This window comes from Stenotrophomonas sp. 22DLJC03, from assembly GCF_056861405.1.
Genome location: NZ_JBSPUG010000001.1, coordinates 339,529 through 788,570 on the forward strand (window position 1 = coordinate 339,529; position 449,042 = coordinate 788,570).

A 449,042-nucleotide genomic window follows, 5' to 3' on the forward strand; every position below is an offset into this window, starting at 1 on the left:
GTCGCGCTGGAAGTACCTGCTGCAGTCGATCTTCGGCCTGGCTGCGGGCCTGTTCCTGTTCTATACGGCCGATGTGCCGGCCGCACTGACCTTCTACATCCCGATGTTCAAGTCGGTGGCGCTGCCGCTGGCCGGCATCGGCTTCGTGACCATCGCCTACTTCTGGATCGTCGGCTTCTCCAATGCGGTGAACCTGACCGACGGCCTGGACGGCCTGGCGATCATGCCGACGGTGCTGGTGGCCTGCGCGCTGGGCGTGTTCGCCTATGCCTCGGGCAACGTGGTGTTCGCCAACTACCTGCAGATCCCGCAGATCCCGGGCGCCGGCGAGCTGGTCATCATCTGTGCGGCCATCGCCGGCGCAGGCCTGGGCTTCCTCTGGTTCAACACCTACCCGGCCATGGTCTTCATGGGCGACATCGGCGCGCTGGCGCTGGGCGCCGTGCTGGGCACGATCGCGGTGATCACCCGCCAGGAGCTGGTGCTGGTGATCATGGGCGGCGTGTTCGTCATCGAAACGCTGTCGGTGATGATCCAGGTCGCCTCGTTCAAGCTGACCGGCAAGCGCGTGTTCCGCATGGCGCCGATCCATCACCACTTCGAACTGAAGGGCTGGCCCGAGCCGCGCGTGATCGTGCGCTTCTGGATCATCTCCGTCGTGCTCGTGCTGATTGGCCTGGCCACGTTGAAGGTGCGCTGAGATGAACGACCTGTCCCGCCAGGCAACACGCCTTGAAGCCATCGAAGGCAGCTACGACAAGTGGCTGCTGGGCGCGATCATCGCGCTCACGGGCATCGGCGTGGTGATGGTGGCGTCCAGCTCGATCGCTTTGATGAGCAGCCCGTTCTACTACCTCAACCGCCACCTGATCTTCCTGGCGGTGGGCATCGTGCTGGCGGTCGTTGCCGCCCGCACCGAGCTGAAGTCCATCGAGCAGTACAACCAGATGCTGCTGCTGGGCTGCTTCGTGCTGCTGCTGGCGGTGTTCGCGCCGGGCCTGGGCAGCACCGTCAACGGTGCGCGCCGCTGGATCAACCTGGGCATCTCCAAGTTCCAGACGGTGGAAGCGGTGAAGGTGCTCTACATCGTCTGGCTGTCCAGCTACCTGGTGCGCTTCCGCGACGAGGTCAACGCGACCTGGCCGGCGATGCTCAAGCCGCTGGGCGTGGCCGGTGCGCTGGTGCTGTTGCTGCTGCTGCAGCCGGACTTCGGTTCGTCCACCCTGCTGCTGGCGATCACCGCCGGCATGCTGGTGCTGGGCGGGGTGAACATGCCGCGCATGTCGATGCCGGTGATCATCGGCCTGGTCGGCATGAGCGCGCTGGCGATCATCGAGCCTTACCGCATGCGCCGCATCACCTCCTTCCTGGACCCGTGGGCCGACCAGCAGGGCGACGGCTACCAGCTGTCCAACGCGCTGATGGCGGTGGGCCGCGGCGAGTGGACCGGCGTTGGCCTGGGCAACTCGGTGCAGAAGCTGTACTACCTGCCGGAAGCACATACCGACTTCATCTTCTCGGTCACCGCTGAGGAGTTCGGCTTCCTCGGCACCTGCGTGATCGTGGCGCTGTACGCGCTGCTGGTCGGCCGCACCTTCTGGCTGGGCATGCGCTGCGTGGAAATGAAGCGCCACTTCTCCGGCTACATCGCCTTCGGCATCGGCCTGTGGATCAGCATGCAGACCTTCGTCTCGATCGGCGTGAACCTGGGCATCCTGCCGACCAAGGGCCTGACCCTGCCGCTGATCTCCTCCGGTGGTTCATCGGTGCTGATGACCTGCGTGGCGATGGGCCTGCTGCTGCGCGTGTCCTATGAACTCAAGCGTGCCGAGCGTCGCCAGGCCGTGCGTATCGGCGGTGGCGACGAGGCCGTGGCCGATGCACCCGTGGACGCGCCGGCCGCACCGGCTGCGGCCAGCGTGCCGATGAGCGCCGAACCGGTGGCCGCCGCTGCCGGGCCGGCCGCCGCACGTGGCACCAGCCGCCTGCAGTCGCGCATCGAACCGACCTTCGGGAGGCTGTCATGAGCGCAGCCACCAACACTGCACGGCCGGTGATGATCCTGGCCGGTGGCACCGGCGGTCACATCTTCCCCGGCCTTGCCGTGGCCCGCGTGCTGCGCGAGCGTGGCGTGCCCGTCACCTGGATGGGCGCCGATGGTGCGATGGAAACCCGTCTGGTGCCGCAGCACGACATTCCGATCGACACCCTGGCCATCACCGGCCTGCGCGGCAAGGGCAAACTGGCCCTGCTTGGTGCACCGTGGCGGTTGATGCGCGCGCTGCGCGCCGCCGGCATGATCATCCGCAAGCGCCAGCCTCGCGCGGTGGTCGCCTTCGGTGGCTTTGCCTCCGGGCCGGGCGGCATGGCCACGCGCCTGCATGGGCTGCCGTTGATCGTGCATGAGCAGAACCGTGCGCCGGGCCTGACCAACCGCATCCTGTCGCGTTATGCGCGCCGCCTGCTGACCGGTTTCCCGGGCACCTTCGCCAAGCGCGAGGAGTTCGTCGGCAACCCGGTGCGTGCCGAAATCGCCGCCATCGCACCGCCGGAACAGCGCTTCGCCGACCGTCATGGCCCGCTGCGCGTGCTGGTGGTCGGTGGCAGCCAGGGCGCGCGGGCACTCAACAACGGCGTGCCGCAGGCGATCGCCGCGCTGGGCGCCGGGGTGCCGCTGCAGGTGCGCCACCAGAGTGGCGAGAAGATGCATGCCGAAGCGGTCGAGGCGTATGCCAAGGCCGGCGTGCAGGCTGACATCACCCCGTTCATTGCCGACATGGCCGAGGCCTTTGCCTGGGCCGACCTGGTGGTGTGCCGCGCGGGCGCTTCGACGCTGGCCGAGCTGTGCGCCGTGGGTGTCGGCAGCGTGCTGGTGCCATTCCCCGCTGCCGTCGACGATCACCAGACCCGCAATGCGGAGTACCTGGTCGAGCGCGGCGCGGCGGTTTTGCTGAAGCAGGACGGAACGCTGGCTGACGGCATTGCCGCACTGCTGCGTGATCTGTCCGAAAATCCCGCCCGCCGCATGCAGATGGCGCAAGCCGCGCGTGCCCTGGCAAAGGTCGATGCCGCCGAGCGCATCGCCGATATCATTCTTGAGGAAGCTGTATGAAGAAGGCATGCCACCGCGCCTGCCCTGCGCGAGGCCGCGCATGATCCGTCGCCTGCACGACACCAACGACCTGGTGCGCGCGTTCCCGCGCGTGCATTTCGTCGGCATCGGCGGCACCGGCATGAGCGGTATCGCCGAAGTGATGCTGACGCTGGGCTATGAGGTGTCCGGTTCGGACAACGCCGACAACGTGGCGACCCGTCGCCTGGCCAGCCTGGGTGCGCGCATCATGCGCGGCCACTCCGCAGCCAACGTGCTGGGCACCGACTGCGTGGTGGTCTCCAGTGCCATCCGCGAAGACAATCCGGAACTGATGGAAGCGCGCAGCCAGCGTATTCCGATCATGCCGCGTGCGGCGATGCTGGCCGAGCTGATGCGCTTCCGCCGCGGCATCGCGGTGGCCGGTACCCACGGCAAGACCACCACCACCAGCCTCACCGCTGCGGTGCTGAGCGAAGGTGGCCTGGACCCGACGTTCGTGATCGGTGGCCAGCTGCTGGCTGCCGGTGCCAACGCCAAGCTGGGCGGTGGACAGTGGCTGGTGGCCGAGGCCGACGAAAGCGATGGCAGCTTCCTGCGCCTGAATCCGCTGATGTCGATCATCACCAACATTGATGCCGACCACCTGGAGAACTACGGCAACGACTTCGCGCGGGTGCAGGCGGCGTTCGCCGAGTTCCTGCAGCGCCTGCCGTTCTACGGCCTGGCGGTGCTGTGCATCGATGATCCCGAAGTGGCTGCGCTGGCCGCCAAGACCCCGCGCCACGTGATGAGCTACGGCATGAGCCCGCAGGCCGACGTACGTGCCGAGAACGTGGTGCAGGAAGGCTCGCGCATGCGCTTCACCCTGCGCCTGCCGCAGGGCACCAGCCAGGAAGTGGTGCTGGCGCTGCCCGGCAAGCACAACGTACTCAACGCGCTGGCCGCCGCTGCGGTGGGCTGGCAGCTGGGCGTTGCGCCGGACGCGATCGCGCGTGCGCTGGAAGGTTTCGCCGGTGTTGGCCGTCGCTTCAACGATCTGGGCGAAGTGACCACCGCCAGCGGCGCCAAGGTCCGCATCATCGACGACTACGGTCATCACCCGAGCGAGCTGGAGGCGGTGTTCGCCGCCGCCCGTGGTGGCTGGGCTGACAAGCGCCTGGTGGTGGCCTTCCAGCCGCACCGCTACAGCCGTACCCGCGACCAGTTCGACAAGTTCGCCGCGGTGCTGTCCAGCGTCGATGCACTGGTGCTGAGCGAGGTCTACCCGGCCGGCGAGGAACCCATTGCCGGTGCCGATTCGCATGCGCTGGCCCGCGCCATCCGTGCGCGTGGCCGCAGCGAGCCGGTGGTGGTGGGCAAGGCCGTCGAGCTGGCCAGCGTGCTGCCCGATGTGCTGCAGGACGGTGATCTGCTGCTGATGATGGGCGCCGGCGACATCGGTGCCGTGGCCACCCACATCGCGGTGGAAGGCTTCAAGGGGGAGGGCGAGGCGTGAGCGCGCTGACCTTCCCGCCGCTGCGAGTGACCGACCCGGCCGTGTTCGGCCGCGTCGCCGTGCTGCTCGGCGGCAGCTCCAGCGAACGCGAGGTGTCGCTGGACTCCGGCCGCAACGTGCTTGAAGCCCTGCAGTCGCGTGGCGTCGATGCGTTCGCGGTGGATGGCATTCCGGCGCTGGCCAAGGCGCTCGCCGCCGGTGGCATCGATCGCGTGTTCAACATCCTGCACGGCCACAACGGTGGCGGTGAGGACGGCATCGTGCAGGGCCTGATGGACGCCTTCGGCGTGCCGTATACCGGCTCGAACGTGCTGGGCTCGGCGCTGAGCATGGACAAGATCCGCACCAAGCAGGTGTGGCTGTCGCTGGGCCTGCCGACCCCGCAGTACCGGAAGGTCGACGCGACCACGGTGCATGCACTGGCCGCCGAACTGGGCCTGCCGGTGGTGGTCAAGCCGGCCAACGAAGGCTCCAGCGTGGGCATCAGCCGGGTCACCGATGACGCCGGCCTGGACGAAGCGGTGGCCCTGGCCGCGCGCTACGACGGCCAGCTGCTGATGGAACAGATGGTGGTGGGCGACGAACTGACCGTGGCCATCCTCGGCGATGTCGCGCTGCCGTCGATCCGCATCGTGCCCAAGGGCCAGTGGTACGACTACAACGCCAAGTACATCGCCGAAGACACCCAGTACCTGTGCCCGGGCCTGGACGGTGATGCCGAAGATGAAATCCGCCGCATTGCGCTGGCTGCATTCCGTGCTGCCGGCTGCCGTGGCTGGGGCCGCGTGGACGTGATGCGCGACCGCGACAGCGGCCGCTTCTTCCTGCTGGAAGTGAACACCGCGCCGGGCATGACCAGCCATTCGCTGGTGCCCAAGGCCGCACGCCAGGCCGGCATCGGTTTCGAGGAACTGGTGTGGCGCGTGCTGGAACAGACTCTGGAGGCATCGCACGCATGAACGCGCTGCTGCGCATCTTCGTCTGGCTGTTGGCCCTGTCGGTGGTTGCACTGCCGGTGGTGGCCGTGGTCAATGGCTGGGTCGGCGCCGAGCGCTGGCCGCTGGCGAAGCTGCGCGTGCACGGTGAGTTCAAGCGGGTGCCGGCCGAGCAGTTGCAGCAGGTGCTGATGCCGTATGCGCGCTCCGGTTTCTTCGCAGTCAAGCTGCAGGACGCGCAGGACGCGCTGGAAAAGCTGCCGTGGGTGGAGAGCGCGCGGGTGCGCAAGCAGTGGCCGGACGTGCTGGAAGTGACCCTGGTCGAGCACAAGCCGTTCGCGCGCTGGGGCAACGACCGCCTGGTTTCCGAGCAGGGCAAGCTGTTCCCGACGCCGAAGAAGCTGGCCGACCTGGCGCTGCCCGAACTGGACGGCCCGGACAGCCAGACCGAAGAAGTGATGAAGCTGTACAGCGACTCGCGTGCATTGTTCGCACCGGCCGGCGTGGACGTGCGCCGGGTGACGATGGATGCGCGCGGCAGCTGGTCGCTGGTGCTCAGCAATGGCACCGAAGTGGTGGTCGGCCGCGATGACGCGCGCTCGCGCATGCAGCGCTTCGTCAAGGTGCTGCCGCAGCTCAACCGTCAGGACGCGCCGATCGAGCGCGCCGACCTCCGTTACACCAATGGTTTCACGCTGAGCTGGGGTACCCCGGCCACGTCGGCGAAAACGCCGGCGACCCCGGCCAGAAGCACGCAGGAAAGAACATGAATCGCAAGGGTGACAAATCGCTGATCGTTGGCCTGGACATCGGCACCTCCAAGGTGGTGGCGCTGGTGGGCGAGTACTCGCCGGGCAATCCGATCGAAGTGATCGGCATCGGCTCGCATGAATCGCGTGGGCTCAAGCGCGGCGTGGTGGTGGACATCGAATCGACCGTGCAGTCGATCCAGCGCGCGGTGGAAGAAGCCGAGCTGATGGCCGGCTGCGAGATCCGCTCGGTGTATGCCTCGATCTCCGGCAACCACGTGCAGTGCAAGAACTCGCCCGGCATCGTGCCGATCCGCGACGGCGAAGTGACCTGGGGCGACCTGGATCGCGTGCTCGATGCGGCCAAGGCGGTGGCGATCCCGGCCGACCAGAAGATCCTGCACGCGATTCCGCGCGAGTACGTGCTGGACGATTCGCAGGAAGGCATCCGCAACCCGGTCGGCATGACCGGTGTGCGCCTGGAAGTGCATGCACACCTGGTGGTGTGCGCGCAGTCGGCCGCGGCCAACATCAGCAAGTGCGTGCAGCGCTGCGGCCTGCAGGTGGACGACCTGGTGCTGTCCTCGCTGGCCTCCAGCGTGGCGGTGCTGACCGCCGACGAGCGCGAGCTGGGCGTGGTGCTGGTCGACATGGGCGCCGGCACCACCGACATCGCGGTGTTCGTGCAGGGTGCGATCTGCCACACCGCCTCGCTGCCGATCGCCGGCGACCACGTCACCAACGACATCGCGCACATGCTGCGCACGCCGACCCCGGAAGCCGAGCAGATCAAGGTGCGCTACGCCTGCGCCCTGGCCCAGCTGGCGACTGCCGAGGAGAGCATCCAGGTACCGTCGGTGGGCGATCGTCCGCCGCGTCGCATGCCGCGCCACTCGCTGGCGCAGGCGGTGCAGGGCCGCTACGAGGAAATCTTCGAGATGGTTCAGGCCGAACTGCGCCGCTCCGGCTTCGAGGAACTGGTGCGCGCGGGCATGGTGCTGACCGGTGGTGCTTCGAAGATGGAGGGCGTGGTGGAGCTGGCCGAGGAAATGCTGCAGATGCCGGTGCGCGTGGGCATCCCGCAGCACGTCACCGGCCTGGGTGAAGTGGTCGGCAACCCGGTACACGCCACCGGCGTGGGCCTGCTGCTGATGGGCAGCCAGATCGAGCACCCGCGCCGGCCGTCGCTGCCGACCGGGCGCGCGGGAAGCATGTTCAAGAAACTCAAGACGTGGTTCCGCGGCGAGTTCTGACGCGGAACCGGTAAACCCCGGCATCGCCCGGGCGCAACACCCGCAGTACCCGCAACACAACGCAGCACCGGCAACACACAACCCACACAGCCGCAACGCCGGCATGCAGCAGGAAGGCAGGACGCCCGAATGCCCATGCCAGCCGAAGCGGATACAACGAGGACACGGACATGGCGCATTTTGAACTGATCGAAAAGATGGCACCCAATGCGGTGATCAAGGTGGTTGGCGTGGGCGGCGGCGGCGGCAATGCCGTGGCGCACATGGTCAACTCGGCGGTGGATGGCGTGGAGTTCATCACCGCCAACACCGACTCGCAGGCCATCAAGAATTGTGGTGCCAAGCTGCAGCTGCAGCTGGGTACCAACGTGACCAAGGGCCTGGGCGCAGGCGCGAACCCGGAAGTCGGCCGCCAGGCTGCTCTGGAAGATCGTGAGCGCATCATGGACGCGCTGCAGGGCGCGGACATGGTGTTCATCACCGCCGGCATGGGCGGCGGCACCGGCACCGGCGCTGCGCCGGTGGTGGCACAGCTGGCCAAGGAAATGGGCATCCTGACCGTGGCCGTGGTCACCAAGCCGTTCCCGTTCGAAGGGCGTCGCCGCATGCAGGTCGCGCTGAAGGGCATCGAAGAACTGAGCCAGCACTGCGACTCGCTGATCACCATCCCGAACGAGAAGCTGATCACCGTGCTGGGTCGCAACGCGACCATGATCCAGGCCTTCCGTGCCGCCAACGACGTGCTGCAGGGCGCCGTGCAGGGCATCGCCGACCTGATCGTGCGTCCGGGCCTGATCAACGTCGACTTCGCCGACGTGCGCACCGTCATGTCCGAAATGGGCCTGGCAATGATGGGTACCGGCACCGCCCGCGGTGATGACCGCGCGCAGGCCGCTGCCGAATCGGCGATCCAGAACCCGCTGCTGGACGACGTGAACCTGGCCGGTGCTAACGGCATCCTGGTCAACATCACCGCTGGCGCCGACTTCACCATGGCCGAGTTCGACGAGATCGGCCGAACCATCGACGGCTTCGCTTCGGAAGATGCAACCGTGGTGGTGGGTACCGTGCTCGACCCGGACATGCAGGACGAAGTGCGCGTGACCGTGGTCGCCACCGGCCTGAACCGCGTCTCGGCCAGCAAGTCCCAGCGTCCGGGCGAGCGTGCGCCGATCAAGCTGGTCCGCAACGCCACCACCGGCCAGCCGGAGTTCGGCGAGTTCGACAATGGCGGCGACGCCGTGTCGAAGGCGGTGGGTGGCATGGGCCTGGGCCTGCGTCGTGCCAGCAGCGATACCGCGGCAGCCTCCGCTCCGTCGGCCCCGGCCGCTTCGGCCCCGGCGGCGGCGGAACTGCCGAACGATTACCTGGACATCCCGGCCTTCCTGCGCCGCCAGGCGGACTAAGCGGCCCGGCCCGGGGCTTGTCCTCCCCGGGTTGCGCCACCATGTCCTGAAAACGCGGGCGCCGGGCCAGGATGGGCCCGGCCGCCCTGCTTCACGCGCGTCCTACCGGCGCGCCGGTGTGTCCTGCCGGCGTTTCAGTCGGGGTAGGGGACCCTGCGTGTTAATCTAATGTGTCACTTCCGGTCCACCCCCATGATCCAGCAACGCACCCTCAAGAACACGATCCGCGCCACCGGCGTTGGCCTGCACAGCGGTGACAAGGTCTACATGACCCTGCGCCCGGCACCGGTCAACCATGGAATCGTGTTCCGCCGTGTGGACCTGGACCCGGTCGTGGAAGTGCCGGCCAAGGCCGAACTGGTCACCGAAGTGACCCTGTGCACCGGCCTGACCTGCAACGACGCCAAGATCCAGACCGTCGAACACCTGATGTCGGCGCTGGCCGGCCTGGGTGTGGACAACATCATCGTCGAACTGTCCTCGGCCGAGCTGCCGATCATGGACGGTTCGGCCGGTCCCTTCGTGTTCCTGTTGCAGTCGGCAGGCATCGTGGAACAGGGTGCGCCCAAGCGCTTCATCCGCGTGCTGAAGACGGTGGAAGTGACCGAAGGCGACAAGGTGGCCCGCTTCACCCCGTACGAGGGCTACAAGCTGGGCTTCACCATCCAGTTCGACCACCCGATGATCCCGGCCAAGCAGTCGCGCCAGGAAATCGAGTTCTCGACGCTGGCCTACACCAAGGAAATCTCCCGCGCGCGCACCTTCGGCTTCATGCGCGACCTGGAGTACATGCGCGAACGCAACCTGGGCCTGGGCGGTTCGATGGACAACGCCATCGTGCTGGACGAGTTCCGCGTGCTCAACGAAGACGGCCTGCGCTACGCCGACGAATTCGTGCGCCACAAGATCCTCGACGCGATCGGCGACCTCTATCTGGCCGGTGGCCAGGTGCTGGGCGCCTACGAGGGCTTCAAGTCCGGCCACGCGCTCAACAACAAGCTGGTGCGGGCGCTGATGGCCGACGCCACCGCCTGGGAATGGGTCAGCTTCGACTCGCCGGCCACCCCGGACCCGGTCGAGTATGCGACGCCGGCTTACGCCTGATCCGCATAGGTTGTTGAATTCAAAGACAAAAACGCCGCCTTCAAGGGCGGCGTTGTCGTTTCAGGCGCCCGCCGCGCATTCAGCGCGCTTGAGGGGCGTCAAGGCTGGTTCGAGGTCACGGTTTTGTGAACCTGTTGGATCGGAAGCCTGAATTTAACGTAGTTTTAACAACAATCTAACGACAGGGCCCCGGATGGCAGCTAGGATGCGACCCGGCCCCCGAAATGTTTCACGCCGTGGTGACACGCGCGACGGGGAGCGGAGCCGGATGCTCCGTTGTCATCAGGACCGTTTCTTCGGCTTTGAAGGAACGTCCTGCAGGCAAGCCAAGGCGTCGCGTAGCCCTTTGTGCGTGGCGGCTGAAACTGCGTGGGGTCCATTCCGGTTGTCGAGCGCTGGGGAGCGCGTGGGAGTGGAGGACGCAGTCTTGATGGTCACCTTGGTGGCCTTCAGCCCGATGGAACGGGCCGCGTCGAGCAACTGGGCTTCGGCAAGCCGCAACTTGGCATGCCAGACCGGGGATTCGACGAGAAAAACGAGGTGTTCCCCGTCCACATTGGCCAGCCGGCAACGGCTGCGCAGAGGTGGCGGCAACTGGGGGCGCAACTGACGGTCCAGCGCGTCGAGCCACAAGGCACGCCGCAGCGGGTTCCCGCTTTTGTCAGCCATCACCGCATCCAGCGCCGGTTTGGGCTTGGAGGCGGGGCGAACGCTGGATTTCGGCTCAGACATGAAAACTCACTGATGGCATTCAAAAAGATCGTAATCAAAACGCGTGAAGGACAGGCCAAATCGTCGCCCATCGCGCGTTTGCGGTTCTATTTCGAGGACCGCCCCCGTGCCCTGCTGGGCAGCGTGCTCGGGGTAGGCTGCATTATCGGCCTTGCTGGCGGCATTGGCGCCAGTGCGCTGAATGATTCCCGGCTGCAGGCCAAGGTCGAGCGCCAGGACGCGGAGCTGGCCAAGGTCCGGCGCGACGCGCAGACCCAGGTCAACGCGCTGGCAGCCCGCCTTGGCGAGCTGCAGGCCCAGGCCACCCGCCTCAACGCCCTCGGCGAACGCCTGACCCAGATGGGCAAGCTGGAAGACGGCGAGTTCGACTTCAACGAGACCCCCGGCCTCGGTGACGGCGATGCTGGTGGCCCGACCACCGACATCCCGGTCAAGGACGTCAACGCCGACTTACAGGTGCTGGAGCAGCGCTTCGCTGCTTCAGGCCGCCAGCTGTCGGTGATGGAATCGCTGATGTTCGACCACCAGCTGCAGCAGAACGCCGTGCCGTCGCGCATGCCGATCCGCAACAGCTACGTGACCTCCGGCTTCGGCACCCGTGCCGACCCGTTCGGCCGCGGTGCGGCCACCCACAAGGGCATGGACTTCCACGCCAGGGTCGGTGACCCGGTGATGGCCGTGGCCGAAGGCGTGGTCAGCTTCTCCGGCGTGAAGGGCGGCTACGGCAACGTCGTCGACGTCGACCACGGCAATGGCTATGTCACCCGCTACGCGCACAATTCGCGCCTGGTGGTGAAGGTCGGCGACCTGGTCCGTGCCGGCCAGGAAGTGGCCAAGGCCGGTTCCACCGGCCGTTCGACCGGTGCCCACGTGCACTTCGAGGTGTGGGAAAACGGCAACGTGGTCAACCCGCGCAAGTTCCTCGGCGACGGCGGCAACACGCCGGTCGGCCGCATCAGCCGCGGCTGAACCCTGGTCTGGGGTCAGAGCCCATTCGCCATGGCGAATGGGATCCGACCCCGATCCCGCACGGGGTCGGATCCCTTCCGCAGCGCGGAAGGGCTCTGACCCCATCGCCGAAGGGTTGAAACCTCAGCCGGCCGTCCCAAGCTACAATGGGTGTTGCCATCGACAGGGCGCCAGGCGCCCTGTTTCGTTTGCGACGGACGGATCCCAAGGGGGAGGCCGGGCGTCGTGTCCATCCAACCCGGTTCCTTCAATGATCAACAGCCTGCTTACCCGCGTATTTGGCAGTCGTAACGAACGACAGCTGCGCCAGCTCAACCGCATCGTCGCCAAGATCAATGCGCTGGAGCCGGAGATCGAGAAGCTTTCCGACGAGCAGCTTCAGGCCAAGACGCCGGAGTTCAAGCAGCGCATCGCCGATGGTGAAGCCCTGGACAAGGTGCTGCCGGAAGCGTTCGCGGTCTGCCGTGAAGCCGGCCGCCGCGTGCTGGGCATGCGCCACTACGACGTGCAGCTGATCGGCGGCATGGTGCTTCACCTGGGCAAGATCGCAGAAATGCGCACCGGTGAAGGCAAGACCCTGGTGGCAACCCTGCCGGTGTACCTCAACGCGCTGGAAGGCAAGGGCGTGCACGTGGTCACCGTGAACGACTACCTGGCCCGCCGCGACGCCGCGCAGATGGGCAAGCTGTACAACTGGCTGGGCCTGAGCGTGGGCGTGGTATACCCGGGCATGCCGCACAGCGACAAGCGCGAAGCCTACGCCTCGGACATCACCTACGGCACCAACAACGAATTCGGTTTCGACTACCTGCGCGACAACATGGCGCTGTCCAAGGCCGACCGCTACCAGCGCGGCCTGCACTACGCCATCGTCGACGAAGTCGACTCCATCCTGATCGACGAAGCGCGTACCCCGCTGATCATCTCCGGCCCGGCCGATGATTCCCCGGAGCTGTACATCCGCGTCAACCGCGTCGTGCCGAACCTGGTCAAGCAGGAAGTGGAAGACGGCGAAGGCGACTTCTGGGTCGACGAAAAAGGCAAGCAGGTGCACCTGTCCGAAGCGGGCATGGAGCACGCCGAGCAGCTGCTGGTCGAAGCCGGCATCCTCAATGCCGAGACCGAAGGCCTGTACGCGCCGCAGAACCTGACGGTGGTCCACCACCTCAACGCCGCGCTGCGCGCGCATGCGATCTACCAGCGTGACGTGGACTACATCGTGCGCGATGGCGAAGTGGTCATCGTCGATGAGTTCACCGGCCGCACCCTGTCCGGCCGTCGCTGGTCCGATGGCCTGCACCAGGCGGTGGAAGCGAAGGAAGGCGTGCCGGTCCAGCGCGAGAACCAGACGCTGGCCAGCATCACCTTCCAGAACCTGTTCCGCATGTACAAGAAGCTGTCCGGCATGACCGGTACGGCCGATACCGAAGCCTTCGAATTCCAGAGCATCTACGGCCTGGAAGTGGTGGTGATCCCGACCAACCGCCCGACCATCCGCAAGGACAGCCCGGACCAGGTGTTCCTCAACCGCAAGGGCAAGTTCAACGCGGTGCTGGCCGACATCGAAGAGTGCGCCAAGCGTGGCCAGCCGGTGCTGGTGGGTACCACCTCGATCGAAACCTCGGAAATGCTGTCCGAGCACCTGCGCAAGGCCGGCGTGAAGCACGAAGTGCTCAACGCCAAGCAGCATGACCGCGAAGCGACCATCGTCGCCAATGCCGGCCGCCCGGCCGCGGTCACCATCGCCACCAACATGGCCGGCCGTGGTACCGACATCGTGCTGGGTGGTTCCCTGGAAGCGGAGATCCATGAGCTGGGCGAGGACGCCACCGATGCGCAGAAGGCCGCGGTCAAGGCCGATTGGCAGCAGCGCCACGAAGCGGTGAAGGCTGCCGGCGGCCTGCACATCGTCGGCACCGAGCGCCACGAATCGCGCCGTATCGACAACCAGCTGCGTGGCCGTTCGGGCCGCCAGGGTGACCCGGGTTCGTCCCGCTTCTACCTGTCGCTGGAAGACAACCTGATGCGCATCTTCGCCTCCGACTGGGTGCAGAAGGCCATGCGCATGATGGGCATGAAGGAAGACGACGTCATCGAGGACCGCCTGGTCAGCCGCCAGATCGAGAAGGCGCAGCGCAAGGTCGAGGCCCACAACTTCGACATCCGCAAGAACCTGCTGGACTTCGACGACGTCAACAACGACCAGCGCAAGGTGATCTACGCCCAGCGCGACGAGCTGCTGGACGCCGAGTCGGTGAAGGACAACGTCGATGGCATCCGCGACGACGTGATCTTCGACATCGTCGCCCGCTTCGTGCCGCCGAACTCGATCGACGAGCAGTGGGACCTGCGTGGCCTGGAAGCGACCCTGGAGTCGGACTTTGGCCTGCAGATGTCGCTGACCGACCTGGTCAAGGAACACGAGGAACTGGACGCCGAGGCGATTGCCGCCAAGGTGCAGGAGCGCGTCAACCAGCACTTCGCCGAGAAGGAAGCCGGCGTGGGCGAAGAGACCATGCGCGCGCTGGAGAAGCACGTGATGCTGACCGTGCTGGACCAGAGCTGGAAGGAGCACCTGGCACGCATGGATTACCTGCGCCAGGGCATCTACCTGCGTGGTTATGCGCAGAAGCAGCCGAAGCAAGAGTACAAGAAGGAAGCCTTCGAGCTGTTCTCGGACATGCTGGAGAACGTCAAGCGCGAAGTGGTGACCCTGCTGTCGCGCGTGCGCATCCGCAGCGACGAGGAAGTACAGGCACTGGAAGCGGCCGAGCGCCAGCAGGTCGAAGCCCGCCTGAGCCAGTCGCAGTTCCAGCACCAGGACGTTGGCAGCTACAGTGCCGACGAGGAAGCCGCGCAGGTGCAGGCCGCCCAGCAGGGCATCGCACAGGCGCAGCGTGACGAGCCGAAGATCGGCCGCAACGATCCATGCCCGTGCGGCAGTGGCAAGAAGTACAAGCACTGCCACGGCCAGCTGAGCTGACCCCTAAGAGCCCCGCGGAAGCGGGGCTTTTCTTTCATGGCGGCTGTTTCGCGCGGCTGATCCGGCCGGATCCGAGATTGCGCGGCCCGCCCTGTTCTGGGCATGCTTCCCCCATGCCTTCCCCCACCCGATCGATCCACGTCGTGGCCGCCGTCATCACCGACGCCCGTGGCCGCGTGCTGCTCAACCGCCGTACCGAGAACCGCGACATGGCCGGCCTGTGGGAATTTCCCGGCGGCAAGCGCGAATCGGGCGAGACCTCCGAACAGGCGCTGGTGCGCGAGCTGCGTGAGGAACTGGGTATCGAGGCGGATGTCGGCGAGTGGCTGATGGACGTGCCACAGCGCTACCCGGACAAGCACCTGACCCTGGAAGTGCGCCATGTACGCAGCTGGAAGGGCACCCCGCGCGGGCGCGAGGGCCAGGCGATCACCTGGGTGGCGCCGGACAAGCTGGGCCGCTACTCGATGCCGCCGGCCGACCTGCCAGTGGTGGCCGCCCTGCGCCAGCCCGACAGCTACCTGATCACCCCGGCGCCGGCCGACGATGACAGTGGCATACAGCACTGGCATGAGCAGCTGCAGCGCGCGGTAGGCGCGGGCCAGCAGCGCATCCAGTTGCGCCTGCCTCCGACGCATCCACAGCGGCAGGCGATGCTGGAACAGGCCCTGCGCACGCATCGGCGCAGCGGCGTGCAGTGGCTGCTCAACCGCGATATCGAACTGGCGCGCGCACTGGGCGTGGGCGTGCACCTGGGCAGCGAACAGCTGCTGGAACTGGAGAAGCGACCGCTGCCAGAGGGACAGCTGGTTGCCGCGTCCTGCCATGACCTGCGGCAGCTGCAGGCTGCGCAGCGGCTGGGCTGTGACTTCGCCGTGCTGGGCCCGGTGCAGGCCACGGCCAGCCATCCCGCTGCCGCACCAATGGGCTGGGATGCCTTCGCCGCATTGCGCGCGCAGGTATCGTTGCCGATCTATGCACTGGGTGGCATGGGCAGCGGCCACATCGCCGAGGCGCGCCGCCATGGCGGGCAGGGCATCGCTGCGATTCGCGGGCTGTGGCCAGCGTAACGCCGTGCACGCGGGGTCAGAGCCCTTTCCGCTGGAAAGGGATCCGACCCCCACCGGATGCAGTAGATCCACGCCATGCGTGGATGAACCCCTCCCGATTACAACGTGATCCAGAAACACCCGTACTGTCGCCGCAATCCCAGCACCGTCGAAGCGCGCGACGCGCTGCCGGGCAGCGTCTGCTCCAGGCGCAGTCCGACCGGATGCCGCGCGGCAGGCGGCTCAGGGTCGGATCCCTGCGCAGCAGGGCTCTGACCCTCCTCCTGCGAGGACGCCAGCGCCTGTGACGGATACACCGGCACCACGTCCACCAACGGCCGCCGCGCCAACGATTCCAACTGGCCGAGGATACGTTGTGCGCCTGCGTCGGAGACTGCGCTCCACAGGTACAGCGAAGACAGCCGGTTCACATCGTTGCTGACGATGCCGGTGCGCAGCGCTTCCACCAGCTCACTCAACCGTCGCGGACAGCGCGCGCCCAGGGTATCGCGCGGCATCGTGTTGCCGGCGGGCGCAGGCGGTGGCAACCGCGACCGCGCGCCCAGGCTGTCGCAGGGCCGGTCGGTGTAGACACTCTGGCCCTGCGCATCGGTGCAGCGGTTCAGGCGCGTGGACTGCGCATGGGCAGCGCTCGTTGCTGACCACAGTGGCAACAGCAGCAGGAAGAAAAGCCGGTTCATCGACGCAGGGTAGCGCCGTTCAAGGCGACGTGGCGTGCTTTCAGCCCTGCAGCAGCTTCAGCACCGAGGTGGTCGGCTTGGCCAGATTCAGGGTGTAGAAGTGCAGGCCGGGCGCGCCGCCTTCGATCAGCCGTTGGCACAGCCGGGCCACCACTTCGGTGCCGAATGCACGCACCGATTCGGCGTCATCGCCATAGGCCTGCATCTTGCGGCTGATCCAGCGCGGAATCTCCGCACCACACTGCTCGGAGAAGCGGCGCAGCTGGCTGAAGTTGGCGATCGGCATGATGCCGGGGGTGATCGGTACCTGCACACCGAGCCGGCGCACTTCATCGACGAAGTGGAAGTAGGCATCCGGGTTGAAGAAATACTGGGTGATCGCCGCATCGGCACCGGCATCGATCTTGGCCTTGAAGTGCTTCAGGTCGGCCAGTGCGTCGGAAGCCTGCGGGTGCGTTTCCGGATAGGCGCCCACTTCGATGTGGAACGCATCGCCGTGCTCGGCACGGATGAAGTCGATCAGTTCGGCGGCATAGCGCATGTCGCCGGGGAAACCCATGCCCGAGGGCAGGTCGCCGCGCAGCGCGACCAGACGCCGGCAACCGATCGCGCGGTACAGCTTGAGCAGCTCGCGGATTTCCTGACGGGTGCCGCCGACGCAGGACAGATGTGGTGCGGCATCGAAGCCATGGTGCTGGTTGAGGTGGCGCACGGTCTCCGAGGTATAGCTCAGGGTCGAGCCACCGGCACCGAAGGTGCACGACACGTACTCGGGGCCGTAGTCCTTCAGCTTGGCGGCGGCGCGGTCCAGCTGGCTGCGCTGTTCGTCGGTCTTGGGCGGATAGAACTCGAAGCTGATGGCGGTCATGGCACGGGCGGCAGCGGCGGGTGCGGACCAGTATATCTCTTCATCAAGATAGATGTTGTCAATTTTATGCGGGTGTACATCGTCCGCGGCCTGCGACCGTTCGCCCCGGCGCCCGGCCGTTGCTCCGGAATCGCAACCGGGGTGCCGCCGCTGCGGCCACGCTGACCTCAGACCCGGCAACACCCACCCGATGAAGGAGCAGACGATGAAGATCTTCCTGGCACTCTGGTACGCACTGAAGGCGCTGGCCCGGCTGGTCATGATCGGCATGGCGATGGCCGTGCTTGGCTCCGGTTCGGCCCATGCGGCCGCCGCCACCGGCACCGGCAAGGTGCAGGTCGAGGTGGTCGGCAAGGGCCGCCCGCTGCTGCTGATCCCCGGCCTCAACAGCAGCGTTGAGGTCTGGCGCGAGACCTGCCTGGCGCTGAAGGATGTGCAGTGCCACCTGGTGCAGCTGCCCGGCTTTGCCGGCGCCGCACCGGCCGATCCGCGCCCGGCCGAATTCCTGCCGGCGATGCGTGGGCAGCTGCTTGCCTACCTGCATGACCAGCACCTGGGCCCGGTGGTGGTGATCGGCCACAGCCTCGGTGGCCTGCTGGGGCTGCAGATGGCGCAGGCCGAGCCGGCGGCGGTCAGCGCACTGGTGGTGGTCGATGCGTTGCCGTTCCTGCCGGCCGCGCGTGACCCGAACGCCACGGCTGACAGCGTGCGGCCGATGGCCGACCAGCTGCGCAAGGGCATGCTCGCCGCCGATGCCGCGCAATGGCAGGCGCAGTTGAAGGCAGGTCTGCCGGGCATGACCCGCGATCCGCAGCACCAGGCGGAGCTGGGCCGCTGGGGCGAGGGCAGCGACCGCCAGACCACGGCCGATGCCATGCATGCGGTGATGACCACCGACCTGCGCGGCAGCATCGCCTCGATCAGCGCACCAACCCTGGTGCTGGGCAGCTGGGCCGGCTACCAGCCGATGGGCGCTACCGAGGACAGTACCCGGGCGGTGTTCCAGGCCCAGTACGCGAAGCTGCACGGCGTGCAGATCGCGATGAGTGCGCGGGGCTTCCACTTCCTGATGTGGGATGATCCGCGCTGGTTGCAGGAGCAGGTGCAGCGTTTCCTCGCCGCACATCCCTGACCGTTGTCCGCCCTCCTGCCACCGCCGAGAGCCCGCATGGACGCCACCACCTCATCCCGTCGTTTCTGGACACTCAACGCGTTGGCGTGGGCCGGCTACGCGATGTACAGCCTGTGGGTCGGGATGCGGATCGGGGGCGGCGTACTGTTCAGCGGCGTGGCCTTGATCAGCGTCAGCATCGCCGTCACGCTCTGGCTGTGCAGCGGTGCATTGCGTTCGGTCGCGCTGCGCCAGCGCTGGTGGGACGGCGGGCTGGGCCTGCTGGTGTTGAAGCTGGCTGCCGGGGTGATGATCGGCGCCAGCGTTGCACAGGCGGTGACGGCTGCACTGCTGCTGCCGTCGCTGGCACTGGACTGGGTGCGGTTGCCCGGAGGGCACGCCGACTACCAGTGGTCCTCGCTGCTGGTGTACTGGATGAACACCGCGCTGTTCCTGCTGATGTGGACCGGCCTGTGGGCCGGCCTGCATGGCCTGCGCCGCGCACGCCACAGTGAGCTGGCCCGCCTGCGTGCCGAAGCCGAGCGCAGTGCGCTGGAGCGCGATGCCCTGCGCGCACGGCTCAATCCGCACTTCATGTTCAACGCGTTGAACAACCTGCGTGCCTTGATCCTGGAAGATCCCGAGCGCGCACGCGACATGGTCACCCGCTTGTCGCGCACGCTGCGCCAGGCGCTGGCGCACAACCGCAGCGAGCAGGTGACACTGGCTGAGGAACTGGCAGTGGTCGACGACTATCTCGCCATCGAGGCGATCCACTTCGAACAGCGCCTGCAGGTGCAGCAGCACATCGATGCCGATGCCACGCAGGCGCAGTTGCCGGCGATGGCGTTGCAGCTGCTGGTGGAGAACGCGATCAAGCACGGCATCGCCAGTCGCCCGGGTGGTGGTGACGTGCAGATCCGTGCCACGCTGGACAATGATGTGCTGCGCCTGCAGGTGGACAACCCATTGGGCGGCGCCAGCGAGCCCACGCATGGCCACGGCGTCGGCCTGGCCTATCTGCGTGCCCAGCTCGGCACGCGTGGTCGTTTCATCCTGCAGCCGGTTGGCGACCGCATGCAGGCCCTGCTGGAGATTCCGCAATGAGTGGCGTGCTGCGCGTGTTGATCGTTGATGATGCACGGCTGGCGCGGCAGGAGCTGCGCACGCTGCTGTCGGCGCTGCCGTGGGTGCAGTGCGTAGGCGAAGCCGACGATGTGCCTGCCGCACGCGAGGCGATCGCCATGCTGGCACCAGACCTGGTGCTGCTGGACGTGCAGATGCCCTCCGGCAGCGGCTTCGATGTGCTGGATGGTCTGGAGACGGTGCCGGCCGTGGTGTTCGTCACCGCCTACGACACCTACGCAGTGCGCGCGTTCCAGGCCAATGCGCTGGACTACCTGGTGAAGCCGGTGGAAGCGCCGCGCTTGCTGGAGGCGCTGCAGCGGGCGCGTGAGCGAGAGGTCGTGGCGGCAGAAGCGCCGGAATCGCGCGGCACGCTGGGCGCGCAGGACCAGGTGTTCGTGCGCGAGGGTGAGCGCTGCTGGTTCGTGGCGGTGTCCGAAATCCGCCGGCTGGTGGTGGATGGCAACTACACGCGGCTGTGGTTCCGCGACCAGAACGCCCTGCTGACCCGCAGCCTGAGTGCGCTGGAAGCACGTCTGCCGCCGGATCTGTTCTTCCGTGCCAACCGCAACACGCTGGTCAATCTGCGGCGCATCCGTGGTGTGACGCCCAGCATCGGCGACGGCTACGACCTGGCATTGGATGACGGCAGCGAGGTGGAGGTGTCGCGGCGGCAGGCGCGTGAACTGCGCGAGCGGATGGGATTGTAGTTGCCGCTACAGCTCGGCACTGACCGGGCTGGTGATGAAGCCCCACAGCAGGCGCGCCATCACCGCCGGTGAACGTGCCTGCGCACGAGCGTAGGCGAGCAGTGCATCCAGCCGCGGGCGGTCGTAGAGGTGCCCGGCCAGAAGCACCGCGTGCACACGACGGGTGTTGGCGGTGTCCTGGAGCGGATTGCCATCGAGCAATACCAGGTCGGCGGCTTTGCCGACTTCGACACTGCCATGCGATGCCTGCAGCTCCAGATGACGCGCCGCATGCAGCGTTGCCGCGCGCAGCACGTCGGCCTGGCTCAGGCCTGCCTGCCGCAGCCAATGCAGTTCATCGTGATAGCGCAAGCCGCCCAGCCCGGTATCGGTGCCGACCAGCACGCTGACGCCGGCACGGTGCGCGGCACCGGTGAGGGCCAGTCCATGCGCGAAGTACGCCTTCAATGCATCTTCGCCGCGCAGGCCAGGATAGCGTTCGGTGGTGGCCGTCAGATCATCGCGCCATGCCCAGCGCGAAAGTGGATCCAGATAGGCCAGGCGTGGATCGTTGATGAAGGCGGGGTCGCGCGCACGCGCATCCTCTTCGCGGGTGACATGGGTGGGTACGAACGCGGCGCCGCTGGCCTGCATCAAGCCGAATGCCTCATTGCACACGGAAGGCTGGTAGCCGCCGACCATGCGTTCGGCCAGTGCGGTCGAGTCTTCGCCATCCAGCGTACCGCCGCGCCACGCGGCGGCGTTGTCGAAGCAATGACGCACGAACAGATGGGCGTGTTCGAAGGCGCGCTGGCCTGCCTGCACCGCGTCTTCCAGAGGCACGGCCCTGGGCAGGTGGCCGACCAGCGGACGGCGCAGCTGCTGCGCCTCGGTGGCCAGCCGCTGGTAGGTATCCGCACGCAGCCGGTTGTAGACCTTCAACGCGTCGACGCCGCGCGCGCTGTACGTGCGCGCACGCTCGGCGGCGGTCTCCGGCGCAAGCGACGGGTCTTCGAAGTAGAAACTGGCGATCTGCACGAAGCGCGGTGCAACCTGCTGCCCGGCAATGGCCTGTGCGGTCCAGCGGCGCTTGTCGGCCACGCAGGCGATCAGCGGATCGGCAGCCTGCGGGCAATCCATCATGTCGCGGGTGCCGGTGATGCCATTGGCCAGCATCAACGGGAACTGCAGCTGCGGCGACAGCTGCAGGGCGTGGGTGTGCATGTCCCAGAAGCCGGGCAGCAGCCAGCGGCCACCGGCATCGAGCACCGGCAAGGTGGTGTCCAGTGGGGCTTCGCCAATGGCGGTGATCGTGCCGTTGCGCACCGTCACCGTGGTGGGTTCACTGACCTGGCCGCGCGCGACGTCCACCACCCGCGCGTTGACGATCACGCGGCTGTTGCCCGGCTCGGGCAACGGCGGTGCCGACAGCGGCCAGAGCAGGGCGGCGGTGAACAGCACTGCCGGCGCCGACACGAGGGCAGCCAGTACTTTCAGTAGGCGCTTCATGGGCCGCACTGCTGGCCGCGAAGCTGCGCATGAACACCACCGTCATTGGCCTGTATGTCCAGATGCAGGCCGTGGTGGTCGCAAAGCCGGCGCATGATCTCCAGTCCCAATCCGCTGCCGCTGCTGTCTGCGCGCTTCTGGAAGGGGCGGGGCGTGGGCCAGCTGCCCAGCGATGGTGCGGAAGCGGTATTGTGGACCTGCAGAACGCCGGCTTCGAACGTGATCAGCACCGTGCCCTGCGGGGTGTGCGCGAAGGCGTTGCCGATCAGGTTGGCCAGCACCACCTGCAGCGCAGCCTCTGGCGCGTGCAGTACTGCGTGGTGAGGCACCGAGAGCTGCACGTCCACCGGCCGCGAGGCCAGCAGCGGCGACTGTTCGACGATCATCCGCTCAAGCAGCGGAACCAGCCTGACCGGCCCGCAACGCGTGCCTGCAGGTTCTTCGCGAGCCAGCGCCAGCAATGCAGTCATGGCTTGCTGCAGCTGCAGCGCCGACAGGCGGATGTGCTGCAGATGCTGTTGCCCGCGTGCGGACAGCCCAGCCTCGCCGAGCAACTGGCTGGCCGCGCTGGAGATGACACTCAACGGAGTCCGCAGCTCGTGGCTGGCATCACGGGTGAAGGCATGCTCGCGTTCGATGAACGCGGCGACCCGTTCCGACAAGCCATCCAGCGCGCGCGCAAGTACTCCGATTTCGTCATTGCCGAAATGAGCGGCCAGGTGTGTGCGCTGTCCAGACGGTGGTTGCAGTGCTTCAACCTCATGGACCAGCGCATACAGGGGGCGTGTGGCGCGGCGCGCCAGCCACAGGCCGAGCAGGATCGCGACCAGGATCATGGCCAGCGCCGTACCGCCCAGCAGCAGCACCACCCTATCGCGGACCGGACGAACCACCAGCTGTTCGCTGACTTCGTACACCAGCCATGCGGGAGGCGCGGACGCGGAGGCCTGCAGGCGCTTGACGTGGTAATGACGGCCCTGCTGGCCGCCGAACTCCGAGCGCCAGGGCTCCTGCGCGAACTCTGCCCGCAGATCGGAGGGGAATGTGGCCGGTGAGCCATGCAGCTGGACCGCTGCATCGGCGGGCAGGCGCCAGTGCCCTGTGCGGGCATGGTAGGCACGCTGCGCCTCCGCTTCGCGGTCCAGCTGGGCGTTGAAGATGCTGTCCTCCACCGCATACATGAAGACCAGCGAATACATTCCGAAGACCGAGGCAATCAGCAGTGCGAAGACGGTGAACGCCACCACCAGGCGCCGGCGCAGACGATGGACCGGGCGTGGCCTCATGGCGATGCTTCCAGACGGAAGCCGACACCATGTACGGTGCGCAGCATCTCGCTGTCGAAGGGCCTGTCCAGTACCTGCCGCAGCAGGTACAGATGCGAACGTAGCGGGTCCGACGGTGGCGCTTCATCACCCCACAAACGCTGCACCAGTTCACTGCGGGTCACCGTGCACGGCCACGCTTCGGCCAGTTCGAGCAGGATGCGCTGGGCCAGCTGTGGCATCTCCAGCGCAACGCCATCACGCCACGCCTGGCCCGTGCGGCGATCGATGCACAGTGGGCCGATCTGCAACCGATGGGGCTGGTTGAGACGATGGCGGCGCGCCAGCGCCAGACAACGCGCCAGCAGTTCGGCATCGTCGAACGGCTTGACCAGGTAATCATCGGCGCCTGCGGAAAAGCCCTGTAGTTTGTCGACCAGTGCGTCGCGTGCAGTCAGCATCAACACAGGCACATGGCGATCGCAGCCATCGCGCAGGCGACGGCACACTGTGGTCCCGTCGATTCCCGGAAGGCCCAGGTCGAGCAGCACGACGTCCGGCGGATTGGCCAGGACCATCCGCAGGCCGAGCTCGCCGTCGGCGGCGAAATCCACCTGGTGGCCCTGTGCCTGCAGCATGTCGACGATGGCCGAGGCCAAGGGCAGGTTGTCTTCGATCAACAGCAGGCGCAGGCGTTCGGCGTCCATGGTCAAGGCTGCATGCGGGCCAGAAGTGCCTTAGCTTCTTCCAGTGCAGGCTGCTTTTCCAGCACGGCCTGCAGTTGCGTGCGGGCGCGCGTGGCGTCGCCCAGGCGCCAGTGCGCTTCGGCCATCGCCACGTCCAGGCGCGGTTCGTCCATGTGTGGACGGGCCAGCTGCATGATTGCCAGCGCATCGGCGATCGCTGCGGGCGTCTGCGCAGCCTGCAGCTGGTAGAAGCCAAGGATGCCGATCAGTTCGACGTGGTAATCCGCAGGGCGCCGCGCCAGCTGCTGGACGGCCTGCGTGTCGCGCTGGTGCAGGTGCCGCTCCACCAGCGCCATGCTGCGCTCGTCGCGCCAGGGTTCGCGGGCCACCGGTACCTGCCCGCTGGCACGCACGAAGGCCTCGGCCAGCGCAGGGGTTGAGTACGGGTTCTGCCCGGTGACGAGGCGCCCATCCACCACCACCTTGGGCATCATCAGGGGCCCTTCCTGCCAGCGAGCCCCGAGTTCACGCATGCGCGGCTCCAGCTGGAAGGCAAATTCCTTCGCCCAGCGCTTGCCGAACAGCAGCTCTTCCTCCTCGCTGAAGCCGGTCATGGAGCGGCCTTCCACCAGCGCGCGGCCATTGCCAAGGCGGACGCCTGCCAGCGCCGCCGGTCCATGGCAGACCGCTGCGACGATGCCGCCTTGTTCCCATATGGCGGCAATCGTGCGTTGCAGCGCGCTGTCGGCCGGCAGATCGAACATGGCGCCCTTGCCGCCGATCACCAGCACGCCGCGGTAGTCGCCTGCCCGCAGTTGCGCCGTTGGCAGGGTACCGGCCAGTGCGCGGACGGCCAGGGGATCAGCCAGGGCCGCAGCGTTGAAGGATTCCGTGGCGTTGTACTTGTCGGCCTCCACGGCACCGCCGCGTGGGCTGGCCACGTCGATCTCGAAACCGTTGCGCCGAAGGATCAGCCAGGCCTGGGTGAACTCGTCCATCTCGAAGCCCGGCCGGGTGCGGCCCTGGTCGCGGCCTTCGCTGCTGACCACCAGCAGCACGCGCGGTGGCTGTGTGGGATCGGCGGTCGAGGCGACCACGGGGCCGTGGAAGATGGCCATTGCGCAGGCCAGCAGCAGGGAAGGGAGGCGGATCATGCTCGGGTTTCCTGGGAATGTGCAGGCACTGTGCCGTGCAGATGTGAAGCAGACTTCAAGCCGCTTGGCCGGTACCCTGAGCACCTGTTCCTGCACTGTGCCGCCATGTCCATCGTCCTCACCGATTTCGCCCGTCCCCGCCTGTTCCCGCGCGTGCCGCGTGGCAACACCATCCAGGACTGCACTGCAGAGCAGTTCCAGGCGCACCTCAATGCGCATGCACCGCTGAAGGTGCTCGACGGCTACGCGCCGTTCTGCAAGTTGTTCGTCTACGAGAACTGGACCAGCACGCGCTGCCTGACGGTGCCGGTCACCGACGCCAACCGTCATCTGCTGCGTAGCGGCTACGAGGCACGCAATCGCGAGGAGCTACCGGTGCTGGTACGCTGGTTCGAGGGCGTGGAGTCGCCGCGTGCGAGCTACCTGGTGGTGATCCTGTACAGCGCCGAGCAGCTGGCGAAGGAAGGTTCACCGATCGAGGCCGACTGGGGCATCGTCGGCTGCATCTACACCGCCGAGCCCGAGGAAGTGCCGATGGCGCCGATCACGATGATGCGCAATGCGCTGGGCGTGGAAGAGGGCGGCTCGGGCGTGCCGCTGGATCGCGAGGCCTACCGGCGTTCCGTCCAGTTCTGGGAGAACAACGCCAACTGGCGTCCCTGATTCGGATCCCCGTATCGCGGGGCGCTGACCCGATCATTCGACCCCATGCGCCCGCGCCATGCCCGGCTGATCTATGATCGGGCCAGACCAACGCACGGAGGGCGGAGCATGGGTACCTGCGCAAGGATGATCCTGATGGTGCTGGCTGGCCTGCTGCCGGCCACCACAGCACTGGCGGCGGCGCCGGTTGCAGAGACGGCCTGTTCGCCCTTGGCGGCGGTTACGGGGCTGCGCGACAGGGGCGTGACCGCGTTGTCGATGCGGCCCGAGGACGGTCGTTGCGTGGTCGAGGTGACCGCTGCCGACGGCAAGGCGCTGCTTCGGCAGCAGCAGATCCTGAATGTACTGGCGCAGCACGCCTGTGCAGCGCCTGCGGAGGTGACAGTGGACGGCGCGCAGATGTCTCTTCAGTTGCGCCTGCCGAAGCATTGCGCGGCGCGCGGCGGCCGGGACCTGTTCGCTGGCGAGGGCATCCCGTGGATGCAGCCACGCGGCGTGTCGCCACGCTACCCACCAGAGGCCATGCAGCAGGGACTTTCCGGACGCAGCCAGCTGAAGGCGCTGATCGATGCGCAAGGAACCGTTGCCGCGGTGATCGTGGAGACCTCCAGCGGCTACGCGCTGCTGGATGAAGCGGCGGTGGAAGAACTGCGCGGCTGGCGTTTCGTCCGCGCCGACGCGAAGAGCACGGTGCCGGAGTTGACCATCGTGCGCGTGCCGATGCGGTACGAATTGGTGGAGTGATAGCGATCCACGCACGGCCCGGAGCTGCGCGCTGCCGCAGTAGCGCCACGCCATGCGTGGCTGCATCCCGTCAGGCGGCCATCCACTCCCACCAAGGGTAGTGGTACTCGCGGTCGATGGCCTGCCAGTGCCGGGCGCACTGTGTGCAGGCAACCGCGTGGCACTCGCCCCAGCCACCTTCGGCTTCGCCCACCGAAAGCAGCCGCATCTGCCCCTGTTCAAGCAGACGACGGGGATCGAAGAACGGGTAGCCGGGATTGAGCGCACACAGGCAACCCTCGCGCGCACGCCAGTAGCGCAACCGTTTCAGCGCGGCTTTCAGGTGCGCCTGATTGCTGATCAGCATGCCACCGAGCGCGATGCCCTGGCAGCGCTGCTCGATCAGGTCCGCGTGCGTGGCCAGTGCTTCCAGCGAGGACGGGCTGAACAGCCGTGCGACCGTGCGTGCGGCGTTGGTGATGCGCGCGCCGTCGCGCGACAACAGGTCCTGCAGCAATACATCGGCCTGTGCGTCCTCAAGGCGGGGCGGTGGTGCGGCGGACCACCGCCAGCGCATCAGCGCGCCTTGCCGATGGCAGCGAAGTGGCCGACGGTCAGGCGCAGCAGATCAGCCGGTGCCAGTTCCACTTCCAGTCCGCGGCGCCCGGCGCTGACATGCAGCGTGGGCAGTGCCTGCGCACTGGCATCCAGGAACGTGCGCAGGCGCTTCTTCTGCCCGAGCGGGCTGATGCCTCCGACCAGGTAGCCGGTCGCGCGCTGTGCGGAATCGGCGGCGGCCATCTCGCACTTCTTGCAGCCGGCCGCTTCGGCCAGCGCCTTCAGGTCCAGCTGGCCGGCCACCGGCACGATCGCCACCAGCAGTTCGTGTGTCTCGGTGCTGGCCAGCAGGGTCTTGAACACCTGGGCCGGGTCGAGGCCGAGCTTGTCGACGGCTTCTCCGCCATACGATTCGGCGTGGGCGTCGTGCACGTAGCTGCGCACGGTGTGGGCGATCTTCTCGCGCTTGAGCAGGTTGATGGCCGGAGTCATGGGCACATCGTAGCGTGGCGTGGAGGCGTTGCCTTGACCGAGGCTCGCCCCTCGGTCCGGTGGACGCGTGGTGCATGGCTCCACGCAAACGCAGAACGGGCGCCCGAAGGCGCCCGTTCTTCCTGCTTCCGTTGCTGGGGTCAGAGCCCTTTACTGCGGAAAGGGATCCGACCCCGGCACGATCAGTAGCGGTAGTGGTCCGGCTTGAACGGGCCTTCCACCGGCACGCCGATGTAGTCGGCCTGTTCCTGGCTCAGGGTGGTCAGCTTCACGCCGATCTTTTCCAGGTGCAGACGCGCCACTTCCTCGTCCAGCTTCTTCGGCAGCAGGTACACCTTGTTCTCGTAGCTGTCCTTGTTGGCCCACAGGTCGATCTGGGCCAGGGTCTGGTTGGCGAACGAGTTGGACATCACGAAGCTCGGGTGGCCGGTGGCGCAGCCCAGGTTGACCAGGCGGCCTTCGGCCAGCAGGAAGATCGCATTGCCGTTCGGGAAGATGTACTTGTCCACCTGCGGCTTGATGTTGACGTGCTGCACGCCCTTGAAGCCCACCAGCGCATCGACCTGGATCTCGTTGTCGAAGTGGCCGATGTTGCAGACGATGGCCTGGTCCTTCATCGCGCTCAGGTGCTCGATGCGGATGATGTCCTTGTTGCCGGTGGTGGTGACGTACAGGTCGGCACGGCCCAGGGTCGATTCGATGGTGTTGACTTCATAGCCTTCCATCGCCGCCTGCAGGGCGCAGATCGGGTCGATCTCGGTGACGATCACGCGCGCGCCGTAGGCACGCAGCGACGCGGCGCAGCCCTTGCCGACGTCACCGTAGCCGCAGACCACGGCCACCTTGCCTGCCAGCATCACGTCCATCGCGCGCTTCAGGCCATCGGCCAGCGACTCGCGGCAGCCGTACAGGTTGTCGAACTTGCTCTTGGTGACCGAGTCGTTGACGTTGATCGCCGGGATCAGCAGGGTGCCGGCCTGGGCCAGCTGGTACAGGCGGTGCACGCCGGTGGTGGTCTCTTCGGAGACGCCCTTCCAGTCCTTGACCACGCGGCCCCAGTAACCCGGGCGCTCCTTGGCAACGCGCTTGAGCAGGTTCTTGATGACCTGCTCTTCGTGCGATGCAGCCGGCTCGTCGACCCAGGTGCTGCCGTTTTCCAGTTCGTAGCCCTTGTGGATCAGCAGGGTGACGTCACCGCCGTCGTCGACCACCAGCTCCGGACCGGTCAGGGTCCCGTCGGCCAGGGTGAAGGTCAGCGCGTCCAGGGTGCAGTCCCAGTACTCTTCCAGCGACTCGCCCTTCCAGGCGAACACCGGGGTGCCGGTAGCAGCGATGGCGGCAGCAGCGTGGTCCTGGGTGGAGAAGATGTTGCACGAGGCCCAGCGCACGTCGGCGCCGATGTCCTTCAGGGTCTCGATCAGCACCGCGGTCTGGATGGTCATGTGCAGCGAACCGGTCACGCGCACGCCCTTCAGCGGCAGGCTGGCGGCGTGCTTGCGGCGGATCGACATCAGGCCCGGCATCTCGTGCTCGGCGATGTCCAGTTCCTTGCGGCCCCAGTCGGCCAGGGTGATGTCGCGGATCTTGTAATCGCCTTCGGTGGAGAAGGTCTTGGCAACAGCATTCATGCAATAGCTCCGGTTGTGGACGAGCGGATGCTCGCTTCTGGCCGGGCGCCGTTGTTGCAGTACCACCTGGCCGAGCCTGGCCGGCCTCAAGGGATCCGGTCGCAGCGCCCCTCGGCAGGGGAGGAGGGCCATTATATCGCGCCTCCGGTGTGACACGCCGATGACCCAACCATCGGCAGGTGGGCCGGCGGGCATGGCCTGTTAAGGTCGTTGTTTTCACGCATCACACAGGTGGAACGATGAGCATGCACCCGCGCCGCAACCGGCGCTTGACCGGCCTGGTCCTGTCGATGGCCTTGCTGGCGGTGGCTCCGCTGGCGCTGGCCGCTGCGCCAAAGGCCGCTCAGGGCCAGACGCAGGCGCAGGGCGCCACCGGCTACGAGCTGCCCTCGGCGGCGCTGCAGGCGGTGGTCGACGCGCCACGCGCACCCTTGCTGTACCTGTCGCCGCGCCGCGATGTGGCCGCGATGATGCAGATGCCGTCGCTGCCGTCGATCCAGGTGGTGGCGCAGCCGGAACTGAAGCTGGCCGGCCTGCGCATCAACCCGCGCACGTTCTCCGACAGCCGCTTCAGCTTCGGCGAGAAGCTGTGGCTGATGAACGTGGCTGACGGCAAGGAACGGCAGATCAGCGGCCTGCCGGCCAAGCTGTCGATCGCCAGCGTGATGTGGTCGCCGGACCAGAAGTGGCTGGCGTTCAACCAGGTCGATGCCGCCAGTGGCGCCAATGAACTGTGGCTGGTGGACGTGGCGGGCGGCAGCGCCCGCCGTCTGGTCGCCGGCCTGAACACGGTGATCGGCAGTGGCTACCAGTGGCTGCCGGACAGCCGCGGGTTGGTGGTGTTCACGCGCCCGGCCAACCTCGGTGCGGCTCCGGCCGCCGATGGCATCCCGACCGGTCCGGCCGTGCAGCAGACCAGCCAGGGTGGCGGCGTGGTGTCGATCCGCACCTACCAGGATCTGCTGAAGAACGAGGCCGACGCGCGCCAGTTCGATTACTACGCGACCACCCAGCCGATGGAAGTCAGCCTGGATGGCAGTACCCGCGCGATCGGCGCGGCCGGCATCTTCATGGGCTTCGCTGTGTCGCCGGATGGCCGCTTCGTGCTGCGCCAGCCGGTGCAGCGCCCGTACTCGTACGTGGTGCCGGTAAGCAGCTTCCCGCGCCGCATTGAAGTGATCGACCGTGCCAGCGGCAAGCTGGTGCACACCGTGGCCGTGCGTCCGCTGGTGGAAGGCCTGCCGACCGGCAACGATGCCGAAGTGACCGGCGTACGCGATATCAGCTGGCGCGGTGATGCCGATGCCACCCTGGTCTGGGCCGAAGCGCAGGATGGTGGCGACCCGAACAAGGACGCCAAGGTGCGCGATGCGGTGCTGATGCAGGCCGCGCCGTTCGACACGCCGCCGGTGACGCTGGCCCAGCTTGGCAGCCGCCTGGCCGGCATCAGCTGGGGCCGCGGTGACCTGGCGCTGCTGACCGAATCGTGGTGGAAGACGCGCAAGACCAAGACCTGGCTGATCGCCCCGGACAATGCCAGCGCCGAGCCGCGCCTGCTGTGGGATCGTGACGCGCAGGACCGTTATTCCGATCCGGGCCGGCCGCTGTTGTCCAGCGACGACCGCGGCCGCTCGCTGCTGCAGACCAGCACCGATGGCAGCAGCCTGTATCTGGCCGGTGCCGGTGCATCGCCGGAAGGCGATCGTCCGTTCGTGGACCGCTTCGATGTCGCCACGGGCAAGGCCTCCCGCCTGTTCCACTCGCAGGCGCCGAGCTACGCGCTGCCGGTGGCGCTGCTGGACAACCAGGCCAGCTCGCTGCTGCTGAGCCGCGAGAGCCCGGACGAGCCGGCCAACTTCTACGTGCAGTCGCTGGCCGACGCTGGTGCTGCGCCGCGTGCGTTGACCCACTTCGCGCATCCGCTGCCGCAGCTGAAGGGCGTGCAGAAGGAACAGATCCGCTACAAGCGCAAGGACGGAGTAGATCTGACCGCGACCCTGCTGCTGCCGCCGGGCTACGACCCGAAGCGCGACGGTCCGCGCCCGCTGCTGATGTGGGCCTACCCGGGTGAGTTCAAGAGTGCGGCCGCGGCCAGCCAGGTCACCGATTCGCCGTACCGCTTCAATGCGGTCAGCTACTGGGGCCCGCAGGCGTTCCTGGCCAAGGGCTATGTGGTGCTGGCCAGCCCGTCGATGCCGATCATCGGCGAGGGCGACAAGGAGCCGAACGACACCTACATCGAACAGCTGGTGGCCAACGCGCAGGCAGCGGTGGATGAAGTAGTGCGTCGTGGCGTGACCGATCGCGATCACATCGCCATTGGCGGTCATTCCTATGGTGCGTTCATGACTGCCAACCTGCTCGCGCACACGCGCTTGTTCAAGGCCGGCATCGCCCGCAGTGGTGCCTACAACCGCACGCTGACGCCGTTCGGTTTCCAGGCCGAGGAGCGCAACTACTGGCAGGCGCAGGATGTCTACCAGAAGATGGCGCCGTTCAATTACGCCGACAAGATCAAGGATCCGATCCTCTTCATCCACGGCGTGGACGATAACAACTCCGGTACGTTCCCGATCCAGAGCGAGCGCATGTTCGCTGCGGTGAAGGGCCTGGGCGGCATCGCGCGCCTGGTGATGCTGCCGAACGAATCGCATGCCTACCGCGCGCGCGAATCGATCATGACCATGCTGGCCGAAAGCGAGCGCTGGCTGGAGCAGACCCTGGGTCCGGTGCAGCAGGGCAAGGCCAAGAAGACGCGCTGACCAGTGCTGGTAGTGCCGGCCAGCGGCCGGCACTACCAGATGAAACCATTTTTGCATCGCAGCACGACGCCCGTTCTGGTTTAGGCTTGGGGTCTGGATCCGTTGACCGAGGCCTGTGCGTCGCCGATGAACGAGTACCGCAGCAGTATCGAGTTTGCTTCCCCCGATCTTCCCCTGCGTGACGACGTACGCCGTCTGGGTGCACTGGTCGGCGACCTGCTGGTCGAGCAGGTGTCGGCCGCCTTCCTCGATGACGTCGAGGACGTGCGTACGCGTGCCATCGCCCGCCGCGAGAACCAGGCACCGCTGTCCGAACTGGCCGAAGGCCTGGCCGGGCGTGCGCCGCAGCAGGCCGAGACCATGGTGCGTGCGTTCAGCACCTACTTCCAGGTGGTCAACATCGCCGAGCGCGTGCATCGCATCCGCCGCCGCCGCGACTACCAGCGCGCCGTCGCAGCCGCACCGCAGCCCGATGGCCTGCAGGATGCCCTGCAGCACCTGAAGGCACAGGGGGTGGGCCTGGACGAGCTGGCGCAGTGGCTGCCGCGCATCGACATCGAACCGGTGTTCACCGCACACCCGACCGAAGCGGTACGCCGCGCGCTGCTGGAAAAAGAGCAGTTGATGGTGGCCAGCCTGGTCGACAACCTCGACGGCCAGCGCACGCCGGGTGAAGCGGCTGCCGATGCCGCTCGCTTCCGCATGGCGCTGACTGCGTCATGGCAGACCACCGATTCCTCACCGGTGCGGCCCACCGTCGATGACGAACGCGAGCACGTCGGCTTCTACCTGGTGCAGGTGCTGTACCGGGTGATTCCGGTGCTGTACGAATCGCTGCAGCAGGCGTTGCGCGATACCTATGGCGAAGAACTGCCGCTGCCGCGACTGCTGCGCTTCGGTACGTGGGTGGGCGGCGACATGGACGGCAATCCCAATGTGGATGCGCACACCATCCGCAATACGCTGGATGCACAGCGCGTTGCCGTGCTGGGCCGTTACCAGAAAGAACTGATGCAGCTGGCCAGCCTGCTCAGCCAATCCACCGAACGGGTGGGGGTGAGCGATGCACTGCAGGCGCGTGTCGCGCATTACCAGCAGTTGCTGCCGCAGGTGCAATCGCGGCCACGCCATGCTGACATGCCGTACCGATTGCTCAACGACCGCATGCGCGCACGCCTGCAGGCCACGCTGGATGATGGCGCAGGCGCTTACGCTGGTCCGGACGAACTGATTGACGACCTGCAGCTGATCCTCGACAGCCTGCGCGCCAATCGTGGCGAACATGCTGGCGGTTTCGCGGTGCAGCGACTGCTGTGGCGGGTGAAGACCTTCGGTTTCCATCTGGCGCGGCTGGATGTGCGCCAGGAATCGAGCGTTCATGCGCGCGTGCTGGCGGCAGTGCTGGGTGGCGACGCTGCGTGGGAGCGCCTGGATGTACTGGGTCGTGCGCGCCTGCTGGCGCCGCATGCCGGTGGCGAGGTGCCTTTGCCGAAGGGCGAGGACGAAGGCAATCAGCGTTTGGATGCAGTGTTCGCCGCATTGGCGGATGCGCGTGCACGCCATGGTGGCGATGCACTGGGCAGCTACATCATCTCGATGGCACACGACCGCAGTGATGTGCTGGCGGTGCTGGCGCTGGCACGCCGTGGTGGTCTGGTCGATGACGCCGGTCACGTGCCGCTGGATATCGCGCCGCTGTTCGAAACCGTGGACGATCTCAAGCGCGGCACCGCGACGCTGCGCGACCTGCTGGCCGACCCGGTGTACCGTGCGCATCTGCGTGCACGCGATGACGTGCAGATGGTCATGCTGGGCTATTCGGACAGCAGCAAGGACGGCGGCATCGCCGCCTCGCGCTGGGGCCTGCAGCGTGCGCAGGTGGAACTGCTTGAGGTGGCGGCCGAGGCCGGCATCCGCCTGACCTTCTTTCATGGCCGCGGCGGCTCGATCAGCCGCGGTGGCGGCAAGACCACGCATGCGGTCGATGCCTCCCCGCGCGGCAGCATCGATGGCCGCCTGCGCGTGACCGAGCAGGGCGAGGTGATCCACCGCAAGTACGGCATCCGTGCATTGGCCCTGCGCTCGCTGGAACAGGCCACGGGTGCCGTGCTGCGGGCCAGCCTGCGCCCGCGTGCAGCGGAGCCGCGCGAGGATGACTGGCGGCCGGTGATGGATGTGGTCGCTGGCTCCAGCAGCGAGGTGTATCGCGCCTTCGTCGGCCAGGCCGGCTTCATGGACTACTTCCGCACGGCGACACCGATCGATGTGATCGAGCGGATGACGCTGGGTTCGCGGCCGTCGCGCCGGCTCGGCCAGGACGCGGCGTTGGGCAATCTGCGCGCGATTCCGTGGGTGTTCGCCTGGAGCCAGGCGCGTGCAGTCATTCCCGGGTGGTATGGCGTGGGCAGCGGCCTGCAGGCGGCAGTCGATGCTGGCCACGAGCAGACGCTGCGCGAGATGGCGCGTGACTGGCCGTTCTTCCGCACCTTCCTCGACGACATCGCGATGGTGCTGTCCAAGGGCGATATCACCATTGCCGAGCAGTTCTCGCGTTTGTCGGGTGAGCTGCACGACGCGTTCTTCCCGCAGGTCGAACGCGAGCTTGAACTGACCCGGCACTGGCTGCTGGCGTTGATGGAGCAGCAGACCCTGTTGGACCACGACGCGCGGCTGGCACTGTCGATCCGCCTGCGCAATCCCTACGTGGACCCGATCAGCGTGCTGCAGGTGGACCTGCTGCAGCGCTGGCGCGAAAGCGGACGCGAGGATGATGACCTGCTGCGTGCGCTGGTGGCCTGCGTGAATGGTGTCTCGCAGGGCGTGCAGAACACGGGTTGATCCGCGCCGGGCATGACCCGGCGCTACCTGCCTCGGTGGGTGCGGGGCTTGCCCCGCACGCCCTCAATCCTCCGGCGACGGCGGATTGGACGCCAGCAGTTCCAGATGGCGCTGCTCCATTTCCTGCCGCAGCTGGCGGCGGATCAGCGCTGCGGCCTGCCGGCGCTTTTCGTCCGAACTGGCCGGCTGCAGCGATGGAACCGGCGTCGGCCGGCCGTCCTCGTCCACCGCCACCATGGTGAAGAAGCAGCTGTTGGCGTGGCGCACGCTGCGCTTGAGGATGTCCTCGGCCACCACCTTGACGCCGATTTCCATCGACGAGGTGCCGGTGAAGTTCACCGATGCCAGGAAAGTGACCAGTTCACCGACCGCGATCGGCTGGCGGAACACCACCTGGTCCACCGACAGGGTGACCACGTAGCGGCCGGCATAGCGGCTGGCGCAGGCATAGGCCACCTGGTCGAGCAGGCGCAGGATCGCTCCACCGTGGACCTTGCCGGAGAAATTGGCCATCTCCGGCGACATCAGCACGGTCATGGACAGCTGGTGGGTTTTCAGTTCGGTCGACATGCGGCGATTGTATCGGGCGTGGGCCGGGCGTGTCCGGTCGCGCCCATGGCACGGGAGACGTCAGCCGGGCTGTACGCGCGCGCGCAGTTCCGCGTTGGGGAACCCGCGGGTCAGGTAGCGCGGCGGGTGGATGTGCCGGGTATCGGCTTCCAGCAGGTGGCCGAATTCGCGCATCGCTACGTGCCATTCCACCATCTGCGTATCGCGTTCTTCCACCACCAGCGCGATGAAGTCAGTCTGCGGCAGGGAAGTCTCCACACCTTCGGACCAGCAGCCTATGGAGATATGGTTGCTGCCGTCGACGATGAAGTTGGCCACGAACACGTCGTGCGCGTGCAGCTCATGCACCTTGTCCAGCTGTTCCTTCTGGGTGGCATACAGCCCTGCGTGCAGCTGCAGGCGTAGTGCGCGCAGTGCCTGCCGCAGTGCTTCGCTGGCCGGGGTGAAGGCCTGCAGCTGGCCTTCCACGTAGTGATGCATGTCCCCGCTGATCACCCGGCCATCGTCCATGGCTTCGCTGGCCTGGGCAATCATTGCCTGCTGTGCCTGTTCGTCACGTTCACCGGCCACCAGCAGCACGTCGCGGGTGGGCAGCATGAACACCGGCGGGCCTGCCAACGGAAGACGGTGCAGCAGTTCGGGCAGCAGCACCCGGCTGCTGTCATAGGCATCGCCCCAGGCAGAGCGGAACAGCCCCGGGGCGATCTCGATGAAGGGTGCATCGTCCAGTGCACGCAGGTTGTCGCGCGCTATCGCCAGTGCCTGCTCCAGGGTGATGCCCCATTCCTCAGGCAGGTCGCGGGTCTGGGTAGCGGTGTGCTCGTCGTAGTCCACGGCCAGCAGTTCCACGCATTCCACGGTAAGCGGGCGGTACTGCAGGGGCACCCGGGCATCAAGGCCCTTATCTTCCATCTCCTGCAGGACGATCTGGTCAAGCAGGTTGCGGTTGCGGATCACCGGGCGCAGCCGGTCGCGGATCTCGGCAAACGGCAGCGGTTCTTCGTTTGCCATGCCCAAGATGCGGGTGAAGCGCTCCAGCACGTCGCGCTGGCGGCCGCGTTCCACATCCAGGTAGGCAGAGTAGGCGTTGTGCAGGTTGAAGAACGAGCCGCTGTCGTAGGCGATGCGGAACTGATCCGCCTGGTATTCCAGCGGCTTGTCGATGCCCAGCAGGCGTGCAGTCTGGATGACCTTCGCGGCAAATGCGTCGGCCGTGGGTTTGTCCTTGAACCAGCGGTCGAGCAGTCGGGAAATCATGCGCCATCTTCCTTGATAGGGGTTGCATGCTCGCGCGGCAGGGGATGCGTTGCAAGATGGCAGGCGGGCACGCGGTTGGCTGTACAGAAAGCAGAAGGGCCGCTTGCGCGGCCCTTCTTCAAGGTCAGCCGACTAACAGTCGGCTCTACCGGTCGGCTTTACTTCAGCTTCGCATCGGCGCGCAGGGCGGCGGCGCGGTCGGTCTTCTCCCAGGAGAAGGCCGTGGCGTTGACGGTCTCGCCTTCGCCGTTGAGGTAGCTGAACTCCTTCGGCTTGCGGCCGAAGTGGCCGTAGGCCGCGGTCTGCTGGTACATCGGGTGCACCAGGTCCAGCATCTTGATGATGCCGTACGGGCGCAGGTCGAAGTGCTTGCGGATCAGCTTCTCGATCTTGTCGTCGCTGATCTTGCCGGTGCCGAAGGTGGTGACCGAGATCGAGGTCGGCTCAGCCACGCCGATGGCGTAGGAGACCTGCACTTCGCAACGGTCGGCCAGGCCGGCGGCAACCACGTTCTTGGCGACGTAGCGGGCCGCGTAGGCAGCCGAACGGTCGACCTTGGACGGGTCCTTGCCGGAGAACGCGCCACCACCGTGACGGGCCCAGCCGCCGTAGGTGTCGACGATGATCTTGCGGCCGGTCAGGCCGCAGTCGCCCACCGGGCCGCCGATCTCGAACTTGCCGGTCGGGTTGATGTGGAACTTGGTGCCCTTGTGCAGCCACTTGGCCGGCAGCACCGGCTTGATGATCTCTTCGCGGACGGCCTCGATGAGGTCCTTCTGCTTGATGCCCGGGGCGTGCTGGGTCGACAGGACCACGGCGTCGATGGCCGAGACCACGCCGTTTTCATAGCGCAGGGTGACCTGGCTCTTGGCGTCCGGACGCAGCCACGACAGCGGCGAGTTCTTCTTCTTGCGGATCTTGGCCTGCTGCTCGACCAGGCGGTGCGACAGGTGGATCGCGGCCGGCATGTAGCTGTCGGTCTCGTTGGTGGCATAGCCGAACATCAGGCCCTGGTCGCCAGCGCCCATTTCTTCGGGCTTCTTGCGGTCCACGCCCTGGGCGATGTGCGGCGACTGCTTGCCGATCAGGTTCAGCACGCCGCAGGTGGCGCCGTCGAAGCCGACGTCGGAGCTGTCATAGCCGATGTCCACGATGACCTTGCGGGTCAGCGCTTCCAGGTCGATCCAGGCGCTGGTGGTGATTTCACCGGCCACGATGGCAACGCCGGTCTTGACCATGGTCTCGCAGGCCACGCGGGCGCGCTGGTCCTGGGTCAGGATCGCGTCCAGCACCGCATCGGAGATCTGGTCGGCAACCTTGTCCGGATGGCCTTCAGAGACCGACTCGGAGGTGAAGAGGTAGCTGGACATCAGGCTTAATATCCTTTGATTCGGATGGAAAGATGGGCGCGAATGATACACGGGGTGCGCCGCCTGTGCATTGTGAACCTGTACCGGTTGCCGGTGGTTAAGCCCATGTAGGCCCGCCGGGCCCGCTGCAGCGGGATTGAGGCCCAGCCTCGACGCCCAGTGTTCCACCAGCGTGACAACGGTGCGGGTCCTGCCTGGCCCCGGCCGCGCAGTCCGCGACCCCGCTCCGGGGCACCCGGCCGTCATCGTTCTGCCCCGAAACCGCCATCTGGCTGCCGCCTGCCGGGCGCAGGCTGTCGGCCAATCCGGCCGCCGGGCACGAGCGAACACGCCATGCAGGAACTCGAACAGCGTCTCCAGCAACGCTTCCCCGATTGGTTCCATGGTCGTCGTGGCCAACTGGCCCGGCCCTTGCTGCGCAGCGTCGGACGCTGGTCGCGCCTGGACCAGATCGAAGCGTTCCTGCAGCGCAGTGCAGGATTGCGCGGATTCGGCTTCGTCGCCGCCGGCCTGGAGTTCATCGATGGCCAGTACCAGGTGGATCCAGCCGCGCTGGCGAAGATTCCCGCCACCGGCCGCCTGCTGATCGTCGCCAACCATCCGTCCGGGGCGCTGGACGCGCTGGCCCTGCTGGACGCGGTCGGCCGCATCCGCCGCGACGTACGGATCGTGGCCAACGACCTTTTAGGTGCGATCGCGCCATTGCAGGACCTGCTGCTGCCGGTGCGCATTCTCGGTGGCAAGGCCCAACGTGGCAGCCTGCATGCGGTCGAAGAAGCGCTGGCCGCCGAGCAGTGCGTGATCGTGTTCCCGGCCGGTGAGGTCTCGCGGTTGTCGCTGCGCGGCATCCGCGATGGCCGCTGGCAGCGCGGTTTTGTCCGCTTCGCCCGCGCTGCCGGTGCGCCGGTGTTGCCGGTGCGGGTGGAAGCGCGCAACTCGGCGCTGTTCTACGGCGCCTCGACCCTGTTCAAGCCGGCCGGTACCGCGCTGCTGGCGCGCGAGATGTTCACCCGTCGTGGGCGCCCGCTGCGGCTGTGCATCGGTGAGCCGATGCAGCTGGGCAAGGGCGGTGACCCGGGCGCGCAGCTGCTCGCGGTGCGTCGCGCGCTTTACGCGCTGGGTCGCAATGGCGCGGCCGCAGATGCCGCTGTCTGCGCAGGTCCCGAGTCGCTGGCCGCGCCGGTGCCGCCCTCGCAGGTCGCCGCGGGTATCGCGGCCGCTACCCAGCTGGGCCAGACCGCCGACGGCAAGCAGATCCTGCTGGCCACCTGCGCGGCCGATTCGCCGCTGCTGCTGGAACTGGGCCGCCTGCGCGAGCTGACCTTCCGCCAGGTCGGCGAGGGCACCGGCCGCAGCCGCGACCTGGACGCCTTCGATCCGCAGTACGAGCACATCGTGATATGGGACGCGGCCGCGCAGCGCATCGCCGGCGCCTACCGCATCATGCGCGGTGCCCATGCGCTGGCCCGGCATGGTCTTTCCGGGCTCTACAGCGCGTCGTTGTTCCGTTATTCCGACGACGCCATCACTCACATCGCCGAGGGCCTGGAACTGGGGCGCAGCTTCGTGGTGCCCGATTACTGGGGCAGCCGCAGCCTGGACTACCTGTGGCAGGGCATCGGTGCCTACCTGCAGTGCCGGCCGGGCATCCGCTACCTGTTCGGCGCAGTGTCGATCAGCGCGGCACTGCCGCGTGATGCGCGCGAGCAGCTGGTGGCGTACTACCAGCGCTATTACAGCGGTAGCGCCGGCCTGGTTGAATCGAACCGGCCGTTCCAGTACTTCGCGGCCCCACCGAGTTTCGGCGAGCTGGATGCCGGCGCCGCATTCGATGTGCTGAAGGCCAACCTGGCCGCACTCGGCACCGGCGTACCGACGCTGTACCGCCAGTACACCGACCTGTGCGAACCCGGCGGCGCCCGCTTCCTTGCCTTCGGTGTCGATCCGGATTTCAGCGATTCGATCGATGGCCTGATCGAAGTGGACCTGTGTGCGATACGGCCCAACAAGCGCAAACGCTACCTGCGCGATGCGGGGATGCCGGCATGAGCACGCTGGCGAACCTGTCGCCACACCGGCGCGCAGTGTTCGTCTCCGACGTGCACCTGGGCTCGCGCCACTGCCACGCCGCCGAGCTGGCCCGGTTCCTCTCGCAGCTGCGCTGCGAACGGCTGTACCTGGTTGGCGACATCATCGACCTGTGGTGGATGGCGCACCGCCGCGCCAACTGGCGGCAGTCGCACAGCGAAGTCATCCAGGCACTGCATGCGCTGCGCCGTGCCGGCACCGAGATCATCTACATTCCCGGCAACCACGACGCTTCGCTGCGCCAGGTGTGTGGGCTGATGCTGCCGGCGATGCAGGTGCGTCGCCGTGCGATCCATGCCACTGCTGACGGCCGCCGGCTGCTGGTCGTGCATGGCGACGACTATGACGGCGTGACCCACTTCGGGGGCCTGCAGGAGAAGTTCGGCGACTGGCTGTACTACCGGATCCTCACCGGCAACCAGGCATTGAACGCGGTGCGGCGCGTGCTGGGCATGCGCTACTGGTCGCTGTCCGAATTCCTGAAAAAGCGTAGTGGTGCAGCCGAGCGCTACATCGAGCGCTTCGTGCAGGCCGGGCTGGACGACGTGCGCCGGCGCGGCCTGGATGGCATCGTCTGTGGCCACATCCACCGCGCCGCGCTGATCGAGCGCGACGGCCTGGTCTACGCAAACGATGGCGATTGGGTGGAGAGCCTGACCGCGCTGGCCGAAGACCACGATGGCGCGCTGCGCCTGCTCGACCACAACGGGCAGACGCTGGCGGAGCTGCCAGGCGCCCGGTTGTCGCAGGCGGCGTAACGCGCGTCTGTCCTCCTGTAGAGCCGAGCCCATGCTCTGCGGACGTGGCGCGACGGGGGGGCGAACCGAAAAACAGTCGAGCATGGCTCGACTCCACATGGGCGCGAGCGGGGCGTATGCTTCCCCGCGCATTGCGATGCGCCCTACGGACTGGCGCCCTTGATCAATGGTGGCGCGGCTCGGCTCTACATACACCGCCCGCAAGCCGCTAGCATCGGCCCATGGATTCCCTGACCCAGATCGTGCTCGGTGGCGCCGTCGCCGCTGTCATCGCTCCGCCCGGCCATCGCCGCGCGGCCCTGCTGGCCGGTGCCGCACTTGGCACCCTGCCGGACCTCGATGCTCTGTGGTTGGGCTTCACTGCCGCAGACCCGGTGGCGAACATGGTGGAGCACCGCAGCTTCAGCCATTCGTTGCTGGTGCTGCCGTGGGTGGCCGCGCTGATCTGGTGGTTGTTCAAGCGCTTCGGCAATGGCCGCGTCGCGCAGTCACCGGTGCGTTGGTTCTGGGCGATCCAGCTGGCGCTGGTCACCCATCCGGTGCTGGATGCGTTCACCGTCTACGGCACCCAACTGTGGTGGCCGTTGCGGCCACACCCGACCATGGGTTCCAGCGTCTTCATCATCGATCTCGGCTACACGGTGTGGCTGCTGCTGGGCTGCGTGCTGGCCTGGTTTGGCCGCGCCCGTCCCTGGGCTGGCAAGGTGCTGGGTGTGGCGCTGCTGATCAGTAGTGGCTACCTGGGTTGGGGCCTGATCGCCAAGGCGCAGGTCGACCGTGCCGCGCAGCAGAGCCTGGCGGCGATGGGGCTGGGCGATGCGCCGCGCTTCTCGGTGCCGATGCCGTTCAACACGCTGCTGTGGCGGGTGGTGGCGATGACGCCGAACGGCTACGTGGTGGGCGACCGCTCGCTGGTGGCCGACCATGGGCCGATGCAGTTCGAAGGGTATTTGTCCAACGTGCAGGCATTGCGCGAAGCGCAGGCCATCCCGGCGGTGCAGCAGCTGCAGTGGTTCAACCGTGGCTTCATGCGTGCGCAGGTGGTGGACGGCCGGTTGGTGCTGAGTGACCTGCGCATGGGCCTGGAGCCGGACTACACCTTCAACTTCGTCGTGGCCGAGCAGGCCGATGGGCAGTGGCGGCCAATCACGCCCGGGCAGGTGCGCTTGGATTACAGCAGTCCCGCCGCGCGCGCTGACGCCGGTCGCCGGTTGGCCGCCATGTGGCAGCGGATCTGGCAGCAGCCGGCAGCACCGCCGGGTACGGTCGACCCTACCGCCGTGCATTGATCAGTAGATCCACGCCACGCGTGGATGGCGCGGACATCGGCGACGGCAGCCGCGCATGGCGTGGCTCCACCGAATCAATACACCGTGGCGCGGCCCTGCACGAACGAGTAGAAGAACACCGCGTTCGGGTCGTTCTGCACCAGCCGGAACTCGCGGCGCATGCCTTCCACGGTTTCCTCGTCCACCGAGCCGGCCTGCAGCAGCTGGTCGGCCGCCGACAGCAGCAGCTGTTCCCAGAACGCGATCATCGTCTTGCGACGGGCCGGTTCGCGGTTGTCCAGGTGGATGGTCTTGATCTCGGTCTGCACATCGCGGAAGCCGCCGGCCAGCAGCAGGTTGCCCAGCTTGGCGCCGACGAACGGGTCGCCGCCGTGGTCGTACTGGAAGTCGTTGAAGGCCATCCAGTAGCGCCAGATGTGCGGTGAGTACGGGTCGAGCAGGAACGAGGCGTTCATCACCTCGGTGATGTACACCGGCGAGCCCGGGGCCAGCACCCGGCGCACTTCGCTCAACACGCGCGCCGGTGACGGCACGTGCTCCAGCACCCAGCACAGGAACGCCGAATCAAAGCTGCGGGCCTCGAACGGCAGTTCGCCGGCATCGGCCTGCTGCAGGGTGTAACGGTCGCTGCACCACGGCGTGCGCGCCAGGTTCTCGCGTGCGGTGGCCAGCTGCGTTTCGCTCAGGTCCACACCGGTCACGTGCAGCTCCGGGAAGCGGCGCAGCAGGATCTCGGTCTGTGCGCCGACGCCGCTGCCGACTTCCAGCAGGCGCCGCGCGCCGCTGTAGTCGATCTGGCCGAAGATGCTCGATTCCAGCAGGCGGGCCTGGGTCATCAGGCGTTGCTGCTCGGTGCCGGAGAATCCGTGCAGGTAGGTCGGGGAGGAGATCGGCGGAGTCATGACGGCGGGCTCTTGTAGCGTCGAGCTGGCTCGACTGTTCGGAAACGCGGGGCGGGCGGCTCAGGCCGCCGAAGACAGCGCCGGTTCCCCAGCGATCAGGCGGTCGAAGTAGTCGGTGGTCAGTGCGATCTGGCTGGCCGGATCCTCGGCACGGTTGACCACCGCACGGAACGCCGCGTTTTCCGGCCGGTCCTTGGCGTACCAGCCCAGGTGCTTGCGTGCGATGCGCACGCCCTGTGGCTCGCCGTAGAACGCGTGCAGTGCGTGCAGATGGCCGAGCAGGATGTCGCGTACTTCGGCCAGCGACGGCGGCGGCAGTTCCTCGCCGGTGGCCAGGTAATGCGCCACCTCGCGGAAGATCCACGGCCGTCCCTGCGCCGAGCGACCGATCATCACTGCATCCACGCCGGTCTGCTTCAACACAAAGGCGGCCTTCTGCGGCGAATCGATATCGCCATTGGCGATGACCGGTATGCGCAGCGCGGCCTTGATCTCGCCGATGGTGGCGTACTCGGCCTGGCCGGTGTAGTGCTGGTCGCGGGTGCGGCCGTGCACGGCCAACGCAGCAATGCCGCTGTCCTCGGCAATGCGCGCGATCAGCGGGCCGTTGCGATGGTCGCAGTCCCAGCCGGTACGGATCTTCAGGGTGACCGGTACGTCCACCGCGTTGACCACAGCTTCAAGGATGCGCGCCACCAGCTGCTCGTCGCGCATCAGCGCCGAACCGGCCCAGGCGTTGCACACCTTCTTGGCCGGGCAGCCCATGTTGATGTCGATGATCTGCGCGCCGTGGTCGACGTTGTAGCGCGCGGCCTCGGCCAGCTGCTGCGGCTCGGTGCCTGCGATCTGCACGCTGATCGGTGCCGGTTCGCCGTCGTGGTCCATGCGGTGGATCGACTTGCGCGTGTTCCAGAAGCGCGGGTCGCTGATGGTCATTTCCGAGGCGGCCAAGCCCGCACCCAGCCGTTTGCACAGCAGGCGGAAGGGCTTGTCGGTGACGCCGGCCATGGGCGCCAGCACGACGTTGGGAGCAATGGAGTACGGGCCGATCTGCATGCGCCCATTGTAGGGCGCGGGCGCCCACGCGAACGTGTCCGGCACGGCCGGGTTCAGGCCGATCCGGACCGTTCTCATGCCGCACGGGTATCAGCAGATGCTTGACGGTTGCTTCCGCCGCCCCCATGGGCAGGCGATGGTAGGCGGCTGGGTGAGGGCCTAGCCCAAAGCCTGCCAGGCCTGCCAGGCCTGGCGGGTGCCCAGGGCGAAGGCCAGGCCCAGCCCCAGGCAGGCCAATGAGCTGGTCACCCAGAAGCGTGAGCCGTTGTACCCCGGCCGGAACAACGCCAGGCCGAAGCCCATCGCTGCACGCAGCAGCAACAATGCAGCGATGCAGGGCAGAACCAGACGGCTGGCCGGCAGCGGCGAATGCCAGCCGGAGGCTGCCAGCGCATACAGCGTCCAGGCCACCAGCACGGCGGTGATGGCGGCGGTCATCAGTGGTGGCCACCAGTGGCCGGCCCGGGCCAGCCGCACCATGCGCGAGCCAGCGCCGAAACGCTGGTACCACGGCGCGCCGAAGGCGATGCAGCCGATGTGCAGCAGTGCTGCGATGGCACTGCCAGCGGCTGCGACCAGCAGCCAGGGGAATCCGTCCATGTCCTGCCCATGCAAGGAAGCTGCGCGGATGGTGGGCGAGGGCCACGGTGCCGGCAATGCGACGGGCGGTCGCAGCAGGGATCAGTGCGGAGGGTCGATCCGCAATCCGGCGCCGAGACGGTCCAATGCCACATCCACGCGCGGCAGCCGTTGCCGGCCCTGCGGCCACAACAGCCGCAACGGCAGGCCACGGCAGTCCAGCGCCGGCAGGATCGACACCAGGCTGCCGCGCGCCAGCGCGTCATCGACCAGCCAGGCGGCCAGCTGGGCAATGCCGAAGCCCGCCTCGACGGCCGCCACCTGTGCTTCGGCACTGCCGACCACCAGCCGTGCGCGGGCCTGCAGCGGTGCGCTGCGCTGCCCGCCATCGGCCACCTGCCACGGGCCGATACTGCCGTCGGCACGGCCGAACAGCACGCCATCGTGGTCGGCCAGCTCCGCCCCGGAGGTCGGCAGGCCGTGCTGCTGCAGGTAGGCCGGTGAGGCGCAGAAGCGCAGGCATTCGTAACCGAGCAGGCGGCTGCCGAGGGTGGCCGGCAACGGTTCCGGGCCGCCGATGCGCACGGCCAGATCGATACCGTCCTCGGCCAGGTCAATGAAGCGGTCGCTGAAGGTCACTTGTGGCCGCAGCCGGGGAAACTCGGCGGCCAGCTGCAGCAGCAGCGGCCAGACTTTCAATCGCCCGAAGGTGGCCGGTGCGTCCACCCGCAGGCGGCCCACCGCGGCATCGGCATGCGCGGCCAGCACCGATTCGGCATCGGCCAGTTCGCCAAGCACGCGCACGCACGTGCGGTAAAAGCCCTCACCGGCCTCGGTCAGGCGCAGGCGGCGGGTGCTGCGTTCGAACAACCGCGCGCCCAGGCGCGCTTCCAGCCGGGCAACGGTCTTGCCGACCGCCGAACTGGTCAGATGCAGCCGCTCCGCGGCGGCGGTGAAGCTGCCAGCGTCGGCGGTGGCGACGAAGGCCTCGATGCCGCGCAGCCGTTCGTTGGGAAGCATGGGTGAATATCTGTCCGGAATGGATGGAAAACATAGCAGTAATCGGAATCAGGGGAGGAAATAGGCTGGGCGGCCCTTGTCCCTGGCGGTCCTGCATGTCTTCCCTCGATTGTTCCGTTGCCACCGGTCACCGTGCTGCCCGTGCCCGCCTGTCCGTTGCACTGTTGGCGGTCTCCGCGTTCGTCATCGTCACCACCGAATTCCTGATCGTCGGCTTGCTGCCGGCGCTGGCGCGCGATCTCGGCCTGGGCATCGCACGCGCCGGGCAGCTGGTCACCTTGTTCGCGTTCACCGTGATGCTGGCCGGACCACCACTGACCGCACTGTTGGCGCATCTCGACCGGCGTCGCCTGTTCGTGGCCATCCTGCTGCTGTTTGCGGCCTCCAACGCGCTCGCGGCGGTGGCCACGCTGCCGTGGTTGCTGGCCCTGGCGCGGGTGCTGCCCGCGTTGGCGCTGCCGGTGTTCTGGGGCACGGCCAGCGAGACTGCCGCGCAGCTGGCGCCGGCGGGGCAGGGGGGGCGTGCGGTGGCACGGGTCTATCTGGGCATCACCGCCGCGATGCTGTTCGGCATCCCGCTGGGTACGCTGGCCGCCGAGGCCATCGGTTGGCGCGGCAGCTTCTGGCTGCTGTCGGCGCTGTCGCTGCTGATGGCGGGCGCACTCGCACTGTGGATGCCGGGCACCGCAGTAGAGCCACGGCGCGCGCTGGGCGAACAGGCGCGCGTGCTGCGGCAGCCGTGGTTGCTGGGCAACGTGCTGCTGTCGGTGCTGGTGTTCACCGCCATGTTCACCGCCTACACCTATCTGGCCGACGTGCTCGAGCGCCTGTTGCAGGTTCCCGCCGCGCAGGTGGGTTGGTGGCTGATGGGCTTCGGTGCGGTCGGGTTGCTTGGCAATGCACTGGGCGGGCGTTGGGTGGATCGTGCACCGCTGGCCGCGACGCTGGCGTTCTGCACGGTGCTGGCGCTGGGCGTGCTGGCCAGCGTCTGGCTGGCCGGGCAGGGAGGGGGGGCGGTCATCGCACTGGCGTTGTGGGGTGTTGCGCATACCGCGCTGTTCCCGCTGTGCCAGGTGCGGGTGATGCGCGCGGCGCCGCAGGCACAGGCGCTGGCCGGCACCTTGAATGTGTCGGCCGCCAATGCCGGTATCGGCCTGGGCGCGTTGCTCGGTGGCGGGGCCATCGAACGCTGGGGCCTGGGCTCGCTGGGCATGGCGGCCGCCGCGGTGGCGCTGCTGGCGATTGCAGCGGGGCAGCTGTTGCGACATGCGGAAGAACCATAAAAAAAGCCCGGGCATCTGCATGCCCGGGCTCGTTCATCCACGCATGACGTGGATCTACTTTGCTTCGGAATCAGCCGGGGTGAAGCGTGGCATCGCCGCAGCGGCGCCTTCCTTCTCGGTCGAACGGCCGGCGAACTGGTTGGCGAAGCGCACGTGGCGGGCGAACGGGGCGTCGGCCACCTGCGCCAGCGACGCGGCCAGCGCACCGTTGAAGGCGTCGCCGGCACCGGTGGTGTCGATTGCCTGCACCTGTTCGGCACCCACGCGATAGTACGGCTGGGTATCGCCGCGCAGGTTCTCGTCGGCATGCGACACGAACACACCCACCGAACCCAGGGTCACCACCACCGTACCGTTGCCGACCAGCTTGCGGCACAGCGCATGCAGGCTGGCGCCATCCAGCGCAGCGACGTCGTTGGCATCCACGCGCTCGCCGACATGACGGCCAAGCAGGGCGGCGAACTCGGTCTCGTTCGGGGTGATCACATCGGCCAGCTTGAGCAGGCCGATGGTGGAGGGGGCATCGGCCGGCGCGGTGTTGAGCACGGTGGTGACACCGGCCTCGCGGGCGCTGGCCAACGCTGCTTCGATGGTCGGCACCGGCGATTCCAGCTGCACCAGCACCACCTTGGCGCCGGTCAGCAGCGCCTGCTGCTGTTGCAGGAAGTCGGTGCTCAGTGCGGCGTTGGCACCCGGGCCGATCACGATGGTGTTGCGGCCGCGGGCATCCACGTAGATACCAGCAGTGCCGGTCGGTTCGCTGCTGGCTTCGGCGATCAGCCCGAAGCCATCCTGTGCGGCCAGCTCGCGGGCGGTGGCGCCACCGGCGTCATCGCCCAGCGCGCACACGAAGTGGGTGTCGGCACCGGCGCGGCAGGCCGCCACGGCCTGGTTGAAGCCCTTGCCACCGGGGCCGGTGCTGTAGCGGCCGGCAATGGTCGCACCCGGTGCCGGCAGCGACTCGCACCGCCACACGTGATCGACATTGAAGGAACCGACGACAACGACACTGCTGCTCATAGGGAATCTTTTCTCAACCAAGGGTTCAACTGAAGTGCGTCAGCACGCCGGCGATGGTCGCCGTCATGAAGGTGGCAATGGTACCGCCCAGCACCGCGCGCAGGCCGAACTTGGCCAGATCGTGGCGACGTTCCGGGGCCAGGCCGCCGATGCCGCCGATCTGGATCGCGATCGAGCTGAAGTTGGCAAAGCCGCACAGCGCGTAGGTGGCGATCAGGCGACCTTCGTCAGACAGGCTCACGCCCGCCACCTGGCCGTTCACGATCTGCGACAGCTCGGTATAGGCGACGAATTCGTTGATCACGACCTTCTGGCCGATCAGCGAACCGACGGTGGTGGCATCGGCCCACGGCGTGCCGATCACCCAGGCGATCGGTGCCAGCACGTAGCCGAAGATGGTCGACAGGTTGGTCGGCTTGCCGATCTGCGCGGCCAGCCCGGTCACTTCACCGATCCAGGTCAGCGGGGCGTTCAGCAGCGCGATCAGTGCGATGAAGGCCAGCAGCATCGCGCCGATGTTCAGCGCCAGCTTCAGGCCGTCACCGGCGCCAGCGGCTGCGGCATCGATGATGTTGCTGGAGGTCTTCTCCACTTCCATCTTCACCGTGCCGCGGGTGAGCGGGGTACCGGTTTCCGGAATCAGCAGCTTGGCCACGACCAGCGTGGCCGGCGCGGCCATGATGCTCGCCGCCAGCAGGTGCTTGGCGTAGAAGGCCTGCTGTACCGGGTCGCCGCCGCCGAGCATGCCCACGTAGGCCGCCAGCACGCCGCCGGCGATGTGGGCCATGCCGCCGATCATCATGGTCAGCAGCTCGGACTGGGTCATCTTGGCGATGTACGGGCGCACCGTCAGCGGCGCCTCGGTCTGGCCGATGAAGACACTGGCGCAGACGCTGGTGGTTTCCGCACCGGACACGCGCATCACCTTGGTGATCGACCAGGCCATCACGCGCACGATGCCCTGCATGACGTTGAGGTGGTACATCACCCCCATCAGCGCCGAGAAGAAGATGATGGTCGGCAGCACCTGGAAGGCGAAGATGAAGCCGTAGTTCTTGACGTCCATCAACGAGCCGAAGATGAACTTCGAACCTTCGTTGACGAAGCTCAGCACCTTCACGAAGCCGTGGCCCAGCGCATCGAACACGTCGCGGCCGCCCGGCACCAGGATCACCAGCGCCGCGAATGCGATCTGCAGGGTGATACCGGTGGCAACCAGCTTCCAGTCAACCGCACGCTTGTTGTTGGAAAACAACCAGGTGATGCCGATCAGCACCGCCAACCCGAACAGGCCGAAGCCGATCCTGCCCAAACCTTCGACCATGTGAGTGACTCCCCTGGGGCGTCGCGAAAAACGGGAAGCCTAGTGCAGGGCAGGGGCCGGGGCAAGGAAAAGCAGCGTGCGCGCGGCCATCGGTACCGATCAGGCCAGCAACGGCAAGGGGTTGCGGCCGGCAGGGGCAGGTAGAATGGCGGTTCGATCCCGGCCCGGATGCGGGCCCGCAGCAGGAGATTCGCATGCAATACCGTCGCCTGGGCTCCACCGGCCTGCCGATTTCCGCCCTGTCCTTCGGCGCCTGGGTGACCTTCGGCGACCAGATCCCGCGCGACGAGGCCCGCAACCTGGTGGCCGCCGCCTGGGATCATGGCGTCAACTTCTTCGACAATGCCGAGGGCTACGCCAACGGTCGCGCCGAACAGGTGATGGGCGATGTGATCACCGACCTGCGCCTGCCGCGCGATGGCTTCTGTGTCTCCAGCAAGGTGTTCTTCGGCAGCGCCAAAGACCCGCGACCAACCCAGCGCGGGCTGTCGCGCAAGCACGTGACCGACGCCTGCCACGCCGCGCTCAAGCGCCTGCGGGTGGATTACCTCGACCTCTATTACTGCCACCGCCCGGATCCAGACGCACCGATCGCCGAGACCGTGCACGCCATGGACACCCTGGTGCGGCAAGGCAAGATCCTTTACTGGGGTACCTCGGAGTGGTCGGCGGCGCAGATCCAGCAGGCGCTGGACATCGCCGAGGCGCACAACCTGCAGGGCCCGTCGATGGAGCAGCCGCAGTACAACCTGCTGCACCGCGAGCGTGTCGAGGTCGAGTACGCGCCGCTGTATGCCGGCGCCGGCCTGGGCACCACGATCTTCTCGCCGTTGGCGTCAGGCCTGTTGAGCGGCAAGTACGACCAGGGCATCCCGGCCGATGCACGGCTGGGCCGCGAGGGCATGGAATGGCTGCAGGACCTGGTGCTGGGTGCTGACGCCGAGGCTCGCCTGGCACAGGTGCGCCGTTTCAGCGAGGTCGCACGCGCGCTTGGCCATGCCCCGGCGACGCTGGCGATTGCCTGGTGCCTGCGCAACCCGAACGTCTCCAGCGTGATCCTGGGCGCCAGCCGGGTCAGCCAGCTGCTGCAGAACCTGCAGGCGCTGGACGTACTGGAGCAGGTCGATGCCGCCGGCTGGGCCCAGCTCGAAGCCGTCTTCGGCTGACCGGCAGCAGCGCCATGTAGAGTCGAGCCGTGCTCGACTCTGCGCGCAGCGCGGGTTTCACCTGGCAGGACTCGAAGAGCAGTCGAGCACGGCTCGACTCTACAAAAGCCGCCCGCCCTATCTTTCAATTGATGATTCCTATCGAATTTCCGGATTCGATCATTAATCTCATCAATGAAATTGAGAATGGTTGTTGATTGTCAATTGAGAATCATTATCATTTAACTCGTCCCTCGCACGAGTCCAGATGCTCATGAATGCTCAACCTGTACTGCTGCGCCCCGAAACGCTGACCCTCCGCGATCGTCCGGTCCGCGTCGTTCCGCCGGAAGAGGTCATCGACAGCGAAGCCCTGCTCAAGGGCCGTCGTGAAATCCTGATCCAGCACGGCGACCGCTTCTATCGCCTGCGCCACACCAGCAACGACAAGCTGATCCTGACCAAGTAATCGCGGCCTGGTCGCCCGCCTCCCTCCCTCCTGCCGGCAGCGCCGACAGGGTGGGCGACCCGTCCGCTCCCGCTCTCTCCCCCTCGGTCTACCGCGTGCACCTTCCGGGTGTGCCGGTAACCGGGGGTTCCCTTGCCTGACCGAATGAACCCGATGACCCGCCATACCGCTCTGAGTCTCGCCGTCTGGATGGCCTTGCCGCTGTCCGCCCACGCTGCTGCTGCCGCCGCGCCCGATGCGCGCGAATTTGACCGGGTGCAGGTCACCGCTACCCGAACCGAACGGGCCGTGAGCGACGTTGCGGCCACCGTCGACGTCATCGACCGCGAGCAGATGGACCGGCACCTGGTACAGGACATCAAGGATCTGGTGCGTTACGAGCCCGGCCTGTCGGTCACCCGCAGCGCCACCCGCTTCGGCCTGGATGGTTTCCGCATCCGTGGCCTGGATGGCAACCGCGTGCGCATCCAGACCGACGGCATCGTCATGCCGACCCGGTTCGACATCGGTTCGTTCGCCAGTTCCAACCGCAACTACACCGACCTGGACACGCTCAAGCGCGTGGAGATCGTGCGTGGCCCGGCCAGTTCGCTGTACGGCTCCGATGCACTGGGCGGCGTGGTCGCGTTCGTCACCAAGGACCCGGCCGACTACCTCAAGGACGGCAAGGACAGCTACTTTGGACTGAAGTTCGGCTACGACGGCGAGTGGAAGGGCCTGCTTGGCGGTGCCACCGCTGCCTTCGGTGGCGAGCACTGGAGCGGCCTGGTCAATGTGAACCATCACCAGGGCCAGGAGACGGACAACAAGGGTACGGTGCGCAGCGACGATCGCACGCGCACTGCGGCCAACCCGCAGGACCGCGACGGCCGCAGCCTGCTCAGCAAGCTGGTCTATGCGCCCAGCGAGGACCAGCGCTTCCGCCTGACGGTGGAAGGCAACGAAGACACCACCGACACCAACGTGCTGTCGTCGGTGGGTGTCAGTTCGGCCACCGGCATGAAGGGGCATGACACGCAGAAGCGCACCCGCGTCTCCTTCGCCCACGAGATGGATGCTCTGGACCAGCCGTTCGCCGACAGCCTGCATTGGCAGGTGTATGCGCAGAACAGCGAAACCCGGCAGCAGACCGACGAGACGCGCACCGACGGCAGCCGCCGCCACCGCGTGTTCTCCTTCGACCAGCATGCCTATGGCCTGCAGGCGCAGTTCAACAAGGCCTTCAGCACCGGCACGATCGAACATGCGTTGACCTACGGCTTCGAGGGCACGCGTACCGAGATCCGCCAGAAGCGCGACGGCTACCAGGTCAACCGCGCTGGTGTGGTCAGCAATGCCATCGTCCCCGATGTGTTCCCGGTGCGGGACTTCCCGATCAGCAAGACCACCGAGCTGGGCCTGTATGCACAGGACGAAATGCGCCTGGCCGACGGCAGGCTGTCGCTGGTGCCGGGCGTGCGCGTTGACCGTTACGAGCTGAAGCCGGAGGTGGACGGCATCTTTGCCGAAGACAATCCGACCACGGCGGTTGCGCAACTGAAGAAGACCAGCGTGTCGCCGAAGCTGGGCATGGTCTGGCGCTTCACTGACCAGTGGTCGCTGTTCGCCGGCTATGCACGCGGCTTCCGGTCGCCGCCGTACAACGACGTCAACATCGGCCTGACCAACGTCGCCTTCGGATACACCGCCATCGCCAACCCGGACCTGAAGCCGGAAACCAGCGACGGCTACGAGCTGGGCCTGCGCTTCATCGCACCGGCCGCGTACGTCAGCGTCAGTGGCTACTACAACGACTACAAGGACTTCATCGAGTCCAACGTCAACACCGGCCGCAACGCACAGGGCCTGATGGTGTTCCAGTCGCAGAACATCGCCGACGCGCGCATCTACGGTGCGGAAATGAAGGCCGGCATCGAATTCGGTGAACTCAGCCCGGCGCTGAAGGGTTGGGCGCTGCGCAGCGCACTGGCGTGGTCGCGTGGCGACAACAAGACCGACGACGAACCGCTGGCCTCGGTCGATCCGCTGCGTGGCACGCTGGGCCTGATGTACGACACCGACACCTGGGGTGTCGAGCTGGCCGGCACCTTCGTGCAGCGCAAGAAGCATCTGCCGCCGCCGGCCGCGCAGACCAACCCGAATGCACCGGCGCCGTTCGTCTACCAGCCGGCTGGCTACGGCGTACTGGACCTGATGGCGCACTGGAACTTCGCACCGGGTGCCACCTTCAATGTCGGCGTGTTCAACCTGGCCGACAAGCGCTACATCGAATGGTCGTCGATCACCCCGAGCCTGATCACCGATCGCACGCTGAGCGATCGCTTCAGCAGCCCGGGCCGTACCTTCTCCGCCAGCCTTGCCGTTTCCTGGTGACCTCATGAGCCGAGCACTGTCCGCCCGCAGGAATGACTCCATCGCCGTGCCGAACAGCGCGGCCTGGCCGACCCCGGCACAGCTGGCCACGCTCGGCACCGTGTTGTGCCTGTACCACGCCGACGGCAATGAGCTGGGTGGCTGGCGCCAGGCGGTGCGTGTACATGCCTGCCAGGGCGTGGACAGCGAGGGCCTGCGCGAAAGCCTGTGCTTCCTCGATGGCCGCGGCCGCTGCGTGTGGCGCCTGTACCTGCTGCCAGACAGCGACTTCCTGGCCTGGGACCGGCTGGTGGCCGCGCTGCCGCCGGGCCCGGAACACGACAGCGATGCCAGCGTCGGCGAACGCCTGTGGCGGCGCCTGGCCGGCCATCTGGGTGGCCAGCGCTGGCGCCTGTGCGCGCTGCGCCTGCATGCCGCCGACGATGGCCGCACCTTGGCCGCCAGCCTGTCGACCCTGTCTTCGCTGGGCGCTGCCACCGCGCGTCGCATTGCGCGCCTGGAGAGCGCCGAGGGCGAGTTGGCGATCGACGACTGCTGCTGTGCCGATGCCGCACGGCGACCGACCCCGCGGGTTCCCGGCGATCTGCCGCTGATCCGCCTGTGACCCATTGCTGATGGAACGCCTGTCGGCCACGGACGGCCTCTCAACGAATCTGCAACCCCGAAGGAAGACCCGATGAAACTCCAGACAGCCAGCGTCATGCTGCTGCTCGCCGCCAGCGGCGTGGCCAGCGCGCAGCCCTCCGACATCGCCCGCGACCACGACAGCATCCTTGCCATGCAGGGTGAGTACACCGTGGACTTCGCCTTTGACGAGACCGTGCTGCTGAAGCCGGGCTACGAGCGCGCACCGGCGATGCGCAGTGGCGGCAACGAAGTGGTCATCGTGGTCGAAGACACTCCGAAGCGCATCGTGCTGCAGCATTTGCTGCTGGACGAGAAGAGCGGCCACATCACCAAGCACTGGCGCCAGGACTGGGTCTACGAAGCGCCGAAACGCTTCGAATTCAGTGCCGACCAGACCTGGCAGGTGCGCAGCATTTCGACGGCGGTGAACCAGGGGGCCTGGACCCAGTGCGTCTACGAAGTGAGTGACGCGCCGCGCTACTGCGGCACCGGCAAGTGGACCTACACCAACAACGTGCCGAGCTGGAGCAGCGACCTGAGCTGGCGTCCGCTGCCGCGCCGTGAGTACACCAAGCGCAGCGATTACAACGCGCTGGCCGTGATCAACCGCCACACGCTGACCCCGAACGGCTGGACCCACGAGCAGTTCAACACCAAGGTGCAGCGCAACGCCGACGGCAGCCAGGTGGAGATCGCACGCGAGTTTGGCTTCAACGACTACGTGAAGACCACCGAGGTCGATTTCACCCCCGCGCGCAACTATTGGAAGGCAACTGCCGGTTACTGGGCCAAGGTGCGCCAGCGCTGGGACGGCTTCCTCGGCCAGGCGCCGGGCGTGCACCTGAAGACCAAGATCGACGGCATGGCGATGATCATCCCGATGTTCACCCAGGCCGAAGAGATCCAGGCCGGCAAGAAGGTGAAGGACAAGCAGATCGACGAAGTGTTCGCCAAGTACGTGGAAAAGGCACCGAAGGAAGGCTGATTGCTGTCTCGCTGGTGGGTGCCGGGCGTGCCTGGCACCGCATCCACCCACGGCGTGGATCTACTGAGCGTACCTTCGCTTTGGTATAGGTACCGAGCTTGCTCGGCACGCTCTCGGCGTTGATCGCAAGCGCCATGCGTGGGTGCGATGCACTCAGGACGCCGGCCCACCCAGCGTGGTCAGGTCCAGCCCGGCGTCCTGGAAAGCCCGCAGGGTGGCCTGCAGGCTCGCCTCGTCATCGCGGGTGCGGACACCCATGACAGCTTCGTGGCAACGCACTCGATCCGTGCTGCAGGCGCTCCGGTCCGGCAGCAGCAGCGCGGTCTGTGCGACGAGGATTGCCATGTGCGCCACTTCCTTTCTCGGCTTCGGTTGGCCCCGGTAGAACCGGTCGAACTCAGCACGCAGGTCGGCCACCACGTCGGCATCGCTGCGCGTGCGTGACACGCTGGCCGGAACCAGATAGGTCGGATGGCCCTCGTGGAAGGCTTGCGCCTCGTCGGCCAGCACCGTTTCCAGCACGAAGGCCTGCACCGCGTCCGGGGCATAGCCTTCCGCCGCGCGGGCGCCTGCAGGCAGCATCGCACCGAGCAGCGGGGAACTGGCCAGAAGGATGCGCAGACAGAGGCCGTATTTCATCTTCATTCCTTGAACCTCGGGAGCGGGGGAGCAACGTTCAGCGCTTCCGGACGATCTGATCGAGTGGGGCGCGCAGCATACCGCCCGCCCCACCCGTGCGTGTCGCAACCGCATCACGCCTCGCGCAATGCCAATGCCGGTGGCGTGTGCAGGATCCGCCGGGTGCCCAACCAGCCGGCCAGCAGGCTCAGCGCGATGCCGAGCAGGCCACCCAGCAGCAGGCCCGGCCACGGCGGCAGCAGTGGCAGCTCGAACACCTTCTGCGAGACCGCCACGCCGATGGCAGCAGCTGCGCCCACCGCCAGCAACGCCGCCAGCGTGCCCAGCGCACCGAACTCCACCAGCACCGCGCCGCGCAACTGGCGCCGGGTCGCGCCCAGCGTGCGCAGCACCGCGCTGTCGTAGCGACGCTCGCCGGCCGTGGCCTGTAGTGCGGCCAGCAGCACCAGCACGCCCGCCAGCAGGCTGAACACCATCACCAGCTGCACCGCCTGTGCCACCCGCTCCATCACATCGCGCACCTGCGAGATCACCGCATCCACGTCCAGCAGGGACAGGTTCGGCTGCGCGCGGACCAGCTCGCCCAGTCCGGCTGCCTTGCCGGCCGGCAGATGGAACGCCGACAGCAGGTTGTGCGGCGTGTCGCCCACCGCATTCGGGTTCAGCAGCACGAAGAAGTTCGGGCGGAAGGTGTTCCAGTCCGCCTTTCGCACGCTGGTGACAGTGAACTCGCGTTCCTGCTCGCCCACCGCAATGGTGATGCGGTCACCGGGGTACACGCCGTAGCGCTTGGCCCAGCCGATCTCCACGGATGCCTCGGCAGCGGTGCTGTCCGGCTTCCAGAACGTGCCGTTGACCAGCGTATTTGCCGGCGGGAACGTGCTGCGCCAGCTGAAGTTCAACGGCCGGTTTTCATCGTCGTCGTCGCGCTGGCCTTCGGCCTGTGCCGGTTGCCCCTCCTGCGCGGGCGAGCGGTCCACGCGCAGCGGCGGTTTGCCGTTGATTGCAATCAGGCGGCCGGTGGCCATCGGTTCGATGCTGGCGTCGTGGGCGCCCAGTCCACGCAGCGCGGCCAACACACTGTCGCGCTGCTCGGGCTGGATGTTGATCAGGAAGTAGTTCGGCGTATCCGCCGGTAGCCGCTCGCGCCACTGCTGCAGCAGACCGGGGCCGGTCACCGCCAGCAGCAACAGCGCGCACAGCGACAGCGACAGCCCCACCAGCTGCATCACCGCCAGCATCCGGCGCCGGGTCAGGGCGGCCAGGCCCAGTCGCCAGTTGCCATGCAGGCGGTGCTGCAGGCCGCGCAGCAGCTGCAGCAGCACGAAGCCGAGCACGCCGGCCGCCACCGCCAGCGCGGCCAACCCGCCCAGCACCCACAGCGCCAGCTTGAGATCACCGGTGACCTGCACCGCCAGCAGCAGACTGGCGGCCAAGGCAGCCACGTAGGCCAGCAGCGAGGCCGGTGGCAGGGCGGCGAAGGAACGGTTGAGCACGCGCATCGGCGGCACCCCACGCAGGCGCAGAAGCGGCGGCAGGCCGAAGCCGAACAGCAGCAACAGGCCGATGCCGGCGCCGGTCAGGGCAGGCATCGCTTCCGGCAGCGGCAGGCGTTGTGGCACCAGGCTGCCCAGCACCTGCACAAGGCCTTCCTGCGCAGCCATGCCGAGAGCGATGCCGAGTGCGCAGGCCGGAACCGCCAGCATCAGCAGCTGCAGTGCCAGGCCGAACAGGATGTCGCGCTGGCGGGCACCCAGGCAGCGCAGGATCGCCACCTGGTCGATGCGGCGCAGGGCGAAGCGGTTGGCGGCCAGTGCCGTGGCCACGCCGGCCAGCAGCACCGCCAGCAGTGCGCTCAGGCCGAGGAAGCGCCCGGCCAGGTCGAAGGCCTGGCGCACACCACGCTGGGTGTCGTCCACGCTCAGCAGGCGCAGGCCCTTGACCTGCGGCAGCAACCACTGGCGCAGCGCAGCAATCTGGTCGGCCGGCCCGGCGAACATCAGCCGGTAGTTGATGCGGCTGCCCGGACCGAGCAGGCCGGTGCCTTCCACATCGGCGCGGTTGACCAGCAGGGTGGGGGAAAGCGTAAGCAGGTCGCCGCCGGTATCCGGTTCGGCCTCGATGATGCCGGCGATGCGCAGCGTGCCAGCGCCGAATTCAAGGTCGTCACCGGCTTTCAGTCCCAGGCCCTGCAGCAGGCGCGGGTCGGCATAGGCCTGGCCTTTGGCCGGCATGCCGGCGTTGTCGATCAGGGCGCCCCCGGGCGAGACCCGCACCCGCAGCGTGCCGCGCAGCGGATAGCCGGCTTCCACGGCCTTGATGCTGGCCATCTGGCTGGCCTCGCCATGGAACAGCACGCTGCCGAAGCTGGCGATGCGGGTATGCGCCAGACTGCGTCGCTGCGCTTCTTCGGCGAAGGCTGCCGGTGGGTCGTCGCGCCCGGCGATGCCGAGGTCACCGCCGAGCATCTCGGCTGCGCTGCCGGTCAGCGCCAGGTTGACCCGGTTCACCAGCGTGCCCACCGCCGTCATCACCGCCACGCCCAGCACCAACGCGGCGAATACGGTCAGCAGATCGCCGGCCAGTGCCTCGCGACGCAGCGCGCGCCATGCATGCCGCAGCAGGTTCATGCGTCGGCCCCGTGCTCGACCGGCAGCAGGCGGCCGTTGTCGATGCGCTGGATGTACTGGCAGCGCTGCGCCAGGCGCAGGTCGTGGGTGACCAGCACAAGCGTCGTGCCGCTGCCGGCGTTGAGTTCGAACAGCAGGTCGCTGATGTGCTGGCCGGTAGCCTGGTCCAGCGAACCGGTGGGTTCATCGGCGAACAGGATGCGCGGGCGGGTGACGAAAGCCCGGGCCAGCGCCACGCGTTGCTGCTCGCCACCGGACAACTGGCGCGGGTAGTGGCGTGCGCGATGGCCCAGGCCGACCTGCGCCAGTACCTCCTCGACGCGTGCGCGGTCCTCGCGCCCGGCCAGCTCCAGCGGCAGCGCGACGTTCTCGGCGGCGGTCAGCGCCGGCAGCAGGTGGAAGCTCTGGAACACGAAGCCGATCTCGCGTGCGCGCAGCTGGGCGCGGGCTTCCTCGTCCAGCGCCGCCAGATCCTGGCCGGCCAGCGCGATGCTGCCGCGGCTGGGCAGGTCAAGGCCGGCCAGCAGGCCGAGCAGGGTGGTCTTGCCGGAACCGGACGCGCCGACGATGGCCACGCTGGTGCCTTCATGGACGGTCAGGGTGATGTTGTCCAGTATGTGGACTTCACCCTCCGGGCCCTGCACGGATTTGCCGACCTGGTCGACGGCGATGGCGACGGGCGCGCTGCGGGGGGACAGGCTGTCGATGAGGAGACTCCAATGTGCAAGACGGGATGGAGCCGGCGAGCCGGCGCGATGATGGTGCTGTTGCTGGGGTTCCTGCTGCTGTCTGGGCTGGCCTCTGCCAAAGGTCCGGCCGGCACGGTGCTGGTGCTCGGCGACAGCCTCAGTGCTGCCCACAATATCCCCGCCGACGCCGGCTGGGTCAGCCTGCTGCAGCAGCGGGTCAGGCAGCAGTCGAAAACACCGGCGCGCATCGTCAATGCCAGCATGAGCGGTGAGACCACCGCCGGCGCGCTGACCCGCCTGCCGGGCCTGCTGGCCAAGGAAAAGCCCACCGTGGTGGTGATTGCCCTCGGCGGCAATGACGCACTGCGCGGGCTGACCCCGGCGCAGGTGCAGGGCAACCTGGAAAAGATGGTGCAGGCCAGCCAGAAGGCTGGTGCCAAGGTGCTACTGCTGGGCATCGATGTGCCGCCCAACTATGGGGCGGGTTATCGCCAGCGGCTGGCGGCGGCCTACAAGGCACTGGCCACGCAGTACAAGGTGCCGCTGCTGCCGTTCCTGCTGGAAGGCGTGGCACTGCAGCCCGGGCTGATGCAGGCTGATGGCCTGCACCCGACCGCGCAGGCGCAGCCGAAGGTGCTGGACAACGTCTGGCCCTTGCTGCGGCCCCTGCTCTGAACGATTTACATCCCTCTTGACGGAACTTCACATCGCGTCCACCGTCGATCCGGCATGTTTCACAAAGCTGAAGTTAGAGGGAATCACATGCGTCAGACGAAGGAGACCTCCGGCTTGGTGCTGGTGGTCGAAGACAACCGCAACATCTCCGAGATGATCGGGGAATACCTGGAAGGTCGCGGCTTCGAAGTCGACTATGCACAGGACGGCCTGGATGGCTACCGCCTTGCGGCGGAGAACAGCTATGACGTCGTGGTGCTCGACTTGATGTTGCCGCGCCTGGATGGCATCGAAGTGTGCCGTCGCCTGCGCAACGATGCGCGCAAGTCCACCCCGGTGCTGATGCTCACGGCACGCGACACGCTGGATGACAAGCTCACCGGCCTCGGTTTCGGCGCCGATGACTATCTGACCAAGCCGTTCGCGATCCAGGAGCTGGAAGCACGCCTGCGCGCGCTGATCCGTCGCGAACGCCGCCAGGTCGGTTCGGAAGTGCTCAAGGTCGCCGACCTGGTGCTCGATCCGGTCAGCATGCGCGCCACCCGTGCCGGCACCGAGCTGCAGCTGTCGCCAATCGGCCTGCGCCTGCTGACCATCCTGATGCGCGAATCGCCGCGCGTGGTCACCCGCCAGGAGATCGAACGCGAGATCTGGGGCAACGGGCTGCCGGATTCGGACACCCTGCGCAGCCATCTGTACAACCTGCGCAAGATCATCGACAAGCCGTTCGACCGTCCGTTGCTGCACACTGTACAGAGCGCCGGTTACCGCATTGCCGATATCGCCCAGCCGATGGCCTGAGCAGGGCCATCGCCGGTGCAGCAGCAAGCCCGGCCGGGCAACGGCCACGCACCAGGGCAGGGCATGACCGGCAGGCAGTACCGCCGGTCAGCGCCCATGCACGACTACGGCGCGGTGCGCTGCCTATAATCGCAGCGCTCCGACCGGGACCCCGCAATGCCGCACGGCCTGCCGCGCAAGATCCGTATCGCTTTCATCCTGCAGGCAGTGCTGGCCAGCCTGGGCATCCTGCTCGGTGCCTGGCTGGTATCGCTGGTGATCAAGCACAGCCTGGTCGGCGCGGCCCTGCGCGAGGAAGCGGCGTACTTCTGGACCCTGCACGAGGCCTCGCCGGTGCAGCCGCCGCCCAACACCCAGAACATCCGCGGCTACCTGCTGGAAAGCGGGCAGTCGGCGTTGTCGTTGCCGGCCAACCTGCGCAATCTGGAGCCGGGCTTCCACGAACTGCGCAAGGATGACCAGCTGGTACTGGTCGATGTACGTCCGGCCGGTCGCCTGTACCTGGTGTTCCTGCGTTCGCGCGCGGAGATGCTGGCGTTCTGGTTCGGCATCGTGCCGGTGCTGCTGACCCTGCTGGCGGTTTATGGCGCCAGCTGGGTGACCTATCGCGCCTCCAAGCGGCTGGTGTCGCCGGTGAACTGGCTGGCGCGCCGCGTCTCGCGCTGGGACCCGGGCCATCCCGAGGCGGCCGACCTCGAGCCGAACAAGCTGCCGGCGGACATGCAGGGTGAGACCCGGCAGCTGGCTGCCGCACTGCATTCACTGGCCAACCGGGTCAGCGCGCACGTGGCCCGTGAGCGCAACTTCACCCGCGATGCCAGCCATGAGCTGCGCACACCGCTGACCGTGATCCGGGTGGCCAGCGACATGGCGCTGGGCGATGACAGCCTGGAGCCGCGCCTGCGCCGCAGCCTGCAGCGTATCCAGCGCGCCGGGCGTGACATGGAGGCGGTGATCGATGCGTTCCTGATCCTGGCCCGCGAGGCCGATGTCGAGCCGCAGATCGAGCTGTTCGACGTCAACGACATCGTCCGCTACGAGGTGGACAACGCCAACGAGCTGCTGGGTACGCGCTCGGTATCGGTGCACCTGCACAGCGATGGCCCGGTGCAGCTGCATGCGCCGCCGCGGGTGCTGCAGGTGGTGGTCAGCAACCTGGTGCGCAACGCCTGCAGCTACACCGATGAGGGGCGCATCGACGTGCATGTGCACAACGACCGCGTGGTGGTGCGCGATACCGGCATCGGCATGTCCGCCGAGGCGCTGTCGCGCGCGTTCGAGCCGTTCTACCGCGCCGAGCCGAGCCGTCCGCAGGGCACCGGCCTGGGCCTGTCGATCGTGCGCCGGCTGTGCGACCGCTTCGGCTGGAAGGTCAGCCTGGCCAGTGAGCCTGGCAAGGGCACCGAAGCCACGGTGATTTTCCGCTGAGGCGGCACCAGCTGCCTCGGTAGATGCCGACCTTGGTCGGCGCTTTCACTGGGATGCAGGTGGACGCATTCATGCCAATCAAGGTTGGCAACTACCGGAGCACGCGCATTGTCGCCGTAGATGCCGACCTTGGTCGGCGAACGCACGCCTCAGTCGCACTTCACCTTCGGCGCCAGCGCCTTGGTCCAGATCGCATAGCCGGCTGGGGTCATATGCAGCATGTCCTCGCGGAACAGCGCCGCGTCCGGCTGTCCATCGGCGCCGAGCATCGGCGAGTAGACGTCGGTGAAGCCGGTATTGGGCAGCCTGGCCAGGGCGACCTTGATCAGCGTGTTGGCTTCGTTGATCGCCGGCAGCAGGTGCGCACGCGACGGGCTCGGTTTGATCGACAGGTACTCCACCTTCGTCTTCGGCAGGTCGCGGTGCACGCGCTGCACGAAGGCGACCACATCGTCGCGCACCTGCACCGCGCTGCGGCCGCTGTTGAGGTCGTTGTCGCCGGCGTAGAAGAACACCTTGCATGGCGCATACGGCACTACGATCTGGCCGGCATACCAGGTGCTGTCGCGCACTTCCGAACCGCCGAAGCCACGGTTGAACACCGGCTGGCCGGGGAAGTCGGTGGCCAGGCTGTCCCACATGCGGATGGAGGAGCTGCCGATGAATTCGATGCCGCCGCGCGGCGGCGGGTTGGTCTGGTCGGCGCTGGCGAAGTGGGCCATGTCGCCGGCCCAGGCCACGTTGGAGACCTGCTCGGGCACGCGCGGCGGCTTGGTCGGGCTCAGCGCCTGGGCCAGGGGGGCGGCGGTCAGCAGGCCCAGCATCAGCAGGCAGGTACGGCGACGGGACATCAGGCGCTCCAGCAGGGAAGGGGACATCCATCATAGGAGCTGGGGCGGGCCCGGGCTTGCCCTTGGCAGGCCATTGGCCAAGCGCTGCCCGGGATGCGGCCGGCGGCCTTGTGGCAAAATGGCGGCCATCTGCCTATCCCTGTGCACCCATGATTCCCTGCCGTGCGTCTGAGCGGTCGCTGCGCCGCGCCCCTGTTGCTGGATGTCTCACCCGTGGCTGATCAATTCGGCCACATGCCCCGCGGCCCGCGCCGCATCTTCCAGGCCGCCCGTTGGTCCTGGCAGGGCCTGCGCGCTGCCTGGCTGCACGAGTCCTCGTTCCGGCTGGAGGTCTACCTGCTGGTGCTGCTGACCCCGCTCGCGGTCTGGCTGGGCCAGACGCCGGTCGAACGCGCGCTGCTGATCGGCTCGATGCTGCTGGTGCTGGCGATGGAGCTGGCCAATTCGGCCATCGAGGCGGTGATCGAGCGCTACGGCAGCGAGATCCATGAGCTGGCCGGCCGGGCCAAGGACATGGGCTCGGCGGCGGTGTTCATGCTGATGATGAACGTGCTGCTGTGCTGGGGCCTGGTACTGGTGCCGCGCCTGTTCCCGGCCAGCGCCGGCTGATCCTTCTTCCTCCCCCTTGTTGAAGACTTCCCATGTCCCTTGAGTTTCTCGCCGATCCGAACGTCTGGTTGACCTTGTTCACGCTGAGCGCGCTGGAAATCGTGCTCGGTATCGACAACCTGGTATTCATTTCCATCGCGGTCAGCAAGCTGCCCGAGCACCGCCGCCCGTTCGCGCGCCGGCTCGGCATCGCCGTGGCCTGCATCACCCGTATCGGCCTGCTGGTGTCGCTGGCGTACCTGGCGCACATGCAGGCGAACCTGTTCACCGTGGCCGGCATGGGCATTTCCATCCGCGACCTGGTGCTGATCGTCGGTGGCCTGTTCCTGATCATCAAGGGCTGGATGGAGATCAAGGAAATGATCACCGGTGGCGAGGATGAGGACCCGAGCACGACCAAGACCTCGGCCGTATTCGGCTACGTGATCGCGCAGATCGCGATCATCGACATCGTGTTCTCGCTGGACTCGGTGATCACTGCCGTCGGCATCGCCGACCACGTGCCGGTGATGGTCGCCGCGATCCTGCTGTCGGTGGCGGTGATGTTGCTGGCGGCCAACCCGCTGGGCCGCTTCATCGATGCCAATCCGACCGTGAAGATGCTGGCCCTGGCCTTCATCCTGCTGATCGGTGCGGTGCTGATCCTGGATGGCCTGGACGTGCACGTGCCCAAGCCCTACATCTACGCCGCGATGGGCTTCTCGGTGCTGGTGGAGTGGCTGAACCTGCTGATGCGCCGCCGCGCGCGCGAACACCACGTGCCGGGTGCCGGCGACTGGTAAGCAGATCACAGGCAAGCGTGTCACCCAGAACCCCCGGCCAGCGCCGGGGGTTCTGCGTTGCGAGGCCCACCGCGCTCGCCGGGCATGGCCCGGCGGGGAGGTTCCCGCCAGCTGTGAATTGAGATCAACAGTGTTTTCCCGGGGCGAGGCTTAATCCGGGCCGACAAAGCGCGCAGGCTACGCGCTCTTTTCCAGGACCTGCCCCACGCAGGATGACCTCATGAACTCCAGAGCCGCTCTGCTGGCCCTCGCCGTCGGCGCCTTCGCCATCGGCACCACTGAATTCGCGCCGATGGGCCTGCTGCCTGTCATTGCCGACGGCGTAGGCGTGAACATTCCCACCGCCGGCATGCTGATCACGGCCTATGCCGTGGGCGTCATGCTGGGCGCGCCGGTGATGACCCTGCTGATGGGACGCTTCGGCAAGCGCACTGCGCTGATGCTGCTGATGTCGATCTTCGTGGTCGGCAACCTGCTATCGGCACTGGCCCCGAACTACGGCCTGCTGTTGTTGTCGCGCCTGGTCACCAGCCTCAATCACGGTGCCTTCTTCGGCATCGGTGCGGTGGTCGCCGCGAGCCTGGTACCGAAGGAAAAGCAGGCGGCCGCCGTGGCGACCATGTTCATGGGCCTGACCATCGCCAACATCGGTGGCGTGCCGCTGGCAACCTGGGTGGGCCAGCAGTTGGGCTGGCGCCTGTCCTTCGCCGGTACTGCGGTGCTGGGCCTGGTGGCGATCACCGCGCTGGGCCTGGCCCTGCCGGCATCCGCGCCTGATGCGCGTCCGGACGTGCGCCGCGAGATGAAGGCGATCCTGCAGCCGCAGGTGCTGCTGGCCATGGCCACCACAGTGCTAGGCGCCGGCGCGATGTTCACCCTCTACACCTACGTGGCGCCGGTGCTGACCGAGCTGACCGGTGCCTCCAACGCCTTCATCGCGATGTCGCTGGCCCTGATCGGCATTGGATTCACTTTCGGCAACGGCATCGGCGGGCGCATGGCCGACTGGTCGCTGGATGGCGCCACCCGCATCCTGCTCGCGGTACTGGCCGTGTTGATGTTCGTGCTGCCGCTGGCCTTCATGAATCACGCCACGGCGGCGCTGGGCGTGCTGCTGTTCGGTGCCGCGACCTTCGCGATCGTGCCGCCGCTGCAGATCCGGGTGATGCAGGCCGCCAGCGAGGCGCCGGGCCTGGCGTCGTCGATCAACGTCGGTGCGTTCAACCTCGGCAATGCACTGGGCGCGGCGCTGGGTGGTGCGGTGATCAGCCTGGGGCTGGGGTACGCGGCGATTCCGGTGGCCGGTGGCCTGCTGGCAGCGTCGGCGCTGCTGCTGGCGTGGCTGGGGCGTGCGCGCGCCCCGGTGGCTGAGGCCTGTTGAACGGTGTGGGGTTCCGGCAGGGCTTGCAGCCCTGCACCCGCAGAATCCAGAGCAACAGCAACAGCCCGCATTCCGTGGGTTGGCGGGGTGGGTCAGCTTGCGGGGGACGCTGCAAGTACGTCCCTGTAAGCTCGGTCGCGCCATCCATGGCGCTCACGCCCCCGCAAGCTGACCCACCCCGCCTTCGACAGGTTCCTGCGATCTGTTGGAACCTGCTGCTGATGGTGGGTGCCGACCGTTGGTCGGCACGAATGCCTGGAGCATGGGCTTTCGCTTTTGCTCTTTTTTGATCTTCCCGCGGTGCGCAGGAAACCGTCCGTGGCCGGGAGGGTGAGTGGGCTGGGGGCGTAAGCGCCATGGATGGCGCGCCCGAGCCTACAAGGACGTATTCACGGCGTCCCCCAGCCCACTCACCCTCCCGGCCCACCCCGATATCCAGCAGACATGACCACCGCGGAGGGGGCGGCGCCCGATGGCCGATCTTTCACCCCATCCGTGGCATGCTCGGCGCTCAGTCCACCCGGAACCTCCGCCATGCGCCTGTTCACCCGCGTCCTGCCCTTGATGCTGCTGGCCTCCCTGCTCTCCGGCTGTGGCTACAACGCCATCCAGCAGAAGGATGAAGCGGTCAAGGCCAGCTGGTCCGAAGTGCTCAACCAGTACAAGCGCCGCGCCGACCTGGTACCCAACCTGGTGCAGACCGTGAAAGGCTTTGCCAGCCAGGAAGAGCGCGTGCTGACCGAAGTCACCAACGCCCGCTCGCGGGTCGGCCAGATCAACGTCAACGCCGACGACGAAGCCTCGCTCAAGCAGTTCCAGCAGGCCCAGGGCGAACTCGGCAGTGCGTTGTCGCGGCTACTGGTGGTCACCGAGAACTACCCGGTGCTCAAGTCCGACCAGAACTTCCGCGATCTGCAGGCGCAGCTGGAAGGTACCGAGAACCGTATCACCGTTGCCCGCGGTCGCTACATCCAGCAGGTGCAGGACTACAACACCTACATCCGCTCGTTCCCGCAGGTGATCACCGCCAAGATCTTCGGCTACAAGACCAAGCCGAACTTCACCGTGGACAACGAAGCGCAGATCTCCAACGCGCCGGCGGTGGATTTCGGCAGCGCGCCGCAGCAGCAGCCGGCTCCGCAGCCGGGCCACTGACCCATGCGCCTGGCCACTGCGCTGCTGGCCCTGCTGCTGTGGCTGCCGTTGGCGTCGCAGGCCCAGCAGCTGGCACCGATTCCGGCGCTGGACTCGCCGGTGGTCGATACCACCGGAACGCTGGATGCCGCGCAGAAGCAGGCGCTGGTGCAGCAGGCGCTGGACCTGCAGCAGCGCAAGGGCAGCCAGCTGCAGGTGCTGGTGGTGCCTACCACCCAGCCGGAGGACATCGCGCAGTACACCACGCGGGTCTTCGACCAGTGGCAGATCGGCCGCAAGGGCGTGGATGACGGCGTGCTGCTGGTGGTGGCCAAGGACGACCGGCGCGTACGCATCGAACCGGGCTACGGCCTGGAGGGTGCCATTCCCGATGCCATCGCCAACCGGGTCATCCAGGAATACCTGGTGCCGCGCTTCCGAGCGGGCGACTACGCCGGTGGCATCACCGATGCCACCGCGGTACTGGTGAAGATCGTCGATGGCGAGGCACTGCCCACGCCGGTCAGCGGCCAGCGGGCCCGCGAGCCCGACGGTGGCGGCGATACCTGGTTCCTGGCCCTGTTCATCGGTGTATTCGCTGGCAGCATCCTGCGCGGCGTGTTCTCGCGCGTGCCGCGCCCGCTGCGTGGCCTGCTGGGCGGTGCTGGTGCCGCACTGGCGGCGTTCCTGTTCACCTCCACCCTGCTGGCCAGTGGCCTGGCGGGCATCGTCGGCCTGATCGTCGCCATGCTGTCCGGCCATCCCGGGCGCTTTGCCGGTGGTGGAGGATGGGGTGGTGGCAGCTGGGGCGGCGGAGGCGGATTCGGCGGGGGCGGTGGATTCGGTGGTGGCGGCTGGGGCGGTGGTGGTGGCCGTTCCGGCGGCGGCGGTGCTTCGGGAGGCTGGTGATGATCCAACGTCTGTGTCGCCACGTGTTTTCGCCGTCGGTGCGGCGTGCGTTCCCGCCGGCCACGCTGCAGGCGATCACCGAGGCCATCGCCGCCGGTGAGCAGCGCCATGGTGGCCAGGTGATGTTCGCGGTCGAAGCCGACCTGCCGTGGGTCGCGTTGTGGCACAAAGTGACCCCGCGCCAGGCCGCCGAACACGCCTTCGCCCGCCTGCGTACCTGGGACACAGCCTACAACAACGGCGTGCTGATCTACCTGCTGCTGGCCGATCACGCGATCGAGATCGTCGCCGACCGCGGCCTGCACGGCCGGGTCAGCCCGGCGCAGTGGCAGCGGGTCTGCACCCATCTGCGCGAGGGCCTGCGCGGGTCCAATCCCGTGGAAGCGCTGCAGGATGCGATCGACGAGGTCTCCAGCCTGCTGGAAGGGCACTTTCCAGCCTCGACGCGGTCGAACGATGACGCGTTGCCGAACTCGCCACAGATCCTTGGTTGAGCCGGGGCGGCACTGGCCCGAGAATAGACGTTCAACCGCAAGGCACCTTCCATGATCTATTTCCACGACATCGACCCCATCGCCCTCTCGCTGGGACCGATCAAGGTGCACTGGTACGGCATCATGTACCTGCTCGGCTTCACCGCAGCCTGGCTGCTGGGCCGCAAGCGCATCGCCGACGGACGCCTGCCGGGCGTCGATGCCAATGGTTTCTCCGACCTGCTGTTCTACGCCATGCTGGGCGTGGTGCTGGGCGGACGCGTCGGCTACATGCTGTTCTACGCGTTGGGTGATTTCCTGCACAACCCGCTGCTGCTGTTCAAGGTGTGGGACGGCGGGATGAGCTTCCACGGTGGCCTGCTGGGCGTGATCGCCGCCTGCTGGTGGTGGTCGCGCAAGCACCGCCTGCACTTCTTCGACACCATGGATTTCATGGCGCCACTGGTGCCGCTGGGCCTGGGCTTTGGCCGCATCGGCAACTTCATCGGCGCCGAGCTGTGGGGCAAGTACACCGACGGCAGCTGGGGCGTGGTGTTCCCGTCCGGCCTGCCGGCCCCGTTGAACCAGCTCGACCACGCCACCCTGCAGTCGCAGTTCGCCAGCGGTGCGCTCAACCAGTTCGCGCGCCATCCCTCGCAGCTGTATGAAGCGCTGCTGGAAGGGCTGGTGATGTTCGCGGTGTTGTGGACGGTGTCGGCCAAGCCGCGCCATCGCTATCTCATTGGCGGCCTGTTCGCGCTGCTGTATGGCATCTTCCGCTTCGCCGTCGAGTTCGTGCGCATGCCCGACAACGGCGTCTACGTGGCCTTCGGCTGGCTGACCAAGGGCCAGATCCTGTGCGTGCCGCTGATCGCCTTCGGCCTGGTGCTGCTGGTGATGTCGCGCCGTGCGCCGGTGCTGCAGCCGCAGCCGCTGGTGACGGCAGAGGGCAAGGCATGAAGGCCTACCTGGACCTGCTCTCGCACGTGCTCGAACACGGCGCGGAGAAGAGCGACCGCACCGGTACCGGCACCCGCAGCGTGTTCGGCTGGCAGATGCGCTTCAACCTCAACGACGGCTTCCCGCTGGTCACCACCAAGAAGCTGCACCTGCGCTCGATCATCCACGAGCTGCTGTGGTTCCTGAAGGGCGATACCAACATCGGTTACCTCAAGGACAACCAGGTGCGCATCTGGGACGAGTGGGCCGACGAGAACGGCGACCTCGGCCCGGTGTACGGCAAGCAGTGGCGCAGCTGGGCCACGGCCGACGGCGGCCAGATCGACCAGATGCAGTGGCTGGTGGACGAGATCAAGCGCAATCCGGATTCGCGGCGGCTGGTGGTCAGTGCCTGGAACGTGGGCGAGCTCTCGCAGATGGCGTTGATGCCGTGCCACAACCTGTTCCAGTTCTACGTGGTGGACGGCAAGCTCAGCTGCCAGCTGTACCAGCGCAGCGGCGACATCTTCCTCGGTGTGCCGTTCAACATCGCCAGCTACGCGCTGCTGACCCACATGGTGGCGCAGGCCACCGGCCTGGGCGTGGGCGACTTTGTGCACACGCTGGGCGATGCGCACCTGTATTCGAACCACTTCGAGCAGGCCCGCGAGCAGCTGTCGCGTGAACCGCGCGCGCTGCCGACGCTGTGGTTGAACCCGGAGGTGACCGATCTGTTCGGCTTCCAGTTCGACGACATCCGCATCGACGGCTACGATCCGCATCCGGCGATCAAGGCGCCGGTGGCGGTATGAGCGCGCGCATGCTTTCCCGCTGCCTGTTGGCGCTGTGCGTTGCGCTCCCTCTGGGCATGGCCCAGGCCGCAGCGGCGGATACACTGTCGCTGGCCAGGCAGGTCAATGAGCAGATCGTGCACAAGCATATGCGCGAGGAAGTGCAGGCGTTCGCCGGAGCATTCAACGGCAGCACGATGCTGCCTCAGGATGTGCCGGCAGGGTGCCGGGCGCAGATGCGTGAGGCGGTAACCGGCATGTACGCGGCGATGACCGAGCACCTGAAGGCGGGTGTCGAGGATCCGGCCTATCAGCGTGAGCTTGAACAGCGCCTGGCCACCGTCTACTCCAGCGACCAGCTGAAGGCGTTCCTCGCGCGTGGTGCCGGCACCGACAATGCGGCGTTGTCGGCGGAGATCCTGTCGGGGCCGGGCCTGAAGGAGATCGAGGAAGCGCAGAAGCAGAAGATCATCAGCGGCCTGGATGAGCAGTCCACGTCGAGTCCGGCGCTGGCTGCAGCATTGCGGGCCGCCAGTGCCGCGAACGCTGCCTGCGAACGCCTGCAGATCGACGCCAGCTGAGGAGATCGCACTGATGAAGCTGTCGATGATCGTGGCGCTGGACCGCAACCGTGGCATCGGCCAGGGCAATGCCATGCCCTGGCATCTGCCGGATGATTTCAAGCACTTCAAGGCGCTCACCCTGGGCAAGCCGATCCTGATGGGGCGCAAGACCGCCGAATCGATCGGCCGTGTGCTGCCGGGGCGGACCAACCTGGTGCTGACCCGCAGCAGCCAGGTGCCGTTCGAGGGCATGCGCGCGGTGGCGTCGCTGGACGAGGCGAAGGCGATTGCCGAAGGCGAGGGCGCCAGCGAACTGTGCATCATCGGTGGCGGCGAGATCTTCCGTCAGCTGCTGGGCCAGGCCAGCGACCTGTACCTGACCTGGGTCGATGCCGAAGTGCCTGCCGATACCCACTTCCCCGAGGTGGACGCGCGTGACTGGCGGGAAGTGAGCAGCGAGCCGCACGCGGCCGACGAACGCCACGCCTACGCGTTCCGCTTCGTGCACTACGTGCGCCGTTGACCGCCGCGCATCTGTAGAGCCGAGCCATGCTCGGCTGCTGTTGCCAGACACATCCCGTAGCCGAGCATGGCTCGGCTCTACAGGATTGCCTACGGCATCCGGTAATGCCCGATGATCGTGTGTTGGAACAGCAGGTTCTCTTCCCGCGTGCCGCGCGCGATGTTGTGCAGCACCAGCGGCGTGCCATCGGCCAAGCGCCGGTCGGAGACGATGCCCACATGCAGCAGGCCGTTGCCGCTGAGCTTCCAGGCGACGATGTCGCCGGCTGCGTAGTCGGCGGCGGCGGTGCTGATCGGCTGCTGCCAGCGCTGCCGCTCGAACCAGCGCATCAGGTTCGGTACGCGACGATGATCGATGTTGCGGTCCGGCCGTGACAGGCCCCAGATCGATGGGTAGGCGCTGAAGTTGCCGCGCATGTCTTCGTGCACGCGGGCCTGGAGGTCCAGGCCCTGGCTGCGCAGAGCGCGCACCACCACGTCGGTGCAGACGCCGCGATCCAGCGGGACGTCGCCGCCGGGATAGGCCAGCACCTGGTAAGCAGGGTCGTAGCGGGTGGTGACGCCGACCTGCGCGCGTGCCGCATCCACCAGTGGCGGTGAAGCGGCCTGCGGTTGCGTCGGTGCGCGTTCAGCGCCGCCCGCAGCGGTGGAAGCAGGCGGCGAGCCGGGCTGGCAGCCGCTGGCCAGAGCCAGCGTCAGCAGCAGCACCGTCCATGGTGCGCAGCCAGGTCGTGTCATGCCTGCGGTGGTGCGCCGTTGTTGTTGCCACCACCGCCGTTGCCGCTACCGCCAGCGCCGCCACGACGGCGACGGCGACGCGGACCACGGTTGCCCGGGTTGGCAGCGGGCGTGTTGCCGCCGCCCTGTTCCTTGCCCTGCGCCGCAGCGGCGGGCCGCTCGTGCGCTGGTCGCGCCGGCGGACGTGCATGCGGCACCGGTGCCGGCACATCGCGGCCCGGTACCTGCACCACGCGCAGTTCTTCGGTGTCGAGCTGGATCGCGGTGAGCTTGCCGCCCCACACCGCACCGGTATCGATGGCGTGCACGCCCTGGGTGATGGTCAGGCCGAGCGCCGACCAGTGGCCACAGACAATCTTGAGGTCGCGCTCGACCCGGCCCGGCACTTCGAACCAGGGGTACAGCCCCTGTTCCTGCGTGCCCGGCGTGCCCTTGTCCTCGATGCCGATGCGCCCACGCGGGGTGCAGTAGCGCATGCGGGTGAGCACGTTGATGATCGCGCGCGAGCGGTCGTAGCCGGACAGGTTCGGTGCCCAGCTCGGCTTGTCGCCATACATGTTGCGGAACAGCTTGCGGTAGCCGGCGCCGTGCAGCTGCACTTCGACTTCAGCGGCATGCCGCTCGGCCATCTGCGTGGTCCACTTCGGCGCCAGGCCGGCATGCACCATCATCCAGCCCAGCTCGCGGTCCACGTGCACCAGCTTCTGCAGGCGCAGCCAGTCCAGCAGTTCGTCGCGGTCCTCGGCCTGCACGATGCGCAGCAGGTCCGGATTGACCTTGCGCTGTTCCTCTTCGGTGCGCGCACCGACGGCCAGCAGCGATAGATCATGGTTGCCCAGCACCACCACGCTGTGCTCGCGCAGCGAGTGCACCAGCCGCAGCGTTTCCAGCGACTGGCCGCCGCGGTTGACCAGGTCGCCACAGAACCACAGGGTGTCCTGCGCGGGGTCGAAGCGGATCTTCTCCAGCAATCGCTGGGTGACGTCATAGCAGCCCTGCAGGTCGCCGATCGCCCACACACTCATCGTTCGGCCTCCGTGTCAGTGCAGGGTGCGCGGGATGGCCAGCACGAAAGGTGCGACCGCCGCAGCGAATTCGGTGCCATCGTCGGCAACCATGTCGTAGTGCCCCTGCATGGTCCCGTGATCGGTCCCCAGCATGACACCGGAGGTGTAACGGAAGTCTTCACCGGGGCGGAGGCGTGGCTGCTCGCCGATCACGCCATCGCCATCGACGTGCTCGACGCGGCCGTTGGCATCGGTGATGCGCCAATGGCGTGCGATCAGGCGCGCGGCGACCTGCCCCTGGTTGTGGATGCGGATCGTATAGGCGAACGCATAGCGGCCGTCTTCCGGCGCGGATTGATCGTCGAGGAAGCGCGGTGCGACTTCGACGGAGATGGCGTAAACGTCAGCGTCTTCCATACCGGCAGTGTAATCAGGAGGCATTGGCCAAAGCGATGAATTCGGCCACGTCCAGCTGTTCGGCACGGGCATCGGGACGCACGCCGGCGGCAATGAACTGCTCGGCGGACACCACGTTGTTCAGGGCATTGCGCAGGGTCTTGCGGCGCTGCCCGAAGGCGGCCTTGACCACTTCGGCGAAACGCTTGTGATCGCGGATGTTGATCGTGGCCGGGTCACGAGGCACCAGCCGCACCACGGCCGAATCGACCTTCGGCGGCGGCCGGAACGCGCCCGGCGGCACCACGAACAGCGAGGTCACCTCGCAGTACGCCTGCAGCATCACGCTGAGACGGCCGAACACCTTGCTGCCGGGGCCGGCGGCCATGCGGTCGACCACTTCCTTCTGCAGCATGAAGTGCATGTCGCGGATCACTGCGGCATGTTCCAGCGCATGGAACAGGATCGGCGAGGAGATGTTGTAGGGCAGGTTGCCGACCAGGCGGATCGGCTGGCCGTCGGCCAGTTCGGTGAAGTCCACACGCAGCACATCGCGGTGGACGATGGTTAGCTCGCCCAGCGGCTCGGCGGCCGCGGTCAGCGGCGCGATCAGGTCGCGGTCGAACTCGATCACCGTCAGCTTCGGGTGGACGCGCAGCAGCGGCAGGGTGATCGCACCCTGACCCGGGCCGATCTCGACCAGGCGGTCACCGTCTTTCGGGTTGACTGCCATCACGATCTTGTCGATGTAGTGGCGGTCGGCCAGGAAATGCTGGCCAAGCTGCTTCTTGGCCGGTGCGGTGAACACCGGGCCGGAGGGGGAATGCGGGGAATTCATGCGCTCAGTGTACGTTGCCGCGCAAGCTGCGCACACAGCGTCGTTGCCGCCTGCAGGCTGGAGGGATCGGCGATGCCGCGGCCGGCAAGATCCAGCGCGGTGCCATGGTCCACGGCCACGCGCGGGTAGGGCAGGCCCAGGGTCAGGTTCACCGCCTGCTCGAAGCCGGAGTACTTCAGCACCGGCAGGCCCTGGTCGTGGTACATCGCCAGCACGGTGTCGAAGCCGGCCAGCTTGGCGGGCAGGAAGGCGGTGTCGGCCGGCAGTGGCCCGACCAGGTCCATGCCCTCGGCGCGCAGGCGCTGCAGCAGGGGGATGACCAGGTCCAGCTCCTCGCGGCCCAGATGGCCGTCTTCGCCGGCGTGCGGGTTCAGACCGAGTACGGCGATGCGTGGCGCGGCCAGGCCAAACTCGCGGCGCAGCGCGGCATGCACGATGCGCAGGGTGCGTTCCAGGCCGGGCGCGGTGATCGCATCGGCCACGTCGCGCAGCGGCAGGTGGGTGGTGACCAGCGCCACGCGGACGATGTGGTTGGCCAGCATCATCACCACCTTTACCCCAGCCTGGTCGGCCAGCAGTTCGGTAGTGCCGCTGTAGGCGATGCCGCCCTCGTTGATGACCGCCTTGTGCACCGGGCCGGTGACCACGCCATGCAGCTCGCCGGACAGGCAGGCCTGGCCGGCACCGAGCAGGGCGCTGATGACCGCGCCGGCATTGGCCGGATCGGCCTGGCCGAAATGGCTGGTTACGGCATTGGGGACGGTGCGCAGGCGCAGATCGCCGGGGACGCGTGCTTCGGCGTCTTCGGGCAGCAGCTGCAGCGGCAGATTCAGCGCGGCAGCGGCCGCGCGCAGGGTGTCCGGGTCGGCGAAGGCCAGCAGCCGACAATCTTCACGCGGCTGCTGGACAAGGCGGACGCACAGCTCCGGGCCGATCCCGGCGGGCTCGCCCGGTACCAGAGCGAGCTCGGGGCGCATCGGTCAGGACTGCGGCGGGGTCGCGGTATTTTCCGCGCGGTCGCCGCTGCGGAAGCTGACGTAGGCTTCGCCACGCAGTTCCTGCAGGAAGCGGTTGTACTCGTCTTCCAGCTTGCGGCGGCCGATGGTCTCGCGGACCTGGGCACGCTGGTTGTCGGTGGTCACGTCGGTCTGGCGGGTGGCCACGCGCTGCACGATGTGCCAGCCCGCATCGGTGCGGAACGGCTGGCTGATGCCGCCATCCTGCACGCCTTCCACCTGCTGGCCGAAAGCCGGGCCGAACGCATCGGCCGGGAACCAGCCCAGATCACCGCCCTGGCCCTTGGTGTTGTTGTCCTCGGAGGACTCCCTGGCCACGGTCTCGAACTCGGCGCCACCGGCAATGCGGGCGCGCAGGGTATCGATCTTGGCCTTGGCAGCGGCGTCGGTCTGGTGATCGTCCACGCGCACCAGGATGTGGCGGCCGTGGTACTCGGTGACCGTATGTTCACCCGCACCGGCGGCGCTGGCATCGCGCACTTCCACCAGCTTCAGCAGCTGGAAGCCGCTGGGGCCACGGATCGGGCCGACCACTTCACCGGCCTTCATCTTTGACATCGTCTGTGCGAATGCGGCCGGGATTTCATCCAGGCTGCGCCAGCCCAGGTCGCCGCCTTCCAGCGCGTTGGGGCTGTCCGAATAGCGCACCGCAGCCGCATTGAAGTCCAGCTCGCCCTTGTCCAGCAGGGCCTTCACGCCGTCGGCCTTCTTCTGGCCAGTGGCGATCTGGTCGGCGTTGGCACCGTCGGGCACCGCGATCAGGATGTGCGCCAGGTGGTACTGGTTGCCGACCGTGGCCTGCTGCTTCAGCGCGGCATCGACTTCACCCTCGCTGACGCTGATGCGGCTCTGCGCGAAGCTCTGGCGCAGGCGCTGCACGGTGATCTCATCACGCACCGAGGCGCGGAAATCGGCGAAATCAATGCCGTCCTGGGCCAGGCGCTGGCGCAGCGCGTCCAGGTTCGAGCCGTTCTGCTGGGCGATGGCATTCATCGCCTGGTTCAGCTCCTGGTCGCTGACCCGGATGCCGCTGCCCTGGGCGCGGGCCACCTGCAGCTTGACCAGCACCAGGCGCTCAAGCACCTGGCGGCTGAGCACGTCTTCCGGCGGCAGCTGGGCCTCACGGCCGACGTACTGCGCCTTGATGTTGGCGATCGCACGCTGGAGTTCGCTCTGCAGGATCACGTCTTCATCGACGACGGCGGCGATGCGGTCAAGCGGCTGCGCCTCCTGGGCAAGCACCTGCAGGGGGGCGGACACGCTGGACACCGCCAGCAGCGAGGCGAGAAGAACGGGGAAGCGCTTGGTCATGGGATCAGATTCGGATCGTAGTCATCGCGGGTCACTCCGGTGTTGCTGGGCGGCACGAGATAGAGGTCGTCGCGGTTATAGCCGAGGATAGCACGGCGCAGAGTGCGGTCCGTGTCCTGGCCGATGGAGCTCAAGCCCTTGAGCACGAACTCGAGCTGGATGGAGTTGTTCATGTCGCCTTCGCGGTTGCGCACGTAGCGACGGGCCACCGCGCGCACGGCCAGGCAGCAGCTGTCCCACTGCACGCCGGCGATGATTTCCAGCGGTTCCTTGTCCTGCAGCGAGTAGTAATAGCGGCCGACCAGGCTCCACCGCGCATTCAGCGGGTACAGGAACGACAGGTCGGCCTGCTCCAGCAGGGTCCGGTCATGCTTGTTGGCGGTCGCCGGGGCGCCCGCATTGATGCGATAGCGGTAGCTCAGGTTGACCACGCCGTCGTTGGGCATCAGGTAGCGGGCGCGGACGCTGGCCAGGTCCTCGCGCTTGTACTTCGGGTCCCACTGGTAGGTGGCACCCAGCGTCCAGCGGTCGTTGATCATGTAGTTGCCGTCGGCGATCCAGGCCGACTTGCCCTTCTCCACCGGCGCCCCGCCCGGCGTGGTGCTGACCCGCGATTCATCGAAGTACTGGATCTGGCCGATCGCGGCCGAGAAGCGTTCCTTGCCGGTGGTCTGGTCGATGAAGCGGGTGCCCAGCGCCAGGGTCAGCTGGTTGGCATCGTTCTGGCGGTCGGCGCCGGTATAGCGCGAGTCGCGGAACAGCTGGCCCCAGCTGAAGGTGAAGTCGCGGGTATCGAAGATCGGCAGCTCGTCCTGGTTGCGGTAGGGCGTGCGCAGGTAGAACAGGCGCGGCTCCAGGGTCTGCAGGAAAGACTTGCCACCGATCGATGTCTCGCGATCGAAGAACAGGCCGGCGTCGATGCTGCCGATCGGCAGGCTGCGGCTGGGCGAGGTGTTGCCGCGCAGCTGCTCGGGCGTGGCGGTGTTCGGGTCGATGCCCTGCGAGCTCAGCACGGTACGACGGACACTGTCGGCAAGGCCGCGATCCAGCTCATAACCGGTGTAGCGGTAGGCCAGGGTCGGGGTCACGTACCAGGCTGCGCCGCTGATCGGGAATGACACGTAGGGCTTCACGTCCAGGCGCGAACCACCGTACATGCGCTGGACCTGACCTGTGCGGGTGTACTGCAGGTCGGTGCCGGCACTGGTGTCGTACTTGAAGTTGATGTCGTCGTGGGTGAAGCGCACGGCTTCGGTGTAGATGCCGGTCTCCAGCCACGACAGCACCGGCTTGTTCCAGTTGAAGAACAGGCGCGGTTGGCGGTTGTACGGCAGGGCGCTTTCGTTGAGCGTGTAGTCGGTCAGCTGCCAGCGGTCGGCCATGATGCCGGCCGTCCAGTTCTGGCCGGTGCCGTACAGGCCGATGGTGCTCTGCAGGTTGGAGGCGGTCACGCCCACCAGGCGATTGGCGAAGTCCTCGACATAGCGCTCGTCGCTGACCCAGGCCAGGTTGGCGCGGGCCTGCCAGTGGCTGTTCACGTTGTGGTAGCCGTCGAACATCACCCGGCCGCGGTCGCGGTCGCGGAGCTTGTCGTTGGGCATGTAGCTGGTCAGCACCTCGCCACGGCCGCCGTTGTAGAGGTAGCGGAACTCGTTGTCGAGCAGCAGGCCGCGCCGGCTCATGTAGCGCGGGGTCAGGGTGTCGTCGTAGTTCGGCGCCAGATTGAAGTAGATCGGCTGCGCGTAGTCGACACCGTTGCGGCCGGACATGCCCAGCTGCGGGAACAGCAGGCCGGTCTTGCGGCGGTCATCGATCGGGAACTTGAAGTAGGGCGCCCACAGCACCGGCACCTTGCCGATGCGCAGTACGGCGTTGCGGGCCGTGCCGAAGCCTTCGTCGTTGTCCACCTCGATCTGCGGCGCCGACAGCTTCCACACCGGCTGCGACGGGTCGCAGGTGGTGTAGGTCGAGCGGTGCATCTGGCCGACCGCGCCCTGCAGGTCGACCGATTCGGCATCGCCGTTGCCCCGGCGCGACACCAGCTGGTACTTGATGTCGGAGATCTTGTGGGTGTCGCTTTCCTGGTTGCCTTCGGCGCGCTTGGCGACCATCCGGATCGACCCGTCCTGGTAGCGGACATTGCCGTCGGCGATGTAGTTGCCGGTCTCGGTGTCGAAGCTGAGCTTGTCGGTACCGACGAACTGGTCACCCCGGCGCAGCGCCACGTTGCCCTCGTACTGCGGCACGGTGGTGGTGCCCAGCAGCTGGTCGCCTTCGATGTCGGTCGGCTGGTTCTCGCGGGCGGCCGCGGCGGCAGCCTTGTCCTGGGCGGGGACCGGAGTGGGGGCGTCGGTGAACGCGGGAATGACGTCGGTGGCCGGGCACAGGCCCCAGTTGAGCGGCTTATCATCGGCCATCGCCGGCAGGCTGATGGCGATGCTCAGAGGCAGGGGAAGCAGGCGGAGGGCTCGGCGCACGCGGTTCGGATTCGGGCGAAAACGGACGGTAGCTTGCCCCATCCCTTGCATAGGGGCAATGAAGGGCGCGGGAGGCTGCCGGTTCGGGTTCATCCGGCGGAGGCACCCGCAGAGGGGGTGATCATGGCCTGGACATGGGCGACGCTGCACTCCGCCAGGGCCTGCAGGTCGTAGCCTCCCTCCAGCATCGAGACCACCCGGCCGGCGGCGTGACGGCGTGCCAGCGCATGCAGTTCACGGGTGATCCAGGCGAAATCGTCGGTCTCCAGCATCAGGTCCGCCTGCGGATCACGCAGGTGGGCATCGAAGCCCGCCGAGATCAGCAGCAGCTGTGGGCGGAAGTCGTCGATGGCTGGCAGCATCTCGTCGGCCCAGACGTTGCGGAAGCGGAAGCCGCCACTGCCCGGCGGCAGCAGGATGTTCATCAGGTTGCCCGCGCCGCGGTCGCGGCGCAGGCCCGAGTTGGGGAACAGCCCGGCCTGGTGGGTACTGTAGTAAGAAACGCGGGCGTCGTGCTGGAAGATGTCCTGGGTGCCGTTGCCGTGGTGCACGTCGAAATCGACCACCGCGATCCGCTCCAGGCCATGGCGGTCGCGGGCATAGGCGGCGGCGATGGCGATGTTGTTCAGCAGGCAGAAGCCCATCGCCGTGCTGCTGGTGGCGTGGTGGCCCGGCGGGCGTACCGCGCAGAAGGCCAGCGGGTCCTCGCCCAGCATCACCGCATCGACCGCGGCCACGCCGGCACCGGCGGCGTGCACGGCGGCGCTGGCCGAACCCGGCGAGGTCCAGGTGTCCATATCCAGCTGGCGCAGCGGCGCGGTCTGCGGCTGCAGCACGAAGTCGAGCAGGGCGCTGTCGTGGACCCGGGTCAGTTCACCGAACTTGGCTGGCGGCGCCTCGCGCCAGTCCAGCTGGCCGGGGAAGGCAGCGTGGAGTGCGTCCAGTACATGCTGCAGGCGTTGCGGGCATTCGGGATGGCCGGGGCCGGGGTCATGCAGCAGGCAGGACGGATGGGTATAGACCAGCATCGTGCCGACTCAGCGCTGGCGCTGCTGTGGTTGCCACAGCGCTTCGCCGTGGCCATCGGCACGGGCCAGCACCCGGGCCAGCACGAACAGCAGGTCCGACAACCGGTTGAGGTACTGCAGCGCCTCGCTGCGCACAGCCTCGTGGCGGGCCAGGGTGACCGTCTCGCGCTCGGCGCGGCGGACGATGGTGCGCGCCAGGTGGCAGCGTGCAGCGGCCTCGCCGCCGGCCGGCAGGATGAACTCCTTCAGCATTGGCAGGCCGGCGTTGTAGTGGTCCAGCTGCTGCTCCAGCGCGGAGACATCGGCGGCGTGGATCGCAGCATGGCCGGGGATGCACAGCTCGGCGCCGAGGTCGAAAAGCTGGTGTTGCAGATGCACGACCAGCGCGCGCACGTCCTCGGGCAACGGGGCGGCCAGCAGCAGGCCGAGCGCGGCATTGGCCTCGTCGACGGTACCGTAGGAGGTGACCCGGGCATCATCCTTGGCCACGCGCTGGCCGTCACCGAGGCCGGTGCTGCCGTCGTCGCCGGTGCGGGTGTAGATGCGCGAGAGGCGATGACCCATGGTGCGGCTCAGTGGCGGATGTCGCGGCGGGCCTGCTGGAGCTTCAACATCTGCTCCACGGCCAGCTGCAGGGCAGCGGCCAGCGCCACATAGATCGCCGTGGTGCGCAGGTAGGGCCCGAACCACTGCGCGTAGTTCTGTGCCCAGCCGGCCAGGGTCGGCTCGGCCACGTTGCGGCTGCTCCAGTAGAAGCCGCCCTGCGCCAGCAGGTGGCAGACCGCCACCGAGGCGACCAGCAGCAGCGCCCCCTTGGCCAGCACCGACCAGCGCGCGCTCTGGTAGTTGCGGCCCAGCAGCATCCCGCCAGCCCACAGCGAGAAGTACGCTGGCAGCAGCAGCCAGTAGCCCGGCGACACGCAGTAGTGCTGCCAGAAGTCCAGGCCGCTGCTGCGGATCACGATCCAGTCGACCAGCACCGCGAACAGCATCAGCAGCGGGAACGCCCAGCGCGTCCAGCGCGCCAGATAGAAGCCGCCGATGAAGAACACGGCCCAGGAGGCATCGGGAATCGCCGCGAAGTGGTTGACGCGGGTCGCCGCCAGCAGCAGTACGAGTACTGACAGGACGAAGGCGCGGTTGGCGGTGTCGGACATGGCAGCGGGCCCGGAGCGGATTCAGGTTTCATTCTAGCCCGCCGCGCGGGTTGGCGCAGGCGGGATGCATTGGGCTTGCAGTGGGGGTGAGCGCGTATCATGAGCCCATGAGTGAACGACATGACGTGCTGATCGTCGGTGGCGGGCTGGTCGGCGCCAGCCTGGCCATTGCCCTGGACCGCCTGGGCCGCGACGTGGGCCTGCTCGAGGCCAGCCCGGCAGGTGAGCTGCCGGCGGTGTTCGACCAGCGCAACCTCAGTTTCGCCGCCGCCACCGTCAATGCGCTGACCGCGCTGGGGGTGATGCAGAAGCTGTCGATGGCCCCCGGCCCTATCCGCCGCATCCATGTCAGCCGTGCGGGCGACTTCGGACGGGTACAGCTCGAAGCGGCCGATTACGACAGGCCGTGGTTTGGCCAGGTAGTAGTCGCGCGGGATTTCGGCCAGGCGCTGGAAGCGCGGCTTCTGGAACTTCCGCGCCTGCGCCGTTACCGGCCGATGCGGTTCCTGGGGCTGGGCGACGTGGTCGACGGCTACCGCCAGGTGCGGGTGGCTGACGAGGCCGGCGAGCGCGTGCTGCTGGCACGTCTGGTGGTGGGGGCCGATGGCACCACCAGCGGCGTGCGTGGCGCGCTGGGCATCGAGGTCGACCGCCATGATTTCCAGCAGACCCTGTTCGTGGCCCGCGTGCGCAGCCAGCGCGCGCCGGACGGCACCGCCTGGGAGCGGTTCACCGATAGCGGTCCGACTGCCCTGCTGCCGCGTGGCGATCGTCACTTCGGCACCGTGCACGGCGTAGCGCGCGATCAGGCCGATGCAGTAATGGCGCTGGACGATGCCGCCTGGCTGCAACGCCTGCAGAGCACGATCGGCTGGCGTGCCGGCCGCCTGCTCGAGTCCGGCCCGCGCAGCGCCTATCCGCTCATCCAGGTGCTGGCGCGCGCGCTGGCCGGTGAGCGTACGGTGTTGCTCGGCAATGCCGCGCAGACCATCCATCCGTTGGGTGCACAGGGCTTCAACCTGGGCCTGCGCGATGCGCTGACCCTGGCCGAACTGCTGGAGGATGCGCATGAGGATGCCGGCAGTGATGCATTGCTGCAGGCCTATGTCGCGCGCCGCGAGGAAGACCGCCGGCAGACGGTGGCGTTCTCCGGTGGCCTGGCGCGCCTGACCAGCAACCCGGCACCGTTGATGCGGCCGCTGCGCAGCCTCGGCTTGGTGGCCGCACAACGCGCGTCGGTGCAGTCGATGCTGGTCGGTGGCGCGATGGGCTTCCGTGGCGACGTGCCGCGCCTATGCCGCGGAGAAGCTGCATGAGCCGGCGCATGCGTCTTGATGTGGCCATCGTTGGTGGTGGCGTGGTCGGTGCCGCGTGTGCGTTGGCGCTGGCCGATGCCGGCCTGTCGGTTGCGCTGGTGGAAGGCCGTGAACCGGCACCGTGGCAGGCCGCCCAGCCGGACCTGCGCGTGTTCGCCTTCGCCGCTGACAACGTACAACTGTTGAACCGCCTGGGCGTGTGGCCGGTGATCGCCCTGGCCCGCGCCTGGCCTTACCGGCGCATGCAGGTGTGGGACGCCGCCGGCGGTGAGGATCTGTTGTTCGACGCCGACCGCTTCGGTCGTCGCGAGCTGGGCTACATCGTCGAGAACGGCTTGTTGCAGGACCGCCTGTGGGCGGCACTGCCAGCGGCGGGCGTGCAGCTGCATTGCCCGGCACGGGTGGAAGCGCTGGAACAGGATGATGACGGTGTTCGCCTGCGCCTGGACGACGGTCGCCGCCTGGAAGCAGCGCTGGCAGTGGCGGCCGATGGCGCCGAGTCGACCCTGCGCCAACTGGCCGGGATCGAGGTGGAGCGGCATGACTACCACCAGCGTGGCGTGGTGGCCTATGTGGACAGCGAACTGCCGAACCAGGCCACCGCATGGCAGCGCTTCCTGCCGACCGGGCCGCTGGCGCTGCTGCCGGTGGCCGAGCGTCGCAGTTCGATTGTCTGGACTCTGCCCGAGGATGAAGCAGCGCGCGTGCTGGCGCTGGACGAGGACGCCTTCGACCGCGAACTGACGCGTGCGTTCGCCGCGCGCCTGGGCGAACTGCGGCTGGCATCAGCGCGTGCGGCGTTCCCGCTGCGTCGGCAGCTGGCCCGTCACTACGTGGCCGGCCGCGTGCTGGCATTGGGTGATGCCGCGCACGTGGTGCATCCGCTGGCCGGGCAGGGCGTGAACCTGGGCCTGCGCGATGTTGCCGCTCTGCAGCAGTGGCTGGCGCCGTCGGCCGAACGTCGCGGACAGCCGCGGCTGTCGCCGCAGCGCCTGCAGCGCTGGGCACGGGAACGGCGCAGTGACAACCAGATCGCCGCCTACAGTTTCGATGCGATCAATCGGCTGTTCTCCAACGACGAGATGCACCTGACCCTGGCCCGCGGCCGCGCGCTGGGCTGCGTCGGCAAGTGGCCGCCGCTGGTGCAGGCGTTCTGGAAGCGCGCCGCCGGGGTCTGACCGGAATACAGGCCGCTCTGGCAGGTGCCAACGCCGCTCTGGTAGGTGCCAACCTTGGTTGGCACAAGGCTGGAAACAGCCTCGCCTCATCTGGGTCCAGGATGCCTGATGGATGTGCCAACCAAGGTTGGCACCTACCAGAAGCGGGCTCCGCTACCGCCGTTGATCCAGTAGCTCCACGCCATGCGTGGATGAAGATCGCGCCGGTGAATCAATCAACCAGCCAACCGGCCAGATCGGCACGGTCCAGCTTGCCGCGACGCTTCACGTCCAACGCATTGAACTCATCGGCCAGCGCCGGATTCGCCTGCGCTTCTTCGCGGCTGATGAAACCATCGCTGTTCACATCCAGCGCAGCGAAGTGGATGCGGTACTGGCCGACCACGCTGCTGGGTTCCAGCGAGCGCACGGTCACCTGTGCCTCGCCGGCCGGCCGTGCAATCTCGACGCTGCCGCTGACCCGGCCGGCATCCAGCGGTTGCTGGCGGATCGCTCCGCCGGTCCGACCCAGCGGCTGGCTCTGCGCCGGCATGGGCGGCAACTGCTGTGCAATGGCCGGCGCCGTTGCAAGCAGCGCGATCAGTATCGGAATCGAGCGGTATCGCATGATTGCCATTCCTCGGTAGCGCCGGGCCACGCCCGGCGGGCGCGATGGCCTCACCGCAGCGGCGAGGCCAACACCGTGATCTCCTCACGGTCGTGATACAGCTGCTTGGCACGCACCACCAATGGCTTGCCGGCCTGCTCCTGGAACAGATCCAAACACAAGCGGGTTTCGTCCCAGCGCTTCTTCATCGGCAGCTTCAGATTGAAGATCGCGTGCCTGCACCATCCTTCGCGGAACCAGGTAGCCATGCGTTCGGCCACGCGGCGCGGCTGCTCGACCATGTCGCAGACCATCCAGTCCAGCGGCTGTTCCGGGTGCCAGTGGAAGCCGTCGGCGCGCAGGTGCTCGACCAGGCCGGTGTCCAGCACGTGCTGGCGCAGCGGGCCGTTGTCGATGCTCAGCACGTGCATGTGCTGGCGGGTCAGCACCCAGGTCCAGCCGCCCGGCGCGGCGCCCAGGTCAGCCGCGCGCATGCCGGGCTTGGCCAGTGCCTCGCGTTCTTCCGGGGTCAGCAGGGTCAGCAGCGCTTCGTCCAGCTTCAACGCCGAACGCGACGGCGCTTCGGGCAGCAGCTTCAGGCGCGGGATGCCCAATGCCCACGGTGCGCTGTCGGCCGGGTCGGCCACGCAGACGAAGGCATGGGTGCCGTCGACAAATACCACATGCAGGCGCGGCAGGCGATTGTTTGGCTTGTCAGTGAGCTTGCCGGCCTTGCGCAGCGCCGGGCGCAACGCATTGCCGAAGGCGCGGGCCAGCCCGGACAGCGGCTTGCCGGCGTCCGAATCGGGGTGCTCCACCCACAGGTCGCCGAAGCGCGGCGCATCGGCCAGCACCTCCAGCATCGGGGTGATGCGATCAGCCGGGTCCAGCTGCGGCAGTTCGGCCAGCACCACCAGCTTCTGCCGCGCGAAGATCAGTTCGCGCCAGCGCAGCCGTGGTGCCAGCGCGGCAGCTTCGTCGCACATGAACAACACGTAGCCGTCATTGCGCTGGGTGCGCGCATAACCGGCGAAACCGGCTTCACCGGCGCGGAACTGCAGCTCGCCGGCCAGCTCGGGCTCGAAGCCCTGCCGGCACAGGCACAGCAGGCCGATGCCGGTTTCAGTAACGGGCGCCATCGCTTTCCCCATAGGCACGCAGCACACTGCGTGCGGCGTCGCGGTTCAGGCCCTGCACCACTTCGATGCCGCGCTTGTTGAGTTCGCCGACCCAGTCGGCCGGCAGCGGGCCTTCATCGAATGGGGTCAGTTCTTCGACGTCGGCCGAGTTGGCACCGATCAGCAGGCGGTCGATGCCGGCCCACACGGTGGCGCCGTAGCACTGGCAGCACGGTTGCGAACTGGTGGCCAGGGTGACCGGCGACAGCACCGCGTTCAGGCGCGGGGTCTGCAGGCGCTGCTGGGCCAGCATGTAGGCCATGTTCTCGGCATGCGCCAGCGAGGTCGAGTGCGGCATGACCCGGTTCACGCCGGCGGCGATGACCTTGTCTTCAGGGCCGAACACCACGGCGCCGAACGGGCCGCCACTGGCGTGCTCGACGTTCAACCGCGACAGCTCGATCGCCAGCGCGACCTTGGCCTCATCGCCCGGATATCGACGATCCAGGTCGATCTGGTCGTGGATCCAGGCGGGAAGGGTCAGGTGGACTTGCGCGTACAGCATCGCGGGGGTGCCTCGTAATGGGATGGAAGAAGGTGCGGTTGCTTGGGAAACCGGCGCGCAGTGTAGCTGCACCGGCCTGTATCGGGTGTGGCGGTGGGTCAGCCCGGCGAGCCGGTGCGGATCACCACGTACTGCTTGCGGAACTCCAGTCCGGCCTGCGGCCAGCTGGCGGCGTAGGTGCGCAGCAGGGGCAGAGCGGCGCCGAAGTCGTGGCCGTTGACCCGGCAATCGGCCTCGCACAGGCCGTCGGCATCGCGTGAGGCGAACAGGCGGATGGCGAGGAACTGGCGCGCCTTCAGCAGCGCGTCGAAGGCGTCCATGCTGCGGGTGAACAGGCAGCAGGGGCAGGAGCCGTGGTCGTCCTCGCTGCAGGTGGATGCATCCACCTCCTGCGCGCGGTAGTGCGCCAGCGGCCCCAGTACGACAGTGCGTTGGTGCTCTTCGCCGTCGTCGCTGGCCGGATAGGTCAGGCCCATCATCGGCAGGCCCTGCGCGTCTTCGGCGCCGATCGCGGTCTGCAGCGTCGCCAGGTCCACCCGCACCCAGGTCTGGAAGCCGGACAGCAGCGATGCCTGCTCATCGGCACCGTTGGCGTGCTGGTACTCGAACAGGCCGTCGGCGAACAGCACCGGATGCTGGCTCTCGATGACGGTGGAGGTCTGCCAGCCGCCGTTGTCGCGCTCCTGCGCGGCCATCGCATGCGGGGTCAGGCGCAGGCCGCTGTCCAGCAGCAGCGCGCCACCGTCGGCGCGGCTGGCGATGCCGGCGCCCTGCAGCACCTGCTGCAGCAGCGGGAGGAGATCAGTGGAGGTCGTGGTCATGTCAGGCCTGTGGATGGATGGGGCGGAACATCCAGGCAGGGCCTGGAACTAGCGCTCGAGCGCGTCGAGTTCGGCGCGATATCGCTGCGCATCGGGCTGCTGCTGCGGGTCGTTGCCGTGGTCGCGCAGCCAGGCTTCCAGTTCGCGGCGATAGTCCGCGCGGAAATCGGCGTTGCCCGGGCTGAAATGCAGCTTGCGTGCCGCCACTTCCACCCGCTCGCGCGCGCTGGCCCGGGCCTGGGCGATGCCGTGCGGTGATTCGTTGGTGAGGATGACGAAGTTGCGCGGGAAGCCCGCCGTGTACTTCACCACGAATGGCTGGTCGGGTGCCGGGATGCGGATCGCGTTCTCCAGCGGCCACAGCGAGGCGGTGTTGGTGTGGAACACCACTTCCACATCGCGGCCCTCGGCCGTGCGCAGCACCGCTTCGTAACGCCAGATGTACTGCTCGTTGAGCGTAGAGCTGGTTTCCTCGGCCTTGACGATCACCGCTTCACCGCGCTCGCCCACCACGTTGAGGAAGGCGGCGTTGAGGAAGTGGCCGAGGAAGATGTTGAGCATCGCCAGCGGGAACACCACGATGGCGTAGCCCGGAAAGCGCCGCCACCACGAGACCAGCCCGGCCAGCACCATCGCTGCAAAGAACGTCAGCAGCGGATGCTGCGAAATGAACCAGAGCAGGGCGGACAGGGCGGTGATCATCGTCAGGGTCGTGCGGGCGCCGTGCTGGCGCCCGCTCGGGTCCTCAGGCCGACCAGGTGTCGCGCAGGGTCACGCTGCGGTTGAACACCGGCTTGGCTTCGGTGTGGTCGCGGCGGTCGGCGACGAAGTAGCCGGTGCGTTCGAACTGGAACGACTGCTCCGGCGCGGCGCTGGCTGCGGCCGGCTCGACATAGCCGGTGACAGTGCGGCGCGATTCCGGATTGAGGTAGTCGCGATAGGTCTTGCCTTCCGATTCGTCGTCCGGGTTCGGCACCGAGAACAGGCGGTCGTACAGGCGGATCTCGGCCGGCACGCCATGCACGGCGCTGACCCAATGGATGGTTCCCTTGACCTTGCGGTTGGCGCCTTCCATGCCCGGACGCGATTCCGGATCCAGCCAGCCGCGCAGCTCGGTGATGGTGCCGTCGGTATCCTTGATCACTTCGTCGCAGCGGATGATGCCGGCGCCGCGCAGGCGCACTTCGCCACCCGGCACCAGGCGCTTCCAGCCCTTCGGCGGCACTTCGGCGAAGTCCTCACGGTCGATCCACACCTCGCGTGCGAACGGCACTTCGCGGCTGCCGAAGCTCTCGTCCTTCGGGTGGTTGCTGAAGGTCAGCTGCTCTTCATGGCCTTCCGGCAGGTTGGTCAGTACCAGCTTGACCGGATCGACCACCGCCATGCGACGCGGTGCGGCGCTGTCCAGGTCTTCGCGCAGCGCGCCTTCCAGCACGCTGAAGTCGATCAGCGAATTCTGCTTGCTGATGCCCACGCGCTCGGCGAACAGGCGCATCGCGGCCGGGGTATAGCCACGGCGACGCAGGCCCTGCAGGGTCGGCATGCGCGGGTCTTCCCAGCCGTCCACCAGCTGTTCGGTGACCAGCGCCATAAGCTTGCGCTTGCTCATCACCGTGTAGTTGATGTTCAGGCGCGAGAACTCGATCTGGCGCGGCTTGGCCGCTTCGCGCGGCAGGCCGGCGTCGACCAGCGGCTGGGTCAGCGCGTCGTCATGGGCGAAATCGACGTTGTCCACGCACCAGTCGTACAGCGGGCGGTGGTCTTCGAATTCCAGCGTGCACAGCGAGTGGGTGATGCCCTCGATCGAATCGCCCAGCGCGTGCGCGAAGTCGTACATCGGGTAGATCGGCCACACGTTGCCGGTGTTCTGGTGCTCGACGTGCTTGATGCGGTAGAGGGCCGGATCGCGCAGGTTGATGTTCCCGCTGGCCATGTCGATCTTCGCGCGCACGGTGCGCGCGCCATCGGGGAACTCGCCGGCACGCATGCGACGGAACAGATCGAGGTTTTCCTCGACGCTGCGGTCGCGCCACGGCGACGGGCGGCCCGGCTCGGTCAGGGTGCCGCGGTAGGCGCGCACTTCCTCGGCCGACAGGTCGCAGACATAGGCCTTGCCGTCGGCGATCAGCTTCTCGGCGGCCAGGTAATAGGTCTGGAAGTAGTCCGAGGCGTGGCGCAGCTCGTTCCACTCGAAGCCCAGCCAGCGCACGTCGTCCTGGATCGCGGCCACGTATTCCGGATCTTCCTTGGCCGGGTTGGTGTCGTCGAAGCGCAGGTTGCAGACGCCGCTGAACTCGCCGGCGATGCCGAAGTTCAGGCAGATCGACTTGGCATGGCCGATGTGCAGGTAGCCGTTGGGCTCTGGCGGGAAGCGGGTCTTGATCGCCTGGTGCTTTCCGCTGGCCAGGTCCTCGCGCACGATCTGGCGGATGAAATCGCGCTTTTCGTGGCTGTCGGCGGGGGTCTCGGGGCTGGCGGGGGTGTGCTCGGACATGAGTCGGCGAAGAGAAAGGCAGAAAGACCAACAGTTTAGCGCGTAAGGGGCGGGGCTGCCCGGTGGCGATCGGGGTTGCCGGCCAGCGGCCGGCGAAATGTGGATCGACGTACAGATGGGTAGTGCCGGCCGCTGGCCGGCAGAACGGTCATGCGCCGTCACCACCACCATTCAGCCCCCGGGCGTATGCTGGAATCCTGTCCCACGGAGCCGCCGCATGCACATCGTGTACAAGGCCGACAACCTGTTCGACGCCCACCTGGTCAAGCACGCGCTGGAGGATGCCGGCATCCCGGCCTTTGTGTTCGGCGAGTCGTTGCTGGGCGGCATGGGCGAGCTGCCGTTGTTCGGCGTGCTGCGGGTGGGCATCCCTGATGCGGCACGGCCGCAGGCCGAGGACATCGTGGCCGCGCTGGACTTGGGCCACGCCCCGGACGACCCCATTTCAGATGCAGACGACATTGCCGGCCTTCCGGCGTAGGAGCGCATCATGTTGGGAATCGGACAGGGCATCCTTGGCATCGGCGCCTTCAAGCAGCGCCTGCCGCGCGCGGAAGAGGCGCTGCCGGGCCGAGAGCAGCCGTTGCCGCTGCACAGCAACCAGCACTTCGTGAACAGCCATCCGCTGAAGGACCGTTTTGCCGGCCTGCAGCAGATCCGTTTCGCGCTGGGCTGCTTCTGGGGCGCCGAGCGCAAGTTCTGGACCGAACCGGGCGTGTACAGCACCTCCGTGGGCTATGCCGGTGGCATCACCCCGAACCCGACCTACGAAGAGGTCTGCTCGGGCCTGACCGGGCATACCGAAGTGGTGCAGGTGGTGTTCGACCCGGCGGTGGTGAGCCTGGAACGGTTGCTGCAGCTGTTCTGGGAAAGCCACGACCCGACCCAGGGCATGCGCCAGGGCAACGACACCGGTACCCAGTACCGCTCGGCGATCCACGCCACCGACGAGGCCCAGTACGCCGCCGCGCTGGCCAGCCGCGAGGCTTACCAGGCCCAGCTGGATGCGGCCGGCTACGGCCCGATTACCACCGAGATCGTGTACCCGGCGCCGGAGTACTACTACGCCGAGGACTATCACCAGCAGTACCTGGCCAAGAACCCGAACGGCTACTGCGGCATCGGCGGCACCGGCGTGAGCTGCCCGATCGGGTTGGATGTGGAGGCGCCGCGCTGACGCGCGGTGGTCCGCCTGCGGCGGGCAGAAGCCAAAGCCAAAGCCAAAGCGGTTCTGGGTTTCTGTGGGTTGGGCGGGGCGGTGTGGGTTGGCAGGACACGCCGTGAACCCCCTCCGGGGTCCGGCCCAGCCGCTGGCGGCTGGGCGTTCGGGCGCTTGCGAAGCAGTGCTTCGCAAGCAAAGCGCCCTCACCCCTGGGGGCTCGATGGCGCCTTGCTCGTGTGCGCTGTCCTGCGCACACGGCAAGACCGGGGTTGGGCGTCCTGCCCAACCCGCCCGAGGCAGGCCTCGGGCCCATGGCGCCAACGGTCCTGCCAACCCACACCGCCCCGCCCCCGACCGTTTCCCGGTGACGGTGGGCAAGAGCATTGGTTTACTGACGAACTGATGGAAAACAAAAAGGACGCGGCGTTCGCCGCGTCCTTTTTGTTTGTTTGCTTGTGAGCACGCGCAGCGCGCGACCCGCTGTTGCTTTTCTTTTCTTTCTTCCGTGGCGGGCGGCCACAGGAAACTGTCAGAGGGCGGGCGGGTTGGGTTCGCGGGAGTGTCCGCCGCATGGATGCGGCGGCCAAGCCTCCAGGGACGGATTCACGGCGTCTCCCGCGAACCCAACCCGCCCGGCCAAGCGCGGCTTTTGCTCATAGCCCCCCGCCACGAGGGGCTCAGCCGTTGGCTGGAATCACAGTTCCGAGCGAATGCGCTCGCGCAGCGCCTGCAGATCCTTGGCAAACGCATCGATACCCGTCGCCAGCTTCTCGGTCGCCATCGGATCGGCGGCCAGGTCGGCTGCGAACTTTGCCGCGTCGATCGGCGTCACCTGCACCGCTTCAGCGGCACCGGCCACCAGCTTGCGCGGCAGCTCGCCGTGGTCGGCGTCCAGCTTCTCCAGCAGGTCCGGCGAAATCGTCAGGCGGTCGCAGCCGGCCAGCGCTTCGATCTGCGCAGTCGAACGGAACGAGGCGCCCATCACCACCGTCGGCGAACCGCGGCGCTTGAATTCGGCGTAGACGCCGCGCACGAACACGACGCCCGGATCTTCATCGATGCTGGCCGGGGTCTGGCCGTTGGCCACGTACCAGTCCAGGATGCGGCCCACGAACGGCGAGATCAGGAACGCGCCGGCTTCGCTGCAGGCCAGCGCCTGGGTCGGGTTGAAGATCAGCGTCAGGTTGCAGTCGATGCCTTCGGCCTGCAGGATGCGCGCGGCTTCCACGCCTTCCCAGGTCGCGGCGATCTTGATCAGAATCTTCTCGCGCGGCACGCCTGCATCGGCGTACATCTGGATGAACTGGCGGGCCTTGGCCACGGTGGCAGCGGTGTCGTGGGCCTGGTCGGCGTCCACTTCGGTGGACACGCGGCCCGGCACCAGTGTGCTCAGCAGCGCGCCGACGCCGATGGTCAGGCGGTCGGCCACGGCATGCACCACGGCTTCGCGGTCGCCACCCTGCTGGCGGCCCCAGGCCAGTTCGCGTTCGATCAGCTCGGCGTACACCGGCAGGTCCAGCGCCTTCTTCACCAGGGTCGGGTTGGTGGTGCAGTCCACCGGCTGCAGGCGCTTGATTGCCTCGTAGTCACCGGTATCGGCAACGACCACGGACAGTTCGCGCAGCTGGGACAGTTTGGACGGGGTACTCATTACGGCTCCTGGTGCAGGGGGATCGAATCGCGCGCGGTGCGCAGCGGTAATCAGGGGCGGTCGTTGTGGACCGCAGTCACGCGCAGGCGCAGCTTGCGGCCGCCGGGCGCATTCCAGTCGATGCTCTGGCCGATGGCCAGACCAAGCAGGGCACTGCCGACCGGGGCCAGCACGGAAACCTTGCCTTCATCGACGTTGGCTTCGCGGGGGAAGACCAGGGTCAGGACGTGCTTCTCGCCCGACACTTCATCTTCGCACTCCACGCGCGAATGCATCATGACGATGCCTTCGGGAATCTGGTCCGGTGCCAGCACGGTGGCACGGTTGAGTTCTTCGGCAAGCGCGAGCGCGGCAGGCGTCTGGCTCAGCGCAGGGGATTCGAGCATGGCGTCCAGGCGGTCCATGTCGAAGGTAGAAACGGTGATCGACGGCGGCAGGCCGCTGGCGGTGTTCATGATGAAGCTCCTTGGTTGAAAGCCATGCAAAAGGCGGCACCTGCTGGCGCCGCCTGTCTGTATTGTGGGGACAAATGCGACCGGAATCGACTCCCACCGATTCCGGGCCGGTGCTGCGGGGGATCAGCCGTTCAGCGCGGGGCCGGGCAAGGCGGTCGCGTCGCTGGTGGCATTCAACGCATCAAGGGTGAACAGCGCCTGTGGCAGGCGCTTGAACTGGTCGGCCAGCTCCATCAGGAAGTCGTTCATGGCCGAGCTGCGGCGCCAGATCATGGCGATGCGGCGGCTGGGGCGGCCTTCGCCGGTGAAGTCGAGCAGGCGGATGTTGTTCGAGCGCGGCACCGGCGGCTGCACCGACAGGCTCGGCAGCAGGGTGATGCCGACGTCGGCAGCGACCATCTGCCGCAGCGTTTCCAGGCTGGTGGCGCGGAACTCGGACTTCTCGTTGGCACCGAACAGGCGGCAGACTTCCAGTGCCTGGTCGCGCAGGCAATGCCCGTCTTCCAGCAGCAGCAGCTTCTGCGTGGCAAGTTCCTGCACGTCCAGATGTTCGCGGCGGGCCAGCGGGTGGCGCCCGGAAACAGCCAGCAGGAACGGTTCCTCGAACAGGAACTCGGCATGCAGCTGGTCGTCGATCACCGGCAGTGCCAGCAGCGCAGCGTCGAGCTTGCCTTCGCGCAGGCGGTCCAGCAGCACATCGCTCTTTTCCTCGACCAACAGCAGTTCCAGCTCCGGGAAGCGATCGCGGATGCGCGGAATCACATGCGGCAGCAGGTACGGACCGAGGGTCGGGAAGATCCCCAGGCGCACCGTACCGGCTTCCGGATCGCGGCTGCGACGTGCGGCTTCCTTCAGTTGTTCCACCTCGGACACGATCACGCGTGCCCGTGCCGCCGCTTCCTGGCCGGCCGGGGTCAGCATCACCTTGCGCGGTGCGCGTTCCACCAGCGGCAGGCCCAGCTCTTCTTCCAGCTTGCGGATCTGCGTGGACAGCGTCGGCTGGCTGACGAAGCAGGAGGCGGCAGCCCGGCCGAAATGCTTGTGGTCGGCCAGGGCTACCAGGTACTTCAGATCACGTAGGTTCATCCTTACACCCCAGGGGTAACGGACCGGCTGACGGCATGGTTACCCGACAGGCAGACAATGTTCCCGGTGATCTGGGAACGATGGATCAGGCAGCTTCAGCAACAGCACCACTGCTGCTGCTCACCGACGAGCGGATCAGGTGGTCGAACGCACTCAATGCGGCGGTCGAACCGGCACCCATGGCAATGATGATCTGCTTGTAGGGTACCGTCGTGCAATCGCCAGCGGCGAACACGCCCGGCAGATTGGTCTGGCCGCGATCATCGATGACCACCTCGCCACGCGGCGACAGCGCCACCACATCCTTCAGCCACTCGGTGTTGGGCAGCAGGCCGATCTGCACGAAGATGCCTTCCAGCTCGACGCGGTGGGCGTCGCCGCCGACGCGGTCCTTGTAGACCAGGCCGGTGACGCGGCTGCCGTCGCCCAGCACTTCGGTGGTCTGTGCGCTGGTCAGCACGGTGACATTGGCCAGGCTGCGCAGCTTCTTCTGCAGCACTTCATCGGCGCGCAGGCTGGAATCGAATTCCAGCAGGGTTACATGCGACACGATGCCAGCCAGATCGATGGCTGCCTCCACGCCGGAGTTGCCGCCGCCGATCACCGCCACGCGCTTGCCCTTGAACAACGGGCCATCGCAGTGCGGGCAGTAGGCCACGCCCTTGTTGCGGTACTGGTCTTCGCCCGGCACGTTCATCTGGCGCCAGCGTGCGCCGGTGGACAGGATCACCGAACGCGACTTCAGCACCGCGCCGTTTTCCAGCTGCACCTGCACCAGGCCGTCTTCACCGGCCGGCACCAGCGCGCTGGCGCGCTGCAGGTTCATGATGTCCACCTCGTACTCGCGCACGTGCTGTTCCAGCGCCGTGGCCAGCTTCGGGCCTTCGGTCTCCTTCACCGAAATGAAGTTCTCGATCGCCATGGTGTCCAGCACCTGGCCACCGAAACGCTCGGCGGCGATGCCGGTACGGATGCCCTTGCGCGCGGCGTAGATCGCCGCTGCGGCGCCGGCCGGGCCACCGCCCACCACCAGAACGTCGAAGGCGTCCTTGGCGGCGATCTTCTCGGCATCGCGCTTGCCGGCGTTGGTGTCCAGCTTGGCCACGATCTGCTCCAGGGTCATGCGGCCCTGGTCGAACACTTCACCGTTGAGGTACACGGTCGGCACCGACATGATCTCGCGCTTCTCGACTTCGTCCTGGAACAGGGCGCCGTCAATGGCTACGTGCTGGATGCGCGGGTTGAGCACCGCGGCCAGGTTCAACGCCTGCACCACGTCCGGGCAGTTCTGGCAGGACAGCGAGAAGTAGGTTTCGAACCTGTAGTCGCCTTCCAGATTCTGCACCTGCTCGATCAACTCGGCGGTGGCCTTGGACGGATGGCCGCCGACCTGCAGCAGTGCCAGCACCAGCGAGGTGAACTCGTGGCCCATCGGCAGGCCGGCGAAGGTCAGGTGGATGTCCTGGCCCGGGGTGCCGAGGTCGAAGGACGGCACGCGGCCCTGGCCATCGCGCAGCACCTGCAGCGAAATCTTGTCCGACAGGCTGTCCAGGGTCTGCAGCAGTTCCAGCATTTCCTGCGACTTGGCGCCGTCATCGGCGTGCGCGGTGATCTGGATCGGGCGGGTCACGCGCTCCAGATAGGTCTTCAGCTGCGACTGCAGGTTGGCGTCCAACATCGGGTCATCTCCTGGCTTCAGGCAAACAGGGGGCGTGGCACCGCTGTAGAAGGTAGCGGACCAGCAGGGGGTAGGGGTGAACCCAAGACAGCGACCGTGGAAGGGGCTGGCTGGCCAAGGCGGGCGAGCGTTGGCTGTCTTGGGTTCACCCCCACGCCGGCGGGGGGACCGGCACGGGGATGAAAGGCGCGCCGTGGCGTGGGGCCACGGCAGGCCGGTACTGCTTTAGATCTTGCCGACCAGGTCCAGCGACGGGGTCAGGGTCTTCTCGCCTTCCTTCCACTTTGCCGGGCACACCTGGTTCGGGTTGGCGGCGGTGAACTGGGCAGCCTTCAGCTTGCGCAGGGTCTCGGAGACGTCACGGGCGATCTCGTTGGAGTGGATCTCCAGGGTCTTGATCACGCCTTCCGGGTTGATGATGAAGGTGCCGCGCAGGGCCAGGCCTTCTTCCGGAATGTGCACGCCGAAGGCGTTGGTCAGCTGGTGGGTCGGATCGCCGACCAGCGGGAACTGGGCCTTGCCGACAGCCGGCGAGGTTTCGTGCCACACCTTGTGCGAGAAGTGGGTGTCGGTGGTGACGATGTAGACCTCGGCGCCGGCCTTCTTGAACTCGGCGTAATGGTCAGCGGCGTCTTCGATCTCGGTCGGGCAGTTGAAGGTGAAGGCGGCCGGCATGAAGATCAGGACCGACCACTGGCCCTTCAGGGTGCTGTCGGAAACCTTGATGAACTCGCCATTCAGGTAAGCATTGGCTTCGAACGGCTGGATCTGGGTGTTGATCAGGGACATCGTTTTTCCTCTGGGTGAAGGGGAGTGGGTGAATCGACAGGACCTAGGTTACCGGCTCGCTATCGATAAGAACAATCCATTGATTGCATCTATTTGATAGGTGCAGTCTATCAAAAGGCCATGAGCTGACACTGAACCTTGCCACCCTCATCCTGCAACTGCCTGTGTGACAAGAGAAATCTTCCCAAGGCATGGAAAGGGGCCGATAGCCCCTCCTTATTCCCTCCGGCGGAACCTGAACGGATCGCAGGTTTTTGTAGCGTCGAGCCACGCTCGGCTGGGTCTACCGCGAACAGCAGCCGAGCATGGGCTCGGCTCTACAATTGCGGAATGCCTTTCCAACCCGAACCCTCCCTGCGCCAGGTCGTGGCCGAGGCCAGTGCCCGCCTCGGCGGCGTAGAGGCCCGCCACGAGGCCGAACTGCTGCTGCTGCACGTGCTGGACCGCCCACGCAGCTGGCTGTTCGCGCATGCCACCGATCCGCTGGCCACCGCCGATCAGGCTGCCTTCGAAGCGTTGCTGGCACGCCGCGTGGCCGGCGAGCCGGTGGCCTATCTGACCGGTCGCCGCGGTTTCTGGACGTTGGATCTGGAAGTCGACCCGGCCACCCTGATTCCGCGACCGGAGACCGAACTGCTGGTCGAGCTGGCGCTGGAGCGCCTGCCGCCGGAACGCACGCTGCAGCTGGCCGACCTCGGTACCGGCAGCGGTGCCATCGCTCTGGCCCTGGCCAGCGAGCGGCCACAGGCCCAGGTGCTGGCCACCGATGCCAGCCCGGGTGCACTGGCTGTGGCTGCGCGCAATGCGGCCCGCCATGAGCTGCGCAACGTCCGCTTCGCCGAGGGCGGGTACGACTGGTATGCGCCGCTGCAGGGCGCGCGCTTCGACCTGATCGCCAGCAATCCCCCGTATATCGCCAGCGATGATCCGCACCTGGAACAGGGCGACCTGCGTTTTGAACCGGCCACCGCACTGTCTTCCGGCGTGGATGGCCTGGACGACATCCGCCGCATCGTCGATGGTGGCCAGGCCCACCTGCTGCCCGGCGGCTGGCTGCTGATCGAGCACGGTTGGGACCAGGGCGCCGCGATCCGCGCGCTGTTCGAGGCGGCGGGTTTCACCGATGTGCAGACCGTGCAGGACCTGGAGCAGCGCGACCGGATCACCCTGGGCCAGCGTCCGGCCTAGAATGGAGGTTCTCCTGCCCCGGCAGGGCATCACCCTGGAGCTGCAAGCATGCGTACGCTGTACCCCGCCATCACCCCCTACGACGTCGGCACCCTGAAGGTCGACGACCGCCACACGCTGTACTTCGAACAGTGCGGCAACCCGGACGGCAAGCCGGTGGTGATGCTGCACGGTGGCCCGGGCGGTGGTTGCAGCGACAAAATGCGCCAGTTCCACGACCCGTCCAAGTACCGCATCATCCTGTTCGACCAGCGCGGCGCCGGTCGTTCCATCCCGCACGCCGACCTGGTGGACAACACCACCTGGGACCTCGTCGCCGATATCGAGAAGCTGCGCGAGCATCTGAAGGTCGATCGCTGGCAGGTGTTCGGCGGCAGCTGGGGCTCGACCCTGGCGCTGGCCTACGCCGAAACCCATCCGCAGCGAGTGACCGAACTGGTCCTGCGCGGCATCTTCATGCTGCGTCGCTGGGAGCTGGAATGGTTCTACCAGGAAGGCGCCAACCGCCTGTTCCCGGATGCGTGGGAGCACTACCTGAAGCCGATCCCGTCGGTGGAACGTCATGACCTGATCTCGGCCTTCCACCGCCGCCTGACCAGTGAAGACGAAACCACCCGCCTGGAAGCGGCAAAGGCGTGGGCGGTGTGGGAAGGCGCGACCAGCTTCCTGCATGTGGACGACGACTTCATCAACAGCCACGAAGACCCGCATTTCGCGCTGGCCTTCGCACGCATCGAGAACCACTACTTCGTCAACGGTGGCTTCTTCGAAGTGGAAGACCAGCTGCTGCGCGACGCGCACCGCATCGCCGACATCCCGGGCGTGATCGTGCATGGCCGCTACGACGTGGTCTGCCCGCTGGCCAACGCCTGGGACCTCACCAAGGTCTGGCCGAAGGCGAAGCTGGAAATCACCCCGGCGTCGGGTCACTCGGCGTTCGAAGCCGAGAACGTGGACGCGCTGGTGCGCGCGACGGACAGCTTCGCCTGATTGCAGGTAGTGCCGGCCGCTGGCCGGCAACGCCTTACCGGTAGCGCCGGGCCATGCCCGGCGGCATTCCATTCCGCCGCCGCAATGCGGCTCGCCGGGCATGGCCCGGCGCTGCCAACGCTCATCCACGCAAGGCGTGGATCTACCAATCCCCGGCCAGCAACGCGTCGGCCAGCACCTGCAGTTTCGGTGAATGCTGCCGCGAAGGCGGATAGATCAACGACAGCGCGCGGCTGCGGCCTTCAAACGGCTGCAGCACGCGCTGCAGGCGGCCATCGGCCAACGCGTCGGCCACCGCGAAATCCATCACCTGCACGATGCCGATGCCCGCAATCGCTGCCTCCACCAACGGGTCGCCGCAGTCAAACACCATCCGCGTCGGCGGCGTGACCTCGCGCAGCTGCCCGTCCTGCAGGAACTGCCAGTCCACCAGCCGGCCGCTGCGCAGGTTGCGCACCGCCAGGCAGGCGTGATCCTGTAGCGCCGCCACATCGACCGGCGCGCCGCAGCGGGTCAGGTAACCCGGGCTTGCCACCGTCACCCAGCGCAGTGGCTTCAACGGACGCGCCACCATGCGCTGATCAGCGATGGTGCCGGTGCGCAGGGCGGCGTCGAAGCCTTCCTCCACCAGATCCACCAGGCGGTCGCTGAGCACCGCTTCCACCTGCAGGTGCGGATGCTGCTGCAGCAACGGCCCAAGCAAAGGCACCAGCACCCTGCGCCCGAACATCGACGGCGCGCTGATCTTCAGCGTGCCTGAGGGCGTGCACGGACGGTCGGCCAACTGCCGCTCGGCATCGTCGAGGCCGGCCAGCAGCGGCGACACCTGTTCGACGAATTGGCGGCCGTCCGGAGTCAGTGCCACGTTGCGGGTGTTCCGCTGCAGCAGCTTCACTCCCAGGCTGGCCTCCAGCCGCCCGATCGCGCGCGACAGGCCGGATTGGCTCAGGCCGAGCTGGCCGGCGGCCACGGTGAAGCTGCGGGCTTCGGCCACCTGCACCAACATGCGCACTGCGTTGAGGTCCATCGAGGCTGCATTCATGCTGAAAATCATGACAGATATGGTCGCTTAGGGGTTTATTGATTGGGCTGCATCAATGAGACTGCGTTCCCCCACCGTGCCAGACCGCCGATGCCTCCCCTCAAATACCCGCGCTGGGCGCTGACCCTGCTCGCCACCGCCCAGCTGATCATCGCCCTGGATGCCACCATCATTTTCGTCGCCCTGCATGACATGGGGCGCGCGCTGCAGATCAATGCGCAGCAGCTGCAATGGGTGGTCAGTGCCTACACCGTGGCCTTCGGTGGCAGCCTGCTGCTGGGCGGGCGCGCCGCCGACCTGATTGGCCGCCGTCGCTTCTACCGGCTGGGCATGCTGCTGTTCGCGCTGGCCTCGCTGCTCGGCGCGCTGGCGCCGAATGCCACGCTGTTGATCATCGCGCGCGCCGCGCAAGGCGTCGGGGCGGCGCTGCTGTTCCCGGCCACGCTGGCGCTGATCAACACGCTGTACGCCGAAGGCCCGGTGCGCAATCGTGCGCTGGCGATCTGGAGCATGGCCAGCGCAGTTGGTCTGGCGCTGGGCACGCTGCTTGGTGGCGTGCTGACCCAGGCGTTCGGCTGGCCGGCAGTGCTGGCGGTGATCGTGCCGCTGGCCACCGCCTGCGCGCTTGCTGCCGGTGCGTGGCTGCCGGCCGACGGCCCGCGCGTGCACGGCCGTTCCTTCGACCTGGCCGGTTGCCTCACCGTCACCGCCGGCGGCAGCCTGCTGGTTACCACCTTGGTGCAGGGCCCGGAATGGGGCTGGGCTGCGCCGGCCACGCTCATCTGCCTGCTGCTGTCAGCCGTACTGTTGACGGTGTTCGTGCAGATCGAAAAGCGCAGCCGTGACCCGCTGATGCAGTTCGCGCTGCTGCGCTTGCCCGGCCTGCGCGCGGCGCTCGGTCTGACCTTCGCCTTCATGAGCAGCTATGGCGTGCAGTACTACTTCCTGGCGCTCTACTTCCAGGATGGTTATGGCTGGAGCCCGCTGCAGGCCGGCATGGCCTTCCTGCTGCCGACATTGGTGTGCACCTTCGGCATCCGCATTGCCGAACGCATGCTGCGGCGCCGTTCGCCACGGCAGGTGCTGGCCTGGGGCTTCGCCGCCGGTGCCATCGGCATCACCGCGGTGGCGCTGGCGATGCCGCATGGCGCCAGCTACTGGCCGCTGCTGCCGGGCATCGTGGTGCTCAGCGTGGGCCAGGGCATGAGCTGGACGGCGATGTGGATCGTGGCCGGGCACGGCGTGCCGGGGCCGCAGCAGGGTGTGGCGTCCGGCATGGCCGCCACCGCACAGCAGATCGGCGGCGCGTTGGGACTGGCGGTACTGGTGATGGTGGCCAACGCCGCGCGCGGCACGCAGGCGGCAACCAGTCCTGATGCGCTGCAGGGCATGGTCAATGCACAGTACGGCGCCGCGCTGTTCGCCGCGTTCGGCGTGGTCATCGCGCTGGGCCTGCGCCCGGCAACAGTAGTGGTGCCGGCCGCTGGCCGGCAAACACAATGATCCAACTACCCTGAGGTTGCCGGCCAGCGGCCGGCACTACCAACCCCGGATGGATCCACGCGCGTTCAACCCAATGCCAGCAACTGCGGCTGCAACGCGCTGAAGATCCGCGCCAGCCGCTGCGCCCACGCCAGCTGCCCGGCGGCATCGGCGATCAGATCCTGGCGGATTTCCAGTTCCACATGCACCAGACCGCGGCCCTCGCCATGCACAGGTACCGCGTAGTCGCTGGTGCTGCTGACCGAATACGGTTCGTTGTCACCCACCACCAGATCGCCTTCCTCGCGCAGTGCCTGCAGCAAGGCATGGGCAAAACGCGTGTCCTGGTGGTACAGCACGCCGGCATGCCACGGTCGCTGTGCGCCGTTCATCGCCGGGGTGAAGCTGTGCATCATGACCAGCAGGGTGGGGCGACCGGCATCGCGGCGTGCGTCCAGTTCCGCGTCGATGCGTGCGTGGTACGGCGCGTGGACAGCATCAATGCGCTGCTGCCGCTGCGCCGCCGACAGCCCGGCGTTGCCCGGTACCACGGTGTGGTCGCTCACTTCCGGAATCAGCGTCGGCGAGGCCAGCGGGCGGTTGCAGTCGATCAGCAGCCGCGAATAGATCTGTTCGATTGCCCAGGCATCCAGCCGTTCGGCCAGTGCGCGGGTGGTGCCGGCAATGCCGATGTCCCAGCCGATGTGGCGATCCAGTTCGACCTGCGGCAAGCCCAGGCCGGCGAGGGCGCGCGGCACCTGCTGGCCGGCGTGGTCGGCCAGCAGCAGGTACGGCGAAGCGCCCTGCGGCCGGTGGATCGTGTAGATCGCAGGATCACCGGCACCCAGCAGCGCCGGTAGTGAGTGCAGGTCGGCGTCAGCCACGTGGGCGCCCGTCCAGGTGATGCTCGATCATCCACAGGCCGGCCCAGAGCTTGGCGTCCAGCTCGTAGCCTTCGCCCATCTTCTGCACCAGCCACGCCGCCGCCTGTGCACGCGGGATCTCGTGCACGGTGATGTCCTCGCTGTCATCGCCTCCACCTTCGCCGATCCGGCGCAGGCCGGTGGCACGGACGAAGGCGATCTTCTCGCTGCTGGCGCCGGAGGACGTCGGGCCGATCATCAGCACTTCGGCGTGATCGGCGGTCCAGCCGGTTTCTTCTTCCAGTTCGCGTACGGCCGAGACCTCGATCGATTCGCCGGCATCGACGTCGCCGACCAGGCCGGCCGGCATCTCGATGGTGGGCGCCTGCAGCGGCACGCGGAACTGTTCGACGAACAGCACCTTGTCCTCCGGGGTAACGGCGATGATGATCGCCGCCAGGCCACCGGCGTGGGTGCGTTCGCTGTATTCCCAGGTGCCACGCACGACCATGCGCTGGTACTTGCCTTCGTAAACAACGCGCGGTGCTTCGGTGTTTCTCTGGCTCATGCGGGCTCGCTGGAAGTGGGGAAAGGGTCGGACATGCCGGCTGTGGTGGCAGCGCCGGGATCGTTCACGCCTGCGGCGTTGAACAGGCGGCGGCGGGTCAGCGGGCCGAAGCGCAGCGCCTGGCACAGGCCGCCCAGCAGTTCCGGGTCGGCTGACTGCCGCAGCAGGCCGGGCTGGCAGCCTTTCAGCGGCGCGTCCAGGGCAATGGTGGTCAGCTGCCGCCAGAGCTGGGCGTGCTCGCGCTGTTCGCGCAGGCGCACGGCCATCTGGGCGGCGCCGCGCAGGCGCAGGAAGGGCACTTCGTCCAGGCGTTCGTACAACGCGTCCAGGCTGCCGAAATGGGCCAGCAGTACCGCCGCCGACTTGGTGCCCACGCCGCTGATGCCGGGAATGTTGTCCACCGCATCGCCGCACAGCGCGAGGTAATCGGCGATCTGGTGCGCATGCACGCCGTGCCGCGCCTTCACCCCGGCTACGTTCCAGCGCTGGTTGCGTGCGTAATCCCACTGCTCATCGTGGTCCAGCAGCAGCTGCGACAGGTCCTTGTCGGCGGAGATGATCAGGCCACGATGGCTGTGCCGGTGCTGGTGCAGCGCGCTGCCGATCAGGTCGTCGGCTTCGTAATCGTGGTGTGCCAGCACCACCAGGCCCAGCGCCGCGCACAGGGCCTTGCAGTGCACGAACTGGCGCTTCAGCGCTTCCGGCGCCGGGTCGCGGTTGGCCTTGTAGGCCGCATACAGGCGATGGCGGAAGCCACTGTCCAGCGCCTCGTCGAAGGCGATGGCGATGTGCCGGGGGCGTTCGCGCTCGAGCAGGTCCAGCAGGAAGCGGGCGAAGCCGTGCACGGCGTTGGTCGGCCAGCCCTGGCTGTCCTGGAACTCGTCCGGCAGCGAATGCCAGGCGCGGAACACATAGATGCTGGCATCGACCAGATAAAGCGGCGGCGGCACCGGCGGAACACTTACGGCGCTCACTGCCCGGTCCAGTCCTGCAGCAGGGCGGCGGCGTCGGGGCGCTCGCGCTCGGGCACTTCGGCCTTCGGCGTGCCGATGTGGATGAAGCCGGCGATGCCCTCGCCCTCGGCCAAGCCCAGATGGGCATGCACGGCTGGATCGAAGGCCATCCATGCGGTCAGCCATTGCGCACCGAAGCCCAGCGCCTGCGCGGCCTGCAGCAGGGCGAAGCAGACGCAGCCGGCGGTCATCAGCTGTTCCTGCTCGGGCACCTTCGGGTCCGGGCGCGGGCTGGTCACCACCACGATCACCAACGGCGCATGGCTGAAACGCTGGCGGTCTTTCTCGAACACGGCGTCGCCCGCGTGCGGGTCGCGCTGGCGGCTGCGCTCTGCCAGGAAGTCGCCCAGAGTGTGACGTGCATCGCCAGCGATCTTCAGGAAGCGGAACGGCACGCGCTTGCCGTGGTCAGGCACACGCACCGCGGAGACCAGCATCCGCTGCAGAGTAGCCGGGTCCGGTCCAGGCTCGCCCAGTTGCCGCGAGGGCACTGAGCGGCGGGCATCCAGGGCGAGCAGGGCGGCGGGGTCGGGCATGGAGTCTGAACCGGTCATCACGGGTGTTTGATTATAGTCGGGGTGGTCAAAGACGCCGTTTGTGTCGCGTCCGGACCTTGAATATCAAACTGTGATGAACGTCATGCCACTGGCGGGAAAAGGACGGCCGCTTCCCCTCGCCTCGCAGGCCTTGCACGGCTTACGATATCTATCTTGCCGGGCCGCCGGTCATGAGGTTTGAAGTGAGGACTGTTTCACTGTCCGTGATGGGCTGGCCGGCCTACCATCGACGTACCGGTACATGGGGTGTACCGGTCGTCGCGATGTCCATGCTGTCTGTCGAACCAGAGAAGGTGGGGAGCCTTCCCGAATGATGAGCGCGCCCACACCGATGGGATCGCCGGGCCGTGACCCGGCACAGCTCCAGCGTGCCCGGGAGGTGGTCCTGCCTGCCCTGTGCCAGGCCTTCGGGGCCGCACTGGCGCGTTTCGACGATGCCCTGTTCGACCGTGCCGGCAATGCCGGCTCGTCGCAGCTGTTGTTCCTTGATGCGATGCGCGAACTGCGCCGCCGCCGCGAGGACATTGCTGCCGCCTTCGCCAGCCACCTGCAGCTGGCCTGGGATGCGTTGGCCAACGGTGAGCCGCTGTCGGCCGAGGCGACCCTGTCGGGTCCGGCCGAGGACAGCCTCAGCCTGCTGGATGAACACGTACTGGAATCGCGGCTGGCGGTGCGCAACTTCGCCACCGTGCTGCTGCGCGACTTCAAGCCGGTGCTGGCGCGGCTGGATCGCCGCCTGGGCCGGCTGATCGGTGGACCCGAACTGGATGCCGACCACAACCCGATCAGCCCCGAGCACCTGGGCGTGGCCATCCACGAAGCCTTTGCCGGCTGCGAGCTGGCCCCGGAAGTGCATCTGGTGCTGATCAAGCTGTGCGAGCGCGACCTGCGCGCGCCGGTGGGCCGCATCTACGAGAAGCTGGACGAACAACTGGCTGCTGCCGGGGTGATGTCGCAGATGGGGGCGCAGCAGCGTCCGTTGTCAGCCGCGCCCGAGCCGCGCGTGCCTTCAGGCCTGGACGATCTGGTCGAGCAGCGTCAGGGCGTGGGCTTCGATGCTGAATCCGGCGATGACGAACAGGCCGCACCGGCGTGGGCGCAGCGCTTCGCCGCACGCTGGTCCGAGCGCCGCGGCCACATGCAGCAGCATCTGGCTGGCGAAGACGGCGGAACCGGCGAGGCCTACGTGGGCCAGCAGGGCATGCTGCTGGAAGCGCTGCACGAACTGCTGCAGCAGACCCGCCATGTGCGCGAGGATGCAACGTCGGCCGCACAGGTTGCAGTTGGCCAGCATCGCCCGTTGAGCCAGCGCGAGATGATGTCGGTGTTGTCGCTGCTGCAGGCCACGCCCAGCGCGACCCTGCGCGCAGCCATCGGTGAGGACGGCGAATCGCTGGCGCAGCGGCTGAAGAGCGAAGTCCTGTCCAGCGCCACCCGGCTTGGCGTCGACCCCGGCCAGAGCCGGCTGGATCCGCAGGACGAAGATGCGATCGACCTGGTCGGCATGTTGTTCGACGTGATGCTGGACGAACGCGAGCTGGAGGGCCGCTCGCGCGAACTGATCGGCCGTCTGGTGGTGCCCTTCGTCAAGGTCGCCATGCTTGATCGCCGCATGTTCGTGCAGAAGACCCACCCGGCGCGCAAGCTGCTCAACTCGCTGGCCGAGGCCTGCGAAGGCAACACCGGCGAGAGCCAGGCAGAGCGCATGCTGATGGCCAAGGTCGAGGAAATCATCGAGCGCCTGGTGGCCGAGTTCAACGAGAACCTGGCCATCTTCCTGACCCTGGAAGAAGAGTTCCGCGAATTCCTCGTGCAGCATCGCCGCCGCGTGGAAATTGCCGAGCGTCGCGCCGCCGAAACGCAGCGTGGCCAGGAAAAGCTGGAAATGGCTCGCAGCCGTGCCGGCGCCGAACTGGACCGCCGCATCGGCGATGCTTCCCTGCCGCCGGCCATTGCCGAGTTTCTGCGCCAGCCGTGGCAGCACCACCTGACCCTGGCGCTGCTGCGCGAGGGCGAAGAAGGCGCGTCGGTGGCCGAGGCATTGAGCCTCGGCGACGGCCTCCTGGAGGAAGTGGCCGAGGCACGCCGGCAGATTGTCGGCAAGCCGTGGCTGCAGGCCTGGCAGCCGGTGCTGGCCAAGGTGTTTGCCAGCGTCGGCGTGCACGGCGATGCGGCTACCGGGGCGATCGACGCCTTGCATGACACGTTGAAGGGCATCGCCGAGTCGCGCCCGGAACTGCAGCGCGCGCTGCCGGAGCTGCCGCAGGTCGCATTGCCGGCGCCGCCGGTGGCCGAGTCGCCCGCAGTGGAGTTGAGCGGCCAGATCGACGCCGATGACTTCGACAATGCCGACGCCGATCGCTTCCGTCGCATGGAGATCGGTAACTGGCTGGACTTCGTCGACAAGGACGGCAAGGTCCAGGCCGGCAAGCTGTCCTGGGTCAGCCCGATTTCCTCGCGCCTGTTGTTCGTCAACCGCCGTGGCGTGCGCTTCTGCGTGGCTTCGCCGGAGGAACTGGCGGTGATGGTGCGGTTGGGCCGCCTGCGTGCCCACGTTGACGACGGCGCCTTCGACAGCGCCATGCAGGGCGTGATCGATCGGCTGGACCCGGGCAACGCCACCCTGCACTGAGCAGTGACGGCCTGCTAGGATCGGGAAAACACACCGATCAGCGGGGACCTGCATGGCCGTGGCGTTGCTGGGGATCAAGGAGTCCGCGCCGGGTGAACGGCGCGTAGCACTGACGCCGGAAACCGCGCGCAAGCTCGGCGCGCTGGGCGTCAGCGTCTGGTACGAAGCCGGTGCCGGCCTCGCTGCCGGTTTCACCGATGCTGCCTATGACGATGCCGGCGCGCGGGTCTTCGACGCCAGCCGTTGGGGCGAGATCGACATCCTGCTGTGCGTGCAGGCGCCGCCGGCGGCGGTGCTGGAGCAGCTCAAACCCGCCGCCAGCGTGGTCGGACTGCTGACCCCGGCCAGTGATCCGGCGCTTGCAGCATTGGCCGCTGACGACCGCCTGCACCTGTTCCCCCTGCAGCAGCTGCCACGCACCACCCGCGCGCAGGCGATGGACGTACTCAGTTCGCAGGCCGGCATGGCCGGTTACAAGGCCGCGCTGATCGCGGCCGAGCGCGCACCGCGCTTCTTCCCGATGCTGACCACGGCAGCCGGAACCGTGCGTCCGGCCAAGGTTCTGGTAATCGGTGCCGGCGTGGCCGGCCTGCAGGCCATCGCCACCGCGCGCCGGTTGGGTGCGCAGGTGGAAGGTTTCGACGTGCGTCCGGAAACCCGCGAGCAGATACAGTCGCTGGGGGCGCGTTTCCTCGACCTGGGCGTCAGCGCGGCAGGCGAAGGCGGTTACGCGCGTGCGCTGACCGATGAAGAGCGCGCCGAACAGCAGCGCCGGCTGGCCGACCATCTGCGTAGCGTGGATGTGGTGATCTGCACCGCAGCGGTACCGGGGCGACCGGCGCCGACGATCGTGACTGCCGCAATGGTGGAAGGCATGGCCACCGGCAGCGTGATCGTTGATCTGGCCGCCGAAAGTGGCGGCAACTGCGCGCTGACCCGGCCGGGTGAGTGCATCGAGCACCAGGGCGTGACCATCGATGGCCCGCTGGGGCTGGCCAGTCGCGGCGCGACCCAGGCCAGCGAGATGTACGCGCGCAACCTGCTGAATTTCGTCGCGTTGTTCGTGCGTGAGGGGCAGCTGGCGTTCGACTGGGACGACGAGCTGCTGGCGAAGACGCGCTGGCAGGCGTGACCCGGTAGCGCCGGGCCATGCCCGGCGAGCGCAGCGGAAGGCACTGGATCCGCCGGGCATGGCCCGGCGCTACCGTGTTACCGCGGCTTCGCCGGCGGCGGATTTTCCCGCACCCAGTCCTTGCGCTGTTCCGGCGTCATCTGTGACCAGCGCTCGCGCAGGGCGTCGCGCTGCGCCGGTGGCAAATCACGCATCTGGCCGAACAGGGCACGCGCCTGCTCGCGCTGCTCCGGGCTCATGTGTTCAAAGCGGCGTAGCCCACGGCGGGCCTTGTCGCGTTCCTCCGGACTCATCGATTGCCAACGCTGGCCATGCGAGAGCATGCGTTGGCGCTGGCCAGCGTCGGCGCTGTTCCAGCGGTCGCGCAGCGGCGCCAGCAGGGATTCGCGCTGGGCGTCGCTCAGTTGTTCCCATGCCGGCAGCGGTGCGGTCGGCACGGGACGCGGGGCAGGGGCGGGTGCGGCGCTCTGCGCCAGCGCCGGGACGGCCGGCAACAGCGACAGGGCCAGCAAGAGTGGCAGGGTATGCAGTCGGGACATGGGTTCACTCCATCGCCAGGTCGTTGTCGCCCAGCCACAGGTACAGATCAGGATTCTCGTCGTACAGCGCGCTGTTGTCTTCCACTGCCGCCAGCACCGGTGCTGGCGCAGGGCCCGTCAGCGTGCCATGGCCAGTGAACTGCAGGCCGATACCCAGTGCCACCACCAGCGAACAGGCGCTGGCCAGCCACCAGCGCCAGCGCCCGCGATGGGCCGCGCCGGCGCCATGGCGGGCCTGGCGCAGCCGTGCCAGCGTCGCCGGCGACAACGCCTGCAGCGACTGCGCGTGCAGGCTGCGCAGGGTGTCATCGGAAGGCAGGGGGCGGTTCACGGGTGGGTCTCCAGGTAGTCCTGCAGCGCTTGCCGGGCGCGTGCCAGATGGGTTTTTACCGCGCCTTCGCTGCAGCCCATGGCGCGGGCGGTGGTGGCCCCGTCCAGGTCCTGCAGCACGCGCAGGGTGAAGGCCTCGCGCTGGCGGGCGGGCAGGGTGCGCAGTGCCTGCACCAGCTGCTGGTACTGCTGGTGTTGCTCATGCGCCTGCGACGGGTCGGGGCCGGGGTCGGCCCAGTCGATCTCGCCGCCGTCGGCGTCCTGGTTGTCACGCCAGAACGGCAGGCGGAAGCGGCGCCGGCGCTGCAGGTCGATCACCCGCCGGCGCAGGATGCTCCAGAACAGCGGTGCCCATTCGGCGGCCGGCTTGTCGGCGTAGTCCAGCATGCGCAGCAGGGCATCCTGCACCGCGTCCAGCGCATCCTCGCGCTGGCGCAGGCCGGCCTCGGCGAAGCGGAACGCACGCGGGCCGACGCTGGCCAGGAACGCCTCCAGCGATGCCGGCAGGGCATCGGTCTCGGCGCTCGGGGGGAGGGGGCTGCTCACCAGCACAGGGTACGGTTCCTCGCTCGGGGTCACCATTGGCAACGCGTGAGCGCGGCTTTGGTTGACGCCGTGCGCGCGCCGGGTTCAGCCCATGGTTATGATGGGGCGACGAAGACAGAGCGGGAGCGTTGCCAGTGAGTGACGGGTTCGTAGCGCTGTACATCTTCATGCTGGCGGCCATTGCCGGCCACGTGATCATTTCGCGGGTGCCGGTGATCCTGCATACCCCGCTGATGTCGGGGTCCAACTTCATCCACGGCATCGTGCTGATCGGCGCGATGGTGGTGCTGGGTCACGCGCAGACGCCGCTGGAAAAGGCACTGGGCTTCCTGGCCGTGGTGCTCGGTGCCGGCAATGCCGCCGGTGGCTACGTGGTCACCGCACGCATGCTGGAAATGTTCAAGCCGAGTGCGCCCAAGCGCGACAAGGACGAACCGAAGGAGCCGCAGGCTTGAACATCAGCACCATCGAACTGCTCGATTGGCTGGTCAAGGCCAGCTACCTGGTCGCCGCCACGCTGTTCCTGCTCGGCCTTCAACGCATGGCCTCGCCGCTGACTGCACGCAGCGGCATCCGCTGGGCCGGGCTGGGCATGCTGCTGGCCACCGTGACCACCTTCTTCCTGCCCGAGCTGCACAACGTGCCGCTGATCCTGGTGGCGCTGCTGCTGGGCGCCGGCCTGGCGTGGTGGTCGGCCGGCAAGGTCGCCATCACCGACATGCCGCAGATGGTGGCCCTGTACAACGGCATGGGCGGCGGCTCGGCCGCGGCCATCGGTGCAGTGGAACTGTTGCGCTACGCCTTCCTCGCCAACCGCGATACCAGCCACTGGAGCGCACAGGCGCTGGCCGACCTCGCTGCCCGCCAACCCTCGGGCATGGTGCTGCTGCTGGCGGTGGTCGGCGCGGCCATCGGTGCGGTGTCGCTGTCCGGCTCGGTGATTGCCTGGGCCAAGCTCGACGGTCGCCTCGACAAGCGCGTGACCTGGCCCGGGCAGCAGGTGATGAACCTGGTGGTGGCACTGGCGGTGGTGGTGCTGGCGATCATCGCGGCCAGCACGCTCAACACCTGGGCGATCGTCGCCTTCTTCGTGCTGGCGCTGGCGCTGGGCGTGCTGATGACGCTGCCGATCGGTGGTGCCGACATGCCGGTGGTGATCTCGCTGTACAACGCGTTCACCGGCCTGGCGGTGTCGTTCGAAGGCTATGTGCTGGGCAACGAGGCGTTGATCATCGCCGGCATGATGGTCGGCGCGGCGGGCATCCTGCTGACCCGGCTGATGGCCAAGGCGATGAACCGGCCGATCCGCAACGTGCTGTTCTCCAACTTCGGCGGCGCTGCGGCGGGCGAGGCGCAGGCGATTTCCGGTTCGCAGAAGCCGATCGAAGCAGCTGACGTGGCGGCGATGATGGCCTTCGCCGAACGCGTGGTGATCGTGCCCGGCTACGGCATGGCCGTCGCCCAGGCCCAGCACAAGATCTGGGAGCTGGCACAGCGGCTGATCGCACGCGGGGTGAAGGTGAAGTTCGCGATCCACCCGGTGGCCGGACGCATGCCGGGGCACATGAACGTGCTGCTGGCCGAGGCCGGCGTGCCCTACGACCTGATCGCCGACATGGATGACATCAACCCGGAATTCGCCAACACCGACGTGGTGCTGGTGATCGGCGCCAACGATGTGGTCAATCCGGTCGCGCGTACCGACCCGGCCAGCCCCATTTACGGCATGCCGGTGCTGGATGTGGTCAACGCCCGCAACGTGGTGGTGATCAAGCGCGGCAAGGGCACTGGCTTTGCAGGCATTGAGAATGCGCTGTTCTACGCTGACAACACCCGCATGCTGTACGGCGATGGTGCAGAAGCCGCGGCCTCGCTGGTCAGTGAGCTGAAGGGGCTCGACGGGGGGCATTGAGGGAACGGGGTCGGATCCCTTTCCGCAGGAAAGGGCTCTGACCCCACATCCAACATCCGCCATCCACGCATGGTGTGGATCTACGCGCTCAGCGTGCCAGCCAGGCGCCCACAGCCACACCCAGGGCCAGCCACAGCCATTCCATCGCGCCATTGGCGAGGGTGATCAGCGTCCAGGCCAGGTGCGGACCCATCCGCGTGGTCGCATCCCACAGGTCCAGCCCGATCGAGCCACCCATCCAGGCGCTGGCGATGGTCCAGTTGGCCACCGCAGCCACCAGCAACGTGCCCAGCACCACCAGGGTGATGCGCAACCGGCCCGGCCCCAGCGTGCCCATGCGTAGCATGAACACCAGCTCCAGTGCGGTCACCACGGCCATCCAGCCGACCTGCCGGCCGGTCATCAGGGCCAGCACCATCCAGGCAAGGGGAGCAACAAGCAGGCCCAGCAGCAGCATGAGGGGCCAGAGCCAGGTCACGGTCCTGGCACGCGCGGCATTGGAGGACATCGAAGCTCCCTGAAAGTCATCCACAGGATACTGTGGTTTGCCGCAGTGCACCGGCGAGGGTAGGGCGGCTGGGCTAGAATGCCGTCTTGCGTGGCCTTGGCCACGGCCCCATATCGGTCCCCATGTATTCCCGTAGCAGCGAACCTGTCCACTTCGAACGCGATTGCGAGGCCGTGATGGTCCCGCAGGGCGACACCGTGACCCTGCCTGCCGGCAGCTATGGGTACATCACCCAAGCGCTGGGCGGCAGCTATTCGGTGTTCGTGGAAGGCAACCTGTTCCGTATCGCCGGCAAGGACGGTGACGCCATCGGCAAGGAGGCGCCGGCACCGCTGGAGCTGCCGGCCGATGCGACCGACGAGCAGGTGGAGCAGTTGGTGTGGCAGCAGCTGCGCACCTGTTTCGATCCGGAAATTCCGGTGAACATCGTCGAACTGGGCCTGGTCTACGAGGTCGAGATCAAGCACCTGGACGAAGGACAGCGCGAGATCGACGTAAAGATGACGTTGACCGCGCCGGCCTGCGGCATGGGCGACATCCTGGTCGACGACGTACGCAGCAAGCTTGAAATGATCCCGACGGTGGCCGAGGCCGACGTCGAGCTGGTGTTCGACCCGCCGTGGAACCAGCACATGATGTCCGAGGCTGCCCGGCTCGAGACCGGCATGCTTTGACCCACGGCCCGCAGTGACGCGGGCCCGGTACTACCCGCAACCAGAACAGGAAATCTCCGGTGTCCCAGTCCATTCCCAGCTTCGCCGTCACCCGTTCGGACCACCCGCGCAGCGCTGAAGAGCGCGCCCAGATCCTGGAGAAGCCGGGCTTCGGCCTGCACTTCACCGACCACATGGTGGAAGTGCGTTGGGACAAGGACACTGGCTGGCACAACGCCAACGTGCGTGCCTACGGTCCGCTGCAGCTGGACCCGGCCGCCGCGGTGCTGCATTACGGCCAGGAAATCTTCGAAGGCATCAAGGCCTACCGCCATGCCGACGGTTCGATCTGGACCTTCCGCCCGGATGCCAACGGCCGCCGCCTGCAGCGTTCGGCGCAGCGCCTGGCGCTGCCGGAACTGCCGGTGGAGATCTTCGTTGAATCGCTGAAGCAGCTGATCGCCGTCGACAGCGCCTGGGTGCCGTCGGCCGATGAGTCGAGCCTGTACTTCCGTCCGTTCATGATCGGCGACGAGGCCTTCCTCGGCGTGCGCGGCGCGCACAAGGCCGGCTACTACGTGATCGCCAGCCCGGCCGGCCCGTACTTCGCCAAGGGCGTGGCGCCCGTGTCGATCTGGCTGTCCACCGAGTACGCACGTGCGGCCAAGGGCGGCACCGGTGCCGCCAAGTGCGGTGGCAACTACGCCGCCTCGCTGCTGCCGCAGCAGAAGGCGCAGGCGCAGGGCTGCTCGCAGGTGCTGTTCCTCGACCCGGTCGAGGGCAAGTACCTGGAAGAACTGGGTGGCATGAACGTGTTCCTGGTCTACAAGGATGGCACCCTGGTCACCCCACAGCTGTCCGGCAGCATCCTCGAAGGCATCACCCGCGAGAGCATCCTGCAGCTGGCCCGCGACCGCGGCATGAAGGTCGAAGAGCGCAAGGTCAGCATCGACGAGTGGAAGCAGGGCGTGGCCTCCGGCGACATCGCTGAGGTGTTCGCCTGCGGTACCGCCGCAGTGGTCACCCCGATCGGCCAGCTCAAGGGCGAAGGCTTCTCGGTGGGCGACATCAATGCACCGGCTGGCGAAGTGACCATGTCGCTGCGCAAGGAACTGACCGACATCCAGTACGGCCGCCTGCCGGACCGCCACAACTGGCTGGTCAAGCTGGGCTGATCGCCCGCGTTGAACCTGTAGCGCCGGGCCATGCCCGGCGGCTCTTCTTGAAAGCCCGTCCCAGTGACGGGCTTTCTGCGTTGTGGCCCGCCCGTCGACCGCAGCAGACGGGCGCTTGACGCAAATAAGTTTGCGATGCAAACTTAATTCAAGCGACCCCGATGGAGCGTGTCATGCAGCAGCCGTCCGTCATTGATCCTTCCTCGCGCCTGCAGGCGTTGACCCGTGAATACTCGCGTTACTCGCGCAGTGCCGGTGGCCTGTCGGCGATCGCGGGCGGTGTTGCCTGTCTGGCATCCTTCCTTGCGGGCGCGCTGTTGCCGACCACCCTGACGCTGCGCGTCGTGCTGATCGCCGTACCGGTGCTGTGGATCGTCGGCAAGCAGTGGCTGGCGCGTCGCTACTACCAGCGTCTGGGCCAGGTCGAGGAGCAGGTGACGCCGGCCGAGCGCAACTTCCAGCGCTTCTTCATCGCCTTCACCGCCTTGGTGAGCGTGCTGGTGATCGGCAGCGTGCTGACCCGGCTGGCGCCGATGGGCGAACGCCCCTGGGACCTGCGCGCGATTGGCTACCTGGTCGTGGTGGCACTGTTGCCCTGGGTGGTGTGGCGCTGGCTGCGTACGCCGCTGGAGTTCATTGTGGGGGTATTCCTGCTTTGCCAGGCCGCGCTGGCCTTCACCGGGCAGGCGTATGGCTTCGGCGCGAGCACCGTCGTGTTCCCGCTGGCATCCATCGCACTGATCGTGGCCGGCTGGCGTGACCACCAGCGCTTCCAGCGGCTGCAGGTGGAGATGCGCGCGTTCATGGCGGCGCGGACGAACGTCGAATGACCCAGCTGCCTGATTCCCGAGCGCTGCTCCAGCTCGATCGCTTGATCCATGAGCCAGCACGCCTGCTGATCCTGTCGATCCTGGCAGGTGCCGAATCCGCCGAGTTCGGATTTGTCGAGCATCTCAGCGGGTTGAGCAAGGGCAACCTCTCCAGCCATCTGAGCAAGCTTGAAGCGGCAGGGTTGGTCGCCATCGACAAGTCGTTCCGCGGCAAGCGCCCACTGACCACCCTGCAGTTGACGCCGATGGGCCGCACTGCCCTGGCCCAGTACCGCACGCAGCTGGCGGCGATCGTTGCCGGCATTCCCGATCCGGATCGAAAGGACTCCTGACATGACATTGCTCCCGCGCCTGTTTGCGGTTCTGGTTGTTTCCTTTTCTGCCCTCACAGCCGTGGCCGCGGCCGCAGATCCGCGCCAACAGGGAGCTGCGCTGACCACGCAGTTCTACGAAGGGCACATCGACGCCCTGTGGGAACGGATGACGCCGCAGATGCGGGCGGGGCTGCAGTCTCCGCAGAACCTGGTGACGCTGCGCGAGCAGGTGCTGGCGGGTTGGGGCGCAGAAACCGAGCTGGTCAGTGAGAAGGTCGAGAAGGTTGATGGATTCGACACCTATCTGCGGCAGGCGCGCTTCGCCAGGAGCCCGGCCATCATCCAGGTGCTGTGGGCCATCGATGCCGACGGGCGGATCGGCGGCTTCTACATCCGCCCGCTCCAGACCACGCCGCCACAGGCCGCGGCGAGCGGGTTCCTCGACTACCAGACCCGCACACGGCTGCAGCTGCCGTTCGAGGATGAGTACTTCGTATTCTGGGGCGGGCGTAGCGTCGAACAGAACTACCATGCGGCCCATGCCGGTCAGCGCTTCGCGCTGGATCTGCTGGTGGTCCGCGATGGCCGCTCGCGCCGTGGCGATGGCCTGCGCAACGATGACTACTACTGCTTCGGTCGCCCGATCCTTGCGCCGGCTGACGGTACGGTGGTGGACGTGATCGAGGGTGTGGCCGACAACGTGCCGGGTCAGATGAATGCCGCCCAGCTCACCGGCAACCGCGTCATTCTCGATCACGGCAACGAGGAGTACTCGGTGCTGGCGCACCTTCGCCAGGGCAGCGTGCGCGTCGCGCAGGGGCAGGTTGTCCGCAGCGGCGCGCACCTCGGTGACTGTGGCAACAGCGGCAATTCCTCCGAACCGCACCTGCACTACCAGCTGCAGGCCGGGCCGGTGTTCGGTGTCGGCGAAGCGTTGCCGGCACAGTTCTCCGATTACATCGCCGATGGCCAGCCGGTTGCACGCGGCGAGCCGGTCAAAGGGCAGCGCATCCGGCCAGCGGACGTTCCGCGGGCGAAGTAGTCAGCGCGTCCGACCAGGGCCGGCCGGGGCACCGCCTGGATGCTGCGCGGTCGTTGCGGGGGGGGCGTGGACGCCGATGTCGGCAAAGTCATCACAGGACACGTGATGACCCAGTCAGGTGCGTGCAGGGCACGAGAAAGTTCCTTCACCTTCACAAACCCTCGACCCGAAAAGTCTCAGAACGAACATTTCATCTTGCTGAAAAGACGCTGAAAATCTTGTGGTGTCCGGTTTTGGTCATTAGCGTCATCTGCACGGCGGATCGTTAGGGGGATCCGCTGACTCGCCGGACTTCGAACCTCGCCAATGCAAGCCAGCCCATGGTTCGGGCCGGTGCTTCTGCCGATTCCGGCATTCACACCACAAGAAAGGGAAATACGATGTCCCAGGTAACGCAACCGCGTGTGCGTCGAGTGTGGGTGGTCCTTGGTGCGTCCGTTCTGTCATCGCTGCTGCTGGCCACGCCTGCGCTGGCCGGTGACGTCCAGCTCAGCGGCCTGCAGTCCGCGCAGACCCACCAGCGTTTCATCGTGAAGTACCGCGACGGCAGTGCCCCGGTGGCCAATACCACCGCACTGGCCTCTTCACTGAAGAGTGCCGCCGCCGGCCTGGCCAGCAGCCAGGGCCGCGCGCTGGGCCTGCAGCAGGTCCGCAAGTTGGCCGTCGGCCCGACCCTGGTCAAGACCGATCGTCCGCTCGACCAGGCCGAATCCGAGCAGCTGATGCGCAAGCTGGCCGCCGACCCGAACGTGGAATACGTCGAAGTCGACCAGATCATGCGCGCCACGCTGACCCCGAACGACACCCGCTTCAGCGAGCAATGGGGCTTCGGCACCTCCAATGCCGGCATCAACATCCGGCCGGCCTGGGACAAGGCCACCGGCACCGGCGTCGTAGTCGCGGTGATCGATACCGGCATCACCAACCATGCCGATCTCAACGCCAACATCCTGCCCGGCTATGACTTCATCAGCGACGCCGCGATGGCGCGCGACGGCAACGGCCGCGACAACAACCCGAACGATGAAGGTGACTGGTACGGCGACAACGAGTGCCAGGCCGGCTATCCGGGTTCCAACTCCAGCTGGCACGGTACCCACGTCGCCGGCACGGTGGCGGCGGTGACCAACAACAGCACCGGCGTGGCCGGTACCGCGTTCAACGCCAAGGTCGTGCCGGTGCGTGTGCTCGGCAAGTGCGGCGGCTACACCTCCGACATCGCCGACGCGATTGTGTGGGCTTCCGGCGGCAGCGTCAGCGGCGTGCCGGCCAATGCCAATCCGGCCGAAGTGATCAACCTCTCGCTCGGCGGTGGCGGCAGCTGCTCGACCACCTACCAGAACGCAATCAATGGCGCTGTCGGCCGTGGCACCACCGTGGTGGTCGCAGCCGGCAACAGCAACACCAACGTGTCCTCGTCGGTGCCGGCCAACTGCCCGAACGTGATCGCGGTGGCAGCCACCACCTCGGCCGGTGCGCGTGCCAGCTTCTCCAATTATGGCAACGGCATCGACATCTCGGCACCGGGCCAGGGCATCCTGTCCACCCTCAACAGCGGCACCACCACCCCGGGCAGCGCCAGCTACGCTTCGTACAACGGCACCTCGATGGCGGCACCGCACGTTGCCGGCGTGGTCGCACTGATGCAGTCCGTTGCCCCGAGCCCGCTGAGCCCGGCGCAGGTGGAGAGCATCATCAAGAGCACTGCACGTCCGCTGCCGGGCGCCTGCTCGGGTGGTTGCGGCGCCGGCATCATCGACGCCGACGCGGCCGTGGCTGCGGCGATCAACGGCGGTGGCCCGAACCCGGGCGGCAACGTGCTGCAGAACAACGTCCCGGTCACCGGCCTGGGCGCTGCCAGTGGCGCTTCATTGAGCTACACGGTCAACGTTCCGGCTGGCAGCACCCAGCTGCGCGTGGCGATCAGTGGCGGCAGCGGTGATGCCGACCTGTACGTGCGCCAGGGCAGTGCCCCGACCGATACCGCGTATACCTGCCGTCCGTACCTGAGCGGCAACAGCGAAACCTGCACCATCAACAGTCCGGCCGCCGGCACCTGGTATGTGCGGGTGAAGGCCTACAGCACCTTCTCGGGCCTGACCCTCAACGCCCAGTACTGAGCCCAAGCCCCTCTCCATGGGCACGCCCCGGCTCCGGCCGGGGCGTTTTCTCTTTGGGTAGGTGCCGACCCTGGTCGGCACGCTGTTCCTCAAACCGATTCGAAGCGGTTCGCGGCCACGTTCTTGCGCACGTGCTGCGGATCGAAGATCCGGCCGTTCATCGCGATGTACACGCCGGTCGGCAGCGACTGCACTGCACCGATCGCACAGCCGATGTTGAACTCGGCATCCGACCCGCGGAAACGTGCCGGGCTCAGCGCACCGGTCATCACGATGGTCTTCTCCGGAATCGTCGCCAGCACCTGGCCGGTCTGCACCATCGAATCGGTGCCGTGGGTCACCAGCACGTGGCGGGTCGGCTGCGCGGCGATGGTGGCGCGGATCAGCTCGCGGTCCTCATCGTTGATGTGCAGCGAATCCTTGCGCAGGATCGGAATCACGTTGAAGCGGAACGTCACGCCCAGCTCGCGCAGGATCATGCCGATCTGGGGGTCGCCGATCTGGTAGTCCGACTTGTCGTCGAAGTAGATCTTGTCGATCGTGCCACCGGTGGTGACGACCAGGAGCTCTTCCATCATGTGCATGCGCGAAACCAGGACAGGTACAGCGGCGCGGGGCCAGGAACACAGATGATACGGCCCGGCGGCCGCAGCGTCAGCGTCGCTTGCCGAAGCGGGCGCGCAGCCCGGGCAGGCTGGCGCTGAAGATCACCAGCAGCGCCAGCGCGATCTCGATCAGCGCCAGCCAGCGCGTCTGCGGGTGGCTCCAGGCGCTCATCACGCCATGGCTGAACCAGCCCAGCGCCAGCACCGAGGCCCAGAAGCCAGCCTTGCGCCAGCCCAGGCGCAGCGCCACGGCCAGTGCCAGCGGCGGTGCGGTGAACACCAGCTGGGTGGCCAGCCAGTGCTTGTCATTGATGAACCAGCCGGCGAACAGCGCCGCCAGCCCCATCAGGGCCAGCAGCAGGACCGTGCGCGGCGGGCGATTCATCGGGCCAACCGCTGTGCGATGTCAGCCACGCGGCGTCCCAGCGCGCGGGCCAGAACGGCCTCGTCGTCGGTCGGCTGCGGGTCATCGGCCGCGCCGGCCACATGGCTGGCGCCATAGGGCGTGCCACCACTGGTGGTATGGCTCAACGCCGGCTCGGTGAACGGGATGCCGACGATCACGCAGCCGTGGTGCAGCAGCGGCACCTGCATCGACAGCAGGGTCGATTCCTGGCCACCATGCATCGAGGCGGTGGAGGTGAACACGCCGGCCGGCTTGCCGGACAGAGTGCCGTTGACCCATTCGGCGCCCAGCCCATCCAGGAAGTGCTTCACCGGCGCGGCCATGTTGCCGAAGCGGGTCGGGCTGCCCAGCAGCAGGCCCTGGCATTCGACCAGGTCCTGAACGCTAACGTAGGGCGCGCCATCGTCGGGTACCGGCGGCTGCGCGGTCTGGGTGACGGCGGCCACCGGCGGCACCGTGCGCAGCCGCGCTGCCATGCCCGGAACCTCGCCGATGCCCCGCGCGATCTGGCGCGCCAGCCGTGCCACTGAACCGCCCCGGCTGTAGTACAGCACCAGAATCTCGCCCATCGTGACCGCTTCTCCTCGTCGTGTGGCCACCAGTATGGCTATCCTGCGACCATTCCGCATCGGGTACCCTTTCGCCGATGGAACCTTTGGATACGCTCAACCTGTGGATGGAGCGCGCGCGGGATCGCGCACGCGCCATCAGCTTCGGCCGCTTCCTGTGGCATCGCTTCCTCGACGACCGCCTGTTCCAGGCAGCGGCGGCGCTGGCCTACACCACGGTGTTCGCGCTGGTGCCGCTGGCGATCGTGGTGTTCGGCGTGCTCTCGGCCTTCCCCGTCTTCGACCGCTGGAGCGACCAGCTCAGCGATTACGTCTTCTCCAACTTCGTGCCCAACGCCGCGCGCGCCGCCGAGGGCTACCTGCGGCAGTTCTCGGCCAGTGCCGGCCAGCTCACCGCCGCCGGCTTCATCGCGCTGGTGGTGTCGCTGCTGATCACCCTCAACAGCGTTGAGGAGACCTTCAACCAGATCTGGCGCGTGGGCTCGACCCGGCCCAAGCTGACCCGCTTCCTGGTCTACTGGACCGTACTGACCTTGGGCGCGATGCTCGCCGCCGCCTCGCTGGCAGTGTCGGCGCGGGTCTTTGCGATGCCATTGTTCGGGACCCAGGAGGGCCGCTGGCTGGCCGACCTGGCGCTGCGGCTGGCGCCGATCCTGATCGAATTCGTCTGCATCACGCTGATGTTCCGGGTGGTGCCGCACCACACGGTGAAATGGCGGCATGCGGTGCCCGGTGCGATCCTCGCCGCAGTCATCCTGGAACTGGTGAAGTGGGGCATTGGTGCTTACCTGGGCAGCTTCCAGTCGTACCAGAAGCTCTATGGCACGGTGGCCTTCGTACCGATCCTGCTGCTGTGGATCTATCTGTGCTGGGTGGCGGTGCTGCTGGGCGCGTCGTTGTCCTCGTCGATGGCAGCGTTCCGGTACCAGCCGGTCGAGCTGCGCCTGCCGCAGGGCTACGAGTTCTACGGCCTGCTGCGCCTGCTGGGACGCTTCCACCATGCACGCGCGAAGGGCAAAGGCCTGGCCGACGACGAGATCCTGCGGTTGGAGCCGATGCTGACCGATTCGCTGCTGCAGGACCTGGCCTGCAACCTGCAGGAAATCGGCCTGCTGCGCCGTGATGAGCGCGGTGAATGGCTGCTCGCGCGCGATCTGGAGCAGGTCAGCCTGTCTGACCTGTACGAATGCACCCAGCTGCGCATTCCAGTGGCCGAGCAGCACCTGCCGTACCGCGACGACACCCTGGGCCGCGCCGCACTGGCGGCCCTGGACGACCTGCGACTGCCCCTGCGCGAGCGCCTCAAGCGCAAGGTCAGCGACATCTACACCGATTCTGGAGACGCACCATGACCCGCAAGACCTCGTTGCCGCTGATGCTCCCGCTGGCCCTGCTGCTGGCGCTGTCGGCCTGCAAGCCTGCGCAGGAGCCGGCCCCGGCCAGCAGCCAGCCGCCGGCACAGGCACCAACGCCGACCACGCCGGCGCCAGTGGATGAGACCCCGGCCGAGCGCATCACCGCCGAGTTCCCGACGTTGAAGATGAAGGCGGTGGACGGCAGTGATTATGATCTGGCCGCGCATCGTGGCAAGTGGGTGGTGGTGAACTTCTGGGCGACCTGGTGTGCACCGTGCCGCAAGGAGATGCCGGAGCTGTCGGCGTTGCATGCGATGCGCAGCAACATCGAAGTGGTTGGTCTGGCCTACGAGGACATCGAGGTGCCGGAGATGCAGTCGTTCCTGACCAAGCATCCGGTGACCTATCCGATCGTGATCGTGGATCCGTTCGATCCGCCGGCGGACTTCGCCACGCCGCGAGGCCTGCCGTTGACGCATCTGCTGGATCCGCAGGGCAAGCTGGCCCACACCTTCCTTGGCCCGGTGACCGCCGCGGACATCGAAAAGCAGATCGCGGCGGCCAAGTAGGTTGCGTATCGGCAGGGCTGCGCCCTGCACTCGCCGAAACATTCAAGCAACGGCAACAGCAACAGCCAAAGCGCGATTTCCGTGTGGTGGCGGGGCGGTGTCGGAGTGCGGGGACGCCGCAAGTACGTCCATGTAGGCTTGTCAGCCGCATCCATGCGGCTGACACCCCGCACTCCGACACCGCCCCGCCTACCCACAGGTAACCCGCTTCTGCTTCGGCTGTTGCTGTTGCCTTGGTTCGTAGCAGGTGCAGGGCCGCAGGCCCTGCCGACCCACCCTAATCTTCGACCGGGAAGTCCTCGATCGGCTTCAGTACATCGTAGTGCTCGCGATGCAGCTTGCCCTTCAGCTTCGGCAGCTCCGGCAACGGTGCATCCACCCGGGTGTCCGGCAACCGGTCGAGCAGGTTGCGTACCAGGGTCAGCCGCCCCAGCCGCTGGTCGTTGAAATCCACCAGCGTCCACGGCGCATCCGCGCGATGGGTGGCACGCAGCATCGCCTCGCGCGCTTCGGTGTACGCGCTGTACTTGCTGCGTGATTTCAGATCCACCGGTGACAGCTTCCAGCCCTTCAGTGGATCGACATGGCGCTCGGCGAAGCGCTTCTCCTGCTGCTCCTGATCCACGCACAGCCAGTACTTGAACAGCAGGATGCCGTCATCCACCAGCAGTTGTTCGAACACCGGCGCCTGGCGCAGGAACTGCTGGTACTCGGCCTCGCTGCAATACCCCATCACTCGTTCGACGCCGGCGCGGTTGTACCAGCTGCGATCCATCAGCACGATCTCGCCGGCCGCCGGAAGATGCGAGGCATAACGCTGGAAGTACCACTGCGTGGCTTCGCGGTCGGTAGGCTTGGGCAGCGCCACCACCCTGCACTGGCGTGGGTTGAGGTGCTGGCTGATGGCCTGGATCGCGCCGCCCTTGCCTGCGGTGTCGCGGCCTTCGAACAGCACCAGCAGGCGCTGCCCGCTGTGCTGCACCCAGCGCGCCATCGCGGTCAGCTCCAGCTGCAGTGGCTGCAGCAGTTCGTCGTATTCCTTGCGCTTGAGCTTGGCCATCGTCACACCCTGCGGGGAGGAAGCCCGAGCGTAGCGCAGGGATCGCTCAGGCGATGTCGAGGCCCTGCCACCCATGCTCGCCGGCCAGCCGCTGCAGCAGCGCTGAAAGGTCGTGGGCAAATCCGGCCATGTCGAACAGGCCGCTGCCTTCGCGTGCCTGTGCCAGTTCTGCGCGCAACGCCGCCAGTGCCGCCGGGTCATTGCCCAGCGTGCTGGCGGTAGTGATGAACGCTGCATCGTCGGCGACATTCATCCGTGCCAGCCCCAGATGGTGGTTGAGGCTGCCGGCCACGCGCGAGGCGAAGGTCTCGCCGGGGCAGGTCAGCACCGGGCAGCCGGCCCATAGTGCGTCCGATGCTGTGGTGTGCGCGTTGTACGGGTTGGTGTCCAGGAACAGATCGGCCAGCTGATAACGTGCAAGGTACTGCGGATGCGGCAGCTTGGCCATGAACACCAGGCGTGCCGGGTCCAGGCCAGCGGCCTGTGCGGTGCTGCGCAGGCGGGCATCGGCCTGACCGGGCCCGGACAGCAGCCACAGCACGCTGCCGGGTACCGTCTGCAGCACGGCGAAGGCGCGGCCCATGCTGCGCGGATTGAGCTTGTAGCTGTTGTTGAAGCAGCAGAACACCACGCCGTGCTCGGGCAGGCCGCAGTCCGCACGCGTCGGCGCGGCTTCCAGCGCACGCGTGTTGTCCGAGGGCTGGAACGCACGCGGCAGGCGCAGCACGCGTTCGCTGTAATGCGGTTCCAGCGATGGTGGTAGCGCGAAGTCATCGCCAATCACCGCATCCATCCACGGCGCACCCGATGTGCCGGGGTAGGCCAGCCAGTTCAGCTGCAGCGGGGCAGGACGCATCGCCAGCACTTCCGGCGTACCGCCGCCGCCCCAACCGCGCAGGTCGAACAACAGGTCGATGCCCTGCGCGCGGATGCGGGTGGCGATGTCGGCATGGCGCAGGCCGGCCACGTCGTGCAGATGCGTCGCCGCCTGCAGGCGCTGGCGGATGCGGCTGCCGTCGTCGCGGTTCAGTGCGAACAGATGCAGTTGCAGCGTCGGGTCAAGGCGCAGTTGCTCCAACAGGGCTACAGTCAGCAGCCCGGTGGGATGGGCGCCAAAACCATTGGAAAGGAAACCGACGCGCAAGGGGCCGTGCCCGCGCGCCTTTACGGCAGGAAGGGGACGCACCCCCGAAGCAACCACCGCAGCACGTGCACGCGCACAGGCCAGCTGTTCGGCGGCGCTGGCGTCCTCGCTGAGGAAGGCGAACGGTTCGACAACACCCTGTCCGGAGGCCAACGCACCGCGCACCTGTGCAGCCAGCGCGTCCACGTCCTGCCAGTCGCACAGGCGGCGCTGCCAGGCCAGCCGCTGGGCGGCGATGTAGGGCTCGGCCGGCATCAGGGTGTGCGCGCGCCGATAGGCGGCCGATGCGCCCTCGGCATCATCGGCATCTTCCAGCGCGTGGCCCAGCCACAGCGCGATGCCTGGATGCTGCGGTGCCAGCGCCGAGGCTTGGCCGAGCAGCGTCGCGGCGTCGGTATGTGCGCCGGCCATCCACGCCACGCGGCCCAATCGCGCCAGCGCTTCGGGATGGTTCGGACGCAGCTGCAACGCACGGCGCGCGGCCTGTTCGCCAGCAGCGATGTCGCCGGCTTCCAGTTCCAGGTCGGCCAGCATCACCCAGGCGACAAAGTCGCCGGGCTGGCGAGCGATCGCCTGTTGCAGTTGTTGCCGCTGCTGCCAGGCCGTCATCGTGCTCAGCTCGCCGACAGCTGGGCCAGGGCGTCGACCTGGTGTTCGTGGCTGAGCCGCTGCAGCAGCGGATCGAGATCGCCGGCGAGGATGTTCGGCAGGTCATACAGGGTCAGGCCTTCCACGCGGTGGTCGGTGATCCGGCCCTGCGGGAAGTTGTAGGTACGGATGCGCTGGCTGCGGTCGCCACTGCCGACCTGCAGGCGCCGCGACTCGGCCTGTGCCGCATCCTGGCGCTGGCGCTCGGCGTCCAGCAGCTGCGCCTTCAGGCGTTTCATCGCCTTGTCGCGGTTGGCGTGTTGGCTGCGTTCGGTCTGGCATTCCACCACCACGCCGGTTGGCACGTGGGTGATGCGGATGGCCGACTCGGTCTTGTTGACGTGCTGGCCACCGGCGCCGGACGAGCGGAACGTATCCACCCTCAAGTCCGCCGGATTGATGACGATGTCATCGACTTCATCGGCCTCGGGAATGATCGCCACGGTCGCCGCCGAGGTGTGGATGCGGCCCTGCGATTCAGTGGCCGGTACACGCTGCACGCGATGCGTGCCCGATTCGAACTTCAGGCGCGAGAACGCGCCACGGCCGACCACGCGCGCCACCACTTCCTTGTAGCCGCCATGTTCGCCGGGGTTGTCCGATTCGATCTCGACCTTCCAGCCCTGGCGTTCGGCATAGCGGGCGTACATGCGGAACAGGTCGCCGGCGAAGATTGCTGCTTCGTCGCCACCGGTACCGGCACGCACTTCCAGGAACAGGTTGCCTTCGTCGCGGGGGTCGCGCGGCACCAGCAGCAGTGCCAGTTCCTGTTCCAGCTCCTGCAGGCGGGCTTGGGCGGCGGCGATCTCCTCGTCGGCCAGTTCGCGCAGGTCGGGGTCGGCACGCATGCCTTCGGCCGCGGCCAGGTCGGCCTTGGCACGGGCTTCATCGGCGAGGGCGGTGGCGATCGGCTCAAGTTGGGCGAATTCGCGCGAAAGGTCGCGGAAACGGGTGTTGTCGGCGACCACATCGGGTTCGGCGAGCAGGCGTTCCAGTTCTTCGCGGCGCTCGGCCAGCGCTTCCAGCTTACGGCGCAGGGTCGGCGTCATCGGGTCTCACGGGTGGGTGGCGGTAACCCGGCGTGGCCGGGAACAGGCGCTCGGCGGCGCGGGTCAGGTCGGCGTCGCCACTCAGCGCGGCCGCGCGCAGCGCAGCGGTCGGCGGATGCAGCAGGCGGTTGGTCAGGCCATGGGCGAGCAGTTCCAGCACTTCGTCAGCCGGCTTGCCGTTGGCCAGCTGCTGGCGCGCGCGCTCCAGCAGTTCGGTGCGGGTTGCCTCGCCGAACGCGCGCAGCTGCCGCAATGGCGCCTGGTGGGCGCTGGCCTGCTGGGTCTCGACGAAGCGCGACACCTGCAGATCGATGATCGCCTCGGCCTCGGCGGCGGCCTCGCGGCGGCCACGGCGGTTGTCTTCCACCGCCCGCTCGAGATCGTCCACGGTGTACAGGAAGGCATCGTTGAGCGTGGCGACCTCGGCTTCGATGTCGCGCGGCACGGCCAGGTCGAACAGCAGCATCGGCTTGTGCCGGCGCGTGCGCAGCGCCTTGGCCACCATCTCGCGATGGATCACCGGCTCGCGTGCGGCAGTGGCCGAGAACACCACGTCGGCCTCGCTCAGGTGGCGGTCCAGTTCGGTCAGCGGCAGGGCCACACCGCCGTGGCGGCTGGCCAGCTCCTGCGCATGGGCGAGGGTACGGTTGGCGATCAGCAGCCGCCGCACCTTGCCTTCACTCAGGTGGCGTGCAGCCAGCTCGATGGTCTCGCCGGCGCCGACCAGCAGCACGGTGGAATCGTCCAGGCGCGCGAACGCGTTCTGCGCCAGTCGCACTGCGGCCGATGCCACAGATACGGGGTTGGCGCCCACCTGGGTGTCGGTGCGTGCGCGCTTGGCCACCGAGAAGGTCTGCTGGAACAACCGATCCAGGCGCTGGCCAAGAAGGCCATGATCGCGCGCGGTAGACCAGGCATCCTTCACCTGTCCGAGGATCTGCGGTTCGCCCAGTACCATCGAGTCCAGCCCGGTGGCGACCCGGAACAGGTGGCGTACCGCTTCGGCATCGGCATGTTGGTACAGGTAGCCCTGCAGGTCGCCGGCCTGGGTGTGCAGCCATTGGTCCAGCGCCTGTGCCGAGTCGGCCACCGCGTACAGCTCGGTGCGGTTGCAGGTAGACAGCAGCACCGCCTCGGCGATCTGCGGGGTATCGCGCAGCGAACCGAGCGCGCGCGGCAACGCCTCACCGGCGAAGGCCGCGCGTTCGCGCAGTTCCACCGGTGCGGTCTGGTGATTCAGTCCGAGCACCCACAGGGTCATTGTTCAGTTGCTTGCGATAAGCTGCTGGCCATTGGACGACATTTTAAGGCCCCGATGCCGACGATGCCCGCATTGATTCGCATCCCCAGTGTTCTGCTGCTGTCCCTGGCCTGCGGCCAGGCCCTGGCTGCGGTGCCGGCCAAAGCCCCCGTGCGGGCCCCGGCCACTGAGGAACTGGCGCTGGAACCGGTGATGGCCGGTGAATTCGCGCTGCAGGCCGGCAAGCTGGCCGATGCTGCGCGCTGGTACCTGCGGGCCGCCCAGCAGACCGACGGCGACGCCGGCCTGGCCGAGCGCGCGACCCGTATTTCCATGCTTGCCAACGATGATGCCAGCGCGGCCAAGGGCCTGGCCCTGTGGCAACAGCGGGCGCCGCGCTCGCTGACCATGCGCAGCGCCGCCGGCGCGCTGGCCATGCGCCAGGGCGACGTGAAGGCGGCCCGCAGCGAACTGCAGGCGCTGCTGGCCGACCCTGACGAGCGTGGCTGGAAGTTCGCCCTGGCGGCCTTGATCGGTGGCGGCCGCGACCCGGCGGTGCCGGCGCAGGTGCTGGGCGAGCTGGTCGACGCCAACGCCATTCCGTCGAAGATCGAGGCCTGGCAGGAGTTCGGTCGTCTCGCCCTGCGCATGGACAAGCCCGAGCTGGCGCGGCGCATGATCGATGAAGTGGTCAAGCGCTTCCCCGAGGAGCCGCGCGTGGCGCTGCTGCGCGCCAGCCAGCTGCAGCAGGCTGGCGAGACCGGCAAGGCGCTGTCGCTGCTGCAGGACGTCGAACCGAAAACCCGCCAGGACCCGGAACTGCGTAACGCGGTGGCCATCGCCTACGACAGCCTTGGCCAGCCGTCGGCCGCCGAGCGTGTGCTGGCGTTCGGGCCGCAGGACGTGCAGACCTGGGGCATGCGCGCTTCGCTGCTGGCCAAGCAGGGCGACAAAGCCGCGCTGTCCAACCTGTACAACGAACTGTCGCGGCAGGCGGCCAAGCCGGACCCGGCGCAGCGCCTGCTGCTGGGCAAGATCGCCGAGTACCTGAAGCGTTATCCCGAGGCGGTGCAGTGGTACCACAGCGTGCCCGGTGGCGATGAGCTGAGCGAAGCGCGCCTGCGCGCGGCCAACGCCCAGGCCCTGGCCGGGCGCCTGCCGCTGGCGCTGGATGAAGTGCATGCGATCCAGTCAGATGCGGTGGTCGACGACGACGTGCGCCGCGACGCCTACCTGCTGGAAGCCGAGCTGCGCCAGCGCGCCGACGACAGTGCCGGTGAACTGGATGCGCTGGCCCGCGGTCTGGCAGCGTACCCGGATGACAACGGCCTGCTGTACGCCCGTGCGCTCACCTGGGAGCGCCGTGACGATATCCCGCGTGCCGAGGCCGACCTGCGCAAGATCCTGGTGACCGACCCGGAAAACGTGCCGGCCCTCAACGCGCTCGGCTACACCCTGGCCGACCGTACCGGTCGCCTGCAGGAAGCGTTGGAGCTGATCGACCGCGCCCGCGTCGCCGAGCCGGACAACGCGGCCATCGTCGACAGCTACGGCTGGGTGCTGTATCGCCTGGGCCGCAAGGAAGAGGCGCTGGTGCAGCTGCGCCGTGCCTGGACCCTGGCCAAGGACCCGGAGATCGCTTCCCATGTCGGCGAAGTGCTGTGGGTGCTGGGCAAGCACGATGAGGCCCGCCATTTCTTCGAAGAGGCGGCCAAGCTCGACCCTGAAAACCGCGCGCTGCTGCGCGCCCGCGAGAAATTCAATCCATGAGTGTTTCCCTGATCCGGCCGCTGCTGTTGGCGGTCGCGACCGTGGCGGTCACCGCCTGCACCACCGTGGGCACGCAGAAGACCCCCGCGCCTGCCGTAGTCGAGACGGTGTCGGCTGAAGCTGCGCAGGCCGAGACCGTGCGCGTGGCCGCCCTGCATGCGCAGCCGGACTGGGCCTTCCAGGGCCGGGTCGCGGTCAGCAAGGGCAAGGATGGCGGCAGTGGCCGCATCGACTGGAAGCAGGACGGCCGCCGCTATGTGGTCGAATTGAGTGCGCCGGTGACCCGGCAGAGCTGGAAGCTGACCGGCGATACCCATTCCGAGGCCGGCCGCCTGGAAGGGCTGGCCGGTGGCACCCGTGACGGTGAGGACGCCCAGCAGCTGCTGCTCGAGGCGACCGGCTGGGACATTCCGGTCAACCAGCTGCCGGAGTGGATCCGTGGCCTGGTGGCCGGCGATGCTGCCGGTCCGGAGAAGGTCGAGCGCGACGGTGAAGGCCGGCCGCGCCGCATGCAGCAGATGGGCTGGCAGGTGCAGTACCTGGAATGGTACCCCGCCGAGGCCGGGCGCCCGGCGCTGCCGCGCCGGATCGAGGCCAGCAATGGCGATGCCAAGGTGCGCCTGCTGGTGGACCAGTGGGGGCAGGGCGCGCCATGAGCGGGGCAGTCGACGACGCGGGCTGGTCCTGGTGGCCGGCCCCGGCCAAGCTGAACCTGTTCCTGCACATCATCGGCCGTCGTGCCGACGGTTACCACGAGCTGCAGACCGTGTTCCGCCTGCTGGACTGGGGGGATCGCATTGGCCTGCGCCTGCGTGAAGACGGCCAGGTTCGCCGTGAAGGCGAAGGCCTGGCCGGCGTTTCCGAGGCCGATGATCTGGCAGTACGTGCCGCACGCCTGCTTAAAGATGTGGCGAATGTCGCGCAAGGTGCGGACATAATCGTTGAAAAACATGTTTCTGCAGGTGGTGGTTTTGGCGGCGGTTCGTCCGATGCCGCCACCGTGCTGGTGGTACTGAACCGGCTCTGGCAGGCCGGTCTGGACGAAGACGCGCTGGCCGCGCTGGGGCTGCGCCTGGGTGCCGACGTGCCGGTATTCGTGCGTGGCCACAATGCCTGGGCCGAAGGGGTCGGTGAGCGCTTGCAGCCGATCACGCTGGCGCCGGCCTGGTATGTCATCGCCGAACCTGGGGTTCATGTCCCCACCCCGGCGCTGTTTGCTGATCCGGATTTGACGCGCGACTGCCCACAGGCGAAAATAGACGACTTCGCTTCCGGCGCTCTGGTCGGGAACGTGTTCGAGCCGGTGCTGCGCCGCCGCGAGCCTGCCGTAGAGGCGGTGCTTGCCGCGTTGAGCGGTATCGGCAGGGCACGTTTGACCGGGTCCGGAAGTGGTTGTTTCGTCGAGTTCGATTCGCAGGCTGCCGCAGAGCAGGGGCGAGCGGAGTTGCCGAAGGAGTTGCGGGCAAGGGTGGCCGCGGGCGTTGCACGTTCGCCACTGCTGGATGCACTCGAGCAACACTGATTCATCAATGCAGGGGCGTCGCCAAGAGGCCCAAGGCACCAGGTTTTGATCCTGGCATTCGGAGGTTCGAATCCTCCCGCCCCTGCCAATGCGGCTGTGTCCGCGCCATCCAGCGCATCGACCGCGCGGGACGTGGAAACAACCGCGGTGTTGTAAGCAGCAGGGGCCGAAGCGGTCCTTGCCGCTACCGGATCCCCGCCACTCGTCCCCGCCCGAGACAATCATGATGCAAGAGTCCCCGAACCTGCTGGTCTTTTCCGGCAACGCCAACAAACGTCTGGCGCAGAACATCTGCAAGGAACTGGGAGTACGCCCGGGCAAGGCGCTGGTCTCGCACTTCTCCGATGGTGAAGTGCAGGTGGAAATCGAAGAGAACGTCCGCAAGCAGGACGTGTTCGTGATCCAGCCGACCTGTGCGCCGAGCGCGGAAAACCTGATGGAACTGCTGGTGCTGATCGACGCGCTGAAGCGCGCATCGGTGGCCAGCGTGACCGCCGTGGTGCCGTACTTCGGCTACTCGCGCCAGGATCGCCGCATGCGTTCCTCGCGCGTGCCGATCACCGCCAAGCTGGCCGCAAAGATGTTCAGCACCGCTGGCGCTGACCGCGTGCTGACCGTTGACCTGCACGCCGACCAGATCCAGGGCTTCTTCGATATCCCGGTGGACAACGTGTATGCGTCCCCGCTGCTGCTGGCCGACATCTGGCGCGCCTACGGCACCGAGAACCTGATCGTGGTGTCGCCGGACGTGGGTGGCGTGGTCCGCGCCCGTGCGGTGGCCAAGCGCCTGGATGACGCCGACCTGGCGATCATCGACAAGCGCCGCCCGCGCGCCAACGTCTCCACCGTGATGAACATCATCGGTGACGTCGAAGGCAAGACCTGCGTGATGGTCGATGACATCGTCGATACCGCCGGCACCCTGTGCGCCGCTGCCGCTGCCCTGAAGGCGCGCGGTGCGCTCAAGGTCGCCGCCTACTGCACCCACGCGGTGCTGTCGGGCCCGGCGGTGGACAACATCACCAATTCCCAGCTCGACGAGCTGGTGGTGACCGACACCATCCCGCTGAAGGACGCAGCGCGGGTGTGCAGCAAGATCCGCCAGCTGAGCGTGGCGGAAATGCTGGCCGAGACGATGCGCCGCATCGCCTTCGGTGAGTCGGTCAGCTCGCTGTACGTCGACTGATTTTTCGTCCCCGCCGGCAACGGCAGGGACACACCGGGCGCTTCTGGTCGCGGAAGCGCCTTCAACCGCCGAGCCGCAAGGCAAGGCAACAACCTGAGTAGTCGAAAATGTCGAAGACCCATGAAATCAAGGTCACCAAGCGTGAACTGCAGCGTAAGGGTGCGAGCCGCCGCCTGCGTCACGCTGGTGTGATCCCGGCGATCGTGTACGGCGGCAACGCCGAGCCGGTCGCCATCAGCCTGGACCACAACGAAATCTGGCTGGCCCAGCAGAACGAGTGGTTCTATGCCTCGATCCTGGACCTGAACCTGGACGGCCAGGTGCAGAAGGTGCTGCTGCGTGACATGCAGCGCCATCCGTACAAGCAGCTGATCATGCACCTGGACTTCCTGCGCGTGAACGAGAACGAGAAGCTGACCGCTTCGGTTCCGCTGCACTTCATCAACGAAGACACCTCGCCGGCTGGCAAGGCTGCCGACGTCGTGGTCGCCCACGAACTGAAGGAAGTGACCATCAGCTGCCTGCCGAAGGACCTGCCGGAGTCGATTGAAGTCGACCTGGCCGACCTGAACGCTGGCGACGTGGTGTACCTGTCCAACATCAAGCTGCCGAAGGGCGTGGAAATCCCGGCGCTGGCGCTGGGCAAGGACCACGACGACGCCATCGTCACTGCCAAGCACGGCAAGCAGGATGCTGCCGACGCTGAAGAAGCAGCGGCCGAGTAATACCCCGCGGCGCCTGTCCTTCGGGGCAGGCGCCGTATCTGGATGGAACGATGGCAGGATTGCGACTGATCGTCGGTCTGGGCAACCCCGGATCGGAGCACGCCCGGACCCGGCACAATGCCGGGTTTCATTTCGTTGAGGCCCTGGCGGAAAAAGCCGGTGCACGATGGAATGTGGACAGCAAGCTGTTCGGTGAGACCGCCAAGGTCGAGATCGCCGGGCAGACGGTGTGGCTGCTCAAGCCTGCCACCTTCATGAACCTCAGTGGCAAGTCGGTCACCGCCGCACAGCGGTTCTGGAAGATCGAGCCGGAAGAAACCCTGCTGGCACACGACGAACTGGATCTGGCGCCCGGCGTGGCGCGGTTGAAGTTCGACGGCGGCCACGGCGGCCAGAACGGCCTGCGCGACACCATCCGCCTGCTCGGCCACGGCAAGTTCCACCGCCTGCGCGTGGGCATCGGCCATCCCGGCCACAAGGACCGCGTGGTGGGCTGGGTGCTGGGACGCCCTTCCAAGGACGATGAAGTGCTGATTTCGCGCGCCATCGACGATGCGATCGATGTGATGCCGCTGGCGGTGCAGGGCGATTTCAGCGAAGCGATGAAGCGGCTGCACACCCCGAAATAGCGCTTCTTGTAGGTGCCAACCTTGGTTGGCACACGTTTCCCCGGTAGTCGCCAACCTTGGTTGGCGGATGTTCCACACCGAGATGGATTGGCCAAGCAGCGCGCGCGCTGTTTCACCAATCACTTTCACCCCAGAGAGCTGTCACCCATGGGTATCAAATGCGGCATCGTCGGCCTGCCCAACGTCGGCAAGTCGACCCTGTTCAATGCGCTGACCAAGGCGGGTATCGCCGCGGCGAACTTCCCGTTCTGCACCATCGAGCCGAACGTCGGCATCGTGCCGGTGCCGGATCCGCGCCTGAACGAGCTGGCAGCGATCATCAACCCGCAGAAGGTCATCCCGACCGCGGTCGAGTTCGTCGACATCGCCGGCCTGGTGGCCGGTGCCGCCAGCGGTGAAGGCCTGGGCAACAAGTTCCTGGCGCACATCCGCGAAGTCGATGCGATCACCCACGTGGTGCGCTGCTTCGAGAACGCCGACGTCATCCACGTCAACAACAAGGTCGACCCGATCTCGGACATCGAAACCATCGATACCGAACTGGCGCTGGCCGACCTGGACAGCGTCGAGAAGGCGCTGAACCGTGCCGAGCGCGCGGCCAAGGGCGGTGACAAGGACGCAGCGGCGCGCAAGCCGGTGCTGGCAAAGCTGCAGGCGGCACTGTCCGATGGCAAGTCCGGCCGTTCGGTCGGCCTGGACGAGGAAGAGAAGGCGCTGGTGCGCGACCTGTTCCTGCTGACCCTGAAGCCGGTGATGTACATCGCCAACGTGCTGGAAGACGGCTTCGAGAACAACCCGCACCTGGAAGCCGTGCGCGCGCACGCTGCCGCCGAAGGCGCGCAGGTGGTGCCGGTGTCGGCCGCGATCGAAGAGGAGCTGTCCCAGCTCGACGACGAAGACCGCGATACCTTCCTGGCCGATCTGGGCCTGAGCGAGCCGGGCCTGAACCGCGTGATCAACGCGGCCTACAGCCTGCTCGGCCTGCAGACCTACTTCACCGCAGGCGTGAAGGAAGTCCGCGCGTGGACCGTGCGCAAGGGCGCCACCGCCCCGCAGGCCGCGGCGGTCATCCACACCGACTTCGAGAAGGGCTTCATCCGCGCCGAGACCATCGCGTATGACGACTTCATCAAGTACAAGGGCGAAGCCGGCGCCAAGGAAGCCGGTCGCCTGCGCCTGGAAGGCAAGGAATACCGTGTGCAGGAAGGCGACATCCTGCACTTCCGCTTCAACGTCTGATCCAGCGGCATCGGATCGACCCCGGACGCCCCGCCTTGTGCGGGGCGTTCGCGTTTCTGGTGATGGACAAAAAAGCACCAGGCTGCGAGACGCTTGCGGTGCGACGTTTGCCGGCACTTGTCCACAGCAAACTCCCATCGCTTTCCACGCCGGATGTGGAAAACCGTGGGGTCGGATCCCTTTCCACGGGAAAGGGCTCCGACCCCGATCAGTGCAGTCGGACCGTGGACAAAATTTCACCAGGCTTCGAAACGCCTGCACTGCAATGCTCGCGCCCACTTGTCCACACCAAGTTCCCATCGCTCTCCACGTCCGGTGTGGAAAACAATCGAAGGGCATGGACAAAAAATCACCACGCCCGGAAACGCCTGCGCCGCAATGCTCGCGCCCACTTGTCCACACCAAGTTCCCATCGCTTTCCACGTGCGGTGTGGAAAACCCGCGTGGCCCGCTCTGGTAGTCGCCCACCTTGGTGGGCGCGTGGCAGATCAGTGCCCACCAAGGTGGGCATCTACCAGAGCCAGGTTCCCAAACAACAAGGCCCGCCAATGGCGGGCCTTGTCGTCCACGTTCTGCAATGCGGCATGCCTTACAGCGCGCTACCGCCGAACTTGTGGGTGTACTGCAGGTTGATCGTGCGGCCGATGCTGTCGAACCAGGACACGTCGTAGTACGGGTACGCCGTGTACGTGGCGTCCTTCGGCGGCATCTTGTTGAACACGTTGACCACCGACAGCGACAGGCGCGAATGATCATCGAAGCGGTACTGCAGGGAGGCGTTGTAGCGGTAGGTCGCCTTGATGTACGGGCTGTCACCGCTGTCCCACTTGAACACCTGGTCGTAGCTGTCCGAGGTCGGCAGCTTGCCCAGGCGCGAACCGTAGACCGTGGCCGACCATGCAGCCTTCTCCCAGGTCACGCTCAGGCTGGTCTTGGTGCGCGGGATGTCGAAGTTGCTGTTGACCGCGAACTGGTCCTGGATCGGATCACCGGGGTAGCGCTGGAAATCGTGCTTCTTCACCCAGGTGTGGGTGCCGTTGAGGATGAAATCACCGATGCCGGTCTGCAGGCGGTAGCGCAGGCCGACGTCGATGCCGGAGGTGGACTCGCGGGCAACGTTGATCGGGGCGACGCGCACGCCGTACAGGCGGCCATCACTGGTGCGGGTGATGCGGTCGAGCGCGTCCACGCAGGTCGGCGAATTGATGTCGACGCTGCCGAGGCGGCAGTTCGCTTCGCTGGCCAGGATCGTGCGCACGTCCATGTCCTGCACCTGCTTGCGCATGTCGATGTCGAACCAGTCCAGCGACAGGTCCAAGCCGATCGCCGGCGACCAGACCAGGCCCGCACTCCACGAGGTGCTGGTTTCCGGGTCGAGCTGGCGGTTGCCGGTGCGGCTGCGGATCAGGTTGCGCTCGTAGTCGGAACAGTCGGTGGCGCCGTCGGCGCGGCAGCTGTACAGGTCCTCGGCGCTGGTCTCGTCATTGCCCGGGCCGGCGAATACATAGTGCAGGTCCGGAGCGCGGAAGGCGGTACCGTACGAACCACGTACCAGCAGGGTGTCGATCGGGCGCCATTCCAGGCCGCCGCTCCAGGTTGCCTTGCCGATGGTGTTGCCGGAATAGCGGTACTGGTCGTAGCGGCCGGCCACGCTCAGGTTGACCGTTTCGTGCAGCGGCATGCGCAGCTCGGCGGCGGTGGCCCAGCGGTTGCGTGAGCCCTTGCCGTCCGAATCCTTCCAGCTGTAGTAGTAGTACTGGGTGGCCAGCGGATCGGGGTTCAGCGAATACGCCTGCTGGCCCACTTCCACGGTCGCGGCGAAACCGGCATCGCCGCCCGGCAGGCCGAACAGTGCGGAGTTGGTCACGGTGAAGGCAGCCGTCTCGGTGCGCGACTTCGGGGTGTAGGTGGTGCGTGCGGCGATCGAATCGTACTCGGCGCGGGTCAGCGGCCGGTACAGGCGTGACGGGTCGGCGTTGTAGATCGGGAAGCCGTCATCGTCCACGCCCAGCTGCGGGCCCAGGAACAGGTCGTTGGCCTTGGCGGCGATGATCTGCGCCCAGCTGATCCGCGACTGGTACTGCGAGTGGCTTAGCGCCGCTTCGTAATCCCAGTTGCCGGCCAGATTGCCCTTGAAGCCGGTGGTCACGCTGAGGGTCTTTTGCGTGCTGCGTACCATCGCATTGCGCAGGCCGCCCATTTCTTCAGGTGAGAACTGGCGCTGCCAGAACTCGACCTCGCCGGTGGCCTGGTTGTTGAAGTAGCCCGACTCATCGCCAGTGGCATCCATGCGGCCCCACTTGGTGACGTCGCGCATCAGCGACATCGTGTGGTAGCCCAGCTGCACATCGGCGAACCACTGCTGGCCGTTGTCGAAGTCGTAGCTCAGCGAGGCGTAGCCATTGGCGCCGCGGCGCTTGCTGAGGATGGTGCCGTAACCGATCGAGCTGTCGCTGCCGCAGTAGTAACCGTACTTCGGCCGATAGGCACGGTAGGTGCTGCCTTGGTTCTGCCCGGCCAGCGCTTCGCAGGTGGCCGCGCCCGGGTCCAGGTAGTCGTCGTTGTAGTCGGTGCGCAGATATGCGCGGCGGGCGATGCGCGAGCCTTCGGTGGGGCCGTCCTGGGTCGAATCCTGGATGTCGCGCTCGTAGGCCCACAGCGGGGTCTGCGATTGCAGCTCAACGCTGTACACCGCATTGAAGTTGCCGTGGCTGAAGCCGCTGGCGATGCTCACGTCGAACGACTCGCCACCGCCTTCGCTGGTGGTGCCCATGCGCATGTCGACGGTGGTGCCGTCGGCCTTCTTCTTCAGGATGAAGTTGACCACGCCGGCGATTGCATCCGAGCCGTAGATGGCCGAGGCGCTGCCGGTCAGCACTTCGATGCGTTCGATCATCCCCAGCGGGATGTTGGAGACGTCGGTGAAGTTGCTGCGGCCCTTGAACGGCATCGGGAAATCGGCGATGCGGCGGCCGTTGACCAGCACCAGCGTGTGGTTCGGGCCCAGGCCGCGCAGGTCCACCTGCTGGGCGCCCGGCGAGAAGTCGGCGCCACTGGACGACTGCTGGCTCTGCGTCTCGCCGCCGTTCTGGGTCATCGACCGCAGTACGTCGGGCACGGTGGTGAAGCCGCTGGAGCGGATCTGCTCGGCGCTGATCACCGTGATCGGGGCGGGGCCTTCAACCTGGGCGCGCGGAATGCGCGAACCGGTGACCTGCACCGCGTCCAGCTGTTGAACCGAAGAGGAAGCCGGAGCCTGGGCCGCCGCGGAAGCAGCCACGCCCATCAACGCCAGCTGGATCGACCACGCCATCGCCTTTCTACGCATGAGGAATTCTCAGAAATGAAGCCGGCCCGCAGAGGTGGGGCCCTGTCCCCCATTCAGATTTCTGGAATGGGCGCGCGCATTTAACGCCTTTTTTATGTCCTTGACTACTGGGTTCCTATCTGGCAAAGAGTGAAAACGCTTGCAAGTCGATTTTGTTCAGGGAGATCAAGATGCGACGCCTCCACAGAACCCTGCACGGCCCCTTTTCCTGGCTGGCGCTGCTGGTCCTGGCCTGGCCGCTGGCGGCGCCTGCGCAGGACCTGCAGGGCCCCGGTTTCGCCTATTACGAAGTCGGTGATCTGGAAGCCCCCCGGCCTGGTCCGCGCGCGCCAGCGATGATGCTGATGGGGGGCGGCGAGTGGGTGCCCGAGGCCTTCCAGTGGTGGCTGAAGCAGGCCGGCAACGGCCGTGTGCTGATCCTGCGCGCGTCGGGCAGCGATGAGTTGCAGGACCGCCTGTACCGGGACATCGGCGGCACCACCGCCGTGCAGACCCTGGTCTTCGACAATCGCCGTGGCGCCGACGATCCGGCGGTACTGCGCGTGGTCGCCGCGGCCGACGCCATCTTCATTGCCGGCGGCGACCAGTCGCGCTACATCCGCTTCTGGAAAGGCACCGCGCTCAACCGCGCACTCAATGCCCACGTGCGCGCCGGCAAGCCGATTGCCGGCACCAGCGCCGGGCTGGCGATCCTGGGCGGCTATGCCTATGGCGCGTTGGATGGCGGCAGCGTCACCTCCGCCGGTGCGCTGGCCGACCCGAAGGGCAGCGCGGTGACCATGGACAGCGGCTTCCTGCAGATGCCCTATCTGCAGCGCGTGGTCACCGATACCCACTTCGACAAGCGCGACCGCCTCGGCCGCCTGATCGTGTTCGTCGCCCGCGCCGTACAGGACAGTGGCGACCCGGACATCGTCGGCATCGGCGTCGATGAAGACACCGCCCTGTGCGTGGAGCCGGATGGCCAGGCGCAGGTCTACAGCGCTGATGGCGAAGGCAAGGTCTGGGTGGTCAGCCCCGGCCGTGATGCCGATCGCCTGGTCGAAGGCGAGCCGCTGCGCTTCCACGCCGTGCCGGTGACCGTGGTCGCCAGCGGCAGCCGCATGCGCCTGGACGACTTCCAGGCCGAGGCCGGCTATCAGGCGGTGGCCGACATCAGCGACGGCGAGATTGAGTTCACGCTTCGGTAGTGCCGGCCGCTGGCCGGCAACTCACTTCCCTGATACGCCCCTTGCCGGCCAGCGGCCGGCACTACCTTGCAATCCATTCCCTCGTTCTGCTGGAGACGTACCCGATGAAACTGCGCCTGGCGCTGTCCGCACTGTTGTCCCTGCCCATGCTTGCCCAGGCCGCGCCGGCCACCTCACCGCTGCTGGTCATCCACGGTGGCGCCGGTGTCGAGCGCAAGGACCTGTCGCCGGCCGAGGAAAAGGCTGCGCGTGACGCGCTGCGGGCGGCCCTGTTGAAGGGGCATGCGGAGCTGGCCGCCGGCCGTCCGGCGCTGGCAGCGGTCACCGCAGCGATCACCGTGCTGGAGGACGATCCGACCTTCAACGCCGGCAAGGGCGCGGTGTTCACCCACGATGGCCACAACGAGCTGGACGCGGCGGTGATGGATGGCGCGACCCAGGCCGCTGGTGCGGTGGCCGGCGTGCAGCGGGTGCGCAATCCGATCCTGCTGGCACAGACGGTGATGCAGAAGTCCCGGCACGTGATGATGGTCGGGCAGGGCGCCGAGTCCTTCGCGGTGGAGCAGGGCATGACCCTGGTCGATCCCTCGTACTTCCGGACTGACAAGCGCTGGCAGCAGCTACAGCGGGCACTGAAGGAAGAGGCCAGCGGCCAGGCGCATGCCGACCTGGAGACCGCAAAGCACTTTGGTACCGTCGGCGCGGTTGCGCTGGATGCGCAGGGCCATCTCGCCGCCGGCACCTCCACCGGTGGCATGACCAACAAGCGCTACGGCCGTGTCGGCGACTCGCCGATCATTGGTGCCGGTACCTGGGCCGATGCCCGCTGTGCGGTGTCCGGTACCGGTTGGGGCGAGTACTACATCCGTACCGCGGCCGCGCACGAGATCTGCGCGCGCATGCGCTACCAGGGGCAGACGCCGGAGCAGGCCGGCAAGGGCGTGATCAACGAAACGATTCCACAGATGGGTGGCGACGGTGGTGCCATCGTGCTGGCCGCAGACGGGAAAATGGCAGCGCCGTTCAACACCCAGGGCATGTACCGCGGCTGGATCGGGTCGGACGGAATCCCCCATGTCGCAATTTTCGCCAGCGAGTCCCTGGCAGTGCCCGCGCAATAGCCTTGCGTATCAATGGCTTTGCGACGCATGTGAAAAAAAGTGAAAAAAAGCGTTGACAGGTCTCCGCTTCATCTCCAGAATTGCGGGCTCACCACCACACACCGCAACGCTTCGGCGGCACGGAATGGGGTGGTAAGGAGGGATACCCAAGCGGCCAACGGGGGCAGACTGTAAATCTGCTGGCTTACGCCTTCGGTGGTTCGAATCCACCTCCCTCCACCAGTTTCACGTTGTGACATTCCCGGCGCGGGAGTAGTTCAATGGTAGAACCTCAGCCTTCCAAGCTGATGGTGCGGGTTCGATTCCCGTCTCCCGCTCCATTGAATGAACTTTGAATATTATCGAGTTCATGTCATAATGCAAAACTCGGCTCACGTAGCTCAGTCGGTAGAGCACTTCCTTGGTAAGGAAGAGGTCGAAGGTTCGATTCCTTTCGTGAGCACCATCTTAAGCACCACCTCTCAGACGAATTCGAGATAAGCAGCCATGGCCAAGGGTAAGTTCGAGCGCACCAAGCCGCACGTCAATGTCGGCACCATCGGTCACGTCGACCACGGCAAGACCACGCTGACCGCCGCACTGACCAAGATCGGTGCCGAGCGCTTCGGTGGCGAGTTCAAGGACTACTCCTCGATCGACGCCGCGCCGGAAGAAAAGGCTCGTGGTATCACGATCTCGACCGCGCACGTCGAATACGAATCCGAGAAGCGTCACTACGCCCACGTCGATTGCCCGGGCCACGCTGACTACGTCAAGAACATGATCACCGGTGCTGCCCAGATGGACGGCGCGATCCTGGTCTGCTCGGCCGCTGACGGCCCGATGCCGCAGACCCGCGAGCACATCCTGCTGTCGCGTCAGGTCGGCGTGCCGTACATCGTCGTGTTCCTGAACAAGGCCGACATGGTCGACGACGCCGAGCTGCTCGAGCTGGTCGAAATGGAAGTGCGCGAGCTGCTGAGCAAGTACGACTTCCCGGGCGACGACACCCCGATCATCGCGGGTTCGGCCCGTCTGGCGCTGGAAGGCGACCAGAGCGATATCGGCGTGCCGGCCATCCTGAAGCTGGTCGACGCCCTGGACAGCTGGATTCCGGAGCCGGAGCGTGCGATCGACAAGCCGTTCCTGATGCCGGTGGAAGACGTGTTCTCGATCTCGGGCCGCGGCACCGTGGTGACCGGTCGTATCGAGCGCGGCATCATCAAGGTCGGCGACGAAATCGAAATCGTCGGTATCCGTCCGGTGCAGAAGACCACCGTGACCGGCGTTGAAATGTTCCGCAAGCTGCTGGACCAGGGTCAGGCAGGCGACAACGCTGGCCTGCTGCTGCGCGGCACCAAGCGTGACGACGTCGAGCGTGGCCAGGTTCTGGCCAAGCCGGGTTCGATCAAGCCGCACACCAAGTTCGAAGGCGAAGTGTACGTGCTGTCGAAGGATGAGGGCGGCCGTCACACCCCGTTCTTCAACGGCTACCGTCCGCAGTTCTACTTCCGCACCACCGACATCACCGGTGCAGCCCAGCTGCCGGAAGGCGTCGAAATGGTGATGCCGGGTGACAACGTCAAGATGGTCGTCACCCTGATCAACCCGGTGGCAATGGACGAAGGCCTGCGCTTCGCCATCCGCGAAGGCGGCCGTACCGTCGGCGCCGGCGTGGTCTCGAAGATCATCGAGTAAGCCTGCAGTACCGGCGGTTGCATAGCGCCGCCGGTTACGCGAATGGCGGGCCGGGAACCTCGGTCCGCCTTCGCCGTCTAAGGGAAGGCAAGTTTTATCACGTACGCCAGTAGCTCAATTGGCAGAGCAGCGGTCTCCAAAACCGCAGGTTGGGGGTTCGAGTCCCTCCTGGCGTGCCATCTGCCCACCTTATCCAGCGGCCTGGGCCGCTAAAGCAGACACAGCCGGATGAATAGCAAGATCGAACATTCCAAGGACAACTCCGCCAACGGCGGAGATATCGTCAAGTACGTTGCCGCATCACTGCTGGTGCTGGCGGGTCTGTTCGTCTGGTTCTGGTTCTCCGCCGACTCCGGTCGCGCCGCCCAGCTGGGTGCATGGGCGGGTCAGCTGCGTGCGTTGGCGGTTGTGGTCGGTCTGGTTGGCGGTATCGGCGTGTTCATGCTGACCGGCAAGGGGCGTGACACCCGCGAATTCCTCTCCGAATCGCGCTTTGAACTGCGCAAGGTGGTCTGGCCGACGCGCCAGGAAGCCATCCGCATGACCTGGGTCGTGATGGTGGTGGTAACCATTCTCAGTCTGCTGCTGGGTGGGTTCGATTACGTCATTCAGTGGCTGGTTCAGCTGTTCCTGAGCCGCTAAGGAGAAGTGCATGAAGCGTTGGTACGTCGTTCACGCCTATTCGGGCTTCGAGAAGTCGGTGGCGCAGGCCCTGCGCGATCGCATCGTCCGTGACGGCATGGAAGAGCGCTTCGGCGACGTCCTGGTTCCGACCGAAGAAGTGATCGAGATGCGCGCCGGCCAGAAGCGCCGCTCCGAGCGCAAGTTCTTCCCGGGTTACGTGCTGGTCCAGATCGAGACCCACGAAGAGGCGGGCATTCCGCGCATCGACAACGAAAGCTGGCACCTGGTCAAGGAAACCCCGCGCGTCATGGGCTTCATCGGCGGTACCGCCGATCGTCCGCTGCCGATCGCCGATTCCGAGGCCGAAGCCATCCTGAATCGCGTTCAGGAAGGTGTCGAGAAGCCGCGTCCGAAGGTGCTGTTCGAGCCGGGCCAGATGGTCCGTGTCACCGACGGTCCGTTCAACGATTTCAATGGCGTGGTCGAAGAAGTCAATTACGAGAAGAGCCGTCTGCGCGTCTCGGTGCTGATCTTCGGTCGTGCCACTCCGGTCGAGCTCGAGTTCGGCCAGGTCGAAAAGGCCGTCTGATCCGGCTGTAGAGTCGAGCCATGCTCGACTGCGGGGTCTGGATGGCGGTGCAGTCGAGCATGGCTCGACTCTACAGAAGGAACCGGGCCTTGCCCGGTTTCCTTTGTTTATGTGCCGCTTCAGGCATGTGAAGAAAAAACCTGATATAGTGCGCGGCTCCCCGCTGGGAAGCCAGCAGGACGAGGCCGCCGCAAGGTGGCCTTCAGCATGATTTCAAAACGCGATGCCGGGACGCGTGATTCCCGGTCCGATGGGGAGCCTGTTGTCGCAAGGCGCTAGCACCCGGAGAGCATACTCATGGCAAAGAAAGTTGTCGGTTACATCAAGCTGCAGGTGAAGGCCGGTCAGGCCAACCCCTCGCCGCCGGTCGGTCCTGCGCTGGGTCAGCGCGGCCTGAACATCATGGAATTCTGCAAGGCGTTCAACGCTGCCACGCAGAAGCTCGAGCCGGGTCTGCCGGTTCCGGTGATCATCACGGCCTACTCGGACCGTACGTTCACCTTCATCACCAAGAGCACCCCGGCCACCACTCTGCTGAAGAAGGCCGCTGGCATCTCGTCGGGCTCCAAGCGCCCGAACACCGAGAAGGTCGGCAAGGTCACCCGTAAGCAGCTGGAAGAGATCGCCAAGGCGAAGGAACCGGATCTGACTGCCGCCGACCTGGACGCCGCCGTGCGTACCATCGCTGGCTCTGCCCGTTCCATGGGCCTCGTGGTGGAGGGTTAAGAAGATGGCACAGACCAAGCGTGAGAAGGCCATCAAGGCCGCTGTCGTTCCGGGCAAGGCATACGCCTTCGAGGACGCGATCAACATCCTGAAGACCGCCACCAAGGCCAAGTTCGTCGAGTCGATCGACGTGTCCGTGCGCCTGGGCGTCGATGCGAAGAAGTCCGACCAGCAGGTCCGTGGCTCCACCGTGCTGCCGGCTGGTACCGGCAAGTCGGTCCGCGTCGCCGTGTTCGCTCCGGCCGGTGCCAAGGCTGACGAAGCCCTGGCCGCTGGCGCCGAAGCCGTCGGTATGGACGATCTGGCCGAGAAGATGCAGGCCGGCGATCTGAACTACGACGTCGTCATCGCGACCCCGGATGCCATGCGCGTTGTCGGTAAGCTGGGCACCGTGCTGGGCCCGCGCGGCCTGATGCCGAACCCGAAGGTCGGCACCGTTTCCCCGAACCCGGGTGAAGCCGTGAAGAATGCCAAGTCGGGTCAGGTGCGCTACCGCACCGACAAGGCCGGCATCATCCATTGCACCATCGGCAAGGCCGACTTCGCCGAAGACGCGCTGAAGTCGAACCTGACCGCGCTGCTGCTGGACCTGATCAAGGCCAAGCCGGCCACCTCGAAGGGCACCTACCTGCAGAAGGTTTCGGTCAGCTCGACGATGGGCCCGGGCGTCACCGTCGACCAGTCGTCGCTGACCCTGAAGTAATTGTTTCAAGCGGTCACGGTGCCCTGGGTGCCGTGACCGTGACATTTGAAGGCATCGCCGGCAGCACATCGCCGGTGGTAGCCGTCAAAGACCGCAGGCGCGGTCATGGCAATACCGGCGACGGGCACGGAAGCTCGAACTGGCAGGGAGTCGCCGCCGGAGCAGTCATGAGCGCTTAATCGATTCCCCGGAATCACCCTGCGTAGATGGTGCCCTTCTGGAGTTTTTCTGGTTCACGCATGTCTGGGATTTCCCTGATTGCCTCCAGGTCTGGAACGGCCCACCCCCCGGAGCATCATTCCGATGTTCCCGGCGTCCAGGACGGATGCTGCACAGGACCGCACACGGCAGGAGCCGTAAGCGGAGTTCAATAGGAGGAGTGCAATGGCTCTCAATCTGTCCCAGAAGCAAGAAGTAGTCGCCGAGCTGGCAGACATCGCCGCCAAGGCCCACTCCTTGATCGCAGCCGAATACGCTGGCACCACGGTCGCCCAGATGACCGCGATGCGCAAGCAGGCTCGTGAAACCGGTGTTTTCTTGAAGGTTGTCAAGAACACCCTGGCTTCGCGCGCCGTTGAAGGCACCGAGTTCGCAGTCGCCCAGGACCAGATGGTTGGTCCGCTGCTGTACGCGTTCTCGCTTGAGGAGCCCGGCGCAGCCGGTCGCCTGATCAAGGAAGCTGCCAAGGGCAACGACAAGCTGAAGGCTAAGGTCGTCGCCATCGGTGGTGAAGTGTTCCCGGCAAGCCATGTCGACGTGCTGGCCTCGCTGCCGACCCGCGACCAGGCCCTGGCAATGCTGGCCCGCGTCCTGACCGAGCCGGTCACGATGTTCGCCCGCGCCATCAAGGCAATTGGCGACAAGCAGAATGGTGGCGACGTCGCCGCCGACGCTGCTGAGCCGGCCGCCGAGACCGCCTGAGTTTCGACTTACCGTGGTTCCTGACGGAACCTCAATCCAGAAAATCATCCAAAGGTATTAATCATGTCCCTTACCAACGAACAGATCGTCGACGCCATCGCCGAGAAGTCCCTGATGGAAGTGATGGAGCTGGTCAAGGCCATCGAAGAGAAGTTCGGCGTCTCCGCCGCTGCTCCGGTTGCCGTGGCTGCTGCCGCTGGCCCGGCCGCTGCTGTTGAAGAGCAGACCGAGTTCACCGTCACCCTGAAGTCGGCCGGCGACAAGAAGGTCGAAGTCATCAAGGCCGTCCGCGCCATCACCGGCCTGGGCCTGAAGGAAGCGAAGGACCTGGCCGAAGCCGGTGGCGTCCTGAAGGATGCCGCTTCGAAGGACGAAGCCGAGAAGATGAAGAAGGACCTGGAAGCTGCTGGCGCGACTGTCGAAGTCAAGTAAGCACTTCCTTTGCATCGTCATCGATTCACGGCGATGCAGCCAAGGCTGGGGGCGTAAGCCCCCGGCCTTTGGTCGTTGTTGCGGTGCGGGTAGAGTCGACTGTTAGTCGACTGCTGTGAAAAGGGTCGACTAACAGTCGACTCTACCGTTCCAGATGCAGAAAAAAGCCCAACACGGGCTGCAGTCAAACCCCGGCAGGCCAGCGCGGAGCGCGGCAGCAGGGGCGTGGTAGCAGACGAGTTGGCAGTTGGAAGTAGCGGGAGAAGGCGTGCTGGTGCCGGCAATACCAGCGACTTCCAACTGACAATTTCAAGTTCCCTTCGGATCGTGGGCGCACGATCCGCACAACAAGGTGGAAGACCTCATGACGTCCTATTCGTTCACCGAAAAAAAGCGTATCCGCAAGGATTTCGGCAAGCAGCGTTCGATTCTCGAAGTGCCGTTCCTGCTCGCCATCCAGGTGGATTCCTACCGTGAATTCCTGCAGGAAAACGTCGATCCGGCCAAGCGCACGGACCACGGCCTGCACGCTGCGCTGAAGTCGGTCTTCCCGATCGCCAGCTACAGCGGCAATGCTGCCCTGGAATACGTCGGCTACAAGCTGGGCGAACCGGTCTTCGACGAGCGTGAGTGCCGCCAGCGTGGCATGAGCTACGGCGCGCCGCTGCGCGTGACCGTGCGCCTGGTGATCTACGACCGTGAGTCGTCGACCAAGGCCATCAAGTACGTGAAGGAGCAGGAGGTCTATCTGGGCGAAATCCCGCTGATGACCGAAAACGGCACCTTCATCGTCAACGGCACCGAGCGCGTCATCGTCTCGCAGCTGCACCGTTCGCCGGGCGTGTTCTTCGACCACGACCGTGGCAAGACCCACAGCTCGGGCAAGCTGCTGTACAGCGCCCGCATCATTCCTTACCGCGGCTCCTGGCTGGACTTCGAGTTCGACCCGAAGGACGCGCTGTTCACCCGTATCGACCGTCGCCGCAAGCTGCCGGTGTCGATCCTGCTGCGTGCGCTGGGCTACAGCAACGAAGAGATGCTGGCCGAGTTCTTCGAGATCAACACCTTCCACATCAACCCGGATGAAGGCGTCCAGCTGGAGCTGGTGCCGGAGCGCCTGCGCGGCGAAACCCTGGGCTTCGACCTCGCCGACGGCGACAAGGTCATCGTGGAAGCCGGCAAGCGCATCACCGCGCGCCACATCAAGCAGCTGGAAGCCTCGGGCATCGCCGCCCTGGCCGTGCCGGACGACTACATCGTCGGCCGCATCCTGTCGCACGACGTGGTCGATGCTTCGACCGGCGAACTGCTGGCCCAGGCCAACGACGAGATCACCGACGAGCAGCTGCAGGCCTTCCGCAAGGCCGGTGTGGATGCCGTGGGCACCCTGTGGGTGAACGATCTGGATCGTGGCCCGTACCTGTCCAACACCCTGCGCATCGACCCGACCAAGACCCAGCTGGAAGCCCTGGTCGAGATCTACCGCATGATGCGTCCGGGCGAACCGCCGACCAAGGACGCCGCGCAGAACCTGTTCCACAACCTGTTCTTCACCTTCGAGCGCTACGACCTGTCTGCGGTCGGCCGCATGAAGTTCAACCGTCGCGTGGGCCGCAAGGAAACCACCGGCGAAGCCGTGCTGTACGACCGCAAGTACTACGGCGAGCGCAACGACGAAGAGTCCAAGCGCCTGGTTGCCGCCCACGGCGACAGCTCGGACATCCTGGACGTGATCAAGGTCCTGACCGAGATCCGCAACGGTCGCGGCGTGGTCGATGACATCGATCACCTGGGCAACCGTCGCGTTCGTTCGGTCGGTGAAATGGCCGAGAACGTGTTCCGCGTGGGCCTGGTCCGCGTCGAGCGCGCGGTCAAGGAACGCCTGTCGATGGCGGAGTCGGAAGGCCTGACCCCGCAGGAGCTGATCAACGCCAAGCCGGTGGCTGCGGCGATCAAGGAATTCTTCGGCTCCTCGCAGCTGTCGCAGTTCATGGATCAGAACAACCCGCTGTCGGAAGTCACGCACAAGCGTCGCGTCTCGGCCCTGGGGCCGGGCGGTCTGACCCGTGAGCGCGCCGGCTTCGAAGTGCGCGACGTGCACCCGACCCATTACGGCCGCGTCTGCACCATCGAAACGCCGGAAGGCCCGAACATCGGCCTGATCAACTCGCTGGCCGTGTACGCCCGCACCAACCAGTACGGTTTCCTCGAGACCCCGTACCGCAAGGTCGTGGACGGCAAGGTCTATGACGAAGTCGAGTTCCTGTCGGCGATCGAAGAAAACGAGTACGTCATTGCGCAGGCCAACGCGCTGACCAATGCTGACAGCGTGCTGACCGAACAGTTCGTTCCGTGCCGCTTCCAGGGCGAATCGCTGCTGAAGCCGCCGGCGGAAGTCCACTTCATGGACGTCTCGCCGATGCAGACCGTGTCGATCGCGGCCGCGCTGGTTCCGTTCCTGGAGCACGATGACGCCAACCGTGCACTGATGGGCGCCAACATGCAGCGTCAGGCCGTGCCGACCCTGCGTGCGCAGAAGCCGCTGGTCGGTACCGGCATCGAGCGCGCCGTGGCGCGTGACTCCGGTGTGACCGTGAACGCCCGTCGTGGTGGCGAGATCGTGCAGATCGATGCCGCCCGCATCGTGGTCAAGGTGGTCGAGGAAGAAATCGTCGGTGCCACCGACGCCGGCGTCGACATCTACAACCTGGTCAAGTACACCCGTTCGAACCAGAACACCTGCATCAACCAGCGTCCGCTGGTCCAGGTGGGTGACATCATCGCCCGCGGCGATGTGCTGGCCGACGGTCCGTCCACCGATATCGGCGAACTGGCTCTGGGCCAGAACATGCTGATCGCGTTCATGCCGTGGAACGGCTACAACTTCGAAGACTCCATCCTGCTTTCCGAGCGCGTGGTGGAAGAGGATCGCTACACCACGATCCACATCGAAGAGCTGACCTGCGTCGCGCGTGACACCAAGCTGGGGCCGGAGGAAATCTCCGCCGACATCCCGAACGTTTCCGAGCAGGCGCTGAACCGCCTGGACGAAAGCGGCGTGGTGTACATCGGTGCCGAAGTCCGCGCCGGCGACATCATGGTCGGCAAGGTCACCCCGAAGGGCGAAAGCCAGCTGACCCCGGAAGAGAAGCTGCTGCGCGCGATCTTCGGCGAGAAGGCGTCGGACGTGAAGGACAGCTCGCTGCGCGTGCCGCCGGGCATGGACGGCACCGTCATCGACGTGCAGGTCTTCACCCGCGACGGCATCGAGAAGGACAAGCGCGCCCGTCAGATCGAAGAGTCTGAAATCAAGCGCGTCAAGAAGGACTTCGACGACCAGTTCCGCATCCTGGAAGCGGCCATCTACATGCGTCTGCGTTCGCAGATCGTGGGCAAGGTGGTCAACGGTGGCGCCAGCCTGAAGAAGGGCGACGTCATCACCGACGCCTTCCTGGACGGCCTGAAGAAGGCTGACTGGTTCGCCCTTCGCATGAAGGACGAGGACGCCTCGGAAGCCATCGAGCGCGCCCAGAAGCAGATCCAGGCGCACGAGAAGGAATTCGAGCGTCGCTTCGCCGACAAGCGCGGCAAGATCACCGCCGGCGACGACCTCGCCCCGGGCGTGCTGAAGATGGTCAAGGTGTTCCTGGCCGTGAAGCGCCGCATCCAGCCGGGCGACAAGATGGCAGGCCGCCACGGCAACAAGGGTGTGGTGTCCAACGTGGTGCCGGTCGAGGACATGCCGTACATGGCCTCGGGCGAAACCGTGGACATCGTGCTGAACCCGCTGGGCGTGCCGTCGCGTATGAACATCGGCCAGATTCTGGAAGTGCACCTGGGCTGGGCAGCCAAGGGCCTGGGTCGCAAGATCCAGGCGATGATGGAAGCCCAGGCTGCGGTCGCCGACCTGCGCAAGTTCCTGGACGACATCTACAACCACGACGACACCAACGTGGCCAACCGTGTCGACCTGTCGCAGTTCAGCGACGAGGAGCTGCTGCGTCTGGCCCGTAACCTCACCGACGGCGTGCCGATGGCTACCCCGGTGTTCGACGGCGCCACCGAAGCGGAAATCAAGCGCATGCTGGAACTGGCCGACCTGCCGAGCAGTGGCCAGACCCAGCTGTACGACGGCCGCACCGGTGAAGCGTTCGATCGCCACACCACCGTCGGTTACATGCACTACCTGAAGCTGAACCACCTGGTCGACGACAAGATGCACGCGCGTTCGACCGGTCCGTACTCGCTCGTCACCCAGCAGCCGCTGGGCGGCAAGGCGCAGTTCGGCGGCCAGCGCTTCGGTGAAATGGAAGTCTGGGCGCTGGAAGCCTACGGCGCGGCCTACACCCTGCAGGAAATGCTGACGGTGAAGTCCGATGACGTGCAGGGCCGCAACCAGATGTACAAGAACATCGTCGACGGTGAGCACGAGATGGTCGCGGGCATGCCGGAATCCTTCAACGTGCTCGTGAAGGAAATCCGCTCGCTGGCCATCAACATGGAACTGGAAGACAACTGATCCATGCCGGCGCGGCGGTCCGCCGCCGCGCCGCTGGCAGTCAACTGAAAGCCCATCGACACAGCATTCCTCCTTCTGGAGAACACCATGAAAGACCTGCTCAACCTCTTCAACCAGCAGCGCCAGACGCTGGACTTCGACGCGATCAAGATCGCGCTGGCCTCGCCGGACCTGATCCGTTCGTGGTCCTTCGGCGAAGTGAAGAAGCCGGAAACCATCAACTACCGTACCTTCAAGCCGGAACGTGACGGCCTGTTCTGCGCCGCCATCTTCGGCCCGGTGAAGGACTACGAGTGCCTGTGCGGCAAGTACAAGCGCATGAAGCACCGTGGTGTCGTGTGCGAGAAGTGCGGCACCGAAGTGACCCTGGCCAAGGTGCGCCGCGAGCGCATGGGCCACATCGACCTGGCTTCGCCGGTCGCGCACATCTGGTTCCTGAAGTCGCTGCCGTCGCGCATCGGCCTGATGCTGGACATGACCCTGCGCGACATCGAGCGCGTGCTGTACTTCGAAGCGTACGTGGTGACCGAGCCGGGCCTGACCGCCCTGGAGCGCCGCCAGCTGCTGACCGAAGAACAGTACCTCCAGGCCCGCCAGGAGCACGGTGACGACTTCGACGCCGCCATGGGCGCCGAGGCCGTGTACGAGCTGCTGCGCACCATCGACCTGCAGTCGGAAATGACCCGCCTGCGCGAAGAAATCGCCAGCACCGGTTCGGAAACCAAGCTCAAGCGCCTCACCAAGCGCATCAAGCTGATCGAAGCCTTCCTGGAATCGGGCAACCGTCCGGAGTGGATGGTCATGACCGTGCTGCCGGTGCTGCCGCCGGACCTGCGTCCGCTGGTTCCGCTGGATGGCGGCCGCTTCGCGACCTCCGACCTGAACGACCTGTACCGCCGCGTCATCAACCGCAACAACCGCCTGCGCCGCCTGCTCGAACTGAGCGCGCCGGACATCATCGTGCGCAATGAAAAGCGCATGCTGCAGGAATCGGTCGATGCGCTGCTGGACAACGGCCGTCGCGGCCGTGCCATCACCGGCACCAACAAGCGCCCGCTGAAGTCGCTGGCCGACATGATCAAGGGCAAGCAGGGCCGCTTCCGCCAGAACCTGCTCGGCAAGCGCGTCGACTACTCGGGCCGTTCGGTCATCGTGGTCGGTCCGTACCTGCGCCTGCACCAGTGCGGCCTGCCGAAGAAGATGGCGCTCGAACTGTTCAAGCCGTTCGTGTTCGCCAAGCTGCAGCGTCGTGGCCTGGCCACCACCATCAAGGCCGCCAAGAAGCTGGTCGAGCGCGAAGAAGCCGAAGTCTGGGACATCCTGGAAGAGGTCATCCGCGAACATCCGGTGATGCTGAACCGTGCGCCGACCCTGCACCGTCTGGGCATCCAGGCGTTCGAGCCGGTGCTGATCGAAGGCAAGGCCATCCAGCTGCACCCGCTGGTCTGCACCGCGTTCAACGCCGACTTCGACGGTGACCAGATGGCCGTCCACGTGCCGCTCTCGCTGGAAGCCCAGCTGGAAGCGCGTGCGCTGATGATGTCGACCAATAACATCCTGTCGCCGGCCAACGGCGAGCCGATCATCGTGCCGTCGCAGGACGTCGTGCTGGGTCTGTACTACATGACCCGCTCGCTGGAAAACAAGAAGGGCGAGGGCATGGCCTTCGCCAACATCGCCGAAGTCAAGCGCGCCTACGACAACCGCGTGGTGGAACTGCACGCACGCGTCAAGGTCCGCATCACCGAGGTGGTGACCGACGAAGACGGCATCAAGCAGAACAAGACCTCGATCGTGGACACCACGATCGGTCGCGCCCTGCTGGCTGAAATCCTCCCGGAAGGCCTGCCGTTCGCGCTGGCCAACACCGAGCTGACCAAGAAGAACATCAGCCGCCTGATCAACTCCAGCTACCGCCAGCTGGGCTTGAAGGACACGGTCGTGTTCGCCGACAAGCTGATGTACACCGGCTTCGCCTACGCGACCCGCGCCGGCGTCTCGATCGGCATCGACGACATGCTGATCCCGGACGAGAAGAAGGGCATCCTCACCGAGGCCGAAGCCGAAGTGCTGGAAATCCAGGAGCAGTACCAGTCGGGCCTGGTCACCGCTGGCGAGCGCTACAACAAGGTGGTCGACATCTGGTCGCGCACCAACGAGCGCATCGCCAAGGCGATGATGGACACCATCGGTACCGAGAAGGTCGTCAATGCCAAGGGCGAGACCATCGACCAGAAGTCGATGAACTCGCTGTACATCATGGCCGACTCCGGTGCCCGTGGTAGCCAGGCGCAGATTCGTCAGCTGGCCGGTATGCGCGGCCTGATGGCGCGTCCGGATGGCTCGATCATCGAGACGCCCATCAAGGCGAACTTCCGCGAAGGCCTGAACGTGCAGGAGTACTTCAACTCCACCCACGGTGCCCGTAAGGGTCTGGCCGATACCGCGCTGAAGACCGCGAACTCGGGTTACCTGACCCGTCGTCTGGTCGACGTGGCGCAGGACGTGGTAATCACCGAGGTGGATTGCGGTACCACCGAAGGCCTGATCATGACCCCGATCGTGGAAGGCGGCGACGTGGTCGAGCCGTTGAAGGATCGTGTGCTGGGTCGCGTGGTTGCCGAGGACGTGTTCCTGCCGGGCAACGACGAAGATCCCATCGTCACCCGCAACACCCTGCTCGACGAAGCCTGGGTGGCCAAGCTGGAAGATGCCGGCGTGCAGACCATCAAGGTCCGCTCGACCATCTCCTGCGAATCCGCCTTCGGCGTCTGCGGTCGCTGCTACGGCCGCGATCTGGCCCGTGGCCACATCGTCAACATCGGTGAAGCGGTCGGCGTCATCGCCGCACAGTCCATCGGTGAGCCGGGTACCCAGCTGACCATGCGTACGTTCCACATCGGTGGTGCGGCGTCGCGTGCGGCTGCGGTCGACAACATCACCGTCAAGACCACCGGCTCGGTCAAGTTCAGCAACCTCAAGTCGGTCGAGCATGCCAATGGCTCGCTGGTGGCAGTGTCGCGTTCGGGCGAAATCTCGGTGCTCGATGCTCACGGCCGTGAGCGTGAGCGCTACAAGCTGCCGTACGGCTCGATGATCGCCTCCAAGGATGGCGATGCAGTGAAGGCTGGCCAGACCGTGGCCAGCTGGGATCCGCATAACCACCCGATCGTTTCGGAAGTGGCCGGTTTCATCCGCTTCATCGACTTCATCGACGGCGTCACCGTCATCGAGAAGACCGACGAGCTGACTGGCCTGGCCTCGCGCGAGATCACCGATCCGAAGCGCCGCGGCGCCCAGGCCAAGGATCTGCGCCCGATCGTCCGCATCGTCGACGCCAAGGGCAACGACCTGACCATTCCGGGTACCGATCTGCCGGCGCAGTACCTGCTGCCGCCGCGCTCGATCGTCAACCTGCAGGACGGCGCCGCTGTCGGCGTGGGCGACGTGGTTGCCAAGATCCCGCAGGAAGCCTCCAAGACCCGTGACATCACCGGTGGTCTGCCGCGCGTGGCCGATCTGTTCGAAGCGCGCAAGCCGAAGGATCCGGCGGTGCTGGCCGAGCGTTCGGGCATCATCAGCTTCGGCAAGGACACCAAGGGCAAGCAGCGCCTGATCATCAAGGACACCGATGGTTCGGAGCACGAAGAGCTGATTCCGAAGTACCGCCAGGTGATCGTGTTCGAAGGTGAACACGTGACCAAGGGCGAAACCATCGTGGACGGCGAGCCGAGCCCGCAGGACATCCTGCGCCTGCTGGGTGTCGAGCCGCTGGCTGCCTACCTGGTCAAGGAAATCCAGGACGTGTACCGCCTGCAGGGCGTGAAGATCAACGACAAGCACATCGAGGTGATCACCCGCCAGATGCTGCGCAAGGTCGAGATCACCGATCAGGGCAGCAGCAAGTTCCTGAACGGCGAACAGGTCGAACGCCAGCGCGTTATCGAGGAGAATGCACGCCTCGGTGCCCGCAACGAGCTGATCGCCCGCTTCGATCCGGTGCTGCTGGGTATCACCAAGGCCTCGCTGGCTACCGAGTCGTTCATCTCGGCGGCCTCCTTCCAGGAGACCACCCGCGTGCTGACCGAGGCTGCCGTCCGCGGCACCAAGGACAACCTGCGCGGCCTGAAGGAAAACGTGATCGTCGGCCGCCTGATCCCGGCCGGTACCGGTCTGTCGTACCACAGCAACCGCCGCCGCGGCGCTTCGGGTCTGACCGACTCGGAGATGCAGGCCCTGACCGGCACCCCGGCTGCAGTCGAGGCGCCGGCCGTTGAAGCCGAAGCTGAACAGGCGTCTGGCGAAGAATGAGGTATCAGGTCCGGCCGAGAGGCCGGACCACCCCATCGGTTCATCGATGGGATTGGGAAAGGGCAGGGGGGATCGTCCGCGATCCACCCTGCCAACCTGAACGGGGTACATGGAGGCCCCCCAGTAACGTTCCAGGATCAGGAACGGGCTTGACAGGAGGCGTTTGACTGCTTTCCTGGCAGGTTGCTACAATCGTCTGTCTCAGCAGGCCAGAATTTTGGCCTGCTTTAACATTTCCGCATCTCTGGCCGGATTTCCGGCCACCAATCAGAAGAACCTACTGATGGCGACGATCAACCAGCTGGTCCGCAAGCCGCGGCAAGCTACTACGTACAAGAGTGCCTCGCCGGCGCTCGACAAGTGCCCGCAGCGCCGTGGCGTCTGCACCCGCGTTTACACCACCACTCCGAAGAAGCCGAACTCGGCTCTGCGCAAGGTTGCCAAGGTTCGCCTGACCAACCAGGAAGAGGTGATCTCCTACATCGGTGGTGAAGGCCACAACCTGCAGGAGCACTCCGTGGTCCTGATCCGTGGCGGTCGCGTCAAGGATCTGCCGGGTGTGCGTTACCACACCGTTCGTGGCTCGCTCGACGCCGCCGGCGTCGCCAAGCGTCGCCAGGCCCGTTCCAAGTACGGCGCCAAGCGTCCGAAGGCCTAAGGAGAGAGCATATGTCGCGTAAGGGTAATACTCCGCAGCGTTCCGTCCTGCCCGATCCGAAGCACGGAAGCGAAACCATCGCCCGCTTCATCAACATGGTCATGCAGAGCGGCAAGAAGTCCGTCGCCGAAAAGATCGTGTACGGCGCCATGGACGTGATCACCGAGAAGAACAGCAGCGCCAACGCCATTGAACTGGTGCAGAAGGCGCTGGACAACGTTGCTCCGGCGGTCGAAGTGAAGTCGCGTCGCGTCGGCGGCGCCACCTACCAGGTGCCGGTCGAAGTGCGTTCGTCGCGCAAGATGGCCCTGGCCATGCGCTGGCTGATCGACTCCGCGCGCAAGCGTGGTGAGAACACCATGCCGAAGAAGCTGGCTGCTGAACTGATCGACGCCTCGGAAAACCGTGGCGGCGCCATCAAGAAGCGCGAAGAAACCCACCGCATGGCCGAAGCCAACAAGGCATTCGCCCACTACCGCTGGTGAGTTTGACGGCCTTGTAAAACAGGCAGGGCAGCACCATTACGGTGCTGCCTCGCGGTCCCGGAAGGACTGCGCCAATCCGAAGGCCGCCGCAAGGCGGCGTTCGGCCATCCGAAATCCAAGAAATCTGAGAGGCTCCCCGTGGCCCGTTCCACTCCCATCGAGCGTTACCGTAACTTCGGCATCATGGCCCACATCGATGCCGGCAAGACCACCACGTCCGAGCGCATCCTGTTCTACACCGGCAAGAGCCACAAGATCGGTGAAGTGCACGACGGCGCCGCCACCATGGACTGGATGGAGCAGGAGCAGGAGCGTGGCATCACGATCCAGTCCGCTGCGACCACCGCGTTCTGGAAGGGCATGGACAAGTCCCTGCCGGAGCACCGTTTCAACATCATCGACACCCCCGGGCACGTTGACTTCACCATCGAAGTCGAGCGTTCGCTGCGCGTGCTCGACGGTGCGGTGTTCGTGCTGTGTGCCGTCGGTGGCGTGCAGCCGCAGTCGGAAACCGTGTGGCGCCAGGCCAACCGTTACAAGGTGCCGCGCATCGCGTTCGTCAACAAGATGGACCGCACCGGTGCCAACTTCTACAAGGTCCGTGACCAGCTGAAGGCAAAGCTCGGCGCCGTCGCCGTGCCGATGCAGCTGCCGATCGGCGCTGAAGAAGGCTTCAAGGGCGTTGTCGACCTGCTGAAGATGAAGGCCATCCATTGGGATGAAGCCTCGCAGGGCATGAAGTTCGAATACGGCGACATCCCGGCCGACCTGCAGGAAAAGGCTGAAGAAGCCCGTACCTTCATGATCGAAGCCGCGGCTGAAGCCAACGAAGAGCTGATGGAAAAGTACCTGGGCGGCGAAGAGCTGGCCGAGGCTGAAATCATCAACGCGCTGCGTACCCGCACCCTGGCCACCGAGATCGTGCCGATGTACTGCGGCTCGGCGTTCAAGAACAAGGGCGTGCAGGCCATGCTCGACGGCGTGATCCAGCTGCTGCCGTCGCCGGTCGACGTGCCGGACGTGACCGGTACCGACGTGGACGACGAAAACGTCGCCATGAGCCGCAAGTCGGACGACAAGGCTCCGTTCTCGTCGCTGGCCTTCAAGATCATCACCGATCCGTTCGTCGGCGCGCTGACCTTCTTCCGCGTCTACTCGGGCACCCTGAACGGTGGCGACACCGTGCTGAACTCGGTGAAGGGCAAGAAGGAGCGCATCGGCCGCATCCTGCAGATGCATTCGAACAACCGCGAAGAGATCAAGGAAGTTCTGGCCGGTGACATCGCCGCTGCCGTGGGCCTGAAGGACACCACCACCGGTGACACCCTGTGCTCGATCGACCAGCCGATCATCCTGGAGCGCATGACGTTCCCGGAGCCGGTGATCTCGATGGCTGTCGAGCCGAAGACCAAGTCGGACCAGGAAAAGATGGGTCTGGCTCTGGGTCGCCTGGCGCAGGAAGATCCGTCGTTCCGCGTCAAGACCGACGAAGAATCCGGCCAGACCATCATCTCGGGCATGGGCGAGCTGCACCTGGACATCATCGTCGACCGCCTGAAGCGCGAGTTCAACGTTGAAGCCAACGTCGGCGCGCCGCAGGTGGCCTACCGCGAAACCATCACCCTGGCCGACGTCAAGTCGGACTACAAGCACGCCAAGCAGTCCGGTGGTAAGGGTCAGTACGGTCACGTCGTGATCGAGCTGTCGCCGCTGACCGCTGCAGACCGTGCCGATGCCAAGCTGGCCCCGGCGATCAAGGACGACTTCCTGTTCGTCAATGACATCACCGGCGGCGTGATCCCGAAGGAATTCATTCCTTCGATCGAAAAGGGCCTGCGCGAAACCATCACCAGCGGTCCGCTGGCTGGCTTCCCGGTGGTGGATGTCAAGGTCAAGCTGGTGTTCGGCTCGTACCACGACGTCGACTCTTCGGAAATGGCGTTCAAGCTCGCTTCGTCGATGGCCTTCAAGCAGGGCTTCGCCAAGGCCAAGCCGGTTCTGCTGGAGCCGATCATGAAGGTCGAGATCGTGACCCCGGAGGATTACCAGGGTGACGTGATGGGCGACGTCAGCCGTCGTCGCGGCGTGCTGCAGGGTTCCGACACCACCGGTGACGGTTCGGCCAGCATCATCAACGCGATGATCCCGCTGGGTGAAATGTTCGGCTACGCCACTGCGCTGCGTTCGCAGACCCAGGGCCGTGCCACCTTCACCATGGAATTCGATCACTACGAGCCGGCGCCGAACAACATCGCCGAAGCCGTCATGAAGAAGGGCTGAGCCTCGCTCAGCCTCTCCTGAAAACCACTTACAAAATCAAGGTATACAACAATGGCAAAGGGTAAGTTCGAGCGCACCAAGCCGCACGTCAACGTCGGCACCATCGGTCACGTCGATCACGGCAAGACCACGCTGACCGCCGCACTGACCAAGATCGGTGCCGAGCGCTTCGGTGGCGAGTTCAAGGACTACTCCTCGATCGACGCCGCGCCGGAAGAAAAGGCTCGTGGTATCACGATCTCGACCGCGCACGTCGAATACGAATCCGAGAAGCGTCACTACGCCCACGTCGATTGCCCGGGCCACGCTGACTACGTCAAGAACATGATCACCGGTGCTGCCCAGATGGACGGCGCGATCCTGGTCTGCTCGGCCGCTGACGGCCCGATGCCGCAGACCCGCGAGCACATCCTGCTGTCGCGTCAGGTCGGCGTGCCGTACATCGTCGTGTTCCTGAACAAGGCCGACATGGTCGACGACGCCGAGCTGCTCGAGCTGGTCGAAATGGAAGTGCGCGAGCTGCTGAGCAAGTACGACTTCCCGGGCGACGACACCCCGATCATCGCGGGTTCGGCCCGTCTGGCGCTGGAAGGCGACCAGAGCGATATCGGCGTGCCGGCCATCCTGAAGCTGGTCGACGCCCTGGACAGCTGGATTCCGGAGCCGGAGCGTGCGATCGACAAGCCGTTCCTGATGCCGGTGGAAGACGTGTTCTCGATCTCGGGCCGCGGCACCGTGGTGACCGGTCGTATCGAGCGCGGCATCATCAAGGTCGGCGACGAAATCGAAATCGTCGGTATCCGTCCGGTGCAGAAGACCACCGTGACCGGCGTTGAAATGTTCCGCAAGCTGCTGGACCAGGGTCAGGCAGGCGACAACGCTGGCCTGCTGCTGCGCGGCACCAAGCGTGACGACGTCGAGCGTGGCCAGGTTCTGGCCAAGCCGGGTTCGATCAAGCCGCACACCAAGTTCGAAGGCGAAGTGTACGTGCTGTCGAAGGATGAGGGCGGCCGTCACACCCCGTTCTTCAACGGCTACCGTCCGCAGTTCTACTTCCGCACCACCGACATCACCGGTGCAGCCCAGCTGCCGGAAGGCGTCGAAATGGTGATGCCGGGTGACAACGTCAAGATGGTCGTCACCCTGATCAACCCGGTGGCAATGGACGAAGGCCTGCGCTTCGCCATCCGCGAAGGCGGCCGTACCGTCGGCGCCGGCGTGGTCTCGAAGATCATCGAGTAATCTGGTAGTATCTGCGCCCCGATGTTGCCTGGGTAGGGCATCGGGGCGTATCAAAATGGGAAAGCAGGCACAGGATGTGCCTTGTGTTCCCCGGACCAGGAAGGGTCAATGCCATTCAGGCGGCGTCAACAGGAGACTGTTGACAGCTGCCTTGCGTGCCATTATGCTTCTACGTCTGGGCAGACCGGGAAACGGGTCTGCCTACGTTTTTGAGGTCCATGGATTGACCTTGTCGGCCTGCAGGAGTGCGGGCCGTCTGTATTCAGGAATTTCATGGGGCAAAGCAACCCAGAGGCTTTGTCTGTCGCTCTTTTAACGAAGGAACCTACCGCCATGGCGGACCAAAAGATCCGGATCCGGCTGAAAGCGTTCGATCATCGTCTGATCGACCGTTCGGCCAGCGAGATCGTTGAGACGGCCAAGCGGACCGGCGCGCAAGTGCGTGGCCCGATCCCGCTGCCGACCAAGATCGAGCGTTATACCGTTCTCGTCTCCCCGCACGTCGACAAGGACGCGCGTGACCAGTACGAGACCCGCACGCACAAGCGCGTGCTCGATATCGTTGACCCGAATGACAAGACCGTGGACGCGCTGATGAAGCTCGAACTGGCTGCCGGCGTCGACGTTCAGATCAAGCTGACCTGAGGACTACGACCATGACGAAGAAGTATTCGTTGGGCTTCGTGGGCCGCAAGGCTGGCATGAGCCGCGTGTTCACCGAAGATGGTCGTTCCATCCCGGTGACCCTGATCGAAGCAACCCCGAACCGCATCGCGCAGATCAAGACCGTCGAAACCGACGGCTACAGCGCCGTGCAGGTGACCGTCGGCGCGCGTCGCGCTGCCCTGGTCAACAAGCCGGAAGCCGGCCACTTCGCCAAGGCGAAGGTGGAAGCGGGTCGTGGCCTGTGGGAATTCCGCGTTGAAGACGCGCAGCTCGGCGATTTCGCCGTTGGCGGCGAAGTCAAGGCGGACATCTTCGAAGTCGGCCAGATCGTCGACGTCCAGGGTGTCACCAAGGGTAAGGGTTTCCAGGGCACCATCAAGCGCCACAACTTCCGTATGGGCGATGCAACCCACGGTAACTCGCTGTCGCATCGCGCGCCGGGTTCGCTGGGTCAGCGCCAGACCCCGGGTCGCGTTTTCCCGGGCAAGAAGATGTCGGGCCACATGGGCGCGGTGCAGCAGAGCACCCAGAACCTGGAAGTGGTCAAGGTCGACGTGGAGCGCGGTCTGATCGCGGTTCGCGGCGCCGTTCCGGGCGCGGCGGGTGGCGATGTGATCGTCCGTCCGGCGAGCAAGGCATAAGGAGAGATGACGATGGAACTCGTTATCACGGGTAGCAACAACAAGGTCTCGGTCTCCGACGCCGTGTTCGGTCGCGATTTCAGCGAAGATCTGGTCCACCAGGTCGTCGTTGCCTACCGCAACGCCGGTCGCGCCGGCACCAAGGCGCAGAAGACTCGCTCCGAAGTGGCAGGTACCACCAAGAAGTCGAAGAAGCAGAAGGGCGGCGGCGCGCGTCATGGCGCACTGACGGCTCCGATCTTCGTCGGCGGCGGTGTCACCTTCGCGGCAAAGCCGCGCAGCTTCGAGCAGAAGGTCAATCGTAAGCAGTACCGTGCCGCCATGTGCGCGATCCTGTCCGAGCTGAACCGTCAGGGCCGTCTGACCATCGTGGAGTCCTTCGATGTCGAAGTGACCAACACGAAGGGTCTGATCGCCAAGCTGGCCGGCCTGGAAGTGGGCAAGCGCCCGCTGATCGTCACTGAAGAAGCCTCCGAGCACCTGTACCTGTCCGCCCGCAATCTGCCGTACGTGCAGGTGCGTGACGTCCAGGGCCTGGATCCGGTGTCGCTGGTCGGTGCCGACACGGTCGTCATCACCGCTGACGCGGTCAAGAAGGTCGAGGAGTGGCTGGCATGAACAGCAACGAAAAAATCTTCAGCGTGCTGCGTGCCCCGCGTGTCTCCGAAAAGACCGCGCGCCTGCAGGAACTCTCCAACCAGTATGTCTTCGAAGTTTCGAACGAAGCCACCAAGGCCGATGTAAAGGCCGCGGTTGAGCAGCTGTTCGACGTCAAGGTCGAAGCAGTCAACGTGGTCAACGTCAAGGGCAAGAACAAGTCCTTCCGTAACCGTGCTGGCCGCCGCGGCGATTGGCGCAAGGCGTACGTTCGCCTGGCCGACGGCCAGTCGATCGATGTAACGGCCAAGGCCTGAGGTACATCCCATGCCATTGATGAAATTCAAGCCCACTTCCCCCGGCCGCCGTTCGGCCGTGCGCGTGGTCACTCCCGACCTGCACAAGGGTGCTCCGCACGCCGCGCTGGTCGAGTCGCAGAGCCGCTCGGGTGGTCGTAACCACCATGGCCGCATCACCGTGCGTCACGTCGGTGGTGGTGCCAAGCAGCACTACCGCATCATCGACTTCAAGCGCAACAAGCTGGGCATCCCGGCGCGCGTGGAACGCATCGAATACGATCCGAACCGCACCGCCCACATCGCCCTGCTGTGCTACGTCGATGGCGAGCGTCGCTACATCATCGCTCCGAAGGGTCTGAAGGCGGGTGATCAGGTGATCGCCGGTTCGGACGCCCCGATCAAGGCGGGCAACACCCTGCCGCTGCGCAACATCCCGGTGGGTACCACCATCCACTGCATCGAACTGAAGCCCGGCAAGGGCGCTCAGATCGCCCGCGCCGCTGGTGCGGCCGTGCAGCTGGTGGCTCGTGAAGGCATCTACGCCACCCTGCGCCTGCGCTCGGGTGAAATGCGCAAGGTTCCGGTCGAGTGCTGCGCAACCATCGGCGAAGTCGGCAACGACGAGCACAGCCTGGAAAAGCTGGGCAAGGCCGGTGCCAAGCGCTGGCGCGGCGTCCGCCCGACCGTTCGTGGTGCAGCCATGAACCCGGTTGACCACCCGCACGGTGGTGGTGAGGCGAAGGCCGGCCAGGGTAACCCGCATCCGGTCACCCCGTGGGGTGTCCCGACCAAGGGTTACAAGACGCGCCATAACAAGCGCACTCAGCAGTTCATCGTCCGCGATCGTAGGGGCTAATCGACCATGGCACGTTCACTCAAGAAGGGCCCGTTTGTCGATCACCACCTGGTTGCTAAGGTGGCTGCCGCTGCGGGTAGCAAGCGTCCGATCAAGACCTGGTCGCGTCGTTCGATGATCCTGCCTGACATGGTAGGCGTCACCATTGCCGTGCATAACGGCAAGAACCACATCCCGGTTCTCGTCAACGAGAACATGGTCGGCCACAAGCTCGGCGAATTTGCCATCACCCGGACCTTCAAGGGTCACGGTGGTGACAAGAAGTCGGGCAAGTAAGGAGAGATGACAATGGAAGCGAAAGCCATCCTGCGCACTGCGCGCATCTCCCCGCAGAAGGCTCGTCTGGTCGCTGACCAGGTGCGCGGTCTGCCGGCCGAGCGTGCGGTCAACCTGCTGAAGTTCTCGGACAAGAAGGCTGCCCACCTGATCAAGAAGGTGGTGGAGTCGGCTATTGCAAATGCCGAGAACAACCAGGGCGCCGACGTCGACGAGCTGAAGGTTCAGACCATCATGGTTGATGAAGGTCCGACCCTGAAGCGTTTCATGGCGCGGGCGAAAGGCCGCGGTACCCGCATCCTCAAGCGCACCAGCCACATCACTGTGGTTGTGGGCGCCGCCAAGTAAGCGGATAAGGAAAAGACCATGGGTCATAAAGTTCATCCGATTGGTATCCGCCTCGGCATTTCCAAGGACTGGAACTCCAAGTGGTACGCCAACAAGGCCGAGTTCGCTGGTTACCTGGCAGCCGACCTGAAAGTTCGCGAAATGCTGCGCAAGAAGCTGGCTCAGGCTGGCATCAGCAAGATCCTGATCGAGCGTCCGGCCAAGACCGCTCGCGTGACGATCCACACCGCCCGTCCGGGCGTGGTGATCGGCAAGCGCGGTGAGGACATCGAGAAGCTGCGCAAGGAAGTGAGCGAGATGATGGGCGTCCCGGCGCACATCAACGTCACCGAAGTGCGCAAGCCGGAGCTGGACGCACAGCTGGTTGCCGAATCGATCGCGCAGCAGCTGGAGCGTCGCATCATGTTCCGCCGCGCCATGAAGCGCTCGGTGGGCAACGCGATGCGCCTGGGTGCCCTGGGCATCAAGGTCAACGTCGGTGGCCGCCTCAACGGTGCAGAAATCGCCCGTTCGGAGTGGTACCGCGAAGGCCGCGTGCCGCTGCACACCCTGCGTGCCGACATCGACTATGGCTTCGCTGAAGCCAAGACGACCTACGGCATCATCGGCATCAAGGTCTGGATCTACAAGGGCGAAGTCTTCGATTTCTCCCAGGTTGGCCAGGAAAAGCAGGACGACACCCCGTCGCGCAACGATCGTCACGATCGCGGCGACCGTGGTGACCGTCAGCGCCCGGCCCGTGAAGCGAGGTAACGACAATGTTGCAACCCAAGCGAACCAAGTACCGCAAGGTACACAAGGGCCGTAACGAAGGCCTGAGCTGGAGCGCCAACGCTGTCAGCTTCGGCGAATACGGCCTGAAGGCAACCGCCCACGGTCAGCTGACCGCGCGTCAGATCGAAGCGGCCCGCCGCTCGATCAGCCGCTACGTGAAGCGCGGCGGCAAGATGTGGATCCGCGTGTTCCCCGACAAGCCCATCACCAAGAAGCCCATCGAAGTTCGAATGGGTTCGGGTAAGGGCAACGTGGAATACTGGGTGGCCCAGATCCAGCCCGGCCGCATGATCTATGAAATCGAGGGTGTTACCGAAGACGTGGCACGCGAGGCATTCCGCCTGGCCGCCGCCAAGCTCTCGGTCACCACCACTTTCGTGACCCGGACGGTGCGCTGATGGAACTCAAAACTCTCCGTGAAAAGTCGGCTGACGAACTCAAGGCCCACCTGATCGACCTGCGTAAGGAACAGTTCTCTGTCCGTATGCAGCAGGTCACCGGCCAGCTGCCGAAGACACACGACATCCGCCGGGTCCGTCGCGAGATTGCTCGCGTCAAGACCCTGCTCGGCAGCACGAAGTAAGGATGGCCGCTATGAGCGACAATACTGAAAACAAGGCGCTGCGCACGGTCGAAGGCCGTGTCGTCAGCAACAAGATGGACAAGACGGTTACCGTCCTGGTTGAGCGTCAGGTCAAGCACGCGCTGTACGGCAAGTACATCAAGCGCTCGACCAAGCTGCACGCCCACGATGCCGACAACGCCTGCAAGGAAGGCGATGTCGTCCGCGTGACCGAGATTGCTCCGATGTCCAAGACCAAGAACTGGCGCGTGGTGGAAGTCATCACGCGTGCGGCTGAATAAGGAGTCTGAATCATGATCCAGATGCAGAGCTACCTTGACGTCGCGGACAATTCGGGTGCCAAGCAGGTGATGTGCTTCAAGGTGCTGGGTGGTTCCAAGCGCCGTTACGCCGGTATCGGCGACATCATCAAGGTCACCGTGAAGGATGCAATTCCGCGCGGCAAGGTCAAGAAGGGTGAAGTGTATGACGCCGTCGTGGTGCGTACCCGCAAGGGTGTGCGTCGCGCCGATGGCTCGCTGATCCGCTTCGACGGCAACGCTGCCGTTCTGCTGAACAGCAAGCAGGAGCCGATCGGTACCCGTATCTTCGGGCCGGTGACGCGTGAACTTCGTTCGGAGAAGTTCATGAAGATCGTCTCGCTCGCTCCCGAAGTGCTGTGAGCGACAGGAGATAATCATGGCTAACCGTATCAAGAAGGGCGACCAGGTTGTCGTCAACGCCGGCAAGGACAAGGGCAAGCAGGGCGAAATCGTCCGCGTCGACGGCGACCGTGTGGTCGTCGCCAACGTGAACATCGTCAAGCGCCACACCAAGCCGAACCCGCAGGCAGGTGTTGCCGGCGGCGTGGTCGAGCGTGAAGCGTCGATCCATATCTCCAACGTGAATGTGCTGAACCCGGCTTCGGGCAAGGGCGAACGCGTTGGCTTCAAGGTGCTGGAGGATGGACGCAAACTGCGTGTGTTCCGCTCCAGCGGTGAGGCGCTCGACGCCTGAGGAATGTGAAGATGACTTCCCGTCTCGAAAAGTTTTACAAGGAAGAAGTGGTGCCGGCGCTGATGAAGCAGTTCGGCTACACCAATCCGATGGAAGTGCCGAAGCTGGTCAAGGTCACCCTGAACATGGGTGTCGGCGAAGCGGCCACCAACAAGAAGATCCTGGAAAACGCCGTCGGCGACATGACCAAGATTTCCGGCCAGAAGCCGGTTGTCACCAAGTCGCGTATCTCGGTTGCGTCGTTCAAGATCCGTGATGGTTGGCCGATCGGCTGCAAGACCACGCTGCGTCGCCACAAGATGTACGAGTTCCTGGACCGCCTGATCAACATCTCGCTGCCGCGCGTGCGCGACTTCCGTGGTGTTTCCGGTCGTTCCTTCGACGGTCGCGGCAACTTCAACATGGGTGTGAAGGAACAGATCATCTTCCCGGAAATCGACTTCGACGCTGTCGACGCGATCCGCGGCATGGATATCGCCATCACCACCACTGCGAAGACCGACGCGGAAGCGAAGGCGCTGCTGGCAGCGTTCAAGTTCCCGTTCCGTAACTGATCCGTCGAGGAAACCGAAATGGCAAAGACCTCCATGGTCAACCGCGACATCAAGCGGAAGAAGCTGGCTGAAAAGTACGCTGTCAAGCGTGCGGCTCTGAAGAAGATCGTGTCCTCGCAGGACGCGACCTACGAAGAGAAGATCGAGGCCGCCACCAAGCTGTCGAAGCTGCCGCGCGATTCGTCGCCGAGCCGCCACCGCAGCCGTTGCGAACTGTCTGGCCGCCCGCGTGGCGTGTACAGCAAGTTCGGCCTGGGTCGCAACAAGCTGCGCGAAGCCACCATGCGTGGCGACGTTCCGGGCCTGCGCAAGGCCAGCTGGTAATCCCAGCCGGTCCTGCGATCAGGGGCCCCCTCGGGGGCTCCTGAGCCGGGAGGGCAGGGCGTTCAGCTTTCCCTCTGCGAAAAAACCGAAGAGCCCGACGCAAGTCGGGCTCTTTTGGCGTATACTCCCGCGTCTTGCCCTGCGCAAACGGGGATGTAGGGGTGGGCTTCCGGCCCACTGCATGAAGGGACCTGGCCCGTTTCCAGGAGACAACAGATTTTCGCGAAAGCGGATATCGGTGCACTCAAAGGTACTCATATGAGCATGACTGATCCCATCGCCGACCTGCTGGTCCGCATCAAGAATGCGGCCGCGGTTGGCAAGCAGACGGTGAAAGCCCCGTCGTCCAAGATCAAGGTTGCGATCGCCCAGGTCCTGAAGGACGAGGGTTACATCACTGACCTGCGCGTGACCGCGCTCGAGAACAACAAGTCCGAGCTGGAAATCGTGCTGAAGTATTTCGAAGGCAAGCCGGTCATCGCGACCCTGAAGCGCTTCTCGCGTTCGGGCCTGCGCCAGTACCGCGGCAAGAGCGAGCTGCCGAAGGTCATGAACGGCCTGGGTATCTCCATCATTTCCACCTCCAAGGGCATCATGACTGATGCGCAGGCGCGCCAGCTGGGCGTCGGCGGCGAAGTCCTGTGCTTCGTGGCCTAAGGCGAAAGGAGTAGAACTATGTCCCGCGTAGCCAAGAAGCCGATCGACCTGGGTAAGGTTGAACTGAACGTCCAGAACGACAACGTCACCGCCAAGGGCCCGAAGGGCACCCTGTCGCTGGCCAAGCCGGCTGGTATTGCCATCAACGTCGAGAACGGCGTTGCCACCCTGAGCACCGAAAGCGTCGATCTGATCCCGCTGACCGGTACCGTCCGCGCCATCCTGTCCAACATGGTCAAGGGTGTTTCCGAAGGCTTCGAGCGCAAGCTGGAGCTGGTCGGCGTGGGTTACCGTGCCGCCATGCAGGGCAAGGACCTCAGCCTGTCGCTGGGCTTCTCGCACCCGATCGTGTTCGTGGCGCCGGAAGGCATCACCATCACCACCCCGACCCAGACCGAAATCCTGGTGCAGGGCGCTGACAAGCAGGTCGTCGGTGAAGTCGCCGCCAAGATCCGTGCGTTCCGCAAGCCGGAACCGTACAAGGGCAAGGGCGTGAAGTACTCCGACGAAGTCATCATCCGTAAGGAAGCCAAGAAGGCGTAAGTGCGAGTCCCTCGCAAGAGCCCGCACATCCCTGTGCGGACTCCTCAGGGAAAAGCCCATCCTTCAGCTTTCAAGGAATAATCAAAATGAACAAGAACATCGCCCGCCTGCGTCGCGCCAAGTCGACCCGCGCCCACATCCGTGAGCTCGGTGTCGCCCGCCTGTCGGTGCTGCGCACCGGTCAGCACCTGTACGCCCAGGTCTTCACCGCCGACGGCTCCAAGGTGCTGGCTGCTGCCAACACCACCCAGGCCGACATCAAGGACGGCCTGAAGAACGGCAAGAACGCTGATGCTGCTGCCAAGGTTGGCCGTATCGTTGCCGAGCGCGCCAAGGCCGCCGGCGTCGAGAAGGTTGCCTTCGATCGTTCGGGCTACCGCTACCACGGCCGCATCAAGGCCCTGGCAGAAGCCGCCCGCGAAGCCGGCCTGCAGTTCTAAGGGACAAGGGCAGGGGACCTCTGGTCTCCTGCCCGCCTGCTCGCCAGCCTGAGTGAGGCTGGACGGCGCCGCTCTTCTGCAGCGGCCCACCGGGTCAACGCGTCACTCCACAACCATAAGCGGCCTCGAGCCGTACATACCCAAACAACCAAGGAATCAAGATGGCAGAAGAACGTCAGCAGCGGGGTCGCGATCGCGACCGTAACCGCGAAGAGAAAGTCGACGACGGCATGATCGAAAAGCTGGTCGCGGTCAACCGCGTCAGCAAGACCGTCAAGGGTGGCCGCCAGTTCACCTTCACCGCCCTGACTGTTGTCGGCGACGGCGAAGGCAAGGTCGGTTTCGGTTATGGCAAGGCCCGCGAAGTGCCGGTCGCCATCCAGAAGTCGATGGAGCAGGCTCGCAAGAACCTGGTCAGCGTTGACCTGAACAACGGCACCCTGTGGCACACCATCAAGGATGGTCACGGCGCAGCCCGCGTGTTCATGCAGCCGGCTTCCGAAGGTACCGGCGTCATCGCCGGCGGTGCCATGCGCGCCGTGCTGGAAGCGGTTGGCGTGAAGAACGTGCTGGCCAAGGCCACCGGTTCGCGCAACCCGATCAACCTGGTGCGTGCCACCGTGAAGGGCCTGTCTGCTGCGCAGTCGCCGGCTCGCATCGCGGCCAAGCGCGGCAAGAAGGTGGAGGAACTCAACCATGGCTAATGAGTCCAACAAGACTGTGAAGGTGCGCCTGGTGCGTGGCCTGCGTGGTGCTCAGTCGCGTCACCGCCTGTCGGTGCGTGCTCTGGGCCTGAACAAGCTGAACGATGTGCGTGAACTGAAGGACAGCCCGCAGGTTCGCGGCCTGATCAACACCGTTCACTACCTCGTCAAGGTTGAGGAGTAATCGATCATGACTCTGCGTCTCAATGAACTGAGCCCGGCACCGGGCGCCCGCACCGAGCGCACCCGCGTCGGTCGCGGTATCGGCTCGGGCCTGGGCAAGACTGCCGGCCGCGGCCACAAGGGTTCGTTCGCCCGTAAGGGTGGCGGCAAGATCAAGGCTGGCTTCGAAGGCGGCCAGACCCCCATGCAGCGTCGTCTGCCGAAGATCGGCTTCCGTTCGCCGATCGCCAAGGACACCGCTGAAGTGCTGCTGTACGCGCTGGACAAGCTGCCGGCCGGTGAGATCGACTTCGCCGCCCTGCGTGCTGCCAAGCTGGTCCCGAGCACTGCAAAGAAGGCCAAGGTCGTCGTCAAGGGCGAAGTGACCAAGGCGTTCACCCTGAAGGGTATCGCTGCCACGGCTGGTGCCAAGGCCGCGATCGAAGCTGCCGGCGGCAGCGTAACGGAGTAAGAAAATCATGGCGCAAGCTGGCATCGGTAACCTCGCGGGCGGAATGGGCAAGTTCACTGAACTTCGCCAACGTTTGCTGTTCGTCGTCGGGGCTTTGATCGTCTATCGCATCGGCTGCTATGTGCCGGTGCCGGGCGTCAATCCCGATGCCATGCTTGCCATGATGCAACAGCAGGGCGGCGGCATCGTGGACATGTTCAACATGTTCTCGGGCGGCGCCCTGCACCGTTTCAGCATCTTCGCGCTGAACGTGATGCCGTACATCTCGGCATCGATCGTGATGCAGTTGGCCGTGCACATCTTCCCCGCCCTGAAGGCGATGCAGAAGGAAGGTGAGTCCGGTCGCCGCAAGATCACCCAGTATTCGCGCATCGGCGCCGTGCTGCTGGCAGTGGTGCAGGGCGGTTCGATCGCGCTGGCCCTGCAGGGCCAGGTCTCGCCGTCGGGCGCTCCGGTCGTGTACGCACCAGGCATGGGCTTCGTGCTCACCGCCGTGGTCGCGCTGACCGCCGGCACCATGTTCCTGATGTGGGTCGGTGAGCAGGTCACCGAGCGCGGCATCGGCAACGGCGTGTCGCTGATCATCTTCGCCGGTATCGTGGCCGGCCTGCCGGGTGCGGTCATCCACACCTTCGACGCCTACCGCGACGGCAACATCCAGTTCATCCAGCTGCTGCTGATCGCCATCGTCGTGCTCGCCTTCACCTTCTTCGTGGTGTTCGTCGAGCGTGGCCAGCGCCGGATCACGGTGAACTACGCGCGCCGCCAGGGCGGTCGCAACGCGTACATGAACCAGACCTCGTTCCTGCCGCTGAAGCTCAACATGGCCGGCGTCATCCCGGCGATCTTCGCCTCGAGCCTGCTGGCCTTCCCGGCCACCCTGGCGATGTGGTCCGGCCAGGCTGCGAACCAGAGCAGCACCGGCCAGATCCTGCAGAAGGTGGCCAACGCCCTCGGTCCGGGCGAGCCGCTGCACATGATCGTGTTCGCCGCGCTGATCACCGGTTTCGCGTTCTTCTACACCGCGCTGGTGTTCAACTCGCAGGAAACCGCCGACAACCTGAAGAAGTCGGGTGCGCTGATTCCGGGCATCCGTCCGGGCAAGGCCACTGCTGATTACATCGATGGCGTGCTGACCCGCCTGACCGCGGCCGGCTCGGCTTACCTGGTGATCGTCTGCCTGCTGCCGGAACTGATGCGCACGCAGCTGAACGCCTCGTTCTACTTCGGCGGCACGTCGCTGCTGATCGTGGTGGTGGTGGTGATGGACTTCATTGCCCAGGTGCAGGCGCACCTGATGTCGCACCAGTACGAGAGCCTGTTGAAGAAGGCCAACCTGAAGGGCGGCAACCGCGGCGGTTTTGCCCGCGGCTGATTGGCCTGTTATACTTTCGTCTTCCTGACGTGATGGTCCCTCCGCTTCGCGGACTCCGGCCACACAAACGAAGGGCGGCCCCCGCAGCGGTTCCGGGTGGGGGTGTGATGAGGTGGTCCCGCGCTGGAGTAGCGCGGGCGACCCCGGGGGAAACCCCAGGATCAACCCCATCCGGCGCCGGAGCCTGGGCACACTCCCCAGGCCGGGTTCATGAAACCAATGGTTTCACGGGCTTCCATGTAAACCGGAACCTTGTTAGTATCGCTAGTTCACTTTTTTGATCCATCCTGCCGGATTGGCGTGCCCGAGGCGCGCTGTCGGCCATCACTCAGCTGGAGAACCGCGTCATGGCGCGTATTGCAGGCGTCAACCTGCCAGCCCAGAAGCACGTCTGGGTCGGGTTGCAAAGCATTTACGGCATCGGCCGTACCCGTTCGAAGAAGGTCTGCGAAGTCGCAGGCGTTGCTTCGACCACCAAGATCCGCGATCTGTCGGAGCCGGAAATCGAGCGCCTGCGCGCCGAAGTCGGCAAGTACATCGTGGAAGGCGATCTGCGCCGTGAAATCGGCATCGCGATCAAGCGCCTGATGGACCTGGGCTGCTACCGCGGCCTGCGTCACCGTCGCGGCCTGCCGCTGCGTGGCCAGCGCACCCGTACCAACGCCCGCACCCGCAAGGGCCCGCGCAAGGCGATCAGGAAGTAAGGGACCTATAAATGGCTAAGCCCGCTGCTAAAACCAAGAAGAAGATCAAGCGCGTCGTCACCGACGGCGTCGCCCACGTCCACGCTTCGTTCAACAACACCATCGTGACCATCACCGACCGCCAGGGCAATGCTCTGTCGTGGGCGACCTCCGGTGGCGCTGGCTTCCGCGGTTCGCGCAAGTCGACCCCGTTCGCTGCCCAGGTGGCTGCCGAAAAGGCCGGTCGTGCTGCGCTGGACTACGGCGTGAAGTCGCTGGAAGTCCGCATCAAGGGTCCGGGTCCGGGCCGTGAGTCGGCCGTGCGTTCGTTGAACAACGTCGGCTACAAGATCACCAACATCATCGACGTGACGCCCATCCCGCACAACGGGTGCCGTCCGCCGAAGAAGCGTCGCGTCTAAAGGGAGCGATAAGAAATGGCTCGTTATATCGGTCCTACCTGTAAGCTCGCCCGTCGCGAAGGCGCCGACCTGTCCCTGAAGAGCCCGGCGCGTGCGCTGGACTCCAAGTGCAAGCTGGAGCAGAAGCCCGGCCAGCACGGCGCCACTGCCCGCAAGGGCAAGCTGTCCGACTACGCCACCCAGCTGCGTGAAAAGCAGAAGGTCAAGCGTATCTACGGCCTGCTGGAGCGTCAGTTCCGCAACTACTACAAGAAGGCCTCGACCAAGAAGGGCAACACCGGCGAGAACCTCCTGCAGCTGCTGGAAACCCGCCTGGACAACGTCGTCTACCGCATGGGCTTCGCCGTGACCCGTCCGGCTGCCCGTCAGCTGGTGTCGCACCGCGGCGTCACCGTGAATGGCAAGTCGGTCAACCTGGCTTCGTACCAGGTCAAGGCTGGCGACGCCATCGCCCTGTCTGAAAAGGCTGCCAAGCAGCTGCGCGTCCAGGAAGCCCTGACCGTCGCCGCCCAGCATGACCTGAGCCCGTCGTGGGTTGAAGTGGATTCCGGTAAGTTCACCGGCATCTTCAAGGCTGTTCCGGATCGTTCGGATCTGCCTGCGGACATCAACGAAGCGCTGATCGTCGAGCTGTATTCGAAGTAATTCACATTGGAGAGCCCCCGGCGACGGCCGGGGGTTCACTAGGAGAACCCGCAACATGACGGTTACCGCCAACCAGGTTCTGCGTCCTCGCGGTCCGCAGATCGAACGCCTTACCGACACCCGTGCAAAGGTCGTTATCGAACCTTTGGAGCGGGGTTACGGGCATACGCTGGGTAATGCCCTGCGTCGCGTGCTGCTGTCGTCCATCCCGGGCTTCGCCATCACGGAAGTCGAAATCGACGGCGTGTTGCATGAGTACACCACGGTCGAAGGTCTGCAGGAGGACGTGCTCGAAGTCCTGCTGAACCTGAAGGACGTGGCCATCCGTATGCACTCCGGCGACAGCGCCACCCTGTCCCTGTCCAAGCAGGGCCCGGGCGTTGTCACCGCTGCCGATATCAAGGTCGACCACAATGTGGAGATCCTGAACGGCGACCATGTCATCTGCCACCTGACCAAGGACACGGCAGTCAACATGCGTCTGAAGATCGAACGTGGTTTCGGCTACCAGCCGGCTGCCGCGCGTCGTCGTCCGGACGAAGAAACCCGTGCCATCGGCCGTCTGGTCCTGGATGCCTCGTTCTCGCCGGTCCGCCGCGTCGCCTATGCCGTGGAAGCGGCCCGCGTCGAGCAGCGTACCGACCTGGACAAGCTGGTCATCGATATCGAGACCAACGGCACCATCGATGCCGAGGAAGCCGTGCGCACCGCCGCCGACATCCTCAGCGACCAGCTGTCGGTGTTCGGTGACTTCACCCACCGCGACCGCGGTGCGGCGAAGCCGGCCAACAACGGCGTGGATCCGGTGCTGCTGCGCCCGATCGACGATCTGGAGCTGACCGTGCGTTCGGCCAACTGCCTGAAGGCCGAAAGCATCTACTACATCGGCGATCTGATCCAGAAGACCGAAGTGGAGCTGCTGAAGACCCCGAACCTGGGCAAGAAGTCGCTCACCGAAATCAAGGAAGTGCTGGCCCAGCGTGGCCTGTCGCTTGGCATGAAGCTGGAGAACTGGCCGCCGGCCGGCGTCGCCAGCCACGGCATGCTGGGCTGATAACGCCTTTCTGCAAGACCGCATGGCCCCGTCGGCAACGACGGGGCCATTGCACCCAGGCAACACCGCCACGACGAACGAAGGTTCGCGGGCAGGTCGTCCAGGATGGATGGCCAGGACCAACCGCAGTCCGCGCAGCAACGCCATGAAGGCGACAACGATCCGCACAGCCACATCATTAACCAAGGAATATCACCATGCGTCACCAGAAGTCTGGCCGTAAGTTCAGCCGTACCAGCGCCCACCGCGAAGCGATGTTCAAGAACATGGCCGCCTCGCTGTTCAAGCACGAGCTGATCAAGACCACCCTGCCGAAGGCCAAGGAACTGCGCCGCGTTGCCGAGCCGCTGATCACCCTGGCCAAGGTCGACTCCGTCGCCAACCGCCGTCTGGCCTTCGCCCGTCTGCGCGACAACGAAGCCGTGGGCAACCTGTTCACCATCCTGGGCCCGCGCTACGCGAACCGTCCGGGCGGCTACCTGCGCCTGCTGAAGTGCGGCTTCCGCGCCGGCGACAACGCGCCGATGGCCTACGTCGAGCTGGTTGACCGTCCGGTCGTGGCCGAGGCAGTGGCCGAGTAATCGGACCGCTCCAACGCGACACAGCGAAAGCCCGGCCTCTGCCGGGCTTTTGCGTTTCCAGGGGTCGGATCTCTTCCAGGGGGCGGATCCCTTTCCGCAGGAAAGGGCTCTGACCCCATGCCCGTAGCACAGCGGGTCCAGGCCCTTTGCGCTCGCAAAGAGCGTCTGACCCATACCGTTCCGACAGGCGTCACCTGCAGCGGTTCGAATGGCGCGCACTCTCGGTTACGCTTGGCGCCTGATCCGTTTGAGCGTTGACGATGAATCCATTGCGCTGGCCCTTCCGCGCCCAGTTCTTCCTGGGCTTCCTGATCTGCGCGGGCCTGCTTGGCTACGCGATCTTCCTGCAGCTGAAGATGGGGCTGGAGCCGTGTCCGCTGTGCATCTTCCAACGCCTGGCGTTCGCCGCACTCGGCCTGCTGTTCCTGATCGGTGCACTCCACGGGCCGTCCAACCGCGCTGGCCGCGCGACCTATGGCGTGCTGGCTTTCATTGCCGCGGCGGTGGGCGTCGGCATCGCTGCCCGCCACGTCTACGTGCAGATGCTGCCGCCGGAAATGGGCGCCACCTGTGGCCCGCCGCTGAGCTTTCTGAGCGAGACCATGGGGCCGCTGGAAGTGTTCCGCACGGTGCTGACGGGTACCGGCAACTGCGGCAACATCGACTGGACCTTCCTGGGCCTGACCATGCCGATGTGGTCGGGCGTGTGGTTCGTGCTGCTGGCGCTGTGGGCACTGGTGGTGTCGCTGCGCAAGGTCAAGCGCTGAAAGCAGGTTAGTGCCGGCCGCTGGCCGGCACACCGTGGGAATGCCGGCCAGCGGCCGGCACTACCTCAGAAGTCCTGCTGCAGGCTCAGGTAGGCGCCGCGGCGCGGCCCCCACTGTGGTGCGAAGACGCCCACGCCACCGCCATCGCGCAGCTGGTAGCTGCGGTCCAGTGCGTTGATCACCGCCAGCTGCACGTGCAGCGGATGGCCGCTGTCGGCATTGAAGTCATGTCCTGCACTGAGGTTCACCTGCAGGTATGACGGCAGCTCTCCACCGTTGGGGACGCCCTCGACATCCGAACGCAACCCGCTGCCGAACACGTAGTTGGCACCGATCCGGTTGTGGCCGGCGAAGGCGTAGCTGAAGCCGCCTGACGACGTCAGCTTCTGGTCGTGGTCCAGGTGGATCCAGTGGTTGGCCACGTAGGCCAGCGCCTCGGGATCGAGGTTGTACTGACCGGTGATGACGTCGGTGCCGATCGCCTTGCTCAGGGCGGCATTGACGTAGGCGCTGAACGGGCCGTTGCTGTAGTCGGCACTGAACTCCAGGCCACGGATGTGGCCGCGGCGGTAGTTGAATGTCGAATAGATGTACGCGGCGCCGAACTGGCCTTCATCCTGCAGGCGCGAGACGCGGCGGTCGTACGCATCCAGGCCCAGGGTCAGGTGCTCGCCCAGCTGCTGGGAGACGCCGATGTCGTAGTAGTCGCTGCGTTCGGCCAGTGGCGTGCTGTCGCCTGCGCTGGACTGCTGGTTGCTGGTGCCGTCGTACAGGGCGATGTCGCTGCTGGCGATCAGTTCACTGGCCGGTGGCGTGAAGTAGCGCGAGTAGCCGGCGTGCACGGTGGTGCTGCTGCTGGCATTCCAGACCACACCCACGCGTGGGCTGAGCTGGCCCTCGGTGTGGCCAAAGGCCTTGTAGTGGTCGCCACGCAGCCCGTAGTTCACGGTCCAGTCGTCGCCGATCTTCCATTCGTCCTGCACGTACAGCGCCAGCGTGCTGGCGTGGAACGCGCTGCGATCGGGAATCAGCCGTGGCGTGGTGCTGGACTGCTGGCCGTCGGCGCCGACCGGGAACACCCAGCTGTCGTTGCTGGCCCGCGCGTTCTCGTAGTTGCCGTACAGGCCGTAGCGCAGGGTGTGGTTGTCGCCCAGTGGCGTCGAGAAATCGGCCTGCAGGGTGTTGGCACGGTTGCTGCGCTGGACCTGCGAGGCGACGCCACTGAACACCAGGTCGCCGGCCACGTCGGGATTGAAGCCGACATCGCTGTAGCGCTGCCCGGCGGACAGCTGGTAGGCGGTGCTGCCCAACGTGCCTTGCAGCACCAGCATGCCGAAGCGGGTGGTCTCGCGCTGGGTCTCATCCAGCTGGCTGGAGTCGAAGGTGGTGGTGTCCAGGTAGCCGAACTGTGGCGTCTGGCCGGGGTTGACCGGAATCTGGAAACGGTTGTTGGCGAAGCCGGCGAACACGCTCAGACGGGTGTTCTCGTTGACCAGATAAGTGAGGTCGGCGAACGCTTTGCCCTGGTGGGTGTCGTCGTGGAGCGGCCTGCGTGAGTTGGTCGGGTTCTCCAGGCCGACCTCGTTCTGGTCGTAGTTGCCGGTCAGGAACCAGCTCCAGCGCCCCTGTGAGCCCCACCAGGAGGCATTCGGATTGACCTTGCCGAATGAGCCCGCGGTCAGCCCGGCGCTGCCGCCGTTGCCCAGCTCGGCGCCACTGCGGGTAGTGATGTCGACCACCGCAGCAGTACGCTCACCAAACTGCGCCGGCAGCGCGCCGTCCATCAGGCGGATGCTCTTGATGGTGCGCGCATCCAGGGTCTGGCCGAAGCCGGAGATCGATTCGGGCAGCAGTACGCCGTTGATGCGGTACTGCAGGTTGGCGTGGTCGCCGCGCACGTGCACGCCGCCGTAGGAGTCCTGGACCACGCCCGGGGCCTGCAGCAGCACCTGGCTGAGCGGGGCGGAAGCGCCCAGCGGCTGCTTCTGGATGTCCTCGGCGGTGATCTGGTACTGGCTGCTGCCGATGTCCGGTGACAGGGCGTTGCGGGCCTGGTCGAGCTGAGCACTGACGGTGACCGTATCCAGGTCCTTGACCGAGGTTCTGTCGTCATCGGTGGAGGCCGCGAAGGCGGGCAGGCTGGCCAGGGCCAGGGCGAAGGTGATGCCGGTAGCGAGGGGCGAGGGCTTCATGATGGGAAGAGTGATGGCAGGGCGTGGAAGGGGCCGGTCCATGACATGAGAGTGTTACTCCGTAACAAATCATGCGCTTGTCCCGGGCGGCTGACCATGCTCGATCTGGCTGCTCGCGTCGGCCTTTCTCTGCCGTTCAGGCGGCCGCGCCGGACCGGTTGGGCCTTTGCGGCAGCGGCTGGCGATGCGACCATGACGGCCCCCCACCCCGGAAGTCTGCAATGAGCCTGTCCGCCGTTCCGCCCGTCCCCGAACCCGCTGCGACCGCCGCTGGCGCTGCCTGGTCGCCGGAGAGCTGGCGTGGCAAGACCGCGCTGCAGATGCCGACCTATCCCGATCCGGTGGCGCTGGACGCGGCCCTGCACGAGCTGAAGCGGCTGCCGCCGCTGGTGACCTCCTGGGAGATCCTGGCGCTGAAGCAGCAGCTGGCCGACGCCCAGGAGGGCAAGCGCTTCCTGCTGCAGGGCGGGGACTGCGCCGAGAATTTCAGCGACTGCGAGTCGGGAACCATCTCCAACCGGTTGAAGGTGCTGTTGCAGATGAGCCTGGTGCTGGTGCACGGCCTGCGCCAGCCGGTTATCCGCGTCGGCCGCTTTGCCGGCCAGTACGCCAAGCCGCGTTCGGCCGATACCGAAACCCGTGATGGCGTGACCCTGCCCAGCTATCGCGGTGATGTCATCAACGCGCCGGCCTTCACCGAAGCGGCGCGGCTGCCGGATCCGAAGCGGATGCTGCAGGCCCACGCGCACTCGGCGATGACCATGAACTTCGTGCGTGCGCTGATCGACGGCGGTTTCGCCGACCTGCACCACCCCGAGTACTGGAACCTGGAATGGGTGAGCCATTCGCCGCTGGCCGCCGAGTACCAGAAGATGGTGGCGTCAATCGGTGATGCGGTGCACTTCATGGAGACCCTGGCCGGGGCCCGCGTGCACAACCTCAACCGCATCGATTTCTACACCTCGCACGAAGCGTTGCTGCTGCCCTACGAGCAGGCGCTGACCCGCCAGGTGCCGCGCCAGCAGGGCTGGTTGAACCTGAGCACGCACTATCCGTGGATCGGCATGCGCACGGCCGCACTCGATGGCGCGCACGTGGAATACCTGCGTGGCGTGCGCAACCCGATTGCGATCAAGGTGGGCCCGTCGGTAACCCCGGACCAGCTGCTGCGCCTGATCGACGTGCTCAATCCGCATGACGAGCCGGGCCGCCTGAGCTTCATCCATCGCATGGGGGCGTCGCAGATCGCGCAGAAGCTGCCGCCGCTGCTGGATGCGGTCAAGCGCGACGGTCGTCGCGTGCTGTGGGTGTGCGATGCGATGCATGGCAACACCGAGAGCACCGCCAACGGCTTCAAGACGCGGCGCTTCGACAACGTGCGTGGCGAAGTGGAGATGTCGTTCGATCTGCATGCGGCCGCAGGCACGCGCCTGGGCGGCGTGCACCTGGAGCTGACCGGCGAAGACGTGACCGAGTGCACCGGTGGCGCGCGTGAGCTGACCGAGCGTGACCTGGAGCGCGCCTATCGTTCGACGGTGGACCCGCGGTTGAACTACGAGCAGTCGCTGGAGATCGCGATGGCGATCGTGCGCAAGCAGGAGCAGGTGCGGTAAGTGTGTTTCGGCAGGGCTGCGCCCTGCACCTGCCGAATCAACGTCAACATCAAAGTCAACGTCAAAAGCGGGCTATCCGTGGGTTGGCGGGGCGGTGTCGGATTGCGGGGACGCCGCAAGTACGTCCCTGTAGGCTTGGCCGCGGCATCCATGCCGCGGACACCCCGCAATCCGACACCGCCCCGCCTTCGACAGTTGTCCGGTGTCTGAAGGATTCACGCCATGCGTGGATGAATCTCCATCGGAATCGAATATTTCGAATTGAATTTGAAGAGCATCCACGCATGGCGTGGATCTACGTGTCGACCAAGGTCGACACCCACCAACAGCGGCGGGAAATTGTCGAAGGCGGGGTGGGGCCGGTTGCGGGGGTGTAAGCGCCATGGATGGCGCGCCCAAGCCTCCAGGGACGGATTCACGGCGTCCCCCGCAACCGGCCCCACCCTGCCATCCCGCAGTAAACCGGCCTTTGCTTTTGCTGTTGCTGTTGAGGTTGCCGGCCAGCGGCCGGCACTACCGCGGGTGCAGGGCGCAGCCCTGCCGAACACCCCCGCCTACATTCTGCTTACGAACGGCTGACATCGCGCTCATGGTGCATGCGCCACGCTGGCTCCTTGATGCAGACAGCGAGAATGCGCAGTGATATGGCAACACCTGCAGCAGTATCTGTGGCCGATCGGAACCGCTTTGGTGGTCGGTGGCCTGGGCGCTTGGGTCGTACTGGCACTGTACCGCCGCCTGCGCGGGCGTGACCGGCGCCGCGCGCGCATTGGCCGGGTGATCGGACCGCCGCTGGCCCTTGCACTGCCCCTGCTGTTGCTGGTGCCGGCGCTGCAGGCCACGCCATTGCCGGAACACACGCTCGATCAACTGCTGCGCGTGCTGCACATCGCCTTGACTGCCTGCTTCATCTGGTTGCTGGTTCGGGGCGTTGCGGCGGGCGAGCGCGCGATCCTGCGCAGCCATCCCATCGATGTCTCCGACAACCTGGAGGCGCGCCGCATCCAGACCCAGACGCGGGTGCTCAGCCGTGTGCTGATGGGCGGCATCATCGTGCTGGGCGCGTCGCTGGTACTGCTGACGTTCCCGATGGTGCAGAAGATCGGCACCGCGCTGCTGGCATCGGCAGGCCTGATCGGCCTGGTGGCCGGCATCGCGGCCAAGCCGGTGTTCGGCAACCTGATCGCTGGCCTGCAGATTGCGGTGACGCAGCCGATCCGGCTGGATGACGTGGTGATCGTCGAAGGCGAGTGGGGCCGTATCGAGGAGATCGGCAGCAGCTACGTCGTGGTCCGCATCTGGGATGAGCGACGCATGGTGGTGCCGCTGACCTGGTTCATCGAGAACCCGTTCCAGAATTGGACGCGGCGCAGCGCCGATCTGCTCGGCACGGCGTTCCTGTGGCTGGACTACCGCGCCCCGATCGCGGCGATCCGCACCGAGCTGGAGCGCATCTGCCGTGGTGAGGCGCTGTGGGATGGGCGGGTCTGCGTGACCCAGGTGACCGAAACCAGCGAACGGGCAATCCAGGTCCGCCTGCTGGTCAGCGCACGCAGTTCCGGTGATGCCTTCGACCTGCGCTGCCTGGTACGAGAGCGGATGCTGGATTTCCTGGCGCGCGAGCATCCGCAGTCGTTGCCGCAGGTGCGCGCGCGCGTGCAGCACGAAGACGAACTGGACATGCCGCGAGGACCTCGCGCACGCACCGCGGATGTACGGTCGCCGGGTGCGGAAGATGGTGAGGCGGCGATCGTGCCGGAGGAGCCTGCGGATCGGTAGTGCCGGCCGCTGGCCGGCGCCCCGGGATCTGCTGGCCAGCGGCCGGCACTACCACGCCGATCAAGGCTCGCCAGCGTCGATCAGCGCGTCAGTATCGAAGTGCGGCGGCCGTCGTGCGCGGGTGCGCTGTTCGTAGGCATAGGCCATCTCGATCAGCTTCGGTTCGCTCCAGGCGGTACCCATGAACAGCAGGCCGACCGGAAGGCGATCGATCTGCCCCATCGGCACGCTGAGGCTGGGATAGCCGGCTACGGCGGCAACGCTGTAGCTCTCGCCAGGGAAGTCGTCGCCGTCACTGCGGATCGGCCACGCCACGCCCGTGGTCGGTGCCACCAGTGCATCGAGCTGATGGGCGGCGAGGGCGGCATCGATGCCTTCCGGGCCGGCCAGGCGGCGCGCATCGGTCCGCGCGCGGATGTAGGCCGGGTCGGCCAGGCCGGCGGTGGCATCTGCCTCAACCAGCAGTTCCTGGCCGAACAGGCCCAGTTCCTGCTTGCTGTGTGCCTGGTTGAAGGCGATCAGTTCGGCAAGGCTGCGCAGCGGCGCGCGATGGGTGCTGAGGTAGCGCTCCAGGCCGGCCTTGAACTCGTACAGCAGCACGCTGCGTTCGGCCTCGGCCCAGGCGCCCTGGTTGGGCAGTTCCACCGGCACCACCACTGCGCCGGCGCGGCGCAGCTCGGTGGTGGCCTGTTCGATCAGTGGCGGCATGCCGCGGTACTTCAGCAGGGGCGTCTGCAGCAGGCCGATGCGCTTGCCACGCAGGCCCTGCGGGTCCAGGCGCGCGGTGTAGTCGTAGACCGCGCGGCCGGGCATGGTTGCGGTGGCCGGGTCGGCGTCATCGCGACCGGCAATGGCGGTCAGCACGGCGGCGGCATCGGCGACGCTGCGTGTCATCGGCCCGGCGGTGTCCTGGCTGAAGGAAATCGGGATGATGCCGTCGCGGCTGACCAGGCCGACCGTCGGCTTCAGGCCGACCACGCCATTGACCGCAGCCGGGCAGACGATGCTGCCGTCGGTTTCGGTGCCGATCGCCACGCTGGCGAGGTTGGCGGCTACGGCCACTGCGCTGCCGCTGCTGGAGCCGCAGGGCGAATGGCTGAGGCGGTAGGGATTGCGGGTCTGGCCGCCGCGCGCGCTCCAGCCGGACACCGAATCATTGCCGCGGAAATTGGCCCATTCGCTGAGGTTGGTCTTGCCCAGCACCACGGCACCGGCCTCGCGCAGGCGACGTACCAGATAGGCGTCGTCCGGGCGGAAGCCCTGCAGCGCCAGCGAGCCGGCCGTGGTGGCCATCGGCGCGGCGTTGATGTTGTCCTTCAGCACGACTGGGATGCCGTGCAGCGGGCCGCGCAGGCGACCGTCACGACGCTCGCGATCGCGTTCGGCGGCTTCCTTCAGTGCATCCGGGTTGAGTTCGATCACCGCGCGCAGTCGGGGGCCGGCACGGTCCAGCGCGGCGATGCGCTGCAGGTAGGCCTGGGTGAGGGTGGTGCTGTCCAGTTCGCCGGCGGTCATCCGCGCCTGCAGGTCGGCGACATCGGTTTCGGCGTAGGGGAATGGCACGTTGCGGCTGGCAGGTTCGGCGGCGTGGGCGCTGGGCGTGGCTGGGCTGCAGGCAGCGACAAGCAGCGCAGGCAGCGCAGCGAGCAGGCAGATCAGGAGGGGCGGCAAGGACGGGCGCATGGGGCGGCTTGGTCGGCTCCAATCCCCAGTGTAGCCGGAGCTCAGCGGCGGCGCTTGCGCAGGTCGCGGGCCAGCACGTAGACCACGATCAGGTTGATCGCCAGGATCGTCCACGAGGGCCAGCCAGGATGGCGGATGATCGCGAAGATATCGAACGGCAGGTACAGCGAAGCGGTCAGGCAGCCCAGCCAGGAGGCCCAGGCCTTGGCACGCCACAGGCCCCAGGCTTCAACCAGATGCAGCAGGCCGTAACCGATCATCCCCGCCGCGGCCAGGTGCACCGCGTCGGGGCTGATCATGTGCAGCAGCGAGGGCAGGGTGCCATGGTCCGGATCCAGGCTGAAGCGCCGGATCAGGGCCATGATGCCGTGCCGCAGCGGCTGCGGTCCGAGCACTTCCAGCCCGGTTGCGGCCAACAGCGCCAGCATCGCCTTGCTCGCTTCGAGCAAGGCGATGACGTGCAGACCCGGATGCCGGTGTGGATCCGGGTTGTAGCCGCTCTGGTTCACGGGGTGCTGGCTCAGCCGCCGCGCGAAGCCTTCTTGCGGTCGCTTTCGGTCAGGAACTTCTTGCGCAGGCGGATCTCCTTGGGGGTGATCTCGACCAGCTCGTCGTCTTCGATGAAGTCCAGGGCCTGTTCCAGCGAGTACTTGATCGCCGGGGTCAGCTGGATCGCATCGTCCTTGCCCGAAGCGCGCATGTTGGTCAGCGGCTTGGTCTTGATCGCGTTGACGGTCAGGTCGTTGTCCTTGGAGTGGATACCGACCAGCTGGCCTTCATACACGTTGTCGCCTTCAGCGGCGAAGAGCTTGCCGCGCTCCTGCAGCGGGCCCAGCGAGTAGGCCGGCGTGGCGCCCGGCGCATTGGCGATCATCACGCCGTTGATGCGCTTGGCGATCGCGCCCTGCTCCTTCGGACCGTAGTGGTCGAAGACATGGAACAGCAGGCCCGAACCCTGGGTGAGGGTCTTGAACTCGTTCTGGAAACCGATCAGGCCACGGGCCGGGATCTGGTACTCAAGGCGCACACGGCCCTTGCCGTCCGATTCCATGTTCTTCAGCTGGCCCTTGCGGGTGCCCAGCTTTTCCATCACGCCGCCCTGGTGGATTTCTTCGATGTCCACCACCAGCTGCTCGATCGGCTCCATGGCCTGGCCGTCGATCTGCTTGATGATCACTTCCGGGCGCGACACGGCCAGCTCGTAGCCTTCACGACGCATGTTCTCGATCAGCACCGACAGGTGCAGTTCGCCACGGCCGGAGACCAGGAACTTGTCGGCATCTTCCAGCTGTTCAACCTTCAGCGCGACGTTGTGGACCTTTTCACGGTCCAGACGGTCCTTGATCTGGCGGCTGGTCAGGAACTTGCCACCGGACAGGTCCTTGTTACCGGCGAACGGCGAGTTGTTGACCTGGAAGGTCATCGAGATGGTCGGCTCGTCGACGGTCAGTGCCGGCAGCGCTTCCGGGGTGTCCGGGGCGCACAGGGTGTCGGAGATGGTCAGCTCCTGGATGCCCGAGATGGCGACGATGTCACCGGCCTCGGCCGAATCCTGCTCGATGCGCTCCAGGCCCAGGAAGCCCAGCACCTGCAGCACCTTGCCGTTGCGCTTCTTGCCTTCACGGTCGATGACCGCGACCTGCATGTTCTTCTTCAGGGTGCCGCGCTGGATGCGACCGATGCCGATCACGCCCACGAAGTTGTTGTAGTCCAGCTGGCTGATGCGCATCTGGAACGGGCCTTCCGGATCGACTTCCGGCTTCGGCGCGTGCTGCATGATTGCTTCGTACAGCGGGGTCATGTCGCCGTCGCGCACGGTGTCTTCCAGGCCAGCGTAGCCGTTCAGGGCCGAGGCGTAGACGATCGGGAAGTCGAGCTGCTCATTGGTGGCGCCGAGCTTGTCGAACAGGTCGAACACCTGGTCGATCACCCACTCCGGACGCGAGCCCGGGCGGTCGACCTTGTTGACCACGACGATCGGCTTGAAGCCCATCGCGAAGGCCTTCTGGGTGACGAAGCGGGTCTGCGGCATCGGGCCGTCCATCGCGTCGACGAGGATCAGCACGGTGTCGACCATCGACAGCACGCGCTCGACCTCACCGCCGAAGTCGGCGTGTCCGGGGGTGTCGACGATGTTGATCCGGTTCTTGATACCGGTCTTCTTGTCTTCCCAGGTGATGGCCGTGTTCTTGGCCAGGATGGTGATGCCGCGTTCCTTTTCCTGGTCGTTGCTGTCCATCACGCGCTCGGCGAGGACGGTACGCTCGGACAGGGTGCCGGACTGCTTCAGCAGCTGGTCGACCAGGGTGGTCTTGCCATGGTCGACGTGGGCGACGATGGCGATGTTGCGAAGATTTTCGATGGACATACGAAAGGGGGCCAGTCGGCGCCGGATTTGGAAAAAGAAGTCCAACATTATACGTCGAAGTTGACGATTGGCGAAAACCCGGATTTCACATCGGTCATGGTGCCCATTCAGCTGGGTGTCCCCCAAGCTGGGCCGGGGCCTGGGGGCCGTAGGTCTGGCCTCCCCCTTCCGGAGGCTGAAGCAGGGATCTGCGCCCATGGTCGAAGCCGCCGTCGCCATGAGGCGGGTGTAAACTAGGTGGCTAGACGCATTCCCCTTTGCATCAAGGATCTTCATGTCCCTCATCGCCACTTTCGACACCACCCAGGGCCCGATCAAGGTCGAGCTGTTCGCTGACAAGGCGCCGCTGACCGTTGCCAACTTCGTGAACCTGGTCAAGCACGGCTTCTATGACGGCCTGATCTTCCACCGCGTGATCGCCGACTTCATGATCCAGGGCGGTTGCCCGCAGGGTCGTGGCACCGGTGGCCCGGGCTACAAGTTCGAGGACGAGAAGAACGGCGTGAAGCACGAAGTCGGCTCGCTGTCGATGGCCAACGCCGGCCCGAACACCAACGGCAGCCAGTTCTTCATCACCCACATCAAGACCGATTGGCTGGACGGCCGCCACACCGTGTTCGGCAAGGTCCTGGAAGGCCAGGCCATCGTCGATTCGGTCAAGCAGGGTGACGTGATCCATTCGATCACCCTGGAAGGCGATACCGACGCCGTGCTCGCCGCACAGGCCGACCGCGTCGCGGAGTGGAACAAGCTCCTCGCCGCCTGATCCCCCTTCGAAACGGCCACCCATCGGTGGCCGTTTCCCTGTTCCCCGCCGCCCGCCAGGCCTGCTCGGCCACGCCCGCGGCGTTCCATCAAACGCTTGCAAGCAAGAGGAAACCCCCATGAAAGCACCCGTTCGTGTTGCCGTGACCGGCGCCGCCGGCCAGATCGGTTATGCCCTGCTGTTCCGCATCGCCTCCGGCGAAATGCTGGGCAAGGACCAGCCGGTCATCCTGCAGCTGCTGGAACTGCCGGTCGACAAGGCCCAGGCCGCCCTGAAGGGCGTGATGATGGAGCTGGAAGACTGCGCTTTCCCGCTGCTGGCCGGCATGGTCGGTACCGACGACGCCGAAGTGGCCTTCAAGGACGCTGACATCGCCCTGCTGGTTGGCGCGCGTCCGCGCGGCCCGGGCATGGAGCGCAAGGACCTGCTGCTGGAAAACGCCAAGATCTTCACCGCCCAGGGCGCGGCGCTGAACAAGGTCGCCAGCCGTGACGTGAAGGTGCTGGTGGTAGGCAACCCGGCCAACACCAATGCCTACATCGCCATGAAGTCGGCCCCGGACCTGAAGCCGGAAAACTTCACCGCCATGCTGCGCCTGGACCACAACCGCGCCCTGAGCCAGCTGTCGGCCAAGCTGGGCAAGCCGGTCGGTGGCATGGAAAAGCTGGTCGTGTGGGGCAACCACAGCCCGACCATGTACCCGGACTACCGTTTCGCCACCGCCGATGGTGCGTCGATCGCCGATGCGATCAATGACCAGGAATGGAACGCCAACACCTTCATCCCGACCGTGGGCAAGCGCGGCGCGGCGATCATCGAAGCCCGTGGCTCGTCCTCGGCGGCTTCGGCGGCCAACGCAGCCATCGACCACGTGCGTGACTGGGTGCTGGGCAGCAACGGCAAGTGGGTCACCATGGGCGTGCCGTCCGACGGTTCCTACGGTATTCCGGAAGGCGTGATCTTCGGCTTCGCGGTGACCACCGAGAACGGCAAGTACACCCTGGTCAAGGATCTGCCGATCGACGACTTCAGCCAGAAGTACATCGACAAGACCCTGGCCGAGCTGGAAGAAGAGCGCTCCGGCGTCGCCCACCTGCTGGGCTGATGCAGGCGGTACCGGTTTCGGCTGGTACGTCTTTCATCAAGGTAGGCACCGACCGTTGGTCGGTACGCAGAACACGGGGAAGCTTCGGCTTCCCCGTTCTTGTTTGAGGGGCTCGGAAACTGATGATCCATCTGCATTACATCGACGACACGCTGCTGGTGGCCGAGAAGCCGGCCGGCCTGCTGTCCGTGCCCGGTCGCAGCGCCGAGAACCAGGACTGCGTGATCGCACGGCTGCAGGCGCTGTACCCGGACGCGCTGACCGTGCACCGCCTGGACCAGGTGACCTCGGGCCTGCTGCTGCATGCGCGTGGCAAGGACATGCAGGCGGCGTTGTCGATGCAGTTCGAGCAGCGCCAGGTCGGCAAGCGCTACGAAGCGATCGTGCAGGGGGAGCTGGACGCCGAAGCCGGTGAGGTGGATCTGCCGCTGATCGTGGACTGGCCGAACCGGCCGAAGCAGATGGTCGACCACGAGCGCGGCAAGCCGGCGCTGACACGCTGGCGTGTACTTGCCCGTGATGTTGAAGCGCAGCGCACCCGCGTGGAGTTGGAACCGATCACTGGCCGCAGCCATCAGCTGCGCCTGCACATGGCCAGTCTCGGCCATCCCATCGTTGGTGACGTGCTGTATGGCGCCGTGCCGGCGCAGCGCGTGCACCTGCATGCGCGCAGCCTGCGATTCACCCATCCAGTGACGGGCGAGGCGCTCGCGTTCGAGTCCGCGACTCCGTTCTAGGGGGGGGCGGCAGGGCTTGCAGCCCTGCACCTGCAGAATCAACGTCAACGTCAAAAGCGGGCTATCCGTGGGTTGGCGGGACGGTGTCGGAGTGCGGGGACGCCGCAAGTACGTCCCTGTAGGCTTGGCAGCCGCATCCATGCGGCTGACACCCCGCACTCCGACACCGCCCCACCTTCGACAGGTTCCCGCGGCTGTTGGTAACTGCGGCCGTTGTTCCGCGCGGCTGTTGGTAGGTGTCGACCTTGGTCGACACGATTTTTCCCTCAGATATCGAATGAATCATCCACGCATGGCGTGGATCTACCGTGTCGACCAAGGTCGACACCCATCAGGGCAATACGCCGTTCCGACAGATCGCGGCCAACTGTCGAAGGCGGGGTGGGTCCGGTTGCGGGAGTGTCCGCGGCATGGATGCCGCGGCCAAGCCCCCAAGGGTGAGGGTGCTTTGCTTGCGAAGCACTGCTTCGCAAGCGCCCGAACGCACAGCCGCCAGCGGCTGGGCCGGACCGCGGAGCGGGGTTTACGGCGTCTCCCGCAACCGGACCCACCCCGCCTTCCCTCAGGAAACCAGCTTCTGCTGTTGCTTGGGCTTTGGCCTCTGCAGGTGCAGGACTGCAAGCCCTGCAGAACAAAACCCCACCCCCTACCAAGGTAGGGCGGCCCGCGCGGCAGCGCCGGACTATCCTCGAACCCATGACTTTGTCTGGGAGGGCTGCGTCATGAACTACGAGGAAACCTACCGTCGCTCGATCGACGAGCCGGAGGCCTTCTGGGGCGAGGAAGCCAAGCGCATCCATTGGCACAAACAGCCGCAGCAGGTGCTCGACTACAGCAATCCGCCGTTCCGGCGCTGGTTCGTCGGTGGCGAAACCAATCTCTGCTACAACGCCGTCGACCGCCACCTGGCCGACCGCGCCGACCAGCTGGCGCTGGTCGCCATCTCCACCGAGACCAACAGCACCCGCGAGATCACCTATCGCCAGCTGTATCGCGAAGTGAACGACTTCGCCGCCGTGCTCAGGCACCTGGGCGTCGGTCACGGTGACCGCGTGGTGATCTACATGCCGAACATGGCCGAAGCGGTATTTGCCATGCTCGCCTGCGCGCGCATCGGTGCGGTGCACTCGGTGGTGTTCGGCGGCTTCGCCGCGCACAACCTGGCGCTGCGCATCGACGACGCCAAGCCCAAACTGCTGATCGCCGCCGATGCCGGCATGCGCGGCGGCAAGCTGATTCCGTACAAGGCGATGGTCGACGCGGCCTGTGCCGAGGCCAGTAATCCGCCGCCACATGTGTTGATCGTGTCGCGAGGGTTGGACCCGGCAGAACCGCGTGTGGCGGGACGCGATGTGGAGTACGCCACGCTGCGTGCACAGATCGGCGAAACCGATGTGCCGGTACAGTGGCTGGAATCAAGCGAGCCGAGCTACCTGCTGTACACCTCCGGCACCACCGGCAAGCCGAAGGGCGTGCAACGCGATGTCGGCGGCTATGCGGTGGCGATGGCGCAGTCGATGGAGACCGTGTTCGACTGCCGGCCAGGGCAGGTGATGTTCTCCACCTCCGATGTCGGCTGGGCGGTCGGCCATTCCTACAACGTGTACGGCCCGCTGATCGGTGGCTGCACCTCGCTGCTGTACGAAGGGCTGCCGACCAACCCGGATCCGGGCATCTGGTGGGCGCTGTGCGAGCAGTACAACGTGCGCACGATGTTCTCTTCGCCCACCGCCATCCGCGTGCTGAAGAAGCACGACGCGGACTTCATCCATCGCCACGACCTGGGCGCACTGAAGTACCTGTTCCTGGCCGGCGAGCCGCTGGATGAACCGACCGCGCACTGGATCAGCGAGGCGCTTGGCAAGCCGATCATCGACAACTACTGGCAGACCGAAACCGGCTGGCCGGCGCTGACCCTGCTGCCAGGCCTGGAGATGAAGCCGGTCCGGTTCGGTTCGCCGGGCTTCCCCAACCTCGGTTACCGCATGAAGGTGATCGACGAGAACACCGGCGAAGAAGTGGCGCCGGGGCAGAAGGGCGTGCTGGTGATGACCCCTCCATTGCCGCCGGGCTGCATGAGCACGGTGTGGAACGACGACAGCCGCTTCCTGCAGAGCTATTTCAGCCACTTCAAGGAGCTGCTGTACAGCTCACTGGACTGGGCGATCCGCGATAACGATGGCTACACCTTCATCCTCGGCCGCACCGACGATGTGATCAACGTGGCCGGTCACCGGTTGGGTACGCGCGAGATTGAAGAAGCCATCTCCAGCCATCCGCGTGTGGCCGAGGCCGCCGTGATCGGGGTCAAGGATGAGCTGAAGGGGCAGGTGCCGCTGGTGTTCGTCACCCTCAAGCAGGGCCTCGATGGTGAGGATCCGGCGCCGGTGGTGGCCGAGATGATGGCCACGGTGACCGCATCGCTCGGTGCGGTTGCACGCCCGGCGCATGTGCACGTGGTCAACGCGTTGCCCAAGACCCGCTCGGGCAAGCTGCTGCGGCGTTCGCTGCAGGCGCTGGCCGAGCAACGCGACCCGGGCGACCTGTCGACGCTGGATGACCCCGGAGCGCTGGAGGAGATCCGCCGCGCGCTGGGCCGCTGATCCGGTAGTGCCGGGCGCTGGCCGGCAACCTCGGGAATCATGGGATTGCCGGCCAGCGGCCGGCACTACCCTCCGCGTCCAGAACATGCGCTAAGCTCGGCCTGTCATCGACCTGCAACACGCGGCGCGCGCCGGGGAAGGCGCGCCCCGTCCGGGAATGGCACACAGGGGAGCGTGCCCGCAAGGGTGCGCCGGCATTGCGCATCGAGGGAGGGGGAGGCAATGGCATTGCTGCACGCCAAGACGGCTGCTGGCCGTCAGGAAATAGAGGACCGTGGCCGGCGCCTGCCGGCGGCACTGCGTTCGATCCTGCTGATGGTTGACGGCCATCGCGATGACACCGAACTGCGCGGCCTGTTCGAAGGCCTGCGCGCACCACCCGATGCACTGGAGCAGCTGGCCGCACAGGGCCTGATCGAAGTGATCGGCGGAAGTGCCGAGGTGACACCGCTGCGTGGCATCAGCACCGGGCGCGAACAGGATCCGGCGCTGTACCAGCAGCTGTACGACGCGATGAGCGAGGCCGTGCGCCGCCACCTGGGCCTGAAGGGCTACTTCATGCAGTTGAAGATAGAACGCTGCACCGATGCGCTGGCGCTGGAGCGCCTGTGCCCGGAACTGCTGGCGGCGGTGGGCAAGGCGCGCAGCCCGGCGCTGGCCCAGCGCTGGTGGCAGGAAACCCGGGCGGCCGTGGTGAATGACGGTGGCGAGGTCGTGCAGGCCTGAGCCACCGCGTAAAGTGACCGGTTCACTTCCCACAAGGAGTCTCCCGTGCAGGACGACCACGACGACACCGACACCCCAGGCTGGGACGCGATCAACGCCGCGCTTGCGCCGTTGCATGCCGGCCAGGAACCGCGCCATTACGGCACTGCATTGCCCTACACGCTGGGTGGCCAGGATCCCCTCGATGGCATCAGCGTGTACTGGGCGGATGCGCCGGTCCCGCACTGGCACTACATCACCTATGGATTCTCCGAGCTGTACGCCAAGGAGAGCAGCGATGCCGCCAACAGCGGTTATGGCTTCGAACTGACGTTCCGCCTGGCTGCGAGCACCGGCGAGACCACTGGCAGTGAGCCGCCGGTGTGGCCGATGAACCTGCTGCAGAACCTGGCGCGCTATGTGTTCGGCAGCGGCAATGTGTTCGAGGACGGTCACCACCTCAATGCCAATGGTCCGATTGCGCTGGAGACCGACACGCGGTTGTGCCACCTCGCCTTCATCGCCGACCCGCAGCTTCCCGCGCGTGATACCGCCAACGGTCATCTGCAGTTCCTGCAGCTGGTCGGGTTGACCGACGAAGAAATGGAGGCGGTCAAACGCTGGTCGACGCGCGGTGTGCTGCAGGTGCTGCAGCCGGCGATGCCGCTGTGGATCAGCGACCTGCACCGCGGCAACCTGCTGGACGATGCGGGGTTGGCGCAGCAGGTGAGGGCCGGCAGCGAGCGCGAGGGCTCCAGTACCGGCATGTTGTTCATCGAGACACTGGATTGGCGGCAGGAGGCGGGCATCACTACCCTGGTGCTGGGGGCCGGCCAGGTCGCCAGCGTGTGCGAGCTGCTGCCGCTGCGCCTGCGCCATGGCAAATCGCTGGAACTGGTCAGCCGCGAGCGGCAGTGGGAATTCATTCCGGCCGGGCGCAGTGACGTCGGCGACGTGTCCGCCGACAGCGCGCGCTGGGCACTGGACGAGCCGGGACTGCAGGCGCTGGCGGGCGTGCGTGCCGAGCGCGGTATCTACCCGGTGGCGGCGGCGCTGCGCATCGAAGTGGTGCCGACCTACCTGCGCGATGCCAAGGGCGAAGTGATCCGCCAGATCGGCTGATCGGGTCGATGGAGCCGATGGGTCAGAGCCGCCTGCTGCGCAGACGGTTCCGACCCCGCCTCGGGGCCTCTGAGGCCGGATCCGCTCGCCACGCGAACGGCTCTGACCCCTGACCAGGGTCAGGCCAGGCCTTCGGCCTTCAGCACGGCCTGCACGCCGGCATCGGCGTCCATGCGCGCCTTGTAGGCGGCCAGGTTGTCCAGGCCGGACAGGTCGACCTTGGTGCCGGCGGCCCAGCGCAGGGTGATGTAGAAGTACGGATCGGCGAAGCTGCGGAAGCCGGCGAGCCAAGGCTTGTCGGCCAGCTGCTTGTCGGCGGTCTCGAACAGGCCGCGCAGGCGCTTGTGCGCGGCGGCGCGGATCGCATCGAACTGGCTTTCGTCGGCAATGAACTTGCCCGGCGCGAACAGCGGCGAGAACGCCGGATGCACATCGGAGTTGACGAAGGCGAGCCAGCGGGTGGCCTCGGCGCGCTGGCGCGGACTACCGTCGCCGCCGAGGCCGGCCTGCGGGAAGCTGTCAGCGATGTAGCCCATGATTGCCGCGTTCTGCAGCAGCACGAAGTCGCCATCGACCAGCGCGGGTACCGCGCCGGCCGGATTGATCTTGAGGAATTCCGGACCCTTCAGGGTGTCCTTGTTCAGCAGTTCAACCTCGAACGGCTGGCCGGTCCATTGCAGGGCGATGTGGTCGGCGGTGGAACAGGCACCGGGCTTGCTGTACAGCTTCATGGGAACTCCAGGTGATGCGTGCGGGAAGCACCCACTATCCCAGAGCCTGGCGGCGGGCGGCAACGCTGCCGCCAGCACGGATCGTTACGACTGCCGTGGCTTGAGGTTCTGCACCTTATAGAAGGTGTGATCGCCGATGGTGGCCACCTGGTAGGCGTTGCGCCAGTTCGGGCTGGCGATGGCCAGCGCGGCGAAGTGACTGGCACCGGGCACGATCTCGCGGCGCTCGCCGGCCGGCAGCGCCCAGTTGCGCTCGGCGTCGAAGGCCACGTTCATCGCCTCGCTCCAGGCCGCGTCGTTCCCCAGCTGGGTGCCGGGGGAGACGATGGTCGGTGCGAACTGCTTGCGCGCGGTCACCACCTGGCACATCGAGTCACCCCACAGGCCGCTGTCGAGGCGGCGCAGGGCAACCTCGGCCACGGCCTGTTGGCCACGCAGGGTCTGGTCGCGGGCTTCCAGGTACACGGTGGTGCTCAAACACAATGAATCAGCGGCCGGCTGGGGCAACAACTGCGACAGCCAGAGAATCCAGGCCAGTTTCATATAACTCCTTGCTCCGTATGGGCCGCACGCTCCGGTTCCGGCCGCGGGCGCGACAGGAGGCGGGGTACGACTTGGCGTCATGGGGAGGCGGCCATCGGGGCCGCCCCGTGGGCAGCCCCAAAAGAACGATCAGTACCGATCGAGGGGGCCGCGCCGGCTCACCGGAAACTGGCTGGTGAGCGGAAAGATGGCGCAAGGTAGGGGGGGATAGCCGAACGCATCGTGAATCGCCCGGCTTGACATTCAGGTTCGGCAGGGGTGACGGAAATCACATTCCGCCCCCCATTCAGGTTCTCATCAAAGCGCAGCGGCGACCCGGCTGCCCTGGTCGATCGCCCGCTTCGCATCCAGTTCGGCGGCCACATCGGCGCCGCCGATCAACTGTGCGTTGATGCCGGCGGCCTGCAGTTCGGCCTGCAGCGTGCGGTTCGGTTCCTGGCCGGCGCAGATCACCACGTGATCGACCGGCAGCAGTTGTTCGCTGCCTTCAACGCGGATGCGCAGGCCTTCGTCGTCCACGCCCAGGTACTCGACGCCGCCGAGCATGCGTACGCCCTTGGCCTTCAGTGTGGCCCGGTGGATCCAGCCGGTGGTCTTGCCCAACCGCGCGCCGGGCTTGCCCGGGCTGCGCTGCAGCAGCCACAACCGGCGCGGCGACGCCTCGGCCTGCGGCCGCGCCAGCGAGCCGCGGGCCTCGAAGGTGGCGTCCACGCCCCATTCGGCCATCCAGCGCTGCGGGTCCAGCGACGGCGACTCGCCCGAATGGCTGAGGAACTCGCCGACGTCGAAGCCGATGCCGCCGGCGCCGATGATCGCCGCATTGGCGCCGACTTCGACACGGCCCAGCAGCACGTCCAGGTAGTTCACCACCTTGGCGTGGTCGGCACCGGGGAAGTCGACCCTGCGCGGGGTGATTCCCGTGGCCAGCACCACCTCGTCGAAGCCGGCCAGATTGGCGGCATCGGCGCGGGTGCCGAGGCGCAGCTGCACGCCAGTCTCGCCCAGCGTGTGGCGGAAATAGCGCAGGGTCTCGTGGAATTCTTCCTTGCCCGGGATGCGCTTGGCCACGTTGAACTGGCCGCCGATCTCGTCGTTGGCATCGAACAGGGTCACCTGGTGGCCGCGCTGGGCAGCGACGGTGGCGCAGGCCAGGCCGGCCGGGCCGGCGCCGACCACGGCGATCTTCTTCGGCGCGGCAGTGGGGTGGTAGACCAGCTCGGTCTCGTGTGCGGCACGCGGATTGACCAGGCAGCTGGCCAGCTTGTTCTCGAACACATGGTCCAGGCAGGCCTGGTTGCAGGCGATGCAGGTGTTGATCGCCTCGGCACGGCCGGCACGCGCCTTGTTCGGCCACTGCGGGTCGGCCAGCAGCGGCCGCGCCAGCGACACCATGTCGGCGCCGCCGCCGGCCAGGATGCGCTCGGCCACGTCGGGCATGTTGATGCGGTTGGTCGCCACCAGCGGCAGCTTTACGTGCGGCTTGAGCTTGGCGGTAACCCCGGCGAAGGCCGCGCGCGGTACCGAGGTGGCGATGGTCGGAATGCGCGCTTCGTGCCAGCCGATGCCGGAGTTGATGATGGTCGCACCGGCAGCCTCGATGGCCTGCGCCTGCTGCACGATCTCGTCCCAGTTGCTGCCGTCTTCCACCAGGTCGACCAGCGACAGGCGGTAGATGATGATGAAGTCCGGGCCGCAGGCTTCGCGGATGCGGCGCACGATTTCCACTGCGAAGCGCATGCGCTGGCGTGCGTCGCCGCCCCATTGATCAGCGCGCTTGTTGGTACGCGGTGCGATGAACTCGTTGATGAGGTAACCCTCCGAGCCCATCACTTCGACGCCGTCATAGCCGGCCTCGCGGGCCAGCTTCGCGCTGCGTGCGTAGTCGGCGATATGGCGTTCGACACCACCGGCCGACAGCGCGCGCGGGGTGAACGGGTTGATCGGCGCCTTCAGCTTCGACGGCGCCACCGACAGCGGGTGGTAGGCATAGCGGCCGGCATGCAGCAGCTGCAGGCAGATCTTCGCGCCGTGCTGGTGCGCGGCGGCGGTCAGCTGGCGGTGCGGCCGCACTTCCCAGGGCCAGGAGAGCTTGCCGCCGAATGGCTTCAGCCAGCCGACCACGTTCGGGGCGAAGCCACCAGTGACGATCAGGCCGACACCGCCCTCGGCGCGCTCGGCGAAGTAGGCCGCCAGCCGCGGGAAGTCGCGGGCGCGATCTTCCAGGCCGGTGTGCATCGAGCCCATCAATACGCGGTTGCGCAGCTGGGTGAAGCCCAGGTCCAGCGGGGCGAACAGGTGGGGATAGGCGCTTTCGTTGGCTGGCGACATGGTCGATACGCTTGCGTACGGAAGCGCGAAGGGTGCCGCGAAACGGCGGCCGGGGCAAGGGCCGGCCTTTGGGTAGTGCCGGCCGCTGGCCGGCATTCGGGGTAGCTCAGGGGGACTGCGGCTGCCGGCCAGCGGCCGGCACTACCGCGGGACGACCAATCCCGAACCAGCCCAGCGTCACCCCGCACAGCGGGCCGATCAGCAGGGCGAAGGCCAGCGTACCCAGGCCGACATTGCCGCCCAGCCACCAGCCCAGCAGCAGCACGCTGCCCTCGATCAGGCTGCGCACCTTCCAGATCGGCCAGCCAGTGCGGGCGTGCAGGCCGGTCATCAGGCCATCGCGCGGGCCCGGGCCGAGCTTGGCACCGATGTACAGGCCGGTGGCCAGCGCGACCAGCAGCATGCCGGCGCAGAACATCGCGAGCTGCCAGCCGAGGCCGACTGCTGGCGGCAGCAGCCACAGCCCGAACTGGGCCGAGGGACCGATCAGCATTACGTTGAGCACGGTTCCCACGCCCGGCTTCTGCCGCAGCGGCCACCACAGCAGCAGCACCAGTGCGCCGATCACGTTGGTGGCCAGGCCGAAGGACAGCGGCGTCTGCGCGGCGATGCCCTGCGACAGTACATCCCAGGGCGCCACGCCGATGGCGGCGCGGATCATCAGCGAGGCACCGAAGCCGTACAGGAACAGGCCGATGATCAGTTGCAGCAGGCGCAGGGGCAGAGCGGTGGGCATGGCGGTCTCGGGGGGAGGGGAATCTGTTTCCACCGTAATCCCGATTCCGTTGATTCAATAGATACAGATGCAGGCCAATCCACCGCCACAGGCGGGCCGCACAGCCGAGCATGGGCTCGGCTCTACATCAGCATTCGAGCCAAGCCGAGTGTGGACGCGTTCCTACCCGACCGCTCACTCGCCCCAGCCCACCAGTGCCAGCTTGCCGAGCGTGCGTCCGCTGGCCAGGCGCTGATGCGCGATGTCCAGATTCGCCGCATTGATCGTGCCCAGCGTCTCACTGAGCGTGCCACGCAGCTGGCCGGCATCGATCATGCTGGCTGCGCGACTGAGGATGCGGTGCTGCTCGATGCGGTCGGCCGTGGCGAAGCGCGAGCGCGCGAACATGAATTCCCAGTGGATGCCGATGCACTTGGCTTTGTAGGGATCGCCGATACGCAGCGGGCCGCGCGGTTCGACGATGAGGCCGACATGTCCCTGCGGCGCCAGCAGCAGGCCCAGTTCGTCCCAATAGTGATCAGTGTCGGCCAGGTTGAGTGCGACCTGCACCGCATCGATTCCCAGCGCCTGCAGTTGTGGCAGCAGCGGTTGCCGGTGGTCGATCACGTGCTGGGCACCCATTCGCCGGCACCAGTCGATCGAGGCGTCGCGGGATGCGGTGGCGATCACCTCGAAGCCTGCGTGACGGGCCAGCTGGATCGCCATCGAGCCGACGCCACCTGCGCCGCCGATCACCAGCAGGTGCTGGCCGGATTGGCGACGGTCATCCAGCCGCAGGGGCATCCGCTCGAACAGCAGTTCCCATGCGGTGAGGGTGGTCAGTGGCAATGCGGCGGCCTCGGCGAAGTCGAGGGTGGTCGGCTTGCGTGCGACCAGGCGCTCATCCACCAGCTGGTACCGCGCGTTGCAGCCGGGGCGGGTGACATCACCGGCGTAGTAGACCTCGTCACCGGAGGCGAACAGGCTGGCCTCGTCGCCGATCGCCTCGACCACGCCGGCGGCGTCCCAGCCGAGGACGCGGGGGGCATCGAGCGTGGCCGGATCGGTGGCGGCGCGCTGCTTGCTGTCGACGGGGTTGACCGAGACCGCCTCGACCCGCACCAACAGGTCGCGGCCGCCCGGAGGCAGCGGTGGAGGCAGATGAATATCGTGCAGGGCGGGGGCGGATTCACGACTCAGGGCGACGGCTTTCATCTCGGCTCCGGCTGGGTTCGTATCTGCATCATAAGGTTCCTCACCTTTCCGCAAACGCGCTGAATCGCGTGATGCAGTGTGTGGCGAAGAATGTCGCTTTTCGCACTTAAACCCCGTCAAACCCTTGCAGCGTGAGGGTCTTGCGGATTTTCATCATCCTGTATAGGGTTTCAACGTCGGACCGGTGGAGGGTCGGGCACAACACTTCACATGTTACGGGACTGTTAACATGACCTTCACCCGCCTGAGCATAATGTTCGCGGCGGTGGCGTGCTGAATCGGCTGTCGAGCTTCGACGCAGTAGTGCTGGCCCATGCCTCTACCGGTTTCATACCCCCGAAATAGGAGCTGTACTCAATGAACAAGAAGATCCTTACTGCCGCGCTGCTGGGCGGTCTGGCTTTCGCCCAGGCTGCTTCCGCGCAGGAGTTCGATGACCGCTGGTACCTGACCGGTTCGGCCGGCTTCAACTTCCAGGACAGCGACCGTCTGACCAATGACGCTCCGTTCGTGACCCTGGGCCTGGGCAAGTTCATCAGCCCGAACTGGTCGCTGGACGGTGAGCTGAACTATCAGAACCCGAACTTCGATTCGAACAAGGACCTGAACTGGTCGCAGTACGGCGTCTCGCTGGACCTGCGTCGCCACTTCATCAAGGAAGGCCGCGGCTGGAACCCGTACATCGTCGGTGGCCTGGGCTACCAGAAGTCGGAAGAAGAGTACCCGGCGCTGAATGCCAATGGTCCGCGCCAGCGTAAGGACGGCAACGTTGCCGCCAAGCTGGGCGTCGGCCTGCAGACCACCTTCGAGAAGCGCGTTGCTGTCCGCGCCGAAGTGGCCTACCGCGCTGACTTCGACGACCAGAGCGTTGCCGCTCCGAAGGAAGACTGGTTCGGTGACGTGCTGGCTTCGGTCGGCGTCGTGATCCCGCTGGGCCCGGCCCCGGTGGCAGCTGTGCCGGCTCCGGCTCCGGTTGCCCCGAGCTGCGCCGACCTGGATGACGACGGTGACGGCGTCAACAACTGCGACGACAAGTGCCCGAACTCGCAGCCGGGTCAGACCATCGGTCCGGACGGTTGCCCGGTGCCGGTCTCCATCGACCTGAAGGGCGTCAACTTCGACTTCGACAAGTCGAACCTGCGTCCGGACGCCGTGGCGATCCTGAGCGAAGCCACCGAGATCCTGAAGCGTTACCCGGATCTGCGCGTTGAAGTCGCCGGTCACACCGACTCGAAGGGTACCGACGCTTACAACCAGAAGCTGTCGGAGCGTCGTGCTACCGCCGTGTACAACTACCTGACCAAGAACGGCGTTGACGCCGGTCGCCTGGTCGGCCCGATCGGCTACGGCGAGAGCCGTCCGATTGCCCCGAACACCAACCCGGATGGTTCGGACAACCCGGAAGGTCGCGCCAAGAACCGTCGTACCGAGCTGAACGTCCAGAACTAAGTTCTGACGCTCTGCCAGTAGGACACAGCAGGACCCGGCTTCGGCCGGGTCTTGTTGTTTCTGCGGCCTGGACTGTCCGGCCCCCCCGGAGTCGCCCGCTGACGGCCAACCGTTCGTCGGTAATTTTCTTCTAGAACCAATGAGTTGCCGTATTCATTGAAAGTGGCGCTTGAAAGCTGTCGCGGCATTGCTAAACTCGCCGCGTCACTTCCTTTCCTGGATGCCCTTCATGCTGCGCTCTGCATCGGCCGCCGTCCTGGCGCTGGCCCTGGTTCCCGCCGCCCACGCTGCGGTCGATTGCTCGGTCAACACCAGCGCCTCGCCGCTGCCGTTGCCGGCCACGACCATCGCACCGGTGGCTGACGAGCTGTACATCCGTGGCAACCAGCTGGGCATGCCGGCCGGCGTGCTGAGCGGCAACTACGATCCGTCGCAGTCGCTGGACCAGGTGCTGCAGCGTCTGCGCATTGATGGTTGCCAGAACATCGCCAAGGCCATTCCGAGTGCACCAGCGGTGAAGCCGAACGATCCGGCCGCCTACAAGCCGCAGACCGAGTTCGACAATACGCCGTGGCGCTTCGACATGAGCCAGAACGGCAAGCGCATGACCGCCGAGGAGTTCGACGCCTGGATGAAGGCGCGTGGTGTGCGCGTGGTCAAGGCGCGTCCGGCTCCGGCAGCGACCCCGGCAGCCACCCCGGCCGCAGCCGAAGTACCGGCTGAGACCAAGCCGGTCGACAAGAAGTAAGCGACGCGGGGAGCAGAGGCTTGCGCACGCGCCGCCCACCTGCCGCCCCCGCCGCCCGCTCCCACGCCCCGCGTGGGCGTGCGAACCCGAACGCCTCCAGTGGTGTGCGCCATGGCCTGGCGCGCGTGCTGTCCAAGGCCGGCGTGTGCTCGCGCAGCGAGGCCGCGCGCTGGATCGCCGAAGGGCGGGTACGCGTCTCTGGCCGCATCGTCCGTGATCCTGAATTTCCAATTGCCAGCCCGGCACCGCTGATCGAGGTCGACGGCCAGCCGATGGCTGCGCCGCAGCGCCTGTACCTGATGCTCAACAAGCCACGGGGCGTGGTCACTACCGCACAGGACGAGCGTGGACGTGACACGGTCTACCGTTGTTTCGATGGTGCCGGCCTGCCGTGGATCGCACCGGTCGGGCGCCTCGACAAGGCCAGTGAAGGCCTGCTGTTGTTCAGCAATGATCCGCAGTGGGCGGCGCATCTGACCGATCCGGAGACCGGGCCGCAGAAGACCTATCACGTGCAGGTGGACCGCCTGCCCGACCAGGACACCCTGGCCGCGTTGCGCGCCGGTGTCGAAGACGAGGGCGAGTTCCTGGTCGCCCTGGCCGTGCGCGTGCTGCGCAGCGGTGACAAGACCGCGTGGCTGGAGGTGGTCCTCGACGAGGGTCGCAACCGCCATATCCGTCGCCTGTTGGCGGCCTTCGACCTGCAGGTGCTGCGCCTGGTCCGGGTTGCGATCGGAGAGCTCACGCTCGGCGATCTCGGCAAGGGCCGGTGGCGGGTGCTTGAGGTCAGCGACCAGCAGCGGCTGGGGGCCGCTGCAACAGGCTGATCATCGCCTGCGGCCGGCAACTGCCGGTCACCGTTCCAGGCGTAGGGGGCGCCTGGTTGTTGAATTTCCCGAACGGAGCCTGCCCACCATGTACCACCCGACCCTCAACCAAACCCTGCGCTGCGCAGGCCTGCTGCTGCCGATGGTGCTGCTCACGGCCTGTGGCGGCCACAAGAAAGTGGCCAAGGCGGAAACGCCTGCCGAAACCCCGGTGGTGGAAGTGAAGACCCCGGAACTGGACGGTCGCGGCAGCTACCGCTTCCTGATGAGCAACGGCGACAAGAAGATGACTGCCGACGAATTCGATGCCTGGATGAAGGCCAACGGCATCCGCGTTGCCAAGGGCAACGGCCAGGATGCCGCTGCCAAGCCGGTGGTGGTGGCCAGCAAGGACGAGCCGAAGGGCAAGAAGAAAAAGAAATGACGCCTGTGGGTGTCGACCTTGGTCGACACGCCTTGACCGATGGGGTCAGAGCCCTTTCCGCGGGAAAGGGATCCGACCCCGGCCATGATCAACCCTTGATCACGCCCAGCTCGACGCCGATGCGGGTGAACGCATCGATGGCGCGATCCAGGTGGGCACGCGTATGCGCGGCGCTGATCTGGGTACGGATGCGGGCCTGGCCCTTGGGCACCACCGGGAAGAAGAAGCCGATCGCATAGATGCCTTCCTCAAGCAGGCGCTCGGCGAACTTCTGTGCAAGCGGTGCGTCGTACAGCATCACCGGGCTGATCGGGTGCACGCCCGGCTTCACGTCGAATCCGGCGGCGGTCATCTTTTCGCGGAAGTAAGCGGTGTTCTTGGCCAGGGCGCCGCGCAGGTCATCGGCGGCGGCCAGCATCTCGAATGCCTTGATGCCGGCAGCAACCACGTGCGGCGGCAGCGAGTTGGAGAACAGGTAAGGACGCGAGCGCTGGCGCAGCAGTTCGATCACCTCGGCGCTGGCGCAGGTGAAGCCACCCAGCGCACCACCCATGGCCTTGCCCAGGGTGCCGGTGATGATGTCGATCTTCTCCAGCACGCCCTTCACTTCGGCCGAGCCACGGCCGGTGGCGCCGAGGAAGCCAGTGGCGTGGCACTCATCGATGTGCACCAGCGCGTTGTACTTCTTCGCCAGTGCGGTGATCTCGTCCAGCGGGGCGATGAAGCCGTCCATCGAGAACACGCCGTCGGTGGTGATCAGCTTGGTCTTGCAGCCGGCGGCATCCGCAGCCTGCAGCTGCGCTTCCAGGTCGGCCATGTCGCAATTGGCGTAGCGGAAGCGCTTGGCCTTGCACAGACGCACGCCGTCGATGATCGAGGCATGGTTCAGCGCGTCGGAAATGATCGCGTCGTTCTCGCCGAGCAGCGGCTCGAACAGGCCGCCGTTGGCATCGAAGCAGGCCGCGTACAGGATGGTGTCCTGCTTGCCGAAGAACTCGGCGATCTGCTTTTCCAGCTGCTTGTGCAGGTCCTGGGTGCCGCAGATGAAACGTACCGAGGCCATGCCGAAGCCATGGCTGTCCAGTGCGTCCTTGGCCGCCTGGATCAGGTCCGGATGATCGGCCAGGCCCAGGTAGTTGTTGGCGCAGAAGTTCAGCACCGTGCGGCCGTCGTCGAGGGTGATCTCGGCCGACTGCGGGCTGGTGATGATCCGCTCGGACTTGAACAGGCCCTGGGCGCGGATGGCGTCCAGTTCCTCGGCATAGTGGCGGGTCAGGGCGGAGGAGGCGTCGGTCATGGCGTGGGCACGGCTCTGAACGGGGAAACCACTGATTCTACCGGGCATCGCCGCTCGCCAACCGGCCTTGGTGGGGCATCGCCACGGCCGGCACATGTTGCATCGCAATAGCAAACTGGTTAAGAATTCGTGAACCGGAGCTGTCGGGCTCCGGCCGCTACGCCCGCTCCTGCCTTCCACGCCACCGCCCCCACCGGAGACGCTCATGACGCACGCCCGTGCCTGCCTCGCCATTGCCGCTGCCCTGACCCTGGCCGCCCCGTTCGCCGCCAGCGCCCAGGAAAACGAATCGCCGTACAGCTGGAACGTCACCGCTGTTTCCGATTACCTGTTCCGTGGTGTGTCGCAGACCGATGAGGATCCGACCCTGCAGGCTGGCTTCACCTACACCAGCCCGGTCGGCCTGTATGCCGGCGTCTGGGGCTCGGGCGTGGACTTCGGTGCAGGTGATCCGAAGACCGAGGTCGACTACCTGATCGGCTACGGCGTGGATGTCACCGAGCGCGTCAACTTCGACGTGCTGCTGAACCGCTACACCTACCTGAAGTCCAGCCACCAGAACTACAACGAGCTGATCACCACCACCACGCTGGATGACACCTACAAGCTGACGGTGGCCTACACCAACGATGTATGGAACAGCAGCACCGATGGCTGGTACTTCGGCCTGGGTGGCAGCTGGGGCCTGCCGAAGGACTTCACCCTGAATGCCAATGTCGGCCGCAGCACGTTTGAAGACGGCATCGCCAAGGATTACACCGACTGGAATGTCGGCGTTGAGCGCCAGTTCGGGATGGCCAAGGTCGGCCTGGGCTACTACGGCACCGACGGCAACGGCCGCGACAACTCCGGCAAGCTGGCCCACAGCCGCGTGATGCTGAGCGTGGCCATCGGTAAGTAACGCCGCAGGCGTTACGGTAGGTGCCAGGCTTGCCTGGCAAGCTTTACGAAAAAGGCGCCCATCGGGCGCCTTTTTCAATTTCGAGGTGTGCCGAGCAAGCTCGGCACCCACTCATCGCGCGCGGCGAAGGGTCAATTCCAGCTCAAAACAACCTTGCCGGCCTTGCCTTCTTCCATCAGGTCGAAGCCCTTCTGGAAGTCGTCGATCGGCAGCTGGTGGGTCATCACCTTGCCGAGCGGGAAGCCGGACAGCACCAGCTGGGTCATCTTGTACCAGGTCTCGTACATCTTGCGGCCGTAGATGCCCTGCACGGTCAGGCCCTTGAAGATGATCTTGTCCCAGTCGCAACCGGCGCCCTTGGGCATGATGCCGAGCATGGCGATCTTGCCGCCGTGGTACATGCAGTCGAGCATGTCGTTGAACGCACGCGGGTTGCCGCTCATTTCCAGGCCCACGTCGAAGCCCTCCATGTGCAGTTCCTTCATCACGTCCTTCAACGAGGTGTTGGCGACGTTGACCACGCGGGTGGCGCCCATGTCGGCGGCCAGCTTCAGGCGGAAATCGTTGACGTCGGTGACCACCACGTTGCGTGCGCCGATGTGCTTGCAGATGCCTGCGGCGATGATGCCAATCGGGCCAGCGCCAGTGATCAGCACGTCTTCACCGATCACGTTGAACTCCAGCGCGCAGTGCGCGGCGTTGCCGTACGGATCGAAGAACGCGGCCAGCTCGGACGGAATCTGGTCCGGGATCGGCCACAGGTTGCTGGCCGGCATCACCATGTATTCGGCGAACGCGCCGTTGACGTTGACGCCGATGCCGACGGTGTTCGGGCACAGGTGCGGGCGGCCGCCACGGCAGTTGCGGCAATGGCCGCAGACGATGTGGCCTTCGGCCGAGACGCGCTGGCCGATCTCGTAGCCGGTCACGCCCGGGCCGATCTCGGCGATGCGGCCGACGAACTCATGGCCGATGGTCAGGCCCGGCTTGATCGTGCGCTGGCTCCATTCGTCCCACAGGTAGATGTGCAGGTCGGTACCGCAGATCGCGGTCTTTTCCAGCTTGATCAGGACCTGGTTGGGGCCCGGAGTCGGCACCGGAACCTCTTCCATCCAGATGCCCTTGGCTGCTTCGCGCTTGACCAGGGCCTTCATCGTTTGCTGCGCCATCGGGGTGGAACTCATCAGGGGGAAAACGCGGATTATAGAGGCCCGCGCGGAATTCCCATGTTGCGCTGCGGGTGCAGTGGCGGAACGAAAGGCGTGTGCTGGCGGGCGTTTCGAACGTGGCCGCTGTGCTCGCCGGGCCATGCCCGCTAGATGCGCGGGTGCCAACCAAGGTTGGCTGCTACCGGGGCATCGGTGAGCCAGGTCCATGACTTCCGGGGTTCGGGGCGGGGCAGGGCGGCGGGCTACAATCGAAGGTTCCACTACCAGGGGCCGCTCCATGCGCTCGAACCTGCTTGCATTCTCCATCGTCGCCAGCCTCGGGCTGGCCCAGGTCGCCCATGCCGCTGAAGGCATGTGGGTGCCGCAGCAGCTGCCGGAAATCGCCGGCCCGCTGCAGAAGGCCGGCCTGAAGCTGTCCCCGGAACAGCTGTCCAACCTGACCGGCGACCCGATGGGCGCCGTCGTCGCCCTCGGCGGCTGCACCGCCAGCTTCGTCTCGCCGCAGGGCCTGGTGGTCACCAACCACCACTGCGCTTATGGCGCCATCCAGCTGAATTCGACTGCGCAGAAGAACCTGATCAAGGACGGCTTCAACGCGCCGACCCTGAAGGATGAACTGAGCGCCGGCCCGAACGCCCGCGTGTTCGTGCTCGACCAGATTACCGACGTCACCACCCAGGCCAAGGCCGCCATCGCTGCCGCCGGCAACGACCCGCTGGCCCGCAGCCGCGCGTTGGACGCCTTCGACAAGGCACAGGTCGCCGCCTGTGAAGCCGACGCCGGCTTCCGCTGCCGCCTGTACAGTTTCTCCGGTGGCAACACCTACCGCCTGTTCCGCAACATGGAAATCAAGGACGTGCGCCTGGTCTACGCGCCCCCGGGCAGCGTCGGCAAGTTCGGTGGCGACGTCGACAACTGGATGTGGCCGCGCCACACCGGTGATTTCTCGTTCTACCGCGCCTATGTAGGCAAGGATGGCAAGCCGGCCGCCTTCGCCGCCGACAACGTGCCGTACCAGCCCAAGCACTTCCTGAAGTTCGCCGACCAGCCGCTGGGTGCCGACGACTTCGTGATGGTGGCCGGCTACCCGGGCCGCACCAACCGCTACGCACTGGCCGGCGAGTTCAACGAAACCGCCAGCTTCACCTACCCGACCATCGCCAAGCACTACAACGCAGTGCTGAAGATGATCGCCGACGCCGGCAAGGCCGACGCCGACGTCAAGGTGAAGTACGCCGCCACTGCCGCCAGCATGAACAACGTGGCCAAGAACTACCTGGGCCAGCTGGAAGGCTTCAAGCGCATCGACGCCGCGGGCCAGAAGCAGGCTGAAGAAGCCGCCGTGCTGGCCTGGCTGAAGAAGCAGGGTGCTGCCGGCAAGCCGGCCCTGGCCGCACACGCGCAGCTGCTCAAGCATCTGGATACCAGCAAGTCCACCCGCGAACGCGACCTGTTCGTCGGTCAGTTCAATAACACCTCGGCCGTCGGCGCGGCGATCACCCTGTACCGCCTGTCGATCGAGCGCAGCAAGCCGGATGCCGAACGCGAAGCTGGTTACCAGGAACGCGACCTGACCACCATCGAAGGCGGCCTGAAGCAGATGGATCGCCGCTACGTGGCGAAGATGGACCAGCAGCTGCAGACCTACTGGCTCGACCAGTACGTGGCTCTGCCGGCCGCGCAGCGCGACAATGAAGTGCTGAACAAGTGGCTGGCCGGCAGCGATGCTGCTGCGGTCAAGTCGCTGGTGAACAAGCTGGGCGGCACCGAGCTGGGCAGCCTGGACAACCGCCTGAAGTGGTTCAAGGCCGACCGCGCTGCGTTCGAAGCCAGCAACGATCCGGCCATCCAGTACGCCGTTGCGGTCATGCCGGCGCTGCTGAAGCAGGAAGAGCAGAAGAAGATCCGCGAAGGCGAATCGCTGACCGCACGTCCGCTGTACCTGCAGGCGGTGGCCGATTACAAGAAGAGCCAGGGCGAGTTCGTCTATCCGGATGCCAACCTGTCGCTGCGCATCACCTTCGGCAACGTCATGGGGTACGGCAAGGACGGCGTGAAGTACACCCCGTTCACCACCCTGGAAGGCGTGGCGGCGAAGGAAACCGGTGAAGATCCGTTCGATTCGCCGAAGGCGCTGCTCGATGCGGTCAAGGCCAAGCGTTACGGCGGCCTGGAAGACAAGCGCATTGGTTCGGTGCCGGTGAACTTCCTGTCCAACCTGGACATTACCGGCGGCAACTCGGGTTCGCCGGTGCTGGATGCCAACGGCAAGCTGGTGGGCCTGGCCTTCGACGGCAACTGGGAATCGGTCAGCTCCAACTGGGTGTTCGACCCGGTGATGACCCGCATGATCGCCGTGGACAGCCGCTACATGCAGTGGATCATGCAGGAAGTGGCGCCGGCGCCGCAGCTGCTGAAGGAACTGAACCTGGCGAAATGAACCGGTTGCGGTAGTGCCGGCCGCTGGCTGGCAACCTCGACCAGATAGCCGGAGTTTCCGAAACCCCGCGACCTACGTCGCGGGGTTTTTTCATGCCCGGCCCGGCCGGGTCCGCCGAACAGGTATCATCCCTGTTCCGTGGACTTCACAGGATGTGAACGAAACGCGGAAACCTCCTCCCCCCAGGACCCCTTGCACGCATGCGCATCCTGCTTGCCCGCCACGGTGAAACGCCGTGGAACGCCGAAGGCCGCTACCAGGGCCAGATCGATATTCCGCTTTCGCCGATCGGCGAAGCTCAGGCCCAGGCCCTCGGTGCCCGCCTGGCTTCGGTCGACATCACCCGTGCGGTGGCCTCGCCGCTGTCGCGCGCCCAGCGCACCGCGCAGCTGGCGCTGGGCGCCGCGCGTGCCGACATGCTGCTGACCGAGCCGGAGCTGCAGGAAATCGCGCACGGTGAGTGGGAAGGCCTGCTCGCCAGCGAGATCAACGAGAAGGACCCGTCGCGCCTGCAGGCCTGGCGCGAGGAGCCCGATACCGTGCTGATGCCCGGCGGCGAATCGCTGCGCCTGGTGCTGGAACGCAGCTGGCGTGGCCTGGCCCGTGCCACCGAAGGTCTCGGCGAGCACGACACGCTGCTGGTGGTTGCCCATGACGCGGTCAACCGCGTGATCCTGTGCAAGGTGCTGGGCCTGCCGATTTCCCGCCTGTGGACCTTCCGCCAGGCGCCGACCACGCTCAACCTGCTCGAAGGCGCCGATCTGGACAGCCTGGAAGTGGTGCGCCTGAACGACTGCGCCCACCACACGCCGTTCTTCGGCGAAGCCAAGCACCGCGCACTCTGACCCGCCACACCGAACCGCCTGTACCTGCTGGAAGCACTGCCGTGACGAACACCCCGACCACCCTGGCCGATTGGCTGGATTACATTGAACGCCAGCACCCGGCGAGCATCGACATGGGACTGGAGCGCGTGCGCACCGTTGCCACCGCGATGGGCCTGGGTGCACCGGCCGGGCGCACCATCGTGGTCGGTGGCACCAACGGCAAGGGGTCCACCGTGGCCTTCATCGAGTCCATCGCGCGTGCTGCCGGCTGGAAGGTCGGCGCCTACACCTCGCCGCACCTGCTGCGCTACAACGAACGTGTTCGCATCGATGGCCAGGATGTCGACGATGCGGCGCTGGTTGCTGCGTTCAATGCCGTCGAAGCGGCGCGCGGTGACACCACGCTGACCTATTTCGAGTACGGCACGCTCGCTGCGCTGCGGCTGTTCGCCGACGCCGGGCTGGATCTGGCCGTGCTGGAAGTGGGCCTCGGTGGCCGCCTGGACGCGGTCAACATCGTCGACGCCGATGTATCGGTGATCACCACCGTGGACATCGATCACGCCGAATGGCTGGGCGATGACCGCGAAGCCATCGGTACCGAGAAGGCCGGCATCATCCGCGGCTGGAAGCCGGTGATCGTGGGTGAGACCGATCCGCCATCAAGCGTGCTGGCGCGTGCCTACCTGGTGGGTGCCAACGCGATCCGCGGCGGCAGCGACTACTTCTACGAGCCGATCGATGCCCAGCGCTGGCGCTGGCGCGATGTCGGTACCCGTCTGGAGCTGCCGACCCCGGCGCTGGCCGGGCCGATCCAGCTGGCCAATGCCGGTGCTGCGATCGCTGCACTGCGTGCGCTGGACAAGCCGGTGCCGCGCGCCGCGTGGGCCGAAGGCGTGGCCGCCGCCCGCATCGCCGGCCGCCTGCAGGCGTTCGAGCGTGACGGCGTGCAGATCCGCGTGGACGTGGGCCACAACCCGCAGGCCGCCGGCCAGCTGGCGCGCGCGCTGAAGGCCGAGGCGGTACCTGGGCGCACCCTGGCGGTGTACGCCGCGCTGCAGGACAAGGACGCGCTGGGCGTGGTGCAGGCACTGCAGGACGTGGTGGGCGAGTGGACCCTGGCCGGCCTGGACGGCCCGCGTGGGCAGAGCGCGGCGCAGCTGCAGGCGCGCCTGGCCGATACCGCTGCCGCTGCCGCACAGCTGTCCGACAGCGTCGAACAAGCGCTGGCGCAGGTGCTGGCCCAGGCCAAGCGCGGTGACCGGGTGCTGGTGTTCGGCTCGTTCCACACCGCCGCCGCGGCCCTGCAGTGGCTGCAGGACCCGGCCTGATCCACGTTCAGCCAACGCCGACGCCGTCCGGTCCGGCACCCGTATAATCGACCGCAACCCCCGGACAGTTGCCTGCCTCACGTGGATACGCCTCTGAAACAGCGTCTGATTGGTGCCATCGTGCTGGTAGCGCTGGCCGTGATTTTCCTGCCGATGCTGGTCAAGGGGCCGGCCCCGGACAGTGGCGTGGCCAATGTGCCGATCGCCGCGCCGGATGCGCCAGCCGATGGCCAGTTCGAAACCCGCGAACTGCCGCTGGTTGCGCCGGCGGGCGGTGCCACCGGCCTGCAGACCGGCCAGACCAAGCCGCTGCCGGATGCTGCCGCACCGGCCACGCCGCCGACCGTGGACACCTCGCCTGCGGTGGCCGCCGGCAACTACGCGGTCACCTTCGGTGCCTACGGCAGCAAGGCCGACGCCGATGCGGTGATTGCCTACCTGAAGCGTTCGCAGCTGCCGGGCTTCGCTGAGAGCGCCACCATCAACGGCCGCCAGGCATGGCGCGTGCGGGTCGGGCCGTATGCCGACCGTGCCCAGGCCGAGGCGGCCCGGCTGCAGGCGGTGAAGATCCGTGCGGATGTGAAGGCTGAGGTTATTGCTCTGGATGCGGCGACGGGCGGCAACGCCGCAGTTGCCGCCACTCCGGCGCCTGCGCCGGCGAGTGCGAGCACCCCGGCGGCAGCCACCGCACCCTCGGCCAATGGCAATCCGGTGCGCAGCGAAAGCCTGCCGCCGAGCACGCCGACTGCCACCACCACCCCGGTGGCCAAGCCGGAGCCGCCGAAGCCGGCACCGAAGCCGGAAGCCAAGCCTGAGCCCAAGCCGGAAACCGCGGCCAGCAAGCCGACGACGGCGCCGGCCACGCCTGCAGCCCCGGCCGCCAGTGGCGTCGGCTTCGCGGTGCAGCTGGGCGCTTTCGGCCAGGCCAACGATGCCAATGCCCTGCGCGACAAGGTCCGCGCCGCTGGCTTCAGCGCCTTCGTCGAGCAGGTGCGTACCGACAAGGGCACCCTGCATCGTGTCCGCGTCGGACCGGTGGCCAACCGCGCCGACGCCGAACAGCTGAAGGCGCAGGTCGCCGCCAAGGTCGGCGTGGCCGGCATGGTGCGACCGCACCCATGACCCACGCGCAGCCCCGTTGCCAGCGCCGCCGAAGGAGCGGGGCGCCATGATCGACGTGGTGCTGCTGATCGTGATCGCCGCCTCGGCCCTGCTGGGGATGCTGCGCGGCTTCGTCGGCATCGTCATCGGCACCCTGTCGTGGCTGTTGGCCGCGTGGGCCGCCTTCGCCTTCGGCAATGACGCGGCCCACTGGTGGGCCGCACCGGCCGCACCGGGCGGCGAGCACTTCGTCGGTGGCTACCTGGGCGTCGGCATCGGCGTGATGATCGTGGTCGCGGTGATCGGCATGGTCATCAAGGCCATGGTCCATCGCAGCATGCTGACCAGCCTGGACCGCCTGCTGGGCGGCGTGCTGGGCGTTGTCCGTGGCGGCCTGATCGCCGCGATCCTGCTGCTGCTGGGCAGTTTCACTCCGCTGACCGCCGAGCCCTCCTGGCAGCGTTCGGCGGTGCGCCCACTGCTGAACCCCACCGTGGCCTGGATGAACAGCAAGCTGCCGCACTGGGAGGTTCCCGGGGCCGATCTGCTGCCCAAGGCCTTGCCGACCGACGCGCTGTCCCCATCTGCATTGATGGAGTTGGGCAAGAACGCAGGCGCCGGGTTGGGAAAGCCGGGCGCGGCAGGCGATAATGGCATCCTCAATCAGGTAGTGGCAGGCAGCGGATGGCTGCGGCCTGCGAAAGCGGAACAGGGCGATTCCTACGATCCGGCCGAAGTGCGTCCGGACGCCCCAGCACTGCCGGACAGTATCGAGCCGGGCGATCCGGCCAATGTCGACCGCGCGCGCGGCGACCACCGCGGCCAGGTACGGCCACCTTCCTTGTAACTGGGCACAGCCCAGCGGAGACCTCGCACCATGTGTGGCATCGTCGGAATCGTCGGCAACCAGAACGTCGCCGGGCAGTTGTATGACGGCTTGACCGTTCTCCAGCATCGCGGCCAGGATGCGGCGGGCATCGCCACCGTCAATGGCAGCCGCCTGCGGGTGCAGAAGGCCACGGGCCTGGTCCGCGATGTGTTCGATGCACGCACGATGTCCACCCTGGAAGGCAGCGTCGGCATCGCCCATGTGCGTTACCCGACCGCCGGCTCGGAAGGCATGGACGAGGCACAGCCGTTCTATGTGAATTCGCCCTACGGCATCGCGCTGGCCCATAACGGCAACCTGATCAACACCGAGGCGCTGCGCCAGCAGGTGTTCGAGCAGGACCGCCGCAACGTCAACACCGATTCGGACAGCGAAGTGCTGCTGAACGTGTTCGCCTACGAACTGGAGCAGCAGCGCCAGCTCAGCCCGGAAGCCGCGATCCGCGCGGTGGCCGGCGTGCACCGTCGCTGCAAGGGCGGTTATGCGGTGGTCAGCGTGGTGCTGGGCCTGGGCCTGGTCGCCTTCCGCGATCCGCATGGCATCCGCCCGCTGGTGCTGGGCAAGCGCAGCCATGCCGAGGGTGACGAATACATTGTTGCCTCCGAGTCGGCCGCGCTGGACGTGCTGGGCTTCCAGCGCGTGCGCGACGTGCAGCCGGGCGAAGCACTGGTGATCACCGCGCGCGGCGAGTTGTTCTCGGAAATCTGCGCCGAGCCGGCCGAACACACCCCGTGCATCTTCGAGTACGTGTATTTCGCACGCCCCGATTCGATGATCGACAACGTGTCGGTGCACAAGGCGCGCATGCGCATGGGCATCAAGCTGGGCGAGAAGATCCTGCGCCTGCGCCCGGACCACGACATCGACACCATCATCCCGATCCCGGACACCTCGCGCGATGCCGCGCTGGAGATCTCCAACGTGCTCGGGGTGAAGTACCGCGAAGGCTTCATCAAGAACCGCTACATCGGCCGCACCTTCATCATGCCGGGCCAGGGTGAGCGGGTGAAGTCGGTGCGCCGCAAACTCAACCCGATCCACCTGGAGTTCCGCAACCGCGTGGTGCTGCTGGTGGACGACTCGATCGTGCGTGGCACCACCAGCCAGCAGATCGTGCAGATGGCCCGTGATGCGGGCGCACGCAAGGTCTACCTGGCCAGTGCGGCACCGCCGGTGCGTTACCCGAACATCTACGGCATCGACATGCCGGCGGCCGAAGAGCTGGTCGCGCATAACCGTACCGTGGAAGAGATCGAAGCCCACCTGGGCTGTGACTGGCTGATCTACCAGGACCTGGAAGACATGGAAGCGGCAGTGAGCGAGGGCAACCCGGCGCTGCGCAACTTCGATTCGTCCTGCTTCAATGGCCATTACCCGACCGGCATCGAGCCGGGCTACTTCGAGCGCATCCAGCAACTGCGTTCGGATGACGCCAAGCACAAGCGCCGCGCCTGAGGTCCAGGCGTGATTGACGTGCCCGACGTCGGTGGCGATCTGCTGCGTGCCGCGCAGCAGTGCCTGGCGGAAGCCGACGCGCTGCGCAAGGTCGCGCTGACCCAGGCTTATGCGGCCGCGTTCCGTGCCGGCCGCCTGAAGGTGGCGGCCGATGCGCCGCCGCCCGAGCCGATCCGCATGCCGGGCCGGCCGGCGCAGCTGGTACTGGTGCATCCGCGCGAAGTGCCGCGGCGCGGGCTGGGCGGCGTGGAAGGGCGGGCTGCCTTCATCCATGCCATCGCCCACATCGAACTCAACGCGATCGACCTGGCCTGGGATGCGGTGTATCGCTTCCGTGGCCTGCCGTCGGCGTTCCTTGCCGATTGGGTGAGTTGTGCCGACGACGAATCCCGACACTTCATGCTGCTGCGCGAACGCCTGCAGGCACACGGCCATGATTACGCCGATTTCCCCGCGCACAACGGCTTGTGGGAGATGTGCGAAAAGACTGCGCATGACGGCCTGGCACGCATGGCATTGGTGCCGCGGGTACTGGAAGCACGTGGCCTGGACGTGACTCCGGGCATGATCGAGAAACTGCGCAATGTCGGTGACGCTGAAACCGCCGACGTGCTGGAGGTGATCCTGCGTGAGGAAGTGGCGCACGTCGCTGCGGGTTCGCGCTGGTTCCGCTGGTATTGCGACCGTGCCGGTATCGAGCCGCGCGCACGCTTCAAGGAGCTGCTGGTCGAATACGCTGGCGGCTATCTGTATGGCCCCTTCAATCTGGAGGCGCGACTGCTGGCCGGCTTCGATGCCGACGAACTGGCCAACCTGGTCGAGCAGGCCGGCTGAAAAAAGGGACGGAGGGGATCAGGTCGTTTGAGGCACAAACGACCTGATCCCCTCCGTCCCTTTTTTTGCTTCACCCGTTCGGCAACACCACGCGCCTGCCATCCACCGTCGGCCGGTTGATGTAGAACAGGCCGGGCCCTGGCCGGTAGGGCAGTTCGCTCACCCCGGCATCGGCGGCATAGGTCAGTGCGGTATCGCCCAGTGCATCGAAATTCCAGTGCGCCGACTGCATCAGATAGCGCCGCCTCAGCAGCGACTCCTGGGTCGGGGTCAGCGTCTGCCCGGCGACCAGTCGCCGTGCAATCGGCAGCAGCGCGGAGGGGAGCGCCCAGCCTGGAACATCGGCTGCATCGGCACGCCACTGAACGCCGGCATCGCGTGCGTGCTGCTGCATCACCTGCAGCGCAATCAGCTGGTACCGCCAGTCGATGCGCCGGCGCAGCACCACGGCAGCAGTCACGTACAGCACCGGTGACAGCAGGACGCTGCGGCTGCCGGCACGACGCTGCTGCTGCCACTGGTGCCAGACATCGACCCACACTTCCTTCTGGTCCGCGCCCAGCTGCTGCCGCCAGCGCTCGGCATCGGCCTGCGCTTCGGCATAGGCCGTGGTTGCCTGCAGCACCGTCAGGGGCGGTATCTGGTAATCGGCAACGGCCGTGCGACGCAGCTGCTGCCGACGCGGACGACTGAGCAGCTTGGGGCCTTCTTCGATCTGGTTGTAGCCACCGCCGATGTTGGCGTGCACGCCCGGCAGTGCGATTTCGGTGAAGGGAGGGGCCACGCTGGTGAGCGGATAGTGCTGGCGGTGTTCGTCGCGTGCGCTCAACTGCAGCACCTGACCGGCGATGCCGGTACGCAGCGCGAGTCGTGGCTGTTCGTCGGCGCGGCCACCATTGACTGCAACCACGGTGTCGAACAGGCCGATGAAGCGCAGTGCCGGTGTTGCGGCAGCGAAGTCACCGGCACAGGCCAAGCCGGACGACTGCAGCAGTTGCCGCCAGCGTGCGTTGTCCCAGGCCTGCAATTGGTTGGCAAGATCACGTGCAGCGGCGGCACCGCGCGAATAGCCGAACAGGTCGAGCTGCACGCGGCGCAGCGGCTGCTGCCAGCGTGTGGCCAGTTCGCCCAGCGCGGCCGGCAGCAGCACCTGCAGCGCGCGTTGCACTTTCGCCCGCACGCCGCTGGCGCCGATACCGAAGGCCAGGCCGATCAGGTCGTCGTCTGCATCATCGCGGGTGCCGACGCCTTCCACATAGATCGACAGCGATGCAGTCGCCAGCGTATCGCGGCGACTATCCGGGTACAGCTGCTGCAGGCGGGCGATGTTGGTCAGGCCGTTGTCGTAGCTGCTGGTCAGCCGGCTCTGGTAGGTCGAATCGTCATCGGCGCGGAGCTGGGCCGGGCGCGGCTGTGGCAGCTGCGGGCGGCCGCGTTCCAGATTGTGTGCGTTGTTGCGGGTGCCATCGAAGAACAGGCCGATCCGCAGCAAGCCGACATCTTCGTCCGTGTCCTGCGATGGTGCCATGTGCATTCCCCGTCGTGGCTGCGTCACCGTAGCGCGAAAGCGGTGTGTTGGCGAAGTGTAGTGACGCTTTTGACCTGACTGAACGCAGATGCAGTCGATCACACTTCCTGATTTTCATTCCCATCTTCTATTGAATTCACACGACCCGCGCAGGCCAGATGGCCAGACCCGGCAAACCCGGGCGTGCTGCATCAACGCTGTTCACATCATTCAAGGAGCGACGCAATGTTGTCCAGATCGATTGGCAAAGCGGCAGGTGGCCTGGTATTGGGTTTGTCGGTGGCGGCGGCCGCGCACGCCGCACCGTTGTTCGAGCCGGTGACGGTCATCAGCCGGGCATCGGCAAACAGTGAGCCCGCGCTGGGCAAGCTGCTCGCCACCCCGTCCACAGCGACGGTACAGGAAGTGCGTGTCGATGCTGCTGCCACCGCGCAGCCGCAGCTGGAGTTCGAACTGCTCGGCCAGCGCGTACAGGCACTACGCAGCAAGGTCGAGTCGCTGCCCGATGGCGGCAGCATCTGGTATGGGCAGTTCCGCTCGCCCTCCGACCGGCTGACCGCTGCCACTTCGAACGGCCAGGATGATCCTGGCAATTCAGTGATCCTGGTGCGTTCGGGCAACACCATCACCGGTTCAATCCGCAAGGACGGCAAGCTCTACCGGCTGCGTCCGCTGGGTAACCGCCATGTGCTGGTGGAAGTGGACGAGTCGCGCATGCCGGCCGACCATCCGGCCGACTACAACCAGCTGCCGAAGATTCCGATGGGCGACAACGATCGCATCGGCATCGCGCAGGCTTCGTCCGGTACGCCGGCGACCATCCGCGTGCTGGTGGTGGCGACCAATGCCGCCGTCGCAGCCTATGGCGGCAACATGCAGTCGCTGGTGCAACTGGCGGTAGCCGAATCCAACCAGGGCTACGTCAACAGCAACGTGGGCATCACCATGCAGCTGGCCGGCTACGAGACCACCAGCTACACCGAGTCCGGCAACTTCACCACCGACCTGACCCGCTTCCGCAACACCAGCGACGGCTACATGGACAGCATCCATACCAGCCGCAACAACACCGCTGCCGACGTCGGTGTACTGCTGATCAACAACACCAGCTACTGCGGGTTGGCTTCGGGTATCGGTTCCACCGCATCGACCGCGTTTGCCGCGGTGTACTGGGATTGCGCCACGGGCTACTACTCGTTCGCTCATGAAATCGGCCACCTGCAGAGCGCACGGCACGACATCGCCAGTGATCCGAGCACGTCACCGTACGCCTATGGCCACGGCTATCGTTATGAGCCGGCGAGCGGATCGCGCTGGCGCACGATCATGGCCTATGACTGCTCGGCCGGCTGCCCCCGGCTGAACTACTGGTCCAATCCGAACATCAGCTACAACGGTGTGCCGATGGGCATCGCCAGCAGTGCCGACAACCAGCGTGTGCTGGTCAACACCAAGGCCACCATCGCGGCCTTCCGCTGAGTCCAGGCGCCGGCCAAGGTCGGCGTCTACCAGGGCGCGTGCACCTGCTCTGGTAGATGCCAACCTTGGTTGGCACCCTGCGATCCATCATTCGCGGCTGAGCGTGTCCAGGGTCCAGCCATTGGCGTCCACGCGCAGCACCGAACCCTGTTCGTACCAGTCGCCCAGCACGATGCGGGTGCAGGCACGGCCACCGACCTGCAGTGCATGGATGGCCGGGCGATGAGTATGGCCGTGGATCATGGTGTCCACCCCATGGCGCACGAAGGTGGCATCGACTTCGGCCGGGGCCACGTCGGTCACGGTCTCGAACTGCGCACGATCGCCCTGCTTCATTTCCGACTGGCGGGCCTGGCTGGCGTCGCGTGCCTTCTGTGCGAACGCGATGCGCGCGGCCAGCGGCTGTGACAGGAACTGCGCCTGGAATGCGGGGTCGCGCGTCTGTGCGCGGAACTGCTGGTAGGGGATGTCATCGGTGCACAGCAGGTCACCGTGCTGCAGCAGCACCGGGCGGCCGTACAGCTCGATCACGCACGGGTCGGGCAGGATGCGCAGGCCGGCGCGGCGTGCGTAGTCCTCGCCGAGCAGGAAATCGCGGTTGCCACGGATGAAGTATGCGGGCACGCCGCTGTCGGTCAGCACCTTCAACGCATCGGCCACCGCATCGGCGGCGGGCGAGGGGGTGTCGTCGCCGATCCAGGCTTCGAACAGGTCGCCGAGGATGTAAAGCGCATCGGCGGTGGGCGCCTGCTCGCGCAGGAAGCGCAGGAACAGGTCGGTGATCTCCGGACGGCTGGGGTCCAGGTGCAGGTCGGAAATGAACAGCGTGGTCATGCCTGCATTCTAGGGCATCCGCCCGCCGGGGATGCCGCTGCGTTCGCCGGACACGGCCCGGCGCTACCAAGGGGCCGCTGCGCTCGCTGGGCCTGGCGCGGCGTTGCCCGGGAATCGCGTGCTGACCGGTAGCGCCGGGCCATGCCCGGCGGAAAGCACGTCACACCGGCAGCGGCAACCAAGCCAGGCTGGCCGCGGCCAGCAACGCGGCGATGCCGGTGGCAGCGAGGACATCGCTGGGGTAGTGCAGGCCCAGCACCACGCGCGACAGCGCCACACCGACGGTGAACGGCACCAGCAGCGGTGCCAGCCACGGATAGTAGGCCAGTGCGACGATGGTGAACGACACTGCGTGCAGGGTGTGTCCGGAGGGGAAGCTGAATTCGTCCAGCGGTGCCACCCAGGCGCGAATGCGGAGGTCGGCGGCGTACGGGCGCGGGCGCCGGGTCCAGCGCTTGAGGCTCTTGTACAGCAGCAGCGCGGCCAGGCCGGTGGCTGCCATGTGCACCGAGGCGCGCAGGCCATCGAAGCCATCGAGCAGCACCAGCGCGCCCATCAGTACATACCAGAACACGCCATCGCCGAGCCGGCTGATGACCGAGAACAGGCGGCGCACGCGGCGGCGCCGGCAGTAGTGGTTGGCCCGCCGGCACAGCCTTGCTTCGCGGCCGGCCAGCAGTTCAAGCGGCGTGGTGCGCATGGCCGCTCCTCCGCGACTGGGCCAGCTCGGCCAGCAGGGCATCGAACTCGGCCACCACCTGCTGTGGATGCAGGCGTTTCATCGCCTGCGCGGCATTGCTGCCCAGTGCGTGGCGCTGCGCATCATCAGCGGCCAGTTGCACGGCCGCTTCAATGAACTGCTCGTCGTTATCCACCGCTGCGCCGTTCTCGCCGTTGCGCAGGTACTCGCGGGCGGCACCGTAGTCGAAGGCCACGGTTGCCAGGCCGCTGGCCATGCTTTCCAGGGTCACGTTGCCAAAAGTCTCGCTGCGGCTGGGAAACAGAAACAGATCGCCGCTGGCGAAGTGCCGTGCCAGGGCATCGCCGCGCTGGATGCCACAGAAAATGAAGTCGGGGTTTTCATGCGCGAGCTTCTCGCGGGCCGGGCCATCGCCGACCCACACGAAGCGTGCCTTCGGCCGGATCTGCTGCAGCCTGCGGAACGCCTTCACCGCCAGGCCGAGGTTCTTTTCTGCGGCGATACGCCCGACGTAGATCGCTACCAGGCCGTTGCCGTCCACACCCCATTCCTCGCGCAGCGCAGGGTCACGACGGCTCGGATCGAACTGCTGGCTGTCGACTGCGCGCGCCAGCAGGCGCACGCGTTCGAAGCCCTGTTCGCCGAGGAACTGCTGCAGCTCGCGGGTTGGCACCAGGGTCGCATCGGCCTGGTTGTGGAAGCGACGCATCCAGCGCATTGCCGCTGCCTGCAGCCAGGCCACGCCGTAGTCGGGCAGGTATTCGTCAAAGCGGGTGTGGAAGCCACTGGCGACCGGGATGCCGAGGCGGCGCGCGGTGCGCAGTGCCGACCAGCCCAGCGGGCCTTCAGTGGCGACGTACACTGCATCCGGGCGTTGCTGCTGCCAGTGGCGGCCGAGCCGGATCGGTGCGGGCAGGCCGAAGCGCAGGCCGGGGTAGCGCGGCAGCGCTGCACCCGGGACCAGCAGGGTGCCGGGTGCCGAATCCAGCGCTTCGCTGGCCTGGCGTGGCCGGATCAGGTCGATGTCATGCCCCGATGCGCGTAGCCCCTGTTCCAGGCCCTGCACGGTGAGGGCAACGCCATTCACTTCCGGCGGATAGGTCTCGGTGACGATGGCATAGCGCATGGCGGGCCTCCGGGTTTCCGGCATGCTCGGTCCTGGCGATGTAGCCGATATGACCGCTTTGCGACCGCCAGATGACGCAGGCCTGGACGCGCGACGCCACGGCCCCGAAGGGCCGTGGCGTAACAGCTCACGCCGTGTGGTGGATCAGAAGCGCTGCTGGTATTTCATGTAGATGAAACGGCCGATGTCAAAACCACCGTAGTAGGAGAAATTGGAACTCGGCTGGCTGTACATGACCGGGCCCTGGCGGCCGAACACGTTGTTGGCGCCGATTGAAACAGTGGCGTCCCATGGCAGGTTGTAGCGGGCCTGCACGTCGTGGAAGGTGACCGATCCGCGGCGGTTGTAGTCGCGCGTGCCACTGAACCACGGTGCGCGCTGGTTCGGGTGCGAGCACTCGTTCGGATAGTCCGCCAGGCCCAGGCAGCGTTCCTTCACTGCGGAGAAATAGCGCAGGCTCCATGTGAGGCCGAAGTCGCCACGCTCCCAGCCCAATGACGCGTTGGAACGCACGCGGAAGCCGATGCCCCCATTGGTGGCGATGCCATTGCTGGGAATCGGCGGTACATCGACCTCGTTGGTGGTCCGTTCTTCCGCAGCAACCACATAGGTGGTTTTCCAGTCGGCGCTCAGCGTGCCCCAGGACGTTTCGATCTTGTGGCCGACCTCCAGGTCATAGCCTTCGGCCTGGCGGAAGCCGCTGTTGCGGCTGCCATAGTTGAGCTTGTTGACGATGCCCAGCTCCGGATCGCGGGTGAAGCTGCCGCAGCGCTCGGCAATGCCCAGCTCGTAGCAGTCGCGAAGGATGTCGTTGGGGTGGTCGGCGACGATGGTGTTGTCGATGCGGATCTTCCACCAGTCCAGGGCGATGTTCAGCCCTTCGGCGAACGTCGGGCTCCAGACCAGGCCCAGCGTACGGCTGGTCGAGGTCTCGGGCTTCAGGTTGGGATTGGAGCCGTTGGTGAAGGGCAGGGGAGTCTGCCCACTGCTGCCGGTGATCGGTTCATTACCCTGGCCGAGCTGGCGGTAGCTGTCCGCATTGGCAATGTCGGCGGCGCAGCGTGCACGCACTTCCGGACTGCTGGCCGCAGCGCCGTAGACGGTGTCGCAGGGGTCACGGAAGCCGGTGGTGAAGGTCTCCGAGCCACCGCCGTACAGGTTGGAAATGGTCGGTGCGCGGAAGCCCTGGGCCCAGGTGCCGCGGACCAGCAACTGGTCGATCGGCTTCCAGGTGAAGCCGAACTTGCTGTTGAGGGTACCGCCGAAGGTGGTGTAGTCCGAGTAGCGAGTCGCAGCGCTCAGGCTCAGCTCACGTGCACCGGCCAGGTCACGCAGCACCGGCACGCTCAGCTCCAGGTACGCCTCGTCGACACGATAGCCGCCGCCGGTAGGACCTGAGGCCAGGTTGGTGGTGGCGCCGGTCTGTGCCAGTGCATCGGGGATGAAACGTCCATCTTCGCGACGGCTCTCGGCACCGACGGCGAAGCCCAGCTCACCGGCCGGCAACGTGGCGAGGCTGCCGCTGAGGCTGGCGAACAGGTTGCGGGTGGTGGTACGGCCACGGGTGAGTTCTTCCGGGAACAGCCAGTCCTGCAGTTCCGGATTGCCGGTCAGGCCATAGGGATCATCCTGGCCATACGGAACCAGCGGGTTCCAGGGCTTGCAGCCGGCAATCGGCGCCTCCGGCGTACCGCATTCGACCTTGCCGGTTGCCGGGTTGTAGAACGAGGGGCCGGTGGCATCGGCAACGCGCTGCTTGTGCAGGTTGCCGGTGGCGCGCTGGCTCAGTTCACTGCGGTTGTACTGGTAGCCTGCTTCCCAGTCGAATTCGCGACCGCCGAACGCGAAGTTGCCTTCAAATGCTGCAACGCCCTGCCAGGTGGTCAGTTCGCTGGTGCTGACGCGTGGAATCTCCCAGGTGCGGCGGTTCCAGTGCACGTCGCTGGGGCTTTCATAGCCATGGTGGCTGCCGAACGGATTGAACCAGCTGTCGGCGGACATCGGCGTGATGCCGGCGGCAGCGGACTGGAACGGATAGCCCGCGATCTGGCGGGTGGTGGTGCGCCGGTTGTAGGCCAGCTGGGTGTTGAAGCGGACCTGGTCATTGAGATCCATGCGTGCGTCTACGAAGATCGAGTCGCGCTTGATCGGCGTCTGCACGTGCATCTGCTCGTTGCTGTTGCTGACGTCGCCGGTGAACGGCGTGTTGTCGCTGAGATGGAAGCTGTCCGGACCGCCCGGCTGGCTGCCACGGTCGAGCGAATAGCTGCAGCCACGGCTGTTGCTGCAGCCCGGGCCCTTGAAGCCGGTGATGCGGCCCCACTGGCCGACCGTGGTCCAGCCGTCGTCCGGATGGCGATCAGTGTAGGTGTAGGCACTGAAGCCACGGTCCTTTGCCCACACGCCCTTTTCTTCGACATGCTCGGCGGCGACGCTGATCGAGGCGCGGTCATTGGACCAGCCGGCCACCACCTCGTACTGGGTGCGGGCGCCGTCGCCCTCGCTGTACTGGCCGTGGTAGACGCTGGCGGTCACGCCCTCGACGTTGCGGCGGGTGATGATGTTGACCACGCCGGCCATCGCATCGGAACCGTAGATGGCCGAGGCGCCATCCTTGAGGACTTCCATGCGCTCCACGGCAGCGGCAGGAATGCTGGAGATGTCCTGGTAGCCGGAGGTGGTCATGCCCAGGCGCTTGCCATTGACCAGCACCAGGGTGCGCTGCGGGCCGAGGCCGCGCATGTCCACGTAGCTGCCACCAGAGGCCTCGCCCGCGCTGAGCGGGCTGGCACGGCTGAGGGCAGGGCTGCCGGTCGCGGTCAGGTTCTGCAGGATGTCGGCGACGGAATTGAAGCCCTGCCGCTCGATGTCGGCACGGCTGATGGTCAGCACCGGTTGCGCGGTTTCCAGGTCGACCTGGCGGATGCGCGAGCCGGTGATCTCGATGCGATCGAGCGTGGTGGCGTCCGGCGCGTGCTGGGCGAATGCAGGAACGGCGAGCGCAGTGGCTGCGGTCATCGCAAGCGCGCGACGGATCGCCAACCCCAGTTCGGGAGTACGGATGGTCATGGGTCTCTCTCTCTTCTAGGTCTTCGGTGCGCTGCCAAAGCGGACGGCGCAAATACCACCGCAGACGGTGGAGACTCGACGCTAGTGAAGGCCCGATGAGAGAGGTATGGGAAAGGTACGAATCTGCAATCGGCGAGGCTGACGCATCTGCACAAAGTCGATGCGAATCAGGTGGCTGCGCTGTTCGATGACGCGTCACCGCCATTCCGGGATTGCCGCGATGGAGACGCAGCGAAGGAGGCCGAGCCTGTCAAACACGTCAACCTGCGCAGAAACAAAAAAACCGCGGCCCCGAAGGGCCGTGGTCGTGGTGCATTGCCGCGCGATGGATCAGAAGCGCTGCTGGTACTTCATGTAGACGAAGCGACCGATGTCGTAACCGCCGTAGTACGAGAAGGCCGAGTTCGGCTTGCTGTACATGACCGGGCCGTACTTCTCGAACACGTTGTTGGCACCGACCGAGACGGTTGCATCCCACGGCAGCGAGTAGCGGAACTGCACATCGTGGAAGGTGACCGAGCCACGCTCGTTGTAGTTGCGTGCACCCTTGTACCACGGGGCGTAGACGTTCGGATCCGAGCATTCACCCGGGTACGAACGGATGTCCACGCACTGTTCCTTCACGCCGGAGTAGTAGCGCGCGGTCCAGCTCACGCCGAAGTTGCCCAGGTCCCAGCCCAGCACCAGGTTCGAACGGACGCGGAAGTTGCTGCCGATGCCGTTGGAAACAGTCGGCACCACCGTGGTGTCGTTGGTCGAGCGGTAGATGCTCTTGCTGACATAGGTCGTGGCCCAGCCGGCGTTGAACTTGCCGACGCTGGTATCCAGGCGGTAGTTCAGGTCCAGGTCGTAACCTTCGGTCTCCATGAAGCCGGAGTTGCGGCTACCGAAGGTCAGCTTGTTGACGATGCCGGCGGTCGGACCCGTCGAGGTGTCACGGGTAAAGCGGGCGCAGCGGGCAGCAACGCCCTGCTCATAGCAGTCGATCAGGATCTGGGTCGGGGTATCGGACACGATCGTGTTGTCGATACGGATCTTCCACCAGTCCAGCGAGGCGTTGAAGTTCTTGATGAAGCTCGGGCTCCAGACCAGGCCCAGCGTCTTGCTGGTCGAGGTTTCCGGGGTCAGCTTCGGATCCGAGCCGGACACGAACGGCACCGGGGTGGCGTCGGTGGCGGTGGTGACAGCCTGGTTGCCCTGCTTCAGCTGGCGGAAAGTGTCGGCATTGGCGATGTCACGCGCACAGCGGGCACGCACTTCGGCACTGGTCTTGGACGAACCGAACTGGACGTCGCAGGGATCGCTGAACTGGGCGAAGGTTTCCGAACCACCGCCGTACAGGTCGTTGATGGTCGGGGCGCGGAAGCCCTCGGCCCAGGTGCCACGGACCAGCAGCGAATCAAACGGCTTCCACTTGAAGCCGAACTTGCTGTTGAGCGTGTTGCCGAAGGTGTCGTAATCGGAGAAGCGGGTCGCGCCGTTGAAGGTCAGTTCCTTCGCACCCGGCAGGTCGGCCAGCACCGGCACGTTGATTTCCAGGTACGCCTCACTGACCTTGTAGTCGCCACCGGTCGGGCCAGCGGCCAGGTTGGTGGTGGCACCGGTCTGCGCCAGCGGATCCGGGCGGTACTGGCCCGATTCCTTGCGGCTTTCGACACCGAACGCGAAGCCCAGGTCGCCGGCCGGCAGGGTCACGATGGAACCGGCGATGTTGGCGAAGAAGTTCTTGCTGGTGGTCTTGCCGGTGGTGACCTCCGGCGGGAACAGCCACTGCTGCAGAGCCGCATTGCCATCGATGCCGTTCGGATCGATCTTGCCGTACGGCACCAGCGGGTTCCACGGCATGCAGTTGGCGATCGGCGCGCCCGGGCGGCCACATTCGACCTTGCCGGTGGCGGCGTTGTAGTACGACGGGCCTACGCCGGCGGCGACGCGGCCCTTGTGCAGGTTGCCGGTGGCGGTCGATTCCAACTCGTTGCGATTGTACTGGTAGCCCACTTCCCAGTCGAAGAAGCGCTCACCAATCTCGAACGAACCGTCGAACGAAGCTACCGCGCGGTAGGTCTTCAACTCGCTGGTGGTCACGCGCGGCACTTCCCAGGTGCGGCGGTTCCAGGCCACGGCGGTCGGGTTGGCGTAGCCGTGCTGGTTGCCGAACGGGTTGAAGTAGCTGTCAACCGACATCGAGCCAACGCCGGCAGTGCTCGACTGCAGCGGGTAGCCGGCGATCTGGCGGGTTGCCTCGCGCTTGTTGTAGCCCAGCTCGGCGCGGAAGTTGACGTTGTCGGTGATCTTGAAGCGACCGTCGAAGTACACCGAGTCGCGCTTCAGCGGGTAGTTCACGTGCATCTGCTGGTTGGCGTTGCTGACGTCGCCGGTGAACGCAGACGGATCGGTGATGTGGTAGTTGGCCGGGTTGGTCGGGTCGGCGCCGCGGTTGAGCGAGTAGTTGCAGCCGTCCTTTGCGTTGGTGCAGCCCGGGCCGCCCTTCAGGCCGGTGAACTGGCCCCACTGGCTGATGGTGGTCCAGTTGGTCAGGTTCTCGGCATGGCGGTCGGTGATGCCGTACTCGCTGAACCAGCGGTCCTTGGCCCATACCGACTTTTCTTCGGAGTGTTCAGCGGCCAGGGTCAGCGAGATGCGGTCATTGCTCCAGCCGGCCACCACGTCGAAGCGGTCGCGCGCGCCGTCGCCCTGGCTGTACTGGCCGTGGTAGACGTTGGCGGTCACACCGGTGACATTGGAACGGGTGATGATGTTGACCACGCCGGACATGGCATCGGAACCGTAGATGGCCGACGCGCCATCCTTCAGTACTTCGATGCGCTCCACGGCCGAGACCGGGATCGTGGAGATGTCCTGGTAGCCCGAGGTGCTGATGCCCAGGCGCTTGCCGTTGATCAGCACCAGCGTGCGCTGGGTGCCCAGGTTGCGCATGTCGATGTACGAACCACCCGCATTCTCACCGGCGGTCAGCGCGTTGGCGCGGCTGATCGCCGGGCTGCCCATCGCAGTGACGTTCTGCAGGATGTCGGCGACCGAGCTGAAGCCCTGCTGCTCGATGGCCGAACGGGTGATCGCGAACACCGGCTGGGCGGTTTCCACGTCCACCTGGCGGATGCGCGAACCGGTGATCTCGATGCGGTCGAGGTTGGTGGGAGTGGCGCCGCTGCCGTCCTGGGCGAACGCAGGCAGCGAAGCCAGCGCTGCGGTGGTTGCCAGGGCATAGCGGATGGCCTGCCCCAGTGCGGTGGTGCGTGAAGTCATGGCGAGCTCTCTCTCTCAGGTCGTGCAAAAGACGCCAAAGTGGGCGTCGAAGAAGCCGGCGGGTCCAAGGACTGAGCCGGTGACCTGATAGTAGTCTCGTTGGTTAATGATCTGTAAAGACTTCGTATCCAATTATTTCGCGATACGCCGCTTCTTTTCACAAAAAATGAACAAAAGCATCGACTTACGCGAAGCGGGCCTGACGCGCAGTCGTTCGAGGTCGCTGCATCGCAACAAAAAAAGAGGCCAGATTGCGCAAAGTGTGACGGATTCGGCCCCGAGCACGGTCCACATAGACCCGAGGCCAACCCCCCTCGATCAAGCCACGAACGGACGGAACTGGATGCCCAGGCCGGCGATGCCGTCGGTTTCGCCGATCAGGTCGGCGCGCAGCAGCGGGCGCGCATCGATGAATGCCTGCGGCACGATCAGCGACAGCCGGTTGTCGTCGGCGGTCAGCTCCAGCACCGGCATAGGGTCGTCTTCGTGGGCACGGTTGAGCAGCACCGCCAGGCGCAGCAGCGCGGCCAGCCGGCGTGCGGTCAGCAGCAGTCGCTCGGGCAGGGCATCGAAGGCGGTCTTGGTCACGCTGCGACGGTGGCTGCGCACCAGCGCGGCCAGCATCTGCTGTTCCTGCCGCGAGAAGCCGGCGATATCCGAGTTCTCCAGCACGTAGCTGCCATGCACGTGGTAACCGCTGTGGGCGATCATCAGCCCCAGCTCGTGCAGGCGCGCGGCCCAGCCAAGCATGCGCGCATCGTCGGCGTCGAGCTTCCAGCGCTCCTGTACCTGCTCCAGCAGCGACAGCGCGGTGTCCTGCACACGGTCGGCCTGCACCGTGTCGATGCCATAGCGCTGGGTCAGCGCGGTGACCGATTCGTCGCGCAGGTCGTTCTCGCCGGCGCGGCCGACGATGTCGTAGAGGATGCCTTCGCGCATCGCCGCCTTGCTGACCAGCAGCTTCTGCAGGCCCAGCGCCTGGAAGGCAGCCTCCAGCACCAGGATGCCGCCGGCGATGATCGGGCGGCGATCGCTGGACAGGCCCGGGAGCTCGATGTCGTCGATCTTCTTGGCTTTCAGCAGTTCGTCGCGCAGCTGCGGCAGGGCTTCGGCGGTGATCGCGCCCTTGCTCAGCTTCATCGTCGCGCAGATTTCGCTGATTGCCTTGTGCGTACCCGATGAGCCCAATGCTTCCTGCCAGCCCAGGGCGCGGTACTTGCTGGCGAAGGGCTGGAACTCGCGGCCGATCTCGGCCAGCGCATCTTTCCAGCGCTTCTTGCTGAGCTTGCCGCCCGGGAAGAAACGACGGGTGCTGGCGATGCAGCCGGCCTGCAGGCTTTCGCGCTCCAGGGTCTGCATGCCCATGCCGATGATGAACTCGGTGGAGCCGCCGCCGATGTCGATCACCAGCCGGCGCTGGCCGGGCTTGGGTGGCTGCGCGTGGGCCACGCCAAGATAGATCAGGCGCGCCTCTTCTCGGCCGCTGACCACTTCGATCGCATGCCCGAGCGCGGTCTCGGCCGGAACCAGGAACGATTGCGGCGAGCGCAGCTGGCGCACGGTATTGGTGGCCAGCGCGCGTACCTGGTGCGGCGGCACATTGCGGATGCGTTGGCCGAAACGGGCCAGGCACTCCAGCGCGCGCTGCCGCGCGGCGGCGGAAAGTCCACCCTTGCCATCCAGGCCATCGGCCATGCGCACCGTTTCGCGCAGGCGGTCGATCACCCGCAGCTGGCCGAGCGTGTAGCGCGCGATGACCATGTGGAAACTATTGGAGCCAAGGTCGATGGCGGCCAGCAGGTCGCCATCCTGCAATGCGGGCGGAGTCGTGGTGGTATGCGGCATGGACGAATGTTAGCCGAAGGGGCGGTGTGCTCGTCACCGCGCGGCCTTCACATTTTGGAAGAGGAGGGGGCGGCAGGGCTGCGCCCTGCACCTGCCGAATCAACGGCAACGGCGGGCTATCCGTGGGATGGCGGGGTGGGTCCGGTTGCGGGGGGCGCTGCAAGTACGTCGATGTAAGCTCGATCGCCGCTTGCTCGTGTGCGCAGTCCTGCGCACACGGCAAGACCGGGGTTGGGCGTCCTGCCCAACCCGCCCGAGGCATGCCTCGGGCCCATGCGGCTCACGCCCCCGCAACCGGACCCACCCCGCCTTCGACAGTTCTCTGCGATCTGCCGGGACGGCGTTCTGCGCGACTGTTGGTGGGTGTCGACCTTGGTCGACACGGTAGATCCACGCCATGCGTGGATGAATCCAAACGTGCCGACCAAGGTCGGCACCTACCGGGTCAGAGCCCCTGCATCAATGCCATCTGCGCCGAATGCGGGGCTTCGTCGTGGGCCGGGGCGCGCTTGTGGTAGATACCGTCGGCGTCCAGGTCCCAGGCGTTGAGATTGTCATCGAGGTAGTTCTGCAGGACCTCGCGGTACACCCGCTTGGCCAGTCCCGGGTCGAGGATCGGGAAGCAGGTCTCGACGCGACGCAGCAGGTTGCGTTCCAGCCAGTCGGCGCTGGCGCAGTACAGCTCCGGTGCACCGTCGTTGCCGAACCAGTACACGCGGCTGTGCTCCAGGAAGCGGCCGACGATCGAGCGCACGCGGATGTTGTCCGACACGCCCGGCACGCCGGGACGCAGGGTGCAGGCTCCACGGATGATCAGGTCGATCTGCACACCGGCCTGCGAGGCGGCGTACAGCGCCCGCACCACCTGCGGTTCGTTCAGTGCGTTCATCTTGGCGATGATCCGCGCCGGGCGCCCGGCAGCCGCGATGCGCGTTTCGCGTTCGATGCGGCCGAGGATGCCGGTGTGCAGGGTGAAGGGCGACTGCAGCAGGCGCTTGAGTTTCATCTTCGAGGCCAGCCCGGACAGCTGCTGGAACAGCAGGTGCACGTCGTTGCCGATGTCCGCGTCGGCGGTGATCAGGCTGATGTCGGTGTACGCCCGGGCAGTGCCGCTGTGGTAGTTGCCGGTGCCCAGGTGCACGTAGCGGCGCAGCTTGCGGCCCTCGCGGCGCACGATCAGCAGCATCTTGGCGTGCGTCTTGTAGCCGACCACGCCATACACCACCTGCACGCCGGCTTCCTGCAGGCGATCGGCCAGACCGAGGTTGGCTTCTTCATCGAAACGGGCGCGCAGCTCGACCACCACGGTCACGTCCTTGCCGTTGCGTGCGGCCTGGATCAGTGCGTCCACGATCAGCGAATCCTTGCCGGTGCGGTACAGGGTCTGCTTGATCGCCAGCACGTTGGGGTCGATCGCCGCCTGCCGGATCAGGTCAAGCACGGCGGTGAAGGCATCGAACGGGTGGTGCAGCAGCAGGTCCTGGCGGGCCGTGGTCTCGAAGATGCCGTCGCTGTCGCGCAACGTGCGCGGGGTCATCGGCGGGTACTTCAGGTCGGGCTGTGCGATCAGGTCGTACAGCTGGATGATGCGGTTGAGGTTGACCGGGCCGTCAATGCGGTACACCGCGTTCTCGGTCAGGCCGAAATTCTGCAGCAGGGTGCGCACGATCTCGCGCGGCATGTCATGGGCGATCTCCAGCCGCACCGCCGGGCGGTAGCCACGGTCGACCAGCTCATCGCGCAGGGCCAGCGCCAGGTTCTCCACTTCTTCCTCGTCCACCACCAGCTCGGAGTTGCGCGTGACGCGGAACTGGTAGGCGCCCTGGACTTCCAGGCCAGGGAACAGCTCGTCGACGAAGGTGGACAGCACCGAGGACAGGAACACGAAGTTCTGCGGCCCGCCGAGCTTCTCCGGCAGCTGGATGATGCGCGGCAGCGAGCGCGGCGCGCGCACGATGGCGAGGTGGCCGGTGCGGCCGAACGCATCGGTACCCTTCAGCACCACCACGATGTTCAGCGACTTGTTGAGGATCTTCGGGAACGGGTGCACCGGGTCCAGGCCCAGCGGTGACAGCACCGGCATGATCTCGTTGCGGAAGTACGCGCGCAGCCAGCGCTTCTGGCGGTGCGTCCAAGAGTGACGGCCGAGCACGCCGATGCCGGCCTCCATCAATGCCGGGCGCAGTGTCTGGTTCCAGCAGCGGTATTGCTGGTCCACCAGTTCCGCGGCGCGGTCGTGGATGGCGTTGAGGATGGCCTGCGGGCTCATTCCATCCGGCGCCGGTGGCAGGCCGAATTCCTGCGCATGGCGCACCGCGGCGGCGCGGATCTCGAAGAACTCGTCGAGGTTGGTGCAGGAGATGCACATGAAGCGCAGGCGCTCCAGCAGCGGCACCTGCGGGTCCATCGCCTGGGCCAGCACGCGGAAGTTGAAATCCAGCTGAGACAGTTCGCGGTTGATGTACAGCGCCGGGTCGCGCAACGGATCGTTGTCCGGGCTCACGGGGAGGGGGAGGGATCCGAGGCTGCTCATGGCGTCATTCTTCGATGGAGGTCAGGGGGGCGGACTCGCGCGGGCGCACGTGGTCGGCATCGAAATGGCAGGAGAACACCGAGCCCTTGCCGACTTCGCTTTCAATCTCCAGCCGTGCGTGATGCAGGCCGAGGATGTGCTTGACGATGGACAGGCCCAGGCCGGTACCGCCGCTTTCGCGCGAACGGCTGCTGGAGACACGGTAGAAGCGTTCGGTCAGGCGCGGCAGGTGGCTGGCCGGGATGCCATAGCCGGAGTCGCGTACCGCCAGCACCGCGCCATCGCCTTCGCGACGGAACTCGACCGCGATGCGGCCCTCGGCCGGGGTGTAGCGCACGGCATTGGTGACCAGGTTGGAGAACGCGCTGTGCAGTTCCTTGGTCGAGCCCTGCAGGTCGACGCCGGCCAGGTCGTCGATGCTGATCTGGTGGCGGCCCTGGCTGTGCGCTTCGGCCTCGCGGCGCAGCGTCGCCAGCATCGGCTGCATCGCCACGGTCTCCTCCTCGCTGTGCTCCTGCGATTCCAGCCTCGACAGGGTCAACAGGTCTTCCACCAGCTGGGCCATGCGCTGGCTCTGCTTGCGCATTTCTTCCAGCATCGGTCCGGTTCCCGGGAAATCTTCCGGGTCCATCATGTCCAGGTAGCCGTGGACCACGGTGAGCGGCGTGCGCAGCTCATGTGAAACGTTGGCCACGAAATCGCGGCGCACCTGTTCCAGGCGCAGCAGCTTGCTGACGTCGCGGGCGATCAGCAGCCAGTAATCCGACGAATAGGGAATCAGGCGCAGGTTGAGGCGGATTGCCGGATCGACCGGCGAGGGAACATCCAGGATCGGCTCGGCATTGCGGCCGCCGGCCAGCCAGTGCGCCAGCGGCATCGGCTGCAGGCGCTCAACCAGCGCCTCACCCAGGTCGCCGGGATGGTGCAGACCGAGCAGGGCGGTGGCGGCCTCGTTGAACCACTGCACACGCTGGCTGTTGCGATCCAGCACCACCACCGCATCGGGAAGCGCGGCGGCCGCGGCGCGGTAGCTGCGCAGCATGTCCAGCAGGCGGCGCTTGCGCACGCGCATCTCCACCTGGTTGCGGTACAGCAGGCGATCCAGCTCGTTCCAGACGCCGGTGCCTTCCTCGGCGGTGTCCCAGCGCTGGCGCGCGGTCAGCCGGCGCAGCACGGTTCGCAGGCGCCAGTAGTGCCAGGTGAGGGTCGCCAGCGCGCCCAGTGCGATGCACAACCACAGGTGGCCCGTGAACCACCCCACCAGTCCGGAGAACAGCAGTACCGCGGCGACAGTGGCCAGGGTCTTCAACCAGGCAGAGCGGATGTGGCGGGGCATTGCGATCTCGTCGTTGAAGTGCGGCGGTTCACTGGGGTGAACCGAGGGTTATAGCAGAGTTGCCGGCGCCAGCACCCGCGGGTGCGCGGCGCCGGCACGACGAGACTCAGGTGGACGTGGAGAAGCGATAACCAGCGCCGCGCACGGTCTGCACCATGTTCTCGGCGTTGAACGGTTCCAGCGTCTTGCGCAGGCGGCGGATGTGCACGTCGATGGTGCGCTCTTCCACGTACACGCTGCCGCCCCATACATGGTCCAGCAGCTGGGCGCGGGTGTAGACGCGTTCCGGATGGGTCATGAAGAAGTGCAGCAGCCGGTATTCGGTCGGGCCGATCGGCACCGGCTGGTCGTTGGCGAACACGCGGTGGGCGGCGCCGTCGATGCGGATCGGGCCGACCGCGACGCTGCCGTCCTCGTCGTCCTCGCGGGCACGGCGCATGACCGCGCGGATGCGGGCCAGCAGTTCGCGCGCCGAGAATGGTTTGACCACGTAGTCGTCAACGCCGGCTTCGAGGCCACCGACGCGGTCGTTCTCTTCGCCACGGGCAGTCAGCATGATGATCGGCACTTCGCGGGTCAGGGTCTCCTTGCGCCAGCGGCGGGCAAGGTCCAGGCCGCTGGTGCCGGGCAGCATCCAGTCCAGCAGGATCAGGTCCGGAACGCGATCGGCGATCGCGGTCTGGGCCTCGCGGGCGTCGCCGGCGTGGACCGGTTCGTAATCGCCCTTGCGCAGGGCGAAGGCGACCATTTCACGGATCGCGGGCTCGTCGTCGACGATCAGGATGCGTTTCTGCACGAGGACACCGTAGGGCTCGGTTACTGGAGTGGTGCCAGTAGACTACGGTTTGATGACATGTTTGTGACCAACCGGCCGGAACCCGCGCTCAGTGCCATCGGCCGGTCATGCAGGGCTCAGCGGCGGTCCAGATCGGGGTCCTGCACGCCTTGCCGGCGCAGTTCCAGCACGGTGGGGGTGATCGCTTCGATGCGCGCGTCCACCCGGGCCCGCCCCACATAGTCCAGCGCCGGATTGCGCTTGAGCGCCTGCAGCTGCATCAGCGACTGTTCCGGCCGCCCGCTGAGGAACGCTGCCTCGGCATAGGCCTCGCTGGCCCGCACGCTGTCACCGGCCAGTTCGCTGGCGCGGGCGTAACGCTGCTGGAAGACCGGATCGTTACCACTTTGCGACAGCAGAGGCCGCAACATGGCCTGAGCGCGCTGGCCGGCCTCGCGGTTACCCTGTTCGTTCAGGATTTCGGCATAGGTCAGCGCCACCGGGCGGCTGTTGGGGTGCTCGCGCAGCAGCTGCTCGAAGCGGCTGTTGGCCTGGGCGGTCTGCCCGGCGCGCAGTTCGGCCTCACCCAGCGCCAGTGCCAGCCACAGGTTGTCCTGGCGGGTCTGCAGCAGGCCCGCCAGCGTCTGCCGGGCCTGCGTGGCGCCGCTGCGGCCGCCTCGCATCATGGCCAGGGCCTGGCCATAGCGCTGGGCATCGTTGAGGCCGTCCTTCTGGCGTTTGGCCATGTCCGCATACTCGCGCTCCAGCTCAGCGGTGGAATCCGCGCTGAGCACGCGCAGGCGCTCGCGTGCCCAATCGAAGTCGCCGCTGGCGCCACGGCTGAGCTGGCCCATCGGAATGCGCAGCACGCTGCTGGGCAGCAACGGGTTGTTTCCACGCAGCAGCGGTTCGGCCAGGCTTGGATCGGCCGGGTCCACCCGTTCCGTGCGCTCACCGCTGGGGGTACTGGTGGTCAGCAGCACCGTGTCCTTCTTCATCTGGTCGGCGCGGGCCTTGGCTTCGCTGATGCGGGTGATGTTGACCGGGTGCGTGCGCAGGAACTCGGGGACGCTGTAGCCGCCCTCGTTGCCGCGCATTGCTGCGGACATCCTCTCGAAGAAGCCGGCCATCGCATCCACGTCGTAGCCGCTGCGCGCCAGCGTGCGGATGCCGAGGCGGTCGGCCTCGGACTCGTTGGAGCGGGTGTAGTTGATCTGGCGCTGCTGCATCAGGCCCATGCCCGAGCTGATCGCGGCCATGGTCGCGTTGCCCGAGGACGAACTGTTGCTGGCCTGGGCGGCAACCACCGCCGCCAGCATCCCCAGCAGGATCGGGATCTGGTCGCGCTGGGCGCGCTCGACCCCGCGCAGTACGTGCTGCTGGGTGACGTGGGCGATTTCGTGCGACAGCACCGCCGCCACCTCGTCCTCGCGCTCGGCCGTCAGCACCAGGCCGGCATTGACGCCGATATAGCCGCCCAGGGTGGCGAAGGCATTGATCTGCCGGTCCTTCATGACGAAGAAGGTGTAGGGCTGGCGTGGCTGGTCACTGTTGGAGCCGAGCCGGGTGCCCATGGTCTGCAGCCAGTCGTTGACCAGCGGATCGTCCAGCAGGTAGCCGTAGTTGCGCAGCTCGCGCAGCATCATCGCGCCGTACTCGGCCTGGCGCGCCGGGGTCAGCAGCTCGCCGGCCGAGGAGCCGATGTCGGGCAGCTTCTCCTGGGCCTGGGCCAACGGCATGGCCAGGGCCAGGGTGACGGCGGTAGTCAGCAGCAGGGCTCGCAAGCAGAAGGTCCTCGGGCGGGGCGCACCAAGCGTGGCAGGGCAGGGGGCAACCATTCGTTAATCCACAGTGTTGCGGCCGTGGCGTGGAAATTCCAGCGCACCGGTACCATATATGGACCGTCGATCCATCGTGGAGTTTCCCGTGACAGCCCAGACCGCCGGCGGTGCCCCCGCCATCACCATCTATTCCACCGCCGTCTGCCCGTACTGCGTGGCCGCCAAGAACTTCCTGAAGAGCAAGGGACAGCAGTGGACCGAGGTCCGCATCGACCTGGACCCGGTCGAGCGCGAGAAGATGATGGCCAGGACCCGCCGTACCAGCGTGCCGCAGATCTTCGTCGGCGACGTCCACGTGGGCGGCTACGACGACATGATGGCCCTGCACCGTGAAGGCAAGCTCGAGCCGCTGCTGGCCGGGCAGGGCCAGGCATGAGCGCGGCCGACGACGGCAGCAAGGACCGCATCGCCGAGTTCACCGACTTCCGCAAGCGCATGAACGAGCGCATCCTGGGCGAACCGAACCAGGTGGTGCGGCGCTTCTTCGCGCTGGACACGCAGACCTACCAGGCCGGCGCGCTGGATGTGAAGACCAAGGAGCTGCTGGGCCTGGTGGCCTCGATGGTGCTGCGCTGCGACGACTGCATCAGCTACCACGTAGCCCAGTGCAAGGATGCCGGGGTGACCCGCGAAGAGTTCTTCGAGACCTTCTCGGTCGGCCTGGTGGTCGGCGGTTCCATCGTCATCCCGCACTTGCGCCGAGCGGTCGACTTCCTCGACCAGCTCGAAGGCGGTGCTGCCGCCCCCGAAGCGCACGAGCACTGAGCCTGGCGGGGGCCGGGAACCGGGCCCTGTGGCCCTCCCGGTAGTGCCGGCCGCTGGCCGGCATCCCGTTAACCCGACATGGCCGAGGTTGCCGGCCAGCGGCCGGCACTACCGCACCCGCGAGGGGCCTTTCCCGCGATCCAACAACCCAGGAGCCCCTTCTTGTTGGAGGGGCGCGCCGAAGGCGGGGGTAGAGGAGGAACGCGTGGGCAATTCTGCCTGAGCCGGGGAGTGGGACCATGGTCTATTTGGGACCTCGGCCCCGGCTCAGGCATAATTGCGGGTGAAACTTCCTTTGCGCCGGCGTTTCCGGGCACGTCCGGACGGCGTTTTTCCCCCTGTTCGGAACATCGATCAATGACGCAGAAAATTACGGTCATCCGCGGCGACGGCATTGGCCCGGAAATCATGGACGCCACCCTGTACGTGCTCGACCAGCTCAAGACTGGCCTGGAGTACGAAGACGCCGACGCCGGCCTGGTGGCCCTGGAAAAGCACGGCGACCTGATGCCGGCGGTGACCCTGGAATCGATCGCGCGCAACAAGGTCGCGCTGAAGAGCCCGCTGACCACCCCGGTCGGTGGTGGCTTCACCTCGATCAACGTCAGCCTGCGCCGCCACTTCGACCTGTACGCCAACGTGCGTCCGGCCCATACCTTCCCGAACACCAAGTCGCGTTTCGACAACGTCGACCTGATCACCGTTCGTGAGAACACCGAAGGCGCCTACCTGGCTGAAGGCCAGGAAGTGTCGGCCGATGGCGAGACCGCCTTCTCCGGCACCCGCATCACCCGCAAGGGCTCTGAGCGCATCGTGCGCTATGCCTTCGAGCTGGCCCGCAGTGTCGGCCGCAAGAAGGTCACCGCGGTGCACAAGGCCAACATCATCAAGTCGACCTCGGGCCTGTTCCTGAACGTCGCCCGTGAAGTCGCCGCCCAGTACCCGGACATCGAATTCCAGGAAATGATCGTCGACAACTGCTGCATGCAGCTGGTGATGCGTCCGGAACAGTTCGACGTGATCGTCACCACCAACCTGTTCGGCGACATCATCTCCGACCTGTGCGCCGGCCTGGTGGGCGGCCTGGGCCTGGCCCCGGGTGCCAACATCGGCAAGGACGCGGCAATCTTCGAGGCCGTGCACGGCACCGCGCCGGATATCGCCGGCCAGGGCAAGGCCAATCCGTGCGCGCTGCTGCTGGCAGCCGCGCAGATGCTGGACCATATCGGCCAGCCGGAAAACGCCGAGCGCCTGCGCAAGGCCATCGTGGCCACCATGGAAGCCAAGGATTCGCTGACCGGCGACCTCGGCGGCACTGGCAACACGATGGGCTTCGCCAAGGCGATCGCCAGCCGCCTGTAAGCGGTCTGGATGTGCACAGCGGGACGCGGCACGCGACTCCCGATGTGCACCGATACCGATGCATGCAATGCGCGACAGGCCCGTTGAAGCGGGCCTGTCTGCGTTTTCGCTCCTCAACTGCTACGGGCGCAGGAATCCTGCATGTCCTCTACGACCTGGTGGGTCCTCGCCGCCGTTGCGATCTATATGCTCGGTGTGGCTGTGTACTCCGTTTGTTTCTGGCCCGCCTCGCGCGCGCAACGCGCATTGTCCCGCCTGAGCCGCGAGGGAGCGCCGCTGCGCCGGCTCACGCCGAGTGAGGCGCGCTGGATGCAGGTGTTCGCTGTTCCTGCCGATTCCCCGGTGTATTCGCTGCACGGGCCGTACGTGTTGCTCACCTGGGGAAGTATGAGCGGGCCGCAGCAACTGCACACCCTGGCCGGCGTGCCGGTGAAGTTCGCGTCCGGCCAGGAGCAGGCCTTGCGTGCTGGCGACAACAACGCCGAGGTCGTAGTCGGCAGTCAGCATGCTTGGGTGCTGCGCCTGAACGGCACTGCGGTGTAGTCACGTGCTTTTGACCAGTAGCGCACCCTCGCTACGCCTTCTGGCTGGCCCGCAGCACCGGCGGAGAAGTGTTCACTAAGGTGCACAAGACCAACAGCATGACGTTCCAGGGGTTTCTTTCTGTGCAAAAAACGCACAGATCATGTGCGCTTTCCTGGCTGGTCCGTGCATGCCGCGTTCCGCATCCTGTGTCCACTTTCCAGCGCACAGGAGCGCGACGATGAACCTCAATACCTTTGGCCTGGCCAGTCTGATCGGCATGGCGACCCTGTCCCCGCTGGCCGCCGCCGAGCCGGCGCATCCCACCATCCGGCATATGGCGGGCGCACCGGTTGCGACCTCGGTGGATGCGGCCAGGACCGCCGTGCTGGTGATCGACTTCCAGAACGAGTACTTCGATGCCAGTGCCGCCTCGGGCTTTGCCGGTGGCCGCATGGTCATCCCCGATGGCGTGGCGGCGCTGCGCCAGGCGAAGCGGGTGGTCGAATTTGCCGATGCCCAAGGCATCCGCGTGATCCACGTGCAGCATGTGCTGCCGGCCGGCGCGCCGCTGTTCGCGCAGGGCAGCGTCAACGCCGCCTTCCATCGTGATCTGCAGCCGCGCCAGGGCGAGACCGTGGTGCAGAAGGACAACGTCAGCGTGTTCGCCGGTGACTCGGCGGCCGTGCTCGACCAGGTGCTGAAGGATGCCGGCATCGACACCCTGATCGTCACTGGCCTGCAGACCCATGCCTGCGTGGCCGGTGCCGCCCGCGATGCCGCAGCCGCACCGCGTGGTTACCGGGTGATCGTGTCATCCGATGCAACCGCCAGCCGCGACCTGGACCTGGCCGGTGGCCAGCGCATCGGTCATCGCGCGCTGCATGACGCCTCGCTGGCGCAGATCGAAGACACCTTCGGCGATGTCATGAGTACCGACGCGATCCTGGCGCTGCCGGTGCGCAAGGCCGGCGACCGCGCTTGATAAGCTGGTGGGGCCCGCATGCCGTGGGCCCCGACACGTGGAGCCGCCCGCCGATGGATCACTTCGCCGCCCTGCGTGCGCTGCGCGCCATCGTCGACGCAGGCAGCTTCACTGCTGCCGCCGAGCGCCTGGGTACCACCCATTCGGCGATGTCGCGGCAACTGCGGCAGCTGGAAGAACACCTGCAGGTGCGCCTGCTCGATCGCAACAGCCGCCGGCTGTCGCTGACCGAAGCCGGGCGCGATTACTACCGGGAAGCGGCAGCGCTGCTGGATCGGCTGCAGGAAGCGGACGAGCATGCGCGTGCCGGCCAGGCACAGCCCAGTGGCACGCTGCGGATCAGCGTGCCGCAGGTGGTTGCCAGCCAGGAGTTGCCGCACTGGCTGCCCTCATTCCTTCAGCGCTACCCGCAGGTGACGCTGGATCTTTCTGCCGATGACCAGCTGGTCGACGTGGTCGGCGGCGGCTTCGACCTGGCGCTGCGCATCGCGGCTTCGTTGCCGGACAGCCAGTTGGTCGCGCGCGAACTGGCCAGTTGTCCACGCATCCTGGTGGCGGCGCCTGCTTACCTGGCCCGGCACGGCCTGCCACGGCAGGCTGCGGACCTGCGGCAGCACACCCTGCTGGGCTTCAGTCCTACGCCTGCGATGTCGCCATGGCAGTTGCAGGGGCCGCGCGGTGCCAGCGCCAGCATCGAGGCCGGCCAGCGTCTGCGCGTGGATGCCACGCCGGCGCTGTATGCCGCCGCGTTGGCCGGCATGGGCATCAGCCTGTTCACTGCGCTCACCGTGCAGGAAGACCTGCGCGCCGGTCGACTGATCCGCGTGTTGCCAGCGTGGCATGCAGGCCAGCGCCGCTACTTCGCGCTCTATCCGCATGCCAGGGCACTCGCCCCCAAGGTGCGCGCGCTGGTCGAGCACCTCGCCGCGCACTACGCTGCACAGATCGGCGCAGCAGGTTAGCCGCGCGGTCATAGCGAGGGTGGTGATGGAATCGGTGTATCTGCTGGTCGCGCTCGGTGCGATCGTCGCCGGATTCGTGCAGGGGTTGTCCGGTTTCGCTTTCGGCATGGTGGCGATGTCGTTCTGGGCGTGGGGGCTGGAGCCGCGATTGGCGGCCACGCTGTCGGTGTTCGGCGCGCTGGTTGGCCAGTTGGTAGCCGTGTTCACCGTACGACGCGGCTTCAACCTGCGCCTGCTGCTGCCGTTCGTGCTCGGTGGATTGGCTGGTATTCCGCTGGGCGTGATGGTGCTGCCGCAGCTCGATATGAATTGGTTCAAGGCGCTTCTGGGTGGCTTCCTGGCGCTGTGGTGCCCGGTGATGCTGATGGCGCGCTCGTTGCCGCCGATCACCGCCGGAGGCCGTTTCGGGGACGCGATCGCCGGCATGGCCGGTGGCGTGCTCAGCGGCATCGGTGGCTTTGCCGGCCCGGTACCGACGCTGTGGAGCACGCTGCGCGGCTTCGGCAAGGACGAGCAGCGCGCGGTCATTCAGAACTTCAACCTGGCGATGCTGGCGGTGACCATGGCCACCTACGTCGGCAGTGGTCTGGTAGACCGCCAGATGCTGCCCTATTTCGCCATCGTGGCACCGGCCATGCTGGTGCCTACGTTGTTGGGCGCGCGGGTCTACATCGGCATCAGCGAGGCACGCTTCCGGCAAGTCGTGCTGGGCCTGCTGACCGTGTCAGGCATCGCGTTGCTGGCGTCGTCGCTGCCGGTGCTGCTGGCACGCTGAGGGAGGAACGAAAAAGGGCGCCAGGAGAGGCGCCCTTTGTCGTCTATGGCATGTTGCGGCTCAGCGCTGCTGGATCTTCGACAGCAGGCGCAGGAACTCCACATACAGCCAGACCAGGGTCACCATCAGGCCGAATGCGCCATACCACTCCATGTACTTCGGTGCGCGCTGGGCCACCCCGGTTTCGATGAAGTCGAAATCCAGCACCAGGTTCAACGCGGCCACGACCACCACGAACAGGCTGAAGGCGATGCCCAGCAAGCTGGAGTCGTGGATCACCGGCACGTTGATGTTGAAGAAGCCCAGTACGAACGAGGCCAGGTAGAGCAGGGCGATGCCGCCGGTTGCCGCGACCACGCCCATCTTGAAGTTTTCGGTGGCCTTGATCAGGCCGCTGCGGTAAGCGAACAGGAGCGCGAACAGGGTGCCGAAGGTCAGCAATACCGCCTGGAACACGATGCCGGGGAACTTGGCGTTGAACAGCACCGAGATCGCGCCCAGGAACAGGCCTTCGACCAGCGCGTACATCGGTGCGGTGACCGGCGACCATTCCTTCTTGAACACGGTGATCAGCGCCAGCACCAGGCCGCCGATGGCGCCGCCCATGGCATACAGCTTGGCGCCGGCCATGACCTGGCCGTAATCATCGATGGTCTGGTTCCAGGCGAAGGCGGCGGTCAGCACGGTCAACAGCAGCAGGAAGCCGGTCTTGTTGACGGTGCCGTTGAGGGTCATGGCCTGGTCGGGGCTGGTCACCACCGAGCCACTGGCAAGGTCGAGGAAGGTGGACTCGGAAAGAGCCGGGTTGCCGCTGCGCATGCGTGTTCTCCGTGCGAATGAAGGTCAGGACGGCCATCCGGCCGATGGTCGCGAGCATAGCCGATGACTGCTTTCGGCGCTGTGGCAGGCTTCGGGTCTGCACATCCCGCGTTGACAGTTCGCGATGCGCTTGGCGACAATGGCGAGCTCCCCGGGCACGGCCCGAGGGGATTGCAAGATCGGGGTATAGCGCAGTCTGGTAGCGCGCCTGCTTTGGGAGCAGGATGTCGGGGGTTCGAATCCCTCTACCCCGACCAATCCCACGCCATGTCGGATTGGACACCGTTCGGTCTGGGCGCCCGTAGCTCAACTGGATAGAGCACCGGCCTTCTAAGCCGGCGGTTACAGGTTCGATTCCTGTCGGGCGCGCCATTGAAATCAATGAGTTAGCGATTTCCCGTGTCCCTGTCCTGAAAACGCTCCTGAAAACATGACGTGTTATCGCTATGGTGGCGCAAGTTTAGTTTGTGTTCAGGGGGAAGCCAGGGATGGGTCAGAGGCCGACGATTGAGAAGATAGGTAGGGCGGCATTGCGCGCTGACAGCTACAGCCTGGGCGGTATAGTGGTCACCGCCTTCGTCCAGTTGTGGAGGCGTAGTCGGGCGGCAGGCGTTGTCTCTATTTTGCTCGTCATATCGGTGGCCGCCGGGATGGTCATTCAGGCGCTTGAAGCTGAGAAGCGCTATGCCTTAGAGGCGGAGCGAAAGCGCCTTGAGAGCGCAACCTACGCCCGGCAGCTCGACAACCTTCAAGCCGCGCAGACATCTCTGACGCAGCTGATGAACTTCGTTGAGTCGCAAAAGTCCTCCATCAAGGCTACGCAGGACGCGCTAGAAGCAAAGAAAGCGGAGTTGCAGCGCACGGATGATGAGCGTGCCAAACTGCAGAAAATCGCCGAGGCGGATCGCGAAGTCATCATGGGGGTGTTGAGTGTGCAGCAGGAGCAGCTGAAAAGTAGCGTCTGGACTGAGCGCACTTTTGGGTTCGTCGGCGGCATCGTCGCATCGGTGCTCGCGAGCATCTTGATCGCCGTGGGTAAACTCTTTTGGGTAAGATTGAGGGCCGGTAAAGACGTGACCTAGTCGGCACCGGCCTCTGCTACGACAGGGAGCGAGTGGTCGTACACATTCAGCATATCGTCGGTTACGTGGCCGCTTGCTTCCTTCTTGTTGCCTTTGGTGTCAGTTACCCCTCGATGCTTTAGGCCGTGCAGCGCAAAGCGCTCATCCGCTTTGATGATTCCGTCCATCACCGCATTGCGCATCAGACGGCCCCAAGCCGTGTGCCAGCCATGCCCGGTGAGCATTTCTCCGTCTTCGCTGACGAACAGCGGCCGCATCTTCGCCGACAGCGGTGCATTGAACTGATTGATGCCGCGTTTGGCCCAAATGGCAGTACGACGATCCTGCAGAACCTGGATCGCCACTTCAGTCTGCTCACCCTTGCGCACCAGGTTGTCACGACTGCCTTTGCGGCGGTTTGTCTGAAGGACCTCTCCCTCCACGTGGTGATCGGTCAGCGTTCGTACCTCGATACCGCGCAGGCGCGCCTGGTATGCCAACTCCATCGCCGCCCATAGGTAGACTGGTAGCGCCCCTTTCTCGCGCGCGCCGCGTTCGCCGCAGCGACGAGCGTACTGCTGGACCCTGCGAAAAACGTCGCGTTCAGGCATGCGGTGATCGCGCTTCTCCTTTACCTTCTTGATGCCGGCGGCGGGGTTGGTGGTCACATGGTCATGCTCGCGCGCCCAGCCAAAGACGCGGCGCAAGTAGCTGAGCCAGTGGTTCGCCTTGGTCGGGTAGCCGGGAATGGATGCATCACCTGGCTTGGTGCCTGGCCGGCCTTGGGCAATGATGTCGATCAGTCTGCGGATGAACCCCGGCGACAGGCGGTCCACGGTGGCATCACCCAGCTTGCTCCCGTTCTTCAGCGGAAACACCTTGATCGCCTTCGCGTAGTCACGATAGTGCTGCTGTGTGGTAGTGCCGAGCTGGGAGAACGCGAGGCTCTTCGCATGTTGGTCGATGACGTAGGCGACGGTCCCCCTTTGCGCCTCGCCACCGCGAGCTTCTGCGATCGCGTGTAGGTCCGATAGGCGCGCAGCCGGGCCGGCCACGGTCTTGCACTTCGTTCCATGCCCCTCCGGATGCGCGTCGCGCACATACCATCGCCCACGACCGGTCCCGTCCCAGTAGACGCCTTGGGGAACCTTGTCATAGTCGATGTGCGTGGGGAGGTTCGCGGGAACCTTGCGAGGGCGTGCCATGTTTCGTAGCTGTTTCCGCTAAAGCAGGTCGGTGGAATAGGTGTCGCCATTGCTGGCGGGTGCTGACAGGCCGAGCGCCTCGTTCAGCGCCGTCGTGGTTGTCCAGATTCCGCCGCAGGCGTCGTACTGAAATCGGATGTGGCGATCACGCGCCCAGCGCTCGACCGTTGCCAGTCGCGGGCGCTTCCCCGGTTGGCAGAGTTCCTGCAGGTCACGGAATTGGAGAATCTCGCCGATCAAGGCGTGGCTCCTTCGACCGCCCGGAATCGAGACGGCGACCAGTCACAGCTTTCGTCTGCGGGGATGTGGCCGAACATGGCGGTGCAGCGTAGGCAATGCACGCAGTCGCCGCAGGTCTTGCCATCGGGCAGATCCATATCGTCGCCAGTGCGGCCATACGGCATTCGCTCAGCCATGGCGGTCACTGCGCCGTCATGCTCCGGGCGTACACCGGAGCCATGCTCCAGTGCATCCGCTGCCGTGAGACGTTCGCCGGATTCGGCCAAGTGGCGGCCGACATCGACAGCTTTGGGCTGCACTTCACGTGTCCCAGCTGCGGCAGGCGCAACGACCTGCGTGTGGTCGGCCATGATCGAGGCGTGCCCCTGGTCGAGCAGTGCGAGACGAAGCCCCTCCCTAGTAGCGGTGACGGCATCCCGCGAGGCCGCTGACGGGCAGCGGATCAGAGGGCGCGTCTGCTGGCACTTCTCGCACCACGTTGGTTTGTGGACCATATCGATCTTTACCAGCCACCAGCCTGCGCGCGGGTTGTGGAATCGGTTGCTGAAGCGGCTCTTGGGTTCATGCCCGCACAGTGCAACCATGGTTTCCTGCGGCAGCAGATGAATCTTCGTGCCGCCCTTAGCCTTCACGAACCGGAGGCCGTCCGGCGTTTGTGTGACGTGCTCAGCCATTGCCCACCGCCTGGCTGTCGACCTTGGCAAGCTCGCTGTCATACTTTGCCAAGAGCCGTTGCTGCTCCTTCTTGGCGATTGCGATCACGCGGTTGATGGGCTGGATGGCCTTCCTGTCGCGGTCGGGCGAGGACGGGCCTTCGAGCAACTGCACCACGGCAGACCACACGTACAGATGTGCTTCCGCCTTCGCTGCGGCCTTAGCGTGCTTAATCGCATTAGCCACGGCTTACCTCCGCCTGGTGGTCGATCAGGTACATCTCGTGTGCAACGCGGTTGTCAGCAACCTTCGTGCGTTCGTCGCGGTACTTGGCGCAATCCAGCCAAGTGTCCATATCGGCGCGGCTGGGCCTGTATGCCTTGGTAAAGAAGGTGTAGCCACCGCAGCACTGATAGCCATGCCAGCCACCGGCATGCGGTCCAAGGCGGATGGCGAGCGCGGACGAGCCGTCGCCGTATCGAACCAGGTCGCCCTCGCGCGGCCAGTCCTCGGTGGCGGCCGGATCACCCGGTAGCGGAGTGTCGAAGTGCAAGGCGTTCTTTGCCTCCTGCTTGGCGCGTATCTTCGCCATCACCTGTGGCTGGCTGATGCGAGCCAACTCAGCATCGCCAGCACCGTGCATGTCGAGGCCCGCCACCCAGCAGTAGCCGGCCAGTGTGACCATGACGCCGCCGACTTCCTGCGCAGGCTCGCCAACCGGGCGACCGAACACGTAGTCGACCAGGGTGGGCACGCGCGCTCGGTCGTAGCCACGGGACTGCAGTAACTCCAGCACTTCTTCCAGCAGGCGGTCGCCGCGCTCGGTCATGTTGCTGTAGAGCGACGGCAGGAAGCACTGGCCCATCCATTCCGCCACATCGGCCTGGAAGGTCCGACCCAGGTCCACGGCCTGCGCGGGTGCGGCGTAGAGCGGCTTGGTGAACTGCCCATCGCGCGTGAGGCGTGCCGGCAAGTAGGCGCCGCCGTCTCCAGGCACGCGGTCCTTGTGAGCCGCCAGCTGGCCGGGACTGACCCAGATCGCCGGCTCCCCCACCGGCTGGCGGGCGGCGATTAACTCGCGCAGCGTTTCAGCACTCATGACCACCGGGCAAACAAGCGAGTCAGGGAAGTCGTACCCATCACCTTGCCAATGCCAAACCTCGCCATTGCGCAACTGCAGGGGCAGCGCGGCTCGCTCGCGGAGACCCGCCAGCACGTAATCGCTGATCCATGTGTGCCCTTCGTACACCGGCTGGCGGGCGGCGAGGTGCGCAGCGATCCGCCCGTGCAAATCCTCCATCGGTGCATCGCTGCCGATGCAGGCGCCGCAATCCAGCGATTCAAGCTGGCTGCAGACTTCCCGCAGCAGCGCATCCCCCTGACCAACCGGCTGGCGGCCGGCGAGGGAGGCTTCTGCTGCGTGCCGGATCACGGCAAACTGGGGTCGCCAATAGTCGGTCATGCGCCTGTGGTTCTCAGCCCACTCGCACTGCCGGATGATGTTCAGGAGCGCATCCTGACCACCCGTGGAGGGCTGGGCGGAGAGGGCGCGACGGTTCCAGTTGGAAACGAAGTTCTCCTTGAAGCCAAACTCAATGGGGCCGCTGTGCTGGCAGACGGTGCACGCGATACACGAGCCGCCCTCGTTTTCCCCCGACCCGATACCGAAATCGATGCGTTCAGCGGGTGCACCGCAGAACGGGCAGGGCAGTAATCCATCCCTCAACTGCACGCGGCCGCCATGCTTCACGGTCGACAAGGTGGCGGGAGCGGACCCAGCCCGGAGGATATCGTTCGAATGAATGTCAGTCATGGCAGAATCGGCTCCATCATGGGCAGGGGGAAATGGCGATGGCGATATGCCCGCTCGCAGTGGATTGGGGAAATGTGGCCGACTGGGCCGCGGTCGTTGTGGGCGTAGGCGCGGCAGTTGCCACCACTTTCGTCGCGGTGCTCGCGCACCGAACATCGAAGCGAGCGACTGAGATCGCCGAAAAGGCAACGGAGATCGCTGCTCAGCAGCACGGCGAGGCGATCAAGCTTCGCGAGGCCACGGCAGGGATACTCGGACGTTTGATGCTTGTGGAGATGACCGTTCTTCCCGGGCGACTTGCAGCGACCCTTAAAGCTCTTCACGCCGGCATCGAGTGGGAGACTGCCGCCATGGGAATCAAAAGCGGACACGCGCTGGTCACTGCTTTGGATGAGACTGCTCTGAGCTTCGTAACCGTTGCCGAGACCGTTGAAGACCGCATCCACAACTTGCCCAATGCTTTGGGTCCTGACGCTGGGACCCTGATTGGCGCAAGCCGATCGCTCAACGATCTTGCAAAGCGAATGCGAGCAAAAATTCGTGTCACCCAGGATCCCGACGATCTGGGCGGGAAATCCCATGTTCTCTATGCCGGTGCGTTCAGCGAGTTCCGCGGCTTGCGGAAGCAACTCAGCTGGATGCTGAATGCGTCGATTCAGTACGCAGGCGACTTCCAAGATTTTGTCGGCGTAGAGCGGACAGACTACAAGGACCTGCGCGCGCTTGTTGACCCGGAACCGAAATAGGATCTCGAAGCCATCCGCTGCACGCCAATCTTCGCTCACGCCGCCACCCCCAATGCCACCAGGTCGATCTTGTCCATCTTGTCGCGCAGGTAGTGGTGCAAGGTCGCTCGGTTGGCGCGATACGGAGATGGGGTGACCGCCGCCGCCAGCGTCGTCGTACGAGTACGTAAGACAAGCGTTTGTGCAGTCAGCCATGATCAGCTTTCCTGGCTTCCATCACGCCGATCGCCAGCGGCCGCACGAACCATGCACCGAGTCCGTCCTCGGTCTCGCCCAACCACGCGAGACGCCAGTCACCGCCGGGTGCCTCCGGATTCCAGTCGTGCAGCTCCTGCGCGGCGCTGTAGACGCCCGATCCGATGCCTTCCTCGGAGAACTCGCCCTCAACCACGACCAGGTCGAAGCCCTGCGCGAGGAAAAGCGGGCGCAGTGATACCTCGCGGCCGTCAGCCCACATCGGCACGTCGGGATGGCACAGGATCTCGCCGTCGGCGTTGCGCGTTGGCAGGCGACTCGGGTGGTACAGGCCGCGCCACGGGTCAGCGGGATCGACCACAGTGCGGCCCTGATTCCTGACCAGCTCCAACAGCTCGACCGCCTGCGCCAGCCGGGCGCGGGTGGTGTCGCAGAGCGGCGTGTCGCCGTCCTGCATGCTGCTGCGCAGAGTCGAGACATAGGCGGTTACGGCGGCTTCGAACACCCGCAGGTCCTGCAGGCGGGGCAGGCGCTGGTGCAGATCTCGCAACGCGGTTTGGGCCTGTGGGAGGGTGATAGCCATCGCCTGGTTCGGCAGCCACACAGCTTCGACGGCGATCGCGTTGATGGTTTCGAATGCGTCTCGCAGGACGGGGCAGTTCGTGGGGAGAATCGTGAGGTGCGCAGTCATCGGCGGGCCTGCTCGAATTGGGTGTCGGTGTTGACGAACGCGCCAGCGAGCGGCCGTGCTGTGGATGCTTGCTCGGCGCCAGCGGGTCGAAGGGGGAAGGGCGCGGCGTGGCGATAGCGGCGGTTCGGGTCCGAGGCGTACTTGCCGCCTTCGATGCGAATCACCTGGTACTCAGGGAACGCCTCATCCGGCAGCACTTGGCGTGCCTCCCCCATCAGTGCGACAAAGCGTGCCTGCCACTCCACTGGCATCGACTGCAGGGTGCGTCGCGGTACCACGTGGTAGGCCGCGCGGCTGAGGCCGAATGCGTGCCACGCCGGGCCATCGGAATAGCTGCTGCCGGGCCGGCCGGGTTCGGTAACGGTCGCTGCGTTCGAATCGCTGCTCATGGGTACCTCAGTCGATGTCATGGGCAGCCACGCGCTCTGAATAGCTGCCGTGGTTGGCCGCATGACGGCTCATCAGCGGACGGATTGGGGTGTGCCCCAGCACTTCGATGTGTCCGCCCGCTGCGAGGAAGGCGTCGAGGTCGTCGGCCAGCTGCTGGCGGTCGAGTTCCCGGTGTCGGATCGTGGTCGCCGCGTCACTGACGCCTGTAAGTGGACCGGTCGCGTAGGTCGGCTGCACCCGGGCAGGTGCCGCGCGCAGCGGGGCGATCGCATGTTGGGTGTGGCCGGACAAGCGCCAGATCCCGCGCACGCCCGAGCGGTGGCATATGGCTTGGCCGCTGCGCGCCAGCCCCTTCAGCGTGTAGCCGATGGCCTGATGGGTGCTGTTGATGCGGCCGGCGACTTTGATCTGCTCGACCGTCGCGCCTTGCGGGAACATGGCTAGGACCTGGCGCACTTCAGCGGCGCGGCCGGTCTGTTGTGGGCGGGCGCTCATGCGCGGGCCTCCGCGAGTAGTTCGCGCATGGCCCAACCGTGGTGCATCACCTTGGACGAGCTGTCGGCGACAGCGTCAGGGTTCTCGGTCAGGACCAGCGTGTTATCCAACGGATAGGTGCTGTGCCCATCCCAGTCCTCAATCACGGCCTGCAGGCCGAAGTGTTCGCGCAGCTCCTGCGCGTTTGCGTTCTTGCCGCACAGGTGCGGCCCATAGATCACAACAGAACGGCTCATGCCGGGATTCCTCGCGTGCGGCGCGTAGCGCGGTTGATGGGGGAGATCGACCGAACGCGCACGCCCTGGCGGTCGAGCCAGCGGTGCGCTGCCTGTGCGGCAAGTCGGTTGAGGTAAAACGTGACGCCGCCGAGCGAGAGCGAGTGGTGCGATACCCCCACGCTCCGGCTGGCGCTGGCGGCGACCTTCAGGAGCGACTCGCGCGGCGCGGCGGTGTAGAGACCCGCCCACAGCCAGCCTTGGCAGACCATCAGCACCAGCGACTGGCCCTGGTGGCCGGTGGAAAATTGCTGCTCTACGGGCAGGGCACTTGGCACGCTCATGCGCTCAGCGCCTGGTTGCGTGCCGTATCGACCAATGCCCGCGCCTCAACCAGGCCGCGCTCGGTCAGGGTCACGGCGCGCGGGAGGTCGCGATCATCGAAGCGAACGAGGACGCGCTCATGTAGCCAGTTGATCAGCCGGCGCGTGAATACCTTCTCGGGGTGATTGGTCGGCGCGAAGCCGAACGCAGTGCGGCGAAGGGTGAAGTTGGGCGCACCGTAGGCTGCAATCAGGGCAGCCTTTTCCTTCGGCTTAAGTGGGGCTTGCATGGGCTGTCTCCTGGTCAGGCTGCGATGAGAGTGGAAGGCGTTTCGGCCGCGAGTTCGGCCAAGACCTCGCCGCGATGGCGCGCGAGGTGGGAGATCGGGATGCATAGATGCGAAAGGCTGGGATCAGTCCAGCGCAGTTCGGCGAGCGCGGCCTTGTCCATCGGTACCGGACGGGTGGCGAGGCCACACCGATGGCATTCGATGTGCAGCAGCGGCGGACAGGGGGTGCCGAGGCGATGGCCTGTTGGGGCGCCTTCGGTCACGACGATTTGCGGTCGATGACCGGGCCAGCACAGCGGTACTGAGTCGGGGAGCGGGCGAGCGGTCTGGCGCATGATCAGCCCCTCACCGAGGTGCTGAGTGCCCAGCGCGCCTTGGCAGCGTCACGGTCGCTGTGCGCCTGGTGAATCTCAGCGATGCGCAGCGGTACGACAACCGCGGCCACCAGTGCGACAGCTGCCCAAGCGAGGCGGAGGCGCCGGTTCATGCCCGCACCTCGGCCGACATGTCACGCGAGCAGGCTTCCAAGCGGAGGCTGGCGACGCCCATGCGCCGGGAGCGGCGCAGCTGGTTGCGGTTGTGTTCGCCCTTGCTGCGAACCCACAGGGTTCGAGCGGTGCTGTGATCGCGTGCTGCCACAGCCCGCAGGGCCTTCACGGCCAAAAGCGGCAGCAGGCAGGGGCTTGGATCGGCGTAGCGATGAGACATGGCGCGCTCCTGTTCGAAGGAGGGCGCCGGCGGGTCAGTGGCCGAGGGGGCGGCTACGGCCGGTCAGGGGAGGGGCCGGCAGGGTGGCGACCCGCCGGTCGCCCGCCAGCTGCAGAGCTGGCAGGGCGGACTCTACAAAGAAACTTGCGTGATAGTCAACAAGAAAACTTGCGCAAGCCAGCGAAAGCCTCCTAATCCCTGGCTTTGGGCCGACTTCGGCCCAAGCTGAATGGCCCGACGGGTGCTAACCTCCTGGCCTTCTAAGGAGGGAGGGGAGGTGTATGGAAGTGTTTTTCAGCACGCTGGGTGCGCTTGGTGTGTGGCTCGTGGCGCTGGCCGTGCTTGCGTTGGCCGTGATGGGGCTGCTTATGCCCTTGGCCGTGTTCGGTATCAAACCTCTTTTGCGGGTGCTCATTGAGGAGCAGCGCAGGAACAACCGATTGCTCGCGAGGCAGGTGCTGCGGGATCAGGGTATTGAGCCGGCGGACGTGGCAGGAGTCGCCACGTCCAGAGATGATGGTGAGCCGCAGACGCTGCAGGACTTCATTCGCGAGCGTGACGGGCGGAAGCCGTAAGAGCAGCAATCAAGGGCGTGGCAAAACTGCGGCCATGTTCCTGATGAGCCCGGTTTGTTCGAGGGGGAAGCCCTCCATGATGGCTTCCCTGGCTTCTTCCATTTCGCAGAGCAAGGCGCGCAGCTCTGTCGTTGATAGGTCGCTAAGACGCTGTCTCAGGACCAGGTGCTGGTCGACAAGCCAAGCGAGCTGGAATGCGTCGCAGAGCATGCGAATCCGTCGAATGTATGCCAAGGCGGTAGCGTCGCTTGGTTCATTTGCGTGGCAGTGGCGCAGGCATGTTGCGTCGGGCGGCCGTGCTTGCTGCCGAACCTTGTTAGCGAGTGCCTGCGCGAGAGCTTCCAGTGCTGCCGCTTCCTTCATGATCAACCCCCTTTGAAATCTGGCGCTTCCGCAGGTGCGCGGTAAAGTCGACCACGTTGTCCGGCGTGACTGTCTTCTCCTGACGGGCGGTCAAGTAGCTGTGAGCCAAGATGACAATCGAAGCGTCGCTGGCATCCTCGGGATCGAACGGCGATCCAAGAGCGAGACAGGCCAGGCGGACAAGTTGGTACGACGCGGCAAGCGTAGGGGCGTCGAGTTGCACGGTTTGAGACTGCAGGGCTCGGGGTGTTGAGAGCGCACTCAGTGGCTCATCTTTGTTCCAGCCTAGGAACTGCTCGACCGACATGCCGAACGCCCGCGCCAGCTCCACCATGTACCTGGGGCGGCGTGTCGGGGTGTCTAGTAGCTGCTGGATGTGCTGGTACTTCACATTGGGTGCGCCCGCAGCGCGGACACGGGCTGCCAGAGCCTCTACGCCAAGCCCGTGGGCCTCCATCAGGCCCCGTGTGATTTCACCGATCAACATGCAAGCAATCTTGCACTGTTGATTCGCAAGAAAGATTGCGCTAGTTTATCGCAAGAATTCTTGTGAACGGGCACTTCATGACCCCTCTGCAACGGGCTATCGCGATCTGTGGGACCCAGAGTGAGCTGGCGCGGCGTGTGACCGGCAAGCCTGCGACTGGCTACGTCTATCACTGGCGAAAGAACGGTGTCACCGAGGAGGTGGCGATTGCCATCGAGAGGGCGGTGGCCTCGGCGATGGCCGAGAACCAGGATGCCGCGAAGCGAGCCGATGCCCTTGGGGGCAGAGTGACCGCCGACGAGCTGATACCGGACGTGCGATGGGAGCGTGATGCTGCCGGCGGCATCGTCGGCTATTTCAAGAGGGTCACCGGATCGCTGGGGGTAGCCAGTGCCAGCCCGTGACCCAGCGCTAATCGTCTCCATAGCTCGCTACGGCTGGGTGCGCGGCCACCAGCGCTACCGTCTGTTCCGAATCCGGCAGCAGATCCGCAAGAGCGGGGTGATGGTGGTCCTCCTGGCGATGATTGCCGTTCTTGCGCTGGGAGTGCAGAGGCGCCCACAGGATCGCAACAACCCCACCTGCCCCGGTGCGAACGTCAAAGGATCGAATGGCCTGAAAGCGCATGCGCTGAGGGAACGTGATGATCTCTGGCATGGCAGCAATGTTGATCGCCGCACTACCCAGCGCGGAACGATGAAATGCTCGGTACTTCAGGGGGAGCGGCATGACCTGCCTTCGCTCTGATCTTCACTGGCGGGACGCCTTGAACAATGCAGTTTCGTGCGCGCCGGGTGGAGTGCACGACGCGGCTGCCCACATCAGTAAACGCCGTGGCAAGTCCATCACCACGGAGACGTTGCGGAAGAAGCTTCGTGGGATCGAGGGTGAGTCCATCTCGATGGAGATGGCCGAGATCCTCACCGAGTACCTGCAGCGCTTCGTCGGTACCCAGGCGATGGCAACTGACTGGGTGTGCTCGTTGGCTGGGCAGTTTGGCTTGATGGTGGATTACGTGCCAGCGCCGCCCGCAGGCGGTTGGCAGGATGAACTGGCTGCAATCCAGGCAAAGCTCCTGGAGCTGCACAAGTTGACTGGTCAGCTGGCTGGCGCTGGCATCGACGCCTTGGCGGATCGGCGACTGACCGTACCCGAGGCAGATCGCATCCAAGACCTATCCCGCGAGGTACGCACGCTTTGCTTCCGTCTGGAGCGCAACGCATGCCGGGCTGCTGGTTTGCAGGGAGCTGAGGACTGACGTGGCGATTCACCACGCCCCTCGATCTAAGTATCGATGGCGTGGCCGAGCCAGCGCTTCTGCGCGGCAAGCCATGGAGCTTGCAGCACTCGCGTTGACTGATGCAGTGCCAGGTTTGGTAGGCGACGAAGCATTGGCGGAGCGCGAGCGCATCCGCCGGCGACAAGAGAAGCAAGACAACCGGCAGCACTGCCTGCCTTTGGGGAACCCAGATGTACCAAGCAAGCATTGAATCGGCCCCATCCCCCCGGGTGGCTTGTGAAAGGCCGCGTGCTGCCCACTCTATTGAATCCGCCCTGGCATCGAGAACGATTCTCGATACCAGCGATGGGTCCTTCCTGGGCACTTCGGACGCGGGTAATCAGACGCGCATTTCCTGGGTAGATAGCGGGTCGGGAAACTACTGAATGTCTGAGAACTATGGGGATGTGCTGCAGCAGCTGCAGTCAGCCGGCCTGCTGGTGACCGAACTGGACACCACCGGGCGCATGATCCGTTGCCGCGTTGAGGGCTCACGAGAACGCCGCGGCTGGTATGCGCTCCACGAACTGAACACCTCGGCCGGCGAGGTGCTGGTTGTCGGCACCTACGGCGTCTGGCACGGGAACGAAAACGGCGCTACCAAGGTTGATCTGCGCAAGCGCGACAAGACCTTCTCCGATGAGCAGCGCGAAGCGCTGCGCAATCGGCTCGCCGAGGACCGCCGACGTGCGGAGTCTGCTCGGCAAAGCCAAGCCAAGCGGGCGGCAGAGCGGGCGTCGTCCGCATGGGCCAGGGCCAATGCAGTTGGCGAAGCCGACTACCTGGTCAGCAAGGGCGTGCAGGGTTTCGGCCTGCGCTATGGCACTACCGGCGCGGCACTTGTGCCGCTACTGGACGTCAACGGGCAGGTGCATGGCCTGCAGGTACTGCGTAGCGCCAAACTGGCCTCTGCAGGACGCAAGCCTGCGAAAGAGTACTGGCCGGCAGGCATGGTCAAGAAGGGCCACTTCCATCTGATCGGTGGCAGCCCTCAATGGATCCTGCTGGTGGCTGAGGGCTATGCCACCGCCGCGACGTTGCACATGGCGACGGGCTACCCGGTGGCCGTGGCGTTCGACGCCGGCAACATGTTGGCCGTGGCCTCGGCCCTGGCGAAACGCTATCGCAGCATCAAGATGCTGCTGTGCGCCGACGACGACGTGCTGCAGAAATGCCGGCACTGCAAGAGCCGCTTGGTGCTGGCCGACCATCCGCAGTTCTGCCCATCGTGCGCGCAGCCGCATGGCGCGTCGAATGCCGGCCTGCTCGGTGCCGAGGCCGCAGCGCTGGACGTGGGCGGAGTGGTGCTGCACCCGGTCTTTGCCGATGAGCCGGCCAGGCGTGAGCACTTCATCGACAGCGGGCGAAAGGTCAGCGACTTCAACGATCTGCACGCCCAGGAGGGCCTGCATGTCGTACGGGCCCAGGTCGAGGCCCGTCTCACGGAGCTCTCATGGCGGGTGCCTGCAGAAAAACGCGCGCCTTCCATCACCAGCGACGGGGGCGAGGGGAATGATCGACTGTCCCCCATCCATTCGCTGACCGAGCTGCTCGAGCGCTTCGCGCTGGTGTATGGGCAGGGCGGAACGGTGTTCGACCACAAGGAGCACATGCTGGTTGCCCTGGGCGACATGCGCGATGCCTGCGTGCGCAAGGAACTGCACCGGGCATGGATGGAGCACTCGGATCGGTCCATCGTGCGTGTACGGGAAGTCGACTTTGACCCGTCGTGCGAGAAGCCCGGGGTGACCTGCAATCTCTTTGCCGGTTGGCCGACCGTACCGCAGGAGGGTAACTGCGACCGACTGTTGCAGCTGCTCTGGCACATGTGCGGTAACGAGGCCAACCAGAAAGCGCTGTACGACTGGGTGGTCAAGTGGCTTGCGTACCCGCTGCAGCATCCTGGCGCCAAGATGAAATCGACCATCGTCATTCATGGTCCACAGGGCACCGGTAAGAACATGTTCTTCGATGAGTACATGAAGCTCTACGGTGAGTACGGCCGGGTGCTTGACCAGGCCGCTCTGGAAGACAAATTCAACGACTGGGCAAGCCGCAAGCTGTTCCTGCTGGCCGATGAAGTGGTCGCGCGCACCGAGGTGTACCACCTCAAGAACAAGCTCAAGGCGTTGATCACGGGTGACCGAATCCGCATCAACCCGAAGAACATCCAGGCCTACGAGGAAGACAACCACGCCAACCTGGTGTTCCTCTCGAACGAAGCGATGCCGGTCGTGCTGGAAGAGGACGACCGGCGCCACGCGGTGATCTGGACGCCGGAAAAGCTGAGCCTGGAGTTCTACACCGAGGTGCTGGCCGATATCCGCAACGGCGCGACGGCAGCGTTGCACCACTACCTGCTGCAGGTTGACCTGACCGGATTCACCAACGGCACCCATCCGCCAATGACCCATGCGAAGGAGGAACTGATCGGTCTGAGCCAGGACAGCCCGCAGCGCTTCCTGGACGAGCTCTACGGCGATGACATTCCCGGGCTGAAGCCCATGCCGGCGCTGTCGAAAGAGTGGTACGAGGTCTACAAGGCCTGGTGCGCGCGTGAGGGCTTGCCGCGCCCGGCACCGTCACCAAAGTTCATCAACGCACTGGTGCGCAAGCGCCAGATCATCCACCCCGACCGGGCCCGGAAGCGCTACCAGATCGAGCAGACCGTGAACGGGCCACATGGCTTCCTGATGCTCGGAGATTGCACGGTGCCAGACGGGAAGACAGAGGCAGCATGGCTGGGCGACCAGGTCGTGTCTTTCCGCCGCATGTACTCCGACTACAAGGGGCGTGCGTGATCACTGTGCCTATCAATGTGCGGTGTGTGCGGGACGTGCGGGCAAATGTGCGGGCATTTAATTGCCGTGAAGCGCTTGCGGCAGTAGGCGTGTGCGGGACGTGCGGGCATCGGCCTACATGGGCGGGCGCGGGCGCGAACGGGTATCGCACTGCCACGCCGCGATGCGCCTCGCGTGCGTATGTAGGTGGCCGCACATCCCGCACACGCTGCACACGCCTTGTGCCAACTCGATTCAGCGGCTATCGCATCCCGCACAGCCCGCCGCACAGCCCGCACATGCTCACGCGCGCGCGTTTTTCCGCTTTAACGATCTTCGAAGGAAATGGAGTAGGGGGAATCAATGGCTGAGGAAGACGTGACGATCACTGGCAAAGAGCTTGCCTCCCTGATCGGCTGCAGGCCGTCCTACGTGGTCGAGCTGAGGAAGAAGGGCAGGGTGGTGGTGGGTGATGGCGGCAAGGGATTCCTGAAGGCCGCCTCCCTGGAGCTCTACGCTCGTACCGCAGACCCGGTCTATGCCGGGGTAGCCCAGCGCCACGCAGATGAGCGTGGCAGCTCGCTCGTGGGGAGCGGGGTGGTTGCCAATGCCCTTGACGCCGACATCGACGACGATGAAGAGGACGGCGACGAGGACGATTCCAGGCCCTCACGGACCGGCCGACCGCAGACCCCGGATTCCGCGCGCAAAGCAAAGGCGCTGGCCGACAAGGCGGAAACTGACGCGCACATGGCACACATCGCGCTGCAGAAGGAGCTGGGGCTGCTGCTGCCGCGCGCGGACGTGGAGGCATTCCTTGCTGAGCATGCGACGACGTTCCGGGGTGCGATGGAGCGCCTGGCCGACACGCTGGCGCCGCAGCTCGCGGCAACGCTGGATGAGGCCGGTTGCCGGCGGCTGGTCTGGGATGAGGTGAGCCACGCCCTGGAAGAACTCAGCCAGGGCTTTCGCACGCTGGCGGCGAAGGCAGCGGAGGCTGCGGAATGATGCAGGCCATGAACTGTTTGGCGTCGGTGCTGTCGCGCTCACTCCAGCCGCGCCGGCCCATGAGCGTGTCGCAGTGGTGCGATGAGCACATGCGTCTGTCCACGAAGAGCGGCAGCAAGCCCGGGCGATGGGTGACGGCCAGGAACCCGCCGCTGCGGGAGCCGATGGACAATATGTCCGCCCGCAGCCCGGTGCACGACCAGGTCTGCATGTTCCCGATCCAGTTCGGCAAGAGCCAGTTGGCGACTAACGCCATGGCCTACTGGATGGACTATGCGCCGGGCCCGATGATGTATGCGCTGCCGGGTGAGGTGTCCATGAACAAGTGGATCGCCCAGAAGCTCAACCCCATGATCGAGGTGTGCGCGGCGGTTAAGAAGGCGCTGACCAGCACGGCCAGCCGCGACAGCGCCAACCAGCGCACGTTCAAGGACTTCGCTGGCGGCCAGCTGTTCGTGGAGCACATGGGCAGCCCGCAGCGCCTGAAGTCCTCGACGGTGAAGTACCTGCAGGTGGATGAGATCGATGAGGCGCCGCAGCAGCTCTCCACTGGCGACGATCCAGTGAAGATGCTGGACGGCCGCACGTCATCCTTCCCGACCACCTACAAGCGGCAGTACATCAGCACGCCTGGCATCGCCGGACTCAGCCGGATTGCGAAGCTGTACGACAAGAGCGATCAGCGCCGCTATCACGTACCTTGCCCGCACTGCGGCCATTACCAGGCGCTGCAGTGGAGCGGCCTGGTGTGGTCGCCCGACAAGAGCCACGCGTGGTACGCCTGCTGCGAATGTGGCGTCGCGATCGAGGAACACTTCAAGACCGAGATGATCGCCAAGGGCCGATGGGTCGCCGCCAACCCTGACTCTCCCATTCGCGGCTACACCATCAACTGCCTTTACTACCAGTTCGGCCTGGGGCCGCGCTGGTTGGACCTGGTGAAGGAATGGCTGGAGGCGCAGGGCGATCCGGCCTCCCTCAAGACCTTCGTCAATGATCGCCTGGCGGAGACGTGGGAAGACCCGGCAATGCGCGCGGTCAAGCACAACGTAATCAAGGATCGCGCAGAGCCCTATGTGCTTCGAACGGCTCCGCTAGGCGTACTGGCGATCACTGGTGGCGTCGACACGCAGGACAATCGTCTGGCCGTTCACATCGTGGGCTGGGGGCGCGGTATGACCGCGTGGACGCTGGACTACGTGGAATTGCAAGGCGATCCAGCCGAGGAAGCGGTGTGGATTGCGTTGACTGATCTGCTGAACCGCGCCATTGAGCGCGAGGATGGCGCGCTGCTCCGGCCAATGGCAGTGGCCATCGACGCTGGTGGTCACCGCACCGAGGCCGTTAAAAACTATGTCCGTCAGCGGCGCATCACCCGTCCAATGTGCATCTTCGGTGCGGTTCCCAACAACGCACCCGTGCTATCCAAGGGCAAGCTGGCTGACGTCACCTGGAAGGGCAAGACTGACAAGCGCGGCATCACCATCAACCACGTGGGTACCGTTGCTGCCAAGCACTACCTCTACAGCCGTCTATCGGCCGACGCCGAGCGCAAGCCCGAGAATCGCATGGTCCACCTCAGTGACCAGCTACCGGAGGAGTTCTTCCCGGGCTTGGTGTCGGAGGTCTACAACCCTGTCAAGAATCGCTTTGAGAAGAAGGTGACCCGAAACGAGCCCTTGGACACATGGGTGTATGCCTACGCGGCGACCCATCACCCGGAGGTCCGAATCAACCGCTTCACGCGTTCGGATTGGGACCTGTTGGAACAGAGGCTGGCTGGGCCGCCGAGCGCGAACGTTTCACGCGAAACGCCCGCTGCTGCGTCGGAGGACCACGCGCCGACCGATTCCCGTGAAACATCGAGTGTGCCTCGCCGACCACGGCCCGCGCAGCCTCGTGGCATGGGGAGGCAGTGGTGAGCAGGAACACGGTGCGAAACAAGGTGCGAATCAGTGAGCTGACGGAGGAACTCGCAGTCGGTGCGGCGTTGCGCCTGCGCTGTGACAGCGACGATATACGCACCGTTGTGGAGGCCGTGGTGGCCTACCTTGTCGAGGAGTACCCAGCCCAAGATCTGTACATCCCCGCCAGCATGCAAAGTAGCGCCTATCCGGTGGATGAGATCCGGAAAGGGATGAGGGAGCAGGAGTCGGTACGGTCGCTGTGCAAGAGGTTCAGGATCGACAGGCGGACGCTTTACCGCTTGCTCGACGAGCCTTCCGCCAATGAGTAGCGAGTGCGGGTGAGTTCCCCGAGACTCACCCGCACTTGATCTGGAAACTGGCATCCATGATCTCCTGGATGCCTCGCTGATGAGCTGGACCAAAGACGATGTGGAGCGGTTGAAGGCCGCCATCGCCAGCGGCCAATTGTCCGTTCGGCACGGCGACCGTCAGATCACGTATCAGTCCGGCGACGCAATGTTGAAGGCATTGGACCGCATGGAGGCGGAAGTGGCCGCCGACACGGCCGGACGCCGGAAGTCAGCCACGCGCCGCTACCGCTTCACGACGCTGAGGGGCTTCTGACATGGTGGCCTCGTTGCTGGACAGGGTCATCGGTGCAATTTCTCCGCAAGCAGCCCTAAAGCGTCACCGCGCTAGGGCGACGCTGGAAGCGGTACGTGCCTACGAGGGCGCCTCGCGCACTGATGGTTGGCGTGTTCGTAGGGCGGGTGCCAGCGCAAATACCGACCACCTGGCGGACGCCCGCGAGCTGCGCAACCGCGCTCGGGCGCTGGTGCAGAACGTTCCGTACTGCGCGCGGTCCCTCCAGGTGCTGGTCAGCGCAACGATCGGCACTGGCATTACTCCCAAGGCCGAAGGGCCGAACGCTCCTGCGCTGGACACACTGTGGGGCCGCTGGGCCGACGTGGCGGACGCGGATGGAAAGTCGGACATCTACGGCCTCATGGCTACCGCGTATCGCGCGATGGAGCAGGACGGTGAAGTCATGATTCGCCGCCGCACCAGGCGTCAGTCGGACGGTCTCGCGGTCCCGCTGCAGCTTCAGGTGCTGGAGATCGACTGGCTGGACGGGAACAAGAACGGGTCTGCGTCGGGCGGTGGTCAGATCATCAATGGCATCGAGTACGACGCGATTGGTCGGATTCGTGGCTACTGGTTGTTCGGAGCGCATCCCGGTGAGGCCGTGCGCGGTTCTGTACGCCTGAGTAGTTCGTTGGTGCCGGCGTCCGACATTATCCACCTCTATAACCCAGTCCGTCCTGGGCAGGGGCGCGGCATCACGCGATTTGCACCGGTGATCGCGCGAGTGCGCGACCTGATGCTGTACGAAGACGCTGAGCTGGCGCGGAAGAACCTGGAAGCCCGACTTGGCGTGATCGTCAGTGGCGACATCGATTCGATGTCCAACGCGGACGATGACGGCCCTTCGCAGCTCGGCTCAGATCGCGACCAGGTCACCGACCTTGGCCCACTGCCCAGCGGTGGTGTTACCCACATCACCGGTGCCACCGCCTTCCAGACTGTCGAGCCAAAGCCGGCAGGGGGCTACGTCGAGTACTGCAAATTTAACGCGCACATCATTACTGCTGGCGTCGGTGTCCCGTACGAATCGGCCACCGGTGATATGCGTGAGGTGAATTTCTCCAGTGCCCGCATCCGGCAGATGGAGTTTCGCCGTGACTGCGAGCAGATGCAGTGGCTGGTGCTGGTCCCGCAGATGTGCAAGGCGATCTGGCGCTGGTTCGACGAAGCGGCCGCGCTTGGCGGCGGCGTGCGTTCCACGGGAAGCACTGCCGACTGGAGCACGCCTCGCTGGGACTACGTCAACCCCAAGCAAGACATCGAATCGGAAATCGCAGCAATGGGCGCCGGTCTCAACTCGCCCAGCGAAGCTCTGCGTCGGCGTGGCTACGACCCGGATGCGGTCTACGTCGAGATGGGCAAGGACTTCAAGCGGATGAAAGAGACCGGCGCCCTCGGTCTGATGACTTTCCTTCAATCCAGTGGCGCCCGGACCAGCCTGGTCGACGCCTCAAAAACCAACGAGGAATGACCATGCCCCAGCCAATCCAGGCTCCACAGCAGGACGGTACTACGCGCCTCATGCCACCTCAGTTGCGTGAGGCCGAGTTGCAGCCAACCAGCTTCGATAGCGAGGCGCGCACGATCGAACTTCAGTGGACCGCTGGTACCCGTGTGCGCCGCTACGACTGGTGGAACGACACGTACTACTGGGAAGAGCTGGTCGTTGATGATGCGGCCTGCAACATGGAGCGTCTGTCGTCCGGTGCCGCGCCGGTCCTGGATAGCCACAACACGTGGGGTATCGGCTCTCAGATGGGCGTGGTCGATCGCGCCTGGCTCGCCAATGGCGAAGGCCACGCCCTTATTCGCCTTTCTGGTCGCGAGGAGCTGGCCGGCGTCATCGCCGATATCGGTGCTGGAATCATCCGCAACATCTCGGTGGGCTACACCGTGCAGCGCTATGAGATCGAGCGCGCCGTCAACCCAGGCGATCTGCCGATCTACCGCGCAGTGGAGTGGACTCCGAGCGAGATCAGCTTCGTCACTGTCCCGGCCGACCCGGCGGCAGGTACCCGTAGCAATCAACCCGCACAGGGAACCCCCTGTGTCTTCACCCGTAGCGCATCGTCGCAGGAGCACACCATGCCTCAGCCCGCCGCCCGCGCCGCCGAACCGGCGGTCCAGCAGGAACCCATCAACAACGCCCCAGCTCCGGCAGCGCCGGCCGCAGCACTGGCACCGGAAGGTGATACGCGTGCAGCCGACATCGTGGAGCTGGCAACCCGCCACGGCCAGACCGAGCATGCAGCTGGCTGGATTCGCGCTGGTCACTCGGTCGACCACGTGCGTGGCCTGATCTTGACCACGCTGGAGCAGCGCGACGCCGCTGCTGGCGGCAACATCAACCGCATCAGCGTCACCGAGGATGAGCAGGATCTGCAGCGCTCCGCTGTGACGCATGCGCTGCTGCACCGAGCCCAGGTGATCGATCCCGCGACCAAGCGGATCTTCGCGCTCACCGGTGACAATCCGGTACGCGGCCTGACACTCATGGACCTGGCCCGTCGTAGCCTGGAGCGTTGCGGTGTACGCACCGATGGTATGGCAAAGCTGGAACTGGTCGGCCGCGCGTTCACGCAGAGCGGCAGCGATTTCCCAGTGCTGCTCGAAAGCACGATGCACAAGGCACTGCAGGCGGCCTACGCCGTTGCGCCGGACACCTGGTCCCGCTGGTGCGTCACCGGTACGGTCAGCGACTTCCGCGAGCATTCGCGCTACCGCGTGGGCAGCATTGGCAACCTCGACAAGCTGACCGAGGCTGGCGAGTTCAAAAACAAGAAGATTCCCGATGGTGAGAAGGCAACGATCTCCGCCGGCACCAAGGGCAACACCATCAACCTGACCCGCCAGGCGATCATCAACGACGATCTTGGCGCGTTCCTGGGCTTGGCCACCGCCTTCGGTCGTGCCGCAAAGCGCACCATTGAGGCCGACGCGTATGCGTTCCTCGCCAGCAATCCGAAGCTGGATTCCAACAAGACGCTGTTCCACGCCGACCACGGCAACATCCTGGCAGCAGCAGTGCCGAGCGTCACCTCGGTCGACGCAATGCGCGTCCAGCTGGCCGAGCAGAAGGACGTGGGCGGAAATGATGTGTTGGATCTGTCGCCAGCACTCTGGCTTGGTCCGACCAAGTACGGCAGTGCCGCGCGTGTCACCAACAAGGCCGAGTACGACCCGGACGCCGAAGGAAAGCTGCAGCGCCCGAACGCGGTGCAGGGTCTCTTCCGCGACATTGTCGACACCGCGCGCATCAAGGACGACAAGTGGTACCTGTTCGCCGATCCGAACGACTGCCCGGCCATTGAAGTCGCATTCCTCGATGGGATCACCGAGCCCTTCCTGGACTACGAGGAAGGTTTCACCGTCGACGGTGTGCGCTGGAAGGCTCGCCTCGATTTCGGCATCGCCGCCCTTGACTATCGCGGCGTGCAGCGCTGCGGCTGATCCCCAACTGGAGCACTGAGACATGGCACAGAACTTCGTATCCGATGGGGACGTGATCCCTTGGACCAACACCACCGATCAGCCGGTTGCATCGGGCCAGCCAGTTGCCGTCGGGCATCAGCTGGGCGTTGCCCTGGTCAACATCGCAGTCGGTGCGACCGGCAGCGTGGCCCTGGGTGGCGTGTTCACGTTGCCGAAGGTGCAGACGGCGGTCTTCGAACAGGGTGAAAAGCTCGTGTGGAGCGCAAGCGCCAAGGCATTCGACGGAAGCTCTGCGACGGCTGCTGCCGGCGACATCACTGGTGCAGCGTTTGCCTGGGCTGCCGGCTCCGCCGGTCAGGCGACTGCCGAAGTGCGGCTCTCGCCGGGCAACGCCACAAAGGCGTAACCGAACAGGCCGGCACCGCTCAGAAATGCCCAGGTGGCGTGAGCGGTGCCGGTTCTTCCACAGCGACAACGGGGAATCGCATGGGCACCACCAGCACGCCGCGCGGCGTACGCAACAACAATCCTGGCAACATCGACCGCTCCAGCACGCCGTGGCAGGGTGAGGATCGTTCCGTTGCCGCTATCGCCCGCGAGCAGCGCTTCTGCGTGTTCCTGACCCCGCAGGCTGGGTTTCGCGCACTGGCGAAGACCCTGCTCACGTACCAGCGCAAGCACGGCCTGCGCACGGTGAAGGAAATCATCGGGCGCTGGGCGCCTCCGGTGGAGAACGACACTGGCGCGTACGTCCGGCAGGTTGCCGCCGCCGTTGGCGTTGCGCCTTCGGAAGTCATTCGTCTGGACAACGCGGTCACCCTGGGCCGTCTGGCTACCGCTATCGCTAGGCACGAGAACGGCGGTATGTACTGGCGCCCGGAAGTGATCGATGCTGGCGTTGCAGAGGCGCTGCACTGATGGTCGGCGGCGGCATCAGCGACACGGCACCCTGGTGGGCTGCAGGAAGCGTGGTGGCGCTTTGGGTGCTTCGCGAGACGTGGACGGCGTTCCTCTCGCACAGGAAGGAGCGCACCGAGACCGACGCCAACGTGGATCTCATCAAGGGCCTGTCCGATCGCGTCTCCTTCCTCGACCAGAGGGTCACTGCCCAAGACGAGCGCCTGCAAGCCGAAATGCTGCTCCGGCTCAGGGCACAAGAAGAGGCCAGCGCGCTGCGCACGCGTGTACGTCAGCTCGAATCGACGCTGCGTGGCCTTGGTGCTGTCATCCCCCCCGAAGACCCGGTCGTGTCCGCATGATCCGCGCCCTCGTCATCGCCATCCTTCTGCTGCTGGGCGTCATTGTCTGGCAGCGCGGCACGGTGTCCATCGCTCACCGTGCGGCCGACAAGGCCGCGTCGAGCCGTGACGCCATGGAGGGCGAGCGCGACGCCGCCCGCGCTGAGGCCGATGCCGTGAGCGAAGCCTTGAAGGTAGAGCGTGACAGCGCTACCGCCGCGAACACCCTGGCGTCCAAGTATGAAAAGGAAAGGAACGATGCACAGAATGCATCTGATCGCCTCGTCGCTGATCTTCGCGCTGGCAACCAGCGCCTGCACCAGCGTTGGCAAGCATCCGTCGCCACCGCAGAGCTGTCCTCGGCCGCCGCTGCCGCCAGCCAGCCTGATGGTCGAGCCGACGACCGAATCCAAAGTGCGGGCCGAGCTGTTGGCGCCGCCGCCCAGTGCGACGCCCAGGTGAGGGGCTTGCAAGCCTACGCCGTGCTCTGCAGTGGGGGTGCGAAGTGAGTGAAGTGGGCTTCCTGCGTGACATGGATGCAAGTCTTCATGCCGCCTTCGCATTGGCGGGTATGGCCTCAACTGGCACGCTCATCGCAAAGAAGACGGGTGTAGTCAGTCGTGGTGTGCGGATCTACGTCGACCGCGATGTCGAGACGATTGGCGATCTTCGCCAGTTCGTCTCCGGCCGTGTGGAGATCGCTTACCTACGCTCGGATGTTGAGCCAGAACAGGGCGACCACCTGGAGGTGGGAGAGGCTGGTCAAGGTCTGGGCGTCGAAGTTTTCGTCAACGCGAAGAAGCTCAGTGACGACGGCTCCCGCAGCCGATGGCTGGTGGCCCGTGCTTGACGTGCCTGAGCCGTTGTCCTGGCAGTTGGTGGAGTTCCTGCGCGGTCGCGTGAAGCTCATCCGTGCGAGTGAAGGCTTCCGCACCGATATCGGCACGGGTCTGATCATCGTTGACGACAGCGAAGTGGATGAGGGTTCGGAGAGCCCCGCGACGGTGATCTCCGTCAGGCAGTTGTCGCGTAGTGGCGGGGGCAGTGCCCAGGTCACCTCGGATGCTGCGATCACCATCGAGTTCGAAGTCCCACGTTCGGGCAACGTTGCTAACCCGCGGTTACTTGTACACCGAGCGAGGCATGACTTGATCCGCGCGCTCACATTCAACGTGAAAGCCCTGCCACGGGGGATTACGAGCTTCGAAATCCTTGAAACCCAGTTGGCATCCCTGGAAGACGACGCAGGGCATTCCGCCGTTGTCGCTCAGATCACCGCGCGGGCTGGTCTGACCGAAACCTTTGAGCCCGTCCCCAACCCGTAGGAGAAGCACCACCATGGCACAGCCCAAGGTCCGCAAATTCGCAGGCGATCTGCGCTTCTGGGAGCACGGCGCAAACGGCGCCAGGATTCCCGTCATCCCCGAGCCCGCCGACAACTTCGGCAATCAGCCACTGGAACAGTCGTCGCTGACGTTCAGCTACGAGGCCGGCGACTCGGTGGAGATCAAGAGCAAGCGCCGTGATGCGCGCTATCAGCAGATCATCCACAAGGATTCCAACCCCGGCGTCACCAGCGTTTCGATCACCGCGTTGGAAGTGCCGCCAGCCATCCTGGCCCGCATGTTGTACGGCACGTTGGTGGCCACCCAAGTCGCCGCCGGCACCGCCACCGATGTTTCCGTGACCGTGGGTAGTGCGGACACGCCGGTGAAGCTGCCGCACAACTTCCTTCTGGCCGATACCGAGCCGACTTTCAAGAAGGGCGCCGTCGACCTGGTCAAGGGCACCGATTACACCCTCGACCCGGCGCACGGCCTGCTGATTCCGAAGTCCGGCGGCCAGTTGCAAGCTGGCAATACCGTCGTGGCGAACTACAAGTACGACGCATACCTGGAAACCGCCATTAGCGGTGGCACCACGCCGAGCAAATCCTTCCAGATCCTGGGCGACATGCAGGACCGCATCAGCGGCGACGAGGGCCTGCTGACCATCCCGAACGTCGACCTGACCGTGGATGGTGACGTGGACTGGTTCAGTGATGAACCCATCCAGGTGACCCTGACTGGCCCGGTGATCTTCCAGGCCGGCGAGAGCGACCTGTACACCTTCAAGATCGCGGCGCAGGCTGCCGGCTGATCGCCGGGTCGACTCCAACATGAGGAGGGCGCCAGCACGGCGCCCTCCCGATTCGAACCAGGAAGGGTGCCGTGGCGTCCAATCGCAACAACAACCTGCTCAAGTTTTTTGTCAGCGGGCGCCGTGCGAAAGGCCTCCACGGCTTGACCAACCTTGCTGGCGACGTTCTCAACCGCTACGACCTGTCAGTGCAAAGGGCCTTCATCGGCCTGCAGCGACGGGCAGGCCCTGCGACCACGCAAGAGGTGCGAGGGTCCTACAACATCCGCGCAGCCGCGCTGAGGGGGAAGTACCGCGTGGAGACCGGTGAGCGCGGCTACTCGACGGGCAAGCGCGGCAGGGACGACTTCCTTTCGATTTGGGCGAGCACGCGGCAAATATCGCTTCTCGAATTTGGTGGCCGCTGGGCTGGCAGGCGATCAGTCGGCGCAACGGCCAGCATCGGTCTCGGTGAGTCCAGAACTTATGACGGAGCGTTCATCGCCACAATCAAGGGCCGAAGGGCCATTCGAGTGCGAAGTTGGGACCGCGCGACCCAGAAGCGGGCAGGGCGAGGCCCTGTTCGGATTCTTCGGGGCCCAAGCCCTTTCGAGATGCTCTCAGGCGCTGACGGAAACAGCCGGGCTCTCGCAGCGCGCAGCCGCCTGATCGAGCGTTTTCACACCACGTACCTGACTGAACTGCGCCGCCAGTGGCGCGTCAATGGAAAGAGCAATGGCTGATCGGCTGGAAGAAGCAATCAGGGTAGTCATTGAAACCCAGGGTCGCGAGGGTGTGGATGACCTGCGCTCGGCGTTTGGCGAGCTGGGTGATGTCTCGGTCGAGACGGCAGGAAAGACTTCTAAGCTGCTCGATTCCCTGACTGGCTTGACGTCGGCAGCGGCAAAGGCCGACGCCTTCGAGGCGATGCTGGACCAGTTGGGCGAGCTGGAGCGGGAGTTCAATGCCAACCAGCGGGCAGCGCTTGAGCTGAGCCTCAGCATCGGTGAGATGGAGAAGCCGTCGCGTGAGGTGTTGGCGTCACAGCGCGATCTGCGCAAGGAAGGGGAGCGCCTGAAGAAGGCGCTGAACGAGCAGTGGGCTGAAGTTAGCAAGGCAGATTCGGAGTTGGCGGCGCTGGGGGTCAGCACAGCTGACCTGGCCGGCAGCCAACAGCGCCTGCGGTCCGAGGCTGCGCGCACCACTGCAGCGCTGAGCGCGCAGGCAAAAGCAGTCAGCGATGAAGCCACCGCTAACCGCCGTCGCACGCAGCAATTGGCGGAAGGCGACGCCGCGATGCGCAAGCAAGCGGAGACGACCCGCGCAGCGCAGAAGGCACTGGCGGATTACCGTGAGCGTGCAGACGACGCCGCTGCTGGGAGTGCGAACCTGGCCGGGGCAACTGAAGGCGCGGCAGGTTGGCTGGGTAAGCTGAAGGGCCTTGCCGCCGGCGCGATCGCGTTCGTCGGCTTGAACCGGGTGGTTGACGGCATCAAGTCGATCATCAAGGAAGGTAGTGACGCGGAGCAGGAGGTCAACCAGCTCGACGCCGCCATTCAGGCGGCTGGCCGTAGCAGTGAGTTCACAGCTGAGAAGCTGCTGCAGCTTGGTAAGCAACTGCAGACCGGCCTTTTCGATGGTGGGCAGGTCAATAGCGCGATGGTGCGCATGCTGTCCTATACCAACATCGTCGGCGATCAGTTCCCCGCCGCGATGCAGATCACTATTGACCAGGCCCAACGTCTTGGTTTGTCACTGGAGTCGTCGGCGGAGATCGTAGGCAAGGCGCTGCAGACACCGTCGAAGGCGATGGAGAGTCTTAGCAAGCAGGGCTTCACCCTGTCCGACAGCCAGAAGGAGTTGATCAAGAACCTTGAGGCAACCGGGCGCGTCGCAGAGGCGCAAACTATCATCCTCGACCTTCTCACCGAGTCCTATGGTGGCGCAGCGGCGGCAGCCAAGGTCGGAACGATCGCGGGTCTCTGGAAGGAGGCGACCGATCGCTTTAAGGACTGGAAGCAGGAAGTTGCCGATCAAGGGGTGCTGGCATACTTCAAGGATCAGCTGACCACGCTTCTGGCGACTTTGGATCGTCTGGCGAAGGATGGGAGCCTTACCCGCTGGGCCAAGCAGACCTCGCAGGCCATTATTGGGATGGCGGAGGCGGTCAAGGGGGCTACGCGATGGGTGGCTGACCATGCGCGTGTGATTGGCCTCATGGCTGCGGCTTACGCCCAGTTCAAGGTCGTAGGCGCGCTGCTTCAGCTGAACGCGTGGAGGGCGGCGTTGCTTGCGACTACGCGTGCGCAGCTGGCAAACAACGCCGCAGTCGCCGCCGGCAGTTCTGGCATCGGGCGCTTTGGGCTGTTGCTCCGGGGCCTACCGAAGGCGGTTCCGATCGCGGTATCAGTGCTGGGGCTGGAGGCCGCCATTGGTGGCCTTGGCGTGCTCAAGACTGTTGCCCAGGACATCTGGAAGCAGCACGATCCCGCCCTGAAGCGAGCCGGCGAGGCGCAGCGCGCTTACATCAGCCAGGTTCGGGACTCCGCCTTGGAGCTTCGCCGTCAGGCCATCTCGTTCATTGAGTATCGCGACGTGGTGGTTAAGACCGCTGAGGAAGTCGCTCGAATGGGGCAGGCTGAACGCGAAGCCTATGCCCAGCGCCTGGCTGGCCTTGAGCAGTACCTGACCGCGCAGGAGGGATTCCTGCTGATGCAGCAAAAGGCGGGCGTTGCTACGGCCGCTCAGTTGCAGGAACTTGGCCTTGTGACGCAGCAGCTGCTGGCTGTGTCTACAGGGTATGCAGGGCTCTCCAAGGCAGTGAACATCGCTGCGGATGCCATGAAGAGTGGTATCGGGGGTGCGGCACAGCTGGTGGTTGAACAGCTTCAGGGCGTGCAGAGCAGTGCGCGCCTCGCCACCGATTCGATCAGCAAGATGATGGCGGGGCTCAATTTTGCTGATACGGGTAGTTTGGCCGCCGTTGGCACAGCGCTGGGCTATGTGGCATCGCAGGGCGCTGCGGCGGAGCGCAATGTTCGGGATGGACTGCTGGAATCACTGCGGAAGCTCTCCGGTGAGGAGTTGGCGAGATTCCAGGCTGCATCCCAGGCGGCATTTGAGGCGCTGCCTCAAAGTGCTGCCAATGCAGCCGCAGTACTGCAGACGACGTTGCTTGCCGCGATGGAGAAGCTGGGCGTCTCCGCGTCCAGGTTGGGTGTGCAATTCACCGGTGCCGGTCGGGACGCGATCGCCTCGTTCGGTGCCGTAACCGAGAGCGCTGTTGCCACAGGCGTTCAGATCGAAGAGGCGTTCAAGGCAGCCCTCGGGAAGGTCGCCACACTGGACGAGGCGAGGACCTTGGGCGCCCTGCTCGAAGCAGCGGGAAAGCAGGGCAAGATCGGGTTCGACGCGGCGGCGCGTTCTGCAGCGGCACTCAACGCCCGCATTCGCGACATCCAGGCATCGGTGAACCCCCTGGCCGATGAGTTCGCTCGCCTCGGCATCCAGTCGCAAGAATCGTTGAACAACACCCGTGATTCGGCGAAGGCAGCGTTTGAGGCGATCCAACGCGGTGCCTCGCAAGGCAAAGCCAGCATCGAAGACGTGCGCCGGGCCTTCGAAGCGTATGCGAGCACAGCACGTGCAGCAGTGGCCGACAGCGACGATTGGCGTCGAGGACAGGTGGAATCCCAGCTCCAGGTGCAAGGGCAGATCCTGCAGACGGGTCAGCACCTGAAGGACATGGGAGGCAGCGGCCAATCTGCAATGCAACAGGTTCAGGCCGGGGCACAGGCCGGCACGCAGGCGGTAGGGCAGCTGGCTCAAGAGACATCGCAGGCTGGCAATCAGATGGAGAACCTGGGCAACCGAGCGGAGCAGTCGGGGCAGCAGATGGGCAAAGCGGGCCAAGCTGCGCAGAGCATGGCGTTCAGCATCGGAGAGGTTTCCGACGCAGCGCTCAAGGCCATGCGCAACTTGAGCGGGCCGAATCCGCTGCAACAGTTCGCGAACGCCCTGAACAGAGTCACGGCTCAGCGTAAGCAGCTGGCCGATTACAAGAAAGAGCTTCAGGGATTGGCTGAGACCGAGGACGAGTTCGCCTCCTCGGCCAAGAGCCGTCTTGAGTATCAGTATGACTACCTCGGGAAGCAGGAGGTGGCGGAGGTCGCGGCGCTGGAAGCCCAGGTGCAAAGAAAGCGCGCCGAGCAGGACCGTGCGGCCGCCGATGCGATGCAGGAGCGGCGCAGGGCCGCTCAGGCTGAGGCAGATGCTCAGGCGAAGCTCGATGCGGGGCGGATACAGGCAGGCGTCGACAAGGAACAAGTTCTGATCATTGACTGGAAAGTGCCCAGCAAAGAAGTGGTGGCCGGGGCGACCGCCCAAGAGCTCCAGCAGGCCCAGAGGATCGCGAATCTGGTGACGCCGATGGTGCTGACTGCTGTCCAGAAAAGCCGATCGGTTTCGGTTAGGGGGCGGCGCTGATGACCCGCATTCTGCTCGCGGGGATTGAGCTGCCGGCCGATCTCCAGTGGACCGATGAATTCACGGCATGGAGGGTGGGGCAGCAGGTTCGAAACAGCCTCAATGGGGCAATGATCGTGCAGGAGTCGGCACGGCAGGCCGGGCGCCCCATCACGCTGCAGACAACCCGTGACGGCACTGCGTACGTCGGAGTGGTTGCATTGCCCGTCGTCCGCGCACTTCAGGCCAGTGAGAGCGAGGCGCGCTTGTCGCCTCTCGAGCTGGTCATGCCGGCCCATAACGGCGGCGACCGCGCCTTCCAGGTTAGGTGGCGTCGTGTCGATGGCCCAGCTATCGAGGTCGAACCCACTCGCTTCGCCGTTCCCGCCCTGGATTCGGACCTCTTCTCAATCACTCTTCGCCTCATGACGGTGTAACCAATGCCCATTTCCGCAACCGACATCAAGCTCCGCCAGTCGCAGCGCCTCACAGACAATCCGGATGGTGGTGGCCGGATGATCCAGGCAGAGGTTCAAGACGGCACCATGAACAATCTCTTTCCGGACATTGGCGATGAGGAGCGGACGACCGGCCGTGCCACGTTGCGCAAGATGTTCGTGCACGTGGATACCCCGAACGTCGATGTGCTGAAAGACGCTATCGGCGTTCTCATTGAGCCGCCGTCTGACCCGAAGGTGACGGTGAGCATGTTCGCAACGGGCTCTTACAGCGATGTGCGCCTGGATGCCAAGAACAGGGTCGAGAGCTACATCACCCGTGGAACCGAGTCGCGATTCATTCTGATGGGGAACCACTTCATCGGCCAGATGACGCTGCTGGTGTACACGACTGCAGATGCGCCCAGCCCTGACATCAATGACAACCTGTCGCTGTTGACGCCTGCCAGCTCGGGGCATGATGAGGGGGAGCAGTACGTGCGGGTGAAGTCGGTGCTCTCGCGCACGACGCGAACCTTCACGGACGATCAGGGGGCTTTTGAGCGGGATGTTCTTGTCATTGAGCTGGTCAATGCGCTATTGCGGAACTTCTACGGTCAGGAAGTTGTCCGCTACACCGCGAGCAAGCCGGCCACCCGTGTGTACGAGACGAACGTGGTGGATGCCAACAGCTATCACAGCGTGAAGCGCCTTACTGCTGCGGGTAAGCCTGGCGATCTCTCCGTGCTGGTGGATACGCCGTACGTTCCAATCGTTCCCACGTCTACCGCTGAAACCCCGGTGAGCGACGTGCTTGCCGGTCTGGGTATGATGAGTTTCGTCCCTTCCGGCGCAGCAGGAAGCCTGGCGCTCAACTTCGCGTCCAGCTTCCAGGCAGGCGTACCGGTCACCCGCTACCTCGGTACAGGAATGGCCGTCGGCAGCGTCAAGGTAGTCGCCGGGAGTGTGGAGCTGGCCGACGATGGCTCCGGATCGTTGACCTCGGTGGCGGTCACGCCCTGGGGTGGAACGGTTGACTATCAGGCGGGCGTGATCTCCGTCACCCATGCTTCGGGTGCGAGCGCCACCTCCATCAGTGTCACGGCAACCCCGGCCGGTGCGATCCCGATGCAGGGCTTTACCGATGAGATCGCGGTGACGCAGAACAACCAGGGTATGGTGTGGCTGATCCAAGCGACGCCCTTGCCTGCACCTGGTACGGTGATCGTGGATTACCGGGCACTCGGTCGCTGGATTCGGTTGACCGACAATGGTCGGGGGCAACTTGTTGGCAAGCCGGGGCAGGGTAGTGGCACGGTCAATTATTCGACTGGGTCCATCGTTCTCACTGCCGGTGCGTTGCCCGATCTGAAAAGCAGCATCATCGCGGCGTGGGGTACGCCTGTTATCGCTGAATCCCGTGTAGGGGATGCGGCCATCCAGCCGCCTGCATTGCACTTCGTTCTCGGCGAGGGCTCGGCTGTTCCGGGCACCGTAAGCATGACCCTGCGGATCGGTGGTGCAGACGTTGCTGTCACCGACAATGGGGCGGGCGGCATGCTGATTGGTGGTCAGGTGCGCGGGTCGATCGCCTACTCGACGGGTGAGGTATCGCTACGGCCTGGCACACTGCCGGATGCTGACAGTCGCCTGGCAATCACCTACGACTGGGGGCAGCCTCTGCATGCTGCTCCGCAACCGGTACCGGACGCGTCTGGCATCGTTTCCTTCACCCTGCCGCAGGGCCCCGTGCGCGCTGGGTCCATTATTCTCGATTGGCTGGTCAGCGTTACCCGTGACCGGGACGACCTGACCTCTGCGCCTCAGCCGATGCGTGTTATCGCCAAGGACGATGGGAACGGGAACATCGTGGCCGTCTCGGTAGGCGACACAGCATCTGCGACGGTGCTCGGTTCCGTGAATTACAGCACCGGTGCTGTGTCCGTGCAGGCAGGAAAGTTCATGGTGCGCCAGGTTTCCTACCCGCAGTACGAGAACAGGTCCGGGCGGCTCAGAGTCGTAGGGTACGGCCGACTGGACGTGCTTTCACAGTTCTCGGCGGGCACGATCATGTCTGCGGCATGGCTGCTTGCGGGGGACAGTTCGCAGCAGGCGCAGGAATCGTTGCCGCTGCCCGCCATGCAGCTGCAGCTGACGCCAACCATCAGTGATAGCGTTGTGCCAGGCAGCATTCGCTTTGGTTTCCGTGGTAGGACCTACATAGACCGGAGCGGTGGGCTGTACCACAGCATCGACCCGCAGACTGGTGCTGGTGTGTACGCCGGCACTGTGGATTACACGTCGGGGATCGTGAACCTCACTCAGTGGCAGCCAGGTGGCGGCAACACCGTACAGGTGCTTTCGCTGCTTACCCGGATCGCTGACCCGGGCGTTGCGTTCTCTTTCTTCCGCGCGCCGGGCTCACCGCTTCGACCAGGCATGTTCACGCTGCGGGCCAACCGTCTGGACGGCGAGCTGCTGACGGCGACAGCCGACATCAACGGTGATATCGCCAGCGCCGAGATCCGCGGCCATGTGGATTGGGAAAGCGGCGTTGCGAAGGTGAAGTTCGGTCAGTTGGTACCGGTCGCTGGAAATGAAGGCCAACCGTGGTTTGATCCCGGTCAAGTAGAGGGCGACCAGGTCTGGCGCCCGGCGCTCGTGCTTGCCGGCTCTATCTACATGGGGGCGGTGGTCTACCGGTCCATTCCGCTCTCCGAAGTGGTAATCGGCTTGTCGTCGGTCCGCCTGCCGAGCGACGGACGTGTGCCGGCATTCAAGCCGGGTCAAACGGTGTTGATCCATCACACGGCCAAGCACAGCATCACATTGCCGCAGGCGGGCCAGGTCGTGCCTTTCGGCCGCACGCGAATCGCCGGTGTCGAAGTCAGGGATTCCAAGGGGGCTCCGGTCGACAGTGCTTGGTATGTCGTGGATCTCGCCTTGGGTCGGCTGACCTTCACCGACCCGCTAAACCTCTCTGCCTACACCCTGCCCATCGTGATTAGCGAGCGGGTCGAGGACCGCCGGCTGGTGGTGCAGCCTCAGATCACGGGGGAGATCGAGATCAATAGTGGGCTTACGCATGACTTCCCAGCAGGTGAGGCGATGATCAGCGCTGCGCTACGGCTTGGCGAGGCCAACGGATCACTCGATCTGCAGGCCCGGACGGTAAACCTGTTCGACCAGGCGGCATGGACCGGTGTGTGGAGCGACCTTCTCATCGGCAGCGCCGCTCCCGGAACTTTCAACGACACCGACTATCCACTGGTGGTCACCAACGCAGATGCCATTACCGAACGATGGGCCATCCGCTTCAACAGTTCAACGACGTTTGAGGTGATTGGGGAGACGGTCGGCACCATCACGGCAGGGGCGGTCACCGCCGATTGCGCACCTACCAATCCGCGTACTGGGCGTCCCTACTTCACCATTCCGCGAGCAGGTTGGGGCTCCGGGTGGTCTACCAACAATGTGGTTCGCTTCAATACAGTCGGCGGCTTGGCGCCGATCTGGATGGTGCGAACCACGCTCCCAGGTACGCCTGAAAGTGTCGTGGATTCGACTCGCTTCCAGGTCATTGGCAACGTCGCAGGAGTTCAAGCATGAGTCTCGTTCCAACTGTTTATCGAAGCACAGACCCAGGTGCTCCGCTGCTTTCCGGTGTTCCGGGCGCGCTGATCGCGCTCCTCGATGCCGTCCTGGTCGATGGCTATGGCGTCGGCGCGGGAAGAAAGGACGGCCTGGGGTGGAAGAAGGGGTTCGGCGGCGTAAACATTCGCGCATATCAGAACTCGCAGGTGTTTGGCACTGGCTACTTTCTGAGGGTTGATGACACTGCAGCAAGATCGGCGTTGCTGCGTGGGTACTCGTCCATGAGCGACTTGAACACGGGGGAAGATGCGACACCCTCGCCGTCGCTCAAAGCGAGTGGGTCAATGTGGGAGAAGTCCAACGTAGCGAGCGGCGCACTCCGTCATTGGATCGCGATCGGTACGGAGCGGTTCTTCTACCTGTTCGTTGACACGGGCGGTAACTACGGGACGCAAGGGTACGCAGGCACGCATGGTCACTATGCTGGTGACATCACGTCGATGAAGCCGGGAGATAGGCATCACTTCACTGTTTCATACAAGGGGAGCGATTCCGAAGGGAGTAGCTCGGTTGGTTATGGGTTCAAAGCGCGACCATGGAATGATTTCGGAAGTGCCGATACGCAGACATCCGCTTTCGTTGGTCGGTCGATGTCCGGAGTTCCTGGCTCTGTTCGCGCGTACGTCTCGGCGTCAGCTGCCACTACCAGTGGCGTCGCACTGGGTAGTCAATCGAACTACCCCACATATCCGTATGCTGGTAACGGCGGGCTCCTGTACTCGCCCATCGATGTACTTGAGAATAGTATGCAGCCACGCGGTTTCTTGCCGGGCGCTTTTGCTCCGATTCATCGCAGACCTTTCCCTGAGATGACTGTTGTTACCGATGTGGACGGATTGCCGGTTGGTACCCAGCTTCTGGCGAAGTGCGTTACGGTCGACAGTCTCGCGGGTGGCTTCAGCGAAACCTACACCGGCCAGATCCTGATTGATATCACCAACGCGTGGGCTTAATCATGGCTATTGCTTCCGCGCGATACGGCGTCAGGTGGGCACGGGTTAACTGGAACGTGCCCCGTACTGCGGTGCTGCTTGGATGCCGAAGTTCGTCCGGCCAAGCGTGGGCGGGGCCGGGCTATCTCGCCGGTGAGGCTCCGAAGACGAACGACCCAGCTGAGCCGGACGGTAGGCTGCGCATTCTGAACCAGCCTGCTCAGGGCCGGATCATGGTCTTTGAGCGCGGCAGTGGGATCTGCGTGGCTTCTACGATGAGCCGCGCCGACGGAACCTGGAGAGTCGATCGTCTCCATCCGGCATTTCGTTTCACGGTGGTCGGCTTCGATGACCTGGGTCGGCAGAATGCGGCAATCCAGGACTGGATTGCGCCGGCAGAGCGCGAGTAGCGAATGGACCGGCTGGGCAACAGGGTAGTGCTGAACCTGGGCCCGCCCGCTACGGGCGGCGGTGCTCTGGTCGGCCTGAATCTTGGCGTCGATTGGTGGACGGAGGAGCCGCCGGAACCTGAGCGCGCCTACCTTCGGACGAGTTCCTTGCTCTCATGGTCGGTGGCTCGCCCGCGCGCAGCCATGACTCTGGTTGGTTGGGGAGGCGCGGGCATTGCATCGATTGTGGGCTCTTCCGGTTGGCGTGGCGCGCAGCGTCTGGAGGGGAACGCTACTGCCACCGAGTGGGGTCTTACTCCACTGCTGAGTCGTGGAGGCACTCTCCGGTGGCGGACTTCGCAGGGCGTCCTTCGGAGGTCAAATGCCCAGCCGTGGCGGTCCATGGACTCCGAGAGCGTGTCGCTGCTATCCCGATGGGGCATGCCAAGCATCCTCGGTAGGGGCGGCGCTTTGCGCTGGTCTTCGCAGGGGCAGGTGAGCGTATCGACGGGGGCGCGTTGGCTTTCAAGCAATTCAGCGCGAAACCAATGGCAAGGGAGCTGGGGGTGCGGCGATCGTCTGCCCAGGTCTTGTCGGCTGCGCTGGGGGAGTGCAGCCAAGCTTCCATGGATCGTTCGGCCTCCAGTCCCACCCGACCCCGATCCCGAGCCCGGTTGGCCGGCCGGCAACATGGTTGGACTGAATTTGGGCTGCCCGGTGGTTGGTAGCTTCGGGGTTGTTCCACTCAATCTCGGCGTTGTCGCGTGCTACGCGGTGCGCCCGCAACGAAGGACGTATGTCGTGATCAATACCGTGTCATTCGTACGGCTGCCGGACCGTATGCCGATCGAAGTAACAAGAATCACCCTGGAATCGGGCCGGAGCGCGTGGGGCTGGACGTTCGACTTTGAGCTTGCCGATCCGGCACAGCTTGATCTCCTGAAGCCCACGGCGGCGGGCCCGCGCCAGTTCGAGGTTGTGCTCAACGGCCATGCTTGGACTGGGATTGTGGAGAGCTATCAGAAGCAGCGCGAGTTCGCGGATGGGGCGGTGCGTCTGAGTGGTCGCTCGCGCACCGCACTTCTCGCTGCGCCCTACGCGCCAGCTCGGGTGAAGGTCACCGGCGACGATCGCAGCGTGTCGCAGCTGGTGGCGGAGGAGCTCGCCGATACTGGGTTCACAAGCCAGTACGGGACTGTCGACTGGATCGTTCCTGCCGGTGCGTGGTTCTACGACGCGAATACTCCGCTCGACGCCATCAGTGGCCTGGCTGGGGCAAGTGGCGCAGTGGTGCAGTCCGACCCAGCGCAGCCGATGTTGCGGGTCCGGGCCAGCTATCCAGTCAGCCCGTGGCTTTGGCGTGAGTCACCTCCTGACCACGTTGTGCAGGAGGACATCGTCCTTACCGAGAGCCTCCAGATGCGTAGCGCGCCGCTGTACGATGCGGTCGTGGTCACCGGTGAGCTGGCGGGGAAGGGCGTTACCTGCAAAGTGCGCAAGGACGGTGAGGAAGGTCAGCTGTTTGCGCAGCAGGTCAGCAGCCCGCTGATCAATGTTGCTGCTGCCGGCGCTGAGCGCGGTCGAAACATCCTCAGTGATCGCGGTGAGCAGGCCGCCGTCGACCTCACCATGCCGCTGTTTCCCAAGCCGCTTAAGCCAGGCGAGGTCGGCCCTATCATGCCGTTGGACCTGGTGGAGGTCGTTGGCGCTGCGGGGAGATGGCATGGGCAGTGCGAGTCGCTGCGCGTTGATGTTGTGATCGATCAACAAGCAGTGGTGATCGAGCAGACCGTAACCCTTGAAAGGCACTACAGCGATGCGGACTGACCTTTGGGATCAATTCGGCGAACTGGTCAGCAGCAACCCTCGATTGCTGGCGACCGTCACCGCGCACAACAGTGATGGCACCAGCACGCTGACGACGTATGACGGGGTACAGATGCGGGCGTTCGGCCAGCTTCAGCAAACCATCCCATACAACGTCTGGGTTCGAGGTGGTCGCTTGGTTGAAGCGGCGCCCAACCTTCCAGTGATGGAAGTCACCATCTAGCAAGACAGGGCGCTGCCCAGATGCCTGCAAGCATCCAGACAGCGCCGCAACACAGGTGATCTCAGCACCTGGCATTGGCCGTGGCCCCGTCGCCCTCGCGAGAGCGGCGGGATTGTCGGCTTCCTCTATCGCAAATACTGAGAAACCATGCCGAAGCCCATCATTTCCTGGCCGGGCGGCAAGCGCCGTCTGCTGAAGCACCTGTATCCCCACTTCCCGATCCACGATTGCTACGTCGAGGCATTTGCTGGCGGCGCCGCCTCGCTGCTGATGCGGCCGTATCCAGCCCAGATGGAGGTGCTCAACGACATCAACGGCGAGCTGGTGTCACTGTACCGCTGCGTGCGGCATCACCTGGACGAGTTCGTGCGCATGTTCCGCTGGTCCCTGGTATCGCGGCAGATGTTCGAGTGGGCGCAGATGGAGAGGCCGGAGACCTTGACCGACATCCAGCGTGCTGCGCGCTTCTACTACCTGCAGAAGCTTGCCTTTGGAGGAAAGGTGCAGGGCCAATCGTTCGGGGTAGTCACTGCAGGAGGTCCGCGGTTGAACCTCCTGCGCATCGAGGAGGAGCTGAGCGCGGTGCATCTCCGGTTGTCGAACACCGTGATCGAGTGCCTCCCGTGGCAGGAGTGCGTGCGGCGCTATGATCGGGCGGGGACGCTGTTCTACCTCGATCCTCCGTACTGGGAAACCGAGGGTTACGGCGTCGAGTTCCCCTTTGCGGAGTACGAAGCCATGGCCGAACTGATGCGCACCTCGGCTGGGCGCTTTGTGGTATCGATCAATGATCACCCCCAGATCCGAGAGGTGTTCGCCGGCTTCGACCTGGTGCCGCTGCAGCTCGACTACACCATCGGCGGCGGGCAAGGGAGAGGGAAGAAGTTCGGGGAGCTGATCATCAAGAGCTGGGACGACAGCCAGGCCACCCTGCTGTAGACATCATGCGACCTGCTGGAGCAGGTCTTCGCGATTGTTTCGTGGTGTGTTGACCGCGCGGCTGACCCTATACGCCTCCATGGACGGAGGCGAGCTTGCCAGCAGCATCGCCATGGCGTCCTCGGGGCTGGCGGCCATCCACTCATCGATCTGGCCGGCCTGCAGCCAGACCGGCATGCGGTCGTGTATGTCGGCGGAGACGCCGCTGCTGTCGCCGGTGATGATTGTGAAGGTTCCCAGGTTGCCGTCGGGCAGCAGCGGGCTGCTGTCCTCCCACAGGCCGGCTGCCATCAGTGGCTCGGCCGCGTGGATGAACCACGGGTCCTTTTTCCCGTCTTCGGGGCTCACCGACCACTCGTAGTAGCCGGCCATGGGGATGACGCACCGGCGCTTCTTGAACGCCGACCGGAAGGCGGGCTTGGTGGTCACGGTCTCGATGCGGGCGTTGATGGTTGAGCCCTGCAGACCCTTGGCCTTGGCCCAGAATGGCAGCAGCCCCCACGCCATTCGGGTGACCTGCCGGCCTTCGCCTCGGTCCAGGACCACCGATGCGCGCTGCGTCGGCGCCAGGTTGTAGCTGGGCTGGATCTCGGCCAGGCCGGGGGCAAGGTCAGCCAGCCCGGGCTGGCCGAAGTCGACAACCGGGAGCTGGACAAATCGGCCGCACATGGCCGGAGCGTAGCGCGGCCGGCCGTGCCCAAGGCGTGTAGGGACAGTCCGACCATAGAAGCCGCTGTTGCCCGATGGTGGCGGCTTGGCCCGGAAGGCATTCTGGCCTTGCCGGACCCGGGGCCACGGGCAGCCCAACTCGGGGGCGCATGAGCAGCGCTACGCTGGCACCTTGGCCGAACGGTTCAGGCAAGTCGCCAGGAGTTTCGCAGGATCTGCGACAGCCGGTCGTATGCTTCCGGCCATGCGTCCCTTCCACGGCTACCAAGGCTTCCGCACCGCGCCCATTCCCTCTGGCTGGGTCCAGACGGGTGAGCGCTGGGCGCTTTGGTACAACGGCCGGGAGACGGCCAGTGTCACTCCTGATGGCGGCCCTGGGGTGCGTCTGTGGATGGAGGGTCAGAAGTTCTGGGACGTGAAGGAAGTGCGAGCCGCCAACGTCCGGCAGGCAAAACGCTATGGCGAGCGATGGTGCGCCGCCAGGCTCTACCCCGATCTGCCCCTTCGTGAGGCCGTCGCCCGGCTGACTGATAGCACCCCGATCCAGCTGCCGCCTCCATTGCCCAGCCTGCCGCCGACCCGCGAGCAGCAGCAACAGGCCAGACGCCTGGCTGAGGCCGGGACGAAGGAGGTTGAGCGCATCAAGGAAGCGCTGGAGCCGCGTAAACCGCCAGTGGAGACAAAACCCCGTCCGAGGGACGCACGCAAGGCGTGGGTGAGGGCAGGGCTCCGCGATCTGCGCGGTTGGTGACCGCAGCAGGTTCCCGAATACACGGAGCTTACCCGTTGCGGGACTAGGGGCTTGTCCGCTGGCCTCCTGAATTGAACTCAATCTAAGCTATTGACTACAATGCACAGTCCGCCAGCCTTCTAAGCCGGCGGTTACAGGTTCGATTCCTGTCGGGCGCGCCATTGAAATCAATGACTTACTGAATTCAGCTCCGTTTTGACTCGGCGTCTCCGTGAGTGTGGCGGCTTGGTCGTAGCGGAACGAGCAACGAAAAAGGCCAGCGCACTGCGCTGGCCTTTTTTCTTTGTGTCGCGGTGCGGTGGGTTACATCTGTTCCAGCTCGCCTACCCGTACCTTGCCGCCGCCGCCGCCGCAGTTGCCGTAGCAGCCGCCGCCGATCGGGCCGCTGCCACCACCGCCGCCGCCACCACCGCCACCGCCGCCGCCGCCGCCACCCTGGGAGTTGGGCGGAAGAACGGTCGAGATGACTTCACCGGAATCGAATTTCCCGTTTCGCCAGGTGTAGTTGACGCAGGAAATGCCGTTACAGACGGTCAGGACGTCGCCTGACTGGACTCGGGTCTGGGCTGTCCACACGGTTGTCCGCCCGTCGTTGAGCTTTGCAACCTCTTGGGAAAGCTGCTGGTTGGTCACCGGGTCCGGATAGGGAGTTGCCAGCGTGCACCCGGCGGTGCAGTTGATGACGCCAGGAAGCTTTTTCGCTTGAACACTCCCTGCCGCCATGAACAGCAGGACGCCTGCAACGGCGGGGATGGAGCTTCTACCAAGCGAAGGGATAATCCCAATCAGTCTAGCTTTCACAATATGTCCTTATCGTGGGATGCAACAGTTCTTGAAGATCTCGTTGGATGACAGGCGGGCTGTTTCTTTCTGTTGGCTGCTCAGGTTTTTCTCACGGGTTGCAATGTCATTGGTTGTGGCGAATCGCGGGTCCAGTCTGTTGAGGACGCGGGTGTAAGCCAGGGCGGCGACAGGATCTGCAGGAACGATGCCGCCGTAGGTGTAGGCCATTGCCATGTCGCTGATGACGTTGACGTTCCCCTGTGCTTCCAGCTCGCGCAGATACCCGGTGGCTGTCTCCTTCCATGCCTCAAGCTTCGCCGGGTCACGGATGGCGTCATCAAGCGAACCGATGGCCTTCTCTGGAGAGAGTGAGTAGGCGCGCATTGCTTCCTGCGAGCCCATGGCGGCGGCTTTCGAGAGCCAATCGGCGTGATAGATGTCCTGATCCAGAGCGAGCGACTCGCACTCCTTGAGGATTCGCTCGGATCTTTCCAGGAACCAGTTGCCTGCCCCGACGCTGGCAGCTGAATCGGCCAGGTTGTCAGCGCGATCGGAGATGAAGGTCTGGCATTGCTCGACGGTCCGATAGATTTCGTAGGTCGCCGTGGCATCTCCAGATTCGGAGCGCTGCATCAGTTGCTTGACGTGGGCGAGCGCGTCACCAGGAGGGCGGAATTCATTTCCCCTGACGATTTCGTAGGCTTTTGGTCCCACTGCCTTGTACGAGCCCCGAGGAATCTTGTTCTCGCTTTCAAGCGTCTGTGCGGCCGTTGCACGTGATGCAGGAAGCTGCTTTCCATGAGCAGGCGTGCCTTGCTGGCTTCCGCTGCTGTCGGATTCCTGCGGTGTGGTGCCAGCCGTCTCCTGCTGCCGATAGCTGGACACTGCAACGGCTGCCACTGCCAGTGCCGCTGCCAGCGTGACGAATCCGATTAGCCGCTTTTTCATTTACTGATCTCACCTTCGTTGCAGGAACCGGCATGGTTGCAAACGCGAGCGCCGCGTTCCATGTCAGCAGCTAACGTTGCATGAACAGATCTCCCCCATTCCCATTCCGGATTTGTTCACGATTCATTCACTTTTTATTCACTCGGCGAAAGCGGGCGAGACGGGCAGGCGCGAGTCAGGCGAAGCGGGTGGCTGGGCTGCTTCCAGGCGTTGTTCGACGCGATCAATGCGTAGGACCTCAACATCGAGGACCGCGATGGCACGCGGCATCTGGTCATTTCCAGGCGCATGCGGCTTGTTGGCGGTTTGATGTCGCCGATGGGTCGCGGTGCGTCATCTTCTCTGTCGAAGATCAACACCCGAGCAATGAGGCGCGTCGTCGGTCACTTGCCGCATTTCCCGGCAATGCGGAATCGTTCAACGCGATGCTCCAAATGGGCAGCCGCCCTCTGATCCACCGTCCACCAGGTGTGGTGTGGTGACTGCCGACGCAGCAGTGGCAACGTTGGGTTGAACAAGGGGTGGGGGAGAACGGCAAGCCTTGGCCCTGCCCCTGCACATCAATGTGAAGAAGTGCTTGCAATTCCCTCGCGGCTCCCGGAAAATGCCGGACTCGCTTCGGGGGACGGACTTCTGGTTCCACCCGGTCGCAACGCATCAAGTCCAGGTGTCAGTGGTATCGATGCAGGGACGAAAGTTTCAGTGGTGGCTGTAGCTCAGTTGGTTAGAGTACCGGATTGTGATTCCGGTGGTCGGGGGTTCGAATCCCCTCAGCCACCCCACTGATTCAACCGCATCGGCGCAGCCGACACGGTATTGCAATAAACAGAAGGCACGCTACAATGTGCGTCTGAGTTTCGCGGGCCGTTAGCTCAGTTGGTAGAGCAGTTGACTCTTAATCAATAGGTCCAAGGTTCGAATCCTTGACGGCCCACCAAGACAGAAGCCACCTGGCATGCCAGGTGGCTTTTTTCTTATAAGTGTGACCCCTTCGATTCGATGGCGGACACGCTGCGGAGTCCCGCCTGGTGCGGGTCTTCTGCGGGAGCGGGATCGTAGTGCTGCTTTCAACGCTGTTGAAAAAAGTGCTTGCGCCCACCGAGCGGATCGGGTCATAATTCGCGCCCCGATTTCGGGCTGTTAGCTCAGTTGGTAGAGCAGTTGACTCTTAATCAATAGGTCCAAGGTTCGAATCCTTGACAGCCCACCAGACAAAAGCCACTTGGTCCGCCAAGTGGCTTTTTTCTTGCCTGCGCTCTGGCGATCAGCTGTAGTCGCACATCCACGCATGACGTGAATCCACCAGGGATGCCTGAAACCGGGTTGCATGCGTCATCAGTGTTTTCAATGCTGTGCTCTGCATCTCACCGGGCGCGCGCTGGATCACTCCCAATGGATGTTCCGCGCAAAGCGCATGTTGGAGAGCACGTCGATGTTGCGAGTGAACCGAAGCACGAAGCTGGTTGGAGCGGGCCTGTTGGTGATGGCATTGTCGGCCTGCGGCAGAAGCGAAACGCCGGAGCAGGATCCCTCCCGCACGGTCGAGCGGCCGGCCGGTACCGATTCGATTCCCACGCAGCAGGCCGGAACTGGCATGCATGCCGGTGAAACGGGTGCGACGCCGGCCGATCCGGCGGCGGCCGATGTGGAGATTCGCCATTCGACCGATGGGCAGGGCGTCGAGGTACACAAAGTGGACAAGGCGGGCGCGGAGCTGGTCGCGCCGGTGAAGTAACCTGCCGGGCCCGGAATGGCTCCGGTCTTCCGGGCCCTCTGGCTGTCGCACGGCCTGCCTTGCGCGCTTGGATTGCGGGACGGGCGCACATTCATCTTTGTCATGCCTTTCGCTTTCCAGCCCCGCCTGCGACAATGAATCCCTGTGCCGGCCACGCGAAAGTGGCGGAATTGGTAGACGCCCTGGATTTAGGTTCCAGTGTCGCAAGGCGTGGGGGTTCGAGTCCCCCCTTTCGCACCAGTGCCGGCCTGTCCCCGCCCTGATTGGGCCATCTGCGCCCCTTGACCGGCACGCGCTGGCAGTGCAGGCCAAATTGGGCGAAACTAAAGGGCTGCGGCAAGCAGGCGCGTCCCAGACGTCGTGTCCTTACAACCGTTTCATCCCAATCATCGAGCCGGGGGCCTGGGCCACCGGTGGCAGGAGTCAACATGCAAGCTTCGATCGAATCCACCGGCAACCTGGAACGCCGCCTGAGCTTCTCGCTGCCGGAAGACCGTCTGCAGAGCCACATCGTCGGCCGCCTGGGCGAAATCGCCCGTACAACCCGCATCAAGGGTTTCCGTCCGGGCAAGGTGCCGGCCAAGGTGATCGAGCAGCGCTTCGGCGCGCAGGTCCGTGGCGAGGCGCTGGATGGCCTGCTGCGCGAGACCTTCGACGCGGCCGTGCGCGAGCACGACCTGCGCATCGTCGGCAGCCCGCGCATCGACAAGGGTGACGAAGGTGAATTCTCCTTCGTCGCCACCGTGGAAGTGGTGCCGGACTTTGGCGACATCGACGTCAGCAAGCTGACCGTCGTGCGCCACAGCGCCGAGATCACCGATGCCGACATCGACCAGATGATCGAGAACCTGCAGAACCAGCGTCGCACCTGGGCCCCGGTCAGCCGTGGCGCGCAGGACGGTGACCTGGTGGCGGTGGAAACCTGGTCGCAGGCCGGCGAAGAGCGCCTGCCGGCCGAGGGCACCGAGAAGGGTTCGATCGTGCTCGGCCAGGGCATGATGTTCGAAACCATCGAAAAGGGCCTGGTCGGCCTGGCCAAGGGTGAAGAAAAGACGCTGGACGTCGAGTTCCCGGCGGACTGGCGCGTGCCGGTGCTGGCTGGCAAAACCGTGCAGGTCACCGTCAAGGTCACCGAAGTGTCCGAGCCGGTCGTGCCGGCGGTCGACGAAGCCTTCATCAAGAGCTTCGGCGTGAAGGGCGGCGACGTCGAGCAGTTCCGCAGCGACATCCGCGCCAACCTGGAGCGCGAGCTGAAGGGCGCCCTGATGAACCGCCTGCGCCGTGAAGTGGGCGAGCAGTTGATCGCCGCCTATGCCTCGGTGGAGATGCCGCCGCGCCTGGTCGAGAACGAAGCCCGCGCCATGCTGGCCCAGCAGGTCGAGCAGATCCGCCGCAATGGCCAGAACGTCGGTGAGATCCCGGCCGATGCCCATGAAGGCTTCAAGGATGCTGCCGCCAAGCGCGTGCTGGTCGGTCTGCTGGTCGGTGAAGTGGCCCGCGTCAACGATCTGCGCCTGGAAGCCAAGCGCCTGAACGAAACGATGCGCCTGATCGCTTCGACCTATGAAGAGCCGGAACAGGTCATTGAGATGTACCGCAACGACCCCCAGCTGATGTCTGGCCTGCAGAACCGCGTGATGGAAGAGCAGGTGATCGACTGGATCGCCGAGCGTGCCCAGCACACTGAAGAAAAGCTGTCGTTCCAGGACGCGATCCGCCAGTAAGCCGGGGCGGGTCACCGGATGCCCCGCGCCTGTCCCGGCGCGGGGTTGTTTTCCCCCAAGATAGGTACCTCACGTAATGGACAACCGAACCAAAGCCCTGAACCTGGTTCCGATGGTGGTCGAGCAGACCAGCCGCGGCGAGCGTGCCTACGACATCTATTCGCGCCTGTTGAAGGAGCGCCTGATCTTCCTGGTGGGCCCGATCGACGATCACATGGCCAACGTGGTGGTGGCGCAGTTGCTGTTCCTGGAATCGGAAAACCCGGAAAAGGACATCAACATCTACATCAACTCGCCGGGTGGCGTGGTCACCGCCGGTATGGCGATCTACGACACCATGCAGTACATCAAGCCGAATGTGAGCACCACCTGCATCGGCCAGGCCGCCTCGATGGGCGCCCTGCTGCTGGCCGCGGGCGAAGCCGGCAAGCGCTATGCGCTGCCGAACTCGCGCGTGATGATCCACCAGCCGCTGGGTGGCTACCAGGGCCAGGCCACCGACATCGACATCCACGCGCGTGAGATCCTGACCCTGCGTTCGCGCCTGAACGAAGTGCTGGCCAAGCACACCGGCCAGTCGCTGGAGACGATCGCCCGCGACACCGAGCGCGACAACTTCAAGAGCGCGTTCGAGGCACAGGCCTATGGTCTGGTCGACCAGGTTCTGGAGCGTCGTCCGGATGAGTCGATCCAGGCCGGCTGAGCCATCATCACGGGGCCCTGGAGGTCCCGTTCCTGCAGGGTCGGGCGGGACTGGTGTCCCTCCGGCCCTGTGCTATTCTCGAATCGAACCCCCGTTCAGCGGGTGGGGTAACTGGGTAAGCGAAGCATGAGCGAAGACCGCCAAGGTCGTTCCACGGACACCGGCAAGATCCTCTACTGCTCTTTCTGCGGCAAGAGCCAGCATGAAGTGCGCAAGCTGATTGCGGGTCCGAGCGTGTTCATCTGCGATGAATGCGTGGAGCTGTGCAACGACATCATCCGTGAGGAACTTGAGGAAAAGGCGCAGTCGGCGCGCAGCTCGCTGCCCAAGCCGCGCGAGATCCTCGAGGTCCTCGACCAGTACGTGATCGGCCAGAACCGTGCCAAGCGTACCCTGGCCGTGGCTGTGTACAACCACTACAAGCGCATCGAAAGCCGGCAGAAGAACGACGAGGTCGAACTGGCCAAGTCAAACATCCTGCTGGTCGGCCCGACCGGTTCGGGCAAGACGCTGCTGGCCGAGACCCTGGCCCGCCTGCTCAACGTGCCGTTCACCATGGCCGACGCCACCACGCTGACCGAAGCCGGTTACGTGGGCGAGGACGTGGAGAACATCATCCAGAAGCTGCTGCAGAAGTGCGACTACGACGTCGAGAAGGCACAGCAGGGCATCGTCTACATCGATGAAATCGACAAGATCTCGCGCAAGAGCGAGAACCCGTCGATCACCCGCGATGTGTCCGGCGAAGGCGTGCAGCAGGCCCTGTTGAAGCTGATCGAAGGCACCGTGGCCAGCGTTCCGCCGCAGGGCGGCCGCAAGCACCCGCAGCAGGAATTCCTGCAGGTGGACACCAAGAACATCCTGTTCATCTGCGGCGGCGCGTTCGCCGGGCTGGACAAGGTGATCCAGGCCCGTTCCACCGACGTCGGCAGCATCGGCTTCGGCGCCAAGGTGAAGAGCGCCGAGCGCAAGCAGGAAGTGGGCAAGGTGCTGGCTGAAGTCGAGCCGGAAGACCTGATCAAGTTCGGCCTGATCCCCGAGTTCGTCGGCCGCCTGCCGGTGGTGGCGACCCTGGAGGAGCTGGACGAGCCGGCCCTGATCAAGATCCTGACCGAGCCGAAGAACGCCATCACCAAGCAGTTCAAGAAGCTGTTCGAGATGGAGAACGTCGAGCTGGAGTTCCGTCCGGACGCGTTGTCGGCCATTGCCAGGAAGGCGCTCAAGCGCAAGACCGGCGCCCGTGGCCTGCGCACCATCGTCGAATCGGTCCTGCTGGACACCATGTACGACCTGCCATCGCAGGAAAACGTCAGCAAGGTGGTGGTGGACGAGTCGGTGATCGAGCACAAGTCCGAGCCGTACCTGATCTACCAGACCCCGGCGGCCCCCGAACAGAAGGCCGCAGGCGCCGAGTGATCCTTTCAAGTTTTTGATTTGAAAGGATTTTAAACGAACGCCTTGCATCTGAAAGCCGATGGCCCCATAACGGGGCCATCGGCTTTTTTTGTCTCCGGAAGATGCCCTCCCGGAGGCGGTTTTCCCCTTCCCTGGAGCCCCCATGGCCCGTTCCCCAAGTGAAACCCTCGACCTGCCGGTCCTGCCGCTGCGCGACGTAGTGGTGTTCCCGCACATGGTCATCCCGCTGTTCGTCGGCCGTGACAAGTCCATGCACGCGCTCGAACAGGCAATGGAAGCGGACAAGCGCATCCTGCTGCTGGCGCAGAAGTCGGCCGAGACCGATGACCCGCATGCGGCCGACCTCTACCAGGTCGGTACGCTGGCGCAGGTGCTGCAGCTGCTGAAGCTGCCCGACGGCACCATCAAGGTGCTGGTCGAAGGCCTGTCGCGCGTGCAGGTGACCCACGTCGACGAGCGCAACGGCTCGCTGCATGGCCAGGCCGTGGAGATCGACGCCACCGACGAACGCGAAGCACGCGAGGTCGAGGCGATCGCCCGCTCGCTGATGTCGTTGTTCGAGCAGTACGTGAAGACCAACCGCAAGCTGCCGCCGGAGTTGCTGCAGACCCTGTCCGGCATCGATGAGCCGGCGCGTCTGGCCGACACCATTGCCGCGCACATCAGCGTGCGCCTGTCCGACAAGCAGCGCCTGCTGGAAACGCTGGCGGTGGGCGACCGCCTGGAGATGCTGGTCGGCCTGGTCGACGGCGAGATCGACGTGCAGCAGATGGAAAAGCGCATCCGCGGCCGCGTGAAGTCGCAGATGGAGAAGAGCCAGCGCGAGTACTACCTCAACGAACAGATGAAGGCCATCCAGAAGGAACTGGGTGACCTCGACGACGCACCGGGCGAGCTGGAAGAGCTGGCCCGCAAGATCGCCGAAGCCGGCATGCCGAAGGCTGTTGAGGCCAAGGCGCGCAACGAACTGAACAAGCTCAAGCAGATGTCGCCGATGTCCGCCGAAGCGGCGGTGGTGCGCAACTACCTTGAGTGGTTGCTGGGCGTGCCGTGGAAGAAGCGCAGCAAGGTGCGCAAGGACCTGAAGGCCGCGCAGGACACCCTGGACGCCGATCACTACGGCCTGGAGAAGGTCAAGGAACGCATCCTTGAGTACCTGGCAGTGCAGTCGCGGGTGAAGCAGATGAAGGGGCCGATCCTGTGCCTGGTTGGTCCGCCGGGCGTGGGCAAGACCTCGCTGGGCCAGTCCATCGCCAAGGCCACCAACCGCAAGTTCGTGCGCATGTCGCTGGGCGGCGTACGCGACGAGGCTGAGATCCGTGGCCATCGCCGAACCTACGTCGGTTCGATGCCGGGCCGCATCGTGCAGAACCTCAACAAGGTGGGCAGCAAGAACCCGCTGTTCGTGCTGGATGAGATCGACAAGATGTCGATGGACTTCCGTGGCGATCCGTCGTCAGCGCTGCTGGAAGTGCTCGATCCGGAGCAGAACAACGCCTTCAACGACCACTACCTGGAAGTGGACCTGGACCTGTCCGAAGTGATGTTCGTGGCCACCTCGAACTCACTCAACATTCCGGGCCCGCTGCTGGACCGCATGGAAGTGATCCGCATCCCCGGCTACACCGAGGATGAGAAGCTCAACATCGCCACCCGTTACCTGTCGCCCAAGCAGATCAAGGCCAACGGCCTGAAGCCGGAAGAGCTGGAAATCGGCGCCGATGCCATTCAGGACATCGTGCGTTACTACACGCGCGAATCGGGCGTGCGCAACCTGGAGCGCGAGATCGCCAAGATCTGCCGCAAGGTGGTGAAGGAGATCGCGCTGGCCGGCCCGCAGCCGGTGAAGGCGAAGAAGGGTGCGAAGAAGTCCAAGGCGCTGGTCAGCGTGACCGGCAAGAACCTGGACAAGTACCTGGGCGTGCGTCGCTTCGACTTCGGTCGCGCCGAGGAAGAGAACGAGATCGGCCTGGTTACCGGCCTGGCCTGGACCGAGGTGGGCGGCGATCTGCTGCAGATCGAATCGACGCTGGTGCCGGGCAAGGGCCAGCTGATCCTGACCGGTCAGCTTGGCAACGTGATGAAGGAGTCGGCATCGGCGGCGCTGTCGGTGGTGCGTTCGCGCGCCGTCGGCTTCGGCATCGACAGCGACTTCCTGCAGAAGCACGACGTGCACGTGCACGTGCCCGATGGCGCCACGCCGAAGGACGGCCCCAGCGCCGGTGCAGCGATGGTCACCTCGCTGGTGTCGATGCTGACCAAGGTGCCGGTGCGTGCCGATGTGGCGATGACCGGCGAGATCACCCTGCGTGGTCGCGTCACTGCCATCGGTGGCCTGAAGGAGAAGCTGCTGGCCGCACTGCGTGGCGGTATCCGCACCGTCATCATCCCCGAAGAGAACCGCAAGGACCTGGCCGACATCCCGGCCAGCGTCACCCGCGATCTGCAGATCGTGCCGGTGAAGTACATCGAAGAAGTCCTGGACCTGGCGCTGGAGCGTCCGCTGGCACCGAAGAAGGCGCGCAAGAGTGCGCAACGCGTCACGGTGCGCAGCAAGGCCAAACCGAGTGGAAGCGCGCGCGTCAAGCATTGACGCGCGCTGTCCAATGGCTTGAAACCCGCGTCGTTGCTGGCTTTCCAGCTTGCGTGGGGGTAGGGCCACTGGTATAAAAGCAGCACTCGCGAATGAGTGATCGCTGTCGGCGATGACTGAATCAGCGAACCGTTTCCACATGGCGGCCGCATGCAGAAGGCGTGCGGTTGCTTCCCTGTCGAATCTGCGGAACCCACCGCCAAAGGAGTTGTAAAGAATGAACAAGACCGAATTGATCGATGCCGTTGCTGAAGCTGCCGACCTGACCAAGGCCGAGTCCAGCCGCGCTGTCGATGCCGTCGTTGCTGCCGTCACCAAGGCGCTGAAGGACGGCGATGCGGTCACCCTGGTTGGCTTCGGTACCTTCCAGGTCCGCGACCGTGCTGCCCGCACCGGCCGCAACCCGAAGACCGGCGACACCATCAAGATCGCTGCTTCGAAGAATCCGTCGTTCAAGGCTGGTAAGGCCCTGAAGGATGCTGTAAACTAAGCGGCTCGCTGGGGTGCTTAGCTCAGCGGTAGAGCGTCTCCTTTACACGGAGAGGGTCGGGGGTTCGAAACCCTCAGCACCCACCACAGCACCGCGGTAAAAGTTTGAGTGTGGAGCGGTAGTTCAGCTGGTTAGAATGCTGGCCTGTCACGCCGGAGGTCGCGGGTTCGAGTCCCGTCCGCTCCGCCATTGCAGAATTCTTAAGTCCCCGTGAAAAAACTTTGAAAAAAGTGTTCATCGGGCTGGGTTTCCAGGGTGTCTTCGGATATACTGGGCGCCTGCAAAGTTCAAGCGCGGAGCGGTAGTTCAGCTGGTTAGAATGCTGGCCTGTCACGCCGGAGGTCGCGGGTTCGAGTCCCGTCCGCTCCGCCAACTTTAAAAGCCCTCGGCGCAAGCCGGGGGCTTTTTCTTTGTGTTGTTCGCGCGGTCGGACGCGAGGCATGCATCTGCCAGTGGCGGGTTGCTGCGAGGATGCGGCGCAGGCCGCGCCGGGGCTGCTTTTGGTCCCTGCGACGAAGCGGGTTACACTGCCGGGCTCGCCAATCAGGCCTTGTGATTCCTCACCATGCTGCAGAAACTCCGCGACAAGACCTCAGGCTGGATCGTCACTGTGATCCTGGGGCTGCTGATGATTCCGTTCCTGTTCGTGATCGACAACAGCTATCTCGGTGGCGTTGGCGCACAGAACGTGGCCAAGGTTTCCGCGCCTCCGACCTGGTGGCGTTCGGCCCCGTCGTGGTGGCCGGTGCGCATGCTGTGGCAGCACCATGAGATCAGTGCGCAGGATTTCCGCACCCGCTTCGAACAGGAGCGCATGCGTGAGCGCCAGCAGCAGGGCGAGAACTTCGACCCGCGCGCGTTCGAGAGCACTGAAAGCAAGATGGCCGTGCTCGATCAGTTGATCGATGAGCAGGTCGTGCGCCTGGTCGGTGAGCAGGCCGGTGTTGTGATCGGCGATGGCGCGGTGCGTGAGTACATCACCACCATTCCGGCCTTCCTCGATTCGAACGGCAAGTTCAACGAGAACAACTACCGCCTGGCCCTGGCCGGCGGCAATCCGCCGCGTACCCCCACCCAGTTCCAGGAACTGGTGCGTGAGAGCCTGCAGCAGTCGGTGATTCCTTCCGGCCTGCAGAACTCCGGCTTCGTTACCCAGGCCGAAACCGAGCGCCTGCTGAAGCTGCTGGGTGAAACCCGCGACGTCGAGCTGGCTGCGCTGCCGGAAGTGCCGGCCGATACCGCGCCGGTCACCGACGCGCAGATCAAGCAGTGGTACGACAGCCATGGCAAGGATTTCCGCCAGGCCGAGAGCGTGTCGCTGGAGTACGTCGAGATCAACGGTGGCAACCTGCCGGCGCCGACCGCGGCCGACGAAGCCACCCTGCGCAAGCGCTATGAAGACGAGAAGGCGAAGTTCACCTCGCCGGAACAGCGCCAGGCCTCGCACATCCTGCTGACCGGTGACGGTGCCGAAGCCAAGGCGAACAAGATCGCTGCCGAGGCCAAGGCTGCCGGCGCCGACTTCGCCGCGTTGGCCAAGGCCAACTCGGAAGATCCGGGTTCGAAGGACCAGGGCGGTGACCTGGGCTGGGTCGAGCGTGGCGCAATGGTCAAGCCGTTCGAAGACGCCCTGTTCGCCGCCAAGGCGGGTGACGTGATCGGCCCGGTGAAGACCGACTTCGGTTACCACGTCATCAAGGTCGCCGCCGTGCGCGGTGGCGAAGGCAAGTCGTTCGAGGAAGTGCGTGACACGCTCGCCGCAGAGCAGCTGAAGGCCGACGGCGAGCGCGGCTTCAACGAGCTGGCCGGTCGCCTGGTCGACGCCATCAACAAGAGCCCGAGCGATCTGGCCGCTGCGGCCAAGGAAGTGAACCTGCCGCTGCAGACCCTGGGCCCGATCACCCGTGCTACCGCCAGCGGTATTGCCACCGATCCGGCCGTGCTGCGTGCCGCCTTCTCCGACGTGCTGGTGCAGGACGGCACCGCCAGCGACCCGATCGCCCTGGGTGGCGCCACCAACCACAGCGTGGTCATCCGCGTGGCTGCGCACACCCCGGAACAAGCGATGCCGCTGGACAAGGCCCGCGAGCAGGTAATCGCCGCGATCCGCGCCGACCGCCAGCGCCAGGCCAGCGACAAGGCGGCCGACGCCGTGCTGGCCAAGCTGAAGGCCGGCGCCACCCTGCAGTCGCTGTCCGCCAGCGAGAAGCTGCAGCTGAGCCCGATGCCGGGCCTGCCGCGCAGCCAGCCGGTGCCGACCCCGGAAATCAATCGCGCGATCTTCAGCGCACCGGTCCCGGCCGAAGGCAAGCCGAGCTACGGCAAGGTTGACGTCAACGGCCACGCGCTGCTGTTCGCAGTGAACAAGGTCAATCCGGGCGACATCAAGGAAGTGACCGCCGAGCAGCAGAAGCAGCTGAAGGACCAGCTGAGCCAGATCGACGGCATGGCCGCAGCCAAGGCCTACATCGAGGCGATGCGCAAGAAGTTCGTGATCCAGACCACCGAAGCGAACCTGTAAGCCTCATCGGTTTGCAGGAACGAGAAAGGCCCGGCATTGCCGGGCCTTTTTTTGTAGGTGTGGGTGCGTAGAGTCGAGCAAGCTCGACTCTACGAGAAGCATGTCGAAGCAGCCGCACCGCGCAAGAAAAAGCCGAGCGTGGGCTCGGCTCTACAGGGAGTGCTTGGCTGGCGCGTCAGTCTTCGACGCGCAGTACCGCGCCCGGCTTCAGCACGCTGCTGCCGCTCAGGCCGTTCAGCGACAGCAGGGCCTTCACCGGCATGCCGTAGCGGCGGGCGATGGTCCAGGCAGACTCGCCATTTCGCACGGTGTGGCGACGGCTGCGCGGACGGTCGGCGATGGCCGCGACGGTCTTGGCCACCTGGGGCGTTGGCGCGGCTGCGGCGACCGGAACGGCGCTGGCGACCAGCGCGGTGGCAGCCTCTGCCACTGTCGCATTGGTGGCCGAGACCGGCGCCAGCACGCGAGTGGTGCCGGAGGCGCGGCCACCGCCTGCCAGGGCGGGGTTGAGGCGGGCGATCCTGGCCGGGTCCAGGGCGCGCTGTGCGGCCCATTGCTGGACGCTGGTGCCGGCCGGCAGGGTGTGGTCCTTCAGCACCGGCACGGTGCGGTCCAGCGAGGCCATCACGCGCGGCTGGTCTTCCACGTCTTCCAGCACGCAGGCCAGGGCATGCAGCTTCTCGACGTAGGCATAGGTGACCGGCGACAGGCCGGGCAGCGCCGAGGGCTTGGCGTTCTGCGCATTCATGCCAGCCTTGCGCAGCGACTGCAGCACGCGGTACTCGCCGGCGTTGTAGGCCATGGTGGCCAGGCGCCAGTCGCCACCGAACATGCCGTGCAGGGTCTTCAGGTAACGCACCGCGGCCTGGGTCGAATCGACCGCAGAGAGGCGTCCGTCATAGCCGTTGGCCATCGGCACGCGATGGTTGCGTGCGGTGGTGGCGATGAACTGCCACAGGCCGGTCGGGCCGCTGCCGTTGCGGGCATTGGGCCGGTAACCGCTTTCCACGAAGGGAATCAGGGCGAATTCGGTGGGCAGGTTGGCTTTGCGCAGTTCTTCAACCACATAACCGAACAGCACCAGTGCGTCGTCATCCTGATTGGCCAGGCGGGACGGCGCGTGGGCGAACTGCTTCTGCCAGCGCGGGCTGGTGGCTTCGGCATCGCAGCTGGGTTCGGCCAGGCCATCGCGGAAGCTGGTGAAGATCTCCTGGCCATTGCGCACCGAGGGCGCAGGCAGCGCGGACGGATCCAGCGGCAGCGCCGCAGCGGCGGTCAGGTTCTGGCTGATGCCGGCGCCCAGCGACTGTGCGCCTGCGGTTCCGGCCAGCCCCAGGACAAGGCCCAGGGCCAGCGGCAGACTTCGGCGCATCATGCGCGGAAGCCGTCTTTCCAATGCCGGAGACCGGCCATCACGTCGACGTCGTCAACGACGTCACGGCCCAGGTGTGCCGACACCGACGCACGGATCGGCGCCGTGTGCACACGCAGGAAGGGATTGCAGTCGAATTCGTTGGCCAGGGTTACCGGCAGGGTGGAACGGTCATCGCGGCGCATGGCCAAAGCCTCCTCTTGGCGCTGCCACAGGGCAGCGTTGGCGGGGTCGACATGCCGCGCGAAGACGGCATTTGACACGGTGTACTCATGAGCGCAACACAGCAGCAGTTGCGCGGGCAGGGCACCCAGCTTCAGCATCGATGCCAGCAGCTGGGACGGCGTACCTTCGAACAGGCGCCCACAGCCCAGGCTGAACAACGAATCTCCGCTGAAAAGGTGTTCAGCAGTGTGAAACGCGATGTGGCTGCGGGTATGCCCGGGCACGGATAGTACGTGGAACATCCGGCCCAGTGCCTGAACGCGTTCACCTTCGCCGACCCGCTCGGTCGCCGTCGGGATGCGCTCCTCGGCCGGTGCGATTACCCGCACACCGGGAAAACGCGCCTGCAGTGCGGGCACGCCGCCAATGTGGTCATCGTGGTGATGGGTGAGCAGGATGCTGTCCACGCGCAGGCCCTGGTCGGCCAGCGCGAGCACCGGCGCAGCATCGCCGGGATCGACGACCACGGCTGCACCATCGTCGTCGATCAACATCCAGATGTAGTTGTCCGCAAATGCGGTCAGGGCAGTCAGTCGCATAGAATTGGACCATGCCCGCGCTGCAGAGCACCCGTCAAGCGAGCCAGGCCCCGTGGTTCGACAGCGAACCGGCGGTGGCATTGCGCGTGCTGGAGCGGCAGTTGCTGCTGCCGCAGCTGTCGGTGCTGCCGACGCAGCCGTGGCTGTGGATCGCACCAAGTGCGGCGTGGCTGGACGATGCACAGCTGGGCGGACGCGGTCTGCGCCTGTTCCGGCAGGGGCAGGGCTATGCCGGCGACACCCGCTGCGCCCTGCCATTGCCGCTGGCCAATGAGAGCGTCAACGCCATCGTTCTGCAGCATGTGGTCGCGGCCGATGCGGACCAGCTGCTGGATGAGTGCGAACGCGTGCTGATGCCGGGCGGCCACCTGTGGCTGAGCAGCCTCAATCCGTTCAGCCCGTACCGCACGCGCTGGCGCCAGCATGGGCTGGTGGTGCGCACGCCGCAGCGGATCCGCCTGCTACTCGGCCGCCATGGCCTGGAGTGCGACGATATGCGCTACCTCGGTCCGCTCTGGCAGGGCGGCGGCAGCCGTCGTCCCGGCGGCTGGGCACCACTGCGCGCGGCCTGCCTGTTCCATGCCGAAAAACGCACGCTGGCCCTGCCCGGGCCGAAACCGCTGCCGGTGCGCTGGCACGGCACTGTTGCTACCTGATTCTGGAGTTGTATTGAAAACCATCGAAATCCACACCGACGGTTCCTGCCTTGGCAATCCCGGCCCCGGCGGCTGGGCTGCGCTGCTGCGCTACAAGGGCCACGAGCGTGAACTGAGCGGCGGCGAAGCGCACACCACCAACAACCGGATGGAGCTGATGGCGGCCATCTCCGGCCTGGAGTCGCTGACCGAGCCGTGCAACATCGTGCTCTACACCGATTCGCAGTATGTGCGGCAGGGCCTGACCCAGTGGCTGCCCGGCTGGATCCGCAAGAACTGGAAGACCGCTGGCGGCGACCCGGTGAAGAACCGCGAGCTGTGGGAGCGCCTGCAGGCGGCCACGCTGCGCCACCAGATCGACTGGCGCTGGGTGAAGGGCCACTCCGGTGACCCAGACAACGAGCGGGTGGATACCCTGGCCCGCAATGCGGCCATCCAGATCCGCGACTCCAGCCCGGTAAACTGAGCCCATGCGTCAGATCATCCTCGATACCGAAACCACCGGCCTGGAATGGAAGAAGGGCAACCGCATCGTTGAAATCGGCTGTGTGGAGCTGTTCAAGCGCCGACCGACCGGCAACAACTACCACCAGTACATCAAGCCGGACTGCGAGTTCGAACAGGGCGCGCAGGAAGTCACCGGCCTGACCCTGGAGTTCCTTGATGACAAGCCGGACTTCGCGCAGATCGCCGACGAGTTCCTGGCGTTCATCGATGGCGCCGAGCTGATCATCCACAACGCGGCGTTCGACCTGGGCTTCCTCGACAACGAGCTTTCATTGCTGGGGCCGCAGTACGGGAAGATCACCGACCGCTGCACCGTGATCGATACCCTGGTGATGGCGCGCGAGCGCTTCCCGGGCCAGCGCAACTCGCTGGATGCGCTGTGCAGGCGGCTGGGCGTGGACAATTCGCACCGCGCACTGCACGGCGGCCTGCTCGATGCGCAGATCCTGGGCGACGTCTACATCGCCCTGACCTCGGGCCAGGAGGAGATCGGTTTCGGGCTGGGCGATGACGATGCCGGCGCTGCCGGTGCGGCATTGCTGGCCTTCGATACCAGCAAGCTGTTGCCGCGCCCGCGCGTGGTGGCCACGCCGTCGGAACTGGAAGCGCACACCGCACGCCTGGAGCGGCTGCGCAAGAAGGCCGGCCACGCGCTGTGGGATGGCCCGAAGGTGGAAGAGCCTGCCAGCGTGTAATGCCTGGGATGGGGTAGTGCCGGCTGCTGGCCGGCAGCGCCGTATCCACGCGTGGCGTGGATCTACCGGTTAGTGGCAGCGCACCAGGATCACGCTGATGTTGTCGCGGCCACCGCCATCGAGCGCGGCCGCGACCAGCGTATCCACGCATTCCTGCGCGCTGGCATCCTCGAAGGCGAGGGTGCGGGCAATGCCGCGGTCGTCCACTTCCTCGGTGAGGCCGTCACTGCACAGGAGCAATTGCATGCCCGGGCGCAGTTCGCCGCTGGTGGTGGCCACGTTCAGATGCGCTGGATCGGTCACGCCCAGTGCCTGGGTGACGACGTTGCGGTGCGGATGCGCACGCGCCTGTTCGGCGGTGAGATTGCCCTGGGTGACCAGTTCCTGCACTACGCTGTGGTCCTGGCTGAGCTGGGCCAGCTGGCCGTCGCGCCACAGGTAGGCACGGCTGTCGCCGACCCACGCCACTTCATAGCGGTTGCCGTGCACGCGTGCGGCCACCACGGTGGTGCCCATCGGCAGGGTGTCGTTGCGGCGGCGCGAGGCGCGGATGATCTCTTCATCGGCAGTACGGATGGCCTGCGCCAGCGGTGCCCCGCGACGGATCTCGCGCACGATGGCCTCGCGTGCCAGCGCGCTGGCGACCTCGCCGCAGGCGTGCCCGCCCATGCCATCAGCCACCAGCCAAAGGCCGAGCTCGCTGTCACCGTAGTAGGTGTCCTCGTTGAGCTCGCGGCGCATGCCGGGATGGGTGAGATGTCCGAATTCGATCATGGTGGGCAACGGGCGCGGTATTGCGGGGGAGACGGGCATCATCGGGTGGTGGCCGGGATCCGGCAAGGCATGCACCCGGGAAATTTTCATCGGGTTGTTCGTAATGACTTGTCGTCGGCCTCACTTCCTCGTATGATGCGCGTCCCCGGTCCGCCGGGGACCACCCGGAGAGGTGGCAGAGTGGTTGAATGTACCTGACTCGAAATCAGGCAGGCGTTTATAGCGCCTCGGGGGTTCGAATCCCCCCCTCTCCGCCAGATAAAAGAAAAAGGGCTGCCGAAAGGCGGCCCTTTTTCTTTTATCTGGCGCGGGACGCGACGCGCTTTGCGCGTCGCCCCACACGTTGCTGCGCAACCTATGGGCCCCTCCCTTTGCCTGCCTCTCCCCGCCACTGTCGGGGCAGCTCCTCAACAGTGGGGTTTGTTCCTCCAGATGCATCTGGAGATCCACGCCATGCGTGGACGCTCTTCCTGCCGAGCTGAACCATCCACGCATGGCGTGGATCTACCCATTCCATCGCGAGCTGCGAGTTAAACTGCCTGCCTCACCTGCTGGAGCTTTCCCCATGACCGCTGAAATCCTCGTCCCCGTTTCTTTCGGCGAGTTGCTGGACAAGATCTCGATCCTGCAGATCAAGTCCGAGCGCATCAGCGACGAAGGCAAGCTGGCCAACGTGCGCAAGGAGCTGTCGGCGCTGGAGCAGACCTGGATGGCGCACCCGGCGGCGGTGAAGGACATCGCCAAGCTGCGTGCCGAGCTGAAGGCGGTCAACGAGCAGCTGTGGGATATCGAGGACGACATCCGCCTGAAGGAGAAGGCGCAGGCGTTCGACCAGGGCTTCATCGACCTGGCGCGCAGCGTCTACCTGCGCAACGATGAGCGCGCGCGCATCAAGAAGGCGATCAACCTGGCGCTCGGTTCGGCGTACGTGGAAGAGAAGTCGTACCAGGATTACGCGCAGCGCGCGTAATCCCGGCCAAAGGGGAGATCCACGCCATGCGTGGATGGCGACTGCCGCTCACCCCAGGTGGTCGGCGACGTAGCGTTCGAACGCAGCGATACCGTCTTCGACGCTGATCAGTTCCATCACGTCATCGAACTCGATCTTGGTGCCCCACTTCAGGTCGGCAGCCTGCTTGCCCAGATACTTGCGCGCGGCGTCGTCGTAGCGGTCCACGCAGTAGCGGCGGTCCGAGTAGGGGCCGCTGCGGTGCGGGTTGCTGGCCGCGTGCAGGCCCAGCACCTTGGAACCCATGGCATTGGCGATGTGCATCGGGCCCGAATCCGGGGTCATCACCAGGTTGGCGCGGGCAAGCAGGGCAGGCAGCTGCTTGAGCGTGTCCTTGCCGACCAGGTCCAGCGCCGGTGTATCCAACTGCGCCAGGATGGCGTCGGCCATGCTGCGCTCCAGTTCGCTGCGGCCGCCACACAACACGACCTTCCAGCCACGCTGTGCGGCGTGGCTGGCAACGGCGGCATAGCGGTCGGCGTACCAGTTGCGGCGCACGTGGCTGGAGCACGGCGAGATCATCAGCACCGGACGGCCATCGTCCTTCCACTGCGCGGCGGCCCACTCAGAGGCCGCCGGCGGCACGGCCAGGTCCCAGCTGACCTCCGTCTGGCGCAGGCCCATCGGCTCGCAGAAGCTGCCAATGGCGTCGAGCACGTGGATGCCGGGGCGGTCGGGAATGCGTTCGTTGATGAAGAGACCATGCAGGTCCTTGGAGCGGCTGCGGTCATAGCCGATGCGGCGTTCGGCCGGAATGAACGCCGACAGCAGGTTGGCGCGGAACGCGACCTGCATCTGCAGCAGTGCCTCGAAGCGACCCGGCGGCAGCTGCTTGCGCAGCTCCTTGACGCCGGCCATGCCGCTCTTCTTGTCATAGGCATGGAAGGTCACGCCGGGCAGGCCCTCGAGGAGCTTGTGACCGGCCTTGTCGATGATCCAGTGGATCGGCGTGTCCGGCCGCGCAGCCTGCAGCGTGCGCACCAAGGGCACCACGTGGGTGACATCGCCGAGTGCGGACAGGCGCAGGAGGCACAATGAGGAGGACGCTGATGCCATGTGTTGTTAGACTCAAAGAAATGGTCGCATTCGACGCCAATGAAGCGCTGACGCCATGCCGCGAGGGTCGCGGCATCGGGGCCATTCTGTTCGACCGCGAGCGGCTGCGGCAAGCCGAGGCCGACCTGTTCTCGCCCCAGCACTGGGGCAGCAAGGCCCGGCCGGTCGGCGAGGGTGGCCGTGGAAGCGCCTGGTTCATCGATGCGCCGTTCGGTACCAGCGTCCTGCGCCACTACCTGCGCGGCGGCCTGGCGGCGAAAATCAGCCATGACCAGTACCTCTGGCGCGGCGCCGATCGGACCCGCAGCTTCGCCGAATTCCGGCTGATGCGCGCATTGCGCGAGAAGAAGCTGCCGGTACCCCGGCCCCTGGCGGCGTTCTACATGCGCGAGGGCCTGCGCTACCGGGCGGCGATCCTGATGGAGCGGATCGAGGGCGTGCGCTCGCTGGCCGATCGCGCGCTGGTTGCCGGCCGTGGAGCGCCTTGGGAAGAAACCGGGCGATTGATCGCCCGCTTTCACCGGGCCGGGCTGGATCATGCCGACCTCAATGCGCACAACATCCTGTTCGATGGCAATGGTCATGGCTGGTTGATCGACTTCGACCGCGGGGTGATCCGCATCCCGGCCACCGCCTGGCGCGAGCGCAATCTGAAGCGCCTGCTGCGCTCGCTGGTCAAGCTGCGCGGCGAGCGCAGCATGGAAGACGTGCAGAAGGACTACATGCGGCTGCGCCGCGCCTATGACATGGCCTGGAACCGGGGCACCTGATGGACTGGTCGTTGCGTTTCCTCGGCGTCGGCAATGCGTCGGCGGTCGAGCTGGGCTCGCCGATGTCGGTGATCGAGCGCGAGGGGAGGCCGTGGCTGACCATCGATTGTGGTGGTGAGGGCCTGACCGCGTTCAAGGGCCACTACGGGCACATGCCGCAGGCGCTGTTCGTCACCCATGTGCACCTGGATCACGTGGCCGGCTTCGAACGGTTGTTCGTCGACACCTTCTTCAGTGGGCAGCGGCGCGGCAAGGTGCGCCTGTACGTGCCGGCGACGGTGGTGCCGCTCCTGCACAAGCGCATCGGCGATTACCCGAACGTGCTGGCCGAGGGCGGCGCCAACTTCTGGGACGCGTTCCAGCTGATCGTGGTGGGCGATGCGTTCTGGCACGAGGGCGTGCGCCTGGAAGTGTTTCCGGTGCGCCACCACTGGCCGGAGACTGCCTATGGCCTGCGCCTGCAGGGTGCGCTGACCTGGAGCGGCGATACCCGGCCGATTCCGGAAATGCTCGCCCGCTTCGCCGATGACAATGAGCTGATCGCCCACGACTGTGGCCTGCACGGCAACCCGTCGCATACCGGCGTGGATGATCTGGAGCGCGAGTACAGCGCTGAACTGCAGGCGCGGATGATGCTCTATCACTACGCCAGCAAAGCCGACGGCCAGGCGCTGGCCGCGCGTGGACACCGTGTGGCCCAGCCAGGGCAGTGCGTGCCGCTGGCCAATCCGACCGCCCCGCACGTCCTGGCCCAGGACCCGCCGTGAGCGCTGCCGGCCGGCCCGCCGATGCGGCGCTGGCTGCCGCACTGGAGGCGCTGGAGCGCGCCCTGCACGGGCCACATCTGCGCGGTGACCGCGAGCGCCTGGAGGCGCTGCTGGACGAGGATTTCAGCGAGATCGGCAGTTCCGGCCGCTGTTATGGGCGTGCCGCTGCGCTGCAGGAGATTCCGCAGGAGCGGGCGGAGGTTGAGATTGAATCGGGCGACTATGCCGTGTGGCTGCTGTCCGACGGCCTGGCACAGGTGCGCTACCGCAGCCGCTACCACGTTGGTGGCCAGGCCCAGGGCTGGGTGTTGCGCAGTTCGCTGTGGCGACGGCACGCGCAGGGATGGCGGGTGGTGTTCCACCAGGGCACGCCTGAAGCACGTTAGCGCCGGGCCATGCCCGGCGAAGAGCGCCAACCAAGGTTGGCAGCCACCAGAAGTGGGGCAGCGCCCGAAAAGGCGGTGGCCCCGCCGGCTGACCTCGGCGCCCGCGTCGATCGATACCGTTGCTGCCTTCCGGCCCTGGCGGGATTTTCGACCTAGCGTCGCGAGGGGCCGACGGGGCCACCATAGAGACGTTGGCCGCCCAGAAGGCGGCCAGTTCGCGGATCAGGGGAAGCAGCGCGCGTCGCGCCGGAGACCACAGCCGGACTGCGCATCGGCTGGCCGATGGCAGGCGCGTATTCTAGCCCAGGCATGCACGCCGGCGCCAGCTTCATGCGCTGAATCAGCTGTAACCCCTGACCGCAGGCAACGGCCCGGGCCAACCGGCGTTGCTAGAATGCCGGCCAGGAGGAACGACCTCCCCCACATCGGGAATCAATGACCAGGACGGCCTGGCCCTACCAAGAGGAGGGCTGTCATGGCCTGGATCTATCTGTTGTTCGCCGGCCTGCTGGAAATCGTCTGGGCCGTGTCCATGAAGCAGTCTGAAGGCTTCACCAGGCTCACCCCTACGGTGGTCACCATCATCGGCATGATCGCCAGCTTCTGGCTGCTTGCGGTGGCCATGCGCAGTCTGCCGCTGGGTACCGCTTATACGATCTGGACGGGCATCGGGGCGGTTGGCGCCTTCGTGGTCGGCATCGTGTTCCTTGGCGAGCAGGTCAGCCCGATGCGGATCGGTGCGGCGCTGCTGATCGTTTCCGGCCTGGTGCTGATGAAACTCTCGAGCAGCTGAATGCATTTAGTTGGGCGGAGAAAGGAATCTCCGCCTGCTGCAGGTATATGCATTTTCGGCAAAATCATTTTGTCCGCCCGTTTTATTTGACGTGCGTCATGAAAATAACGAGCTTGATTCACATGCCGCTGGCGCCATCGGCCGCACAGTGCCGCCATTCGTCATCCGAAATCGGGGAGTTTTCGCCTTGACGGACACGTTGGCCTGCCTGTTCCAGGTGCGGTCGCGTGAAGATGTGAAGATTTTCAGAAGTTAATGAAGCTAGGCCTTGTTCCCATGTCGGGAACCGGGGTGGGCCGCATTGTCTTCAAAAGAACCTGCCTGCAGTGCCATCCGGTCTTTTCATGGAGATTTACCGATGAACCGCATTTACCGTCTGGTTTTCAATCGTGCCCTCGGCGTAATGCAGGTTGCTTCGGAGGTCGCCCAGAATCCCGGCGGAAGCGCGGTCTGCGCAGGGCGGGTGCCGCGATTGCGGGCGCACCAGTTGGCGGTGGCATTGGCTGCCACGCTGGCCAGTGGTTCGGCGTTCGCGGCTTGCTCGACACCGGGACCGAATATCAACTGCACGGGTACCACCAACAACTTCGCGGATGCCACCAATGGTGTCAATGTAACCGTGGCGGCCGGCGCGAATGTAGGAAGCACTGCCGGCCTGGGCAACTCGATGACGTTGAGCGGTAACGGCATCCAGCTCACCAACAACGGCACGATCGGTACCAGCGTAGGTATTTTTGCCGCCTCCGGCGCGGTGCTGGGCAATGCGAGTGGCCAGACGATCACCGTCGACAACACTTCGACCGGCACCCTGCAGGGCTTCATCGATGTCGCCGCCCTGTTGGGTGCGAGTGGGCGTGCGCTGTCCGTGCAGAATGGCGCAAGTGGCGTCACCACGATCAACAACGCCGGCACCGTCAACATGAATTTCCTGCTGGGCGGAATCGGTACGGCCGATGCGCCGGCCATCGTCAGCTACGGCGGCGCGCGAACGGTTCTGAGCAATACCGGAGGGATTACCGGGCGGGTCGGTCTCGCCGGATCGGCGGCAGGCAATTCGGTGACCAACAGCGGCACGATCACCGGCAGCGTCTACCTCGGCGATTCCACGTTGGGGAATATCTTTACCGCCGTATCCGGGTCCAATGTGGCAACTGGGACCGGGGCGTCGGCGGGCATCGATGTGCTGGGCGGTATCTCGGTCTCGCTGGCAGCGGCCGGTACGGTCAACGCAGGTGTCGGTACTGGTGCAGCCAACAACACGCTGGTGCTGCAGAACAGCCCGACCGGCCCAGGCTCCGGCACCGGCGGGGCGCAGACCACGCTGGGCTGGAACCAGTACCTCAACTTCCAGCGGCTGACCGTCAACAGCGGTACATGGAACCTGCAGGGAGCCTGGACCGGAACCGGGCCCACGACGCTCAATGACGGTCTGGTCAATTTCAACAATGCTGCCTCCTTCGGCACCGGGCTGTTCACGGCCAACGGCGGTGCCATTGCCGCCTCCACGGCGGGCCTGAACCTGACCAACGCCTTCAACCTTGGCGGCAACCTTTCCCTCGGCGGAACCAATGCGTTCGGCCTGGGGGGCGTGCTTTCAGGCGCTGGCGGCCTGGCGGTCAACAACACCGGCATCGTCACCCTCGGCGGCGCGAACCTGTTCTCCGGCGGCGTCAACCTCAATGCCGGTGGCCTGCTGCTGGGCAATGCGGGTGCTCTCGGCTCAGGCACCCTCACCGTGGGTGGTCTGGCGTCGCTGGACACCACCGCCGCGTTCAACCTGAGCAACAACCTGATCGTCAGCGGGGGCGGCACGCTCAACCTGCTCGGCAACAACAGTCTCGGCCTCAACGGTTCGATCTCCGGCGCCGGCAACCTGGTCAAGGCGGGGCCGGGTACGCTCACCTTGAATGGTGCCAACCTGCTCACGGGCTCCTTCTCGGTCACCGGTGGTGCGCTGGCATTGGGCGCCGGTGGCAGCCTGTCGCCGACAAGTGCGATCTCGCTGAGCGCAGGGACCAACCTCGATCTCTCGGTTGCGGCCAGCCAGACCATCGGCTCACTCGCCGGATCCGGTGCGCTCAACCTCGGCGCGCACAGCCTCACCCTTGGTGGCCTGAACACCAGCACCAGCTTCTCCGGCGTCATCGGCGGTGTCGGCGGCGCGCTGGTCAAGGTCGGTACGGGTACCCAGACCCTGTCTGGTGCCAATACCTTCACCGGTGGCGTCGCGCTAAACGGCGGCGGCCTGCTGCTGGGCAATGCTGCTGCGCTGGGCAGCGGTGCACTCAGCGTCGGCGGCAACGTGACGCTCGATGGAACCACGGGAGCGCTTGCACTGGCCAACGCGGTCAACCTGGGGGCGGGCAGCATCCTCAATCTGCCCGGCAACCAGGCGCTGACGTTCAACGGCGTGATCGGGGGCACCGGCAGCCTGGTCAAGAATGGGGCGACCACGCTGACACTCAACGGTGCAAATACCTTTGGTGGTGGGCTGGGGCTCAATGCCGGTGGCCTGGTCCTGGGCAATGCCGGCGCGCTCGGAACCGGCACGTTGAATGTTGGCGGTGTGACAACGCTCGATGCCAGCGCGGCGCTGAGCGTGGGCAATGGCATCAACCTCGGTGCAGGTGGCCTGCTCAATGTACTGGGCAGCAATGCACTGACGCTGGGCGGCTCCATCGGTGGTACCGGCAGCCTGGTCAAGAACGGTGCTGCCACGCTGACGCTGGGCGGCGCGAATACCTTCACCGGCGGTCTGGCGATCAATGCCGGCAAGGTCGCGGTGGGCAGCGGCGGAAGCCTGGCGGCCGGTGGTGCGGTCAACCTGACCGGCGTTGGCGCGGACCTGGACATCTCGCTCGGCGGCAACCAGACCATCGGCGCGCTGTCCGGTATCGCCGGCAGCACGGTGACGCTGGGCAGCAGCACGCTCACCTTCGGTGATGCCACAAACCAGACGTTCGCGGGCGTGATCGCCGGTACCGGCGGCCTGGTCAAGCAGGGCACGGGCATCCAGACGCTGAGCGGCACCAACACCTTCAGTGGGGGCGTGAATCTGGCGGCGGGCGGCCTGCTGCTGGGCAACAACAGTGCGATCGGCAGCGGTGCGTTGACGGTCAGTGGAAACGGTACGCTCGATGGCTCGGCCGCACTGAACCTCGGCAATGCCATCAACCTGAGTGCGGCGCTGACCCTGCCGGGCAGCCAGAACCTCACGTTGGGCGGCAACATCACCGGCACCGGCAGCCTGACCAAGAACGGTGCCTCGCTGCTGACCTTGAATGGCACCAACACTTTCAGCGGGGGACTGAATCTCAACGCGGGCGGCTTGTTGCTTGGCAATGGCGGCGCGCTTGGCACTGGTGCCCTGAACGTGAGTGGCAGTGCGTCGCTTGACGGCAGCGCGGCGCTGAGCCTGGCCAACAATGTGACCCTGGGCAGTGGGGCTGTGCTGTCGCTGCCGGGTTCGCAGGCGATCACGCTCGGCGGGGTGGTTTCCGGAGCCGGTGGCCTGGTCAAGAACGGCGCCAGCACGCTCACGCTCAACGGCGCCAACAACTTCGCCGGTGGGCTGACGCTCAACGGCGGTGGCCTGATGCTGGGCAACGCTGGCGCACTGGGAACCGGGTTGCTTGCCGTGGGCGCGAACGCGACCCTGGGCAGCACGGTGGCATTGAACCTGGGCAATGCCATCGATCTCGACGCCGGTGCGCAACTGAGCCTGACCAGCAATGAGAATGTTGCTCTGGGCGGACTGATCACCGGCACCGGTGGCCTGATCAAGACCGGCACTGGCGTGCTGTCGTTGAACAACAGCAACACCTTCAGTGGTGGCCTGGCGCTGAACGCGGGCGGCCTGTCGGTTGGCGCCAGCGGTGCACTGGGGACCGGTGCGCTGAACATCGGCGGCAATGTTTCGCTGGATGCGAGTGCGCCGGTTTCGCTGGTCAATGCAGTGAACCTGGGCGCCAACACGCTGACCCTGCCGGGCAGCAACAACCTCACCCTGAGCGGCGTGGTGGGGGGAACCGGTGGCCTGATCAAGAACGGCGCCTCGACGCTGACCCTGTCCGGTGCCAATACCTTCCTCGGTGGCGCTACGGTCAACGCCGGTACGCTGGCGCTCGGCGCGGGAGGCAGTCTTGCCGCCGCCGGTGCGGTGGACCTCGCCGGTGCCGGCGCGACGCTGGACATCTCCGCGGCGGGTGCAGGGCAGACCATCGGTGCATTGAACGGCATCGCCGGCAGCCATGTGGCGCTGGGCACGCAGACGCTGACCTTCGGCGGCGCCGGCAACGGCAGCTTTGCCGGTCTCATCGATGGCAGTGGTGGATTGATCAAGGCTGGCGCGGGCGTGCAGACGCTGTCCGGAGCCAATACCTTCAGTGGCGGCGTCGCGCTCGATGCTGGCGGCCTGATCCTCGGCAATGCCGGGGCGTTGGGTACGGGGGCGCTGGGCATTGGCGGCAACGTCAGCCTGGACACGACGGCTGCGCTGGATCTGGCCAATGCGGTGAACTTCGGCGCGGGTTCGCAGCTGACGCTGGGAGGCAGCAATGACCTCAGCCTGGCGGGCGTGCTGGCCGGTGGCGGCAGCCTGGTCAAGAACGGTACGGGCCTGCTGACGCTCAACAACACCAATACCTTCGGTGGTGGCCTGACCTTGAACGGTGGTGGCCTGGTGGTCGGTGCGAACGGCGCACTCGGTTCCGGCGCGCTGGCGGTGAATGCCAGTACCACGCTGGATGCAGGCGCCGCGGTGACACTGGGCAATGCAGTCACGCTGGGCTCGGGCGTTGCACTGACATTGCCGGGCAGCAATGCGTTGACGCTGTCGGGTGTGATCGACGGCAATGGCAGTCTGATCAAGAACGGTGCCACCACGTTGACGCTGTCCGGTACCAATACCTACACAGGAGGTACCACCATCAACGCCGGCACACTGGCGCTGGGGGCGGGTGGCAGCCTTGCCGCAGCGGGTGATGTCACGCTGGGCGCAGGCGCTGGCTTCGATATCTCCGGTGCCGGTGGCAGCCAGACCATCGGTGCGCTCAACGGTGCGGGTGGAAGCACGCTGGCGCTGGGCGCAAACTCGCTGACCTTCGGCACAGCGACGAACGCCGCGTTCGATGGCGTGATCAGTGGCGGCGGCGGTCTGGTCAAAGTGGGCGCGGGCGTGCAGACGTTGTCCGGTGCCAACACGTTTGGCGGCGGCGTGACGCTCAACGCAGGCGGGCTGGTGCTCGGCAACGACGCGGCGCTGGGTACCGGTGCATTGACCGTCGGCGGTGCCGCCACGCTGGACACCACCGGCCTGGCAACGCTGGCCAACAACATCGCGCTCAATGCCGGGCTGACCGTGCTCGGCAGCAATGCGCTGACACTCAACGGTGTCCTTTCCGGGGCTGGCAGCCTGACCAAGAATGGCGTCGCGACGCTGACCTTGAACGGCATCAACACCTACACCGGTGGCACCAACATCAATGCCGGCACGCTGGCGCTGGGTGCCGGTGCCAGCCTGGCGGCGAGTGGTACCGTCAACCTCGCCACCGGTGCCACGCTGGATCTATCTGCCGGCAGCGGCACGCAGGTGTTCGGTACGCTGGTCGGCAACGGTACGGTGAACCTTGGTGCCAACTCGATCGAAGTCGGCGGTGCCACCAATGGCACGTTCAGTGGCTCGATTGCTGGCACGGGTGGCCTGACCAAGGTCGGTTCGGGCATTGAAACGCTGACCGGCACCAATACCTATACCGGCGGCACCTTCATCAACGCCGGCACGCTGGCGATTGGTCCGGGTGGCAGCCTGGCTGCGGACGGGGCGGTGACGCTCACTGCGGCGGGAACCGGCTTCGACATCTCGGCGTCCGGCGCCAGCCAGACGATTGGTTCGCTGGCCGGCGTGAGCGGCTCCACGGTCAGCCTGGGCGCGCAGTCGCTGATCCTCGGCGGCATCGGCAACAGCGTGTTCGACGGTGCGATTTCCGGCACCGGCGGCCTGGTCAAGAATGGCGCCGGCATCCTCACGCTGGGTGGCGCCAATCTGTTCAGTGGTGGCGTTGCACTCAACGGCGGTGGCCTGATGGTCGGCAACAACGCTGCGCTCGGCACTGGTGCGCTGACGGTGGGCGGCAACGCGACGCTGGATGCAACGACAGGCGTCAGCCTGGCCAACAACATCGGGCTTGCAGCGGGCGTCAACCTCGACCTGCTCGGCAGCCAGGCGCTGACACTGGGCGGTGTGATTTCGGGTACCGGTGGCCTGATCAAGAACGGTGCGGCTACCGTGACCCTGACCGGTGCGAATACCTACACCGGAGGCACCACCATCAACAGCGGCACGCTGGCCATCGGTGCTGGTGGCAGCCTGGCGTCGACCGGTGCGGTGAACCTGGCCGGTTCCGGCACCCTCGACATTTCGGCCGGCAACCAGAGCATCGGCTCGCTTGCAGGTGTGGCCGGCAGCACCGTGGCCCTCGGTGGCAGCTCATTGAGCCTGGGCGGCACGGTGGACAGCACCTTCAATGGCGCGATCAGCGGCAACGGTGGTTTGATCAAGAACGGCGCTGGCGTGCAGACGCTCAATGGTGCGAGCACCTTCAGTGGTGGCGTAACGCTCAATGCCGGCGGCCTGGTGGTCGGCAACAATGCTGCACTGGGCACCGGCGCGGTAACGGTGGGGGGTAATGCCACGCTCGATTCGAACACCGCGGTGACGCTGGCCAACAACTTCATCCTCAACAACGGGTTGACTGTACTCGGCAGCAACAACCTCACCCTCAACGGCAGCCTGAGCGGCACTGGTTCGCTGACCAAGGACGGCGCGGCGACGCTGACCTTGAACGGTACCAATACCTATACCGGTGGCACCTTCATCAATGCCGGTACGCTGGCATTGGGCGCTGGCGCGAGCCTGTATGGCAGTGGCATCGTCAACCTGGCTTCGGGCGCGACCTTCGACCTGTCGGCGGGCAGCGGCACGCAGCAGTTCGGCACCCTGGTCGGCAACGGTACGGTGAATCTGGGCGGCAACACCTTGACCATTGGTGGTCCCGTCAATGGCACTTTCGGTGGTTCGGTGGGGGGGACCGGTGGGCTGATCAAGGAGGGCAGCGGCACCCAGACCCTGACCGGAGCCAATACCTTCACCGGAGGCACCACCATCAATGCGGGCACGCTGGCGATTGGCGCCGGTGGCAGCCTGGCATCGAATGGCGCGGTGACATTGGCCAATGCCGGTACAGCGTTCGACATTTCTGCCGGTGGTGCGCAGAGCATCGGATCATTGGCCGGTGTTGCCGGCAGTACGGTCGCGCTCGGCGGCAGCACACTGACCCTCAATGGCGTGGGCAACACCACCTTCGCTGGTGACATTACCGGCACCGGCGGGTTGGTGAAGAACGGGGCGGGTGTGCAGGCCCTGACCGGCGCGAACACGTTCAGTGGCGGCGTGGCACTCAACGCCGGTGGCCTTGCCTTGGGCGACAACGCTGCACTGGGAACCGGCACGCTGACCGTGGGTGGCGACGCCAGTCTGGACGGCACCAGCGCGCTGACGCTGGCCAATACCGTGCAGCTGGCCAGCGGCACGTTGACTCTGGCCGGCAGCAACGCGCTGACCTTGAACGGCCCGATCAGCGGCGCTGGCGGCCTGCTCAAGGATGGCGCAGCAACGGTCACGCTGGGCGGTGCCAGCACCTATAACGGTACCACCACCATCAACAGCGGCACGCTGGCGGTGGCGGCCGGTGGCAGCCTGTCGGGTGCGAGCACGGTGAACCTGACTGGCGCCGGCACGTTGGACATCAGTGCCGGTGGCAGCCAGAGCATCGGAGGCCTGGCCGGCGTAACCGGATCCAGCGTGGTGCTGGGCGGTGCGACCCTGACCACGGGCGGCAACAACGGCAGCACCACCTTCGGCGGTGTGCTCAGTGGCACCGGCGGCCTGGTGCAGAGCGGCACCGGCACGCTGACCCTGGGCGGCGACAATGTGTATACGGGCGGCACCACCATCAATGGTGGCAGCACGCTGCAGATTGGCAACGGTGGCAGCACCGGCTCGGTGCTGGGCGACATCACCAACAACGGCAGCCTGGTCTACAACCTGGGCAGCACCGCAATCGTGGGCGGCGTGGTCAGTGGCAGCGGTGGCCTGACCCAGGCCGGCAGCGGCACGCTGGTGCTGACCGGCAACAACACCTATACCGGCGGCACCACCATCAATGCCGGCGGTACGCTGCAGATCGGCAACGGCGGTGCGACGGGTGCGATTGTTGGTGACATCACCAACAACGGTGCGCTGGTATCCAATGTGGCCGGCAACACCACGCTGGATGGCACCATCAGCGGCAGCGGCGGCCTGACTCAGGCCGGCGCCGGCACGCTGACCCTGACCGGCAACAACACCTATACCGGCGGCACCACCATCAACGCCGGTGGCACGCTGCAGGTCGGCAATGGCGGCGCGGCTGGCGCCATCACCGGCAACGTCGCCAACAACGGCAGCCTGGTCTTCGACGTGGCGGGCAACACCACGGTCGGCGGCGCGATCAGTGGCAGCGGTGGCCTGACCCAGGCGGGTAGCGGTGTGCTGACCCTGGTCGGCAACAACACCTACTCCGGCGGCACCACCATCAATGCCGGCGGCACGCTGCAGGTCGGCAACGGTGGTGCGACCGGCGCCATCGCTGGTGACATCACCAACAATGGTGCGTTGATTTCCAACGTGGCTGGCAACACCGCGCTGGGCGGCACCATCAGCGGCAGTGGCGGCCTGACCCAGGCTGGTAGCGGTACGCTGCTGCTGACCGGCAACAACACCTTCACCGGCGGTACCACCATCAATGCCGGCGGCACGCTGCAGCTGGGCAATGGTGGTGCGACCGGTTCGATCGTGGGTGACATCACCAACAACGGCACGCTGCTGTCGAACGTGGCCGGCAACACCACGCTGGGCGGCACCATCAGCGGCAGCGGCGGCCTGACCCAGGCCGGCAGCGGCACGCTGACCGTGACCGGCAACAACACCTATACCGGCCCGACCACCATCAACGCCGGCGGTACCCTGCAGGTCGGCAATGGCGGCGCCACCGGTGCGATCGGCGGCAGTGTGACCAACAACGGCAGCCTGGTGTTCAACGTGGGTGGCAACACCACCGTCGGCGGCGCCATCAGTGGCAGCGGCGGCCTGACCCAGGCTGGCAGCGGCACGCTGATCCTGGGCGGTAACAACACCTATACCGGCGGCACCACCATCAACACCGGCGGCACGCTGCAGGTTGGCAACGGCGGCGCGAGCGGATCGATCGCCGGCAACATCAGCAACAACGGCAGCCTGGTGTTCAACGTGGGTGGCAACACCACCGTGGGTGGCACCATCAGTGGCAGCGGTGGCCTGACCCAGGCTGGCAACGGCACCATTACGCTTACCGGGAACAACACCTATACCGGTGGCACGACCATCAATGCGGGCGGCACCGTGCAGGTGGGCAACGGTGGGGCCAGCGGTTCAATCACCGGCAACATCACCAACAACGGTGGCCTGGTCATCAACACCGGTGGCACCACCACGCTGGGCGGCACCATCAGCGGTGGCGGCAGCATCGTGCAGGCAGGTCCGGGCGGCCTGAACCTCGGCGGCAACAGCGGTGGTTTCAGCGGCACCGGCCAGGTCACCGGCGGTGGCCTGAATGTCACCGGCAACATCGGCGGCCAGTGGACCATCGGCAGCGGCACCACGCTGTCCGGCACCGGCACCATCGGTGGTACCGGCGGTGGCGTGACGGTATCCAGCGGTGGCGTGCTGTCGCCGGGCAATGGCCCGGGCAATGGCAGCGGTGCGGGCAACGGCACCGGCACGATCACGGTGGGTGGCAACCTGACCTTGTCGCCGGGCAGCACGCTGGGCATCGATCTGGGTGCCACCGGCAGCGACACGGTGCAGGTGGGTGGCAGTGCCAACGTGGGTGGCAGCACCGTGCAGGTGAACACCATTTCGCCGAGCACCAGCTACCAGCAGGGCCAGCAGTACACCGTGATCAATGCGGGCGGTGGCGTAAGCGGGCAGTTCGCTTCGGCTAAGACGCCGTCGGCCTTCCTGACCATCACTCCGGTCTACACGGCGAACACGGCCAATCTGCAGATCGATGTGGCGCAGACCGCGGCCTTCACCACGGCGGCGAAGACGCGCAACCAGTACAACACCGCTGCAGCGCTGGACAGCCTGCCGCAGAGTGGCTCGGCACTGGGGCTGTACAACACGCTGCTGATGTATGACGCGGGTACCGCGCGCGCGGCGTTCGACCAGCTGTCCGGTGAAGTGCATGCGGCCAGCCGTGCGGTGCTGCTGTATGACAACTACCTGGAAGAAGGCATCCGCCAGCGTCTGGGCAGCGAGCTTCCGACCGTGCGCGGCGAGCGCGCGTCGGCCTGGCTGGCCGGCAGTGGCAAGGTGTTCCGCCAGGACGGTGACGGCAACGGCGATGACATCCGCTCCAACCGCAATGCGCTGATGGCAGGCGTGGACTGGCAGCTGGGCGAGCACGTGGTGCTGGGTGCAGCGGCCGGCAACGAACGGCTGGATACGCGCCTGTACGATCGCAGCTCGCGGGCCCGACTGCGTGGCAACACCTTCGGCCTGTATGCACAGGGCCAGTGGAGCAACGGCTTCGCGGTCGGTGGCAGCGTATCGCGCGGTGACTACCGCACGCGTACCACGCGTGAGGTGCCGCTGCTGGGCCAGACCCTGTACAGCCGCCAGGATTCGGACGTGACCATCGCCCAGGTGGAAGGCAGCTGGACCTGGACCCGCGGCAGGACCCAGCTGCAGCCGTATGTGCAGTTCACCAAGCACTGGGTCGACAGTGATCGTGCGGTGGAACAGGGCGGCAGTGCTGCGCTGGTGCTGGAGGGCGGCAAGGACACGCTCAATGTCAGCACCGTGGGCGTGCGTGGGCGCTGGGACGTGGGCAGTGGCGAGCGCTTCCCGGCGCAGCTGACGGTCGGCCTCGGCTGGCAGCATGCATCGGGCGATACCGACGTGGCCAGCCGCAACCGCTTCGCGGTCGGTGGCAACGCGTTCGATGTGTACAGCGCGGTGATGGCACGCAATGCGCTGGTCAGCCAGCTGGGCGTGGCGGTCGGCCTGGGCCGCAACAGCCAGCTGTCGATGTTCGTGCAGGGCCAGCACGGCGATGGTCGCCGCGATGTTGGTGGTCAGATCAACCTGCGCGTCGGATTCTGAGCAGGGGATGCCAGCGGCAGATCCACGCCTGCGTGGATCTGCCGGCTGCGGGAGCCTACAGCACCCGTTCCATTTCCACGGCGTCGATCCCGGCGCCGTGGCCATCGGGCACCACACGTGTCACCTGGAAGCCCAGACCGGCGTAGAAGCCCTGGGTGTGCTGGCTGGTACTGAGTGTGATGCGATTGATGGCTGGATCAGTTTCGGCCTGACGCAGGCGCGCCAGCGCCAGTTCGCGCCCCAGCCCCTGCCGGTGCAGCGCGCGCTTCACCATGCCCCAGCAGAAACCGGCACTGCCATCACCGCGTCGCGACAGGCCGCCACAGGCCACGAGGCTGCCATCGCGCTCGATGACCTGGAATGCACAGTCCATTGCCTGCTCACGCAGGAAGCGTTCAAAGTCGCTGCGCTCTTCGGGCGCGAAGTAGGTGGGTACGTTGCTGTCGAAAATCGACAGGCAGGCGGTTACGTCACTGCGGCAGTAGGGGCGGGGTGTCATGAAGGAACGTCAGGGTGGTGGCGGACACATTGTGCGCGAGGTCCGTGCCATTGATGTCTGAACATGGCGAGCCCGGAAACCGGTTCGGAGGCAGACTGCAGGTCCCCGTCATCAGGAGGTTCCATGTCCAACGCTCACGCCAGTTTCGTGCAACTCCACCACGGCGCCGATCTTTACGTGCTGCCCAACGTATGGGATGCCGGTGGCGCCCGCCTGGTCCAGCAGCAGGGCGCTCGCGCGGTGGGAACATCGAGTGCTGCGATGGCGTGGTCCTGCGGTTATGCCGATGGCGGTGCGCTGCCTGATACCGCGCTGCTGCAGCGGGTCTCCGAAATCGCTCGTGTGGTCTCGTTGCCGGTCACGGTCGATATCGAGGACGGCTACAGCGATGTTCCCGATGCGGTCGCTGCGCGGGTGCTGCGCCTGGTGGAGGCGGGTGCGGTCGGGATCAACATCGAAGACGGCGCCGGCAGTCCTGCGGCGCTGGTGGACAAGATCACTGCCATCCGCTCGGCGCTTTGCGGGCGATCGCTTTTCATCAATGCGCGCACCGATGTGTATCTGCGCAGCCTGGCCGGAGGTGATGAGGCAGTCAGGATGAGCATCGATCGGCTGCAGGCCTATGCACGTGCCGGTGCCGACGGCGGCTTTGTGCCGGGGCTGCGTGCGCTGGACGAGGCTGATGCGGTTGCCAGCGCCGTGCCGCTGCCCCTCAACCTCATGTGGCTGCCTGGAATTGCGTCGCTTGCTGCGCTGTCGCAGGCCGGCGTGCGGCGGCTGAGTGCAGGGCCCGCGTTGTTCATGCACGCATGGGCGGCGACGGTTGCGGCGACCACGGATTTTCTCGGCGGCACGATGGCGATGCCCGAGGGCGCACCGGGGTATGCGGCCTTGAACCACCTGTTCAGCGAAGGGTGAGGGTGCTGGGGACGGGAGCAGCGGGAGGCTGGGGCATGGGCGGATAGTCGATTCGACCGGGCCGAGTCATCCACGCATGGTGTGGATCTACTGATGCAGCTGGAGGAACAAGCCCCTCTGTTGAGGGGCTGCCCCGACAGGGGCGGGGAGAGAGGGGGATTGTCGGGTGCATCCATGCACCCGATCCCGATACGCGTTGCGCCTCGGGACCCGCCTGCGGCGGTCCGGTTCTGCTCCTGCAGAACCGTCGAACCCCGGCGTGGCTTCTCACCACCCATCCCATCCGCCAGACAAACGCAAAAGGGCCACCCTGTGGGCGGCCCTTTTGCGTTTATCTGGCGGAGAGAGGGGGATCGGATCGACCCGAACCTAATCCCTTGACCCTGCAACAGATCGCAAACCGGACATGTGTCCTGTGTTGTGTCCTGCCCATCATAGCCGTCCACTGGCCGGCATTGTGCAAGGGTGATAGATGTCTACCAAGACAGCGGAGGCGCCGCCGTAAGGACATTGGTTGCGATGCTCAGACAGGCAGTGAAGAGACTGGAAAGCTGAATGGGGCCCTCTTGCATTGGGCGTTGGAGGTCATATGATCAGCGACATGAAGCAATTCTTTAGCCAGTTCACCATCGCCAAGCGAGGGCAGAAGGACACCTTCTACGAGGTCAACCGTGACGGTGCCCTTGTGCTTAACCGTGATGGGCTTCTTAAGTCTGGCCGCATGAAGCGTCAGCTGGACGCCGCACGTGATCTTCGCGACCTCAAGGTTGCCAAGGAAAAGGGTTCGTCCTCCAAATGACGAGCTTGGCCCTGCTGGCCGTCCTCTTGGCGGCGGGCTGGTATTTTTATCGGCAGTGGCGATACACGCGATTTGAGGCACTCCACCATCCGGGGCACCCTCAGTATTTCGGCGCTGCTCTCTGCTCGGTTTACTTGTTCGGCATCAGCGCCGGGCTGCATGCGTTGGCGTTGCGGCATTCCACCTACAGCTTGTATCTAGGCAAGCTCCAGGGGATGTTGCCCCTTCAGATAAGTGATAAGCAGTCGGCTGAAGGGCTGACTCTGCATCTCGCGATCACTCTGTGGTGTCTACTCCTTGGGGCCTCGCTTCCAATCCTGCTCAATGTTCCGTTGGTCCGAACCCGATCACTCGCCCAGTTGATCGCCTCACGTCACGGCGCGATTGACGCCATCGAGAGCCTTGCTATCAAGTGCGAAGAAGATGGCACGCTGGTTGCGTTGACCCTAGACAACAGCAAGGTCTACGTCGGCCTGTTGGACGAGTTCACGGGTCCGAGAGTGGGTAAGGAGTGGGTGGGCATGACCCCTGTTGCGTCAGGCTACAGGGATGACAAAGGTAAGCTGGTCTTCACGACCTACTACGACATCAAGCTGCCGGATGACGCGACCATGGAGATATTTCAGGTCATAGTCTCGATGAAGCAAATCATCTCCGCGCAGGCCTTCGATCTGGAGCTCTACAAACAGTTCCAGCAGCCTGAGGCTCATACTCAAGCCGTGGCGGACAGGAAAGAGCTTGCTCCCCAGCGATCTTCCCTGGTTGTGGACAATACCCGGCACGCCTTCTATCTGGGACTGCCCATTCTCCTGCTTTTGTCGCCTTACGTCGGATTGAAGTCCGCCATTGGTGGACTGAGCATGGTCATTGCTGCAGGTCTGTCCTGTCTAGCAGCTGAGAAGCTACGACGACGGCAGGTGAAGCCTGGAGCGGACGTCAATTCCACTCCCCTGGAAACGGATGAAGTGCATTTCGTATAGCCAGCTCCAGAGCGCGATTCCACGAAGCATTGGATGGCAAGCGAAGAGCCGCGGCTCCAATTCTGCCCGGTGATGCCTGCACGGTGTCATTCGCCTAACTTAGCGAGCCATTTGGAAATGAGTTGGTGAGAAGCACTGTCCGGATCCCTCAGAATGGAGATGGTGTCGGTCATGGTGGTCTTCTCCCACTTTGCGGGATGGGTGACGATATCCGCGTAGTAGCCCAGCACTTCGACCTTTCGGAAGTGGCGGAACCACACACCCAATTCTGCTTCCGGAGCTCTGATGTAGTTATATGGCCCGGTGACCCGGGCCAATGCGCACGGATAATGGTGGGCGACCACTAAGATGATGTCGCCTACCTCCATGCAGTGGGCGAAATCCCAGTAGTCTCGCTGGCTCTGGTCGATGTCTTGTTGCTTCACATCCGTCAGATCGCCCGGGGGACTTGCAAAGTCCAATCCCACGTATCCCAAACCGAGTGACCGGGTGGTATGAGCGACTGCTCGGGTGCTGTCCGAAGGGTGCAACTGCATGCGCCAGAACGTCATAGAAATCCCTTTCCTTGGATGTGTGGTGAGAGCGACGGCTTAGCCGGCCTTCACCTAATCCTACTGGGGGATCCAGACCGGTGCGAGGCAAATTTGGGGCTGGTTGGTTGCTCGGTCCAACGCAGATTCTCGGACGGCCTTGTGTGCCTGGTAAGGCGTATCAATCAAGGTTGGTAAATCATCGGCTTTGCATGTCGAACGAGGAGAATCTGCAACCCGCTCAGCATGGCAAATGCCCCCAATGCGCCCATCAGGCTGAGCACCGTCAGAGCCCACCACTGCTACCACGCAAATCCCTTGTCTCGCGCCTGAGCCACACGGGCCTCGGCCGGATGCCGCGGTGCCGCCTTCCGGCTTGCGCGTCGGGCCATGAGCGGCCCGACGGCGAATCCGAAAGGTCCAGGGAAGGGCTGGCGCAGGTTGACGAGGGCCTACCTCAATGCCGTTGACCGGACCAGGCCATAGACGGCCCCGCCCAAGACAGGCACCACCACGTGCGCCGGCACAAGCGCCAGGACGAGCAGGCTGAAGATCGCCCGGGCTTGCTCAGGATTTGGCAGCAGGTCAGCGAAGCCCATGCCCAGAAAAGAGGCCAGATGGGCAGCCACCACGATCGTCCAGGTCACGAAGAAGCCCGTCCAGAACCCACCCCGCTTGGGCGAGGGAGGGGCGTACGATTGCCGCTCGGTTTCTTCCTGGCGTCGGTAGGCCCGGGCGTTGATCCAGTAGAGAAACCCCAACACGGCCCAGATGGCCAAGCCGCCCGCGATAGCGAGCCAGCCCAGCGGGGCTCGCTGCTGCAAGGCCTCAAGGCCGCCGGCCACGAACAACAGGCCGGCGCCTCCCAGCAAGACCGTCGCGCAACCGACATGGGCGTAAGAACGCGTGGTCATGGTGGCCTCAGAGCTTGTGAGCGGTCCATTCGCCGGATGCTTTCGAAAAGCGAACCGGCTGGACGAACGGCCGCGCCTGGGCGACGCCACCGATGTCGAGAACGACCGAGCCGCCCACGTCGCAGATCACCCCGTCGGCCGTTTCCGACTGCTTGCAGCCGCTGAGGCTGAAATCTCGGTATTCCTTCACCCAGACCTGGCTTCCCAGCACCCGTTCAAACTCGGCAGTGATGGCCTTCTGAGCCTGTTCGTTGGAGGGTTTGCTGCCGCAGGCCGTCAGCGCAAAGACGGCGGTCAAGCTGAAAGCGATGTTCCTGATCGTGTTCATGAGGATCTCTTCCTGGTTGAGGTGGGGTCTTACTTGTCGCGGTTGCCGGCCGGATCAAAGCCGGCGATCCACATGCGGGTGTCGCGGAAGGGCGTGAGCATTCCCGAGGGGCCGGGATACAGGTCATCAGCTCGCAAGAAGCCGGACACCCAAGCGGCGCTCAAAGCCACTTTTCGGGCTTGCCACGCCACACCGTCGCGGGTCGTGCGCACGTTGAAGGGCTCACGGGGTGGGGTAGGGCCAGTGGTCCGATCGTCGCCGGTGTTCGGCTTCCCGGGGCGTACCCTCAGGCCCACCATCAGGTCGGCGGTGGCTTTGGCTCGGGCGTTGCTGTTGAGTTCCGCCTCTTCCCCCAGGTCGTCCCGAACGGTCAACGCCGCATCCGCGCAGGCTCGGAAGGTCTCGGTGGTGGAGGCGGTGGCACTGGTCCAGATCCGGGCTTCTACGGTCCAACAAGGAAGGGAGGCATCCCATTCGCGGAAGGTCAGGGCGACCCGCGGCCAGTCCAGCCGGCCCTGCTGGGCGGCCTGGTGGTTCTCGTTCTTGAACAGCCCGTTGATGCGGCCAGCACCACTGATCGGGGCGTACAGCAGGCCAGTGGCTGGCGCGGAGACGGTTGTCGGCTTGGCCCCCAGTGCTTGCTGGCCTGCGTCTTTCAGGCTCTTTCCCAACTGGCGGAAGAAGCCGGGCTTTGGTTCGGCGGGTGCTTGGGCCAAGGCGGTGGCGGCTACAAGCAGCGTCGCGGCAAGGCCGGCCGCCACTCCCATGGTGTTCTTCTTCATGAAATCCCCTGCGGTTGAGTTGGAGGGTGCTACATTTCATGAAGAGTCTGCCATGCATCGAGGGACCACGTCATGCTGTTCACCCGAAATTTCAACTGCGGTTCACGTGCCTCATCCGTCCCCACGATCATTGTTTGCCGCGCGGCTCAAGCAGGCGCGGGAGCTGCGTGGCATCGCCAGTCAGCGTGCTTTGGGGGTCCTGATGGGGCTCGATAAGAAACTGGCGAGCAGCCGGGTCAACCGGTATGAGACCGAGGCCAGCGGGATTGACTTGGACGGGCTGAGCCGGCTGGCAAAAGTGCTCGACGTTCCAATGGCTTACTTGGTGGCTGAAGACGCCTCCGTTGCGGAAGCAATTCTCGCTCTCTCTCAGCTGTCTGTTGAAGATCGAAGATCCGCTGTTGCTGTCCTGCTCCGGACGGCGGAGTCCAATCTACTCCCTGTTGTTGAAGGAGAATGAGAGGGGCTTGCCAATTTGCGAACCTTCTGCTATTCTGATGTTGATTCCGCATGCTCAACACAATTTTTTGGGTGTCCGGAAGTCAAGCTTAAGATCGGCGCGGCGCGGCTTAGCAGGCCCACATCTGCTATCAACCCCTCCGCTACGGCCATCATAGGTGCCCGTCTTGGAAGCGTGGATATACTCATAAGAATTGGGACCTTAGGGTCCCTTTTCTTTATCTAGATCTAGGGAATGGACATGATTGACTGGGCGGACGTTTTTCAGAAAGCGTTTAAAATTGCTTGGGAGGGTCAACCCCGTCCGGTTCCCGGTGCAAAATTTCGGCAATTAGTCGCAAAGATAGTTGTTGAAAGCGGTGAGGTTTTCCCGCCGCCCAAGTCCGGAAAGTTCAGTAAGTTCTTGGGAAATTTTCCAGAGATGCTCTTGCTTCAGAGTCATCCTGGTGAAGATGTGCTCGTTGTGCCTGCGGATCGCCCAGATCTCTTGGCGAGCGGTAAGGGGTTAAGCGGTCGTGTGCGCTCCGACCTCTTTTCAGCGCTGACGAAATTTAGTCCGTCATCGTCATCAGCTTTCTACTTTAATCCCGAGCTCGATGCCGTCGTGGAGATCAAGTCAGGTGATGTGGTCCCCTCAGGGGTTATTCAACTTCCTGCGACTACGTTCGAAGGAGAGGTTGATATTCGGAAGAAGTTCGCCGTATCGGCGGACATTGATGAGAACTCGCGCGCTGAGCTAATACGAGCCCTTGACGCTTCTCGACCTCTTACCTCTTTCTCTGCGGTTATCAAAACGCACGGACTTTCTAAGGTGTGGCATCGATATCGTGTGAGTGTAGTTGTTGAAAAGCTTCGGCTTTGGACAGCGGAAAACGAGATTCCGTGGAACACTGCTTGGCTGGTTGATGCAGAATCTGCATCAACGGTCGCCCCCATCCCGGCAGTGCGTTTCGAGCAAGATTTGGTCTCGCTTATTCACGCCCTTGCGGGGCAGGTTTCTGAGGCTGATATTTCAAGAATATCTGTGCCTCTAGACATCGTTTTGAAATTGGTGTCGCAAAAGAGATAAGTATGGCTACGATGCTGCTGGCAGGGATTGACCGGCTGTTAATTGGAAGGGCGAAGGAACTGATCGGCCATCTTCCAGTTCGAGCTAAGGCGGGTTGGGATTTCAAGTTCCTCCAGTCAGGGAAAGTGCCGGGGTTGGTGCCCGGACACGTAAGTGATGTGCTTCGGATGGCAGCCAACACTGGGGGGGCTCATGTGGTGGGTATTCGTCCACCCGCGCACGTCGGTAGGCAGGCCGAGGTAGTGTCCAAGGCAATCCGCCAATCTTTTCGCTTCAGATGGCTTGATGATATTGGTCGAGTGCTGAGTCAACAAGATCAGTTCGATAACGTGATGATCAGAGTCCTAGAAGAAGAGGACTGGTGGCGAAGTAATGTCTTGCCGACTTCTTGCCACGATCCCCAGATACTCCCGAAGACATTCAGCTTGGATTCTCGCCTTAGTGAGTTCTGGCGCCTTGTGGAGGCATACAATGACTTGGGAGGAATGAAGAGGGTTGTGCCTTTAATGGCGCTCTTTCCGCAGCTTCACCGGATACCTAAGGGCGGTGCGAAGGCTTGGAGAGATGACGCTGGGCTATCCTGGGACGACTACGGTGCACACCATGGCTCGCCACCATTTCCGCAGGATTGGAAATATTCGTATTATCTTCCGGAGCGGTTCCACTTTGACGTGGAGCACTCTAGGGGTTCAGCATTTTCCTACACTTGCGCGAATGGTTATGTTCATGACAGGAAGAAGAAAGAGCATGTAAACGTGAATTCGCATGGCTTTGTTTTGGGTGTTGGTCCTGCGTAAAACATCCTTTTTCGCGTCTCAGGGGTTGATAGTGTGGCATGAATCCGTTGGGGGTCACGCAACTCGACTTTGAAAGGGCGAGCACGCAGTTTTGCGTTTTCACTGAGAGAGAAAAGGTGAGCGAGAGGCATTTATGTTGTGTTGCCCACAACTGAAAGCCCAATCCAGTGGTCGATGGGCGGACGGGATATCGGAGAGCTTGCTCGCATCCGACAGCTGCTCGGCTAAAACGAGAGCATGGCAAAGCTGGCGCAGGCCCTGGAGCTTCCCGTCGCCTACTTGCGCGCTGTCAGCGAACCCGTGGCAGACTCCATCCTGGTGATGTCGCGACTGTCGGAAGATGAGCAGGAGCGGCTTGTTAAGCGAATGTGGGAGTTCACTAAAGACTTTGCCCATTCGTCTAGCTAATTCGGGTGCTGCTATCTGAAGCGGGAGGCCTGCGTTTACGATCAGCAGTGAGGTGGAGGCAAGAAGTCGCGCAAAAATTCCGAAATATCTTCGAATGCCGCCTCGTGCCTAGTTATCAGATAATCGAAAATCTGCTCTTGAGTAGCGCCTTGCTGTTTTAGGTAGTGGTTGAAATCTTTTCCCTTAGTGAAATCCCTCCTCTCCGCTCGGAATGGGAAGTTGGCGTCCTCGACGCTCGCTGTCAGGATGGCATCCTCGACACTTTCTAGAGGAATCATTCGGATTCCAGGATGATCCGAGAACTTCTCGTTTCTCTGGTCAGCGTCCAAAATTCCGACAACCTTCTCCTGGGAAGCGAAAAGCTGCTCTACATCCTTGCCATCAATTAGTGCGGCGACTTGAGATGCTCCGCCGATAAAAATTACTTTGACAGTCAGCAGGGTGTCTGGGCAATATCGCCTAATAAGGTGTTCCATGAAGGCGACTAGCGTCTTGTCCTCCGTCAGGATATATCTGTCACAGCCGGTGAAGCCGAAAAGCCTAAGCATGGATTGGCTGAACGATGCGGGCGTGATAGAGGCGCTGCCATCCTTCTCCTCCATGTAAAAGAGTTCATCGACCTCAAGCTGTCGCATGAGAGCGAGGGAGTGAGTAGTGAAGAGGATCTTGCGATCGTATTTTCCGCAGAACTCACGAAGCCAGCCGGGCAGGTTCGCTTGTGCGGCCGCATCCAAGGATAGGTCAATCTCGTCAATCACCAAGAGCTTGGAAGAGCCTTTGATTGTGCGGTAAAGATTGATGAGGAAGTGCTCCCCGGAACTGAGGTAATCCTCTCGGATGTATGTGCCATCATCCATGACAAGAGCGTAGTAGCTCTTTCCCCTGACCCGGACTTCGGCCATTGCTAGGTAGCGATCGGTTTCGTAGACCGCGTTCAAAAAGGCGATCAGCTCCTCGGGAGAATGATAGGTTGTTAGAGCAATGGCTTTGCGAATGTCTTGATCAGCATCGCTGGCGCTTTTGAAGTAGTTGAACCGAGATCCGTAAGGCATCGGGAGCTCCGCGTCCACAAGTTCGCGTAACTCCTTGGAGATCTTGTCTCGACAATCCAGAGAGCGGAGGGCGCTGTTATAGGTGAACGTTGCTCGCTCGCCGTCTAGGTCGTAAACGATCCGGCTCTTCTGAGAGAAGGCATAGGGTGTCGCTGTCCGTATGAACGTGTCCGAGTTGGACAGGTTCCGAAGAGCTCGCACCAGGGTCGTCTTGCCTGCCCCGTTTCGGCCGACAAGGCACATCAATCCGCTCTTGGAAAGATCTACGTCCAAGCGGAGATGCGCCACGTGCTGGATAGCGTCAAGCGTTACTTGGAGGCGACTCATTGGGCAGACCTATGCAGGAGGCTGTCAATGACGGTGGTGCCGAACTTGCTCCTAAGTTTCTCAAGATAGGCTGGGTCGGCGGCGTGGGCATAGCTGATGAGGCCACTGAGCCGCTCTAACCCTTCTTCCATTCCTTGGCTATACGTTTCCTCAAATATCTTTAATAGCCGCGCCCGATCGCTGAGGTAGAAGTGGATCCAAGCCTCAATACGGTTCCTGACTTCCCGATCAATGGCAATGGCACCCGTGGGCAGGATCACCAGCCCCAAGAGCTTGACCTTCCTACCTACCGTTGTCAGCTTGCTCTTTGCCGGATTGAGATTGAATTTATCGCCCAGCTCACTAGCAAGGCAGTCTTCAATGACGGCCTCTGCGTCCGAAAGATTGGCGCGCTCCTGAGTGGATAGCATGATGTCGTCGGCGTAGCGCGTGTAAATCCATCCTCGGTCCTGGCTGATTTGGGCCATGCGACGGTCAAAAGAGAGTAGGCAGGCGTTACTCACGATAGGGGAGGTGGAGTAGCCGATAGGCAGCTTCCCATCGATGGTAAGCAACCCGAGGATATGCTCCAGGTGATCATGAAGGTCTGCAACGGGTGTCGCGCTCTCTACCAGAACTTTGCGCACTAACGGAGTGGTGATGCTATCGAAAAACCGCTCTAGGTCAGTCTGGAAGAAGGCTCGGCTGTTCGCATGCGGTTCGACCGCCTGAATGAGGGTCGCTCCCTTGCGATATGCAAAAGAGACCGAAGTGTCGACAGGCAGGTGCTCTAAAACAAAGCCGTTGAGGAAGGCGTGAAAGTCCTTCAGGATTTTGGACGGCTTGTAGATGGTGCGGCTCTTCCAGCTGACCGGGCTGTAGTTCTCTCCAGGGGAAAGGGCCAAGAATTCGTCGAAGCGGTATTTGCCGTGATACATGGCGTCGAACAGCTTGTGCAACGGCTGCGGGGTCATGAATTGCGGCCTATGGCTCCTAGAATGGAAGAAAGCGTAGCCCATTACCGGCCAGGAATGCACAAACGAAATGCCCGGTCGGGCGTGAGCCTGCGACCGGGCATACGTAAGTTGATAAAACGCCCTAGGGACCAGACGTTAGACCGGAGCTACTCCTGGTCGCTGGTATGGAATAACCCTAGCATGGTTCCCGGCTAGCTTACAACTTCACGCGGGTTCACCCGCACCATCGGTTGTTCAAGGCAGGGGCTGGAATTGGAAGCATTGCGCCGCACTGAGCCACCTGCCCAGCGTGACGTAGGTCAGGCGATAAGGAAGTCGCTGGGGGATCTGCCCATGGCAACCAGCTGGGCCATCCACTTGGGCTGTCTGCCACGCCCAGTCCAAGTCTCGTTCGGATTGGTCGGGTTGCGATACTTCGGAGCCACCTTGCCCAGTTTGTGAGCCAAAGGGCTTTTCCGCACATTTGTCTTCTTGGACTTGCTGGGCGCTGCCGCATTGGGAACTCCGTAGAGCTCCTCGATCGTGTAGCCATGATCCTTGACGTATTTGTTGATCTTGGCACGCATAGCAGCAGCCTTAGGTCGTGTCAGGATCCTGGTCTGCTGCTTCTCTGCGGTGCTGATCAAAGAGCGCAGCTCCTTGACCGACAATCCCGTTAAATCGATAGGCATTTTGTATTTCCTGCTATCCAAAGCACCAGCCTAGTCCGGATTGCCCTTGGTTGTCACTGGCTCTAATCGGATGTGGCACGGGTCTTCATGGGTAGAAGCTGTCGGAGTCTGCCAAGCAATTGGCAAACTGCCCCCTCTGGTATCGCGGCAATTCCACGTTGGGCCGATACAGCTCCAAGGCGCTGATCTGCTTGCTCCGCGTCACCTGTGGTTTCTTGTGGAGGTAGTGCTTGCGCAACACCTGGACGCGATCCCGTGGATCGGTGCTGTGGCCGGTGACCAGTGCAATCTCCTTCTCTGGAACGTCGTTGACATCCAATTCGGTCGCTAGGGTGTGGCGGAAGGCATGGAACCCGATCCCCTTGGCAAACCCTAGGCTCTTCAAGTAGCGGCCAAAATCCACCACGAATTGCTGGCTGTAGCGCGCGTTGGTCTCTCCGGTCTTGCGGTTCACGCCGGCAGAGAGGAGGGGGAACAAGCGCGGGTGGCCAGTGGCCTTCATGTCTTCGACGAACTCGAGGAAACCGGCGTCCAATAGGGGCTTGGCGATGGGGACGATGCGCATGCACCCGGCTCCCTTCATGCTTTGCCGGCTCCGCCGTTGGCGCTTCGGATCCGCGGCGAGGTCTTCATCGATGGTCTTTTGGAAGGCGATGCACCATACGCCGCGCTCCTGGAGGATGTCGGTCAGCTTCAGCTGGCAGACCTCGTTGACCCGAGCGCCCGTGTAAAGGCCAATCATAGGGGCCCACCAATACTGCGGCTTCTTCGCCCAGGGGATGAAGGAGGCCGGGTCGAAGATGGCCTGCAGGTCCCCGTCCTCGAACAGGCGGATGGCTTTGCCGGGATCGATGGTGTGATCCTCCTTGGGCTTGCGGAAGGCCTTCATTGGCGAGGACGCGATGGCTTGCCCGTTGACCAGGTGGTTGAAGAAGGCGACCAAGAAGCGGCGGTGGCGCTCTTCGGTGGCCCGAGCCAAGGGCGCCACGTCCTGCTCTTGGCCCATGGCGATCGCGTCCTTGTAGCTGAGGCGCTTCAATCGGGGATCAGACAGCAGGTTCTTCGGGGTCCAGCGCAACAGCTGCCACAGTGCTTGGATGTGCTTGTAATCCACGCGGCAGGCCGAAATGTTGCCGCAGGTCAGCAGGAGAAGCTTCAGGGTGCGCTCGGTGGCGAGCACGGTCTTGGGATCCAGCTGCCGGCGGCGCATGTCCGCCAGGTGATCATCGATCTCCTTGGCCAAGGGACGCGCCGGCGTCCCCATGGACAGTTGCTGGGGATACCGGGTGCCGCTCTTCATGGTGTTCTTGCGGCCGGTCTCGTCCAAGGCAGCCAAGATGCATTCCTGGAGATTGATCGCCGCCTCGCGACCTTGGATGGTGGCTCGGTCAATGCGGAAGCGACCGATGTGGATGCCTTCCAAATGAAGGGTGCCGAAGGGCGATGCGATGTAGTCGGTGAGTGCGGAGGAGGGGAGGGCGGTCATTGGTTCACTTCCATCTGGGGATGGAAGTACGGATAAAACAGGCCGTAAATTCGTCAACCGGGTTGATACAAAAATTTGCACGCCGCGTAACCACCCTAGGCGTTGCGTTGCTGACGAGGTTGCTTCTCGGAAACGACTGAATTCGTTATCAGCGCGAAACCCTCTAAAACAAGGGGTTTTCTCGAAATTTACTTCGATTTATCGCAGTCAATTCCGTACTGTTTGCAGTTAATTGCCTAACAATCGGTGCTTCAAAGCCGTTACGCCATGCTGAACGAATGGTAAATGGCATGCGGACATGTTAGTTTGAATGGGTGGCCTGTCAGCAGGTTTGTTCTTGAGGACAGCTTCTTGTTGCCAGTAGACCCTGGCCAAACCTAAGGGCTCGGTTAGGGATGCCTGACCTTTTGTCCCATCATTAGAATCAGTGTGGGCTTCGTCTGTGAGCGAGCTGCCAAGGGGGCACCTTGATTACCGGTCTGTCGATTCATCGATACAAGAGTTTCCATCCTACTGTTGCTCTACCCATCAGTTTTGAGCCTGGAACGCCTCCAAAGCCAGTGTTCCTGTATGGAACTAACGGGGCAGGAAAGAGTGCCATCGGCGAGGTCATTCAGGGGGTGAGCGGCGGCGATGAGAAGTTCTCTCACTGCCAGATGCACACGTCCAACAACGCTGCCTATCGAGTGCTTGTCTACAACCAGCGGTTCGTAGACAAGGTGATCCGGACGGCAGAAGGGGTTCCTGGCATCTTCACCATAGGTGCCTTGGATGCTGAAGCCCAGGCTGAGATCGAAGGAAAGAAGGTCGAGGCTGAAGCCCTTGAGTCGCAGCTTGAAGCGGTCAAGAAGAAGATCGAGCAGTCGATTGAGGCTGGCAAGAACGTCCAGGAAGCAGCCATAACCGGGGCGTGGAAGGCCCACAGTGACTACAATAAGCCCCCGTTTCGCGACCTGTTGAACGGGTGGCACAGCGACCGCAAGAAGTTCTTCGAAGAACTCGACAAGTATGCTGTGGCCGACGATGTCGAGCTCGATGGCTTGGATCGTCTACAAGAGCGCCTAGCCGACGCAACCAGCACCGAAACTTCTCAGGGAAGGGTCTCGGTTGACTTTTCAGGTCTTGCGGTAATCGAGTCGCATCCGATCTGGGCTGAGAGGATTGTGGTCTCTTCCGCTAGTCGGCTGGCCCCTTTGATTGAGAAGTGGGGGAACAGCGACTGGGTCGGGCAGGGGCGCGACATCCCACATGGTGACAACTGCCCCTTCTGTCAGGAAAAGCTGCCGAAGAACTTTGCCGAGGACTTGGCCAAGCTTCTTGACGGAGACAGACAAGCCCGTGTCGACCAAGTAAAGTTGCTAGCTGAACGCTATGAAGTGGCTGTCGAACAGATAGAGGTGTCGGTAGCCCAGGTCTTTAAGCACCCTTTTGCACAGAAGGATGCGGCCTTGTCTCAGGCCTGGGAACTGCTGCTTGCAAGGCTCAGAGCGAACAGTGCGTTGATGAAATTCAAGGTCGACAAGCCAGCAGAGCCGTATGACGTTGCGACAAGCGACATTGAGCCGATGACGGGCGCCATTGGCGCCATCAACCAGCGAATCACCGAATTCAACGCAAGAATCGCTGATCGCGCAGCTGAAAAAGGGCGTGTCCGAACGATGTTTTGGCAGGTGATGCGTCGCGAGCGAGCTCCTGTCTATGAAGCGTATAAAGCGAGCAAGGCCCCATTGGTGGAGGCCCTGACGGCAGAACGTGCCGAGAAGACCGCCATTGAAAAGAGCTTGGGCGACATCACTGAGCGCCTTAAGGAGCTGGGTCAGCTCCAAACAGGTGTGGGGGCAGCAGTCGAAAAGATCAATGCGCGTCTTGCGGGCATGGGTGTCACCTCCTACTCCATCTCAAGTAAAGGAGAGGGGCACCTATATTGCTTGAGCCGTCCTGGGCAGGCAGAGGGCGACATGGCTTCGCTCAGTGAGGGCGAGAAGACACTCATCTCGTTCCTCTACTTTCTCGAGCGCCTGAAGGGCTCTGACGAGGCAGATTCAGGTCCGGTGGATCTAGGTAGAACGATTGCCGTTATCGATGACCCGATTTCCAGTCTGTCGCACAACTTCGTGTTCGACATTGCTTCCATCATCCAAGAAGAACTCATCAAGCCGCCCGAGGGCGTGCCGCGATTGCGTCAGGTGATGGTGCTGACCCACAACCTCTTCTTCCTACATGAAATGCTCCGGCAGACAGTGGGTCCAGAGTTGGCGAACCAGGATAAGCGCTGCCAACTGCTCCGTGTGGTGAAGTCAGAACATACGAAGGTGGTCCCAATGAGGGCTTCGGAGATGATGAACGACTACCAGGCATTGTGGCAGGTTCTTCGAGATGCACGCGATTCCAATACGCCGGCGATCATGGTTCCCAATGCCATGCGATGCATCCTCGAGCACTTTTTCTGGTTCACCCACCAAGAAGGGAAGTTCAAAGAAGCTCTGAAGAAGGTTGCTGCCGCCGATGGGTCCTTTACGCCGTTGGCGCGCTTCCTGGACAGGGGTTCTCACAGGGATGGCATCAACATCACCGTGATGGATTTCAATCACTACGACTTGAACTACTACTTCGATAAGTTCAAGGCCGTCTTTGGTGCTGCGGGCTTCCCAGAACACTACGCTGCCAACATGGGAGCTGATGCGGTCCAAGGGCTTGCACAGGAGGCCTAAGCATATGGAAGACGAGGTCCTAGTGTTTCAAGGCCGTCTTGCACTTAGTGGTAGGACGTTTGATGTAACGTTCCAGGCGGTCCTCAGCCTGGACCTTCGGCTGAAAATTGAGCTTCTGTCGCCTCCACTCCAGTTGGCACTGGATCTTCATTCGGCTATGGGGGAGCCTGGATCGGCTGGCGAAAGCTTGACGCTTGAGGGAAGTGGTCATTCGGGAGAGGTGTTCTTTTCAGATTCGGTAGACGTGAGTGGGATTCACACAGGTTCAGGTGGCTGCCACGTATCAATCTCTGCCCGTTCCGCCAAGCTCTCTCGCAAAGCGAAAAGACCTTCAGATTTTCCCGCCACAAGACTATGGTTTCGCGGTTTCAAGTCAATGCCAGTTCGGCCCGTCGAAAGCAGTTTGGGTAAGATCGAGGTGCGTGGAGGTGTAAAAGGCGTAGGTCGGGATGACGCATCTGGATTCGCGGCGATATACGCGGACCAAGCAACCAACCTTGCCGATTGGTCTCAGCGAGCCGACGAAATGTTGACCTTCTTACACCAAGGGTTAGCTTTTGCTAGTGGAAAGCGGCTTCAAACGCCTCTGTTGGAGGTTTACCGTGGAGATCGCTGGGAGTGCACCTACTTTGAAGGGGAGGGCTTCGGTGGAAGTCTTTCGCCGATTCACTTCATGAATCGTGGCCCATTCGTGGAAGCCCTAGTGAAGAGGTTTGAACAGGGGGCGGCCTTCAAGGACGCATTGTGGACCGTGGTGGGCTGGCTTCACGTCGACACGCCTTTTCATGAGGCTCGATTCTTGATGTCGATGACCGCGGTAGAGACGCTCTGTGAGCGTGTAGTCCCTAAAGCAAAAACAACGCTGATGGAGAAGGAGAAATATCGCCCTGTTCGTAAAAGGCTTGTCTCGATCATTGATGAGGCTGGTTTCGATCCAGCAGAGACAGCCGTTTTGACGCAGCGGATTGAATTGGCAAATGGACGGCCTCTTTCCTATAAGCTGTCTTCCCTGCGCGATCATTATCAGCTTCCATCAACCGTATTCACAGACGAAGCGTTCGTGGATCTATGCAGGCTCCGAAATGCTCTTGTCCACAGTGGGGGTGGCAAAGGACAAGATGCTTGGCCCAGAATATTGTTTGTCCGTGAGCTGTTGTCGCAGGTGGTCTTTAGGGAGATTGGCTACACCGGTCCCTACGAAAGATACCTCAACGGCTATGCCAGCATGCCGGGCGCCATAGAGAATTTTGATGATGAGAGTAGTGAGGCTCCCGTCAGTCAGGAAAGCATCTAAAGCAGGGTTGCCTTCGTCAGGCCCCAGCGTTCGAGCCCGTCACATTCATTTGGGTAGCTCTGGTCAATGCTTGGTTGCGCCTCCCTCCGTCGCGGCCGAGAGCATCGCGAGTCGCGCGGTGCCGCGCGAACATGCTTGGTCGCATAGATCCTGGTTGCTGCGGTTTTCCACATAACTCAATAGGGCACCAAGAAGTTCCCTATCGTCCAGCGTTTCTGCGCCGGCCATGAACACGAGGTCTGCCAGTCGCAATCGTCGCTTGGCCTCTTCCCGTCGCTGAGTTGCTTTTGCCCTTGCAGCTTGTCGCTGACTCGACAGAAGCTCCCTGGCTTGCAGCTGCGCCAACCGCTCTGTGGCTCTTTGGATTCTAAGATGATAGTGCGTTGGCTCGGTCATTGCATTTCTCCTGGGCGTGTTTACGAGTCAAACAAAGAAATGGCTCGCGTCAAGTTCTTGAGCACTTGTAAATGATCTGCTTCTTCAAGATCGACACGGTCTGAAAATCAGAGCTTGAAAGACAGGAGCAAGAGCGCACCTAGGCGTTCCTGGGGAACGCGTGCGCAAAGGGCTTCGCCCCTTGAACCCCAATCGCTTCCAGCGCTTGCGAAAATCCAAAGCCACGGCATAAACAAAGCCACATCCACTGCTTTGGAGCCGCATGGCCATCTACCACGCCAACGTCAAAACCTTCAGCCGAGCCAAGGGGCACTCGTCCGTCGCGGCAGCCGCCTACCGTGCCGGACTTCTTCTCGAAGATACGCGCACCGGGCAGCGCCACGACTACCGTCGGCGAGACGGCGTGGTTGAATCACGCTGCATCATTCCCGACGACGCACCAGGTTGGGCCCTGGTGCCTGCCTCGCTTTGGACGGAGGCCGAGGCCGCGGAACGCCGCAAGGATTCCACCATCGCACGGGAGTTCGAGTTTGCGCTGCCCCACGAGTTGGACGATGACCAGCGATCGTCTCTTGCCCTCGCAGTGGCGCGGGCCTTGGTGGACCGCTACGGCTTTGCTGCACAAGCTAGCATCCACAGTCCCGGCAGCAAAGGAGGCATGAATTGGCATGTCCACATTCTGGCAACCACCCGCCGGCTTGGCCCTGACGGCTTCCTGGACAAAACCCGAGAGCTCGACGGAGGTCCTGCAGGCCGGGCCGAGGTCGAGTGGATCAGGGAACTGGTGGCCGCGACGACGAATGCGCATCTGGAAGCGGCAAACCTGGACGTTCGCGTGGATCACCGCAGTCTGAAGGCCCAGTCCGACGAGGCGCTCGCGCGCGGGGACCTCGTGGCCGCCGCAGTGCTATCGAGGGCTCCCACGCGTCACCTGGGAAAAGACGCGTCAGCCATCGAGCGCCGAGGGGAGTACTCAGAGCTAGGGGAGAGGAACAGGTCCATTCAGGAGGCGAACCAACACGCCTTCGATGAAGTGCTAGCCCGGTTTGAACAGGAAAGCCGGGCCGCGGCGCCTGAGGGGCACAGTGAAGCGCAGGCCCACCGCGAGGCAAAGCGCTCGACAATCGATCAGACGCTTGCCTTCTCCGATGGTCAGATCGTTGTATCGCACGGGTTGGGCAAAGCCATCGGCGAGAGGCGCTCCGATGGCAGCACCGAGGGTGTTCCCAGGGAGGCCCCCTCGGTGGAGGCCATCCGGATTGAGGTGGTTCGCCAAGGCAACACGCTCAGGGATGAATTGGCTGGCCATGCGCTCCATTCCACGCTGAAAGCGGTCAGTGCACTGGCGAGCGGAGAAGTCGTTCCCGAAGAGTGCAAGGAGCATCGTTCGGCGCTCAACGGGCTGCTGCTGGGCTTGAAGCGATTTGCAGCAGAATTGGTCCGTTTCCCCAAGCGTCTTAAAGCTGTGCGCCGTGCGATCCGATTGCGGCACATGGCTGAACAGGCGTGGGACGACTTCGTGGCGAACCACCCGGAACCCGGGGTGTCTTGGACGGCTCGTGAGTGGGCCAGGCGTCGCGGCCGCCGGTTGGCAGCTCTGGAGCAGCGGTCTGCTGAGTTGGCTGCAGCCCAAGCTGCCGCAACCCCGGAGCAAGAGGCGATCTTGGCCGAAGACCTACGCTTGCGCGAGGAGTGCTTGGAGGCCGCGAGCGTGGCTGTCTTGGAACGTTGCTCTGTTCGAGCCGAGCCGACCCGGGAGGCGCAGTCGGACTTCCAGGAGCGGCCCGTCACGTCGGACGCGTCCCAGCCATCCGCCATTCCACGGCGCCCCCGGTTGCACTAAAGCAACGAGCCCCGCCTGGCGGGGCTCCTCTCGTTTCAGGTGGCATCCTTCAATGAACAGAAGGCCCCGAGTTCCGCAAGACTGAAGGTGGCGCACTCTTCTTGGCGCGGCTCCGCCGCCATTCGTCTGTCGGGATGAAAGTGCGGTCTACCACGGCTTCACGTGTGCGGGTTTGGGGGGCTGGATTGGGCGGAGTGAACTTGGCACCCCGTGGTTGGTCCTCCTCCCACTGTCGAATCAGTTCGGCGGACACGTCCAAGGCGTGCCTCACGTCTTCGACGCGATCGCTCAATTGGCGAGAGGAGCCTTGGGACATGAGCCCGATAAGCAGTTGGCTGGCGATTTGGAACTGTGGGTGAGAGAACATGGTTAAAGCTCCTTTGAGCCGAGGTGGTGCGCTCATCAAAGCACCATCGCCCCGGGTGGCAAGCCAGGATTTTGCGCCTCCTTTCACAAAAGCCGATTTTGATCAGGCTCGTAAGTTTCAGTAGCAGCCAAATCTCATCCAAGTAAGGAGTGTTAGAGGCGCATTGAACTGGTTGAAAGTGGAGGCTATGACTTCTTGTAAAACTGACTTGCAATGGACATCTGGCGTAGGAAGCGGATGAAAGACGGCGAACTATGCGATGCTAGAGACGTGTGAGGGCAAAAGAATTCATAGCCGGTGGGGCAATGCTGTGAGCACCAAATATCGTAGAGCTCGTTCGGTAGGGCATATAGGACGCGCAAATGGCGAACCGGGAGTGAGAAGTCGCCGCTTGGAGCGTCAGACGGTATTTTCAGTGCTTTCTTGTATGTCTTTTTGCCGCCACCCTGAGTGGTGAAGTCTTTTTTAAGCCACTCTTCATTAAACGTAATGAGAAGGCTGTGGGTTGAGGGAGAGTAACGCGATCTCTTGTCGTTCAGATTGGAGGCGGTTCCACACACCTCGATTGCTACCACGTCGCAGTACTTGTGCTCGCCCCAGTTGACATTTATCCACAGCCCATCGGGTTGCGTCTTAAAGAGACTGGCGCCCGGGGCATGTAGCCTAGGCGCAGTGGCGCGTGAGCCAGCGACTTTGGGCTGAGCTCGTATCCAGTGTCCGGTCTTGTTGGGTGGTGGCCAGTAGTTGCGCGTCTGAATGGGCCATTTCCTAAGAATATTTTTAGCCTCTCCGTCCTTCAGTTTTGCGCTGGATCTTTTGGCTCGGCTCGCTGACGCTGTAGACATGTGCTCTCCTTGCTCATTGTTCTGTCAGGTTGGAGTTAGTTCGTCGCTTTGTGGATCCATCGCGAAATTTCCATAAGAACGGCGCAGTCTCCATCGTCGTTCCAGACTGCAGACCTAAGTCCCCAGAAGAAAACATGCGTTGTCGTGCCAGCTTTGTTCGAAAACTCGGTGGTCAATCCGGGTCTCGTGTGGATTTGAACGAAATCGCCGGCTTTCACCTCCTTGTCTGGGATCCAGAACATGTGTCTCAACTTCGATGAAACTTTATGGTCCGATGTGTAGGTGGTGTCGCTTAGCACATGCGTGCCTACATCGCAGTCTTCCAGAACCTTCAGCGTTACATACTCTTGCTGATGATCTCCGCGAGAGGAGATGGATAGTATTTCGACTTTCATGCAAATCTTCCTCCTTGTGATATGTGTTCGTCTAGCTGCTTAGTAATGACCTTCTCACTCCGCGCTTCCTGGGTGTTGGATCGTTCAGAAGGGCGCGCAGCGCAGGCAGGTTCAAGCCAAAATCCAGCACCGCCAATCCGGGGGTGTTCTTTCCAGGCCCATGCAGCTTCTCTTGGGCGGTGAATTCGCGGCTATAGGTGGCGTGGTGCTCGTCGTCCAATTCGTGTCCCACCACCTGGGCCCGCAGCTCGGACGGTACGCCCGCTCCTTGAAGCGACTGAATGACGGTTTTCCGGAGCGAATGGAAGCCGCGCTTGCCGGGCGTCCAGTTCTTGCCCACGGCTTCCAGGTGGCGGCCGAACGCCTTGGTGATCCAATTGCCGGCGCCGTTCTTGGCATCCGGTTTGGCGGCCGGGAACAGCCGCTTTGCCTCTGCCGCCCTTAACCCCTCAACCCATTCCTTGAACCCGAGGGTCAGCAGATCAGGGTGAACAGGGACGGTCCGGATGCTGGCATCGGATTTGAGCTTCTGGTGCTCCCCTTCATCGGACATGTGGATGCAGAGCAATCCCGCCTCTTCGGTGACATCGCTGGGAAGCAGTTGGCCCACCTCGGCGGCGCGAGCGCCTGTGTAAAGACCGATGACCGCCGCCCAGCGGGCCGAAAGCGCCAGTCGCTCGAAGGCGGCTGGCGCAAAGAGGGCTTGGACTTGGTGGGTGTCGTAAGGCTTGAAACCGAACTTTCGCCGAGCTCGCTTCTCTCGGATGGAGTAGCTGACATGCCCAGCGGCAACATTGTCGCCCCTGGGGTAGTAGCCCGAGGCCATGGCCCACTCGAAGAAGCCGCCTTTGCCGCCAATGTAAGACTGCTTGTTGGTCAGGGTGGGGGTTGAGGCGCCCTCTTCGCGCATGTGCTGATACCAGCGGGCCAAGTCCGTGCGCGTCAGCGTGTGGAGCTTGATCTTGCTCCCGAGGAAGCTGACCAGAGACACGATCGCCGTGCGCTTGATCGTCCAGGTCTTGGGCAGCGTGTTGCCCTTGAGCGTGGCCAGCCAAGCATCGCAGGCGTCTTCGAGGGTGATGGGGGTCAGCTTTGACTTCGGGACTGGTGCCGGGGCGGGGGAGGGGGCGCCGTTGACGGCGTCCAGCAAAGGGTCTGCGCCCTGGCGTTGCATCTTCTGGAAAAGCCGCAGGTCTTCCTCGTTGTCGATCTGCCAGCGCTCGGTGACCGTGCCATCGGCGGCGCGGGACCGGTGGAGGATCAATTCCTTCAGGTTGTCGGATTGGGTCAGGCGGGCGATCAGTTCATCGGCCTCGCGCTTGCTCAGCTTGTCCACGCGTTGGTCCCTCAACACATCGAAGGCCTGAGCATAGCCCGCAGCCAGGGCCAGTGCGCGCAGCCTGGCCGTTGGCAGGTCGCGGGTGCGCAATGTGCGCTTGAAGACGCGTCGGCCAACCACGCCTTGAAGGTCGATAGGGACGCGTTGCCGGAAAGCCCAAAGGCCGGTGGGAGAGCGGGTGAGGTGATGGGGGATGCGCATCGAGAGATGTGTCCCGATTTGTGTCCCGCCGAGGGGCACCCCAGAAAAGCAAAAACCCCTGATCTCTCAGGGGTTTGCGTAATCTGGCGGAGAGAGGGGGATTCGAACCCCCGAAGCGCGGTTTAGACGCTTACACACTTTCCAGGCGTGCTCCTTCAACCACTCGGACACCTCTCCGGATCCCTGCCATCGGCAAACGCCTCAGCAGGGGCGCAGATTCTAGCGGGCTGCGCGGCACTTCACAAGCACCCCAGTCAGGAACCTGCGAAGGACGCGCCGGAGGCGAGGGGGCTGGACAGGCATGGCACAATGGAACATCCGATGGAAAACGGTGGCCTGATGTCCTATCTCGTCCTTGCCCGCAAGTGGCGTCCGAAGCGTTTTGCCGAGCTGGTGGGCCAGGAACACGTGGTCCGTGCGCTCAGCAACGCGCTGGACAGCGGCCGGGTCCACCACGCGTTCCTGTTCACCGGCACCCGCGGCGTGGGCAAGACCACCATCGCGCGCATCTTCGCCAAGTCGCTGAACTGCGAGCAGGGCACCAGCGCCGATCCGTGCGGCCAGTGCGCGGCCTGCCTGGACATCGACGCCGGGCGCTACATCGACCTGCTGGAAATCGACGCCGCGTCCAACACCGGTGTGGATGACGTGCGCGAGGTGATCGAGAACGCGCAGTACATGCCTTCGCGTGGCAAGTACAAGGTCTACCTGATCGACGAAGTGCACATGCTGTCCAAGGCGGCGTTCAACGCGCTGCTGAAGACGCTGGAAGAGCCGCCGGAACACGTGAAGTTCCTGTTGGCCACCACCGACCCGCAGAAGCTGCCGGTCACCGTCCTCAGCCGCTGCCTGCAGTTCAACCTCAAGCGACTGGACGAGGATCAGATCCAGGGCCAGATGACCCGCATCCTTGCCGCCGAAGAGATCGAGGCTGACGGCAGCGCCATCGTGCAGCTGGCCAAGGCCGCCGACGGCAGCCTGCGTGATGGCCTGTCGCTGTTGGACCAGGCGATTGCCTATGCCGGCGGCGCGCTGCGCGAGGATGTGGTGCGCACCATGCTGGGCACGGTTGATCGCACCCAGGTGGCGGCGATGCTCGACGCACTGGCCGAGGGCGATGGCCAGCGCCTGTTGCAGGTGGTTGCCGCGCTGGCCGAATTCTCGCCGGACTGGAGTGGCGTGCTGGAAGCGCTGGCCGAAGGCCTGCATCGCATCCAGGTGCAGCAGCTGGTGCCGGGCGCTGCGGCTGCCGCCGAAGGCCTGGACGCGACAGCCTTTGCCGAACGCCTACGCCCGGAAGTGGTGCAGCTCTGGTACCAGATGGCCTTGAATGGTCGTCGCGACCTGCCGCTGGCGCCGAGCCCGCGCGCCGGCTTCGAAATGGCCGTGCTGCGCATGCTGGCGTTCCGCCCGGCCGCGGCGGTCCCGCCGGTGCCGAAGTCGGTGGACGGTGCAGGCAATGCGTCGGGCGGCAATGCTGCCGGTGGCGGCACCGGTGCGGGTACCCATGAAGCGACGCCGGCGACTGCCGCCGCTTCGGCAAGCCCGGCCGTGGTGGCGCAGTTGGCCGCTCCGGCGCAGGCCGCGCCGCGCGAGCCTGAACCCGAACCTGAGCCGGCCCCGCAACCGGAGCCGGATCCGACGCCGGAACCCGAGCCGGTTCCAGTGGAAGAGCTCGTGTCGCCGCCGCCGGTAACGGCCGAAGCAGCGGCGCCGCCGTCCGCTGAAGCAGATGCGGGGGATGACCTGCCGCCGTGGGCCACCGACGAAACCGGGGCGCGTGACGAGGCGCTGGCGGCCGAGATGGCTGGTCCGGATGCGGCGATGGTCGCGCCCTGGCATGAGCCGCCGGCTCCCGTCGCGGTCCCCAGCGAGCCTGCGCAGCCCGAACGTCCGTTCCGCGCCGAAGGCATTGCCATCGCGCCGGCCGAACCGCCGGGGCCGGCGCGTGATGCCCCGCCGCTGGAAGGTGTCAGCGATCTGGCCAGCGCCGAGGACTGGCTGGACCTGGTCGCCAACAGTGGCCTCAGTGGCCCATCGAGGCAGTTGGCCGCCAATGCCGCGTTCATCAGCTGCCAGCACGGGACCTTGAAACTGGGCCTTTCGCCCGGATTTGAATACCTGCGCTCGGAGCGCGCGCTGGCTGCGCTGGGCGAGATGCTGGAGAAGGCCCTCGGCCAGGCGCCGAAGATCGTGGTCGAGACCGTGGAAACCGAACACGTTCCGGCCGAGACCCTGCACCAGCGTGCCGATCGCCAGCGTGGCGAGCGGCAGCAGGTGGCAGAGGCTGTTTTCATGGACGATCCGGAAGTGCAGGTGCTGATCCAACAGCACGGTGCCCGGGTTGTTTCCGATTCCATCCGTTCTTTTGACGAGTAAGACACTATGCGCGGCAACATCGCCCAACTGATGCAGCAGGCCCAGAAGATGCAGGAAAACCTGCAGAAGGCCCAGGAAGAAATCGCCAAGATCGAAGTGACCGGCAGCGCCGGTGGCGGCATGGTCAGCGTGACCCTGACCGGCGCCAAGGAATGCCGCAAGGTGCGTATCGACCCGTCGCTGGCCAGCGACCCGGAGATGCTGGAAGACCTGATCGCCGCCGCTTTCAACGACGCCTCGAACAAGATCGATGCCGAGTCGAAGTCGAAGATGGGGTCGGCCACCGCCGGCATGCAGCTGCCGCCAGGCATGAAGCTGCCGTTCTGATCTTCAGCGGGGTGCCTGTTGTTGCGGGTACCCCGCAGAGTCGAGCTTGCTCGACTGTCTGCAGCAGTCGAGCAAGCTCGACTCTACACATACCCGTCGGGCATGCCCGGCACGATCGAAGCACCCTGCCGTGTCCGCACCCCTGCTTGAACAATTGATCGACGCACTGCGGGTGCTGCCTGGCGTTGGCCAGAAGACCGCGCAGCGGATGGCCTACCACCTGCTCGAGCGCGAGCGCGAAGGTGGCCAGCGCCTGGCTGAAGCGTTGTCGCTGGCGGTGGAGCGCATCGGCCATTGCGCACAGTGCCGCGATTTCAGTGAAACCGAGCTGTGCCCGACCTGCGCCAACGGCAGCCGCGAGCGCAGCCAGCTGTGCGTGGTGGAATCGCCGGCCGACCGCCTGGCGATCGAGAACGCTACCGGTTTCCGTGGCGTGTACTTCGTGCTGCAGGGGCGGCTTTCGCCGCTGGATGGCATCGGCCCGCGCGAGCTGGGCCTGGAGCAGCTGGAGCGGCGGCTGGCCGAAGGCGAGGTACGGGAGCTGATCATCGCCACCAGTGCCACCGTCGAGGGCGAGGCCACCGCGCATTACCTGGCGCAGCTGGCGCGCGCACGAAAGGTTCAGCCGAGCCGTTTGGCGCAGGGGCTGCCGCTGGGTGGTGAACTGGAATACGTCGATCGCGGCACGCTGTCGCACGCGTTCGGGACGCGCAGCGAGTTCCGCGATTGAGCGCTGGCCGGGCATCGTCCGGCGCGGCCGGCCTACAATGCGGGAGACATTCCCGCCGAGGCTGACCATGAGCAACGAAACCCTCTTCAGCAAGATCATCCGTCGCGAGATCCCGGCCACCATCGTCTACGAGGATGACGAGGTGCTGGGCTTCAAGGACATCGCACCGCAGGCGCCGGTGCACGTGCTGTTCATTCCGAAGAACGAGATCATCCCGACCCTGGACGACCTGCAGCCGTCGCAGGCGCACCTGATCGGCAAACTGGCGCTGGCCGCTGCCGAGTATGCGCGCCGCGAAGGCTTCGCACGGGACGGCTACCGCATCGTGATGAACTGCCGTGAGGACGCCGGGCAGACTGTGTTCCATATCCACATGCACCTGCTGGCCGGTGGGCAGCTGGGGCATTTCGGTACGCCGGGGCGTTGAGCGCAGGTCATCCATGCCATGCGTGGATGAAAAAAGGCCGCCCGAGGGCGGCCTTTTCCGTCATGCCTGTGCGGTGACGATCACCACCAGCCCCAGCGTCCATAGCCACCCCAGTACGGGCCATACGGGCCCGGGCCCCACGGGCCGTAGGGATAGGGCACCACATCGACCTGGCGCTGTTCCGGCCACAGGTAGATCACATCGGCCGACAGCTTCGGCAGGCGGTAGTCATAGTCGCCGATGCGGGTGTTCTGGTAGCCGTCGATCTTGCCGATGAAGGTCACGTCACGGCCGGCTTCGAACACGGCCGGGTCGTAGAAGCCGGCACGGCAGGCGATGAAGCGGCCGTCGCTGGCGTCGGACGAGGTGGTGTTCGGGCGGCCACTGGCGTTGAGCGGGCGCGAGATCATCTGGAAGCAGGTCTCGCCCTGGCCGGGCTTGGTTTCGATGATGCGGCCGCCCCAACGGACGGGCGTGCCGACCTGCTGGGTGGCGACCGAGTCGCGCGGGGAGACCAGGCTGAACTGTCCCTGCAGCGGCTTGGGGGCCGTGGCGCAGGCCGACAGGGCCAGCGTGGCCACAGCGGTGAGGAGGAACTTGGTGTTCATGGGGAGGCTCCGGAAGTCGGGCGATGCCTGCGCAGGTCCCGCAATAATGAAGCGAGGTCGGTGCAAGTTCCAGCGTAGCGCGCGTCGTCGAAACGCTGGCTGAGCGCCAGCAGTGCAGGATCGGGGCGGCGGGCATGTACCCGACGCGCCCAGTCCTGTGCGGTTTCATGCGGTTCGCGGGCCAGGCCGAGGCGGGCGTAGCGGCGGCCCAGCCGGTGCCAGGCGCGCAACAGCGGATCACGTTCGTGTTCGCCGCGGGCCAGCAGCCAGGCCATCCACGCCAGTGCCATCAACGCAGCCGTCACGAAGCCGGCTATCAGTTGTGCCGGTCCCAGGTCATCCAGCCCGAGCGGCTTGAGCAGCTGCTGCTGGCGGCGGGCATCGAAGGACAGCACCAGATCGTTCCAGCCGCGGCGCAGCCAGTCGCCCATCTGCCCCAGTTGCAGCCAGCGCTGTTGCAGCGGGCTGTCCGTGCCGGCCTGCAGGCGGTCGTCGAGGGTGTCGAGAATACGTTCGGGGGCGACGGCAGCGGTGGGATCGACGCGCACCCAGCCACGTTGCGGCAGCCATACCTCGGCCCAGGCGTGGGCGTCCATCCGCCGTACGATCCAGTAGTCGCCAAGGCGGTTGCGGGTGCCGCCGGCGAAGCCGGTCACCACGCGTGCCGGAACGCCGGCGCCGCGCATCAGCACCACGAAGGCGGCGCTGAAGTGTTCACAGAACCCGGCTTTGTAGCCGAACAGGAACTCGTCGACCGGATCGCGTCCTGCCGGGGGCGTTTCCAGCGTGTAGGAGAAATCGGTGGTGATCCATTGCAGCGCGCGGCGGACGATGGCTTCGTCATCGCCACCGGCGTCCTGCCGCCATTGCTGGGCGAGGGTTGCCGTGCGTGGATTGAAGCCGGCGGGCAGCTGCAGCGTCGCGCGCCGGAGGTAGGGCGAGAGCGTGCTGTCGAAGTGCTGTGGTGGTGCCGAATGCAGTCGCCAGCGGCTCAGCGAGGCCAGCGAGCGCTCGCTGCTCAGGCTCATGTCCGCGTCCAGCGTGCTGCCGGCAGGGGCGCGGCTGGGCAGGTCCAGCGCCACCAGCTGACGGCGGTCGGTGGGCTCGTAGTCGATCTGGTAGTCCCAGCCCTGCACACCGGCAACGACGACTGCCGCAGGTCGCCGTGCGCTGGCGCGGTCGCGCGTCCAGCGCCGGCCATCGAAGGCAGTCAGCACCGGGCCACGCCAGTAGCGTTGCGTCGGCTCGGGTACGGCACCGAAGAACTGCACACGCAGCGCCGGGGTGTCGTCGGCCATCAGGTCCAGCCATTGGCCGGGTTCCATGCTGTCGGACAGCCCCGGCGTGCCGACGGCACGTTCGGGAACACCCCACAGCGGCGTTGCCAGGCGCGGGAACAGCCAGAAGCTGGCCAGTGCCAGCGGCAGGCCGATCGCCAGCAGACGACCGACACTGCGCAGCTGCCCACGCAACGGCAGGCGGCCGGCATGGCCTTCATCCTGGGCCAGGCGTTGCAGTGCAAGCAGGGCGCCTACACCGGCCAGGGCGGCCAGGGTCGTGGTCAGTGGTCCCTGGTCGAGCAGGAATGCGGCAAACGGAGCAAACAGCGCAAAGCCGAGCAGGCTGCGCGCGTCACGCAGGCTGCGCAGTTCGCTGGATTTGATCGCCAGCATCGCCGCCAGCAGGGCGCAGCCGGTATCGCGCCCCGGGCGCACCATGCCCATCTGCCAGACGATGGCGGCGAGCATGCCCAGCACCAGCAGCAGGCGTATCGGCATCGGCAGCACGCGTCGCCAGGACAGGGCAGCGGTCAATATCGCAGCGATCGCGATCACCACCGCCAGCAGCGGTGGCAACTGCAGCAGCAGTGGCAGCAGGGCCAGCGCCGCACAGGCCAACGTCCAGGCACGTGTGCTGCGATCCAGTTGATCGAGGGGATCAGCCATATGGCATCAGCGCCAGCGCGCGCAGGCACAGGTGGTGATGGTTCGCGCCCTGGCCGGGCCCGAACGGCGGGTGCGCCGGCAGCAGCAGGGTGTAGCGGCGGCCCTCGCGTTCGGCCATGCCGACCCAGCGCGCCAGCCGCGCGATGCGTGCTTCGTGGCCCAGCGGTGCCAGCATGCGCCAGTCCAGCACCACTTCGATGCCGGCCGGCTTTTCGTACTCGCGCACCAGCAGACTGTCGCGGCGTGCCGAGTGCTTCCAGGAAATGCTGCGTGGCGCGTCGCCGGCGCGGTAGGGCCGCAGCTGATGCAGTTCCTCACCACTGGCATGGGCACGCGTGTGCAGGGGATCGTTGCCACTCTCCGGAAGTGCAGGTGCGGTTGTCTCGGCCAGTGGATAGACCAGCAGCGGTTGTTCCGGCCACACCCACGACCACGCCCGTACCAGGCCCAGTGGCTGGGTGGTGGACAGGCGGATGCGCGGCAGCTCCAGCCAGCCGCGGCGTTCGCTCGGTACCTCCAGTTCCACCTCACCGCGACCGTGTGCCGGCAGTGAGGTCCAGGTTTCGCTGTCGCCCAGCTGCAGGTGCAGGCCATGGCGCGCGCGCGGATCGCGCAGCGACAGGTCCACGCGCAGGCGCAGCGGTTGCCCGGCCGGCACCGGCTCGGCGGAGATCGCATCGATCTGCACGCCGGATAGCTGCAGGTGCGCGGCAATGGCACTGGCGATGGCCGCTGCCGCCAGCAGCAGGGCCAGCAGCAGCGCTGGATTGTTGTTGTAGTTCAGCGCGCCGAGGAGCATGGCGGCCAGCAAGGTGGCAACGAACAGGCCGAAGCGGGTGGGCAACACATAGATGCGATGGCGATCCAGTCGCTTCGGCAAGGCTTCTGGCCTGCGCGGCCGGGCCATCAGCTGCAGTCGTGCCCAGCGTGTGGCCACGTTCAATCCACCGCGACGGTCTGCAGGATCGCACGCGCCAGTGCCGGCCCCGAGCTGGATTCCGCCTCCGCCACCAGCCGGTGGCCGGCCACCGCCACGAACAGGGTCTGCACGTCTTCGGGCACTACATGGCCGCGGCCAAGCATCAGCGCATGCGCCTTGGCCGCACGCAGCAGGGCCAGGCCTGCACGCGGTGACAGGCCGACGCGTACACCAGCGTGCTGGCGGCTGCGGGTCAGCAGCGCCTGCACGTAGTCGATGAGTGCGTCGCTGGCATGCACCTGGCCGACCGCATCGCGCAGCGCACGCACCTGGGTATCGTCCAGCTTCGGTACGGCGCGTGCGATCAGATCGCGGCGGTCGGTGCCACGCAGCAGTTCGCGTTCGGCCTGTGCACTGGGGTAACCCATCGCCAGCCGCAGCAGGAAGCGATCCAGCTGCGAATCCGGCAGCGGGAAGGTGCCGGACAGGTCCACCGGATTCTGCGTGGCGATCACGAAGAACGGATCGGGCAGCGGATGGGTCTGTCCATCCAGAGTGACCTGCTGCTCGGCCATTGCCTCCAGCAGTGCGCTCTGCGTGCGCGGTGGCGCGCGGTTGATCTCGTCGGCCAGCAGCACGTGGGTGAACACCGGGCCGGGATGGAACTGGAACTGGCGGCTGCTCGCTTCATACACCGAGACGCCCAGTACATCGGCGGGCAACAGGTCGGAGGTGAACTGCACGCGCTGGAAGCTGAGGCCGAGGCTGCTGGCCAGTGCATGTGCCAGCGTGGTCTTGCCCAGGCCGGGCAGATCCTCGATCAGCAGGTGCCCACCGGACAACAGCGCGACGAAAGCCAGCCTGACTTCCGGCACCTTGCCCAGCACCAGTGCATTCACCTGATCCTGTGCCTCCCGCAGGGCCTGTCTCAATTGATCGGTTAGCATGCTGGGGTTGGGGGACGAAGCTGGCATGATCGTCTCAGTTCTGGAATCCACTCGATTATCCATAGAGCGATGCAAGGCGAACAGCGCGCACGAACGATATTTCTCTGGTTATGGACGCTGGTCACAGCGGCCAAGCTGGTGGTGGCCGCGCGCCTGCCACTGTTTGTCGATGAGGCGTTCTACTGGCAGGAAGGCCAGCATCTGGCGGCCGCCTATTCCGATCTGCCCGGGTTGACTGCATGGCTGGCACGACTGGGCGTGGAGATCGGTGGCCACCACGTCCTGGCGTTGCGCCTGCCGTTCCTGGCCATTGGTGCATTGCTGCCGCTGCTGGTGGCGCGCATCGCCACGCGTTGGTTCGGCAACGTTGCCGGATGGCAGGCCGGCAGCCTGACACTGTTGATGCCGTTGTCGGCCACGCTGGGGCTGCTGGCGGTGCCGGACGTGCCGATGGCACTGGCGGCCGTGATCTGCCTGCACGCCGGTGCGCGCCTGCTGCACAACGTCGATGCGTCTTCGGCGATGAAGCTGGCGCTGGGCCTGATGATCGGTGCGCTCAGCCACTATCGCTTCATCGGCGTCATCGGCGTGGGCTTTGTTGCCTTGCTGGCGCTGCCGCAGGGACGGCGCATGCTGGCTGATCCACGCGTATGGGTGGCGCTTGCAGTGGGCGTGCTGGCCTGGCTGCCGCTGCTGGCGTGGAATGCGGACAATCACGATGCCGGGCTGAAGTTCCAGGTGGTTGAGCGCCATCCCTGGACTTTCGAATGGGCCGGGCTGTTGTTCCTGCTGATCCAGCCGATGCTGGTTACGCCGATCCTGTGCATCGCGATGTGGAAGGTGGCGTTGGCGGGCACCCGCAGCGGTGGCGGCGCGCGCGTGCAATGGCGTTACTTCGGCCTGGTCGGTGGCGTATCAACGCTTGGCATCTTCCTGCTGGGATTCTTCACCGACGTCGAGCGGATCAGCTTCCACTGGCCACTGCCGGGCTATCTGGCGCTGCTGGTGGCGGTGCCGGTGGTGCTCAACGGCTGGCCGCGCTGGCTGCGCCGTACCGGCTGGTGGCTGGCTGGCGCCGGCATGGTGCTGGCATTCGGTTATTACCTGATGGCATCCACGCCTTCGCTGCGTGAGCAACTGGCGGGCAGCAAGTACTACCCGCGCAACTTCGCCGGTTGGCAGCCGCTGGCGGTGGCGGTGCGCGATGAGCTGCAGCAGATGCCAGCCGGCACGCGCGTGCTGGCCGGCAACTTCAAGGTCGGGGCCGAACTGGGCTTCCAGCTCGGCAATGGCGATATCGAGGTGCTGCCGCATCCGCTCAACGACAAGCACGGCCGCACCGCGCAGCTGGCGCAGTGGGGGTTGCTGCACGAGGGCGAGCGTGCGGTGCCGATGCTGTTGGTGCTGTCGCCCAGTGACCAGCGTTACCGCGATCTGCTGGCGCGCTATCACGCCATCTGCGGGCAGGTCGGGCCGTTGCCCGCGCCGCGGGTGGTCAGCAGCGATCATGGTTTCCAGCGTTTCCTGCTGTTCCGCCTGCCGGCACAGCGCGCGGCGGGTCCGTGCGTGACCCCGGCGATGGCGTGGCTGGATGCGCCATCCAACGGTGAAGAGGTTTCGGGCACGCTTGCCATCAAGGGCTGGGCGTTCAAGGACGGCGTCGGCCTGGCGCGTGTCGAGGTGCTGGTCGATGGCCGCTCTATCGGTAGCGCGCAGTACGGGCGTGTGTTCGACGTACGTCACACCTGGCCGGACAGCACTGACCCGCGGCATCCGGCGGTGGGCTTCGATGCGTCGCTGGATACCGCCACTCTGGCACCGGGCCGGCATTGGCTGGGCCTGCGCCTGCATGGCAACGATGGCAGCGTGGAAGAGTGGCAGGAGCAGCCGTTCGAGGTTCTTTGAGTCCGGCTTTTGCAGAGTCAAGCCATGTTCGACTGCTTCTGTTCCAGAGGGCAGGTGGCCAGGGAAATGCAGTCGAGCATGGCTCGGCTCTACAGTTCAGGGCACCGCGAATCCCGCTCTGCGCAGCAGCCCGCACAGCGCGATCAGCGGCAGGCCCACCAGTGCCGTCGGGTCGCGGTTGTCGATCGCCTCGAACAGGCTGATGCCCAGGCCCTCGCACTTGAAACTGCCGGCACAGTCCAGTGGCTGTTCTGCGGCTACGTAGCGAGCGATCTCGTCCTCGCCCAGCGCGCGGAAACGCACTTCGGTCAGGTCGATCGCCGTGAAGGATTCTCCGTCTCGCGTGAGACTGATGCCGGTATGGAAGCGCACGGTGTGTCCGGACATTGCCTCCAATTGCGCGCGGGCCGCCTCGACCGTGCCAGGCTTGCCCAGCGGCTGGTCGTTCAGGTCCGCCACCTGATCCGAGCCGATCACCCAGGCGCCCGGATGACGGGCGGCCACCTCGGCGGCCTTGGCGGCCGCCAGTCGCATGGCCAGGGCCAGCGGGGCCTCGCCGTCCAGCGGGGTTTCATCCACGTCCGGGCGTGCGCAGTCGAAGGGCAGGCCCAGCCGTTGCAGCAGTTCACGGCGGTAGCGGGAGGTGGAGGCCAGGATCAGCGGCATGCGACAATACCGGGGCAGGGCGCGGCAGTCTGGCCCGTCCGCAACGCCAGCGGCAAGTCCTGTATGGCGGGCATTTGACAGCCGCCGCCCCGATCCTTAGTATTCAGCGGCTTATGTCCGCGAACGTGCCCGAAACGCTGGATGCCTGGCGGATGGTTGTAGCGCGAAGGCGCTTCGACGGCCAGGTCTCCCTGGCTGAATTGACCCGCCTGCAGGGGTTGGTCGCCGATACCGACGGTGAGTGTGCCTACTCGCTTGAATTCGGTCGCGACGACATCTTGCGGGTATCCTATGTGGAACTGACCATCGACACCGCGTTGCCGCTGACCTGTCAGCGCAGCATGCAGCGATTCCTGTTGCCGGTGAAGGTGACCCAGAGGCTTGGCCTGATCCGCGACGAGGACGAGGAATCGTCCTTGCCGGAGGAATACGAGGCGTTGCTGGTGCCGGAAGATGGCCAGCTGCGTCCGCTGGACCTGGTCGAAGACGAGTTGGTGCTGGCGGTGCCGGTGGTACCGCTGTCGCCCGATGGTGAAGCAGTCGACAAGGACTGGGCACCGAGCGAAGAAGAAACAAAGAAGGCCAACCCGTTTGCGGCGTTGGCGGCCTTGAAGAAACAATAGCAGCCGGATTGTCGTCGGCGGCTGCGGCGAAAGCGAAAGTGTGCTGGGCGCTGGCGTCCTGCGCGACGATACGACGAAGCAAAAACGAACCGAGTTTGGAGCAATCCCATGGCTGTCCAGAAATCCCGTGTCACCCCGTCCCGCCGCGGTATGCGCCGTGCGCATGACGCCCTGAGCGCCAAGCAGCTGTCGACCGACCCGACCACCGGCGAAGTGCATCTGCGTCACCACATCACTGCCGATGGTTTCTACCGCGGCAAGAAGGTCATCCAGACCAAGACCTCGGCCGTCGAAGAAGATTGATGTGCCGGGAAGGCCGCTGCCTCCGGGCAGCGGCCTTTGCCTTCTTTCCCGGGCTTGCCGGTGATCGGCGGCCTGCGCAACAGGAAACATGATGAGCAAGCGGATCTATTCGAGGATCGCGGGCACCGGCAGCTATTTGCCGGAAAAAGTCCTGACCAACGCCGACCTGGAAAAAATGGTCGAAACCTCGGATGAGTGGATCCAGTCGCGCACCGGCATTCGTGAACGGCACATCGCGGCCGAAGGCGAAACCACCAGCGATCTCGGCTACAACGCCGCGCTGCGCGCGCTTGAAGCGGCCGGCATCGACGCTTCGCAGCTCGACATGATCGTGGTCGGTACGACCACCCCTGACCTTATTTTCCCGTCCACCGCGTGCCTGATCCAGGCAAAGCTCGGTGTGGCCGGATGCCCCGCCTTCGACGTCAACGCGGCCTGTTCGGGTTTCGTGTTCGCGCTGGGCGTGGCCGACAAATTCATCCGTTCCGGCGACTGCCGGTACGTGCTGGTGATCGGCGCCGAAACACTGACCCGCATGGTCGACTGGAACGATCGCACCACCTGCGTGCTGTTCGGTGATGGTGCCGGCGCCGTCGTGCTCAAGGCCGACGAAGAGACAGGCATCCTCAGCACCCACCTGCATTCCGATGGCAGCAAGAAGGAGCTGTTGTGGAACCCGGTGGGTGTCTCGACCGGGTTCAAGGACGGCACCAACGGTGGTGGCACCATCAACATGAAGGGCAACGACGTGTTCAAGTACGCCGTCAAGGCGCTGGACTCGGTCGTGGACGAGACCCTGGCTGCCAACGGCCTGGACAAGTCCGACCTGGATTGGCTGATTCCGCACCAGGCCAACCTGCGCATCATCGAAGCCACGGCCAAGCGCCTGGACATGTCGATGGAGCAGGTCGTGGTCACGGTTGACCAGCACGGAAATACCTCGTCCGGCTCAGTGCCGCTGGCGCTGGACGCTGCAGTGCGTTCGGGCAAGGTCGAGCGCGGCCAGCTGCTGCTGCTGGAAGCCTTCGGTGGCGGCTTCACCTGGGGTTCGGCCCTGCTGCGCTATTGATAGTGCAAGTTACGACAACGTGAAGTCTGTCGTTACGGCCCCTCTGGGGCCGTAACGCGTTTAAGGAGGACCTGTCATGGTTGAGCCCATCGTCATCGAAGGGCAGCGTGCCTGGCTGAAGCAGTACGGCAAGGGAAGCCGGGCGCTGGCCCTTGGCCTGCTCAATTTTGTTGCCCGCCGTTTCCATCTCGATGCCCTGCGCCCGCCACCGCATCGCGGCGGTGATGCTGCACGCGAAACCGAAGCCCGTCGCCTGGCTGAACTGCAGGCGCAGGGAGTAAACGTGCCGGATGTGCTGGGTACCGGTCATGCCGCGCTGGTGATCGGCGACAACGGCAGTTCGTTCAATACCTGCCTGCGCGAAGCCGACGAGGCTGGTCGCGACCGGTTGGTGATGGCGGCGATGCTGGCCATTGCCGAGGCGCATGCGCGCGGGGCCTATTTCGGCCAGCCGCTGCCGCGCAATCTCACCTGGGACGGCCAGAAAGTGGGCTTCATCGACTTCGAGGAAGATCCGCTGGAAGTGATGGATCTGTCCGAAGCGCAGGCCCGTGACTGGCTGATGTTCGGCTATGGCGTCGCCAAGTATTACGCCGACCGGCCCGAGCGCCTGCAGGCGATGATGGCCGAGGCGATGGGCGACGTTCAGGCACCGGTGCGCGAGCATGTGCATGTGGTCAGTGGCCGCCTTCGCAATCTGGCCAGGGTCTGCATGAAGCTGGGCCGTTCAGCGCGCGCGCTGGCGCATTCGATCTTCATCGCCCATGGCGCCAGTACCGCTGGCGTGCTGATGCTGGTGGGCCTGTGCGTGGATTTCCTCGCCGACGGCGATCTGGACGTCCTGCAGCTGTTCTGCTGATCGTCGGCTGGGGTCAGATCCCTTTTCCATGGGAAAAGGGATCTGACCCCGGATCTCCAGCGCCCTGCGACCACCATGGACCATACGCGTGCATACGCGCACGTACAGACGACACGGCATGTTCCCCCTTATCATGGCCCGCTTCGATTGCAACAAGCGGATGACCGCGTGACCGTATCCACCCTCGCTTTTGTCTTCCCCGGCCAGGGCTCGCAGTCTGTGGGCATGCTGGCCGAGCTGGCTGAACTGCACCCGCAGGTGCGTGAAGCCTTCACCGAGGCATCCGATGGTGCTGGCGTCGACCTGTGGGCACTGTCCCAGGGCGGCCCGGAGGAAATGCTCAACCGTACCGAATACACCCAGCCGGCCCTGCTGGCCGCAAGCATCGGCGTGTGGCGCGTCTGGAATGCCGTGGGCGGTCCGCGCCCGTCGGTGCTGGCCGGTCACAGCCTGGGTGAGTACAGCGCGCTTGTCGCCGCTGGCGCGCTGAGCCTGCACGACGGTGCGCACCTGGTGCGCCTGCGCGGCCAGCTGATGCAGGAAGCCGCGCCGGCCGGCGTCGGTGCCATGGCCGCGGTGCTCGGCGCCGAGGACCAGCTGGTACTGGACGTCTGTGCCGAAGCCGCGGGCAGCCAGGTGGTGGTGCCGGCCAATTTCAATTCGCCGGGCCAGATCGTGATCGGCGGCGACGCCGATGCGGTCGATCGTGCGCTGGCGCTGCTGGCCGAGAAGGGCGTGCGCAAGGCGGTCAAGCTGGCGGTCAGCGTGCCGTCGCATACCCCGTTGATGCGTGAAGCTGCCAACCGCCTGGCCGAAGTGATGGCCGGCCTGTCCTGGCAGGCGCCGCAGCTGCCGGTGGTGCAGAACGTCGATGCCAAGGTGCACGACGGCGTGGACGCGGTCCGTACCGCGCTGGTGCAGCAGCTGTACCAGCCGGTGCAGTGGACCGGTTGCGTGCAGGCGCTTGCCGCCCGCGGTATCACCCAGATTGCCGAGTGCGGTCCGGGCAAAGTGCTGACCGGCCTGGTCAAGCGCATCGACAAGGCCATTGACGGCCGCTCGCTGGCCACTCCGGGCGACTTCGAAGGCGCCCGCGAGGCGTGGTCGGCCTGATTGCCCCTGTTCCTGCCGACCGTGCCGGTCGCCGCTGCAAGCGGCATTGGCGCGGCGGCCGTCCCAGCCTGAGGAAAACATCATGAGCAAGCCCCTGCAGGGTGAAATCGCACTGGTCACCGGTGCCAGCCGCGGCATTGGTGCCGCCATCGCCGATCTGCTGGCCGCCCAGGGCGCCACCGTCATCGGTACCGCCACCACCGAGTCCGGCGCTGCCGCGATCGGTGAGCGCCTGGCTGCCCACGGTGGTCACGGCCGTGCCCTGAACGTGACCGACGCTGCCGCGCTGGACAGCGTGCTGGACGGCATCGCCAAGGAATTCGGCCCGATCTCGATCCTGGTCAACAATGCCGGCATCACCCGCGACAACCTGCTGATGCGCATGAAGGACGAGGACTGGGCGTCGATCATCGACACCAACCTGACCAGCGTGTTCCGCACCAGCAAGGCGGTCATGCGCGGCATGATGAAGGCACGCAAGGGCCGCATCATCAACATCGCATCGGTGGTGGGTGTGACCGGCAATGCCGGCCAGGCCAACTACGCGGCTGCCAAGGCCGGCATCATCGGCTTCAGCAAGTCGCTGGCCAAGGAAATCGGTTCACGCGGTGTCACCGTCAATGTGGTCGCTCCCGGCTTCATCGACACCGACATGACCAAGGCGTTGCCGGAGGAAGCGCGTACCGCGCTGATCAACGACATCGCCCTCGAACGCCTGGGTTCGCCGGAGGACATCGCCCATGCGGTGGCCTTCCTGGCCGGCCCGGCTGCCGGTTACATCACCGGCGAAACCCTCCATGTGAACGGTGGCATGTACATGCCGTAAGCAAGGGGCGCAGGGATTGCGCCGCAAGTGGTTGATCTGCTGAGGTTTTTGCTGCGATGCAAGGCCGCGCTGGTTTCCACTACACTATCCCACGGCCATCGCCTTTGATGGCGACCACTTTTGAACCACAACTCCATCTGGAGCGAGATCCCATGAGCACCATCGAAGAACGCGTCAAGAAAATCGTCGTCGAACAGCTTGGCGTCAAGGAAGAAGAAGTCACCACCAGCGCATCGTTCGTCGATGACCTGGGCGCTGACTCGCTGGACACCGTCGAGCTGGTGATGGCGCTGGAAGAAGAATTCGAGTGCGAGATCCCGGACGAAGAAGCCGAGAAGATCAGCACCGTCCAGGCCGCCATCGACTACGTCAAGGCCCACGTCAAGGCCTGATGTCAGACGGCAGTGCGCGCGCGGGCTCAGGCTCGCCGCGCACCGCACCCCATGGGGCCGCTGTTGCGGCCCCGTGTGTTTGGGCATTACATCGAAGCAAACCGAGTTACCCGTAGAAACCATCCGGGTCAGGAGAAACAGCAATGAAGCGTCGCGTCGTCGTAACCGGCCTGGGTATCGTCTCGCCGTTGGGCAATGATCTGGCCAGCAGCTGGGAAGGCATCACCCATGGTCGTTCGGGCATCGGTCCGCTGACCAACGTTTCTGATGCCTATCTGGATCGGTTCACCACCAAGATTGCAGGTGAGGTCAAAGGATTCGACATCACCGCCGACAACGAACTGTTCGGCAAATTCCGGGTCAGCGGCAAGGATGCCAAGAAGATGGACCCGTTCATCCATTACGGCCTCGGTGCCTCGTTCATGGCCCTGCATGATTCGGGCCTGGAGATCACCGAAGCCAATGCCGATCGCATGGGTGCCATCGTTGGCGCCGGCATCGGCGGCCTGCTCGGCATTGAAGAGCAGACCATCGAGTTCCACGAGGGCAAGAAGATCTCGCCCTTCTACGTGCCCAAGACCATCATCAACATGCTGCCGGGCCAGCTGAGCATCATCACCGGCCTGAAGGGCCCGTCGTTCTCGGCGGTGTCGGCGTGCGCGACCTCGAACCATTCGATTGGTACCGCGATGCGCATGATCCAGTACGGCGATGCCGACGTGATGGTGGTCGGTGGTGCCGAGCGCGGCTCCTCGCCGACCGCGGTGGGCGGCTTCTGCGCGATGAAGGCCATGAGCACCCGCAATGACGCCCCGGAACAGGCCTCGCGCCCGTGGGACAAGGACCGCGACGGCTTCGTGCTGGGCGACGGCGCCGGCATCCTGATCCTGGAAGAGTATGAGCACGCCAAGGCGCGTGGCGCGAAGATCTATTGCGAACTGGCCGGCTTCGGCGCCAGCTCAGATGCGTACCACATGACCGCGCCAAGCGAGAACGGCGAAGGTGCCGCGCGCTGCATGGTCATGGCCATGAAGGACGCCGGCGTGACCCCGGAGCAGGTGGGCTACCTCAATGCGCACGGCACCTCCACGCCGCTGGGCGACCTGGGCGAGACCATGGCGATGAAGACCGCCTTCGGCGACCACGCCTACAAGATGATGGTCAGCTCCACCAAATCGATGACCGGCCACCTGCTGGGCGCTGCCGGCGGCGTGGAAGCGATCTTCTCGGTGATGGCGCTGCAGGACAACGTCATTCCGCCGACCATCAACCTGCAGCAGCCGGGCGAAGGCTGCGACCTGGACTACGTGCCCAACGAAGCGCGCCAGGCCAAGGTCGATGTGGTGATGTCCAATGGCTTCGGCTTCGGCGGCACCAACGGCACGCTGATCTTCAAGCGCGTCTGACCGAGTTGTAGAGTCGAGCCATGCTCGACTCCACGTTCTACGGAGCCGCCGCAAGGCGGCTTCCGTGCATCTGAACCCCCGAACTGGCTGCCATGACCCACGCACCAATGATCCACCCGCTGCCGCATCCGATCGACCTGCTGGCCCTGCAGCAGCACGACCCGGTGCGCTTCCCGCTGCTGATGGAATCCACTGCCTCGGGCACCGCCCAGGGCCGCTGGAGCCTTCTGCTGGCCGCGCAGGGCGATTGCCTGCGGCTGGATGCCGATGGCCGGGTGCGTGATCAGCGCGACGTGGTGCAGGCCGGCAGCTTCCTGCAGGCACTGGACCGTGCCTGGCAGCACGAACGCCTGCCGCATGATGGCAGCCACAGCCTGCCGTTCCGCGGCGGCTGGGCGTTGATGCTGGACTACGAAGTGGCCAGCCAGATCGAAACCGTGCTGCCGGCGCGTGCACGCGATGACGGCCGCCCGACCGCGTTGGCGCTGCGTTGCCCGGCGGCGGTGCTGCACGATCACCACAACGACACCAGCTTCGTCATCGCCGAAGCCGGTGAGCACGCGCTGCTGGATGCGCTGGTGGAACTGGCCTCGGCCGCACTGCCCGATGCAGGGCAGGGCTGGCTGCCGCCGCAGTCGGTCGGCGAGGACGCGCCGCAGCGCTTCACCGACGGCGTGCGCCGGGTGATCGAATACCTGCGTGCCGGCGACGTGTTCCAGGTGAACCTGTCGCGACGCTGGAGCGCGCAGTTCGCCGCACCGGTCAGCCCGCAGGCGTTGTACGCGCAGCTGCGCCGTGCCAACCCCGCACCGTTCGCCGGCCTGTTCAGTGCGCACGGCCGGCACGTGGTCAGTTCCTCGCCGGAACGGCTGGTGTCGGTGCACGCCGGCCATGCGCAGACCCGGCCGATTGCCGGGACGCGTCCACGTTTCGAGGGCGACGACGATGCCGCGCGCATCCAGGAGCTGGTCGGCCACCCGAAGGAGCGTGCCGAGCACGTGATGCTGATCGACCTCGAGCGCAACGACCTTGGGCGCATCTGCCTGCCTGGTACCGTGGTGGTCGATGAACTGATGACCGTGGAGAGTTACGCGCACGTGCACCACATCGTCAGCAACGTCAGCGGCCATCTGCGTCCGGACGTGACCCCGGGTGAAGTGATCGCCGCCACCTTCCCTGGCGGTACCATCACCGGCTGCCCGAAGGTGCGTTGCATGCAGATCATCGGCGAGCTGGAGCAGGTGCCGCGCGGCGCCTACACCGGCGCGTTCGGCTGGCTGAACCGCGATGGCGACCTGGACCTGAACATCCTGATCCGCACCGCCGAAGTGGACGGCCACGAGGTCAGCTTCCGTACCGGCGCCGGCATCGTGGTCGATTCGGATCCGGACAAGGAACTGGACGAGACCCGCGCCAAGGCCCGTGGCCTGCTGCGCGCGCTGGGCCAGCAGGGCTGAGGGCAGGGCCTCCCGCCGGGCATGGCCCGGCGCTACCGATTCCGGTTTTGGTGGGTGCCGATCTTGGTCGGCACGGATGCGGGTGTCTGCCACCCCGGTCATGACCCCACACCACCGGCACGGTATCCTGCACGACGGAATCGAGTTCAGAGGTAGTCCATGGCGGGAGCCAAGCGCGGGTGTCTGTTCGTGGTAACGCTGGTGGTGGTGCTCGCCGCCGTCGTGGCCGGCGCGGGCGCGTGGTTCTTCTACCAGCAGACCCGGTTCGCCGACACCCGGATCACCCCCTCCGCCGAGAGCGTGGTCATCGCCAGTGGCGACGGCATGAACACGGTGCTGCGCAAGCTGCGCGACGCCGGCGTGGACGAGGGCCAGGACGCGCAGTGGCAGCTGCTGGCGCGCCAGCTCGATGCTGCCGGCAAACTGAAGGTGGGTGAGTACGCGCTCAGCGGCGACCTGACCCCGCGTGAGCTGCTGCTGCGCATGCGCGCCGGCAAGGTGCTGCAGCATCGCGTCACGCTCATTGAAGGCTGGAATATCCGCCAGCTGCGTGCGGCACTGAAGCGTGCCGAACCGCTGCTGCACACCACCGACACCCTTGATGACGCAGCGCTGATGGACCGCCTCGGTTTCGCCGGCCAGCATCCGGAAGGCCGCTTCCTGCCGGAGACCTATGTCTATCAGCGCGGCGACAGTGACCTGGACGTGCTCAAGCGCGCCCACGGTGCGATGGAGAAGGCGCTGGACGAAGCCTGGGAAAGCCGTGCGCCGGACCTGCCGATCAACACGCCTTATGAACTTCTGATCATGGCGTCGATCATCGAAAAGGAAACCGCGCTGGCCAGCGAGCGCCCGCAGATTGCCGGGGTGTTCATGCGTCGCCTGAAGATCGGCATGCGCCTGCAGACCGACCCGACCGTGATCTACGGCATCGGTGCTGCGTACGACGGCAACATCCGCCGCCGCGACCTGACTACCGATACGCCTTACAACACCTATACCCGTGCGGGCCTGACCCCGACCCCGATCGCCATGCCCAGCCGCGATGCGCTGATGGCGGCTGCACAGCCGGCCGCAGGTGAAGCGCTGTACTTCGTCGCCGTAGGCGATGGCAGTGGCGCGCACGTGTTCTCGCCCAGCCTGGACCAGCACAACGCCGCCGTAGCCCGCTACCTGCAGCAGCTGCGCCAGCAACGCACCAAGGAGACCCCGGCGCAATGAGTCCCGCGCTGCTTCGCCATCCCCGTTTCGTCAGCCTGGAAGGTGGCGAGGGCGCGGGCAAGACAACCGCCATCAACGCCATCCGTGACTGCCTGCGCAGCCACGGCCACGAAGTGGTACTGACCCGCGAACCGGGCGGTACGCCGTTGGCCGAGCGCATCCGTGGCCTGGTGCTGAAGCCCGATGCCGAAATCGCTGCCGAGCCGCTCAGCGCCGAAGCCGAGCTGCTGCTGGTGTTCGCTGCACGCGCGCAGCATGTGCGCCAGGTGATCCAGCCTGCACTGCAGCGCGGCGCCTATGTGCTGAGTGATCGCTTCACCGATTCCAGCTATGCCTACCAGGGCGGTGGCCGTGGCCTCGACCCGCAGTGGATTGCCGACCTGGAGCGCCGCGCGGTGGGCCTGCTGCCGGGACTGACCCTGCTGCTGGATGTGGACGTGGCGGTGGGTCGTGCGCGTGCCAATGGCCGCGACCTGTGGCCGGACCGCATCGAAAGCGAACAGGACGACTTCTTCCAGCGCGTGCGCGAAGTGTTCCGCAGCCGTGCGCAGCAGGACCCGCAGCGCTTCGCGCTGATCGACGCTGGTCAGGTGCAGGCGCGCGTGGCCGCGGATGTGGTGGCGCGTGTCGAGCGTTGGCTGCAGGACGGGGAGGGCGCATGAGCACGTTCTCGCCCTGGCAGCAACGCGCGTTCGAACAGACGGTTGCCGCGCTCGATGCTGATCGGCTCGGCCATGGCCTGCTGATCTGTGGCCCGGCCGGGCTGGGCAAGCGCGAGGTGGCGTTGGCCCTGGCCGACCACGTGCTGGCGCGCGGCGATGCCGCGCACGCCACCCGCACCCGCCAGCTGATCGCCGCCGGCACGCACCCTGACCTGCAGCTGGTCAGCTTCATCCCGAACAAGAGTGGCGACAAGCTGCGCACCGAGATCGTCATCGAGCAGGTGCGCGAGATCACCAACAAACTGGCGTTGACCCCGCAGTACGGGGTGGCGCAGGTGGTGATCGTCGACCCGGCCGATGCCATCAATCGTTCCGCCGCCAACGCACTGCTGAAGACGCTGGAAGAGCCACAGTCCGGCCGCTATCTATGGCTGATCAGCAGTGACCCGGCGCGCCTGCCGCAGACCGTGCGCAGCCGCTGCCAACGCCTGGAATTCAAGCTGCCGCCGCGCGATGAAGCGCTGGCGTGGCTGCAGCAGCAGGGCCACAGCGAAGCGTCGGCGCGAGAAGCGCTGGACGCCGCGCGCGGCCATCCCGGCCAGGCCGACAACTGGCTGCGCGAAGATGGCCTGAGCCTGCGCCGCGAAGTGGGCCGCGAGCTGGAACAGCTGGCCGCCGGCAAGACCGGCGCGGTAGAGCTGGCGCAGAAGTGGTGCGCCGATGACAGCGCGGCGCTGCGCCTGCGCTTTGCCGCCGACCTGGCGCTGGCCCAGGCCAGCACCGATGCCTTGACCACGCCGGAGCGATTGCACAAGCTTGCAGCCTGGTTCGATGCGGCCAACCGCACCCGCGACCTGCTGCGCACCACGGTGCGTGCAGACCTTGCGGTGGTCGAGTTGCTGCTGGCCTGGAACAAGGTGAACGAGCGGCCTGCCGCAAGGGGAAATCGATGAGTGCCAGCAACGCCCGCCAGGGCATCCTGTCCCTGGCCGTGAAGGACAAAGCCGCGCTGTACAGCGCGTACATGCCGTTCGTGAAGAACGGCGGCATCTTCGTGCCCACGCCCAAGCGTTACTTCCTGGGCGACGAGGTGTTCCTGCTGCTGACCCTGCCCGATTCCAGCGAACGCCTGCCGGTGGCCGGCAAGGTGATCTGGGTGACCCCGGCCGGCGCCCAGGGCAACCGCACCGCCGGCATCGGCGTGCAGCTGGCCGAGGGTGCCGAAGGCGAGGGCGTGCGCCACAAGATCGAGACCCTGCTGGCCGGCCTGACCGGCTCGGACAAGCCGACGCATACGATGTGAGGTGGCGCTGGGCCACGCCCGGCTGCGCACACCGAAAACGCCTGTGAACATCCATGTGAAAATGTGTTGACGGCCTCTGAAAAGCCCCTATAATGAGCGGCTCAGCAACACCGGGCGGTTAGCTCAGCGGTAGAGCATTGCCTTCACACGGCAAGGGTCACAGGTTCGATCCCTGTACCGCCCACCATGTTGCAGAACGAAAGAAGCCTCCAGCAATGGGGGCTTTTTTGTTGCCTGTGATTCCGTAGTGCCCGTCGAAGCGATCGCCGTTTCAGCCGGGATCCTCCAGCAGCTCGCGCGCGATCATCGCCGTTGCATCCAGCAGGTCGTGGCCGCTGCCAGCGCGCGCCACCACCGCCAGCAGACTACGGCCCACCTCGGCATTGCCGCTGGTCAGTTCCATCTCGCCTTCAAAGCACAGATCGGCCAACCATTCGTGGGCCTGTTGCAGCCCGCGCTTGCGGACGCGGCGGAACTCCGCGAGCAGCTTGGCCTGGCCGGCCTCACGCTCCCCATCGGCAAGCAGGCCGATGGCACCGCCGTGCGCCGCGCGCCAGATGGCCGGCAGCGGGCGACCGTTCGCGTCCACCACGTCCGCTGAGAACTGCGCGCAGTACATCTCGTAGCGTTTGCCCGCCGTACTGCGGGGCACGATGCCGGCCGCGGCGAGCAGGCGTTCGGCTTCATCCAGTTTGCCGAACTTCAAGCGCAGCAGAGCAGGGCGGCTCAGCTGTTGTGCCAGCGCCTGCTGGTTGGCGGCGAACCAGACGTTCCAGCCCACGCTTGCGCGACCTTCCAGTGCGGCCTTGAAGTACTCCAGGTGTTCGGCGTCCATTGCGGCCTCCTGCGTTTCCGGCGCGATTGTAGCGGGCGCACACCCGAGCCGGTCAGGCATCGCCGGCGGAGAGGCAGTGACGTGCCTGGCGCACCAGTTGTCCTGCGGCCACGATCAGCCCGTCGGTATGGAAGGCGCCCAACTGTTCGTCCGGGCCGCCTTCGTTACGCGCGCGGTCGGCGGCCTGCAGCCGCCCACTCCGACCGTGCATATGACGACTCCAGAGCGGCGCCGCCATGGCAACTCCGTCACCCGGCGCACGCCGGCGGGAATGTGTCGCGGATGAAGGCAGAGGGTTCCATCCCTGCGCTGTCCCACCGCCCCGGGCAGGCGTAGTCTCAGCCCATTGCCGTGCCCATCCGCCCTGGAGTGCCACCATGCCGCTCGCCCGCATCGATCTTCGCAAAGGTAAATCCGCCGACTACCTGCAACGCGTCGGCGAAACCATCTACCAGGCCATGCGCGCGGTGGGCGTGCCGGAAAACGATCGCTTCCAGATCTTCCAGGAACACGAGCCCGGCACGCTGATCTACGACCCGGGTTACCTGGGCGTGGACCGCACCGACGACTTCATCTGCATCCAGATCACCTGGAACGAAGGACGTACGCTGGAGCAGAAGAAGGCGCTGTACGCCGGCATCGCCGATGGCCTGCACGCGGCGGTGGGCATCCGCCGCGAGGACGTGTTCATCAACCTGGTGGAAGTGAAGAAAGAGAACTGGTCGTTCGGCAATGGGCAGGCGCAGTATGTGACTTGATGCGGAGAGCATCCACGCATGGCGTGGATCTACACCTCGCTGCCCACCTGCTCGTCCTCGTTCGCTGCGGCGCTGCTGGCCGCTTTCACTGCGTCGGCACTGTTGGGCTGTTCGCATTGGATGCTGGTGACGTAACCCTCGCTGCCGATGCTGTGCTCGGCATGCTTGACCAGCCACCGCCCATCCACGCCGTCGCGGAAGCCCTGCATCACCACCGTGGCTTCGGCCATCAACGTCTGGCGGCCGGGCAGGGTGTAGCTCAGCTTGCGCGTCTGCCGCGCCTGTTCGCGTTGCTTGGCGCGGGCTGCTGCTTCGGCGGTCGCGCGGTCGGCGTAGGCCATGCGCAGGCGCACGATCGGTTCACCGCTGCCCACCTTCACCTCCTGGCGGTTTGCGCCGCGTACATCGCGGTAATAGGCGATGGTGGTCCCGACCTTCTCGCGTGAGGCGATGGTGACCTTGTAGGCACTGCCATCGGCGGGGGTAAGGGTGACGTCGGGAATGCGCTCGCCACTGGCCGTGGTGGATTCGCCACGGGTGACGAACATCAGGCGTCCGCCGCCCGGCTTGGCGATGGCGTCATGCTGTTTGCCCAACCGCAGCAGCAGGTTCATGTCCGACTCCTGCGACTGCACGGTGAGCGGCAGCACGATCGACGCCAGCGATTCACTCACTGCTGCGCTCAGTCCGTGCTCGCCCGCCATGCGCTGCACCATGCCGCCGATCGTCGTGCCCTTTTTCCAGGTGCGCGTCTTCTGCGTCTGAAGATCGTTCTTGCCACCCTTGCTGGCCTCGAAGGGCGCCGCGCGTGCGCGCAGGGTCATGCTGCCTGGATAGCCGGAGATTTCCACTTCATCGCAGATGTACAGGCCCATGCGCCGCACCTCGCCGTCATAGCCGATGAAGGCCTCCAGCTCGGCACCCACGGGAGGCAGCTGGATCGGATCGGACGGATCGTGGTCAGCCAGCTGCAGCTCCAGCGTGTCGGCGGTGTTGCCGGTTTCGTCCGTGATGCGCAGCGACTTGAAACGCGACATGATCTTGTCGGTGATGTCTTCGCTGTTGGCCACCACACGGAAGGCCGGTTCGACGTTCAATCCCACAGCGATACTCCCGAGCGTTCATTGGCTGGACGCTGTACATCCGGCAGGGTGATCACCAGGCCCGCAGGCAGTACCGCGCCGCGTGCGGCCAGGCCGGGGTTGGCATCGAACACCGCGCGCAGGATGGCCGGTGATTGCTCGCCGTAGAGCACGTAGGCGATGCGGTCGACGACGTCGCCGTCGCGGGTGTTATACGTTCGTGCCATGGCTGTGCTTCCGCAGGGAGAGGGTGAAGGTCTGCTGGCGGATGTCGCCATCGGGCGTGAAGTGCTTGCTGGTGGCTTCGATCTTGTCGATCACCCACAGGCCGAGGTTGCCACCACGGCCGGTCAGCAGCCGCTGTGGCTTGCCCTGTGCGGCCAGCCTGCGCAGCTCCGACATCTGGTTGCCCTTGCCACGGAACTCGTGGTTCAGCACGCCCGGCAGTGTCATGGTGGCCTGGCCCGGACCGGTGTACTGCAACGCGGCCAGCTGGCCGACGCGTTCCTGTGCCTGCCAACGGAACTCGTTGGATTGCTGGATCTCCTGGAACACCGCAGTGTTGAGGCTGAACTTGAAGCCGCCCAGCATCAGCAGCACGGGTGCGTTGCCTGAATCGTTGCTCTGGAAACCGGACAGCAGCTTGTCGAGGGTTGCGGTTACGAACTCGCGCTTCATGCTTAGTTCCTGTCTCCGAGGGTGGCGCGGGCCTGTACGGCCTGCTGGTGCTGCAATGCATTGGCGGTACGCCGCGCCAGTGCCTCGCTGGATTCCCCCGGTTGCTGGTGGATGGTGATGTTGTTGGTCTGTTGCTGCTGCACGGTGGTGGGCATGCGTGGAGTGCCCGAGGGCATCGACGGTGCCTGTCGCCCCTGCTGCGCGCTGCCGAGGTCTGCCATGCGCCGCTTGAGGCCATCGCCGTCGTTGGTGCCGACCGCGTACGCGACACGTGCCATGTCACCAATGCCGCCGCCGCCGTTGGCTGCCATCGCGCCATAGGCCGCCTTGCCCACGTTTGCGCGGTCAAGGGCGATACCGGCGCCTTCGACGGCCTTGTCCTTGAGGAAGCCCAGGCCACCGCCCACTTTGCCTGCCACCCAGCTGATGCCATCCAGCAACGGCTGCAGCTTGCCCATGATCCAGTCGATGGCCGCGCCTGCCGACGCCATGATCGCGTCCCAGGCACCGCCGAGCGTGACGGTGATCCAGCCGGCAGCGATGCCCAGCGTTTCGCCCAGCCAGACAACGGTCTGCACCACGCCCCCGATGACCTGGATGACCATGCGGAAGTTGGCCAGCAGGGCCTCACCCACCAGCGAGCCGATCTCGGCCACACGCGAAAGCTCGTTGCCGGTGTACTGCGCCGGCTCCAGCATCTTCGACAGCCAATCCCAGGCCTGCCCGATCAACCCGCTCATGACTTCCCATGCCGGGCGCAGCGGTTCGACGGCGCGCATCAGTTCGCCCATGGCGGCAGTGCCCGCGCCACTGAGACCGTCCCAGACGCCACCGAGGAAGGCCTTGATGGGTTCCCAGTACTTGCGTACCAGCAACGCGCCGGCGGTGATGGCGGCGATGGCCAGCGTGATCGGCCCACCGCCGATGGCACCCACGGCGGTGGCCACCACGCGGAAGCCGGACGCCAGGCGCATGGCGGTCGGTCCGAACTGCCCCAGCTGGGCCAGCAGGCTGCCGCCGCGGAACAGTTCGAACGCCTTCTGCACGGCCAGGATCGGGCCCTGCAGGAAGGTCCAGGCATAGCGCACGCCGAGCACGGCGGTGCGCATGCCCATCATGCCGACCACTACCTGGGTGGTGTTGGCAATCAGCTTCGGGTTTTCCTGCACGAACGAGGTCACCCCGTTCAACAGCTCGGTCAGCTTCACCGCTGCTTCGCCCACCGCCGGCAGCAGCGCGCTGCCGAAGGCCTTGGACAGATTGTCGACGGCGATCTTCGCGCCTTCGATCTTTTCCGGATCGCTCTGGATCTTTGCCGCGAAACCGGCATCGGTGGTGCCTGCCGATGCGTAGAGGGCCTTGTCGCGGATGCGGGTGTATTCGTCCCAGTTCTGGATCATCGGGCGCACGAAGTTCTGCGCCTGCGCATCGCCGAACAGCTTGCCGATCTTCGCCTGGTCACCCGAGGTGGCCTGGATGATGCCCTGCATCGCTGCATCGAACGGATTGCCGCCGGTGCTCTGCGCCTCATTGATGATCCTGCGCAGGTCCAGCTTGAAGCCCTTCTTGGCCTTGGCCTGCAGGTCCGGCGAGAGGATGCTGGCCATGAAGCGCTGCATGTTGCCGGCGGCTTCGTCGGCGCCACCGGCACCCTGGCGGGCGACATCCAGCGCCGCGCCCATGGTGGCTGCGGCCGCATTGCCATGCATCTGCAGTGACTGGAACGCGCTGCCCAGCACCGGCAGCGCGCCCGCCATGTCCTTCAGGCCGACACCGCCATCCTTGCCCGCCACGACCAGTACGTCCAACGCCGATTGCAGCCCGCTGGGATCGATCTTCAACGCCTGCTGCAGGCCGGACGCAGCAAGGGTGACATCGTCGATGCTTTCGCCGGTGGCGGTGGTGGTGCGGCCGATTGCACCGAGGCTGGCCTGTGCGGCCTGCGCGTCGATGCCGGCGCCGACCAGCTGGCCGATCGCGCGCTGCAGCTCGCCGGCGCCCTGATAGGTGCGCCCTGACTCGGCCAGGATGGTCTCGCCCAGTGCCTTGACCTGGGCGCGGGTCAGGTTGGCGGCATTGCCGATGGCCTGGTTCTCGCGCACGAAGCCGGCGGCGTTCTCCACCGGCTTGGCCAGCGTGGTGATGGCATTGCCGAGCATGCCACGTGCATCGCCGAACGCCGATCCGAGTTTCTCGCGCTTCTCGAGATTCGCCGTGCGCTTGTCTTCGATGCGCTGCAGTGCTTCCTGCGACGCTCGCAGCGCATCAGCTTCGATGCGCATGCGGGCGAACTGGCTGCTCGAACTGCCCATGACATTGAGCTTGCGCTCGAGCTTGTCCGCTTCATCGCCAAGGCGCTTCAGGCCATCCCTGCTGAAGGACAGCGCGTCCTGCAGCGACTTGGAGACCGAGCCGCCGATCGTGATCGTTGTCGTTTGAACGTTACTCGCCATGTACCGGCAATCCCTGTATCCACCAGATGAACTTCGACACCCGCAGCGTCATGATCTCGCCCAGGCCCCAGCCGGTATGCCCGGCCAGGGCGAGTGCTCCCTGCCTGATCTGCGGCAGGGTCAGGTGGTAAAAAGCGCGACACCGGCCTGCAGGCGGGCGTAGTCGCGCAGCGGCATCCTGCGCACGTCGTCGGGTGCGATCTCGCACAGGTTGGCGATCATCCGCACTTCGCGCTGGGCATCGGTGCCCTTGTCGTCCTGGTAGCGCTCCATGTCTTCCACGGTCGGCTCGCGCATGCGCAGCACTGCGGTGTCCATGCCATTGACCTGGCGCGGGCGGGAGAGGGTGATTTCGGCATAGCCGTCGCGCTCGATGACGGTGTCGGCGGTGGTCTTGGTCTTGCTGGACATGGATGTGTTCCTGGGTATCGATGGAGTGCGGTGGATGCGGGGGCGCGATGCGCCCCCGTGTACTTCAGTGCGGGGTGGGCTCAGATGCCCAGTGCACCGCGGATGCCGGCCAGTGCGTCCACGCCGCCCTGGCGGGCGATCATGTTGGTCACGTCGATCTCCTGCACCACTTGCGCGCCATGGGTCAGCTTGTAGTAGCTCAGCGCCAGGCCGACCTTGACCGTGCCCTTCTCGCCGACCTTGGTCTCGCCGCGGTCCAGCGACTTCACCTTGCCGCGCATGTTGTGCACGACCTGGGAGACCGTACCGTCGTCGGCTTCCAGCGCCTCGCGGGCGGTGAAGCCGTACTCCTTGCTTTCGATGACGTGGAACTTGGACATGATCTCCGCGTCATCGGAGGCGAAGGTCACTTCGGCAGTCAGCTTTTCGTGGCCGAGGACGATTTCGGTCGGTGCGAGCATGCCGCCGGCCTGGAAGTCCTCGGTCTTCAGCGTCAGCTTGGGAGCGGTGAAGGACATCACGCTGCCGGCATAACCCTTGCCGTCGACGTAGAAGTTGAAGTTCTTGCGGATCTTGCGCGCCATGCTTAGAAGATCTCCGAGACGTAGTTGTTGTTCATGTGCATGCGGAAGGTCAGCTGCTCACCCGGGTAAGTCGGAGTGAAATCGAAGTCCCAGTAGAAGCGGCCCTGGGCCACGCTGTCCGCTGCGTTCAGTTCCGGGTCGATCCAGCAGTTGCCGCCGAGGATCGCGCCCTGGGTCTTCAGGCCGCGCAGGAAGGCATTGACGCCTTCGCGCACGTCGTCGACGTAGGTCTTGCTGATGCCGCGGTCGACGGCCCACAGATGGGTGGCCTCGAGGCTGTCGGCGATGATGTCGGCAGTGCGCACCACGCACAGGAACTGCCACTTGGCGTCGATGCTGGCGGTGCGGTTGCCCCACAGGCGGAAGCCACCTTCGCGGATGATGGTCGCCACGTTCGACTGGTTCAGCAGGTTGGCGCGGCTGCTCGCATCGGACAGCCCGAAGTCGATCGCACGTGCGGTACCGACCACACCGTTGAGCTCCAGGTTCGACGGCGATGCCCACCAGCCACGTTCGTTGTCGCTGCGGGCGATGGCGCCGGCCACGGCACCGGAGGCGTAGCGGGTGACGATGGCATCACCGGACTGCACCAGCAGTGCCGGGTCGACCACGTAGACACGCTTGGAGCCGGTCAGGGTGGTGGTGCTCTTGGCCGCGTCGTCGTTGCTGTTCGGGCCGTCCTTGATGATCACCGCGCGCAGCTTGTCGGCGATGCCCAGCAGTTCGGCTACGACCGGGTTGGCCAGCAGCTCCGTGTCGCGCTTTTCGTGGGTATGGGTGAAGCCCGGTACCGCCAGGATGCGCGGCTTGATGCCGACCACCGACTTGGCAGCCAGCAGCGCGTGTACGCCGGTGTAGGCACCGGTCTGCGCGTTCACGCCGCCCAGCACGTTGGCCAGGGTGTCGTTCTCGGTGGCGCCCTTCTCGACGCGGATGACGACGACGACGGCGTTGGACTGGTCGAAGATGGCGTCGAGCTGGCCCGGAAGGGTACCTTCATCGACTTCGGTAGCCGCGTTTGCGAGCAGCTTTGCGGCCTGCGAACGCGAGGTCACCAGGACCGGGGTGTTGTACGGGAAGGCGTTCTTGTCGGCGCGGGGCGCGGTGCCCACGATGCCGATGACGCTGGTCGAGGCAACAGCGATCGAGCGGGAACCACCATCGATGTTGACGACCTGCACGCCATGCAGAAATTCGGCCATGCGTTGTTTTTTCCTTGGTTGGGTGGGTGCTGCGGTCGCGATCTGCGCCGCATGGGTACATGTTCGTATCTGGCCGCGGCTGGATTAATTGCAGCCGTGGCCCGGCATCACGGTTGCGGCAGCGGGGCCACTTCGGGTTCGGGTGCAACCACCATCACCCACGCCGTGCTGGCTTCGTCGAAGGTGACCGGGTAGCTGCGGTCGCGGGGCGGTGCAAGGTCGGTGACCGTGGACGGCAGCGCAACGCCGCGGGGTACGGCGGTGGCGAAACTCGCATCACGCTTGTTCCACAGCGGCCGCGTGCTGTAATCCGGCAGCAGGGCCCATTCGCGGTGGCTGGCGTTCCAGGCGTTGTACTGCGCAGTGGTGCCATCCAGCTTGAACGGTTCCGAAAGGGTCACGTCCTGGGGCAATGGCTGGCCGAGCACGAGGCGATTGGGCACCGCCATCGCCGTGCGCGTGTCCCACAGCATGCAGTTGCGGAAATCGGCCACCATTTCCCAGCGTGTGCCGTCGTCGGCCAGGCGCAATGCCTGGTACTCGCCTGCAGGTTGGCGGGGGGCGACATCCACGGTGAAGTCGGGCAGGTTCCATGCACCATCGGGCGATGGCTGCAGGCGGACCTTGCCCACGTAGGCGCGGGTGTCGGGATCGTAGGAGTGCGCGAAGCGCGGTTCGGTAGGCAAGCTCATGTCCTCAGTACGCGATGCAATAGATCATCCGCAGGCCGGCCGGCAGGTTGCGGTCGCCACCGGCGTTCTCCACCACGATGGTGTGGGTGTGTGAACCGGCGTCGGCAGCCGAAGCGGCATGGCCGTGGTCACCAACCTGGGCGATGGAGATGGTGTGCGAGTGGGCGCCGGCGCCGTTCATGCCGATGTTGTGGCCGTGCGCGCCTGCACCGTCGGTGGTGAAACTGTGCGCGTGGCCACCGGCCGGGCTGGTGTACGGCCAGGGGTTGTCGTAGTCCAGGTTGCCGCGCGAACCGGCGTGATTGTTGTAGTCGGCGCCCCACGGATAGGTGGTTCCGGATTCGGCGAATGCGGTGAGATGCTGGTGATCACCAATCCAGGAGGTGCCACCGGTATGCCCATGGTGACCCTGCGAATCGGTCCATGCACCGTGCGCGTGGTCACCGACGGCGCTTGCGCTGGCACCATGGGAATGGGCACCGCCTGCACCTACCGAAATGGCATGGCTGTGGTTGCCTGCCGCTGCCGTGCTTGCACTGTGGGCGTGGCGGATCACCTCACCCTGGGTGAAGCTGCCGACAGCGTCCGGGTTCAGCGTGTGGGTGACCACCGTACCTTCCTGCATTGCAGGCAGGTTGAAGGTGGTCGCACCATCACCAGCGCCGTAGCGGGTACCGATGGCGGCAAACAGTGCCGGATAGCTGGCACGCAGCACGGCGGCACCGTTGCACAGCAGCATGCCGCTCGGTGCGGTGGCACCGGCGAACAGGATCACCTGGCCGGGCACGTGCACGCTGGACGGCACGCCGGTCATGTTGCGCCAGTCCAGGTAGTGGGTGCCGTGCCGGCCATCAAGCAGGTCGGCGTCCAGGCCCTTGTCGGCTCCCTCGTCCTTCAGCGCCGCCGATTTCAGGCCCAGAGCGGAACGGAACGCGGCATCGGTGGCGACCGACAACAGCGTGCGCACGAACTGGGTCGGTGCGCTGGCGCCGAAGCGCTTGTCGATGAAAGCGCGCAGGCCACGCGGGGTGACAGCGCGTTGTGCATCGGCACCGTCCTCGGTTTCGGTGGAGGTGGCCAGCTCGACCACGCCCTGTACCTCGGTGGTGGAGGGCGGGTAGATGAATTCGGCATTGCCGAACTCGATCAGCGCGGTATCCACTTCGCTGAAGCGGATGTCGGTAGAGAGCAGCAGCATCGAGGCCGCGGTCTTCTCCATGATCGGATCGGCCTGGCCGAAGGTTGCGAACAGCGTGCCGTCGCCCAGGTACAGGCCGAAGCCCCGCAGGCTGTAGGCCGTTGCGCTGTCGTCGCGGATGGTCACGTGCAACGTGTCATCGCCCACGGCCTTGCCGCCGAAGGTCGAGACGCGCTTGATCTCGCCGGGCAGCGTGGTCTGCCCGGCCGACGGCGTGAACGCGGTGGAAGTCAGGCCGATCTCGGTGATCAGTACGGCGCTGGTGCCGGTATTGGGTGGATTGACCAGCTTGGCGAAGCCGGCTTCGGTGATTTTCAAGCGCATGCGGGGTTTACTCTCCGATCAGTTGGATGCGGCGGAAGGTGGTGCCATGGGCGCCGGCAAGCGCACCGATACCGGTGCTGGCCTGCATGCCCTGGGTGAAGGTGAAGTGCGAACGCACCGGCTTGGTGCGGGTGATCTCGCCGATCACGTCGTCTACGAACTTGGCGGTGGCGGTCTCGCCGCCCTGGTTGGCGATGGTCATCACCGCTTCGAAGGTGTGTGGCGCGCCGGGCGGCTGCATCTCCCACCATTCGCGGATCAGGATCGAGCCACCGAAGGCGGCGACCACGTCGCGCACGCTGCCCCAGGTGCCTTTGCGGCGCTGGATCGCGATCGCGGCGCGAACGCGTGCACGCTTCACTGCCTCCGGCCAGTAGGCCTTCCATTCGTCGACGGACAGCGCCCAGGCCAGCCACGGCAGCAGCGCGGCGGGGCAGCGATCGGCATCCCAGAGTGCGGTGATGTCCACCGGCAGGGGACGAGTCACCGCAGCACGTGCCAGCGCCCGCTCCGCCTGGGTGGCGTTGGGCGGCAACAGGTTGGCTGTGGTCGGTACCCTGACCAGGGCATCGCCGTCGATGATCGCGCCGGGCACGGGCAGCTGGCTGAGTGTGATCACGTTGTTGGTCACGCTGTAATCAGTCACACCCACCGGCACTGGCATGGTGCGGATGTAGCTGGTTGCCTCACGACCTTCCTCCACCTGCACGCCCCACAGATGGATGCGGCTGTCCGGCTTCAGGTCGGTGTTCCCGGTTGCCCGTCGATCCAGCACGATGCTCACGCCCCGTGGTGCGTCATCCGCGGTTGCGGCATAGGTGTAGCTGTAGCGCTTCCACTCGGTGCCCACCTGCAGACGTGTCCTGCCTGGGCCGGTCGTGCGCATGCCGAAGTCGATGACGCATGGCTCGGTTGCACGCAGCCAGACGCTGATGGTGCGCACGGCACCATTGGGAAACATGCTGCTGTCCTCGTCCACCAGGCCGGCGAAGTTCTGGTCCGGACCCCCGGTCGCGTCGGAAACGGGGAAGGACCAGGCAGTGGGGCTGCCATCGGGAGCGGGATGATAGAACGACAGGTTCGCCGGCTTGACGTGGAAGCCTTTCCACCAGGTGTGACTGAAGGCACCCGAGAACCGCTGCAGGTTGCGCCGCAGCGTATCCGACAACTTAATCCGACCTTGCCAGTCGGTGCGGTACACCGATTGCAGGGTGGCCAGCGAGCCACCGGGATGGCGGAACTGCAGGTTGTGCCCATCGACCGCGCCGCGCAGGCGCGCATTGATCAGGCGCGTGGTGGAATCACTCATCGTTGCCGCCATGGGTCAGGGTCACGGCGGTGCAGTAGGTGGCCTGGGTACGTTCCACCACCACGTCGGCTGCCGGGCTGGCAATCTCCACGCGCTGCACGCCCTCAGCATGCAATGCGGCGAACAGGCCCGAGCGGGTGACGTCGCGACCGAGACGGTGCGACTCGGCGATGTAGCGGTCCAGCCGCGTGCGCGCTTCCGCCAGCACGACCTGCGAATCCGGACCTGCGAAGGTGTAGAGCGTGGCACTGACCATGTAGTTGACGATGGCAGCGGTACGCACCAGCACGTGGTCGGTCAGCGGACGCACATCGGCTGCACCCAGCTTGGCTTCGACCGCGTCGAGCAGGCCCTGGGTGGCAGTGCCATCGGCTTCGCGCGACAGCACCGATACCACCACCTCGCCGGGCGAGGAGCTGGTCGCGCTGGCATCAAGCACGCGCGGGTCCGCGCTCAACGCGTGGAAGATGTAGGCGCCTTCCGGTCCGGCCACACTGAAGCCTTCCGGACCCAGCTGGATGCGGCGACGGAAATCCTCATCGTTCTCGTAACGCGGCGGGATGCCCTCCTGCGGCTTGCCAGGGTCCAGCATCTGGCGGCCGATGCCGAAGATCGCGGCCAGCTGGTCCAGGTCACTGCCGACCGCGTAGGCCAGCATCACGCCGCGCGCCGCATCGTTGACGCGCTGGCGGTCGAGCAGGCGCAGGTAGGTGCAGACCTCCAGGATCTTGAAGGCCGGGTCCGACGGCAGCAGCGCATCGAAGGTGGGATCCAACGCCTGCAGCGCGGTCAGTGATTCATCGAACAACGTCTCGAAATCGAGCACTTCGATGACCGCCGGTGCGGGCAGCTGGGAGAGATTGACACTGGTGAACGAGCCGGATGCCACGGTTAGCGAACCTCGATTCCTTCGATGGTGATGGCCTCGCCGTCGGGCAGATGGATTCCGGTCACTGCCAGGATCATCACGCCGGGGGCGGGGAGGGAGACGTCGACGTTCTCGACGTGGAGCCGCGGTTCCCATCGCGCGAGTGCGTCGACGGTGGCCGCGATCAGGTCCATGCGCAGCGAGCGGTTGGTCGGCGCATCGATCAGTTCGAATACGCGCGAGCCGTACTCGCGACGCAGTACGCGGGAACCCAGGGGCGTGGTGAGAACGTCACGCACGGATTGATGCAGATGGGCCAGCCCATCCAGTGGTTTGCCGGTGTTGGCGTCGATTCCTCGCATGGCCTCTATCGTCGTGGAGTGCGGGTTTTCAGGGCATTGCACGCGTGGCCGTTCAGGGCTGCGCGGGCGTAGTCGGTGCAGTCGGTCCCTGCGCGGTGTGTGTATGGGCCTTGAGGCCGATGGCGCCGGCCTTGATCTCCGCCGGCGTGCTGATGTCCTTGCCGGCGGTGATCGCGCCGGCAACCTCGAGGTCGCCGGTGGCCTTGATCGACGGCGTATCGAGCAGCAGCGATTGCGTGGCCATCACCTGCGCATTGCTGCAGTGGACGATGACGTTGCCGTTGCCGGCGTTGACGGTCAGCGTGGTGGTTTCCCGGTCGTACTCGACAAAGCTGCCGTCGGCGAACTCGGTGCGCTGCCGCAGGCGCGAATCGGCCGGCGCCGGGAAGCGATCCTGGTACAGGCTGCCCAGCACCAGCGCCTGGCCTGGATCGCCGTAGGGGCAGGCCAGCACCACCTGCTCTCCCGGCTCCGGTGCACACCAGCTGCGCACGCCGGGCCCGGCACGCCGTTCCAGCCAGGGAATCCAGTCGGTGAGCATGCCGTCGGCATCAATGCGCACGCGGCCATTGGCCTCATCCAGCTCGCGCACGACGCCGATCATCAACAGGTTGGCGATCAGCCTGGCGTGTTCGGCGCTCATGGTGCCGCTCCCTCGATGGACTGGTAGCGGGCCTGGTGATCGCTACCGATCTCCGGCACGAAGCTGTAGAAGGCCTGCGGCACCACGCCACCGGTTTCTTCCCAGCTGTTGCTGCCCAGGGCGACCGGCAACGACCACTCGACCACCCAGGTGCGAAGCCCGGGCTGTGCCGTTGCGGGATCCTCGGGCAGCGCGGCGATCACCTCGATCGCCCCACTGGGTGCGCCTGGGAATCGGCCGAGCTGATGCAGCCAGCTCGCCAGGCCAACAGCGGCGTTACGCAGCTGCAGCGCTGCGCCTGCATTGGCGGAAGCCACGACGATGCGCGCTTCGAAACGCAGCACGGCCTGCAGCTGACCGCTGCCGTCGTCGTTGTCCTTGCCGCGATCACAGCGGGTCAGTGCCAGCAGGCAGGCCGGCGTGACCGGCCCTTCGGCGCTCGCGTCGCGATAGAAATCGACGGTTGCGAAGCCCGGAAAGCGCGCGCGGATCGCGGCTTCGATAGCGGCATGCAGCGCGTCGAGAGTGGAAGGTTGGGAGTCGTTCGCCATGTCAGCTCGTACGTTGAATGGGAGGACGCGCGCGATCGGGGGCAACGCGCGCTGTCTGCATGTAGTGTTGCCATCACCCGGGGTGGGCGGTATTGCAGGCGTGGCCTTAGCCGGCTCAGTACGGGCCGTGCGCGCCTGTGGTGTCACCGGCGGTACATCCGGCTGGTTTCACCAGTGGCGCGCCATTGAGGGTGAAGCCCTGCTGGCTGCCGAGGCTGCACAGCAGGGCGCGCAGCTGGTCAGCCAGTTCGTGGTAGTACCGCGCCACGGCGACGTGGTTGCGCAGCAGCGCATCGTCGTCCGCGGCCTGCAGGTCCGGCAGGGCTCGCGGCGCGCGCAGCTGGGCTGGCGCGATGTGCAGATCAATGCTGAGAGGAGCCTGCGTTGGCTTCGCGCCAGATGCGCACGAACTCAGCGTCAGCATTGCCGCGATCACGGCGAGGGGTCTTGGCATGGGTCTCGATGTCCTGTTGCAGTGCGTTGAACTGCTGGCTGCGCGCGGCCTGTGCGGCGACGTGCTGTGATTCGGCCTGTGCTCTGGCACGTGCGTTGGCCTGGTCCTGCTGGTGGGCGGCCTGGGCGATGCCGGCGCGCAGGGCCTGCTGCGCCGCCTGCGCCATGGCGACGGCGCGGTCGGCACTGCGGTCGCGCAGTGTCCAGCCCAGCCAGGCGCAGACCACATGGCTGGCGACCAGTGCAAGCAGGGCGATGCGCATCCGGAGCAGGATCGGCATCAGGAAAGGCTCCCACCGGCGGCGCTATAGGCCGCGCGCAGCGTCTCCAGCGCATGCTCCTTCTGCCCATATCCGGCGCCCGGCAGCGAGGCCCAGATCCCCCGTGCCGCGCTGACGGCGGCGTCGAAGCGGCCGAGGCGGACCAGTTCGTAGGCACCGCATTGCTTGAGCAGGGCCACCGCAGCACGGTCCTGGGACACCGGCCCGAAATCGGGCAGGGCCAGGCGAGCGCGCAGGTCGTCCCAGGTACTGCGCAGGAACTGGTAGCGGCCGGCCGCACTGGACTTGATGCCGTAACGCGGCAGCGATACCAGCACGCGCGGATGATCGCGGTAGTCGCTGAGCAGCTGGCCACCGACGATCACGTCGTAGCCACGGTCACGCGAACGCTGGCGCGGAATATCGGTGCCTTCGGACACGGCCAGCATGTCCAGGAACGCGGCGACGTTGGTGCCGCCGAGGGCGCTGGCTGCAGCGGCGGTCATGCGGCTGCTCCCGGCTGCTTGCGCACCAGGTCCAGCAGCGCAGCTATCTGCACGCTCTGCTGGGTGACCTGGGCACGCAGGGCGCTGACTTCACCGCGCAGCTGGCCGATCTCCTGGGCCATCGCTTCGCGTTCGTGCATCAGCTCATCGGCACGCGTGCGCTCGGCCGCCAGCTGCTCCTGCAGGGTGCGCAGGGTGTTGCTGGTGGCCTCGTCGGCGGTACGGTCGACCTTGGCCGAGGACAGCCATTGTCGAAGCCACAGCGATACCGCGATCACCACGCCGGAGGTACCGCCCAGGTACTTGGCCCAGTCCGGCACGCCGGCCAGCAGGTCGCTCTCGTTCATGCGCGTGCGTACCCCTTGAACAGGGCCGGGTGGACTGGTGGTGGCGGCGTGGAACGGGCACCGCGCAGCGCGCGCTTGATGGTGGTCTGCGAGACGCCGAACTCGCGCGCGACATGCTCGCGGGGCGTGCCGCTGGCCACCGCGCGTGCGATCTGCTCGCGGCGCTCATGTGCACTGGCGGCGAAGCACGATGCCAGGAACAGCAGCTCGCCACCGAAGTGAGCAACCAGTCGCTGCGCGACCTCAAGGCCAAGGATGTCGATCAGCCGGTGCTGGTCGGGCAGGCTGGAGGGGACGTAGACGATGACGCGATGGCGTCCGGTGGTACTGGAGGTGGTCGGCGGCCACGCACGCACAAGCGTGAGGGCTGCGGATTCGCCGATGACCTCGGCCAGGGTCTGGATGCTGTCGGGCAAGGCGTTCATGGGAAGACTGTTCAGTGGCATGGATATCCACTGTTGCCATCCCGAGGCCTTCGTCAACACCTTTCATCTACTTTCAGCGCGACGTACTGAAGGCGTTCAGGGCCGGCGGTGAGGATCGGTGAGTGCCTCCAGGTGCAGGTCTCTGAAGCGCTTTTTCAGGTTTTCCCGCTGTGTCCGGACTTCTGCCGCTTTGCAGTACTCCTTGTCCTCACCGCGAGAAAACAACGGCAGGGCAAGGGCAGGCGGCAGGTACAGGGTGAGCATGACGCAGGACGGCCCATCCTCATGGTGCGTGACCCCTGAAACGAAATAGCCCCGGACGATGCCGGGGCTTCAGGACTGCAGGTCAGGCTGGATCAAAGATCGAACACCAGGTTGCCGCCGGTCTTGCGCGGTATGTAGCCGGCATCGCGCAGCCAGCGCGCCGCGTTGACCTGGTCCATGCGCTTGACCGGGAAGCGGTTGGCGAACATCAGGAAGCGTGCAACGGTGATCGACTCGCCCTTGCCCTTGAGAGCAGCCAGGGTTTCGGTGAACCATGGCGCAGGCGGCTGCTGGCTGCCCGGACGGGCGGCGGTACGCGGCTGCAGGGCATTGCCGGTCCCGGTTTGGGCATTGGCCAGCGAGCACAGCGAAATGAAGATCGCATCCAGGCTCACGATGTCCTTGCCACCCTTGGGCTGCAACTTGAACAATTCGATGGCCTTCTGGCGCGTCGACGTGAACTGTTCGACCTCCATGACATTTCCTCTTTTCTAAAGCGGTTGGGGATGCAGGGTGACGGCAGGTGCCGTCGGTGTTGGGGGACGACCTTACCGCATTTTCGCCGATGATGGGCCACGGACCGGCATCAGGCCGGGATCAGGAAGCGCTGCGCGCTTCATCATGCAGGCATCTGCGCCATGCGTTCAGATCCACCCGCGGCGCATCAGCTGGTCCAGCGTATTGCGTACCAGGTCGGCTGGCGTACGGTCGTTGCATACCTCGATGTCGATCAGTTCGTCCGGTAGTGGTTGTTCACTGGCGTGCAGGTCGCTGCTGTGCTGGCCGGGGCGGACGACGCGGATCACGACACCCCCGCGGCGACGAATCGCGCGGGCCTCGTTGGCGAAACGGACATCGGGAACCAGGCCACCTTCTGGCAGGCGCGAGAACAGCGAGCGCACCCACAGCTCCGGGTGGACGCGGTCGCGCCCCCATTCAGTGCCGGCACTCTGCATCATGTGGCGAGGCGTGAGGTCGGCCAGCCAGTCGATGGCATCCTCCTTGCGGCTGTCCAGTTCGCGCAGGGACATCCCGAGAATGGAGGCGACGAACTGCCGCAGCGGTGCGGCGAAGCTGTCGCATGGCAGGGCCAGCGCCGAAGCGAGGCCATTGGCAAGGGTGTCCTTGCCGGCACGCTTGCCGCCTGCAATACCGATATAGAGCGGTGGCCGCGCCAGTGATGCGCTGCGCAGCGGCACGCGGCCGAGTGCGGGGCCGGCGCGGAATGCGGCCAGTGTGGCGGCGATCATGCGGTGACCGTTGTCGAGCGAGGTGGGGATCATGCGGTATCTACTCCTGGGAGGATGCGACAGGCGCGGCGGCGATCAGGAATCGCGGCTGGCCACACTGCGGGCGCGAAGCATGCGCTGGGTGATGCGTCCGCCACGTGCGGCAGCGGCGATCGGATCGAAGCACAGCATGGCGGAGCGGGTGCGACGGCCAGCCGCCAGGTGGTCGCGGATGGTGCGCTCGGACAGGATGGGGACGCGTTGATGGATCTGCTGCACGGTCAGCTGTTCGCCTTCGAAGGCATGCAGTCGGGCGCGAGGCATGGCGTGTGCTCCTGGAAGGTGGCGTAGCCGGTGCATGCATCTTGCCTTTAGCGATGTTCTTAGTCAACACCTTTCATCTACTTTTATCCCTGTGTGCATTGTCCGGATGGGCGGAGGCCCATATCCGCAGTGCCAACGCCGAAAGACGGTCGCGCTCGGCATGGCCACGGATTGCCTGCACACGTTCCAGATACTGCTGACGATGCCGGCGCGGGCTGACCATCCTCCAGCGGCCACAGGCATCAATGTAGCGGTAGCCCCCAAGCTGCAGCAGGCGGCGAGCTTCGCAGGCCAGTCGCCAGTCGGTGCCATCGGTGCCGGCCTCGCGACCATCGTGGGTGCGTGGCATCAGAACGGATCCGCCGCGTGTTCGGCGAGGGTGAGCTTCCGTAGCGGCATCAGCCAGACCTTGGCGCGCTCCTTGCCCACCACTTTGGTATGCACGCCATGGCGCTTGACCACGTAGGCGGCGGCCTCGTTGACCTCGCGGCGGTTCGGCTTGTCGATGCCTACGGCGATGACGATCTCGGTGGCGCGGTACTGTGCGCTCCAGTGCTCTGCAGGGAGGGACCAGTCGAAGTGACGGTCGATCAGCTCGGCGATCGGTGAGATCGGTTCGTGCTCGCTGTTGGTGGCATTGAGCGCATCCAGCTCCTCGCTGGACAGGTGCCAGGTCTCACCGTTGCAGTACAGCGCGTGGGCCTCGGCCCAGACCTGCTGCATGTCGATCCGCGCCGGTTCGCCCAGTGCCACGGCATGCACGGTCCACCAGCGGCTGTTGCCGGTGGCATCACGCAGGAAGCGCTCATCGTTGACACTGGCGAACAGGATGGTGCGCCGCGCATAGCGCGATTCCGTGCGCGCATAGGGACGGCGGAGCTCGTCGTGGCTGCGCGAGATGAACGACTTCAACGCCGCGATGTCGGTGCGGCGGAAGGTCGCGTCGACCTCACCCAGTTCGACGATCCACTTGGAGATGACCTGCTTGACGCTGTCCTTGTTGGCCGGATCAAGCACCACGCCGTCGGCGATCAGCTGCAGCCCGGCGGGTGCCAGCTGCCGCGCCCAGCGTGTCTTGCCCAGGTTCTGTTTCGACACGAAAGTAAGTACCCCACGGGCGACCACGCCGTCCGGTTCGAACGCCGCGGCCACACCGGAAATCAACCAGCGCCGCATCAGCACCTCTTTCAGGATGCGGCCATCGGCCATGCGGGTGGGTTGGGCTTCCTGCACGGTATCGAAGAAGTCCTGCAGGCGCGACCGGCCATCCCATGGCTGCGAGGTGATCCAGCTGGCGACCGGGTTGTAGGGATTGGCCTCGGCCACCTGGCACAGGTTGGTCTCGAAACTGGCCGTGGCCATGCCGGCACGGTGCATGCAGTCCATCACTTCGCCGGCGGCGACCTCCTTGGCATTGTCCACCGTGGTCTGCAGGCCCGGTACCAGGATCTCCAGGTCCTTGCGGATGACGTTGTAGCGCACGGTCACCCCGGTGCGCCGGCACAGTTCGGCCAGGTTGCGTGCCGTCGGCAGCGGACGGCCACGCGCGTTGCTGTCCGGGAACGGAGTAAAAGTGTCGAACGCGGACAGGTTGCCGGGCACCAGGTAGCGCGCGGCATGCGCTGGCTGCGGCTCATCCTCTGCCGGGCATGCCTCCGGCGCCGTCGCTGGCAGGGGCAGCAGCTGGGCGCGTAGTACCTCCAGGCCTTCGCGCAGATGCAGGTCGTTGAAATCGGTGGGGCGGTCATCATCGCCATGCACAACGGCGAACTCCGGCCACACCACGCGTGCGTCGATCTCCGCCGCAGCATGGGAGGCCTGGGTGACGCCGGGGTTGTCCAGTGGCTGTCGGGTCCATTGGTCGTTGTCGGCGCAGAGTACGAAGCTGGCGTCGGGCACGGCGTTGCGCCAGGCGCGGGCCACCGATGCAAGGTTGCCTGCGTCCCAGGCGACCACTACGCACCAGCCGGTGGCCTGGTGGATCGATTCTGCGGTGGCATAGCCCTCGGCGATGGCGATGGGGTGGCCCGGCTGTGGCTTGCCGATGACGTGGAAGCAGCCTTGCTTGCGGCCGCCCGGCAGGAAGTCCTTGTCGCGTGCGAGTGCGGGGTCCACGCGAGGAAAGATCGCCTGCAGCGAGACGATCCGGCCCGCTGTGTTCATCACCGGCACCAGCAGCGCGTTGTCGATGTGACGGAACACCAGCCCGTCACTGTTGCGTACCGGCCATGCTGCCACGCGCAGGCCATGCGCCTGGATGCCCTTGCGCACGAGATAGGGATGGCTGCCATCGGCAGGCACGGCACGGTTCCACAGTACGTTGGCGGCCTTGGCTGCTACATCCTCGCGCTCGCGCTGCTGCTGTTCGCGCTCGACGCGGGCCCGTTCCTGGCGCTGGCGGATCGCACGCTGTTCGGTTGCGCTCAGTGTGGTCGGTGATTTCGCGCACCAGGCATGGCGGGTTCCGGTACGCCAGCTGCCGAACTCACCTGCGGGGACGTTGTCACCGAACAGGACGGCCCAGCCGTTGCGGGTGCCGCGGCGATCGCCCTCCACATGGAAGCGCACCAGCGTGCCGTCGGCATTGAGTGCATCGCGTCCGCGCGCGTCCGGCACGATGCCGTGTGCATGCATGGCCTGCAGGAACGCGGGAACGACGTTCTGTGCTGGGTGCGGTGTGTGCATTCGGCGGGATCCCCTTGAAACATGGTTCGATTCACAGCGACCGGTGGCAGCAAGGGTGCTGTGTGTTGCCTGCCGTGCGCAGGCCATGCGGCGGCTGCCCGACGCGAGGTGGTCAGTAGGCGGTGGGATGTGCTGAGGCGCTCATGGTGTCGGATCACTTCGCCTTTTGCAATCCCTTCCATTACCTTTCATCCCCAATTGCTTGCGGGGTGTGGAAGCTCGCGTGGGAGATGCGATGGCGATCGCAGATCGCCTTCATCAGCGTGTTCCGTCGCAGTTGGCGAGAACCGGTTTCCCGATGATGGCGTGGCCGTGCAGCACGGCCGCTTTTCCTCTCTCAATCGCCCTGTCCGGGCGTCCATGCACAAGGAGCCTGCATGCCTGAAACCGACCTCGCCGAAGCACACCGATCCGATGAAACGCGCGCGTCGTGCATTGCCGCCGCAGCGTTCTCATTCGGTGCGACCACCCCTCGATAAAATACGACTGGCATGACGGACACCATCGACGAAGCGCAGGAACTGGAAGCGCGCCACCTGCAACGCGCATTGGCCCAGCACGCAACGCGGGCCAGCAGCGTTGCCCCTCTCACGCCCATTGGGGAATGCCACAACCCGGACTGCAGCGAAGACTTCGACAAAGATCCGGCCAGGCTGTTCTGTGGGCCTGCCTGTGCCGAGCGTTTCGAAGCCATCCATCAACACCGCAACGCATAGGAACAGGGGACATGTCTCTGAACAGCAACGACGCTGGCTTCACCGAACGCATCGCCGGATTGTCGGCCGAGCTCGCCATGCTGGTGAGCCTGGTTGAGAACCACATCCATCTGCAGCTGGCCGATCTGGCGGATGCGGGGGACGTGGATGCACAGGAGCGATTCGCGATGGCCGACCCGGAGCGCTGGTTGGAGAACGCCCGCAACAGCCTGCAGGCGGGTGTCATGTTCCTGGAGCGCGCGGTGCAGCAGCCGGTGCGGTTCTAGCGTTGCCGATCGGGGGCGGAAGGGGCCGGCCAGGCTGGGCGCCCTTCCGTCCCCTCCAGGGTGATCAGTGCGCCTCGCGAACGAGGCTGCGTCATAACGTCGCACCACCTGCGGAGCAACCCTGAACGTGGTCCAAGGTTGGCTGCAGCCCCGTAGAATGGTGGCGTGCGACGTTCTGCTCTCCACCGCCGGTTCCAGGCCCTGGCATGGCTTGCCATGCTGCTGGTGCTGCTCGCCCCGCTGGTGAGCCGTTGGCTGGCGAGTGGTCACGTTGCGGCCATCGCACCGGTCGCAGCCATGAATCACGCGATGCACGCAGAGCATGCGCAGCAGGCGATGGAAGGGCACCACGACCATCACGCGATGGCAATGCAGCACGGGGAATCGAAAGCGAAGCCGGCTGTCGATCCACATGCCGATCATGAGATGGGCGTGGACTGCGATTACTGCCTGATCGCCGCCCGGCTGATCACCCTGCTGGTGGCAGCGCTGCTGCTGTTGGCGCCGATGGCACCGGTGTGCCGCGCGCTGCGTGGTGCGGTGCGGGCGTTGCCGCAGCGGATTGCAGGAACGTTGGGCGCACGGGGACCACCGGTGGCTGCGGCTGTCTGAGCCGAACACGCGGTCATTCATTCAGTTCGATTGAAGTCGCCGGGCATGGCCCGGCGCTACCGCGTGCGCATTTCTTCCTGCTGCCCGGCCGACCGGGCGGCCCTGCATGCCGTGAAAGAATGAAAACGAACCCCAACTCCGCGCGCCTGCGCCGGGCGACGCTACCTGTCCTGTGCGCGTTGCTGCTGCACACCGCTCCCCTGCTTGCCGCCGACGCGGCTCCCCCCACCACGTTGGATACGGTGCGCGTGGTCGACACCCGCAGCGGTGAACTGTCTTCCTCCGCCAGCGCCGGCTCTGCACTGGGCCTGAGCGTGCTGCAGACACCGGCCAGCCTGACGGTGATTTCGCGCGAACAGCTGGAACAGCGTGGCGACAACAACCTCAACGATGCGATCAGCCGGGCAGGCGCGATCAGTGCCATGCCGCACCCCGGCAACGGCCTGAGTGCACTGTCCAGCCGTGGCTTCACCGACGGCGCCTCGGTGATGCGGTTGTATGACGGGCTGCGCCAGTACGGCGGCGTGGGCATCACCTTCCCGTTCGACACCTGGTCGATCGAGCGCATCGAAGTGCTGCGCGGACCAGCCTCGGTGATCCATGGCGACGGGGCGATCGGCGGGGTGATCAACATTGTGCCGAAGAAGCCTTCGCGCGGTGCCATCGAGAACGAGATCAGCGTAACCGTGGGCAGCGAAGACACCGCGCGCCTGGGCTTCGGCAGCGGTGGCGCGCTGACCCCGGAGCTGGCCTACCGGCTGGATGTGAGCGGGAACTACGGCGGTGGCTGGGTCGACCGCGGCCGCAACAGCGATGCCACTTTCTCCGGTGCATTGCTGTGGCAGGTACGCCAGGACCTGCAGCTGACACTTACCCACGCGCAGGGTTACCAGAAACCGATGCGCTACTTCGGCACGCCGCTGGTCGAGGGGCGACAGCTGGAGGCGCTGCGCCACCGCAACTACAACGTGGAAGACAGCGACATCCGCTACCGCGATCGCTGGACCCAGTTCGATGCGCTGTGGACGCCGAACGCGAATGTGGAATGGCGCACGCGCCTCTACCAGATCGACAGCCAGCGCGATTGGCGCAATGCCGAGGCCTATGTCTACAACCGCGCCACTGGCTTGATCGATCGATCGGGCAATACCGAGATCACTCACAACCAGGACCAGACCGGGCTGACCTCCACGCTGCGCGTGCAGGGAACGGCGGGTGGCCTGCAGAACAGTTTCGCGGTGGGCCTGGACGCCAACCGCGCGCACTTCAAGCACACCAACAACACCTATGCCGGCAGCTCGGGCCCGGTCGATCCGTTCGATCCGGTGCCGGGCCAGTTCGCCAGCGATGCGCCGAACCTGCCGCGCTACCGCAACAGTGCCGAGCAGTTCGCGCTGTTCGTGGAAGACCGGTTGGCGCTGAGCGAGCGCTGGTCGGTGCTGGGTGGGCTGCGCCACGACCGTGCACGTATCGATCGTACTGATCTGATCAGCGGCCAGAACGCGTTTTCGAAGACCTACAGCAGCACCGGCTGGCGTGCAGGTACGGTATTCGCGCTTCGGCCGACGCTGAGCCTGTATGCGCAGTACTCGCAGGCGGCGGATCCGGTCAGCGGCCTGCTGATGATCAGCCCGGCCAATGGTGCATTCGACCTGGCCAAGGGGCGGCAGATCGAGGTCGGCCTGAAGCAGGCCTTCGAGGGCGGGGAGTGGACGCTGGCCGCGTATCGCATCCGCAAGACTGGCCTGCTCAGCCGCGACCCGCTGGTGCCGGATCGCCGGGTGCAGGTGGGAGCACAGACTTCCCGGGGCATCGAGGCGTCGTTGAACTGGAACTTCGCGCCGAAGTGGTCGCTCGATGCCAATGCCACGGTGTTGAAGGCCGAGTTCGAGGACTTCCTGGAAACCACAGGCTCGCCGGCGATACTGGTGTCGCGTGATGGCAACGTGCCGCCGAACGTGGCCGAGCGGCTGGCGAACGCATGGCTGAGCTGGCAGTTCCTGCCGGACTGGAGCGCAGGCGCTGGCGTGCGCTATGTCGGCAAGCGCTACGCCGACAATGCCAACACGCTGGAATTGCCCGGCTACAGCACCACCGATCTGGCGCTGACCTGGCAGGCAGCACCGCGCACGCGCCTGACCGCTCGCATGTTCAACGTGTTCGACAAGGCGTACTACGCAACCGCGTACTACACCAGCACGCAGTGGCTGCTGGGCGCGGATCGCCGCGTCGAGTTCTCCGTCGATCATCGCTTCTGAGGACGCGCACCATGTCGCTGCGATCGAAGGCCAAGCGCTGGACCTACCTGGTGCATCGCTGGCTCGGCATCGGCGGATGCCTGCTGATGCTGCTGTGGTTTGTCAGCGGCATGGTGATGCTGTTCATCGGCTACCCGAAGCTGACGCCGGGGGAGCGCTTGGCAGCCTTGCCCGTGCTGGGGGACGCCCGCGACCTGCAGGGGCTGTCGGTACTGCCTGCCGCGGTGCAGGCCGAGCCGGAGGCCGTGGCCCTGACCACGTTGCGAGGCGCGCCTGCGTATGTGGTGCGCACGGGAAGCAACGTTGGGGCGTGGTCAGCCGTCACTGGCCAGGCCCTGCTGCCGGTGTCGGCACAGCGTGCCGAAGCATCAGCTGCACAGTTCGCCGGCGGCCAGGCGTTCGTGGGCGCGATGCGGGTGGACGAGGACCGCTGGACGCATTCGCGTGCACTGGACGTACATCGGCCGCTGTACCGGGTGGAAGTGGGTGGTGCACAGCCGGGAGACCTGTACGTGTCCTCGCACACCGGCGAAGTGGTACTGGATGCACCACGGGTGCAGCAGCGCTGGAACTATGTGGGCGCGTGGCTGCACTGGTTGTACTTCCTGCGCATGCAGTCGGTGGACCCGGTGTGGACGTGGGTGGTGATTGTGTTGTCCGCGCTGTGCACGGTGGCGGCGGTCAGCGGCATCGTGGTGGGTGTGTGGCGCTGGCGTTTCCGTGGGCACTACCGCTCGGGTGCGAAGACACCGTATGTCGAGCCGTGGATGCGCTGGCACCATCTGATCGGATTGGTGGCTGCGGCCTTCGTGTTTACCTGGATCTTCAGTGGGCTGATGTCGATGAATCCGTTGGGGATTTTCAATAGCACACGCGAGGCGATCGACAGTGGACGCTATCGCGGTGCTGCGGTGGTGGTGGATGGCGCATTGGGTGCCCCAGCGGCGCTGCTGGCGGTGGCCGACACTACGCGGTTCAAGCCGGTGGAGATCCAGTGGCGGCGCATCGGTGGTGAACTGTTTGCGGTGCTGCTGGATGGACAAGGCGATACCCGCATCGTGTCCCAGGTTGAAGGGCAGTTGCAGGTTGCGCGCGTGTTGCCCGCAGAGTGGCTGCGGCAGAAGGCAGGGGCGATGTCCGACGTGCCGATGCAGGGTTTCGCAGTCCAGCAAGCGCCGGATGCGTACTTCTATCCGCGTGCACCGGAGGCCATGAATGGTGCGGCGGTGCGCCGCTTTCCGGTGGCAGTGGCGGACTTCGGCGATGCCGAGGCGACGCGTGTCTATCTCGATCTGGCCACCGGCGATCCGTTGCTGACGATGGGGCATCGGGAACGGGTGGGGCGCTGGCTGTTCTACTTCCTGCACAGCTGGGATCTGCCAGCGATGCTGCGTCAGGAAGGTGCGAGGCTGGCTGTGTTGCTGCTGCTGAGCGCTGCTGGCACGGCGTTGTGCGGGACGGCCACGGTGATCGGCTACCGCCGGTTGCGGATGAAGGTGCGGCGGCGCTGATGCTGCCAGTCACACCCGCAGCCAGCGCGTCGACATGGCGACCATCAGCAGCGCCACGGCGACGCCGATGAACGCAGCGATCAGGCCGAAGTGGTTGGCAGCAAAACCGATCAGTGCCGGGCCAGCAAGGATGCCGGCAAAGCCTAGCGTGGACACGGCAGTAATCGCCAGCGCACCCGGCATGCGGGTCTGGTGGCCGGCCAGCGAGAACAGCGCGGGCGCGATGTTGGCGCAGCCGAGGCCGACCAGCACATAGCCGATCAGCGACGCCTGCCACGGCGTGACCAGCGTCAGCACCAGCACGCCAGCGGCGGCAAGCAGAGCACCGAACACGATCGCGCGCTCACGGCCCATACGCGCTACCAGCGCATCGCCGAACAGGCGTGCGACGGTCATGGTCAGGGTGAAGGTCACATAGCCGATACCGGCAATGCTGGCATCGACGCGGCGCACATCGCTGAGGAAGACCGCGCTCCAGTCCAGCATCGCGCCTTCGCCGAGGAAAGCGACGAACGCCAGCACGCCGATGAACAGCACGATGCCGTGCGGAATGGCGAGCATCGGTGTGTCGTGCGGCATGCGCTCGCTGTGCCAGTACGCCGCCGACAGCAGCATCACCAGCAGCATGGCGCCGACACCGATCAGCACCGATGCCAGTGGCGGCAACTGTGCGGAGAGCAGCACGGTCATCGTTGCCGCGCCGAGGAAGCCGCCGATGCTGAAGAACGCGTGGAAGCCGGACATCATCACCCGCCGCGCTTCGCGCTCGACGATGACGGCCTGCACGTTCATCGTGCAGTCCATCGCGCCGACAGCTGCGCCGAACACGAACAGCACCATTCCCAGCGCCCAGGCCGAACCGGCGAGTGCCAGGCCGGGCACCGTCAGGCAGATCAGCAGGCTGCTGGCCACCATCACCCGGCGGCAGCCCAGGCGTGCGGCCAGCACGCCGGACAACGGCATGGCCAGCAGCGAACCGGCACCGAGGCAGAGCAGCACCAGGCCCAGCGTAGCGTCGTTGATGTCGGTGCGCGCCTTGGCGAACGGCACCAGGGTGGCCCACAACGCGGTGGCGAAACCGGGAATGAAGAATGCAGCGCGGGTCGCGTGCTGTTCGGCACGCGCGCGGTTGGCGAGGGACATGAGTGGTACGGTCAGGGCGGGGTGGGATGTACCGCGATACCGGCGGCGCGGAAGCGCGCGGCCAGTGCGGGCGGTGCCGAGGTGGTCAACACCAGATCGTCGATCTCGTCGAGGCTGGCGATCTGCCAGTTGCCCCGGGCACCGAGTTTTTCGGTGGTGGCGGCGACGATGACGCGGCTGCTGCAGGCCACCATCGCGCGCTTCAGTGTGGCTTCTTCCGCATCCATCGCCCACACGCCGGTGTCGCCATCCACCGCGCATGGGCCGGGCAGATAAACGTCGGCGCGCAGGCGCTGCACCTGGGCCAGTGCTTCGGCACCGACCGCGCCGCCGCCGCGGGCGAGGCGGCCGCCGATCAGCTGTACCGAGGTGCCCTCGTGCAGGCTGGCGGCGGTGGCGATCTGCGGGGCGTTGGTGATCACCGTCAGACCGAGGGCGGCTGGCAGCTGCTGGGCGATGGCCAGATTGGTCGAGCCTGCATCGAGCAGCACTACCTGGCCGGGCTGCAGCAGGGCACAGACGCGGGCGGCCAGTTCGGCCTTGTCGCCACGGTCGCGGGTCAGGCGCTCGCGCAGCGGGCGCTCCTTGGGCGGCGGCAGCACGGCGCCACCGTAGACGCGTTGGCACAGCCCCTGGGCAGCCAGCTCGCGCAGGTCGCGGCGGATCGAATCCTCGGAAACCGCATAACGGCGCGCCAGTTCAGCGGCCACCACACGGCCCTGTTGGTGCAGTTCGTCGAGGATCAGCTGGGTCCGCTGGGCGGGGAGGGGGCTGGGATCGGAGCTCATGCTGGGAGTGTGCATGTTCGTGCATTAACGTGCAGCAACGTGTGATCCGGGATAGGTGGACACACGCCGGCTTGAACGCCGGTGAACCCGCCCACGTCCGGGTCTATGGATCACCTTCGTGGCCCGGCATCATGACGGGGCCACCGGCATGGAATCCCCGATGTCCCCCACCGTTCACCGCAAGCTGCGCATCGGCGCGGACCAGTACACCGGCCAGAAAGTGGTCGACCAGCAGTTCCACGAATGCGACTTTTCCGGCGCGGACCTCACCGCCACCGAATTCATCAACTGCAGTTTCTACGATGCCGACAGCCGCGCCGGCTGCCGCTTCAATGGTGCCACGCTGAAGGAAGCCAGTTTCCGCAGCTGTGACATCAGCATGTGCCATTTCAGTTTCATCAAGGCGTTGGGGCTGGAGATCAGCGAGTGCCGCGCACAGGGTGCGGATTTCAGCAACGCCAGCTTCATGAACCAGATAACCGCGCGCAGCTGGTTCTGCAGCGCCTTCATCAAGAAGTCGAACCTGCGCTACGCCAATTTCTCGCGGGTGACTCTGGAGAAGTGCGAACTGTGGGAGAACCGCTGGGACGGCGCCAACGTGAACGGTGCCAGCTTCGCAGGATCGGACCTGTCCGGCGGCCAGTTCGAGGGTATCGACTGGAACAGTGCCAACTTCACCGACTGCGACCTGACCAACTCCGAGCTGGGCGAGCTGGACCTGCGCAGCACCAACCTGCGTGGCGCCACGCTGGACGTGCAGCAGGTGGCGCTGTTGATGCAGCGCATCGGTATCACCGTAGTGCCGTAGACTTCATCCGGCGTACGCCACCCAGCCCTTGAAGCTGAAGCCGGCATAGAACAGCTCCACGTCGTCGAAGCCGGCCTCCTGCAGCAGCGCGACTTCCTGCTCGGGCGCCAGCAGCGGCAGCCGCTCGGCAATCGCTTCGATCGCGCGCTGCGCATCGGCGTGGGCAACCCCCGAAGCTTCCGCGAACGCCGCGTAGCGCTGCAACCAGCGCAGCTTGCCGACCGGATCCTGCGGCACGCTGTGGTGGGCGACAACCAGAGGGGCACCCTGGCGAAGTCGCTTGTGTAGCTCGCGCAACGTATGCAGGCGTTGCGTGGCGTCGAGGAAGTGCAGGGTCAGCAGGCAGCTGGCACCATCGAAGCGCACGTCCGGGGCGTCGTCGATGTAGCCTTCCAGCAGCTCAACGCGTGCGTTCAACGGGCCCAGTGTCTGCTCGGCCAGGGCCAGCATCGGCGCGGCCGGGTCCACGCCCAGCAACTGCCAGCCCGGCTGCGCCACGGCAAAGGCCTTCAGCTCCAGCCCCCCACCCGCACCCAGCACCAGCACGCGGCCCTCCGTCGGGACGCGTTCGGCCAGCAGCAGGCGGCTCATCTGCTGCAACGCGAGGAAGCCCGGCACCTGGCGCTGCGGCGCTTCGGCATAGCGGGCCACCGCCTGCGGGTCGGAGAACGTGGGCATGCGCGGATTCCTGCAGAGGGGGCATACCACTGTAGCGCGCCGTGCAAGTGCCTTTGCGGCTGGACGCTCCCGCCTGCGCTGGCCGGTTCGCAACCAGCTCAGCGCAGTTCCCGCGTCAGTACCTGCCAGATCCGCGGGTCCTGGCACTGCGAGACGTTGAAACGTACATAGTCGGCCGCGCGCTGCGACTGGCTGAAGGCATTGCCCGGGGCCAGCACAATGCCTGCGCGCAGGCATCGCCGGGCCAGTGCGGCGGCATCGCGACCGTCTGGCAGCTGGCACCACAGGAACAGGCCGGCTTCCGGCTGCAGCCACGGCGTGATGCCCAGAGTCTGCAGTTTCCGCTGCGTTTGCCGGCGCGCATCGGCCAGCCGCGAACGCACCGACTGCATGTGGCGGCGGTAGCCGCTGTCGGTCAGCGCGATGTGCATCAATTGTGCCGCGAGGTGTCCACCGCCGAAACTGGTGGCCAGCTTCAGGTCGGTCAGCGCTTCGATCCAGTCATGGCGTGCGGCGATGTAGCCGCATCGCGACGCTGCCGACAGTGTTTTGGAGAAGCTGCCGACGTGGATCACCCGTGACAGCCCATCGAGTGCGGCCAGCCGTGGCGCGGGGCTCAGCTCGAAGTCGGCGAAGATGTCGTCCTCGACGATGATCAGCTCGCTGCGTTCGGCCAGGCCAAGCAGACGATGGGCGATGCTGGCCGACAATACGGCGCCAGTCGGGTTGTGCAGCCCCGAGTTGGTGATGTACAGCCGTGGCGAATGCGCCTGCAATGCGTGTGCGAATGCTTCAAGGTCCGGGCCGGTGGCGGTGTAGGGCACGCCGATCGCCTGCACCTGGTGTGCCTTCAGCAACGCGTGGTAGTTGAAGTAGCTGGGGTCATCGACCAGCACACAGTCGCCGGGTTTGAGCAGGAAACGGCAGATCAGCTCGACCGCATGGGTGCCCGATTCGGTCAGCAGGATCTGTTCCATGGGCGCATCGATGCCCACGGCAGCCGAACGCCGCTGCAGCAGCTGGCGCAGCGCGGGCAGGCCGAGCGGGCCGGCGTAGTCGACCAGCTGTGACGCATCGGCGCGCGCAAGCCGGCGCAGGCCACGACGCATGCCGTCGTGGTACAGCCAATCGCTGGGCATCCAGCCACAGCCCGGTTTGAGATGGCCGGCCGGTGTTTCCAGCGATTGCCGCGACACCCACAGCGGGTCCACCGCGCGATCCAGCCGGGGCTCCATTTCGGCAAGGGCGAGTGGTGCAGCAGGCCCGCTGACGTAGAAGCCCGAGCCCGCGCGCGCGCTGATCACACCCTCGGCGGCCAGGCGCTCATAGGCCTCGACCACGGTGGAGACGGAAACCCCCATGGCGCTGGCCTGTGCACGGACCGAGGGCAGGCGCGAGCCGGGGCCATCGATGCGCGCGCTGATGCGGGTGCGCACCGCCTGGATGACGGATTCGATGCGGGTGAGGGGGCGTGGCATGGCGGACTGTAGTGGAAGTGTGGGCAGTACAGTTACTTGCGACTGTACTGGATTGTAGCTGGGGCCGCGCAGTCTCGGGTGCTTCCATGGAGATCCCGCCGGGTGCTGCCCGGCACGACAGGAGTACAGGCGTGGAACGGTCGGCGAGTGGTTGGATCAATGGCTTCATCGGCGTGGTGATTTTCGCGGGCTCGTTGCCGGCAACCCGCCTGGCAGTGCTGGAGCTGGACGCCGGATTCGTCACCGCTGCGCGTGCCACCATCGCCGCCGTGCTTGGCGTCAGCCTGTTGCTGCTGCTGCGCCAGCCGCGTCCGCAGCGCACCGATCTGGCGGGCCTGGCCGTGGTCAGTTTCGGCGTGGTGGTCGGCTTTCCACTGCTGACCGCACTGGCCCTTCGCCACGCTTCATCGGCACACACCATCGTGTTCCTCGGCCTGCTGCCGCTGAGTACTGCTGTGTTCGGTGTACTGCGCGGTGGCGATCGGCCGCGTCCCGCATTCTGGTTGTTCTCGCTGCTGGGCAGTGCCTGCGTGGTCGGCTATGCGGTACGCAACGGCATCGAGGCCTCGCTTCAGGCTGACCTGCTGATGCTGGCGGCAATCGTGGTGTGTGGGCTCGGCTATGCCGAAGGTGGTCGGCTTGCCCGTCACCTTGGGGGTTGGCAGGTGATCAGTTGGGCGCTGCTGCTGGCACTGCCGGTGATGCTGCCGTTGGCGGTGCTGATGCGCCCGGCCTCGTTCGCGGCAGTCGGTGCTTCGGCGTGGTGGGCACTGGGCTACGTGGCGGTGTTCAGCATGCTGATCGGTTTCCTGTTCTGGTATCGCGGGCTGGCCCAGGGCGGGATTGCCGCGGTTGGCCAACTGCAGCTGCTGCAACCGTTCTTCGGCCTGGCCCTGGCTGCGCTGCTGCTGCACGAATCGGTCAGCCTCAGCATGGTGCTGGTGACCGTGGTCGCGGTGATCTGCGTGGCAGGCGCGCGCCGCTTCAGCCGCTGAGCGAAAAAGGGGGCGGAGGGGATCAAGCCGTAACTTGCCACACTGTGCCTGAAACGCCTTAATCCTCTCCGTCCCCTTTTCGACGATAGCGTGCGCGTATCGTGGAGGGCGGCGAACGGTATTGGCTGCGGCCCGCGTGTTTGGTTGAAGCTGTGCGGATGAAGCCGATCTCGCGTATTTCCTTCGAAGGCCAGGTGGGCCTGGTGACCGGCGCCGCCGGTGGACTGGGCCTGGCCTACAGTCGCCTGCTGGCCGAGCGTGGCGCGCATGTGGTGATGCATGACGTCGGTGCCGGCACCGATGGCCGTGGTACCGATCCGCTGCGCATCCAGCACAGTGCCGAAGCGTTGCAGGCGCGGGGGCTATCGGTGCAGGCCGTCAGTGATCCCATCGACCATCGCGCGGGTTGCCACGGGCTGGTGCAGGATCTGCTGCAGCAGCACGGCCGTATCGATTTCCTGATCCACAACGCCGGCTGGGTCGAGTACCAGACGCTGGAAGCGATCGAGGACGAGGCGCTGGAGCAGATGCTGTGCCTGGCCGCGAAGACGCCGCTGTGGCTGGCGCAGACGGCGTGGCCGGCGATGCGCGCGGCGGGCGGTGGGCGCATCGTCATCACCACGTCCGATCGCGCGCTGTATCCGCAGTACGCACAGCGCGGGCTGTCCGCTTACGCGATGGGCAAGCTGGCCGCGCTTGGCCTGGTCAATGTGCTGGCACTGGAAGGCGCCGAGCACGGTATCGTGGCCAACGCCGTTTCGCCGGTGGCGAAGACCCGCATGTGGGGCGTCGACGGCGAGCCCGACGAGCTGCATCCGGACGCGGTCGCACAGGGCGTGGCCTATCTGGCGTCCACGCGCTGCCAGGACGGCGGATGGGTGCTGCGCGCAAGCAATGGCCAGTTCCACGCACTGCGCCTGCAGGAGGCCGAGCATGTGGCGTATCCGCGGGATCTGCGCGCGGTCAGTGCCGACAGCATCGAGTCGGTGGCCCTGCAGTGGCCGGCCATCGCCCGCGCCAGCGTCGACGTGCGCGGCTGAAGGCGTACTCTAGGCGGGTTCCCACTGCCTGCATCGAGATGATCGACCTGCGCCTGCTTCGCCAGTTCGTGGCCGTGGCCGAAGAGCTGCACTTCCACCGCGCCGCGGCCCGCCTGCACATGTCGCAGCCACCGCTGACGGCGGCGATCCGGCGGCTGGAAGACGAACTGGGCAGTGAACTGATCGTGCGCGGCAATCGTACCCTGGGCCTGACCACGGCCGGGCAGACCTTGCTGGTTGAGGCGCGGGCAACGCTGCGGCAGGCCGAGCAGGCATTGCAGCGCACGCGCGAAGCCGCCGCCGGGCAGTCTGGCAGCCTGCGCGTGGGCCATGTGGGTAGTGCGCTGTATGGCCGCCTGCCAGGCCTGATCCGCCGCTTCCGCCAGCAGTACCCGCAGGTGCAGCTGCATCTGCAGGAAGCGACCTCGCGCCAGCAGCAGCTGTGGCTGCGTGAGCAGCGCATCGATGTCGGCGTGCTGATTCCACCGATTCCCGCGGCCGAGCTGGTACTTCACGACTTCGACCACGACCGCCTCGCGATTGCGCTGCCGCGTGCACATGCGCTGGCCGACGCACCACAGGTCAGTGTGGCGATGCTCGCCGATGAGCTGTTCGTTTCATGGCCGGCGGGCGAGGGCATCGGCTTTCATGCGCAGGTGCTGGGCCTGTGCACCGCGGCAGGATTCACCCCGCGCGTGGTGCAGGAAGCGCATGGCATGCACGCGGTGCTGTCGCTGGTGGCGGTTGACGCCGGCGTGGCGATCGTGCCGGCCAGCATGGCCAGTTTCCGTTCGCAGGAAATCGTCTATCGGCTGTTGGCCGATGAAGCAGCGCGCTTCGCGCTGCAGTTCTGCACGCGGCCGGAAGCACCGTCGCCGGTGCTGCGCAATTTCCTGGATGCCGCGGCCGCGCGCTGATCCGGTGGATCAGCTGGTCCTGAGCGCTGCGGAGCAGATGCGCAACGGCATCGTCGATTACACCTGCAGGCGTGCGCCAGGCCAACGCGCCGGGACCTGACCGCCGCCTGCGCTGTGCTGTTGCACCTGCTGCTGCGGCGGCCCGCGCTGGTCGCCATCAGAACCGATAGCTGATGGTGCCGCTCACCACGCGCGGGTAGCCGGCGAAGCAGTCGCCAAAGGTGCGGCACGGCGCGTAGTAGCGCTTGCCGGTGAGGTTGGTGATGTTCAACGCCATCGTCCAGTCGGTCACCTGCACTTCCATCAATGCATCGGCCAGCGTGTAGCTCGGAGTGATGATGCGCCCGCCATTGCCCAGCGACACCGTATTGCCCACATGGCGCACGCCCAGGCCCAGCCGCAGGCGTGCGGCATCATCCAGCTGGAAACCCTTCGACACCCAGGCCGAGGCCAGGTCCTGCGGGGTGTCGTTGAGGCGCTGGCCCACTTCCAATGCGAAATTGCTGCGGCTGACCTCAGCCTCGTTGCGCGCAACGGCGGCGGTAACCGTCAGGTCGTTGGAAAACTGGAACTGGCCTTCCAGCTCCACGCCCTTGGAGCGGATCTGGCCGGTCTGCACCACATTCAACACATTGTCCGGATCGTTGGTCTGGCGATTGGTTTCGGTGATGCGGTACGCCGCCAGCGTCAGCAGCAGGTTGCGCGCGGGTTGCCACTTGATGCCGGCCTCGGACTGGCGGCCGCGCATCGGCTTGAAGGCGCTGCCGAACAGATCCTGCCCCGACACTGGCAGGAACGATTCGCTGTAGCTCAGGTAGGGCGAAACGCCCGCACCCAGTTCGCCGATCAGCCCGGCGCGATAGGTGGTGGCGTTGTCGGTCTGGCTGGGCTGGCCTTCCGTCTTCGAGCGGGCATGGTCGCGGCGCGCGCCCAGCACCAGCGAGACACGGTCGGCCCAACGGATCTGGTCCTGCACATAGACACCCAGCTGGGTGGAGGTCTGGTCCGGCTGACGATCCCAGCCACGCACGATCGGTGCGACCGATACCGGGTTGTAGATGTCGATCGGCGTGCCGGTGGCGTCCAGCCGCTGCAGCTGCTCCTTGTACTGGCTGTAGTCCACGCCGGCCAGCAGCAGATGCTGGAAGGCACCGGTGGCGAAGTCGAACTGCAGTGCATTGTCGGCGCTGAAGATCTGCACGTCGGGGCGGGTGCCGTAGGCGGTGCGGTTGACCACGCGCCGCTCGGCGTCGATGAAGGGGTTGGTCGGATTGCTGTAGCTGTCCACGTACATCTGCTGCAGGGTGGTCCTGCCATCGATGTAACGCACTGCCGAGCGCAGGCTGAGCATGTCGTTGAAGCTGTGGTCGAACAGCGCGGTCAGGCTGTACACACGCGAGTCGATGCGATCGAAGCCGGGATCGCCGATGAAGGTGGACGGGTCGAGGCGGCGTCCGGGCGGGGCCAGCAGGGTCGCGGCCAGCGGCAGGAACTGCTGGCTGGAGCCGGTCTTGTCATGCTGGTAGCTGGCCAGCAGGGTCAAGGTGCTGCGTTCGCCGCGCCAGCTGATCGACGGTGCCAGGTAGACGCGGTCATCCTTCAATACATCGGTCTGCATGTTCGATTCGCGCACCAGCCCGACGAAGCGGCCGGCAAGCGTGCCGGCATCGTTCAATGCGCCGCTGATGTCACCCTGCAGCTGCCTGCGGTCGAAACTGCCGAGCTGCACGCCGACCTCGCCGTTGAGGGCGCCGAAGGTCGGGCGCTTGCTCATCGCATTGATGATGCCGCCTGTGGCGCCGGCACCGTACAGCACCGAGGACGGGCCGCGCAGCACTTCCACCCGTTCCAGGCCGTAGATCTCCGGGCGGGCGAGGGGACTGAAACCGTAGCTGCGGCGCAGGCCATCCTGGTACTGCACCGGGTCCAGCCCGCGCACCGAGGTGGCATCGTTGCGGGTATCCAGGCCCCAGGCATCGGCGGTGACGCCGGCGCTGTAGCGCAGCACTTCCTGCATGTTGTGTGCGCCGCGATCGGTGAACAGCTGCTGGGTGACCACGCTGATCGCCTGCGGCGTCTCGGTCAGGGCGGTGTCGGTCTTGGTCGCAGTGCTGGCCCGCTCGGCCACCACCGTTACCTTGTCCAGGGTGCGCGCCGCCGGGTTGTCCTGGGCCTGGGCGAGGGCCGAGGCCAGCAAGGTGGGCAGGGCGAGCGTGTACAGCAGCGGACGCGACGGCAGGGCGGGCATCGGGAATGATCCGGGAAGGGCGGTGACGGCGGATTATCCGGATGCTCGTCCTCAAATACAAATGATTCCCAAATGCACTTGCCAGTGATGAGCCCGCTTCAGGGCAGGCCGTCTGCGGCGCCGCGGATGCTCATCCAGGCGCCGCCGTCGGGGGCGCTGCCGGCGCGGACACGGAAGCCGTGCAGACCGGCAATGGCGGCCACGATCGACAGCCCCAGGCCAAAGCCGGGCCCTTGCCCGGCACTGCTGCTGCCGCGGAAGAAGCGCTGGTAGATCAAGGTGCGGTCCTGCGGCGGGATGCCCGGCCCGTTGTCGATCACATCGATCCGGGGCGCGCCGTGGTCCTCCACCGCGCGCAGCAGGATGCGCCCGTGCGCAGGCGTGAACTGCAGGGCGTTGGACAGCAGGTTGGCGACCGCTTCGAACAGCAGTTCGCGATCACCGCGCAGCATGCCGATCTGCGGCGCCACCTGCAGCTGCAGATCCTGTTGCTTCTCTTCGGCCAACGGCAGGTAGAACTGGTGCAGCTCCTGCAGCAGGTCGGCGATGTCGACCTCGTCGAAGGCCGAACGGCGCTGGTGGCTTTCCAGCTCGGACACGCGCAGCAGGGCGGCGAAGCGCGCCATCAGCATGTCGGTCTCCGCCAGCGCCTTGTCCAGCGGGTCCGCATGCGGGTCGTGTTCGTCCAGGCCCACGCGCATGCGGTAGAGGTGTGCACGCAGGCGCGTGAGCGGTGTACGCAGGTCATGCGCGATGCTGTCGCACACGCCTTTGACCTCGGTCATCAGCTGTTCGATGCGTTCCAGCATCGCGTTGACGATGCTCGACAGCCGGTCGATTTCATCGCGGCGGTTGGACACCGGCAGGCGCTGGCCGAGGTCGCCGGCAATGATGCGGTTGGTGGCCGCTTCGATCTGTTGGATCCGCTTCAATGGGCGCCGACGCAGCAGATGCCAGCCCACCAGCCCGGGGATGACGGTCAGTGACACGCCCCACAGCAATGCATCGAGGATGATGCTGTTGACCGCCATCAGCTTGCCGTTCTGGCGCACGAACACCAGTGTCCGGCCATCCCGGGTCACCACGCCGAGCGCGCTGCCACCGCTCTCGTGGCGGCCATCGACCAGCGTCCAACCCGCTACCTGATGCGAGTTGCCATCCAGCGGCAGTCCTTCGGGGATGGCCGTCAGCGGGCCCGCCATCGCCACGCCGGCCTTGTCGAACAGCCCGTACGTATACACCTGGTGCAGGTCGAAGCGCTGGCTGTCACGCAGCGCGTCATCCAGCGCCGGCCCGTCGAAGCTCATGAACAGATGGGCGCGCTGCTGCAGGCCCGATTCGGTCAGGTCGTTCAGGTAGTCCGAGATGCGCCAGTACATCACCCCCAGCAGCAGGCTGGACCAGGCCACGAACAGGATGCAGTACAGGCCCAGCAGGCGGCTGCTGGACGAGCGCCAATGGTCAGGATTGCGCGTCGAAGACATAGCCGGTTCCACGTACGGTCAGGATCGGCTGCGGCCGGCCGGGTTGTTCGATGCGTTTGCGCACGCGGCCGATATGCACGTCGATCAGGTTGGTGCCCGGATCGAAGTGGTAGCCCCAGACTTCCTGGAACAACATGGTGCGGGTGACCACTTGGCCGGCGTTGCGCACCAGGAATTCGAGCAGCTTGAACTCGGTCGGCAGCAGCGCGATTTCATGCCCGCCGCGTCGCGCCGAACGGGTCATCAGGTCCAGTTCCAGGTCACCGGCGCGCAGTACGTTGTCGATGGCGCCAGTCGGGCCCTGGCGCCGGATCAGCACTTCCACGCGTGCAGCCATCTCATCGGAGGCGAAGGGCTTGGTCAGGTAGTCGTCGCCACCTGCGCGCAGGCCACGCACGCGTTCATCCACGTCCGACAGCGCGCTGATCATCAGCACCGGCGTGGTGATGCCTTCGCGGCGCAGCGTGGTGACCAGGGCCAGCCCGTCGATGCCGGGCAGCATGCGGTCCAGGGTGATCACCGCGTAGTCGCCTGCACGTGCCAGCGCCAGGCCACGGCCGCCGTCGCTGGCCAGGTCCACGTCGAAGCCGTGGCTGCGCAGTTCAGTGGCGATTTCCTCTGCGGTGACAAGATCGTCCTCGATGGTGAGTACGCGCGGCATGGGCCAGTGTGCAGAGTGGGACAGGGGCATCCTCGCAATCGTGGGCAGCGACTGCAAATGAAAAATGTTTCATGCGTGATTTAGCAGGATCGTGCCGCCGCGTCTTCTATATTCGGCGCCGAACGCTCCCCCACGCGTGGAACCTGCAGCCGATGATCCTTCCGAACCCCTCCCGTCCGTACCGCGCCTGGCGGCTGCCGCGAACCGCGGGCCTGCCGCTGCTGGCGCTTGCCCTGGCCGGCCTGCTCAGCGCCTGCGGCAAGGACGCGCCCAAGCCGGGCGCCACGGCACCGGAGGTGACCGTGCTGACCCTGCGCAGTCAGCAGCTGGCACTGCAGCAGGAACTGCCCGGGCGCAGCGTCGCCTCGCAGGAATCGGATGTGCGCCCGCAGGTCGATGGCGTGCTGGTGAAGCGCCTGTTCGAGCAGGGCCAGTGGGTGAAGGCCGGGCAGCCGCTGTTCCAGATCGAGCCCGCGCTGTACCAGGCTGCGCTGAACGAGGCGCGGGCCAACCTGAAAACTGCCGAGGCCGCTGCGGTGACCGCGCGCCTGCGGGCGCAGCGCATGCAGGCGCTGGGCAAGGACCAGCTGGCCGCGCGCCAGGACGTGGATGATGCGGTGGCCGGCGACCAGCAGGCCGCCGCCGCCGCGCAGGCCGCACAGGCCGCGCGTGACACGGCCAGCACACGGCTGGGGTTTGCCACGGTGACCTCGCCGATCGCAGGCCGCATCGGCCGCGCGCTGTTCACGCCGGGTGCGCTGGTTACCTCCGGCCAGGCCGATCCACTGGCACGGGTGCAGCAGATGGACCCGATGAACGTGGACATCACCCAGTCCAGCAATGAGTATCTGGCACTACGCCGCGCCATCGCCGACGGTGGCGTGCAGGCCGATACTGCGCCGGTACGGCTGCGCCTGTCCGATGGCACCGACTACCCGTTGCCGGGGACGCTGGAGTTCGCCGACATCGATGTGCAGCAGGAAACCGGCAGCATCACCCTGCGTGCGCGTTTCCCCAACCCCGATGGGCAACTGCTGCCAGGCATGTACGTGCGCGCGCTGGTGGGGCAGGGGACCCGCCAGCAGGCGCTGCTGGTGCCACAGGCTGCGGTGGATCGCAGCCCCAAGGGTGAGGCGCAGGCATGGCTGGTGGACAAGGACGGCAAGGCACGGCTGCGGCTGTTCCGCACCGCGCGTGCGATCGGCGACCAGTGGCTGGTGCTCGATGGCTTGGCTGCCGGCGAGCAGGTGGTGGTAGCCGGCGCGCAGGGCCTGGCCGATGGCATGACGGTGCGGGTGAAGCCTGCGCCAGCTTCCACCGCGAAGGACTGAGCGCATGCTGCCGCGCTTCTTCATCCATCGCCCGGTATTCGCCTGGGTCCTGGCGATCTGCATCATGGCCTTCGGCACCATCTCGGTGACCCAGCTGCCGGTGGAGCAGTACCCGGACATCGCACCGCCGCAGGTCAACATCACCGCCAATTACACCGGGGCCTCGGCGCAGACGGTGGAAGACAGCGTCACCCAGGTGATCGAGCAGCAGATCAAGGGTATCGACCATCTGCTGTATTTCTCGTCCACCAGTTCCTCGTCCGGGCAGGCGCGGATCACGGTCACCTTCGACCAGAGCGCCAACCCCGATATCGCCCAGGTACAGGTGCAGAACAGCGTCAACCAGGCCATCAACCGCCTGCCGCAGGAAGTGCAGCAGCAGGGTGTGACGGTCGCGAAGTCGCAGGGCGATTCGCTGATGGTGGTCTCGCTGTACGACACCAGCCGGCGCATGGAGCGGGTGGATGTTTCCGATTTCCTGGTCAGCAACGTGCAGGACCCGATCAGCCGCATTCCCGGTGTCGGCGAGATCAACGTGTTCGGCTCGGCCTACGCGATGCGCGTGTGGCTGGACCCGCACAAGCTGCGCGCCTACGACCTGATGCCATCGGACGTGCGCAGCGCGATCCAGGCGCAGAACACCCAGGTGACGGCCGGCGAACTCGGGGCGATGCCGTCCAGCCCGACGCAGAGTCTCAACGCTACGGTGACCGCGCAGTCGCGCCTGCAGACCCCCGAGCAGTTCCGCGCGATCATCCTGCGCACGTTGCCCAATGGCGCGGCGGTTCTGCTGGGCGACGTCGCGCGGGTCGAGATCGGCGCGGAGAACTACCAGACCAGCAGCTATCTCAACGGTTATCCGGCGGCTGGCTTCTCGGTGACCCTGGCCTCCGGCGCGAACGCATTGGCCACTGCCGACGCGGTACGCGCGGAGATTGAACGGTTGCGGCCGACTTTCCCGCCCGGCCTGCAGGTGGCCTACCCGCGTGACAGCACACCGTTCGTGCGGGTCTCGATCGAGGGAGTCATCCATACCCTCATCGAAGCCATCGTGCTGGTGGTGGTGGTGATGTTCCTGTTCCTGCAGAACCTGCGTGCCACGCTGATCCCGGCGATCACCGTGCCGGTGGTGCTGCTGGGCACCTTCGGCGTGCTGGCCGTTGCCGGATTCACCATCAACACACTGACCCTGTTCGCGATGGTGCTGGCGATCGGCCTGCTGGTCGATGACGCGATCGTGGTGGTGGAGAACGTGGAACGCATCATCCACGAAGAGCACCTGCCGCCACGCGAGGCAACCGAGAAGTCGATGGGCGAGATCACCGGTGCACTGATCGGGATCACCGTGGTGCTCGGTGCGGTGTTCCTGCCGATGGCGCTGTTCGGTGGCTCCACCGGCATCATCTATCGGCAGTTCTCGATCACGATTGCATCGGCCATGGCGCTGTCGGCGCTGGTCGCGCTGACCCTGACACCGGCGTTGTGCGCGACCCTGCTCAAGCCCTCGTCGGCGCAGAAGCCACCGGGGCGCTTCTTCACCGCGTTCAACCGTGGCGTCGAACGCAGCCAGTCGGCCTACCAGGGCAAGCTCGGTGGCGTGGTGTCACGTCCGCGGCGCTGGATGGCGTTCTACCTGCTGCTGGTGATCGCCATGATTGCCTTGTACGCACGCATGCCCACCGGCTTCCTGCCGGTGGAGGACCAGGGCCAGGTGACCTTCCAGTTCTCCACGCCGGAAGGCACGCCGATGGCGCGCACCGAGGCGCTGGGCGAGCAGATCAGCCGTTACTTCACGGAGCACGAGAAGCAGAACCTGGACGTGGTGTTCGTGGTGGTCGGTCGTAACAACGCCGGTACCGGCCAGAATGCGGGGCAGGGCTTCCTGGCACTCAAGCCCTGGGACGAGCGCAAGGGCGACAACACCGCAGCGGCGATCATCGCGCGCGCCAATGCCTATTTCCGCAAGCTGCCCGATGCCAAGGTCAACGTGCTGGCGCCGCCGGCAGTGCGCGGCCTCGGGCAGTCCAGCGGTTTCGAACTGTGGCTGCAGGACACCAGCGCGGCCGGACGCGTGGCGTTGCAGGCCGCGCAGGAGCAGGTGGTGCGCGCGGCCGGCGAAGACGACGGGCTGACCTCGGTGCGATTGAACGGGCTGGGCGACAAGGCCGAGCTGCGGCTGGACATCGACCACGCCCAGGCCAGCGCGCTGGGCTTGGCACAGGCCGACATCAATTCCACGCTGTCTGCCGCCTGGGGTGGCAGCTACATCAATGATTTCCTGGATCGCGGCCGGGTCAAGCGTGTCTACATGCAGGGCGACCAGCCTTACCGCAGCGTGCCCGACGACATCGGCCAGTGGTACGTGCGCGGCGGCAACGGCCAGATGGCTTCGTTCGGCAGCTTTGCCAGCAGCCACTGGGCGCGTGGGCCGCAGCTGCAGCAGCGTTTCAACGGCCTGCCGGCGATGCAGATCCAGGGCAGCGCGGCCGAGGGGCGCAGCTCGGGTGAAGCGATGCAGCGCATGCAGGCGCTGGTGGCCGATCAACCCGGGTTCGATCTGCAATGGAGCGGGCTGTCCTATCAGGAACAACTGGCCAGCAACCAGACGCTGTACCTGTACGCCGCTTCGATTGCTTTCATCTTCCTGTGCCTGGCCGCGCTCTACGAGAGCTGGACGGTTCCGGTGGCGGTGGTGCTGGTGATTCCGCTGGGCGTGATCGGTACGGTACTGGCGACCACGGCTGCGGGCTTCGTCAATGACATCTACTTCCAGGTGGGATTGCTGACCACGATTGGATTGTCGGCAAAGAACGCGATCCTGATCGTGGAGTTCGCCGAAGCACGCTACCGCGCCGGCAGTTCAGCGGTGGAAGCGGCACTGCAGGGTGCGCGCCTGCGCCTGCGGCCGATCGTGATGACCTCGCTGGCCTTCGTGGCAGGCGTCATCCCGCTGGCGTTGGCCACCGGCGCCGGCGCGGTCAGCCGCCGTGAAATCGGCATGAGCGTGATCGGCGGCATGCTCTCCGGCACTGTGCTGGCGGTGGTGCTGGTGCCGTTGTTCTTCGTGCTGGTACGCCGTCTGGGACGATCACGGCTGCAGCACTGAGAGTGGGCCGCGGTTGTCATCTGACTGCCGCAGGGCCCTCACCGGTTCTTTGCCCAGGCATCGCTAGCGTACAGGTCCCCGTCCCCCGCGGAGACCCGCCATGTGGCTGCTCGACCATCTCTGGCCTGGCCGCAGGCCGTTACCTGCCCCGGTTGAAGCGCAGCCCCAGGCCGCGCCGCGACGGCCCTGGCTGAAGCGCCCGGTGCGCGCCGGGCGCAGTGGCATGGCACCGTGGCAGAAGGTCGCCGCACCGCCTCGGCGCACCCGCCACTAGGTGCGGCGGTCGGCCGGGTGGTTGACCCCGTCGTTGACCGGTATCACGCCCAGCGCGAACGGGTCGATGCCCTCCAGGCAGGCCACGTTGTAGCCGTACTGGTCGGGGTTGGAGCGCCGCCGGTGGTGGGTGTAGATGCCGCAGATACCGCAGAAATAGTGCTCGGCCACATGGGTGTTGAACTGGTACAGCTGCAGGTGGTCCTGCCCACGTACCACCTGCAGGCCCTGGCGGGTGACGCTGGCGGCAATGGCGCCGCGGCGCCGGCACATCGAGCAGTCGCAGCGGCGAGGTTCGACAATACCGTCCGGCAGGTCCAGCAGCAGTTCGACCGTGCCGCAATGACAGCTGGCGCGGTGCCGGGGTTGGACCGGAACGCCGGCCACGGAAGTGATGCCCATGGTTTCTCCTCGGGGATGGAACGCGACCGCAGGGCCGCTGCCGACGCTGCGCCAGCCTGCCTGAACGGACCGTAGATGCCACGGTGAACCCGCTTGTGGCTAACTATGCGGCTTCGAGACCGCGACAGGATGCCAGTGAAAGCCGCAGGACGTTGGATGACAGGAAGTGCCATGGTGCTGCTGGCGCTGTGGGTGAGCGGGCTGCTGGCCTACCAGTTGCCGGGGCCGGGTTGGCTGGCCAACGGCGTGGCCGTGCTGTGGCTGCTGGTTGCGCTGTGGGCATCGTGGCGGGTCGCGCGGGGCCGTGCCTCGCGCCGACTGGGCCTGGCCTTCGGGGCATCGCTGGCACTGGCCGGCCTGTGGTGGCTGCTGCTGACCCCGCGCCAGGACCGCGTGTGGGCCGATGACGTGGCCCAACGCCTGCACGTGGTGGCCTTCGACGGGCGCCACGTGGTGCTGGACAACGTGCGTGACTTCACCTGGCGCAGCGAAACCGACTACGACGCGCATTGGGTGCGCCGCGAATACGACCTGGACCAGCTGCGCTCGGCCGACCTGGTGCTGTCGTACTGGATGGGCCCGGCGATCGCCCACACCCTGATCTCGTTCGGCTTCGAGGATGGACGCCACGTGGTGTTTTCGCTGGAGATCCGCAAGGAGCGCGGTGAGTCGTTCTCCGCTCTGGGCGGCTTCTTCCGCAAGTTCGAGATGACTCTGGTGGCTTCGGAGGAGACCGACATCATCCGCACCCGCACCAACGCCCGTGGCGAAGATGTCTACCTGTACCGCCTGCACGGCATGGACCGCGCGCAGCTGAAGGAACTGTTCGCTGCGTATATCGCGCAGGCGCGCGAGCTGGATGCGAAGCCGGGCTTCTACAACACGCTGACCAGCAACTGCACGACCATCGTCTTCGACCTGGCCCGGCATATCGCACCGCGCCTACCGCTGGATTACCGCCTGCTGCTGTCCGGTTATCTGGCCGAGTACGCGCAGGAGGTCGGTGCGCTCACGCCGGGTGTGCCGTACACCGAACTGCATGCCAAGGGCCGCATCACCCAGCGCGCGCTGGATCTCGGTGATGGCGCCAATTTCTCCACCGTAATCCGCCAGGGCGTGCCCGGCACCGAGCAGGACCCGCAGTAATGACCCAACTCTTTCTGACCCGCTGGCAGCGCCTGCTGCCGGTGTTGTTCGCCGCCTTCCTGCTGCTGGGAAGCAGCGGCTGCGCGATGGTCACCGTCAAGCAGGTCAAGTCCAGCGATTCGCTGGTCAACAAGCGCGCGGATGTGCTCAACACCGGCAAGCTCAGCCCGGCCGCGCGTGAAACGCTCAGCGCAGCGGGCCTGGACGAATCGCAGTGCGAGAAGGACTTCCTGGTCTGCCGCAGCACACTGCTGATGACCGACGACCTCAACGTCGAACAGCGCCTGTCAGCATTGTCCGAGTTGTGGGTGAAGGCCGCGCTGGCGCTGACGCCGAAGAAGACCGCTGCCGGTGATCCGCCGATGAGCGATGCGGCGCTGGATGCGTGGCTGGAGGCCGCGCGCTATGCGTATGCGTACCTGTTCTACAGCGGCCGCTCGCCGTCCGATCGTGCCTTCGAGGACCGGCAGACACAGGTGCGTGACTACTACAACTACGCGGCCGAAAAGGCGGCAGTGGTGTTGTTCGTGCGCGCGCGTGCCGCTGCACTGGCCGGCGAGGACTATACGAAGCCGATCACGGTTGGCAGCTGGTCGCTGGCGTCCAACTACCAGCAGCTGGGTCTGAAGAGCATTCCCGCGCAGCTGGTTCCGGCCGGCACCGTCAGCTTTGTCGGCCTGCGCAGCACCTATCGCCGCGATGGCTTCGGTGCCGAGCTGGTGATGGTGATGGATCCGCCGAAGCTGGTCGCACCGGTGATCGCGCCGGATGGCCCGAAGGCCGAAACCACGCAGGACGACGAGAACGACGAGCGTCGTGGCCGCCGCCATCGCCATGACGATTCGGTGCCCGAGTTCAGTGAGATGTCCTCAATCAACGTCACTGCGCTGCTGCGGTTCGAAGGCAGCAGCCTGGAAGACGTGATGCGCACGCGCCGGGTCGAGCTCGATGCCTATTCGCCGGAAGCCACCGAGCGCATCACCCTGCACGGCGAGCAGGTGCCGCTGGCCGGCAACTTCACTGCCGCCTACGGCCTGTGGCTGGCGCAGAGTGGCTTCGCCCGGCAGTCGCTGCGCACCCTGTTCGGCATGAGCGAGGGCATCGGCGAGCCGCACATCTACCTGATGCAGCCGTGGGATCCGAACCGCCGCATCATCTTCATGCTGCACGGCCTGGCCAGCAGCCCGGAAGCGTGGGTGAACCTGGCCAACGAAATCATGGGTGATCCCGAGCTGCGCCAGCAGTTCCAGGTGTGGCAGGTCTACTACCCGACCAATGCGCCGATCGCGTTGAACCGGTACGAGATCGCCAACGCGTTCAACGACACGCTGAAGCATTTTGATCCCAATGGCAGCACGCGTGCGTCGAAGGACATGGTCTACATCGGCCACAGCATGGGTGGCGTACTGGCGCGGCTGCTGGTGAGCGATTCCGGCGATGTACTGTGGAACGACCTGCTGGCCAACTACGATCTGAAGGGTGAACGGTTGAAGCGGGTGCAGAACAAGCTGGGGCCGCTGCTGCATTTCAAGGCACAGCCGAACGTGGAGCGTGCGATCTTCATCGCTGCCCCGCACCAGGGCACCGACATCGCAGGCAACAAGGTCGGGCGCCTGATCGGTCGCCTGGTGCGGTTGCCGCTGACCATCCTCGGCAAGTTCGAGGATGTGTTCCTGGCGCTGGCGCAGGCCGAGCAGCAGGTCGACGGTACCGCCAAGCCGAAGATTCCCAACAGCATCGACAACCTCAAGGCCAGCGACCCGTTCGTGAAGGCCGCCGCGCAGCTGCCGATTGAAGCCGGCCTGAAGTACCACTCGATCATCGCCCAGCGCAAGCCGGAGCTGCCGGTGGAGAAGTCCGATGATGGGCTGGTGCCGTACTGGAGCGCGCACCTGCCGGGTGCATTGTCCGAGAAGGTGATCATTTCCGGCCACAGCGTGCAGGAAACCCCGCAGGCGGTGCTGGAGGTGCGGCGCATCCTGCATCGCGACGTCGATGATGTGGGGACCGGCGTGAGACCCTGACCGCTGAGGTCGCCGGGCCATGCCCGGCGGAATCCGTCCGGCGGCGCTACACCCGCCGCGCGATCACCGTGGCCAGCAGTGCCAGGCCGAAGGTAATCACCAGGCACAGCAAGTAGCCGGTGTGTGGTGCGGTTTCCACGAACAACGCGAACAGCGCACCGGACACCGCCAGTGCGGTGGTCACCGACAACGCTTCGCTCAGCTGCAGCGCCGAGGTGTTGGCGCCCTGCTCATGCGGCGCCGACAGCGAAAGCGTCAGCACCGACAGGCTGGCGTAGATCATGCCCATGCCGAAGCCGGTCAACGCCCAGCCGACCAGTGCGACCGGCAACGGCACCGCATTGAACAGCACCGCCAGGGTGGCGGCGATACCGATCGTCATCAGCGGCGTGCCCACGCGCAGCAGCTGCTGGCGCGACCATCCGCGCTGTTGATGGCCCTGCAGCCAGGAGCCCGCGAACCAGCCCAGCGCACCGAGGCTGAGCACGGCACCGGCCCAGCTGGGCGAGAGTCCGCGCTCGCGCTGCAACAGCAGTGGCAGGTAGGCCTCGCAGGCGAAGAATGCTGCTGCAGCGATGCCGCGCAGGGCGATCACGCTGGGCAGGCCGCGGCGCAGCAGCAACGTGCCGGCTGGCAACAGGCGGTGCACGCAGAACAGCAGCGCCAGCAGCGCCACGCCGATGCAGAGCAGGGCCGGCACGCCGCGTTGCTGGCCACCGAAGTACAGCAGCAGGGCCGCCAACGAAGCACCGCTGGCCCAGCGCACCACGTTGCCGCGTCCATCGTCGCTGCTGGCAGCATCAGTGGGCTGCATGCGTGCCAGTGCCGGGCGCAGCAGCAGCGCGGCCGGGACCGCCAGCAGCGGCACCGCCAGGAACACCCAACGCCAACCGAGGTGCTGCACGATCAGGCCGCTCAGTGCCGGGCCGATCATCGACGGCACCACCCAGCCTGCGGAGAACGCGGCAAATACCTTTGGCCGCAGGTGCTCGGGGTAGCTTCGCCCGACCATCACATACAGCGACACCGAGATCGCCCCTGCGCCCAGGCCCTGCAGCAGTCGGCCCGCAACCAGCATGCCCATGCGCATCGCGAAGCCGGCCAGCAGGAGGCCCAGCACGAAGCAGGCCAGCCCATACCACAGCGGCCGCGCCGGCCCCTGGCGGTCGGCCCAGCGCCCGGCCAGGGTCATGCCGATCACGCTGGTGGCCAGGGTGCCGCCGAACGCCAGTGCATACAGGCGCAGGCCATCCAGCGCCTCGGCCACGGTCGGCATCGCTGCTGCCACCGCCAAGGCCTCGAAGGCGTGCAGCGCGACCAGCGCGACCATGCCGATGGTGGTGGCGCGGTAGCGTGCGGACAGGATCGAAGTGTCGGCCGACGTGCTGGCGTCGACGGAAGAGGCAGTGGGGGTCATACGGGTCAGGTGCGGGCCGCGCTTGTCAACTGGCGGCGAAGATAGCAGCATGACACCTCAACTGCAGTTGAGGTCAAGCAATGGTGTCCCAGGATCTGAGCGTTGGCGAGGTATCCCAGCGCAGTGGCGTGGCCATTTCCGCGCTGCATTTCTATGAGCGCAAGGGGCTGATCAGCAGCCTGCGCACCTCGGGCAACCAGCGACGCTACAGCCGTGACGTGCTGCGCCGGCTGGCCGTGATCCGCGTGGCGCAGCGGGTGGGCATGCCACTGGAAGCCGTTGGCCGCGCTTTTGAAAGCCTGCCCGAGGGCCGCGCACCGACCAAGTCCGACTGGGCCAAGCTGTCCGCACGCTGGCGCACCGAACTGGAGGAGCGCATTCACATGCTGCAGCTGCTGCGCGACGAACTCACCGGTTGCATCGGCTGTGGCTGCCTGTCGCTGCAGCACTGTCGCCTGGCCAACCCGGGGGACGTCCTCGGCGAACGCGGCGACGGCCCGATGCGCTGGGAATGACGCACGGGAAAGGGCCCGGCTCCGGGTAGCGCCGGGCCATGCCCGGCGGATCACCAGACCGTGATCGTCTCGCCGCTCTGGATGCCTTCCACCGCGCGCTGGAAGGCCAGTGCCGCGCGCTGTGCGCTCACCGCTTCAAAGCCGGGGAAGTAGGGCCCGTAGGCGGCCATCGATTCGATCAGCAGGTTCGGGCTGACCACGTTGATGCGCAGGCCGCGCGGCAGCAGTTCCAGCGCAGCGGCACGCACGAAGCCTTCCAGCGCGGCATTCACCGAGGTGGCGTTGGCGCCATCTCTGATCGGCTGTGCGCTGACGATGCCGCTGGTCAGGGTGATCGAGCCCCCGGCGCTGAGATGGTGCTGCGCGGTCAGTGCCAGCCGCACCTGGCCCAGCAGTTTGTCCTGCAGGCCGATGTTGAACTGCTCGGGCGTCATTTCCTGCAGCGGGCCGAAGTGCAGCTTGCCGGCGGTGGAGATCACCGCATCGACCGGGCCGGTGCGCGCGAACAGTTCGGCGACGCTGGCGTCGTCGGTCAGGTCGACGCGCAGTTCGCCGCTGTTGCGGCCGGCGGTCAGGATCTGGTGCTGCTGGCCAAGCTGGCGCGCGACTGCCTGGCCGAGGGTGCCGCTGGCACCCACAAGGAGAATCTTCATGGCGGTTCCTTGCGAGAGGGGGATGAGCGCAGTCTGCGCCCTCACATCTGGGTTCGGTAAGAGGCGTATGCTTCGCAGATTCCTAACTATGGGTTAGCAATGGATACGCTTCGCTGCATGCAGGCCTTCGTCGCGGTGGCCGAGCGCGGCAGCTTCACTGGCGCCGCCAATCAGCTGCAGGTTTCGGCGGTGATGGTGGGCAAGTACATCCAGCAGCTGGAGGCGCACCTGGGGGCCGCGCTGCTGCAACGGAACACCCGCCGCCAGCGCCTGACCGAAGCCGGCAGCGCCTACCTGGCCGGGTGCCGGCAGGTGCTGGAGCAGGTGCAGCAGGCCGAGGCCGATGTCGCCGGCCTGCAGGTGCAGCCACGTGGCCTGCTGCGGGTCAGCGCGCCGACTACCTGGGGCAGCTGCGTGCTGGCGCCGCAGCTTGCCGGCCTGCTGCGCGCGCAGCCGCAGTTGAACATCGAGCTGGACCTGAGCAACCGCCGCGTGGACCTGATCGAGGACGGCTTCGACGTGGCAATCCGCGTTGGGCCGCTGCCGTCACAGGAAGTGGTGGCGCGGCCGTTGCCGCCGTACGCGATGAGCCTGTGCGCGGCACCGTCCTACCTGCGGCGGCGTGGCACGCCGCGCACCCCTGGGGATCTGGCCGGGCATGACTGCCTGAGCCACCTGGCCTGGCGCGGCGGCCATGGTTGGCAGCTGGCCAACGGTGAACAGGTGGATTGGGAGGCGCGGCTGACCTGCAATGATGGTGTTGCACTGCGTGAGGCCGCCGTGGCCGGCGCAGGGCTGGTGCTGCAACCGACCGCACTGCTGGCCGGCGAGATTGCGGCAGGGCGGTTGAAGCCCCTGCTGCGCGACTACCTGCCGGAACCGCGGCCGATGCACCTGATCTACCTGCCGGATCGACGGCCGCGTCCGCGCCTGCAATGCTTCGTCGATTTCGTCATGGCCACATTGGCGGACTGATCACAAGCGTGGGTGGTTGCCGACCGTTGGTCGGCACCGACCTGGATCAATCATTCGCCGCAGACAGCTCCTGCCCACGCACCTGCGCGGCGCGCAGCGCCGTGTCCACCAGCGCCTCGAAACCACCGGCCTGGAAGCTCTGGATCGCCGCCTGGGTGGTGCCGTTCGGCGAGGTCACTCGGCGGCGCAGTTCGGCCGGACTTTCGCCGGCTTCATCGAGCATGCGCGAAGCACCCAGCAGTGTCTGCACCACCAGCGTGCGCGCTGCTTCTGCAGGCAGGCCCTGGGCGATACCCGCTGCTTCCATCGCTTCGGCCAGCAGGAACACATAGGCCGGCCCGCTGCCGGATACAGCAGTCACCGAATCCATCAGCGCCTCACTATCGATCCACACCGTGCGCCCGGCACTGGACAGTACCTGTTCGGCGCGCGCGTGCTGCTGCGCATCCACTGATGGCGTGGCGTACAGCCCGGTCACACCGGCGCCGAGCAGGGCCGGGGTGTTTGGCATCGCGCGCACCACCGGCAGGTTGCCGCCCAGCCAGCGTTCCAGCTGGGCGCTGGTGATGCCGGCGGCAATGGACACCACCAGCGGCCGGTTCGCCTGCGCCAGCGCCTGCAGCGACTGGCACACATCGCGCAGTACCTGCGGCTTCACCGCCAGCAGCCAGGTATTGCCCTGTGTGGCAGCATCTGCGGCGTTGTCGTGCACCTGCACGCCGAAATCGGTGGCCAGTGACTCGCGCAATGCGGCCACCGGTTCGGCCACGTGGATGTGCGCGGCGGGTACGCCCTGGCGGATCAGGCCGGCGATCAGGCTGCGGGCCATGTTGCCGCCGCCGATGAAGGTGATGGAATCAACTGCCATGGAAGTCTCCTTGGAATATCAGGCCGGGCGCGGGCGCGCGCCGAACAGAGCGGTGCCGATGCGCACCAGGGTGGCGCCCTCGGCGATGGCCTCGGCGTAGTCGCTGCTCATGCCCATCGACAGCGTGTCGACATGCGCGTGCTGGGCAGCCAGCGACTGGAAAAGTGTGCGCATGCGCACGAATGCATCCCGGCGGCGCTCGGCCTCGGCCCACGGCGCGGGAATCGCCATCAGGCCACGCAGGCGCAGCTGGGGTTCGGCGGCGATCGCAGTGGCCAATGCGTCCACCGCCTCCGGCGCACAGCCGTGTTTGCTGGACTCATCGTCGATGTTGACCTGGACCAGCACGTTCAGCGGGCCGCGCGCGGCCGGGCGATGGCGTGCCAGTGCGGTCACCAGCTTGGGCCGGTCCACGCTCTGTACCCAGTCGAAGTGGCTGGCCACGGCCTCGGCCTTGTTCGACTGCAGGTGGCCGATCAGGTGCCATTCCAGTTCCAGGTGCTGCAGCACCTGCATCTTGGCCAGTGCTTCCTGCACGTAGTTCTCGCCGAAGGCGTGCTGGCCCTGTGCGGCCAGCGCGGCCACGGCCTCGGCCGGCTGGGTCTTGGACACCGCCAGCAGGCGTGGGTCGGGCCTGCCAGCGGCCTCGGCGGCGGCATGCAGGTTGCTCAGGATCTGGGGCAGGGGAGTGGCCACGTAACGCGTTCCGTTGAATCAGGAGGCTATACTGCCGCCCGGGGAAAGATCCTTCCAGTCGAAGCCGTTATTGGGGAGTAGCCGCTCATGGATATCGCCGAGCTGTTGGCGTTTTCCGTAAAGAACAAAGCGTCCGACCTGCATCTGTCTGCAGGCCTGCCGCCGATGATCCGCGTGGACGGCGACGTTCGCCGGATCAATATCCCAGCCCTGGACCACAAGCAGGTCCACGCGCTGGTGTACGACATCATGTCCGACAAGCAGCGCCGCGATTACGAGGAATTCCTCGAAGTGGACTTCTCCTTCGAGATCCCGTCCCTGGCGCGCTTCCGTGTCAACGCGTTCAACCAGAACCGCGGCGCCGGTGCGGTGTTCCGTACCATTCCGTCCGAGGTGCTGACCCTCGAGGACCTGGCCTGCCCGCCGCTGTTCCGCGAAGTGATCCAGCAGCCGCAGGGCCTGATCCTGGTCACTGGCCCGACCGGTTCGGGCAAGTCGACCACGCTGGCGGCGATGATCGACTACATCAACAAGAACGAATACGGCCACATCCTCACCGTCGAGGATCCGATCGAATTCGTGCACACCTCGCAGAAGTGCCTGATCAACCAGCGCGAAGTGCACCGCGACACGCATGGCTTCAACGAAGCGCTGCGCTCGGCACTGCGTGAGGATCCGGACATCATCCTGGTCGGCGAACTTCGTGACCTGGAAACCATCCGTCTGGCGCTGACCGCGGCGGAAACCGGCCACCTGGTGTTCGGCACCCTGCACACCAGTTCGGCCGCCAAGACCATCGACCGCATCATTGACGTGTTCCCGGCCGGCGAAAAGCCGATGGTGCGTTCGATGCTGTCCGAATCGCTGCGTGCAGTGATCTCGCAGGCGCTGCTGAAGAAGGTCGGCGGCGGTCGTACCGCTGCGTGGGAAATCATGGTCGGCACCCCGGCCATCCGCAACCTGATCCGCGAGGACAAGGTGGCGCAGATGTATTCGGCCATCCAGACCGGCCAGCAGTACGGCATGATGACCCTGGACCAGCACCTGCAGGACCTGGTCAAGCGCAGCCTGATCACCCGCAACCAGGCCCGCGAGTACGCCAAGGACAAGCGTCTGTTCGAGTAAGGCGAGGCAATGGCGGGGCAGCGCGCAGCAAGGCGCGGCTGTCCCCGCGATGTTCCCTCCACCGACCGATTCCTGGAGCCTTTCGTGAACACCACTGCCACCACCATCGATTTCACATCGTTCCTCAAGCTGATGGCGCACCAGCGCGCCTCGGACCTGTTCATCACCGCAGGCATGCCGCCGGCGATGAAGGTCAACGGCAAGATCTCGCCGATCACGCAGACACCACTGACCCCGCAGCAGAGCCGCGATCTGGTGCTGAACGTGATGACCCCGGCGCAGCGCGAGGAATTCGAGAAGACCCACGAGTGCAACTTCGCCATCGGCCTGTCCGGTGTCGGCCGCTTCCGTGTCAGCTGCTTCTACCAGCGCAACCAGGTGGGCATGGTGCTGCGTCGTATCGAGACGCGCATTCCGACGGTGGAAGAACTGAGCCTGCCGCCGATCATCAAGACGCTGGCGATGACCAAGCGCGGCATCATCCTGTTCGTCGGCGCCACCGGTACCGGTAAATCGACCTCGCTGGCGGCGATGATCGGCTACCGCAACCAGAACTCGACCGGCCACATCATCACCATCGAAGATCCGATCGAGTTCGTGCACAAGCACGAGGGCTGCATCATCACCCAGCGCGAGGTCGGCATCGATACCGACAGCTGGGAAGCAGCGCTGAAGAACACCCTGCGCCAGGCGCCGGACGTGATCATGATCGGCGAGGTGCGTACCCGCGAGGGCATGGACCACGCCATCGCGTTCGCGGAAACCGGCCACCTGGTGCTGTGCACCCTGCATGCCAACAACGCCAACCAGGCGATGGACCGCATCGTCAACTTCTTCCCGGAAGACCGTCGCAACCAGTTGCTGATGGACCTGTCGTTGAACCTCAAGGGTGTGGTTGCGCAGCAGCTGGTGCCGTCGCCCGATGGCCGTTCGCGCAAGGTGGCGATGGAGATCCTGCTGGGCACGCCGCTGGTGCAGGACTACATCCGCGACGGCGAGATCCACAAGCTGAAGGAAGTGATGAAGGATTCGGTCCAGCTGGGCATGAAGACCTTCGACCAGAGCCTGTTCGAGCTTTACCAGGCTGGCGAGATCAGCTACGAGGACGCGCTGCGCTACGCCGATTCGCAGAACGAAGTGCGCCTGCGCATCAAGCTCAGTCAGGGCGGCGATGCCCGCACCCTGTCGCAGGGCCTGGATGGCGTGGAGATTTCCGAGATCCGGTGATCTGCGTGTTTTGTAGAGTCGAGCAAGCTCGACTCTACGAGCGAGCGGCCCCGCGTATTGATGAATTCCAGTCATGACCGACTGCCATCCAGTCGGTTCAATCCTCACCTGCTGCAGGCGTATCGTCAGCGCTCCCCCTCTGGAGCACGACGATGCAGACACGTGAACTCGGCCGCAGTGGCCTGAAGGTTTCCGCCCTCGGCCTGGGCTGCATGGGCCTGAGCCATGGCTACGGCCAACCGGTGGAGCGCAGCCAGGGCATCGCTCTGCTGCACGCCGCCGTCGAGCGCGGCGTGACCTTCTTCGACACCGCCGAAGTGTACGGCCCCTACACCAACGAAGATCTGCTCGGCGAGGCGCTGGCGCCATACCGCGACAGGCTGGTGATCGCCACCAAGTTCGGCTTCAAGGATGCGCGCGTCGATACCGGGCTGGACAGCCGTCCCGAGAACATCCGTGCGGTGGCCGAAGCCAGCCTCAAGCGCCTGCGCACCGACCATATCGACCTGTTCTACCAGCACCGCGTCGATCCCAACGTGCCGATCGAAGATGTCGCTGGCACCGTGCGCGACCTGATCGCCGAAGGCAAGGTCGGCCACTTCGGCCTGTCCGAGGCCAGTGCCGCCACAGTGCGCCGTGCGCATGCGGTGCAGCCGGTCGCCGCCGTGCAGAGCGAGTACTCGCTGTGGTGGCGTGAGCCGGAGCGCGAGCTGCTGCCGACGCTGCAGGAACTGGGCATCGGCTTCGTGCCGTTCAGCCCGCTGGGGCGTGGCTTCCTGACCGGCGCGATCAACGCCGATACGACCTTCGACGCCAACGACTTCCGCAACACCGTGCCGCGTTTCGAAGTGGAGGCGCGTCGTGCCAACCAGGCGCTGGTCGACCGTATCAGTACGATTGCTGCAGCACGTGGCGCGAGTCCGGCGCAGGTGGCGCTGGCCTGGCTGCTGGCGCAGGCGCCGTGGATCGTGCCGATTCCGGGCACCACCAAGATCCATCGCCTGGAAGAGAACCTGGGTGCGGCCGACCTGCAGCTGGCACCGGAAGAGCTGCAGCGCATCGCGCAGACGTTGGAGGAAATCTCCATCGTCGGCGAGCGCTACAACGCGCAGCGCGCCGCGCAGGCCAAGGGCTGACCGCCGGGCCATCTTGCCTCTGGTGGGTGCGGACGGAAGTGGGTGCGGGCCGTTGGTCCGCACTCCTCAGCTCATCCAGCCATCGGCCCACGCAGTGCGTCAAGCACCGTCCGCATCGCCACGGTGACATGGCGGCGCGACGGGTAGTACGCGTAATAGCCATCGAAGTGCGGGCACCAGTCGTCCAGCACCGACTGCAGGCGGCCATCGTCCAGCATCGGCTGCACCTGGTCTTCCGGCAGCCAGGCCAGGCCGCTGCCGGCCAATGCGGCAGCACGGGTCATGCCCATGCTGTTGAAGATCCACTGTCCGCTCACGCGCACGCTCAGTTCGTTGCCGTCCTGGCCGAAATCCCACGGCATAAGCCCGCCATGCGTGGGCAGGCGCAGGGTCACGCAGTTGTGCTCGGCCAGGTCGTGCGGATGCCGCGGCACCACGTGCTGGCGGAAGTAGCTGGGCGCACCAACCACGCGCATGCGCAGCGGCGGGCTGACCGGCACGGCGACCATGTCGCGCGCCAGCCGTTCGCCGAGGCGGATGCCGATGTCGTAGCGCTCGGCGACGATGTCGGCCAACCCGTAGTCGGCAGCCAGTTCCACCTTCAGGTCCGGATACTGCTGCAGCAATGGCGCCAGCCGCGGCCAGGCGATGTACTCGGCGGCATGGCCGGTGGCATTGATGCGGATGGTGCCGGCTGGTCGGTCGCGGTACTCGGCCAACGCGGCCAGTTCGTCCTCGATCTCGGCCAGGCGCGGAGCGAGGGTCTCGAGCAGGCGGGCTCCAGCCTCGGTGGTGGACACGCTGCGGGTGGTACGGGTCAGCAGGCGCACGCCGAGTCGCTCTTCCAGGCCGCGCATGGCATGGCTGAGTGCGGACTGTGAAACGCCCAGCTGGGCGGCGGCCCTGGTGAAGCTGCCCTCGCGGGCGACGTGGACGAAGGCCTGCAGGTCATTGAGGTTTTCACGGGGCATGACGGGATGATACGGCTCCCGGATTGAACGGATCTGTCGATTTCCGGCTCCCCGGTTCGTCGTACCGGTACATCCATCGCAAGGAGCTTCCGCATGAGCACTGAAAAGCCCAAGGGCCCGGCCTCGTACTTTCCCTCCATCGAGAAGACCTACGGGCAGCCGGTGGCGCACTGGTTCGGGCTGCTGGCGAAGCAGCCTGGCCTGAAACACATGGAGCTGGTCAGTTTCCTGAAAAGCGAGCATGGGCTGGGCCATGGCCATGCCAACGCGCTGGTGGCGCACCATCTGGCCGGGAAGGGATGAGGCAGGCAACGCTGCGCTGAACGGTCGTGTGGGGTCAGGCCACACGGCATCCAGAGTCAGGCAGACTGGGCGTTCATCCCGAGGCAGGACGCCCATATGCAGGTCACGCTGGACGCGATCACCGTCGACAACTACGAAGCCGTGTGCGATCTCGACGTCAGTGAGGCGCAGCAGGATTTCGTCGCCGGCAACACCTGGTCGCTGGTGCAGGCCGCGTTCCATCCTGGCTACCAGACCCGTGCCATCCAGGCCGACGGCGAGCTGGTCGGATTTTTCATGTGGGTGCCGGAGACGCCGCAGCGCATCTCGATATGGCGCTTCATGGTCGATCAGCGCTGGCAGGGGCGTGGCATCGGGCGCCGCGCGCTGGAACTGGCGCTGGAGCAGATCCGGGATACGCCCGGCCTGGTCGAGATCGAGATCTGCTACAACCCGCACAATCCGGTGGCGGGAGCTTTCTATGGCAGCTTCGGTTTCGTAGAGACCGGCATGGACGATGATGGCGAGGACATGCTGGCCGTGCTGCCGGTGACGCCTCCGAAATAACCTGAATGGGCGAGCGCAGCTGAACGATTTCATCTGCAACTGTCATGCAGATCGTGTCTAATATCGCTCCCCACCTGCTGTTCCCCCACCCGTATGTCCCTTCCCGCCCATGGCTCCGCGCCGTGCGACGACGCTGACGGCCACCTGGTCACCGCTGGTCCGCTGACCCCACCGCCCGACAGCGCCGGCACCACCGCCGACGAAAAAGCGCTGCGCCACTCGATTGCCGAGGACGTGCAGGGCATGGTGCTGGCCACGATGGTGGCCTCGCTGGGCCTGGCCATCTTCGCCAAGGGTGGGCTGATGATCGGCGGCATGGCCGGCATGGCCTTCCTGCTGCACTACTCGATGGGCTGGAACTTCGGCCTGGTGTTCGTGCTGGTCAACCTGCCGTTCTACTGGGTGGCGCTGCGGCGCATGGGCTGGGAATTCACCCTGAAGACCTTCGCCGCGGTCACCGCCTGTGGCGTGCTGACCGACCTGCTGCCGCGCTGGATCGATTTCTCGCACATCAACCCGCTGTATTCGGCGATCGTCGGTGGTGCGTTGTCCGGCCTGGGCATCCTGTTCTTCATCCGCCATCGCGCCAGCCTCGGCGGCATCGGCATTCTTGCCGTGTACCTGCAGCGCACCCGTGGCTGGAGCGCCGGCAAGGTGCAGATGTCCTACGACGCCTGCTTGATGGTGGCTGCGTTCTTCGTGCTGTCTCCGTCGAAGGTGTTGTACTCGGCCATCGGCGCGGTGGTGCTCAGCCTGGTGCTGATGTTCAACCACCGCCCGGGCCGTTACATGGGCGTGTGACGATTCGACGGTAGTGCCGGCCGCTGGCCGGCAACACCTGCAGCATTCCGAGGCTGCCGGCCAGCGGCCGGCACTACCGGGAGGCCTGCAACCACGGCGGCGACAGCTTCAGCAGCCGCGCGTGCACCGGGCAGTCCTCGGCGTGCGCACCGGGCAGGTAGCCCAGGCTCATCAGGAACTCGCCGGTGATATCACCGCCGGTGAAGCGGAACGTCTTCTTGAACAGCTTCACCCAGTCCGCCTTGCTGCGCGGATGGTGCGCGTCCAGCCAGCCCGCGAAGCTGCCGTGGCTGGCCCGCAGCTGCTGGATCACCTGCGCGTTGTGGATCGCCGCCAGCACCTTCAGCCGGTTGCGGATGATGCCCACGTCCGACAGCAGCCGTTCGATGTCCTGCTCGGCGTAGGCTGCAACCCGATCCACATCGAAGCCGTCATAGGCCGAGCGGAAGCCCTCGCGCTTCTTCAGGATCGTTTCCCAGCTCAGCCCGGCCTGGTTGATTTCCAGCACCAGCCGCTCGAACAGCTCGCGCTCGTCGCGCTGCGGGAAGCCGTACTCGTTGGCGTGGTAGTAGTCGTGCACCGGATGGCCCGGGGCGATGAGGCAGTAGCCGCTCATGGAGAAGACTCGTTGGATTCGGGTTCGGGATCGATGGCCAGCGCAGGGCGTCCACCGATGGACAGCATCGGCCAGCGTGGCGCTTCGAGCGAGAGTTCGCCATCACGCAGGGCCTGGTTGATCGCCTCGGCTTGGCCGCTGACGGTGCCGAACAGCGAACCGGCCCGGTGCCACTGGGCATCCCTGCCACGTGCGTACAGCACGCAGTCCGGCCCACGGTGGGTGTACAGCTCGCACAGCAGCACCTCGGTGCTGCCGTCGCCATCCAGGTCGCGATGCACGATCAGGCAGTCACGCTCGCTCTCGGCACAGGATTCGCCGTTGATCGCGCGCGTGGCCAGCGCCTGCCACCAGTCGGCGGGCGGCGAGGTGGATCCCTTGGCCAGCTTCAGCGCGCGCTGCAGGGCGGCGACATCCTGCGGGCCCTTGTCCAGGCGGGTGCCGCTGTCCCAGCGTGAGGTGCGTGCCAGCGCATCGGCGATCACCTGCGGCGCGTTGGCATCGGCGCGGATCGCCGGATCGTCCTGCAGTCCGCGCAGCGCCTGCACGCCGCGGCGGCCGAGGTCGAAGCGCAGCACGTTGACGTCGCTGCTGGTGATCGCCGGCGGGTCCGCACGCAGGCGCGCCAGCTGGCTGGACAGGGTCAGCCGCACCGGATCCAGCAGCGGCGAGTTGCCCAGCAATGCCAGTGCCAGCACCGCCCAGCACATCCAGCGGTTGACCGGCTCCAACATCTGCAACCAGCGCCCCTGCCGGCGCAGCACCGCCAGCGCGTAGCCCACGGCATAACCGGCCACGGCCAACGCGACGAGTACTGCCCAGAACCGGTCCACGGTCCAGCCGTACTGCACCACGCGCAGGCCCAGCGCGTACAGTGCCAGCGCCGCGTAGACCGGCAGCGCCAGCAGGCTGGCTTCAACAAGGCGTCGCAGCAGCAGGGGGTAGGGGGCGCTGTCTTCCCCCTGCTGGTAGACCGCATTGGTGAACGTCACCAGCAACAGCGACAGCACCAGCAGCAGGCTGGCGGCCGAGCGGGTCTTCCACAGCGGCTCGAGCCCGGTGAGCGGCAGGCTCAGCACGAACAGCACCGCGATGAACGACAGCAGCGGCAGCAGCCCGCGGCAGATCGCGAACAGCACCTGGCGGGTGATCTGGATCGCGCGGTGCTGGGTGCGCCCGATCAGCACGCCAAACCCGGCCAGGCTGCCGGTGGCCAGCGCAATGAACGCGTCCTGCCGGAACAGGTCGCGGAAGAACGTCACCTCCAGCAGCTGGAACAGCGCCGCCCACAACCACAGCAGCAGCCAGGTCAGCCCGGTGAACAGCGCCGCCAGGGCCAGGGTCAGGCCGTTCTGCCAGGCACGCTCGAACAGCTCCGGATAGCTGGCGCGCCAATGCCCGTGCTGCAGCTGGAACTGCCACCAGGGCAGGGCCACGAACACCGCCACGGCCATGCCCAGGGTCAGCGGGATCTGCAGCGCGCCCGAGTCCAGTGCGGTCTCTCCGTTGAGGTTCCAGCCGATCCAGGCGGCCAGCGCCAGCACCACCGCCGAGCCGAGCGCGGCCTGCAGCCACAGGCGGCGCTGGCCCAGCTCGACCAGGCTCAGCGCCACCGCGCTGGGAATGGCCAGCACCCAGGCGTACCAGCAGTAGCGCCAGCCGATATCGCGGAACGGCCACGCATCGGACAGCTCCTGCGCGGCATACAGCATCAGGCCCTGCAGCAGCGCGATCAGAACGATGGCGCTGCGTGCCGGCAGGGTCAGGGGCGATGAAGATTGCATCGACGACCTTCCATGGCAAAGCACCATCCTAGCCGATCGCCGCACGCGTCCATCGCGCGACCATCCCGCCCCCAGCAGGTAGAATGGGGGCATGCCTGTTACGCCGACTTCCCTTGCCGATCACCTGCTCGTCGCGCTGCCGTCGCTGCTCGACGCGACCTTCGCCCGCAGCGTCGCGCTGATATGCCAGCACGACGAGAACGGTGCGATGGGCGTGCTGGTCAACCAGCCTTCCGAGTACACGCTGGGCGAAGTGCTGGCACAGATGGACATCACCACCGTTGATGGCGACCTGCAGGCGCGCATGGTGCTTAACGGCGGCCCGGTGCATCCCGAACGTGGCTTCGTCATCCATGACGATGCGCGGGCATGGGATTCCAGCCTGATCGTGGGTGAAGGCCTGTACCTGACCACCTCGCGCGACATCCTCGAAGCGATGGCACGTGGCGAAGGCCCGGCCAATGCTGTGGTCACCCTCGGCTGTGCCGGTTGGGGCGCAGGGCAGCTGGAAAGCGAACTGTCCGAGAACAGCTGGCTGACCGTACCGGCCGACGCCGAGCTGGTGTTCCAGCTGCCGCTGGAGCAGCGCTGGCAGGGCGCGGCCTCGCGCATCGGCGTGGACCTGTTCCGCCTGACCGACTACAGCGGCCATGTCTGAGCCGGCGGCGCCCGCACCGGTTTCTCCTGCTCCGGCCATCCGCCGTGACGGCACCGTTCTGGGTTTCGATGTCGGCTCGCGGCGTATCGGCGTAGCCATCGGCAGTGCCTTCGCTGCGCATGCGCGCGCGGTGGCCGTGGTCGATGTGCACGGCAACGGCCCGGACTGGACCGCGATCGAACGCCTGATCAAGGAATGGAAGCCCAATGGCCTGGTGGTGGGCGATCCGCTCACGCTGGATGGCCAGGACCAGCCCAACCGCAAGCGCGCGCAGGGCTTCGCCCGCCAGCTGCGGGAACGTTTCAAGCTGCCGGTGGTGATGATCGACGAGCGTTCCAGCTCGGTCGAGGCCGCACGCCGCTTCGCTGTCGAGCGCGCCGAAGGGCGCAAGCGCCGCCGTGATGCGGCCGCCCTCGATGCGGTGGCCGCGGCGGTGATCATCGACCGCTGGCTGTCGTCCCCCGACGACGCCACCCCCATTCCCTGACTGCCCGACACCGCCATGACCGCCCAGCAAATCGATGCCTCCGGACGCCTGCGCCACCTGTTGACCCTGGAGGGCCTGCCGCGCGAGACCCTGCTGCAGCTGCTTGACCGCGCAGGGCAGATCCGCGATGCCGCAGTCGGCCGCGTCGGCAACAAGCGCCAGGTGCTGGCCGGCTCAGCGGTGTGCACGCTGTTCTTCGAACCGTCCACGCGCACCCGCAGCTCGTTCCAGCTGGCGGCGCAGCGACTGGGCGCCGATGTGCTCAACTTCGATGCCTCGACCTCGTCCACGCGCAAGGGCGAAACCGCCTGCGACACGCTGCGCAACCTGGAAGCGATGGGCGTGCGCGGCTTCGTGGTGCGCCACCCGGATGACGGCGCCGTGGCCGCACTGGCCGAAGCGGCGGGCGAGGGCACTGCACTGATCAACGCCGGTGACGGGCGCAGCGCGCACCCGACCCAGGGCCTGCTCGACATGCTGACCCTGCGCCAGGCCAAGGGCCCGGATTTCTCGAAGATGAAGGTGGTGATCGTCGGCGACGTGAAGCATTCGCGCGTGGCCCGCACCGACCTGCATGCGCTGCGTACGCTGGGCGTGGGCGAGATCCGCGTGTGCGGCCCGCAGTCGCTGCTGCCGGATGACGAGACCCTGAAGGGCTGCGTGGTCGGTGATGATTTCGACGCGATGCTGGAAGGCGTCGACGCGCTGATGATGCTGCGCCTGCAGCGCGAGCGCATGGAAGAAGGCTTGGTGCCGTCGCTGGAGCAATACCACGCGCAGTACGGCCTGACCAACGAACGCCTGGCCCGCGCCGGTAAGGACGCAGCGGTGCTGCACCCGGGCCCGATCAACCGCGGCGTGGAAGTCACCGACGAGGTGGCCGACGGCCCGCAGTCGTGGGTGCTGCGCCAGGTCGCCAACGGCGTCGCCGTGCGCATGGCGGTGCTGGAAACCCTGCTGGGCTGACCCCGCTCTGGTAGGTGTCAACCTTGGTTGACACACTCACCGCCCGGTTCGGGTGCCAACCTTGGTTGGCATTGGCCTACCCGGGCGAAGGTGATTTCCCGATGTTCAAGGAACATGCGCCCGCCCATGCTCTTCTGCATGAACAGCACCCGCCTCCTGCTAGGCCGTCATTCCCGTATCGGCCAGAGCTACATCCTCACCACGAACGTGGATGGCCGGGCGGCTCTGTTCGCCAATGACGCCGTTGCGGTTACCGCCATGCAGGAGTTCCAGCGTCTGGATCTGGAAGGTCTGACCCATTCGATCGCCTACGTTGTCATGCCGGATCACGTCCACTGGTTGATGCAGCTGCGCGCGGCATCGCTCGACGTTGTCATGAGGCGCTTCAAGTCGCGTACGGCCGTGCACGCAAACAGGGTACTGGGCAGGGTGGGGCGCTTCTGGCAGTCCTGCTATCACGATCACGCGATCCGCTCTGATGAATCGCTGTTCCGGCATGCAATGTATTTGATGGCGAATCCGATCAGGGCGGGGCTGGCAACGCAGCTTGGCGAGTACCCGCATGCGTGGTGTGAGTGGGAACTCGAAGGTTCCTGTGCCAAGGCGGAGTTTATGGGGGCGGACAGATAGTGCCAACCAAGGTTGGCACCCACCGAAAGCAGGTTCCAACCTTAGTGGGTGCCTACCAAAACCAGGCTCCAACCAAGGTTGGCAGCTACCACGAGTTGGGGTTCAGCGCTTCTGCGCGAACAACCATGCCCACATCGAGGGATCCGCATACGTGACGTCCCAGGCGTTGTGGTTGCCTTCCGGGTATTCGGTGTAGCGCACATCGCGTGCGTTGGCGCTTTGGAATGCGACGTGCAGCCTGCGGTCGTCGTCCGGTGGCACCACGTCGTCCAGCGCGCCGTGGAAGATCCAGATCGGCGTGTGCTGCAAGCGCTGCGCGATCACGGCATACGGATCGGTTTCCTGCGCGACCTGCTCGACGAACAGGGTCGGCCGCTTCGCGCGCGGTGCCAGCACGGCGCCGCACACCGGCACGATCGCAGCAAAACGGCGTGGGTCGTCCAGGGCGATGTTCCAGCTGCCGTAGCCGCCCATCGACATGCCGGTCAGGTATTGCCGTGCCGGGTCGGCGCCGAATTCGGCGATCGCTGCATCGAGTGCCGCCAGCGCGACACGGTTGTTGTGGCTGCTCCATTCCTCGTGTCCTGGCACCTGCGGGAACACCACCAGCGCAGGGAAGTCGGGGTGCTCGCGCAGATAGGGGCCCAGTCCCGAGTAGGTCTGTTTGACACCATCGCTGCCGCGTTCGCCGGAGCCGTGCAGGAACAGGATGACCGGAAGGTTGGTGGGAGGGGCGGCCTGCACGCCGGCCGGAATGAACACCTGGTAGTAGGCGGTCTCGCCATCCACCTTCACCGCGCGGGCTTCGAAGCGCCCGCGCGCGCTGTCTGGAAGCGATGTGCAAGCGGTCATCGTCAGAATGGCCAGCAGTGGCAGCCAGCGCGACAGCGAACGGACCATGGGCTTTCCCGTAGCGGCAGGATCGACTGCATCGTAGTCCGCCGCGATCAGCCTGGCATCGTGCGCTGCGTCACTCCGGGCGCGGGAAGCTGGCGATGATGTCCAGCTGCTCCTGTGCTTCGGTATTGCCCTCGGCGGCGGCTGCCTGCACCTGCGCCATGTCCGGATGCAGCACCACCAGCAGCGGGTTCTCGCAGACCGGGCAGTCGTACTCGGTGGCGTCTTCGTCCAACTCCATCACCATGGCGCGCGAGCTGCCCTTCCATTCGCAGGCCGTGCAGGTGTACTGCTGGTCACGCCAGCCGGGCTGGAAGTAATTTTCGATCGTCGTTGCCATGGGTGTTCCAGTGGGGATCGGGTCAGCGCCCCGCGCGGCGGGGATCCGACCCTTGATACGGTCAGTGCAGCAGCACCAGGGTGGCCAGGCCGAGGAAGGTGAAGAAGCCCATCGAGTCGGTCACGGCGGTCAGGAAGATGCCGCTGGCCAGCGCCGGGTCGAAGCCGAAGCGTTTCAGCGTCAGTGGCACCAGCACGCCGGCCAACGCGGCGAACAGCAGGTTGCAGGTCAGCGCGATGGCGATCACCGCCGACAGGCCAGGCGAATGGAACCAGGCGAGTACGATCAGGCCTAGTAGCGAGCCGAGCACCACGCCGTTGAGCAGGGCCACCCGTACTTCCTTCCACAACAGCGTGCGTGCGTTGGAACTGCCGACCTGGCCCAACGCCAGGCCACGCACCATCAGCGCCAGTACCTGGGTGCCGGCGTTGCCGCCGAGGCCGGCAACGATCGGCATCAGTACCGCCAGCGCCACCAGCTTGTCGATGGTGCCTTCGAAATGGCCGACCACGCTGGAGGCGAGGAAGGCGGTGCACAGGTTCACCGACAGCCACATCAGGCGTCGGCGCATCGCGCGCCAGACCGGGCTGAACAGATCCTCGTCCTCGTCCAGGCCGGCGGCGCCCAGCGCCTGGTGCTCGGCCTGGCCACGGATGATGTCGACCACGTCATCGATGGTGATGCGGCCGATCAGGATGTTGTTGTCATCCACCACCGGCGCCGAGATCCAGTCATGGTCGGAGAACTGCCGCGCCACTTCCTGGTCGCTCTCGCCGACATCGATCGCCGGTTGCTCATCGTCGATCAGGCGGTTGATCGGCGTGGTGTCCTCATGGGTCACCAGCGAGGCCAGTGAAACCCGGCCCAGGTACTGGTGGCGACGGCTGACCACGAACAGGTGATCGGTGTGGTCGGGCAGTTCGCCGCGCAGGCGCAGGTAGCGCAGCACCACGTCGACGTTGACGTCGGCGCGCACGGTCACCACGTCCGGGTTCATCAGGCGGCCGGCGCTGTCCTCGGGGTAGGACAGCACCTGCTCCAGGCGCTCGCGGTTCTCGCGGTCCATCGACTTGAGGACTTCGTCGATGACCGTGTCCGGCAGATCCTCGACCAGGTCGGCCAGATCGTCGATGTCCAGGTCTTCGACCGCGGCGATGATCTCGTCCGGGTCCATGTCGGCGAGCAGGCTTTCGCGCACGTCGTCGCCGACGTGGACCAGCACCTCGCCGTCATCTTCCGGATCGACCAGGCCCCAGACGATCTCGCGTTTGCCGGGCGGCAGCGATTCGAGCAGGTTGCCGATCTCGGCCGGCGCCAGGGTATTGACCAGGCGGCGCACCGGGCCCAGTCGGCCGCTGTCCAGTGCATCGGACAGCATCCGCAACTGGCGCGCAGTCTTGTCGTGGCGTACAGCCTCAGCCATCGCAGCTCCCGCGGGATAAGAATAGCCGCGATCCCGGCAAGGATGCGGCAACAGGGGTGTTCAGCGCGTCATTATCGCAAGGGGATGTTTCACCGGATACCCCGGCGGCGACGAGACGGGGTCAGATCCCTTTTCCCGCGGAAATGGGATCTGACGCCCAGGCGTGCATGCCCGGCGAGCGGGTGGTGTCAGGCCGTATCCGCCACCAGCGCCAGCCAGCGCTCGATGGCACGGCGGTCGCGGGCGGCAAGCAGCTTGGGAGCTCGTGCGCGCAGTGCGCCCAGGTCGGCGTCGCGGATCGCGCGGCGTACTTCCAGCAGGGTGCCGGGGTGCAGGCTGAATTCGGTCAGGCCCAGCGCCAGCAGCAGTGGGGTCATCCGTGCATCGCCGGCGATCTCGCCACACACCGCCACCGGGATGCGATGGCGCACGCCGGTCTCGATCACCATCTGCAGCAGCCGCAGCACCGCCGGATGCAGCGGCGAGTACAGTTCGCCCAACGCTTCGTTGTTGCGATCGGCCGCCAGCAGGTACTGCACCAGGTCGTTGGTGCCGATCGACAGGAAGTCGACCAGATCGATGAAGCTCTCCAGCGCCAGCGCAGCGGCCGGTACCTCGATCATTGCCCCCAACGGCACATGGTCGGACACCATGTGGCCTTCGCCGCGCAGCTGTTCGGTCAGCTTGAGCATGCGCCGGCGCACCGCCAGCAGTTCCTCGCGGGTACTGACCATCGGCACCAGCACGCGCAGCTTGCCGTAGGCCGAGGCGCGCAGGATCGCGCGCAGCTGGGTATCGGCCACCTTCGGCCGCGCCAACGACAGGCGCACGCCGCGCAGGCCCAGTGCCGGGTTTTCCTCGTTGCTCAGGGTCAGGCCGGTGCGATCGGCCTTGTCCGCACCGAGGTCGAGGGTGCGGATGGTCACCGGTCGCCCGCTCATGCCCAGTGCGGCATCACGGTAGGTCTGGAACTGTTCTTCTTCGTCCGGCAGCTCGTTGCGCTGCAGGAACAGGAATTCGGTGCGGTACAGGCCCAGCCCGTGTGCGCCCAGCGCATGCGCCTGGGTCACGTCCTCCAGCGATTCGGCATTTGCCAGCAGAGCAATGTCGACCTGGTCGCGGGTGCGGCTGGGCTTGCTGCGCAGGCGGCCAAGTTCGCGCTGCTCGCGTGCGTGCTCTTTCAGCCGTGCACGGTAATCGCGCAGGTTGTCGGCCTGCGGGTTGGCGGTGATGCTGCCGTCGGCGCCGTCGATGATCAGCACGTCGCCATCGGCGATGCGGCTGAGCAGCTGCGGCACGTTGACGATCAAGGGCAGGTGCAGGCTGCGCGCCAGGATCGCACTGTGCGACAGCGCGCTGCCGGCGGCGGTGACGATGCCGACCACGCCCTGCGCCTGCAACTGGGCAAGCTCGGAGGGCGCGATGTTGTCGCAGACCAGGATTTCACCGGCCAGGCCTTTCATCGCTGGCGGCCGCTCGGGCTGCAGGAAGGCGTGGATGCGGCCAATCACATGGTCGAGGTCGTCCATGCGGCTCTTCAGATAGGCATCGTCCATGCCATCGAAGACCTTGGCCAGGCGGTCACGCTGCAGGCGCAGCGCATAGCCGGCGCTGTAGGGGCCGCTGCGGATCAGCTCGTCCAGCCCGAACAGCAGCTCGGGGTCGTCCAGCAGCAGTGCATGCAGGTCGAGGAACTCACCCACTTCCTGGTTCAGTGCACCCTGCAGGCGCTGTCGCAGCTCGTGCATTTCCGTGCGTGCGGCATCCACGGCACGGTGCAGGCGGGCCAGTTCGGCCTCGACCTGGTGGACGGCGACCCGTTGCTCGGCAACCTCCAGTGCATGCGGCAGGCGCACCCGGGCGCGGCCCATCGCGGTGCCACGGGCCGCACCATGGCCGGCCAGCAGCTGTACCGGCCGTTGGCCGGAACTGACCTGACCGGCGCGTGCGCGTGGCACGCTCAGTTGTCCTCGTCGAAGCGGCGCTCGAACAGGCCTACCACCGCCTCCATCGCGGCGGCTTCGTCCTCGCCGTTGATCCGCACGGTGACTGGGGTGCCCTGGCCGGCGGCCAGCAGCATCACGCCCATGATGCTCTTGGCGTTGATCTCACGGCCCTTGGCGGCCATGGTCACGTTGCAGCGGAACGGCGCCAGGGTCTGCACCAGCTTGGCGGTGGCCCGGGCATGCAGGCCCAGGCGGTTGCTGACGGTGAGTTCTCGTTCAAGCATCGTCGACTATCGCTCCATTACGGGTACCCGCCGCGGCTGTGGCGGGCAGTTGATCCAGTCCCTGTTCCGGATAATTCATCACCCGCAGCAACATCGGCAGGCTCAGCGCCGACACCCGGCGAACCGGGGTCCCCAGCCGGGCCAGCTGCCCGGCAAGGTTGGCGGGGCTGGCACCGTACAGGTCGGTCAGGATCAGCACGCCATTTCCCCCATCGACCCGCCGCAGGGCGGCCGAGGCGAGCGGAAGCAGGGCGTCCAGGTCTGCGTCGAACGGTACTTCGAAAGCTTCTGTTTTCAGCGGCAACTGCCGCAGGAGCCGGGTCGCCACGTCAAGCAGGGCGGTCCCGACCCCGGGATGTGTTACGAGGAGAATGCCACAGGTCATTACTGCACGTTAACAGGTCAAGGTGAATTGGCGATAGCAGCAGGAGAGGGGCACAGTGTCCCGTATTCAGTGTTGCTCGGGTCAGAGCCCTTTTCCGTTGAAAAGGGATCCGACTCCATCCGTTTTTTCGATGCCTGACAGAGATTCATCCGCGCATGGCGTGGATCTACCGTGTCGACCAAGGTCGACACCCACCAACAGCACACGGAATCTGTCAGAGGCGGGGCGGGTCCGGTTGCGGGGGTGTCCGCGGCATGGATGCCGCGGCCAAGCCCCCATGGATGGGTTTACGGCGTCCCCCGCAACCGGACCCACCCCGCCATCCCACGTAATCCGGCTCTTGCCGTTGACGTTGCCGTGGTTTCTGCGGGTGCCGGGCGCAGCCCGGCCGACCCCCCTCAATCCTGTTCGCGGTGGTAGGTCGCCACGTCTTCCCAGCCCATCTCACGCGCATGCCGCGCCATGCGCTCGGCCAGGAACACCGAGCGGTGCTTGCCGCCGGTGCAGCCAAACGCCACGGTCACGTAGCTGCGCGTGCCATCCCCCAGCTTCGGCAGCCAGGTATCGAGGAAGTCCATCAGCTGGGCCAGGTAGCGCTGCACGTCCGGTTGCGCTTCCAGGTAATCACGTACGCCCGGTTCGCGGCCACTCAGCGCGCGCAGGTCCGGATCCCAGTGCGGATTGGGCAGCACGCGCGCGTCGAACACGAAGTCCGCCTCGGCCGGCACGCCGCGCTTGTAGGCGAACGATTCGAACAGCAGCGACAGGCGCGTGGCGTGGTCCAGTGCGAACTCGGTGATGATCCGCCGCCGCAATTGGTGCACGTTGAGCGCGCTGGTGTCGATCACCGCATCGGCTTCGCGGCGCAACGGCGCGGTCAGCTCGCGCTCGCGGGCAATCGCTTCGGGCAGGGACAGGCCCAACTGGCTCAACGGGTGGCGACGGCGGGTGTCGGCATAGCGCTTGAGCACCGCTTCGTCGCTGGCTTCGAAGAACAGCACCTTCACTTCCACGCCGGCATCGGTGGCCAGCTGCCGCCAGTTGTCCAGCTGGCTCAGGTCGGACTGGCCGCGCACGTCGATGCCCACCGCCAGGCGGCGCGGAGCACTGCCGTCATGGTTGGCCAGCAGGCTGCGCACGAAATCGGGCAGCAGGTTGATCGGCAGATTGTCCGAGCAGTAGTAGTCCTGGTCCTCGAAGGTCTTCAGGGCGACGGATTTACCCGAGCCGGACAGGCCGCTGACGATGATCAGGGTCGGGGCGGAGGGGATTGCGGTGCTCATGGACAGGCTCTTCGAGGGACGGGGGAATCAGGGTGTTCGCCGTTCCAGCAGGTTGCTGTGGCGGGCGATGAACATGGCCGCCGGGTCGATCCCCTTGGTGCGAAGGATGTGCAGGCGGGTGGCCGCCTCGGTCAGCACGGCCAGGTTGCGGCCGGGCATCACCGGCAGGGTGATCAGCGGAACATCCAGGTCCAGCACATGGCGGGTGCCCGAATCGCCGGTCAGGCGCTCGTAGCCATGTGGGGTGGGTTCGGTCATCGGCTTGGTCAGGTGGACGATCAGCCGAAGGTACTTGTTCTTCTTTACAGCCGTGTCGCCGAACATCTCGCGCACGTTCAGCACGCCCAGCCCGCGCACTTCCAGCAGGTCCTGCAGCAGCTCCGGGCAGGTGCCGTCGAGCACGTCCGGGGCGATCTGGGTGAACTCCGGCGCATCGTCGGCGACCAGGCGGTGGCCACGGCTGAGCAGTTCCAGTGCCAGCTCGCTCTTGCCCGAGCCGGCCTCGCCGGTGATCAGCACGCCGATGGAATAGATCTCCATGAACACGCCATGCAGGATCACCCGCGGCGCCAGTGTGCGCGCCAGGTGGTAGGACAGATGATTCAGCAGTTCGTGGCCGCGCTTGGGCGACAGCCACAGCGGCGTACCGGATTCGTCCGCCGCCGCGCGCAGGTCTTCCGGGCAGGGCTGGTTGCGGGTCAGCACCAGCGCCAGCGGATGCGACTGCATGATCTTCTCGATGGTCTCCCAGCGCTGGCGCGGTTCCAGCGCATCCAGCCAGGACAGTTCCTCGGTGCCCAGGATCTGCACCTTGTTGGGATAGATCGCGTTGAGGTATCCGGCCAGCGAAGGGCGACGCGACACCGTGTTGCCAGCCTCCAGCTCACGCTTCTCGCCGGACTTGCCTGCGGCCCAGCGCAACCCCAACCGCTCGCGCTGCTGTTCGAACAGTTCACGGGCGGTGATGCTGGTATTCATGCGGCGCTCGCAGGTGGGGTCAGCTCCAGGGCCTGGCGCAGGGCCCGCGCATCGCCGGCCGCGCGCAGGGCATCGCGGATGGCGGGCGTCGAGAACAGCTCGGCCAGCTCGGACAGCAGCATCAGGTGCTGGTGGGTGTAGTGGGAAGGAACGGCCATCGCGAACACTAGGTCCACCGGCTCATCGCCACCGAAGTCGACCGGGGTGGCCAGCCGCAGTAGCGCGCCACGGGGGCGGTCCAGGGTCGGCGCGCGGCCGTGGGGGATGGCGATACCGTGGCCGATCGCAGTGCTGCCCAGCGCTTCGCGCTGGCACAGGTTCAGGTAGATCTGTTCAGCGTTGGCCTGGCGGCAGGCCAGCAACCCGGCGGCGGCCTTCAGGACGCTGTCGCGGTCGGTGGCCGTGCAGAGCTGGGTCTGCACGGCCGCCAGGAGGTCAGTCAGGGGCATGTCTGCGGGGAACGGTGGCGATCAGCCACCATTGTCGCCCACCGGCAGTGGCGCGTGCTGCTGTTTTTTCTCCTTGTGCTTGATCACCAGACGGTCAAGCTTGTCCGCAAGCAGGTCGATCGCGGCATACATGGTCTGGGCATTGGCCTCAGCGTGCAGGGTCTGGCCGGGAATGTTGAGGCTGGCGTCGACGTGGTGTTCGGTCTTCTGCAGCTTGAGGGTCACCCGCGCTTCGCAGTGCTGGTCGAAGTGTTTGCCGATCCGGGCCAGCTTCTCCTCTACATAGGACTGCAGGGCCGGGGTGACTTCGACATCTTTGCCAAACGTTTCGATGCGCATCGGGTTTCTCCTGTGTTCGGATGTGCCAATGAACCTCTCCGCCGGGCGCGGCGGCGCGTCAAGCGATTCTGACCCTTTCGTGCGAGGCGGAGATGTTCATGGCTTCACGATACTTCGCCACGGTGCGCCGCGCTACTGGAATTCCCGACGATTTGAGCAGGTCAGCCAGCTTGGCGTCAGAAAGCGGCTTGCGTGGATTCTCGTCGTCGATCAGGCGCCGGATCATCGCCTGGATGGCCGTGCTGGATGCCTCGCCGCCGCCTTCGGTATCGATGCCCGAGGCGAAGAAGGCGCGCAGGGGCAGGGTGCCGCGTGGCGTACGCACGTGCTTGCGGGCAATCGCGCGCGACACCGTCGATTCGTGCAGGCCGAGCTCGGCGGCGATCTCGCGCAGGGTCAGCGGCCGCAGCGCCTGTTCGCCGAATTCAAGGAAGCCAGCCTGTTGCAGGATCAGGCTGCGTACCACCCGCAGCAGGGTTTCGCCGCGCTGCTGCAGGCCCTTCAGCAGCCAGCGCGCTTCCTGCAGCTGTGCACGCAGGTAGCCGGCATCGGCCTCGCCACAGCGGCGGATCAGCTGTTCGTAGCCGCGGTGGATCACCACCCTTGGCCCGGCATGCGCGGCCAGTGCAGCGCGCCACACGCCGTTCTGCCGCCACACCACGACATCGGGTACCACGTAGGTGTCCTGCGACAGGGGGGCGATCTGCGTGCCCGGCCGTGGATCCAGCGAACGCAGCAGGGTCACTGCAGTCTCGACCTCGGCCAGCGGCAGTTTCAACTCGTGGGCCAGCCCGGCCACGCCGCTGCGCGGCAACCGTTCCAGCGGGCCCGCGGCAATCTGTCGCGCCAATGCCAGGCCCGGTGTGGTGTCGTCCAGCACCTCCAGCTGCAGCTGCAGGCATTCGCCGAGGGTGCGCGCGGCCGCGCCGACCGGATCGAAACGCTGGATCCGGTGCAGCACGGCAAGAATCTCGTCCTGGTCGGCATGGATGGCCGGCAGCAGGGTTTCGGCGATGCCTGCCAGCGGTTCGCGCAGGTAGCCATCGTCGTCCAGTGCATCGATCAGTGCGGCACCGATGCTGCGATCACGTGCGGACAGGTGCGACAGGTGCAGCTGCCACAGCAGATGATCGGCCAGGGTTTCGGTTTCGGCCACGCGTTCGGCGGCGCTGCCGGTATCGTCGTCATCGTCGAAGCTGCCGCCGCTGCCGGCCGCGCTCCAGTCCAGTTCGGCCGGCGCCCAGTCGTCGCCGTTGTCGGCACGTTCGGCCGCTGCATCGCCGTCGGGGTTGTCACTGGTCTCGTTGGCGGCGCTGCTGCTGTCACTGCTGTCGGCCCAGTCCAGCAGTGGATTGCTTTCCACTGCCTGCGCGATTTCCAGTTCCAGCTCGGTGCTGGACATCTGCAGCAGCTTGATCGCCTGTTGCAGCTGGGGCGTGAGCACCAGCTGCTGTCCCAACGATGTCTGCAGCCGAGTCTTCATGCCTGTGCCGAAAGGAAGGAGAGGGACCCGGCGCTTGCCGTCACAGCTTGAAGGAATCCCCAAGGTAGACGCGACGCACGTCGGCGTTGTCCAGAATCGCTTCCGGCGAGCCCTGGGCGAGCACGCTGCCCTCGGCGAGGATATACGCGCGGTCGCAGATTCCCAAGGTCTCGCGCACGTTGTGATCGGTGATCAGCACGCCGATGCCACGCTGCTTGAGGTGGGTGACGATGCGCTGGATCTCCCCGACCGAGATCGGGTCCACGCCGGCAAAGGGCTCATCGAGCAGGATCAGGCGCGGTTGTGCCGCCAGTGCACGGGCGATCTCGCAACGGCGGCGCTCGCCGCCGGACAGGCTGGCACCGAGCTGGTCGGCCACGTGGCCCAGCTGCAGTTCGTCGAGCAGGCTGTTCAATTCGCGCTCGCGGCCCTTCGAATCAAGGTCCTCGCGCAGTTCCAGCACCAGGCGGATGTTGTCGGCCACGCTCAGCTTGCGGAACACCGACGGTTCCTGCGGCAGGTAGCCCACGCCCTGCTTGGCGCGGGTGTACATCGGGTCGCCGGTGATGTCCTTGCCGTCAAGCACGATGCTGCCGGCATCGGCGGCGACCAGGCCGACGATCATGTAGAAGCAGGTGGTCTTGCCGGCGCCGTTCGGGCCGAGCAGGCCGACCACTTCACCGGCGTCGAGGGTCAACCCGAAATCCTTGACGACTTCGCGTTGCTTGTAGCGCTTGCGCAGGCCCTTGGCGACGAGCATTACTTCTTGCTCCCGGCCGGTGCCGCCGGCGTGCTGGCCTTGGGCTGTGCCGCCGGCGCCGCCGGCGTCTTGTTCTTCGGTGGAATGACGGTGCGCACGCGGCTGCCGTCGCCGCCGGAATTCATTTCACCGCTGCGGGTGTTGTAGACCATGCGCTGGCCGGCATTGGTGCCGCGCGCGCTGGTGACCTTGTAGTTGCCGGTCAGGGTGATGATCTCGGTCTTGATGTCGTAGTCGATGCGGTCGGCCAGGGCGTCCATCCACGTGCCATCGTCGAGCTGCTGCTTCATCTTGGCCTGCTTGCCGGTGAATACCACGCGCACCGCTTCTCCGTCCTTGAGGTAGATCTCGGCCTCGGACGAGCGCAGGTCCAGCGTGCCCTGGGTGATGACCACGCCCTGCGACAGCACGGTCTTGCCGTCGCCGGTGAGCATGCCCGACTGCGCGCCGGAATCGATGTGCATGTCTTCGTTGCGATCGGTGGACTTGGCGAAGGCGGCGCTGGGGACAAGAAGACCAAGCGCGAGTACGGCTGCAAAGGGAATCTTCATCGGGGTCCGTTCTACCGGTGGGGGCCTCCCGGGTGGACCGGGGGCGTGCGGGTGGGGCTGCCGGCCTTGCGCCTGTCCGGAGACGTCGCAGGCTGGCGGCGGAATCAGTGCTTGGGCGTGTAGCGGCCCTTGGACTGGCTGAGGAAATGATACGTGTTGTTCTTCGAATCCACCTCGAAGCCCACGCCGGACTGTTCCATGCCGGGGCGGGTCATGGTCACCAGAGCGTCGGTACGGGCGCGGTTCTCCTTGGGGAACACGTCCAGGTGATCGGTGCGGAAGGTGGTCGGCACCGTGCCCGGTGCGGCCGGGCTGTCGCCGGCCACGTTGCCGCGCAGCTTCATCTCGTCGCCCTTGGCGCTGAGCCAGCCGGTCTCGGCGCGCAGGGTCCAGTGCTTGCCATCCTTGTCCGGCATCTCGAACAGCGGGGTGGCGATATTGATGGTCTGGTCGCCGCGCTGGCGCTCCAGCAGCGGCGCACGCAGGGTGGTGGACTCCTTGCCGTGCTCATCCAGGGCGACGATCTGGAAGTCGTGCAGGATGTAGTCCACGCCGACTTCCTTGCCGTCATTGGCCGGTCCCTTGTCCCGGTTGCGCAGCGCCGCCCAGCTGCTGAGCAGGGCCGCCAGCAGCAGGCCGATACCGAGGAGGGTGCGCCAGTTGAGCGAAGGAGCATTCATGCGCCGAACCTCGCCAGCACCGCATCGACATGGCCCTGAGCGGCCAGCAGGACGTCGCACAGTTCGCGTGCAGCGCCACGGCCACCGTCGGCGCGGGTCTGCCAGTGCACGCGCTCGGCGATCCACGGGTGCGCGTTGGCCGGCGCCACCGCCAGCCCGACTGCGCCCAGCGGTGCCAGGTCGGGCAGGTCATCGCCCATGAACGCCACCTGTTCCAGGCCGATGCCGTGCTGGGCACACAGGGCCTGCACGCTGGCCAGTTTGTCGCCCACGGCGATCTGGGTATCGATGCCGAGGTCGGCGCCGCGCCTGAGCGCGGACTGGCTGTTGCGCGCGGTGATCAGCACGGGGTGGATGCCGTGCTGCTGAAGCAGTTTCAGGCCCAGGCCGTCCTGCACGAAGTACGCCTTGCTCTCGTTGCCGTCCTTGTCGTAGTACAGCTGACCGTCGGTGAGGGTGCCGTCCACGTCGAAGCAGGCCAGGCGGATACGGGCCGCAGCGGCATGCAGGTGGGCAGGGAAGGCGGGCAGGGGGGACCAGGGCATCAGGGCGACAGGCTCGGTGGGGGCGGGTGCGGCGTTACAGACTGAATGGGGTCTACGGACTGTCGGTTAAACCACCCGGGCCCGCAACAGGTCATGAATGTTCAGGGCACCGACCGCCCGGCCCTGGCCATCGACCACGATAAGGCCGGTGATCTTGTGGGTCTCCATCAGGCGCGCGGCCTCGACTGCCAGCTGGTCGGCACCGATGGTGCGCGGGTTGCGGGTCATCACATCGGCGATCTTCGCCGTGCGCACATCCAGTGCACTGTCCAGCGCACGGCGCAGGTCACCATCGGTGAACAGGCCGATCAGCACGCCGTCCGCGTCGACCACGGCGGTCATGCCGAGCCGTTTGCGGCTCATCTCCATCAGGGCTTCGCTGAGGCTGGCGTCGGCGCCGACGCTGGGCAGGTCTTCGCCGGTGTGCATGACGTCGGTGATGTGCAGCAGCAGGCGGCGGCCGAGGCTGCCGGCCGGGTGCGAGCGGGCGAAGTCATCGGCGGTGAAGCCGCGCGCGTCGAGCAGGGCCACCGCCAGCGCATCACCCATCGCCAGCGAGGCGGTGGTGCTGGAGGTCGGGGCCAGCGCCAGCGGGCAGGCCTCGGCCGGCACGCTGACGTCCAGATGGATGTCAGCGGCGGTGCCCAGGCTGGACTGCGGGCGCCCGGTCATGGAAATCAGCACGTTGCCCTGGCGCTTGAGCACCGGCAGCAGCATCAGCACCTCGTCCGACTCGCCCGAATAGGACAGCGCCAGCACTACGTCGTCCTCGGTGATCATGCCGAGGTCGCCATGACCGGCCTCGCCAGGGTGCACGTAGAAGGCCGGGGTCCCGGTGGAGGCCAGGGTGGCGGCGATCTTGCGGGCGATATGCCCGGACTTGCCCATGCCGGTGGCGACCACCCGGCCGCGGCTGCCAAGGATCGCCCGGCAGGCCTGCTGGAAGGCCTCGCCGAGGCGGTCGGCCACGGCATCCAGCGCCTGCCGCTCGATCTCGAACACGCGGCGGCCACTGGCGACCAGGCCGGCAGGGTCGACGGAACGGGGGGGCAACAGGGATTCGGCCATGCGGACGCCACGCAGCGGAAGTAGAATGGACGTACATTTTATTAGGAAAGCCCGTTGGACGCCGACACCATCCGCAATCTGATCGAAACCGGCCTGCCCGGCGCCCGCGCCGACGTGCAGGGCGACGATGGCGTGCATTTCGAAGCGACCGTGGTCTGTGACGCCTTCGCCGGCAAGATGCCGCTGGCACGCCACCGCATGGTGTATGCCACTCTGGGCGACCTGATGGGCGGCGCGATCCACGCGCTGGCACTGAAAACCGTGACCCCGGCCGAAGCCGGCTGAACCGCAGAAGATCCCGAATACATGGCCAAGATCGTTGTGACCGGCGGCGCTGCGCTGCACGGTGAAGTGAGCATCTCCGGCGCCAAGAACGCCGTCCTCCCCATTCTCTGCGCGACCCTGCTGGCCGACGAGCCGGTGGAGATCACCAACGTGCCGCACCTGCACGACGTGGTCACCACCGTGAAGCTGCTGGGCGAACTGGGCGCGAAAGTGACCATCGACCAGGGCACCCTGTCTCGCGGCAGCGCGATCGTGGTCGACCCGCGTTCGGTCAACCAGCACGTGGCACCGTATGAGCTGGTCAAGACCATGCGCGCCTCGATCCTGGTGCTGGGCCCGCTGCTGGCCCGCTTCGGCGCGGCGGAAGTATCGCTGCCGGGCGGCTGCGCGATCGGTTCGCGTCCGGTCGACCAGCACATCAAGGGCCTGCAGGCCCTGGGTGCCGAGATCGTGGTCGAGAACGGCTTCATCAAGGCCACCGCCAAGCGCCTGAAGGGTGGGCACTTCACCTTCGACATGGTCAGCGTCACCGGCACCGAGAACGTGCTGATGGGCGCGGTGCTGGCTGAAGGCACCACCATCCTCGACAACTGCGCGATGGAACCGGAAGTGACCGATCTGGCGCACTGCCTGATCGCGCTGGGCGCGAAGATCGAAGGCCTGGGCACCGCCCGCCTGGTCATCGAAGGCGTCGAGCACCTGTCCGGTGGCCGCCACGAAGTGTTGCCCGACCGCATCGAGACCGGCACCTTCCTGGTGGCCGCGGCGATGACCGGTGGCAAGGTCACGGTCAACCGTGCGCGCCCGAACACCATGGACGCAGTGCTGTCCAAGCTGGTCGAGGCGGGCGCGAAGATCGAGACCACCGAAGACACCATCACCCTGGACATGCAGGGCAAGCGACCGAAGGCGGTCAACCTCACCACCGCGCCGTACCCTGCGTTCCCGACCGACATGCAGGCGCAGTTCATGGCGCTCAACTGCGTGGCCGACGGCGTCGGCGTGATCAACGAAACGATCTTCGAGAACCGTTTCATGCACGTCAACGAACTGCTGCGGCTGGGCGCGGACATCCAGGTCGAAGGGCATACCGCCATCGTGCGTGGCAACGAACACCTGAGCGGCGCGCCGGTGATGGCCACCGACCTGCGTGCGTCGGCCTCGCTGATCCTGGCCGGGCTGATGGCCAGCGGCGAGACCACCATCGACCGCATCTACCACCTTGATCGTGGCTACGAGAACATCGAAGAGAAGCTGTCTTCGCTCGGTGCCACCATCCGGCGCGTGCCATGATCCTGCGCGGCAGGTTCAGCCCGCGTCGCAAGGCGCTGCTGGTGCTGGTGCTGATCGTGCTGGCGTGGCTGGGCTATGCCTGGTACGCCAACCTGGCCATCACCCAGGGCATCGAGCAGAAAGATATGGACTGGAACGGCGACGGCACGGTCTCGCGTGACGAGATCATCCAGTCGTTCTATGCGGTGTCGGTCAATGACAGCCAGGACGGCAGCCGCCATTGCCGGACCTTCGTCTGGCGCAGCACCGGCGAGCAGATCCGGGTGGATTGCCGGACCGAGTTCAAGCCGGCCGAGGAACAGAAGCCCGCTGAAGCGAAGAAATAAGAAAACGCCCGCGAAAGCGGGCGTTTCTTTTGCGCGGGGTCGGATCCCTTTCCGACGGAAAGGGCTCTGACCCCACCATGTCGCAACCGGGGTCAGAGCCCTTCCCGGGGGAAGGGATCCGACCCCTGCAATCAGTTCATCGCCCTGATGGTCAGGTCCAGCGCATCGCGGCCGCTTTCACGCTGCAGCATGCGCGCCGGCACCGGGAACTCGGGCACGATCCAGGCGATCAGTTCCTTGTTGCCGTCGGCACGCGAGACCTTGGTGGCTTCATAGCTCTTGCCGCCCACGGTGATCGACTCCTTGCCGATCACGCGGTAGGTCATGTTCTTGATGCGGCCTTCGTCGACCATGCGATAGGTCAGCGGCTTGCCAGCAGCCAGGTCACGGGCGATCGCCAGGTTGATCAGCAACGCGTCCATGTCACCGGCCTTCAATGCGATCGGTCCGGCGCGGTCCGGCTTGATGTCGCCGGTCCAGGTGGCCTGGTTGCTGCTCCAGTTGTAGTTGGCCTGCACGTTGCGCTTCTTCACCAGCAGCGCAGAACGGTCCTGGCTGCTGAGCGGGCGCAGCTGGCCACGCACTTCCTCGAACACCGTGCTCTGGCTGAGATCGGCCAGCTGGTTCTTCACCTGCAGGCTGTAGCGCCACTTGTTGGCACCTTCGCTGGCCAGGGTCATGGTGCCGTTGGCCTGCATGCCCATGTAGCTGGCCAGGTAATCGGCCTTGAACGGTTCCAGCGCCATGGCCGGCAGGCTGGCCACGGTCAGTGCGGCCGCTGCGATCCAGGTGAGGGGGCGGGTCAGGGTGTTCATGCTCAGACTCCTTGGTATTCGATCAGGCGCAGATCGACGCGATCTTCGCCGTCTTCGCGTTGCAGGATGCGCACCGGGGTGGGGACACCGTTGGCGATCCAGAGAATGGTTTCGTTGTTGCCGCCGTTGGTCCGGTAGACCCGCAGCGCGTTGTAGGACAGGTCGCCGACCTCGACGTTCTCGGTCTGCGCTGCGGCCTGGTAGTCGTGCTGGCGGACCTTGCCCATGTCCACGTAGCGGTAGTGCATGGTGGCACCCGGGCGGGCATCGCGCATGATCGCCAGATTGATCAGCAGCGCACTCTGGTCACCGGCCTGCAGCGGGATCGGTTGCGCGCGTTCCTTCTTCACGTCACCGGTCCACTGCGCGGTGCCGGCCTGCCAGTTGTAGGTGCCCACGGCCTTCTTGCCGAGGAACAGGCCCTTGCGCACGGTGCTCTGGCTGAGCGGTGCATAGATGCCACCACGCTCCTCGAACACCGTGCTTTGTTCGATGTTAAGGCCGAGCACGCTGGCGAAGCCGCGGCGACCGACCACCTGCATGTCCACCCGCCACTGGCTGCCGCCGGTATGGGTGACCTGCATGCTGGCATCGCCGGCCTCCTTGCCCTTGTAGAAGGCCTGGTAGGTGGCGCTGAACGGCTGCAGCGGCGGCGGCTCCCAGGCCAGCGCCGCCGGCATCGGTACGGCCGGTTCGGCGGGCGGCTGCACCACGGGCACCGGCGCCGGCGAAGCGGCAGGCGCCTGCACCTGTCCCCAGCCCGCGGCGGGAAGCATGGCAAGCGACAACAGCAGTGAAGTGGACAACAGGGTCGTGGTCTTCATGGAGGACAGGGACCGCAGGGGGAGGCAGGATGCCAGCCCCGCAGTCAGCGGGGCGTGTGCAATGGGCTTACCGGTTCAGGTTACCGGCGGAATCTAGGGCCAATGGGCTAAACAGGGGGTGACCGTCGAGCCAGGGTTGTCCCTCCCGTTCAGCCAGGCGGCCGCCGCACAGCAGCTGCAGCGTGGCGATCAACAGAGGGTGTTCCACCGCCAGCACGCGCGCGGCCAGGCTGTCCGCATCATCGCCTGGCTGCACCGGGACACGCACCTGGGCCAGCACTGCACCTGCGTCAAGTTCGGGCACGACCAGGTGCACGCTGGCACCGTGCTCGGTATCGCCGGCCTGCAGTGCCCGTGCATGCGTGTCCAGGCCCTTGTGCAGCGGCAGCAGCGACGGGTGGATGTTGACCAGGCGGCCATCGAAGCGCTGCACGAAGCCAGCGCCGAGGATGCGCATGTAGCCGGCACAGATGATCCAGTCCGGCTCAACTGCAGCCAGGGCATCACCCAGTGCCTGTTCGTAGGCGGCGCGGTCGCTGAACTCCTTTGGTGCATGCGCCCAGCGCAGTGCCGGTGCCACGCGTTGCAGCGCCTCCGCGGTGGGGCGATCGGAGAACACGCCGACCACTTCAGCCGGCAGGTGCCCACTGCCGATGGCATCGAGGATGGCCTGCAGGTTGCTGCCGCGGCCAGAGGCGAGCACGGCGATACGGGTGGGGGTGGTCATTGCAGCGAACTCCGGCGGATCAGCGGCCAGGTCAGCAGGCTGCCCACGGTGGCCATCAGCATGTCGGCATGCGCGTCCCACATGTCGCCCTGCTGGCCGTTGTAGGCCTCGGCGGCATCCGGCGACAGGGCCAGCGCGATGGCCCACTCGAACCACTCGTAGACCAGGCTGGCACACATCACCGTCATCACCGCCAGAGTGAAGGCCTGGCCCGGCCGCAGCGCCGGCCAGGCGTGGCGGGCCAGCTGCAGCAGGGCGGGGGTGAAGCAGACGCCGAACAGGAAGTGGATGAGGCGGTCGAAATGATTGCGCTGCCAGCCGAACGCCACGTTGGGCGACCAGCCGAACAACGCCTGCGACCACGCGTCATAGGGCACGTTGGAATACAGCCAGCGCGCTGCCACGCAGTGCAGGGCGATGAAGCCGCAGATCGCGATGAAGGCGCCATTGCCCAGCCAACCGCCGCGGCGGTCGACCCACAGCAGTGCGGCCAGGCCGATCACGGTCAGCGTGCTGTGCAGGGCTTGCTCGATCGGCCACAGCGGATGGATCCAGCTGATCGCGAACACCGCCAGTACGGCGGTGAAGGCCAGCTTCTTGGGGCCGGAGAAGCGGTAGGCGGTTGCAGCGGTGGTGGCGATGGCAGGCGAGGACATGTCGGGTCGATCGAAGGGGGATGGTTCGTCTGTCTGCCGGCTCAGACGCCGAGATGGTCGCCGCGGTCGAACAGCGCAGCCATTTCCGGCTTGCCGAGGAACACCCATGCATAGGCGGCCAGCACCGCCAGCCACGCCGCGCGCCGGCACCAGGCCAGCCCGGTGCGGGCCGTCAACAGACGCGCGGTATGCAGCTGCACGAAGCCGAGCACGACGGCCAGCACGGCGATCGAGGCATAGATCGTGGTCAGCATCCAGGCATCGTCCAGCCCGCGTGAGTGGGCCACCCAGCCGCTGAGGCCGAGGAAGGCCACTGTGGCGACCCAATGGAAGCCGGCCAACGCGTAGAACAGCACTTTCAGCGTCTGCAGATGGCTGGTCAGCTGCAGCTGCGCCAGGGTCTGCCGCGGCAGCGGCGGCGGATTGCCGGAGGCGGTCATGCGGCCGCGGCAGGCAGGTCGAAGGCGGCCTTGACCTGCGGGCGCAGCAGGGTGATCAGGCTGAACACCCCCAGCACGGTGCCGACTGGCGCGAACAGGCAGGCCAGGCCGGCCACGATCAGGCACAGCAGGTAGCGGCGGCGACGGGTCAGGCAGCGGCCGGCATAGGCCACGAACGCACCCAGGGTGACGCCACCGAACACGATGACGCAGCCGATGATGGTGAACATCCAGCCGAACAGGCGTTGCTCCGCAGGCGACGACGGCTGGCCGCCGGAATTCATCGGCAGGTTGCCGGTGAGCGCGGCGATGCCCAGCACGATGTGGATGATGAAGATCAGCGAGAACAGCGCGATCAGGCCGCCGACCACATAGTGCGCGATGGCCAGCATGCGCAGGTGGTCGGCATCCTGCGCACTGAACACCGGTACCGTCGCCAGCGGCGGCGGCACCGGAGCGGGCGACAAGGGGGGCGTTGCGTCCATGCGGGCTCCTGGGTTGCCGGGATCAGCCGATGTGGACGCGCTCGGCGCCGTCAGCGGTGACCACCTGGCCGATGGTCCAGTGGTCCAGGCCCTGGGCCTGGACAGCCTCGGATACGGCATCGACCTGGTCCGCTGCGACGATCAGCACGAAGCCGATGCCGCAGTTGAAGGTCCGCCACATCTCGCTGTCGGCCACCGCGCCTTCCTTCTGCAGCCACTGGAACACCGGCGGCAGGGTCCAGGACGAGGCCTGGATGTCCAGACCGAGGCCTTCAGGTACCACGCGGATGATGTTCTCGGTCAGGCCGCCACCGGTGATGTGGGCCATGCCGTGGATAGCCGCGCCGTGCGACTTCAGCAGCGACAGGATCGGCTTGACGTACAGGCGGGTCGGCGCCATCAGCGCGTCGACCAGCTTCACGCCGCCTTCCAGCTCCAGCTCGGCCGGGCGGCCGGCGCGGTCATAGATGCGGCGGACCAGCGAGTAGCCGTTGGAGTGCGGGCCGGAGGAGGCGATACCGATCAGCACGTCACCGGCGGCGACGCTGGCCCCGTCCTTCAGCTCGCTCTTCTCGACCGCGGCCACCGTGAAGCCGGCCAGGTCGTACTCGCCCGGGGCATACATGTCGGGCATTTCAGCGGTTTCGCCGCCGATCAGCGCGCAACCGGCCTCGGTGCAGCCGTTGGCGATGCCGCCCACGACCGCCGCGGCGGTGTCGATTTCCAGCTTGCCGGTGGCGAAGTAGTCCAGGAAGAACAGCGGCTCGGCGCCCTGCACCAGCACGTCGTTCACGCACATGGCGACCAGATCGATGCCGATCGTATCGTGGCGGTTCAGCTGGTGGGCCAGCTTCAGCTTGGTGCCCACGCCGTCGGTTCCCGACACCAGTACCGGCTCGCGGTACTTGTTGGACAGGTCGAACAGGGCGCCGAAGCCACCCAGGCCGCCCATCACTTCCGGGCGGAAGCTGCGCTTGACCAGGGGCTTGATCCGCTCGACCAGCTCGTTGCCGGCGTCGATGTCGACACCCGCATCACGGTAGGTGAGGGGGGAAGGGGCGGAAGACGGGGTGTTGGTCACGGGCGTCGGCGCTGGCAGGGGTTGAACGGGCGATTTTAACAGGCCGCATTGGCGCAAAGGCCGTATTCGGGCAACAATTCCCCCGGATACGTCGAGCCAATGGATGTCCTGATGCGCCGCAGCCTGATTTTGACCCTGCTCCTTGCGCTGAGCCTGCCGGTGGCCACGATGGCCCAGAGCGGCCTTCGCACCGAGGGTGATGTCGCCACCGCCAGTGGCGCGTACGAGGCCGAAGTGCCCGTCAACAGCCAAGCCGAGGCCGATCGCAACGGCGCCCTGGCCCGCGCCCTGAGCGTGGTGCTGGGCAAGTTGTCCGGCGACCGCAACGCCATGTCCCGCCCCGGCGTGGTGCAGGCGCTGCGCAATGCCAAGGATTACGTGGCCAGCTACGACTACAAGCAGGACCAGAGCGTGGGCGCCGGCGGCGCCCCAAGCTTCCGGACGCTGCTGGTCGCCCGCTTCCGCGAGGATGATGTTGATTCGCTGGTGTCGGCGCTGGGCCTGCCGCTGTGGCCGCAGCCGCGGCCGAAGCCGGTGCTGTGGCTGGCCGTCGACGACGGCAGCGGCCCGCGCCTGGTCAGCGTGCAGCAGGCCAACGCCGCGCGCCCGCTGCTGAACCGCGCCATAGAACGCGGCTACAAGCTGGGCCTGCCCAGCGGCGGTGCCGCCGAGCAGGCCCTGGCCGGTGCCATCTGGCGCCAGGACAGCGCCGCGGTGGCCCGCGCCTCCTCGCGCTACTCGCCGCCGATGCAGCTGATCGGCAAGCTGTACCGCGCCAATGGCGGTTGGCAGGCGGACTGGGTGTTCGTCGACAACGGCCGTGAACTGAACAAGTGGACCAGCAAGGACGCCAACGCCATGCGCGCGATGGCCGCTGGTGCCGACGGCGCCGCCGATGCGCTGGTCAAGCGCTATGCCAAGGCCGGCGTGGCCACCGGCCAGGCCGGGACCTACCGCGTGGTGGTGACCGGCATCAACAGCGCCGACGACTACCTGCGCCTGGCCGCTGGCCTGCGCGAGGTGCCGGTGGTGCGCAACGTCACCCCGCTGCATGCCTCGGCCGGCCAGCTGGAGCTGAGCCTGGAGATGACCACCGGCCTGGCCGGCTTCAACCGCATGCTCGGCGACGGTGGCGTGCTGGTGCCCAGCGCACCGCTGCCGGCGCTGCCGACGCCCATCGATGACACCACCGGTACCCCGGTGGCCCCGCCTGTCAGCAACGAGTACCGACTGCGATGATCCTGACCCCGGAAGCGGAAATCGCGCAGTTCCTGCGCCGGCTGAAGTACATCCTGTTCGCCGGCCTGATCGGCTGGATCGTCTGGCTGCTGGCCCCGATCCTGACTCCGTTCGTGCTGGCGTTGGCACTGGCCTGGCTGGGCGACCCGCTGGTGGACCGCATCGAGGCCACCGGCCGCTCGCGCATGACCGGCGTGGTGCTGGTGTTCGCGGCGATGGTGCTGGTGATCGTGGCGCTGCTGCTGGTGCTGGTGCCGATGATCGAGCGCCAGATCACCACCCTGATCGCGGTTGCGCCGCAGGCGCAGGCGTGGCTGATGGAAAAGGGCATTCCCTGGTTCGAGCAGAAGACCGGTCTGGAAGTGATGCAGTGGATGGATCCGGACCGCCTGATCGAATGGGTGCGCAGCCACTGGCAGCAGGCGGGCGGCTTTGCCACCACGTTCATGGGTTACGTCTCGCGCTCGGGCTTTGCGATGGTGACCTGGGTGGTCAACATCCTGCTGCTGCCGATCCTGGCGTTCTACTTCCTGCGTGACTGGGACAAGCTGGTCGAGCGGGTCGCGTCGGTGATCCCGCGCAACCAGATCGGCACCATCTCCGCACTGGCACGCGAATCCAACGAAGTGCTCGGTGCGTTCATCCGCGGGCAGTTCCTGGTGATGCTGGCACTGGGCGTGATCTATGCCGGTGGCCTGTCGCTGGTCGGCCTCAAGCTGGGCCTGTTGATCGGACTGATCGCCGGCCTGATCAGTTTCATTCCCTACCTGGGCGCGACTACCGGCATCCTGATGGCCATCGTCGCCGCGCTGGTGCAGGCGCAGGGCTTCGACCTGAAGCTGCTGATCCTGGTCGGCGTGGTGTTCACCGTGGGCCAGTTGCTGGAAAGCTACGTGCTGACCCCGCGCATCGTCGGCGACAAGATCGGCCTGCACCCGGTAGCGGTGATCTTCGCAGTGATGGCCGGTGGCCAGCTGTTCGGCTTCCTTGGCATGCTGCTGGCGCTGCCGGTGGCAGCGGTGACCAACGTGCTGCTGCGCTACGCGCACCAGCGTTATCGCCAGAGCGAGCTGTACGTGGGTGAGAAGCCGGCGATCGTGCTTGATGGCGTGGTCGATGCCCCCCATATCATCATTCCGAACGACAAGGGCCCCGACCTGAAGTGATGGGTGTGCCGCAACTGCCGCTGGCCCTGCATTACCCGAGGGACCAGCGCCTGGAGACCTTCATCGGCGCGCCGGATGGCGCGCTGGCGCAGCTGCGCGCGATCGCGGTCGGCGCCAGCCACGATTGGATCTACCTGGAAGGCGCGGCGGGCACGGGCAAGACCCACCAGGCGCTGGCGATGTGCTCCAGCGCCGAGCAGGCCGGGCGACTGCCGACCTACGTACCGCTGGCCAGCGCCGCCGGCCGCGTACGCGCGGCGTTGGATGGGCTTGAGGCGCGCGAGCTGGTGGCGCTGGACGGCCTGGACGAGGTCGCCGGCAACCGCGAGGACGAGATCGCGCTGTTCGATTTCCACAACCGCGCGCGCGCTGCGGGCGTGACCGTGCTGTACACCGCGCAGAAGGCGCCGGAAGAACTGGGCCTGGTACTGCCCGACCTGCGTTCGCGGCTGGGCCAGTGCGTGCGTGTGCTGCTGCAGCCGCTGGACGAGGAAGGGCGGGCAGCGGTGCTGCGCGAGCGTGCGCTGCGGCGTGGCCTGGCCATCGACGAAGCGTCCATCGAGTGGCTGCTGTCGCACACCGGGCGCGAGCTGGGTGGGTTGATCACGCTGCTGGACTGGCTGGACCGGGAGTCGCTGGCGGCGAAGCGGCGGATCACCGTGCCGTTCCTGCGTCAGGTGCTGGAAGAAGGCCGGCCGCGTTACTGAGGGTGGGGTTTGCTTTGCAGGGCTGCGCCCTGCACCCGCCGAAGCCGAAGCCGAAGCAACGTCAACGTCAAAAGCTGGCTATCCGTGGGATGGCGGGGTGGCTCAGGTTGCGGGGGACGGCGCAAGTACGTCCCTGTAGCCTCGATCGCGCCATCCATGGCGCTCACGCCCCCGCAACCTGAGCCACCCCGCCTTCGACAGATTCCCGCGATCTGCCGGGACTGCGTACTGCACTGCTGTTGGTGGGTGTCGACGCGTCTTGCATGTGGTGGGTGTCGACCTTGGTCGACACCAGAGCGAGCGTAGCGACGCGACCCGCTTTTGCTTTTCTTTTTCCTTTTCCGTGGCTGGACGCCCACGGAAACTGTCAGAGGCCGGGCGGGTGGGCCATGCAGGGGCGTTGGCGCCATGGATGGCGCCATCGAGCTTACAGGGACGTACTTGCAGCGTCCCCTGCATGGCCCACCCGCCCGGCCAAGCACGGCTTTTGATCTGAGCGTCCAACCACGAGGGGCTCAGCCGTTCGCTGCCAACTCAACATCCAGCGCGCGCAGGCGATCCACCGTCCCGACGTCGGTCCAGCGCCCGCGATGGTGTTGACCCGTCATCAAGCCCTGCGCCATGAAATGCTTCTGCAGCGGCACCACCGAGAACTTCGGCGGCATCCGCTCGCTGCCCGGCGCATCGCCGATCACCGTGCGCCAGTCGGCCACGACGGAAGGGCGATACACGCCGATGCCGGCATAGGTCAGGCACGGTCCTTCGCGGTCGTGGTGCAGCAGCCCCTGCGCATCGAGGCGGTAGTCACCTTCGGGGTGCTGAACCGGATTGTCGACCAGCACCAGGTGCGCCTGGCCCTGCGGCTCGCGCGGCAGCGTGGCGAAATCGAAATCGGTCCAGATGTCGCCGTTCACGACCAGGAACGGGGCGTCGCCCAGCACCGGCAATGCGTTGAGGATGCCGCCGCCGGTTTCCAGCGGGGTCGGCCCTTCGTACAGGAAATGCAGTTGCAGGCCCCATTGGCTGCCATCCCCCAGCGTCGCGGGGAACTGCTCGGCCAGCCATGCGGTGTTGACCACCACCTCGCGCACACCCAATGCCGCGAGGCGCTCCAGGTGCCAGACGATCAGCGGCTTGCCGGCCACTTCCAGCAGCGGCTTGGGCGTGTGCAGGGTCAGCGGGCGCATGCGCTCGCCCAGGCCGGCGGCAAAGACCAGTGCTTTCATCGGGCCACGCGCATCGGTGCCGCCAGCTCGGCCAGCGCCGGCTTGATGCGGTCTTCGAGCAGCAGCTGCAGCGGCGCCAGTTCGCGGTAGCGCGGCAGCACTTCATCCAGATAGGTGATGAAGCGCGGCGCGTCGTCGAGGTAATGGCCCTTGTTGTCGCGATAGCGCAGGCGGCAGAACAGGCCGAGGATCTTCACGTGGCGCTGGATGCCCATCCAGTCTGCATCGCGCAGGAAGGTGGCGCGGTCGGGCACCGGCAGGCCAGCGCTGCGCGCACGCTCGTGGTACTGCGCCAGCCACTCGTCCACGCGCTGCAGTGGCCAGCTCAGGAATGCGTCCTTGAACAGGCTCACCGCGTCGTAGGCGATCGGACCACGCACCAGGTCCTGGAAATCCAGCACCGCCGGACCGTCGTCGACCGGCATCAGGTTGCGCGGCATGTAATCGCGATGGGTCAGCAGCTGCGCCTGGCCCAGGGCGTTATCCATCAACCGGCGGTGTACCAGCTGCAGGCCTTCGATCTCGCCGCAGTCCAGCTCCAGGTGGAGGTGGCGCTGCAGGAACCATTCGTCGAACAGGCCGGCATCGCGTTGCAGCAGCGCTTCACCGAACTGGCCGAAGTCAGCCGGCACCGGGATCGCCTGCAGGCGCAGCAGCTGTTCGATCGAACGGCCGAACCATTCGTCAGCGTTGCGCTCGTCGAGGATCTTCGCCAGGGTCGGGCCGCCGAGATCTTCCAGCAGCAGGAAGCCGGCATCCAGATCCTGTGCCAGCAGCGCGGGCACGCGCAGGCCGTTGTCGTGCAGCAGGCCGCGCATGCGTAGCCACGGGCGCGGATCTTCCAGCCCCGGCGGGGCGTCCATCACGATGTGGCTGCCGCGCGTGCTGGTGGTGCGCCAGTAACTGCGCATGCCGGCATCGACCGAAGCGCGTTCGACCACCGCACTGGAATCATCGAGCTGGGTACGGGCCCACTGCAGGCGCTGCGCGCTGCGCTGGGGATCGGAGGCGGGTTCGGTCATGCAGGCATATCCGGGCGCGCCGGGCGCGCCAACGTCGGCAACAGGAAAGGAAGGAGGGGCAGGGTCAGCGGCGACCGCTGAACAGGCGCAGGATCGCCAGCACGACGACGGCGCCCACCACCGCACCGAAGAAACCGGCCGGCTCACCGGCGGCGTACCAGCCCATGTACTGGCCGAACCAGCCGGCCAGCAGCGCACCGAGGATGCCCAGTACGATGGTCAGCAGGCAGCCCATGCGGTTGTTGCCGGGCATGAAGAAACGCCCGAGCAGGCCGACGAAGAAGCCGACCAGGATGATGTAGAGCCAGCTGCTGCTGCCGAACAGACCATTCATGCGTGCGATTTCCACCAAGAGTGGACGCAGCCTAGCAAGGCCAGGCTGCGTCCGTCACGGTGTGCCGGATTCAGCAGCAGCCGTGGTCGCCGTGGCGGGTGCCGCTGTCGGCAGCCACCGGCGAACCGCTGGTCTCGCCACGCAGGCTGGCGGCGTAGTGCTCGCTGATCACCTTGGACACGCAGGCGGTGACCTTCTTGCCCATCGGGATGTGCAGGAACTCGTTCGGGCCGTGTGCATTGGAGTGCGGGCCGAGCACGCCGGTGATCATGAACTGGGCGCCCGGGAATTTCTCACCCAGCATGCCCATGAACGGGATCGAGCCGCCTTCGCCCATGTACATCGCCGGCTTGCCGAAGAAGGCCTGGCTGGCGTCGTCGATGGCCTGGGTCAGCCACGGCGCCATGGCCGGCGCGTTCCAGCCGGTGGAGGCCTTTTCCAGGTCCAGGGTGACCTGCGCACCGTTCGGCGGATCGCGCAGCAGCGCTTCCTTCAGCAGCTCACCGCAGGTCTTGCCGTCGGCAGTCGGCGGCAGGCGCAGCGACAGCTTCACCGAGGTCTGCGGACGCAGCACGTTGCCGGCCGATTCCAGCGCCGGCATGCCACCCACGCCGGTGACCGACAGCGCCGGGCGCCAGGTGCGGTTGAGCACCAGCTCGGTCAGGTCCTCGTTCATCGGACGCAGGCCGTCGACCATCGGGAATTTCTCGAAGATCTCGGTATCGACCACTTCGGCGGCGCGCTTGGCCTGCGCCTGGCGCTCGGCCGGAATTTCAACGTTCATGCCGTCGATCAGGATGCGGCCGGTGTCCTGGTCCTCGATGCGCGACAGCAGTTGGCGCAGCAGGCGGAAGCTGGACGGCACCACGCCGGAGGCATCGCCGGAATGCACGCCTTCGTTGAGCACCTTCACGGTGAAGTTGCCGCCGGTCAGGCCGCGCAGCGAGGTGGTGCACCACAGCTGGTCGTAGTTGGCGCAGCCCGAATCCAGGCACACCACCAGCGACGGCTTGCCGATGCGGTTGGCCAGGTGGTCGACGTAGGCCGGCAGGTCGTAGCTGCCCGACTCTTCACAGGCTTCGATCAGCACCACGCAGCGGGCGTGCGGCAGGCCCTGGGCCTGCAGCGCCAGCACGGCGGCCAGCGAGCCGAAGATGGCGTAGCCGTCGTCCGCACCGCCGCGGCCATACAGCTTGTCGCCGCGCAGGACCGGGGTCCATGGGCCGAGGTCGTCGTCCCAGCCGGTCATTTCCGGCTGCTTGTCCAGGTGGCCGTAGAGCAGGATGGTGTCGTCGCCGGTTTCGGCGCCGGTAGCCGGAATTTCCAGGAAGATCAGCGGGGTACGGCCTTCCAGGCGGACCACTTCAACCTTCAGGCCGGGCAGCTGCTGGGCCTTGGCCCAGTTCTCCATCAGCGTGACCGCCTGTTCCATGTAGCCGTTCTGCACCCAATTGGCGTCGAACATCGGCGACTTGTTGGGAATGCGGATGTAGTCGACCAACTGCGGGACGATTTCGCTGTCCCACTTGTCATTGACGAATTGGCCGAGCTTGGCGCTGTCCATCTGAAACTCCGGTTGCATGGGCTGATCCAGCCATTCTACGCCTGTGGCCCGGGTAGGGTTTTTCCTACATCACGTCGGGTATTTGGCTGGCTTTTAGAAATCCAGGAAACCGATAGGCTGTGTGCATGTGGTGACGGACACTGTTCCTACCGACGGGATTGCCGGTCGGGACGGCCAGAATCACAAGGAGATACACGTCGTGCCTTGGAGTGTCGTGTTGAGGGCACTGGTGCTGGTCATGTGGATCGCTGGGGCGCATGCCGCCGAACCGATCGACATCAACCGCGCCGATGTCCAGGCGCTGCAGCAGGGATTGACGATGGTCGGAGCCGCCAAGGCCGAGGCGATCGTCGAGCACCGGCGCAGACACGGCCCGTTTCATCGCGTCGAGGACCTGACGCAGGTGAAGGGGATAGGGAAAGCAATCGTCGAACGGAATCGACAGCGGATCACCGTAGGCAACAGGTTGTTGCCGGCGGATCCGGTACCCGGATCGGTACCGGTGCGAACCGTACCCAGGCGTTGACAGCAGGAATCGTCGGAACCGGCAGGAAGCTGGTTCACCGGTCGCGGACAGGAAGGCCGTGACCACCGACCGCCGCAGGACGCGGCACCAATCACCAGGATGGTGGCATCACAGACCTGTGGAAGGGGCTGAGATACAAGCAGGACAGACGCGGCCGCGTGCAGGATGCAACGCTACCCCCACAGCGCAGGATGCGAGGGGGCAGCAGCAGGCCGACAAGGACGTAACGATTGCCCGGTACGACACATGGCTGTGTCGCCGGGCAGTTTCATTTCCGGCGCCTGGTTTTGCCGCGGCCACCACAGGCCGATGGTGTACGGTGGCCGCTCCGCATGGAAAGGACCCCCGCTGGATGCTTCCGCACCGCCCCACGACCCTGATGCTCGCCCTCGCACTGGCCCTGCCGCTGCTGGCCCATGCCGCTGCGCCGGCGTCGGCTGCCAAACCTGCAGCTGCCGCAGCCAGCACCTCCGAAGTGCGCGGACCGACCGACCTGAAGCCGGGCGAGTACCTGTGGCATCCGGAAATCTCGCCGACCGGACCGATCGTGCTGGTGGTGAGCCTGGATGAGCAACGGGCTTACGTGTACCGCAATGGCATTGCCATCGGCCTGACCACGATCAGCTCGGGCAAGACCGGCCATGAGACGCCGACCGGTGTGTTCACCATCCTGCAGAAGGACAAGGACCACCGCTCCAACCTCTACAACAGCGCACCCATGCCGTACATGCAGCGGCTGACCTGGGACGGCATCGCCCTTCACGGCGGCAGCCTGCCCGGGCACCCGGCCTCGCATGGCTGCGTGCGCCTGCCGCAGGCCTTCGCCCAGAAGCTGTTCAGCGAAACCAAGCGCGGCGATACGGTGGTCGTGGCCGATGCCAAGAGCGCGCCGATGACGCTGGCCTATCCGGCGGTGCTGGCGCCGGTGAATGCACGCGGCCAGGCCCTGCCGGAAGGCGAGGGCGGTGCTCCCGACAAGGCCTGGTGGGATGATGCGGCCGCACCCAGTGGCCAGGTGGGCATCCTGGTCAGCCTGCACGACCAGCGCCTGTACGTGCTGCGCGATGGCGTGATGATCGGTGAGTCGCCGTTGAAGGCTGAAGCGCTGCCGGCATTCCAGGGCACCACGCTGTTCGTGATGGGCCAGGGCTACAGCGATACGCCCAGCCCGCTTGATGCACAGCAGCGCCTGCACCAGTGGACCGCCTATCCGCTGCTGGGCCAGGACCGTGCCCAGGCCACCCCGGACCTGCTGGCCACGCCTTCGCTGCCGATGGCGCTGCCGGTCGATTTCGCCCGCCAGCTGTACCAGGTGCTGGTGCCGGGCACGACCCTGCTGGTGACCTCGCTGCCGGCGGTCCGCCCAAGCCCGGCTGAATCCGGAATGCAGCCGGTCTTGGAATCCGAGCCGCCAGGGTCCACCCTCAAGGGCAACTGAGTCCCCCCCGTTGTGCCCATGACTGCATCCCGCCTGTGCCGGCTGGCCGCGTTCGGCCTGCTGGCGACCTCGGCCAGCGCCCCGGCGCTGGCACAGACGCCCGCCCTTGCCACCAGCGCCGATGATCTGGCTGCCTTGCTGTCGCGCAGTGCGCCCAAGGCCGACCGCCACGTGTTGCAGTTGGCGGCGCACGCCATGCGCTGCGCGCTGCAGCGGCCGGAGCTGGGCATCAATGGCGATCGCCTCAGCGTGATCGACTATTCGCGGCCGTCCACCGAGCCGCGCCTGTGGGTGTTCGACCTGGCCCACCAGCGCTTGCTGTTCGAGGAATGGGTGGCGCATGGCCGCAACAGCGGCGAGAACCGCACTGAGCACTTCTCGAACCGCGATGGCAGTTTCATGTCCAGCCTCGGCGCGTTCACCGCGCAGGAGACCTACATGGGCGGCAACGGCTATTCGCTGCGCCTGGCCGGGCTGGAACCGGGCTTCAACGACCGCGCGCGTGACCGAGCCATCGTCATCCATGGTGCGTCGTACGTGAACCCGGCTACCGCGCAGCTGCAGGGGCGGCTGGGCCGCAGCCTGGGTTGCCCGGCGGTGCGGCTGTCGGTGGCCAAGCCGCTGATCGATGCGTTGCGTGGCGGCACGATGGTGTTTGCTTACTACCCCGACCAGGATTGGTTGAAGCACTCGCAGCTGCTGGCCGGCGAGTGCGGTGGCCAGGGCACGCTCGCCACGCGGTGATGCACGACGGCGCGCGGCATGATGCAATGCGCGGATGAACATCGACTCCCTGCTGCACACTCCGAGCCAGGTGATCTCCAGCCTGGACTACCGCCGCGAACGTTGGCGGAATGGACTTGGCTGGACCCGCGAGATCCTGCGCCTGCCGGCGCAGGGCGATGACTGGGCGCTGCGCCTGTCGGTGGCCGAGATCGAGCAGGATGCCGCGTTCTCTGCCTTCCCCGGCGTGGAGCGTGAGCTGGTGCTGCTGCAGGGCAATGGTGTGCGCCTGCGCTTCGACGCTGGCCGTGTGGCCGAGGTGCTGCCACCGCACGGGCGCGTGCGTTTTGCCGGTGAGGAAGCGCTGCACGGCGAACTGATCGATGGCACCACCCACGACTTCAACCTGATGTGGAAGCGCGAGCTGCTGCAGGCCGAGCTGCTGCACCGGCCGCTGGTGGGCGCCATGTTCTTCTTCTGCGAACCGGGTGTGGCCTGGGCGCTGCATCTGCTGGCCGGGCAGGCGGAGTTTGGTGCCGACAGTGGCCTGCCGGCGCTGCAGGCGGGCGATACCGCGTGGTTGGCGGCCGGTGAGCGGCAACGGCATGCGCTGCAGGGAGGCGGCGAGTTGTTGGCGATACGGGTCAGCGCGGCAATGGCGGCATGACCGTGTAGAGCCGAGCCGTGTGTGGATGCGGCCGCCGATACCGCGTCATGGTGCGAACCAAGGTTCGCACCCACCAGAAGGCGGTTCGCACCCACCAGGATGCGGCGACCTCAATACACATCGCGCCGGTAACGACTGGCCAGCAGCAGCGCTTCCTTGCCCGCGGCGCCCAGCACCTGCTCGATCACTGCATCCACCGCCGGGGCCATGCCCTGCAGGCTGCCGCAGACCAGGATCGTCGCGCCTTCATCGACCCACTGGCGAAGCGTTGCCGCTTCGGCCAGCAGCCGGTCCTGCACATAGCGATGCGCGTCGCCGTCGCGGCTGAACACCGCATCCAGCCGCGCCAGCCTGCCGTCGGCCAGCATCGCCTGCAGTTCTTCACCGAAGTGGAAGTCGTGCGCGGCGGTGCGCTCACCGAACAGCAGCCAGGTGCGCCGTGCACCATTGCGCGTGCGTTCGTGCAGGTGCGCGCGCAGGCCGGCGATGCCGGTGCCATTGCCGATCAGCAGCAGCGGCACGTCGGCGGCCACGCCGTGGAAATTGTCGTTGCGGCGCAGGCGCAGCTGCACCGCTTCTCCGATGGCTGCGTAGTCGCACAGCCAGCCGCTGCCGATGCCGGGCGTGCCATCGGCGCGCAGCTGACGGCGCAGCAGCAGCTCGACCGCACCGTCGGTCATCACCGAGGCGATCGAGTACTCGCGATGCGGCAATGGCTGCAGGGTCGCCAGCAACGCAGGCAGGTCGCCCGGTGGAACCAGCGAAGGCAGGTGCGAGCGTGAGACACGGGCCAGCAGTGTCTGCCCGTCATCCAGCACGGTGTCCGCATCGAAGCCCTGCGCATCCAACCAGGTACGCGCGGTGTTGGCTGCGTGCTGCGGACCGATTTCGGCGATGTCGCCGGCCTGCCACTGCACGTCGACGCCAGCGGGAGGCTGCAGGCGCAAC

At 65.7% G+C, this 449,042-nt stretch carries 438 protein-coding genes, 17 tRNA genes, 1 other RNA gene, 2 pseudogenes and 1 riboswitch (2 of these 459 only partly in view); of the genes and pseudogenes, 262 read left to right on the plus strand and 196 right to left on the minus strand.

All coding sequences use genetic code 11. The annotated features are described in order from the left end of the window. The 9 genes and pseudogenes from mraY to lpxC all read left to right on the plus strand — a co-directional run. A protein-coding gene (gene mraY / locus AC13GA_RS01475) for a phospho-N-acetylmuramoyl-pentapeptide-transferase (protein WP_004143659.1) crosses the window boundary here: on the plus strand, positions 1-700 show its 3' portion. 386 nt of this gene lie to the left of the window's left edge; 700 of the gene's 1,086 nt are visible here — the last part of the coding sequence; the start codon falls outside the window, past its left edge; it ends in the stop codon at positions 698-700. Position 701: 1 nt separating this feature from the next. Then, positions 702-2,027, plus strand: coding sequence for a putative lipid II flippase FtsW (ftsW, locus tag AC13GA_RS01480; RefSeq protein WP_004143661.1), 1,326 nt, complete (start codon positions 702-704; stop codon positions 2,025-2,027). After that, positions 2,024-3,112, plus strand: a complete 1,089-nt coding sequence (murG, locus tag AC13GA_RS01485) for an undecaprenyldiphospho-muramoylpentapeptide beta-N-acetylglucosaminyltransferase (protein ID WP_337302531.1) — start codon at positions 2,024-2,026, stop codon at positions 3,110-3,112. The genes ftsW and murG overlap by 4 nt, the downstream gene beginning before the upstream one ends. A 40-nt stretch (positions 3,113-3,152) precedes the next feature. Then, the gene (gene murC / locus AC13GA_RS01490; RefSeq protein WP_482997405.1) at positions 3,153-4,589 is read left to right on the plus strand and encodes a UDP-N-acetylmuramate--L-alanine ligase; all 1,437 of its coding nucleotides are present in this window, start codon (positions 3,153-3,155) and stop codon (positions 4,587-4,589) included. Continuing rightward, a complete protein-coding gene (locus tag AC13GA_RS01495) occupies positions 4,586-5,548 on the plus strand; it encodes a D-alanine--D-alanine ligase (RefSeq protein ID WP_253079112.1) in 963 nt (320 codons plus the stop codon). Before murC ends, AC13GA_RS01495 begins: the two co-directional genes overlap by 4 nt. Beyond that, positions 5,545-6,222 (plus strand): annotated as a pseudogene (locus AC13GA_RS01500) (cell division protein FtsQ/DivIB); the annotation flags it as partial. The gene AC13GA_RS01495 and the pseudogene AC13GA_RS01500, both read left to right, overlap by 4 nt. A 68-nt stretch (positions 6,223-6,290) precedes the next feature. Then, entirely contained in the window at positions 6,291-7,526 is a 1,236-nt protein-coding gene (ftsA, locus tag AC13GA_RS01505) for a cell division protein FtsA (protein ID WP_005408083.1), read from the plus strand. A gap of 170 nt (positions 7,527-7,696) precedes the next feature. Beyond that, positions 7,697-8,932 (plus strand): cell division protein FtsZ, encoded by a 1,236-nt coding sequence (ftsZ, locus tag AC13GA_RS01510; protein WP_004143720.1) that lies wholly within the window; start codon positions 7,697-7,699, stop codon positions 8,930-8,932. A 192-nt stretch (positions 8,933-9,124) separates the two neighbouring features. After that, positions 9,125-10,036, plus strand: a complete 912-nt coding sequence (lpxC, locus tag AC13GA_RS01515; RefSeq protein WP_046982702.1) for a UDP-3-O-acyl-N-acetylglucosamine deacetylase — start codon at positions 9,125-9,127, stop codon at positions 10,034-10,036. A gap of 282 nt (positions 10,037-10,318) precedes the next feature. Here the strand turns inward: lpxC and AC13GA_RS01520 are convergent, their stop codons facing one another. Continuing rightward, entirely contained in the window at positions 10,319-10,768 is a 450-nt protein-coding gene (locus AC13GA_RS01520; protein ID WP_012510050.1) for a DciA family protein, read from the minus strand. A gap of 12 nt (positions 10,769-10,780) precedes the next feature. On the opposite strand from AC13GA_RS01520, the gene AC13GA_RS01525 reads away from it, so the two are divergent. The 3 genes from AC13GA_RS01525 to AC13GA_RS01535 all read left to right on the plus strand — a co-directional run bounded on the left by AC13GA_RS01525 (position 10,781) and on the right by AC13GA_RS01535 (position 15,790). Further along, on the plus strand, positions 10,781-11,737 hold the full coding sequence (locus AC13GA_RS01525) for a M23 family metallopeptidase (protein WP_012510051.1): 957 nt from the start codon (positions 10,781-10,783) through the stop codon (positions 11,735-11,737). A 250-nt stretch (positions 11,738-11,987) separates the two neighbouring features. Then, complete coding sequence (secA, locus tag AC13GA_RS01530) at positions 11,988-14,720, plus strand: preprotein translocase subunit SecA (RefSeq protein ID WP_482997406.1); 2,733 nt, start codon at positions 11,988-11,990, stop codon at positions 14,718-14,720. Between the two features lie 113 nt (positions 14,721-14,833). After that, entirely contained in the window at positions 14,834-15,790 is a 957-nt protein-coding gene (locus AC13GA_RS01535; RefSeq protein ID WP_426354344.1) for a Nudix family hydrolase, read from the plus strand. A 98-nt stretch (positions 15,791-15,888) separates the two neighbouring features. Here AC13GA_RS01535 and AC13GA_RS01540 read toward each other — a convergent pair whose 3' ends face one another. Next, complete coding sequence (locus tag AC13GA_RS01540) at positions 15,889-16,470, minus strand: DUF4124 domain-containing protein (protein ID WP_426354343.1); 582 nt, start codon at positions 16,468-16,470, stop codon at positions 15,889-15,891. Positions 16,471-16,510: 40 nt separating this feature from the next. Further along, complete coding sequence (gene metF / locus AC13GA_RS01545; protein WP_004143823.1) at positions 16,511-17,338, minus strand: methylenetetrahydrofolate reductase [NAD(P)H]; 828 nt, start codon at positions 17,336-17,338, stop codon at positions 16,511-16,513. A gap of 205 nt (positions 17,339-17,543) precedes the next feature. Here metF and AC13GA_RS01550 point away from each other — a divergent pair, with 205 nt between their 5' ends. The 3 genes from AC13GA_RS01550 to AC13GA_RS01560 are packed head-to-tail and all read left to right on the plus strand — an operon-like array spanning position 17,544 to position 20,284. Then, on the plus strand, positions 17,544-18,470 hold the full coding sequence (locus AC13GA_RS01550; RefSeq protein WP_482997407.1) for an alpha/beta fold hydrolase: 927 nt from the start codon (positions 17,544-17,546) through the stop codon (positions 18,468-18,470). Positions 18,471-18,506: 36 nt separating this feature from the next. After that, a complete protein-coding gene (locus AC13GA_RS01555) occupies positions 18,507-19,556 on the plus strand; it encodes a sensor histidine kinase (RefSeq protein ID WP_253079107.1) in 1,050 nt (349 codons plus the stop codon). Next, positions 19,553-20,284 carry a LytR/AlgR family response regulator transcription factor gene (locus AC13GA_RS01560; protein WP_253079106.1) on the plus strand — a complete coding sequence of 244 codons (732 nt, stop codon included), beginning with the start codon at positions 19,553-19,555 and terminating at the stop codon, positions 20,282-20,284. Before AC13GA_RS01555 ends, AC13GA_RS01560 begins: the two co-directional genes overlap by 4 nt. Before the next feature lie 6 nt (positions 20,285-20,290). On the opposite strand, the gene AC13GA_RS01565 is transcribed toward AC13GA_RS01560, so the two are convergent. From AC13GA_RS01565 to AC13GA_RS01580, 4 genes are read right to left on the minus strand one after another with little or no spacing between them, the layout of a single operon-like run. After that, on the minus strand, positions 20,291-21,772 hold the full coding sequence (locus tag AC13GA_RS01565) for an amidohydrolase family protein (RefSeq protein ID WP_482997408.1): 1,482 nt from the start codon (positions 21,770-21,772) through the stop codon (positions 20,291-20,293). Then, the gene (locus AC13GA_RS01570; protein ID WP_430766179.1) at positions 21,769-23,058 is read right to left on the minus strand and encodes a sensor histidine kinase; all 1,290 of its coding nucleotides are present in this window, start codon (positions 23,056-23,058) and stop codon (positions 21,769-21,771) included. The genes AC13GA_RS01565 and AC13GA_RS01570 overlap by 4 nt, the downstream gene beginning before the upstream one ends. Further along, positions 23,055-23,744, minus strand: coding sequence for a response regulator transcription factor (locus AC13GA_RS01575; protein ID WP_253079103.1), 690 nt, complete (start codon positions 23,742-23,744; stop codon positions 23,055-23,057). Before AC13GA_RS01575 ends, AC13GA_RS01570 begins: the two co-directional genes overlap by 4 nt. 2 nt (positions 23,745-23,746) lie before the next feature. Beyond that, complete coding sequence (locus AC13GA_RS01580; protein WP_482997409.1) at positions 23,747-24,877, minus strand: type 1 glutamine amidotransferase domain-containing protein; 1,131 nt, start codon at positions 24,875-24,877, stop codon at positions 23,747-23,749. 105 nt (positions 24,878-24,982) lie between these two features. On the opposite strand from AC13GA_RS01580, the gene AC13GA_RS01585 reads away from it, so the two are divergent. Both AC13GA_RS01585 and AC13GA_RS01590 read left to right on the plus strand, forming a co-directional pair. Next, the gene (locus AC13GA_RS01585; RefSeq protein ID WP_482997410.1) at positions 24,983-25,540 is read left to right on the plus strand and encodes a DUF3228 family protein; all 558 of its coding nucleotides are present in this window, start codon (positions 24,983-24,985) and stop codon (positions 25,538-25,540) included. 135 nt (positions 25,541-25,675) lie between these two features. Then, positions 25,676-26,284 carry an energy transducer TonB gene (locus AC13GA_RS01590; RefSeq protein ID WP_482997411.1) on the plus strand — a complete coding sequence of 203 codons (609 nt, stop codon included), beginning with the start codon at positions 25,676-25,678 and terminating at the stop codon, positions 26,282-26,284. A gap of 70 nt (positions 26,285-26,354) precedes the next feature. On the opposite strand, the gene AC13GA_RS01595 is transcribed toward AC13GA_RS01590, so the two are convergent. From AC13GA_RS01595 to ahcY, 3 genes are all read right to left on the minus strand, one after another. Then, positions 26,355-26,840 (minus strand): hypothetical protein, encoded by a 486-nt coding sequence (locus AC13GA_RS01595; RefSeq protein ID WP_482997412.1) that lies wholly within the window; start codon positions 26,838-26,840, stop codon positions 26,355-26,357. Then, on the minus strand, positions 26,840-27,313 hold the full coding sequence (ybaK, locus tag AC13GA_RS01600) for a Cys-tRNA(Pro) deacylase (protein WP_046982714.1): 474 nt from the start codon (positions 27,311-27,313) through the stop codon (positions 26,840-26,842). The genes AC13GA_RS01595 and ybaK overlap by 1 nt, the downstream gene beginning before the upstream one ends. Positions 27,314-27,495: 182 nt before the next feature. Then, entirely contained in the window at positions 27,496-28,941 is a 1,446-nt protein-coding gene (gene ahcY, locus AC13GA_RS01605) for an adenosylhomocysteinase (protein ID WP_136638872.1), read from the minus strand. Positions 28,942-28,977: 36 nt separating this feature from the next. Beyond that, positions 28,978-29,060: riboswitch (S-adenosyl-L-homocysteine riboswitch) on the minus strand. Positions 29,061-29,180: 120 nt separating this feature from the next. On the opposite strand from ahcY, the gene AC13GA_RS01610 reads away from it, so the two are divergent. Together AC13GA_RS01610 and ppc are read left to right on the plus strand one after the other, a co-directional pair. After that, a complete protein-coding gene (locus AC13GA_RS01610; RefSeq protein WP_482997413.1) occupies positions 29,181-31,703 on the plus strand; it encodes a S9 family peptidase in 2,523 nt (840 codons plus the stop codon). A 126-nt stretch (positions 31,704-31,829) separates the two neighbouring features. Next, a complete protein-coding gene (gene ppc / locus AC13GA_RS01615; RefSeq protein ID WP_482997414.1) occupies positions 31,830-34,541 on the plus strand; it encodes a phosphoenolpyruvate carboxylase in 2,712 nt (903 codons plus the stop codon). Positions 34,542-34,604: 63 nt separating this feature from the next. Here ppc and AC13GA_RS01620 read toward each other — a convergent pair whose 3' ends face one another. The 3 genes from AC13GA_RS01620 to metK all read right to left on the minus strand — a co-directional run bounded on the left by AC13GA_RS01620 (position 34,605) and on the right by metK (position 37,738). Next, positions 34,605-35,111, minus strand: coding sequence for an acyl-CoA thioesterase (locus AC13GA_RS01620; RefSeq protein WP_482997415.1), 507 nt, complete (start codon positions 35,109-35,111; stop codon positions 34,605-34,607). Between the two features lie 60 nt (positions 35,112-35,171). Further along, on the minus strand, positions 35,172-36,368 hold the full coding sequence (locus tag AC13GA_RS01625; RefSeq protein ID WP_482997416.1) for a DUF1444 domain-containing protein: 1,197 nt from the start codon (positions 36,366-36,368) through the stop codon (positions 35,172-35,174). 158 nt (positions 36,369-36,526) lie between these two features. Continuing rightward, entirely contained in the window at positions 36,527-37,738 is a 1,212-nt protein-coding gene (gene metK / locus AC13GA_RS01630) for a methionine adenosyltransferase (RefSeq protein ID WP_012510070.1), read from the minus strand. A 333-nt stretch (positions 37,739-38,071) separates the two neighbouring features. On the opposite strand from metK, the gene olsF reads away from it, so the two are divergent. The 3 genes from olsF (at position 38,072) to AC13GA_RS01645 (ending at position 41,873) form a co-directional block, all read left to right on the plus strand. Next, positions 38,072-39,787: a bifunctional ornithine lipid synthase OlsF gene (gene olsF, locus AC13GA_RS01635; RefSeq protein WP_482997417.1), complete on the plus strand. Its 1,716-nt coding sequence runs from the start codon at positions 38,072-38,074 to the stop codon at positions 39,785-39,787. Beyond that, positions 39,784-40,584, plus strand: coding sequence for a UDP-2,3-diacylglucosamine diphosphatase (locus AC13GA_RS01640; protein WP_482997418.1), 801 nt, complete (start codon positions 39,784-39,786; stop codon positions 40,582-40,584). The genes olsF and AC13GA_RS01640 overlap by 4 nt, the downstream gene beginning before the upstream one ends. Positions 40,585-40,805: 221 nt before the next feature. Then, positions 40,806-41,873 (plus strand): metal-dependent hydrolase, encoded by a 1,068-nt coding sequence (locus AC13GA_RS01645; RefSeq protein WP_482997419.1) that lies wholly within the window; start codon positions 40,806-40,808, stop codon positions 41,871-41,873. Positions 41,874-41,947: 74 nt separating this feature from the next. Here AC13GA_RS01645 and AC13GA_RS01650 read toward each other — a convergent pair whose 3' ends face one another. The 4 genes from AC13GA_RS01650 to AC13GA_RS01665 all read right to left on the minus strand — a co-directional run bounded on the left by AC13GA_RS01650 (position 41,948) and on the right by AC13GA_RS01665 (position 45,430). Next, positions 41,948-42,775, minus strand: coding sequence for a class I SAM-dependent methyltransferase (locus AC13GA_RS01650; protein ID WP_046982724.1), 828 nt, complete (start codon positions 42,773-42,775; stop codon positions 41,948-41,950). Positions 42,776-42,835: 60 nt separating this feature from the next. After that, positions 42,836-43,831, minus strand: a complete 996-nt coding sequence (gene dusB, locus AC13GA_RS01655) for a tRNA dihydrouridine synthase DusB (protein WP_046982740.1) — start codon at positions 43,829-43,831, stop codon at positions 42,836-42,838. Between the two features lie 159 nt (positions 43,832-43,990). Continuing rightward, the gene (locus AC13GA_RS01660; protein ID WP_430767088.1) at positions 43,991-44,431 is read right to left on the minus strand and encodes a hypothetical protein; all 441 of its coding nucleotides are present in this window, start codon (positions 44,429-44,431) and stop codon (positions 43,991-43,993) included. A gap of 81 nt (positions 44,432-44,512) precedes the next feature. After that, entirely contained in the window at positions 44,513-45,430 is a 918-nt protein-coding gene (locus tag AC13GA_RS01665; RefSeq protein ID WP_482997420.1) for a LysR family transcriptional regulator, read from the minus strand. A gap of 95 nt (positions 45,431-45,525) precedes the next feature. Between AC13GA_RS01665 and AC13GA_RS01670 the strand changes: the two genes are divergently transcribed. Then, positions 45,526-46,713: an MFS transporter gene (locus AC13GA_RS01670; protein WP_428709911.1), complete on the plus strand. Its 1,188-nt coding sequence runs from the start codon at positions 45,526-45,528 to the stop codon at positions 46,711-46,713. A gap of 54 nt (positions 46,714-46,767) precedes the next feature. Here the strand turns inward: AC13GA_RS01670 and AC13GA_RS01675 are convergent, their stop codons facing one another. Continuing rightward, entirely contained in the window at positions 46,768-47,733 is a 966-nt protein-coding gene (locus tag AC13GA_RS01675; protein WP_046982727.1) for a ribokinase, read from the minus strand. A gap of 25 nt (positions 47,734-47,758) precedes the next feature. Then, positions 47,759-49,057 carry a NupC/NupG family nucleoside CNT transporter gene (locus AC13GA_RS01680; protein ID WP_004144334.1) on the minus strand — a complete coding sequence of 433 codons (1,299 nt, stop codon included), beginning with the start codon at positions 49,055-49,057 and terminating at the stop codon, positions 47,759-47,761. 194 nt (positions 49,058-49,251) lie between these two features. On the opposite strand from AC13GA_RS01680, the gene AC13GA_RS01685 reads away from it, so the two are divergent. The 5 genes from AC13GA_RS01685 (at position 49,252) to AC13GA_RS01705 (ending at position 54,656) form a co-directional block, all read left to right on the plus strand. After that, on the plus strand, positions 49,252-50,223 hold the full coding sequence (locus tag AC13GA_RS01685; RefSeq protein ID WP_046982728.1) for an aldo/keto reductase: 972 nt from the start codon (positions 49,252-49,254) through the stop codon (positions 50,221-50,223). A gap of 253 nt (positions 50,224-50,476) precedes the next feature. After that, the gene (hemP, locus tag AC13GA_RS01690; RefSeq protein ID WP_005412278.1) at positions 50,477-50,671 is read left to right on the plus strand and encodes a hemin uptake protein HemP; all 195 of its coding nucleotides are present in this window, start codon (positions 50,477-50,479) and stop codon (positions 50,669-50,671) included. A gap of 153 nt (positions 50,672-50,824) precedes the next feature. Next, complete coding sequence (locus tag AC13GA_RS01695) at positions 50,825-53,044, plus strand: TonB-dependent hemoglobin/transferrin/lactoferrin family receptor (RefSeq protein ID WP_480982685.1); 2,220 nt, start codon at positions 50,825-50,827, stop codon at positions 53,042-53,044. A gap of 4 nt (positions 53,045-53,048) precedes the next feature. After that, entirely contained in the window at positions 53,049-53,648 is a 600-nt protein-coding gene (locus AC13GA_RS01700; RefSeq protein WP_004144366.1) for a ChuX/HutX family heme-like substrate-binding protein, read from the plus strand. Between the two features lie 72 nt (positions 53,649-53,720). Continuing rightward, on the plus strand, positions 53,721-54,656 hold the full coding sequence (locus tag AC13GA_RS01705; RefSeq protein ID WP_428709914.1) for a DUF6607 family protein: 936 nt from the start codon (positions 53,721-53,723) through the stop codon (positions 54,654-54,656). A 153-nt stretch (positions 54,657-54,809) separates the two neighbouring features. Here AC13GA_RS01705 and AC13GA_RS01710 read toward each other — a convergent pair whose 3' ends face one another. The 3 genes from AC13GA_RS01710 to AC13GA_RS01720 all read right to left on the minus strand — a co-directional run bounded on the left by AC13GA_RS01710 (position 54,810) and on the right by AC13GA_RS01720 (position 58,569). After that, entirely contained in the window at positions 54,810-55,295 is a 486-nt protein-coding gene (locus tag AC13GA_RS01710; protein WP_482997421.1) for a hypothetical protein, read from the minus strand. Between the two features lie 113 nt (positions 55,296-55,408). Then, complete coding sequence (locus AC13GA_RS01715) at positions 55,409-57,925, minus strand: ABC transporter permease (protein WP_482997422.1); 2,517 nt, start codon at positions 57,923-57,925, stop codon at positions 55,409-55,411. Further along, complete coding sequence (locus AC13GA_RS01720; RefSeq protein ID WP_253079231.1) at positions 57,922-58,569, minus strand: ABC transporter ATP-binding protein; 648 nt, start codon at positions 58,567-58,569, stop codon at positions 57,922-57,924. The genes AC13GA_RS01715 and AC13GA_RS01720 overlap by 4 nt, the downstream gene beginning before the upstream one ends. 111 nt (positions 58,570-58,680) lie before the next feature. On the opposite strand from AC13GA_RS01720, the gene AC13GA_RS01725 reads away from it, so the two are divergent. The 3 genes from AC13GA_RS01725 (at position 58,681) to AC13GA_RS01735 (ending at position 61,518) form a co-directional block, all read left to right on the plus strand. Next, positions 58,681-59,289: an arylesterase gene (locus tag AC13GA_RS01725; RefSeq protein WP_295380772.1), complete on the plus strand. Its 609-nt coding sequence runs from the start codon at positions 58,681-58,683 to the stop codon at positions 59,287-59,289. A gap of 87 nt (positions 59,290-59,376) precedes the next feature. Beyond that, positions 59,377-60,090 carry a response regulator transcription factor gene (locus tag AC13GA_RS01730; RefSeq protein WP_002811889.1) on the plus strand — a complete coding sequence of 238 codons (714 nt, stop codon included), beginning with the start codon at positions 59,377-59,379 and terminating at the stop codon, positions 60,088-60,090. 156 nt (positions 60,091-60,246) lie between these two features. Then, entirely contained in the window at positions 60,247-61,518 is a 1,272-nt protein-coding gene (locus AC13GA_RS01735; protein ID WP_046982735.1) for a sensor histidine kinase, read from the plus strand. 149 nt (positions 61,519-61,667) lie between these two features. Here AC13GA_RS01735 and AC13GA_RS01740 read toward each other — a convergent pair whose 3' ends face one another. Then, the gene (locus AC13GA_RS01740) at positions 61,668-62,369 is read right to left on the minus strand and encodes an SGNH/GDSL hydrolase family protein (protein WP_482997423.1); all 702 of its coding nucleotides are present in this window, start codon (positions 62,367-62,369) and stop codon (positions 61,668-61,670) included. Between the two features lie 213 nt (positions 62,370-62,582). Between AC13GA_RS01740 and AC13GA_RS01745 the strand changes: the two genes are divergently transcribed. The 10 genes from AC13GA_RS01745 to AC13GA_RS01790 all read left to right on the plus strand — a co-directional run bounded on the left by AC13GA_RS01745 (position 62,583) and on the right by AC13GA_RS01790 (position 70,473). Then, on the plus strand, positions 62,583-62,978 hold the full coding sequence (locus tag AC13GA_RS01745) for a diacylglycerol kinase (RefSeq protein WP_088480332.1): 396 nt from the start codon (positions 62,583-62,585) through the stop codon (positions 62,976-62,978). Positions 62,979-63,010: 32 nt separating this feature from the next. After that, on the plus strand, positions 63,011-63,760 hold the full coding sequence (locus tag AC13GA_RS01750) for a TerC family protein (protein WP_012510092.1): 750 nt from the start codon (positions 63,011-63,013) through the stop codon (positions 63,758-63,760). Between the two features lie 220 nt (positions 63,761-63,980). Continuing rightward, the gene (locus AC13GA_RS01755) at positions 63,981-65,141 is read left to right on the plus strand and encodes an MFS transporter (protein ID WP_136638881.1); all 1,161 of its coding nucleotides are present in this window, start codon (positions 63,981-63,983) and stop codon (positions 65,139-65,141) included. Positions 65,142-65,675: 534 nt separating this feature from the next. Next, positions 65,676-66,296 carry a LemA family protein gene (locus tag AC13GA_RS01760; RefSeq protein WP_012510094.1) on the plus strand — a complete coding sequence of 207 codons (621 nt, stop codon included), beginning with the start codon at positions 65,676-65,678 and terminating at the stop codon, positions 66,294-66,296. Between the two features lie 3 nt (positions 66,297-66,299). Further along, complete coding sequence (locus tag AC13GA_RS01765; RefSeq protein WP_253079228.1) at positions 66,300-67,184, plus strand: TPM domain-containing protein; 885 nt, start codon at positions 66,300-66,302, stop codon at positions 67,182-67,184. Further along, complete coding sequence (locus AC13GA_RS01770; RefSeq protein WP_478474718.1) at positions 67,184-67,678, plus strand: TPM domain-containing protein; 495 nt, start codon at positions 67,184-67,186, stop codon at positions 67,676-67,678. The genes AC13GA_RS01765 and AC13GA_RS01770 overlap by 1 nt, the downstream gene beginning before the upstream one ends. A 51-nt stretch (positions 67,679-67,729) precedes the next feature. Further along, positions 67,730-68,617 (plus strand): prolipoprotein diacylglyceryl transferase, encoded by an 888-nt coding sequence (gene lgt / locus AC13GA_RS01775; RefSeq protein WP_482997424.1) that lies wholly within the window; start codon positions 67,730-67,732, stop codon positions 68,615-68,617. After that, complete coding sequence (locus tag AC13GA_RS01780) at positions 68,614-69,408, plus strand: thymidylate synthase (RefSeq protein ID WP_033830389.1); 795 nt, start codon at positions 68,614-68,616, stop codon at positions 69,406-69,408. The genes lgt and AC13GA_RS01780 overlap by 4 nt, the downstream gene beginning before the upstream one ends. An 8-nt stretch (positions 69,409-69,416) precedes the next feature. Next, positions 69,417-69,968: a hypothetical protein gene (locus AC13GA_RS01785; RefSeq protein ID WP_046984902.1), complete on the plus strand. Its 552-nt coding sequence runs from the start codon at positions 69,417-69,419 to the stop codon at positions 69,966-69,968. Between the two features lie 13 nt (positions 69,969-69,981). Beyond that, the gene (locus tag AC13GA_RS01790) at positions 69,982-70,473 is read left to right on the plus strand and encodes a dihydrofolate reductase (RefSeq protein ID WP_046984885.1); all 492 of its coding nucleotides are present in this window, start codon (positions 69,982-69,984) and stop codon (positions 70,471-70,473) included. Positions 70,474-70,562: 89 nt separating this feature from the next. Here the strand turns inward: AC13GA_RS01790 and AC13GA_RS01795 are convergent, their stop codons facing one another. The 10 genes from AC13GA_RS01795 to AC13GA_RS01840 all read right to left on the minus strand — a co-directional run bounded on the left by AC13GA_RS01795 (position 70,563) and on the right by AC13GA_RS01840 (position 80,440). Next, positions 70,563-71,210: a DUF1287 domain-containing protein gene (locus AC13GA_RS01795; protein ID WP_482997425.1), complete on the minus strand. Its 648-nt coding sequence runs from the start codon at positions 71,208-71,210 to the stop codon at positions 70,563-70,565. Next, positions 71,207-72,235, minus strand: a complete 1,029-nt coding sequence (locus tag AC13GA_RS01800) for a symmetrical bis(5'-nucleosyl)-tetraphosphatase (protein ID WP_046984887.1) — start codon at positions 72,233-72,235, stop codon at positions 71,207-71,209. The genes AC13GA_RS01795 and AC13GA_RS01800 overlap by 4 nt, the downstream gene beginning before the upstream one ends. Positions 72,236-72,250: 15 nt before the next feature. Beyond that, the gene (apaG, locus tag AC13GA_RS01805) at positions 72,251-72,634 is read right to left on the minus strand and encodes a Co2+/Mg2+ efflux protein ApaG (RefSeq protein ID WP_032968744.1); all 384 of its coding nucleotides are present in this window, start codon (positions 72,632-72,634) and stop codon (positions 72,251-72,253) included. 13 nt (positions 72,635-72,647) lie between these two features. Beyond that, complete coding sequence (rsmA, locus tag AC13GA_RS01810) at positions 72,648-73,451, minus strand: 16S rRNA (adenine(1518)-N(6)/adenine(1519)-N(6))-dimethyltransferase RsmA (protein ID WP_482997426.1); 804 nt, start codon at positions 73,449-73,451, stop codon at positions 72,648-72,650. Beyond that, a complete protein-coding gene (gene pdxA / locus AC13GA_RS01815) occupies positions 73,448-74,428 on the minus strand; it encodes a 4-hydroxythreonine-4-phosphate dehydrogenase PdxA (protein WP_482997427.1) in 981 nt (326 codons plus the stop codon). Before pdxA ends, rsmA begins: the two co-directional genes overlap by 4 nt. A gap of 3 nt (positions 74,429-74,431) precedes the next feature. Then, positions 74,432-75,778, minus strand: coding sequence for a peptidylprolyl isomerase (locus tag AC13GA_RS01820; protein ID WP_046984890.1), 1,347 nt, complete (start codon positions 75,776-75,778; stop codon positions 74,432-74,434). Continuing rightward, positions 75,775-78,255, minus strand: a complete 2,481-nt coding sequence (gene lptD, locus AC13GA_RS01825; protein WP_482997428.1) for an LPS-assembly protein LptD — start codon at positions 78,253-78,255, stop codon at positions 75,775-75,777. The genes AC13GA_RS01820 and lptD overlap by 4 nt, the downstream gene beginning before the upstream one ends. Positions 78,256-78,344: 89 nt before the next feature. After that, positions 78,345-79,283 (minus strand): histone deacetylase family protein, encoded by a 939-nt coding sequence (locus tag AC13GA_RS01830; RefSeq protein WP_046984892.1) that lies wholly within the window; start codon positions 79,281-79,283, stop codon positions 78,345-78,347. A 9-nt stretch (positions 79,284-79,292) separates the two neighbouring features. Next, on the minus strand, positions 79,293-79,847 hold the full coding sequence (locus AC13GA_RS01835; protein WP_482997429.1) for a cob(I)yrinic acid a,c-diamide adenosyltransferase: 555 nt from the start codon (positions 79,845-79,847) through the stop codon (positions 79,293-79,295). 8 nt (positions 79,848-79,855) lie between these two features. Next, on the minus strand, positions 79,856-80,440 hold the full coding sequence (locus AC13GA_RS01840) for a hypothetical protein (RefSeq protein WP_046984893.1): 585 nt from the start codon (positions 80,438-80,440) through the stop codon (positions 79,856-79,858). Between the two features lie 107 nt (positions 80,441-80,547). Here AC13GA_RS01840 and ubiH point away from each other — a divergent pair, with 107 nt between their 5' ends. Both ubiH and AC13GA_RS01850 read left to right on the plus strand, forming a co-directional pair. Next, on the plus strand, positions 80,548-81,756 hold the full coding sequence (gene ubiH, locus AC13GA_RS01845) for a 2-octaprenyl-6-methoxyphenyl hydroxylase (protein WP_482997430.1): 1,209 nt from the start codon (positions 80,548-80,550) through the stop codon (positions 81,754-81,756). Then, a complete protein-coding gene (locus tag AC13GA_RS01850; protein ID WP_482997431.1) occupies positions 81,753-82,934 on the plus strand; it encodes a UbiH/UbiF family hydroxylase in 1,182 nt (393 codons plus the stop codon). The genes ubiH and AC13GA_RS01850 overlap by 4 nt, the downstream gene beginning before the upstream one ends. Before the next feature lie 211 nt (positions 82,935-83,145). On the opposite strand, the gene AC13GA_RS01855 is transcribed toward AC13GA_RS01850, so the two are convergent. From AC13GA_RS01855 to AC13GA_RS01880, 6 genes are all read right to left on the minus strand, one after another. Next, positions 83,146-83,541 (minus strand): EF-hand domain-containing protein, encoded by a 396-nt coding sequence (locus AC13GA_RS01855; RefSeq protein ID WP_136639918.1) that lies wholly within the window; start codon positions 83,539-83,541, stop codon positions 83,146-83,148. 50 nt (positions 83,542-83,591) lie between these two features. Next, positions 83,592-84,659, minus strand: coding sequence for a 23S rRNA (cytidine(2498)-2'-O)-methyltransferase RlmM (rlmM, locus tag AC13GA_RS01860; RefSeq protein WP_136639917.1), 1,068 nt, complete (start codon positions 84,657-84,659; stop codon positions 83,592-83,594). Continuing rightward, positions 84,643-85,203: a nucleoside deaminase gene (locus AC13GA_RS01865; protein ID WP_012510109.1), complete on the minus strand. Its 561-nt coding sequence runs from the start codon at positions 85,201-85,203 to the stop codon at positions 84,643-84,645. The genes rlmM and AC13GA_RS01865 overlap by 17 nt, the downstream gene beginning before the upstream one ends. Positions 85,204-85,301: 98 nt before the next feature. Next, positions 85,302-86,024 (minus strand): DUF6348 family protein, encoded by a 723-nt coding sequence (locus AC13GA_RS01870; protein ID WP_136639916.1) that lies wholly within the window; start codon positions 86,022-86,024, stop codon positions 85,302-85,304. A 48-nt stretch (positions 86,025-86,072) separates the two neighbouring features. Beyond that, the gene (locus tag AC13GA_RS01875) at positions 86,073-86,726 is read right to left on the minus strand and encodes a hypothetical protein (RefSeq protein ID WP_136639915.1); all 654 of its coding nucleotides are present in this window, start codon (positions 86,724-86,726) and stop codon (positions 86,073-86,075) included. Positions 86,727-86,769: 43 nt separating this feature from the next. Continuing rightward, complete coding sequence (locus AC13GA_RS01880) at positions 86,770-88,518, minus strand: glutamine--tRNA ligase/YqeY domain fusion protein (protein ID WP_253079216.1); 1,749 nt, start codon at positions 88,516-88,518, stop codon at positions 86,770-86,772. A 217-nt stretch (positions 88,519-88,735) separates the two neighbouring features. On the opposite strand from AC13GA_RS01880, the gene AC13GA_RS01885 reads away from it, so the two are divergent. Together AC13GA_RS01885 and msrA are read left to right on the plus strand one after the other, a co-directional pair. Beyond that, on the plus strand, positions 88,736-88,999 hold the full coding sequence (locus AC13GA_RS01885; RefSeq protein ID WP_046987838.1) for a putative signal transducing protein: 264 nt from the start codon (positions 88,736-88,738) through the stop codon (positions 88,997-88,999). A gap of 30 nt (positions 89,000-89,029) precedes the next feature. Beyond that, on the plus strand, positions 89,030-89,695 hold the full coding sequence (gene msrA, locus AC13GA_RS01890; RefSeq protein ID WP_046987839.1) for a peptide-methionine (S)-S-oxide reductase MsrA: 666 nt from the start codon (positions 89,030-89,032) through the stop codon (positions 89,693-89,695). A 679-nt stretch (positions 89,696-90,374) separates the two neighbouring features. Here the strand turns inward: msrA and AC13GA_RS01895 are convergent. The 5 genes from AC13GA_RS01895 to ahpC all read right to left on the minus strand — a co-directional run bounded on the left by AC13GA_RS01895 (position 90,375) and on the right by ahpC (position 95,339). Further along, complete coding sequence (locus tag AC13GA_RS01895) at positions 90,375-91,331, minus strand: transaldolase (RefSeq protein ID WP_046985200.1); 957 nt, start codon at positions 91,329-91,331, stop codon at positions 90,375-90,377. Between the two features lie 50 nt (positions 91,332-91,381). Next, positions 91,382-91,786: a nucleoside diphosphate kinase regulator gene (rnk, locus tag AC13GA_RS01900; RefSeq protein WP_014036052.1), complete on the minus strand. Its 405-nt coding sequence runs from the start codon at positions 91,784-91,786 to the stop codon at positions 91,382-91,384. Between the two features lie 123 nt (positions 91,787-91,909). Further along, a complete protein-coding gene (locus AC13GA_RS01905) occupies positions 91,910-92,872 on the minus strand; it encodes a LysR substrate-binding domain-containing protein (protein ID WP_046985201.1) in 963 nt (320 codons plus the stop codon). A gap of 85 nt (positions 92,873-92,957) precedes the next feature. Further along, positions 92,958-94,550 carry an alkyl hydroperoxide reductase subunit F gene (gene ahpF / locus AC13GA_RS01910; RefSeq protein WP_136639796.1) on the minus strand — a complete coding sequence of 531 codons (1,593 nt, stop codon included), beginning with the start codon at positions 94,548-94,550 and terminating at the stop codon, positions 92,958-92,960. 225 nt (positions 94,551-94,775) lie between these two features. After that, positions 94,776-95,339, minus strand: a complete 564-nt coding sequence (gene ahpC, locus AC13GA_RS01915) for an alkyl hydroperoxide reductase subunit C (protein ID WP_004144811.1) — start codon at positions 95,337-95,339, stop codon at positions 94,776-94,778. A gap of 330 nt (positions 95,340-95,669) precedes the next feature. Between ahpC and prmC the strand changes: the two genes are divergently transcribed. Beyond that, positions 95,670-96,527 (plus strand): peptide chain release factor N(5)-glutamine methyltransferase, encoded by an 858-nt coding sequence (prmC, locus tag AC13GA_RS01920; RefSeq protein ID WP_136639797.1) that lies wholly within the window; start codon positions 95,670-95,672, stop codon positions 96,525-96,527. Positions 96,528-96,575: 48 nt separating this feature from the next. Beyond that, positions 96,576-97,517, plus strand: a complete 942-nt coding sequence (gene pip, locus AC13GA_RS01925; RefSeq protein ID WP_046985204.1) for a prolyl aminopeptidase — start codon at positions 96,576-96,578, stop codon at positions 97,515-97,517. 142 nt (positions 97,518-97,659) lie between these two features. On the opposite strand, the gene AC13GA_RS01930 is transcribed toward pip, so the two are convergent. Beyond that, a complete protein-coding gene (locus AC13GA_RS01930) occupies positions 97,660-98,544 on the minus strand; it encodes a LysR family transcriptional regulator (protein WP_482997691.1) in 885 nt (294 codons plus the stop codon). A gap of 105 nt (positions 98,545-98,649) precedes the next feature. Here AC13GA_RS01930 and AC13GA_RS01935 point away from each other — a divergent pair, with 105 nt between their 5' ends. Then, positions 98,650-100,062 (plus strand): MFS transporter, encoded by a 1,413-nt coding sequence (locus tag AC13GA_RS01935; protein WP_482997432.1) that lies wholly within the window; start codon positions 98,650-98,652, stop codon positions 100,060-100,062. Between the two features lie 65 nt (positions 100,063-100,127). On the opposite strand, the gene AC13GA_RS01940 is transcribed toward AC13GA_RS01935, so the two are convergent. From AC13GA_RS01940 to AC13GA_RS01955, 4 genes are read right to left on the minus strand one after another with little or no spacing between them, the layout of a single operon-like run. Then, complete coding sequence (locus AC13GA_RS01940) at positions 100,128-100,925, minus strand: N-formylglutamate amidohydrolase (protein WP_482997433.1); 798 nt, start codon at positions 100,923-100,925, stop codon at positions 100,128-100,130. After that, positions 100,918-101,472: an NUDIX hydrolase gene (locus tag AC13GA_RS01945; protein ID WP_046985207.1), complete on the minus strand. Its 555-nt coding sequence runs from the start codon at positions 101,470-101,472 to the stop codon at positions 100,918-100,920. The genes AC13GA_RS01940 and AC13GA_RS01945 overlap by 8 nt, the downstream gene beginning before the upstream one ends. Continuing rightward, positions 101,469-102,446 carry a 5'-3' exonuclease gene (locus tag AC13GA_RS01950; RefSeq protein WP_482997434.1) on the minus strand — a complete coding sequence of 326 codons (978 nt, stop codon included), beginning with the start codon at positions 102,444-102,446 and terminating at the stop codon, positions 101,469-101,471. Before AC13GA_RS01950 ends, AC13GA_RS01945 begins: the two co-directional genes overlap by 4 nt. Continuing rightward, positions 102,443-103,021, minus strand: a complete 579-nt coding sequence (locus AC13GA_RS01955) for a nitroreductase family protein (protein WP_046985227.1) — start codon at positions 103,019-103,021, stop codon at positions 102,443-102,445. The genes AC13GA_RS01950 and AC13GA_RS01955 overlap by 4 nt, the downstream gene beginning before the upstream one ends. 331 nt (positions 103,022-103,352) lie before the next feature. On the opposite strand from AC13GA_RS01955, the gene AC13GA_RS01960 reads away from it, so the two are divergent. Beyond that, entirely contained in the window at positions 103,353-105,674 is a 2,322-nt protein-coding gene (locus AC13GA_RS01960) for a PacR family protein (RefSeq protein WP_482997435.1), read from the plus strand. A gap of 52 nt (positions 105,675-105,726) precedes the next feature. Continuing rightward, a complete protein-coding gene (locus tag AC13GA_RS01965) occupies positions 105,727-106,806 on the plus strand; it encodes an NAD(P) transhydrogenase subunit alpha (RefSeq protein ID WP_337303137.1) in 1,080 nt (359 codons plus the stop codon). Between the two features lie 77 nt (positions 106,807-106,883). On the opposite strand, the gene AC13GA_RS01970 is transcribed toward AC13GA_RS01965, so the two are convergent. From AC13GA_RS01970 to AC13GA_RS01980, 3 genes are read right to left on the minus strand one after another with little or no spacing between them, the layout of a single operon-like run. Then, positions 106,884-107,345, minus strand: coding sequence for a DUF3106 domain-containing protein (locus AC13GA_RS01970; RefSeq protein ID WP_136639801.1), 462 nt, complete (start codon positions 107,343-107,345; stop codon positions 106,884-106,886). A 4-nt stretch (positions 107,346-107,349) separates the two neighbouring features. Further along, complete coding sequence (locus AC13GA_RS01975) at positions 107,350-107,676, minus strand: DUF3379 domain-containing protein (RefSeq protein ID WP_136639802.1); 327 nt, start codon at positions 107,674-107,676, stop codon at positions 107,350-107,352. Continuing rightward, entirely contained in the window at positions 107,673-108,257 is a 585-nt protein-coding gene (locus AC13GA_RS01980) for an RNA polymerase sigma factor (RefSeq protein WP_136639803.1), read from the minus strand. The genes AC13GA_RS01975 and AC13GA_RS01980 overlap by 4 nt, the downstream gene beginning before the upstream one ends. A gap of 98 nt (positions 108,258-108,355) precedes the next feature. On the opposite strand from AC13GA_RS01980, the gene AC13GA_RS01985 reads away from it, so the two are divergent. Beyond that, positions 108,356-108,676: an NAD(P) transhydrogenase subunit alpha part 2 gene (locus AC13GA_RS01985; protein WP_046985213.1), complete on the plus strand. Its 321-nt coding sequence runs from the start codon at positions 108,356-108,358 to the stop codon at positions 108,674-108,676. Next, complete coding sequence (locus tag AC13GA_RS01990) at positions 108,673-110,133, plus strand: NAD(P)(+) transhydrogenase (Re/Si-specific) subunit beta (protein ID WP_482997436.1); 1,461 nt, start codon at positions 108,673-108,675, stop codon at positions 110,131-110,133. Before AC13GA_RS01985 ends, AC13GA_RS01990 begins: the two co-directional genes overlap by 4 nt. Positions 110,134-110,221: 88 nt before the next feature. Here AC13GA_RS01990 and AC13GA_RS01995 read toward each other — a convergent pair whose 3' ends face one another. Continuing rightward, positions 110,222-110,641, minus strand: coding sequence for a hypothetical protein (locus AC13GA_RS01995; RefSeq protein WP_295380482.1), 420 nt, complete (start codon positions 110,639-110,641; stop codon positions 110,222-110,224). Between the two features lie 122 nt (positions 110,642-110,763). Here AC13GA_RS01995 and sufT point away from each other — a divergent pair, with 122 nt between their 5' ends. From sufT to AC13GA_RS02025, 6 genes are all read left to right on the plus strand, one after another. After that, positions 110,764-111,315 carry a putative Fe-S cluster assembly protein SufT gene (gene sufT / locus AC13GA_RS02000; protein WP_004144911.1) on the plus strand — a complete coding sequence of 184 codons (552 nt, stop codon included), beginning with the start codon at positions 110,764-110,766 and terminating at the stop codon, positions 111,313-111,315. A gap of 59 nt (positions 111,316-111,374) precedes the next feature. Continuing rightward, complete coding sequence (locus AC13GA_RS02005) at positions 111,375-112,469, plus strand: branched-chain amino acid aminotransferase (protein ID WP_046985216.1); 1,095 nt, start codon at positions 111,375-111,377, stop codon at positions 112,467-112,469. A 173-nt stretch (positions 112,470-112,642) separates the two neighbouring features. Further along, positions 112,643-113,299, plus strand: a complete 657-nt coding sequence (locus AC13GA_RS02010) for a hypothetical protein (protein WP_253078071.1) — start codon at positions 112,643-112,645, stop codon at positions 113,297-113,299. Further along, on the plus strand, positions 113,296-113,631 hold the full coding sequence (locus AC13GA_RS02015) for a transcriptional regulator (RefSeq protein WP_253078072.1): 336 nt from the start codon (positions 113,296-113,298) through the stop codon (positions 113,629-113,631). Before AC13GA_RS02010 ends, AC13GA_RS02015 begins: the two co-directional genes overlap by 4 nt. 1 nt (position 113,632) lies before the next feature. Beyond that, a complete protein-coding gene (locus AC13GA_RS02020) occupies positions 113,633-114,655 on the plus strand; it encodes a M23 family metallopeptidase (RefSeq protein WP_482997437.1) in 1,023 nt (340 codons plus the stop codon). Positions 114,656-115,035: 380 nt separating this feature from the next. After that, a complete protein-coding gene (locus tag AC13GA_RS02025) occupies positions 115,036-116,775 on the plus strand; it encodes a S8 family peptidase (protein WP_004144921.1) in 1,740 nt (579 codons plus the stop codon). An 89-nt stretch (positions 116,776-116,864) separates the two neighbouring features. Here the strand turns inward: AC13GA_RS02025 and AC13GA_RS02030 are convergent, their stop codons facing one another. From AC13GA_RS02030 to wrbA, 3 genes are all read right to left on the minus strand, one after another. Next, a complete protein-coding gene (locus AC13GA_RS02030; RefSeq protein WP_046985220.1) occupies positions 116,865-117,350 on the minus strand; it encodes an asparaginase domain-containing protein in 486 nt (161 codons plus the stop codon). Between the two features lie 79 nt (positions 117,351-117,429). Further along, positions 117,430-117,765 carry a DUF2069 domain-containing protein gene (locus AC13GA_RS02035; RefSeq protein ID WP_046985221.1) on the minus strand — a complete coding sequence of 112 codons (336 nt, stop codon included), beginning with the start codon at positions 117,763-117,765 and terminating at the stop codon, positions 117,430-117,432. Beyond that, the gene (gene wrbA / locus AC13GA_RS02040) at positions 117,762-118,355 is read right to left on the minus strand and encodes an NAD(P)H:quinone oxidoreductase (protein WP_046985222.1); all 594 of its coding nucleotides are present in this window, start codon (positions 118,353-118,355) and stop codon (positions 117,762-117,764) included. The genes AC13GA_RS02035 and wrbA overlap by 4 nt, the downstream gene beginning before the upstream one ends. Before the next feature lie 77 nt (positions 118,356-118,432). Between wrbA and AC13GA_RS02045 the strand changes: the two genes are divergently transcribed. Together AC13GA_RS02045 and AC13GA_RS02050 are read left to right on the plus strand one after the other, a co-directional pair. Continuing rightward, positions 118,433-119,707: a YihY family inner membrane protein gene (locus tag AC13GA_RS02045; protein ID WP_046985223.1), complete on the plus strand. Its 1,275-nt coding sequence runs from the start codon at positions 118,433-118,435 to the stop codon at positions 119,705-119,707. Continuing rightward, positions 119,704-120,279: a TlpA family protein disulfide reductase gene (locus AC13GA_RS02050; protein WP_430767070.1), complete on the plus strand. Its 576-nt coding sequence runs from the start codon at positions 119,704-119,706 to the stop codon at positions 120,277-120,279. Before AC13GA_RS02045 ends, AC13GA_RS02050 begins: the two co-directional genes overlap by 4 nt. A 277-nt stretch (positions 120,280-120,556) precedes the next feature. On the opposite strand, the gene ppk2 is transcribed toward AC13GA_RS02050, so the two are convergent. From ppk2 to hemA, 4 genes are read right to left on the minus strand one after another with little or no spacing between them, the layout of a single operon-like run. After that, on the minus strand, positions 120,557-121,339 hold the full coding sequence (gene ppk2, locus AC13GA_RS02055) for a polyphosphate kinase 2 (RefSeq protein ID WP_065722832.1): 783 nt from the start codon (positions 121,337-121,339) through the stop codon (positions 120,557-120,559). Positions 121,340-121,385: 46 nt separating this feature from the next. Beyond that, positions 121,386-123,092, minus strand: a complete 1,707-nt coding sequence (locus AC13GA_RS02060) for an O-linked N-acetylglucosamine transferase, SPINDLY family protein (RefSeq protein ID WP_482997438.1) — start codon at positions 123,090-123,092, stop codon at positions 121,386-121,388. A gap of 5 nt (positions 123,093-123,097) precedes the next feature. Further along, a complete protein-coding gene (gene prfA / locus AC13GA_RS02065; protein ID WP_295376535.1) occupies positions 123,098-124,180 on the minus strand; it encodes a peptide chain release factor 1 in 1,083 nt (360 codons plus the stop codon). Further along, on the minus strand, positions 124,158-125,441 hold the full coding sequence (hemA, locus tag AC13GA_RS02070; RefSeq protein ID WP_046983103.1) for a glutamyl-tRNA reductase: 1,284 nt from the start codon (positions 125,439-125,441) through the stop codon (positions 124,158-124,160). Before hemA ends, prfA begins: the two co-directional genes overlap by 23 nt. Before the next feature lie 63 nt (positions 125,442-125,504). Between hemA and AC13GA_RS02075 the strand changes: the two genes are divergently transcribed. From AC13GA_RS02075 to ychF, 8 genes are all read left to right on the plus strand, one after another. Next, positions 125,505-127,190: a tetratricopeptide repeat protein gene (locus tag AC13GA_RS02075; protein ID WP_447780862.1), complete on the plus strand. Its 1,686-nt coding sequence runs from the start codon at positions 125,505-125,507 to the stop codon at positions 127,188-127,190. Further along, complete coding sequence (gene lolB, locus AC13GA_RS02080; RefSeq protein WP_046983101.1) at positions 127,187-127,846, plus strand: lipoprotein insertase outer membrane protein LolB; 660 nt, start codon at positions 127,187-127,189, stop codon at positions 127,844-127,846. Before AC13GA_RS02075 ends, lolB begins: the two co-directional genes overlap by 4 nt. Continuing rightward, positions 127,843-128,712: a 4-(cytidine 5'-diphospho)-2-C-methyl-D-erythritol kinase gene (gene ispE, locus AC13GA_RS02085; protein ID WP_046983100.1), complete on the plus strand. Its 870-nt coding sequence runs from the start codon at positions 127,843-127,845 to the stop codon at positions 128,710-128,712. Before lolB ends, ispE begins: the two co-directional genes overlap by 4 nt. A gap of 11 nt (positions 128,713-128,723) precedes the next feature. Continuing rightward, positions 128,724-128,800: transfer RNA gene (locus tag AC13GA_RS02090), tRNA-Gln, on the plus strand. Between the two features lie 138 nt (positions 128,801-128,938). Then, positions 128,939-129,898 (plus strand): ribose-phosphate diphosphokinase, encoded by a 960-nt coding sequence (locus AC13GA_RS02095; protein WP_005415400.1) that lies wholly within the window; start codon positions 128,939-128,941, stop codon positions 129,896-129,898. 107 nt (positions 129,899-130,005) lie between these two features. Continuing rightward, on the plus strand, positions 130,006-130,623 hold the full coding sequence (locus tag AC13GA_RS02100) for a 50S ribosomal protein L25/general stress protein Ctc (RefSeq protein WP_046983099.1): 618 nt from the start codon (positions 130,006-130,008) through the stop codon (positions 130,621-130,623). A gap of 50 nt (positions 130,624-130,673) precedes the next feature. Continuing rightward, positions 130,674-131,252, plus strand: a complete 579-nt coding sequence (pth, locus tag AC13GA_RS02105) for an aminoacyl-tRNA hydrolase (RefSeq protein ID WP_032130433.1) — start codon at positions 130,674-130,676, stop codon at positions 131,250-131,252. Positions 131,253-131,399: 147 nt separating this feature from the next. Further along, positions 131,400-132,491, plus strand: a complete 1,092-nt coding sequence (gene ychF / locus AC13GA_RS02110) for a redox-regulated ATPase YchF (RefSeq protein WP_014036087.1) — start codon at positions 131,400-131,402, stop codon at positions 132,489-132,491. A 589-nt stretch (positions 132,492-133,080) separates the two neighbouring features. Here the strand turns inward: ychF and AC13GA_RS02115 are convergent. Beyond that, positions 133,081-135,819 (minus strand): TonB-dependent receptor plug domain-containing protein, encoded by a 2,739-nt coding sequence (locus tag AC13GA_RS02115; protein WP_482997439.1) that lies wholly within the window; start codon positions 135,817-135,819, stop codon positions 133,081-133,083. A gap of 170 nt (positions 135,820-135,989) precedes the next feature. Between AC13GA_RS02115 and AC13GA_RS02120 the strand changes: the two genes are divergently transcribed. From AC13GA_RS02120 to AC13GA_RS02350, 47 genes are all read left to right on the plus strand, one after another. Then, the gene (locus AC13GA_RS02120) at positions 135,990-137,009 is read left to right on the plus strand and encodes a Type 1 glutamine amidotransferase-like domain-containing protein (RefSeq protein WP_046983107.1); all 1,020 of its coding nucleotides are present in this window, start codon (positions 135,990-135,992) and stop codon (positions 137,007-137,009) included. A gap of 104 nt (positions 137,010-137,113) precedes the next feature. Further along, positions 137,114-138,130, plus strand: coding sequence for an isoaspartyl peptidase/L-asparaginase family protein (locus tag AC13GA_RS02125; RefSeq protein WP_046983096.1), 1,017 nt, complete (start codon positions 137,114-137,116; stop codon positions 138,128-138,130). A 136-nt stretch (positions 138,131-138,266) separates the two neighbouring features. Further along, positions 138,267-138,352 (plus strand) — tRNA-Tyr (locus AC13GA_RS02130). 24 nt (positions 138,353-138,376) lie between these two features. Continuing rightward, positions 138,377-138,450 (plus strand) — tRNA-Gly (locus tag AC13GA_RS02135). A gap of 49 nt (positions 138,451-138,499) precedes the next feature. Next, positions 138,500-138,575: transfer RNA gene (locus tag AC13GA_RS02140), tRNA-Thr, on the plus strand. A gap of 41 nt (positions 138,576-138,616) precedes the next feature. Then, positions 138,617-139,807: an elongation factor Tu gene (gene tuf, locus AC13GA_RS02145; RefSeq protein ID WP_012510154.1), complete on the plus strand. Its 1,191-nt coding sequence runs from the start codon at positions 138,617-138,619 to the stop codon at positions 139,805-139,807. A gap of 103 nt (positions 139,808-139,910) precedes the next feature. After that, positions 139,911-139,986 (plus strand) — tRNA-Trp (locus tag AC13GA_RS02150). Positions 139,987-140,035: 49 nt separating this feature from the next. Continuing rightward, on the plus strand, positions 140,036-140,449 hold the full coding sequence (secE, locus tag AC13GA_RS02155) for a preprotein translocase subunit SecE (RefSeq protein WP_197583944.1): 414 nt from the start codon (positions 140,036-140,038) through the stop codon (positions 140,447-140,449). Positions 140,450-140,459: 10 nt separating this feature from the next. Beyond that, complete coding sequence (gene nusG / locus AC13GA_RS02160) at positions 140,460-141,020, plus strand: transcription termination/antitermination protein NusG (protein WP_004145203.1); 561 nt, start codon at positions 140,460-140,462, stop codon at positions 141,018-141,020. Between the two features lie 297 nt (positions 141,021-141,317). Further along, positions 141,318-141,746, plus strand: a complete 429-nt coding sequence (gene rplK, locus AC13GA_RS02165) for a 50S ribosomal protein L11 (protein WP_004145248.1) — start codon at positions 141,318-141,320, stop codon at positions 141,744-141,746. A 4-nt stretch (positions 141,747-141,750) separates the two neighbouring features. Then, the gene (gene rplA / locus AC13GA_RS02170; RefSeq protein WP_004145250.1) at positions 141,751-142,449 is read left to right on the plus strand and encodes a 50S ribosomal protein L1; all 699 of its coding nucleotides are present in this window, start codon (positions 141,751-141,753) and stop codon (positions 142,447-142,449) included. A 384-nt stretch (positions 142,450-142,833) separates the two neighbouring features. Then, a complete protein-coding gene (gene rplJ / locus AC13GA_RS02175; protein WP_004145252.1) occupies positions 142,834-143,370 on the plus strand; it encodes a 50S ribosomal protein L10 in 537 nt (178 codons plus the stop codon). A 63-nt stretch (positions 143,371-143,433) separates the two neighbouring features. Continuing rightward, on the plus strand, positions 143,434-143,802 hold the full coding sequence (gene rplL, locus AC13GA_RS02180; RefSeq protein ID WP_004145253.1) for a 50S ribosomal protein L7/L12: 369 nt from the start codon (positions 143,434-143,436) through the stop codon (positions 143,800-143,802). Positions 143,803-144,166: 364 nt separating this feature from the next. Then, on the plus strand, positions 144,167-148,321 hold the full coding sequence (gene rpoB, locus AC13GA_RS02185) for a DNA-directed RNA polymerase subunit beta (protein WP_046988086.1): 4,155 nt from the start codon (positions 144,167-144,169) through the stop codon (positions 148,319-148,321). A gap of 87 nt (positions 148,322-148,408) precedes the next feature. Continuing rightward, positions 148,409-152,632 (plus strand): DNA-directed RNA polymerase subunit beta', encoded by a 4,224-nt coding sequence (rpoC, locus tag AC13GA_RS02190; RefSeq protein WP_482997440.1) that lies wholly within the window; start codon positions 148,409-148,411, stop codon positions 152,630-152,632. Positions 152,633-152,915: 283 nt separating this feature from the next. Beyond that, a complete protein-coding gene (gene rpsL, locus AC13GA_RS02195; RefSeq protein WP_004145320.1) occupies positions 152,916-153,290 on the plus strand; it encodes a 30S ribosomal protein S12 in 375 nt (124 codons plus the stop codon). An 11-nt stretch (positions 153,291-153,301) separates the two neighbouring features. Further along, positions 153,302-153,775, plus strand: coding sequence for a 30S ribosomal protein S7 (gene rpsG / locus AC13GA_RS02200; protein ID WP_004145321.1), 474 nt, complete (start codon positions 153,302-153,304; stop codon positions 153,773-153,775). Positions 153,776-153,913: 138 nt separating this feature from the next. After that, a complete protein-coding gene (gene fusA / locus AC13GA_RS02205; RefSeq protein ID WP_065722846.1) occupies positions 153,914-156,055 on the plus strand; it encodes an elongation factor G in 2,142 nt (713 codons plus the stop codon). 51 nt (positions 156,056-156,106) lie between these two features. Next, on the plus strand, positions 156,107-157,297 hold the full coding sequence (gene tuf / locus AC13GA_RS02210; protein ID WP_012510154.1) for an elongation factor Tu: 1,191 nt from the start codon (positions 156,107-156,109) through the stop codon (positions 157,295-157,297). Positions 157,298-157,630: 333 nt separating this feature from the next. Continuing rightward, the gene (gene rpsJ, locus AC13GA_RS02215) at positions 157,631-157,942 is read left to right on the plus strand and encodes a 30S ribosomal protein S10 (RefSeq protein ID WP_005408208.1); all 312 of its coding nucleotides are present in this window, start codon (positions 157,631-157,633) and stop codon (positions 157,940-157,942) included. An 11-nt stretch (positions 157,943-157,953) separates the two neighbouring features. Beyond that, positions 157,954-158,604, plus strand: a complete 651-nt coding sequence (gene rplC, locus AC13GA_RS02220; protein WP_004145336.1) for a 50S ribosomal protein L3 — start codon at positions 157,954-157,956, stop codon at positions 158,602-158,604. 12 nt (positions 158,605-158,616) lie between these two features. Further along, positions 158,617-159,222, plus strand: a complete 606-nt coding sequence (gene rplD / locus AC13GA_RS02225) for a 50S ribosomal protein L4 (protein ID WP_004145337.1) — start codon at positions 158,617-158,619, stop codon at positions 159,220-159,222. Next, positions 159,219-159,518: a 50S ribosomal protein L23 gene (gene rplW, locus AC13GA_RS02230; RefSeq protein ID WP_004145338.1), complete on the plus strand. Its 300-nt coding sequence runs from the start codon at positions 159,219-159,221 to the stop codon at positions 159,516-159,518. The genes rplD and rplW overlap by 4 nt, the downstream gene beginning before the upstream one ends. 10 nt (positions 159,519-159,528) lie before the next feature. Further along, positions 159,529-160,356 carry a 50S ribosomal protein L2 gene (rplB, locus tag AC13GA_RS02235; RefSeq protein ID WP_004145339.1) on the plus strand — a complete coding sequence of 276 codons (828 nt, stop codon included), beginning with the start codon at positions 159,529-159,531 and terminating at the stop codon, positions 160,354-160,356. A gap of 6 nt (positions 160,357-160,362) precedes the next feature. Further along, positions 160,363-160,632, plus strand: coding sequence for a 30S ribosomal protein S19 (gene rpsS, locus AC13GA_RS02240; protein WP_004145340.1), 270 nt, complete (start codon positions 160,363-160,365; stop codon positions 160,630-160,632). Positions 160,633-160,644: 12 nt separating this feature from the next. Beyond that, positions 160,645-160,980, plus strand: coding sequence for a 50S ribosomal protein L22 (gene rplV, locus AC13GA_RS02245; protein WP_004145348.1), 336 nt, complete (start codon positions 160,645-160,647; stop codon positions 160,978-160,980). An 18-nt stretch (positions 160,981-160,998) separates the two neighbouring features. Then, positions 160,999-161,733 carry a 30S ribosomal protein S3 gene (gene rpsC / locus AC13GA_RS02250; RefSeq protein ID WP_004145350.1) on the plus strand — a complete coding sequence of 245 codons (735 nt, stop codon included), beginning with the start codon at positions 160,999-161,001 and terminating at the stop codon, positions 161,731-161,733. 5 nt (positions 161,734-161,738) lie between these two features. Next, on the plus strand, positions 161,739-162,152 hold the full coding sequence (gene rplP, locus AC13GA_RS02255) for a 50S ribosomal protein L16 (protein ID WP_004145352.1): 414 nt from the start codon (positions 161,739-161,741) through the stop codon (positions 162,150-162,152). Then, the gene (gene rpmC / locus AC13GA_RS02260) at positions 162,152-162,337 is read left to right on the plus strand and encodes a 50S ribosomal protein L29 (protein WP_004145353.1); all 186 of its coding nucleotides are present in this window, start codon (positions 162,152-162,154) and stop codon (positions 162,335-162,337) included. The genes rplP and rpmC overlap by 1 nt, the downstream gene beginning before the upstream one ends. Before the next feature lie 11 nt (positions 162,338-162,348). Then, positions 162,349-162,618 carry a 30S ribosomal protein S17 gene (rpsQ, locus tag AC13GA_RS02265; RefSeq protein ID WP_004145355.1) on the plus strand — a complete coding sequence of 90 codons (270 nt, stop codon included), beginning with the start codon at positions 162,349-162,351 and terminating at the stop codon, positions 162,616-162,618. Between the two features lie 12 nt (positions 162,619-162,630). Continuing rightward, complete coding sequence (gene rplN, locus AC13GA_RS02270) at positions 162,631-162,999, plus strand: 50S ribosomal protein L14 (protein ID WP_004145357.1); 369 nt, start codon at positions 162,631-162,633, stop codon at positions 162,997-162,999. Between the two features lie 16 nt (positions 163,000-163,015). Then, positions 163,016-163,333, plus strand: a complete 318-nt coding sequence (rplX, locus tag AC13GA_RS02275) for a 50S ribosomal protein L24 (RefSeq protein WP_004145359.1) — start codon at positions 163,016-163,018, stop codon at positions 163,331-163,333. 11 nt (positions 163,334-163,344) lie between these two features. After that, positions 163,345-163,887: a 50S ribosomal protein L5 gene (gene rplE, locus AC13GA_RS02280; protein ID WP_004145361.1), complete on the plus strand. Its 543-nt coding sequence runs from the start codon at positions 163,345-163,347 to the stop codon at positions 163,885-163,887. A gap of 18 nt (positions 163,888-163,905) precedes the next feature. After that, positions 163,906-164,211, plus strand: coding sequence for a 30S ribosomal protein S14 (rpsN, locus tag AC13GA_RS02285; protein WP_004145363.1), 306 nt, complete (start codon positions 163,906-163,908; stop codon positions 164,209-164,211). Between the two features lie 258 nt (positions 164,212-164,469). After that, entirely contained in the window at positions 164,470-164,868 is a 399-nt protein-coding gene (gene rpsH, locus AC13GA_RS02290; protein ID WP_004145387.1) for a 30S ribosomal protein S8, read from the plus strand. 18 nt (positions 164,869-164,886) lie between these two features. Beyond that, positions 164,887-165,411, plus strand: a complete 525-nt coding sequence (rplF, locus tag AC13GA_RS02295) for a 50S ribosomal protein L6 (protein ID WP_004145389.1) — start codon at positions 164,887-164,889, stop codon at positions 165,409-165,411. 80 nt (positions 165,412-165,491) lie between these two features. After that, on the plus strand, positions 165,492-165,851 hold the full coding sequence (gene rplR, locus AC13GA_RS02300) for a 50S ribosomal protein L18 (protein WP_174238316.1): 360 nt from the start codon (positions 165,492-165,494) through the stop codon (positions 165,849-165,851). A gap of 161 nt (positions 165,852-166,012) precedes the next feature. Further along, positions 166,013-166,555, plus strand: coding sequence for a 30S ribosomal protein S5 (gene rpsE, locus AC13GA_RS02305; protein ID WP_004145411.1), 543 nt, complete (start codon positions 166,013-166,015; stop codon positions 166,553-166,555). Beyond that, the gene (gene rpmD, locus AC13GA_RS02310; RefSeq protein ID WP_004145412.1) at positions 166,548-166,739 is read left to right on the plus strand and encodes a 50S ribosomal protein L30; all 192 of its coding nucleotides are present in this window, start codon (positions 166,548-166,550) and stop codon (positions 166,737-166,739) included. The genes rpsE and rpmD overlap by 8 nt, the downstream gene beginning before the upstream one ends. Positions 166,740-166,745: 6 nt before the next feature. After that, positions 166,746-167,189, plus strand: coding sequence for a 50S ribosomal protein L15 (gene rplO, locus AC13GA_RS02315; protein WP_004154498.1), 444 nt, complete (start codon positions 166,746-166,748; stop codon positions 167,187-167,189). 7 nt (positions 167,190-167,196) lie between these two features. Then, positions 167,197-168,564, plus strand: a complete 1,368-nt coding sequence (gene secY / locus AC13GA_RS02320) for a preprotein translocase subunit SecY (RefSeq protein WP_004145436.1) — start codon at positions 167,197-167,199, stop codon at positions 168,562-168,564. Positions 168,565-168,911: 347 nt separating this feature from the next. Further along, positions 168,912-169,268, plus strand: a complete 357-nt coding sequence (gene rpsM / locus AC13GA_RS02325) for a 30S ribosomal protein S13 (protein ID WP_004145437.1) — start codon at positions 168,912-168,914, stop codon at positions 169,266-169,268. Positions 169,269-169,279: 11 nt separating this feature from the next. Then, the gene (rpsK, locus tag AC13GA_RS02330; RefSeq protein WP_004145443.1) at positions 169,280-169,669 is read left to right on the plus strand and encodes a 30S ribosomal protein S11; all 390 of its coding nucleotides are present in this window, start codon (positions 169,280-169,282) and stop codon (positions 169,667-169,669) included. 15 nt (positions 169,670-169,684) lie between these two features. Further along, entirely contained in the window at positions 169,685-170,314 is a 630-nt protein-coding gene (rpsD, locus tag AC13GA_RS02335; RefSeq protein ID WP_004145446.1) for a 30S ribosomal protein S4, read from the plus strand. A gap of 55 nt (positions 170,315-170,369) precedes the next feature. Next, the gene (locus AC13GA_RS02340) at positions 170,370-171,368 is read left to right on the plus strand and encodes a DNA-directed RNA polymerase subunit alpha (RefSeq protein WP_004145453.1); all 999 of its coding nucleotides are present in this window, start codon (positions 170,370-170,372) and stop codon (positions 171,366-171,368) included. A gap of 197 nt (positions 171,369-171,565) precedes the next feature. After that, a complete protein-coding gene (gene rplQ, locus AC13GA_RS02345; protein ID WP_004145464.1) occupies positions 171,566-171,949 on the plus strand; it encodes a 50S ribosomal protein L17 in 384 nt (127 codons plus the stop codon). Between the two features lie 260 nt (positions 171,950-172,209). After that, on the plus strand, positions 172,210-172,716 hold the full coding sequence (locus tag AC13GA_RS02350) for a disulfide bond formation protein B (RefSeq protein WP_046983713.1): 507 nt from the start codon (positions 172,210-172,212) through the stop codon (positions 172,714-172,716). 65 nt (positions 172,717-172,781) lie between these two features. On the opposite strand, the gene AC13GA_RS02355 is transcribed toward AC13GA_RS02350, so the two are convergent. After that, positions 172,782-174,908 carry a TonB-dependent receptor gene (locus AC13GA_RS02355; protein ID WP_426354271.1) on the minus strand — a complete coding sequence of 709 codons (2,127 nt, stop codon included), beginning with the start codon at positions 174,906-174,908 and terminating at the stop codon, positions 172,782-172,784. Positions 174,909-175,129: 221 nt separating this feature from the next. Between AC13GA_RS02355 and AC13GA_RS02360 the strand changes: the two genes are divergently transcribed. Then, positions 175,130-176,521 carry a class II 3-deoxy-7-phosphoheptulonate synthase gene (locus AC13GA_RS02360; RefSeq protein WP_253079251.1) on the plus strand — a complete coding sequence of 464 codons (1,392 nt, stop codon included), beginning with the start codon at positions 175,130-175,132 and terminating at the stop codon, positions 176,519-176,521. Positions 176,522-177,160: 639 nt separating this feature from the next. Beyond that, positions 177,161-178,300, plus strand: a complete 1,140-nt coding sequence (locus AC13GA_RS02365) for a mechanosensitive ion channel family protein (RefSeq protein ID WP_136639357.1) — start codon at positions 177,161-177,163, stop codon at positions 178,298-178,300. A 60-nt stretch (positions 178,301-178,360) separates the two neighbouring features. Here the strand turns inward: AC13GA_RS02365 and AC13GA_RS02370 are convergent, their stop codons facing one another. Genes AC13GA_RS02370 through typA form a run of 3 tightly spaced genes read right to left on the minus strand, consistent with a single transcriptional unit; the run spans position 178,361 to position 182,351 of the window. Next, complete coding sequence (locus tag AC13GA_RS02370; protein WP_136639358.1) at positions 178,361-179,983, minus strand: amidase; 1,623 nt, start codon at positions 179,981-179,983, stop codon at positions 178,361-178,363. Between the two features lie 41 nt (positions 179,984-180,024). Beyond that, on the minus strand, positions 180,025-180,492 hold the full coding sequence (locus AC13GA_RS02375) for a DUF2127 domain-containing protein (RefSeq protein ID WP_012510161.1): 468 nt from the start codon (positions 180,490-180,492) through the stop codon (positions 180,025-180,027). 11 nt (positions 180,493-180,503) lie between these two features. After that, positions 180,504-182,351: a translational GTPase TypA gene (typA, locus tag AC13GA_RS02380; RefSeq protein WP_012510162.1), complete on the minus strand. Its 1,848-nt coding sequence runs from the start codon at positions 182,349-182,351 to the stop codon at positions 180,504-180,506. Positions 182,352-182,625: 274 nt separating this feature from the next. On the opposite strand from typA, the gene AC13GA_RS02385 reads away from it, so the two are divergent. From AC13GA_RS02385 to AC13GA_RS02410, 6 genes are all read left to right on the plus strand, one after another. After that, positions 182,626-183,117, plus strand: coding sequence for a peptidylprolyl isomerase (locus AC13GA_RS02385; RefSeq protein WP_136639359.1), 492 nt, complete (start codon positions 182,626-182,628; stop codon positions 183,115-183,117). Between the two features lie 118 nt (positions 183,118-183,235). Beyond that, the gene (locus tag AC13GA_RS02390) at positions 183,236-184,222 is read left to right on the plus strand and encodes a malate dehydrogenase (RefSeq protein ID WP_136639360.1); all 987 of its coding nucleotides are present in this window, start codon (positions 183,236-183,238) and stop codon (positions 184,220-184,222) included. A 122-nt stretch (positions 184,223-184,344) separates the two neighbouring features. After that, entirely contained in the window at positions 184,345-184,959 is a 615-nt protein-coding gene (locus AC13GA_RS02395) for an RluA family pseudouridine synthase (protein WP_482997441.1), read from the plus strand. Between the two features lie 722 nt (positions 184,960-185,681). Further along, positions 185,682-187,562, plus strand: a complete 1,881-nt coding sequence (gene prpE / locus AC13GA_RS02400; RefSeq protein WP_482997442.1) for a propionate--CoA ligase — start codon at positions 185,682-185,684, stop codon at positions 187,560-187,562. Positions 187,563-187,784: 222 nt separating this feature from the next. Next, positions 187,785-188,288, plus strand: coding sequence for a hypothetical protein (locus AC13GA_RS02405; RefSeq protein WP_482997443.1), 504 nt, complete (start codon positions 187,785-187,787; stop codon positions 188,286-188,288). A gap of 45 nt (positions 188,289-188,333) precedes the next feature. After that, positions 188,334-189,389 carry a suppressor of fused domain protein gene (locus AC13GA_RS02410; protein ID WP_136640049.1) on the plus strand — a complete coding sequence of 352 codons (1,056 nt, stop codon included), beginning with the start codon at positions 188,334-188,336 and terminating at the stop codon, positions 189,387-189,389. 119 nt (positions 189,390-189,508) lie between these two features. On the opposite strand, the gene AC13GA_RS02415 is transcribed toward AC13GA_RS02410, so the two are convergent. The 5 genes from AC13GA_RS02415 to AC13GA_RS02435 all read right to left on the minus strand — a co-directional run bounded on the left by AC13GA_RS02415 (position 189,509) and on the right by AC13GA_RS02435 (position 194,921). Then, positions 189,509-190,120 (minus strand): glutathione S-transferase N-terminal domain-containing protein, encoded by a 612-nt coding sequence (locus AC13GA_RS02415; protein WP_482997444.1) that lies wholly within the window; start codon positions 190,118-190,120, stop codon positions 189,509-189,511. An 84-nt stretch (positions 190,121-190,204) separates the two neighbouring features. Next, complete coding sequence (locus AC13GA_RS02420) at positions 190,205-190,663, minus strand: cell wall hydrolase (RefSeq protein ID WP_004145661.1); 459 nt, start codon at positions 190,661-190,663, stop codon at positions 190,205-190,207. Positions 190,664-190,960: 297 nt separating this feature from the next. After that, entirely contained in the window at positions 190,961-192,991 is a 2,031-nt protein-coding gene (locus AC13GA_RS02425; protein WP_480982630.1) for an FAD-dependent oxidoreductase, read from the minus strand. Between the two features lie 106 nt (positions 192,992-193,097). Beyond that, the gene (gene yczE, locus AC13GA_RS02430) at positions 193,098-193,727 is read right to left on the minus strand and encodes a membrane protein YczE (RefSeq protein WP_136640046.1); all 630 of its coding nucleotides are present in this window, start codon (positions 193,725-193,727) and stop codon (positions 193,098-193,100) included. Between the two features lie 174 nt (positions 193,728-193,901). Next, complete coding sequence (locus AC13GA_RS02435; protein WP_482997445.1) at positions 193,902-194,921, minus strand: zinc-binding alcohol dehydrogenase family protein; 1,020 nt, start codon at positions 194,919-194,921, stop codon at positions 193,902-193,904. A 357-nt stretch (positions 194,922-195,278) separates the two neighbouring features. Here AC13GA_RS02435 and AC13GA_RS02440 point away from each other — a divergent pair, with 357 nt between their 5' ends. The 4 genes from AC13GA_RS02440 to AC13GA_RS02455 all read left to right on the plus strand — a co-directional run bounded on the left by AC13GA_RS02440 (position 195,279) and on the right by AC13GA_RS02455 (position 198,369). After that, positions 195,279-196,370: an OmpA family protein gene (locus tag AC13GA_RS02440; RefSeq protein WP_046988126.1), complete on the plus strand. Its 1,092-nt coding sequence runs from the start codon at positions 195,279-195,281 to the stop codon at positions 196,368-196,370. 229 nt (positions 196,371-196,599) lie between these two features. Further along, positions 196,600-197,118 carry a hypothetical protein gene (locus AC13GA_RS02445; protein WP_046988125.1) on the plus strand — a complete coding sequence of 173 codons (519 nt, stop codon included), beginning with the start codon at positions 196,600-196,602 and terminating at the stop codon, positions 197,116-197,118. 20 nt (positions 197,119-197,138) lie between these two features. Continuing rightward, positions 197,139-197,945, plus strand: a complete 807-nt coding sequence (locus AC13GA_RS02450) for a pseudouridine synthase (RefSeq protein WP_482997446.1) — start codon at positions 197,139-197,141, stop codon at positions 197,943-197,945. Positions 197,946-198,033: 88 nt separating this feature from the next. Further along, positions 198,034-198,369, plus strand: coding sequence for a hypothetical protein (locus AC13GA_RS02455; RefSeq protein WP_005412356.1), 336 nt, complete (start codon positions 198,034-198,036; stop codon positions 198,367-198,369). An 88-nt stretch (positions 198,370-198,457) separates the two neighbouring features. Here AC13GA_RS02455 and kbl read toward each other — a convergent pair whose 3' ends face one another. Next, positions 198,458-199,666, minus strand: a complete 1,209-nt coding sequence (gene kbl, locus AC13GA_RS02460; protein ID WP_482997447.1) for a glycine C-acetyltransferase — start codon at positions 199,664-199,666, stop codon at positions 198,458-198,460. Between the two features lie 205 nt (positions 199,667-199,871). Between kbl and AC13GA_RS02465 the strand changes: the two genes are divergently transcribed. Continuing rightward, positions 199,872-200,567, plus strand: a complete 696-nt coding sequence (locus AC13GA_RS02465; RefSeq protein WP_136639885.1) for a TorF family putative porin — start codon at positions 199,872-199,874, stop codon at positions 200,565-200,567. Between the two features lie 131 nt (positions 200,568-200,698). Here the strand turns inward: AC13GA_RS02465 and tdh are convergent, their stop codons facing one another. Further along, the gene (tdh, locus tag AC13GA_RS02470; RefSeq protein ID WP_032952044.1) at positions 200,699-201,721 is read right to left on the minus strand and encodes an L-threonine 3-dehydrogenase; all 1,023 of its coding nucleotides are present in this window, start codon (positions 201,719-201,721) and stop codon (positions 200,699-200,701) included. Positions 201,722-202,013: 292 nt separating this feature from the next. Between tdh and AC13GA_RS02475 the strand changes: the two genes are divergently transcribed. The 7 genes from AC13GA_RS02475 (at position 202,014) to AC13GA_RS02505 (ending at position 210,613) form a co-directional block, all read left to right on the plus strand. Next, complete coding sequence (locus AC13GA_RS02475) at positions 202,014-204,176, plus strand: S46 family peptidase (protein ID WP_482997448.1); 2,163 nt, start codon at positions 202,014-202,016, stop codon at positions 204,174-204,176. A 200-nt stretch (positions 204,177-204,376) separates the two neighbouring features. Beyond that, positions 204,377-205,021 carry a histidine phosphatase family protein gene (locus AC13GA_RS02480; protein ID WP_010483945.1) on the plus strand — a complete coding sequence of 215 codons (645 nt, stop codon included), beginning with the start codon at positions 204,377-204,379 and terminating at the stop codon, positions 205,019-205,021. Positions 205,022-205,062: 41 nt separating this feature from the next. Beyond that, positions 205,063-206,334: a bifunctional tetrahydrofolate synthase/dihydrofolate synthase gene (gene folC / locus AC13GA_RS02485; protein ID WP_482997449.1), complete on the plus strand. Its 1,272-nt coding sequence runs from the start codon at positions 205,063-205,065 to the stop codon at positions 206,332-206,334. 81 nt (positions 206,335-206,415) lie between these two features. Further along, a complete protein-coding gene (locus AC13GA_RS02490) occupies positions 206,416-207,456 on the plus strand; it encodes an SPOR domain-containing protein (RefSeq protein WP_136639882.1) in 1,041 nt (346 codons plus the stop codon). A gap of 46 nt (positions 207,457-207,502) precedes the next feature. Then, entirely contained in the window at positions 207,503-208,282 is a 780-nt protein-coding gene (locus AC13GA_RS02495) for a CvpA family protein (protein ID WP_046982505.1), read from the plus strand. A gap of 30 nt (positions 208,283-208,312) precedes the next feature. Then, positions 208,313-209,779: an amidophosphoribosyltransferase gene (gene purF, locus AC13GA_RS02500; protein ID WP_012510177.1), complete on the plus strand. Its 1,467-nt coding sequence runs from the start codon at positions 208,313-208,315 to the stop codon at positions 209,777-209,779. A gap of 9 nt (positions 209,780-209,788) precedes the next feature. Beyond that, positions 209,789-210,613, plus strand: coding sequence for a ferritin-like domain-containing protein (locus AC13GA_RS02505; protein WP_337302138.1), 825 nt, complete (start codon positions 209,789-209,791; stop codon positions 210,611-210,613). A 70-nt stretch (positions 210,614-210,683) separates the two neighbouring features. Here the strand turns inward: AC13GA_RS02505 and AC13GA_RS02510 are convergent, their stop codons facing one another. Beyond that, entirely contained in the window at positions 210,684-212,141 is a 1,458-nt protein-coding gene (locus AC13GA_RS02510; protein ID WP_482997450.1) for a DUF2235 domain-containing protein, read from the minus strand. Positions 212,142-212,366: 225 nt separating this feature from the next. On the opposite strand from AC13GA_RS02510, the gene AC13GA_RS02515 reads away from it, so the two are divergent. After that, the gene (locus AC13GA_RS02515; RefSeq protein ID WP_046982503.1) at positions 212,367-213,620 is read left to right on the plus strand and encodes a zinc-dependent metalloprotease; all 1,254 of its coding nucleotides are present in this window, start codon (positions 212,367-212,369) and stop codon (positions 213,618-213,620) included. 87 nt (positions 213,621-213,707) lie between these two features. On the opposite strand, the gene lpxH is transcribed toward AC13GA_RS02515, so the two are convergent. The 10 genes from lpxH to AC13GA_RS02565 all read right to left on the minus strand — a co-directional run bounded on the left by lpxH (position 213,708) and on the right by AC13GA_RS02565 (position 230,889). Next, positions 213,708-214,454 (minus strand): UDP-2,3-diacylglucosamine diphosphatase, encoded by a 747-nt coding sequence (gene lpxH, locus AC13GA_RS02520; protein ID WP_046982502.1) that lies wholly within the window; start codon positions 214,452-214,454, stop codon positions 213,708-213,710. Between the two features lie 160 nt (positions 214,455-214,614). Next, entirely contained in the window at positions 214,615-215,154 is a 540-nt protein-coding gene (locus tag AC13GA_RS02525; protein ID WP_046982501.1) for a phosphatase PAP2 family protein, read from the minus strand. Continuing rightward, positions 215,135-216,280: a glycosyltransferase family 4 protein gene (locus AC13GA_RS02530; protein WP_046982500.1), complete on the minus strand. Its 1,146-nt coding sequence runs from the start codon at positions 216,278-216,280 to the stop codon at positions 215,135-215,137. The genes AC13GA_RS02525 and AC13GA_RS02530 overlap by 20 nt, the downstream gene beginning before the upstream one ends. 144 nt (positions 216,281-216,424) lie before the next feature. Then, entirely contained in the window at positions 216,425-219,349 is a 2,925-nt protein-coding gene (locus tag AC13GA_RS02535) for a TonB-dependent receptor domain-containing protein (protein WP_482997451.1), read from the minus strand. Between the two features lie 330 nt (positions 219,350-219,679). After that, positions 219,680-222,616, minus strand: coding sequence for a TonB-dependent receptor domain-containing protein (locus tag AC13GA_RS02540; RefSeq protein WP_136639880.1), 2,937 nt, complete (start codon positions 222,614-222,616; stop codon positions 219,680-219,682). Between the two features lie 318 nt (positions 222,617-222,934). Then, positions 222,935-224,461, minus strand: coding sequence for an exopolyphosphatase (ppx, locus tag AC13GA_RS02545; protein WP_046982497.1), 1,527 nt, complete (start codon positions 224,459-224,461; stop codon positions 222,935-222,937). 445 nt (positions 224,462-224,906) lie between these two features. Beyond that, positions 224,907-226,994 carry a polyphosphate kinase 1 gene (gene ppk1, locus AC13GA_RS02550; protein ID WP_447780887.1) on the minus strand — a complete coding sequence of 696 codons (2,088 nt, stop codon included), beginning with the start codon at positions 226,992-226,994 and terminating at the stop codon, positions 224,907-224,909. A 4-nt stretch (positions 226,995-226,998) separates the two neighbouring features. Then, the gene (phoR, locus tag AC13GA_RS02555; protein WP_046986954.1) at positions 226,999-228,330 is read right to left on the minus strand and encodes a phosphate regulon sensor histidine kinase PhoR; all 1,332 of its coding nucleotides are present in this window, start codon (positions 228,328-228,330) and stop codon (positions 226,999-227,001) included. A gap of 106 nt (positions 228,331-228,436) precedes the next feature. Next, on the minus strand, positions 228,437-229,126 hold the full coding sequence (gene phoB / locus AC13GA_RS02560; RefSeq protein WP_004146035.1) for a phosphate regulon transcriptional regulator PhoB: 690 nt from the start codon (positions 229,124-229,126) through the stop codon (positions 228,437-228,439). A gap of 116 nt (positions 229,127-229,242) precedes the next feature. Further along, complete coding sequence (locus AC13GA_RS02565; RefSeq protein ID WP_482997452.1) at positions 229,243-230,889, minus strand: M48 family metalloprotease; 1,647 nt, start codon at positions 230,887-230,889, stop codon at positions 229,243-229,245. A 142-nt stretch (positions 230,890-231,031) separates the two neighbouring features. Here AC13GA_RS02565 and grxC point away from each other — a divergent pair, with 142 nt between their 5' ends. From grxC to AC13GA_RS02600, 7 genes are all read left to right on the plus strand, one after another. Continuing rightward, positions 231,032-231,322 (plus strand): glutaredoxin 3, encoded by a 291-nt coding sequence (gene grxC, locus AC13GA_RS02570; protein WP_004146039.1) that lies wholly within the window; start codon positions 231,032-231,034, stop codon positions 231,320-231,322. Beyond that, positions 231,319-231,711, plus strand: coding sequence for a carboxymuconolactone decarboxylase family protein (locus AC13GA_RS02575; RefSeq protein ID WP_046986956.1), 393 nt, complete (start codon positions 231,319-231,321; stop codon positions 231,709-231,711). The genes grxC and AC13GA_RS02575 overlap by 4 nt, the downstream gene beginning before the upstream one ends. A 357-nt stretch (positions 231,712-232,068) precedes the next feature. Continuing rightward, on the plus strand, positions 232,069-233,073 hold the full coding sequence (locus AC13GA_RS02580; protein WP_136639746.1) for an isocitrate dehydrogenase: 1,005 nt from the start codon (positions 232,069-232,071) through the stop codon (positions 233,071-233,073). Positions 233,074-233,214: 141 nt separating this feature from the next. Next, positions 233,215-233,616 (plus strand): hypothetical protein, encoded by a 402-nt coding sequence (locus tag AC13GA_RS02585; RefSeq protein WP_482997453.1) that lies wholly within the window; start codon positions 233,215-233,217, stop codon positions 233,614-233,616. A 220-nt stretch (positions 233,617-233,836) separates the two neighbouring features. Beyond that, positions 233,837-234,580 (plus strand): cysteine hydrolase family protein, encoded by a 744-nt coding sequence (locus tag AC13GA_RS02590; protein WP_253079174.1) that lies wholly within the window; start codon positions 233,837-233,839, stop codon positions 234,578-234,580. A 53-nt stretch (positions 234,581-234,633) separates the two neighbouring features. Further along, positions 234,634-235,542: a LysR family transcriptional regulator gene (locus tag AC13GA_RS02595; RefSeq protein WP_046986960.1), complete on the plus strand. Its 909-nt coding sequence runs from the start codon at positions 234,634-234,636 to the stop codon at positions 235,540-235,542. A 25-nt stretch (positions 235,543-235,567) separates the two neighbouring features. After that, entirely contained in the window at positions 235,568-236,317 is a 750-nt protein-coding gene (locus tag AC13GA_RS02600; protein ID WP_482997454.1) for a sulfite exporter TauE/SafE family protein, read from the plus strand. A gap of 60 nt (positions 236,318-236,377) precedes the next feature. On the opposite strand, the gene AC13GA_RS02605 is transcribed toward AC13GA_RS02600, so the two are convergent. Then, positions 236,378-237,136, minus strand: a complete 759-nt coding sequence (locus AC13GA_RS02605; RefSeq protein WP_482997455.1) for a Bax inhibitor-1/YccA family protein — start codon at positions 237,134-237,136, stop codon at positions 236,378-236,380. A 180-nt stretch (positions 237,137-237,316) separates the two neighbouring features. On the opposite strand from AC13GA_RS02605, the gene AC13GA_RS02610 reads away from it, so the two are divergent. The 3 genes from AC13GA_RS02610 to AC13GA_RS02620 all read left to right on the plus strand — a co-directional run bounded on the left by AC13GA_RS02610 (position 237,317) and on the right by AC13GA_RS02620 (position 238,218). Beyond that, positions 237,317-237,393: transfer RNA gene (locus tag AC13GA_RS02610), tRNA-Pro, on the plus strand. A 38-nt stretch (positions 237,394-237,431) separates the two neighbouring features. Then, positions 237,432-237,508, plus strand: a tRNA-Arg gene (locus tag AC13GA_RS02615). Between the two features lie 158 nt (positions 237,509-237,666). Next, positions 237,667-238,218 (plus strand): hypothetical protein, encoded by a 552-nt coding sequence (locus tag AC13GA_RS02620; RefSeq protein WP_482997456.1) that lies wholly within the window; start codon positions 237,667-237,669, stop codon positions 238,216-238,218. On the opposite strand, the gene AC13GA_RS02625 is transcribed toward AC13GA_RS02620, so the two are convergent. The 5 genes from AC13GA_RS02625 to AC13GA_RS02645 are packed head-to-tail and all read right to left on the minus strand — an operon-like array spanning position 238,215 to position 242,109. After that, positions 238,215-239,402 (minus strand): site-specific integrase, encoded by a 1,188-nt coding sequence (locus tag AC13GA_RS02625; RefSeq protein ID WP_482997457.1) that lies wholly within the window; start codon positions 239,400-239,402, stop codon positions 238,215-238,217. The genes AC13GA_RS02620 and AC13GA_RS02625 overlap by 4 nt on opposite strands. An 18-nt stretch (positions 239,403-239,420) precedes the next feature. Beyond that, positions 239,421-239,642, minus strand: a complete 222-nt coding sequence (locus AC13GA_RS02630) for a hypothetical protein (protein ID WP_482997458.1) — start codon at positions 239,640-239,642, stop codon at positions 239,421-239,423. Then, complete coding sequence (locus AC13GA_RS02635) at positions 239,639-240,316, minus strand: hypothetical protein (protein ID WP_482997459.1); 678 nt, start codon at positions 240,314-240,316, stop codon at positions 239,639-239,641. Before AC13GA_RS02635 ends, AC13GA_RS02630 begins: the two co-directional genes overlap by 4 nt. Continuing rightward, positions 240,309-240,542, minus strand: coding sequence for a hypothetical protein (locus AC13GA_RS02640; protein ID WP_482997460.1), 234 nt, complete (start codon positions 240,540-240,542; stop codon positions 240,309-240,311). The genes AC13GA_RS02635 and AC13GA_RS02640 overlap by 8 nt, the downstream gene beginning before the upstream one ends. Beyond that, positions 240,535-242,109 carry a hypothetical protein gene (locus AC13GA_RS02645; protein WP_482997461.1) on the minus strand — a complete coding sequence of 525 codons (1,575 nt, stop codon included), beginning with the start codon at positions 242,107-242,109 and terminating at the stop codon, positions 240,535-240,537. Before AC13GA_RS02645 ends, AC13GA_RS02640 begins: the two co-directional genes overlap by 8 nt. 74 nt (positions 242,110-242,183) lie before the next feature. Between AC13GA_RS02645 and AC13GA_RS02650 the strand changes: the two genes are divergently transcribed. Further along, the gene (locus tag AC13GA_RS02650; RefSeq protein ID WP_482997462.1) at positions 242,184-242,855 is read left to right on the plus strand and encodes a hypothetical protein; all 672 of its coding nucleotides are present in this window, start codon (positions 242,184-242,186) and stop codon (positions 242,853-242,855) included. A gap of 187 nt (positions 242,856-243,042) precedes the next feature. On the opposite strand, the gene AC13GA_RS02655 is transcribed toward AC13GA_RS02650, so the two are convergent. Genes AC13GA_RS02655 through AC13GA_RS02695 form a run of 9 tightly spaced genes read right to left on the minus strand, consistent with a single transcriptional unit; the run spans position 243,043 to position 246,162 of the window. Next, positions 243,043-243,741, minus strand: coding sequence for a hypothetical protein (locus AC13GA_RS02655; protein WP_482997463.1), 699 nt, complete (start codon positions 243,739-243,741; stop codon positions 243,043-243,045). Beyond that, a complete protein-coding gene (locus AC13GA_RS02660) occupies positions 243,738-244,130 on the minus strand; it encodes a hypothetical protein (RefSeq protein WP_482997464.1) in 393 nt (130 codons plus the stop codon). Before AC13GA_RS02660 ends, AC13GA_RS02655 begins: the two co-directional genes overlap by 4 nt. 7 nt (positions 244,131-244,137) lie before the next feature. Beyond that, complete coding sequence (locus AC13GA_RS02665; RefSeq protein WP_482997465.1) at positions 244,138-244,626, minus strand: hypothetical protein; 489 nt, start codon at positions 244,624-244,626, stop codon at positions 244,138-244,140. After that, entirely contained in the window at positions 244,623-244,862 is a 240-nt protein-coding gene (locus AC13GA_RS02670; RefSeq protein ID WP_099470251.1) for a hypothetical protein, read from the minus strand. Before AC13GA_RS02670 ends, AC13GA_RS02665 begins: the two co-directional genes overlap by 4 nt. Further along, a complete protein-coding gene (locus AC13GA_RS02675) occupies positions 244,859-245,185 on the minus strand; it encodes a hypothetical protein (RefSeq protein ID WP_482997466.1) in 327 nt (108 codons plus the stop codon). The genes AC13GA_RS02670 and AC13GA_RS02675 overlap by 4 nt, the downstream gene beginning before the upstream one ends. Continuing rightward, the gene (locus AC13GA_RS02680; protein ID WP_053451643.1) at positions 245,182-245,454 is read right to left on the minus strand and encodes a hypothetical protein; all 273 of its coding nucleotides are present in this window, start codon (positions 245,452-245,454) and stop codon (positions 245,182-245,184) included. Before AC13GA_RS02680 ends, AC13GA_RS02675 begins: the two co-directional genes overlap by 4 nt. 14 nt (positions 245,455-245,468) lie before the next feature. Further along, positions 245,469-245,789, minus strand: coding sequence for a hypothetical protein (locus tag AC13GA_RS02685; protein ID WP_482997467.1), 321 nt, complete (start codon positions 245,787-245,789; stop codon positions 245,469-245,471). A 2-nt stretch (positions 245,790-245,791) separates the two neighbouring features. Further along, entirely contained in the window at positions 245,792-245,941 is a 150-nt protein-coding gene (locus AC13GA_RS02690; RefSeq protein WP_197602452.1) for a hypothetical protein, read from the minus strand. Further along, on the minus strand, positions 245,938-246,162 hold the full coding sequence (locus AC13GA_RS02695) for a hypothetical protein (RefSeq protein ID WP_014646649.1): 225 nt from the start codon (positions 246,160-246,162) through the stop codon (positions 245,938-245,940). Before AC13GA_RS02695 ends, AC13GA_RS02690 begins: the two co-directional genes overlap by 4 nt. A gap of 281 nt (positions 246,163-246,443) precedes the next feature. Here AC13GA_RS02695 and AC13GA_RS02700 point away from each other — a divergent pair, with 281 nt between their 5' ends. Then, complete coding sequence (locus tag AC13GA_RS02700; RefSeq protein WP_279747757.1) at positions 246,444-246,737, plus strand: hypothetical protein; 294 nt, start codon at positions 246,444-246,446, stop codon at positions 246,735-246,737. Between the two features lie 316 nt (positions 246,738-247,053). Here AC13GA_RS02700 and AC13GA_RS02705 read toward each other — a convergent pair whose 3' ends face one another. Beyond that, positions 247,054-247,587: a hypothetical protein gene (locus AC13GA_RS02705; protein ID WP_482997468.1), complete on the minus strand. Its 534-nt coding sequence runs from the start codon at positions 247,585-247,587 to the stop codon at positions 247,054-247,056. Positions 247,588-247,664: 77 nt separating this feature from the next. Here AC13GA_RS02705 and AC13GA_RS02710 point away from each other — a divergent pair, with 77 nt between their 5' ends. Next, positions 247,665-247,991, plus strand: a complete 327-nt coding sequence (locus tag AC13GA_RS02710) for a helix-turn-helix domain-containing protein (protein ID WP_146110228.1) — start codon at positions 247,665-247,667, stop codon at positions 247,989-247,991. Positions 247,992-247,998: 7 nt separating this feature from the next. On the opposite strand, the gene AC13GA_RS02715 is transcribed toward AC13GA_RS02710, so the two are convergent. Continuing rightward, positions 247,999-248,316 carry a hypothetical protein gene (locus AC13GA_RS02715; RefSeq protein WP_053451650.1) on the minus strand — a complete coding sequence of 106 codons (318 nt, stop codon included), beginning with the start codon at positions 248,314-248,316 and terminating at the stop codon, positions 247,999-248,001. Positions 248,317-248,353: 37 nt separating this feature from the next. On the opposite strand from AC13GA_RS02715, the gene AC13GA_RS02720 reads away from it, so the two are divergent. The 23 genes from AC13GA_RS02720 to AC13GA_RS02830 all read left to right on the plus strand — a co-directional run bounded on the left by AC13GA_RS02720 (position 248,354) and on the right by AC13GA_RS02830 (position 274,859). After that, positions 248,354-248,845 (plus strand): hypothetical protein, encoded by a 492-nt coding sequence (locus AC13GA_RS02720; RefSeq protein WP_482997469.1) that lies wholly within the window; start codon positions 248,354-248,356, stop codon positions 248,843-248,845. 428 nt (positions 248,846-249,273) lie between these two features. After that, the gene (locus AC13GA_RS02725) at positions 249,274-251,667 is read left to right on the plus strand and encodes a DUF5906 domain-containing protein (RefSeq protein ID WP_482997470.1); all 2,394 of its coding nucleotides are present in this window, start codon (positions 249,274-249,276) and stop codon (positions 251,665-251,667) included. Positions 251,668-252,009: 342 nt separating this feature from the next. After that, on the plus strand, positions 252,010-252,654 hold the full coding sequence (locus tag AC13GA_RS02730; RefSeq protein WP_482997471.1) for a hypothetical protein: 645 nt from the start codon (positions 252,010-252,012) through the stop codon (positions 252,652-252,654). Beyond that, entirely contained in the window at positions 252,651-254,576 is a 1,926-nt protein-coding gene (locus tag AC13GA_RS02735) for a phage terminase large subunit family protein (RefSeq protein ID WP_482997472.1), read from the plus strand. The genes AC13GA_RS02730 and AC13GA_RS02735 overlap by 4 nt, the downstream gene beginning before the upstream one ends. After that, positions 254,573-254,890 carry a hypothetical protein gene (locus tag AC13GA_RS02740; protein ID WP_279747765.1) on the plus strand — a complete coding sequence of 106 codons (318 nt, stop codon included), beginning with the start codon at positions 254,573-254,575 and terminating at the stop codon, positions 254,888-254,890. The genes AC13GA_RS02735 and AC13GA_RS02740 overlap by 4 nt, the downstream gene beginning before the upstream one ends. A gap of 79 nt (positions 254,891-254,969) precedes the next feature. After that, on the plus strand, positions 254,970-255,185 hold the full coding sequence (locus tag AC13GA_RS02745; RefSeq protein ID WP_482997473.1) for a phage head-tail joining protein: 216 nt from the start codon (positions 254,970-254,972) through the stop codon (positions 255,183-255,185). Positions 255,186-255,189: 4 nt separating this feature from the next. Next, positions 255,190-256,677 (plus strand): phage portal protein, encoded by a 1,488-nt coding sequence (locus AC13GA_RS02750; RefSeq protein ID WP_482997692.1) that lies wholly within the window; start codon positions 255,190-255,192, stop codon positions 256,675-256,677. A 2-nt stretch (positions 256,678-256,679) separates the two neighbouring features. Then, positions 256,680-258,656 carry a prohead protease/major capsid protein fusion protein gene (locus AC13GA_RS02755; RefSeq protein WP_482997474.1) on the plus strand — a complete coding sequence of 659 codons (1,977 nt, stop codon included), beginning with the start codon at positions 256,680-256,682 and terminating at the stop codon, positions 258,654-258,656. Positions 258,657-258,678: 22 nt separating this feature from the next. After that, entirely contained in the window at positions 258,679-259,044 is a 366-nt protein-coding gene (locus AC13GA_RS02760) for a capsid cement protein (RefSeq protein WP_279747768.1), read from the plus strand. Positions 259,045-259,124: 80 nt separating this feature from the next. Beyond that, complete coding sequence (locus tag AC13GA_RS02765; RefSeq protein WP_482997475.1) at positions 259,125-259,556, plus strand: structural protein P5; 432 nt, start codon at positions 259,125-259,127, stop codon at positions 259,554-259,556. Continuing rightward, on the plus strand, positions 259,556-259,897 hold the full coding sequence (locus AC13GA_RS02770; RefSeq protein ID WP_279747770.1) for a hypothetical protein: 342 nt from the start codon (positions 259,556-259,558) through the stop codon (positions 259,895-259,897). The genes AC13GA_RS02765 and AC13GA_RS02770 overlap by 1 nt, the downstream gene beginning before the upstream one ends. Then, complete coding sequence (locus AC13GA_RS02775) at positions 259,894-260,385, plus strand: lysis system spanin subunit (RefSeq protein WP_279747771.1); 492 nt, start codon at positions 259,894-259,896, stop codon at positions 260,383-260,385. Before AC13GA_RS02770 ends, AC13GA_RS02775 begins: the two co-directional genes overlap by 4 nt. Then, positions 260,382-260,726: a hypothetical protein gene (locus AC13GA_RS02780; RefSeq protein ID WP_279747773.1), complete on the plus strand. Its 345-nt coding sequence runs from the start codon at positions 260,382-260,384 to the stop codon at positions 260,724-260,726. The genes AC13GA_RS02775 and AC13GA_RS02780 overlap by 4 nt, the downstream gene beginning before the upstream one ends. Beyond that, positions 260,719-261,201, plus strand: coding sequence for a hypothetical protein (locus tag AC13GA_RS02785; protein WP_279747774.1), 483 nt, complete (start codon positions 260,719-260,721; stop codon positions 261,199-261,201). Before AC13GA_RS02780 ends, AC13GA_RS02785 begins: the two co-directional genes overlap by 8 nt. A 13-nt stretch (positions 261,202-261,214) precedes the next feature. Further along, the gene (locus AC13GA_RS02790; RefSeq protein ID WP_482997476.1) at positions 261,215-262,015 is read left to right on the plus strand and encodes a phage tail tube protein; all 801 of its coding nucleotides are present in this window, start codon (positions 261,215-261,217) and stop codon (positions 262,013-262,015) included. 71 nt (positions 262,016-262,086) lie between these two features. Then, the gene (locus AC13GA_RS02795) at positions 262,087-262,737 is read left to right on the plus strand and encodes a hypothetical protein (protein WP_279747777.1); all 651 of its coding nucleotides are present in this window, start codon (positions 262,087-262,089) and stop codon (positions 262,735-262,737) included. After that, complete coding sequence (locus tag AC13GA_RS02800; RefSeq protein ID WP_482997477.1) at positions 262,730-266,479, plus strand: Laminin subunit alpha-2; 3,750 nt, start codon at positions 262,730-262,732, stop codon at positions 266,477-266,479. Before AC13GA_RS02795 ends, AC13GA_RS02800 begins: the two co-directional genes overlap by 8 nt. Beyond that, positions 266,479-266,895: a hypothetical protein gene (locus tag AC13GA_RS02805; protein WP_279747780.1), complete on the plus strand. Its 417-nt coding sequence runs from the start codon at positions 266,479-266,481 to the stop codon at positions 266,893-266,895. Before AC13GA_RS02800 ends, AC13GA_RS02805 begins: the two co-directional genes overlap by 1 nt. Before the next feature lie 3 nt (positions 266,896-266,898). Next, the gene (locus tag AC13GA_RS02810) at positions 266,899-270,504 is read left to right on the plus strand and encodes a hypothetical protein (RefSeq protein ID WP_482997478.1); all 3,606 of its coding nucleotides are present in this window, start codon (positions 266,899-266,901) and stop codon (positions 270,502-270,504) included. Then, positions 270,501-271,502, plus strand: coding sequence for a hypothetical protein (locus AC13GA_RS02815; RefSeq protein ID WP_279747783.1), 1,002 nt, complete (start codon positions 270,501-270,503; stop codon positions 271,500-271,502). The genes AC13GA_RS02810 and AC13GA_RS02815 overlap by 4 nt, the downstream gene beginning before the upstream one ends. A gap of 1,169 nt (positions 271,503-272,671) precedes the next feature. Further along, positions 272,672-273,697, plus strand: a complete 1,026-nt coding sequence (locus AC13GA_RS02820) for a hypothetical protein (RefSeq protein ID WP_279747786.1) — start codon at positions 272,672-272,674, stop codon at positions 273,695-273,697. Beyond that, on the plus strand, positions 273,687-273,920 hold the full coding sequence (locus tag AC13GA_RS02825; RefSeq protein ID WP_049397882.1) for a hypothetical protein: 234 nt from the start codon (positions 273,687-273,689) through the stop codon (positions 273,918-273,920). The genes AC13GA_RS02820 and AC13GA_RS02825 overlap by 11 nt, the downstream gene beginning before the upstream one ends. Before the next feature lie 147 nt (positions 273,921-274,067). Beyond that, entirely contained in the window at positions 274,068-274,859 is a 792-nt protein-coding gene (locus AC13GA_RS02830; protein ID WP_262234254.1) for a DNA adenine methylase, read from the plus strand. Positions 274,860-274,862: 3 nt separating this feature from the next. Here the strand turns inward: AC13GA_RS02830 and AC13GA_RS02835 are convergent, their stop codons facing one another. After that, positions 274,863-275,528: an SOS response-associated peptidase gene (locus tag AC13GA_RS02835; RefSeq protein ID WP_482997479.1), complete on the minus strand. Its 666-nt coding sequence runs from the start codon at positions 275,526-275,528 to the stop codon at positions 274,863-274,865. Positions 275,529-275,772: 244 nt separating this feature from the next. On the opposite strand from AC13GA_RS02835, the gene AC13GA_RS02840 reads away from it, so the two are divergent. After that, complete coding sequence (locus AC13GA_RS02840) at positions 275,773-276,279, plus strand: hypothetical protein (protein ID WP_482997480.1); 507 nt, start codon at positions 275,773-275,775, stop codon at positions 276,277-276,279. Positions 276,280-276,582: 303 nt separating this feature from the next. Here the strand turns inward: AC13GA_RS02840 and AC13GA_RS02845 are convergent, their stop codons facing one another. Together AC13GA_RS02845 and AC13GA_RS02850 are read right to left on the minus strand one after the other, a co-directional pair. Further along, positions 276,583-277,002, minus strand: coding sequence for a hypothetical protein (locus tag AC13GA_RS02845; protein WP_482997481.1), 420 nt, complete (start codon positions 277,000-277,002; stop codon positions 276,583-276,585). A gap of 87 nt (positions 277,003-277,089) precedes the next feature. Continuing rightward, a complete protein-coding gene (locus tag AC13GA_RS02850; RefSeq protein WP_482997482.1) occupies positions 277,090-278,010 on the minus strand; it encodes a hypothetical protein in 921 nt (306 codons plus the stop codon). Between the two features lie 705 nt (positions 278,011-278,715). Between AC13GA_RS02850 and AC13GA_RS02855 the strand changes: the two genes are divergently transcribed. The 14 genes from AC13GA_RS02855 (at position 278,716) to AC13GA_RS02920 (ending at position 289,192) form a co-directional block, all read left to right on the plus strand. Next, positions 278,716-278,792 (plus strand) — tRNA-His (locus AC13GA_RS02855). A 79-nt stretch (positions 278,793-278,871) separates the two neighbouring features. Next, positions 278,872-278,947, plus strand: a tRNA-Lys gene (locus AC13GA_RS02860). A gap of 197 nt (positions 278,948-279,144) precedes the next feature. Continuing rightward, positions 279,145-279,220: transfer RNA gene (locus tag AC13GA_RS02865), tRNA-Lys, on the plus strand. A 186-nt stretch (positions 279,221-279,406) separates the two neighbouring features. After that, complete coding sequence (locus tag AC13GA_RS02870) at positions 279,407-279,745, plus strand: hypothetical protein (protein WP_046988262.1); 339 nt, start codon at positions 279,407-279,409, stop codon at positions 279,743-279,745. Between the two features lie 155 nt (positions 279,746-279,900). Then, positions 279,901-279,985 (plus strand) — tRNA-Leu (locus tag AC13GA_RS02875). Positions 279,986-280,173: 188 nt separating this feature from the next. Beyond that, entirely contained in the window at positions 280,174-281,469 is a 1,296-nt protein-coding gene (gene tig / locus AC13GA_RS02880; protein ID WP_482997483.1) for a trigger factor, read from the plus strand. Between the two features lie 76 nt (positions 281,470-281,545). Further along, the gene (gene clpP / locus AC13GA_RS02885) at positions 281,546-282,172 is read left to right on the plus strand and encodes an ATP-dependent Clp endopeptidase proteolytic subunit ClpP (protein WP_004146318.1); all 627 of its coding nucleotides are present in this window, start codon (positions 281,546-281,548) and stop codon (positions 282,170-282,172) included. 126 nt (positions 282,173-282,298) lie between these two features. After that, on the plus strand, positions 282,299-283,588 hold the full coding sequence (clpX, locus tag AC13GA_RS02890) for an ATP-dependent Clp protease ATP-binding subunit ClpX (protein ID WP_004146319.1): 1,290 nt from the start codon (positions 282,299-282,301) through the stop codon (positions 283,586-283,588). A gap of 142 nt (positions 283,589-283,730) precedes the next feature. Further along, positions 283,731-286,181 (plus strand): endopeptidase La, encoded by a 2,451-nt coding sequence (gene lon, locus AC13GA_RS02895; RefSeq protein WP_046988260.1) that lies wholly within the window; start codon positions 283,731-283,733, stop codon positions 286,179-286,181. 217 nt (positions 286,182-286,398) lie between these two features. Continuing rightward, positions 286,399-286,671: an HU family DNA-binding protein gene (locus AC13GA_RS02900; RefSeq protein WP_004146343.1), complete on the plus strand. Its 273-nt coding sequence runs from the start codon at positions 286,399-286,401 to the stop codon at positions 286,669-286,671. An 11-nt stretch (positions 286,672-286,682) separates the two neighbouring features. Further along, a tRNA-Val gene (locus AC13GA_RS02905) sits at positions 286,683-286,757 on the plus strand. Between the two features lie 26 nt (positions 286,758-286,783). After that, positions 286,784-286,860, plus strand: a tRNA-Asp gene (locus tag AC13GA_RS02910). A 106-nt stretch (positions 286,861-286,966) separates the two neighbouring features. Beyond that, positions 286,967-287,043: transfer RNA gene (locus AC13GA_RS02915), tRNA-Asp, on the plus strand. 193 nt (positions 287,044-287,236) lie between these two features. Continuing rightward, positions 287,237-289,192: a peptidyl-prolyl cis-trans isomerase gene (locus tag AC13GA_RS02920; RefSeq protein WP_482997484.1), complete on the plus strand. Its 1,956-nt coding sequence runs from the start codon at positions 287,237-287,239 to the stop codon at positions 289,190-289,192. A 175-nt stretch (positions 289,193-289,367) separates the two neighbouring features. On the opposite strand, the gene AC13GA_RS02925 is transcribed toward AC13GA_RS02920, so the two are convergent. Together AC13GA_RS02925 and gloB are read right to left on the minus strand one after the other, a co-directional pair. Further along, positions 289,368-290,567, minus strand: coding sequence for a lytic transglycosylase domain-containing protein (locus tag AC13GA_RS02925; protein WP_136639926.1), 1,200 nt, complete (start codon positions 290,565-290,567; stop codon positions 289,368-289,370). Beyond that, entirely contained in the window at positions 290,564-291,328 is a 765-nt protein-coding gene (gene gloB / locus AC13GA_RS02930) for a hydroxyacylglutathione hydrolase (RefSeq protein ID WP_136639927.1), read from the minus strand. The genes AC13GA_RS02925 and gloB overlap by 4 nt, the downstream gene beginning before the upstream one ends. An 11-nt stretch (positions 291,329-291,339) precedes the next feature. Here gloB and AC13GA_RS02935 point away from each other — a divergent pair, with 11 nt between their 5' ends. Genes AC13GA_RS02935 through dnaQ form a run of 3 tightly spaced genes read left to right on the plus strand, consistent with a single transcriptional unit; the run spans position 291,340 to position 293,186 of the window. Next, the gene (locus AC13GA_RS02935) at positions 291,340-291,984 is read left to right on the plus strand and encodes a methyltransferase domain-containing protein (RefSeq protein ID WP_136639928.1); all 645 of its coding nucleotides are present in this window, start codon (positions 291,340-291,342) and stop codon (positions 291,982-291,984) included. Positions 291,985-291,997: 13 nt separating this feature from the next. Beyond that, entirely contained in the window at positions 291,998-292,450 is a 453-nt protein-coding gene (rnhA, locus tag AC13GA_RS02940; protein WP_046982837.1) for a ribonuclease HI, read from the plus strand. 4 nt (positions 292,451-292,454) lie between these two features. Further along, positions 292,455-293,186, plus strand: coding sequence for a DNA polymerase III subunit epsilon (dnaQ, locus tag AC13GA_RS02945; RefSeq protein WP_136639929.1), 732 nt, complete (start codon positions 292,455-292,457; stop codon positions 293,184-293,186). A gap of 69 nt (positions 293,187-293,255) precedes the next feature. Here dnaQ and AC13GA_RS02950 read toward each other — a convergent pair whose 3' ends face one another. Then, positions 293,256-293,960 (minus strand): PP2C family protein-serine/threonine phosphatase, encoded by a 705-nt coding sequence (locus tag AC13GA_RS02950; RefSeq protein WP_046982835.1) that lies wholly within the window; start codon positions 293,958-293,960, stop codon positions 293,256-293,258. 166 nt (positions 293,961-294,126) lie between these two features. Here AC13GA_RS02950 and AC13GA_RS02955 point away from each other — a divergent pair. Both AC13GA_RS02955 and AC13GA_RS02960 read left to right on the plus strand, forming a co-directional pair. Beyond that, positions 294,127-294,217, plus strand: a tRNA-Ser gene (locus tag AC13GA_RS02955). A gap of 308 nt (positions 294,218-294,525) precedes the next feature. After that, a complete protein-coding gene (locus AC13GA_RS02960) occupies positions 294,526-294,930 on the plus strand; it encodes a DUF6165 family protein (protein WP_046982834.1) in 405 nt (134 codons plus the stop codon). 48 nt (positions 294,931-294,978) lie between these two features. Here AC13GA_RS02960 and AC13GA_RS02965 read toward each other — a convergent pair whose 3' ends face one another. Then, a complete protein-coding gene (locus AC13GA_RS02965; RefSeq protein WP_482997485.1) occupies positions 294,979-296,025 on the minus strand; it encodes a glycosyltransferase family 9 protein in 1,047 nt (348 codons plus the stop codon). Between the two features lie 20 nt (positions 296,026-296,045). On the opposite strand from AC13GA_RS02965, the gene AC13GA_RS02970 reads away from it, so the two are divergent. The 3 genes from AC13GA_RS02970 to AC13GA_RS02980 are packed head-to-tail and all read left to right on the plus strand — an operon-like array spanning position 296,046 to position 297,948. Beyond that, on the plus strand, positions 296,046-296,795 hold the full coding sequence (locus AC13GA_RS02970) for a 3-deoxy-D-manno-octulosonic acid kinase (protein ID WP_046982832.1): 750 nt from the start codon (positions 296,046-296,048) through the stop codon (positions 296,793-296,795). Beyond that, complete coding sequence (locus tag AC13GA_RS02975; RefSeq protein WP_136639930.1) at positions 296,795-297,562, plus strand: MBL fold metallo-hydrolase; 768 nt, start codon at positions 296,795-296,797, stop codon at positions 297,560-297,562. Before AC13GA_RS02970 ends, AC13GA_RS02975 begins: the two co-directional genes overlap by 1 nt. After that, positions 297,559-297,948 carry a nuclear transport factor 2 family protein gene (locus AC13GA_RS02980; protein WP_482997486.1) on the plus strand — a complete coding sequence of 130 codons (390 nt, stop codon included), beginning with the start codon at positions 297,559-297,561 and terminating at the stop codon, positions 297,946-297,948. The genes AC13GA_RS02975 and AC13GA_RS02980 overlap by 4 nt, the downstream gene beginning before the upstream one ends. A 78-nt stretch (positions 297,949-298,026) precedes the next feature. Here the strand turns inward: AC13GA_RS02980 and ffs are convergent. After that, an RNA gene (ffs, locus tag AC13GA_RS02985) (signal recognition particle sRNA small type) lies at positions 298,027-298,123 on the minus strand. Between the two features lie 300 nt (positions 298,124-298,423). Between ffs and AC13GA_RS02990 the strand changes: the two genes are divergently transcribed. After that, on the plus strand, positions 298,424-298,741 hold the full coding sequence (locus AC13GA_RS02990; RefSeq protein ID WP_046982829.1) for a DMT family transporter: 318 nt from the start codon (positions 298,424-298,426) through the stop codon (positions 298,739-298,741). A gap of 358 nt (positions 298,742-299,099) precedes the next feature. Next, positions 299,100-309,983: an autotransporter-associated beta strand repeat-containing protein gene (locus AC13GA_RS02995; RefSeq protein WP_482997487.1), complete on the plus strand. Its 10,884-nt coding sequence runs from the start codon at positions 299,100-299,102 to the stop codon at positions 309,981-309,983. A 55-nt stretch (positions 309,984-310,038) separates the two neighbouring features. Here the strand turns inward: AC13GA_RS02995 and AC13GA_RS03000 are convergent, their stop codons facing one another. Then, positions 310,039-310,482, minus strand: a complete 444-nt coding sequence (locus AC13GA_RS03000) for a GNAT family N-acetyltransferase (protein ID WP_046982827.1) — start codon at positions 310,480-310,482, stop codon at positions 310,039-310,041. A gap of 123 nt (positions 310,483-310,605) precedes the next feature. Here AC13GA_RS03000 and AC13GA_RS03005 point away from each other — a divergent pair, with 123 nt between their 5' ends. The 3 genes from AC13GA_RS03005 (at position 310,606) to AC13GA_RS03015 (ending at position 313,179) form a co-directional block, all read left to right on the plus strand. Beyond that, positions 310,606-311,400: an isocitrate lyase/PEP mutase family protein gene (locus AC13GA_RS03005; RefSeq protein WP_046982826.1), complete on the plus strand. Its 795-nt coding sequence runs from the start codon at positions 310,606-310,608 to the stop codon at positions 311,398-311,400. A gap of 589 nt (positions 311,401-311,989) precedes the next feature. After that, entirely contained in the window at positions 311,990-312,199 is a 210-nt protein-coding gene (locus AC13GA_RS03010; protein ID WP_080150763.1) for a hypothetical protein, read from the plus strand. Beyond that, a complete protein-coding gene (locus tag AC13GA_RS03015; protein ID WP_482997488.1) occupies positions 312,196-313,179 on the plus strand; it encodes a hypothetical protein in 984 nt (327 codons plus the stop codon). The genes AC13GA_RS03010 and AC13GA_RS03015 overlap by 4 nt, the downstream gene beginning before the upstream one ends. An 86-nt stretch (positions 313,180-313,265) precedes the next feature. Here the strand turns inward: AC13GA_RS03015 and AC13GA_RS03020 are convergent, their stop codons facing one another. The 5 genes and pseudogenes from AC13GA_RS03020 to AC13GA_RS03040 form a co-directional block, all read right to left on the minus strand. After that, positions 313,266-313,730: a hypothetical protein gene (locus tag AC13GA_RS03020; protein ID WP_164167238.1), complete on the minus strand. Its 465-nt coding sequence runs from the start codon at positions 313,728-313,730 to the stop codon at positions 313,266-313,268. 164 nt (positions 313,731-313,894) lie between these two features. Further along, positions 313,895-314,149: pseudogene (locus AC13GA_RS03025) on the minus strand (hypothetical protein). 12 nt (positions 314,150-314,161) lie between these two features. Continuing rightward, the gene (locus AC13GA_RS03030; protein WP_482997489.1) at positions 314,162-314,623 is read right to left on the minus strand and encodes a cytochrome c oxidase subunit II; all 462 of its coding nucleotides are present in this window, start codon (positions 314,621-314,623) and stop codon (positions 314,162-314,164) included. 7 nt (positions 314,624-314,630) lie between these two features. Continuing rightward, complete coding sequence (locus AC13GA_RS03035; protein WP_482997490.1) at positions 314,631-314,951, minus strand: hypothetical protein; 321 nt, start codon at positions 314,949-314,951, stop codon at positions 314,631-314,633. A gap of 29 nt (positions 314,952-314,980) precedes the next feature. Continuing rightward, entirely contained in the window at positions 314,981-315,733 is a 753-nt protein-coding gene (locus AC13GA_RS03040; protein WP_482997491.1) for a hypothetical protein, read from the minus strand. A gap of 130 nt (positions 315,734-315,863) precedes the next feature. Between AC13GA_RS03040 and AC13GA_RS03045 the strand changes: the two genes are divergently transcribed. The 4 genes from AC13GA_RS03045 to AC13GA_RS03060 all read left to right on the plus strand — a co-directional run bounded on the left by AC13GA_RS03045 (position 315,864) and on the right by AC13GA_RS03060 (position 318,466). Continuing rightward, on the plus strand, positions 315,864-316,193 hold the full coding sequence (locus AC13GA_RS03045; protein ID WP_482997693.1) for a helix-turn-helix domain-containing protein: 330 nt from the start codon (positions 315,864-315,866) through the stop codon (positions 316,191-316,193). Positions 316,194-316,427: 234 nt separating this feature from the next. Next, the gene (locus tag AC13GA_RS03050; RefSeq protein WP_467324961.1) at positions 316,428-317,261 is read left to right on the plus strand and encodes a hypothetical protein; all 834 of its coding nucleotides are present in this window, start codon (positions 316,428-316,430) and stop codon (positions 317,259-317,261) included. A gap of 2 nt (positions 317,262-317,263) precedes the next feature. Then, entirely contained in the window at positions 317,264-318,058 is a 795-nt protein-coding gene (locus AC13GA_RS03055; protein WP_468211025.1) for a hypothetical protein, read from the plus strand. A gap of 237 nt (positions 318,059-318,295) precedes the next feature. Further along, positions 318,296-318,466, plus strand: a complete 171-nt coding sequence (locus AC13GA_RS03060) for a hypothetical protein (protein WP_482997492.1) — start codon at positions 318,296-318,298, stop codon at positions 318,464-318,466. Positions 318,467-318,507: 41 nt separating this feature from the next. Here AC13GA_RS03060 and AC13GA_RS03065 read toward each other — a convergent pair whose 3' ends face one another. The 4 genes from AC13GA_RS03065 to AC13GA_RS03080 form a co-directional block, all read right to left on the minus strand. Next, on the minus strand, positions 318,508-319,845 hold the full coding sequence (locus AC13GA_RS03065; protein WP_482997493.1) for an ATP-dependent nuclease: 1,338 nt from the start codon (positions 319,843-319,845) through the stop codon (positions 318,508-318,510). Then, entirely contained in the window at positions 319,842-320,798 is a 957-nt protein-coding gene (locus tag AC13GA_RS03070) for a reverse transcriptase domain-containing protein (protein WP_313208306.1), read from the minus strand. The genes AC13GA_RS03065 and AC13GA_RS03070 overlap by 4 nt, the downstream gene beginning before the upstream one ends. Positions 320,799-321,100: 302 nt before the next feature. Beyond that, positions 321,101-321,472 (minus strand): H-NS histone family protein, encoded by a 372-nt coding sequence (locus AC13GA_RS03075; protein WP_482997494.1) that lies wholly within the window; start codon positions 321,470-321,472, stop codon positions 321,101-321,103. Between the two features lie 85 nt (positions 321,473-321,557). Beyond that, the gene (locus tag AC13GA_RS03080; protein WP_482997495.1) at positions 321,558-322,958 is read right to left on the minus strand and encodes a site-specific integrase; all 1,401 of its coding nucleotides are present in this window, start codon (positions 322,956-322,958) and stop codon (positions 321,558-321,560) included. Between the two features lie 467 nt (positions 322,959-323,425). Between AC13GA_RS03080 and AC13GA_RS03085 the strand changes: the two genes are divergently transcribed. Both AC13GA_RS03085 and AC13GA_RS03090 read left to right on the plus strand, forming a co-directional pair. Then, a complete protein-coding gene (locus AC13GA_RS03085) occupies positions 323,426-325,669 on the plus strand; it encodes an AAA family ATPase (RefSeq protein WP_482997496.1) in 2,244 nt (747 codons plus the stop codon). Between the two features lie 4 nt (positions 325,670-325,673). Continuing rightward, on the plus strand, positions 325,674-326,963 hold the full coding sequence (locus AC13GA_RS03090; RefSeq protein WP_482997497.1) for a hypothetical protein: 1,290 nt from the start codon (positions 325,674-325,676) through the stop codon (positions 326,961-326,963). 63 nt (positions 326,964-327,026) lie between these two features. Here AC13GA_RS03090 and traD read toward each other — a convergent pair whose 3' ends face one another. Beyond that, positions 327,027-327,359 carry a conjugal transfer protein TraD gene (traD, locus tag AC13GA_RS03095; protein WP_227844151.1) on the minus strand — a complete coding sequence of 111 codons (333 nt, stop codon included), beginning with the start codon at positions 327,357-327,359 and terminating at the stop codon, positions 327,027-327,029. 262 nt (positions 327,360-327,621) lie between these two features. On the opposite strand from traD, the gene AC13GA_RS03100 reads away from it, so the two are divergent. Further along, positions 327,622-329,202, plus strand: a complete 1,581-nt coding sequence (locus AC13GA_RS03100; protein WP_482997498.1) for a MobA/MobL family protein — start codon at positions 327,622-327,624, stop codon at positions 329,200-329,202. 1,638 nt (positions 329,203-330,840) lie between these two features. Here AC13GA_RS03100 and AC13GA_RS03105 read toward each other — a convergent pair. Next, complete coding sequence (locus AC13GA_RS03105; protein WP_482997499.1) at positions 330,841-332,349, minus strand: DUF6538 domain-containing protein; 1,509 nt, start codon at positions 332,347-332,349, stop codon at positions 330,841-330,843. Between the two features lie 84 nt (positions 332,350-332,433). Then, positions 332,434-332,526 (minus strand) — tRNA-Ser (locus tag AC13GA_RS03110). A gap of 144 nt (positions 332,527-332,670) precedes the next feature. On the opposite strand from AC13GA_RS03110, the gene dnaX reads away from it, so the two are divergent. The 4 genes from dnaX (at position 332,671) to AC13GA_RS03130 (ending at position 336,212) form a co-directional block, all read left to right on the plus strand. Continuing rightward, positions 332,671-334,728 (plus strand): DNA polymerase III subunit gamma/tau, encoded by a 2,058-nt coding sequence (dnaX, locus tag AC13GA_RS03115; RefSeq protein ID WP_482997694.1) that lies wholly within the window; start codon positions 332,671-332,673, stop codon positions 334,726-334,728. A 6-nt stretch (positions 334,729-334,734) separates the two neighbouring features. Beyond that, positions 334,735-335,055, plus strand: coding sequence for a YbaB/EbfC family nucleoid-associated protein (locus AC13GA_RS03120; RefSeq protein WP_004154630.1), 321 nt, complete (start codon positions 334,735-334,737; stop codon positions 335,053-335,055). A gap of 130 nt (positions 335,056-335,185) precedes the next feature. Further along, positions 335,186-335,785 (plus strand): recombination mediator RecR, encoded by a 600-nt coding sequence (recR, locus tag AC13GA_RS03125; protein WP_046982807.1) that lies wholly within the window; start codon positions 335,186-335,188, stop codon positions 335,783-335,785. Between the two features lie 67 nt (positions 335,786-335,852). Further along, complete coding sequence (locus tag AC13GA_RS03130; protein WP_046982806.1) at positions 335,853-336,212, plus strand: histidine triad nucleotide-binding protein; 360 nt, start codon at positions 335,853-335,855, stop codon at positions 336,210-336,212. An 80-nt stretch (positions 336,213-336,292) separates the two neighbouring features. Here the strand turns inward: AC13GA_RS03130 and AC13GA_RS03135 are convergent, their stop codons facing one another. From AC13GA_RS03135 to AC13GA_RS03150, 4 genes are read right to left on the minus strand one after another with little or no spacing between them, the layout of a single operon-like run. Continuing rightward, positions 336,293-336,820, minus strand: coding sequence for a Slp family lipoprotein (locus tag AC13GA_RS03135; protein ID WP_008265847.1), 528 nt, complete (start codon positions 336,818-336,820; stop codon positions 336,293-336,295). Continuing rightward, the gene (locus AC13GA_RS03140) at positions 336,817-338,766 is read right to left on the minus strand and encodes a transglutaminase TgpA family protein (protein WP_482997500.1); all 1,950 of its coding nucleotides are present in this window, start codon (positions 338,764-338,766) and stop codon (positions 336,817-336,819) included. The genes AC13GA_RS03135 and AC13GA_RS03140 overlap by 4 nt, the downstream gene beginning before the upstream one ends. Further along, positions 338,759-339,673: a DUF58 domain-containing protein gene (locus AC13GA_RS03145; protein WP_046982845.1), complete on the minus strand. Its 915-nt coding sequence runs from the start codon at positions 339,671-339,673 to the stop codon at positions 338,759-338,761. The genes AC13GA_RS03140 and AC13GA_RS03145 overlap by 8 nt, the downstream gene beginning before the upstream one ends. A gap of 32 nt (positions 339,674-339,705) precedes the next feature. After that, complete coding sequence (locus AC13GA_RS03150; RefSeq protein WP_482997501.1) at positions 339,706-340,659, minus strand: AAA family ATPase; 954 nt, start codon at positions 340,657-340,659, stop codon at positions 339,706-339,708. Positions 340,660-340,701: 42 nt separating this feature from the next. Between AC13GA_RS03150 and AC13GA_RS03155 the strand changes: the two genes are divergently transcribed. Beyond that, the gene (locus tag AC13GA_RS03155; protein WP_482997502.1) at positions 340,702-342,537 is read left to right on the plus strand and encodes a glycosyltransferase family 39 protein; all 1,836 of its coding nucleotides are present in this window, start codon (positions 340,702-340,704) and stop codon (positions 342,535-342,537) included. A gap of 96 nt (positions 342,538-342,633) precedes the next feature. Here AC13GA_RS03155 and AC13GA_RS03160 read toward each other — a convergent pair whose 3' ends face one another. After that, on the minus strand, positions 342,634-343,203 hold the full coding sequence (locus tag AC13GA_RS03160) for a Maf family protein (protein WP_482997503.1): 570 nt from the start codon (positions 343,201-343,203) through the stop codon (positions 342,634-342,636). Positions 343,204-343,316: 113 nt separating this feature from the next. Between AC13GA_RS03160 and AC13GA_RS03165 the strand changes: the two genes are divergently transcribed. The 14 genes from AC13GA_RS03165 to AC13GA_RS03230 all read left to right on the plus strand — a co-directional run bounded on the left by AC13GA_RS03165 (position 343,317) and on the right by AC13GA_RS03230 (position 354,624). Further along, entirely contained in the window at positions 343,317-343,826 is a 510-nt protein-coding gene (locus AC13GA_RS03165) for a YceD family protein (protein ID WP_046982801.1), read from the plus strand. Positions 343,827-343,934: 108 nt separating this feature from the next. After that, the gene (rpmF, locus tag AC13GA_RS03170; RefSeq protein ID WP_004154640.1) at positions 343,935-344,129 is read left to right on the plus strand and encodes a 50S ribosomal protein L32; all 195 of its coding nucleotides are present in this window, start codon (positions 343,935-343,937) and stop codon (positions 344,127-344,129) included. Positions 344,130-344,220: 91 nt separating this feature from the next. Then, complete coding sequence (locus AC13GA_RS03175; protein WP_046982800.1) at positions 344,221-345,198, plus strand: beta-ketoacyl-ACP synthase III; 978 nt, start codon at positions 344,221-344,223, stop codon at positions 345,196-345,198. 76 nt (positions 345,199-345,274) lie between these two features. Further along, positions 345,275-346,057 carry a BUD32 family EKC/KEOPS complex subunit gene (locus AC13GA_RS03180; RefSeq protein ID WP_482997504.1) on the plus strand — a complete coding sequence of 261 codons (783 nt, stop codon included), beginning with the start codon at positions 345,275-345,277 and terminating at the stop codon, positions 346,055-346,057. A 168-nt stretch (positions 346,058-346,225) separates the two neighbouring features. Next, positions 346,226-347,170, plus strand: a complete 945-nt coding sequence (fabD, locus tag AC13GA_RS03185) for an ACP S-malonyltransferase (RefSeq protein ID WP_136638933.1) — start codon at positions 346,226-346,228, stop codon at positions 347,168-347,170. A gap of 82 nt (positions 347,171-347,252) precedes the next feature. After that, positions 347,253-347,996, plus strand: a complete 744-nt coding sequence (gene fabG, locus AC13GA_RS03190) for a 3-oxoacyl-ACP reductase FabG (protein ID WP_004146899.1) — start codon at positions 347,253-347,255, stop codon at positions 347,994-347,996. Between the two features lie 152 nt (positions 347,997-348,148). Beyond that, positions 348,149-348,388 (plus strand): acyl carrier protein, encoded by a 240-nt coding sequence (gene acpP / locus AC13GA_RS03195; RefSeq protein ID WP_012510218.1) that lies wholly within the window; start codon positions 348,149-348,151, stop codon positions 348,386-348,388. Positions 348,389-348,531: 143 nt separating this feature from the next. Beyond that, positions 348,532-349,794, plus strand: a complete 1,263-nt coding sequence (gene fabF, locus AC13GA_RS03200) for a beta-ketoacyl-ACP synthase II (protein ID WP_004146925.1) — start codon at positions 348,532-348,534, stop codon at positions 349,792-349,794. A 92-nt stretch (positions 349,795-349,886) separates the two neighbouring features. After that, a complete protein-coding gene (locus tag AC13GA_RS03205; protein WP_482997505.1) occupies positions 349,887-351,251 on the plus strand; it encodes an aminodeoxychorismate synthase component I in 1,365 nt (454 codons plus the stop codon). 159 nt (positions 351,252-351,410) lie between these two features. Beyond that, on the plus strand, positions 351,411-352,472 hold the full coding sequence (mltG, locus tag AC13GA_RS03210) for an endolytic transglycosylase MltG (RefSeq protein ID WP_482997506.1): 1,062 nt from the start codon (positions 351,411-351,413) through the stop codon (positions 352,470-352,472). Next, the gene (gene tmk / locus AC13GA_RS03215; RefSeq protein ID WP_005408317.1) at positions 352,469-353,134 is read left to right on the plus strand and encodes a dTMP kinase; all 666 of its coding nucleotides are present in this window, start codon (positions 352,469-352,471) and stop codon (positions 353,132-353,134) included. The genes mltG and tmk overlap by 4 nt, the downstream gene beginning before the upstream one ends. After that, complete coding sequence (locus tag AC13GA_RS03220) at positions 353,131-354,087, plus strand: DNA polymerase III subunit delta' (protein WP_046982795.1); 957 nt, start codon at positions 353,131-353,133, stop codon at positions 354,085-354,087. The genes tmk and AC13GA_RS03220 overlap by 4 nt, the downstream gene beginning before the upstream one ends. Next, a complete protein-coding gene (locus AC13GA_RS03225; protein ID WP_046982794.1) occupies positions 354,084-354,437 on the plus strand; it encodes a PilZ domain-containing protein in 354 nt (117 codons plus the stop codon). The genes AC13GA_RS03220 and AC13GA_RS03225 overlap by 4 nt, the downstream gene beginning before the upstream one ends. A gap of 112 nt (positions 354,438-354,549) precedes the next feature. Then, positions 354,550-354,624, plus strand: a tRNA-Val gene (locus tag AC13GA_RS03230). An 84-nt stretch (positions 354,625-354,708) separates the two neighbouring features. Here the strand turns inward: AC13GA_RS03230 and AC13GA_RS03235 are convergent. Together AC13GA_RS03235 and AC13GA_RS03240 are read right to left on the minus strand one after the other, a co-directional pair. Continuing rightward, positions 354,709-355,272, minus strand: coding sequence for a hypothetical protein (locus tag AC13GA_RS03235; RefSeq protein ID WP_046982793.1), 564 nt, complete (start codon positions 355,270-355,272; stop codon positions 354,709-354,711). A 52-nt stretch (positions 355,273-355,324) separates the two neighbouring features. After that, positions 355,325-355,483 carry a hypothetical protein gene (locus AC13GA_RS03240; protein ID WP_482997507.1) on the minus strand — a complete coding sequence of 53 codons (159 nt, stop codon included), beginning with the start codon at positions 355,481-355,483 and terminating at the stop codon, positions 355,325-355,327. Positions 355,484-355,649: 166 nt separating this feature from the next. On the opposite strand from AC13GA_RS03240, the gene AC13GA_RS03245 reads away from it, so the two are divergent. Then, positions 355,650-356,030, plus strand: a complete 381-nt coding sequence (locus tag AC13GA_RS03245) for a tautomerase family protein (RefSeq protein ID WP_136638929.1) — start codon at positions 355,650-355,652, stop codon at positions 356,028-356,030. A 29-nt stretch (positions 356,031-356,059) separates the two neighbouring features. Here AC13GA_RS03245 and AC13GA_RS03250 read toward each other — a convergent pair whose 3' ends face one another. From AC13GA_RS03250 to AC13GA_RS03370, 25 genes are all read right to left on the minus strand, one after another. Next, positions 356,060-357,133 (minus strand): phage late control D family protein, encoded by a 1,074-nt coding sequence (locus AC13GA_RS03250; RefSeq protein WP_482997508.1) that lies wholly within the window; start codon positions 357,131-357,133, stop codon positions 356,060-356,062. Further along, positions 357,124-357,339, minus strand: coding sequence for a tail protein X (locus AC13GA_RS03255; protein ID WP_046982790.1), 216 nt, complete (start codon positions 357,337-357,339; stop codon positions 357,124-357,126). Before AC13GA_RS03255 ends, AC13GA_RS03250 begins: the two co-directional genes overlap by 10 nt. Continuing rightward, positions 357,323-357,790, minus strand: a complete 468-nt coding sequence (locus tag AC13GA_RS03260) for a phage tail protein (RefSeq protein WP_046982789.1) — start codon at positions 357,788-357,790, stop codon at positions 357,323-357,325. The genes AC13GA_RS03255 and AC13GA_RS03260 overlap by 17 nt, the downstream gene beginning before the upstream one ends. A gap of 2 nt (positions 357,791-357,792) precedes the next feature. Beyond that, positions 357,793-360,243, minus strand: coding sequence for a phage tail tape measure protein (locus AC13GA_RS03265; protein WP_136638927.1), 2,451 nt, complete (start codon positions 360,241-360,243; stop codon positions 357,793-357,795). Between the two features lie 120 nt (positions 360,244-360,363). Beyond that, positions 360,364-360,654, minus strand: coding sequence for a phage tail assembly protein (locus AC13GA_RS03270; protein ID WP_106467222.1), 291 nt, complete (start codon positions 360,652-360,654; stop codon positions 360,364-360,366). An 80-nt stretch (positions 360,655-360,734) separates the two neighbouring features. Beyond that, a complete protein-coding gene (locus AC13GA_RS03275; RefSeq protein ID WP_046982786.1) occupies positions 360,735-361,238 on the minus strand; it encodes a phage major tail tube protein in 504 nt (167 codons plus the stop codon). Between the two features lie 2 nt (positions 361,239-361,240). Then, on the minus strand, positions 361,241-362,440 hold the full coding sequence (locus AC13GA_RS03280) for a phage tail sheath C-terminal domain-containing protein (protein WP_482997509.1): 1,200 nt from the start codon (positions 362,438-362,440) through the stop codon (positions 361,241-361,243). A 107-nt stretch (positions 362,441-362,547) separates the two neighbouring features. Next, the gene (locus AC13GA_RS03285) at positions 362,548-363,132 is read right to left on the minus strand and encodes a hypothetical protein (protein WP_482997510.1); all 585 of its coding nucleotides are present in this window, start codon (positions 363,130-363,132) and stop codon (positions 362,548-362,550) included. Positions 363,133-363,136: 4 nt separating this feature from the next. After that, positions 363,137-364,654 (minus strand): tail fiber protein, encoded by a 1,518-nt coding sequence (locus AC13GA_RS03290; RefSeq protein ID WP_136638925.1) that lies wholly within the window; start codon positions 364,652-364,654, stop codon positions 363,137-363,139. Positions 364,655-364,661: 7 nt separating this feature from the next. Beyond that, positions 364,662-365,963 (minus strand): phage tail protein I, encoded by a 1,302-nt coding sequence (locus tag AC13GA_RS03295; protein WP_308517376.1) that lies wholly within the window; start codon positions 365,961-365,963, stop codon positions 364,662-364,664. Beyond that, entirely contained in the window at positions 365,956-366,852 is an 897-nt protein-coding gene (locus AC13GA_RS03300; RefSeq protein WP_482997511.1) for a baseplate assembly protein, read from the minus strand. The genes AC13GA_RS03295 and AC13GA_RS03300 overlap by 8 nt, the downstream gene beginning before the upstream one ends. A gap of 2 nt (positions 366,853-366,854) precedes the next feature. Beyond that, a complete protein-coding gene (locus tag AC13GA_RS03305; RefSeq protein ID WP_046982780.1) occupies positions 366,855-367,193 on the minus strand; it encodes a GPW/gp25 family protein in 339 nt (112 codons plus the stop codon). 52 nt (positions 367,194-367,245) lie between these two features. Then, positions 367,246-367,836, minus strand: coding sequence for a phage baseplate assembly protein V (locus AC13GA_RS03310; RefSeq protein WP_046982779.1), 591 nt, complete (start codon positions 367,834-367,836; stop codon positions 367,246-367,248). After that, complete coding sequence (locus AC13GA_RS03315) at positions 367,833-368,387, minus strand: hypothetical protein (protein ID WP_253078978.1); 555 nt, start codon at positions 368,385-368,387, stop codon at positions 367,833-367,835. The genes AC13GA_RS03310 and AC13GA_RS03315 overlap by 4 nt, the downstream gene beginning before the upstream one ends. Before the next feature lie 115 nt (positions 368,388-368,502). Continuing rightward, positions 368,503-368,811, minus strand: a complete 309-nt coding sequence (locus AC13GA_RS03320) for a hypothetical protein (RefSeq protein ID WP_253078977.1) — start codon at positions 368,809-368,811, stop codon at positions 368,503-368,505. Continuing rightward, a complete protein-coding gene (locus tag AC13GA_RS03325; protein ID WP_482997512.1) occupies positions 368,750-369,121 on the minus strand; it encodes a hypothetical protein in 372 nt (123 codons plus the stop codon). The genes AC13GA_RS03320 and AC13GA_RS03325 overlap by 62 nt, the downstream gene beginning before the upstream one ends. After that, positions 369,121-369,606, minus strand: coding sequence for a glycoside hydrolase family 24 protein (locus AC13GA_RS03330; RefSeq protein ID WP_046982775.1), 486 nt, complete (start codon positions 369,604-369,606; stop codon positions 369,121-369,123). Before AC13GA_RS03330 ends, AC13GA_RS03325 begins: the two co-directional genes overlap by 1 nt. After that, the gene (locus AC13GA_RS03335) at positions 369,603-369,953 is read right to left on the minus strand and encodes a hypothetical protein (protein ID WP_046982774.1); all 351 of its coding nucleotides are present in this window, start codon (positions 369,951-369,953) and stop codon (positions 369,603-369,605) included. Before AC13GA_RS03335 ends, AC13GA_RS03330 begins: the two co-directional genes overlap by 4 nt. Continuing rightward, complete coding sequence (locus AC13GA_RS03340) at positions 369,950-370,378, minus strand: Mor transcription activator family protein (RefSeq protein ID WP_253078974.1); 429 nt, start codon at positions 370,376-370,378, stop codon at positions 369,950-369,952. Before AC13GA_RS03340 ends, AC13GA_RS03335 begins: the two co-directional genes overlap by 4 nt. Before the next feature lie 96 nt (positions 370,379-370,474). Further along, positions 370,475-370,642 carry a hypothetical protein gene (locus tag AC13GA_RS03345; protein WP_482997513.1) on the minus strand — a complete coding sequence of 56 codons (168 nt, stop codon included), beginning with the start codon at positions 370,640-370,642 and terminating at the stop codon, positions 370,475-370,477. A gap of 92 nt (positions 370,643-370,734) precedes the next feature. Beyond that, positions 370,735-371,118, minus strand: a complete 384-nt coding sequence (locus tag AC13GA_RS03350; protein ID WP_482997514.1) for a hypothetical protein — start codon at positions 371,116-371,118, stop codon at positions 370,735-370,737. 168 nt (positions 371,119-371,286) lie between these two features. Beyond that, the gene (locus AC13GA_RS03355; protein WP_482997515.1) at positions 371,287-371,925 is read right to left on the minus strand and encodes a deoxynucleotide monophosphate kinase family protein; all 639 of its coding nucleotides are present in this window, start codon (positions 371,923-371,925) and stop codon (positions 371,287-371,289) included. Between the two features lie 42 nt (positions 371,926-371,967). Next, on the minus strand, positions 371,968-372,195 hold the full coding sequence (locus tag AC13GA_RS03360) for a hypothetical protein (RefSeq protein ID WP_426354205.1): 228 nt from the start codon (positions 372,193-372,195) through the stop codon (positions 371,968-371,970). A gap of 73 nt (positions 372,196-372,268) precedes the next feature. Continuing rightward, a complete protein-coding gene (locus tag AC13GA_RS03365; RefSeq protein WP_448117826.1) occupies positions 372,269-372,544 on the minus strand; it encodes a DUF7696 family protein in 276 nt (91 codons plus the stop codon). Continuing rightward, positions 372,544-374,880, minus strand: coding sequence for a VapE domain-containing protein (locus AC13GA_RS03370; protein ID WP_482997516.1), 2,337 nt, complete (start codon positions 374,878-374,880; stop codon positions 372,544-372,546). Before AC13GA_RS03370 ends, AC13GA_RS03365 begins: the two co-directional genes overlap by 1 nt. A gap of 491 nt (positions 374,881-375,371) precedes the next feature. Here AC13GA_RS03370 and AC13GA_RS03375 point away from each other — a divergent pair, with 491 nt between their 5' ends. The 5 genes from AC13GA_RS03375 (at position 375,372) to AC13GA_RS03395 (ending at position 380,243) form a co-directional block, all read left to right on the plus strand. After that, positions 375,372-375,596 (plus strand): hypothetical protein, encoded by a 225-nt coding sequence (locus AC13GA_RS03375; RefSeq protein ID WP_482997517.1) that lies wholly within the window; start codon positions 375,372-375,374, stop codon positions 375,594-375,596. An 11-nt stretch (positions 375,597-375,607) separates the two neighbouring features. Next, positions 375,608-375,862 carry a hypothetical protein gene (locus tag AC13GA_RS03380; protein ID WP_046982767.1) on the plus strand — a complete coding sequence of 85 codons (255 nt, stop codon included), beginning with the start codon at positions 375,608-375,610 and terminating at the stop codon, positions 375,860-375,862. Positions 375,863-376,078: 216 nt separating this feature from the next. Then, positions 376,079-376,474, plus strand: a complete 396-nt coding sequence (locus tag AC13GA_RS03385) for a DUF2946 family protein (protein WP_426355770.1) — start codon at positions 376,079-376,081, stop codon at positions 376,472-376,474. A 119-nt stretch (positions 376,475-376,593) separates the two neighbouring features. Then, positions 376,594-378,732 (plus strand): TonB-dependent receptor, encoded by a 2,139-nt coding sequence (locus tag AC13GA_RS03390; protein ID WP_482997518.1) that lies wholly within the window; start codon positions 376,594-376,596, stop codon positions 378,730-378,732. An 11-nt stretch (positions 378,733-378,743) separates the two neighbouring features. Continuing rightward, entirely contained in the window at positions 378,744-380,243 is a 1,500-nt protein-coding gene (locus AC13GA_RS03395) for a PepSY domain-containing protein (protein WP_482997519.1), read from the plus strand. A 9-nt stretch (positions 380,244-380,252) separates the two neighbouring features. Here AC13GA_RS03395 and AC13GA_RS03400 read toward each other — a convergent pair whose 3' ends face one another. Continuing rightward, positions 380,253-381,386, minus strand: coding sequence for an MFS transporter (locus tag AC13GA_RS03400; protein WP_426354198.1), 1,134 nt, complete (start codon positions 381,384-381,386; stop codon positions 380,253-380,255). Between the two features lie 11 nt (positions 381,387-381,397). Next, a complete protein-coding gene (locus tag AC13GA_RS03405) occupies positions 381,398-382,174 on the minus strand; it encodes a DeoR/GlpR family DNA-binding transcription regulator (protein ID WP_046982842.1) in 777 nt (258 codons plus the stop codon). A gap of 160 nt (positions 382,175-382,334) precedes the next feature. On the opposite strand from AC13GA_RS03405, the gene smqnr reads away from it, so the two are divergent. Beyond that, positions 382,335-382,982, plus strand: a complete 648-nt coding sequence (gene smqnr, locus AC13GA_RS03410) for a SmQnr family pentapeptide repeat protein (protein ID WP_482997520.1) — start codon at positions 382,335-382,337, stop codon at positions 382,980-382,982. 3 nt (positions 382,983-382,985) lie between these two features. Here smqnr and AC13GA_RS03415 read toward each other — a convergent pair whose 3' ends face one another. Both AC13GA_RS03415 and AC13GA_RS03420 read right to left on the minus strand, forming a co-directional pair. Then, positions 382,986-383,660, minus strand: coding sequence for a class I SAM-dependent methyltransferase (locus tag AC13GA_RS03415; protein ID WP_482997521.1), 675 nt, complete (start codon positions 383,658-383,660; stop codon positions 382,986-382,988). A gap of 98 nt (positions 383,661-383,758) precedes the next feature. Then, positions 383,759-385,138, minus strand: coding sequence for an aminotransferase-like domain-containing protein (locus AC13GA_RS03420; RefSeq protein WP_480982533.1), 1,380 nt, complete (start codon positions 385,136-385,138; stop codon positions 383,759-383,761). A 131-nt stretch (positions 385,139-385,269) separates the two neighbouring features. On the opposite strand from AC13GA_RS03420, the gene AC13GA_RS03425 reads away from it, so the two are divergent. The 3 genes from AC13GA_RS03425 to AC13GA_RS03435 all read left to right on the plus strand — a co-directional run bounded on the left by AC13GA_RS03425 (position 385,270) and on the right by AC13GA_RS03435 (position 388,090). Then, positions 385,270-386,133 carry a DMT family transporter gene (locus AC13GA_RS03425; RefSeq protein WP_136638910.1) on the plus strand — a complete coding sequence of 288 codons (864 nt, stop codon included), beginning with the start codon at positions 385,270-385,272 and terminating at the stop codon, positions 386,131-386,133. Positions 386,134-386,291: 158 nt separating this feature from the next. Beyond that, positions 386,292-387,173: an SDR family NAD(P)-dependent oxidoreductase gene (locus AC13GA_RS03430; protein ID WP_136638909.1), complete on the plus strand. Its 882-nt coding sequence runs from the start codon at positions 386,292-386,294 to the stop codon at positions 387,171-387,173. Positions 387,174-387,211: 38 nt separating this feature from the next. Further along, positions 387,212-388,090 carry a LysR family transcriptional regulator gene (locus tag AC13GA_RS03435; RefSeq protein ID WP_482997522.1) on the plus strand — a complete coding sequence of 293 codons (879 nt, stop codon included), beginning with the start codon at positions 387,212-387,214 and terminating at the stop codon, positions 388,088-388,090. A gap of 157 nt (positions 388,091-388,247) precedes the next feature. Here AC13GA_RS03435 and AC13GA_RS03440 read toward each other — a convergent pair whose 3' ends face one another. The 3 genes from AC13GA_RS03440 to AC13GA_RS03450 all read right to left on the minus strand — a co-directional run bounded on the left by AC13GA_RS03440 (position 388,248) and on the right by AC13GA_RS03450 (position 392,483). Then, a complete protein-coding gene (locus AC13GA_RS03440; RefSeq protein WP_482997523.1) occupies positions 388,248-390,338 on the minus strand; it encodes a TonB-dependent siderophore receptor in 2,091 nt (696 codons plus the stop codon). A 98-nt stretch (positions 390,339-390,436) separates the two neighbouring features. Then, the gene (locus tag AC13GA_RS03445; protein WP_253078957.1) at positions 390,437-391,822 is read right to left on the minus strand and encodes a sensor histidine kinase; all 1,386 of its coding nucleotides are present in this window, start codon (positions 391,820-391,822) and stop codon (positions 390,437-390,439) included. Beyond that, positions 391,800-392,483 carry a response regulator transcription factor gene (locus AC13GA_RS03450; protein WP_046982754.1) on the minus strand — a complete coding sequence of 228 codons (684 nt, stop codon included), beginning with the start codon at positions 392,481-392,483 and terminating at the stop codon, positions 391,800-391,802. The genes AC13GA_RS03445 and AC13GA_RS03450 overlap by 23 nt, the downstream gene beginning before the upstream one ends. Before the next feature lie 152 nt (positions 392,484-392,635). On the opposite strand from AC13GA_RS03450, the gene AC13GA_RS03455 reads away from it, so the two are divergent. Together AC13GA_RS03455 and AC13GA_RS03460 are read left to right on the plus strand one after the other, a co-directional pair. Then, positions 392,636-393,814 carry an efflux RND transporter periplasmic adaptor subunit gene (locus tag AC13GA_RS03455; RefSeq protein ID WP_482997524.1) on the plus strand — a complete coding sequence of 393 codons (1,179 nt, stop codon included), beginning with the start codon at positions 392,636-392,638 and terminating at the stop codon, positions 393,812-393,814. 4 nt (positions 393,815-393,818) lie between these two features. Further along, entirely contained in the window at positions 393,819-396,920 is a 3,102-nt protein-coding gene (locus AC13GA_RS03460; RefSeq protein ID WP_482997525.1) for an efflux RND transporter permease subunit, read from the plus strand. A 270-nt stretch (positions 396,921-397,190) separates the two neighbouring features. Here AC13GA_RS03460 and AC13GA_RS03465 read toward each other — a convergent pair whose 3' ends face one another. Then, the gene (locus AC13GA_RS03465) at positions 397,191-397,595 is read right to left on the minus strand and encodes a GFA family protein (RefSeq protein WP_046982751.1); all 405 of its coding nucleotides are present in this window, start codon (positions 397,593-397,595) and stop codon (positions 397,191-397,193) included. 171 nt (positions 397,596-397,766) lie between these two features. Here AC13GA_RS03465 and AC13GA_RS03470 point away from each other — a divergent pair, with 171 nt between their 5' ends. Both AC13GA_RS03470 and AC13GA_RS03475 read left to right on the plus strand, forming a co-directional pair. Further along, complete coding sequence (locus AC13GA_RS03470; protein ID WP_482997695.1) at positions 397,767-398,741, plus strand: Lnb N-terminal periplasmic domain-containing protein; 975 nt, start codon at positions 397,767-397,769, stop codon at positions 398,739-398,741. Beyond that, positions 398,741-400,765: an esterase/lipase family protein gene (locus tag AC13GA_RS03475; protein WP_482997526.1), complete on the plus strand. Its 2,025-nt coding sequence runs from the start codon at positions 398,741-398,743 to the stop codon at positions 400,763-400,765. The genes AC13GA_RS03470 and AC13GA_RS03475 overlap by 1 nt, the downstream gene beginning before the upstream one ends. Before the next feature lie 46 nt (positions 400,766-400,811). Here AC13GA_RS03475 and AC13GA_RS03480 read toward each other — a convergent pair whose 3' ends face one another. Further along, on the minus strand, positions 400,812-402,233 hold the full coding sequence (locus AC13GA_RS03480; RefSeq protein WP_482997527.1) for an MFS transporter: 1,422 nt from the start codon (positions 402,231-402,233) through the stop codon (positions 400,812-400,814). Positions 402,234-402,262: 29 nt separating this feature from the next. On the opposite strand from AC13GA_RS03480, the gene soxR reads away from it, so the two are divergent. Then, positions 402,263-402,697, plus strand: a complete 435-nt coding sequence (soxR, locus tag AC13GA_RS03485) for a redox-sensitive transcriptional activator SoxR (RefSeq protein WP_046982747.1) — start codon at positions 402,263-402,265, stop codon at positions 402,695-402,697. 50 nt (positions 402,698-402,747) lie between these two features. On the opposite strand, the gene AC13GA_RS03490 is transcribed toward soxR, so the two are convergent. Further along, the gene (locus AC13GA_RS03490; RefSeq protein ID WP_482997528.1) at positions 402,748-403,350 is read right to left on the minus strand and encodes a short chain dehydrogenase; all 603 of its coding nucleotides are present in this window, start codon (positions 403,348-403,350) and stop codon (positions 402,748-402,750) included. Positions 403,351-403,449: 99 nt separating this feature from the next. On the opposite strand from AC13GA_RS03490, the gene AC13GA_RS03495 reads away from it, so the two are divergent. Continuing rightward, positions 403,450-404,325: a LysR family transcriptional regulator gene (locus AC13GA_RS03495; protein WP_482997529.1), complete on the plus strand. Its 876-nt coding sequence runs from the start codon at positions 403,450-403,452 to the stop codon at positions 404,323-404,325. A 46-nt stretch (positions 404,326-404,371) separates the two neighbouring features. Here AC13GA_RS03495 and proC read toward each other — a convergent pair whose 3' ends face one another. Then, the gene (gene proC, locus AC13GA_RS03500; RefSeq protein ID WP_482997530.1) at positions 404,372-405,193 is read right to left on the minus strand and encodes a pyrroline-5-carboxylate reductase; all 822 of its coding nucleotides are present in this window, start codon (positions 405,191-405,193) and stop codon (positions 404,372-404,374) included. 18 nt (positions 405,194-405,211) lie between these two features. Further along, a complete protein-coding gene (locus AC13GA_RS03505) occupies positions 405,212-405,889 on the minus strand; it encodes a YggS family pyridoxal phosphate-dependent enzyme (protein WP_482997531.1) in 678 nt (225 codons plus the stop codon). Between the two features lie 87 nt (positions 405,890-405,976). On the opposite strand from AC13GA_RS03505, the gene AC13GA_RS03510 reads away from it, so the two are divergent. From AC13GA_RS03510 to AC13GA_RS03520, 3 genes are all read left to right on the plus strand, one after another. Further along, entirely contained in the window at positions 405,977-407,014 is a 1,038-nt protein-coding gene (locus tag AC13GA_RS03510) for a type IV pilus twitching motility protein PilT (RefSeq protein WP_004147099.1), read from the plus strand. 84 nt (positions 407,015-407,098) lie between these two features. Further along, complete coding sequence (locus tag AC13GA_RS03515) at positions 407,099-408,241, plus strand: PilT/PilU family type 4a pilus ATPase (protein WP_005408369.1); 1,143 nt, start codon at positions 407,099-407,101, stop codon at positions 408,239-408,241. A gap of 152 nt (positions 408,242-408,393) precedes the next feature. Further along, a complete protein-coding gene (locus tag AC13GA_RS03520) occupies positions 408,394-409,377 on the plus strand; it encodes an aldo/keto reductase (RefSeq protein ID WP_295382325.1) in 984 nt (327 codons plus the stop codon). A 71-nt stretch (positions 409,378-409,448) separates the two neighbouring features. Here AC13GA_RS03520 and AC13GA_RS03525 read toward each other — a convergent pair whose 3' ends face one another. Next, a complete protein-coding gene (locus tag AC13GA_RS03525) occupies positions 409,449-410,348 on the minus strand; it encodes a LysR family transcriptional regulator (RefSeq protein WP_136638893.1) in 900 nt (299 codons plus the stop codon). 93 nt (positions 410,349-410,441) lie between these two features. Between AC13GA_RS03525 and AC13GA_RS03530 the strand changes: the two genes are divergently transcribed. The 3 genes from AC13GA_RS03530 (at position 410,442) to AC13GA_RS03540 (ending at position 411,998) form a co-directional block, all read left to right on the plus strand. Continuing rightward, on the plus strand, positions 410,442-410,651 hold the full coding sequence (locus tag AC13GA_RS03530) for a DUF4287 domain-containing protein (protein ID WP_088481050.1): 210 nt from the start codon (positions 410,442-410,444) through the stop codon (positions 410,649-410,651). Between the two features lie 96 nt (positions 410,652-410,747). Then, positions 410,748-411,197: a GNAT family N-acetyltransferase gene (locus AC13GA_RS03535; protein ID WP_253078944.1), complete on the plus strand. Its 450-nt coding sequence runs from the start codon at positions 410,748-410,750 to the stop codon at positions 411,195-411,197. Positions 411,198-411,290: 93 nt separating this feature from the next. Further along, positions 411,291-411,998 carry a YitT family protein gene (locus AC13GA_RS03540; protein ID WP_012510275.1) on the plus strand — a complete coding sequence of 236 codons (708 nt, stop codon included), beginning with the start codon at positions 411,291-411,293 and terminating at the stop codon, positions 411,996-411,998. Between the two features lie 73 nt (positions 411,999-412,071). On the opposite strand, the gene AC13GA_RS03545 is transcribed toward AC13GA_RS03540, so the two are convergent. Both AC13GA_RS03545 and AC13GA_RS03550 read right to left on the minus strand, forming a co-directional pair. Next, the gene (locus tag AC13GA_RS03545) at positions 412,072-412,614 is read right to left on the minus strand and encodes a DNA-3-methyladenine glycosylase I (protein ID WP_482997532.1); all 543 of its coding nucleotides are present in this window, start codon (positions 412,612-412,614) and stop codon (positions 412,072-412,074) included. Continuing rightward, positions 412,611-414,398, minus strand: a complete 1,788-nt coding sequence (locus AC13GA_RS03550) for a DUF4153 domain-containing protein (RefSeq protein ID WP_482997533.1) — start codon at positions 414,396-414,398, stop codon at positions 412,611-412,613. The genes AC13GA_RS03545 and AC13GA_RS03550 overlap by 4 nt, the downstream gene beginning before the upstream one ends. Before the next feature lie 91 nt (positions 414,399-414,489). Here AC13GA_RS03550 and AC13GA_RS03555 point away from each other — a divergent pair, with 91 nt between their 5' ends. The 4 genes from AC13GA_RS03555 to AC13GA_RS03570 all read left to right on the plus strand — a co-directional run bounded on the left by AC13GA_RS03555 (position 414,490) and on the right by AC13GA_RS03570 (position 417,139). Next, positions 414,490-415,056, plus strand: coding sequence for a YqgE/AlgH family protein (locus AC13GA_RS03555; protein WP_046983640.1), 567 nt, complete (start codon positions 414,490-414,492; stop codon positions 415,054-415,056). Then, a complete protein-coding gene (gene ruvX, locus AC13GA_RS03560) occupies positions 415,049-415,543 on the plus strand; it encodes a Holliday junction resolvase RuvX (RefSeq protein WP_482997534.1) in 495 nt (164 codons plus the stop codon). The genes AC13GA_RS03555 and ruvX overlap by 8 nt, the downstream gene beginning before the upstream one ends. Positions 415,544-415,558: 15 nt before the next feature. After that, positions 415,559-416,509 carry an aspartate carbamoyltransferase catalytic subunit gene (locus tag AC13GA_RS03565; protein WP_478474866.1) on the plus strand — a complete coding sequence of 317 codons (951 nt, stop codon included), beginning with the start codon at positions 415,559-415,561 and terminating at the stop codon, positions 416,507-416,509. Between the two features lie 138 nt (positions 416,510-416,647). After that, complete coding sequence (locus tag AC13GA_RS03570) at positions 416,648-417,139, plus strand: REP-associated tyrosine transposase (RefSeq protein WP_046983648.1); 492 nt, start codon at positions 416,648-416,650, stop codon at positions 417,137-417,139. Positions 417,140-417,241: 102 nt separating this feature from the next. On the opposite strand, the gene AC13GA_RS03575 is transcribed toward AC13GA_RS03570, so the two are convergent. The 16 genes from AC13GA_RS03575 to AC13GA_RS03650 form a co-directional block, all read right to left on the minus strand. After that, positions 417,242-418,039 (minus strand): carboxylesterase family protein, encoded by a 798-nt coding sequence (locus AC13GA_RS03575; protein WP_482997535.1) that lies wholly within the window; start codon positions 418,037-418,039, stop codon positions 417,242-417,244. Between the two features lie 70 nt (positions 418,040-418,109). Further along, positions 418,110-418,376: a hypothetical protein gene (locus tag AC13GA_RS03580; RefSeq protein ID WP_046983644.1), complete on the minus strand. Its 267-nt coding sequence runs from the start codon at positions 418,374-418,376 to the stop codon at positions 418,110-418,112. A 61-nt stretch (positions 418,377-418,437) separates the two neighbouring features. Next, the gene (gene mgtE, locus AC13GA_RS03585) at positions 418,438-419,799 is read right to left on the minus strand and encodes a magnesium transporter (protein ID WP_004147235.1); all 1,362 of its coding nucleotides are present in this window, start codon (positions 419,797-419,799) and stop codon (positions 418,438-418,440) included. A gap of 188 nt (positions 419,800-419,987) precedes the next feature. Further along, positions 419,988-421,757: a phosphoenolpyruvate--protein phosphotransferase gene (gene ptsP, locus AC13GA_RS03590; protein ID WP_046983646.1), complete on the minus strand. Its 1,770-nt coding sequence runs from the start codon at positions 421,755-421,757 to the stop codon at positions 419,988-419,990. Positions 421,758-421,759: 2 nt separating this feature from the next. Continuing rightward, the gene (locus AC13GA_RS03595) at positions 421,760-422,029 is read right to left on the minus strand and encodes an HPr family phosphocarrier protein (RefSeq protein ID WP_046983647.1); all 270 of its coding nucleotides are present in this window, start codon (positions 422,027-422,029) and stop codon (positions 421,760-421,762) included. Then, on the minus strand, positions 422,022-422,414 hold the full coding sequence (locus AC13GA_RS03600; protein ID WP_012510282.1) for a PTS sugar transporter subunit IIA: 393 nt from the start codon (positions 422,412-422,414) through the stop codon (positions 422,022-422,024). Before AC13GA_RS03600 ends, AC13GA_RS03595 begins: the two co-directional genes overlap by 8 nt. 398 nt (positions 422,415-422,812) lie before the next feature. Further along, positions 422,813-423,697, minus strand: a complete 885-nt coding sequence (gene rapZ, locus AC13GA_RS03605) for an RNase adapter RapZ (protein WP_136638887.1) — start codon at positions 423,695-423,697, stop codon at positions 422,813-422,815. Between the two features lie 27 nt (positions 423,698-423,724). Then, on the minus strand, positions 423,725-424,675 hold the full coding sequence (gene hprK, locus AC13GA_RS03610; protein WP_004147299.1) for an HPr(Ser) kinase/phosphatase: 951 nt from the start codon (positions 424,673-424,675) through the stop codon (positions 423,725-423,727). Continuing rightward, positions 424,672-425,124: a PTS sugar transporter subunit IIA gene (locus tag AC13GA_RS03615; RefSeq protein ID WP_136638886.1), complete on the minus strand. Its 453-nt coding sequence runs from the start codon at positions 425,122-425,124 to the stop codon at positions 424,672-424,674. The genes hprK and AC13GA_RS03615 overlap by 4 nt, the downstream gene beginning before the upstream one ends. Positions 425,125-425,145: 21 nt before the next feature. Further along, positions 425,146-425,463: a ribosome hibernation-promoting factor, HPF/YfiA family gene (gene hpf, locus AC13GA_RS03620; protein WP_004147311.1), complete on the minus strand. Its 318-nt coding sequence runs from the start codon at positions 425,461-425,463 to the stop codon at positions 425,146-425,148. 58 nt (positions 425,464-425,521) lie between these two features. Continuing rightward, positions 425,522-426,946, minus strand: a complete 1,425-nt coding sequence (locus tag AC13GA_RS03625; RefSeq protein WP_136638885.1) for an RNA polymerase factor sigma-54 — start codon at positions 426,944-426,946, stop codon at positions 425,522-425,524. A gap of 40 nt (positions 426,947-426,986) precedes the next feature. Continuing rightward, a complete protein-coding gene (lptB, locus tag AC13GA_RS03630; RefSeq protein WP_004147318.1) occupies positions 426,987-427,706 on the minus strand; it encodes an LPS export ABC transporter ATP-binding protein in 720 nt (239 codons plus the stop codon). Continuing rightward, the gene (lptA, locus tag AC13GA_RS03635) at positions 427,706-428,257 is read right to left on the minus strand and encodes a lipopolysaccharide transport periplasmic protein LptA (protein WP_004147320.1); all 552 of its coding nucleotides are present in this window, start codon (positions 428,255-428,257) and stop codon (positions 427,706-427,708) included. Before lptA ends, lptB begins: the two co-directional genes overlap by 1 nt. 104 nt (positions 428,258-428,361) lie before the next feature. Beyond that, positions 428,362-428,937 carry an LPS export ABC transporter periplasmic protein LptC gene (gene lptC / locus AC13GA_RS03640; RefSeq protein WP_004147322.1) on the minus strand — a complete coding sequence of 192 codons (576 nt, stop codon included), beginning with the start codon at positions 428,935-428,937 and terminating at the stop codon, positions 428,362-428,364. Beyond that, positions 428,934-429,482, minus strand: coding sequence for a KdsC family phosphatase (locus AC13GA_RS03645; protein WP_136640035.1), 549 nt, complete (start codon positions 429,480-429,482; stop codon positions 428,934-428,936). The genes lptC and AC13GA_RS03645 overlap by 4 nt, the downstream gene beginning before the upstream one ends. 66 nt (positions 429,483-429,548) lie before the next feature. Next, on the minus strand, positions 429,549-430,550 hold the full coding sequence (locus AC13GA_RS03650) for a KpsF/GutQ family sugar-phosphate isomerase (RefSeq protein WP_482997536.1): 1,002 nt from the start codon (positions 430,548-430,550) through the stop codon (positions 429,549-429,551). 54 nt (positions 430,551-430,604) lie between these two features. On the opposite strand from AC13GA_RS03650, the gene AC13GA_RS03655 reads away from it, so the two are divergent. From AC13GA_RS03655 to AC13GA_RS03665, 3 genes are read left to right on the plus strand one after another with little or no spacing between them, the layout of a single operon-like run. Next, on the plus strand, positions 430,605-430,835 hold the full coding sequence (locus AC13GA_RS03655; protein ID WP_012510288.1) for a BolA family protein: 231 nt from the start codon (positions 430,605-430,607) through the stop codon (positions 430,833-430,835). Positions 430,836-430,856: 21 nt separating this feature from the next. Continuing rightward, entirely contained in the window at positions 430,857-432,128 is a 1,272-nt protein-coding gene (gene murA / locus AC13GA_RS03660; RefSeq protein ID WP_482997537.1) for a UDP-N-acetylglucosamine 1-carboxyvinyltransferase, read from the plus strand. Further along, positions 432,125-432,454 (plus strand): EF-hand domain-containing protein, encoded by a 330-nt coding sequence (locus AC13GA_RS03665; protein WP_426354141.1) that lies wholly within the window; start codon positions 432,125-432,127, stop codon positions 432,452-432,454. Before murA ends, AC13GA_RS03665 begins: the two co-directional genes overlap by 4 nt. Before the next feature lie 131 nt (positions 432,455-432,585). On the opposite strand, the gene AC13GA_RS03670 is transcribed toward AC13GA_RS03665, so the two are convergent. From AC13GA_RS03670 to purM, 7 genes are all read right to left on the minus strand, one after another. After that, complete coding sequence (locus tag AC13GA_RS03670) at positions 432,586-433,269, minus strand: DUF3108 domain-containing protein (RefSeq protein ID WP_046982514.1); 684 nt, start codon at positions 433,267-433,269, stop codon at positions 432,586-432,588. A gap of 2 nt (positions 433,270-433,271) precedes the next feature. Continuing rightward, the gene (locus AC13GA_RS03675; RefSeq protein WP_426354137.1) at positions 433,272-434,093 is read right to left on the minus strand and encodes a DUF3108 domain-containing protein; all 822 of its coding nucleotides are present in this window, start codon (positions 434,091-434,093) and stop codon (positions 433,272-433,274) included. A gap of 67 nt (positions 434,094-434,160) precedes the next feature. Next, positions 434,161-434,820 carry a phosphoribosylglycinamide formyltransferase gene (gene purN, locus AC13GA_RS03680; RefSeq protein ID WP_426354135.1) on the minus strand — a complete coding sequence of 220 codons (660 nt, stop codon included), beginning with the start codon at positions 434,818-434,820 and terminating at the stop codon, positions 434,161-434,163. Continuing rightward, the gene (locus AC13GA_RS03685) at positions 434,817-435,476 is read right to left on the minus strand and encodes a DUF2238 domain-containing protein (protein ID WP_482997538.1); all 660 of its coding nucleotides are present in this window, start codon (positions 435,474-435,476) and stop codon (positions 434,817-434,819) included. Before AC13GA_RS03685 ends, purN begins: the two co-directional genes overlap by 4 nt. A 41-nt stretch (positions 435,477-435,517) precedes the next feature. Next, positions 435,518-435,916: a hypothetical protein gene (locus AC13GA_RS03690; protein WP_482997539.1), complete on the minus strand. Its 399-nt coding sequence runs from the start codon at positions 435,914-435,916 to the stop codon at positions 435,518-435,520. Continuing rightward, positions 435,913-436,401 (minus strand): hypothetical protein, encoded by a 489-nt coding sequence (locus tag AC13GA_RS03695; RefSeq protein ID WP_136640042.1) that lies wholly within the window; start codon positions 436,399-436,401, stop codon positions 435,913-435,915. The genes AC13GA_RS03690 and AC13GA_RS03695 overlap by 4 nt, the downstream gene beginning before the upstream one ends. 22 nt (positions 436,402-436,423) lie before the next feature. After that, positions 436,424-437,482 (minus strand): phosphoribosylformylglycinamidine cyclo-ligase, encoded by a 1,059-nt coding sequence (gene purM / locus AC13GA_RS03700; RefSeq protein ID WP_482997540.1) that lies wholly within the window; start codon positions 437,480-437,482, stop codon positions 436,424-436,426. A gap of 99 nt (positions 437,483-437,581) precedes the next feature. Between purM and AC13GA_RS03705 the strand changes: the two genes are divergently transcribed. Genes AC13GA_RS03705 through hda form a run of 3 tightly spaced genes read left to right on the plus strand, consistent with a single transcriptional unit; the run spans position 437,582 to position 440,594 of the window. Further along, positions 437,582-438,721: a DUF2066 domain-containing protein gene (locus AC13GA_RS03705; RefSeq protein WP_046982521.1), complete on the plus strand. Its 1,140-nt coding sequence runs from the start codon at positions 437,582-437,584 to the stop codon at positions 438,719-438,721. Next, a complete protein-coding gene (locus AC13GA_RS03710; protein ID WP_482997541.1) occupies positions 438,718-439,887 on the plus strand; it encodes an AI-2E family transporter in 1,170 nt (389 codons plus the stop codon). The genes AC13GA_RS03705 and AC13GA_RS03710 overlap by 4 nt, the downstream gene beginning before the upstream one ends. Beyond that, positions 439,887-440,594: a DnaA regulatory inactivator Hda gene (hda, locus tag AC13GA_RS03715; protein WP_046982523.1), complete on the plus strand. Its 708-nt coding sequence runs from the start codon at positions 439,887-439,889 to the stop codon at positions 440,592-440,594. The genes AC13GA_RS03710 and hda overlap by 1 nt, the downstream gene beginning before the upstream one ends. Before the next feature lie 515 nt (positions 440,595-441,109). On the opposite strand, the gene murU is transcribed toward hda, so the two are convergent. From murU to AC13GA_RS03735, 4 genes are all read right to left on the minus strand, one after another. Further along, positions 441,110-441,820 (minus strand): N-acetylmuramate alpha-1-phosphate uridylyltransferase MurU, encoded by a 711-nt coding sequence (murU, locus tag AC13GA_RS03720; RefSeq protein ID WP_482997542.1) that lies wholly within the window; start codon positions 441,818-441,820, stop codon positions 441,110-441,112. Continuing rightward, positions 441,817-442,842, minus strand: coding sequence for an aminoglycoside phosphotransferase family protein (locus tag AC13GA_RS03725; RefSeq protein WP_253079415.1), 1,026 nt, complete (start codon positions 442,840-442,842; stop codon positions 441,817-441,819). Before AC13GA_RS03725 ends, murU begins: the two co-directional genes overlap by 4 nt. 64 nt (positions 442,843-442,906) lie before the next feature. Then, positions 442,907-443,176: a GlsB/YeaQ/YmgE family stress response membrane protein gene (locus AC13GA_RS03730; RefSeq protein WP_088024918.1), complete on the minus strand. Its 270-nt coding sequence runs from the start codon at positions 443,174-443,176 to the stop codon at positions 442,907-442,909. 70 nt (positions 443,177-443,246) lie between these two features. Beyond that, positions 443,247-444,740 (minus strand): M20 family metallopeptidase, encoded by a 1,494-nt coding sequence (locus AC13GA_RS03735; protein WP_482997696.1) that lies wholly within the window; start codon positions 444,738-444,740, stop codon positions 443,247-443,249. A 199-nt stretch (positions 444,741-444,939) separates the two neighbouring features. Here AC13GA_RS03735 and AC13GA_RS03740 point away from each other — a divergent pair, with 199 nt between their 5' ends. From AC13GA_RS03740 to AC13GA_RS03755, 4 genes are all read left to right on the plus strand, one after another. Beyond that, complete coding sequence (locus AC13GA_RS03740; RefSeq protein ID WP_253079414.1) at positions 444,940-445,266, plus strand: ComEA family DNA-binding protein; 327 nt, start codon at positions 444,940-444,942, stop codon at positions 445,264-445,266. A gap of 352 nt (positions 445,267-445,618) precedes the next feature. After that, on the plus strand, positions 445,619-446,704 hold the full coding sequence (locus AC13GA_RS03745; protein WP_482997543.1) for a L,D-transpeptidase: 1,086 nt from the start codon (positions 445,619-445,621) through the stop codon (positions 446,702-446,704). An 18-nt stretch (positions 446,705-446,722) separates the two neighbouring features. Next, positions 446,723-447,448 (plus strand): murein L,D-transpeptidase catalytic domain family protein, encoded by a 726-nt coding sequence (locus tag AC13GA_RS03750; protein WP_482997544.1) that lies wholly within the window; start codon positions 446,723-446,725, stop codon positions 447,446-447,448. A 34-nt stretch (positions 447,449-447,482) separates the two neighbouring features. Continuing rightward, positions 447,483-448,094 (plus strand): HutD/Ves family protein, encoded by a 612-nt coding sequence (locus AC13GA_RS03755; RefSeq protein ID WP_295377295.1) that lies wholly within the window; start codon positions 447,483-447,485, stop codon positions 448,092-448,094. Between the two features lie 110 nt (positions 448,095-448,204). Here AC13GA_RS03755 and AC13GA_RS03760 read toward each other — a convergent pair whose 3' ends face one another. After that, a protein-coding gene (locus tag AC13GA_RS03760) for a sulfite reductase subunit alpha (RefSeq protein WP_482997545.1) crosses the window boundary here: on the minus strand, positions 448,205-449,042 show its 3' portion. Its footprint extends 767 nt past the window's final position; 838 of the gene's 1,605 nt are visible here — the last part of the coding sequence; the start codon falls outside the window, past its right edge — the gene reads right to left on this strand; it ends in the stop codon at positions 448,205-448,207.

Coding starts and splice junctions, on each gene's coding strand:
- ftsW (WP_004143661.1), top strand. CDS start 702: ATGAACGACCTGTCCCGCCAGGCAACACGCCTTGAAGCCATCGAAGGC.
- murG (WP_337302531.1), top strand. CDS start 2,024: ATGAGCGCAGCCACCAACACTGCACGGCCGGTGATGATCCTGGCCGGT.
- murC (WP_482997405.1), top strand. CDS start 3,153: ATGATCCGTCGCCTGCACGACACCAACGACCTGGTGCGCGCGTTCCCG.
- ftsA (WP_005408083.1), top strand. CDS start 6,291: ATGAATCGCAAGGGTGACAAATCGCTGATCGTTGGCCTGGACATCGGC.
- ftsZ (WP_004143720.1), top strand. CDS start 7,697: ATGGCGCATTTTGAACTGATCGAAAAGATGGCACCCAATGCGGTGATC.
- lpxC (WP_046982702.1), top strand. CDS start 9,125: ATGATCCAGCAACGCACCCTCAAGAACACGATCCGCGCCACCGGCGTT.
- AC13GA_RS01520 (WP_012510050.1), bottom strand. CDS start 10,768: ATGTCTGAGCCGAAATCCAGCGTTCGCCCCGCCTCCAAGCCCAAACCG.
- AC13GA_RS01525 (WP_012510051.1), top strand. CDS start 10,781: ATGGCATTCAAAAAGATCGTAATCAAAACGCGTGAAGGACAGGCCAAA.
- secA (WP_482997406.1), top strand. CDS start 11,988: ATGATCAACAGCCTGCTTACCCGCGTATTTGGCAGTCGTAACGAACGA.
- AC13GA_RS01535 (WP_426354344.1), top strand. CDS start 14,834: ATGCCTTCCCCCACCCGATCGATCCACGTCGTGGCCGCCGTCATCACC.
- AC13GA_RS01540 (WP_426354343.1), bottom strand. CDS start 16,470: ATGAACCGGCTTTTCTTCCTGCTGCTGTTGCCACTGTGGTCAGCAACG.
- metF (WP_004143823.1), bottom strand. CDS start 17,338: ATGACCGCCATCAGCTTCGAGTTCTATCCGCCCAAGACCGACGAACAG.
- AC13GA_RS01550 (WP_482997407.1), top strand. CDS start 17,544: ATGAAGATCTTCCTGGCACTCTGGTACGCACTGAAGGCGCTGGCCCGG.
- AC13GA_RS01555 (WP_253079107.1), top strand. CDS start 18,507: ATGGACGCCACCACCTCATCCCGTCGTTTCTGGACACTCAACGCGTTG.
- AC13GA_RS01560 (WP_253079106.1), top strand. CDS start 19,553: ATGAGTGGCGTGCTGCGCGTGTTGATCGTTGATGATGCACGGCTGGCG.
- AC13GA_RS01565 (WP_482997408.1), bottom strand. CDS start 21,772: ATGAAGCGCCTACTGAAAGTACTGGCTGCCCTCGTGTCGGCGCCGGCA.
- AC13GA_RS01570 (WP_430766179.1), bottom strand. CDS start 23,058: ATGAGGCCACGCCCGGTCCATCGTCTGCGCCGGCGCCTGGTGGTGGCG.
- AC13GA_RS01575 (WP_253079103.1), bottom strand. CDS start 23,744: ATGGACGCCGAACGCCTGCGCCTGCTGTTGATCGAAGACAACCTGCCC.
- AC13GA_RS01580 (WP_482997409.1), bottom strand. CDS start 24,877: ATGATCCGCCTCCCTTCCCTGCTGCTGGCCTGCGCAATGGCCATCTTC.
- AC13GA_RS01585 (WP_482997410.1), top strand. CDS start 24,983: ATGTCCATCGTCCTCACCGATTTCGCCCGTCCCCGCCTGTTCCCGCGC.
- AC13GA_RS01590 (WP_482997411.1), top strand. CDS start 25,676: ATGGTGCTGGCTGGCCTGCTGCCGGCCACCACAGCACTGGCGGCGGCG.
- AC13GA_RS01595 (WP_482997412.1), bottom strand. CDS start 26,840: ATGCGCTGGCGGTGGTCCGCCGCACCACCGCCCCGCCTTGAGGACGCA.
- ybaK (WP_046982714.1), bottom strand. CDS start 27,313: ATGACTCCGGCCATCAACCTGCTCAAGCGCGAGAAGATCGCCCACACC.
- ahcY (WP_136638872.1), bottom strand. CDS start 28,941: ATGAATGCTGTTGCCAAGACCTTCTCCACCGAAGGCGATTACAAGATC.
- AC13GA_RS01610 (WP_482997413.1), top strand. CDS start 29,181: ATGAGCATGCACCCGCGCCGCAACCGGCGCTTGACCGGCCTGGTCCTG.
- ppc (WP_482997414.1), top strand. CDS start 31,830: ATGAACGAGTACCGCAGCAGTATCGAGTTTGCTTCCCCCGATCTTCCC.
- AC13GA_RS01620 (WP_482997415.1), bottom strand. CDS start 35,111: ATGTCGACCGAACTGAAAACCCACCAGCTGTCCATGACCGTGCTGATG.
- AC13GA_RS01625 (WP_482997416.1), bottom strand. CDS start 36,368: ATGATTTCCCGACTGCTCGACCGCTGGTTCAAGGACAAACCCACGGCC.
- metK (WP_012510070.1), bottom strand. CDS start 37,738: ATGTCCAGCTACCTCTTCACCTCCGAGTCGGTCTCTGAAGGCCATCCG.
- olsF (WP_482997417.1), top strand. CDS start 38,072: ATGCAGGAACTCGAACAGCGTCTCCAGCAACGCTTCCCCGATTGGTTC.
- AC13GA_RS01640 (WP_482997418.1), top strand. CDS start 39,784: ATGAGCACGCTGGCGAACCTGTCGCCACACCGGCGCGCAGTGTTCGTC.
- AC13GA_RS01645 (WP_482997419.1), top strand. CDS start 40,806: ATGGATTCCCTGACCCAGATCGTGCTCGGTGGCGCCGTCGCCGCTGTC.
- AC13GA_RS01650 (WP_046982724.1), bottom strand. CDS start 42,775: ATGACTCCGCCGATCTCCTCCCCGACCTACCTGCACGGATTCTCCGGC.
- dusB (WP_046982740.1), bottom strand. CDS start 43,831: ATGCAGATCGGCCCGTACTCCATTGCTCCCAACGTCGTGCTGGCGCCC.
- AC13GA_RS01660 (WP_430767088.1), bottom strand. CDS start 44,431: ATGGACGGATTCCCCTGGCTGCTGGTCGCAGCCGCTGGCAGTGCCATC.
- AC13GA_RS01665 (WP_482997420.1), bottom strand. CDS start 45,430: ATGCTTCCCAACGAACGGCTGCGCGGCATCGAGGCCTTCGTCGCCACC.
- AC13GA_RS01670 (WP_428709911.1), top strand. CDS start 45,526: ATGTCTTCCCTCGATTGTTCCGTTGCCACCGGTCACCGTGCTGCCCGT.
- AC13GA_RS01675 (WP_046982727.1), bottom strand. CDS start 47,733: ATGAGCAGCAGTGTCGTTGTCGTCGGTTCCTTCAATGTCGATCACGTG.
- AC13GA_RS01680 (WP_004144334.1), bottom strand. CDS start 49,057: ATGGTCGAAGGTTTGGGCAGGATCGGCTTCGGCCTGTTCGGGTTGGCG.
- AC13GA_RS01685 (WP_046982728.1), top strand. CDS start 49,252: ATGCAATACCGTCGCCTGGGCTCCACCGGCCTGCCGATTTCCGCCCTG.
- hemP (WP_005412278.1), top strand. CDS start 50,477: ATGAATGCTCAACCTGTACTGCTGCGCCCCGAAACGCTGACCCTCCGC.
- AC13GA_RS01695 (WP_480982685.1), top strand. CDS start 50,825: ATGACCCGCCATACCGCTCTGAGTCTCGCCGTCTGGATGGCCTTGCCG.
- AC13GA_RS01700 (WP_004144366.1), top strand. CDS start 53,049: ATGAGCCGAGCACTGTCCGCCCGCAGGAATGACTCCATCGCCGTGCCG.
- AC13GA_RS01705 (WP_428709914.1), top strand. CDS start 53,721: ATGAAACTCCAGACAGCCAGCGTCATGCTGCTGCTCGCCGCCAGCGGC.
- AC13GA_RS01710 (WP_482997421.1), bottom strand. CDS start 55,295: ATGAAATACGGCCTCTGTCTGCGCATCCTTCTGGCCAGTTCCCCGCTG.
- AC13GA_RS01715 (WP_482997422.1), bottom strand. CDS start 57,925: ATGAACCTGCTGCGGCATGCATGGCGCGCGCTGCGTCGCGAGGCACTG.
- AC13GA_RS01725 (WP_295380772.1), top strand. CDS start 58,681: ATGATGGTGCTGTTGCTGGGGTTCCTGCTGCTGTCTGGGCTGGCCTCT.
- AC13GA_RS01730 (WP_002811889.1), top strand. CDS start 59,377: ATGCGTCAGACGAAGGAGACCTCCGGCTTGGTGCTGGTGGTCGAAGAC.
- AC13GA_RS01735 (WP_046982735.1), top strand. CDS start 60,247: ATGCCGCACGGCCTGCCGCGCAAGATCCGTATCGCTTTCATCCTGCAG.
- AC13GA_RS01740 (WP_482997423.1), bottom strand. CDS start 62,369: ATGTCCCGTCGCCGTACCTGCCTGCTGATGCTGGGCCTGCTGACCGCC.
- AC13GA_RS01750 (WP_012510092.1), top strand. CDS start 63,011: ATGTCCCTTGAGTTTCTCGCCGATCCGAACGTCTGGTTGACCTTGTTC.
- AC13GA_RS01755 (WP_136638881.1), top strand. CDS start 63,981: ATGAACTCCAGAGCCGCTCTGCTGGCCCTCGCCGTCGGCGCCTTCGCC.
- AC13GA_RS01760 (WP_012510094.1), top strand. CDS start 65,676: ATGCGCCTGTTCACCCGCGTCCTGCCCTTGATGCTGCTGGCCTCCCTG.
- AC13GA_RS01765 (WP_253079228.1), top strand. CDS start 66,300: ATGCGCCTGGCCACTGCGCTGCTGGCCCTGCTGCTGTGGCTGCCGTTG.
- AC13GA_RS01770 (WP_478474718.1), top strand. CDS start 67,184: ATGATCCAACGTCTGTGTCGCCACGTGTTTTCGCCGTCGGTGCGGCGT.
- lgt (WP_482997424.1), top strand. CDS start 67,730: ATGATCTATTTCCACGACATCGACCCCATCGCCCTCTCGCTGGGACCG.
- AC13GA_RS01780 (WP_033830389.1), top strand. CDS start 68,614: ATGAAGGCCTACCTGGACCTGCTCTCGCACGTGCTCGAACACGGCGCG.
- AC13GA_RS01785 (WP_046984902.1), top strand. CDS start 69,417: ATGCTTTCCCGCTGCCTGTTGGCGCTGTGCGTTGCGCTCCCTCTGGGC.
- AC13GA_RS01790 (WP_046984885.1), top strand. CDS start 69,982: ATGAAGCTGTCGATGATCGTGGCGCTGGACCGCAACCGTGGCATCGGC.
- AC13GA_RS01795 (WP_482997425.1), bottom strand. CDS start 71,210: ATGACACGACCTGGCTGCGCACCATGGACGGTGCTGCTGCTGACGCTG.
- AC13GA_RS01800 (WP_046984887.1), bottom strand. CDS start 72,235: ATGAGTGTGTGGGCGATCGGCGACCTGCAGGGCTGCTATGACGTCACC.
- apaG (WP_032968744.1), bottom strand. CDS start 72,634: ATGGAAGACGCTGACGTTTACGCCATCTCCGTCGAAGTCGCACCGCGC.
- rsmA (WP_482997426.1), bottom strand. CDS start 73,451: ATGAATTCCCCGCATTCCCCCTCCGGCCCGGTGTTCACCGCACCGGCC.
- pdxA (WP_482997427.1), bottom strand. CDS start 74,428: ATGCGCCCCGAGCTCGCTCTGGTACCGGGCGAGCCCGCCGGGATCGGC.
- AC13GA_RS01820 (WP_046984890.1), bottom strand. CDS start 75,778: ATGACCAAGCGCTTCCCCGTTCTTCTCGCCTCGCTGCTGGCGGTGTCC.
- AC13GA_RS01830 (WP_046984892.1), bottom strand. CDS start 79,283: ATGCTGGTCTATACCCATCCGTCCTGCCTGCTGCATGACCCCGGCCCC.
- AC13GA_RS01835 (WP_482997429.1), bottom strand. CDS start 79,847: ATGGGTCATCGCCTCTCGCGCATCTACACCCGCACCGGCGACGACGGC.
- AC13GA_RS01840 (WP_046984893.1), bottom strand. CDS start 80,440: ATGTCCGACACCGCCAACCGCGCCTTCGTCCTGTCAGTACTCGTACTG.
- ubiH (WP_482997430.1), top strand. CDS start 80,548: ATGAGTGAACGACATGACGTGCTGATCGTCGGTGGCGGGCTGGTCGGC.
- AC13GA_RS01850 (WP_482997431.1), top strand. CDS start 81,753: ATGAGCCGGCGCATGCGTCTTGATGTGGCCATCGTTGGTGGTGGCGTG.
- AC13GA_RS01855 (WP_136639918.1), bottom strand. CDS start 83,541: ATGCGATACCGCTCGATTCCGATACTGATCGCGCTGCTTGCAACGGCG.
- rlmM (WP_136639917.1), bottom strand. CDS start 84,659: ATGGCGCCCGTTACTGAAACCGGCATCGGCCTGCTGTGCCTGTGCCGG.
- AC13GA_RS01865 (WP_012510109.1), bottom strand. CDS start 85,203: ATGCTGTACGCGCAAGTCCACCTGACCCTTCCCGCCTGGATCCACGAC.
- AC13GA_RS01870 (WP_136639916.1), bottom strand. CDS start 86,024: ATGACCACGACCTCCACTGATCTCCTCCCGCTGCTGCAGCAGGTGCTG.
- AC13GA_RS01875 (WP_136639915.1), bottom strand. CDS start 86,726: ATGATCACCGCCCTGTCCGCCCTGCTCTGGTTCATTTCGCAGCATCCG.
- AC13GA_RS01880 (WP_253079216.1), bottom strand. CDS start 88,518: ATGTCCGAGCACACCCCCGCCAGCCCCGAGACCCCCGCCGACAGCCAC.
- AC13GA_RS01885 (WP_046987838.1), top strand. CDS start 88,736: ATGCACATCGTGTACAAGGCCGACAACCTGTTCGACGCCCACCTGGTC.
- AC13GA_RS01895 (WP_046985200.1), bottom strand. CDS start 91,331: ATGAGTACCCCGTCCAAACTGTCCCAGCTGCGCGAACTGTCCGTGGTC.
- rnk (WP_014036052.1), bottom strand. CDS start 91,786: ATGAACACCGCCAGCGGCCTGCCGCCGTCGATCACCGTTTCTACCTTC.
- AC13GA_RS01905 (WP_046985201.1), bottom strand. CDS start 92,872: ATGAACCTACGTGATCTGAAGTACCTGGTAGCCCTGGCCGACCACAAG.
- ahpF (WP_136639796.1), bottom strand. CDS start 94,550: ATGTTGGACGCCAACCTGCAGTCGCAGCTGAAGACCTATCTGGAGCGC.
- ahpC (WP_004144811.1), bottom strand. CDS start 95,339: ATGTCCCTGATCAACACCCAGATCCAGCCGTTCGAAGCCAATGCTTAC.
- prmC (WP_136639797.1), top strand. CDS start 95,670: ATGCCTTTCCAACCCGAACCCTCCCTGCGCCAGGTCGTGGCCGAGGCC.
- pip (WP_046985204.1), top strand. CDS start 96,576: ATGCGTACGCTGTACCCCGCCATCACCCCCTACGACGTCGGCACCCTG.
- AC13GA_RS01930 (WP_482997691.1), bottom strand. CDS start 98,544: ATGGACCTCAACGCAGTGCGCATGTTGGTGCAGGTGGCCGAAGCCCGC.
- AC13GA_RS01935 (WP_482997432.1), top strand. CDS start 98,650: ATGCCTCCCCTCAAATACCCGCGCTGGGCGCTGACCCTGCTCGCCACC.
- AC13GA_RS01945 (WP_046985207.1), bottom strand. CDS start 101,472: ATGAGCCAGAGAAACACCGAAGCACCGCGCGTTGTTTACGAAGGCAAG.
- AC13GA_RS01955 (WP_046985227.1), bottom strand. CDS start 103,021: ATGCCCGACCCCGCCGCCCTGCTCGCCCTGGATGCCCGCCGCTCAGTG.
- AC13GA_RS01960 (WP_482997435.1), top strand. CDS start 103,353: ATGATGAGCGCGCCCACACCGATGGGATCGCCGGGCCGTGACCCGGCA.
- AC13GA_RS01965 (WP_337303137.1), top strand. CDS start 105,727: ATGGCCGTGGCGTTGCTGGGGATCAAGGAGTCCGCGCCGGGTGAACGG.
- AC13GA_RS01970 (WP_136639801.1), bottom strand. CDS start 107,345: ATGTCCCGACTGCATACCCTGCCACTCTTGCTGGCCCTGTCGCTGTTG.
- AC13GA_RS01980 (WP_136639803.1), bottom strand. CDS start 108,257: ATGGTGACCCCGAGCGAGGAACCGTACCCTGTGCTGGTGAGCAGCCCC.
- AC13GA_RS01995 (WP_295380482.1), bottom strand. CDS start 110,641: ATGTCCTCCAATGCCGCGCGTGCCAGGACCGTGACCTGGCTCTGGCCC.
- sufT (WP_004144911.1), top strand. CDS start 110,764: ATGTATTCCCGTAGCAGCGAACCTGTCCACTTCGAACGCGATTGCGAG.
- AC13GA_RS02010 (WP_253078071.1), top strand. CDS start 112,643: ATGCAGCAGCCGTCCGTCATTGATCCTTCCTCGCGCCTGCAGGCGTTG.
- AC13GA_RS02015 (WP_253078072.1), top strand. CDS start 113,296: ATGACCCAGCTGCCTGATTCCCGAGCGCTGCTCCAGCTCGATCGCTTG.
- AC13GA_RS02020 (WP_482997437.1), top strand. CDS start 113,633: ATGACATTGCTCCCGCGCCTGTTTGCGGTTCTGGTTGTTTCCTTTTCT.
- AC13GA_RS02025 (WP_004144921.1), top strand. CDS start 115,036: ATGTCCCAGGTAACGCAACCGCGTGTGCGTCGAGTGTGGGTGGTCCTT.
- AC13GA_RS02030 (WP_046985220.1), bottom strand. CDS start 117,350: ATGGAAGAGCTCCTGGTCGTCACCACCGGTGGCACGATCGACAAGATC.
- AC13GA_RS02035 (WP_046985221.1), bottom strand. CDS start 117,765: ATGAATCGCCCGCCGCGCACGGTCCTGCTGCTGGCCCTGATGGGGCTG.
- wrbA (WP_046985222.1), bottom strand. CDS start 118,355: ATGGGCGAGATTCTGGTGCTGTACTACAGCCGGGGCGGTTCAGTGGCA.
- AC13GA_RS02045 (WP_046985223.1), top strand. CDS start 118,433: ATGGAACCTTTGGATACGCTCAACCTGTGGATGGAGCGCGCGCGGGAT.
- AC13GA_RS02050 (WP_430767070.1), top strand. CDS start 119,704: ATGACCCGCAAGACCTCGTTGCCGCTGATGCTCCCGCTGGCCCTGCTG.
- ppk2 (WP_065722832.1), bottom strand. CDS start 121,339: ATGGCCAAGCTCAAGCGCAAGGAATACGACGAACTGCTGCAGCCACTG.
- AC13GA_RS02060 (WP_482997438.1), bottom strand. CDS start 123,092: ATGACGGCCTGGCAGCAGCGGCAACAACTGCAACAGGCGATCGCTCGC.
- prfA (WP_295376535.1), bottom strand. CDS start 124,180: ATGACGCCGACCCTGCGCCGTAAGCTGGAAGCGCTGGCCGAGCGCCGC.
- hemA (WP_046983103.1), bottom strand. CDS start 125,441: ATGACCCTGTGGGTGCTCGGACTGAATCACCAGACCGCACCGGTGGAA.
- AC13GA_RS02075 (WP_447780862.1), top strand. CDS start 125,505: ATGCCCGCATTGATTCGCATCCCCAGTGTTCTGCTGCTGTCCCTGGCC.
- lolB (WP_046983101.1), top strand. CDS start 127,187: ATGAGTGTTTCCCTGATCCGGCCGCTGCTGTTGGCGGTCGCGACCGTG.
- ispE (WP_046983100.1), top strand. CDS start 127,843: ATGAGCGGGGCAGTCGACGACGCGGGCTGGTCCTGGTGGCCGGCCCCG.
- AC13GA_RS02095 (WP_005415400.1), top strand. CDS start 128,939: ATGCAAGAGTCCCCGAACCTGCTGGTCTTTTCCGGCAACGCCAACAAA.
- AC13GA_RS02100 (WP_046983099.1), top strand. CDS start 130,006: ATGTCGAAGACCCATGAAATCAAGGTCACCAAGCGTGAACTGCAGCGT.
- pth (WP_032130433.1), top strand. CDS start 130,674: ATGGCAGGATTGCGACTGATCGTCGGTCTGGGCAACCCCGGATCGGAG.
- ychF (WP_014036087.1), top strand. CDS start 131,400: ATGGGTATCAAATGCGGCATCGTCGGCCTGCCCAACGTCGGCAAGTCG.
- AC13GA_RS02115 (WP_482997439.1), bottom strand. CDS start 135,819: ATGCGTAGAAAGGCGATGGCGTGGTCGATCCAGCTGGCGTTGATGGGC.
- AC13GA_RS02120 (WP_046983107.1), top strand. CDS start 135,990: ATGCGACGCCTCCACAGAACCCTGCACGGCCCCTTTTCCTGGCTGGCG.
- AC13GA_RS02125 (WP_046983096.1), top strand. CDS start 137,114: ATGAAACTGCGCCTGGCGCTGTCCGCACTGTTGTCCCTGCCCATGCTT.
- tuf (WP_012510154.1), top strand. CDS start 138,617: ATGGCCAAGGGTAAGTTCGAGCGCACCAAGCCGCACGTCAATGTCGGC.
- secE (WP_197583944.1), top strand. CDS start 140,036: ATGAATAGCAAGATCGAACATTCCAAGGACAACTCCGCCAACGGCGGA.
- nusG (WP_004145203.1), top strand. CDS start 140,460: ATGAAGCGTTGGTACGTCGTTCACGCCTATTCGGGCTTCGAGAAGTCG.
- rplK (WP_004145248.1), top strand. CDS start 141,318: ATGGCAAAGAAAGTTGTCGGTTACATCAAGCTGCAGGTGAAGGCCGGT.
- rplA (WP_004145250.1), top strand. CDS start 141,751: ATGGCACAGACCAAGCGTGAGAAGGCCATCAAGGCCGCTGTCGTTCCG.
- rplJ (WP_004145252.1), top strand. CDS start 142,834: ATGGCTCTCAATCTGTCCCAGAAGCAAGAAGTAGTCGCCGAGCTGGCA.
- rplL (WP_004145253.1), top strand. CDS start 143,434: ATGTCCCTTACCAACGAACAGATCGTCGACGCCATCGCCGAGAAGTCC.
- rpoB (WP_046988086.1), top strand. CDS start 144,167: ATGACGTCCTATTCGTTCACCGAAAAAAAGCGTATCCGCAAGGATTTC.
- rpoC (WP_482997440.1), top strand. CDS start 148,409: ATGAAAGACCTGCTCAACCTCTTCAACCAGCAGCGCCAGACGCTGGAC.
- rpsL (WP_004145320.1), top strand. CDS start 152,916: ATGGCGACGATCAACCAGCTGGTCCGCAAGCCGCGGCAAGCTACTACG.
- rpsG (WP_004145321.1), top strand. CDS start 153,302: ATGTCGCGTAAGGGTAATACTCCGCAGCGTTCCGTCCTGCCCGATCCG.
- tuf (WP_012510154.1), top strand. CDS start 156,107: ATGGCAAAGGGTAAGTTCGAGCGCACCAAGCCGCACGTCAACGTCGGC.
- rpsJ (WP_005408208.1), top strand. CDS start 157,631: ATGGCGGACCAAAAGATCCGGATCCGGCTGAAAGCGTTCGATCATCGT.
- rplC (WP_004145336.1), top strand. CDS start 157,954: ATGACGAAGAAGTATTCGTTGGGCTTCGTGGGCCGCAAGGCTGGCATG.
- rplD (WP_004145337.1), top strand. CDS start 158,617: ATGGAACTCGTTATCACGGGTAGCAACAACAAGGTCTCGGTCTCCGAC.
- rplW (WP_004145338.1), top strand. CDS start 159,219: ATGAACAGCAACGAAAAAATCTTCAGCGTGCTGCGTGCCCCGCGTGTC.
- rplB (WP_004145339.1), top strand. CDS start 159,529: ATGCCATTGATGAAATTCAAGCCCACTTCCCCCGGCCGCCGTTCGGCC.
- rpsS (WP_004145340.1), top strand. CDS start 160,363: ATGGCACGTTCACTCAAGAAGGGCCCGTTTGTCGATCACCACCTGGTT.
- rplV (WP_004145348.1), top strand. CDS start 160,645: ATGGAAGCGAAAGCCATCCTGCGCACTGCGCGCATCTCCCCGCAGAAG.
- rpsC (WP_004145350.1), top strand. CDS start 160,999: ATGGGTCATAAAGTTCATCCGATTGGTATCCGCCTCGGCATTTCCAAG.
- rplP (WP_004145352.1), top strand. CDS start 161,739: ATGTTGCAACCCAAGCGAACCAAGTACCGCAAGGTACACAAGGGCCGT.
- rpmC (WP_004145353.1), top strand. CDS start 162,152: ATGGAACTCAAAACTCTCCGTGAAAAGTCGGCTGACGAACTCAAGGCC.
- rpsQ (WP_004145355.1), top strand. CDS start 162,349: ATGAGCGACAATACTGAAAACAAGGCGCTGCGCACGGTCGAAGGCCGT.
- rplN (WP_004145357.1), top strand. CDS start 162,631: ATGATCCAGATGCAGAGCTACCTTGACGTCGCGGACAATTCGGGTGCC.
- rplX (WP_004145359.1), top strand. CDS start 163,016: ATGGCTAACCGTATCAAGAAGGGCGACCAGGTTGTCGTCAACGCCGGC.
- rplE (WP_004145361.1), top strand. CDS start 163,345: ATGACTTCCCGTCTCGAAAAGTTTTACAAGGAAGAAGTGGTGCCGGCG.
- rpsN (WP_004145363.1), top strand. CDS start 163,906: ATGGCAAAGACCTCCATGGTCAACCGCGACATCAAGCGGAAGAAGCTG.
- rpsH (WP_004145387.1), top strand. CDS start 164,470: ATGAGCATGACTGATCCCATCGCCGACCTGCTGGTCCGCATCAAGAAT.
- rplF (WP_004145389.1), top strand. CDS start 164,887: ATGTCCCGCGTAGCCAAGAAGCCGATCGACCTGGGTAAGGTTGAACTG.
- rpsE (WP_004145411.1), top strand. CDS start 166,013: ATGGCAGAAGAACGTCAGCAGCGGGGTCGCGATCGCGACCGTAACCGC.
- rpmD (WP_004145412.1), top strand. CDS start 166,548: ATGGCTAATGAGTCCAACAAGACTGTGAAGGTGCGCCTGGTGCGTGGC.
- rplO (WP_004154498.1), top strand. CDS start 166,746: ATGACTCTGCGTCTCAATGAACTGAGCCCGGCACCGGGCGCCCGCACC.
- secY (WP_004145436.1), top strand. CDS start 167,197: ATGGCGCAAGCTGGCATCGGTAACCTCGCGGGCGGAATGGGCAAGTTC.
- rpsM (WP_004145437.1), top strand. CDS start 168,912: ATGGCGCGTATTGCAGGCGTCAACCTGCCAGCCCAGAAGCACGTCTGG.
- rpsK (WP_004145443.1), top strand. CDS start 169,280: ATGGCTAAGCCCGCTGCTAAAACCAAGAAGAAGATCAAGCGCGTCGTC.
- rpsD (WP_004145446.1), top strand. CDS start 169,685: ATGGCTCGTTATATCGGTCCTACCTGTAAGCTCGCCCGTCGCGAAGGC.
- AC13GA_RS02340 (WP_004145453.1), top strand. CDS start 170,370: ATGACGGTTACCGCCAACCAGGTTCTGCGTCCTCGCGGTCCGCAGATC.
- rplQ (WP_004145464.1), top strand. CDS start 171,566: ATGCGTCACCAGAAGTCTGGCCGTAAGTTCAGCCGTACCAGCGCCCAC.
- AC13GA_RS02350 (WP_046983713.1), top strand. CDS start 172,210: ATGAATCCATTGCGCTGGCCCTTCCGCGCCCAGTTCTTCCTGGGCTTC.
- AC13GA_RS02355 (WP_426354271.1), bottom strand. CDS start 174,908: ATGAAGCCCTCGCCCCTCGCTACCGGCATCACCTTCGCCCTGGCCCTG.
- AC13GA_RS02360 (WP_253079251.1), top strand. CDS start 175,130: ATGAGCCTGTCCGCCGTTCCGCCCGTCCCCGAACCCGCTGCGACCGCC.
- AC13GA_RS02370 (WP_136639358.1), bottom strand. CDS start 179,983: ATGCGCCCGTCCTTGCCGCCCCTCCTGATCTGCCTGCTCGCTGCGCTG.
- typA (WP_012510162.1), bottom strand. CDS start 182,351: ATGTCCATCGAAAATCTTCGCAACATCGCCATCGTCGCCCACGTCGAC.
- AC13GA_RS02385 (WP_136639359.1), top strand. CDS start 182,626: ATGTCCCTCATCGCCACTTTCGACACCACCCAGGGCCCGATCAAGGTC.
- AC13GA_RS02390 (WP_136639360.1), top strand. CDS start 183,236: ATGAAAGCACCCGTTCGTGTTGCCGTGACCGGCGCCGCCGGCCAGATC.
- AC13GA_RS02395 (WP_482997441.1), top strand. CDS start 184,345: ATGATCCATCTGCATTACATCGACGACACGCTGCTGGTGGCCGAGAAG.
- prpE (WP_482997442.1), top strand. CDS start 185,682: ATGAACTACGAGGAAACCTACCGTCGCTCGATCGACGAGCCGGAGGCC.
- AC13GA_RS02405 (WP_482997443.1), top strand. CDS start 187,785: ATGGCATTGCTGCACGCCAAGACGGCTGCTGGCCGTCAGGAAATAGAG.
- AC13GA_RS02415 (WP_482997444.1), bottom strand. CDS start 190,120: ATGAAGCTGTACAGCAAGCCCGGTGCCTGTTCCACCGCCGACCACATC.
- AC13GA_RS02420 (WP_004145661.1), bottom strand. CDS start 190,663: ATGAAACTGGCCTGGATTCTCTGGCTGTCGCAGTTGTTGCCCCAGCCG.
- AC13GA_RS02425 (WP_480982630.1), bottom strand. CDS start 192,991: ATGTCGCCAGCCAACGAAAGCGCCTATCCCCACCTGTTCGCCCCGCTG.
- yczE (WP_136640046.1), bottom strand. CDS start 193,727: ATGCCCACCGCTCTGCCCCTGCGCCTGCTGCAACTGATCATCGGCCTG.
- AC13GA_RS02435 (WP_482997445.1), bottom strand. CDS start 194,921: ATGAAAGCCGTCGCCCTGAGTCGTGAATCCGCCCCCGCCCTGCACGAT.
- AC13GA_RS02440 (WP_046988126.1), top strand. CDS start 195,279: ATGAACAAGAAGATCCTTACTGCCGCGCTGCTGGGCGGTCTGGCTTTC.
- AC13GA_RS02445 (WP_046988125.1), top strand. CDS start 196,600: ATGCTGCGCTCTGCATCGGCCGCCGTCCTGGCGCTGGCCCTGGTTCCC.
- AC13GA_RS02455 (WP_005412356.1), top strand. CDS start 198,034: ATGTACCACCCGACCCTCAACCAAACCCTGCGCTGCGCAGGCCTGCTG.
- kbl (WP_482997447.1), bottom strand. CDS start 199,666: ATGACCGACGCCTCCTCCGCCCTGACCCGCCACTATGCCGAGGAACTG.
- AC13GA_RS02465 (WP_136639885.1), top strand. CDS start 199,872: ATGACGCACGCCCGTGCCTGCCTCGCCATTGCCGCTGCCCTGACCCTG.
- tdh (WP_032952044.1), bottom strand. CDS start 201,721: ATGAAGGCCCTGGTCAAGCGCGAAGCAGCCAAGGGCATCTGGATGGAA.
- AC13GA_RS02475 (WP_482997448.1), top strand. CDS start 202,014: ATGCGCTCGAACCTGCTTGCATTCTCCATCGTCGCCAGCCTCGGGCTG.
- AC13GA_RS02480 (WP_010483945.1), top strand. CDS start 204,377: ATGCGCATCCTGCTTGCCCGCCACGGTGAAACGCCGTGGAACGCCGAA.
- AC13GA_RS02495 (WP_046982505.1), top strand. CDS start 207,503: ATGATCGACGTGGTGCTGCTGATCGTGATCGCCGCCTCGGCCCTGCTG.
- purF (WP_012510177.1), top strand. CDS start 208,313: ATGTGTGGCATCGTCGGAATCGTCGGCAACCAGAACGTCGCCGGGCAG.
- AC13GA_RS02510 (WP_482997450.1), bottom strand. CDS start 212,141: ATGGCACCATCGCAGGACACGGACGAAGATGTCGGCTTGCTGCGGATC.
- AC13GA_RS02515 (WP_046982503.1), top strand. CDS start 212,367: ATGTTGTCCAGATCGATTGGCAAAGCGGCAGGTGGCCTGGTATTGGGT.
- lpxH (WP_046982502.1), bottom strand. CDS start 214,454: ATGACCACGCTGTTCATTTCCGACCTGCACCTGGACCCCAGCCGTCCG.
- AC13GA_RS02525 (WP_046982501.1), bottom strand. CDS start 215,154: ATGCGCACCACGCCGCTTGAACTGCTGGCCGGCCGCGAAGCAAGGCTG.
- AC13GA_RS02530 (WP_046982500.1), bottom strand. CDS start 216,280: ATGCGCTATGCCATCGTCACCGAGACCTATCCGCCGGAAGTGAATGGC.
- AC13GA_RS02535 (WP_482997451.1), bottom strand. CDS start 219,349: ATGACCATCCGTACTCCCGAACTGGGGTTGGCGATCCGTCGCGCGCTT.
- AC13GA_RS02540 (WP_136639880.1), bottom strand. CDS start 222,616: ATGACTTCACGCACCACCGCACTGGGGCAGGCCATCCGCTATGCCCTG.
- ppx (WP_046982497.1), bottom strand. CDS start 224,461: ATGCCGCATACCACCACGACTCCGCCCGCATTGCAGGATGGCGACCTG.
- ppk1 (WP_447780887.1), bottom strand. CDS start 226,994: ATGAGCAGCCTCGGATCCCTCCCCCTCCCCGTGAGCCCGGACAACGAT.
- phoR (WP_046986954.1), bottom strand. CDS start 228,330: ATGCCCCGCCACATCCGCTCTGCCTGGTTGAAGACCCTGGCCACTGTC.
- AC13GA_RS02575 (WP_046986956.1), top strand. CDS start 231,319: ATGAGCGCGGCCGACGACGGCAGCAAGGACCGCATCGCCGAGTTCACC.
- AC13GA_RS02580 (WP_136639746.1), top strand. CDS start 232,069: ATGACGCAGAAAATTACGGTCATCCGCGGCGACGGCATTGGCCCGGAA.
- AC13GA_RS02585 (WP_482997453.1), top strand. CDS start 233,215: ATGTCCTCTACGACCTGGTGGGTCCTCGCCGCCGTTGCGATCTATATG.
- AC13GA_RS02590 (WP_253079174.1), top strand. CDS start 233,837: ATGAACCTCAATACCTTTGGCCTGGCCAGTCTGATCGGCATGGCGACC.
- AC13GA_RS02595 (WP_046986960.1), top strand. CDS start 234,634: ATGGATCACTTCGCCGCCCTGCGTGCGCTGCGCGCCATCGTCGACGCA.
- AC13GA_RS02600 (WP_482997454.1), top strand. CDS start 235,568: ATGGAATCGGTGTATCTGCTGGTCGCGCTCGGTGCGATCGTCGCCGGA.
- AC13GA_RS02605 (WP_482997455.1), bottom strand. CDS start 237,136: ATGCGCAGCGGCAACCCGGCTCTTTCCGAGTCCACCTTCCTCGACCTT.
- AC13GA_RS02625 (WP_482997457.1), bottom strand. CDS start 239,402: ATGGCACGCCCTCGCAAGGTTCCCGCGAACCTCCCCACGCACATCGAC.
- AC13GA_RS02635 (WP_482997459.1), bottom strand. CDS start 240,316: ATGGCTGAGCACGTCACACAAACGCCGGACGGCCTCCGGTTCGTGAAG.
- AC13GA_RS02645 (WP_482997461.1), bottom strand. CDS start 242,109: ATGACTGACATTCATTCGAACGATATCCTCCGGGCTGGGTCCGCTCCC.
- AC13GA_RS02655 (WP_482997463.1), bottom strand. CDS start 243,741: ATGACTGCGCACCTCACGATTCTCCCCACGAACTGCCCCGTCCTGCGA.
- AC13GA_RS02660 (WP_482997464.1), bottom strand. CDS start 244,130: ATGAGCAGCGATTCGAACGCAGCGACCGTTACCGAACCCGGCCGGCCC.
- AC13GA_RS02665 (WP_482997465.1), bottom strand. CDS start 244,626: ATGAGCGCCCGCCCACAACAGACCGGCCGCGCCGCTGAAGTGCGCCAG.
- AC13GA_RS02670 (WP_099470251.1), bottom strand. CDS start 244,862: ATGAGCCGTTCTGTTGTGATCTATGGGCCGCACCTGTGCGGCAAGAAC.
- AC13GA_RS02675 (WP_482997466.1), bottom strand. CDS start 245,185: ATGAGCGTGCCAAGTGCCCTGCCCGTAGAGCAGCAATTTTCCACCGGC.
- AC13GA_RS02680 (WP_053451643.1), bottom strand. CDS start 245,454: ATGCAAGCCCCACTTAAGCCGAAGGAAAAGGCTGCCCTGATTGCAGCC.
- AC13GA_RS02685 (WP_482997467.1), bottom strand. CDS start 245,789: ATGCGCCAGACCGCTCGCCCGCTCCCCGACTCAGTACCGCTGTGCTGG.
- AC13GA_RS02690 (WP_197602452.1), bottom strand. CDS start 245,941: ATGAACCGGCGCCTCCGCCTCGCTTGGGCAGCTGTCGCACTGGTGGCC.
- AC13GA_RS02695 (WP_014646649.1), bottom strand. CDS start 246,162: ATGTCTCATCGCTACGCCGATCCAAGCCCCTGCCTGCTGCCGCTTTTG.
- AC13GA_RS02700 (WP_279747757.1), top strand. CDS start 246,444: ATGGAAGTGTTTTTCAGCACGCTGGGTGCGCTTGGTGTGTGGCTCGTG.
- AC13GA_RS02705 (WP_482997468.1), bottom strand. CDS start 247,587: ATGTTGATCGGTGAAATCACACGGGGCCTGATGGAGGCCCACGGGCTT.
- AC13GA_RS02710 (WP_146110228.1), top strand. CDS start 247,665: ATGACCCCTCTGCAACGGGCTATCGCGATCTGTGGGACCCAGAGTGAG.
- AC13GA_RS02715 (WP_053451650.1), bottom strand. CDS start 248,316: ATGCCGCTCCCCCTGAAGTACCGAGCATTTCATCGTTCCGCGCTGGGT.
- AC13GA_RS02730 (WP_482997471.1), top strand. CDS start 252,010: ATGGCTGAGGAAGACGTGACGATCACTGGCAAAGAGCTTGCCTCCCTG.
- AC13GA_RS02735 (WP_482997472.1), top strand. CDS start 252,651: ATGATGCAGGCCATGAACTGTTTGGCGTCGGTGCTGTCGCGCTCACTC.
- AC13GA_RS02745 (WP_482997473.1), top strand. CDS start 254,970: ATGAGCTGGACCAAAGACGATGTGGAGCGGTTGAAGGCCGCCATCGCC.
- AC13GA_RS02755 (WP_482997474.1), top strand. CDS start 256,680: ATGCCCCAGCCAATCCAGGCTCCACAGCAGGACGGTACTACGCGCCTC.
- AC13GA_RS02760 (WP_279747768.1), top strand. CDS start 258,679: ATGGCACAGAACTTCGTATCCGATGGGGACGTGATCCCTTGGACCAAC.
- AC13GA_RS02765 (WP_482997475.1), top strand. CDS start 259,125: ATGGGCACCACCAGCACGCCGCGCGGCGTACGCAACAACAATCCTGGC.
- AC13GA_RS02770 (WP_279747770.1), top strand. CDS start 259,556: ATGGTCGGCGGCGGCATCAGCGACACGGCACCCTGGTGGGCTGCAGGA.
- AC13GA_RS02775 (WP_279747771.1), top strand. CDS start 259,894: ATGATCCGCGCCCTCGTCATCGCCATCCTTCTGCTGCTGGGCGTCATT.
- AC13GA_RS02790 (WP_482997476.1), top strand. CDS start 261,215: ATGGCACAGCCCAAGGTCCGCAAATTCGCAGGCGATCTGCGCTTCTGG.
- AC13GA_RS02800 (WP_482997477.1), top strand. CDS start 262,730: ATGGCTGATCGGCTGGAAGAAGCAATCAGGGTAGTCATTGAAACCCAG.
- AC13GA_RS02805 (WP_279747780.1), top strand. CDS start 266,479: ATGACCCGCATTCTGCTCGCGGGGATTGAGCTGCCGGCCGATCTCCAG.
- AC13GA_RS02810 (WP_482997478.1), top strand. CDS start 266,899: ATGCCCATTTCCGCAACCGACATCAAGCTCCGCCAGTCGCAGCGCCTC.
- AC13GA_RS02815 (WP_279747783.1), top strand. CDS start 270,501: ATGAGTCTCGTTCCAACTGTTTATCGAAGCACAGACCCAGGTGCTCCG.
- AC13GA_RS02825 (WP_049397882.1), top strand. CDS start 273,687: ATGCGGACTGACCTTTGGGATCAATTCGGCGAACTGGTCAGCAGCAAC.
- AC13GA_RS02830 (WP_262234254.1), top strand. CDS start 274,068: ATGCCGAAGCCCATCATTTCCTGGCCGGGCGGCAAGCGCCGTCTGCTG.
- AC13GA_RS02835 (WP_482997479.1), bottom strand. CDS start 275,528: ATGTGCGGCCGATTTGTCCAGCTCCCGGTTGTCGACTTCGGCCAGCCC.
- AC13GA_RS02840 (WP_482997480.1), top strand. CDS start 275,773: ATGCGTCCCTTCCACGGCTACCAAGGCTTCCGCACCGCGCCCATTCCC.
- AC13GA_RS02845 (WP_482997481.1), bottom strand. CDS start 277,002: ATGGCGGCAGGGAGTGTTCAAGCGAAAAAGCTTCCTGGCGTCATCAAC.
- AC13GA_RS02850 (WP_482997482.1), bottom strand. CDS start 278,010: ATGAAAAAGCGGCTAATCGGATTCGTCACGCTGGCAGCGGCACTGGCA.
- AC13GA_RS02870 (WP_046988262.1), top strand. CDS start 279,407: ATGTTCCGCGCAAAGCGCATGTTGGAGAGCACGTCGATGTTGCGAGTG.
- tig (WP_482997483.1), top strand. CDS start 280,174: ATGCAAGCTTCGATCGAATCCACCGGCAACCTGGAACGCCGCCTGAGC.
- clpP (WP_004146318.1), top strand. CDS start 281,546: ATGGACAACCGAACCAAAGCCCTGAACCTGGTTCCGATGGTGGTCGAG.
- clpX (WP_004146319.1), top strand. CDS start 282,299: ATGAGCGAAGACCGCCAAGGTCGTTCCACGGACACCGGCAAGATCCTC.
- lon (WP_046988260.1), top strand. CDS start 283,731: ATGGCCCGTTCCCCAAGTGAAACCCTCGACCTGCCGGTCCTGCCGCTG.
- AC13GA_RS02900 (WP_004146343.1), top strand. CDS start 286,399: ATGAACAAGACCGAATTGATCGATGCCGTTGCTGAAGCTGCCGACCTG.
- AC13GA_RS02920 (WP_482997484.1), top strand. CDS start 287,237: ATGCTGCAGAAACTCCGCGACAAGACCTCAGGCTGGATCGTCACTGTG.
- AC13GA_RS02925 (WP_136639926.1), bottom strand. CDS start 290,567: ATGATGCGCCGAAGTCTGCCGCTGGCCCTGGGCCTTGTCCTGGGGCTG.
- gloB (WP_136639927.1), bottom strand. CDS start 291,328: ATGCGACTGACTGCCCTGACCGCATTTGCGGACAACTACATCTGGATG.
- AC13GA_RS02935 (WP_136639928.1), top strand. CDS start 291,340: ATGCCCGCGCTGCAGAGCACCCGTCAAGCGAGCCAGGCCCCGTGGTTC.
- dnaQ (WP_136639929.1), top strand. CDS start 292,455: ATGCGTCAGATCATCCTCGATACCGAAACCACCGGCCTGGAATGGAAG.
- AC13GA_RS02950 (WP_046982835.1), bottom strand. CDS start 293,960: ATGATCGAATTCGGACATCTCACCCATCCCGGCATGCGCCGCGAGCTC.
- AC13GA_RS02960 (WP_046982834.1), top strand. CDS start 294,526: ATGACCGCTGAAATCCTCGTCCCCGTTTCTTTCGGCGAGTTGCTGGAC.
- AC13GA_RS02965 (WP_482997485.1), bottom strand. CDS start 296,025: ATGGCATCAGCGTCCTCCTCATTGTGCCTCCTGCGCCTGTCCGCACTC.
- AC13GA_RS02970 (WP_046982832.1), top strand. CDS start 296,046: ATGGTCGCATTCGACGCCAATGAAGCGCTGACGCCATGCCGCGAGGGT.
- AC13GA_RS02975 (WP_136639930.1), top strand. CDS start 296,795: ATGGACTGGTCGTTGCGTTTCCTCGGCGTCGGCAATGCGTCGGCGGTC.
- AC13GA_RS02990 (WP_046982829.1), top strand. CDS start 298,424: ATGGCCTGGATCTATCTGTTGTTCGCCGGCCTGCTGGAAATCGTCTGG.
- AC13GA_RS02995 (WP_482997487.1), top strand. CDS start 299,100: ATGAACCGCATTTACCGTCTGGTTTTCAATCGTGCCCTCGGCGTAATG.
- AC13GA_RS03000 (WP_046982827.1), bottom strand. CDS start 310,482: ATGACACCCCGCCCCTACTGCCGCAGTGACGTAACCGCCTGCCTGTCG.
- AC13GA_RS03005 (WP_046982826.1), top strand. CDS start 310,606: ATGTCCAACGCTCACGCCAGTTTCGTGCAACTCCACCACGGCGCCGAT.
- AC13GA_RS03010 (WP_080150763.1), top strand. CDS start 311,990: ATGATCAGCGACATGAAGCAATTCTTTAGCCAGTTCACCATCGCCAAG.
- AC13GA_RS03015 (WP_482997488.1), top strand. CDS start 312,196: ATGACGAGCTTGGCCCTGCTGGCCGTCCTCTTGGCGGCGGGCTGGTAT.
- AC13GA_RS03020 (WP_164167238.1), bottom strand. CDS start 313,730: ATGACGTTCTGGCGCATGCAGTTGCACCCTTCGGACAGCACCCGAGCA.
- AC13GA_RS03030 (WP_482997489.1), bottom strand. CDS start 314,623: ATGACCACGCGTTCTTACGCCCATGTCGGTTGCGCGACGGTCTTGCTG.
- AC13GA_RS03035 (WP_482997490.1), bottom strand. CDS start 314,951: ATGAACACGATCAGGAACATCGCTTTCAGCTTGACCGCCGTCTTTGCG.
- AC13GA_RS03040 (WP_482997491.1), bottom strand. CDS start 315,733: ATGAAGAAGAACACCATGGGAGTGGCGGCCGGCCTTGCCGCGACGCTG.
- AC13GA_RS03050 (WP_467324961.1), top strand. CDS start 316,428: ATGGACATGATTGACTGGGCGGACGTTTTTCAGAAAGCGTTTAAAATT.
- AC13GA_RS03055 (WP_468211025.1), top strand. CDS start 317,264: ATGGCTACGATGCTGCTGGCAGGGATTGACCGGCTGTTAATTGGAAGG.
- AC13GA_RS03060 (WP_482997492.1), top strand. CDS start 318,296: ATGGCAAAGCTGGCGCAGGCCCTGGAGCTTCCCGTCGCCTACTTGCGC.
- AC13GA_RS03065 (WP_482997493.1), bottom strand. CDS start 319,845: ATGAGTCGCCTCCAAGTAACGCTTGACGCTATCCAGCACGTGGCGCAT.
- AC13GA_RS03070 (WP_313208306.1), bottom strand. CDS start 320,798: ATGACCCCGCAGCCGTTGCACAAGCTGTTCGACGCCATGTATCACGGC.
- AC13GA_RS03075 (WP_482997494.1), bottom strand. CDS start 321,472: ATGCCTATCGATTTAACGGGATTGTCGGTCAAGGAGCTGCGCTCTTTG.
- AC13GA_RS03080 (WP_482997495.1), bottom strand. CDS start 322,958: ATGACCGCCCTCCCCTCCTCCGCACTCACCGACTACATCGCATCGCCC.
- AC13GA_RS03090 (WP_482997497.1), top strand. CDS start 325,674: ATGGAAGACGAGGTCCTAGTGTTTCAAGGCCGTCTTGCACTTAGTGGT.
- traD (WP_227844151.1), bottom strand. CDS start 327,359: ATGACCGAGCCAACGCACTATCATCTTAGAATCCAAAGAGCCACAGAG.
- AC13GA_RS03100 (WP_482997498.1), top strand. CDS start 327,622: ATGGCCATCTACCACGCCAACGTCAAAACCTTCAGCCGAGCCAAGGGG.
- AC13GA_RS03105 (WP_482997499.1), bottom strand. CDS start 332,349: ATGCGCATCCCCCATCACCTCACCCGCTCTCCCACCGGCCTTTGGGCT.
- dnaX (WP_482997694.1), top strand. CDS start 332,671: ATGGAAAACGGTGGCCTGATGTCCTATCTCGTCCTTGCCCGCAAGTGG.
- AC13GA_RS03120 (WP_004154630.1), top strand. CDS start 334,735: ATGCGCGGCAACATCGCCCAACTGATGCAGCAGGCCCAGAAGATGCAG.
- AC13GA_RS03130 (WP_046982806.1), top strand. CDS start 335,853: ATGAGCAACGAAACCCTCTTCAGCAAGATCATCCGTCGCGAGATCCCG.
- AC13GA_RS03135 (WP_008265847.1), bottom strand. CDS start 336,820: ATGAACACCAAGTTCCTCCTCACCGCTGTGGCCACGCTGGCCCTGTCG.
- AC13GA_RS03140 (WP_482997500.1), bottom strand. CDS start 338,766: ATGGCTGATCCCCTCGATCAACTGGATCGCAGCACACGTGCCTGGACG.
- AC13GA_RS03145 (WP_046982845.1), bottom strand. CDS start 339,673: ATGGCCCGGCCGCGCAGGCCAGAAGCCTTGCCGAAGCGACTGGATCGC.
- AC13GA_RS03150 (WP_482997501.1), bottom strand. CDS start 340,659: ATGCCAGCTTCGTCCCCCAACCCCAGCATGCTAACCGATCAATTGAGA.
- AC13GA_RS03155 (WP_482997502.1), top strand. CDS start 340,702: ATGCAAGGCGAACAGCGCGCACGAACGATATTTCTCTGGTTATGGACG.
- AC13GA_RS03160 (WP_482997503.1), bottom strand. CDS start 343,203: ATGCCGCTGATCCTGGCCTCCACCTCCCGCTACCGCCGTGAACTGCTG.
- AC13GA_RS03165 (WP_046982801.1), top strand. CDS start 343,317: ATGTCCGCGAACGTGCCCGAAACGCTGGATGCCTGGCGGATGGTTGTA.
- rpmF (WP_004154640.1), top strand. CDS start 343,935: ATGGCTGTCCAGAAATCCCGTGTCACCCCGTCCCGCCGCGGTATGCGC.
- AC13GA_RS03175 (WP_046982800.1), top strand. CDS start 344,221: ATGAGCAAGCGGATCTATTCGAGGATCGCGGGCACCGGCAGCTATTTG.
- AC13GA_RS03180 (WP_482997504.1), top strand. CDS start 345,275: ATGGTTGAGCCCATCGTCATCGAAGGGCAGCGTGCCTGGCTGAAGCAG.
- fabG (WP_004146899.1), top strand. CDS start 347,253: ATGAGCAAGCCCCTGCAGGGTGAAATCGCACTGGTCACCGGTGCCAGC.
- acpP (WP_012510218.1), top strand. CDS start 348,149: ATGAGCACCATCGAAGAACGCGTCAAGAAAATCGTCGTCGAACAGCTT.
- fabF (WP_004146925.1), top strand. CDS start 348,532: ATGAAGCGTCGCGTCGTCGTAACCGGCCTGGGTATCGTCTCGCCGTTG.
- AC13GA_RS03205 (WP_482997505.1), top strand. CDS start 349,887: ATGACCCACGCACCAATGATCCACCCGCTGCCGCATCCGATCGACCTG.
- mltG (WP_482997506.1), top strand. CDS start 351,411: ATGGCGGGAGCCAAGCGCGGGTGTCTGTTCGTGGTAACGCTGGTGGTG.
- tmk (WP_005408317.1), top strand. CDS start 352,469: ATGAGTCCCGCGCTGCTTCGCCATCCCCGTTTCGTCAGCCTGGAAGGT.
- AC13GA_RS03220 (WP_046982795.1), top strand. CDS start 353,131: ATGAGCACGTTCTCGCCCTGGCAGCAACGCGCGTTCGAACAGACGGTT.
- AC13GA_RS03225 (WP_046982794.1), top strand. CDS start 354,084: ATGAGTGCCAGCAACGCCCGCCAGGGCATCCTGTCCCTGGCCGTGAAG.
- AC13GA_RS03235 (WP_046982793.1), bottom strand. CDS start 355,272: ATGGACGCCGAACACCTGGAGTACTTCAAGGCCGCACTGGAAGGTCGC.
- AC13GA_RS03240 (WP_482997507.1), bottom strand. CDS start 355,483: ATGCACGGTCGGAGTGGGCGGCTGCAGGCCGCCGACCGCGCGCGTAAC.
- AC13GA_RS03245 (WP_136638929.1), top strand. CDS start 355,650: ATGCCGCTCGCCCGCATCGATCTTCGCAAAGGTAAATCCGCCGACTAC.
- AC13GA_RS03255 (WP_046982790.1), bottom strand. CDS start 357,339: ATGGCACGAACGTATAACACCCGCGACGGCGACGTCGTCGACCGCATC.
- AC13GA_RS03260 (WP_046982789.1), bottom strand. CDS start 357,790: ATGAAGCGCGAGTTCGTAACCGCAACCCTCGACAAGCTGCTGTCCGGT.
- AC13GA_RS03265 (WP_136638927.1), bottom strand. CDS start 360,243: ATGGCGAGTAACGTTCAAACGACAACGATCACGATCGGCGGCTCGGTC.
- AC13GA_RS03270 (WP_106467222.1), bottom strand. CDS start 360,654: ATGTCCAGCAAGACCAAGACCACCGCCGACACCGTCATCGAGCGCGAC.
- AC13GA_RS03275 (WP_046982786.1), bottom strand. CDS start 361,238: ATGGCGCGCAAGATCCGCAAGAACTTCAACTTCTACGTCGACGGCAAG.
- AC13GA_RS03280 (WP_482997509.1), bottom strand. CDS start 362,440: ATGGCCGAATTTCTGCATGGCGTGCAGGTCGTCAACATCGATGGTGGT.
- AC13GA_RS03285 (WP_482997510.1), bottom strand. CDS start 363,132: ATGAGCTTGCCTACCGAACCGCGCTTCGCGCACTCCTACGATCCCGAC.
- AC13GA_RS03290 (WP_136638925.1), bottom strand. CDS start 364,654: ATGCGCTTGAAAATCACCGAAGCCGGCTTCGCCAAGCTGGTCAATCCA.
- AC13GA_RS03295 (WP_308517376.1), bottom strand. CDS start 365,963: ATGAGTGATTCCACCACGCGCCTGATCAATGCGCGCCTGCGCGGCGCG.
- AC13GA_RS03305 (WP_046982780.1), bottom strand. CDS start 367,193: ATGCGAGGAATCGACGCCAACACCGGCAAACCACTGGATGGGCTGGCC.
- AC13GA_RS03310 (WP_046982779.1), bottom strand. CDS start 367,836: ATGAGCGCCGAACACGCCAGGCTGATCGCCAACCTGTTGATGATCGGC.
- AC13GA_RS03315 (WP_253078978.1), bottom strand. CDS start 368,387: ATGGCGAACGACTCCCAACCTTCCACTCTCGACGCGCTGCATGCCGCT.
- AC13GA_RS03320 (WP_253078977.1), bottom strand. CDS start 368,811: ATGCTGACGCTGAGTTCGTGCGCATCTGGCGCGAAGCCAACGCAGGCT.
- AC13GA_RS03325 (WP_482997512.1), bottom strand. CDS start 369,121: ATGCCGATCCTGCTCCGGATGCGCATCGCCCTGCTTGCACTGGTCGCC.
- AC13GA_RS03330 (WP_046982775.1), bottom strand. CDS start 369,606: ATGACCGCCGCTGCAGCCAGCGCCCTCGGCGGCACCAACGTCGCCGCG.
- AC13GA_RS03335 (WP_046982774.1), bottom strand. CDS start 369,953: ATGAACGAGAGCGACCTGCTGGCCGGCGTGCCGGACTGGGCCAAGTAC.
- AC13GA_RS03340 (WP_253078974.1), bottom strand. CDS start 370,378: ATGAACGCCTTGCCCGACAGCATCCAGACCCTGGCCGAGGTCATCGGC.
- AC13GA_RS03345 (WP_482997513.1), bottom strand. CDS start 370,642: ATGCTCACCCTGTACCTGCCGCCTGCCCTTGCCCTGCCGTTGTTTTCT.
- AC13GA_RS03350 (WP_482997514.1), bottom strand. CDS start 371,118: ATGGAGGTCGAACAGTTCACGTCGACGCGCCAGAAGGCCATCGAATTG.
- AC13GA_RS03355 (WP_482997515.1), bottom strand. CDS start 371,925: ATGATCCCCACCTCGCTCGACAACGGTCACCGCATGATCGCCGCCACA.
- AC13GA_RS03360 (WP_426354205.1), bottom strand. CDS start 372,195: ATGCCTCGCGCCCGACTGCATGCCTTCGAAGGCGAACAGCTGACCGTG.
- AC13GA_RS03365 (WP_448117826.1), bottom strand. CDS start 372,544: ATGCCACGCACCCACGATGGTCGCGAGGCCGGCACCGATGGCACCGAC.
- AC13GA_RS03370 (WP_482997516.1), bottom strand. CDS start 374,880: ATGCACACACCGCACCCAGCACAGAACGTCGTTCCCGCGTTCCTGCAG.
- AC13GA_RS03375 (WP_482997517.1), top strand. CDS start 375,372: ATGACGGACACCATCGACGAAGCGCAGGAACTGGAAGCGCGCCACCTG.
- AC13GA_RS03380 (WP_046982767.1), top strand. CDS start 375,608: ATGTCTCTGAACAGCAACGACGCTGGCTTCACCGAACGCATCGCCGGA.
- AC13GA_RS03385 (WP_426355770.1), top strand. CDS start 376,079: ATGCTGCTGGTGCTGCTCGCCCCGCTGGTGAGCCGTTGGCTGGCGAGT.
- AC13GA_RS03390 (WP_482997518.1), top strand. CDS start 376,594: ATGAAAACGAACCCCAACTCCGCGCGCCTGCGCCGGGCGACGCTACCT.
- AC13GA_RS03395 (WP_482997519.1), top strand. CDS start 378,744: ATGTCGCTGCGATCGAAGGCCAAGCGCTGGACCTACCTGGTGCATCGC.
- AC13GA_RS03400 (WP_426354198.1), bottom strand. CDS start 381,386: ATGTCCCTCGCCAACCGCGCGCGTGCCGAACAGCACGCGACCCGCGCT.
- AC13GA_RS03405 (WP_046982842.1), bottom strand. CDS start 382,174: ATGAGCTCCGATCCCAGCCCCCTCCCCGCCCAGCGGACCCAGCTGATC.
- smqnr (WP_482997520.1), top strand. CDS start 382,335: ATGTCCCCCACCGTTCACCGCAAGCTGCGCATCGGCGCGGACCAGTAC.
- AC13GA_RS03415 (WP_482997521.1), bottom strand. CDS start 383,660: ATGCCCACGTTCTCCGACCCGCAGGCGGTGGCCCGCTATGCCGAAGCG.
- AC13GA_RS03420 (WP_480982533.1), bottom strand. CDS start 385,138: ATGCCACGCCCCCTCACCCGCATCGAATCCGTCATCCAGGCGGTGCGC.
- AC13GA_RS03430 (WP_136638909.1), top strand. CDS start 386,292: ATGAAGCCGATCTCGCGTATTTCCTTCGAAGGCCAGGTGGGCCTGGTG.
- AC13GA_RS03435 (WP_482997522.1), top strand. CDS start 387,212: ATGATCGACCTGCGCCTGCTTCGCCAGTTCGTGGCCGTGGCCGAAGAG.
- AC13GA_RS03440 (WP_482997523.1), bottom strand. CDS start 390,338: ATGCCCGCCCTGCCGTCGCGTCCGCTGCTGTACACGCTCGCCCTGCCC.
- AC13GA_RS03445 (WP_253078957.1), bottom strand. CDS start 391,822: ATGTCTTCGACGCGCAATCCTGACCATTGGCGCTCGTCCAGCAGCCGC.
- AC13GA_RS03450 (WP_046982754.1), bottom strand. CDS start 392,483: ATGCCGCGCGTACTCACCATCGAGGACGATCTTGTCACCGCAGAGGAA.
- AC13GA_RS03455 (WP_482997524.1), top strand. CDS start 392,636: ATGATCCTTCCGAACCCCTCCCGTCCGTACCGCGCCTGGCGGCTGCCG.
- AC13GA_RS03460 (WP_482997525.1), top strand. CDS start 393,819: ATGCTGCCGCGCTTCTTCATCCATCGCCCGGTATTCGCCTGGGTCCTG.
- AC13GA_RS03465 (WP_046982751.1), bottom strand. CDS start 397,595: ATGGGCATCACTTCCGTGGCCGGCGTTCCGGTCCAACCCCGGCACCGC.
- AC13GA_RS03470 (WP_482997695.1), top strand. CDS start 397,767: ATGGTGCTGCTGGCGCTGTGGGTGAGCGGGCTGCTGGCCTACCAGTTG.
- AC13GA_RS03475 (WP_482997526.1), top strand. CDS start 398,741: ATGACCCAACTCTTTCTGACCCGCTGGCAGCGCCTGCTGCCGGTGTTG.
- AC13GA_RS03480 (WP_482997527.1), bottom strand. CDS start 402,233: ATGCTGCTATCTTCGCCGCCAGTTGACAAGCGCGGCCCGCACCTGACC.
- soxR (WP_046982747.1), top strand. CDS start 402,263: ATGGTGTCCCAGGATCTGAGCGTTGGCGAGGTATCCCAGCGCAGTGGC.
- AC13GA_RS03490 (WP_482997528.1), bottom strand. CDS start 403,350: ATGAAGATTCTCCTTGTGGGTGCCAGCGGCACCCTCGGCCAGGCAGTC.
- AC13GA_RS03495 (WP_482997529.1), top strand. CDS start 403,450: ATGGATACGCTTCGCTGCATGCAGGCCTTCGTCGCGGTGGCCGAGCGC.
- proC (WP_482997530.1), bottom strand. CDS start 405,193: ATGGCAGTTGATTCCATCACCTTCATCGGCGGCGGCAACATGGCCCGC.
- AC13GA_RS03510 (WP_004147099.1), top strand. CDS start 405,977: ATGGATATCGCCGAGCTGTTGGCGTTTTCCGTAAAGAACAAAGCGTCC.
- AC13GA_RS03520 (WP_295382325.1), top strand. CDS start 408,394: ATGCAGACACGTGAACTCGGCCGCAGTGGCCTGAAGGTTTCCGCCCTC.
- AC13GA_RS03525 (WP_136638893.1), bottom strand. CDS start 410,348: ATGCCCCGTGAAAACCTCAATGACCTGCAGGCCTTCGTCCACGTCGCC.
- AC13GA_RS03530 (WP_088481050.1), top strand. CDS start 410,442: ATGAGCACTGAAAAGCCCAAGGGCCCGGCCTCGTACTTTCCCTCCATC.
- AC13GA_RS03535 (WP_253078944.1), top strand. CDS start 410,748: ATGCAGGTCACGCTGGACGCGATCACCGTCGACAACTACGAAGCCGTG.
- AC13GA_RS03540 (WP_012510275.1), top strand. CDS start 411,291: ATGTCCCTTCCCGCCCATGGCTCCGCGCCGTGCGACGACGCTGACGGC.
- AC13GA_RS03545 (WP_482997532.1), bottom strand. CDS start 412,614: ATGAGCGGCTACTGCCTCATCGCCCCGGGCCATCCGGTGCACGACTAC.
- AC13GA_RS03550 (WP_482997533.1), bottom strand. CDS start 414,398: ATGCAATCTTCATCGCCCCTGACCCTGCCGGCACGCAGCGCCATCGTT.
- AC13GA_RS03555 (WP_046983640.1), top strand. CDS start 414,490: ATGCCTGTTACGCCGACTTCCCTTGCCGATCACCTGCTCGTCGCGCTG.
- ruvX (WP_482997534.1), top strand. CDS start 415,049: ATGTCTGAGCCGGCGGCGCCCGCACCGGTTTCTCCTGCTCCGGCCATC.
- AC13GA_RS03565 (WP_478474866.1), top strand. CDS start 415,559: ATGACCGCCCAGCAAATCGATGCCTCCGGACGCCTGCGCCACCTGTTG.
- AC13GA_RS03570 (WP_046983648.1), top strand. CDS start 416,648: ATGAACAGCACCCGCCTCCTGCTAGGCCGTCATTCCCGTATCGGCCAG.
- AC13GA_RS03575 (WP_482997535.1), bottom strand. CDS start 418,039: ATGGTCCGTTCGCTGTCGCGCTGGCTGCCACTGCTGGCCATTCTGACG.
- AC13GA_RS03580 (WP_046983644.1), bottom strand. CDS start 418,376: ATGGCAACGACGATCGAAAATTACTTCCAGCCCGGCTGGCGTGACCAG.
- mgtE (WP_004147235.1), bottom strand. CDS start 419,799: ATGGCTGAGGCTGTACGCCACGACAAGACTGCGCGCCAGTTGCGGATG.
- AC13GA_RS03595 (WP_046983647.1), bottom strand. CDS start 422,029: ATGCTTGAACGAGAACTCACCGTCAGCAACCGCCTGGGCCTGCATGCC.
- AC13GA_RS03600 (WP_012510282.1), bottom strand. CDS start 422,414: ATGACCTGTGGCATTCTCCTCGTAACACATCCCGGGGTCGGGACCGCC.
- rapZ (WP_136638887.1), bottom strand. CDS start 423,697: ATGAGCACCGCAATCCCCTCCGCCCCGACCCTGATCATCGTCAGCGGC.
- hprK (WP_004147299.1), bottom strand. CDS start 424,675: ATGAATACCAGCATCACCGCCCGTGAACTGTTCGAACAGCAGCGCGAG.
- AC13GA_RS03615 (WP_136638886.1), bottom strand. CDS start 425,124: ATGCCCCTGACTGACCTCCTGGCGGCCGTGCAGACCCAGCTCTGCACG.
- hpf (WP_004147311.1), bottom strand. CDS start 425,463: ATGCGCATCGAAACGTTTGGCAAAGATGTCGAAGTCACCCCGGCCCTG.
- AC13GA_RS03625 (WP_136638885.1), bottom strand. CDS start 426,946: ATGAAGACTCGGCTGCAGACATCGTTGGGACAGCAGCTGGTGCTCACG.
- lptB (WP_004147318.1), bottom strand. CDS start 427,706: ATGCTCGTCGCCAAGGGCCTGCGCAAGCGCTACAAGCAACGCGAAGTC.
- lptA (WP_004147320.1), bottom strand. CDS start 428,257: ATGAAGATTCCCTTTGCAGCCGTACTCGCGCTTGGTCTTCTTGTCCCC.
- lptC (WP_004147322.1), bottom strand. CDS start 428,937: ATGAATGCTCCTTCGCTCAACTGGCGCACCCTCCTCGGTATCGGCCTG.
- AC13GA_RS03645 (WP_136640035.1), bottom strand. CDS start 429,482: ATGCCCTGGTCCCCCCTGCCCGCCTTCCCTGCCCACCTGCATGCCGCT.
- AC13GA_RS03650 (WP_482997536.1), bottom strand. CDS start 430,550: ATGGCCGAATCCCTGTTGCCCCCCCGTTCCGTCGACCCTGCCGGCCTG.
- murA (WP_482997537.1), top strand. CDS start 430,857: ATGGCCAAGATCGTTGTGACCGGCGGCGCTGCGCTGCACGGTGAAGTG.
- AC13GA_RS03665 (WP_426354141.1), top strand. CDS start 432,125: ATGATCCTGCGCGGCAGGTTCAGCCCGCGTCGCAAGGCGCTGCTGGTG.
- AC13GA_RS03670 (WP_046982514.1), bottom strand. CDS start 433,269: ATGAACACCCTGACCCGCCCCCTCACCTGGATCGCAGCGGCCGCACTG.
- AC13GA_RS03675 (WP_426354137.1), bottom strand. CDS start 434,093: ATGAAGACCACGACCCTGTTGTCCACTTCACTGCTGTTGTCGCTTGCC.
- purN (WP_426354135.1), bottom strand. CDS start 434,820: ATGACCACCCCCACCCGTATCGCCGTGCTCGCCTCTGGCCGCGGCAGC.
- AC13GA_RS03685 (WP_482997538.1), bottom strand. CDS start 435,476: ATGTCCTCGCCTGCCATCGCCACCACCGCTGCAACCGCCTACCGCTTC.
- AC13GA_RS03690 (WP_482997539.1), bottom strand. CDS start 435,916: ATGACCGCCTCCGGCAATCCGCCGCCGCTGCCGCGGCAGACCCTGGCG.
- AC13GA_RS03695 (WP_136640042.1), bottom strand. CDS start 436,401: ATGGACGCAACGCCCCCCTTGTCGCCCGCTCCGGTGCCGCCGCCGCTG.
- AC13GA_RS03705 (WP_046982521.1), top strand. CDS start 437,582: ATGGATGTCCTGATGCGCCGCAGCCTGATTTTGACCCTGCTCCTTGCG.
- AC13GA_RS03710 (WP_482997541.1), top strand. CDS start 438,718: ATGATCCTGACCCCGGAAGCGGAAATCGCGCAGTTCCTGCGCCGGCTG.
- hda (WP_046982523.1), top strand. CDS start 439,887: ATGGGTGTGCCGCAACTGCCGCTGGCCCTGCATTACCCGAGGGACCAG.
- murU (WP_482997542.1), bottom strand. CDS start 441,820: ATGAAAGCACTGGTCTTTGCCGCCGGCCTGGGCGAGCGCATGCGCCCG.
- AC13GA_RS03725 (WP_253079415.1), bottom strand. CDS start 442,842: ATGACCGAACCCGCCTCCGATCCCCAGCGCAGCGCGCAGCGCCTGCAG.
- AC13GA_RS03730 (WP_088024918.1), bottom strand. CDS start 443,176: ATGAATGGTCTGTTCGGCAGCAGCAGCTGGCTCTACATCATCCTGGTC.
- AC13GA_RS03735 (WP_482997696.1), bottom strand. CDS start 444,740: ATGGACAGCGCCAAGCTCGGCCAATTCGTCAATGACAAGTGGGACAGC.
- AC13GA_RS03745 (WP_482997543.1), top strand. CDS start 445,619: ATGCTTCCGCACCGCCCCACGACCCTGATGCTCGCCCTCGCACTGGCC.
- AC13GA_RS03750 (WP_482997544.1), top strand. CDS start 446,723: ATGACTGCATCCCGCCTGTGCCGGCTGGCCGCGTTCGGCCTGCTGGCG.
- AC13GA_RS03755 (WP_295377295.1), top strand. CDS start 447,483: ATGAACATCGACTCCCTGCTGCACACTCCGAGCCAGGTGATCTCCAGC.